General features: G+C 66.5%; 417 protein-coding genes, 3 tRNA genes, 1 pseudogene and 1 riboswitch (2 of these 422 running past the window's edge). Of the genes and pseudogenes, 210 read left to right on the forward strand and 211 right to left on the reverse strand.

Annotated features, from left to right (window positions below):
* Positions 1 to 85, forward strand: partial view of a Bug family tripartite tricarboxylate transporter substrate binding protein gene (locus CAL12_RS03595; RefSeq protein ID WP_086063229.1) — the 3' end only. It extends 890 nt beyond the left edge of the window; only the last 85 of its 975 coding nucleotides appear in the window; the start codon falls outside the window, past its left edge; its stop codon occupies positions 83 to 85.
* A 66-nt stretch (positions 86 to 151) separates the two neighbouring features.
* Here the strand turns inward: CAL12_RS03595 and CAL12_RS03600 are convergent, their stop codons facing one another.
* The 9 genes from CAL12_RS03600 to CAL12_RS03640 all read right to left on the reverse strand — a co-directional run bounded on the left by CAL12_RS03600 (position 152) and on the right by CAL12_RS03640 (position 10943).
* Entirely contained in the window at positions 152 to 1420 is a 1269-nt protein-coding gene (locus CAL12_RS03600) for an Hsp70 family protein (RefSeq protein ID WP_086067658.1), read from the reverse strand.
* 47 nt (positions 1421 to 1467) lie between these two features.
* On the reverse strand, positions 1468 to 2688 hold the full coding sequence (locus CAL12_RS03605; RefSeq protein WP_086063230.1) for an MFS transporter: 1221 nt from the start codon (positions 2686 to 2688) through the stop codon (positions 1468 to 1470).
* A gap of 45 nt (positions 2689 to 2733) precedes the next feature.
* The gene (locus CAL12_RS03610) at positions 2734 to 3288 is read right to left on the reverse strand and encodes a hypothetical protein (RefSeq protein ID WP_086063231.1); all 555 of its coding nucleotides are present in this window, start codon (positions 3286 to 3288) and stop codon (positions 2734 to 2736) included.
* Positions 3289 to 3375: 87 nt separating this feature from the next.
* The gene (locus tag CAL12_RS03615; RefSeq protein WP_086063232.1) at positions 3376 to 4125 is read right to left on the reverse strand and encodes a hypothetical protein; all 750 of its coding nucleotides are present in this window, start codon (positions 4123 to 4125) and stop codon (positions 3376 to 3378) included.
* A gap of 151 nt (positions 4126 to 4276) precedes the next feature.
* A complete protein-coding gene (locus CAL12_RS03620) occupies positions 4277 to 5665 on the reverse strand; it encodes a sigma-54-dependent transcriptional regulator (protein WP_086063233.1) in 1389 nt (462 codons plus the stop codon).
* Entirely contained in the window at positions 5650 to 7134 is a 1485-nt protein-coding gene (locus CAL12_RS03625; protein WP_086063234.1) for a sensor histidine kinase, read from the reverse strand. The genes CAL12_RS03620 and CAL12_RS03625 overlap by 16 nt, the downstream gene beginning before the upstream one ends.
* 45 nt (positions 7135 to 7179) lie before the next feature.
* Positions 7180 to 7875 carry an HAD family hydrolase gene (locus CAL12_RS03630; RefSeq protein WP_232464695.1) on the reverse strand — a complete coding sequence of 232 codons (696 nt, stop codon included), beginning with the start codon at positions 7873 to 7875 and terminating at the stop codon, positions 7180 to 7182.
* A gap of 78 nt (positions 7876 to 7953) precedes the next feature.
* Complete coding sequence (locus CAL12_RS03635) at positions 7954 to 9297, reverse strand: hypothetical protein (protein ID WP_086063236.1); 1344 nt, start codon at positions 9295 to 9297, stop codon at positions 7954 to 7956.
* A 257-nt stretch (positions 9298 to 9554) separates the two neighbouring features.
* Positions 9555 to 10943, reverse strand: a complete 1389-nt coding sequence (locus CAL12_RS03640) for an iron-containing redox enzyme family protein (protein ID WP_157792876.1) — start codon at positions 10941 to 10943, stop codon at positions 9555 to 9557.
* Positions 10944 to 11151: 208 nt separating this feature from the next.
* Between CAL12_RS03640 and CAL12_RS03645 the strand changes: the two genes are divergently transcribed.
* Positions 11152 to 12036, forward strand: a complete 885-nt coding sequence (locus CAL12_RS03645) for a methyltransferase domain-containing protein (protein WP_086063238.1) — start codon at positions 11152 to 11154, stop codon at positions 12034 to 12036.
* 109 nt (positions 12037 to 12145) lie between these two features.
* Positions 12146 to 14116, forward strand: coding sequence for a hybrid sensor histidine kinase/response regulator (locus tag CAL12_RS03650; RefSeq protein WP_086063239.1), 1971 nt, complete (start codon positions 12146 to 12148; stop codon positions 14114 to 14116).
* On the opposite strand, the gene hutH is transcribed toward CAL12_RS03650, so the two are convergent.
* Genes hutH through CAL12_RS03695 form a run of 9 tightly spaced genes read right to left on the reverse strand, consistent with a single transcriptional unit; the run spans position 14113 to position 23135 of the window.
* Positions 14113 to 15651: a histidine ammonia-lyase gene (gene hutH, locus CAL12_RS03655; protein ID WP_086063240.1), complete on the reverse strand. Its 1539-nt coding sequence runs from the start codon at positions 15649 to 15651 to the stop codon at positions 14113 to 14115. The genes CAL12_RS03650 and hutH overlap by 4 nt on opposite strands.
* 60 nt (positions 15652 to 15711) lie before the next feature.
* On the reverse strand, positions 15712 to 16296 hold the full coding sequence (locus CAL12_RS03660) for a UbiX family flavin prenyltransferase (protein ID WP_086063241.1): 585 nt from the start codon (positions 16294 to 16296) through the stop codon (positions 15712 to 15714).
* 56 nt (positions 16297 to 16352) lie between these two features.
* The gene (locus CAL12_RS03665; RefSeq protein ID WP_157792877.1) at positions 16353 to 17366 is read right to left on the reverse strand and encodes an ABC transporter substrate-binding protein; all 1014 of its coding nucleotides are present in this window, start codon (positions 17364 to 17366) and stop codon (positions 16353 to 16355) included.
* Positions 17367 to 17388: 22 nt separating this feature from the next.
* On the reverse strand, positions 17389 to 18165 hold the full coding sequence (locus tag CAL12_RS03670; protein ID WP_086063243.1) for an ABC transporter ATP-binding protein: 777 nt from the start codon (positions 18163 to 18165) through the stop codon (positions 17389 to 17391).
* Complete coding sequence (locus tag CAL12_RS03675) at positions 18162 to 18950, reverse strand: ABC transporter permease (protein ID WP_232464696.1); 789 nt, start codon at positions 18948 to 18950, stop codon at positions 18162 to 18164. Before CAL12_RS03675 ends, CAL12_RS03670 begins: the two co-directional genes overlap by 4 nt.
* Positions 18943 to 20064 (reverse strand): pyridoxal phosphate-dependent aminotransferase, encoded by a 1122-nt coding sequence (locus CAL12_RS03680; protein ID WP_086063245.1) that lies wholly within the window; start codon positions 20062 to 20064, stop codon positions 18943 to 18945. The genes CAL12_RS03675 and CAL12_RS03680 overlap by 8 nt, the downstream gene beginning before the upstream one ends.
* Positions 20061 to 20786 carry a maleate cis-trans isomerase family protein gene (locus tag CAL12_RS03685; RefSeq protein WP_157792878.1) on the reverse strand — a complete coding sequence of 242 codons (726 nt, stop codon included), beginning with the start codon at positions 20784 to 20786 and terminating at the stop codon, positions 20061 to 20063. Before CAL12_RS03685 ends, CAL12_RS03680 begins: the two co-directional genes overlap by 4 nt.
* Complete coding sequence (locus tag CAL12_RS03690; RefSeq protein ID WP_086063247.1) at positions 20774 to 21805, reverse strand: glutamate cyclase domain-containing protein; 1032 nt, start codon at positions 21803 to 21805, stop codon at positions 20774 to 20776. The genes CAL12_RS03685 and CAL12_RS03690 overlap by 13 nt, the downstream gene beginning before the upstream one ends.
* Positions 21792 to 23135 (reverse strand): UbiD family decarboxylase, encoded by a 1344-nt coding sequence (locus CAL12_RS03695; RefSeq protein WP_157792879.1) that lies wholly within the window; start codon positions 23133 to 23135, stop codon positions 21792 to 21794. Before CAL12_RS03695 ends, CAL12_RS03690 begins: the two co-directional genes overlap by 14 nt.
* A 203-nt stretch (positions 23136 to 23338) precedes the next feature.
* Between CAL12_RS03695 and CAL12_RS03700 the strand changes: the two genes are divergently transcribed.
* Both CAL12_RS03700 and CAL12_RS03705 read left to right on the forward strand, forming a co-directional pair.
* Entirely contained in the window at positions 23339 to 24199 is an 861-nt protein-coding gene (locus tag CAL12_RS03700) for an IclR family transcriptional regulator (RefSeq protein WP_198298370.1), read from the forward strand.
* Positions 24196 to 24846: a TIGR02444 family protein gene (locus tag CAL12_RS03705; protein WP_157792880.1), complete on the forward strand. Its 651-nt coding sequence runs from the start codon at positions 24196 to 24198 to the stop codon at positions 24844 to 24846. The genes CAL12_RS03700 and CAL12_RS03705 overlap by 4 nt, the downstream gene beginning before the upstream one ends.
* Positions 24847 to 24849: 3 nt before the next feature.
* Here CAL12_RS03705 and CAL12_RS03710 read toward each other — a convergent pair whose 3' ends face one another.
* Positions 24850 to 25614 carry an SDR family NAD(P)-dependent oxidoreductase gene (locus tag CAL12_RS03710; RefSeq protein ID WP_086063250.1) on the reverse strand — a complete coding sequence of 255 codons (765 nt, stop codon included), beginning with the start codon at positions 25612 to 25614 and terminating at the stop codon, positions 24850 to 24852.
* A 235-nt stretch (positions 25615 to 25849) separates the two neighbouring features.
* On the opposite strand from CAL12_RS03710, the gene CAL12_RS03715 reads away from it, so the two are divergent.
* The gene (locus CAL12_RS03715) at positions 25850 to 27115 is read left to right on the forward strand and encodes an MFS transporter (RefSeq protein ID WP_086063251.1); all 1266 of its coding nucleotides are present in this window, start codon (positions 25850 to 25852) and stop codon (positions 27113 to 27115) included.
* A gap of 124 nt (positions 27116 to 27239) precedes the next feature.
* On the forward strand, positions 27240 to 27788 hold the full coding sequence (locus CAL12_RS03720) for a M23 family metallopeptidase (RefSeq protein ID WP_086063252.1): 549 nt from the start codon (positions 27240 to 27242) through the stop codon (positions 27786 to 27788).
* On the opposite strand, the gene CAL12_RS03725 is transcribed toward CAL12_RS03720, so the two are convergent.
* From CAL12_RS03725 to CAL12_RS03740, 4 genes are all read right to left on the reverse strand, one after another.
* Positions 27765 to 29354 carry an ABC transporter substrate-binding protein gene (locus CAL12_RS03725; protein ID WP_198298371.1) on the reverse strand — a complete coding sequence of 530 codons (1590 nt, stop codon included), beginning with the start codon at positions 29352 to 29354 and terminating at the stop codon, positions 27765 to 27767. The two genes, CAL12_RS03720 and CAL12_RS03725, sit on opposite strands and share 24 nt — an antisense overlap.
* Positions 29355 to 29410: 56 nt before the next feature.
* On the reverse strand, positions 29411 to 31387 hold the full coding sequence (locus tag CAL12_RS03730; protein ID WP_086063254.1) for a CocE/NonD family hydrolase: 1977 nt from the start codon (positions 31385 to 31387) through the stop codon (positions 29411 to 29413).
* A gap of 123 nt (positions 31388 to 31510) precedes the next feature.
* A complete protein-coding gene (locus CAL12_RS03735; RefSeq protein WP_086063255.1) occupies positions 31511 to 32479 on the reverse strand; it encodes a Bug family tripartite tricarboxylate transporter substrate binding protein in 969 nt (322 codons plus the stop codon).
* 121 nt (positions 32480 to 32600) lie between these two features.
* Positions 32601 to 33599, reverse strand: a complete 999-nt coding sequence (locus CAL12_RS03740; protein ID WP_232464697.1) for a LysR family transcriptional regulator — start codon at positions 33597 to 33599, stop codon at positions 32601 to 32603.
* Between the two features lie 82 nt (positions 33600 to 33681).
* Here CAL12_RS03740 and CAL12_RS03745 point away from each other — a divergent pair, with 82 nt between their 5' ends.
* Positions 33682 to 35178: a M81 family metallopeptidase gene (locus CAL12_RS03745; RefSeq protein WP_086063257.1), complete on the forward strand. Its 1497-nt coding sequence runs from the start codon at positions 33682 to 33684 to the stop codon at positions 35176 to 35178.
* On the opposite strand, the gene CAL12_RS03750 is transcribed toward CAL12_RS03745, so the two are convergent.
* Complete coding sequence (locus CAL12_RS03750) at positions 35152 to 36441, reverse strand: MFS transporter (protein ID WP_086063258.1); 1290 nt, start codon at positions 36439 to 36441, stop codon at positions 35152 to 35154. The genes CAL12_RS03745 and CAL12_RS03750 overlap by 27 nt on opposite strands.
* A gap of 233 nt (positions 36442 to 36674) precedes the next feature.
* On the opposite strand from CAL12_RS03750, the gene CAL12_RS03755 reads away from it, so the two are divergent.
* Positions 36675 to 37322: an ArsR/SmtB family transcription factor gene (locus CAL12_RS03755; RefSeq protein WP_269768437.1), complete on the forward strand. Its 648-nt coding sequence runs from the start codon at positions 36675 to 36677 to the stop codon at positions 37320 to 37322.
* 100 nt (positions 37323 to 37422) lie between these two features.
* Here CAL12_RS03755 and CAL12_RS03760 read toward each other — a convergent pair whose 3' ends face one another.
* Positions 37423 to 38340, reverse strand: a complete 918-nt coding sequence (locus tag CAL12_RS03760) for a LysR family transcriptional regulator (protein WP_086063260.1) — start codon at positions 38338 to 38340, stop codon at positions 37423 to 37425.
* Positions 38341 to 38512: 172 nt separating this feature from the next.
* On the opposite strand from CAL12_RS03760, the gene CAL12_RS03765 reads away from it, so the two are divergent.
* Positions 38513 to 39262 (forward strand): glucose 1-dehydrogenase, encoded by a 750-nt coding sequence (locus CAL12_RS03765; protein WP_086063261.1) that lies wholly within the window; start codon positions 38513 to 38515, stop codon positions 39260 to 39262.
* A gap of 93 nt (positions 39263 to 39355) precedes the next feature.
* On the opposite strand, the gene CAL12_RS03770 is transcribed toward CAL12_RS03765, so the two are convergent.
* Positions 39356 to 40033 (reverse strand): type 1 glutamine amidotransferase domain-containing protein, encoded by a 678-nt coding sequence (locus tag CAL12_RS03770; RefSeq protein WP_086063262.1) that lies wholly within the window; start codon positions 40031 to 40033, stop codon positions 39356 to 39358.
* Positions 40034 to 40184: 151 nt separating this feature from the next.
* Here CAL12_RS03770 and CAL12_RS03775 point away from each other — a divergent pair, with 151 nt between their 5' ends.
* Positions 40185 to 41078, forward strand: a complete 894-nt coding sequence (locus tag CAL12_RS03775; RefSeq protein WP_086067660.1) for a LysR family transcriptional regulator — start codon at positions 40185 to 40187, stop codon at positions 41076 to 41078.
* A gap of 60 nt (positions 41079 to 41138) precedes the next feature.
* On the opposite strand, the gene CAL12_RS03780 is transcribed toward CAL12_RS03775, so the two are convergent.
* Positions 41139 to 42107: a response regulator transcription factor gene (locus CAL12_RS03780; RefSeq protein WP_086063263.1), complete on the reverse strand. Its 969-nt coding sequence runs from the start codon at positions 42105 to 42107 to the stop codon at positions 41139 to 41141.
* A complete protein-coding gene (locus tag CAL12_RS03785; RefSeq protein ID WP_086063264.1) occupies positions 42088 to 45498 on the reverse strand; it encodes an ATP-binding protein in 3411 nt (1136 codons plus the stop codon). Before CAL12_RS03785 ends, CAL12_RS03780 begins: the two co-directional genes overlap by 20 nt.
* 202 nt (positions 45499 to 45700) lie before the next feature.
* Between CAL12_RS03785 and urtA the strand changes: the two genes are divergently transcribed.
* From urtA to CAL12_RS03835, 10 genes are all read left to right on the forward strand, one after another.
* Entirely contained in the window at positions 45701 to 46963 is a 1263-nt protein-coding gene (urtA, locus tag CAL12_RS03790; protein WP_086063265.1) for an urea ABC transporter substrate-binding protein, read from the forward strand.
* 39 nt (positions 46964 to 47002) lie between these two features.
* The gene (gene urtB, locus CAL12_RS03795; protein ID WP_086063266.1) at positions 47003 to 47920 is read left to right on the forward strand and encodes an urea ABC transporter permease subunit UrtB; all 918 of its coding nucleotides are present in this window, start codon (positions 47003 to 47005) and stop codon (positions 47918 to 47920) included.
* A gap of 18 nt (positions 47921 to 47938) precedes the next feature.
* On the forward strand, positions 47939 to 49102 hold the full coding sequence (gene urtC / locus CAL12_RS03800; RefSeq protein ID WP_086063267.1) for an urea ABC transporter permease subunit UrtC: 1164 nt from the start codon (positions 47939 to 47941) through the stop codon (positions 49100 to 49102).
* Complete coding sequence (urtD, locus tag CAL12_RS03805; protein ID WP_232464698.1) at positions 49099 to 49872, forward strand: urea ABC transporter ATP-binding protein UrtD; 774 nt, start codon at positions 49099 to 49101, stop codon at positions 49870 to 49872. The genes urtC and urtD overlap by 4 nt, the downstream gene beginning before the upstream one ends.
* Before the next feature lie 18 nt (positions 49873 to 49890).
* A complete protein-coding gene (urtE, locus tag CAL12_RS03810; RefSeq protein WP_086063268.1) occupies positions 49891 to 50583 on the forward strand; it encodes an urea ABC transporter ATP-binding subunit UrtE in 693 nt (230 codons plus the stop codon).
* An 18-nt stretch (positions 50584 to 50601) separates the two neighbouring features.
* A complete protein-coding gene (fmdA, locus tag CAL12_RS03815) occupies positions 50602 to 51831 on the forward strand; it encodes a formamidase (RefSeq protein ID WP_086063269.1) in 1230 nt (409 codons plus the stop codon).
* Between the two features lie 18 nt (positions 51832 to 51849).
* On the forward strand, positions 51850 to 52182 hold the full coding sequence (locus CAL12_RS03820) for a zinc ribbon domain-containing protein (RefSeq protein ID WP_086063270.1): 333 nt from the start codon (positions 51850 to 51852) through the stop codon (positions 52180 to 52182).
* Positions 52183 to 52374: 192 nt separating this feature from the next.
* Entirely contained in the window at positions 52375 to 53478 is a 1104-nt protein-coding gene (locus tag CAL12_RS03825) for a TRAP transporter substrate-binding protein (protein WP_086063271.1), read from the forward strand.
* Between the two features lie 10 nt (positions 53479 to 53488).
* Positions 53489 to 54124 carry a TRAP transporter small permease subunit gene (locus CAL12_RS03830; RefSeq protein WP_086063272.1) on the forward strand — a complete coding sequence of 212 codons (636 nt, stop codon included), beginning with the start codon at positions 53489 to 53491 and terminating at the stop codon, positions 54122 to 54124.
* Between the two features lies 1 nt (position 54125).
* Positions 54126 to 55793 (forward strand): TRAP transporter large permease, encoded by a 1668-nt coding sequence (locus tag CAL12_RS03835; protein WP_086063273.1) that lies wholly within the window; start codon positions 54126 to 54128, stop codon positions 55791 to 55793.
* Here CAL12_RS03835 and CAL12_RS03840 read toward each other — a convergent pair.
* On the reverse strand, positions 55786 to 57204 hold the full coding sequence (locus CAL12_RS03840) for an amidase (RefSeq protein ID WP_086063274.1): 1419 nt from the start codon (positions 57202 to 57204) through the stop codon (positions 55786 to 55788). The genes CAL12_RS03835 and CAL12_RS03840 overlap by 8 nt on opposite strands.
* A 139-nt stretch (positions 57205 to 57343) precedes the next feature.
* Between CAL12_RS03840 and CAL12_RS03845 the strand changes: the two genes are divergently transcribed.
* Positions 57344 to 58378 carry a Bug family tripartite tricarboxylate transporter substrate binding protein gene (locus CAL12_RS03845; protein ID WP_232464699.1) on the forward strand — a complete coding sequence of 345 codons (1035 nt, stop codon included), beginning with the start codon at positions 57344 to 57346 and terminating at the stop codon, positions 58376 to 58378.
* Positions 58379 to 58418: 40 nt separating this feature from the next.
* Here CAL12_RS03845 and CAL12_RS03850 read toward each other — a convergent pair whose 3' ends face one another.
* The 4 genes from CAL12_RS03850 to CAL12_RS03865 all read right to left on the reverse strand — a co-directional run bounded on the left by CAL12_RS03850 (position 58419) and on the right by CAL12_RS03865 (position 62193).
* Positions 58419 to 59243: a phosphodiesterase gene (locus CAL12_RS03850; RefSeq protein WP_086067663.1), complete on the reverse strand. Its 825-nt coding sequence runs from the start codon at positions 59241 to 59243 to the stop codon at positions 58419 to 58421.
* A 2-nt stretch (positions 59244 to 59245) separates the two neighbouring features.
* On the reverse strand, positions 59246 to 60562 hold the full coding sequence (locus CAL12_RS03855) for an MFS transporter (protein WP_086063275.1): 1317 nt from the start codon (positions 60560 to 60562) through the stop codon (positions 59246 to 59248).
* 132 nt (positions 60563 to 60694) lie between these two features.
* Positions 60695 to 61543: an IclR family transcriptional regulator gene (locus tag CAL12_RS03860; protein WP_086063276.1), complete on the reverse strand. Its 849-nt coding sequence runs from the start codon at positions 61541 to 61543 to the stop codon at positions 60695 to 60697.
* Positions 61540 to 62193 carry a flavin reductase family protein gene (locus tag CAL12_RS03865; RefSeq protein ID WP_086063277.1) on the reverse strand — a complete coding sequence of 218 codons (654 nt, stop codon included), beginning with the start codon at positions 62191 to 62193 and terminating at the stop codon, positions 61540 to 61542. The genes CAL12_RS03860 and CAL12_RS03865 overlap by 4 nt, the downstream gene beginning before the upstream one ends.
* A gap of 242 nt (positions 62194 to 62435) precedes the next feature.
* On the opposite strand from CAL12_RS03865, the gene CAL12_RS03870 reads away from it, so the two are divergent.
* The 5 genes from CAL12_RS03870 (at position 62436) to hpaH (ending at position 66408) form a co-directional block, all read left to right on the forward strand.
* The gene (locus tag CAL12_RS03870) at positions 62436 to 63407 is read left to right on the forward strand and encodes a Bug family tripartite tricarboxylate transporter substrate binding protein (RefSeq protein WP_086063278.1); all 972 of its coding nucleotides are present in this window, start codon (positions 62436 to 62438) and stop codon (positions 63405 to 63407) included.
* Between the two features lie 12 nt (positions 63408 to 63419).
* Entirely contained in the window at positions 63420 to 63815 is a 396-nt protein-coding gene (locus CAL12_RS03875) for a RidA family protein (RefSeq protein WP_086063279.1), read from the forward strand.
* On the forward strand, positions 63812 to 64684 hold the full coding sequence (locus CAL12_RS03880; protein WP_086063280.1) for an amidohydrolase family protein: 873 nt from the start codon (positions 63812 to 63814) through the stop codon (positions 64682 to 64684). Before CAL12_RS03875 ends, CAL12_RS03880 begins: the two co-directional genes overlap by 4 nt.
* Entirely contained in the window at positions 64681 to 65562 is an 882-nt protein-coding gene (locus CAL12_RS03885) for a fumarylacetoacetate hydrolase family protein (protein ID WP_086063281.1), read from the forward strand. The genes CAL12_RS03880 and CAL12_RS03885 overlap by 4 nt, the downstream gene beginning before the upstream one ends.
* A gap of 63 nt (positions 65563 to 65625) precedes the next feature.
* Positions 65626 to 66408: a 2-oxo-hept-4-ene-1,7-dioate hydratase gene (hpaH, locus tag CAL12_RS03890; protein ID WP_086063282.1), complete on the forward strand. Its 783-nt coding sequence runs from the start codon at positions 65626 to 65628 to the stop codon at positions 66406 to 66408.
* 17 nt (positions 66409 to 66425) lie between these two features.
* Here hpaH and CAL12_RS03895 read toward each other — a convergent pair whose 3' ends face one another.
* A complete protein-coding gene (locus tag CAL12_RS03895) occupies positions 66426 to 67388 on the reverse strand; it encodes a tripartite tricarboxylate transporter substrate binding protein (RefSeq protein ID WP_086067664.1) in 963 nt (320 codons plus the stop codon).
* A gap of 179 nt (positions 67389 to 67567) precedes the next feature.
* Between CAL12_RS03895 and CAL12_RS03900 the strand changes: the two genes are divergently transcribed.
* Complete coding sequence (locus tag CAL12_RS03900) at positions 67568 to 68998, forward strand: RecQ family ATP-dependent DNA helicase (protein WP_198298372.1); 1431 nt, start codon at positions 67568 to 67570, stop codon at positions 68996 to 68998.
* 68 nt (positions 68999 to 69066) lie between these two features.
* Here the strand turns inward: CAL12_RS03900 and CAL12_RS03905 are convergent, their stop codons facing one another.
* Both CAL12_RS03905 and CAL12_RS03910 read right to left on the reverse strand, forming a co-directional pair.
* Positions 69067 to 70665 (reverse strand): methyl-accepting chemotaxis protein, encoded by a 1599-nt coding sequence (locus tag CAL12_RS03905; protein WP_198298373.1) that lies wholly within the window; start codon positions 70663 to 70665, stop codon positions 69067 to 69069.
* Between the two features lie 135 nt (positions 70666 to 70800).
* Complete coding sequence (locus CAL12_RS03910) at positions 70801 to 71013, reverse strand: hypothetical protein (protein WP_086063285.1); 213 nt, start codon at positions 71011 to 71013, stop codon at positions 70801 to 70803.
* A gap of 339 nt (positions 71014 to 71352) precedes the next feature.
* Here CAL12_RS03910 and CAL12_RS03915 point away from each other — a divergent pair, with 339 nt between their 5' ends.
* The gene (locus CAL12_RS03915; protein WP_086067665.1) at positions 71353 to 71775 is read left to right on the forward strand and encodes a tripartite tricarboxylate transporter TctB family protein; all 423 of its coding nucleotides are present in this window, start codon (positions 71353 to 71355) and stop codon (positions 71773 to 71775) included.
* Positions 71775 to 73301: a tripartite tricarboxylate transporter permease gene (locus tag CAL12_RS03920; protein ID WP_086067666.1), complete on the forward strand. Its 1527-nt coding sequence runs from the start codon at positions 71775 to 71777 to the stop codon at positions 73299 to 73301. The genes CAL12_RS03915 and CAL12_RS03920 overlap by 1 nt, the downstream gene beginning before the upstream one ends.
* A gap of 87 nt (positions 73302 to 73388) precedes the next feature.
* Here the strand turns inward: CAL12_RS03920 and tehA are convergent, their stop codons facing one another.
* On the reverse strand, positions 73389 to 74429 hold the full coding sequence (tehA, locus tag CAL12_RS03925; RefSeq protein WP_086063286.1) for a dicarboxylate transporter/tellurite-resistance protein TehA: 1041 nt from the start codon (positions 74427 to 74429) through the stop codon (positions 73389 to 73391).
* 156 nt (positions 74430 to 74585) lie between these two features.
* Complete coding sequence (locus CAL12_RS03930; protein WP_086063287.1) at positions 74586 to 75203, reverse strand: isochorismatase family protein; 618 nt, start codon at positions 75201 to 75203, stop codon at positions 74586 to 74588.
* Positions 75204 to 75345: 142 nt separating this feature from the next.
* On the opposite strand from CAL12_RS03930, the gene CAL12_RS03935 reads away from it, so the two are divergent.
* The 3 genes from CAL12_RS03935 (at position 75346) to CAL12_RS03945 (ending at position 78346) form a co-directional block, all read left to right on the forward strand.
* A complete protein-coding gene (locus CAL12_RS03935) occupies positions 75346 to 76257 on the forward strand; it encodes a LysR substrate-binding domain-containing protein (RefSeq protein ID WP_086063288.1) in 912 nt (303 codons plus the stop codon).
* 104 nt (positions 76258 to 76361) lie between these two features.
* A complete protein-coding gene (locus CAL12_RS03940; RefSeq protein ID WP_086063289.1) occupies positions 76362 to 77342 on the forward strand; it encodes a pirin family protein in 981 nt (326 codons plus the stop codon).
* Between the two features lie 2 nt (positions 77343 to 77344).
* Positions 77345 to 78346 (forward strand): alpha/beta hydrolase fold domain-containing protein, encoded by a 1002-nt coding sequence (locus tag CAL12_RS03945; protein ID WP_086063290.1) that lies wholly within the window; start codon positions 77345 to 77347, stop codon positions 78344 to 78346.
* Between the two features lie 76 nt (positions 78347 to 78422).
* On the opposite strand, the gene CAL12_RS03950 is transcribed toward CAL12_RS03945, so the two are convergent.
* From CAL12_RS03950 to CAL12_RS03960, 3 genes are all read right to left on the reverse strand, one after another.
* The gene (locus CAL12_RS03950; protein WP_086063291.1) at positions 78423 to 79436 is read right to left on the reverse strand and encodes a Bug family tripartite tricarboxylate transporter substrate binding protein; all 1014 of its coding nucleotides are present in this window, start codon (positions 79434 to 79436) and stop codon (positions 78423 to 78425) included.
* A 78-nt stretch (positions 79437 to 79514) separates the two neighbouring features.
* On the reverse strand, positions 79515 to 79916 hold the full coding sequence (locus CAL12_RS03955) for a tautomerase family protein (RefSeq protein WP_086063292.1): 402 nt from the start codon (positions 79914 to 79916) through the stop codon (positions 79515 to 79517).
* Between the two features lie 45 nt (positions 79917 to 79961).
* Positions 79962 to 80867, reverse strand: a complete 906-nt coding sequence (locus CAL12_RS03960; protein ID WP_086063293.1) for an alpha/beta hydrolase — start codon at positions 80865 to 80867, stop codon at positions 79962 to 79964.
* 93 nt (positions 80868 to 80960) lie between these two features.
* Between CAL12_RS03960 and CAL12_RS03965 the strand changes: the two genes are divergently transcribed.
* The 3 genes from CAL12_RS03965 (at position 80961) to CAL12_RS03975 (ending at position 82847) form a co-directional block, all read left to right on the forward strand.
* A complete protein-coding gene (locus tag CAL12_RS03965) occupies positions 80961 to 81764 on the forward strand; it encodes an alpha/beta fold hydrolase (RefSeq protein WP_086063294.1) in 804 nt (267 codons plus the stop codon).
* 50 nt (positions 81765 to 81814) lie between these two features.
* On the forward strand, positions 81815 to 82285 hold the full coding sequence (locus tag CAL12_RS03970) for a MarR family winged helix-turn-helix transcriptional regulator (protein WP_086063295.1): 471 nt from the start codon (positions 81815 to 81817) through the stop codon (positions 82283 to 82285).
* 133 nt (positions 82286 to 82418) lie between these two features.
* Positions 82419 to 82847, forward strand: a complete 429-nt coding sequence (locus CAL12_RS03975) for a nuclear transport factor 2 family protein (protein WP_086063296.1) — start codon at positions 82419 to 82421, stop codon at positions 82845 to 82847.
* 19 nt (positions 82848 to 82866) lie between these two features.
* Here CAL12_RS03975 and CAL12_RS03980 read toward each other — a convergent pair whose 3' ends face one another.
* From CAL12_RS03980 to CAL12_RS04035, 12 genes are all read right to left on the reverse strand, one after another.
* On the reverse strand, positions 82867 to 83751 hold the full coding sequence (locus CAL12_RS03980) for an ABC transporter permease (RefSeq protein WP_086063297.1): 885 nt from the start codon (positions 83749 to 83751) through the stop codon (positions 82867 to 82869).
* Positions 83752 to 83755: 4 nt separating this feature from the next.
* The gene (locus CAL12_RS03985; RefSeq protein WP_086063298.1) at positions 83756 to 84688 is read right to left on the reverse strand and encodes an ABC transporter permease; all 933 of its coding nucleotides are present in this window, start codon (positions 84686 to 84688) and stop codon (positions 83756 to 83758) included.
* Entirely contained in the window at positions 84685 to 85422 is a 738-nt protein-coding gene (locus CAL12_RS03990) for a glycerophosphodiester phosphodiesterase (protein ID WP_157792881.1), read from the reverse strand. The genes CAL12_RS03985 and CAL12_RS03990 overlap by 4 nt, the downstream gene beginning before the upstream one ends.
* Positions 85415 to 86440, reverse strand: a complete 1026-nt coding sequence (locus CAL12_RS03995) for an ABC transporter ATP-binding protein (protein ID WP_420042751.1) — start codon at positions 86438 to 86440, stop codon at positions 85415 to 85417. Before CAL12_RS03995 ends, CAL12_RS03990 begins: the two co-directional genes overlap by 8 nt.
* Positions 86431 to 87258 carry an ATP-binding cassette domain-containing protein gene (locus CAL12_RS04000; RefSeq protein WP_198298374.1) on the reverse strand — a complete coding sequence of 276 codons (828 nt, stop codon included), beginning with the start codon at positions 87256 to 87258 and terminating at the stop codon, positions 86431 to 86433. Before CAL12_RS04000 ends, CAL12_RS03995 begins: the two co-directional genes overlap by 10 nt.
* Entirely contained in the window at positions 87259 to 88884 is a 1626-nt protein-coding gene (locus tag CAL12_RS04005; RefSeq protein WP_086063300.1) for an ABC transporter substrate-binding protein, read from the reverse strand.
* Between the two features lie 42 nt (positions 88885 to 88926).
* Entirely contained in the window at positions 88927 to 89763 is an 837-nt protein-coding gene (locus CAL12_RS04010) for a MurR/RpiR family transcriptional regulator (RefSeq protein WP_086063301.1), read from the reverse strand.
* Positions 89764 to 89945: 182 nt separating this feature from the next.
* On the reverse strand, positions 89946 to 90620 hold the full coding sequence (locus CAL12_RS04015) for a helix-turn-helix domain-containing protein (protein ID WP_086063302.1): 675 nt from the start codon (positions 90618 to 90620) through the stop codon (positions 89946 to 89948).
* A gap of 54 nt (positions 90621 to 90674) precedes the next feature.
* Entirely contained in the window at positions 90675 to 91625 is a 951-nt protein-coding gene (locus CAL12_RS04020; protein ID WP_086063303.1) for a PDR/VanB family oxidoreductase, read from the reverse strand.
* A 14-nt stretch (positions 91626 to 91639) separates the two neighbouring features.
* Entirely contained in the window at positions 91640 to 92131 is a 492-nt protein-coding gene (locus CAL12_RS04025) for an MOSC domain-containing protein (protein ID WP_086063304.1), read from the reverse strand.
* 14 nt (positions 92132 to 92145) lie between these two features.
* The gene (locus CAL12_RS04030) at positions 92146 to 92532 is read right to left on the reverse strand and encodes a RidA family protein (RefSeq protein WP_086063305.1); all 387 of its coding nucleotides are present in this window, start codon (positions 92530 to 92532) and stop codon (positions 92146 to 92148) included.
* A gap of 90 nt (positions 92533 to 92622) precedes the next feature.
* Positions 92623 to 93942 carry an MFS transporter gene (locus tag CAL12_RS04035; protein WP_198298375.1) on the reverse strand — a complete coding sequence of 440 codons (1320 nt, stop codon included), beginning with the start codon at positions 93940 to 93942 and terminating at the stop codon, positions 92623 to 92625.
* Between the two features lie 293 nt (positions 93943 to 94235).
* On the opposite strand from CAL12_RS04035, the gene CAL12_RS04040 reads away from it, so the two are divergent.
* The 6 genes from CAL12_RS04040 to CAL12_RS04065 all read left to right on the forward strand — a co-directional run bounded on the left by CAL12_RS04040 (position 94236) and on the right by CAL12_RS04065 (position 100492).
* On the forward strand, positions 94236 to 94859 hold the full coding sequence (locus CAL12_RS04040; protein ID WP_086063306.1) for a DJ-1/PfpI family protein: 624 nt from the start codon (positions 94236 to 94238) through the stop codon (positions 94857 to 94859).
* Positions 94860 to 94959: 100 nt separating this feature from the next.
* Positions 94960 to 96297: an ABC transporter substrate-binding protein gene (locus CAL12_RS04045; protein WP_086063307.1), complete on the forward strand. Its 1338-nt coding sequence runs from the start codon at positions 94960 to 94962 to the stop codon at positions 96295 to 96297.
* Positions 96298 to 96317: 20 nt separating this feature from the next.
* On the forward strand, positions 96318 to 98069 hold the full coding sequence (locus CAL12_RS04050) for an ABC transporter permease (protein WP_086063308.1): 1752 nt from the start codon (positions 96318 to 96320) through the stop codon (positions 98067 to 98069).
* Entirely contained in the window at positions 98066 to 99151 is a 1086-nt protein-coding gene (locus tag CAL12_RS04055) for an ABC transporter ATP-binding protein (protein ID WP_086063309.1), read from the forward strand. The genes CAL12_RS04050 and CAL12_RS04055 overlap by 4 nt, the downstream gene beginning before the upstream one ends.
* A gap of 32 nt (positions 99152 to 99183) precedes the next feature.
* Positions 99184 to 100077: a LysR family transcriptional regulator gene (locus CAL12_RS04060; protein WP_086063310.1), complete on the forward strand. Its 894-nt coding sequence runs from the start codon at positions 99184 to 99186 to the stop codon at positions 100075 to 100077.
* A 118-nt stretch (positions 100078 to 100195) separates the two neighbouring features.
* Complete coding sequence (locus CAL12_RS04065) at positions 100196 to 100492, forward strand: hypothetical protein (RefSeq protein WP_086063311.1); 297 nt, start codon at positions 100196 to 100198, stop codon at positions 100490 to 100492.
* 17 nt (positions 100493 to 100509) lie between these two features.
* Here CAL12_RS04065 and CAL12_RS04070 read toward each other — a convergent pair whose 3' ends face one another.
* Entirely contained in the window at positions 100510 to 101271 is a 762-nt protein-coding gene (locus CAL12_RS04070; RefSeq protein WP_086063312.1) for a GntR family transcriptional regulator, read from the reverse strand.
* A 169-nt stretch (positions 101272 to 101440) separates the two neighbouring features.
* Between CAL12_RS04070 and CAL12_RS04075 the strand changes: the two genes are divergently transcribed.
* From CAL12_RS04075 to CAL12_RS04100, 6 genes are all read left to right on the forward strand, one after another.
* Positions 101441 to 102550, forward strand: coding sequence for an enolase C-terminal domain-like protein (locus CAL12_RS04075; protein ID WP_086063313.1), 1110 nt, complete (start codon positions 101441 to 101443; stop codon positions 102548 to 102550).
* Between the two features lie 33 nt (positions 102551 to 102583).
* Positions 102584 to 103552 carry a Bug family tripartite tricarboxylate transporter substrate binding protein gene (locus CAL12_RS04080; protein WP_086063314.1) on the forward strand — a complete coding sequence of 323 codons (969 nt, stop codon included), beginning with the start codon at positions 102584 to 102586 and terminating at the stop codon, positions 103550 to 103552.
* Between the two features lie 20 nt (positions 103553 to 103572).
* Positions 103573 to 104466 carry a fumarylacetoacetate hydrolase family protein gene (locus tag CAL12_RS04085; RefSeq protein WP_157792882.1) on the forward strand — a complete coding sequence of 298 codons (894 nt, stop codon included), beginning with the start codon at positions 103573 to 103575 and terminating at the stop codon, positions 104464 to 104466.
* 4 nt (positions 104467 to 104470) lie between these two features.
* Positions 104471 to 105436: an NAD(P)-dependent oxidoreductase gene (locus CAL12_RS04090; RefSeq protein WP_086063315.1), complete on the forward strand. Its 966-nt coding sequence runs from the start codon at positions 104471 to 104473 to the stop codon at positions 105434 to 105436.
* Positions 105433 to 106575 carry a mandelate racemase/muconate lactonizing enzyme family protein gene (locus CAL12_RS04095; RefSeq protein WP_086063316.1) on the forward strand — a complete coding sequence of 381 codons (1143 nt, stop codon included), beginning with the start codon at positions 105433 to 105435 and terminating at the stop codon, positions 106573 to 106575. The genes CAL12_RS04090 and CAL12_RS04095 overlap by 4 nt, the downstream gene beginning before the upstream one ends.
* A 130-nt stretch (positions 106576 to 106705) precedes the next feature.
* On the forward strand, positions 106706 to 107749 hold the full coding sequence (locus tag CAL12_RS04100; protein ID WP_086063317.1) for a lysophospholipase: 1044 nt from the start codon (positions 106706 to 106708) through the stop codon (positions 107747 to 107749).
* A 96-nt stretch (positions 107750 to 107845) separates the two neighbouring features.
* Here the strand turns inward: CAL12_RS04100 and CAL12_RS04105 are convergent, their stop codons facing one another.
* The 9 genes from CAL12_RS04105 to gcvA all read right to left on the reverse strand — a co-directional run bounded on the left by CAL12_RS04105 (position 107846) and on the right by gcvA (position 116126).
* Complete coding sequence (locus CAL12_RS04105) at positions 107846 to 108565, reverse strand: GntR family transcriptional regulator (RefSeq protein WP_086063318.1); 720 nt, start codon at positions 108563 to 108565, stop codon at positions 107846 to 107848.
* 9 nt (positions 108566 to 108574) lie between these two features.
* Entirely contained in the window at positions 108575 to 108949 is a 375-nt protein-coding gene (hpxZ, locus tag CAL12_RS04110) for an oxalurate catabolism protein HpxZ (protein WP_086063319.1), read from the reverse strand.
* Positions 108949 to 110370, reverse strand: coding sequence for an AtzE family amidohydrolase (locus CAL12_RS04115; RefSeq protein ID WP_232464700.1), 1422 nt, complete (start codon positions 110368 to 110370; stop codon positions 108949 to 108951). Before CAL12_RS04115 ends, hpxZ begins: the two co-directional genes overlap by 1 nt.
* Positions 110367 to 110588 carry an AtzG-like protein gene (locus CAL12_RS04120; RefSeq protein WP_086063320.1) on the reverse strand — a complete coding sequence of 74 codons (222 nt, stop codon included), beginning with the start codon at positions 110586 to 110588 and terminating at the stop codon, positions 110367 to 110369. Before CAL12_RS04120 ends, CAL12_RS04115 begins: the two co-directional genes overlap by 4 nt.
* Positions 110585 to 111406 (reverse strand): ABC transporter ATP-binding protein, encoded by an 822-nt coding sequence (locus tag CAL12_RS04125; protein WP_086063321.1) that lies wholly within the window; start codon positions 111404 to 111406, stop codon positions 110585 to 110587. The genes CAL12_RS04120 and CAL12_RS04125 overlap by 4 nt, the downstream gene beginning before the upstream one ends.
* 6 nt (positions 111407 to 111412) lie before the next feature.
* Positions 111413 to 112273, reverse strand: coding sequence for an ABC transporter permease (locus tag CAL12_RS04130; protein WP_086063322.1), 861 nt, complete (start codon positions 112271 to 112273; stop codon positions 111413 to 111415).
* Positions 112274 to 112276: 3 nt separating this feature from the next.
* Positions 112277 to 113293 carry an ABC transporter substrate-binding protein gene (locus tag CAL12_RS04135; RefSeq protein ID WP_086063323.1) on the reverse strand — a complete coding sequence of 339 codons (1017 nt, stop codon included), beginning with the start codon at positions 113291 to 113293 and terminating at the stop codon, positions 112277 to 112279.
* A 48-nt stretch (positions 113294 to 113341) separates the two neighbouring features.
* The gene (atzF, locus tag CAL12_RS04140) at positions 113342 to 115063 is read right to left on the reverse strand and encodes an allophanate hydrolase (protein WP_086063324.1); all 1722 of its coding nucleotides are present in this window, start codon (positions 115061 to 115063) and stop codon (positions 113342 to 113344) included.
* 172 nt (positions 115064 to 115235) lie between these two features.
* Positions 115236 to 116126 (reverse strand): transcriptional regulator GcvA, encoded by an 891-nt coding sequence (gene gcvA, locus CAL12_RS04145; protein ID WP_086063325.1) that lies wholly within the window; start codon positions 116124 to 116126, stop codon positions 115236 to 115238.
* Between the two features lie 108 nt (positions 116127 to 116234).
* Here gcvA and CAL12_RS04150 point away from each other — a divergent pair, with 108 nt between their 5' ends.
* Positions 116235 to 117089, forward strand: coding sequence for a DMT family transporter (locus tag CAL12_RS04150; protein WP_086067672.1), 855 nt, complete (start codon positions 116235 to 116237; stop codon positions 117087 to 117089).
* On the opposite strand, the gene CAL12_RS04155 is transcribed toward CAL12_RS04150, so the two are convergent.
* Positions 117025 to 117981, reverse strand: coding sequence for a LysR substrate-binding domain-containing protein (locus CAL12_RS04155; protein WP_086063326.1), 957 nt, complete (start codon positions 117979 to 117981; stop codon positions 117025 to 117027). The two genes, CAL12_RS04150 and CAL12_RS04155, sit on opposite strands and share 65 nt — an antisense overlap.
* Positions 117982 to 118111: 130 nt before the next feature.
* Here CAL12_RS04155 and argH point away from each other — a divergent pair, with 130 nt between their 5' ends.
* The gene (argH, locus tag CAL12_RS04160; RefSeq protein WP_086063327.1) at positions 118112 to 119644 is read left to right on the forward strand and encodes an argininosuccinate lyase; all 1533 of its coding nucleotides are present in this window, start codon (positions 118112 to 118114) and stop codon (positions 119642 to 119644) included.
* Positions 119645 to 119671: 27 nt separating this feature from the next.
* The gene (locus CAL12_RS04165) at positions 119672 to 120634 is read left to right on the forward strand and encodes a Bug family tripartite tricarboxylate transporter substrate binding protein (protein ID WP_086063328.1); all 963 of its coding nucleotides are present in this window, start codon (positions 119672 to 119674) and stop codon (positions 120632 to 120634) included.
* Between the two features lie 24 nt (positions 120635 to 120658).
* Here the strand turns inward: CAL12_RS04165 and CAL12_RS04170 are convergent, their stop codons facing one another.
* The 4 genes from CAL12_RS04170 to CAL12_RS04185 form a co-directional block, all read right to left on the reverse strand.
* Entirely contained in the window at positions 120659 to 120847 is a 189-nt protein-coding gene (locus tag CAL12_RS04170) for a hypothetical protein (protein ID WP_086063329.1), read from the reverse strand.
* A gap of 54 nt (positions 120848 to 120901) precedes the next feature.
* Positions 120902 to 121162 carry a hypothetical protein gene (locus CAL12_RS04175; protein WP_086063330.1) on the reverse strand — a complete coding sequence of 87 codons (261 nt, stop codon included), beginning with the start codon at positions 121160 to 121162 and terminating at the stop codon, positions 120902 to 120904.
* A 129-nt stretch (positions 121163 to 121291) separates the two neighbouring features.
* On the reverse strand, positions 121292 to 121636 hold the full coding sequence (locus tag CAL12_RS04180) for a DUF2322 family protein (protein WP_086063331.1): 345 nt from the start codon (positions 121634 to 121636) through the stop codon (positions 121292 to 121294).
* Between the two features lie 63 nt (positions 121637 to 121699).
* Positions 121700 to 122314, reverse strand: coding sequence for an FMN-dependent NADH-azoreductase (locus CAL12_RS04185; RefSeq protein WP_086063332.1), 615 nt, complete (start codon positions 122312 to 122314; stop codon positions 121700 to 121702).
* Positions 122315 to 122429: 115 nt separating this feature from the next.
* Between CAL12_RS04185 and CAL12_RS04190 the strand changes: the two genes are divergently transcribed.
* Positions 122430 to 123353, forward strand: coding sequence for a LysR family transcriptional regulator (locus CAL12_RS04190; protein ID WP_086063333.1), 924 nt, complete (start codon positions 122430 to 122432; stop codon positions 123351 to 123353).
* Here CAL12_RS04190 and CAL12_RS04195 read toward each other — a convergent pair.
* From CAL12_RS04195 to CAL12_RS04205, 3 genes are all read right to left on the reverse strand, one after another.
* Positions 123350 to 124873, reverse strand: a complete 1524-nt coding sequence (locus CAL12_RS04195; protein WP_086063334.1) for a UdgX family uracil-DNA binding protein — start codon at positions 124871 to 124873, stop codon at positions 123350 to 123352. The genes CAL12_RS04190 and CAL12_RS04195 overlap by 4 nt on opposite strands.
* Entirely contained in the window at positions 124870 to 126093 is a 1224-nt protein-coding gene (locus CAL12_RS04200; RefSeq protein ID WP_086063335.1) for a putative DNA modification/repair radical SAM protein, read from the reverse strand. The genes CAL12_RS04195 and CAL12_RS04200 overlap by 4 nt, the downstream gene beginning before the upstream one ends.
* 144 nt (positions 126094 to 126237) lie before the next feature.
* Complete coding sequence (locus CAL12_RS04205) at positions 126238 to 126447, reverse strand: DUF2945 domain-containing protein (RefSeq protein WP_086063336.1); 210 nt, start codon at positions 126445 to 126447, stop codon at positions 126238 to 126240.
* Between the two features lie 176 nt (positions 126448 to 126623).
* On the opposite strand from CAL12_RS04205, the gene CAL12_RS04210 reads away from it, so the two are divergent.
* Positions 126624 to 127217 carry a DUF6088 family protein gene (locus tag CAL12_RS04210; RefSeq protein ID WP_086063337.1) on the forward strand — a complete coding sequence of 198 codons (594 nt, stop codon included), beginning with the start codon at positions 126624 to 126626 and terminating at the stop codon, positions 127215 to 127217.
* The gene (locus tag CAL12_RS04215; protein WP_086063338.1) at positions 127210 to 128229 is read left to right on the forward strand and encodes a nucleotidyl transferase AbiEii/AbiGii toxin family protein; all 1020 of its coding nucleotides are present in this window, start codon (positions 127210 to 127212) and stop codon (positions 128227 to 128229) included. Before CAL12_RS04210 ends, CAL12_RS04215 begins: the two co-directional genes overlap by 8 nt.
* Positions 128230 to 128301: 72 nt before the next feature.
* Here CAL12_RS04215 and CAL12_RS04220 read toward each other — a convergent pair whose 3' ends face one another.
* The gene (locus CAL12_RS04220) at positions 128302 to 129540 is read right to left on the reverse strand and encodes an FtsX-like permease family protein (RefSeq protein WP_086063339.1); all 1239 of its coding nucleotides are present in this window, start codon (positions 129538 to 129540) and stop codon (positions 128302 to 128304) included.
* A gap of 334 nt (positions 129541 to 129874) precedes the next feature.
* On the opposite strand from CAL12_RS04220, the gene CAL12_RS04225 reads away from it, so the two are divergent.
* Positions 129875 to 130192 (forward strand): DUF4148 domain-containing protein, encoded by a 318-nt coding sequence (locus CAL12_RS04225; protein WP_157792883.1) that lies wholly within the window; start codon positions 129875 to 129877, stop codon positions 130190 to 130192.
* A gap of 33 nt (positions 130193 to 130225) precedes the next feature.
* Here CAL12_RS04225 and CAL12_RS04230 read toward each other — a convergent pair whose 3' ends face one another.
* Positions 130226 to 131536 (reverse strand): UDP-N-acetylglucosamine 1-carboxyvinyltransferase, encoded by a 1311-nt coding sequence (locus tag CAL12_RS04230; protein ID WP_086063341.1) that lies wholly within the window; start codon positions 131534 to 131536, stop codon positions 130226 to 130228.
* A 241-nt stretch (positions 131537 to 131777) separates the two neighbouring features.
* Here CAL12_RS04230 and CAL12_RS04235 point away from each other — a divergent pair, with 241 nt between their 5' ends.
* The gene (locus CAL12_RS04235) at positions 131778 to 132257 is read left to right on the forward strand and encodes a carboxymuconolactone decarboxylase family protein (RefSeq protein WP_086063342.1); all 480 of its coding nucleotides are present in this window, start codon (positions 131778 to 131780) and stop codon (positions 132255 to 132257) included.
* Here the strand turns inward: CAL12_RS04235 and CAL12_RS04240 are convergent.
* Both CAL12_RS04240 and CAL12_RS04245 read right to left on the reverse strand, forming a co-directional pair.
* A complete protein-coding gene (locus tag CAL12_RS04240; RefSeq protein ID WP_086063343.1) occupies positions 132254 to 133264 on the reverse strand; it encodes a LysR family transcriptional regulator in 1011 nt (336 codons plus the stop codon). The two genes, CAL12_RS04235 and CAL12_RS04240, sit on opposite strands and share 4 nt — an antisense overlap.
* A 51-nt stretch (positions 133265 to 133315) precedes the next feature.
* A complete protein-coding gene (locus CAL12_RS04245) occupies positions 133316 to 134212 on the reverse strand; it encodes an RNA polymerase sigma-70 factor (RefSeq protein ID WP_086063344.1) in 897 nt (298 codons plus the stop codon).
* A gap of 147 nt (positions 134213 to 134359) precedes the next feature.
* Between CAL12_RS04245 and CAL12_RS04250 the strand changes: the two genes are divergently transcribed.
* From CAL12_RS04250 to CAL12_RS04260, 3 genes are read left to right on the forward strand one after another with little or no spacing between them, the layout of a single operon-like run.
* Positions 134360 to 135577: an HlyD family secretion protein gene (locus tag CAL12_RS04250; protein ID WP_086063345.1), complete on the forward strand. Its 1218-nt coding sequence runs from the start codon at positions 134360 to 134362 to the stop codon at positions 135575 to 135577.
* Positions 135574 to 137154, forward strand: coding sequence for a DHA2 family efflux MFS transporter permease subunit (locus CAL12_RS04255; RefSeq protein WP_086063346.1), 1581 nt, complete (start codon positions 135574 to 135576; stop codon positions 137152 to 137154). The genes CAL12_RS04250 and CAL12_RS04255 overlap by 4 nt, the downstream gene beginning before the upstream one ends.
* A gap of 11 nt (positions 137155 to 137165) precedes the next feature.
* A complete protein-coding gene (locus tag CAL12_RS04260; protein ID WP_232464701.1) occupies positions 137166 to 138725 on the forward strand; it encodes an efflux transporter outer membrane subunit in 1560 nt (519 codons plus the stop codon).
* On the opposite strand, the gene CAL12_RS04265 is transcribed toward CAL12_RS04260, so the two are convergent.
* The 5 genes from CAL12_RS04265 to CAL12_RS04285 all read right to left on the reverse strand — a co-directional run bounded on the left by CAL12_RS04265 (position 138703) and on the right by CAL12_RS04285 (position 143099).
* Positions 138703 to 139872 (reverse strand): zinc-dependent alcohol dehydrogenase, encoded by a 1170-nt coding sequence (locus CAL12_RS04265; RefSeq protein WP_086063348.1) that lies wholly within the window; start codon positions 139870 to 139872, stop codon positions 138703 to 138705. The two genes, CAL12_RS04260 and CAL12_RS04265, sit on opposite strands and share 23 nt — an antisense overlap.
* A 135-nt stretch (positions 139873 to 140007) precedes the next feature.
* Positions 140008 to 140268 carry a hypothetical protein gene (locus CAL12_RS04270; RefSeq protein WP_086063349.1) on the reverse strand — a complete coding sequence of 87 codons (261 nt, stop codon included), beginning with the start codon at positions 140266 to 140268 and terminating at the stop codon, positions 140008 to 140010.
* Positions 140269 to 140312: 44 nt separating this feature from the next.
* Positions 140313 to 141149: an ABC transporter permease gene (locus CAL12_RS04275; RefSeq protein ID WP_086063350.1), complete on the reverse strand. Its 837-nt coding sequence runs from the start codon at positions 141147 to 141149 to the stop codon at positions 140313 to 140315.
* Entirely contained in the window at positions 141150 to 142118 is a 969-nt protein-coding gene (locus CAL12_RS04280; protein WP_157792884.1) for an ABC transporter substrate-binding protein, read from the reverse strand.
* Positions 142119 to 142184: 66 nt separating this feature from the next.
* On the reverse strand, positions 142185 to 143099 hold the full coding sequence (locus CAL12_RS04285) for a TauD/TfdA dioxygenase family protein (RefSeq protein ID WP_086063352.1): 915 nt from the start codon (positions 143097 to 143099) through the stop codon (positions 142185 to 142187).
* A 162-nt stretch (positions 143100 to 143261) separates the two neighbouring features.
* Between CAL12_RS04285 and CAL12_RS04290 the strand changes: the two genes are divergently transcribed.
* Both CAL12_RS04290 and CAL12_RS04295 read left to right on the forward strand, forming a co-directional pair.
* Positions 143262 to 144668 carry an MFS transporter gene (locus CAL12_RS04290; RefSeq protein ID WP_086063353.1) on the forward strand — a complete coding sequence of 469 codons (1407 nt, stop codon included), beginning with the start codon at positions 143262 to 143264 and terminating at the stop codon, positions 144666 to 144668.
* Between the two features lie 37 nt (positions 144669 to 144705).
* A complete protein-coding gene (locus CAL12_RS04295) occupies positions 144706 to 145206 on the forward strand; it encodes a MarR family winged helix-turn-helix transcriptional regulator (RefSeq protein ID WP_086063354.1) in 501 nt (166 codons plus the stop codon).
* Between the two features lie 12 nt (positions 145207 to 145218).
* Here the strand turns inward: CAL12_RS04295 and CAL12_RS04300 are convergent, their stop codons facing one another.
* Complete coding sequence (locus CAL12_RS04300) at positions 145219 to 146166, reverse strand: LysR substrate-binding domain-containing protein (protein WP_086063355.1); 948 nt, start codon at positions 146164 to 146166, stop codon at positions 145219 to 145221.
* Positions 146167 to 146284: 118 nt separating this feature from the next.
* On the opposite strand from CAL12_RS04300, the gene cydC reads away from it, so the two are divergent.
* A complete protein-coding gene (gene cydC, locus CAL12_RS04305; RefSeq protein WP_086063356.1) occupies positions 146285 to 149920 on the forward strand; it encodes a thiol reductant ABC exporter subunit CydC in 3636 nt (1211 codons plus the stop codon).
* 19 nt (positions 149921 to 149939) lie between these two features.
* On the opposite strand, the gene CAL12_RS04310 is transcribed toward cydC, so the two are convergent.
* On the reverse strand, positions 149940 to 151598 hold the full coding sequence (locus CAL12_RS04310; RefSeq protein ID WP_086063357.1) for an ATP-binding domain-containing protein: 1659 nt from the start codon (positions 151596 to 151598) through the stop codon (positions 149940 to 149942).
* Positions 151599 to 151750: 152 nt separating this feature from the next.
* On the opposite strand from CAL12_RS04310, the gene yghU reads away from it, so the two are divergent.
* The 6 genes from yghU to CAL12_RS04340 all read left to right on the forward strand — a co-directional run bounded on the left by yghU (position 151751) and on the right by CAL12_RS04340 (position 158992).
* Entirely contained in the window at positions 151751 to 152629 is an 879-nt protein-coding gene (gene yghU, locus CAL12_RS04315) for a glutathione-dependent disulfide-bond oxidoreductase (protein ID WP_086063358.1), read from the forward strand.
* A gap of 221 nt (positions 152630 to 152850) precedes the next feature.
* On the forward strand, positions 152851 to 153369 hold the full coding sequence (locus tag CAL12_RS04320; RefSeq protein ID WP_232464702.1) for a sigma-70 family RNA polymerase sigma factor: 519 nt from the start codon (positions 152851 to 152853) through the stop codon (positions 153367 to 153369).
* 4 nt (positions 153370 to 153373) lie between these two features.
* Entirely contained in the window at positions 153374 to 154405 is a 1032-nt protein-coding gene (locus tag CAL12_RS04325) for a FecR domain-containing protein (RefSeq protein WP_086063360.1), read from the forward strand.
* Positions 154406 to 154581: 176 nt separating this feature from the next.
* The gene (locus tag CAL12_RS04330; protein ID WP_086063361.1) at positions 154582 to 156939 is read left to right on the forward strand and encodes a TonB-dependent receptor; all 2358 of its coding nucleotides are present in this window, start codon (positions 154582 to 154584) and stop codon (positions 156937 to 156939) included.
* A 248-nt stretch (positions 156940 to 157187) separates the two neighbouring features.
* Entirely contained in the window at positions 157188 to 158720 is a 1533-nt protein-coding gene (locus CAL12_RS04335; RefSeq protein ID WP_086067673.1) for a PepSY-associated TM helix domain-containing protein, read from the forward strand.
* Positions 158717 to 158992: a DUF3325 domain-containing protein gene (locus CAL12_RS04340; RefSeq protein ID WP_086063362.1), complete on the forward strand. Its 276-nt coding sequence runs from the start codon at positions 158717 to 158719 to the stop codon at positions 158990 to 158992. The genes CAL12_RS04335 and CAL12_RS04340 overlap by 4 nt, the downstream gene beginning before the upstream one ends.
* Before the next feature lie 4 nt (positions 158993 to 158996).
* On the opposite strand, the gene CAL12_RS04345 is transcribed toward CAL12_RS04340, so the two are convergent.
* The gene (locus tag CAL12_RS04345; RefSeq protein WP_198298376.1) at positions 158997 to 159641 is read right to left on the reverse strand and encodes a LysE family translocator; all 645 of its coding nucleotides are present in this window, start codon (positions 159639 to 159641) and stop codon (positions 158997 to 158999) included.
* A gap of 96 nt (positions 159642 to 159737) precedes the next feature.
* Between CAL12_RS04345 and CAL12_RS04350 the strand changes: the two genes are divergently transcribed.
* Positions 159738 to 159941, forward strand: a complete 204-nt coding sequence (locus tag CAL12_RS04350; RefSeq protein ID WP_086063363.1) for a putative motility protein — start codon at positions 159738 to 159740, stop codon at positions 159939 to 159941.
* Between the two features lie 118 nt (positions 159942 to 160059).
* Positions 160060 to 160650 carry a cupin domain-containing protein gene (locus CAL12_RS04355; protein ID WP_086063364.1) on the forward strand — a complete coding sequence of 197 codons (591 nt, stop codon included), beginning with the start codon at positions 160060 to 160062 and terminating at the stop codon, positions 160648 to 160650.
* A gap of 23 nt (positions 160651 to 160673) precedes the next feature.
* On the opposite strand, the gene CAL12_RS04360 is transcribed toward CAL12_RS04355, so the two are convergent.
* Positions 160674 to 162086 carry an MmgE/PrpD family protein gene (locus CAL12_RS04360; protein ID WP_086063365.1) on the reverse strand — a complete coding sequence of 471 codons (1413 nt, stop codon included), beginning with the start codon at positions 162084 to 162086 and terminating at the stop codon, positions 160674 to 160676.
* 126 nt (positions 162087 to 162212) lie between these two features.
* Here CAL12_RS04360 and CAL12_RS04365 point away from each other — a divergent pair, with 126 nt between their 5' ends.
* The 8 genes from CAL12_RS04365 to CAL12_RS04400 all read left to right on the forward strand — a co-directional run bounded on the left by CAL12_RS04365 (position 162213) and on the right by CAL12_RS04400 (position 169018).
* Positions 162213 to 163157, forward strand: a complete 945-nt coding sequence (locus tag CAL12_RS04365; protein WP_086063366.1) for a LysR family transcriptional regulator — start codon at positions 162213 to 162215, stop codon at positions 163155 to 163157.
* Between the two features lie 53 nt (positions 163158 to 163210).
* Positions 163211 to 164395, forward strand: a complete 1185-nt coding sequence (locus CAL12_RS04370) for an MFS transporter (protein WP_232464704.1) — start codon at positions 163211 to 163213, stop codon at positions 164393 to 164395.
* A 130-nt stretch (positions 164396 to 164525) separates the two neighbouring features.
* The gene (locus CAL12_RS04375) at positions 164526 to 164828 is read left to right on the forward strand and encodes a YXWGXW repeat-containing protein (protein WP_086063367.1); all 303 of its coding nucleotides are present in this window, start codon (positions 164526 to 164528) and stop codon (positions 164826 to 164828) included.
* Positions 164829 to 165006: 178 nt separating this feature from the next.
* Positions 165007 to 165573 carry an RNA polymerase sigma factor gene (locus CAL12_RS04380; protein ID WP_086063368.1) on the forward strand — a complete coding sequence of 189 codons (567 nt, stop codon included), beginning with the start codon at positions 165007 to 165009 and terminating at the stop codon, positions 165571 to 165573.
* Positions 165563 to 165979 (forward strand): hypothetical protein, encoded by a 417-nt coding sequence (locus tag CAL12_RS04385; RefSeq protein ID WP_086063369.1) that lies wholly within the window; start codon positions 165563 to 165565, stop codon positions 165977 to 165979. The genes CAL12_RS04380 and CAL12_RS04385 overlap by 11 nt, the downstream gene beginning before the upstream one ends.
* Entirely contained in the window at positions 165976 to 166488 is a 513-nt protein-coding gene (locus CAL12_RS04390; RefSeq protein WP_086063370.1) for a periplasmic heavy metal sensor, read from the forward strand. Before CAL12_RS04385 ends, CAL12_RS04390 begins: the two co-directional genes overlap by 4 nt.
* 41 nt (positions 166489 to 166529) lie before the next feature.
* A complete protein-coding gene (locus CAL12_RS04395) occupies positions 166530 to 167879 on the forward strand; it encodes a DUF1800 domain-containing protein (RefSeq protein WP_086063371.1) in 1350 nt (449 codons plus the stop codon).
* Complete coding sequence (locus CAL12_RS04400; RefSeq protein WP_086063372.1) at positions 167876 to 169018, forward strand: DUF1501 domain-containing protein; 1143 nt, start codon at positions 167876 to 167878, stop codon at positions 169016 to 169018. Before CAL12_RS04395 ends, CAL12_RS04400 begins: the two co-directional genes overlap by 4 nt.
* A gap of 71 nt (positions 169019 to 169089) precedes the next feature.
* Here the strand turns inward: CAL12_RS04400 and CAL12_RS04405 are convergent, their stop codons facing one another.
* The 5 genes from CAL12_RS04405 to CAL12_RS04425 form a co-directional block, all read right to left on the reverse strand.
* The gene (locus CAL12_RS04405) at positions 169090 to 169965 is read right to left on the reverse strand and encodes an SDR family NAD(P)-dependent oxidoreductase (RefSeq protein ID WP_086063373.1); all 876 of its coding nucleotides are present in this window, start codon (positions 169963 to 169965) and stop codon (positions 169090 to 169092) included.
* A gap of 33 nt (positions 169966 to 169998) precedes the next feature.
* Positions 169999 to 171183: an acetyl-CoA C-acyltransferase family protein gene (locus CAL12_RS04410; RefSeq protein WP_086063374.1), complete on the reverse strand. Its 1185-nt coding sequence runs from the start codon at positions 171181 to 171183 to the stop codon at positions 169999 to 170001.
* 13 nt (positions 171184 to 171196) lie between these two features.
* Positions 171197 to 172474 (reverse strand): DUF1254 domain-containing protein, encoded by a 1278-nt coding sequence (locus CAL12_RS04415; RefSeq protein WP_086063375.1) that lies wholly within the window; start codon positions 172472 to 172474, stop codon positions 171197 to 171199.
* Positions 172471 to 174663 carry an acetate--CoA ligase family protein gene (locus CAL12_RS04420; protein ID WP_086063376.1) on the reverse strand — a complete coding sequence of 731 codons (2193 nt, stop codon included), beginning with the start codon at positions 174661 to 174663 and terminating at the stop codon, positions 172471 to 172473. Before CAL12_RS04420 ends, CAL12_RS04415 begins: the two co-directional genes overlap by 4 nt.
* Positions 174664 to 174807: 144 nt before the next feature.
* Positions 174808 to 175707, reverse strand: coding sequence for a LysR family transcriptional regulator (locus tag CAL12_RS04425; RefSeq protein ID WP_086063377.1), 900 nt, complete (start codon positions 175705 to 175707; stop codon positions 174808 to 174810).
* Between the two features lie 236 nt (positions 175708 to 175943).
* Here CAL12_RS04425 and CAL12_RS04430 point away from each other — a divergent pair, with 236 nt between their 5' ends.
* Positions 175944 to 176924, forward strand: coding sequence for a Bug family tripartite tricarboxylate transporter substrate binding protein (locus tag CAL12_RS04430; RefSeq protein WP_086063378.1), 981 nt, complete (start codon positions 175944 to 175946; stop codon positions 176922 to 176924).
* 11 nt (positions 176925 to 176935) lie between these two features.
* On the opposite strand, the gene CAL12_RS04435 is transcribed toward CAL12_RS04430, so the two are convergent.
* Both CAL12_RS04435 and CAL12_RS04440 read right to left on the reverse strand, forming a co-directional pair.
* Positions 176936 to 177649 (reverse strand): SDR family NAD(P)-dependent oxidoreductase, encoded by a 714-nt coding sequence (locus CAL12_RS04435; RefSeq protein WP_086063379.1) that lies wholly within the window; start codon positions 177647 to 177649, stop codon positions 176936 to 176938.
* Between the two features lie 26 nt (positions 177650 to 177675).
* Positions 177676 to 178458: an MBL fold metallo-hydrolase gene (locus tag CAL12_RS04440; protein ID WP_086063380.1), complete on the reverse strand. Its 783-nt coding sequence runs from the start codon at positions 178456 to 178458 to the stop codon at positions 177676 to 177678.
* 78 nt (positions 178459 to 178536) lie between these two features.
* On the opposite strand from CAL12_RS04440, the gene CAL12_RS04445 reads away from it, so the two are divergent.
* The 5 genes from CAL12_RS04445 (at position 178537) to CAL12_RS04465 (ending at position 183715) form a co-directional block, all read left to right on the forward strand.
* Positions 178537 to 179424, forward strand: coding sequence for a LysR family transcriptional regulator (locus tag CAL12_RS04445; protein WP_086063381.1), 888 nt, complete (start codon positions 178537 to 178539; stop codon positions 179422 to 179424).
* A 119-nt stretch (positions 179425 to 179543) separates the two neighbouring features.
* A complete protein-coding gene (locus CAL12_RS04450; protein ID WP_086063382.1) occupies positions 179544 to 181754 on the forward strand; it encodes a TonB-dependent receptor in 2211 nt (736 codons plus the stop codon).
* A 9-nt stretch (positions 181755 to 181763) separates the two neighbouring features.
* Positions 181764 to 182450 (forward strand): Fe2+-dependent dioxygenase, encoded by a 687-nt coding sequence (locus tag CAL12_RS04455; protein WP_086063383.1) that lies wholly within the window; start codon positions 181764 to 181766, stop codon positions 182448 to 182450.
* Between the two features lie 261 nt (positions 182451 to 182711).
* Positions 182712 to 183248, forward strand: coding sequence for an antitoxin Xre/MbcA/ParS toxin-binding domain-containing protein (locus CAL12_RS04460; protein ID WP_232464705.1), 537 nt, complete (start codon positions 182712 to 182714; stop codon positions 183246 to 183248).
* Positions 183245 to 183715, forward strand: coding sequence for an RES family NAD+ phosphorylase (locus tag CAL12_RS04465; RefSeq protein WP_086063385.1), 471 nt, complete (start codon positions 183245 to 183247; stop codon positions 183713 to 183715). Before CAL12_RS04460 ends, CAL12_RS04465 begins: the two co-directional genes overlap by 4 nt.
* Before the next feature lie 40 nt (positions 183716 to 183755).
* On the opposite strand, the gene CAL12_RS04470 is transcribed toward CAL12_RS04465, so the two are convergent.
* The 7 genes from CAL12_RS04470 to CAL12_RS04500 form a co-directional block, all read right to left on the reverse strand.
* The gene (locus tag CAL12_RS04470) at positions 183756 to 184745 is read right to left on the reverse strand and encodes an NAD(P)-dependent oxidoreductase (protein ID WP_198298377.1); all 990 of its coding nucleotides are present in this window, start codon (positions 184743 to 184745) and stop codon (positions 183756 to 183758) included.
* A 2-nt stretch (positions 184746 to 184747) separates the two neighbouring features.
* Positions 184748 to 185719 (reverse strand): Bug family tripartite tricarboxylate transporter substrate binding protein, encoded by a 972-nt coding sequence (locus CAL12_RS04475; protein WP_157792885.1) that lies wholly within the window; start codon positions 185717 to 185719, stop codon positions 184748 to 184750.
* Between the two features lie 43 nt (positions 185720 to 185762).
* Complete coding sequence (locus CAL12_RS04480) at positions 185763 to 186722, reverse strand: TRAP transporter substrate-binding protein (protein WP_086063388.1); 960 nt, start codon at positions 186720 to 186722, stop codon at positions 185763 to 185765.
* A complete protein-coding gene (locus CAL12_RS04485) occupies positions 186719 to 187720 on the reverse strand; it encodes a Bug family tripartite tricarboxylate transporter substrate binding protein (RefSeq protein ID WP_086063389.1) in 1002 nt (333 codons plus the stop codon). The genes CAL12_RS04480 and CAL12_RS04485 overlap by 4 nt, the downstream gene beginning before the upstream one ends.
* 74 nt (positions 187721 to 187794) lie before the next feature.
* Positions 187795 to 188550, reverse strand: a complete 756-nt coding sequence (locus CAL12_RS04490; protein WP_157792886.1) for an SDR family NAD(P)-dependent oxidoreductase — start codon at positions 188548 to 188550, stop codon at positions 187795 to 187797.
* A 14-nt stretch (positions 188551 to 188564) separates the two neighbouring features.
* The gene (locus CAL12_RS04495; RefSeq protein WP_086063391.1) at positions 188565 to 189125 is read right to left on the reverse strand and encodes a VOC family protein; all 561 of its coding nucleotides are present in this window, start codon (positions 189123 to 189125) and stop codon (positions 188565 to 188567) included.
* A gap of 450 nt (positions 189126 to 189575) precedes the next feature.
* On the reverse strand, positions 189576 to 189845 hold the full coding sequence (locus CAL12_RS04500; protein WP_086063392.1) for a hypothetical protein: 270 nt from the start codon (positions 189843 to 189845) through the stop codon (positions 189576 to 189578).
* A 305-nt stretch (positions 189846 to 190150) separates the two neighbouring features.
* Between CAL12_RS04500 and CAL12_RS04505 the strand changes: the two genes are divergently transcribed.
* Both CAL12_RS04505 and CAL12_RS04510 read left to right on the forward strand, forming a co-directional pair.
* Positions 190151 to 190354 (forward strand): cold-shock protein, encoded by a 204-nt coding sequence (locus tag CAL12_RS04505; protein WP_086063393.1) that lies wholly within the window; start codon positions 190151 to 190153, stop codon positions 190352 to 190354.
* 85 nt (positions 190355 to 190439) lie between these two features.
* On the forward strand, positions 190440 to 190688 hold the full coding sequence (locus CAL12_RS04510) for a hypothetical protein (RefSeq protein WP_086063394.1): 249 nt from the start codon (positions 190440 to 190442) through the stop codon (positions 190686 to 190688).
* A gap of 68 nt (positions 190689 to 190756) precedes the next feature.
* Here CAL12_RS04510 and CAL12_RS04515 read toward each other — a convergent pair whose 3' ends face one another.
* Both CAL12_RS04515 and CAL12_RS04520 read right to left on the reverse strand, forming a co-directional pair.
* Positions 190757 to 191500 carry an SDR family oxidoreductase gene (locus CAL12_RS04515; protein WP_086063395.1) on the reverse strand — a complete coding sequence of 248 codons (744 nt, stop codon included), beginning with the start codon at positions 191498 to 191500 and terminating at the stop codon, positions 190757 to 190759.
* Positions 191501 to 191594: 94 nt separating this feature from the next.
* A complete protein-coding gene (locus CAL12_RS04520) occupies positions 191595 to 192890 on the reverse strand; it encodes a citrate synthase family protein (protein ID WP_086063396.1) in 1296 nt (431 codons plus the stop codon).
* Between the two features lie 103 nt (positions 192891 to 192993).
* Between CAL12_RS04520 and CAL12_RS04525 the strand changes: the two genes are divergently transcribed.
* The 3 genes from CAL12_RS04525 to CAL12_RS04535 all read left to right on the forward strand — a co-directional run bounded on the left by CAL12_RS04525 (position 192994) and on the right by CAL12_RS04535 (position 197155).
* A complete protein-coding gene (locus tag CAL12_RS04525; protein ID WP_086063397.1) occupies positions 192994 to 194427 on the forward strand; it encodes a CoA transferase in 1434 nt (477 codons plus the stop codon).
* A gap of 138 nt (positions 194428 to 194565) precedes the next feature.
* Positions 194566 to 195528: a Bug family tripartite tricarboxylate transporter substrate binding protein gene (locus CAL12_RS04530; RefSeq protein WP_086063398.1), complete on the forward strand. Its 963-nt coding sequence runs from the start codon at positions 194566 to 194568 to the stop codon at positions 195526 to 195528.
* Between the two features lie 79 nt (positions 195529 to 195607).
* A complete protein-coding gene (locus tag CAL12_RS04535; protein ID WP_086063399.1) occupies positions 195608 to 197155 on the forward strand; it encodes an LVIVD repeat-containing protein in 1548 nt (515 codons plus the stop codon).
* Positions 197156 to 197169: 14 nt separating this feature from the next.
* On the opposite strand, the gene acnA is transcribed toward CAL12_RS04535, so the two are convergent.
* On the reverse strand, positions 197170 to 199836 hold the full coding sequence (acnA, locus tag CAL12_RS04540; protein ID WP_086063400.1) for an aconitate hydratase AcnA: 2667 nt from the start codon (positions 199834 to 199836) through the stop codon (positions 197170 to 197172).
* A gap of 109 nt (positions 199837 to 199945) precedes the next feature.
* On the opposite strand from acnA, the gene CAL12_RS04545 reads away from it, so the two are divergent.
* The 4 genes from CAL12_RS04545 to CAL12_RS04560 all read left to right on the forward strand — a co-directional run bounded on the left by CAL12_RS04545 (position 199946) and on the right by CAL12_RS04560 (position 205058).
* On the forward strand, positions 199946 to 200836 hold the full coding sequence (locus CAL12_RS04545; protein WP_086063401.1) for a LysR family transcriptional regulator: 891 nt from the start codon (positions 199946 to 199948) through the stop codon (positions 200834 to 200836).
* Positions 200837 to 200920: 84 nt separating this feature from the next.
* Complete coding sequence (locus CAL12_RS04550; RefSeq protein ID WP_086063402.1) at positions 200921 to 201952, forward strand: hypothetical protein; 1032 nt, start codon at positions 200921 to 200923, stop codon at positions 201950 to 201952.
* Positions 201953 to 201990: 38 nt separating this feature from the next.
* The gene (locus tag CAL12_RS04555; protein WP_332459056.1) at positions 201991 to 202689 is read left to right on the forward strand and encodes a response regulator transcription factor; all 699 of its coding nucleotides are present in this window, start codon (positions 201991 to 201993) and stop codon (positions 202687 to 202689) included.
* Complete coding sequence (locus CAL12_RS04560) at positions 202686 to 205058, forward strand: ATP-binding protein (RefSeq protein ID WP_086063403.1); 2373 nt, start codon at positions 202686 to 202688, stop codon at positions 205056 to 205058. Before CAL12_RS04555 ends, CAL12_RS04560 begins: the two co-directional genes overlap by 4 nt.
* Before the next feature lie 8 nt (positions 205059 to 205066).
* Here CAL12_RS04560 and CAL12_RS04565 read toward each other — a convergent pair whose 3' ends face one another.
* Positions 205067 to 205960 carry a hypothetical protein gene (locus CAL12_RS04565; protein WP_086063404.1) on the reverse strand — a complete coding sequence of 298 codons (894 nt, stop codon included), beginning with the start codon at positions 205958 to 205960 and terminating at the stop codon, positions 205067 to 205069.
* 234 nt (positions 205961 to 206194) lie between these two features.
* Here CAL12_RS04565 and CAL12_RS04570 point away from each other — a divergent pair, with 234 nt between their 5' ends.
* The 5 genes from CAL12_RS04570 to CAL12_RS04590 all read left to right on the forward strand — a co-directional run bounded on the left by CAL12_RS04570 (position 206195) and on the right by CAL12_RS04590 (position 211994).
* A complete protein-coding gene (locus CAL12_RS04570; protein ID WP_086063405.1) occupies positions 206195 to 206743 on the forward strand; it encodes a fimbrial protein in 549 nt (182 codons plus the stop codon).
* Between the two features lie 64 nt (positions 206744 to 206807).
* Complete coding sequence (locus tag CAL12_RS04575) at positions 206808 to 207539, forward strand: fimbrial biogenesis chaperone (protein ID WP_086063406.1); 732 nt, start codon at positions 206808 to 206810, stop codon at positions 207537 to 207539.
* Positions 207540 to 207760: 221 nt separating this feature from the next.
* On the forward strand, positions 207761 to 210346 hold the full coding sequence (locus tag CAL12_RS04580) for a fimbria/pilus outer membrane usher protein (protein ID WP_198298378.1): 2586 nt from the start codon (positions 207761 to 207763) through the stop codon (positions 210344 to 210346).
* A gap of 24 nt (positions 210347 to 210370) precedes the next feature.
* Positions 210371 to 211483 (forward strand): fimbrial protein, encoded by a 1113-nt coding sequence (locus tag CAL12_RS04585; RefSeq protein WP_086063408.1) that lies wholly within the window; start codon positions 210371 to 210373, stop codon positions 211481 to 211483.
* A gap of 139 nt (positions 211484 to 211622) precedes the next feature.
* Entirely contained in the window at positions 211623 to 211994 is a 372-nt protein-coding gene (locus CAL12_RS04590; protein WP_086063409.1) for a YciI family protein, read from the forward strand.
* Positions 211995 to 212068: 74 nt separating this feature from the next.
* Here CAL12_RS04590 and CAL12_RS04595 read toward each other — a convergent pair whose 3' ends face one another.
* Complete coding sequence (locus CAL12_RS04595; RefSeq protein WP_086063410.1) at positions 212069 to 213013, reverse strand: LysR family transcriptional regulator; 945 nt, start codon at positions 213011 to 213013, stop codon at positions 212069 to 212071.
* A 129-nt stretch (positions 213014 to 213142) separates the two neighbouring features.
* Between CAL12_RS04595 and CAL12_RS04600 the strand changes: the two genes are divergently transcribed.
* Both CAL12_RS04600 and CAL12_RS04605 read left to right on the forward strand, forming a co-directional pair.
* Positions 213143 to 214579 carry an NAD-dependent succinate-semialdehyde dehydrogenase gene (locus CAL12_RS04600; protein WP_086063411.1) on the forward strand — a complete coding sequence of 479 codons (1437 nt, stop codon included), beginning with the start codon at positions 213143 to 213145 and terminating at the stop codon, positions 214577 to 214579.
* A 16-nt stretch (positions 214580 to 214595) separates the two neighbouring features.
* The gene (locus tag CAL12_RS04605; protein ID WP_086063412.1) at positions 214596 to 215585 is read left to right on the forward strand and encodes an NAD(P)H-quinone oxidoreductase; all 990 of its coding nucleotides are present in this window, start codon (positions 214596 to 214598) and stop codon (positions 215583 to 215585) included.
* 5 nt (positions 215586 to 215590) lie between these two features.
* On the opposite strand, the gene CAL12_RS04610 is transcribed toward CAL12_RS04605, so the two are convergent.
* The gene (locus CAL12_RS04610) at positions 215591 to 216496 is read right to left on the reverse strand and encodes a LysR substrate-binding domain-containing protein (protein WP_086063413.1); all 906 of its coding nucleotides are present in this window, start codon (positions 216494 to 216496) and stop codon (positions 215591 to 215593) included.
* Between the two features lie 129 nt (positions 216497 to 216625).
* Here CAL12_RS04610 and CAL12_RS04615 point away from each other — a divergent pair, with 129 nt between their 5' ends.
* Positions 216626 to 217411, forward strand: a complete 786-nt coding sequence (locus tag CAL12_RS04615; RefSeq protein WP_086063414.1) for a class I SAM-dependent methyltransferase — start codon at positions 216626 to 216628, stop codon at positions 217409 to 217411.
* A 19-nt stretch (positions 217412 to 217430) separates the two neighbouring features.
* Here the strand turns inward: CAL12_RS04615 and CAL12_RS04620 are convergent, their stop codons facing one another.
* From CAL12_RS04620 to CAL12_RS04630, 3 genes are all read right to left on the reverse strand, one after another.
* Entirely contained in the window at positions 217431 to 218777 is a 1347-nt protein-coding gene (locus tag CAL12_RS04620; RefSeq protein ID WP_086063415.1) for a HipA domain-containing protein, read from the reverse strand.
* The gene (locus CAL12_RS04625; RefSeq protein ID WP_420042752.1) at positions 218777 to 219034 is read right to left on the reverse strand and encodes a helix-turn-helix domain-containing protein; all 258 of its coding nucleotides are present in this window, start codon (positions 219032 to 219034) and stop codon (positions 218777 to 218779) included. Before CAL12_RS04625 ends, CAL12_RS04620 begins: the two co-directional genes overlap by 1 nt.
* Positions 219035 to 219292: 258 nt before the next feature.
* On the reverse strand, positions 219293 to 220000 hold the full coding sequence (locus CAL12_RS04630) for a GntR family transcriptional regulator (protein WP_086063417.1): 708 nt from the start codon (positions 219998 to 220000) through the stop codon (positions 219293 to 219295).
* Positions 220001 to 220166: 166 nt separating this feature from the next.
* On the opposite strand from CAL12_RS04630, the gene CAL12_RS04635 reads away from it, so the two are divergent.
* The 4 genes from CAL12_RS04635 to CAL12_RS04650 all read left to right on the forward strand — a co-directional run bounded on the left by CAL12_RS04635 (position 220167) and on the right by CAL12_RS04650 (position 224770).
* Positions 220167 to 221510 carry an MFS transporter gene (locus CAL12_RS04635; protein ID WP_086063418.1) on the forward strand — a complete coding sequence of 448 codons (1344 nt, stop codon included), beginning with the start codon at positions 220167 to 220169 and terminating at the stop codon, positions 221508 to 221510.
* Positions 221503 to 222270, forward strand: coding sequence for an SDR family NAD(P)-dependent oxidoreductase (locus tag CAL12_RS04640; protein ID WP_086063419.1), 768 nt, complete (start codon positions 221503 to 221505; stop codon positions 222268 to 222270). Before CAL12_RS04635 ends, CAL12_RS04640 begins: the two co-directional genes overlap by 8 nt.
* A gap of 102 nt (positions 222271 to 222372) precedes the next feature.
* Entirely contained in the window at positions 222373 to 223377 is a 1005-nt protein-coding gene (locus CAL12_RS04645; protein ID WP_232464707.1) for a Bug family tripartite tricarboxylate transporter substrate binding protein, read from the forward strand.
* Positions 223378 to 223390: 13 nt separating this feature from the next.
* Positions 223391 to 224770, forward strand: a complete 1380-nt coding sequence (locus CAL12_RS04650) for an MmgE/PrpD family protein (RefSeq protein WP_086063420.1) — start codon at positions 223391 to 223393, stop codon at positions 224768 to 224770.
* A gap of 48 nt (positions 224771 to 224818) precedes the next feature.
* Here CAL12_RS04650 and CAL12_RS04655 read toward each other — a convergent pair whose 3' ends face one another.
* Positions 224819 to 225841 (reverse strand): ketopantoate reductase family protein, encoded by a 1023-nt coding sequence (locus tag CAL12_RS04655; protein WP_086063421.1) that lies wholly within the window; start codon positions 225839 to 225841, stop codon positions 224819 to 224821.
* 156 nt (positions 225842 to 225997) lie between these two features.
* Between CAL12_RS04655 and CAL12_RS04660 the strand changes: the two genes are divergently transcribed.
* The 3 genes from CAL12_RS04660 to CAL12_RS04670 all read left to right on the forward strand — a co-directional run bounded on the left by CAL12_RS04660 (position 225998) and on the right by CAL12_RS04670 (position 228656).
* On the forward strand, positions 225998 to 227218 hold the full coding sequence (locus CAL12_RS04660) for a helix-turn-helix domain-containing protein (protein WP_086063422.1): 1221 nt from the start codon (positions 225998 to 226000) through the stop codon (positions 227216 to 227218).
* Between the two features lie 46 nt (positions 227219 to 227264).
* Positions 227265 to 227891 carry a Vgb family protein gene (locus CAL12_RS04665; protein WP_086063423.1) on the forward strand — a complete coding sequence of 209 codons (627 nt, stop codon included), beginning with the start codon at positions 227265 to 227267 and terminating at the stop codon, positions 227889 to 227891.
* A 312-nt stretch (positions 227892 to 228203) separates the two neighbouring features.
* Complete coding sequence (locus CAL12_RS04670; protein ID WP_086063424.1) at positions 228204 to 228656, forward strand: GNAT family acetyltransferase; 453 nt, start codon at positions 228204 to 228206, stop codon at positions 228654 to 228656.
* Between the two features lie 32 nt (positions 228657 to 228688).
* Here CAL12_RS04670 and ptrR read toward each other — a convergent pair whose 3' ends face one another.
* Positions 228689 to 229576 carry a putrescine utilization regulator PtrR gene (gene ptrR, locus CAL12_RS04675; RefSeq protein WP_086063425.1) on the reverse strand — a complete coding sequence of 296 codons (888 nt, stop codon included), beginning with the start codon at positions 229574 to 229576 and terminating at the stop codon, positions 228689 to 228691.
* A gap of 155 nt (positions 229577 to 229731) precedes the next feature.
* Between ptrR and CAL12_RS04680 the strand changes: the two genes are divergently transcribed.
* From CAL12_RS04680 to CAL12_RS04690, 3 genes are all read left to right on the forward strand, one after another.
* Entirely contained in the window at positions 229732 to 231114 is a 1383-nt protein-coding gene (locus tag CAL12_RS04680) for an aldehyde dehydrogenase family protein (RefSeq protein ID WP_232464709.1), read from the forward strand.
* Positions 231115 to 231238: 124 nt separating this feature from the next.
* Entirely contained in the window at positions 231239 to 231928 is a 690-nt protein-coding gene (locus tag CAL12_RS04685; protein ID WP_086063427.1) for a helix-turn-helix transcriptional regulator, read from the forward strand.
* 168 nt (positions 231929 to 232096) lie between these two features.
* A complete protein-coding gene (locus tag CAL12_RS04690; RefSeq protein WP_086063428.1) occupies positions 232097 to 232504 on the forward strand; it encodes a VOC family protein in 408 nt (135 codons plus the stop codon).
* Positions 232505 to 232514: 10 nt separating this feature from the next.
* Here the strand turns inward: CAL12_RS04690 and CAL12_RS04695 are convergent, their stop codons facing one another.
* Positions 232515 to 234041 carry a methyl-accepting chemotaxis protein gene (locus tag CAL12_RS04695; RefSeq protein WP_086063429.1) on the reverse strand — a complete coding sequence of 509 codons (1527 nt, stop codon included), beginning with the start codon at positions 234039 to 234041 and terminating at the stop codon, positions 232515 to 232517.
* Between the two features lie 211 nt (positions 234042 to 234252).
* Here CAL12_RS04695 and CAL12_RS04700 point away from each other — a divergent pair, with 211 nt between their 5' ends.
* The 7 genes from CAL12_RS04700 to CAL12_RS04730 all read left to right on the forward strand — a co-directional run bounded on the left by CAL12_RS04700 (position 234253) and on the right by CAL12_RS04730 (position 241488).
* On the forward strand, positions 234253 to 234951 hold the full coding sequence (locus CAL12_RS04700) for a GntR family transcriptional regulator (protein ID WP_086063430.1): 699 nt from the start codon (positions 234253 to 234255) through the stop codon (positions 234949 to 234951).
* A gap of 104 nt (positions 234952 to 235055) precedes the next feature.
* Positions 235056 to 236030, forward strand: coding sequence for a Bug family tripartite tricarboxylate transporter substrate binding protein (locus tag CAL12_RS04705; protein WP_232464710.1), 975 nt, complete (start codon positions 235056 to 235058; stop codon positions 236028 to 236030).
* Positions 236031 to 236088: 58 nt separating this feature from the next.
* Complete coding sequence (locus tag CAL12_RS04710; RefSeq protein WP_086063432.1) at positions 236089 to 237465, forward strand: MmgE/PrpD family protein; 1377 nt, start codon at positions 236089 to 236091, stop codon at positions 237463 to 237465.
* Positions 237466 to 237473: 8 nt separating this feature from the next.
* Complete coding sequence (locus CAL12_RS04715) at positions 237474 to 238454, forward strand: D-2-hydroxyacid dehydrogenase family protein (RefSeq protein ID WP_232464711.1); 981 nt, start codon at positions 237474 to 237476, stop codon at positions 238452 to 238454.
* Positions 238455 to 238517: 63 nt separating this feature from the next.
* Entirely contained in the window at positions 238518 to 239456 is a 939-nt protein-coding gene (locus CAL12_RS04720; RefSeq protein WP_086063434.1) for a LysR family transcriptional regulator, read from the forward strand.
* A gap of 133 nt (positions 239457 to 239589) precedes the next feature.
* Positions 239590 to 240651 carry a Bug family tripartite tricarboxylate transporter substrate binding protein gene (locus CAL12_RS04725; RefSeq protein ID WP_157792887.1) on the forward strand — a complete coding sequence of 354 codons (1062 nt, stop codon included), beginning with the start codon at positions 239590 to 239592 and terminating at the stop codon, positions 240649 to 240651.
* Positions 240652 to 240675: 24 nt separating this feature from the next.
* Positions 240676 to 241488, forward strand: coding sequence for an amidohydrolase family protein (locus CAL12_RS04730; protein ID WP_086063436.1), 813 nt, complete (start codon positions 240676 to 240678; stop codon positions 241486 to 241488).
* Positions 241489 to 241519: 31 nt separating this feature from the next.
* Here the strand turns inward: CAL12_RS04730 and CAL12_RS04735 are convergent, their stop codons facing one another.
* Positions 241520 to 243031: an FAD-dependent monooxygenase gene (locus tag CAL12_RS04735; RefSeq protein ID WP_086063437.1), complete on the reverse strand. Its 1512-nt coding sequence runs from the start codon at positions 243029 to 243031 to the stop codon at positions 241520 to 241522.
* A gap of 237 nt (positions 243032 to 243268) precedes the next feature.
* On the opposite strand from CAL12_RS04735, the gene CAL12_RS04740 reads away from it, so the two are divergent.
* The 3 genes from CAL12_RS04740 to CAL12_RS04750 all read left to right on the forward strand — a co-directional run bounded on the left by CAL12_RS04740 (position 243269) and on the right by CAL12_RS04750 (position 245539).
* Complete coding sequence (locus CAL12_RS04740) at positions 243269 to 243781, forward strand: DUF1993 domain-containing protein (RefSeq protein WP_086063438.1); 513 nt, start codon at positions 243269 to 243271, stop codon at positions 243779 to 243781.
* A 140-nt stretch (positions 243782 to 243921) separates the two neighbouring features.
* On the forward strand, positions 243922 to 244599 hold the full coding sequence (locus CAL12_RS04745; RefSeq protein ID WP_086063439.1) for an HAD family hydrolase: 678 nt from the start codon (positions 243922 to 243924) through the stop codon (positions 244597 to 244599).
* Positions 244600 to 244618: 19 nt separating this feature from the next.
* On the forward strand, positions 244619 to 245539 hold the full coding sequence (locus CAL12_RS04750) for a 2-deoxy-5-keto-D-gluconate 6-phosphate aldolase domain-containing protein (protein ID WP_086063440.1): 921 nt from the start codon (positions 244619 to 244621) through the stop codon (positions 245537 to 245539).
* 60 nt (positions 245540 to 245599) lie between these two features.
* On the opposite strand, the gene CAL12_RS04755 is transcribed toward CAL12_RS04750, so the two are convergent.
* Positions 245600 to 246571, reverse strand: coding sequence for a GGDEF domain-containing protein (locus tag CAL12_RS04755; protein WP_086063441.1), 972 nt, complete (start codon positions 246569 to 246571; stop codon positions 245600 to 245602).
* A gap of 214 nt (positions 246572 to 246785) precedes the next feature.
* Here CAL12_RS04755 and CAL12_RS04760 point away from each other — a divergent pair, with 214 nt between their 5' ends.
* Positions 246786 to 247385, forward strand: a complete 600-nt coding sequence (locus CAL12_RS04760) for a YbhB/YbcL family Raf kinase inhibitor-like protein (protein WP_086063442.1) — start codon at positions 246786 to 246788, stop codon at positions 247383 to 247385.
* On the opposite strand, the gene CAL12_RS04765 is transcribed toward CAL12_RS04760, so the two are convergent.
* The 3 genes from CAL12_RS04765 to CAL12_RS04775 are packed head-to-tail and all read right to left on the reverse strand — an operon-like array spanning position 247342 to position 250064.
* Positions 247342 to 247968, reverse strand: coding sequence for an alpha-ketoglutarate-dependent dioxygenase AlkB (locus tag CAL12_RS04765; RefSeq protein ID WP_086063443.1), 627 nt, complete (start codon positions 247966 to 247968; stop codon positions 247342 to 247344). The genes CAL12_RS04760 and CAL12_RS04765 overlap by 44 nt on opposite strands.
* An 11-nt stretch (positions 247969 to 247979) precedes the next feature.
* Positions 247980 to 249311, reverse strand: a complete 1332-nt coding sequence (locus CAL12_RS04770; protein ID WP_086067677.1) for a sensor histidine kinase — start codon at positions 249309 to 249311, stop codon at positions 247980 to 247982.
* Positions 249312 to 249323: 12 nt separating this feature from the next.
* Positions 249324 to 250064 carry a response regulator gene (locus CAL12_RS04775; RefSeq protein ID WP_086063444.1) on the reverse strand — a complete coding sequence of 247 codons (741 nt, stop codon included), beginning with the start codon at positions 250062 to 250064 and terminating at the stop codon, positions 249324 to 249326.
* 193 nt (positions 250065 to 250257) lie between these two features.
* Between CAL12_RS04775 and CAL12_RS04780 the strand changes: the two genes are divergently transcribed.
* Complete coding sequence (locus CAL12_RS04780) at positions 250258 to 250959, forward strand: cytochrome c biogenesis CcdA family protein (protein ID WP_086063445.1); 702 nt, start codon at positions 250258 to 250260, stop codon at positions 250957 to 250959.
* 97 nt (positions 250960 to 251056) lie between these two features.
* Positions 251057 to 251590, forward strand: a complete 534-nt coding sequence (locus CAL12_RS04785; RefSeq protein ID WP_086063446.1) for a thioredoxin family protein — start codon at positions 251057 to 251059, stop codon at positions 251588 to 251590.
* Here the strand turns inward: CAL12_RS04785 and bioD are convergent.
* Genes bioD through bioB form a run of 4 tightly spaced genes read right to left on the reverse strand, consistent with a single transcriptional unit; the run spans position 251505 to position 255998 of the window.
* A complete protein-coding gene (gene bioD / locus CAL12_RS04790; protein ID WP_086067678.1) occupies positions 251505 to 252284 on the reverse strand; it encodes a dethiobiotin synthase in 780 nt (259 codons plus the stop codon). The two genes, CAL12_RS04785 and bioD, sit on opposite strands and share 86 nt — an antisense overlap.
* Positions 252281 to 253594, reverse strand: coding sequence for an aminotransferase class I/II-fold pyridoxal phosphate-dependent enzyme (locus tag CAL12_RS04795; RefSeq protein ID WP_086067679.1), 1314 nt, complete (start codon positions 253592 to 253594; stop codon positions 252281 to 252283). The genes bioD and CAL12_RS04795 overlap by 4 nt, the downstream gene beginning before the upstream one ends.
* Before the next feature lie 56 nt (positions 253595 to 253650).
* Positions 253651 to 255009: an adenosylmethionine--8-amino-7-oxononanoate transaminase gene (bioA, locus tag CAL12_RS04800; RefSeq protein ID WP_086063447.1), complete on the reverse strand. Its 1359-nt coding sequence runs from the start codon at positions 255007 to 255009 to the stop codon at positions 253651 to 253653.
* Positions 254997 to 255998 (reverse strand): biotin synthase BioB, encoded by a 1002-nt coding sequence (gene bioB / locus CAL12_RS04805; RefSeq protein ID WP_086063448.1) that lies wholly within the window; start codon positions 255996 to 255998, stop codon positions 254997 to 254999. The genes bioA and bioB overlap by 13 nt, the downstream gene beginning before the upstream one ends.
* Positions 255999 to 256272: 274 nt before the next feature.
* Between bioB and CAL12_RS04810 the strand changes: the two genes are divergently transcribed.
* Entirely contained in the window at positions 256273 to 256575 is a 303-nt protein-coding gene (locus CAL12_RS04810) for a YciI family protein (protein WP_086063449.1), read from the forward strand.
* 62 nt (positions 256576 to 256637) lie between these two features.
* On the opposite strand, the gene CAL12_RS04815 is transcribed toward CAL12_RS04810, so the two are convergent.
* Complete coding sequence (locus tag CAL12_RS04815; RefSeq protein WP_157792888.1) at positions 256638 to 262952, reverse strand: autotransporter outer membrane beta-barrel domain-containing protein; 6315 nt, start codon at positions 262950 to 262952, stop codon at positions 256638 to 256640.
* A gap of 375 nt (positions 262953 to 263327) precedes the next feature.
* Here CAL12_RS04815 and CAL12_RS04820 point away from each other — a divergent pair, with 375 nt between their 5' ends.
* The 3 genes from CAL12_RS04820 to CAL12_RS04830 all read left to right on the forward strand — a co-directional run bounded on the left by CAL12_RS04820 (position 263328) and on the right by CAL12_RS04830 (position 266323).
* On the forward strand, positions 263328 to 264326 hold the full coding sequence (locus CAL12_RS04820; RefSeq protein ID WP_157792889.1) for a Bug family tripartite tricarboxylate transporter substrate binding protein: 999 nt from the start codon (positions 263328 to 263330) through the stop codon (positions 264324 to 264326).
* A 150-nt stretch (positions 264327 to 264476) separates the two neighbouring features.
* Positions 264477 to 265757, forward strand: coding sequence for a RidA family protein (locus CAL12_RS04825; RefSeq protein ID WP_086063452.1), 1281 nt, complete (start codon positions 264477 to 264479; stop codon positions 265755 to 265757).
* Positions 265758 to 265825: 68 nt separating this feature from the next.
* Positions 265826 to 266323: a TspO/MBR family protein gene (locus CAL12_RS04830; protein ID WP_086063453.1), complete on the forward strand. Its 498-nt coding sequence runs from the start codon at positions 265826 to 265828 to the stop codon at positions 266321 to 266323.
* A gap of 290 nt (positions 266324 to 266613) precedes the next feature.
* On the opposite strand, the gene CAL12_RS04835 is transcribed toward CAL12_RS04830, so the two are convergent.
* The 4 genes from CAL12_RS04835 to CAL12_RS28005 form a co-directional block, all read right to left on the reverse strand.
* A tRNA-Asp gene (locus CAL12_RS04835) sits at positions 266614 to 266690 on the reverse strand.
* 66 nt (positions 266691 to 266756) lie between these two features.
* Positions 266757 to 266832: transfer RNA gene (locus CAL12_RS04840), tRNA-Glu, on the reverse strand.
* 45 nt (positions 266833 to 266877) lie between these two features.
* Positions 266878 to 266953 (reverse strand) — tRNA-Ala (locus tag CAL12_RS04845).
* Between the two features lie 28 nt (positions 266954 to 266981).
* Positions 266982 to 267182: a hypothetical protein gene (locus tag CAL12_RS28005; RefSeq protein WP_157792890.1), complete on the reverse strand. Its 201-nt coding sequence runs from the start codon at positions 267180 to 267182 to the stop codon at positions 266982 to 266984.
* Positions 267183 to 267225: 43 nt separating this feature from the next.
* On the opposite strand from CAL12_RS28005, the gene CAL12_RS04850 reads away from it, so the two are divergent.
* Entirely contained in the window at positions 267226 to 268233 is a 1008-nt protein-coding gene (locus CAL12_RS04850; protein ID WP_086067680.1) for an aldo/keto reductase, read from the forward strand.
* Positions 268234 to 268319: 86 nt separating this feature from the next.
* Here the strand turns inward: CAL12_RS04850 and lnt are convergent, their stop codons facing one another.
* The 5 genes from lnt to miaB all read right to left on the reverse strand — a co-directional run bounded on the left by lnt (position 268320) and on the right by miaB (position 273932).
* The gene (gene lnt / locus CAL12_RS04855; protein WP_086063454.1) at positions 268320 to 269948 is read right to left on the reverse strand and encodes an apolipoprotein N-acyltransferase; all 1629 of its coding nucleotides are present in this window, start codon (positions 269946 to 269948) and stop codon (positions 268320 to 268322) included.
* A complete protein-coding gene (locus CAL12_RS04860; RefSeq protein WP_086063455.1) occupies positions 269945 to 270838 on the reverse strand; it encodes an HlyC/CorC family transporter in 894 nt (297 codons plus the stop codon). The genes lnt and CAL12_RS04860 overlap by 4 nt, the downstream gene beginning before the upstream one ends.
* A 139-nt stretch (positions 270839 to 270977) precedes the next feature.
* Positions 270978 to 271484 carry an rRNA maturation RNase YbeY gene (ybeY, locus tag CAL12_RS04865; RefSeq protein WP_086063456.1) on the reverse strand — a complete coding sequence of 169 codons (507 nt, stop codon included), beginning with the start codon at positions 271482 to 271484 and terminating at the stop codon, positions 270978 to 270980.
* Positions 271474 to 272490: a PhoH family protein gene (locus CAL12_RS04870; RefSeq protein WP_086063457.1), complete on the reverse strand. Its 1017-nt coding sequence runs from the start codon at positions 272488 to 272490 to the stop codon at positions 271474 to 271476. Before CAL12_RS04870 ends, ybeY begins: the two co-directional genes overlap by 11 nt.
* Complete coding sequence (gene miaB, locus CAL12_RS04875; RefSeq protein ID WP_086063458.1) at positions 272490 to 273932, reverse strand: tRNA (N6-isopentenyl adenosine(37)-C2)-methylthiotransferase MiaB; 1443 nt, start codon at positions 273930 to 273932, stop codon at positions 272490 to 272492. Before miaB ends, CAL12_RS04870 begins: the two co-directional genes overlap by 1 nt.
* Before the next feature lie 169 nt (positions 273933 to 274101).
* Between miaB and CAL12_RS04880 the strand changes: the two genes are divergently transcribed.
* A complete protein-coding gene (locus CAL12_RS04880) occupies positions 274102 to 274851 on the forward strand; it encodes a phosphatase PAP2 family protein (protein ID WP_086063459.1) in 750 nt (249 codons plus the stop codon).
* A 26-nt stretch (positions 274852 to 274877) separates the two neighbouring features.
* On the opposite strand, the gene CAL12_RS04885 is transcribed toward CAL12_RS04880, so the two are convergent.
* Both CAL12_RS04885 and CAL12_RS04890 read right to left on the reverse strand, forming a co-directional pair.
* Positions 274878 to 275261 (reverse strand): RNA-binding S4 domain-containing protein, encoded by a 384-nt coding sequence (locus CAL12_RS04885; protein ID WP_086067681.1) that lies wholly within the window; start codon positions 275259 to 275261, stop codon positions 274878 to 274880.
* A gap of 71 nt (positions 275262 to 275332) precedes the next feature.
* Positions 275333 to 276247, reverse strand: a complete 915-nt coding sequence (locus CAL12_RS04890) for an SMP-30/gluconolactonase/LRE family protein (protein ID WP_086063460.1) — start codon at positions 276245 to 276247, stop codon at positions 275333 to 275335.
* A gap of 210 nt (positions 276248 to 276457) precedes the next feature.
* Here CAL12_RS04890 and CAL12_RS04895 point away from each other — a divergent pair, with 210 nt between their 5' ends.
* The 3 genes from CAL12_RS04895 (at position 276458) to CAL12_RS04905 (ending at position 279052) form a co-directional block, all read left to right on the forward strand.
* Complete coding sequence (locus tag CAL12_RS04895; RefSeq protein WP_086063461.1) at positions 276458 to 277264, forward strand: transporter substrate-binding domain-containing protein; 807 nt, start codon at positions 276458 to 276460, stop codon at positions 277262 to 277264.
* 27 nt (positions 277265 to 277291) lie between these two features.
* Complete coding sequence (locus CAL12_RS04900; RefSeq protein ID WP_157792891.1) at positions 277292 to 278149, forward strand: FRG domain-containing protein; 858 nt, start codon at positions 277292 to 277294, stop codon at positions 278147 to 278149.
* A 174-nt stretch (positions 278150 to 278323) separates the two neighbouring features.
* On the forward strand, positions 278324 to 279052 hold the full coding sequence (locus tag CAL12_RS04905; protein WP_232464712.1) for a haloacid dehalogenase type II: 729 nt from the start codon (positions 278324 to 278326) through the stop codon (positions 279050 to 279052).
* A gap of 43 nt (positions 279053 to 279095) precedes the next feature.
* On the opposite strand, the gene CAL12_RS04910 is transcribed toward CAL12_RS04905, so the two are convergent.
* The 6 genes from CAL12_RS04910 to queA form a co-directional block, all read right to left on the reverse strand.
* The gene (locus tag CAL12_RS04910) at positions 279096 to 279485 is read right to left on the reverse strand and encodes a hypothetical protein (RefSeq protein ID WP_086063464.1); all 390 of its coding nucleotides are present in this window, start codon (positions 279483 to 279485) and stop codon (positions 279096 to 279098) included.
* 119 nt (positions 279486 to 279604) lie between these two features.
* Positions 279605 to 280534, reverse strand: coding sequence for a protein translocase subunit SecF (gene secF, locus CAL12_RS04915; RefSeq protein ID WP_086063465.1), 930 nt, complete (start codon positions 280532 to 280534; stop codon positions 279605 to 279607).
* 47 nt (positions 280535 to 280581) lie between these two features.
* On the reverse strand, positions 280582 to 282477 hold the full coding sequence (gene secD / locus CAL12_RS04920; RefSeq protein WP_086063466.1) for a protein translocase subunit SecD: 1896 nt from the start codon (positions 282475 to 282477) through the stop codon (positions 280582 to 280584).
* Positions 282478 to 282581: 104 nt separating this feature from the next.
* Positions 282582 to 282914, reverse strand: coding sequence for a preprotein translocase subunit YajC (gene yajC / locus CAL12_RS04925; protein ID WP_373454447.1), 333 nt, complete (start codon positions 282912 to 282914; stop codon positions 282582 to 282584).
* Between the two features lie 182 nt (positions 282915 to 283096).
* Entirely contained in the window at positions 283097 to 284233 is a 1137-nt protein-coding gene (gene tgt / locus CAL12_RS04930; RefSeq protein WP_086063468.1) for a tRNA guanosine(34) transglycosylase Tgt, read from the reverse strand.
* A complete protein-coding gene (gene queA, locus CAL12_RS04935) occupies positions 284230 to 285288 on the reverse strand; it encodes a tRNA preQ1(34) S-adenosylmethionine ribosyltransferase-isomerase QueA (protein WP_420042753.1) in 1059 nt (352 codons plus the stop codon). The genes tgt and queA overlap by 4 nt, the downstream gene beginning before the upstream one ends.
* Positions 285289 to 285566: 278 nt before the next feature.
* On the opposite strand from queA, the gene dacB reads away from it, so the two are divergent.
* Together dacB and upp are read left to right on the forward strand one after the other, a co-directional pair.
* Complete coding sequence (gene dacB / locus CAL12_RS04940) at positions 285567 to 287003, forward strand: D-alanyl-D-alanine carboxypeptidase/D-alanyl-D-alanine endopeptidase (RefSeq protein ID WP_086063470.1); 1437 nt, start codon at positions 285567 to 285569, stop codon at positions 287001 to 287003.
* A 39-nt stretch (positions 287004 to 287042) separates the two neighbouring features.
* The gene (upp, locus tag CAL12_RS04945; protein ID WP_086063471.1) at positions 287043 to 287681 is read left to right on the forward strand and encodes a uracil phosphoribosyltransferase; all 639 of its coding nucleotides are present in this window, start codon (positions 287043 to 287045) and stop codon (positions 287679 to 287681) included.
* Between the two features lie 6 nt (positions 287682 to 287687).
* Here upp and cysG read toward each other — a convergent pair whose 3' ends face one another.
* The gene (gene cysG / locus CAL12_RS04950; RefSeq protein ID WP_086063472.1) at positions 287688 to 289106 is read right to left on the reverse strand and encodes a siroheme synthase CysG; all 1419 of its coding nucleotides are present in this window, start codon (positions 289104 to 289106) and stop codon (positions 287688 to 287690) included.
* 403 nt (positions 289107 to 289509) lie between these two features.
* Here cysG and CAL12_RS04955 point away from each other — a divergent pair, with 403 nt between their 5' ends.
* The 4 genes from CAL12_RS04955 (at position 289510) to CAL12_RS04970 (ending at position 291550) form a co-directional block, all read left to right on the forward strand.
* The gene (locus CAL12_RS04955; protein ID WP_086063473.1) at positions 289510 to 290199 is read left to right on the forward strand and encodes a hypothetical protein; all 690 of its coding nucleotides are present in this window, start codon (positions 289510 to 289512) and stop codon (positions 290197 to 290199) included.
* A 113-nt stretch (positions 290200 to 290312) separates the two neighbouring features.
* Positions 290313 to 290627 (forward strand): DUF883 family protein, encoded by a 315-nt coding sequence (locus tag CAL12_RS04960; RefSeq protein ID WP_086063474.1) that lies wholly within the window; start codon positions 290313 to 290315, stop codon positions 290625 to 290627.
* 67 nt (positions 290628 to 290694) lie between these two features.
* Positions 290695 to 291153 (forward strand): phage holin family protein, encoded by a 459-nt coding sequence (locus CAL12_RS04965; protein WP_086063475.1) that lies wholly within the window; start codon positions 290695 to 290697, stop codon positions 291151 to 291153.
* Complete coding sequence (locus tag CAL12_RS04970) at positions 291146 to 291550, forward strand: hypothetical protein (protein WP_232464713.1); 405 nt, start codon at positions 291146 to 291148, stop codon at positions 291548 to 291550. Before CAL12_RS04965 ends, CAL12_RS04970 begins: the two co-directional genes overlap by 8 nt.
* Here CAL12_RS04970 and ubiD read toward each other — a convergent pair.
* Positions 291507 to 293051: a 4-hydroxy-3-polyprenylbenzoate decarboxylase gene (gene ubiD, locus CAL12_RS04975; protein WP_086063476.1), complete on the reverse strand. Its 1545-nt coding sequence runs from the start codon at positions 293049 to 293051 to the stop codon at positions 291507 to 291509. The genes CAL12_RS04970 and ubiD overlap by 44 nt on opposite strands.
* Before the next feature lie 144 nt (positions 293052 to 293195).
* Between ubiD and CAL12_RS04980 the strand changes: the two genes are divergently transcribed.
* Positions 293196 to 294062 carry a transglycosylase SLT domain-containing protein gene (locus CAL12_RS04980; RefSeq protein WP_086063477.1) on the forward strand — a complete coding sequence of 289 codons (867 nt, stop codon included), beginning with the start codon at positions 293196 to 293198 and terminating at the stop codon, positions 294060 to 294062.
* Between the two features lie 23 nt (positions 294063 to 294085).
* On the opposite strand, the gene CAL12_RS04985 is transcribed toward CAL12_RS04980, so the two are convergent.
* Positions 294086 to 295252 carry a pyridoxal phosphate-dependent aminotransferase gene (locus CAL12_RS04985; protein ID WP_086063478.1) on the reverse strand — a complete coding sequence of 389 codons (1167 nt, stop codon included), beginning with the start codon at positions 295250 to 295252 and terminating at the stop codon, positions 294086 to 294088.
* 47 nt (positions 295253 to 295299) lie between these two features.
* Between CAL12_RS04985 and CAL12_RS04990 the strand changes: the two genes are divergently transcribed.
* The 3 genes from CAL12_RS04990 to CAL12_RS05000 all read left to right on the forward strand — a co-directional run bounded on the left by CAL12_RS04990 (position 295300) and on the right by CAL12_RS05000 (position 299540).
* Positions 295300 to 296274, forward strand: coding sequence for a hypothetical protein (locus CAL12_RS04990; protein ID WP_086063479.1), 975 nt, complete (start codon positions 295300 to 295302; stop codon positions 296272 to 296274).
* Positions 296275 to 296524: 250 nt separating this feature from the next.
* Positions 296525 to 298813 carry an NADP-dependent malic enzyme gene (locus CAL12_RS04995; protein ID WP_086063480.1) on the forward strand — a complete coding sequence of 763 codons (2289 nt, stop codon included), beginning with the start codon at positions 296525 to 296527 and terminating at the stop codon, positions 298811 to 298813.
* Between the two features lie 262 nt (positions 298814 to 299075).
* A complete protein-coding gene (locus CAL12_RS05000; RefSeq protein WP_086063481.1) occupies positions 299076 to 299540 on the forward strand; it encodes a barstar family protein in 465 nt (154 codons plus the stop codon).
* Here the strand turns inward: CAL12_RS05000 and CAL12_RS05005 are convergent.
* Positions 299522 to 300283: a 16S rRNA (uracil(1498)-N(3))-methyltransferase gene (locus tag CAL12_RS05005; protein ID WP_086063482.1), complete on the reverse strand. Its 762-nt coding sequence runs from the start codon at positions 300281 to 300283 to the stop codon at positions 299522 to 299524. The genes CAL12_RS05000 and CAL12_RS05005 overlap by 19 nt on opposite strands.
* 224 nt (positions 300284 to 300507) lie before the next feature.
* On the opposite strand from CAL12_RS05005, the gene tkt reads away from it, so the two are divergent.
* The 3 genes from tkt (at position 300508) to CAL12_RS05020 (ending at position 304988) form a co-directional block, all read left to right on the forward strand.
* Positions 300508 to 302553 carry a transketolase gene (gene tkt / locus CAL12_RS05010; RefSeq protein WP_086063483.1) on the forward strand — a complete coding sequence of 682 codons (2046 nt, stop codon included), beginning with the start codon at positions 300508 to 300510 and terminating at the stop codon, positions 302551 to 302553.
* Positions 302554 to 302569: 16 nt separating this feature from the next.
* Positions 302570 to 303580 (forward strand): type I glyceraldehyde-3-phosphate dehydrogenase, encoded by a 1011-nt coding sequence (gap, locus tag CAL12_RS05015; protein ID WP_086063484.1) that lies wholly within the window; start codon positions 302570 to 302572, stop codon positions 303578 to 303580.
* Between the two features lie 214 nt (positions 303581 to 303794).
* Positions 303795 to 304988, forward strand: a complete 1194-nt coding sequence (locus tag CAL12_RS05020) for a phosphoglycerate kinase (protein WP_086063485.1) — start codon at positions 303795 to 303797, stop codon at positions 304986 to 304988.
* Between the two features lie 30 nt (positions 304989 to 305018).
* Here CAL12_RS05020 and yfcF read toward each other — a convergent pair whose 3' ends face one another.
* Both yfcF and CAL12_RS05030 read right to left on the reverse strand, forming a co-directional pair.
* Positions 305019 to 305648, reverse strand: coding sequence for a glutathione transferase (gene yfcF / locus CAL12_RS05025; protein ID WP_086063486.1), 630 nt, complete (start codon positions 305646 to 305648; stop codon positions 305019 to 305021).
* Between the two features lie 106 nt (positions 305649 to 305754).
* Positions 305755 to 307425: a sensor domain-containing diguanylate cyclase gene (locus CAL12_RS05030; protein WP_198298379.1), complete on the reverse strand. Its 1671-nt coding sequence runs from the start codon at positions 307423 to 307425 to the stop codon at positions 305755 to 305757.
* Between the two features lie 237 nt (positions 307426 to 307662).
* Between CAL12_RS05030 and CAL12_RS05035 the strand changes: the two genes are divergently transcribed.
* The 3 genes from CAL12_RS05035 (at position 307663) to CAL12_RS05045 (ending at position 309750) form a co-directional block, all read left to right on the forward strand.
* Positions 307663 to 308592, forward strand: coding sequence for a DnaJ C-terminal domain-containing protein (locus CAL12_RS05035; RefSeq protein ID WP_086063488.1), 930 nt, complete (start codon positions 307663 to 307665; stop codon positions 308590 to 308592).
* A gap of 124 nt (positions 308593 to 308716) precedes the next feature.
* On the forward strand, positions 308717 to 309343 hold the full coding sequence (gene mog / locus CAL12_RS05040) for a molybdopterin adenylyltransferase (protein ID WP_086063489.1): 627 nt from the start codon (positions 308717 to 308719) through the stop codon (positions 309341 to 309343).
* A gap of 68 nt (positions 309344 to 309411) precedes the next feature.
* Positions 309412 to 309750 carry a hypothetical protein gene (locus tag CAL12_RS05045; protein ID WP_086063490.1) on the forward strand — a complete coding sequence of 113 codons (339 nt, stop codon included), beginning with the start codon at positions 309412 to 309414 and terminating at the stop codon, positions 309748 to 309750.
* 22 nt (positions 309751 to 309772) lie between these two features.
* Here the strand turns inward: CAL12_RS05045 and CAL12_RS05050 are convergent, their stop codons facing one another.
* Together CAL12_RS05050 and infA are read right to left on the reverse strand one after the other, a co-directional pair.
* Positions 309773 to 310069: a hypothetical protein gene (locus CAL12_RS05050; RefSeq protein WP_086063491.1), complete on the reverse strand. Its 297-nt coding sequence runs from the start codon at positions 310067 to 310069 to the stop codon at positions 309773 to 309775.
* Positions 310070 to 310158: 89 nt separating this feature from the next.
* Positions 310159 to 310422, reverse strand: coding sequence for a translation initiation factor IF-1 (gene infA / locus CAL12_RS05055; protein ID WP_086063492.1), 264 nt, complete (start codon positions 310420 to 310422; stop codon positions 310159 to 310161).
* Between the two features lie 495 nt (positions 310423 to 310917).
* Here infA and CAL12_RS05060 point away from each other — a divergent pair, with 495 nt between their 5' ends.
* On the forward strand, positions 310918 to 311097 hold the full coding sequence (locus CAL12_RS05060; protein ID WP_086063493.1) for a DUF3311 domain-containing protein: 180 nt from the start codon (positions 310918 to 310920) through the stop codon (positions 311095 to 311097).
* Complete coding sequence (mctP, locus tag CAL12_RS05065) at positions 311097 to 312596, forward strand: monocarboxylate uptake permease MctP (protein ID WP_086063494.1); 1500 nt, start codon at positions 311097 to 311099, stop codon at positions 312594 to 312596. The genes CAL12_RS05060 and mctP overlap by 1 nt, the downstream gene beginning before the upstream one ends.
* Here mctP and CAL12_RS05070 read toward each other — a convergent pair.
* Positions 312564 to 313658: an acyltransferase family protein gene (locus CAL12_RS05070; protein WP_086063495.1), complete on the reverse strand. Its 1095-nt coding sequence runs from the start codon at positions 313656 to 313658 to the stop codon at positions 312564 to 312566. The genes mctP and CAL12_RS05070 overlap by 33 nt on opposite strands.
* Positions 313659 to 314087: 429 nt before the next feature.
* Here CAL12_RS05070 and phnC point away from each other — a divergent pair, with 429 nt between their 5' ends.
* The 4 genes from phnC to CAL12_RS05090 are packed head-to-tail and all read left to right on the forward strand — an operon-like array spanning position 314088 to position 317340.
* Positions 314088 to 314945, forward strand: a complete 858-nt coding sequence (gene phnC / locus CAL12_RS05075) for a phosphonate ABC transporter ATP-binding protein (RefSeq protein ID WP_086063496.1) — start codon at positions 314088 to 314090, stop codon at positions 314943 to 314945.
* A 38-nt stretch (positions 314946 to 314983) separates the two neighbouring features.
* Positions 314984 to 315976, forward strand: coding sequence for a phosphonate ABC transporter substrate-binding protein (phnD, locus tag CAL12_RS05080; RefSeq protein ID WP_086063497.1), 993 nt, complete (start codon positions 314984 to 314986; stop codon positions 315974 to 315976).
* A gap of 4 nt (positions 315977 to 315980) precedes the next feature.
* The gene (gene phnE / locus CAL12_RS05085; protein WP_086063498.1) at positions 315981 to 316778 is read left to right on the forward strand and encodes a phosphonate ABC transporter, permease protein PhnE; all 798 of its coding nucleotides are present in this window, start codon (positions 315981 to 315983) and stop codon (positions 316776 to 316778) included.
* A gap of 10 nt (positions 316779 to 316788) precedes the next feature.
* A complete protein-coding gene (locus CAL12_RS05090) occupies positions 316789 to 317340 on the forward strand; it encodes an HD domain-containing protein (RefSeq protein WP_086063499.1) in 552 nt (183 codons plus the stop codon).
* 34 nt (positions 317341 to 317374) lie between these two features.
* On the opposite strand, the gene CAL12_RS05095 is transcribed toward CAL12_RS05090, so the two are convergent.
* A complete protein-coding gene (locus CAL12_RS05095) occupies positions 317375 to 318439 on the reverse strand; it encodes a Bug family tripartite tricarboxylate transporter substrate binding protein (protein WP_086063500.1) in 1065 nt (354 codons plus the stop codon).
* A gap of 287 nt (positions 318440 to 318726) precedes the next feature.
* Here CAL12_RS05095 and CAL12_RS05100 point away from each other — a divergent pair, with 287 nt between their 5' ends.
* Positions 318727 to 319803 carry a mandelate racemase/muconate lactonizing enzyme family protein gene (locus CAL12_RS05100; RefSeq protein WP_086063501.1) on the forward strand — a complete coding sequence of 359 codons (1077 nt, stop codon included), beginning with the start codon at positions 318727 to 318729 and terminating at the stop codon, positions 319801 to 319803.
* A gap of 31 nt (positions 319804 to 319834) precedes the next feature.
* Here the strand turns inward: CAL12_RS05100 and CAL12_RS05105 are convergent, their stop codons facing one another.
* Positions 319835 to 320716, reverse strand: coding sequence for a TrmB family transcriptional regulator (locus CAL12_RS05105; protein WP_086063502.1), 882 nt, complete (start codon positions 320714 to 320716; stop codon positions 319835 to 319837).
* 63 nt (positions 320717 to 320779) lie between these two features.
* Positions 320780 to 321664 (reverse strand): TauD/TfdA dioxygenase family protein, encoded by an 885-nt coding sequence (locus CAL12_RS05110; RefSeq protein WP_086063503.1) that lies wholly within the window; start codon positions 321662 to 321664, stop codon positions 320780 to 320782.
* A 161-nt stretch (positions 321665 to 321825) separates the two neighbouring features.
* Here CAL12_RS05110 and CAL12_RS05115 point away from each other — a divergent pair, with 161 nt between their 5' ends.
* The gene (locus CAL12_RS05115; RefSeq protein ID WP_086063504.1) at positions 321826 to 322755 is read left to right on the forward strand and encodes a LysR family transcriptional regulator; all 930 of its coding nucleotides are present in this window, start codon (positions 321826 to 321828) and stop codon (positions 322753 to 322755) included.
* Between the two features lie 16 nt (positions 322756 to 322771).
* On the opposite strand, the gene phnN is transcribed toward CAL12_RS05115, so the two are convergent.
* The 4 genes from phnN to phnF are packed head-to-tail and all read right to left on the reverse strand — an operon-like array spanning position 322772 to position 326079.
* Positions 322772 to 323335 (reverse strand): phosphonate metabolism protein/1,5-bisphosphokinase (PRPP-forming) PhnN, encoded by a 564-nt coding sequence (gene phnN, locus CAL12_RS05120; RefSeq protein WP_086063505.1) that lies wholly within the window; start codon positions 323333 to 323335, stop codon positions 322772 to 322774.
* Positions 323332 to 324069, reverse strand: coding sequence for a DUF1045 domain-containing protein (locus CAL12_RS05125; RefSeq protein WP_086063506.1), 738 nt, complete (start codon positions 324067 to 324069; stop codon positions 323332 to 323334). Before CAL12_RS05125 ends, phnN begins: the two co-directional genes overlap by 4 nt.
* Before the next feature lie 24 nt (positions 324070 to 324093).
* The gene (locus CAL12_RS05130; protein WP_086067682.1) at positions 324094 to 325290 is read right to left on the reverse strand and encodes an alpha-D-ribose 1-methylphosphonate 5-triphosphate diphosphatase; all 1197 of its coding nucleotides are present in this window, start codon (positions 325288 to 325290) and stop codon (positions 324094 to 324096) included.
* A 54-nt stretch (positions 325291 to 325344) separates the two neighbouring features.
* Complete coding sequence (gene phnF, locus CAL12_RS05135; RefSeq protein ID WP_086063507.1) at positions 325345 to 326079, reverse strand: phosphonate metabolism transcriptional regulator PhnF; 735 nt, start codon at positions 326077 to 326079, stop codon at positions 325345 to 325347.
* Positions 326080 to 326203: 124 nt separating this feature from the next.
* Here phnF and phnG point away from each other — a divergent pair, with 124 nt between their 5' ends.
* The 8 genes from phnG to CAL12_RS05175 all read left to right on the forward strand — a co-directional run bounded on the left by phnG (position 326204) and on the right by CAL12_RS05175 (position 335353).
* The gene (gene phnG / locus CAL12_RS05140) at positions 326204 to 326680 is read left to right on the forward strand and encodes a phosphonate C-P lyase system protein PhnG (RefSeq protein ID WP_086063508.1); all 477 of its coding nucleotides are present in this window, start codon (positions 326204 to 326206) and stop codon (positions 326678 to 326680) included.
* A gap of 37 nt (positions 326681 to 326717) precedes the next feature.
* Entirely contained in the window at positions 326718 to 327365 is a 648-nt protein-coding gene (phnH, locus tag CAL12_RS05145; protein WP_086067683.1) for a phosphonate C-P lyase system protein PhnH, read from the forward strand.
* A gap of 1 nt (position 327366) precedes the next feature.
* Positions 327367 to 328566, forward strand: a complete 1200-nt coding sequence (locus tag CAL12_RS05150; RefSeq protein ID WP_086063509.1) for a carbon-phosphorus lyase complex subunit PhnI — start codon at positions 327367 to 327369, stop codon at positions 328564 to 328566.
* Positions 328563 to 329480: an alpha-D-ribose 1-methylphosphonate 5-phosphate C-P-lyase PhnJ gene (locus CAL12_RS05155; protein ID WP_086063510.1), complete on the forward strand. Its 918-nt coding sequence runs from the start codon at positions 328563 to 328565 to the stop codon at positions 329478 to 329480. The genes CAL12_RS05150 and CAL12_RS05155 overlap by 4 nt, the downstream gene beginning before the upstream one ends.
* Positions 329480 to 330256 (forward strand): phosphonate C-P lyase system protein PhnK, encoded by a 777-nt coding sequence (phnK, locus tag CAL12_RS05160; RefSeq protein ID WP_086067684.1) that lies wholly within the window; start codon positions 329480 to 329482, stop codon positions 330254 to 330256. Before CAL12_RS05155 ends, phnK begins: the two co-directional genes overlap by 1 nt.
* Positions 330257 to 330276: 20 nt before the next feature.
* A complete protein-coding gene (gene phnL / locus CAL12_RS05165) occupies positions 330277 to 330990 on the forward strand; it encodes a phosphonate C-P lyase system protein PhnL (RefSeq protein ID WP_086063511.1) in 714 nt (237 codons plus the stop codon).
* A gap of 3 nt (positions 330991 to 330993) precedes the next feature.
* A complete protein-coding gene (locus tag CAL12_RS05170; protein ID WP_086063512.1) occupies positions 330994 to 332196 on the forward strand; it encodes an alpha-D-ribose 1-methylphosphonate 5-triphosphate diphosphatase in 1203 nt (400 codons plus the stop codon).
* 73 nt (positions 332197 to 332269) lie between these two features.
* Entirely contained in the window at positions 332270 to 335353 is a 3084-nt protein-coding gene (locus CAL12_RS05175; protein ID WP_086063513.1) for a hypothetical protein, read from the forward strand.
* 10 nt (positions 335354 to 335363) lie between these two features.
* Here the strand turns inward: CAL12_RS05175 and CAL12_RS05180 are convergent, their stop codons facing one another.
* Genes CAL12_RS05180 through CAL12_RS05190 form a run of 3 tightly spaced genes read right to left on the reverse strand, consistent with a single transcriptional unit; the run spans position 335364 to position 337731 of the window.
* The gene (locus CAL12_RS05180; RefSeq protein WP_232464714.1) at positions 335364 to 335894 is read right to left on the reverse strand and encodes an OmpA family protein; all 531 of its coding nucleotides are present in this window, start codon (positions 335892 to 335894) and stop codon (positions 335364 to 335366) included.
* Positions 335895 to 335911: 17 nt separating this feature from the next.
* The gene (locus CAL12_RS05185) at positions 335912 to 337192 is read right to left on the reverse strand and encodes a diguanylate cyclase domain-containing protein (protein ID WP_086063514.1); all 1281 of its coding nucleotides are present in this window, start codon (positions 337190 to 337192) and stop codon (positions 335912 to 335914) included.
* Positions 337189 to 337731, reverse strand: coding sequence for a YfiR family protein (locus CAL12_RS05190; protein ID WP_086063515.1), 543 nt, complete (start codon positions 337729 to 337731; stop codon positions 337189 to 337191). The genes CAL12_RS05185 and CAL12_RS05190 overlap by 4 nt, the downstream gene beginning before the upstream one ends.
* A 191-nt stretch (positions 337732 to 337922) precedes the next feature.
* Here CAL12_RS05190 and CAL12_RS05195 point away from each other — a divergent pair, with 191 nt between their 5' ends.
* Positions 337923 to 338357 carry a hypothetical protein gene (locus CAL12_RS05195; protein WP_086063516.1) on the forward strand — a complete coding sequence of 145 codons (435 nt, stop codon included), beginning with the start codon at positions 337923 to 337925 and terminating at the stop codon, positions 338355 to 338357.
* Between the two features lie 110 nt (positions 338358 to 338467).
* Here the strand turns inward: CAL12_RS05195 and CAL12_RS05200 are convergent.
* Both CAL12_RS05200 and CAL12_RS05205 read right to left on the reverse strand, forming a co-directional pair.
* Positions 338468 to 338926: pseudogene (locus CAL12_RS05200) on the reverse strand (hypothetical protein); the annotation flags it as partial.
* 133 nt (positions 338927 to 339059) lie between these two features.
* A complete protein-coding gene (locus tag CAL12_RS05205; RefSeq protein WP_086063517.1) occupies positions 339060 to 339389 on the reverse strand; it encodes a hypothetical protein in 330 nt (109 codons plus the stop codon).
* Between the two features lie 290 nt (positions 339390 to 339679).
* Between CAL12_RS05205 and fba the strand changes: the two genes are divergently transcribed.
* The 8 genes from fba (at position 339680) to CAL12_RS05240 (ending at position 346821) form a co-directional block, all read left to right on the forward strand.
* The gene (fba, locus tag CAL12_RS05210; RefSeq protein WP_086063518.1) at positions 339680 to 340744 is read left to right on the forward strand and encodes a class II fructose-bisphosphate aldolase; all 1065 of its coding nucleotides are present in this window, start codon (positions 339680 to 339682) and stop codon (positions 340742 to 340744) included.
* A 92-nt stretch (positions 340745 to 340836) separates the two neighbouring features.
* Positions 340837 to 341718, forward strand: a complete 882-nt coding sequence (locus CAL12_RS05215; RefSeq protein WP_086063519.1) for a phosphoribosylaminoimidazolesuccinocarboxamide synthase — start codon at positions 340837 to 340839, stop codon at positions 341716 to 341718.
* A 263-nt stretch (positions 341719 to 341981) separates the two neighbouring features.
* Positions 341982 to 342140 (forward strand): DUF5993 family protein, encoded by a 159-nt coding sequence (locus CAL12_RS28205; protein WP_179283245.1) that lies wholly within the window; start codon positions 341982 to 341984, stop codon positions 342138 to 342140.
* A 10-nt stretch (positions 342141 to 342150) separates the two neighbouring features.
* Positions 342151 to 342723: a disulfide bond formation protein B gene (locus tag CAL12_RS05220; RefSeq protein WP_086063520.1), complete on the forward strand. Its 573-nt coding sequence runs from the start codon at positions 342151 to 342153 to the stop codon at positions 342721 to 342723.
* Positions 342724 to 342780: 57 nt separating this feature from the next.
* Entirely contained in the window at positions 342781 to 343311 is a 531-nt protein-coding gene (gene purE / locus CAL12_RS05225) for a 5-(carboxyamino)imidazole ribonucleotide mutase (RefSeq protein ID WP_086063521.1), read from the forward strand.
* Positions 343312 to 343361: 50 nt separating this feature from the next.
* Positions 343362 to 344615 carry a 5-(carboxyamino)imidazole ribonucleotide synthase gene (locus CAL12_RS05230; RefSeq protein WP_086067686.1) on the forward strand — a complete coding sequence of 418 codons (1254 nt, stop codon included), beginning with the start codon at positions 343362 to 343364 and terminating at the stop codon, positions 344613 to 344615.
* 10 nt (positions 344616 to 344625) lie between these two features.
* Positions 344626 to 345663 (forward strand): L-threonylcarbamoyladenylate synthase, encoded by a 1038-nt coding sequence (locus tag CAL12_RS05235; protein ID WP_086063522.1) that lies wholly within the window; start codon positions 344626 to 344628, stop codon positions 345661 to 345663.
* 135 nt (positions 345664 to 345798) lie between these two features.
* Positions 345799 to 346821 carry an amino acid ABC transporter substrate-binding protein gene (locus tag CAL12_RS05240; RefSeq protein ID WP_086063523.1) on the forward strand — a complete coding sequence of 341 codons (1023 nt, stop codon included), beginning with the start codon at positions 345799 to 345801 and terminating at the stop codon, positions 346819 to 346821.
* A 57-nt stretch (positions 346822 to 346878) separates the two neighbouring features.
* On the opposite strand, the gene CAL12_RS05245 is transcribed toward CAL12_RS05240, so the two are convergent.
* The 7 genes from CAL12_RS05245 to CAL12_RS05275 form a co-directional block, all read right to left on the reverse strand.
* Entirely contained in the window at positions 346879 to 347619 is a 741-nt protein-coding gene (locus tag CAL12_RS05245) for an ABC transporter ATP-binding protein (protein WP_086067687.1), read from the reverse strand.
* A gap of 23 nt (positions 347620 to 347642) precedes the next feature.
* Positions 347643 to 348407, reverse strand: a complete 765-nt coding sequence (locus CAL12_RS05250) for an ABC transporter ATP-binding protein (RefSeq protein WP_086067688.1) — start codon at positions 348405 to 348407, stop codon at positions 347643 to 347645.
* 82 nt (positions 348408 to 348489) lie between these two features.
* The gene (locus CAL12_RS05255) at positions 348490 to 349482 is read right to left on the reverse strand and encodes a branched-chain amino acid ABC transporter permease (protein ID WP_232464823.1); all 993 of its coding nucleotides are present in this window, start codon (positions 349480 to 349482) and stop codon (positions 348490 to 348492) included.
* 33 nt (positions 349483 to 349515) lie between these two features.
* Complete coding sequence (locus tag CAL12_RS05260; protein WP_086063524.1) at positions 349516 to 350397, reverse strand: branched-chain amino acid ABC transporter permease; 882 nt, start codon at positions 350395 to 350397, stop codon at positions 349516 to 349518.
* 10 nt (positions 350398 to 350407) lie between these two features.
* Complete coding sequence (locus tag CAL12_RS05265) at positions 350408 to 351577, reverse strand: ABC transporter substrate-binding protein (protein WP_086063525.1); 1170 nt, start codon at positions 351575 to 351577, stop codon at positions 350408 to 350410.
* A 91-nt stretch (positions 351578 to 351668) separates the two neighbouring features.
* Positions 351669 to 352478 (reverse strand): alpha/beta fold hydrolase, encoded by an 810-nt coding sequence (locus CAL12_RS05270; protein WP_086063526.1) that lies wholly within the window; start codon positions 352476 to 352478, stop codon positions 351669 to 351671.
* Positions 352475 to 354031: a benzoate-CoA ligase family protein gene (locus CAL12_RS05275; RefSeq protein ID WP_086063527.1), complete on the reverse strand. Its 1557-nt coding sequence runs from the start codon at positions 354029 to 354031 to the stop codon at positions 352475 to 352477. The genes CAL12_RS05270 and CAL12_RS05275 overlap by 4 nt, the downstream gene beginning before the upstream one ends.
* Positions 354032 to 354249: 218 nt before the next feature.
* Between CAL12_RS05275 and CAL12_RS05280 the strand changes: the two genes are divergently transcribed.
* The 6 genes from CAL12_RS05280 to CAL12_RS05305 all read left to right on the forward strand — a co-directional run bounded on the left by CAL12_RS05280 (position 354250) and on the right by CAL12_RS05305 (position 361334).
* Positions 354250 to 355155: a helix-turn-helix transcriptional regulator gene (locus CAL12_RS05280; RefSeq protein WP_086063528.1), complete on the forward strand. Its 906-nt coding sequence runs from the start codon at positions 354250 to 354252 to the stop codon at positions 355153 to 355155.
* Between the two features lie 195 nt (positions 355156 to 355350).
* Positions 355351 to 357009, forward strand: a complete 1659-nt coding sequence (boxC, locus tag CAL12_RS05285) for a 2,3-epoxybenzoyl-CoA dihydrolase (RefSeq protein WP_086063529.1) — start codon at positions 355351 to 355353, stop codon at positions 357007 to 357009.
* Between the two features lie 10 nt (positions 357010 to 357019).
* Positions 357020 to 358447, forward strand: coding sequence for a benzoyl-CoA 2,3-epoxidase subunit BoxB (boxB, locus tag CAL12_RS05290; RefSeq protein ID WP_086063530.1), 1428 nt, complete (start codon positions 357020 to 357022; stop codon positions 358445 to 358447).
* 31 nt (positions 358448 to 358478) lie between these two features.
* Positions 358479 to 359834 carry a benzoyl-CoA 2,3-epoxidase subunit BoxA gene (gene boxA, locus CAL12_RS05295; protein ID WP_086063531.1) on the forward strand — a complete coding sequence of 452 codons (1356 nt, stop codon included), beginning with the start codon at positions 358479 to 358481 and terminating at the stop codon, positions 359832 to 359834.
* An 85-nt stretch (positions 359835 to 359919) separates the two neighbouring features.
* The gene (locus CAL12_RS05300) at positions 359920 to 360369 is read left to right on the forward strand and encodes a MaoC family dehydratase (protein WP_086063532.1); all 450 of its coding nucleotides are present in this window, start codon (positions 359920 to 359922) and stop codon (positions 360367 to 360369) included.
* A gap of 14 nt (positions 360370 to 360383) precedes the next feature.
* Positions 360384 to 361334, forward strand: a complete 951-nt coding sequence (locus CAL12_RS05305) for a hypothetical protein (RefSeq protein WP_157792892.1) — start codon at positions 360384 to 360386, stop codon at positions 361332 to 361334.
* 18 nt (positions 361335 to 361352) lie between these two features.
* Here CAL12_RS05305 and CAL12_RS05310 read toward each other — a convergent pair whose 3' ends face one another.
* The 9 genes from CAL12_RS05310 to CAL12_RS05350 all read right to left on the reverse strand — a co-directional run bounded on the left by CAL12_RS05310 (position 361353) and on the right by CAL12_RS05350 (position 381589).
* On the reverse strand, positions 361353 to 362480 hold the full coding sequence (locus tag CAL12_RS05310) for a hypothetical protein (RefSeq protein WP_086063534.1): 1128 nt from the start codon (positions 362478 to 362480) through the stop codon (positions 361353 to 361355).
* A 46-nt stretch (positions 362481 to 362526) separates the two neighbouring features.
* Positions 362527 to 363780 (reverse strand): hypothetical protein, encoded by a 1254-nt coding sequence (locus CAL12_RS05315; protein ID WP_086063535.1) that lies wholly within the window; start codon positions 363778 to 363780, stop codon positions 362527 to 362529.
* A 63-nt stretch (positions 363781 to 363843) separates the two neighbouring features.
* Entirely contained in the window at positions 363844 to 367431 is a 3588-nt protein-coding gene (locus CAL12_RS05320) for a hypothetical protein (RefSeq protein WP_086063536.1), read from the reverse strand.
* A 107-nt stretch (positions 367432 to 367538) separates the two neighbouring features.
* A complete protein-coding gene (locus tag CAL12_RS05325) occupies positions 367539 to 371552 on the reverse strand; it encodes a hypothetical protein (protein WP_086063537.1) in 4014 nt (1337 codons plus the stop codon).
* Positions 371553 to 371662: 110 nt separating this feature from the next.
* Positions 371663 to 373201 carry a hypothetical protein gene (locus tag CAL12_RS05330; protein WP_086063538.1) on the reverse strand — a complete coding sequence of 513 codons (1539 nt, stop codon included), beginning with the start codon at positions 373199 to 373201 and terminating at the stop codon, positions 371663 to 371665.
* Between the two features lie 122 nt (positions 373202 to 373323).
* On the reverse strand, positions 373324 to 377511 hold the full coding sequence (locus CAL12_RS05335; protein ID WP_086063539.1) for an autotransporter outer membrane beta-barrel domain-containing protein: 4188 nt from the start codon (positions 377509 to 377511) through the stop codon (positions 373324 to 373326).
* 463 nt (positions 377512 to 377974) lie between these two features.
* On the reverse strand, positions 377975 to 379168 hold the full coding sequence (locus CAL12_RS05340) for an acyl-CoA dehydrogenase (RefSeq protein ID WP_086063540.1): 1194 nt from the start codon (positions 379166 to 379168) through the stop codon (positions 377975 to 377977).
* A gap of 22 nt (positions 379169 to 379190) precedes the next feature.
* On the reverse strand, positions 379191 to 380879 hold the full coding sequence (locus CAL12_RS05345; protein WP_086063541.1) for a thiamine pyrophosphate-binding protein: 1689 nt from the start codon (positions 380877 to 380879) through the stop codon (positions 379191 to 379193).
* Positions 380880 to 381067: 188 nt separating this feature from the next.
* Positions 381068 to 381589 (reverse strand): DUF2846 domain-containing protein, encoded by a 522-nt coding sequence (locus CAL12_RS05350; RefSeq protein ID WP_086063542.1) that lies wholly within the window; start codon positions 381587 to 381589, stop codon positions 381068 to 381070.
* Positions 381590 to 381829: 240 nt separating this feature from the next.
* Here CAL12_RS05350 and CAL12_RS05355 point away from each other — a divergent pair, with 240 nt between their 5' ends.
* The 5 genes from CAL12_RS05355 to CAL12_RS05375 all read left to right on the forward strand — a co-directional run bounded on the left by CAL12_RS05355 (position 381830) and on the right by CAL12_RS05375 (position 386255).
* Positions 381830 to 382723, forward strand: coding sequence for a LysR substrate-binding domain-containing protein (locus tag CAL12_RS05355; protein ID WP_086063543.1), 894 nt, complete (start codon positions 381830 to 381832; stop codon positions 382721 to 382723).
* A gap of 243 nt (positions 382724 to 382966) precedes the next feature.
* Positions 382967 to 383896: an amino acid ABC transporter substrate-binding protein gene (locus CAL12_RS05360; RefSeq protein WP_086063544.1), complete on the forward strand. Its 930-nt coding sequence runs from the start codon at positions 382967 to 382969 to the stop codon at positions 383894 to 383896.
* 125 nt (positions 383897 to 384021) lie between these two features.
* Complete coding sequence (locus tag CAL12_RS05365) at positions 384022 to 384780, forward strand: amino acid ABC transporter permease (RefSeq protein ID WP_086063545.1); 759 nt, start codon at positions 384022 to 384024, stop codon at positions 384778 to 384780.
* Positions 384781 to 384790: 10 nt separating this feature from the next.
* Positions 384791 to 385483 carry an amino acid ABC transporter permease gene (locus tag CAL12_RS05370; RefSeq protein ID WP_086063546.1) on the forward strand — a complete coding sequence of 231 codons (693 nt, stop codon included), beginning with the start codon at positions 384791 to 384793 and terminating at the stop codon, positions 385481 to 385483.
* Positions 385484 to 385517: 34 nt separating this feature from the next.
* A complete protein-coding gene (locus tag CAL12_RS05375; protein ID WP_086063547.1) occupies positions 385518 to 386255 on the forward strand; it encodes an amino acid ABC transporter ATP-binding protein in 738 nt (245 codons plus the stop codon).
* Positions 386256 to 386353: 98 nt separating this feature from the next.
* On the opposite strand, the gene purU is transcribed toward CAL12_RS05375, so the two are convergent.
* From purU to CAL12_RS05405, 6 genes are all read right to left on the reverse strand, one after another.
* Positions 386354 to 387208 (reverse strand): formyltetrahydrofolate deformylase, encoded by an 855-nt coding sequence (purU, locus tag CAL12_RS05380; RefSeq protein WP_086063548.1) that lies wholly within the window; start codon positions 387206 to 387208, stop codon positions 386354 to 386356.
* Between the two features lie 33 nt (positions 387209 to 387241).
* On the reverse strand, positions 387242 to 388357 hold the full coding sequence (locus tag CAL12_RS05385; protein ID WP_086063549.1) for an NAD(P)/FAD-dependent oxidoreductase: 1116 nt from the start codon (positions 388355 to 388357) through the stop codon (positions 387242 to 387244).
* A gap of 7 nt (positions 388358 to 388364) precedes the next feature.
* Positions 388365 to 388883, reverse strand: coding sequence for a flavin reductase family protein (locus CAL12_RS05390; RefSeq protein ID WP_086063550.1), 519 nt, complete (start codon positions 388881 to 388883; stop codon positions 388365 to 388367).
* Positions 388884 to 388888: 5 nt separating this feature from the next.
* Positions 388889 to 389530, reverse strand: coding sequence for a pyridoxamine 5'-phosphate oxidase (gene pdxH / locus CAL12_RS05395; RefSeq protein ID WP_086063551.1), 642 nt, complete (start codon positions 389528 to 389530; stop codon positions 388889 to 388891).
* A 143-nt stretch (positions 389531 to 389673) separates the two neighbouring features.
* Positions 389674 to 390312: a gamma-glutamylcyclotransferase gene (locus CAL12_RS05400; protein ID WP_232464715.1), complete on the reverse strand. Its 639-nt coding sequence runs from the start codon at positions 390310 to 390312 to the stop codon at positions 389674 to 389676.
* Complete coding sequence (locus CAL12_RS05405) at positions 390305 to 391513, reverse strand: MFS transporter (protein WP_420042754.1); 1209 nt, start codon at positions 391511 to 391513, stop codon at positions 390305 to 390307. Before CAL12_RS05405 ends, CAL12_RS05400 begins: the two co-directional genes overlap by 8 nt.
* Positions 391514 to 391757: 244 nt before the next feature.
* On the opposite strand from CAL12_RS05405, the gene CAL12_RS05410 reads away from it, so the two are divergent.
* From CAL12_RS05410 to CAL12_RS05420, 3 genes are all read left to right on the forward strand, one after another.
* Complete coding sequence (locus tag CAL12_RS05410) at positions 391758 to 393233, forward strand: ATP-binding protein (RefSeq protein ID WP_086063553.1); 1476 nt, start codon at positions 391758 to 391760, stop codon at positions 393231 to 393233.
* 8 nt (positions 393234 to 393241) lie between these two features.
* Positions 393242 to 393910, forward strand: coding sequence for a response regulator (locus CAL12_RS05415; RefSeq protein WP_086063554.1), 669 nt, complete (start codon positions 393242 to 393244; stop codon positions 393908 to 393910).
* 133 nt (positions 393911 to 394043) lie between these two features.
* On the forward strand, positions 394044 to 394895 hold the full coding sequence (locus CAL12_RS05420) for a tRNA threonylcarbamoyladenosine dehydratase (RefSeq protein WP_420042755.1): 852 nt from the start codon (positions 394044 to 394046) through the stop codon (positions 394893 to 394895).
* A 4-nt stretch (positions 394896 to 394899) separates the two neighbouring features.
* Here CAL12_RS05420 and CAL12_RS05425 read toward each other — a convergent pair whose 3' ends face one another.
* From CAL12_RS05425 to uvrA, 3 genes are read right to left on the reverse strand one after another with little or no spacing between them, the layout of a single operon-like run.
* Positions 394900 to 395604 carry an aminotransferase class IV gene (locus CAL12_RS05425; protein ID WP_086063556.1) on the reverse strand — a complete coding sequence of 235 codons (705 nt, stop codon included), beginning with the start codon at positions 395602 to 395604 and terminating at the stop codon, positions 394900 to 394902.
* Positions 395601 to 396734, reverse strand: a complete 1134-nt coding sequence (locus CAL12_RS05430) for an aminodeoxychorismate synthase component I (RefSeq protein ID WP_086063557.1) — start codon at positions 396732 to 396734, stop codon at positions 395601 to 395603. The genes CAL12_RS05425 and CAL12_RS05430 overlap by 4 nt, the downstream gene beginning before the upstream one ends.
* A gap of 8 nt (positions 396735 to 396742) precedes the next feature.
* Complete coding sequence (uvrA, locus tag CAL12_RS05435) at positions 396743 to 402559, reverse strand: excinuclease ABC subunit UvrA (RefSeq protein WP_086063558.1); 5817 nt, start codon at positions 402557 to 402559, stop codon at positions 396743 to 396745.
* A gap of 121 nt (positions 402560 to 402680) precedes the next feature.
* Between uvrA and CAL12_RS05440 the strand changes: the two genes are divergently transcribed.
* From CAL12_RS05440 to CAL12_RS28580, 4 genes are all read left to right on the forward strand, one after another.
* Positions 402681 to 403520: an IclR family transcriptional regulator gene (locus tag CAL12_RS05440; RefSeq protein WP_086063559.1), complete on the forward strand. Its 840-nt coding sequence runs from the start codon at positions 402681 to 402683 to the stop codon at positions 403518 to 403520.
* Entirely contained in the window at positions 403517 to 404176 is a 660-nt protein-coding gene (locus tag CAL12_RS05445; RefSeq protein WP_086063560.1) for a bifunctional 4-hydroxy-2-oxoglutarate aldolase/2-dehydro-3-deoxy-phosphogluconate aldolase, read from the forward strand. Before CAL12_RS05440 ends, CAL12_RS05445 begins: the two co-directional genes overlap by 4 nt.
* The gene (locus tag CAL12_RS05450; RefSeq protein ID WP_086063561.1) at positions 404169 to 405092 is read left to right on the forward strand and encodes a sugar kinase; all 924 of its coding nucleotides are present in this window, start codon (positions 404169 to 404171) and stop codon (positions 405090 to 405092) included. Before CAL12_RS05445 ends, CAL12_RS05450 begins: the two co-directional genes overlap by 8 nt.
* A 219-nt stretch (positions 405093 to 405311) precedes the next feature.
* Entirely contained in the window at positions 405312 to 405440 is a 129-nt protein-coding gene (locus CAL12_RS28580) for a hypothetical protein (protein WP_256987965.1), read from the forward strand.
* A 42-nt stretch (positions 405441 to 405482) separates the two neighbouring features.
* On the opposite strand, the gene CAL12_RS05455 is transcribed toward CAL12_RS28580, so the two are convergent.
* Complete coding sequence (locus CAL12_RS05455) at positions 405483 to 406445, reverse strand: aromatic alcohol reductase (RefSeq protein WP_086063562.1); 963 nt, start codon at positions 406443 to 406445, stop codon at positions 405483 to 405485.
* Positions 406446 to 406594: 149 nt separating this feature from the next.
* On the opposite strand from CAL12_RS05455, the gene CAL12_RS05460 reads away from it, so the two are divergent.
* Positions 406595 to 407497, forward strand: coding sequence for a LysR substrate-binding domain-containing protein (locus tag CAL12_RS05460; RefSeq protein WP_086063563.1), 903 nt, complete (start codon positions 406595 to 406597; stop codon positions 407495 to 407497).
* A gap of 11 nt (positions 407498 to 407508) precedes the next feature.
* Here the strand turns inward: CAL12_RS05460 and CAL12_RS05465 are convergent, their stop codons facing one another.
* The 5 genes from CAL12_RS05465 to CAL12_RS05485 all read right to left on the reverse strand — a co-directional run bounded on the left by CAL12_RS05465 (position 407509) and on the right by CAL12_RS05485 (position 413190).
* Positions 407509 to 408429: a LysR family transcriptional regulator gene (locus CAL12_RS05465; RefSeq protein WP_086063564.1), complete on the reverse strand. Its 921-nt coding sequence runs from the start codon at positions 408427 to 408429 to the stop codon at positions 407509 to 407511.
* 98 nt (positions 408430 to 408527) lie between these two features.
* Positions 408528 to 410318 (reverse strand): branched-chain amino acid ABC transporter ATP-binding protein/permease, encoded by a 1791-nt coding sequence (locus CAL12_RS05470; RefSeq protein ID WP_086063565.1) that lies wholly within the window; start codon positions 410316 to 410318, stop codon positions 408528 to 408530.
* The gene (locus tag CAL12_RS05475) at positions 410315 to 411352 is read right to left on the reverse strand and encodes a branched-chain amino acid ABC transporter permease (protein WP_086063566.1); all 1038 of its coding nucleotides are present in this window, start codon (positions 411350 to 411352) and stop codon (positions 410315 to 410317) included. The genes CAL12_RS05470 and CAL12_RS05475 overlap by 4 nt, the downstream gene beginning before the upstream one ends.
* An 8-nt stretch (positions 411353 to 411360) precedes the next feature.
* Complete coding sequence (locus tag CAL12_RS05480) at positions 411361 to 412509, reverse strand: ABC transporter substrate-binding protein (RefSeq protein WP_086063567.1); 1149 nt, start codon at positions 412507 to 412509, stop codon at positions 411361 to 411363.
* A 147-nt stretch (positions 412510 to 412656) separates the two neighbouring features.
* Positions 412657 to 413190: a hypothetical protein gene (locus CAL12_RS05485; protein ID WP_086063568.1), complete on the reverse strand. Its 534-nt coding sequence runs from the start codon at positions 413188 to 413190 to the stop codon at positions 412657 to 412659.
* Between the two features lie 229 nt (positions 413191 to 413419).
* Between CAL12_RS05485 and ettA the strand changes: the two genes are divergently transcribed.
* The 3 genes from ettA to CAL12_RS05500 all read left to right on the forward strand — a co-directional run bounded on the left by ettA (position 413420) and on the right by CAL12_RS05500 (position 416111).
* Positions 413420 to 415093, forward strand: a complete 1674-nt coding sequence (gene ettA, locus CAL12_RS05490) for an energy-dependent translational throttle protein EttA (RefSeq protein ID WP_086063569.1) — start codon at positions 413420 to 413422, stop codon at positions 415091 to 415093.
* Between the two features lie 59 nt (positions 415094 to 415152).
* Positions 415153 to 415689, forward strand: a complete 537-nt coding sequence (locus tag CAL12_RS05495; protein ID WP_086063570.1) for an isochorismatase family protein — start codon at positions 415153 to 415155, stop codon at positions 415687 to 415689.
* Positions 415690 to 415889: 200 nt separating this feature from the next.
* Positions 415890 to 416111 (forward strand): glycine zipper 2TM domain-containing protein, encoded by a 222-nt coding sequence (locus tag CAL12_RS05500; protein ID WP_086063571.1) that lies wholly within the window; start codon positions 415890 to 415892, stop codon positions 416109 to 416111.
* A gap of 88 nt (positions 416112 to 416199) precedes the next feature.
* Here CAL12_RS05500 and minE read toward each other — a convergent pair whose 3' ends face one another.
* The 3 genes from minE to minC form a co-directional block, all read right to left on the reverse strand.
* Positions 416200 to 416454, reverse strand: a complete 255-nt coding sequence (gene minE / locus CAL12_RS05505) for a cell division topological specificity factor MinE (protein WP_086063572.1) — start codon at positions 416452 to 416454, stop codon at positions 416200 to 416202.
* A gap of 3 nt (positions 416455 to 416457) precedes the next feature.
* A complete protein-coding gene (minD, locus tag CAL12_RS05510; protein ID WP_086063573.1) occupies positions 416458 to 417273 on the reverse strand; it encodes a septum site-determining protein MinD in 816 nt (271 codons plus the stop codon).
* A 184-nt stretch (positions 417274 to 417457) separates the two neighbouring features.
* A complete protein-coding gene (minC, locus tag CAL12_RS05515; protein ID WP_086067691.1) occupies positions 417458 to 418462 on the reverse strand; it encodes a septum site-determining protein MinC in 1005 nt (334 codons plus the stop codon).
* Between the two features lie 173 nt (positions 418463 to 418635).
* Between minC and CAL12_RS05520 the strand changes: the two genes are divergently transcribed.
* Positions 418636 to 419034, forward strand: a complete 399-nt coding sequence (locus CAL12_RS05520; protein ID WP_086063574.1) for a hypothetical protein — start codon at positions 418636 to 418638, stop codon at positions 419032 to 419034.
* A gap of 35 nt (positions 419035 to 419069) precedes the next feature.
* Here the strand turns inward: CAL12_RS05520 and CAL12_RS05525 are convergent, their stop codons facing one another.
* Positions 419070 to 420839: a glutamine--tRNA ligase/YqeY domain fusion protein gene (locus tag CAL12_RS05525; RefSeq protein WP_086063575.1), complete on the reverse strand. Its 1770-nt coding sequence runs from the start codon at positions 420837 to 420839 to the stop codon at positions 419070 to 419072.
* A gap of 223 nt (positions 420840 to 421062) precedes the next feature.
* Here CAL12_RS05525 and CAL12_RS05530 point away from each other — a divergent pair, with 223 nt between their 5' ends.
* Complete coding sequence (locus CAL12_RS05530; protein WP_086063576.1) at positions 421063 to 422406, forward strand: cytochrome ubiquinol oxidase subunit I; 1344 nt, start codon at positions 421063 to 421065, stop codon at positions 422404 to 422406.
* Positions 422403 to 423437: a cytochrome d ubiquinol oxidase subunit II gene (locus tag CAL12_RS05535; protein ID WP_086063577.1), complete on the forward strand. Its 1035-nt coding sequence runs from the start codon at positions 422403 to 422405 to the stop codon at positions 423435 to 423437. The genes CAL12_RS05530 and CAL12_RS05535 overlap by 4 nt, the downstream gene beginning before the upstream one ends.
* Positions 423438 to 423443: 6 nt before the next feature.
* Here the strand turns inward: CAL12_RS05535 and CAL12_RS05540 are convergent, their stop codons facing one another.
* Both CAL12_RS05540 and CAL12_RS05545 read right to left on the reverse strand, forming a co-directional pair.
* Complete coding sequence (locus CAL12_RS05540) at positions 423444 to 424907, reverse strand: ATP-binding protein (protein WP_086063578.1); 1464 nt, start codon at positions 424905 to 424907, stop codon at positions 423444 to 423446.
* Positions 424907 to 425608, reverse strand: coding sequence for a response regulator (locus CAL12_RS05545; RefSeq protein ID WP_086063579.1), 702 nt, complete (start codon positions 425606 to 425608; stop codon positions 424907 to 424909). The genes CAL12_RS05540 and CAL12_RS05545 overlap by 1 nt, the downstream gene beginning before the upstream one ends.
* 219 nt (positions 425609 to 425827) lie before the next feature.
* Here CAL12_RS05545 and CAL12_RS05550 point away from each other — a divergent pair, with 219 nt between their 5' ends.
* From CAL12_RS05550 to CAL12_RS05560, 3 genes are all read left to right on the forward strand, one after another.
* The gene (locus CAL12_RS05550) at positions 425828 to 427270 is read left to right on the forward strand and encodes a hypothetical protein (protein ID WP_086063580.1); all 1443 of its coding nucleotides are present in this window, start codon (positions 425828 to 425830) and stop codon (positions 427268 to 427270) included.
* Between the two features lie 135 nt (positions 427271 to 427405).
* Positions 427406 to 429232 (forward strand): DNA helicase RecQ, encoded by a 1827-nt coding sequence (recQ, locus tag CAL12_RS05555; RefSeq protein WP_086063581.1) that lies wholly within the window; start codon positions 427406 to 427408, stop codon positions 429230 to 429232.
* A gap of 96 nt (positions 429233 to 429328) precedes the next feature.
* Positions 429329 to 430531, forward strand: a complete 1203-nt coding sequence (locus CAL12_RS05560) for a hypothetical protein (protein WP_086063582.1) — start codon at positions 429329 to 429331, stop codon at positions 430529 to 430531.
* A 43-nt stretch (positions 430532 to 430574) separates the two neighbouring features.
* On the opposite strand, the gene ruvB is transcribed toward CAL12_RS05560, so the two are convergent.
* A complete protein-coding gene (gene ruvB / locus CAL12_RS05565) occupies positions 430575 to 431648 on the reverse strand; it encodes a Holliday junction branch migration DNA helicase RuvB (RefSeq protein ID WP_086063583.1) in 1074 nt (357 codons plus the stop codon).
* 121 nt (positions 431649 to 431769) lie between these two features.
* Here ruvB and CAL12_RS05570 point away from each other — a divergent pair, with 121 nt between their 5' ends.
* Positions 431770 to 432735 (forward strand): threo-3-hydroxy-L-aspartate ammonia-lyase, encoded by a 966-nt coding sequence (locus CAL12_RS05570; RefSeq protein WP_086063584.1) that lies wholly within the window; start codon positions 431770 to 431772, stop codon positions 432733 to 432735.
* A gap of 81 nt (positions 432736 to 432816) precedes the next feature.
* Positions 432817 to 433749, forward strand: coding sequence for a complex I NDUFA9 subunit family protein (locus CAL12_RS05575; RefSeq protein WP_086063585.1), 933 nt, complete (start codon positions 432817 to 432819; stop codon positions 433747 to 433749).
* A 44-nt stretch (positions 433750 to 433793) separates the two neighbouring features.
* Here the strand turns inward: CAL12_RS05575 and ruvA are convergent, their stop codons facing one another.
* The 6 genes from ruvA to CAL12_RS05605 all read right to left on the reverse strand — a co-directional run bounded on the left by ruvA (position 433794) and on the right by CAL12_RS05605 (position 439156).
* Complete coding sequence (ruvA, locus tag CAL12_RS05580) at positions 433794 to 434366, reverse strand: Holliday junction branch migration protein RuvA (protein WP_086063586.1); 573 nt, start codon at positions 434364 to 434366, stop codon at positions 433794 to 433796.
* Between the two features lie 18 nt (positions 434367 to 434384).
* Positions 434385 to 434936: a crossover junction endodeoxyribonuclease RuvC gene (gene ruvC, locus CAL12_RS05585; RefSeq protein WP_086063587.1), complete on the reverse strand. Its 552-nt coding sequence runs from the start codon at positions 434934 to 434936 to the stop codon at positions 434385 to 434387.
* Entirely contained in the window at positions 434936 to 436525 is a 1590-nt protein-coding gene (purH, locus tag CAL12_RS05590) for a bifunctional phosphoribosylaminoimidazolecarboxamide formyltransferase/IMP cyclohydrolase (RefSeq protein WP_086067692.1), read from the reverse strand. The genes ruvC and purH overlap by 1 nt, the downstream gene beginning before the upstream one ends.
* A 47-nt stretch (positions 436526 to 436572) precedes the next feature.
* Positions 436573 to 436812: a helix-turn-helix domain-containing protein gene (locus tag CAL12_RS05595; protein WP_086063588.1), complete on the reverse strand. Its 240-nt coding sequence runs from the start codon at positions 436810 to 436812 to the stop codon at positions 436573 to 436575.
* A 37-nt stretch (positions 436813 to 436849) separates the two neighbouring features.
* Complete coding sequence (dusB, locus tag CAL12_RS05600; protein WP_086063589.1) at positions 436850 to 437875, reverse strand: tRNA dihydrouridine synthase DusB; 1026 nt, start codon at positions 437873 to 437875, stop codon at positions 436850 to 436852.
* A 102-nt stretch (positions 437876 to 437977) separates the two neighbouring features.
* Positions 437978 to 439156 (reverse strand): FAD-dependent monooxygenase, encoded by a 1179-nt coding sequence (locus CAL12_RS05605; protein ID WP_086063590.1) that lies wholly within the window; start codon positions 439154 to 439156, stop codon positions 437978 to 437980.
* Positions 439157 to 439263: 107 nt separating this feature from the next.
* On the opposite strand from CAL12_RS05605, the gene CAL12_RS05610 reads away from it, so the two are divergent.
* On the forward strand, positions 439264 to 439716 hold the full coding sequence (locus tag CAL12_RS05610) for an NINE protein (RefSeq protein ID WP_086063591.1): 453 nt from the start codon (positions 439264 to 439266) through the stop codon (positions 439714 to 439716).
* On the opposite strand, the gene CAL12_RS05615 is transcribed toward CAL12_RS05610, so the two are convergent.
* The 8 genes from CAL12_RS05615 to CAL12_RS05650 form a co-directional block, all read right to left on the reverse strand.
* The gene (locus tag CAL12_RS05615; protein WP_086063592.1) at positions 439711 to 440124 is read right to left on the reverse strand and encodes a RidA family protein; all 414 of its coding nucleotides are present in this window, start codon (positions 440122 to 440124) and stop codon (positions 439711 to 439713) included. The genes CAL12_RS05610 and CAL12_RS05615 overlap by 6 nt on opposite strands.
* 27 nt (positions 440125 to 440151) lie before the next feature.
* Entirely contained in the window at positions 440152 to 441075 is a 924-nt protein-coding gene (locus CAL12_RS05620) for an ABC transporter permease (RefSeq protein ID WP_157792893.1), read from the reverse strand.
* A gap of 8 nt (positions 441076 to 441083) precedes the next feature.
* Complete coding sequence (locus CAL12_RS05625; protein WP_086063594.1) at positions 441084 to 442148, reverse strand: ABC transporter permease; 1065 nt, start codon at positions 442146 to 442148, stop codon at positions 441084 to 441086.
* Positions 442145 to 443695 carry an ABC transporter ATP-binding protein gene (locus tag CAL12_RS05630; RefSeq protein ID WP_086063595.1) on the reverse strand — a complete coding sequence of 517 codons (1551 nt, stop codon included), beginning with the start codon at positions 443693 to 443695 and terminating at the stop codon, positions 442145 to 442147. Before CAL12_RS05630 ends, CAL12_RS05625 begins: the two co-directional genes overlap by 4 nt.
* A 35-nt stretch (positions 443696 to 443730) precedes the next feature.
* Positions 443731 to 444759 (reverse strand): BMP family protein, encoded by a 1029-nt coding sequence (locus CAL12_RS05635; RefSeq protein WP_086063596.1) that lies wholly within the window; start codon positions 444757 to 444759, stop codon positions 443731 to 443733.
* Between the two features lie 91 nt (positions 444760 to 444850).
* The gene (locus tag CAL12_RS05640) at positions 444851 to 446035 is read right to left on the reverse strand and encodes a ring-opening amidohydrolase (protein ID WP_086063597.1); all 1185 of its coding nucleotides are present in this window, start codon (positions 446033 to 446035) and stop codon (positions 444851 to 444853) included.
* Positions 446036 to 446162: 127 nt separating this feature from the next.
* Positions 446163 to 447056 (reverse strand): LysR family transcriptional regulator, encoded by an 894-nt coding sequence (locus CAL12_RS05645; protein WP_086063598.1) that lies wholly within the window; start codon positions 447054 to 447056, stop codon positions 446163 to 446165.
* A gap of 39 nt (positions 447057 to 447095) precedes the next feature.
* Positions 447096 to 448439, reverse strand: a complete 1344-nt coding sequence (locus CAL12_RS05650) for an aminopeptidase P N-terminal domain-containing protein (RefSeq protein ID WP_086063599.1) — start codon at positions 448437 to 448439, stop codon at positions 447096 to 447098.
* Positions 448440 to 448528: 89 nt separating this feature from the next.
* Positions 448529 to 448628: riboswitch (yybP-ykoY riboswitch) on the forward strand.
* A 117-nt stretch (positions 448629 to 448745) separates the two neighbouring features.
* Between CAL12_RS05650 and CAL12_RS05655 the strand changes: the two genes are divergently transcribed.
* From CAL12_RS05655 to CAL12_RS05670, 4 genes are all read left to right on the forward strand, one after another.
* On the forward strand, positions 448746 to 449756 hold the full coding sequence (locus CAL12_RS05655) for a sodium:calcium antiporter (RefSeq protein WP_086063600.1): 1011 nt from the start codon (positions 448746 to 448748) through the stop codon (positions 449754 to 449756).
* Positions 449757 to 450189: 433 nt separating this feature from the next.
* On the forward strand, positions 450190 to 450525 hold the full coding sequence (locus tag CAL12_RS05660) for a hypothetical protein (RefSeq protein ID WP_086063601.1): 336 nt from the start codon (positions 450190 to 450192) through the stop codon (positions 450523 to 450525).
* Between the two features lie 44 nt (positions 450526 to 450569).
* Positions 450570 to 451691, forward strand: a complete 1122-nt coding sequence (locus tag CAL12_RS05665; protein WP_086063602.1) for a porin — start codon at positions 450570 to 450572, stop codon at positions 451689 to 451691.
* Between the two features lie 95 nt (positions 451692 to 451786).
* Complete coding sequence (locus tag CAL12_RS05670; protein ID WP_086063603.1) at positions 451787 to 452644, forward strand: cytochrome c oxidase assembly protein; 858 nt, start codon at positions 451787 to 451789, stop codon at positions 452642 to 452644.
* Between the two features lie 22 nt (positions 452645 to 452666).
* Here the strand turns inward: CAL12_RS05670 and galU are convergent, their stop codons facing one another.
* Positions 452667 to 453506, reverse strand: a complete 840-nt coding sequence (gene galU, locus CAL12_RS05675) for a UTP--glucose-1-phosphate uridylyltransferase GalU (RefSeq protein ID WP_086063604.1) — start codon at positions 453504 to 453506, stop codon at positions 452667 to 452669.
* Between the two features lie 70 nt (positions 453507 to 453576).
* Here galU and CAL12_RS05680 point away from each other — a divergent pair, with 70 nt between their 5' ends.
* A protein-coding gene (locus CAL12_RS05680) for a M48 family metalloprotease (protein WP_086063605.1) crosses the window boundary here: on the forward strand, positions 453577 to 454955 show its 5' portion. The gene runs 136 nt beyond the window's last position; 1379 of the gene's 1515 nt are visible here — the first part of the coding sequence; it begins with the start codon at positions 453577 to 453579; the stop codon falls past the right edge of the window.

Here is a 454955-nt window from a genome sequence, read left to right on the forward strand (position 1 = left end):
GGGCCGGGACCTGGCGAACTTCGAGGACCAGGAGCGTCACCGCTGGGGTGAACTGGTCAAGGCGCGAGAGATCAACGCCAACTAGCCGCAATAGCCGGGGTCGGGACCGCGCGCAATCGCCGGGTGCAACAGCCGTGTTCAATCGCCGGGATCAATAACCGAACTTGCGGGCGGCATCCAGCGCCAGTCCGGCGCCGATGCTGCCGAACAGGTCGCCTTCCACGCTACGCGCTTCCGGCAGCAGCGCGGCGATGCGCTCGCGCAGGCAGGAGACGCGGCTCGAACCGCCGGTGAAGAACACGGTGTCGATCGCCGCGCTGCCCACCGTCGCATCGCGCAACAGCGCGGCGACGGTATCTTCGATGCGGGCGATCAGCGGCGCCGTCGCGTGGTCCAGTTCGGGTCGTGTGACGTCCAGCATGCGGCCCGGTGCGATGCGGTCCAGGCTGGCTCGCGCCAGCGGCGCATCGGACAACTCGATCTTGGTTTTTTCCACCTGCAGGGACAGCCAATGGCCAGCGCGCTCCTTGACGAGCTTGAGCAGCAGCTCGACCTTGTCGCGCTCCGCGGCATTGGCGCGGATGTATGAAAGCGTCTCCTGGGCCTTGTTGGTATAGGCGAAGTTGATCGTGTGCCAGGAAGCAAGATTGGAGTACTGCGTTGAAGGCACGTCCTTGCCGTTGCGCAGCTTGCTGCCCAAGCCCAGCAGCGGCATGAAGGCGGCCAGGTTCAGGTGCCGGTCGAAATCGCCGCCGCCGATGTGCACGCCGCCATGGGCCAGGATGTCCTGCTTGCGGTCGGCCTGGCCGGCGCGCTTCGGTCCCAGCCGGATCAGGGAAAAGTCGGACGTGCCGCCGCCGATGTCGACCACCAGCACCAGTTCTTCGCGGCCGATCTGCGACTCGTAGTCGAAGGCGGCGGCGAGTGGTTCATATTGGAAGGCGATGTGTTCGAAACCCACGGCGGCGGCGATTTCGCCCAATGTGTCCTGGGCGCTTTGGTCCGCCGCTTCGTCGCCATCGACGAAAAAGGCCGGGCGGCCCATCACCACCGACGTGAACGCGCGACCGGCGGCCTGCTCGGCGCGCGCCTTCAATTGCGCGATGAAGTGGGTCAGCAGCACGCGGAAGGGGACGCCACGGCCACGGATCTCCGTATGGCCGTCGATCAGGGAGCTGCCCAGCAGGTTCTTCATGGCGCGCATCAGGCGGCCTTCATAGCCGGCCAGATAGTCTTCCAGCGCGGCGCGGCCATAGCTGATGGTGCTGTCTTCTTCATGGAAGAAGATGGCGGACGGCATGGTCGGTTGGCCGTCTTCCAGCGGCAGCAGGGGCGATGCGCCCGGCCGGTGCCAGCCTACCGCGGAATTGGAAGTGCCGAAGTCGATGCCGCAGGCGACGGCGGGAGTGGAACGAGTCATGAAATGCGCGCGCCCCGCGTTGGCGGGCGCGGGGCGCGATCCGGGTGTCAAAGCGGCATTGTACGGGTCCGTGCCCACAGCGCGAGCGACCCGAGCGACACGCCGCCCAGGACCAGGAACGCGGTCGGGTAGCCGAAATGCTGCGCCATCACGCCGCCCAGCGTGGCGCTCAGCGCCGCGCCGATGGCCTGCACCGTCATGACCATGCCCTGGCCGACGTTGACGCGGCCGGTGCCTTGCAGCAGGCGCACGACCAGCGCCGGCACGGCGACGCTCTGCAAGCCGGCGCCGATGCCGTCCAGCGCCTGCACCGGCCACACGGCCCAGGCGTCGATGAAGCAGGCGGCCAGGAGCCCGCGCAGCGGCAGCGCCAGGAAAGTGATGAGCATGACGGCCCAGTAGCCGATGCGCCGTATCAGCGCGTTGGCGACCAGCGCGGCAACGACCATGACCAGTTGCGCGACGACGATGGTCTGCGCGGTGAAGGCGCTGGGATCGCCCTTGTGAGCGCCCACCACGGCGAGTCCGAACAGGGGCAGCATGGCGGCATTGCCCAGATGGAACAGGGCGAGCGCCATGGCAAGCAGCAGCAGGGGCCGGTTCTTCGCCAGTTCGCGCAAGCCGCTGGCATGCCCGGGTCCGGGGGCCGCATGTGCATGCGCATCCGCATCCGCAGACGCACCCGCGGGCGACGCCGGGCTTAGACCCCGCGCGCTGTCGTGGTCGATCGAGTCGGCGCGCAGGAGCAGGGTGGCAACGATCGTCATCAGCCCGAAGACGCCCGCCAGCGCGAACACGGCGCCAAAGCCGAACTGCCAGCCCAGCAGGCCGGACAGGCCCGCGCCCACGACGTTGCCGGCGTGATTCGCCACCTGGTTGCGGCCGATCTGCCGTCCGAAGCCATGCTCGCGGACGATGCCCAGCGTCACCCCCGCCACCGCCGGACCCAGCGCGGCGCCGGCCACGCCGGTGATGACCTGCGAAGCGGCGACCGTCCAGTAGCCTTGCGACAACCATAAGGCCAGCGAGCCCAGGGTGGTCAGCAAGGATGCCGCGACGATCAGCGCACGCTTGCGGCGCGTCGCATCGACAAGGGCGCCCGCTGGAGAAGTCGCCAGCATGCCCGCGATGCCGCCCAGGGTCATCATCGCGCCTATGGCGTCGGGGCGCCAACCCTGCGCCTGCAGGAACACGCCCAGGAACGGGCCGAGTCCCGCCTGCACGTCGGCCATGAAGAAGTTCAGCGCTTCGAGTTTGTACTGGCGCATCTGGCGGCCCTGGCGATCCCGGCGGTATGGGCGCGATCGTGGCGGTCAGGAGGCCACGTCGACGAGTTCGGCGATGGCGTCGACCTCGAGCGCGCATCCGTGCCGGTTGCGCACGCCGTGTCCCCATGCCTGTACATGCGTGCCTGGCGTCAGGTATTCCGAAAACCGCGCCGCGGTATCGGGCGGCATGAGCAGCGCGGTGCCATCGGCCAGCAGGGCGCCGCGCAACTCGCCCCTGGCGCCGAACAGGTGCAGCACGACTTCGCCGCTGGCCTCCATTTCCCGGTGTTCCCGATGCGGCTTGTGATGCTTGTCGCGGTCGTGGCGCGGACCTTCATCGAGTATGGTCTTGCCGTCCGGCCCCGAAAGCGCCACCGCCACTAGCATGTCGGCGCCGCGTGGCTTCACGCCGCTGACGCTTATCTTGTCGCCGACGGCGATGTGGCGCGCGACCTGGCCGGAAAGATGCGGCGGAAAGTGGACCTGGCGACGCCGCCGGGAACCGAGGATCAGGCCATCCAGTTCGCCGTGCGGGTTGATGAGAAAGCGGCTGACTGTTCCGCGCCATTGCGGCAAGCCGTCGGGGTCGATCCAATGCATGTTGCTTATCCTGGCAGTATCGAGAAAGAAGCGCCCGCCATGTTGCGCGGGCGACCAAGGGATGTTGTCGAGGGTAGATGGAGGCGATCAGGGGGCCGGCGGGGCACGGTCGTAAAGCCGGACTTCGTTGCCCGGCATGCCGAACGACGTCGCCTGCAGCGCCGTGCCGTACTGATTGCGCATGCCGTAGCCTTGCGCGGAGACATCCGCGCCGGCGCGCAGCAGATCCGTGAATTGCCGCGCGTCGGGTGGCGCCAGCTTGATGACCGTGCCGTCGGCCAGGATCACTCCGTCGGGTTCACCGCGCGGCGCGGTCGTGACATAGGCCACGCGTCCCTGGGCGCTAAGCTGCGACAGCCGGGCGCTGCGGGATCCTGGCGGCAAGGGCGGGTTGCCGGGCGCCGGTGGACGATCGACCAGGGTGCGGCCATTGTTCGTATCGACGATGCGTTCGGCCTTGACGTTCCCGCTCCCGTCCTTCCTGCCGCTGATCTGCACGCCATCGCCGGGGCGGACCATCGCGGTCAACTCCGCGCTCAGATGCGGCGGAAAGCGCACGAAGACGCCGTCCGTGCTCAGGAAGCCCTCCACGTCGCCGTCAGGGTTGGGGATGAATCGCGAGACGGTGGCCTGTGTCGTCACCAGCGTGCCGTCATCGGGCAGTGGGCCGGGTTCGGGACCGAAGCCGATTCGTGGTGGCGGCGGCGGGGGCTGGCTCACGTCAGGTGGCGTTTGCGCCGCGTTCGTGGCGCAAACCGCAAGCAGCGCGGCCAGGCCCAGGGCACGGACGGAAAGACGGCTCGCGCGTTTGATGGGGCTTATCGATGTCGATGGCATGATCCACTCCGTTGTTCGATATGGAGTGATATGCAAAGCCTGTGCCATGTGCGCCGCACGGGGAGGCCTGCAGGCAAATGCCGCAAGCGGCCCGCCAATCTGTCAAGCGATCCGACACCGGGTGTCGGATTCCCTGACAGTTGTTCTGTCGTCAGCCGCCGTCGCTGCTGTCGGTGCCGGTTATGCTCAGATTGGCGAGACGGCTGTACAGCGATTGGCGGCTGATGCCGAGCCTGCGCGCGGCTTCGGCGCGGTTGCCATGGGCCAGCTCCAGCGCGCGATGAATCAGGGCGCGTTCGATCCGGGCCAAGGCGTCGTTGAGCGGCAGGTCGAGTAGCGCGGAAGGAATCGCGTCGGCCGTATCGGCCGTTGTCTCGTGCAGGAAGGCGAAGTCGTCGCGGGTCAGCGTCGCCCCGGGCGCCATCGCGCTGGCCCGCTCCATGGCGTTCGCCAGCTCCCTGACGTTGCCCGGCCACGTGTAGGTGGCCAGCAGCCGCTGCGCCTCGGTGGAAAGGTGTTTGCGCTGGGGCGCGGGCGCCCGGGTCGACAGGAAATGCTCGGCGAGCGGCAGGATATCCGCCACGCGTTCGCGCAAGGGCGGCATGTGCAGGGGGATCACGTTCAGCCGGTACAGCAGGTCCTCGCGGAACGTGCCGGCGGTCACCATGGCCGCCAGGTCGCGGTGCGTCGCCGCCACGATGCGCACGTCGATGGCCACCCGGCGTGCGGTGCCCAGCGGCGTGACCTGCCGTTCCTGCAGCACGCGCAGCAGCTTCGCCTGCATCGCGAGCGGCATATCGCCGATCTCGTCCAGGAACAGCGTGCCGCCGTTCGCTTCCTCGAAACGTCCGCCGCGCTCGGCGTGCGCGCCGGTGAAAGCGCCCTTGCCATGGCCGAACAGTTCGCTTTCCAGCAGGCCTTCCGGGATGGCCGCGCAATTCACCGTCACGAAAGGCCGGGCGGCGCGCGCGGACTCACGGTGCAGCAGCCGTGCGGCCACTTCCTTGCCGGTTCCCGTTTCGCCCGTGATGAGGACCGTCGAGTTCGTGCCCGCGGCGCGGCCCAGGCGCTTCTGCACTTCGCGCATGGCGGCGCTCACGCCTAGCAGTTGCGGTTCGTTCGAGGCGGCCTCCTCGGCGAAGGGCGCGTGGGCCGTGGCGGCCGCCGCGGGATGCGAGGCGACCATGCGTGCGAGCAGGGCGGCAATCTCGGCGCGGCCGACGGGCTTGGTCAGATGCTCGAAGGCGCCCAGGCGCATGGCCCCTATCGTATTGGCGCTGGTGGCATGGGCGGTCAGCATGACGACGGGAACGTGTTCCAGGCCGGGCCGGGCGCGCAGCGCCTCCAGCACGGCGAGGCCGTCGTCCCCCGGCAGGCGGAAGTCCAGGAAGATGCAGTCGGGAGCCATGCCGTCCCGCAGGCGTTCGAATGCCTCGGCGCCGTCGCGGGCCTCGACTGGCGCGTGGCCGCAATCCTGTATGGTTTCGGCCAGGCCTTCGCGGAAGGCATCGTCGTCGTCGATGATCAGTACGGTCGCCATGGCAGCTCGATGATGAAACGGGTCGGCGTGGCCTCTTCCGCCAGCCAGGCGCCGCCGCGATGCGCCGCGGCGATTTCGCGAACGACCGCCAGGCCGAGTCCGGAGCCATCGGGCCGGCCCGTCACGAAGGGTTCGAAGATGCGTTCGCGCTCCGCCGGGCTGACGCCGGGCCCGTCGTCGATGACTTCGAGCCGGAGGCGCTCGCCGGCTTCGGTGCGGATGCCGTATGCGCGCAGCGTCACCTTGCCGCCGGCCGGCGCATGCCGCAGCGCGTTCGCGATCAGGTTATCCATGGCGCGCGCGAGTTGCGCGGGATCGAAGACGGGCAGGGTCGCGCCGTCCATGGCGTCGACGTCCAGGGCGATGCCGCGGCTTTCCGCGCGCGGCTCGTGCGTATGGGCGACGTCCGCCAGCCAGGGGCGCAGATCGACCTCGCGCGGCTGCAGGTTGACCGGTTGCGTCAACGCCAGCAGGCTGGCGACCTGCGATTCGATACGGCCCACCTGTTCGATGATGGTCCGCAGCGCGGCTTCGCGGCGCGCGCCGTCGCCGGCCAGCGCGTTTTCCGCCTTCAGGCGCATTGCGCCGACCGGATTGCGGATTTCGTGCGCGATCTGCGCCGCCATTTTTCCCAGCGCGCCGAAGCGCTCCGCCTGGGTGAGCCGGGCGCTCAGGGCATTCGTTTCGCGTTGCAGCTGCTGGGCGCGTTCCACGTAGCGATTGAGGGCGTCTACGATCTGGTCCAGGTCCGGCTCGTCGAGCCGGCCCAGGGTCTTGCCTTGTTCGAACGCGCCGTTGGACGCCAGCGCCTGTTGCAGCCGCGTCAGGTTCCGCTTCCATCGCCGCAGGGCCAGCGCGACGAACAGGGCCAGCAGGACGATGACCGCCAGCATCGCCGACAGTACCGTGGTGGCGCGTTCCCCGTAGGGACCCAGCGGCGGCCGTGCCCGCGTCAGCGTCCAGGCCAGCAGCTTGTCCTGGCGCGGCACCGGGCATGCCACGGCGATCACGGCATCCGCGCCGCTGGAAACGACATCGACCTGCGTCTCGCCGGCGCCGGCCGCTTTTTTCAGGGTGCGAAGGATCAGGGGTGTTTCGGCTTCCGGGATATCGCGCTTCAGCCCGCTGCCTTCATAGGTGGGGAAGGCATAGGCCAGGAAACCGTTGGCCGAACCGGTCGCCGCGGCCGCGCGCCAGAAACCGCCTTCTATGCCTTCCGCGCGCAGCAGGGCGAGGTCGAGCACCGCGTGCATCAGGTCCACGTTGATCGTGCCCGGCTCCTGCAGCGAAAGATCGTAGCGGGCCGCGACGGCGGCGCACGCGGCGTAGGCCTGCTGCCGCGCGACAGCGACGCGTTCGCTCAATGCGGACGACATCATGAGCCACACCGCGGCGCCCAGCAATCCGCACAGCCCGGCGACGAGTATCCACAGCGCGACGAGCTGGGTGGAGAACGACGGTCTGGGCATGGCCGGCCTGCCTGAGGTGAGAGTGGCGCGCGCCGGTGATTATAGTCAGGCCACCACGCCCAGCAGCACGGGCAGTTGAGCCATGTCGGCGAACACGGCGGTGGCGCCGCTGGCGAGCAGCGCGGCGGCGGGGCTATGCGAGGGCCCGCCGGGCGAATAGCCCAGCACGGTCGCGCCGGCCGCCACGCCGGCGGTGACGCCGGTGACGCTGTCTTCGATCACCACGCAGTCGGCGGGGTCGGCTTCCAATGCCGCGGCGGCGGCCAGGTAGACGTCGGGGCTGGGCTTGGAGCGGGCCATTTCATAGCCGCTGAAGGTCCTGCCCTCGAAGTAGCGCATCAGGCCGGTCTTGTTCAGCTGCAATTCCAGCTTGGCGCGGTCGGCGCCCGACGCGCAGGCGATGCGGCCGTCCAACCGTTCATGCAGCAGCTTCACCGTGTCCAGCACGTGGGGAATGGCTTGCACCCGCTCGCCCAGGGCCACGTTGCGCCGTTGCCAGAATTGCGCCAGCCAGTCCGCCCCTATGGCTTTTCCCGATGCCTGGGCGATCCACGGCAGCTCGTCCTTCATCGTCCTGCCGACGAAACGGCGCAGCACCTCGTCGTGCGTCATGGCGATGCCCAGTTCATCGAGCATGTCACGCAGCACGCCCGCGGATATGCGTTCGCTGTCGACCAGCACGCCGTCGCAATCGAATAGCACCGCTTCGAATTTCAAAGGCACCCCGTCATGGATAAGCAAGCGGCGCGGCTCCTGTGCCGGCCGCGCCGCTTCCGATCTTACCCGTTCCGGCCGCGCCCCAGGGCAGCGGCCGGCCCGTTACGACTTACGGTCGAAGTAGCCCTGCTGGATCGCCCGCAGCCACACCGGGCCGATCACGCGGACCTGGCGATTGACGATGCTGTGATTGAATCCTTCGATGCGGATCAGCACGTGCTTGCCGATGTAGGGCGCCATCATGGTGCGGGCCGCTTCCATCCAATCGACGGGATAGACTTCGTCATAGGTGCCGTTCATGTCCCACACGGGCAGCCCCTTCAGCGCCGGGCCGGGCATGCTGGTCGCCAGGATGTCGTTCAGCATCTTGTTGAATCCCGCCTGCTTCATCTTGGCGGGAACGAAGGGCGCCATGTACAGCCGCAGGGCGAGCTCGGACAGCGCGCCCGCGTTGTAGAACATGATGGGGTCTTCGACTTCCTTGAAGCGCGGCTCTTTCAGGTCGCGCGCCCAACGGGCGTCCTTTTCGGCGGGGTCGGCACGCTTGTTGTAGAACTCGAAGTCGGCGCGTCCGCGGCCGCGCACGCGCAAGGCCGATTTTTCATACGGCCAATCCCAGCGTCCCGCCTGGGCCGCGCCGTAGTAATACGCCACACCGGGAGGCGAAGAGCCCCAGTTCAGGTAGCCATCCGGGCGCACGCGCTCGGCCAGGGGCCACATCAGGGCGCCGCCGGTGGAAAAGCCCCAGTACAGCACCATGGACTTCCTGCGCTCCTGGTCCGACAGCGTGCTGCGCAAGCCGGCCTCCAGTCCGTCGACCATGGCGACCGGCGTCGCGGCAACCATCTCGTTGAACAGCTGGGTGCCTGGCTTGGGAAAGCGTACGTACTCGCTGCCGCTCTTGCTGGCGGTATTGCCCGCGGGTTGGATGGTGTAGTCGTCCTTGGACCAGTATGCCTTCTGGTGTTGCGAGAAAATCGGCATGCGCTCGTCCAGCGGGATGGTCTCCCAGGTGCCGCTGCGATCGGGGGCGAAGAAGTTCCAGCGGCCCACGCGTGTCAGGGCGATGAAGGTGATCCCGCGCTTGGCGAGCCACACGCCTATGCCTTCCTTGCCTTCATCCGTTTCGATGAACCCGTTGGCGCTGGAGCTGCCTTCCTCGGTGGCGACGAGCACGACCTTGCGGCCGTTGTGCATCAATGGCTTCGCGGGCTCCAGGCGCATGACGACCTGGGTGAAGGTCATTCCGTTCGCGGGATAGTCGACGTAGGTGATTTTCTTCGTGAACTGGCTGGTCTCCGGATAGTCCTTGCCGGCCAGTATTTCCTCGACCTGCGCCTGGGGCAGCGTTCCCTTGTCTGCAGGCAGGGTCCAGGCCGCGGCGGTGCTCATGTAGAAAGCGGAAAGCGCCGCGGCGGCTGCCCCGGCGATAAGTTTGTACGGCATGGATGTTCGGTCCGTGTGAAGGTTCATGGCGGGCTGCCGGGACGGGCCGCAATCGGGCGCCGCGGCCCTCGCAGCACGAGCATGGTGCCATGGACTGGACCGTCGCGACGAACGCTTCACTGGGGTGGCGCACACATTCCCCGGCATGGCGCGGCCATGCACCATGCTGCGGCCGAATTTGCGGTGCCCGCGCAACAAGGCGAGGATGCCCCGCGCGACAGGCACTTCGCCCGCTGGCCCGCGGTTGGTGCGGGGCGCTAGAGCGTGGTCGCCTGATAGGCCTGCTCGGCGAAGGCCCGGGTGGCGGCCAGGCCTTCCGGCGTGTAGTGCGAGCCGGGGGCGAGCTTGGCCAGCAGGTCGCTGGAAGCCGCCAGCGAGCGCTGGCGGTTTCCGGCCAGGGCGGCGTGCCGCTTGGCGGCGCGGAAACTCAGGTGGCGGCCGTTGACCATGACGCGCGGCAGCCGGCCGGGCAACTGCGGGCCTTCCAGGTACTCCTTGCAGTCGCCGGCGATCCAGTCGTAGATGGCCTGGAGCTCAAAGGAATTGAAGACGCCGAACATGCAGGCGTCGGTCCCCGACAGCAGGGCCCAGAATCGGGACTGCGACGGATCCTGGTGGCGGACGATCCAGTTCTTCTGCTGCAGTGTCTGCAAAAATTCGGGGATGCTGTCCGGGTCGGATAGCCAGGCATTGACGGTACGGCCGGCAATCCGGCAGTAATCGGCATGCGCCGCGCGTCCGTAGCGGGACTTCTTGCGGAAGATCTCCGTGACGACCTGCCGGGAATCGAAGCCGGCGGCTATGGCGGTGGAAGAAACCCCCGCATCGTTCAGCAGGAACCCGCGCTTGACGCGTTCGTAGAAGGCGGCGCGTTGCAGAGGGTCCTCCGGCATCAGCCGCAGCACCGCGTCCACCGCCTGGCGGGCATGGCCCGACCCGGCGTTGTCCACGGTGACGTGCACGGTGAAGTAGTACGGATCTATCCCCAGTTCATCCAGCTCGTAGGCCGTGACATGCAGGTGATAGGGCAACTGTTCATAGCCCAGGTTGAAGCCGGCCATTTCGGCCGTCAGCGTGTGGCCGTGCAAGCCTATGGCGAGCTGGGTCGCGCCCTGTTCGTACAGGCTGTCGTCGGTGGGCTCCCAGCCGTCTGCGCCAGTCGAGCGCAGCAGGTTCAGGAACAGCGTGACATGGTTCTGCGCTTCGTCGCCCATGCCCAGCTCTTCCAGATAGGTGGAGATCAGCGGTTCGAAGCGCGGGTCGCCCTGGTGCCGCAGGCTGCCGTACAGCCAGGATCCGTCGACCAGCTTGGTCGGCGCGACCTGGGCCAGGAAGTAGAGCGCATGGGAGCGGGTAGGGAACATTTCGCGCGGGCCGCCGGCCTTGCGGCGGGCCAGGTACTGCTGGTACCGCTCGCCGACCGCGTCGACATTGGCGTCCATCCAGGCATATAGGTCCTGCGGGTCGGCCGGCAGCGCCGCCGCGCCCACGTCGACCGCGTCGAGCCTGGCCGCCAGCCAAGCGCCGCTGGTTTCCAGCGTGCGTGCGTCGTCGGGGCTGGCCACCATCTGTTGATAAAGCTCCTTGTACCGCAGGCCGCCGGCGGCCGCCGCGCCCGCCGGGAGCTCTGCCGTTCGTCGCGCCATCTGGGTTGTCTCGTTGGATGAGCAGGTCATTTTTCTGGTCCATGTTCCTTGGATGCCTTTCTTTGGCAAGTGGTGTGCCGGCCACGCGAATATTTCCGCAAAGGGTGTAACCAAACCGCACCCCGGGACGAACTACGGGCTGTGCCGGCGCGAAAGACCCGCGCCGCGCGCATCCCCCTGGACCCCTGAGGACGCCAAGCAAATGACCATGGTCACCGAGCAAGACGAGGACAGTAAATATCTCGGCCAATTCATTCCCATCCAATACCATCACGCGATGCTGATGGACGCCAATCGGATGAAGAATTTCAAGGCCGCCATCGACCATGTCGTCAAGCCTGGCGCGAAGGTGCTGGAGCTGGGCGGCGGGACCGGCGTCCTTTCCTGGTTTGCCGCCGCCAGGGCGCAGAAGGTCTGGTGCGTGGAGTTCAATCGGGAACTGGTGACCGAGGCCAGGCGCTTTCTCGCCATGAATCCCAACGGCGAAAAAGTGGAGGTCGTGCATGCCGACGCCTTCGAGTATCTGCCACCCGAGCCGGTCGACGTGATGATCTGCGAAATGATCCACGTCGCCATGCTCAGGGAAAAGCAGGTCGAGATGGTCGAGTCCTTCAAGCGGCGCTATCGCGAGCGGTTCGGCGATCCGCTACCCCTCCTGATGCCGACCGCCGTGGTCATGGCGGTGCAGCCCTTGCAGAAAGCTTACGATTTCGAAGGCTTCCATGCGCCCATCATCCAGGTGGAAGAACTGGGGGCCAATGCACCGGGCACCTTGGACCTGGCCCAGCCGGCGGTCTACAGCCTGCTGGACTTCACGCTGGATACGCCGATGGACATCGCCTGGGACGGTACGGTGGTGATCGAACACGGGGGCGTCGTCAATACCCTTCGTTTCATCACCAAGAACATCCTTGCCATGGTCATGGAACGCGGATCGACGATCGATTGGCTGAACCGCTACATGGCCTTCCCGTTGCGCACGCCCGTCAGCGTGGAAGCGGGCGACACCCTCAGGATCCGCTTCCGGTACCGGGCGGGTGATTTCATCTCCGTACTGACGGATGCGCTGGAGGTCGAAGTCGTGCCGCGCTAGCCCCACGGCGGGCTCGCGGCGGGCTCACGGCGGTCCACGGCCGGCGTGTGTAACGAGCTCCGGTTCATGTTGTACCATTGCGCACAAAATAACTGCATGGGGGTGCGACATGTCTTCCCTGGAGCCGAACGACGGCCGCCCATTGCCCGGCTATGAACCGGAACGCCTGGTCGACGCCATCGTCAGCTATGCAGTCTATATGGTGACCCTGGAGGGCACCGTCGCCAGCTGGAACGCCGGTGCGCGCGAGCTGACCGGCTGGCGGCCGGCCGACGCAATCGGCCAGCATTATTCGACCTTCTGTCCCGCCTTCGCGGCGATTTCGGACGACCTGGGCGCCCTGCGGGACGACGCGGCGTCGCCCCAGGTGTTGCATCGCGAAGGGTGGCTGAAGCGCAAGGACGGCACGCACCTGCGCGTCAGCACCGCGATCAGCCCGATGCGCGACGGCGCCGGCGCCTTGCTGGGGTACGCCTTCGTCTCGCGCGATCTTTCCGACGTCGTGGCAGCCGACGAGGCGCTGCGCCAGAGCGAAGAGCAATTCCAGTTGCTGATGCGCGGCGTGGTCGACTACGCCATCTACATGCTCGACCGCGATGGCCACGTCAGCAGCTGGAACGCGGGCGCCGAGCGCATCAAGGGCTATACCAAGGAAGAGATCCTCGGCAGCCATTTCTCCCGCTTCTACACCGAACCGGATCGCGAAGCGGGCATGCCCGCGCATGCGCTGCGCACGGCCTTGGCCGAGGGGCGATACGAAAGCGAATCCTGGCGCGTGCGCAAGGACGGTTCGCGTTTCTACGCGCACGTCGTGGTCGATCCCATTTTCGATGGCCGGCACAACCACGTCGGTTTCGCGAAAATCACGCGCGACATCACGGAAAAGCAGGCGGCCAAGGAAGAGCTGGAGCGCACCCAGCGCGCCCTGCAGCAGGCGCAGAAGCTGGAGACCATCGGCAAGCTGACCGGCGGCGTCGCGCATGACTTCAACAATCTGCTGCAGGTGATCGGCGGGAACCTGCAACTGCTGGCCTACGAGTTTCCCGACAACGAACGCGCCCGGCAACGGCTGGCCAACGCCATGGCCGGCGTGCAGCGGGGCGCGAAGTTGGCGAACCAGCTGCTGGCGTTCGGCCGCAGGCAACCCCTGGCGCCCAGCGTCGTCAACGTCAGCCGTTTCCTGCGCGGCTTCGACGACATGCTGCAACGCAGCCTGGGGGAGGCCGTCGAGATCGAGACCATCGTCGCGGGCGGACTCTGGAACACCATGGTGGATACGGCGCAGCTGGAGAACGCGCTGCTCAATCTGGCCATCAACGCGCGCGACGCCATGAACGGCGTTGGCAAGCTGACGATCGAGATCGGCAATGCCTACCTGGATGATGCATACGCCCGGACTCGTCCCGAAGTCACGCCGGGGCAGTACGTCATGCTGGCCGTCACCGACACCGGATGTGGCATGACCGAAGAAGTCATCGCCCAGGCGATCGAACCGTTCTTCTCGACCAAGCCGGAAGGGCACGGTACCGGCCTGGGGCTATCGATGGTCTACGGCTTCGTGAAGCAGTCCGGCGGCCACTTCGCACTCTATAGCGAAGTCGGCCACGGGACCACGGCGAAGCTGTATCTGCCGCGTTCCATGGAAAAGGAAGACGTGCCGGCTCAGTCCCTGGCGCCCGACGCGACGGGCGGCACCGAAACCATACTGGTCGCGGAAGACGACGCCGAAGTCTGCGCCACGGTCGTGGATATGCTCCGTGGCCTTGGCTACAAGGTGCTCAAGGCCATGGACGGCGAGAGCGCCTTCGCCATCGTGCAAAGCGGCGTCAGGATCGACCTGCTGTTCTCGGACGTCGTGATGCCCGGGCCGATGCGCAGCCGCGACCTCGCGCGCAAGGCGCAGGAGCATCTACCCGATATGGCGGTGCTGTTCACGTCCGGGTATACGCAGAACGCGATCGTGCACGGCGGCCGGCTGGACAAGGGCGTGGAGCTGATCACCAAGCCCTACACCCGCGAAGAGCTCGCGCGCAAGATCCGGCAGGTCCTGGCTAACCACAAGCAGCGCCGCGGCGCCTAGGCCGCGCAGGGCAGGATGGCGGTGACGGGCGCCGGCCAATCGGAACGCATCGCCCAATCGCGCATGGCGGCGACGTCGTTCGCCATGTAGCGGTCCTGGTCCAGGAAGGCCACGCGTTCGCGGATGGCGGCGAATTCGGCTTCGATGCAAGGGGTGCTCCTGGGGCCGCGCCGCAATTCCATGCCTTGCGCGGCGGCCATGGCTTCGATGCCGACGACCACGGCCGTGTTCTCGACCATGTCGGCCAGCCGCCGGCCGGCAAAGGTGGCCATGGACACGTGGTCTTCCTGGTTGGCTGAGGTGGGCAGGCTGTCCACGCTGGCTGGATGCGCCAGGGACTTGTTTTCCGAAGCAAGCGCCGCCGCCGTCACCTGGGCGATCATGAACCCGGAATTCACGCCGCCGTCGCGCACCAGGAAGGGCGGCAGATGCGACAGGCCGGAGTCCAGCAGCAGCGCCATGCGGCGTTCGGAGATGGCGCCGATCTCGCTGACCGCCAGGGCAATGATGTCCGACGCGAAGGCGACCGGCTCGGCGTGGAAGTTGCCGCCGGAGATCACCTCGCCGCTGTCGCTGAACACCAGAGGGTTGTCCGAAGCCGCATTGGCTTCGATCTCCAGCACCCTGGCCGCATGCCCCAGGTTGTCCAGGCATGCGCCCATGACCTGCGGCATGCAGCGGATGGAATAGGGATCCTGCACACGGCCGCAGTCGGCATGGGAAGCGACGATGCCGCTGCCCTGCAACAGGGCCTGCAAAGCCGCCGCCACCGCGATCTGGCCGGCCTGTCCGCGCGCCCGATGGATGCGCGGATCGAACGGCTTGATCGAGCCCTGTATCGCTTCCAGCGACAGGGCGCCGGCCAGGAGCCCCGCGGCAAAGACGTTTTCCGCGCCGAACAGGCCGGACAGTCCCAGCGCGGTGGATACCTGCGTGCCATTGAGCAGCGCCAGGCCTTCCTTGGGCCCGAGCACGAAGGGCTCCAGGCCCAGCGTCGCCAGCGCCTGCGCGCCGCTCATCACGGCGCCATCCGGGCCGGTGGCGGCGCCTTCGCCGATCAGCACGCAGGCCAGGTGGGCCAGGGGCGCCAGGTCGCCGGATGCGCCGACGGAACCCTTGGCGGGTATCACGGGCAGGATGCCGGCATTGAACAGGGCGAGCAGCGCCTCGGCCAATTCGGGCCGCACGCCGGAATGCCCACGCGCCAGGCTGATCGCCTTGGTCGCCAGGACCAGGCGCGTCACGCCGGCCGACAGCGGACTGCCCGTGCCCACGCTATGCGACAGCACCAGATTGCGCTGCAGTTCGGCCAGGCGCTCGGGTTCGATGACCGTCTGCGCCAGCTTGCCGAAGCCGGTATTGATGCCGTAGACCACGGCGCCGGAATCGACGATATGCCGTACGGCGTCGAACGATGCCTGCATTTCCTGCCGTGTGGCGGGGTCGAGCCGCAGGGCCACGCCGCCGGCATGGATGCGCCGGAGAGTGGGCAGGTCGACCTGGCCCGGGCACAACTCCAAGCTATCGCTGTCCATGATGGAATTCCTCATAAAAATAAAGCGCCTGTCGATGCGGAAAGATCCCGCATGGGTGCGTCAATGGTCCTGGACCTCGCCCCAGCGCCGCACCGCGCCGGTTTCGATGCCGAACAGATCCAGCGCTCGGCCCACCGTATGATTGATCATGTCGTCGAGCGACTGGGGTTGGGCGTAGAAAGCAGGCACCGGCGGCGCCACGATGGCGCCCATCTCGGTCACCTGCGCCATGCTGCGCAGATGGCCCAGGTGCAGGGGAGACTCGCGCAGCATCAGCACCAGGCGCCGCCGTTCCTTCAGGACGACGTCGGCGGCGCGACTCAGCAGGCCCGAGGTCACTCCGGTGGCGATTTCGGACAGGCTGCGTATCGAGCATGGCGCCACCAGCATGCCCATGGTCTTGAACGACCCCGACGATATGCTGGCGCCGATGTCGTCGGCCTTGTAGACCTTGCTGGCCAGCGCATGCACGTCCGAGACTTTCATCGGCAGTTCGTGCGCCAGCGTGATCTGCGCCGAACGGGTCATCACCAGATGCGTTTCCACGCCGGCCTTGCCCAGCAGTTCGAGCGCGCGCACGCCGTAGATCACGCCGGACGCGCCGCTGATGCCGACGATGATCCGCGGCGGCGGTGACGCGGTCATCGCGCGTCCCCGTCGGAAGGTAAGGAGCTTCGCTTCATTGCCTGGCCGCCACTGCCTTATGCGAGGAATTGGTTGGTGTAGAACACCGACACGTCGGACACGGTCTTGCTCAGGCCGCCGAATTCCGCCATCAGCGCCTGCGTTTCCTCCCAGCGGGCCTTGTCGGAGTAGCCGATGGCCTGTTTCGCGTCGCCCTTTGCGCGCAGCAGCGGCGCGGTGGCCTTGAGCTTGGTCAGCTCCACGTCGGCCTTCAGCGACGGCGAACGCTTGAGCAGCGACGCGATGGCTTCTTCCGGATGGTCCATCGCGTATTGGTAGGCGCGTATCGAAGCCTGCACGAAGCCGCGCACGACTTCCGGCGACGATGCGACCGTATCGGCATGAGCCGCGATGCCGTCACCCATGGTGTCGACGCCGAAATCGGAATAGGCGAAGCAGGCCACGCCGTTCTCCGTCAGCGCCGCCATGCCGGGATAGGAGTCGTTCAGGAAGCCGGTGATCGCCTGCGTGCGCTTGCCCAGGAAGGCCTGGTTGCGGGTGCCGCCATCCGAGGCCATGATCTGCACCGCGCCGCGCGGCACCTTGTTCTTGGCCAGCAACGCGTAGAGCATGGTCGTGGTGGTGTCGCCCTGCAGCGTCGCCACGGCCTTGCCCGCCAGATCGGCGGGCCGCGCGATGCCCTGGTCCTTCCAGCTGATCAGGGCGTTCGGGCTGGTCTGGTACAGCTGGGTTACCTGCCGGACCGGCATGCCCTGCGCGGCGCCCAGCATCAGGGAGGGCGGGTCGACGATGGTGAAGGTGTCCTGCTTGCCCGCCACCAGCTGCATGGAAGACGTCACACCCTTGCCTTCCAGCACCTCGACGTCCAGCCCGACGTCGCGATAGAAGCCCTTGTCCACGGCCAGCAGATAGGGCGAGCGGTGGCCGTTGTAGTTGAAGGCCAGGCGCACCGTGGCCTTGGTCAGCTTGTCCGAGCCGGTTGCCGCCCAGGCCGGGCGGCCCAGTACGGGCAGGCCGGCCGCCGCGGCCGCGGTGGCGAAAGTCAGGAAGCTGCGCCGTGTCGTTTTCATGATGTCCATCCTTGATCCAGGGCTAGTACTTCTTAAGCACACCGTATTGCTCGAAGAGATTGCGCACGTGTGCCACCAACGCAATGAAACGCGGCGTCTCCATGGTTTTGGGCGTCCGGGGATAGGGCAGGTCCACCTCGACGATCTCGGCGGCCCGTCCCGGGCGGGGCGTCATCACCAGGACCCGCTGCGCGAGCAGGATGGCTTCCTGGATGTCGTGGGTCACGAACATGACGCTCTTCTTGGTTCTCAGCCATATCTGGTGCAGTTCCATGACCATCTGTTCGCGCGTCAGCGCGTCCAGCGCGCCGAAGGGTTCGTCCATCAGGATCAGGGAAGGGTCGTGGACCAGCGCGCGGCAGATCGATACGCGCTGGCGCATGCCGCCCGATAGCTCGTGCGGATACTTGCCGGCGAAGTCGGCCAGGCCGACCATGTCCAGCAGTTCACGCGCGCGCCGTTCGTAGGCAGCCATGTCCAGGCCGCGTATCTGCGGCTGCAGCATGATGTTCTCCAGCACCCGGCGCCATTCCAGCAAGGCATCGGTCTGGAACACGATGCCGATGTCGGTGACGGCGCTGCGCACCGGCTCGCCCGCGCGCAGCACGGTGCCTTCGGTGGGGGCTTCCAGGCCGGAAGCCAGGGTCAGCAGGGTGCTCTTGCCGCAGCCGCTGGGCCCCAATACCGACAGGAACTCGCCTTCGGCGATGTCGAAGTCCAGGTCCCGCAGCGCGGTCAAGGGCCCGCTTTTTGTGGGATAGATCTTGGTGACGTGGGAAAGCGTCAGCGCGGCCGTCATCGCCCACCCCCGTGCATGCGTTGCGACACATGCCAGGGCAGTGCCAGGCGTTCGATCAGGTCGACCAGGCCGTACAGCACCACGCCCATGATGCTGAGCACCACCAGTACGGTGAAGGACAGCGTCACGTCCAGGGTGCCGTTGGCCACGATCAGCTGGTAGCCCAGTCCGCGATCCGCCGCCACGAATTCACCCACCACGGCGCCGACGATGGCCAGCGTGCTGGCCACCTTGATGCCGGCGAAGATGTGCGGCAAGGCCGCCGGTACCTGGAAATGCAGGAAGGTCTGCCAGCGGCTGGCGCCTGTGGAAAGCGCCAGCCAGCGCAGGTGCGCCGGTGCGGATTTGAACCCCGTCAGGGTATCCACCACGATGGGGAAAAAGCACATCGTGAAGGCGATCAGCACCTTGGGCGCCAGCCCGAAGCCGAACCACACCACCAGCAGCGGCGCCACGGCGACCTTGGGCACCGTCTGCGACAGCACGAGGATGGGGTGCAGCACGCGTTCGGCCCATTGCGACTGCGCCAGCAGCGCCGCCATGGGAATGCTCACGACGATGGCCAGGCCGAAGCCCAGCATGATCTCGCCCGTGGTGGTCAGGGTGTGGACGAGAATGCTCTGGTAGTCGGTGACCAGCCGCATCGCCACCGCGGACGGCGGCGGCAACAGATAGGCCGGCACCTGGCCGATGCGCACCGCCGCTTCCCAGATCAGCAGCAGGGCGATGCCGACGATCAGGCCGTCCAGCCACCGCGGCGGCCGCCAGCGGACGGTGCTAGCCACCGTCTTTTCCCGGTTCATTGAAAATACCCCTTATCGCTGCGAGCAGCTTTTTGTTGTCCGCGCGTCCTCTCAGGGATACGCGTAGAGCGCGATAACGTTCCATGCCGCGGAACGAGGTCGCATCGGCCACGACGATGCCTTGCGCGGCCAGGCGGTCGGCGGCCTGGTCCGGTGGCATGTCGACATCCAGCAGCACCATATTGGCGTTGCCGCCACGGACGCGCACTTCGGGAATGTCCGCAATGGCGTCCGCGAACCACGCACGCTCCCGCGCGAACGTGGCGCGGCACATATCCAGGAAAGCGCTGTCGTCCAGCACCGCGCGCGCCGCGGCGACCGATGCCCGCGCCAGGTTGAAGGGCGGGCGGCCGACTTCGGCCGCGCGCACCAGCGCCGGCGCCGCGATCGCATAGCCCACACGGGTGCCGGCCAGGCCAAAGTACTTGGAGAACGTACGCAGGACGACCAGGTTCGGATGCGCGGCCAGCAGCGGCACCGCGCCGTCCTCGGCTGGGTCCAGCAGCGCTTCGTCGACGATCAGCAGGCCGGGATCGGCGGCGCGCGCCAGGCTGGCGACGGATACGCGCGGGATCTTCTCGCCGGTGGGATTGTTGGGCGAGCAGACGAAGGTCATGGCGATCGTGCCGGCGCGCAGCGCGACATGCATGCCGGCGATGTTCGTTTTTTCCGGGACTTCGCCTTCCACGCAGACGACCCGGCAGCCGCGCAGCCGGGCTTCCAGCTCATAGCGCGGAAAGGTCGGCAGATGCACCAGCACGGTGTCGCCGTCGCTGGTCCAGGCATGGACGATCAGCTTGATGACGTCGTCCAGGCCGGCGCCGAAGAACAGCGAATCGGGATGGACGCCGTGGCGCCGGGCCAGGGCGGCGCGCAGCTCGGCGAAGCGCAGGTCGGGATACAGATGGCTCTGGCCCAGTGCGGCGCGCGCCGCGGCGATCGCGCTTTCCGGCGGCCCGAAGGGATTGACGTTCAGCGAGAAATCCACCACGTCGCGCACGTCCAGGGCGTGGCGCGCGGCGATATCGTCCACCGAGGTTTCGGCCTCGTACAGCCGCATGCTGGCCATCAAGGCGTTCTGCGGGTTGATCGTCATGCCAGCAGGGCTCCATGGCCGGCGACGGGCAGGCGCAGCTTCAGCGACTTCAGGATGCCCCACAGCGTGACCTGGTTGCTGGTCAGGACAGGTTTGCCGAGCTCGGCTTCCATACGGCCGGCGACTTCCAGCGCGCGGAAGTCCGTGCAGCTGACGAATACCGCCTGCGCCGCCGGCCGGTCGGCCCGGCGTATCAGCTCGGCCACCGCGTCAGGCGCGACTTCGCGTATGGCCTTGCCCGACAGGCCCAGGCCTTCCACGCCGACGACGTCGAAACCATGCGATTGCAGGAAGGCGCGTTCGGCGTCGTTCACGCTGTCCAGATAGGGCGTGGCCAGGGCCACGCCCCGGATATCGAGCGCCCGCAGGCTTTCCACGATGCAGCGGGACGTGGCGACCACCGGGCATCCGGCGATGGCTTCCAGCGATTCCAGCTGGCGCGCCAGTGCCGCCTCGCCGTCGATGAAGGAGCCGCTGGTGCAGGCGTAGGCCACGACGTCCGGCGTGACCGACGCGATCAGTTCCGCGGCCTGCGCCACCCCGGCATTCATGGCGCGCAGGCCTTCCGGCGTGGTCTCGCGCAGCATGACGCGCGTCGCATGGAAGGTCAGCCCGGGCAGGCCCAGGCGGGCGTAGTCCGGTTCGATCACGGCGTTGACCGAGGGCACGATCAGGCCCACGCGGCGCGGCCGGGCGATGGCGGTGCCGGTCACTTTTTCCATGACGATTGATAGCCGGCCATGTTGGCGCCTTCGCGCTGGCTCAAGACGACCAGCGAGCGCAGCAGGTCCACCATGGCCGCATTGGTGCGCGCGTCGGTGCCGTCGACGTACTGGCGCAGCATGCCGCCCACGGGATCGATGGCGCCGGCGCGTACGCAGGCCTCGATCAACCGCACTTCTTCCGTTCCATCGTGAAAGGCGGCGTCGTTGCCGACCATGGCCGCCAGCACCGCCGCGATGCCGTAGGCGCCCCAGTTGGAGATGTTGGCGATGACCGCGACGTCCGCGGGCTGCTCGGCCGCGATGACGTCGCCCAGCGGTACGTCGGCGCGCACGTCTTCCGCCACCACGCCCATGCCAAGTTCATTGCCCAGGTCGCCGACGCCTATGGTGAGGATGCCGCGCCGCCGCGCCTCGGCATACAGGGCATCCGTATGGGCGGTGAAATCGCTGATCTCGAAGCCGCCGCCCCCATGGTAGTGGCCGTCGCGGCCAGCGCCCGGGCGCTCGACCGCCACCACGGCCTTGGGCCGCAGTTCGTCCAGCAGCGCCACCGCGGCCTGTTCGGCGGCTTTCCTGTCCACGGGGAAGCCGGAGAACGCGCAGCGGTTGCGGCCCGAGCGGATGTCGGCCATGTCCGCGGGTATCAGGCCCGCGGCCGCGAAGCACGCCTGCATGCACGGCACCACCGAGGCTTCCGAGATGCCCACCGGGATCGCGCCCAGGCCTACCGCCAGCGCGCGCGCCAGCACGGCCGCGCCGATCGGACCGTCGGTTTCCGGCAGGCCGTAGCCGCGCATGATGAAGCCGCTGATCATCAGCACCGTGTCGCCCGGCGTGACGCTTTCCTTGAGCCGCGCGGCGGCCGCCAGCGTCAACGGGGCGCCGCCGGCGTGGCGCCGCGCGGTGGCGTAGAGCTTGAGCAGCGGGATGCCCTTCAGGATGGTCCAGTTCGACATCGGCGCGGTGATCAGGTGATCGACGGCTTCGCCGATGCGTTCGATGCTAATTCCGGACATTCAAATACTCCTGCAGGTTGATGTCGTGCTCGCCGGGAAAGCGGCGGCGTTCGAACAATTGCTTCATGGCGACCGGCACGGTGGCGTCCAGTCCCAGCTTGCCGCGATGGACTTCGCGCACGTCTTCCCGCGTATAGCTGGGCATGCGCGGAATCATGTAGGTGCCGGTTTCGGGCGTGCAGCGGGTCTGTATGGCCCACAGCACGTCGGCGGCATTGAAGGGGTCGACGTCCTCGTCGACGACGACCACGATCTTGGTCCAGGAATAGCCGCCCAGCGCCGCCAGCAAGGCGTTCTTGGCCTGGTCCTCGTTCTGCTTCTCGATGGCGATCACGCAGCCGAATACATAGCCCGGCGTGGCGATGTCGCGGATGCGCGGCACGAACGCCGAGACCTTCTTGTAGATCTCCGTCTGTATGGGTACGCCCACCAGGTTCAGGTCTTCCGTGCCGCCGGCCAGGATGGTGTGATAGATGGCGTCGCTGCGGCGCGTGATCGCCGTGACGCGGAAGACGTGGTTCTTCATGACGGGCACGTAGCCGTCGGTGAATTCGCCGAAGGGGCCTTCGTCTTCCCGTACGCCGCACAGCACTTCGCCTTCGATCACCATCTCGGCGTCGGCCGGCACGTCGACAGGGATGGTCTTGCAACGGGTCACGCGCAGCGGCTTGTCCTGCCAGGCGCCGGCGACTTCAAGCTCGTCCGCCTCGTAGGGGACCTTGGAAGCCGCCGAGAACATCAGCGCCGGCGGCGCCCCGATGACGATCGCGCAGGGCAGGTTCTGGCCTTTGCTTTCGGCTTCCGCGTGGTAGCGGCCCAGGTGCTGGGGCGGCATCATGCGCACGCGCAGCTTGTCCTTGCCGACCAGCTGGCAGCGGTTCCAGGAAGCGTTGTAGACGCCGGTGTCGGGATGCGGCGCGATCAGCACGCCGGCGGTGATATAGGCGCCGCCGTCGTGCTCGGAGAAGACCACCTGCGGCACGTCGCGCTGCAAGTCGATGTCCGCGCCCTGGCTCACGACCTGCTGCACCGGCGCGTCCTCCACCCGTTCGGTCGGGATGCCGCGCGCTTCCTGGCGCACCAGGGTACGCAGCAGGTCCTTTTCCTCCAGGCCCAGCGCCGCGGCGACATGGCTGCGGAATCCGAACACATTGGTGACCACGGGCACATTGGCGCCCTTCACGTCGGTGAAGCGCAAGGCCTGGTTGCCGGCCTTCTGCACGCAGCGCATGACCGCCGTCAATTCGTGGCGGGGATCGACCTGCCGCGCCACCTCCGACACCAGGCCACGGGTTTCGAGCCAGCCCACCAGTTGACGAAAGGATTCCATCGGTTTCATATCGGACGCTTGTTATGGATCTTCGATTGCTTGATCGGCTGCGGGAAGCCGGCTATAGTGTTGGTTACTGCGCAACGCTGTTGCGCAATCACGTTTTGATTATGGGTACCGCCCGGAGGGCTGTCAACGCCGGGCATGCCCCTATATGCGTTTTTCGCGGCTGTCTAATGGAATACCCCGACGGGAATGCCCCGATGCCTGAGACCACGAATGCCAAGCCTGCCGACGCCATGGGGGATGGCGATAGCGCCGCCGCGGGCCCGGGCCGGCGCGACCCCACGGTGCATGCGGCGCGGCACGCCATAGAGATCCTGCGATGCATCTCGCAGTCGCAGCCGGAGATCGGCGTCAGCGACATCGCGCGCCGAATCGGATTGCATAAAAGCTCGGTGTCGCGGCTGGTCGCGACGCTGGAAGCGCAGCGCGTGGTCGAACGCAATCCACACACCGATCGCGTCAGCCTGGCGCCGGGCCTCATCGCGATCGCCGCGCCCCTGATCAACCATATGGGCATCTCGCAGGCGTCGCGGCAGCGCATGGCGCAGCTGGCGGAGGAATCCGCGGAAACGGTCAACCTGAGCATCTGGGATGGCCGCGAAGCCATCAGCATCGACCAGACGGTGGGACCGAACGCCATTACGCACTACGCGGCGCCGGGGCAGAACAACCCGGCGCATTGCACGGCGTCCGGCAAGGTGTTGCTGGCCTTCGCATCCGAGGCCGACCTGTCGGCGGTGCTGCGGGCGCCATTGACGCGCTACACCGAACGCACGATCACCGATCCGGCTGTGCTGCGGCGCGAACTGGGGCGCGTGCGCGAAACCGGCCTGGCGCTGAACCGCGCGGAGTTCTCGGAAGACGCGGGCGCCGTCGCGGCCATCGTGCGCAACGTCAACGGCCAGGCGACGATCGCGCTGACTATCACTGTCCCCCTGTACCGTTTCGGCAAGGCGCGCGAGCGCAAGCTGCTGGAACTGGTGGGAAATGCCGCGCGGGATATTTCCGGCCAGATCGGCGCCATGACGGCGGCCGGCATCGCCAGGAGGCAACCATGACGATGGAGAATCCGCCCCGCGCCGGGGCGATGCCGGGCAGCTTCTGGACGTTTTCCCTGGCCGTGTATGCGCGCCCCGGCGTGCCGGAGGCCTGCCTGGCGCTGCAGGATGGCTATGGCCTGGACGTCAACGTGCTGTTGTTCGCGCTGTACGCGGCGCAGCACGGGGCGGCGCTGGACACCGATGCCTTCGAGGATCTGGACGGCGCCGTCGCCAACTGGCGGCGGCAGGTGGTGGCGCCGTTGCGCGCCATACGCCGCCACGTCAAGACGACGCTGGGCGATGGGGGCGGCGCCACGCGGGCCGGCAAGACGCCGACGCCCGCGTCCGTGGAGCAGGAAACCTACGAGGCCATCAAGCGCGCGGAGCTGTCGGCGGAACGCGCGCAGCAATGCAATATGGAGCAGTGGCTGGCCGCGCGGCCGGGCACCGCGGCGCCGGTCCAGGCCGATGCGGGCGACGGCTTCGCGTCGGATGCGCGGGTTGCGCTGGATTCGTCGGACGCCTTGGATGCGGCCACGATCGACACCCTGGGCGCGGCGAATCTGGATGCGTACCTCGCGCACATGCAATGCCCGTGCGATGCGAACGCCCAGGCTTTTGTCCAGGTCCTGCTGGCCGCGGTCTCGGCGCCGAGGTCCGAATAGCTTTTACGCTTGCGGCGGTTGGCCGTTCGACGCGGTCAGGCCGCCGTCCACCGGCAGGTTGACGCCGGTCACGAAGACAGCGTCCTCGCTGGCCAGGAAGGCGATGACGGAAGCGATTTCCTCGGGCTCCGCGCCACGGCCCAGCGGTATGCGTTCCGCGAATTTCTCCATCAGCGCCTGGTTGGCGTACATGTCCTCGGTAAGGTCCGTGCGGGTCAGGCTGGGACATACCGCGTTGACGCGGACGCCGTCGCGGCCATGGTCCATCGCCAGCGAGCGCGTGAAGTTGGTGACCGCGCCCTTCGCCGCGTTGTAGAAGCTCATGCGCCAATCGCCGCCCAGTCCCGATACGGACGAGACGTTGACGATGCACCCGCGTGTCTTGATCAGCTCCGGCATGGCGGCGCGGCAGCCGTAAAAGACGCCGTCCAGGTCGGTGGCGATGACCTTGTGCCAGTCGTCCGGGGACGCCTCGGTGATCGTGCCTTCGACGGCGGTGCCGGCGTTGTTCACCATGACGTCCAGGCGCCCGTAGCGTTGGACGGCGGCCCGGACCATGGATTCGACTTCGCGCAACACCGATACGTCGGCGGTATGGATGAGTATCTTCGACTCGTCCAACCCGGCGGCGGCGCGCTCGAGCTTGGACGCCGTGCGGCCGGCGAATACCACGCTGGCGCCCTCCTGGGCGAAGCGCCGGGCGGTGGCGGCGCCGATGCCGGATCCGGCGCCTGTGACGATGACGACCTTCCCTTCGAAACGGTTCATGGCAATCTCCTGTGCGACTCGTGAACGCGGCCTCGTTGCAAGCGCCATACCGTGCGGGGTGGCCGGCGACGCGCGCCGTCCATCGGGACCGTTCAGGAAACCGGCAAGCTTTTATGGCTACAATCCGCGGCGACGCGAGGCCGCCGCAATGGCGCTTTGTCGACAATCGTCCCCGCGCGTTCATTTCCCCTATAGCCGGTAAAACGAGCCGGAAAACGGCCTCTGCCCCACCGCCATGTCTTCTTCCTCCGCCTTGCCCACGCCTGTGTTGCCGCCGCGACGCGAGCGCACCTTGCTCTGGCTGCTTGCGCTGACCCAGTTCACCATCGTGGTCGACTTCATGGTGATGATGCCGCTGGGGCCGCAGATCATGCAGGCCTTCACCATCAGTCCGGCGGCCTTCGCCGCCGCAGTGTCGGCCTATTCCTGGTGCGCCGGCATTTCCGGCCTGCTGGCGGCCACGTACATCGATCGATTCGACCGGCGCAAGATGCTGCTGGTGGTGTATGCCCTGTTCGCGCTGTCCAATCTGGTCTGCGCCATGGCCACCAACTACCACGCCCTGCTGCTGTCGCGCGCGTTCGCGGGCCTGACGGGCGGCGTGCTGGGTTCGCTGGTGCTGGCGATCATAGGCGACGTCATCCCGCCGCAGCGGCGCGGCGCCGCGATGGGCGTGGTGATGACGTCGTTCTCGCTGGCGGCCGTGGCGGGCGTGCCGCTGGGTGTGGTGCTGGGCGCGCATTACGGCTGGAGTTCGCCGTTCTTCGAGCTGGTCCTGCTGTCGGCGGTGATCTGGGCGGGCGCCTGGAAGGTGGTGCCCACGCTGACCGCGCACATCCGGATTCCGCCGGTGCCGCTGTCGCGGACGCTGCCTGACCTGTGGTCCTTGATGCGCGAGCCGTCACACCTGCGCGGCTTTGGCCTGACGGCCATCGTGATGGGCGCGCACATGGTGATCGTGCCGTTCATCTCGCCCTTCCTGGTCGGCAACCTGGGCGTGGAGCCCGAAAATATCTCGCTGATCTACATGGCCGGCGGCGCCGCCACCTTCTTTACGTCGCGCGCCGTGGGACGCCTGGCGGACCGCTACGGCAAGCGCCAGGTCTTTCGCGCGGCGGCGCTTGCTTCGTTGCTGCCAGCGCTGTTCATTACACACCTGCCGCAGCTGCCGCTGTGGGCCTTGATCGTATTCTTCCCGTTCTTCCTGGTCACGGCGAATGCGCGCATGATTCCCGTGCAGGCGCTGCTGACGACGGTGCCGGAAGCACACCGGCGTGGCGCTTTCATGAGCGTGAACTCGGCCGTCCAGCAGATCGCGACCGGCACGGGCGCCTGGATAGGCGGCCTGATGCTGACGACGTCTTCCGGCGGGCAGATTTCCGGCTACGGCGTCAATGGCTGGCTCTGCTGCGCCTGCATCGTTTTCTCGATGTGGTGGGTGTCGAAGGTCCGGCCCTACGCCTACGACGCCAGGACGGCGGAAGCGGTGCGCGCGACCTAGGCGCTCCGGATCCGCGTTTGCCCGCGGCCATTGCCGGCATGCGGTGCGCCCCGTCGGGGCGGCCGCCATCGATCGGGATCATTATGTGCTTGAGGCAGGGCAACGGTGATTCGGGATATGCAACATGCGTACGATCGCGCGACTTCTGATCGTTGTCTTGCTGGCCGTGGCGGCCTGGTGGGCCTGGCCGCGCCTGCCGGACGCCTGGCGGGCCCCATGGCATATGGCGCGGCTCGCCTTGCAGGAGGCGCCCACGGCCTTGCCCGTGCCGGTGCACGGCGTGACGCCCCGCCAACTGGCGGATACCTGGAACGCGGCCCGGTCGGAAGGCCGCAAGCACCAGGGGATAGATATCTTCGCGCGCCGTGGCACGCCGGTGCTGTCCACCACCGAAGGCGTGGTCACCCAGGTGGGCACCAACCGCCTGGGCGGCAAGGTCGTGTGGGTCATGGGCCCCGGTCACCAGATGCACTACTACGCACACCTGGAAGACTACGCCCACGTGCAATGGGGCAGCCATGTGATGCCGGGCGACGTGCTGGGCTACGTCGGCAATACCGGCAACGCGCAGGGCACGCCGCCGCACCTGCATTACGGCATCTACCCGCCGGACGGCGCCATCAACCCGTTTCCGCTCCTTACCGCCGGATCAGATCGACATATCGATGGCTGACGTCCGTTCGTCGGCGCGAGGATCGTGGTGGACGCCCTTGCGGACCGCCCACACCGGGTTCACCTGGTACAGCGGAATGATGGCCAGGTCGTCGACGGCGATCTTGACCGCTTCCTGCATCTGCTTTTCACGCGATTTGTCGTCCATCGTTGCCAGGGCCTGCGCGGTCATGGCGTCCAGCTTGGGATTGCTGTAGCGTCCCTCGTTCGCCACGCCCCAGCCTGTCGCGGCGTTGTAGGTGCCGACGACATTCATCAGCCCTGTCGATGCGTCGCCCGCGGAATTGCCCCAGCCGATCAGATGGATGGCGAACTCCTGCTTGCGGGCGCGTTGCGCGAACACGGCATAGGGCATGGTCGCCACTTCGACGCCCAGCCCGGCGCGTGACCACATCTGCCCGATCGCCTGCGCCACGCGCGAGTCGTTCGGATAGCGATCGTTCGTGCTGTGCAGGGTGATGCGAAAACCTTTCGGGAAGCCCGCTTCGGCCATCAGGCGGCGGGCTTCCTGCACATCGACCTGCGGTACCGGGATTTGCGGATTGTAGGAATAGGCGCCCGGCGGTATCCATTGGCCGTTGGCCGCGGCGCCGCCGTTCATCAGGCGGTCGACCAGCAGTTTACGGTCGATGGCCAGCGACAGCGCCTGCCGCACCCGCAGGTCGCGTAGCGGATTGTGCGGCAGCGGGGTGCCGTCCGCGGCCTTGATGAAGGCCATATCGTCGTCGCGCGAGACGTTGGGGAACAGGAAAATGGAACGCATGCCCGCGATCTGGTCGACCGTGACGTTCGCCGCCGACTTCAGGTGCGCGATGTCGGCCGTGGGGATCTGATCGGCCATATCGATGTCGCCCGCCAGCAGGGCGGCGATGCGCGTGCTGTCATTCGCGATGGTGCGCAGCCGTGCCCGCGCCCAGGCCGGCTTGGCGCCCCAGTAATCGTCGTTGCGGATGAAGCCGGCTTCCTCGTTCTGGCGGAAGTATTCGTAGCGGTAGGGGCCGGTGCCGATGGCGGCCTTGCCGCTGTTGTAGTCTTCGCTGGTGGCGCTTTCCCCCACGTGTCGCGAGACGATATACACCGTGCCCACCCCGCGCGGCAGGTTGGCATAAGGCTTTGCCGTGTGCAGCCGCACGGTCAAGGGATCGATGATCTCGACCTGGGTGATGGCGTTGATGTAGCTGGCGAAGCCGCCGGGCACGTCGCGCAGCTTGATCACCCGATCGATGGTGTAGGCCACGTCTTCAGCCGTGAAGGGCTTGCCGTCGTGCCAACGCACGTTCGGCCGCAGCTTGAATTCCCATACCGTGTCCGAAACGAGCCGCCAGGATTGCGCCAGGCCGCGCGCGGCCGGCTTGGAGCTCTGGTCGCGTTCGACCAGCTTTTCGTAGATGTGCGACGCGTAGTCGATGTTCGGCTGGGTGTTCGCATAATGCGGGTCTGCCGATGTCGCGGCGGACCGCGTGCCTATGATCAGCGTGTCCTTGCGCGCCTGCGCGGATGCCGGAGCGGCCGCGCCCAGCGTGGCGATGGCGCCCGCGGCGCCCAGAAGAAAATCACGTCGGTTCATCGTCATTGCCTGCTTCCCCTTGCTTATGCTGATGCTCGATTCTTATGCGTAATTGCTTATGCGTAATTGCGCGGCAGGCTTTCCATCCAGCTTTTCTGGAAATGCAGCCGGTCTTCGACGCGTATGGACACCTGCACCGCGTGCGTGAACTCCGTTGCCGTGCTGCTCGTCTGGCAGCTGGCCTGCACGTCTATGGCCATGTGCGGATGCGGCGCCCGGTAGCGGACCTCGGAAATGATGGACGCGCAGGCCGGGTTCCGGTTCGATACCGTGTAGTCCGAACGCCGGGTCGTGCCGTTGTCCGCGGCGCCCAGCGTGCAGACCACGGTGTCGGCGGCCAGGTCATGGGTCAGCGTGTAGGTGGCCTTGGGCACTTCCGCGGCCGAGGGCAGGGGATGCGGCGATGCCTGGAAGGCCGGCGCCGGCAGGCCATCGCCATTCGCCGCCATGATGGGCAGTTCGATGCGCGATGGGTGCGCCGTCCCGCAGTGGATGGTGTTCCGTGCATGCATGCCCGTGGGCCAGGCATTCTGGAAATCGGCGCTGGATACGGCAATGCGCAGGCGATGGGACGGCGCGATCTCGTAGGCCAGGTCACGCAATTTCAGGCGCAGCTCGTAGACCTTGCCAGGTTCCAGCGGGGTGGGCCTGTCGTGGCTTTCCCGGTGCGTCGCCAGGCAGCCCCCGTGGCTGATCAGCCGCGAGGTCCCGTCGGGCGCGACGTCGCAGATCCTGACGTTGAAGTAGGCGACTTCAGCTGAGGACGACACATGCAGCACCGCTTCCGGCTGCCCCAGGATGGACATCGTCCGGTCCAGGGGCATCGTGGTGAAGCAGGCGGAATACGCATCGTCGACGCGCTGGTCGGTAGGCATGCCCCATGGCGATGTGCTGCCCAGGCCGATGCGCCCGCTGGCCATGCCGACGGTGGGGCGGTAGTCGTAGCCGACCTCGCCGTCCGCCGGCGGCTGATGCGCGAGCTTGCCGGCGGCCGACGGCCCCGGTTCCAGGTACAGCGTTTCGGCTCGCGACGCGGCTGGCGGCCATTGCGTGTCGGCGTGCCAGTGTCCGGGTTCGTTCAGCGTCAGCAGCGTGGGCTGTTGCCATTGGCGCACGAACACCGTGACCGGCGGTTCGTCCATGATGCCGTTGTCGATGCCCTTGAGCCAGTAATCGAACCATCGCAGGTATTCGACCCGGGTGTCGATGCGCGGGCCGGGCAATGCGAATTTTTCTTCGGGGTAGTAATGGCCCCACGGTCCGATCACCACCTTCTTCGGACCTTTCAGCTGGCGGAATGCGTCCAGCTCGGCGTTCGCGTACCAGTCGGCCCAGCCCTCGATCAGGTAGACCGCGCAACCGACCTTGTCGAAGTTGTTCCTGATGCTCTTGCCGCGCCAATATTCGCCATCGGTGTCGTGGCGGAATATCTCCAGGCTCCATGGCGAACTGCCTTCCAGGCGTTCGTTCCAGATGCGGGACCAGTTGGCGCCGACCAGCGCAGGATCGGGTGGCGCGAAGTTGTAGGCGCTCATGTTGGGCGCGAAGAATTCGAAACGCCATGGCCGCCGGCAGCCGCCCGGATAGGCGGTGTCCTCGTACATGTCGTTGCTGCCGGATCGTACGATGATGGCCTTGAGATGCGGCGGCGCCTTGCCCGCGACCTGCCATTGCACCGTCGCGCCATAGGACTTGCCGATCATGCCTACCGCACCGCTGCACCAGGGCTGCCGCGCGGCCCATTCGACCATGTCGTAGCCGTCCTGCTGCTCGTCGTCCGAGTAGGCGTCCGAACTGGCGCCGGACGAACTGCCGGTGCCGCGAACGTCGAACTGCACCACCACATAGCCGTGTTGCGCCAGGTATGGCACCGCGGGTGGAAAGCTGGGCTGGGCGTGGTCCAGGCGGCGGTATGGGTTGTATTCGATGATCGCGGGGAAGCGGCCTTCGGCCGCCGGCCGCGTGATCCTGACATTCAGCTCGACGCCGTCGCGCATCGGTACGCGCAGGCCCTTGATGATGTCGACCGCCATGCCCGCTCCCCTGAGTCATCGTTATGTCGCAATATCGGCGTCCGACTTTAATGGAATTCGCCGGGTTGGCCGACAGCTCCCATTTATATCGACATAAACGTGATCTATGGCGGGGGCGGGCTGCTACTCCACGGAGATGCCCACGCGCTGTATCACCGCGCGGTTTCTTTCCAATTCCTGTTTCATGAAGGGCGCGATCTGGGCCTGCTCCATGCGGATCGGCTGGACGCCCTGCTTTTGCATGGCGTTTTTCATGTCGGGATCGGCAAGCGCCGCTTCGATTTCCTTGCGCCTGGCGGCCACTTGATCGGCGGCCAGGCCGCCGGGACCGGCGATCGCGAGCCAGACGTCGACGTCGTATTTCGGCAGGCCGCTTTCACGCAGGGTCGGTACCTGCGGCGCCATGTCGCTGCGGATCGGGCTGGTGACGGCCAGCGCCTTCAGCTTGCCCGCGGCGACCAGGGGAGCCACGGCCTGGGCCGCGACGAAGGCGATATCGAGGTTGCCACCGATCAGATCGTTGATGACCTGCGTGGATCCTTTGTATGGAATAGGGTTGGTGGTAATGCCGGCCTGTTCCTTGAAGACTTCGCTGGCCATGTGATAGGCGGTCCCTGTGACGACGCCTTCCGCCAGGGGCTTGGGCGCCGACCTGGACAGCTGGATGAGTTCGGCTGGCGTGCTGGCGGCAAGGTTGTTGTTGGCAACCAGCATGGCGGGCACGCTGCCTATCATCGCGATCGGCGTGAAGTCGCTGATGGGGTCGTACGGCAGATTCTTGTACAGCCAGGGATTGATGGTGTGGTTGGAGCTGATCACGCCCAGCGTCAGCCCGTCCCTGGACGCGCGAGCGAGCTGGCGCGTGCCGATGGTGGTGCCCGCGCCAGCCACGTTTTCGACCACGATGGCGTGCCCGCTGGCCTTGCCCCAGGGCGCCGACATCGCGCGCGCCAATGCATCGGACGCCGACCCCGGCGGTGTCGGCACGATCAGCCGAATGGGAGCCGATGTGTCCGCCGCCAGCGCGCTGCCGTGCGCCAGCAGCATCATCAATCCGGCGATGATTCCGTGTATTGGGCGTGTACGCCACATGTTGAGTACCCCTTGGATCGTTATGGACGGTGAAGATCCCGCGGGCTTATTGTTGGTTGCCGCTCATGGCGCGGCAAGCCACTATTGTTGAGGGGCATCGCAGTGGCGCTAATGCGGACCCTCAGGCATCCCATGCCGCCGCGATCCCCGCGCTGTCGAATAGCGCGTCGCGTTGCTGCGTGAACAAACCGGCTTCTCCACGCAGCCACTCCAGGATGGTGGCCGTGTCGGGATGGGTCGGGCTGCCGATGAAACGATAGGCCCCCGGCAACCGCACCCGGTAGGGAAAGGGCACGACCAGCCGACCCTGCAGCAAATAGCCCAGTACCAGCGCCAGCCGGCCCATGGCGACGCCCTGGCCGCCCAACGCCGCCTGCATCGCGAGCAGCGAATGATTGAACTGCGTGCCCTGGCGCAATGCCCCCGGCGGCAGGTCAACGCCCACCGCCGTCAGCCAGCTGGCCCATTCCTCGGTCGGCTCGGTGCCTTCCCAGGGATCGGCCGCATGCAGCAGATGCGCGCCCCCGAGATCGCCGGCTCCTTGCAAGTCGGGATGCGCCTGCATGAAGGCCGGTGTCGCCACCGGCACCAGCCATTCGTCGAACAGGATGACCGCCTTGGCGTCCTGGCTGTCGGGCGGCCCGAACCGTACCGCCGCGGCGATGTTGTCCTGGGCCATGCGGGAAGGATCGACGCGGTCGGATTCGCCGACGATGCGCAGGGCCAGGTGCGGATAGGCGCGGTAGAAGCTCCCCAGTCGCAAGGTCAGCCAGAACATCGCAAAAGACGGCGAGCAGCTGAAGTTCACCGGTTCGCCCATACGGGCGCCATGCAAGCGGTGCACGGCGGTCTCCAGGCCGCGGAAGGACTCGCGGGTGGCGGCGAACAGCTGTTCCCCTTCGGGCGTCAACGTCAGGCCGGTCTGCGTGCGCAGCAGCAGCACATGCCCCAGTCGGTCTTCCAGCTTCTTGACCTGCTGGCTCACGGCGCCCTGGGAGACATGCAGTTCGTTGGCCGCCCTGGTGAAGCTGCCGCAGCGCGCGGCGGCGTCGAAGCAACGCAGCCAGGCCAGTTCCGACGGCGATAGCGGGGGAGCGCCGCCAGGGTTCATTAGTTTCATTGATGCGTGCCGCACTATTAAGCGCTTGTGATCGACGGTATGCGGGTCAAGAATCCCAACGACCGAAACGCAGGGGATACGAATGCGCGTACTAATAGCAGGATTCAAGCACGAGACCAATACCTTTGCTTCCAACCTGGCCGACTGGGCCGCATTCGAGCGCGGGGAAATGTTCCCCAAGCCGGTGCGCGGACAGGCCATGCTGGATATGCTGGCGACCGTCGATGTGTCGGCCACCGGCTTCGCCCGGCAAGCGCGCGCACGCGGTTGGACCCTGGTGCCCAGCCTGTGGTGCGGCGCCGTGCCTTCTTCCTACGTCACCGATGACGCATTCGAGCGCATCTGTGCGTCCATCCTGGAGGACGCCCGCAAGCTGGACTTCGACGCCATCTACCTGGAACTGCATGGTGCGGCACTGACCGTCTCGTTCGATGACGCGGAAGGCGAATTGCTGGCGCGCATCCGCGCCGTCGTCGGGCCGGACATCCCCATCGTGGCCAGCCTGGACCTCCACGCCAACGTGACGCGTGCCATGCTGGAACTCGCCGATGGCCTGGTGGCGTTCCGCACCTATCCCCACATCGACTATGTGAAGACGGGCGAACGCGCCGCCGAGCTGCTGGACCGATTGCTGCGCCAGGGGCGGCGGGAAGCCTGTGCCTCCTGGCGGCTGCCATTCCTGATTTCGATCAATTCGCAGGGTACGGGATCGGAACCGGCCAGGAGCTGCTATGCCCTGCTGGAGGACGTCGACGCGCGATACGGCACGGTGTCGAGCTTCTGCATGGGATTCCCGGCGTCGGACTTCGACGAATGCGGGCCGGTGCTGTGGGCCCACGGCGAGCGGGCGCGCGAGGCCGTCGCGGCCTTGCAGGCCCGGGTGGCCGAGCCTTCCCAATGGCGCCTGACGGCGCAGACCGCGCCGCAAGCGGTGGCACGGGCGCTGCAGCGCGCCGCCACCAGCCAGGGGGCGGTGGTCATCGCCGATACGCAGGACAACCCGGGCATAGGCGGTACCAGCTCCACCACGGGGGTCCTGCATGCCCTGCTGGACGCGGGGGCGGGCCGCACTTTCCCTGGACGTGTGGCCTTGGGGGTGCTCTACGATCCGGCCGCAGCTGCGCTGGCGCATCGCGCAGGCGTGGGCCAGGAGATCCGCTGTGCGCTCGGCGAGTCCGTGCGGACGCCGGCGGGCGCCAGCGAACCGCCGGTGGAAGGCAGCTTTCGCGTGCTGGCCTTGGCGGACGGCGAGGCGACGTTCAAGGGCCCCAAGATGACGGGTTTCCGCGCCCAGCTTGGGCCCACGGCCTGCCTGTCGATCGAAGGCATTTCCATCGTCGTGGCCAGCGGCAGGATAGGCGCGCAGGATCGCGAGCTGTTCCGCATGGTTGGCGTCGAACCGGAGGCCATGAAGATCATCGTCGTCAAGAGTTCGCATCACTTCCGGGCGGATTTCGACAGGCTGGTCGACGACCCGGAAACCGATGTGCTGTTCGCGCTGGCGCCGGGGCTGCTCCTGGTCGATCCTGCCGATCTGCCCTGGAAGAAGCTGTCACCGGCCACCCGTCTGCGGCCGTGATGCCGGAAAGCCAGGCGAGCTTGCCCGGCGACCCATCAGCAAGCTGACGGCGGCGGCCAGCTGGGCCAGCGCGGCCAGGCAGAACAAGGCCCATGTGCCGCCGCTCGCACGCAGCAGGCCGAATACGGCGGGCGCAAAGGCATAGGTGGCTTGCGATATGGCGACGATCAAGGGGATGACGGCGGGCGTATCGGCAGGCCGGAAGTCGACCTGCGCAATCAGCGGGGGAAGCGATGTCGCGTTGCCGATCCCCGAGCCGAACAGCAGCAGGCCGGCCCAGCACAGGACGTCGGCCGGCCAGCCGTCGTTGCGCAGCGGGAGGCTTGCCAGTAGCGCCAGCACGCCCAGCGTTTGCAGGCCGTAGGCCACCGCGGCGACGCGCCGGCGGTCGGCGCCGGGCGGCATCAGGCGGCCAACCGCATGGCGGCCCAGGATGGCGCATGCGGTGCACAGCCCCATCGCCGCACCGGCCAGCCGCTCGCCCAGGGTGGGCGCCAGGATGGAGAACAGGTGCGCGATCAGGCCGATCTGCGCGAAGAGTCCCAAGGCCATGCCGGCGCACAGCGTCGTGAAGCGCCGGTCGCGCCATACCGAACTGAGCGGCGCCGCCGTGGAGCGCGTGGCCGTCACGGTCATTGTGGCCCCGCCATCCACCGCTTGTCCTTTGGATGCCGGCGTGTGCCGGAAGACGCCGACCGCCAGCGCCGTCACGATGGCGACCATCGCGATCCCGACGGCCGCCGCCGCGCCACCGAAGCCCATGCGTTCGATCAGCAGTACCCATAAAGGGGAGAACAGCACGCCGCCCATGCTGGCGCCGTTGTAGGCCATGCCCAATGCGGCGGGGCGTCGCGCCGCATACCACGGCGCGATCAAGGCATTGACCGCCGCCGCGCCCATGGCCACCCAGCCCGCGCCGCTCAAGGCGGCCGCGGCGAACAGTTGCGCCGGCGTCGCGGCCGCCGACCATCCATATATGCCGGCCGCCAGCAGCACGGCGCCCAACACCGTAATACGTGGCACGCCGAAGCGCCGGTACAGCCGGGGAAGATTGGCGACGACCAGGGCGCCGAGTACGAAATGAAAAGTGATCGCCGCCGATGCCACCGCCACGTCCGCGACACCTCGGCGCAGCACATCCTGCAGGTAAATAGGTGGGCCGTAGAAGCCCACGCCCCAGCCGAACACGGCCAGCACGAAGGTGGCCGCGATGATCGTGCCGCCGAAAAAAGGATGATGCTTGGCGTCCGTGCCTGGCGTCATGTCTTCCCTTGCCTTGATGTCGAGGCGCCCAGTATGCTGGAACCTCGTATGCATACTTCGGGATGGGTCGAATCATGCAATACACGGACAGGGCACCCAGGCCAGCGCGGCCGCCACGTGGCGCCAAGGCCGCCAAGGCCACCACCGCCTCCACTGCCATCAGCGGTCGCGTCGACCACGGTGGGAATCCGCTGCCGAATGCGGACGCCGGCGCCGCGACGGCCGACGTCCAGTTGGCGGCCATCGCCGCCGCGATCGGCGATCCGGTGCGCGCCCGCATGCTGTGCAGCCTGCTCGACGGACACGCGCGCACCGCGACCGAACTCGCGGCGGTGGCCGAGATCGGCGCATCGACCGCCAGCAGCCACTTCACGCGCTTGCGCGAACAGGGCCTGGTGGAACAGGCCACGCAGGGCAAGCACCGCTACTACCGCCTGGCCAGCCCCGAAGTCGCCGGCGCGCTGGAGTCGCTGCTGGTGATCGCCGGCGTCAAGGCCACGCCCTACACACCGACCACGCCGCCGGCGCTGCGCGAGGCGCGCACCTGCTACAAGCATATGGCCGGCACGGTCGCCGTCCGCATCCACGACGCCTTCCTGGCGCGCGGCTACCTGCGCAACCGCTCGGGCCAATACGTCCTGACGCCAGCCGGCTCGACCTACCTGGAAGGGATAGGCATGGACATCGAGGCCATCCGCACGACGCGCCGCAGCTTCGCCCACCCCTGCCTGGACTGGAGCGCCCGCAAACCCCACATCGGCGGCGCCCTGGGCGACGCCCTGCTGGCCCATTTCGTGGCGCGCCGGTGGGTCGAAAAGCAACTGGACAGCCGCGCGCTGCGCCTGACACGCAGCGGCGAGCGCGCGCTGCGGTTCGAGTAAAAAAGTCAGGAATTTCACTGAATACGGTAATTTCAGCAAATGCTGAAATCCGTGAATACAGTGAAATTCGAACGGCAGGTGCGGACACGCTGCACGCGCGCTATGCGCCTGCGCCGTCCGCCAGTTTCGACGGGAATACCTCCACCAGCCAGTCGATGAATACGCGCAGGCGCCGGGCGACGTAGCGGTTCTGCGGATAGATGACCGAAAAAGGGTAGGGAGGCGGCCGCCACTTTTCCAGTATTTCCACCAACGCGCCGCTGCGCAGGGCCGGGCCGGCGGCGTAGGTGAATGTCTGGATGATCCCCAGGCCCGCCAGGCAGGCCGCCAGGTGGGCATTGCTTTCGTTCACGCCCACCTGGTGCTCCCCCTTGATCTCGGTTTTCTCGCCGTTATGCCTGAATCGAAAGGGGACGGCGCGGTTGTTCTGGGTGGAGATGTAGTTGACCAGCCGGTGCCCGTTCTGCAATTCCAGCGGATAGGCGGGGACGCCGTACTGCTTCAAGTAGGCCGGCGATGCGCAGGTCACCATCACGGCGTGGCCGACAGGGCGCGCGACCAGCGTTGCGTTGTTCGGTACGCCGCCGCGAATGACGCAGTCGACGTTGTCGCCGATCAGGTCGATGGAGCGGTCGGATACACCCAGTTCGATCCGGATTTCCGGATAGCGGGCAATGAAATCCGGCAGCAAGGGGATCAGCACGTCGCGAGCGGTGGACCCGCCGACGTCGATACGCAGGCGGCCGCGCGGTTTGCCATGTGCTGCGTTGAAGGAGGCGTCGACGTCTTCCAGGTCATTGAGCAGGCGCGCGGTCTTCGCGTAGTAGTCCTGGCCTTCCGGCGTGACGGTGACGCGGCGGGTGGTCCGCTGCAGCAGCTTGACGCCGAGATGCGCCTCCAGATCCTGTACCAGCTTGCTCAAAGTGGCATTGGGCATGTCGATAGAGTCGGCCGCCCGCGTGAAGTTGCCGGCTTCCACGACCCGGGCGAATGCGCGTATGGCAAGGAGCTGATCCATTTTGATTATCCACGTGCATGGATAGTGATTCCATTGTTCTCCATTGTTCCATAAATACGAAGCCCCTACAGTCTCTCCATGGCCTGACGACCTGCCGATCGCGAATCGCGTCGGAAAGCGCGAAAAAGCGCGCGGTCAGGGCCTCCTGTAACCAGCAGAATGGAGCAAAGTCATGAGCAAGCAACTGAACGGAAAGATCGCCCTGGTCACCGGCGGCAGCACGGGTATCGGCCTGGCGGCGGCCCAGGAATTGGCCGCGCAAGGCGCGCGTGTCTTCATCACCGGCCGGCGCCAGGCCGAGCTGGACGCCGCGGTGGCGGCGATAGGCCCGGCCGCCACCGCCATCCGCGCGGATGCGTCCGTCCTGTCCGACCTTGATGCGGTCTATGCGCAGATCGCCAGGACGGCCGGCAGGCTGGACATCCTGTTCGCCAATGCCGGCGGCGGCGACATGCTGCCGCTGGGTGCGATCACCGAGGAACACTTCGACCGCATCTTCGGCACCAACGTGCGCGGCGTGCTCTTCACCGTGCAGAAGGCGCTGCCCCTGCTGGTCGATGGCGCGTCGGTGATCCTGACGTCTTCCACGGCTGCCGTGATGGGCACGGCCAACTTCAGCGTCTACAGCGCCAGCAAGGCGGCGGTGCGCAACTTCGCCCGTTCCTGGGCGCTGGATCTGAAGGATCGGGGCATCCGCGTCAACGTCGTCAGCCCGGGTCCTGTCCGCACGCCAGGCTTGGGCGGCCTGGTTCCTGATGAGGGGCGCCAGGGCCTGTTCGACTACCTGGCCTCACAGATACCGCTGGGACGCCTGGGCGAGCCTGAAGAGGTCGGCAAGGCGGTGGCCTTCCTGGCTTCCGACGCGTCCAGCTTCGTCAACGGCATCGAACTGTTCGTCGACGGCGGCATGGCGCAGGTCTGACCGTCGCGGCGTCTGGCATCCAGGGGTGAGCCGGGGCGCGCATTGCGATGCCCGGCTCTTCTCCCGGCCAGGATGGCCGGCCCGCTGCCGCCATCAGGCCTGCTGGCGCAGTGCCTGGGCGATGGCTTCCCCGACCAGGCCGCCCGATGCGGGATTCTGGCCAGTGATCAACCGCCCATCGACTACCAGCTTGGGCTGCCACGGTTCGACCGATTCGTGGATGGCGCCTTCCGCGCGCAATGCGCTTTCCAGATCGAACGGCACGTCGCTTCTGGCGTAGCCGTCTTCCTCGGCCGTCGAGAATGACGCCAGCCGGCGGCCGCGAACGAGGGGGCTGCCATCGGGCAGGGTGACGCCCAGCAGCGCGGCGGGGCCGTGGCACACGGCTGCGACGATCTTGCCGCCATTCCAGGCGCGCTGCACGGCATCCTGGATCTCCGGATTGCGGGCGATATCGACCATGGGGCCCAATCCGCCGGGAAAGAAGATGGCGTCGTAGTCCAGTACGTCCACTTCGGAAAGCTTCCTGCTGTGCGCCATGCGGCGGTACGACTTGCTTTCCCGGAAGGCGGCCTGCACGGCGTCGTTGGCGTCGAAGCCGTCTTCCGGCGGCTTTCCGCCCGACAGCGACGCGTATTCCACGGCGATGCCAGCCTGGTCGAGCGCTTCGAAGGGGTGGGCGATCTCCGGAAAGAAGAATCCGGTGGCGCGATGGTTGGGGCCGATCTCCGCGGCGTTTGTCACAACGAAAAGTACATGTCGAACGGTCATGGCAGGCTCCTGTCTGGTTGAACGTAGCCCCGTGCTTCGGGGAATGAAGGCACTTTAGATAAATCGCCGTTCGCCCGGTAGCACCGCTCGGATTGACGTATTGGATTATAAAATTGGACAATGCTCGGTCACGATGCACGTGGGGAATGGCATGAGCGGTACGTCGCCGATACTCGACGAGCTGCGCGCGATGGCAGTCTTCGCGACGGTCGTCCGCTGCGGCAGCTTCGCGGCCGCGGCCCGCTCGCTCGGCCTGACCCGGGCAGTGGTCAGCCACCATGTGCGTGCGCTGGAGCTACGGCTGGGCGTGCCCCTGGCGCAGCGAAGCACGCGGAGTTTCAGCCTGACTCCGGCGGGCGACGCGTTCCGCGTGCACTGCGAACGCTTGCTGGATGAGGCTTCCGACGGCATCCGCGGCATGGAGTTGCTGCGTGCCGAACCGCGCGGCGAAGTCCGCCTGACCTGTTCCCATCACTTCGGCCATAAGCGCGTCCTTCCCGCCTTGGTGGAGTTTCGCAGGCGTTATCCCGCAATACGCCTGCACATGTCGATGAGCGACGCCAATGTCGATCTGGTGCAGGCGGGTGTGGAGCTGGCGGTGCGGGCGGGTCCGTTGCCGGACTCGGACCTGGTGGCGCGTGCGTGGGTGCGGGAGACCACGATGCTGTGCGCCTCACCCGGCTATCTGCGCCGGCATGGAACGCCGGACACGGTCGCGGATCTGGCGCAGCATCGCTGGGTCATTTATCCGCCCAGCCAGCGATCCGTCGCGGTGCGGACGAAGCAGGGTCGTGTCGACGTCCCGGTTCAGGGCGATATCGTCACCGACAGCGCGGCATCCCGCCTGGCTTTCGTGCTGGCCGGGGAAGGCATTGCCCGGCTACCGGCCTACGACGCCGCGGCCGCGCTCGCCGCCGGCGACCTGGTGCGCCTGTTGCCGGACGTCGAAACGCCGCCGTTGGATATCTTCCTGTTGCATGCCAGACGAATCGGGCCGAGCGCCCGTCTGCTGCGGGATTTTCTTCTGGACGCCGCGAAAGACTAGAGACGCTGGCGCCAGTGTGGCCGGCGGCTGGGCTGGCGGCGCAGCGCAGCCGGTTCGCGGCTATGCCTGCCCATGCATATGGGTCAGGACCAGCGCGGTCGCCGCGGCGCGGGTTTCCACGCCCAGCTTTACGTATACGTGCTCCAGATGCTTGTTCACCGTGCGCGGGCTCATGCCGAGGATGTCGCTGATGTCCCGGTTGGTCTTGCCCTTGGCAAGCCAAAGCAGGACTTCGTTCTCCCTGGCCGTGAGCTGATACGCCACGGCCAGCGAGGAAGCCGGCGGCGGCGGGGCGCAGCGCTCGTCCATCAACAGCACGTGCTCGCCGGGCTTGCGGGACGCCGTCAGCCGGATGCGCAGTTCGCGCTCGCCCGTCTGGCGCACGAAGGTGGGCGCTTCCTCGGCGGCCGTGGCGCCCGCGTCCGCCACGTCGCCCCCGCCTCCCGCGGGCAGGGCCGCGCCCGCGAGATGCTGGGCGATCCATTTCGACACCGGCGCCGGCAGGCCATCGGCGTCGTCGCCAAAGAACTCCGTCAGCCACATCCGCGCCTTGGCGGTCATCCACGTGACCGCGCCAGCGTCGTCCAGGACCACGACGGCATTGGCCACCGCATCCATGGCATTGATGGCGACCGACATCATGCGGGCGTTGCGCAAATGGGCTTGCAGCCGGGCCAGCACGACATTGGTGTCCAGCGGCTTGACGACATAATCGATGCCGCCTGCCTGGAAGCCCCGCACCACGTCTTCGGGCTCGGTCAGGCCCGTCATGAACACCACGGGAACGTGGCCGGCGGTGGGGTGGGCCTTGATGCGGCGGCAGGTCTCGAAGCCGTCCATGCCCGGCATGACCGCGTCCAGCAGCACGATGTCCGGCACCACGAAATCCAGCCGCTCCAGGGCGGAGTGGCCGTCGGTGGCGACGATCACCATATAGCCGGCGTGGTCCAGCGCCTCGGACAGCATCTTGAGGTTGTCCGGGGTATCGTCCACGAGCAGGACCAGGTTGTTAGCGGACGGCGGCGACATGGTGCTGTAGATGTTCCTTGAGCAAGGCGTTGTACTCGGCGAGGCGGAAGTCCTGCGCCAGCGCGGCCAGGTGATCGATGAGGGGCGCCGTGTGCGGGGCGCGTGCGCGGATCTCGTCCAGCCGGGCGAAAATGCCCTTGATATAGCCCATCGCGCCCAATTCCAGCAGCGATTCCGCGTCCTCGCGGTCCAGCGCCACGCCGCGCAGCGCGTCGGCGGTGGGTTGGGCCGGCGTCGCGGCGGGACGCACGATCCACTCCAGCCGCAGGTGCAGGCCGATCTTCGCCAGCAGTTCTTCCAGCACGACCGGCTTGACCAGCCAGTCGGTCAGCCCGCATTGCACGGCCTCCTTCGGGTCCACGCCATAGGCGTTCGCCGAGACGATGATCACCGGCACGCCGACGCCCTGGTCGCGCAGCAGGCGGCAGACCTCCCATCCCGCCAGGCCGGGCATGGAGACGTCCATCAGGATCAGCGCCGGCCGCAGCGTGTGCACGCAGGCCAGGCACTCCTGCCCATTGCCCGCCTCAAGGACGTCGAAGCCCAATGGCTCCAGCATGTCGCGCAGGATGCGGCGTTGCGAAGGCTGGTCGTCCACCACCAGCACCGCGCGGCGCTCGCCCGCATAGCCGACAATGGCGCCCGCCGGCCGCATATCGCTGCGCGGCGATCGCACCTCCGGCAGGAACAGCTTGAGCGTGAAGGCGCTGCCGCGCCCGACCTCGCTGCGCACCGTGAGCTCGCCGCCCATGATGCCCGTCAGCATGCGGCAGATGGTCAGTCCCAGTCCCGTGCCCGTATCGGCCTGGTCCGCGGCCGCCCAGCTGCGTTCGAAGGGCATGAAGATCCGCTCCAGGTCCTCCGGCGGAATGCCGGCGCCGCTGTCCTCGACCTCCATCTGCACCATGTCGGCGGCGTAGCGCACGCGCAGCGCCACATGGCCGATGCGGGTGAACTTGACCGCATTGCTCATCAGATTGATCAGGATCTGCCGCAGCCGCTTCTCGTCGATGTGGACGATCTTCGGCAGGTTGGTCGCCACCTCGTAGTCGAAGCGCAGGCCCTTGAGCGCGGTCTGCGGCTGGAACATCTTGACGATCTGTTCCAGGAATTCCGGCAGGCGCAGCTCGGCGTTTTCCAGGCGCAGCTTGCCGGCCTCGATGCGGGCGATATCCAGCAGGCCGTCGATCAGGCCGATCAGGTGCTTGCCGCTGCGGTGGATGACGTCGATGGCCTCGCGGCGGGGCGGGGGAATGGCGGCGTCGCGCTGCAGGATCTGCGCATAGCCCAGGATGCTGTTCAGGGGCGCGCGAAGTTCGTGGCTCATGCCGCCCATGAAGCGGCTCTTGGCCAGGTTGGCGGCCTCGGCGGCTTCCTTGGCTTTCTGCAGCTGGGCGTCGGTCTGGCGGTGGGCCTCGATCTCGTGCAGCAGCAGGTTGGTCTGGCGGTCCGATTCTTCCTGCGCGACCTGGCGGCTTTCGTTGGTCAACACCAGCCACCATGCCGCCACGCCTCCCACCAGCAGCAGCGCGGCGAACAGCTTGAGAAAGGTGGCCCGCAGCACCGTGGTGTCGGCGCCGACCTGGCCGAAGGTCACGGCTTCCTGGTAATAGATCAGCGCCAGGATGGCCGCGAAGAGCCCGCCTATCATGCCGATCACCACCAGGTAATGCGCCAGGCGGTTATGGAACAGGGGCGTGGCGGCGCCCGGCAGTATCCGCCGCAGCGCCGCGCCCAGCTGGTCCTGCAGGCGCGCTTCCGTCTTGCAGCGGTCCTGGCAGCGTGCGTCGAGCGTGCAGCACAGGGAGCAGATGGCGCCGTTGTAGGCCGGGCAATGCGCCATGTCCTGCGCTTCGAAGGGCTTGGCGCAGATCACGCAGGTCAGGCCGGCGCCGTGGGCGCGCAGGTCCTGCGGCTGGCGGGCCAGGTAATAGCGGCCGCGCGTCGCCCAGGCGATCGCCGGCGCGGCGATGAAGGCGGCCAGCAAGGTGATGAAGGGCGACAGCGCCTGCGCGGCGGCGCCGGCCACCCCGCTATAGGCGGTAAACGCGATCGCCATCGAAATCAGCATGCCGCCTACGCCCACGGGGTTGATGTCGTACAGGTAGGCGCGCCGGAATTCGATGCCGCGCGGGCTCAGCCCCAGGGGTTTGTTGATGACCAGGTCCGCGACCAGCGACCCTATCCAGGCGATCGCCACGTGCGCGAACACGGCCAGCACGTGTTCGAGCGCATCGAACACGCCCATTTCCATCAGCCCGATGGCGATCAGCACGTTGAAGACCAGCCACACGACCCGGCCGGGATGGCTGTGCGTGATGCGCGCGAAGAAGTTCGACCACGCCAGCGACCCGGCATAGGCGTTCGTCACGTTGATCTTCACCTGCGAGATGACGACGAACAGCGTCATCGCCGCCAGCGCCAGCCCGGGGTTCGCGAACACGTAGCCGAAGGCGTGCAGGTACATCTTCGTCGGGTCGGCGGCCTTGGCGGCGGGGATGCCATGTTCCAGCGCCAGCCAGGCCAGGAAGGCGCCGCCCAGCATCTTGGCCGCGCCCGGCACGATCCAGCCGGGGCCGGCGCAGAGCAGGGCCGTCCACCAGCGCGCGCGGTTGGCGGCGGTCTTCTCCGGCAGGAAGCGCAGGAAATCGACCTGCTCGCCGATCTGGGTGATCAGCGATGCGGCCACCGCCGCGCCCGCGCCGAACATCAGCAGGTCGAAGCCGCCAGGCCGTCCCGCGCCGGTGCCGCCATGGCGGCCGGCGAAATCCATCAGCCCGCGCAGGGCGTCCGGATCCTTGTACAGGATGAAAGCGTAGGGCAGCACCAGCAGTAGCAGCCACACCGGCTGCGTCCACGATTGCAGCCGGTTCACCAGCGTGATGCCGTAGGTCACCAAAGGGATGATCACGATGGCGCATGCCATGTATCCCAGCCACAGCGGCAGGCCCGTGCAGACCTCGATGGCCAGCGCCATGATGGCGGCTTCGAGCGCGAAGAATATGAAGGTGAAGGACGCGTAGATCAGCGACGTGATGGTCGAGCCGATATAGCCGAAGCCCGCGCCGCGCGTCAGCAGGTCCATGTCCAGCCCATGCCGCGCCGCGTAGTACGCGATGGGCAGGCCCGTGAAGAACACCAGCACGGCTACGGCCACGATGGCCCAGAAGGCATTGACGAAGCCGTAGTTCAGCGCCAGCGTGCCGCCTATTGCTTCCAGGGCCAGGAAGGACAGGGCGCCGATCGCCGTATTGGCGACGCGGAACTCCGACCATTTGCGAAACGACAGCGGCGTGAACCGCAACGCGTAGTCTTCCAGGGTCTCGTTGGCCACCCAGGTGTTGTAGTCGCGCCGTATCTTGACGATGCGTTGAGGTGCGCCGGCATCCACGCTTAAGGTCTCCGGTATGCGTCAATTGACGTATGCCGTGTTTGTACCTGCTGGGAAGGTAACAGCCACTACGTCAATCAACGTATGTTGCACTGCGATACGGGCTCCTAGTATCGCATCGAACCCCCGGATTGCGGCAGCGCAAGATAGCGTTCGCGGCATCGGGTTTCCCCTGAAGCGATCCATCCGCAAGGAGCATCCGATGTCCCGCAAACCCCCATACGAACAAGACCTTGCGTCGCCCTCGCGGCGCCGCGCGGCGCTGGCGCTGGCCGCGCTGCCGCTGATCGGCATTCCCGCGCTCGGCCGCGCCGCGGGACCGGCGACGTCCGCCGTCAACACCACGGGACTGGCCATTACCGACACGGAAGTGACGGTGGGGCAATTGCATTCGGCCACCGGCACCATGGCCATCAGCGAAACGGGCTCCATCCAGGCCGAGCGCCTGGCCATCGAGCAGATCAACGCCATGGGCGGCATCCTGGGCCGGCAGATCAAGATCATCCAGGAAGACGGCGCGTCCGATTGGCCGACCTTCGCGGAGAAAGCCCGCAAACTGCTGGTCAGCGACAAGGTGGCCACGGTGTTCGGCTGCTGGACGTCGGCGTCGCGCAAGGCGGTGCTGCCGGTGTTCGAAAAGGAAAACGGCCTGCTGTACTACCCCACCTTCTACGAAGGCCTGGAGCAGTCCAAGAACGTGTTCTACACCGGCCAGGAAGCCACGCAGCAGATCCTGGCCAGCCTGAACTGGCTGGCCAAGGAGAAGAAGGCCAAGACCTTCTACCTGGTCGGCTCCGACTACATCTGGCCCCGCACCTCCAACAAGATCGCCCGCAAGCACATCGAGAACGTGCTCAAGGGCGAGGTCGTGGGCGAGGAATACTACCCGCTGGGCCACACCCAGTTCGGCTCGCTGATCAACAAGATCAAGCTGAAAAAGCCCGACGTCGTCTTCGCCGACGTGGTGGGCGGCAGCAACGTGTCCTTCTACAAGCAGTTGAAGGCCGCCGGCGTGACGTCGCAGAAGCAGAAGCTGCTGACGATTTCGGTGACCGAGGACGAACTGCTCGGTATCGGCGGTGAAAACGCCGAAGGCTTCTGGTCGTGCATGAAGTACTTCCAGAGCCTGACCAACGAGAACAACAAGAAGTTCGTCGCCGCCTTCAAGGCCAAGTACGGACCCAACGCGGTGATCGGCGACGTGACGCAGGCGGCCTACCTGGGGCCGTGGCTGTGGAAGATGGCCGTGGAAAAGGCGCAGAGCTTCGACGTCGACAAGGTGGTGGCCGCATCGCCCAACCTGGAGTTCAAGCAGGCGCCGGAAGGCTACGTCAAGGTCGACCCGAACCATCACCTGTGGAGCCGTACCCGCGTGGGACAGATCCGCAAGGATGGCCAGTTCGACGTGGTGTACGAGACGCCCGACCTGATCAAGCCGGATCCCTTCCCCGAGGGCTATCAATAAGCAGCCCTTTTTCCCCTTCAACTTGAACAGGTCCAGGCCATGGAATCCTTTTCCGATCTAGGCGCGATCCTTTTGATGCAGGGCTTCAATGGCCTGTCCGTGTTCAGTGTCCTCCTGCTGATGGCCTTGGGGCTGGCCATCATCTTCGGGCAGATGGGCGTCATCAACATGGCGCACGGCGAGTTCCTGGCGGTGGGCGCCTATACCACCTACCTGTTTTCGGAACTGACCCAGCAATACGCGCCGGGCGCCATGCCCTATTACTTTTTCGTGGCGATCGCCGCGGCCTTCGTGGCGACTTTCGCGCTGGGCTGGCTGGTGGAATGGCTGATGATCCGCCACCTGTACCGCCGGCCGCTGGATACCCTGCTGGCGACCTGGGGCCTGTCGCTGGTGATGCAGCAGGCGCTGCGGTCCATCTTCGGCCCGCGTGAAGTCAGTCCGACCCTGCCGGACTGGCTGATGGGGTCGGTGCAGCCGCTGACCGGCGTCGACATCCCGATCAATGGCCTGGTGGTGATGTCCATCACCGTGATCCTGACCGTGGCCCTGCTGTTCGCGCTGTTCCGCTCCAGTTGGGGCCTGCACGTGCGCGCCACGGTGCAGAACCGGGTGATGAGCGGCGCGGTGGGCATCGATACCAAGAAGGTCGACCGCATGACGTTCGCGCTGGGGTGCGGCATCGCGGGCATCGCCGGCGCGGCCTTCACCACCATCGGTTCAACCGGGCCGACCAGCGGATCGCTGTACATCGTCGATACCTTCCTGACGGTGGTCTTCGGCGGCGCCGCCAGCCTCTACGGCACCATCGCCTCGGCTTTCGTGATCGCCCAGACGCAGTCGGTATCGGAGTTCTTCCTGACGGGCTCCATGGCCAAGGTGCTGACCTTGTCGGCCGTGGTCATCATCCTGATGCTGCGTCCGCAGGGCCTGTTCACGATCAAGGTACGCAAGTAGGCCGCCGGGAGATCGAACGTGAAACTCATCTACAAGAATGTATTGGGCGGGCGCCAGGGCCTGGTGGGCCTGGCCGTCCTGGCGGCGCTGATCTTCATCGTGTTCCCGGTGGTGCTGGATGGCTTCCGCCTGAATCTGGTCGGCAAATACCTGACCTATGCCTTCGTGGCGCTGGGCCTGGTGCTGTGCTGGGGCTACGGCGGCATCCTGAGCCTGGGGCAGGGGGTGTTCTTCGGCATCGGCGGCTATTGCATGGCCATGTTCCTGAAGCTGGAGGCGTCCACGGTGGAAGCCACCAAGATCCAGTCGACGCCGGGGATACCCGACTTCATGGACTGGAACCAGATCACGGCGCTGCCGTGGTTCTGGGTGCCGTTCAAAAGCTTCCTGTTCACCCTGTTCGCGGTGCCCATCGTGCCGGCCTTGCTGGCCTTGATCATCGGCGTGGCGATGTTCAAGCGCCGCGTCGGCGATACCTATTTCGCCATCGTCACCCAGGCCATCGCGCTGATCCTGTCGGTCCTGATCATCGGCCAACAGGGGCTGACCGGCGGCGTGAACGGCATCACCGACCTGAAGACGCTGCTGGGCTGGGACATCCGTACCGACTCGGCGCGCGTGATCCTGTATTTCGTCAACGGCGTCCTGCTGTTCGCCTGCCTGCTGTTCGGCCGCTTCCTGCTGTCGTCCAAGCTGGGCAAGCTGCTGGTGGCCATGCGCGACAAAGAGGAGCGGGTGCGGTTTTCCGGCTACGACGTGGCCGGGTTCAAGGTCTTCGTGTTCTGCGTGGCGGCGGTCTTTTCCGCCATCGGCGGGGCGATGTTCACCTTGCAGGTGGGTTTCATGTCGCCGTCCTTCGTCGGCATCGTGCCGTCGATCGAGATGGTGATCTTCGCGGCGGTCGGCGGCCGGCTGTCGCTGCTGGGCGCGGTCTACGGCACGCTGCTGGTGAACTTCGGCAAGAGCTATTTTTCCGAGAGTTTCCCGCAGTTGTGGTTGTTCCTGATGGGCGGCCTGTTCATCGCGGTGGTCATGGCCTTTCCCAACGGCCTGGCCGGACTCTATACCCGCTACGTGCAGCCGCGCCTGGGCCGGCGCGACCGCGTCGCGGCGCAGCGGGCAACCGCGGCCGCGTCTAATCCGGCCGCCCCGGAAACCGCATCGCCCACGGAGGCCGCATGAATCCGCCGCTGATGAATGTCCGCCCCGCCGGCGCCCAGGAGTTCGCGCTCTACGTCGAAGGACTTACCGTGTCCTTCAATGGCTTCGTCGCCGTCAACGACCTGAACCTGTACGTGGACAAGGGCGAGCTGCGCGTGGTCATCGGGCCCAACGGCGCGGGCAAGACCACCGTGCTGGACCTGATCTGCGGCCGCACCAAGGCCACATCCGGTTCGATCCGCTTCAAGGACACCGAGCTGACCCGCATGGCCGAGCACGAAATCGTGCGCGCCGGCGTGGGCCGCAAGTTCCAGACGCCGTCCATCTACGAAACGCTGACCGTGCGGGAAAACCTGGAAGTGTCCTTCCCGCGCGGCCGCAGCGTGTTCGGCGCGCTGGCCTTTCGCCGCACGGCCGACGTGATCGAGCGCGTGGAGCAGGTGGCCGAGGACATCTTCCTGGCCGACATGCTGGAGAAATCCGCCGAGCTGCTGTCGCACGGGCAGAAGCAATGGCTGGAGATCGGCATGCTGCTGATGCAGGAGCCCGAGCTGATGATGCTGGACGAGCCGGTGGCCGGCATGAGCGTGTCCGAACGCGAAAAGACCGCCGAATTGCTGAACCGCATCAGCAAGGACCGCTCCATGATCGTCATCGAGCACGACATGGAGTTCGTGAAGAACATCGCGCACAAGGTGACCGTGCTGCACCAGGGCAAGGTGCTGGCGGAAGGGCCGATGGACAAGGTGCAGTCGGATCCGCGCGTCATCGAAGTCTATCTGGGTCATTGACCGTTCTGGAGAACCCGCATGTTCAATGTTTCCGGCCTGGTGTCCGGCTACGGCCAAAGCCGCGTGATCCATGGCGTGGACCTGAGCGTCGCCAAGGGCGAGATCGTGGCGATCATGGGCCGCAATGGGATGGGCAAGACCACGCTGTTCAAGACCATGATGGGGGTGTTGCCGTCGATGCAGGGCAAGGTGGACGTCGATGGCAGGGACATCACCGCCATGGAAAGCTTCCAGCGCGTGCGCAACGGCGTCGCCTACGTGCCGCAGGGCCGCATGATCTTTCCCACGCTGACGGTGGAGGAGAACATTCGCACCGGGCTGCCGGGCCGGGCGTTGCGCGATCCGATTCCCGACGATGTCTTCGCGCTCTTTCCGGTGCTGCACGATATGCGCCGCCGCCGGGGCGGCGATCTTTCCGGCGGCCAGCAGCAACAATTGGCGATCGCGCGGGCGCTGGTCACCGGCCCCAAGGTGCTGATGCTGGACGAGCCCACCGAAGGCATACAGCCGTCCATCATCAAGGACATCGCCCGCACGCTGCTGGAAATCCGCAAGCTCAAGGACCTGGCCATCATCGTGTCCGAGCAGGTGCTCAGCTTCACCATGCAGATCGCCGACCGCCTGATCGTCATCGACAAGGGTCGTTTCGTGCATGAAGACGTGCGCGACCAGGTCGACGAGCAGACCATCAGCCGCTATTTGTCCGTGTAGAACCCAAAGGAGCAAGCCATGCCCGAAACCCTGATCAAGGTCGATCTCGCGCAGTCGCCGTACGAAAACGAAAACATCCACAACCGCTGGCATCCCGACATCCCCATGGCCGCCTGGGTGAAGCCCGGCGACGACTTCGTGCTGGAGACCTACGACTGGACCGGCGGCGCCATCAAGAATGACGACAGCGCCGACGACGTGCGCGACGTCGACCTGTCGACCGTGCATTTCCTGTCGGGTCCGGTGGGTGTCGAAGGCGCGGAGCCGGGCGACCTGCTGGTGGTGGACTTCCTGGACATCGGCGCCAAGCCGGACAGCCTGTGGGGCTTCAACGGCTTCTTCAGCAAGAACAATGGCGGCGGTTTCCTGACCGAGCATTTCCCGCAGGCGCAGAAGTCCATCTGGGACTTCGAAGGCATGTTCACCAAGTCGCGCCACGTGCCCGGCGTGCGCTTCGCCGGCCTGATCCACCCCGGGCTGATCGGCTGCCTGCCCGACCAGGCCATGCTGGATACCTGGAACAAGCGCGAACAGGCGCTGATCGATACCAATCCCACCCGGGTGCCGCCGCTGGCGAACCCCCCGTCGCCGCAGACCGCCCACATGGGCAAGCTGCAGGGCGCCGGCCGCGACAAGGCCGCGGCCGAAGGCGCGCGCACCGTACCGCCGCGCGAACACGGCGGCAATTGCGACATCAAGGACCTGTCGCGCGGATCGCGTGTGTTCTTCCCGGTCTATGTGAAGGGCGGCGGCCTGTCGGTGGGCGACCTGCACTTTTCGCAGGGCGATGGCGAGATCACCTTCTGCGGCGCCATCGAAATGGCGGGCTGGATACACATGCGCGTGTCGCTGATCAAGGGCGGCATGGCCAAGTACGGGATCAAGAATCCCATTTTCAAGCCCAGCCCGATCACGCCCAACTACAAGGACTACCTGATCTTCGAGGGTATTTCCGTGGACGAAGGCGGCGGCCAGCATTACCTGGACGTGCATATCGCCTACCGGCAGGCCTGCCTGAATGCCATCGAATACCTGAAGAAGTTCGGCTACTCGGGCGCGCAGGCCTATTCCATCCTGGGCACGGCGCCGGTGCAGGGGCACATCAGCGGGGTGGTGGACATCCCCAACGCCTGCGCCACGTTGTGGCTGCCGACCGAGATATTCGAGTTCGACATCCAGCCTTCGGCCAACGGGCCGGTGAAGGCGGTGAGCGGCGGGGTCGACATGCCCCTGTCGCCCGATCTCTGAACGGTCCCGGAGCGCGCCATGCCACTTTACGACTACTCCTGCGAGCAATGTGGCGACTTTGCCGCCATGCAACCCATGGCCCGGTGGCGCGATCCGTCGCCCTGCCCGGAATGCGGCGCGGCCTCGGACCGCATCCTGGCCGGCGCGCCCGCGCTGGGCGCCTTGTCGTCGGCGGTCAACCGGGCCCATGCCATGAACGAGCGGAACGCCAGCGAACCGCGCAGTACGCGGGGCGGGCACGGCATGAACTGCAGCTGCTGCGGCGGCGGCCGCCGCCCCGGCAAGACGCGCACGACCGCCGATGGCGGCAAGACTTTCGCCAACAGCCGGCCGTGGATGATCAGTCATTGAGCACCTACCGGACTACATATCTGTAACGATCTTTAAGGGTTATCCGCAAGCCCCGTTGAGTCTGTTCCCCCGTAAGATGTCGGCCCAAATGACAGCTTGTTGAAAGCTGTTGTACACAATTCCTAATCGGGACCCGCCTTACCCGGGCGGCGTCCCGAAGCCGTTCATTCCTACACCCGGGAGACATCCTCGATGCAACGCCGTTCCTTCCTGAAAAAGGCCACCCTGGGCGCCGCCGCCGGTGGCGCCACCCTCGCTTCCCCCGTCTTCGCCCAGGAATCCCCGACCATCAACTGGCGGCTGGCCTCCAGCTTCCCACGCAGCGCCGATGCCATCTACAGCGGCGGGGAGAACCTGGCGAAATACGTCGGCGAAGCCACTGGCGGCAAGTTCAACATCCGCGCCTTTCCCGCCGGCGAAATCGTGCCGGCGCTGCAAGTGCTGGACGGGGTGCAGAACGGAACGGTGGAGTGCGGGCACAGCGCCTCGTACTACTACTTCGGCAAGGACCCGGCCCTGAGTTTCGACGCCGCCGTGCCCTTCGGCCTGAACACGCGACAGATGAACGCCTGGATGCGCCATGGCGACGGCCTGAAGCTGCTGCGCGAACTGTTCAAGACCTATAACGTGGTGAATTTCCCGTGCGGCTATACCGGGACCCAGATGGGCGGCTGGTTCCGCAACGAAATCAAGTCGGTCGACGACCTGAAAGGCCTGAAGTTCCGCATGAGCGCCTTCGCGGGCGCCGTGTTGTCGCGACTTGGCGTGGTTCCCCAGCAGATCGCGGGTGGCGACATCTATCCGGCCCTGGAAAAGGGCACCATCGACGGCGCCGAATGGATCGGTCCGTACGACGATGAAAAGCTCGGCTTCAACAAGGTCGCCAAATACTATTACTTCCCCGGCTGGTGGGAAGGCACGCTGCAGGTCTCGCTGTACGTCAACCAGGAGGCCTACAACAAGCTGCCCAAGCACTACCAGGCCGTGCTGGAGCAGGCCTCCGCCGCGGCGACCAATGACATGATCGCCAAGTACGACGCGGAAAACCCGGCCGCGCTGCGCCGCCTGATCGCCAATGGCGCGCAGTTGCGCGCCTTCCCCAAGCCGGTGATGGACGCGTGCTACGCCGAGTCGCTCAAGGTCTACGAGGAAATGAGCGCCAAGAGCCCCATGTTCAAGAAGCTCTACGAGAGCATGGTGGCCTTCCGCGACAACGAGATCCCGTGGTTCCGCGTGGCGGACGGCAGCTTCGACGGCTACATGGGCACGATAGGACGCAACAACGGCGGCAAGTAAGCGAGCAGCAATGGAATCCCTACTTGCCCTGTCGCGTCTGATCGACGCGATAAACCTGCGCGTGGGCCGCGCGGTCACCTGGGTGACGCTGCTGGTGGTGCTGGTCAGCGCCGGCAACGCGGTGGTGCGCAAGGTATTGCACACCAGTTCGAATGCCTGGCTGGAGCTGCAGTGGTATATGTTCGGGGCCATGTTCCTGCTGGCCTCGGGCTATACGCTGCTGAAGAACGAGCACGTGCGCGTGGACATCCTGTCCTCGCGCCTGCCGCGGCGCCAGCAGATCTGGATCGAGATCTTCGGCGTGGTGTTCTTCCTGCTGCCGGCCTGCGTGCTGATCCTGGTGCTGTCCTGGCCGGTGTTCGTCGATTCCTTCGTCACCAACGAACAGTCGTCGAATTCGGGCGGGCTGGTGCGTTGGCCGGTCAAGCTGCTGATACCGGCGGGTTTCGCGCTGCTGGTATTGGCGGGGGTGTCGCACCTGATCAAGTGCGTGGGGTTCCTGCTGGGCCGCTGCGACGATCCTGGCAGGCGCGAGGGCGCGCGGTCTGCCGAAGAGGAGCTGGCCGAGGAGATCGCCCGCGAGGCACAGGCGCGTGAAGCCGCGGCCTTGGCCGAGACGGGCGCCACGCGGAAGGGGGAGCGCTGAAATGGAATTCCTGATCGCCAACCTCGCCCCCATCATGTTCGCCACCCTGGTGGTGTTCCTGCTGCTGGGCTTTCCCGTCGCCTTCGCGCTGGCGGCCAACGGCATCCTGTACGGCCTGATCGGCATCGAGCTGGGGCTGCTCACGCCCGCGCTGTTCCAGGCCCTGCCGCAGCGCATCTTCGGCATCATCTCCAACGACACGCTGCTGGCGGTGCCGTTCTTCACCCTGATGGGCCTGGTGCTGGAGCGATCCGGCATGGCCGAGGACCTGCTGGAGACCATCGGCCAGCTGTTCGGCACCGTGCGCGGCGGCCTGGCCTTTGCCGTGGTGTTCGTCGGCGCCATGCTGGCGGCGACCACCGGCGTGGTGTCGGCCTCCGTCATCTCGATGGGCCTGATCTCGCTGCCCATCATGCTGCGCTACGGCTACGACCGGCGCCTGGCCAGCGGCGTGATCGCCGCCTCGGGCACGCTGTCGCAGATCATCCCGCCGTCGCTGGTGCTGATCATCCTGGCCGACCAGCTGGGCCGCTCCATCGGCGACATGTACCGCGCGGCCATGGTGCCGGGCTTCGTGCTGGCGGGCCTGTACATCGTGTACATCGCCATCATGTGCGTGATCAAGCCCGCGTCCGCGCCGGCGCTGCCGGAAGAGGCGCGGCGCTTTCGCGAAGACAACGGCACGCGCGGCGGCCGGTCGCTGCTGGTGCTGATGATCATCTCGGTGACGGTGGCCTGGGCGCTGGGCCAGTGGATGGAGAACGACACGGCGCCGGCCGACGAGCGCATCGTGCTCAGCCTGCTGCTGTGGGGCCTGACCGCCTTTGTCATCGCCATCGTCAACAAGGCGCTCAGGCTGGGCCTGCTGTCGGCGCTGGCCGAACGCGTCACCTTCGTGATGATCCCGCCGCTGTTCCTGATCTTCCTGGTGCTGGGCACCATCTTCATCGGCGTGGCCACGCCGACCGAGGGCGGCGCGATGGGCGCGGTCGGCGCCATCGCCATGGCCCTGGCGCGCAAGCGCCTGACCCTGGACCTGATGAAGCAGGCCATGGACACCACCACCAAGCTGTCCTGCTTCGTGGTGTTCATCCTGGTGGGGTCGACGGTGTTCGGGCTGACCTTCCGCGGCGTGAACGGCGACCTGTGGGTGGAGCATCTGCTGACCGGCCTGCCGGGCGGGCAGTGGGGCTTCCTGATCGTGGTCAGCGTGCTGACCTTCGTGCTGGCGTTCTTCCTGGATTTCTTCGAGCTGGCCTTCATCATCGTGCCGCTGCTGGGGCCGGTGGCCGAGAAGATGGGCATAGACCTGATCTGGTTCGGCGTGATCCTGGCGGTGAACATGCAGACGTCCTTCATGCATCCGCCTTTCGGCTTCGCGCTGTTCTACCTGCGCTCGGTCGCGCCCAAGGATCCGTACAAGGACAAGGTCACGGGCCGCACGATCGCGCCGGTGACCACCGGGCAGATCTACTGGGGGTCGGTGCCCTTCATCGTGATCCAGCTGCTGATGGTGGCGATGGTCATGCTGATGCCCGCGATGGTCATGCACTACAAGGGCGACCAGTCGCAGGTCGACCCGTCGTCGGTGAAGATAGACGTGCAGGGCGGCTACGGCGGCAGCGTCTACGGCAACGATAGCGGCGACGCCGGCGCGCTCTTCAAATAGCAGGCTGGCGATAGTGCTGCGGCGTCAGCGCCTCGAAGGCCAGGGCGCGCCGCAGCAGGTCTCCATCGCGGCCCAGCGATCCCACGAACTGGATGCCGATCGGCAGCCCGGCCGCGTCGAAACCATTGGGCAGGCTGATGGCGGGATTGCCCGTCATGTTGAACGGCATCGTCCAGGGGAACCAGTTGCTGCGTATGCCTTCGATGCGTTGGCCGGCGATCTCGAAAGGCTCGAACAGGTCCTGTTCCAGCGGCAGCGCCGGCCGCAGCAGCGTCGGCGTCACCAGCATATCCGCGTCGGCCAGCAGGCTTTCGACATGGCGGAACAGCCGCGTGCGGGCGAACATGGCTTCCTGGTAGTCGGCCGCCGTGTATGACTGGGCGGATTCGATCTGGCGGATGAAGGTCGCGCTGAAATCGGCGGGTCGTTCCTGGACCAGCTTGCCGAAGCGCGCGCGCCATACCGTGTGATTGACGGTGCGCCATATCGGCTCGACGTCGAATTCGTCGCCGGCGTCGAAGGCTTGCAGCTGTGCGCCCGCGTCCGCCATGATCTTCAATGCATCGGAGAACGCCTGTTCGACGGAGGCCTCGACCAGCTTGCCCCGCGGGGCCAGGCAATACTTGATCCGGCAACCGCGCAAGGAGGGCGCCGCCCCGTCCATGATCGCGGCACTGCCGCGTCCCATGGACCAGGGATCGCAGCCATCCGCGCCCGCCATGGCTTCGAGCATGACGACGGTGTCCATCACGGTGCGTGAAATGGGCGTCACATAGGTCTGGTTGCCGTAGGTGTCCTGCGCCTGGCTGTGCGGGACCACGCCCAGGCTTTGCTTGAGCCCGACCACGCCGTTCACCGACGCCGGAATGCGGGTCGAACCGCCGCCGTCCGTGGCGATGCCGATGGCGCCGATGCCCGTAGCCACCGCGACGGCCGCGCCGCCGCTGGATCCCCCGCTGGAGTGCCTGGCGCTCCATGCGTTGCGCGTATCGCCGAACAGCGGCGATCGCGTGATCGACTGGCTGCCGAATTCCGGCGTGGTCGTCTTGCCGAACAGGACGGCGCCCGCCTGCTTCAGCCGCGCGACGGCCACGGCGTCCTGCGCGGGCACGTGGTCCTTGTAGGCCAGCGTGCCATAGGTGGTGCGTATGCCGGCCGTGTCGACCAGGTCTTTCGCCGCGTAGGGAATGCCGTGCAGGGGGCCGCGATACCGGCCGGCCATGATCTCGCTTTCCGCTGCCTTCGCCGCGTCCATGGCGGCGTCGCCGCATAGCGTGATGAAGCAGTTCAGCGTAGGCTGCAGGCGTTCGGCCCGGTCCAGTGTCGCGCGGACCAGCTCCACCGGCGACACGGATTTTGCCTTGATCAGTTTGCCCAGCTCGACGGCCGACGTATCGCTCAGGTCGCTCATATCTTCCCCGGTTTGGCGCGCCCGCATGGGTAAGTACCGATGTAGATACAAGCGCGGCGCGCTTAGTATCCCAGAAAATCCGGCGGGCGTTCCAGGACGCGGGCCGGCCCCAGGAAGGTCACACGATGAGGTGGGAGTAATGATGAAGCAGTACGCAGCCATTCATGCCAAGCCGGCGCGCTTCCTGCGCGCCGCCGTGCTGATGGTATCGGGGTGGTCGATGGCTATGTCCTGCGCCCATGCCCAGGGCGCACAGCCGGCACTGCCCGATGGCTTGCCCGACGGCTTGATCAAGATCGTCGTCGGCTTCGCGCCCGGCGGAGCGGCGGACCTGACGGCACGCACGTTCGCCGAACAGTTGTCGAAGGAAGGCGTCAAGGAAGTCATCGTCGACAACCGGCCCGGGGCATCGACGCGCATCGCCAACAGCTACGTGCAGCGCGCCGCGCCCGATGGCCTGACGCTGCTGCTGGCCACGTCGCCGGCCTTCACCATCTATCCGCATACCTACAAGAACCTGGGCTATGACGGCGACAAGGATTTTCGTCCCATCGCGCTGCTGGTGGATATTCCCACCGCCATCGTCACCGGCGCCGGCCAGCCTTACAGCAATATGAAGGAGTACGTCGCCTGGGCCAAGGCGCACCCGGCCAATGCCACCGTGGGGCTCGCCGCGCAAGGCAGCTCGGGGCAGTTGGGCACGATCGCGCTGGGCAAGGCGATCGGCGTGGATATCGCCCCGGTGGTCTACAAGGGCGCGTCGCCCATGCTGGTCGACGTCGCCAGCGACCGCGTGTCGATGGGCTGGGATGCCGCGGCCAGCATGATGCCGCTCTATCAGGGCGGGAAGATCAAATTCCTGGGCCTGAGCGGATCGGATCGTCTTGCTTCGCTGCCCAACGTGCCGACGGCCAAGGAGCAGGGCTTTCCGCAATTCGAAGCCGCCACCAGCTTCTACGCGGTCTTCGCACCCGCCGGCCTGCCCGACAAGACCGCGGCGGCACTGGAGCGCGTGTTCCTCAAGGCCGCGCAGGATCCCGCGCTGGTGAAGCGATTGCAGGAAAACGGCCTGATCGTGAAACCCATGGATCACGCGCAGCTTGCCGCCCGTGTGCGCAAGGAGCGCGATTTCTGGGCGCCCATCGCCAAGCAGGCCGGCTTCCAGTTCGAATGAGTCGCCGCGATGCGGGCACGCGTCCGCATCGCTCGCCGCTTCAGTCGATCAATTTTCCGCTTTCATGGAAAGGATGCGGTCCGTCGAAATCGCCGACGGGCGCCAGATGGCTGACGACGCGGCCATCCTGGCCCAGCGCGTACAGCCGGAAGGCCGGAGGCTCCAGCACCCAGGCCGACGGCGCGTCCGGCGACAGGTCCAGGCAGACCTGGTGCGCGGGACTGGGGCATACCGTCGCGATGGTGCCGCCGAAACGCTTTTCGATGGCGCGATGGTCATGGCCGCAGATCACGCGCTCGACGTTGGGGTGCCGCGCGATCACGGCTTCCAGCGCCGCGCTGCCTTCCAGCAGGCCGATCTTGTCCATATGCCCGATGAAGGTCTCGAAGGGCGGGTGATGCAGCGCGACGATGACGGGCTCGTCGTCATGGGCTGCAAGCGTCGCCTCCAGCCAATCGAGCTGATCGGTACCGATGGCGCCCTCGCTGCGGCCCGCCACGCTGGTGTCCAGCGCCACCACACGCAGGCCGCCTATCTTCACAGCGTAGCGCACCGGGCCCTCGTCGCCCAGGTAGGTGTGTGCTGGAAAGCTCAGGCGCAGCTGGTCGCGGTCGTCATGGTTACCCGGCAGCAGGTACGTCGGCATGCCCAGCCCGCTCAACAGCTCGGCCAGATGCGCGTATTCCTCGGCGCGGCCGAAGTCCGTCAGGTCTCCCGTCAGGATCACCGCGTCCGGCCGCTGCTTGAGCGTCATGACGGCCTGCACGGCGCGCCGCAGATAGGGCGCCGTGTCGATGCGGCCATAGGCCAGGCGTCCCGGTTCGCGGATATGCGGATCGGAAAGCTGGGCGATCAATGTGGTCATGGTCATGCGTGTGCCTGGTTCAGTTCTTCAAGGCTGGTGCCCTTGGTTTCGGGCGCCAGGACCACGGAAATGATAAGGCCCAGCGCGCCGATCGCCGCGAAGAACCACAGCGCGGCGCTGTTGCCCCACCAGGCGACGAAGTTGGGAAACACCAGCACGCCGAGGATGGAACCGATGCGGCTGACCCCGGTGGCCATGCCGGATGCGCCCGCGCGGATGTCGGTGGGAAACAGCTCGGTCGGGTAGACGAAATTCAGGATGCCGCCGCCCGAGTTGGCGAACAGCACGGCGCAGCTGAACAGCACCACCAGGAAACCGAAGCTGGGGTTGCTGTTCATGGCCAGCGCCACCAGCGCCGCGGTCAGGCCCGCGAAAGAGGTGATCAGCAGCGGCCGGCGCCCCCAGCTGTCCACCAGCTTCATGCCGATGAATGCGCCGATCATGCCAAGCAGGGCGACGATGCCCGAGCCCACCAGCGTGGCCGGGTGCGAGCCATGCGAGAAGGGCGAGATCAGCGTGGGCGTGTACATGGCGATGCCGTAGTAGGCGGTGGCGTAGCAGAACCAGAAGCCGAATACGAACAGCGTGCGCCGCGCCAGCGCGGGACTGAACAACTGCGCCAGTCCCACCTTGCGTCCCGTGTCCGGGGCCAGCACCACCGGCTCGCCGGTGACCTTCAACATGATGGCCTGCGCTTCCTCGACGCGTCCGCGCGATTGCAGCCAACGCGGCGATTCCGGCAGCGTGATCCGGAAAAAGAAAATGACCAGTGCGAACACCGCGCCGACCATGAACATATAGCGCCATGCCGCCGGCCCCGCGGGCAGGCAGGCCAGCCCGACGAGGTAGGCCGCCACCGCTCCCACGAACCACATGGCCGCCAGAAAAGTCCCGTGCTGGCCGCGCCGGTGGCGTGAGCTGAATTCGGTAACCAGTGTGGCCGAAATCGGATAATCCGCGCCGATGCCTACCCCCAGCAGGAAGCGGAAGGCGATCAGCTGCCAGATGTCCTGGGACAACGCGGTCAGGGCGGCGAAGATGACGAAAGCGAGCAGGTCCACCACGTACATGGCCTTGCGCCCGAAGCGATCGGTCAGCCGCCCCAGCAGTATGGCGCCGACGAAAGAACCGATGATGGCCGACGACACCAGCAGGCTCTGCGCGCCGGCCTGCACATTCCATTGCTGCTTGATCAGCGGCAAGGCCACCGCCACGATGGTCAGGTCGAAGCCGTCGAGAAATGTGCCGCCCGCCGATAGCAAGGTGACCTTGCGCTGGAAACGCGCGACCCGCGCCGAATCGAATCCGTCGAAACTCATATGCTGCTTCCTCCTCCGGGTAGGCCCGGGTGTATTTATGACTAGTCATAATCCAAGGCCGCATGGTGGCCCATAACGGCGCGGGCGGCGCGCACGGGCTGCGCCCAGATGTAACGATCCTATACGTCGGGCTCAGGACTCGGTGTTGCCCGCCAGCAGGTCGTCGGCCAGCGCGTCGCGGGACCAGGCATGGCCGGGATAGCGCTCCTGGTGCCGGCGTGCGATGGCCAGCGCGGTCTGGCGCATAAGGCGTACGACTTCGCCATAGCGGTCCGCCGTCAGCCGGTTGGCCATGGCGGTGACGGTCACCGCGCCCAGCGCGGTACCGCCGGGACCCGGGACGGGGACGGAGACCGCGCTGGTGCCCGGCATCAGGCCGGCGGGCGCGTGCGCGATGCCGGTGGCGCGGGCGGCGGCGACGCGCGCCAGGATGTCCTGGGGTTGTTCGCCCAGCACGGCCAGGCGCGCGGCATTGTCGGCGACCAGGGCATCGCTTTCCTGTTCCGGGAGGCTGGCCAGCAGCGCCACGCCGGATACGCCCACGCCCAGCGGCCGGCGGACGCCGACCTCGATCGACAGCACCTGGATGGGGTGATGCCCGGTGCGCCGGCCGATGCATATGGAGTCGTGGCCGTGGCGGATGCTCAGGAACACGGTGTCGCCCACTTGCTGCGCCAACTCGATCAGGTAGGGATCGGCCAGCGTAAGCAGCGGAAAGCGGCGGGTGCGCGCGAGCCCGAGCAGAGTGACTTCCTGGCCGATCAGGTAACGCCGCGTCTCGGGATCCTGCTCCACCGCGCCTTCCTGGATCAGGGCCTTGAGCAGGCGGTGCACCGTCGGGCGGTTCAGGCCCGACATGCGCACCAGGTCGATCAGGCGGACGCCGCGCTCCTGCCCGCAGGCCACCAGCCGCAGCAGCGCCACGGCCCGGCGTACGGTCTGCGCGCCCGCCGGTGCATCGTCGGCGGCCGGCGCGCTCATGGCTGGTCCCGCGACGCGTCGGGCGGCTCCGGCGCCATGACCGATTTCGGCGTCTGGCGTATGACGCGCTTGCTGACGATGGGTCCCAGCGATGCATAGTTGGGGCCGCCGATGCGGCATACCGGCCGCAAGGCTTCGGTGTCTATCTTGCAGTCGCGCGCCAGGCCGTCGCGGACATGGAAGACCAGCACTTCGCCCACGAAGAACTCGGCGCCCGTATCGCCGTACGGCGTGACGCTGTGGAACCGGCATTCCATGCTGATGGGCGCGGCGGCCAGGCGCGGCGTATCGATCGCGACGCCGGGCACGGTATCCAGCCCCAGCAGCTCGGCTTCGCTGATTTCCGGCGGATGTTCCTCGGCGCTGTCATGCAGGGCATCCAGCAGCGTTTCGTCGGCGATGTTCACCACGAAATGCCGCTGCGCCAGGATGTTGCGCGCCGTGTCCTTGCGTTCGCCCGCCTTGCGGCCGATGTTGATGCCCAACAGCGGCGGGGCGTTCGACACGAAGGTGAAGCAGCTGAAAGGCGCCAGGTTCACCTTGCCATGGGAGCCCAGGCTGCTGATCCAGGCGATGGGGCGGGGCACCACGATGCCGGACAGGAGCTTGTAGGTCTGCTGGGGCGTCAGTTCCGGGGCATCGATACGCATGATGGATCTTTCCGAGGTGTCCAATTATTGAACCATCTGCCGATGGCCGGTCGGCCTTTTGGCCGATGTCTCCATGCGTATTGTCGGGATTTTTGCGCCAGCGAGCAAAACCGCCGCGAAAGGCATCATGCAATTAAGTCCACTATCCGGACTTTTTTCCGAGTTCGGCATTGTCGCTTCCCGCGCAAATTCCTAGAGTGCTTGCACAAGATCGACACACCGACGAATACGGAGACAACATCATGATCCGCCGCCTGCTGGCTCCGGCCTGCGCCGCCATCGCGCTTGCCGGCCTGACCTCGCTTGCCCATGCCGCCTGGCCCGACCGTCCCATACGGATCGTCGTGCCCTACCCACCCGGCGGCAACGTCGACGTGGCCGCCAGGCTGATCAGCCCAGGCCTGCAAGCCGCGCTGGGCCAGCCCATCATCGTGGAGAACAAGCCGGGCGCGGGCGGCATGATCGCCGGCGAGTTCGTGGCCCGCGCCGATCCCGACGGGTACACGCTCTTCATGGCCGCGAACGGTCCCCTGCTGTTCAGCCCCTTGATCTTCAAGCGCCCGGCCTACAAGTGGGATCGCGACTTCGCGCCCATCAGCTCGGTGTCGTACACGCCGCTGGTGCTGGAGGTGAAACCCTCGCTGCCGGTGAAGACGGTGGGCGAGCTGATCGCATTGGCGAAGAAGGAGCCGGGCAAGCTGACCATGGCGTCGCCCGGCGCCGGCACCACGAACCACCTGGTCAGCGAGCTGCTGCAGCACGTGACGGGCGCTCGCTGGACCACCGCCCAGTACAAGGGCAACGCGCCCGCCAACACGGACCTGCTCGGCGGCCAGGTGGACTTCCAGTTCGACCAGATATCGGTGGCCACGCCCTTCATCAAGGACGGCAAGCTGCGCGCGCTGGCGGTCACCACGGCCACGCGCCTGCCATCGCTGCCCGACGTGCCGACCTTCGCCGAAGCGGGTGTGCAGGGCATGGAGGCGGCGACGTTCACCGGCTTGCTCGCGCCCAAGGGCACGCCGCCGGAAATCCTGGCGAGGCTGAGCCAGGTGCTGGCCGGCATACTCAAGCAGCCCGACATCATCAAGCGTTTCGACGACATGGGTGCGCAGGCGCGCGGCAATACGCCGGAAGAGTTCACGCGCTACCTGGCCGCCGAGGACGCGCGCTGGACGCCGATCATCGAGCGCGCCGGCATCACCGCCAACTGAGGGAAACCCGCCATGAGCAGACGCAGCATCTATGCCGAAGGCTTCAGCCACAAGAATCCCATCCCGGCCGCATGCCGCCTGGGCGCCATGCTGTATTCGGGCAGCATCCAGGGCACCGATCCCGCCACAGGCGCCTACGGCGACACCCTCGAACGCCAGTGCGAACTGATGTTCGATCACGTGCGGCGCATCGTCGAAGCAGGCGGCGGCTCGCTGGCTTCCATCGTCAAGATGACGGTGTGGATGCGCGATCGCGGACAACGCGCGGCGCTCAATGCCGTGTGGCTGCGCGCCTTCCCCAACGCCGAGGACCGGCCGGCGCGTCACACGATGCAGGCCGACCTGGATGGCGACAAGCTGATCGAATGCGACTTCGTCGCGGTGATCGTCGAGGAGGGCGCGGCATGACACAGTATCAATCGTTCCATCCGAATCCCAGCGCGCCACACACGCGCCTGCCGGCCGGGGCCTGCGACAGCCAATTCCATGTGTTCGGGCCGGCGGACCGGTATCCCGTGCGTCCCGGCGCCGCCTACGAGATGCCCGGCGCCACGATAGAAGTGGCCCTGCGCCTGCACCGCCTGCTGGGCATCCAGCGTGGCGTCATCGTGCAGGCGACAACCTATGGGGCGGACCACCAGGTCGTGCTCGATGGGCTGGCCGCGGCCGGGCCCGATTATCGGGGCTGCGCCAACGCCGCCGTGCTGGCCGAGCGCGACGACGCCTACATCGCGAAACTGCACGATGCCGGCGTGCGTGGCGCGCGCTACACGCGGCAGGGCCTGGGCATCAGCATGGAGCCGGCGGTGTTCCAGCGGTCCATCGCGCGGCTGCGCGAGCTGGGCTGGTACGCCAAATTCCAGCCCGAACCCGATGGCATCATGGCGCAGGCCGCGCAGTTCGAAGACCTGGACATCCCGGTGCTGATCGACCACATGGGTCGCGCGGACCCCGCCGCGGGCGCCCAGGATCCCAGCCGGCGCAAGCTGGTGGAATTGCTCAGGCGCGGCAACTTCTGGGTCATGCTGTCGTTGACGGAAAAGCTTTCGAAGGCCGGCGAACCCTGGGACGACGTGCTGCCGCTGGCGCACGCGCTGATCGAAGCCAACCCGGATCGCGTGGTGTGGGGCAGCGACTGGCCGCATCCCGTCTCCGTCAAGGCCACGCCCGACGAGGGCCGGCTGGTGGACCAGGTGGCGCGCTACGCGGGCGACGCCGCCACCTTGCAAAAGATCATGGTCGACAACCCCGCCCGCCTTTTCGGATTCGACAAATGAAGCTGCTTTCCTTCGAATACCAGGGGCGCGCCAGCTTCGGCCTGCTGCGCGGCGAGGACGACATCGTCGACCTGGGCGGGCAGGGGTACGCGGACCTGCGCGCCGCGCTGGCGGCGAATGCCTTGCCGGCGCTGGCTCGCCGCGCGGCGGCCTTGCCCGCCAGCCTGAAGCTGGCGCACGTGCGCCTGCTGCCGCCCGTTCCCCATCCGGAAAAAATCATCTGCGTCGGCGTGAACTACGGCAATCGCAACGAGGAATACAAGGATGGCAGCGCGCCGCCCGCCTATCCCAGCGTATTCCCCCGGTTCCCCGGATCCTTCGTCGGCCACGGCCAGCCGCTGCTGCGGCCGCCCGAGTCGGAACAGCTGGATTACGAAGGCGAGATCGCGCTGGTCATCGGCAAGCGCGGCCGGCGCATCGATGCGGCCGATGCCTGGTCGCACGTCGCCGGGCTGACCTGCGCCAACGAAGGCACGGTGCGCGACTGGCTGCGCCATGGCAAGTTCAACGTGACGCAGGGCAAGAACTTCGACGCGAGCGGATCGATGGGGCCTTGGATGGTCACCGCCGACGCCTTCGATCCGGATGCGCCCTTGACCGTGACGACGCGCGTCAATGGCGAACAAAGGCAGCACGACACGACGGCGAACCTGATGTTTCCCTTCGCCGAGTTGATCCGCTACATCTCCATCTGGACCACGCTGGAGCCGGGCGACATCATCAGCACCGGTACGCCGGTGGGGGCGGGCGTGCGCTTCGATCCGCCGCGTTTCCTGAAGCCCGGCGACGTGGTCGAAGTCGAAGTGCCCGGTATCGGCATCCTTTCCAATTCCGTTGCCGACGACCCGGCGGCCATCGCCCGGGGACCGGCCGCCTGACTGCCTGACTGCCTGACGGCCTTGCCGCCTGACTGCTTTACTGTCTTTCGCGAGCACATACTCATGTTGAACGACCAGGACCGCGATCGCGCCGCGACGCTGCTGCTGCAGGCCGAACGCACCGGCCAACCCGTCACGCAGCTGGCCCAGACCTTTCCCGGCATGGAAATCGCGGATTCCTATGCCATCCAGAAACGCATCATCGACCAGAAGATCGCGCAGGGCGCGCGCTTGCGCGGGCACAAGATCGGCCTGACGTCCAAGGCCATGCAAAGCACCGTCGGCATCGACGAGCCGGATTACGGCCATCTGCTGGACAACATGTTCTTCCAGGATGGCCAGGACATTCCGACCGCGACGCTGATCGTGCCACGCGTGGAAGTGGAGCTGGCCTTCGTGCTGGGCAAGCCGCTGCGCGGGCCCGACGTCAGCCTGTTCGACGTGCTGGATGCCACGGATTACGTGGTCCCGGCCCTGGAAATCATCGATGGCCGCAGCAAGTATCCGCGCACCATCGTCGACAACATTGCAGACAACGCCGCCTGCGCGGGCATCGTGCTGGGCGGCCGCCCGGTGCGCCCCATGGACATCGACCTGCGCTGGGTAAGCGCCATCCTGTCGAAGAACGGCGTGATCGAGGAATCCGGCGTCTCTGCCGCCGTGCTGGGCCATCCCGCGCTGGGCATCGCCTGGCTGGCGAACAAGCTGGCGCAGCACGATACCGGGCTCGAAGCCGGCCATATCGTGCTGGCCGGTTCCTTCACGCGCACCGTGCCGGTGAAGGCGGGGGATACGCTGCACGCCGACTACGGCCCGCTGGGTGGCATCGGCGTGCATTTTTCCTGACCGCGCGGCCTCGGTTGCTATTCCGGGTGGATGTTGGCGTCCTTGGCCACCTTGGCCCACTTCACCATCTCGGTATCGATGAATTTGGCGAAGTACTGCGGCGATTCGGTCACCGGATCGATGCTGGCCTGCTGCAGGGTCTTGCGCACATCCGGATCGGACAGGGCCTTGTTGATCTCGGCGTTCAGTCTGTTGACGATGGCCGCCGGCGTCCCCGCCGGGGCCAGCACGCCGCCCCAGGTGCTGGTGTCGTAGCCGGGCAGTCCCGCTTCGGCCATGGTCGGAATGTCCGGATAGGCCGGCGCGCGCTTGGTGGTGGTGACGGCCAGCGGACGAACCAGCTTGCCGGATACCGGCGCATGCAGCGCGGCCAGCGTATCGAACATCATGGACACCCGGCCGCTGGTCAGGTCCGGGTGCGCCGCCGTGCTGCCCTTGTACGGCACATGGACCATATCGATGCCCGTCATGCTCTTGAACAGCTCGCCGGAAAAATGCGGCGCGCCGCCGGGGCCGCTGGAGGCGAACGTCAATTCATGCGGATGCGCCTTGCCGTAGGCGATCAGTTCCTTCACGGACTTTACCGGCAGTCCCGGCGTGACGACCAGCATCAGCGGCACGGAGTGCGTCAGCGCGACGGGTTCGAAGCTCTTCACCGTGTCGTACGGCAGCTTGAACATGGTGGGATTGATCGCGTGCGAGCTGGCGGCCAGGACCAGGGTATAGCCGTCGGGCGCGCTCTTGGCGACGTAGTCCTCGCCTATGGTCCCGGTGGCGCCCGGCTTGTTCTGGACGACCACGGACTGGCCCATCGACACTGTCATCTTCTGGCTGATCAGCCGTGCCACGATGTCGATGGCGCCGCCGGGCGAGGCCGGCACGATGATCGTGATGGTGTGGTTGGGGTAGGCATCGGCGGCCAGGGCGTTGCCTGCCGCGCCCGCCGCCAAGGCGAATGCGGCGATTCGAAGTAATCGCATGGGGTCTCCTCCCAGGTCATTGTTGTACTAAAACATTAGAATATCACTGCGCTTTGGGGCGGATTGCAAGCGTTTTTTGTTCCGGGCCTGGCACACCGCTTGCATTGGGCGGGGCTTTCATCCCATCCGCCATGCCTGCCGCAACCCTTCCCATTGCTTTACCCGTCCAAGCGCGCCGCGTGCTGCGCGAACGTTTCGGCGTGGCCGATCTGCGCCCTGGCCAGGCCGAAGTCATGGCCAGCGTGCTGCGCGGCAACCACACCATCGCCGTGATGCCCACGGGCAGCGGCAAATCCCTTTGCTATCAGGTGCCCGCGCTATGCAAGCCCGGCCTCACGGTGGTCGTGTCGCCCCTCATCGCCCTGATGAAGGACCAGGACGAAAAGCTGCGCGAGTTCGGCGTGGATGCGGCGGTCTTCAACAGCGCGACGCCCAGCGAGGAACAGGCGCGCTACCTGAAGAATGGCGGCAGCCGCAAGCAACCCATCGTGCTGGCGACGCCGGAGCGCCTGGCCGACGCGGGCTTCATGGATTGGCTGAAGCAGCAGACCGTGCGGCTGTTCGTCGTCGACGAAGCCCACTGCATTTCGCAATGGGGGCACGACTTCCGGCCTGCCTTCCTGGATATACCGGCCGCCGTCCGCGCCGTCGGTTCGCCACCCGTCCTGGCCATGACCGCCACCGCGACCGACGAAGTGATCCACGACATCGCCGCGACGCTGGACCTGACCGCTGCCTGCGTGGTCAAGGTGGGCGTTTACCGCGACAACCTGCACTACGCGGTACGCCAGGTCAGCGATGAGGACCGCAAGCAGGACGCCGTGCTGGAACTGGTGAAGCAGGCCCGCGGCCCGGCCATCGTTTACAGCACGACGGTGAAGGAAGCAGAAGTGCTGCACCAGGTGCTGCGCGACGCGGGCGTCGACGCCGCCCTGTATCACGGCCGGCTGGCCGCCAAGGCGCGGCACGAGGCGCAGGACGCCTTCATGTCGGGCGGCACGCCGGTGATGGTGGCGACCGATGCCTTCGGCATGGGCATCGACAAGCCCGATGTACGCCTGGTCGTGCATGCGCAGTTGCCGGGCAGCCTGGATTCCTATTACCAAGAGTCCGGTCGCGGCGGACGCGATGGCCAACCCGCGTCCTGCGTGTTGATACACGAGGAAAAGGACAAGCGCATCCAGCAGTTCTTCCTGGCCAATCGCTATCCCACCAAGGACTTGCTGCAGCGCGTGCTGCAGGTACTTGAAGACGCGGACACGCCCTTTACGGAAGCCGCGCTGGCGGCTTCGCTGGGCAAGGTCGGGGTGCGCAAGCTGCGGGTGGGGTTGAAGCTGCTGGCGGACGCGGGACTGGTGGAAAGCGACGACCAGGATCGGGTGCGGCCGTGCGGCGTGGAGGATGCGCGCGAGCGCGCCGCGCTGGCTGCCGAAAAATACGAACAGCGCGCGGAACACGACAAGGCCATACTGGCGTCGATGGTGCAGTACGCGCGCAGCGGCCGCTGCCGCTGGCGCATGCTGCTGGAACACTTCGGCGACGTGCCCGACTGGGAGCGCTGCGGGCATTGCGACAGCTGCGATCTCGCGCGGCAGGTTGCCGCCGCGTGACCGGGGCCTGACGCGCCGTCACGCAGGTTCAGGCGCCGTCATGCGCATTCACGCGCCGTCATACGCGGTCATGCGGCGGCCAGCGCGAGCGGTCGGCTTTCGACCAGCGCCGGCACGGCGCCGTGCGAGGTCTTGAAGGCGGCGATCGCGCGGTCCAGTCGGTCCGCCTGTTCGTGCAGCGATTGCGCGGCGGCGGTGCCTTGTTCCACCAGCGCCGCGTTGTGCTGCGTCATCTCGTCCATCTGCATCACCGCCTTGTTGACCTGCTCGATGCCGTTGCTCTGTTCGACGGATGCCGAGGCGATCTCGCCCATGATGTCGCTGACCTGCTGCACGGCGGTGATGATGCCGCGCATCGTCGTGCCGGCTTCCTCCACCAGCGACATGCCCAGCGCCACCCGTTCCGTGGACGTGCCGATCAGCGTCTTGATTTCCTTGGCGGCGGTCGCCGAGCGCTGTGCCAGCGCGCGCACTTCGCTGGCGACGACGGCGAAGCCGCGGCCTTCCTCGCCGGCGCGCGCGGCTTCCACCGCCGCGTTCAGGGCAAGGATATTGGTCTGGAAGGAGATGGTCTCGATCAGCGTGACGATGTCGCCGATCTCGTGGGAGCTCTGGTCTATCGTGCCCATCGTGTCGGTCATGCGGCCCATGACCTGGCTGCCTTGCTGCGCGGTGGCGCGCGCCTTCTCCGCCAGCGTGCTGGCCAGGTTTGCGTTGTCGGCGTTCTGCTTGACGATGCCGGTCAGCTCGCCCATGCTGGCCGCCGTCTGCTCCAGCGACGCGGCCTGTTCTTCCGTGCGCGAGGACAGGTCCAGCTGGCCGGCCGCGATGTCGCGTGTCGCGGCGCTGATCGAGGCGCTGCTCGCGCGGACTTCGCCGACCGTATCGGCCAGCTGCCGTCGCATGCCATCCAGGCCTTCCAGCACCTGGCCCAGCTCATCGTTCGCGTGGCGGGGAATGCGCTGGCCCAGGTCGCCCGCCGCGATATGCCCCAGATGCGCCAGCACGCTGTCTATCGGCCGCACGATGGCGCGGCGCAGGGCGACGTAGGACCACAGCGCCACCAGGATCGCGAAAGCCGCCGCGCCCAGCGCGGCCATCTTGAATACGGTGTAGGTCTGTTCGGCACGCGCGTAGCGTTGCGCCGCGTAGTCGCTCTGGTACTTCTTGAGCGCCTCGGCCTTGCTCGACATCGTTTCGTAGCGCTGCGTCAGGTCGCGCATCAGTTCCAGCAGGCGGCCCTGCTCGCCGGCGCGCACCGCCGCGGCCAGGCTGTCGACGGCCTGTCGCATACTGGCGATGGCAGCGCCGAATTCGTTGGTCAGCCTGTCTTCCTGCGCATCGCGGGGCAGGGACTGGAAATGCTTCCAGGCCTCGTCCATCTGCTTCTGGCGCGTGGCCAGCGTGGCGACCCGTTCGCTGGCCTCCGGCGTGCCGACCACCAGCACCGCGCGGTCCAGCGCCAGGCGCTGGCGAGATACGCCCAGCTGGATGACCGCGATATCGGCGGCGCCTGCCATATCGTCGTTGTAGATCTCGTGGATGACGCCATTGGCATGCGAAGTCGCATAGAGCGCGGCTGCGCTGATCGCCACGAGGATCAGGGAAAAGATGCCGAGGACCGCACCGATGCGCGTGCTGATCTTGAGGGTGAGGCCACGGATCATGGAACGTCTCGCCGCGCCAGGTGGGCGCATGTTGCAGGATGATTGCGCGTCTTGTGCGCAAGCGCGGCGGGGCCGCGCCTGGTTAACGGCAAGCGGCCGGCAAACTTGAAGCGGGCGGCGAACTCGCCGCCCTGGTCACTTCCGCGGCTTGTCCTGCCCGCCTTGCGCCGCATCACCTGGCGACAGGTCTTCCACCTGCCGGCGCGGATCCTCTCCCTTGAAGCCGCCATAGCTGCTCTGGCCGGGATCGGCGCTGCGGCTGCGGATGGTTTCGTCGGGCTTCTTTTCGTGGGCGCCCTCGCGGGCGGCGGGCAGGTCGGCGGGACGGGTCGCGGACGGCTTGTTCATGAGCATTTTCCTCCTGTGGGGTGCCAGGCGTTCGAGTGCCGGGCCTGGCGTCCACCGTGTCCAGCAAGACCCATACCCCCGGGGCGGATACGTTCAGCTCGGCGTCATATCACGTTCAGCTTTTGGTTTGCTTTCGTTCAGCTCCCTGTTGCTTTTCCACCCTAGGTGTATACGCGTATCGGCCGAAACCGACAGCCGACTGAAAGTCGGCCAGCCCAGAATCGCGTTCAGCATCCTGCAAGCCGCGCGATGCGCCCGCAAAAAAACCCAAGGGTGGAGGTAAGAGCACATGAAATTCCCTACATGCATGGCAGGGCCGGGAGGGTGTCGGCCATGAACATGAACAATCGCAACTTCGTCAGGGGATTGTTCCTGATCGCCTTCGCGCTGGTGTTCGGCGGGGTCGCGTCGACCTACCCCCTGGGCAACCTTGCGCGTTTCGGCCCCGGCCTGTTCCCCTTGCTGATATGCGGCTGCCTGCTGCTGGTCGGCATCATCACGGTGATCCGGGCGTATTTCGTCGAGCCGGTCCCGCTGAACTACAGCATCCGCAACATCGCCATCGTCATGGCCAGCCTGATCGGTTTCGTGCTGGTATCGAACTACCTGAACATGCTGCTCGGCATCGTGTTCCTGGTGTTCTGCTCGACGCTGGCCGGCACCTCCTATTCCGTGGCGCGCAACGTCAAGATATCCGCCGGCCTGATCGTGGTGGCGCTCGCCTTCAAATTCCTGCTGGGCTTGAACCTGCCACTCCTATGATCGAAATCCTGCACAACCTCTCGTTCGGCTTCGAACAGGCGCTGACACTGGAAAACCTGATGTACTGCGCTCTGGGCTGCACGGTCGGCACGCTGATCGGCCTGCTGCCCGGCCTGGGACCGCTGTCCACCATCAGCCTGTTGCTGCCCATCACCTACTCCATCCCCGCCGGCGGCGCCCTCATCATGCTGGCGGGCATCTACTACGGCGCACAATATGGCGATAGTGTCAGCGCCATTACCATGAAGATCCCGCATGCGAGCAGTATCGTGGCATGCATAGACGGATACCAGATGAACCTGAAGGGCAAGACGGGCCTGGCGCTGTTCACGGCCGGCCTGTCCAGCTTCATCGGGGGCACGGTGGCCATCGTGGTGCTGTCGACGATGGCGCCGGCGCTGGGCGAAGTCGGCATGCTGTTCGGGCCGGCCGATTACTGCGCGCTGATGCTGCTGGGGTTCTTCTGCGTCAGCTTCGTCAGCAGCGGCAGCCTGTTGAACGGCCTGGCCATGGCCATGATAGGCATCCTGCTGGGCGTGATCGGGACCGACGTCAACAGCGGGATGGCGCGCTACACCATGGACTTGATCTTCCTGCAGGATGGCGTGGGGCTCATCAGCATCGCGCTGGGCTGCTTCGGTATCGCCGAGATCGTCAAGAACCTGGATGCGCGCAATACGCTGACGCCCTTCAATGGCAAGATCAAGCTGTTGCCGAACTGGACCGAGTTCAAGCGCATCATCCCCAGCGCCTTGCGCGGCAGCGTCATCGGTTCGGTGCTGGGCATCCTGCCCGGCGGCGGTCCGACGATCGCGCAGTTCGCCGCCTACGCCGCCGACAAGCGCTTCAGCAAGTACCGCGACGAAATCGGGCAGGGCGCCATCGAAGGCGTGGCGGGCCAGGCGGCGGCCGACGAAGCCGCGGCGCGGACCAGCTTCATTCCCCTGATGGCGATCGGCATTCCGGAAAACGCCGTGATGGCGCTGATGCTGGCGGCCTTCATCGTCAAGGGCGTGCAGCCGGGACCCAACATGATCGCCAACCACCCCGATCTGTTCTGGGGGCTGGTGGCCAGCATGTGGATCGGCAACTGCTTTCTGCTGATCCTGAACGTGCCGCTGGTGCGCTATTGGCTGTCGGTGTTCAAGATCCCGTACACCGTGCTGTTCCCCGCCATCCTGTTCTTCTGCTGCGTCGGAACGTTCAGCATCAATAACAGCCTGGACGATATTTACATTACCGCGGTGTTCGGCTTCATCGGCTACCTGTTCATGCGCCTGGGCATGGAGGCGGCGCCGCTGATGCTGGGCTTCATCCTGGGACCGATGCTGGAGGAAAACTTCCGTCGCGCGATGCTGCTCAGCCGTGGGGACTTCGGCATCTTCGTTTCGCGGCCTATCAGCGGCACGCTGTTTGCGGTCATCGGCGTCATCGTGGCGTGGCAGGCGTGGTCGTTCTTCCGCAAGAACCGGCAACGCAAGGCCGCCGCCCTGGCCGCCGCGCAGCCTGTCGCGCAGGTGGATTGAACGCCAAGCACACGACCGAGTATGTGCCGCCGCCCGGCCTCACTGGCCGGCATCCTGAATGCCCTCCCTTCCGGGAGGGCATTTTTTTCAACCGTCGCCGCGTGCGGACGTGACGGCCGCGGGTTCCGCCGCTTGTACCGGCGTTTGTACCGGCGCGGGTGCGGCGGGGGGCAGCAGCCTGCCCTGCACCCATAGTCTCAACGTGCCGGCGGCGATGGCCAGCACCACCATATTGGCCAGCACAAACAGCACAGGCGCCAGCGTCGCGAAAGCGCCTGCGCGATCGATGATGGACAGGCGAACGGTGGCGCCAGCCAGCGCGGTGGCGCCGAAGGTAAAGGCCCAGTACGCGGGCGAGAATGGTTGCTCGCCTATCCAGCGTGCCATGCGCGCCAGCAGCAGCGCCTGCAACAGGGCGTAGCCGATCAACATATGGGCGAACAGGTCGGGCTGGCCGCCGCCCACCGACAGGTAGCACACCGCGCCGACGGCCGGCGGGGCGAGCTGGATGCCCAGCGTCGGCCGCAGCGCGGGCGTCAGCGGCGCCGCCGTGTAGAGCCTGTGCAGCAGCACCGACTCGATCGCCAGCCAGGCGAAAAACGCCGCGCCGAAGGCCATCTGCCCCCACTCGCGCCAGCCCAGCGCTGCGGACACGGTGCCCGTCACGAATCCGCCCGCCACCAGGGGCAGATACAGTACCGGCGTGGTGGCGGCGTGATCGCGCCCGCCGCGCCAGAGCAGGCCCGTGCGCCATACGCCGAAGGCGAACGTCGCCGCCACGCCGAGCATGAACAGGAGGATCGCTGCGGACCGCGAATACGGCAACGCACCCTGGGCCACCAGCATGGTCGCCACCCCCGCCAGCCCGATGAAGCAGCACTGGACCGCATGTTCCGCTTCGGCACGCGCGACCGCCGGCGCGACGATCCACTTCAGTCCGTACAGCACCGCAATGGCCAGCCAGGCCAGGAAGGCGAGGGCGTAGAGCGCTTCGCCCACCGCCGCCGGTAGCGACCAGGCCGCATGCGCAGCGCGCCAGTTCCCGGCCAGTCCCGCCAGGCCGAGCACGATCGCGAAGAAAGATGGGGGAATCAGCGGAATGCCGCGCGATGTCGATGCTTTGCTCATTGGCTGTCCTTCGTCGTGCCGCCGCGGGGGCGCCCGTTCGTGAGTGTAGGTGCAACGGGTGCCTGGACGCTGCGCTTCCTTCGCTTCCTTCGCTTCCTTCGCTTACCTCGCTTACCTCGCTTACCTCGCTTACCTCGCTTACCTCGCTTACCTCGCTTACCTGGCGTAGGCCTGCGCGACCTGGCCGACCAGCGTGGCCCATGGCATATCGAGCGCGGCGTATACCGCGCCGGCCTCGGGCCGCCCGTTGTCCTTGAGGATTTCCACCATCAAGGTCGCGTAGTCCGACACGATGACGCCCGCCTGCTGCATGCGCAGCAGGCCGACCTGGTGCTTGGTTACGCTGAAGGTGCCCGACGCGTCCACGGCGACGTAGGCATCCAGGCCTCGCGCAACGGCCGTCATGGCCGGGAATGCCGCGCAGACCTCCAGCGATATGCCGGCGAAGATCAGTTTCCTGCGGCCGGTCGCCTCGATGGCGCGCGCCACGCGTTCGTCGTCGTAGGCATTGACCGTGGAGCGGTTGATGATCTCCACGCCGGGCAAGGCCGCTACCAGCTCCGGAAAGGTCGGGCCCCACATGCTGTCGCGCGCGGTGGTGGTCACGACGATGGGCAGGCCCAGCGCCTTGGCGGCCTTGGCCAGCGCGACGACGTTGTGCTTCAGCTCGCCGGTGGAGTAGTCGCGCACGCCGGTCATCAGGCCGACCTGGTGGTCGACCAGGATCAGGGCGGCGTTGTCGGCGGTCAGCGGTTCGTAGGCGCGGTGGGTCATGGCATCTCCTGAAGGGTTCGTTGACGCGGCGGAATGTCGCCACAGGGACATGCTATGCACTGGACCATCCGCCGAAAAGACGCCAGAATTCGAACCCAGCGTCCAATTTTCTGGACGATCGTTCCGGACCTCGAGGTGCCGCGTGCTGGATTTGAACGACTTCTATTTTTTCGTGCAGGTCGTGGATCGCGGGGGCTTCACCGCCGCCGGCCGCACGTTGCGGATGCCCAAATCCACGCTCAGCCATCGCATCCAGCAGTTGGAAGGCGAGCTGGGCGTCAGGCTGTTGAACCGTACGTCGCGCCGCTTCGGCGTGACCGACGCGGGGGAAGATTTCTACCGCCACGCCGTGGCGATGCTGCGCGAGGCCGAACTGGCCGAGTACACCATCCGCAACCGCCTCGCGGAACCCACCGGCACCGTGCGCTGCACGGCGGGCGTGGCGACCATGCAGTTCGCCCTGTCCGACCTGATCGCCGACTTCCTGGCGCAGCATCCCAAGGTGGATATCGTCGCGCACGCGGCGGATCGCCCCGTCGACATCGTCGGCGAAAACTACGATGTCGCCGTGCGCGCGCATTCCGATCCGCTGCCGGATTCCAACCTGGTGCAAAGGACGCTGGCGCCCGCGCCCTGGTTCCTGTTCGCCGGGTCCGGCTATATCGCCGAGCATGGCGCGCCGCGCACGCCGCGCGACCTGCAAGGCCATCCGTCGCTGTTCATGATGCGTACCGGCGTGGCGCCCGCGTGGCGCCTGCGGCACGCCAGCAAGGCGGGCGAGGAGATCGTCATGCCCCTGACGCCACGCCTGCTCAGCGACGACATGGTCGGCCTGCAGCAGGCGGCCATCAAGGGCCTGGGCGTGGTGGCCTTGCCCAGCTACATCTGCCGCGCCGCCGTGCGCGCGGGCACGCTGCAACGCGTACTGCCGGAATGGATCGCCGGCGACTCCACGCTCACCGCGCTGATTCCCTACAGGAAAGGCCTGCTGCCTTCGGTGCGGGCCTTCCTGGACCATCTGGTGGCGGAGTTCCCCAAGACCGTGCTGCTGTAGATCGTCCAGCGGGTTGGACGCTGCGTTCCGCTCCGGACGGCTTCTCGCCCGTCGCCCGCGTTCGCACAATCGTTGCCAGGACAACAGTCTTGGAGCGATACCGCATGCGTGACACATCCACTACATCGACCACCGGCATGGCGAGCGAACGGCTGGGCGCCGTCGTCCGCGGCATGCCGCACCGGATAGGCACGGGTTTCAGCGCCTATCATTTCTCCGAGGAAATGTTCGGCGGCCGTATGGATCCGCTGTTGATGGTCGATCACTTCGTGATGACCGCACCCACTTTCGAGCCGCATCTGCATGCCGGGCTGTCGGCGGTCACGGCCTTGTTCGAGGATAGCCGCGGCAGCTTCCTGAACCGCGACACGCTGGGCCGGAACATTGCCCTGGGCGGCGGCGACCTGTACTGGCTGGCGGCGGCCAGCGGCGCGGTGCATGAAGAGCGTCCGGCGGACGGTGCCCGCGTGCATGCCCTGCAGATTTTCGTCAACCTGCCCGCCCGCCTGAAGGCCGCGCCGCCCCGCGCGCTGCACGTGCAGGCGCGGTCCGTGCCGGTACTGCAAGGCCCGGGCCATCGCGTCCGCGTCGTGCTGGGCCGCAGCGGCGACGCGGCGGGCGCGGATGGCACGCCTGAGGAAATGACCTTGCTCGACGGCTTCCTGTCGCCGGGAGGCGGCTACACGCATACCCTGCTGGAGGGGCGGCAGGCCTGGGTCTATGCGGTGTCCGGCGCGGTCGCGGTGCACTGCCATGGCGAGACGCGCATGCTGGATGCGGGCAGCGCGACCACGGTCGCCGCCGGCGCGCTGGCCGACGTCACGGTCGCGTCCAGGGAGGCGGCGCATTTCGTCCTCCTGGCCGGCGTCCCCATACGCGAGCGCTTCTACAAGTACGGACCGCTGGTGATGAGCTCCGCCGCGGAGGTGCGTCGCACGCTGGAGCGCTATGCGGAAGGCGGCTACGGCCAGATACCGGCGGACGTCCCGGCCGAAATGTCGGCCGGCGTACCGGCCGAGACTCGGGCGAAAACAACGGCCACATCGACGGCGACATCGGCGGCTACCGCGGAATCGGAGGGCTAGGGATGGCACACGCACACACCGGGCAGCCGAAGAACCGTACGGTCATCGTGCCCATCACGCCGGAAGAAATCAGCCGCGAAGCCGCGCTGCGGGAGCGGTTCGCGCGCTTCTGGGCCGAGACCAAGGGCGCGCCCAGGGACGTCTATGACGTCTTCATCGCCGCCACGCCCATGGCGTCCGGTGCCGCCTGCGAAGCCGTGGAAGAAGAGACTGTCCACGGCTGGTGGATACGCCCGCTGGACGGCGCGGCGCCGCCAGTAGGGCAGGGCTCGGCGATCCTGTACATCCACGGCGGCGGTTATGTGCAGGGCTCCGCCAAGGCCTATCGCGGCTTCGTCAGCCAACTCGTCGCCTTGACCGGCATCCCCGCGCTGGCCATCGATTATCCGCTGGCGCCGGAGGCCACCTTGCCCGCCGCCACATCCGCCGCGCTCGCCGCCTGGGATTGGCTGGTGGCGCGCGGCTGCGAACGGATCGCGATCGTCGGCGATTCGGCGGGTGGCGGGCTGACCTTGTCGACGCTGATCCAGTTGGCGGCCGGCACGGGCCAGGCCCATCGCGACGTCGCGGGTCATGACCACAAGGCCAGGCGCGAACCGCGTCCGGTTGCCGGCGTCGTGTTCTCGCCCTGGACCGATCTGGCTTTCACTGGCGCGTCGATGCGGGATCCCGCCGTGCAGGACCCCCTGATCGGCTTCGATTACCTGCGCGATTGCGCGCGCAAGTACCTGGGCGATGCGCAGCCGCGCGACCCGCTGGCTTCGCCGCTGCATGGCGACCTGCGCGGTCTTCCGCCCCTGCTGATCCAGGTCGGTACCGACGAGCGCCTGCTGGACGACTCCCGCCAGTTCGCCGAACGCGCCGCCGCAGCGGGCGCGCGGGTCGAACTCGAAATCTGGCAGGGCATGCATCACGTGTTCCAGCTGGACCTCGCGCACTTGGAAAGCAGCCGCACCGCGCTCGCGCATGCGGCGAATTTCCTGCGGGCGGGGTGCACTGGCTGACCGCGCGGCAGGCCCGATGCGCGCGCGTCCCGTCGACGTCGCGCGCCGGCTGGACGCTCGCGCCGCCAATACGCCGTTATTGCGGACTTAGCTTCATCGTGGCGGCCAGCCGCTGGTTGCGGGCCAGCTCGTCCTGGTAGAAGGTGTCCGCCTGCGCCAATGACATGGGCGTCATCGGGCGGTTGCCGGTATCCACGGACCACTTCTGATACTTCTCGCCATTCACCACGGACGAGATCGCCGCGTGCAGTTTCTCGACCACGGGCTGTGGCGTCTTGCTGTTCACGAATACGCCAGGCCACACCTTGTAGTCGAAATTCTTCAGCACTTTGCTTTCGCCAGCCGCGGGCACGTCGGGAAGCAGGTCGTTGCGTGTGTGCGTCGCCATGCCGACCGCTTTCAGGCGGCCGCTGCGTATCATGTCCAGTACCGATGAGACCAGGGGTATGAACGCGTAGTCCAGTCCCTTGCCGATCAAGTCCTGCACGATGGGCGATATTCCCTTGTAGGGAACGTCCAGCGACTGGACGCCGGCCTGCGCGCGGAAGTCGGCCGCGGCCAGGTGCGGTGTCGATCCGATCCCCCAATTACCGAACGAGTATTCGGGGGCGCCCGCGCCCTTCATGCGGTCTATCAATGCATCGATGCTGGCCGGGGCATCATCGCGCGCCGTCACCAGCACGAAATCGGAGAAGATCAGCGGATGGATCAGGCGCAGTTCGTCCGGCTTGTATCTGGCCGAAGCCGATACGATGGGATTCATCACCGCATCGTTGCCGGTCAGCACTACCAGGTAATGGCCGTCCGCGGGCTGCCGCAGGTACGTCAACGTGGCGACACTGCCGCCCGCGCCGCCCTGGTTTTCGATGACCACCGGTTTGCCCAGCACTTGCTGCAACTGCGCCGACAGCTGCCTGGCCGCCACGTCGGCGCCCCCGCCCGGCGGGTAGCCGACCTTGATGACGACATTCTGTGTCGGGAAAGTATCGGCTGTCGCGTTGGCCGTGGCCATGCACGCCCAGGCGAACAGGGCTGCCCGGCCAAGGCGGACCAGAAAGGACGCAAGCATCGTCGTTGCGGTGCGGGGCATGGAAGTCTCCTGATATTGTCGTTTTTGATGTGATCGCGGGACGCGCCGGCTGGTGCCGGCAGCCCGGGTACCACATCGTCACCACTTGGGGTCGATATCGGCCAGTTGCGCGATGCCCCGGCCGAAGGAAAAGTTCTCGTTGGGCACCGGCACGAATGCGATGAAGACGTCGTCGGGCGATACCGCCGCATCCGCTTCCAGCAGGCGCGTCATGGCCGCCATCAACTTGCGCTTGTCGGCGATCGGGCGGTGCGCGCCGATCAGTACCTCGATGATCATGGCGCCTTCCGTTCGCGCCATGTCCATGAAGGTGGGATGGATGAACAGTTCGTCGTCGCCGTGTTCGGAAATCACGATGAAGCGGTCTCCCTCGGGTATGCCCAGGCCTTGTACCAGCGACTGGTTCAGCGCGTTGCCGATCGCCATCTTGCGGTCGCGCGTGTAACGGCCCTTGGGGATATGCGCGTGGAATACGGGCATGGAAAAACCTCCGGTATGTGCGCCAGGGTCCGCCTGGCATCGGCGCTAGCGGGCCGCCAGGTGGTCGACGAACCATTCGACGGCCGCGCCGCTGGATAGCGAGAAATACTTGTCGTAGGGATCGAAATGCCCACCGGGCAGCAGCACCAGGCGTTTGGGCTGGAGCGCCCGTTCGTAGGCCTGCAACTCCAGGTCGGTCATGGTCAGGCGATCGTCCTGGGCGACGATCATCATCAGCGGCGTGGGAGAGACCCTGCCCACCCACAGGCCCGGCTCGTACATGCGCGCCGCGTGCGTGGATCGCAGCGTTACGGTATTGGACCAGCGTGCCTCGCACAGGTCGCGGGTGTAGAAAGCCACGGCATCCGGCGAACGGTAGGCGGCGGGCCGCGCGGGGTCGGCATCGACGATGGCCTGATAACGGGGCGCTTCGCCGCGATGCTGTGCCCTCAGGTCTTCGGTCAGCGTCTCCACGAAGGCCGGCGCAACGTCGGGGGAAACTCGCCGCCGTCCCTGCTCGAAGCCGCTGATGGTGGGCACCTGCGAGACCACGCAGCGCACTCGCCGGTCCGTCGCACCCAGCACCAACGCGTGGCCACCGCTGTAGCTGGTCCCCCAGATGCCCAGGCGCTGCGCATCCACCTCCGGACGTCTTTCCAGATAGGACAGCGCGCGTCGCCAATCGGCGATCTGCAGCCAGGGATCGATATCTTGCCGGGGCTCGCCGTCGCTCGCCCCGAAGCCGTGATGGTCGTGCACCAGCACCGCGAAGCCGGCGCGCGCGAAGGCCTGCGCATACGGTTCCAGGCCGTGCTCCCGGATCGCCGCATAGCCGTGGCACATGGATATGGCGGGGACCCGCGATTCTCCCGTGCCATCCGGCAGGAAATACCAGCCGCGTAGGGTCGCGCCGGATTCTCCGGTGAACTCGATTTCCTGTCTGGTCGGCATGTCGTACCCGCGTCGTGGACAATATGAGTATATGCGCATAATATTCATGTCACTGTGGGATGACAAGCCCTTTCGATAAAACGGAGCCGAGACATGAACACGCACGTCGATCACGCGTCGCCGCGATCGCAAGCCGCCTCCCCGGCGGCATACCCGATACGCACCGTGGTATTCATTCATGGATTCCTGGATAGCGGCGCGTCCTGGCAGCCACTTGCGCGGGCCTTGGCTCCCTATGGCCTAGCGTGCCTGGCGCCGGACCTACGCGGAGCCGGAGAGCGCGCCGATCAGGACGGGCCTTATACGCTGGCGCAGGCGGTCGACGATGTGCTTGACGTGCTGCGCGAACCTGTCGCGGCAGGTGGGGTCGCGCTGGTCGGCCACAGCATGGGCGCGCAGATCGCGGAACTGGCGGCACTGCGGTCGCCTCGATCCGTCTCGGCGCTTGTCCTGATCACGCCGACACCCTTGGAAGGCAATGTATTGCCAGACGAGGTGCGCGCCATGCTGCGGGAGTCGGGCGGCGACGTCGCCGCCCAACGCGGCATCAGGAAAGCCTTCTCGCGGAATCTTCCCGATCAGCTGCTGGACGCCAGCCTGGATCCCCGGCGCATGATGGGCGTGGCGGCGGTGCGCGGTTATTACGACGCCTTCACCGGAGGGGATCGCGCGGGCAAGCATGCTGGCCAGTATGCCGGTCCTACCCTGATCCTGGGCGCCGTGGAGGACCCGGTGATTCCACCCGACATGGTGGAGCGCATACGTTCCACGCGGCACCCGCGCGCCGAGCTCGCCTTTATCGAGGGCAGCGGACATTGGCCCCAACTGGAGCAAGCGGCGAGCACCGCCGCGCATCTGGTGCGGTTCCTGCAGCCGGGGGCTCCGACTGGAAAATAGGAGTAGATGAGCGTATATTCCAGGCATGCCACGACACGAAGGAGCAAGGCATGCCCACGCTCGATGAGGAGCTCACGGTCAATATCGACGGTCTGTGCAACCTGACGGCCGTGCGCCGCGCGTCGCGCTACCTGACCGCTGTCTACGATCAGGCGCTCAGCCCGGCTGGATTGCGTATCACCCAGTTCTCCATCCTGTACCAGTTGGCGAAAAACGGCCCGATGCCGATCGGCGAACTGGCCGCCAAGCTGGCGATGGACCGCACCACGCTGTCGACCAATCTGAAGCTCCTTCAGCGTGACGGCCTGATCGACATGGCCGCGGGCGAAGACCGCCGTGCCAAGCTTGCCGTCATTACGAAAGCGGGCAAGTCACGCTACAAGCAGGCGTTTCCCTTGTGGTCCGATGTCCAGTCGCGCTTCGAGTCGAGCTACGGCGCCAAGCGTGCGCAGGATCTGCGCAAGGCCTTGGGCTTCGTCCTGCAAAGCGGATTCGAGCCCTGGGCGGAGAACGCCGCCTAGCGGCGCAGCCCAAGTCACGCCGTCGACCGGCGGCACCATGCGGGTTCGCACCCGCTTTCTTTTCCGCATATACGAGTATATGCTCATATATACCGACGACAACCACACCGGATAGTGACCGAGGAGACACGAAATGACCGATGCAGAATTGCTCGCCGCATGCACAAAGGCTTTTACCGGGTTCGACAGGAACGACAGGGCGGACCTGGTCGCCGCCCTGGCCGATGACGTCGTATTCGAGTTTTCCGACTCGTTGCCCTACGGCGGCACCTACCACGGAAAGAAAGAATTCCTGGCGTTCTGGAAGCACGTCAACAGTGAATATGAGTACTTCAACTATGACGCGCGCGCCGTGCTTCACGTCGAGGACTACATCATCGTTCCGGTGATTGCCCGCGCGAAGTCCAACGCGGGCCATTCGATGGAAAACGAACACTGCTTCCTGTTCCGCGTGAAGGACGGCAAGATCGTGTACGGCCGCATCTACGCCGATACGGCACGGGGCCGTGACGTGCTGGAAGGCCGGGAACCCCGCCGTTACCCCAAATTGCTGCTGGATTGAGGTCGGCGGCGCGTGAACGCTATCGCGCGTCGCGCAGCGCGGGATCGAGCCGGTCGCGTATCCAGTCGCCGACGATGGAAATGGACATCGTCGTCAGGAAGATGACGGTGCCGGGCAGGATGGCGATCCACCAGGCCGTGGTCAGGAAGGCGCGGCCGGATCCCAGCATCTGTCCCAGGCTGGTCAGCGGCGGCCGTATGCCCAGGCCCAGGAAGCTGAGCGAGGTTTCAAGCAGGATCACCTGCGGGAAGTTCAGCGTGAATTGCACGATCAACACGCTCAGGATATTGGGCAGGATGTGTCGGGAATAGATGTGCCAGGGCGGGGCGCCGAGTGCCTTCACGGCCGTGGCGTAGCCCTGGTTGTTGGCGGCGATGACCACGCCGCGCGTCAGGCGGGCGAACACTTCCCAGCCGTAGAAGCCCATGATCACGATGAACAGCGTGAAGCTGCCGCCGAACACGGCGATCAGCGCGAGCGCGATCAGGATGAAGGGCAGCGATGCCTGGACGTCCGTCAGCATCATGATGGTTTCTTCCACCACGCCGCGGAAATGCGCCGCCAGGAAACCGAGCGTGGTGCCGACGGCCGCGCCGATCGCCGTGCCGCCCAGCGCCACCAGGACGCTGAAGCGGATGGCATAGAGCAGGCGGCTGAGTATGTCTCGGCCCAGTTCGTCGGTGCCCAGCAGATGGGCGCTGGTGCCGCCCAGGAACACGGGTGGCGCCAGGCGCAGGCGCAGCGCCTGGGTGCGATAGTCGTAAGGCGCCAGTATGTCGGCCAGGCAGGCCACCGTCAGCAGCAGGACGATGAAGGCGATCGACAGGACCACCAGCGCCGGGTAGCGCTTTTCGGCGGCGACGCCGGCGGCCTTGTTGCGGCGCCAGGGCAGTGCGGACAGCATATTCCTAGCCCTCCTTGCGCGCGGCGCGCATGCGTGGGTCCAGCAGGGTGTAGATGAAATCCACCGCCAGGTTGGTCAACACCATCGTGACCGCGGTCAGGATCAGGATGGCCTGTACGACGGCGAAATCCCGGGACGTGACCGAGCCGACCAGCAACCGCCCGACGCCGGGCCAGCCGAACACGGTTTCGACGATGATCGAACCCGCGACCAGGTCGCCCAGCTTCAGGCCGGCGATGGTGACGATGGGAATCGCGGCGTTGGGCAGCGCATGCCAGACCACCCGCCGCAGGCGCGGGACACCCTTGGCGCGGGCCGCAACCATGTATTGGCGGTTGAGTACTTCCAGCATCGCCGAGCGGGTGAAGCGCGCGAACACGCCGGCGAAATGGGTGCCCAGGGTCAGGGCGGGCAGGATCAGATGCCACAGGGTGTCCGCGCCGGCGCTGGGCAGCAGGCGCAGATGCAGCGAGAACAGCAGGATCAGCAGGATGCCCAGGAAAAAGTTGGGCAGGCTGAAGCCCAGCACGGCGAAGCTCATGACGAAGCGGTCCACCGGGCGGTTGCGGTTCAGCGCCGCGACGATACCCAGCGCCAGGCCCAATGCCAGCCCGAAGCCGAACGCGGTCAGGCCCAGGCGCAGCGTATAGGGCAGCGCCGCGGCGATCAATTGCGTGGCGGGCGTCTGGTCGGACAGGGACAGGCCGAAATCGCCGTGCGCCAGGTTGCCCAGGTACGACAGATATTGTTGCCACAGCGGCTTGTCCAGCCCGAACTTCTCACGGTACTGCTGCACCACCTCGGGCGACGCCTGGTCGCCCACCAGGGCTTCCAGCGGGTCGCCAGACAGGTTCAGCGCGACGAAGGTGAAGGTGACGACGATCCACACCGTCAACAGCCCGCGCAGCAGCTTGCGCGTCAGCAGGCGGCCGTTCATGGGGCGTCCGGCACGCTGGGTGCCGCCGTGGATCCGGTCATCAGCACGGGATCGTTCAACAGGACGCCGCGCGGCCGCAATGCCAGGATGCGCGCCAGGCGCTCCGGCGTGGTGTCGCCGACTTCGCAGGGCGTGTGCTTGCCGCCCAGCGTGATCCACGTCGGCTTGTCGCGGAGCACGTCGATCGCCGCGGGATCATCGACCTGTCCTTCCCATACGCGGAAGGCGCGGGCGCCGGCACGTTCGAACTCATCGGCGCGCGTGTAATCCGGCAGGAAGGCCAGCAGGCAGGTGTCGGGCAGCAGCCTGCGCGCCAGATCCATCTGGCCGGCGTCGCGTACGCCTATCCAGACCCTGGCGGCCGCGCCGCAGGCACGTATATCGCGGGCTATCGCCTCGATGATGTCCAGATCCTGGGTCTTTACGTCGATCAGGACCGGCCGCAGCGGGGCGATGTCGGTCAAGGTGCGCGGCAGGGGCGAAAGACGTTCGCCGCCCGCGAGCGCCACCGCCCGCAGTTCATCCGCCGTCATGTCCGCGATGGCCCGTGGATCGCCCGCGATGCGTGACAGCGTGGCGTCGTGGCAGGCGAAGACGCAGCCGTCACGGGACAGGCGGGCGTCGCTTTCGACGATGTCGGCACCGATCTCGATGGCGCCGCGATACGCTGACTGCGTGTTTTCCACGTAGCGCGATGAGTAGCCGCGATGGGCGATGACCAGGGGTTTATGCATGCTGGGCACTTATCTGTTCCGCGAAATGGCAGCGCACCGTATGGCCGTCCTCCAAAGGACGCAACGCCGGCATTTCCCGCGCGCAGCGCGGCTGCGCGTAGGGGCAGCGGGTATGGAAACGGCAGCCGTCGGGCGGCTGGGCGGGACTGGGCGGGTCGCCCTGCAGGACGATGCGCGGCTTGTCCGGCGCCGTGCCCTCCGTACGCTGCAAGGTGGCCGAGATGTCGGGGATGGCCGACAGCAGTGCCTGGGTGTAGGGATGCAGCGGCCGCTCGTAGAGCGCGTCGGTGGGGCCTTCTTCCACGATCTGGCCCAGGTACATCACCGCGACGCGGTGCGACAGGCGCCTGACCACCCGCAGGTCGTGCGAAATGAACAGGTAGGCGATGCCGTGGTCATGCTGCAGTTTTTCCAGCAGGGCGATCACCGTGGCTTGCACGGATACGTCCAGCGCCGAGACGGGCTCGTCGCAGACGATCAGGCTGGGCTTGAGCGCCAGCGCCCGCGCGATCACCACGCGCTGCGCCTGGCCGCCGCTGATCTGATGCGGGTAGCGGTCGCGCAGGGCGTAAGGCAGCGAGACCGCGTTCATCAGGGCGTCCACCGCGGCGTCGCGTTCGCCGGCCGGGCCGATCCCGTGGAGGTCCAGGGGCTCGCGTATCTGCCTGGCGATGGGCAGCCGCGGATCCAGCGCCGCCAGCGGATTCTGGAAGATGATCTGCACTTCGCGCCGCTTGATCCGCCATTGCGCGTCGTTCAAGGCCGCCAGGTCCTGGCCCTTGAAACGGATGGCGCCGCGCGTCGGGCGGTCCAGGCCCACGATCATGCGGCCGGTGGTGGACTTGCCGCAGCCGCTTTCGCCGACCAGGCCCAGCGTTTCGCCGGTACGTACGTGAAAGGACACGTCTTCCACGGCCTGTATGGCGCGGCCGCCACGACCCGTCAGCGAGCGCGAGGCGCCGAAGTAGCGGCGCAGTTCATGGACTTCGAGCAGGGGTGCGCGCGCCGTCATGCCCATTCCTCGCGCCACTGGTAAACCGGCGCCCGGGTATCCAGGCGCGGCATGGCGGCCAGCAGTTCGCGCGTGTAGGCCGCGCGCGGTTCGGTGAATAGACGCGCGGCGGGCGCGGTCTCGACCACGCGTCCGTGGCGCATGACCAGCACATCGTCGGCCATTTCGGCGACCACGCCCAGGTCGTGGGTGATGAACAGGATGGCCATGCCCAGCTCGGCCTTCAGCCGGTTCAAAAGATCCAGTATCTGGGCCTGGATGGTGACGTCCAGGGCCGTGGTCGGCTCGTCGGCGATCAGCAATCTGGGGCCGCAGGCCAGCGCCATCGCGATCATCACGCGTTGCGCCATGCCGCCGGAAAACTGGTGCACGTACGAGGCCAGGCGCTGCCGCGGTTCCGGAATGCCCACCATGCGCAGCAGCTCGACGGCGCGCGTCGCCCGCCGGGCACGGTCCAGCGGCGTATGCAGGGCCAGCGTTTCATCCAGCAGCTTGCCCACCGTGTGGACCGGATTCAGCGAGCCCAGCGGGTCCTGGAACACCATGCCGATGCCGCTGCCGCGCACCTGTCGCAGTTCGCCTTCGGACAGCGTGGCCAGGTCGCGGCCCTGGAACAGGATGCTTCCGGCGGTGCGGCGGCCGTTGCGGGCCAACAGGCCCAGGATGGCCTGGCAGGTAATGCTCTTGCCACTGCCGCTTTCGCCGACGATGCACAGCGTGCGGCCCTGCGCGACGTCGAAGCTGACGTCATGCAGGACGTCGGCATAGCCTGCCGCGGTGCGGAAGCCCACGCGCAGGCCTTGCACGGATAACAGGGTGTCCAATTACTTCGGCCCGAACGAGAGGTTGTCGGGACGGAAGTCCATGTAGTACTGCGAGTACGGTTCCCACCGCACCGTCTTCTTCATGGCGTACCCGGTCGCCGGGTTGTACAGCATGGTCATCGGCATATCGTCCTCGAAGATGTCCAGGACCTTCTGGTATGTGGCACGCCGCTGGGCCAGGTCTGCCTGCGTGTAGAGCGACTGCGAAAGCGTGTTGAATTCCGGCGTCGGCGTGTAGACCTTGGACGACTTCTGCACTTCGGAATTGGCTCCCCAGAGGATCAGCAGCGAGCCGGTGGGATCCGGAATGCGGTAGGTGTTCGACCAGGCGTACATCTGGATGCCGGGCTTGCGCACGTCCTTGAAGCTGTCGACGAAGTCGATGCGCACGTTGATGCCCACCGCCCGCCACATCTCCTGCATGATCTGCGCGGCTTCGACGTTGTAGAGGTAGTAGTTGGGGATCAGGCGGTAGGAGATCTCCTGGCCCTTGTAGCGGCTTTGCTTCAGCAGCTTTTTCGCCTGCTCGGGATCGTATTGGTAGCCCACGCGATTCTTGTCGTACAGGTTGCCGAAGCTGGGCAGCTGGTAGCCGTTGGGCGCATAGCTGCGGCCTTTCCACAGCGCGTCGATCAGGGCCTTGCGATCGATGGCCAGGCTCAGCGCGTGACGCAGGTTCTTGTCGGACAGCAGCGGATCGTTGGTGTTGAAGACGACGACGTGGCTGTTCTCCATCGCGACCGTCTTCAGCGTCAGGTCCTTGTACGCGGACAGGCTTTGCCACTGGTCTGGCGGGATCTCGGCGGCGATGTCGTACTCGCCGGAAACCAGGCCGGCGATGCGCGCGGCGACTTCGGGCACGGACTTGAAGGTGACGGTCTTGGCGGCCGGCTTGCCTTCGTAGTACTTGTCGAAGGCCTGCAGCGTGATGTGGTCGTTCTTCTGGTAGCTGGCGAACTTGTACGGTCCGGTCCCCACGGGATTGAAGCGCAGCGCCTTGGCGGCTTCGTCCATCCATACCTTGGCGGGCACGCCGTCCTTGCGGTACTTGTTCCAGGCTTCGTCGCAGATCACGAAGGACATGTAGCTGGACAGCCGCTGGTCCAGGGAAGCATCGTGTTCCGCGGTGGTGAAGCGCACCGTCATGTCATCCAGCTTTTCGACTTTCTTCAAGGTGCCGAAGTAGGCCGGGCCTTCGGCGTAGTAGGCATCCGGGCCCCACAGGCGCTCGGCGGAAAACGTCGCCAGGACGTCGTCGGCATTGAAGGGGCTGCCGTCATGGCAAACGACGCCGGCGCGCAGCTTGACGTCGAAGGTGGTGGGCGTGGTCCAGGCCCAGCTCGTCGCCAGGCCGGGCTGCAGCCGGGCGCCGCCGTTGGCCTCGGGGTGGTCGAAGTCGCGGCGGATCAGCGTGTCGTAGATGGAGTAATAGGCGCGCACGTCGACCGTGCCGTTCCCCGCCGCGGGATCCAGCGTGCGAGCCAGTTCGTTGACGGCGACGGTCAGGCTGGGGCGCGTGTCGGCGGCGGATTGCGCCTGCGCGACGCCCAAGGCTTCCGTGGCCATGCCGATGACCGGCAGGCATAGCAGCACGCCCTTGGCGGCGTACCGGTTCAGTTTGATCATGTTGTCTCCCGCGCGCGTAAATGGATGATGGGTTCGGTGCGTTCAGCGGCGCCTGGCGCCGCCGGCCTTTTCGAAGCTGATCCGCAGGTCTTCCAGCCTGGCCAGCGCTTCCATGGAACGGCCGCGATCGACTCGCGTGAGCTCCAGGATCAAGGTGTTACAGATCGCCATGGGTACCGTCAGCGATTGGAATTCGCCGGGTTCGCCACGCCGGGCGGTGATGGTCAGCCGCGCTTCCACGGGCAGCGTCAGGTCGGTCAGCAGGATGCTGCCGGCTCCCGTGTCGCGGGCCAGCTTCAGCGCCAGCGCGACGCCGGGGCTGTCGTGGCGAAAGATCATCCCGAAGACCAGGTCCTTGTCCGTCAGGCTGATGAGCTCGTCGGCCGCCTGCCAGTCGGCATGCGACAGCCCCACCGCGTGGTAGCCCGAACGCTTGAGCCGGCGTGCGAAGAGCTCGGCCAGGCTGCCGGCATGGCTTTCGCCGATCACGATGATGCGGCGTGCCCGGCGCAGGGCGTCGGTGGCGGCGGCGATTTCCTTCTGGGTGACCTGTTCCATCAGGCGGCCGAGCGCGGCGATCTCGCCGGCTATGACGGATTCAAGCAGCGTGCTGCCGGTGGCGTTGTCGATGCGCTTGCGCACCCGCGCCGACGCGTCGAGTTCGAACACCATGGCCTCGCGCATGGCGCGGTAGGAGTCGAACCCCAGCTTGCGCGCCAGCCGTCCGGCCGTGGACGGATGCACGCCAGCCCGTTCGGCGATCTTGTGCGCGGGCATGAAGCTGCCCACCGTCGTGTCGGAAAGCAGTACGTCCACGAGCTTGCGGTCGGAGCCGGTGAGGGTGTCGTTCTTGTCGGCGACGAGTTCTTCGAAGCGCATCCTGGCCTTCAGGCGATTTATTTGGTGGGAGCGGTGGAAAGCGACAGGCCGCGATGGTACTGCAAAATATATTGCAGTAATTTTACAGCTGCAAGATTAGTTGCAGAGCAGCAAAATATCTTGCACTGCCGCATGCGGAGGGCAGGCGGGGCCGTAGTGGGTAGGCTGGCGGGGTGTGGGGGCTAGGCGAGCTCGCCCGTGCCGTGGGGTGGGGCGTACATCACGACCAGGGCGGTGGCGGGGCCCCCCAGGCTGCGTCCGCGATGCGGCATGCGGGAATCGAAATGCAGCGTGTCGCCGGCTTCCAGCATGAACTTGTCCATGCCGATCTGCCATTCGACACGGCCGGACAGGATGTGGATGAGTTCCTCGCCGTCGTGCTCGAAGAAAACGTACTTGTCGATCTGGTCGGGAAACGTGAACAGAAAGGGTTGCAGCGCCCGGCCATGCGTGGCGTTGGACACCGACAGGTAGTCGTAGCCGAAGGCGGTGCCGCCCAGCACCGTGGGCCGCCGTTCGTTCCTGCGTACCAGGCTGACGCCCCGCCAGTCGTGCACCGGGGCATGGTCGGCCAGCAGGCCGGCGGCCTCCACCCCCAGTACTTCCGCGATGCGGGTCAAGGTGGCCAGCGGCGGGACCTTCTGGCCGTTTTCGATGCGCGACAGATAGGCCTTGCCGAAGCCCGCTCGTTCGGCCACGTCCGCCAACGTCAGCTTGGCTTGCTGGCGCAGGCCGCGGATGCGTTCGCCCAGCGCGATGTGCGCCGGGGTTTCGGCGTCAGCGGTATCCTGCTCGAGCGGAAGAGCGCTGTTCGGGATGGCTTTGCGGCGGGACGATGGTCGACGAACCGGTTTCATGGGCCTGAAGTCATGTTTACTGCTTGCAGCGAAGTTTACCGCCTATGTTTCCCGTCAAAGATCGAGCGTGACGCCGACGCGCGCACGCGACACGCACAGGGCCAATTTTTCCTGCCGCTGGGAGGCGCTCAGGAATGCGTCGCGATGCAGCACCGTGCCATCCGTGTAGGCGCAGACGCAGGCGCCGCAGACGCCCATCTCGCAGGAGGAGGGCAAGGCATGGCCCTGCCGCCGCAGGACATCCAGGGCCGACTCGTTCGCCGCCACCCGCAGCATTGCACCCGTCGAGGCAATGCGGATGTCGAAGGGCTCCGGCTTGAAGTTTTCGTCCAGCGCCGCTTCGAACACCTCGAAGTGCACCTGGGCTTCAGGCCAATGCGCCGTGGCCGCGCGCACCGCGGCGATCAGGCTGGCGGGCCCGCAGCAATAGACATGCGTGCCATCGGAGGGATCGCCCAGCGTGGCCGCATCGAAGCGGCTTCCGCCGGGGTCGCCGCTGAACCAGGTGGCCAGGGCGCTGGCGCCGCAGAGGGTTTGCAGCGTGTCGAGCAACGGTGCCGACTGCTGCTGCCGTGCGCAGTAGTGCAGCAGGAAATCCTGGCCCTGGGCGCGTGCCTGCCAGGCCAGCGAGACGAAAGGCGTGATGCCGATGCCGCCGGCCACGAAAATGTGGCGCCTGGCCTCGGGCGCCAGCGGGAAATTGCTGCGCGGCGCGCTCACGGGCAGTATCAGCCCCGGCTTGGCGTGCTCGTGCAGCCAGCGCGATCCGCCGCGCCCGGTGTCGCTGCGCTTGACGGCGATCGTGTAGTGGGAGGTCTGCCGCGGATCGCCGCAAAGGGAATACTGGCGGATCTTGCCGCCCGGGATATGCACGTCCACGTGCGCACCGGCTGGCGCCTCGGGCAAATTGGGGCGTGTGGGATGGACGAAGCGGATGATCTTGATCCCCGAGGCGTCCTGCGAGACCTCGGATACCTGCAGCTTCATGATGATGCGGGCGGACATGGACGGCTCTCCGGTCAATCCAGCGGTTCGATCGCATCGCCGGGTGCGATCCAGCCGCCTTGTTCGATGGCGCAATTCAGTCCGGAACGGTTGTACAGCGGCAGGTATAGCGGCATGCCCAGCAGCTCTTCCAGATACTTGCAAGGAAAGTTCATGCGGCCGCCGCGCAGAATGGTGTTGCCCACGCGGAAACGCTTGCCTACGAGATGATCCAGCGGGACGCCGCTGACCGTCAGGTTGCGGCGGTGTTCTTCCGGCTTGAGGATGATGGGGCCCGCCTGCAGGGGCGGGTCGTTGCGCGCCAGCGCGTCCAGTACCTCCGCCGCGAACAGCGTCACCTCGCGTATGTCGGGCTTGGGCGAGTAGGTGCCGGTTCCCAGGAAATACCGGTCGCCGACGATGCCTTTGCCCGCGATGAGCTCGGCCCGCTGCAGTTCCTCCATTTCATAGGAAGCCGCGGGGGCGATATGAATGTGCAACAGGCGGCCGCCAGTCCATGTCGTCATTGTCGTGTCCTCCCTTATTTCGACGCCGCGGCGATTGCCTCGATCTCGACCAGCACGTCGCGCGGCAGGCGGGCGACTTCGATCGTGGAGCGCGCGGGCACGGCGCCCGGAAAGAACGATGCGTAGACCTCGTTCATCGCGGCGAATTGGTTCATGTCCTTCAGGAACACGGTCGTCTTGACGGCGCTGGCCAAGGAGGCGCCGCCGGCCTGCAGGACGGCCTGGACGTTGGCCAGCGATTGCCGCGTCTGGGCCTGGACACCATCGGGGACCGCGCCGGTCGCGGGATCGATGGGTAATTGGCCCGAGCAGAACACCAGGTCGTTCAGGCGGACACCCTGTGCATAGGGCCCCACCGCGGCGGGTGCGTCGGCGGTCTGCAGGGGAAGCGGCTGGGTCATGGCGGCGTATTCCTTCCGAGTCGAGTGCGGGCCGGCGTGTCACGCCGGCAAAAGTTGCCTATAGGGAAACATGAGTGTAGCGGAAATGGCTTATCCGTGGCCGATGGACGTGCCCTTCGTCTCCCGGGCAAACAGGGCGGCGACCAAGGTGATCAGGGCGACACCGATCAGCAGCACGGACACCCCGGTGGTGCCGCCGAACTTCTCGACCAGCAGCGTGGCGAACACCGGCGTCAACCCGCCGCCGATCGCCGCGGACACCTGGAAGCCGAACGAGGCGCCGGTATAGCGCGAACTCGCGCCGAACAGTTCGGGGAAATAGGTCGCTTCGACGCCGAACATCAGGCCCTGGCCCAGTATCAGGCCCATGGCCACCGCGCAGAAGACCAGGGTCGGATCCCGGGTATCCATCATCCAGAAAAGCGGAAAGGCGAACACGATGGTGAATGCGGTGCCCATGAAGAACATGGGCCGCCGGCCGATGCGGTCGGACAGATGGCCGAAGAGAGGGATGGCTGCGACCTCGATGATGGAAGCCACCAGGATGGCGTTCAGCATGGAGGTACGGGACAAGCCCAGGTGGGTCGTCGCGTACACCACCAGGAAAACGGTCAGCAGGTAAACCCAGGAAACCTCACACAGCTTGAGCCCGATGGCCACCACGAACTCCTTGCGGTTGCGGCCTATTGCCTCGGCTAGCGGGTTGCGCGAGATCTCATTGCGCGCTTTCATTTCCAGGAATACCGGGGATTCGCTGACGCGGTGCCGGATGAAGGCGCCGATGGCCACCAGCACGATGCTGGCCAGGAAAGGGATGCGCCATCCCCAGGACAGCAGCGCCTGCTCGGGCAACGCGGAAATCGCGCTATAGGCGGCGGTGGACAGGATCAGGCCGACCGGGAAGCCGGTCTGCACCAGGCTGCCGCACAGCCCGCGCCGATGCGCCGGCGCATGTTCCAGCACCATCAGCGCCGCACCGCCCCATTCGCCGCCCAGGCCTATGCCCTGGATGACGCGTAGCGTCACCAGCAGGATGGGCGCCCATATGCCTATGCTCTGGTAGGTCGGCAGCAGGCCGATGGCGAAGGTGGCCAGGCCCATGATCGCCAGGGTAAGCAGCAGCATGGACTTGCGGCCCAACCGGTCGCCCATGTAGCCGAACAAGGCGCCCCCGAAGGGGCGGGCGAAGAATCCCACCGCGGCGCTGCCCAGCGCGGCCAGCGTGCCCAGGAAGGGGTCGGCGGCGGGGAAGAAGAGTTTGTTGAACACGAGCGCCGCCGCCGTGCCGTAGATCAGGAAGTCGTACCACTCGATGATGGTGCCTATGGAGCTCGCGAAGACGACGCGGTTGAGCTCGGATGAACTGGATGTTTCCTTGGACAAGGATGGGACCGCTGCGATTTGGCTCACGATGGTGCTCCCCGGTTGGTTTCCCAAAAGTTTCCTAAAGGTTTCCCATTAAGCAATGTGTATGCCAAGTTTCTGCCCTGGTGGGTACGGGCTGAAAACCGGCCGCCAGCCGCCTGGAGAGCGATGGTTGCATCGAAATAACGCGAGATTTGCACGCATATGGTGCGAAGTTCTGAGCTACAACGGTGCCTCGGGCGATGCGGTCGTCGGCACTGGCAGCGGCCGTGCTGGTGTCAATATAATGTTTCCCAATGGAAAACTAACGGTAAGCCACTCCTGGAGATCACCCCATCATGGAAGTCAGTTTCTTGCTTTATCCCGGCGTCGAACCCATTGATCTGGCCGCGATCGGCGTGATTTCCATGGCCCGACGCATCATTCCCGAGGTGTCCTACCAGACGCTGGCGGTCAAGGAGGAGGCCGTCACCCTGGCGAACGGGTTGAGGGTCTGTCCGGATCGACGGGTCGACGACGTGGGGCAACTGGACGTGTTGCTCGTCCCCGGTGGCCCGGGCTGGCGGACGGCCGCGGCCGATGCCGAAACGCTCGCCTTCATCCGCCGCATGCAGGGAACATGCACATTGGCCTCGGTCTGCACCGGCGCCATGATCCTGGCCGCGGCCGGCGTGCTCGATGGCCGTCGCGCGACCACCAAGGTCCAGGTCGTGCCGCCCGAGCAGGCCCCGCTGCAAGAGCTGGCCGGCGCCCATCCCACCGTCGTCGCCGAACATGCCCTGTTGGTGGATGACGGCGACGTCATCACCGGCGGGGGCGTCACGCTCTGCATAGACCTGGTGCTGTATCTTCTGGCCCGACGCTACGGGCAGCCCGCCGCCGACGAGGTGGCCCGCATCATGGAATACAGCGCCGCACACGCCGCCAACCGGTCTCGATTGCCTGTCGTCCCGGCTCGCTAGCGCGCCCGCGCATTGATGGGGCGTATCAGAATTTGTGATTGGACAGTCCGTCCGCTGGCGGTTTACGGTCCCGGCTACAACAAACAAAGAGGAGACAAAGATGCCCGGATTCCGTCGACTTGCGCTGGCCTTGGGGCTGGCACTCGCCCTTCCGCTCGCCGGAGGCGCCGTACGCGCCGGTACCGTCACCGTCATCACTTCCTTTCCGAAGGACCTGACCCAGGCCTACAAGACGGCGTTCGAGAAGGCCCATCCAGGCATCACGCTGGAATTTCTGAACAAGAACACCGTCGCCGGCCTTGCCTATGTGCGCGAAACCCCCGTGGGTCAGCGGCCCGACGTGTTTTGGGCCAGCGCGCCGGACGCCTTCGAGGTGCTCAATCGCGACAAGTTGCTGGAGCCCGCGAAAGACGTGACGAACCCCAAGGTGCCCGACAAGATCGGCAGCTTCCCCATCAACGACCCGGGCGGGATGTACTACGGGCAGGCGCTGGCCGGCTACGGCATCATGTACAACACGCGCTACATCAAGGCGCACAAGTTGGCGCCGCCCAGGCAATGGACCGACCTGCTGGGGCCCGAATGGCTGGGACACGTGGGAATCACGTCGCCATCGCGCTCCGGCACCATGCACCTGACGGTGGAAACCGTCCTGCAGGGCGAAGGCTGGGATAAGGGCTGGAACACCATGCTGCGCATGGCCGGCAACAGCAGCGCCGTGACCGAGCGGTCGTTCGGCGTGCCCGATGGCGTCAACAACGGCCAGTTCGGCGCGGGCCCGGTGATCGACTTCTTCGGCCTGTCCAGCAAATTCTCCAAGTTTCCCGTGGATTTCGTCTACCCGACCGAGACGGCCATCGTGCCGGCCAATATCGCGCTGATCGCGGGCGCCAAGAATACGGCCGAAGCGAAGGAATTCATCAAGTTCGCCCTGGGGACGGCCGGTCAGGAGGTGCTGCTGGAGCCCAAGATATCGCGCCTGCCTGTCGTCCCGTACAGCGAGCTCAAGGGCAAGATTCCCGCCGGCTATCCGGATCCCCTGGAACTCGCCAAGCGCAGTACCGTGCATTTCGACGTGGACCTGTCGCAGCAGCGGTATTACCTGGTGCAGTCGCTGTTCGACCAGACCATCACCTTCCGCCTGAAAGAATTGCAACAGGCGACCAAGGCGATCCATGATGCCGAGCGGAAGCTGGGCGACAAGGCGAAAACCGGCAAGGCGGCCGAGCTGCTGGGGCAGGCGCGCAAGCTCGCCTGGTCGCCGCTGGTGACGGCGCAACAGAGCGGCGACGCGCAATTCCTGAAGCTGTTCGCCGGCGACAAGCGCGATAGCGCCGTCAACCAGAAGATCACCCAGCTGGAAGGCGAGTGGAACGGCAAGGCGCGCACCAACTATGAAGAGGCGGCCAGACTCGCGCAGCAGGCGGCATCGCAGTAAGGGCTTTCCCGGAGCATCCCGTGTCCATCAACTTCGCGTCGAGCAAGGGCCCGGCGGTGACGGCGGCCTGCGTCATCGCCTTCCTGGCCGCCTTCCTGATCGTGCCGGTGGCGACGGTCTTCCATGCCGCCTTCGTCAATTCGGATGGCAGTTTCACCGGCGGCCATTTTCTGGCGTTCTTCAATCAGCCCTTGATGCGGGAGGCCTTCTACAACAGCCTGTACGTCGCGATATGGGCGACCTTGATTGCGACGCTGCTGGCGGTGCCCCTGGCTTACTTCACGGTGCGTTTCCAGTTCCGCGGCGCGCTGCTGATCCAGACGCTGGGTATCCTGCCTCTCATCATGCCGCCCTTCGTCGGGGCGGTGGCCATGCAGCTGATCTTCGGCCGCTCCGGCAGCGTCAACCTGCTGCTGGGCGACTGGTTCGATATCAATCTGCCGCTGATGGAAGGGCTCAACAGCGTCATCTTCGTCGAAGCGCTGCACTACTTCCCGTTCATCCTGATGAACCTCGTCGTCGCGCTGCGCAACATCGATGGCGCGATGGAGGAGGCCGCCTTCAATCTGGGCTCGCGCGGGTTCAGGCTGTTCCGCAGGGTGATCTTCCCGCTGGCCTTGCCTGGCTACGTCGCCGGCGCGTCGCTGGTCTTCGTCAAGGTCTTCGACGACCTGGGTACGCCGCTGGTCCTGGGCACCACCAACATGCTGGCCCCACAGGCCTATCTGCGCATCACGCAGGTCGGCCTGGAAGACCCTCTTGGCTACGTGATCAGCGTCATCATCATCGCCTTCTCGATCGCCTCGCTCTGGCTGTCGGCGCGAGTGCTCAAGGGCAGGGACTACTCCACGCTGCAGAAAGGCGGCACCGGCATCCAGAAGCGCCGCCTGCGCCGCGGCGAAGCCGTGCTGGCCTATGGCTGGATCATCCTCGTGCTGCTGCTGGTCCTTTCGCCGCACATCGGAGTGTTGCTGCTGTCCTTCGCCAGCGTGTGGAGCTTCGCGCCGCTGCCGGACGGCTATACGCTGGCGCACTATGCCACCGTATTCCAGGACTCCGGCGGCATGATCGCCAACACGCTGCTCTACTGCGGCCTGGCGGCGGGTGTCGATGTCGTGCTGGGGACCGCCATCGCCTATCTGCTGCTGCGCACGCGCCTGCCCGCCAGGCAATGGCTGGACTGGATGGCATCGGCCGCGCTGGCGGTGCCGGGCATCGTGCTGGCCATCGGCCTGTTGCGCACCTTCCGCGGCGTCGAGCTGCCTTTCATGGCGACGACCCTCACGTCGTCCTGGATGATCATCATGATCGCCTATTCGGTGCGGCGCCTGCCGTATGCGTTGCGGTCCTGCGTGGCGGCGCTGCAGCAGATCAACGTATCGCTGGAAGAAGCCGCTCAATCGCTGGGAGCCAACCGCTGGCGCACGCTGCGCAGGGTCGTCGTCCCCTTGATGGCGGGCGGTATGTTGGCCGGCTTCGTGACCAGCTTCATCACCGCGGCGGTGGAACTATCGGCCACCATCATGCTGGTCACCAAGGAAAGCCAGGCGCCCATGAGCTACGGCATCTATCTGTACATGCAGAGCGCATCCGGGCGCGGCCCCGGCGCCGCGCTGGGCGTATTGGCGGTGGTCGCCGTGGCGATTGGCACTTATGTCAGCCATTTGCTGGTGGCGCGCACGGGGGCGCGGCGTGAGCCCGTCCTCATGGAAGAATCACCGGGCCTGGACCCGCGGGACACGCCGGCCGCGCGCCGGCTGGAGACGACATGAAGAAAGTCAGCGTGGAATGCCGCGGCATTTGCCTTTCCTACGGCAAGACCGAAGTCCTGAAAGACCTGAACCTGCATATCGAGCCCGGCGAGTTCTTCGCGCTGCTGGGTCCGTCCGGATCGGGCAAGTCCACGCTATTGCGGCTGATCGCGGGTTTCAACCAGCATTCGCGGGGGCAGTTGCTGGTCGACGGGCAGGATGTGACCGGCGTGCCACCCTGGCGCCGCAACATCGGCATGGTGTTCCAGAGCTACGCCCTGTGGCCCCACATGACGGTGCGCGATAACGTCGCCTTCGGCCTGGTCGAGCGCCGCCTGCCGCGCGCAGAGGTGCGCGAACGCGCCGAGGCCGCCCTGGCGCTGGTGGGCTTGTCCCAGTACGCCGCACGTCGCCCGAATGAGCTGTCCGGCGGCCAGCAGCAGCGCGTCGCGCTCGCGCGCACCATCGTCATCGAACCCGCGGTCCTGCTGCTGGACGAGCCGCTGTCCAACCTGGACAAGAAACTGCGGGTGCAGATGCGCCGCGAACTGCTGGCTTTGCAGCGCCGGCTGGGCATCACCACGATCTTCGTCACGCACGACCAGGAAGAGGCCATGACCACCGCCGACCGCATGGCGGTGCTCGATCATGGCGTGCTGCAACAGATCGGCGCGCCGCACACGCTGTTCGATTTCCCGGTCAACGGTTTCGTCGCCAACTTCGTCGGCACCATGAATGTGCTTGAAGGGACCGTCAAGGAACGCAGCAGCCATAGCGTCACGCTCGCGGTGGATGGCGTGGGTGATCTGCATATGCCCGTGCAGGGCGAGGTTCCTGCCGGCGCCCGGCTGGCGGCCAGCTTCCGCCCGCACGTGGTGCAGATCGACATGGCGGGCGGCAGTACCGACGCGCGTTATCTCTGGCTGCCTGGCGTGGTGCAGGGCAGCGAGTTCCAGGGTGAGTTCACGCGCTACCAGGTGCAGGTCGGCGAACGGACGATCACCGCCGACCAGGCGCATCTCGCCGGGCTATCCATCTTCCAGCCTGGCGCGCCGGTCGCGGTGGGCGTCGAGCCCGGCCAGATCCGCCTGCTGGCCGCTTGAGCGCCGGCCGCGTCGCGGAACGGCACGGGCCCATGGAGATCTATCAGATACGCGCGTTCGTCAAGGTTGCGCGCCTGGGCAATCTGACCCGGGCCGCCGAAGCCCTGTCCTTGACGCAGCCGGCCGTCACTGCCCAGGTGAAGGCGCTCGAACAGACCCTGGGCGTGGCCTTGTTCGATCGCAGCGGCGGGCGCCTGGTATTGGCCAAGGCCGGCGAAGCGCTGCTGCCGACGGCGGAAGCGCTGCTGGCGCTGGGAAATCAGTTGAAGTCCGAAGCCCGCGCCTTGCAGGGCGAGCTGCAGGGGGTGCTGGACCTGGGCGTGCCCAGCGAACAGCCGGATTTCCTGCGCCTGGGGGAACTGGCGTCGGTGGTCACCCAGCGCTTGCCGCTCATCGAGCTCAAGATGCACGTGATGCCCATGGCGCAATTGACGGAACAGCTGACCACCGGCCGTCTGGCCGCGGCGCTGGTGGTGGCGGCACGGCCGCCGCTGGGACTGCAATGGACGCCGCTGCGCAGCGTCCATTACCGCATCGCGCTGCCGCACGCTCACGCCGAAGCGATGAAGCGCGGCGGCTGGCGCGAATTGGCGCAACTGCCATGGATAGACGGGCCGGCAGGCAGCCACGCGCAGCTGCTTTTGAGAGAACTGTTCGAACGCCATGGCCTGGCGCCGCGCGTCGTCATGCAGAACGACGACCACGCCCATCTGGATGCGCTGGTCCGGGCAGGCGCGGGCTGCGCCCTGTTGCGCGAGGAAGTCGCCATGGCGGGCGCGGCGGCCGACGATTTCATCGTCTGGGGAACGGCCCGTTCCGCGGCCATGCTGGGTTTCACCCTGGCGCCAGACCGCGCCGGCGATCCGGCGCTGGTGGCGCTGGCGTCGATCATGCAGATGATCTGGTTGCGCGGTCCGTCGGGCTAGCCACGGGCCTGCCTCCGGCGGCAGGGCGGGAATGCGGATTGCGAACGCCAATGCCTGTTCCCGGTGCGAGACCGGTATTACCATGGCATCACATCACCCAGCTTCTCAGGAGTCGAACATGGCTGAAAACCGGACGGCGGCGGAAAAGCGCCTGGATATCGCGATGGCGAAAGGCCGGGAGCGTTTGCTGGCCGCGGAGCCCGAACTCGCGCGCAATGCGGATGCCCGCGCCACCGAGAAAGCGGGCTCGGCCAGCGAGCGGCGCATGGAGCTCTATGAAGCCGAGATCGAGCAGGAGATCGCCGACTATGCGAAATCCCAGGGCGTCGACGAGCTGGATATGCTGGTGCGGCTGGGCGTCGATTCCGAGGAAGAAGCGCGCGAGCTGATCGCGCTGCGCCGCGCCAGTCACTGATCCAGCATCCGCTGGTTTCAGTGATCCTGCATCAACAGCTGCCGCTCATTGGGCGGCACGTAGGCGTGCTGGAAGTAGATGGCCTGGCCGCGCTGGTCGGCCGCCACGATGTCCAGCCGCACGCCTACCGTATTGCGCGGCAGCTTCAAGGCCTGCACCACGAAGCCCGGTAATTTTCTGACGCTCATGCGCTCGGTGTAGGACGCCGTCGGCTGCCCGTACTTGCGCGAGAGCAGGTCCTTGAAACTGACGTCGTTAAGCTTGGCCGCCTCTATCGTCACCAACTCCGGAAAGCGCACGCCACAGAAATAGATCTGCACATAGAGCGAGAATTCGTTGTTGATCGAAAACTCGCGGTCGATGCAGACTACCTTTTCGCTTTGCAGCAGGTCGCCCCACGGGCCGTCTTCATTGACCGTGTAGCGCTTCAGGACGCGGGTGTAGATGGGCAGGATGCCTTCGCCCGTATCGTCGATGAACCTGAAATGCTGGAACGGCCCGCTCATCGGATACCTGCGCTTGGCGACGTAGGTGCCCGAACCATGCCGCCTGACGAGTATTCCTTCGTCGACCAGCATCCGCAGCGCGCGCTGTACGGTGCCCAGGCTCAGGCCGGCGGCTTCCACCAGCACGTCTTCCGCCGGCAACTGATCGCCGGCTTCCCAGCTGCCCGCGGCGATTTCCTGCGCCAGGGCGTTCTTGAATTGCAGATATTTCGGAAGGCCATCCGGGCCGGCGAGCTTGATCTGGGGAAAAGTGCGGGGCGTGTTCTTCGGCATCGCGACAGTTTATCTCCAAGCAAATGCGGCAGTACCGCGCCACGCTGCCATCACGCGGCGGCCCGGCGTCCAGTTCCGGCGAGACCGTTGACAGGGTCCATGATTTGCAAGACACTTAGTCCTGTATAGGACTATAGCACTTGCATTTTCCACCGAGGACGGAACTCCTATGAAAATAATCGACGTCAGCCTGACCCTGTTCGCCTGGGACGACATTCCCCCCACCAGCTACGCCGCCCACACCGGCAAGTTCGCCGGCTCCAGCAAGATCGGCCTGTTGAAGATCGAAACCGACGAGGGCATCACCGGCCACGCGTTCCTGGGCTCGGCCTACTACGGCGCGGACCTGGACGGCCCCAACCTGATCAAGTACCTGAAGCCCATCCTGGTGGGGCAAAACCCGCTGGACCGCGAACGCCTGAACCAGGCGCTATGGCGCCGGTCCCGAACGACCACCGTGCGTACGATCGGGGCCTGCGACGTCGCGCTGTGGGACATCTGCGGCAAGGCCGCGGGCATGCCCATCCACCGCCTGTTGGGTTCTTTCCGCGACCGCGTCAAGGCCTACGCCAGCTCGATGATCCTGGACAGCGCCGAGGCCTATGCCGAAGAGGCCCAGCACTACAAGTCACTGAACTGGGCCGCCTACAAGATCCATCCGCCGCACCCCTGGCAGGAAGACATCAAGGTGTGCGAAGCCGTGCGCAAGGCGGTGGGCGACGACTACCTGGTCATGCTGGACGCCGCGTGGAGCTACCAGTATCCGGAAGCCGTCCGCGTCGGCCGCGCGCTGCAGGACCTGAACTACTACTGGTACGAGGACCCCCTGCACGATGCCGACGTCTACAACTACGTGAAGCTGAAGCAGCAGTTGCACATTCCGCTCATGGCGACGGAATTCCCGGCCGCCGGCCTGGATTCGTATGCGCCCTGGGTGCTGCAGCAGGCCACGGACTTCCTGCGCGGCGACGTCGCGCTCAAGGGCGGTATCACCACGATGATGAAGACCGCCCACCTGGCTGAGTCCTTCCGCATGAACTACGAAGTCCACCATGGCGGAAACTCGCTGAACAACGTGGCGGGCCTGCACGTCATCATGGCATTGAAGAACACCGAATTCTTCGAAGTGCTGCTGCCGGACGGCGCACAGAAGTACGGGCTGGCGAAGGACATCCATGCGGATGCCGACGGCTACGTGTATGCGCCCACCGAGCCCGGCCTGGGCGCGGAAATCGACTTTGACCTGATCAAACGGAAACAGGTCGCGGTCCTCTCATAGGCGTACACCGCCAAGAGGAAACAGGAGGAAGACATGAAAATTATGACAAGAAGCATGCTGGCAGGACTGGCGACCGCCTTGACGCTGTGCGCGACGAGCGCCGGCGCGGCCTACCCTGACCACAACATCAACATCGTGGTGCCGTTCTCCGCGGGCGGCAGCACCGATATCGTGGCGCGCATCCTGGCGCAGGGCCTGACCAAGGCCATGGGCCAGCCCGTGGTGGTGGAAAACAAGCCCGGCGCCAGCGGCAACATCGCCGGCGACTATGTGGCGCGGTCCGCGCCGGACGGCTACACCCTGTTCATGGGGACCAGCACGTCGATCGCCAACATCACGCTGTTCAAGAAGCTGCCCTTCGACATCATGAAGGACTTCACCGCCGTATCGCAGATCGCCAATACGCCGCTGGTGCTGGTCGCCAACAACAGCCTGCCGGTCGACGACGTCGCCGGACTGATCAAGCTGGCCAAGCAGAAGCCGGGCCAGTTGAACTACGGTTCCGGCGGTCCGGGCACGTCGCAGCACCTGGGCGGCGTGATGTTCGCCAAGATGGCCAAGGTGGAGATGACGCACGTGCCCTACAAGGGCGCGGCGCCGGCCATGTCCGATCTGATCGGCGGCAATATCCAGGTCATGTTTGCACCCTTGATCGACGCGCTGACCTTCATTCGCAGTGGCAAGGTCAAGGCGCTGGGCATCACGACCGCCAAGGCGGCGCCCCAGGTCCCGGACGTGCCGCCTATCGCCAACACGCTGCCCGGCTTCGATATCGCCACCTGGAACGCGGTGTTCGTGCCGGCCAAGACGCCGCCGGCGGTCGTCGAGATCCTGGCCAGGCATATCGTCGAAGTCACGCGCAGCCCGGAAATGCGCAAGGCCATCGAGAACCAGGGGTCGGAAGCGGTGGGCAGCACGCCCGCTGAGTTCAAGGCCTTCCTGGATCGTGAAGCGGTCCTGTGGAAGGATCTGGTGCAGACTTCCGGCGCGTCCGCCGACTGACAGAATAGAGGCTGATCGTCATGCGCTTCATTACCTTCGAGCACCAAGGCCGCGTGCGGGCCGGCGTGCTGCTTGATTCCGGTGCCGCCGGCGGCCAGGCGGCAGCCCTGATCGACGGGGCGCATCCGGACCGCCCGGCGCCGCTGCGCGCGCTGGAGCCGTCCATGATGGCCTGGATAGCGCATGGCCTGGTCGAATTGTCCCTGGCCTTGAAGCCGCTGTCGCCCGCGCCGGCGTGCCTGCTGTCCCTGGCGGACGTGCGGCTGCTGGCGCCCTTGCCGAATCCCGGCAAGATCGTCGGCGCCGCCTTCAATTACCTGGACGCGCTGGCGGTCGGCAACCGGCCCGTGCCCGAAGAACCCATCATCTTCGTCAAGTCGCGCCGGACTGTGGTGGGGCCGGATGCGCCCGTCAGGCTGGCGCCGGGCAACCAGGTGACCTACGAAGCGGAACTGGCGGCCATCATCGGCAAGCCGGCGCTGAAGATCGACCGCGACGATGCCACGGCGCATATATGCGGGTATGCCATCTTCAACGACGTCAGCTACAGCAATATGGTTCGCGAGGATTGCGGCTTCGTCCGCGGCAAGAACCAGCCGACCACGGGTCCGCTCGGTCCGTGGATCGTCTCCGCCGACGACGTGGACGATCCGCACGATCTATCCGTCGAACTGGACGTCGATGGCGTCTCGCTGCAATCGTCCAGCACGTCGCGCATGCTGTTCCGCATCGACCGCCTGGTCGAGTACGCATCGGAACGCATGCCGCTGGATCCGGGCGACGTCATCGCCACCGGCACGCCTGCCGGCGTGGCCGCCAACCACGCGCCGCCCGCGTGGCTGCGGCATGGCCAGCGCGTGACGATACGCATCGACGGCCTGGGCGAACTCAGCAATCCTGTCGTGGAGTTGTAGAACTATGGCCTTGGACCTGCCCGTCGTCCTGTTGACCGACCCCATCCAGGCGGACGAACATGCGCGCCTGGCGCGGCATGCCCGGGTGGTGGTCGCGCCGGACGCGCGTGCCGACACCTTGCGCGGACTGATCGCGGACGCCGACGTGCTGGTGGTCCGCTCCAGGCTGCCCGAGGATATCTTCGACCACCAGACGCGGCTGAAGGGCGTGGTGCGCCATGGTGTCGGCGTCGACCTGATCCCGATGCGGCAGGCCAATGCGCTGAAGATTCCCGTGGCCAACATGCCGGGCTCGAATACCGCGTCGGTGGTGGAGTATTGCGTGAACGCGATGTTCGACCTGTACCGGAGTATGCAGGCGCTGGCGCTGCGCGATGCTTCCGACTGGAGCGACAGGCGCGCGCAGGCCGACCGCACCCTGGAACTGCACGAGCGCACGCTGGGCATCGTAGGCGTGGGCACCATAGGAAGCGCCCTGGCAAAGGTCGCGCTTGCCTTGGGCATGAAGGTGATCGGCCTGACGCGGCGACCGGAAAGCCTGCCCGCCGGCGTGGATCCTGCCAGCAAGGCGGACCTGTTCGCGCAGGCGGACGTGGTGGTGCTGGCCTGTCCGCTGACGCCCGAGACGCGCGGCATGGTGGATGCCACGACGCTGGCCGCGATGAAGCCGGACGCCGTGCTGATCAATGTGTCGCGCGGGCCGGTGGTCGACACGGCGGCCTTGCTGCAAGCCCTGGAGAACGGCCGCCTGGGCGGCGCGGCGCTGGACGTCCATGACGTGCAGCCGATCCCGGAAGACCTCTATCCGCAGGCGCTGCCCCGCCTGCTGCTGACGCCGCACGTCGCCGGCATCACGCGATCCAGCATGACGCGCATGAGCCGCGGCACCGTGGACGAGGTGCTGCGCCTGCTGCGCGGCGAACGTTACGCCAACCTGGTGAATCCGCAGATATACGAACAGGCATCATGAAAATCCGAGACATACGCGCGTATCCGATCTCCGTTCCCGTTCCTCCCGACAAGTCCGTGACCCTGGGCATAGGCCGCAGCGTCAAGCGCGATGCGGTGCTGGTGCGCGTGGATACCGACGACGGGCTGGTAGGCTGGGGCGAAGCGCATCATGGGCGCTGCCCGGGCGCCATCGCCAGGCTGATCGATACGACGATGCGCGAACTGGTGCTGGGCATGGACGCGATGGACGTCTCGGGCGTGTGGGCGCGCGTCCACAAGATGCAGATCGGCAGCCATGGGATGGGCACCGCGGCGGCCCTGGCGCTCAGCGGCCTGGACCTGGCGCTGTGGGACATACGATGCCAGGTGACGCAGTTGCCGCTGCATACGCTGCTGGGGGGCAGGAACCGCTCGATCAAGGCGTATGCCGGTGGCATCTCGCTGGGTTACCAGCCGCCCGAATCGCTGGCCGATGAGGCCAGGCGCTATGTGGAGCAGGGCTATCGCGCGGTCAAGCTGCGTGTCGGGGATACGGTCGCCCGCGACATCGCCAGGGTGGCGGCGGTGCGCGCGGCGTTGGGCGACGATATCGATATCCTGGTCGACGCGAATACCAGCTACACGCTGGACGACGTCAGGCGGGTGTTGCCGGCCTATGACGAATTGAACGTCGGCTGGCTGGAAGAACCTTTTCCCGCGGCCGACCTGGCCTTGTACGTCCGCGCCGCCCGCCTGGGCCGCACGCCGCTGGCGGCGGGCGAAAACCATTACACGCGCTTCGAGTTCGATCCGCTGCTGGCGTCCGAGTCCATCGGCTTCGCGCAGCCGGATCTGTCCAAGACCGGCGGCATCACCGAATCCCTGAAGATCGCCGCCCTGGCCGGCGCGCGCCGCACCAGCATCAATCCGCACACGTCCGCCACCGCGATCAACATGGCGACGTCGATCAGCTTCCTGTGCGCGATCGATAACCCCGGCTACTTCGAAGCCGACCTGACCCCCTACAACCCCTTCCGCGACGACATGACCGACCGTCCGCCCTATGTGCTGGACGCCGACGGCTGCGTCCAGGCGCTCGACGGCGTCGGCATAGGCCTGCGCCTGGACGCAACCTTCATCGCCGCCCACCCGCTGATCGAAGGGCCCTGCTACGTCTAGAGCCGGGCGGGCGCTCGCCTGGCGTCCCCTGTAAAGCTTCGGCAAGTTGTCAGCTTCCCTGGCGTACTCTGTTCGCGCGCCGCATCGCGATGGCGTTGATTCCAATTATTAGAACGAACGAGACGACGCTATGAACAGACGATTTTCCCTGTTGGTGGGCACCTGCGCCTTGGCGCTGTGCACGGTCGACGCGGCGTTCGCCGCGGGCATGGGCGGGCCCCTGCGGATTGCCGATATGGGCAGCTTCTTCGTGGGTGGCCGCATCATCGAGACGCAGTATCCGGGGTCTTTCCCGGCTGGCCGGGTACCCAACGGCAAGATCGCGGTCGACCAGATGTACGTCAGCTACGTCATTCCCGAGCATGCCCGGAAGACGCCCATCGTGCTGGTGCCCGGCGGCGGGCTCACCGGCGCCGAATACGAGACCACGCCGGATGGCCGCGAAGGCTGGGCGACCTACTTCGCGCGCAAGGGTTTTCCGGTCTATGTGGTGGACACGCCGGGCCGTGGCCGCGCGGGCTTCGACGCGACGTCCATCAACGAGGCCAAGGAAAAGAAGGACCCCGCCATTCTGCCGTCCGGGCTGTTCAGCGCCACGGGCGAATTCGCCTGGACCAATTTCCGCTTCGGCCCCCAGTTCGGCACGCCGTTCCCCGACACGCAGTTCCCGGTCGCGGCCATCGACGCCTTCGCCGCCCAGGGCGTACCCAATTCGGAAGCAACGCTGACCGGCGGCGGCGCCAAGACCGCGCCCGCGGCGCTGGCCGCGCTGCTCGACAGGATCGGGCCGTCCATCGTGCTGGTCCATTCCCTGTCCGGCCCCTACGCCGACATACTCGTCGGCCTGCGTCCCAAGCTGGTGCGCGCCGTGGTGAACATCGAGGGCGCGCAGTACATCGTGCCCACCGACGCCCAGGTGGCCGCCTACAAGGGCATCCCCGATCTGGAGCTGTTCGGCGATCACCTGGACGCCCAGGCGATCACGGGCGCGGTCAGGATGCGCGGCCGCCAGGCCGTCGTGGACCGGATCAACCAGCAGCCGGGGGGCAAGGCGAAACTGGTCACGCTGCCCAGCGTAGGCATACATGGCAACTCGCACATGATGATGCAGGACAAGAACAACCTGGCGGTGGCGGACTACATCCTCAAGTGGCTGTCCGCACAGGCCAGGTAGCCGCCCATCGACGCCGGCGCCGCGCTGATCCGCCGCGCTTGGTCCCCTGCGTTGCCCCCGGCGCGTTCGGCCCGGCACGCGCTCGGCACGGCTCGCTCAGCCCGTCGCGTGCGCCTGGCGCGCCAGGTGGATCTCGTGCAGCGTTATCTTCCGCACCTCCGCCTGGCTGGCGGCGATGTGCGCCGACAGCAGGCGGCAGGCTTCGTCGGCGCGTTGCGCCATCACCGCGCGCAGGATGCGCGCGTGCTCGTCGTAGGTCGCGTCGACCCGCGGCCGCTTGGTGAAATCCAGGCGGCGGATGATGCGTATGCGGTCGGTGACTTCGCGGTGCACGCGGGCGATTTCCGCGTTGCCGGCCGCCTGCACCAGCGTGCAGTGAAAGGCTTCGTCCCACACGCCGACCTGCGCCATGTCGGTGCTGCGTGCTTCGGGCGCGACCAGCCAGATATCGGCCAGATCGTCCAGCAGCTGCCGGTCGATGTGCGGCGCGCCGGTGCACAGCCTTCTGACCGCTTCGGATTCCAGCACCTGGCGCAGGTCGTATAGCTGTTCGAACTGGTCGAAGTCGAACGGCAGCACGCGCCAGCCGCTGCGGAACAGCACCTCCACATAGCCTTCCTGCTGCAGGCGGAACAAGGCCTGGCGGACGGGCGTGCGGGATACCCCGAGCCGTTCGCTGATCTCGCCTTCCGTGAAGCGGTCGCCCGGCACCAGCCGGAACTCGGCGATATCCCGCTTCAGCAACTGGTAGACGTCTTCGGCGCGCGTCAGGCGCGGCGCCTTGGACGTTGCGTGATCGATGCTGTTCACATTCATCCGGCGTGTTCAGGCCATCAGGCTGACGTGGGCGGACACCACGCGCCAGCCATCCGGCGTGCGCACCCAGGTCTGGCTCTGGCGCCCGACGCGCGACGCACCCACACGGTGGAATTCGATATTCGCGGTCGCGAAATCCCGGCCATACGTGGTGATGACGGTGCGCAGCACCTCGCGCTCCAGCCCCTGCGCAGGCCGCGCGGCGCGGAACTCGCGGATCTCGTCGTAGCCGTACAGGTTTTCGGTCGCGCCGTAGCGCAGGGTGTGCGGACTGTCCCAGAACAGTTCGTCCAGCACCGCGACGTCGTTGCCCGTCAGGGCTTTTTCGTAGCGGGCGAATTGCGTTTGAACTTCGGCCAGCACGTCCGGCAGATTGATGTCCATCAGAGTCCTTCGTCGAAATGCGGGTGGCGGATACCGGCGGCGCCGGCCTGTTCGAGCGCCACGGCGGCGCGCAGCGCGATGTCTTCGCGCCATGGCGCCGCGATGAGTTGTACACCGATCGGCATGCCTTGTGTGCCGTCCGGCCACATGGGGGCCACCGCCACCGGGCATCCCGCGAACGAGATCGGCTGGGTCAGCAGCCCCATGGCCGGCCGGCATGGATGAGTAGTGCCGTTGATGTCCAGCCACTCGGTGCCGATCGCCGGGGCGGCCACCGGCGTGGCCGGGGCCAGCAGCAGGTCCCAATCCTGGAACAGGCCCAGCACGCGTTCCCGATACAGGCGGCGGAAGCGATGCGCGCGAGCCACCCAGTGCGCGGGCTGCAGCGCCCCGGCGATGAAGCGGTCCACCGACAGCGGTTCGAAGTCCGCCGCGTGGCGGCGCAAGGCCGGCAGATGCAGGCTGCCGCCCTCCGACGCCGTGATGATGAATGCCGCGATGCGCGCCATCTGCGCGTCGGGCCATTCCACCGTGCGGGTCGCGCCGAGCACCGACGCCGCCGCGCTTACCACGGCGCGCGCGGGCGCGGTAGCGTTGGTGTCGAAGTAGCCGCCCAGCACGCCGATGCGCAGGCCTTGCGTGCCCGAGCCTAGTGCCGGATACACCGGCTGGACAGCCCGCGCATGGCAGCCGGGATCCTGGCTGTCGGGATACTGCAAGGTGTCGTAGACGCGCGCCAGCAATGCGGCGGAATCCGCGAAAGGGCCCAGGTGGTCGATGCTGTGCACGAAGGGGAAGGTGCCGCGCCGCGACAGCCGGCCGAAGGTCGGCTTCAGGCCCCAGACGCCGCACAGCGACGCCGGTACGCGTATCGACCCGTTGGTATCCGATCCCAGGGACACGGGGACCTGCCCGGCGGCGACGGCCGCGCCCGAGCCGCCCGACGATCCGCCGGCGATGCGCGACCGGTCATGCGGGTTGCGGGTGGGACCGTAGTGCGTGTTTTCGGTGGTGAAGCCGTAGGCGTACTCGTCCATGTTCAGCGCGCCGAGCAGCACCGCGCCGGCCGCCCGCAAGCGTTGCACGAGTACGGCGTCCGCGGTGGCCGCGGCGTGGCCGCGATTGACCTTGGAGCCCGCCAGGGTCACGACGCCTTCGATATCGAACAGGTTCTTGACGGCGTAGGGCAGGCCCGCCAGCGGCGGCAAGGCCTGGCCGGCGGCGCGCATGGCGTCCACCCTGTCGGCGTCGGCACGCGCCCGCGCCAGGGTGCGCGCGGTGAAGGCATTGACGGCGCCATCGGTGGCATCGATGCGCGCCAGGCTGCGTTCCAGCCATTCGCGCGCCGTGGCGTCGCCACGGGCGATGGCCCGCAGGCCGGCGACGCCGTCGGGCATGGCGTTCGGCTGCGCGGCCGTCATGGCTGTACCTCCGGGAACGGCGCCGGGCAGAACAAGGCGACCGGCTCGTCGGCGACTTCCAGGGGGGCATCTTCCAGCACGCGCGCCATATCCGCCGTGCGCGCCAGGTAGACGGCCACACGGGCCGCCTGGGCCGCGTCCAGCGGCAGGTCCAGCAGCGCGGCGCTGGCTTGCACATAGGCCAGCGCGGTGTCTTCGGGGTGGGTCGGCGGGATCATCGGCGTACCTCGCGTTGAAATATTTCCAGGCTTTCTTTCTTGGCGGCGACGAAGCTGGGTTGCGACAGCGTTTCCACCGTACGCGGCCGGGCGTCGGCGTAATCGAGGATTTCCGCGACCCGCGTGGGCCGCTTGGTCAGCAGCAGGATCTGGTCGGCCAGGTAGACGGCCTCTTCGAGATCGTGCGACACCAGCAGCATGGTGGTGCCGGTCTGCATGAATACCTCCTGCAGCTTTTCGCGGATGAACAGCGTCATCTCGAAGTCCAGCGCGGAAAACGGCTCGTCCAGGAACAGCACTTCCGGACGCGGCGCGAGCGCGCGCATGATGGACGCCGTCTGCTGCTGCCCGCCCGACAGTTCGTAGGGATAGCGTTTCAGGTCGAACTTGACGTCGAAGGATTCGATCAGCTCTTCCATGCGCCGATCGACGTCCGCCTTGCTCTTGCCTTCCAGCAGCAAGGGGTAGGCGATGTTGTCTATGGTGCGCATCCAGGGAAAGAGCGCCTCGCGGTAGTTCTGGAAGACGTAGCCGATGCGCGTATCGCGCAGCGATTTGCCATCGAACAGGATTTCACCGCGATCCACCGGAATCAGGCCGGCGATCATGTTGATCAACGTGCTCTTGCCGCACCCGTTGGGGCCGAACACCGAGACGATCTTGCTCTTGGGTATGTCCAGGTCGAAGTTTTCGTACAGCGGCCAGCCGGCGAAATACTTGGTCAGGCCGCGGATGGTGATGTGCGTGCCGGCCGGGCCGGGCTGGAAACGCGGCGGCGGCACGTCGGCATAGGCGGGTATGTTCAGGACGGTGCTCATGGCGTTCTACCTTCCGCTCCAATGGACCACGCGGCGTTCCAGCAGCAGGAACAGTATGTTCAGCACATAGCCCAGCGCGCCCGCGCTCAGGATGGCCGCGTACATGGTCTTGACGTTCAGCACCTGCTGGGCGTCGATGATGGCGTGGCCCAGGCCGTTTTCCGAGCCGATGAACATCTCGGCAACGATGACGATGACCAGGGCCATGGACACCGCGGAGCGCAGCCCGACGAAGCTGGGCTGCAGGCTTTCCCAGATCAGCACGTCCTTGAAGATGCGCCAGCGCGACGCGCCCATGACGCGAGCCGCCATCACCCGCTGCTTGCGGGCGTTGATGACGCCGTAGGCGCTGTTGAACACGACGATCAGGAAGGCGCCGAAGGCGGCGATCGCGACCTTGTTGATGTCCGACACGCCGAAAATCAGCAGGAACAGCGGGATCAGCGCGGAAGAGGGCGTGGAGCGGAAGAAGTCGACCAGGAACTCGACGGTGCGGTAGGCGCGCTCGTTGCTGCCGAGCAGCACGCCCAGGGGCATGCCGATGACCGCCGCGATCAGGAAGGCCTGCAGGGTGCGGCTGACGGTCACCAGGAAATCCGTCAGCAAGGGCCCGCCGGCCAGCCCGGTAGCCAGCGCCACCAGCGTATCGGCGGGGCTGGGCAGCAGGATCGGCTTGATGAGGCCGGCCCGCACCACCAGGTCCCAGATGATGAACAGCACGATCGGCCCCACGAAGGGCAGCAGGCGTTCGCGCAGCGGCGTGCGCGGCGCCGCGTCGGCCGACGCGGGAGGCGACCACGTCGCCGCCGGTACCGCGGATGCGGCCGGCGGCACCGAAGCGCCCGGTGTTGAAGTAGCCTCGTCCATTGCTTACCCCTTGTAGATCAAAGGCGCCACGTCCACCTTCTTCGAGAAGATATTCTTCTCGGTGAACAGGTCATAGAACTTCTGGAAGTACTGCACGTCGCTGGCTTGGAATTCGTCGTACATCATGTACGCCGCCAACGGCACTTCGGTGGTCAGCGGGCCTTCGATGGCGGTATAGCCCTTCATGTACTGGCGCGCATCGGCGGGCTGCTTGCGCACGAACTCGACGCCGCGCCGGTAGGCCGCGATGAACTGCTTCGCCATGTCGGGGTGCTTCTGGATGAAGTCCGTGGTCAGGCTGGCGGCGCCGCCATGCCAGGGCGCCATGGGGTCGCCCAGGATGTAGTGGGCGACCACGCCGGCTTCCAGCACCCGCGTGGTGCCGTTCAGGCGGCCCACCGTGCCGGTGGGTTCCAGCGTGTAGCAGCCGTCCACCTGTCCCGTCGCGACGGCGGCGACGTGCTGGCCGATGGGCAGCTCGACGACCGTCGCGCCGGTGGCGCCCGCACGCTCCAACATTGTCTTGGCCAGCGTCACGTTCTGGATGCCCGGGCCCGATGCGATCTTCTTGCCCTTGAATTCGGCCGCCGATTTGATGCCGCTGTCCTTCGCCACCAGGAACTCTTCCAGCACGTTGCGGGCGTTGCTGGGGTTGGTGCAGAAGATCTTGAACAGGCCCGGCTGCGCGATCTCCCCGATGGCAAGGTTGGCCGACCCGGTGCCATTGGCGCTGCCGTCGCAGCGGCCCGAAAGCATCGCTTCCATCACCTGCTGGGCGCCGGCGAACTTCAGCGCCTCGACATCCAGGCCGGCGGCCTTGAAATAGCCTTGCTCCACCGCGGCGAAGAACGGCAGGCCTGCCGCGACGGGCCAGAAGCCGATGCGGATCCTGGGTGTCGATTGCGCGCGTACGATGGCCGGCATGGCCAGCATGCCGGCGACTGCGGCGCCGCTGCGCAACAGGCGGCGGCGGTGGCCGTCTACCGTTGCAAGGACGGGCTTGGACTGTGGGTAGCGCATGGAATTCCCCTTGTTGAGTTCGTGGTCGATAAAGGAATGAGGCGGCCGTCAGGCCGGCGGCTGCGCGCGCGACGCCACGTACGCGCGCCAGCCGCCGTATGTGCTGACATCCTGGGCATCGCCGTAGGCATGGTCTTCGCAGATGAAGCCATGCACCCAACGGCCGTCCGCCAGTTCCAGGCTGCCCAGACCCAGAGGCGATGGAATCAATGCCAGGAAGCTGCCCACCGTCGGCAAGGGCACGTTCCAGACTTCGACCTCGATGGCGACGCCGTCGCTCGCCACGCGGCGCAGGCCAGGCTTGGGGGGGACCGTGCCCCGCAGGGCGTAGAGGCGGTAGTGGGGCGCGGTGCGGGTCGTCTCGGCCAGGGTGGCGCCGCGTTCGATCAATTGCCCGTTCAGCGGCATGCCCGTCAGATGCGCGCCGACGACGGCGATACGCAGATGCGTGGCCGGCGTGGGCTGCAGCGCGGCGATGGGCTGTGGCGCCGGCAAGGGCTGGGTCGTCGCCCCCTGCGGCAGTCCCGTGGCGTGATGCAGGCGCTGTCCCAGATCGGCGAGTTGCCAATCGCTGCCCGCGGGGCCGATCAGCGTGATGCCGAAGGGCAGGCCATCCGTGCGCATGCCGGTGGGGATCGCCAGGGCCGCGTAGTCGAGCAGGTTGACGAAGTTCGTGTAGTAGCCCAGCTCGCGGTTGCGGGCGACCGGTTCGGCCAGCATCGCGGCGATGGTGCAGTGGGTCGGCGCGGTGGGCACGCAGAACAGGTCTATATCCGCCCACATCGCGTCGGCCTGCCGGGCCAGCGCCTGCAGGCGATGCTGCGCGCGATACAGGTCGGCCGCGCTGTAGCCGCGTCCCGCCGCGATGATGTCGCGCACGGGCTGAATGACGGCATCCTCATGCGCGTCGAAGAACTCCCTGACCGCTTCATAGCGTTCGGCGACCAGGGCGCTGTCGTACAACATGGCCGCCGCCTCGGCCAGCGGCGCGTAGTCGACGGGAACGAGTGTCCCGCCCAGATCCTGCACCTGCTTCATCGCATCCTGCCAGGCCCGCTCGGACAGGGTGTCGCCGAAGAACTCCAGTTGCGCCGGCACGCCGACGCGCGGACGGGCGGGCAGCGGCGTGGTCCGCATCGCCAGATTCCGGGAGTAGGGATCGCGCGGATCGGGGCCGGCGGCGGCCTCCAGCACCTTGACCGCCGTGGCTACCGTGCGCGCCAGGATGGAAACGCAGTCCACGCTTTGCGCCGCCGGGAATACGCCATGGGCGGGAATCAGGCCGCGGCTGGGCTTGAGCCCCACGATGTTGTTCAGTCCCGCCGGCACCCGGCCGGAGCCCGCGGTGTCCGTGCCGAGCGCGAAGTCCATTTCGCCGGCGGCCACCACGTAGGCCGAGCCCGAGCTGGAGCCGCCGCTGACATAAGCCGGATCGAAAGCGTTGGGCACCGCGCCGTAGGGTGAGCGGGTGCCATTCAGTCCGCAGGCGAACTGGTCCAGGTTGGTCTTGCCGGCCAGTACGGCGCCGGCCTGCAGCAGTCGCTCGACCACGGCGGCATGGGTGGCCGGGACATAGGCGAATTCGGGGCAGGCGGCGGTGGTAGGCTGGCCGCCGACGTCGATGTTGTCCTTCACGGCGAAGCGCAGCCCCGACAATGGGCTCTCGGCGGCGCCGGCCTGAGCGGGCTCGAACCGGCGGATCCAGGCGTGATCGGGCGACGCGGACCCCGGTGCGGACGCGACGGGAGTGACAGGTTCAGGAGCTGGCATGGCGACCTTGTCTCAAGAGATATCCAAACTTGTGTACAAGATCAAAGCAAAGCCTGTGCCAATTTCCTCCCCTCTATGAGGCGGCGGATATCACGACAGGCCAGCCCCTCGAAATGCACCGGAACGCGGCGCGCCCAGGCACCGTGGTCGTGCGTGGCACATCAACGGTGCGTCAGCGGCCGGCGCCTTCGGCTTCCAGCCAGGCGCGGAAGCGCAGGACCAGGTCGTCTTCCGCCCTGGCTTCGGGGATATAGCTGCAATAGCTTCGCGAGGGCAGCCGCGGCGTGTCGAATGGCGCGACCAGGCGGCCGGCCGCGAGATCGTCCGCCACCAGCGTGACGGGCCCCATGGCGATACCCACGCCGTCGACGGCCGCCTGCAGGGTCAGGTAAAAGTGATCGAAGGTCAGGGCCGCGGCCGGCTGCAATGCCGCGAGTTTCGCGCGCGCCAGCCAGTCCGGCCACAGGCGCGGCAGGCTGGAGGTATGGAGCAAGGTGTGCCGGCGCAGGTCGCGCGGGACACCCAGCGGCAGCGCGCGCAACAGCGCCGGACTGCAGACCGGCACTCTTTCCTCGGCCAGGAAGGGCCGCATCACATAGCCGTAGAAGGTGTCCGGACCGCCGCGGATGATGACGTCGTAGCCATCGCGGAGGGCTTCGACGGGCTCGTTCGACGTCTCTATTCTGACGTCCACGCCAGGGTGCGCGGCGCGGAAGGCAGCGAGCCTGGGCACCAGCCAGCGCAGCGTGAAGGTCGCGGAGGCATTCACGGACAGCGTGCGGGGCTGGACCTCCGGCAGGCCAAAGTCGGTCGTCGCCTGGGCAAGTTGCCGGAACAGCGGGCCTATCTTCGCCAGGTAGGCCTGGGCGGCGGGCGTGAGCGTGATGCGGCGGTTGTGCCGCTCGAACAAGGCCGCCTGCAGCCAGCTTTCCAGCATCCGGATCTGCTGGCTGACCGCGCCCTGCGTGACGTGCAATTCCTCCGCGGCGGCCTTGAAGCTGCCCAGGCGGCCGGCGGCCTCGAAGACGCGTAGGGCGTGGAGAGGAGGCAGGGATCGGGCCATTCGGTTAAGAGAAACTAACGTGAAAGGGCAATTTATATCGTTTGCCGGAGTATCACAAGATAGTTATCTTCGTTATTTCACCTTTTTTACCTGAGCGCAAACCCAATGATGTTCGGCTACACGGGCGGCGTCGTCCTGCTTGCCGCGCTGCTGCACGCCAGCTGGAACGCCATGCTGCATGGCAATCGCGACCGCCTGTTGTCCATGGCCTGGATGAGTATCGCGATCGCGGCGGTGTCCACCGTCGCCGTCGCATGCCTGCCCCTGCCCGACCCGGCCTCCTGGCCGTACATTGCCGCGTCCGGCCTGACGCATGTGGTGTACAACGCCAGCCTCGTCCATTCCTATCGCCGCGGCGACCTGACGCAGGCCTACCCGATCGCGCGCGGCTCTTCTCCCTTGCTGGTCACGCTGGGCGCCGCGATCTTTGCGCACGAGGAGCTGGGGCCGCTGCGCCTGCTGGGCATCGCCCTGGTGTCGGGCGGGATCATCGCCCTGGCGCTGCACCGTCGGGCGTTCGTGGGCAGGGGCGCGCGCCTGGGGCTGCTGGCCGCCTTGGGCACCGGCGCGCTGATCGCCATCTATACCGTCGTCGATGGCATGGGCGTGCGCCTGTCGAACGGCCAGGCCATACCGTACATCGCCTGGATGTTCCTGTTCTATTGGCTGACGCCCTTGCTGTTCATCGCCAGCAGGGGCGTGCGCGCGTTGTTGGCGCCCGCGCGCGCGGCGCCCGCCGCCGTGTGGTCATCCATCGCGGGCGGATTGGTTTCCATAGGCGCCTACGGCATCGTCATCTGGGCCATGCAGTGGGGTGAGATGGGTGCCGTATCGGCCCTGCGCGAAACCAGCGTCGTGTTCGCGCTGCTGATCGGCCGGACCTTCCTGGGCGAGACCGTCAGCGTCCAGCGCTGGATCGCGTGTTCGGTCGTGGCGGCCGGCGCGATATGCCTGGGCGCCTGATGCCGCCGGGCCCATTGAGTTCGCTGAAGACCTCGCGTACGCATTCCGCCATGCGGCGGGCCAGCACATTGACCGGAAACTGGTGCGAGGTGACGGCGTAGCTGGGGAATTGCACCTGCTCCGAGAACGCGATTTCCCGTAGTCCCGAATCGCGCAGCGCCCGCGACACGATAGGGTTGACGATGGACACTCCCAGCCCCTTCGCGACCATCGTACAGATGGTGGTGGCATAAGGCGTTTCGATGGAAAGTATCCGCGCATCGTCGGGAAAGTGGCGGTCGATCGCCGCGCGATTGAAGCTGCCGGCGGGCAGGGAAATGAAGGCCTCGTCCTTGAAGTCGGCGGGTTTCAGGAGCTTCTTGCGCGACAGCCGGTGCGTGCTCGCGACGATCCCCACCCCGTAGGCCATATTGATGCGCTCGTAATTCAGGGTGGGCACATCGGTATGGATGGAACTGAATCCGATATCGCAGTAGCCCGTGGCCACCCATTTGGCAACGACGTCGGATCCCCCGGTGTTGACGACGACCGGAATGTCGGAACACTTCTGCCTGAACAGCCGCATGGCGTCGGGCATCACGCATTGCGTGATCGAACCGACCGCGCCCACCCTCAGCATGCCCGTCCCGCGCCGGCGTATGGAGCTGGCGCTGTCGTTCAGCGATTCGAGCCCGATGAAGGCTCTTTCGACGTCGGAATAGAAGGCTTCCGCTTCCGGCGTCGGAATCAGGCGGGTGCCCACGCGCTGGAACAGCACGAATCCCAGGGTCTTTTCAAGGAGCGCGATCCAGCGGCTCACGTTGGGTTGCGACGTGTGCAGCAAGCCCGCCGCCGTGGTCATGGAGCGCGTCATCATGACTGCGCGAAAGGCTTCCACCTGCTTGAAATTCATGCGTCGATTCCCCGATCCCCAGCCTGTCCCAGCATATCATTTTTGTATGAATAGCTATGAAAACCTAATTTGACGTATCCGGCGCCGGGGGCCGAGACTAGTCGCTCACACAGCTTCGACGCCAAGCAACATGGAATCCAAAGTCAGCAGCCGCCTGAAACAGCCCTTGGCCAGCGAGGTCATCCAGCACATCTTCCTGCCGCGCCTGAACCGCGAGTTCTTCGCGAATTTCGAGATGCTCAACGAGATCAACCAGGCCCACCTGTGGATGTTGCACGAGCGGCGCATCCTGGACGATGAAACGGCGGGGGCGCTGGCGCGCGCCTTGATGAAGATGCAGCAGGATGGCCCCGCCGCCGTCGAGCTGGATGCGGCGCGGGAAGAAGCGTATTTCAACTACGAAGCCCACCTGATCAAGCTGGTGGGACAGGACGTGGGCGGGCGCCTGCATACGGCGCGCAGCCGCAACGATATCGGCGCGACCATAGACCGCATCCGCGCCCGCGATTTCGCGCTGCGCATAGGGCAGGCGCTGATCGGCGTCGCGCAGGCGGCGCTTGCGCAGGCGCGCAAGTACGCGCACTACGTGATGCCCGGATACACGCATATGCAGGCCGCGCAACCCATCACCTATGGGTACTACCTGTCGGCCCTGGTGGATGCCTGGTCGCGCGATATCGACAGGGTGCTGCTGGCGCTGGGCAGGGCCGACGCGTCGCCCCTGGGTTCATGCGCGCTCGCGGGGACGTCCTTCGCCATCGATCGCCACGCCACCAGCGCGATGCTGGGTTTCAGCCGTCCGCTCGATAATGCGCTGGACGGCGTCGCGTCGCGGGATTTCGCGCTGGAGCTGAGCGCCGCGCTGTCCATCATGATGGTGACGTGCAGCCGGATGGTGCAGGATTTCTATATCTGGTCCACGCCCGAGTTCGGCTATCTGTCCTTTCCGGACAGCATCGCCAGCACGTCCAGCATCATGCCGCAGAAGAAAAATCCCGCCGTGCTGGAGTACCTGCGCGGCAAGACGGGCCACCTGATCGGTCTGACCACCGCGGCTTTGTCGACCGTCAAGTCGACTCATTTCACCCATTCCGGCGATAGCAGCCGCGAGAGCACGCGCACCTGCTGGGAAGCCTGCGAAGAAGCACTCAAGGCGCTCGAGTTGATACGCCTGCTGGTGGAGCAGGTCGCGCCCGACCGCGACCGCATGGCGGACCGCGTGGCGCGCGACTTCTCCACAGTGACCGACTTGGCCGACCTGCTGGTGCGCACGGCGAACGTGTCGTTCCGCGATGCGCATCACATCATAGGGGCGGTCGTGCGCGTCGCGCTGGAACGCAAGCTTCCGGCCAGCGATATCACGTCCGCGATGATCGACGCGGCCGCGCGCGAGCAACTTGGCCTGGAGGTCGCGTTGCGCGAAGAGGATATTCGCGCGTGCCTGGATCCGGTGCGCAACGTGGCGTCGCGGCTGTCATACGGCGCGCCCGCGCCCGCGCTTGTCCTGCAACGCATCGAAGAGCAGGGCGCGGCGCTGGCCGAGCAGGGCGGCGCCATCGATGCCACGGCGCGGCGGCTCGACGACGCGCGTGCCTTGTTGCGCGAACGCATCCGGCAGATGGTGTCCGAGGACGGCAATGCGTCCTTGCACGAAAAACACTGACATTGGAACATTCCAAGGGGAACGATAATGATGAAATTGATCGCGGCTGCCGCCGTTGCGCTGGGCCTGTGCATGAACGCCGCCGCCCAGACCTATCCCGCCAGGCCGGTCACGCTGGTCGTGCCATTCGCGCCCGGGGGGACGGTAAACCTGATGGGACGCCTGCTGGCCACGCGCCTGTCCGAAGTGCTGGGGCAGCCCGTCATCGTGGAAAACAAACCCGGCGCGGGCGGCAGCATAGGCGCGAATTTCGTCGCCAAGGCGGCGCCCGATGGGTACACGCTTCTGCTCGCGACCATGGGCCAGCAGTCCATCCAGCCCTTGCTGTCCAGGGATCTTCCTTACGACCCCGCCAAGGATTTTGCGCCCGTCGCACTGTTCGCCACCGTACCCAATGTATTGGCCGTTTCCGCCAACACACCGGCGAGGACCGTGGCCGAACTGGTGGCCTACGCCAGGCAGAACCCGGACAAGCTCAACATGGCATCGGCGGGCATCGGCTCGGTCAATCATTTGACCGGCGAGCTTTTCATGCTGCGCTCGGGCGCGCGTTTCGCGCACGTGCCTTACCGCGGCGCGGGGCCGGCGACGGCCGATCTGCTGTCAGGCCAGGTGCAGATACTGTTCGCCAATCTGCCCAACGTGCTGCCTTACGTCAAGGCAGGGCAACTGCGCGTGTTGGCCGTCGCCAGCGACAAACGCAGTCCCGCGTTGCCGGATGTGCCCACGCTGGCGGAGGCGGGCGTCAACGATGCCGTCGTCGAGTCCTGGTACGGCGTGATGGCGCCGGCCCGCACCAATCCCGAAGTGATACGCAAGCTGCAGGACGCGATCGTCGGTATCGCGAAGGAAAAGGCGATGATTGCTCACCTGTCGGACCAGGGCGCGCTGCCGTTTCCGGGTAGCAGCGTCGATCTCGCACGGCAGTCCGAGCAGGAAACGGAGCGCTGGACGCGCATCATCCAGGGCGCCCATATCCAGGCGAATTGAGCTCCGCCGCGACGGGACACGGCTTCAGGCCTTGTCGCCGGCATCGCCTTCTTCGTCCTCGCTTTCCTCGTCCGTATCGCGTGAGCCGAGGCGGCCGTCGCTGGGGTTGTACTCATCGCGTGGCGGTACGTCCCGCGGGACGTCGTGCCGGTCTTCCTTCAGGCGATCGACGGTGTGGGGCGCGAGAGGACTGCTGCCTTGTTGCGGGGCCATGATGATTCTCCTGTCGAAACCGTGCTGTCATGCCTATGCCACATTGCGATGTGGTCATGCCGTTTCATCGTCGGGCGAACGGCGCAGCGTGCCACGCTTGTTGTGGCGGCCCGTGTCGGGCGGCGTGGGGTTTTGCGTGGCGTTGGGTTCGCCGGCGCGCGCATCCTGCTCAGCCGCGGCGGTGGCGCGGTCGAACAGCGGCGCATCCTGCGCTTCCGCCGCAGGCGGATGGTCCATGTCGGGGCGACTGTCGGAAAGATCGGCCTTCCTGGAAGGCCGGGGCGCACCCCGGTTCGGGTCGGGATAGGGAAGCATGGCGTACTCCTGTAAGTGCCGGGGCGGAAGCCGCCCCTTGCCTTACGGGCCGCAATCGGTGTGCCGGCCCATCCCGGCCATGGTCGTGCGCATGTTCCGCCGGCTCCCTGCGCCGGCCTGCACTGGTCGCTATTGCTGAGCCGGTATCACTTCGATGCGCAGCGCGGCCCCGCCATCGACGATGGCGAGCAGCCTATCCACATTGGGATGTGCGCCCGGACGGTTGCGCGCGTCGGCGGTATGCTCGGCGAACACCGCGAGGCCATGCTCCGCCGCTTTGGCGTCCAGGGCGCCATAGGCGCGCGCCAGATAGTGATAGACGGCCAACGATCCCTGTTTGCCCGGCTGGTTTTCGATGGTCCCGGCGATCCTGCCGTCGGCATCGATCAGATCGATGCGCGCGATCGCCGTGACGGGTGGGAGCTGCTGCAGGTTGTCCTTGAAGACGGGGCCGGGCTGTATGGCTGTAAGCATGGTTTCTTCCTGAGTGCTTGGCGGCCCGCCATGTTATCCGAGGACGCCGTGCGGGCGCCTCGCTCAAGCGAGGGCAGGTTCGCCGGCGTGCGCCTCGATCTGCGCGCGGGCGCTTTCCAGCCCGGCGGCGGCGGCGTCCTCGCCCATGTTCAGTCCTTCGGCGTGGATGAAGGTGACGTCTTCCATGCCCAGGAAAGCCAGGACGATCTTCAGGTAGGAGGTCGCCTGGTCCAGCTCCGTGCCCACGGTCTTGCCGCCGCGCGCGGTCACCACGTAGACCTTCTTGCCGGTCAGCAGGCCTTGCGGCTTGCCGTCGACGTATTTGAAGGTGACCCCGGCGCGGGCGATGTAATCGATATAGGTCTTCAACTGGGCCGGAACATTGAAGTTGTAGACCGGTGCGGCGATAACCACGCGGTCGGCCTGGGTGATCTCGGCAATCAGTTCGTCGGCCAGGGTGGCCCTTTGGGTCTGTTCGGCCGAGCGTTGGTCGGCGGGTGTGAACAGCGCGCCCAGATGCCCGGCATCCACGTAAGGCAGCGGCTGCGCGCCCAGGTCGCGCGTGCGGATGGTCATTCCGGGATCAGCTTCGGCAAGCCGGCTGACCAACTGGTCGGCGACCTGGCGCGACTTGGAGTTGCTGCCCAGGATGGAGGAGTGGATAACGAGCATGTTCATGGCGGTTTCCCGAAAAGGTTGTCTGCGATGGGGAAACTTTACGCAAGACCATTCGGCGCAAAAAGGGGGTTAAGATGAACGGTTCGTTCTATTAATAGGACAATAGGCGGCGGGCATGCAGGATCTGAACGACCTCTATTACTTCTCCCAGGTGATCGAATTCGGCGGATTCAGCGCCGCGGCTCGGGCGCTGAATATTCCCAAATCGCGCTTGTCCAGGCGTATCGCGGAGCTGGAAGCGAGTCTGGGCGTGCGGCTGATCCAGCGCAGCACCCGTCGCTTGCGGCTGAGCGCGGCCGGTGAACGCTACTTGCAGTATTGCCGCGAGATTTCCGCGGCCGCGCGTGCCGCGAACGACGCCATGCAGCACTTGAAATCCGCGCCCTCGGGGCCGGTGCGCGTCAGTTGTCCGGTGGCGATCGCGCAATGGATGGTGGCCCCGATACTGCCCGAATTTCTCGACGCCTGGCCGGAAATCCGGGTGGAACTGATGGTGACCAACCGCCCGGTCGACCTGATCGCCGAAGGGGTGGACCTGGCGATCCGCGTACGCGAGCGATTGAACACGGATGCCGACTTCGTCGTGCGGCATCTGGGCCAGGCTTCGGGACTGCTGGCGGCCAGTCCCGCCTATCTGCAACGCTGGGGCCAACCCGCGAGCGTGCAAGAGTTGAGCGATCACGCCGCGCTGTACTTTGCGTCGCCGGGCGAAACGCCACGCTGGACGCTGGTGGACGAGCAAGGGTCCCGCGTCGACGTGCCCATCAAGCCCGTGCTGGTGTGCAACGACTTCACCGTGCTGGTGGAGGCCGCCGTGCGCGGACGCGGCATCGCGCTTCTGCCGGTCACCGCTACGCATGAGGAGCGCCGGCAGGGCCGCCTGGTACGGGTGCTGCCGGAATGGCAATCGCAGAGCGGCATCCTGCATTGCATCTATCCTTCGCGCCATGGCATGACGCCGGCCGTGCGTGTATTGCTGGATTTCCTGACCGAGCGGCTGAAGACGTCCTTCCAGCAACAGTCGCTGGCCCTGGCCTAGGGCTGTGCGGCGGCCGACAGATCGCGCGCGCGCGTGATGGCGCGGGCGATGCCGGCGACGATCTCTTCGCGCGCCGCCGCATTGTCCACCCGCAGTGCATAGGAGGGATGCCAGGTGGCGACCAGCCAGGCGTCGCCCAGCCTGACGGGGGCGTCCAGATAATCCCGCATGCTGACCTTGCGATGCAGGAGCGCGCCAAGCGCGGTGGCGCCCAGGGTCACGATAACGGCCGGCCGCACGCGCGCCAGTTCTTCTTCCAGCCAGTGCGCGCAGGCATCCACTTCCTGTTGGGCGGGAGTTTTGTGCATGCGCCGCTTGCCCCGCGGGAACCACTTGAAGTGCTTCACCGCATTGGTCAGGAAAAGGTCCTGGCGCGGCACGTCGGCGCGTTGCAGGGCTTCGTTCAACACCTGTCCGGCCGGCCCGACGAAAGCGCGGCCCGCAAGGTCTTCCTGATCGCCCGGTTGTTCGCCCACCAGCATGATGCGGGCGGCCGCGGGCCCTTCGCCCGCCACGGCTTGCGTGGCGTGGCGCCAGAGTTCGCAGCGACGGCATTCGTCCAGGGTGGTCGGCGTCGGGCGGGCGGGCTGCGCTTGCCGCGCATCGACGGCCACCTGCTTGCCGCCCATGGCGCCCACCGTGTTGGCCTGCGCCACGCGGCGCGCGCCGTTGCGCGCTTCGGCGATCATGCCGGGGATCAGGGGGCCTTCCGGCAGGCCTTTCCAGAAGCGCACCGGCATCTGCCGATGCAAGGCGCTTTCGTTCAGCCGCGCGGGATTGAAGATATTTCGGTAGTAGGCCAGCCAGAGTGGTTCGGCCTGGTCGCGCGCGGCGCCCGCGCGTATGGCGTCGGCGTCGGGCGGCGCGTTGGTCAGGTGCAGCGCCTGGCCATCCCATAGCGCGGCGCCCTGTGGGGTGCCGATCAGCCAGGACGATTTGCCCATGCGGCGCGCGAAGTGCTCGGCGGCGTAGGCCAGGACGTCGTGGTCGGGTTCGTACCACGACCGGTACTCAGGCATCGCGCCCGGCTCGCCCTGATGGAAACGCACGTAGGCGATCATGTCGTGCTTGGCGCGCCGCACCGATTTGGCCATGGCGTGCAGTTGCTGGCCGTCTTCGTCCGCCGCTGACTCCACCGCGCGATCGCCCTGATGCCAGCGCCACAGTACCCGGTAAAGGAAGGCCCACCGGCGTGGCGAACGAAAGAGCGCGGCGTCCTGCAGCAGCGTCGCGAGGCTTCTGGAAATGCGTACCGCGGGCGCCGCGGTCCCGGCCGCCGGGGTGTCCGGTGCGGCCGATGCGTCCGCTGGACCCTGTGCCGTGGCCGGCGCGGCGTGGACGTCGCCCGCCGCGTAGTCAAGCGACATCTGCTCGGCTCCGCCGCCGCCGGGCAACGGCAGCTGTTCTACCCACGTTACGGCTTCCGGCGGCCAACCACGGGCAAGCGCGCGCAGCGCCTGATTGCGCCAGCCTGCATAGCCGTCCTGTACCGTCAGTGTCGGCGGCGGAGCGTCCTTCATAGCAACGATAATTGCTGGGGCGCCTGCGTGAGCGAACGCCGCAATTGCTCGGAAGGCGGCTCGGCCAGGCCCGGCCGATAATCCTGCACCACGATGAAAGGCTTGACCTTGTCCATCGCGCAGCGCAGCCGCACCAGGTCCTGGTAGCGCACTGCCCGCAGCCGGCGCAGATCGGCCAGCCGCTTGGCATTGCGCATGCCTATGCCCGGCACGCGCGCGATCAGCTGCTGCGGCGCGCGGTTGATGTCCACCGGGAAGGATTCGCGGTGCGCCAGGGCCCAGGCCAGCTTGGGATCGATGTCCAACGGCAGGTCCCCCGCGGCGGGCAGCAATTCTTCCGCGCGGAATCCGTAGCCGCGCAGCAGGAAGTCGGCCTGGTACAGGCGGTGTTCGCGCAGCAGCGGTGGCGCTTGCGCCGGCAGGGCGGTGGGGCTGTCCGGTATGGGGCTGAACGCGGAGTAGTACACGCGCTTCAGCTTGTAGGAGCCGTACAGCGTTTGCGCCGTCTGCAGGATGGTGCGATCGTCGGCGTCGTCCGCGCCCACGATCATCTGGGTGCTCTGGCCCGCCGGCGCATGGCGCGGCGGCCGCTTGGCGCCCTTGGATTCTTCCTGCGCGTTTTCCTGGTCCAGGCGGATGGAGCCCATGGCGCGCTTGATCGTATGGGCGCTCTTTTCCGGCGCCAGCCGTTGCAGGCCGCCATCGGTGGGCAGCTCGATGTTGACGCTCAGGCGATCGGCGTACCGGCCCGCTTGCGAGATCAGCTTGGGATCGGCATCGGGTATCGTCTTCAGGTGGATGTAGCCACGGAAATGATGGTCTTCGCGCAGCGAGCGCGCCACGTGCACCAGCTGCTCCATGGTGTAGTCCGCGCTGCGAATGATGCCGGAGCTCAGGAACAGGCCGTCGATATAGTTGCGGCGGTAGAAATCCATGGTCAGGTCGACCACTTCGCGTGGCGCGAAGCGGGCGCGCGGCACGTTGCTGGACCGGCGGTTGACGCAATACTGGCAGTCGTACTGGCAGAAATTGGTCAGCAGGATTTTCAGCAGCGATACGCACCGCCCATCCGGCGTGAAGCTGTGGCAGATGCCGGCTCCAGTGCTCGCCCCCAGCCCGTCAAGGCCACGGCTATCCCTTTTGGGTGCGCCGCTGCTGGCGCAGGACGCGTCGTACTTGGCCGCATCCGCAAGAATTTCCAGCTTGGTAAGCAGTTCCATGGCTGAGGATATGCTGTGTTTATATCCAGTATTATACGCAGCCTGCCCGCCCGTGCCGTGCGGGGTTCAAGGCAGAGCAGCGCGCGGCCGGGGCTAGGCTGACCGGCCCGCACGGGGCCGGCAACGGCACCAGCGGCGGCTCTGCTAACGGGTCTTCTTCAAGGCCTCGGCCTTATGGATTGCCGTCTTGCCGGTGCGGGCGCTCTTCACCTCATATTGCGGGTGATCCGGCGACGCCTTCGCCACATGGCCGCCGGCCTTCGACGTTCCCGTCACCTTGCGCGTGACGGTGCCTTCCGTCCGCCCCTGGGAGGTTTCCCATTGGACCTTGTCACCCTTCGAAAGATTGACCATGCCGCATCTCCGGAACGCGGCACCGAGCGGCCGCTGTGCTGACCCGCGACGCAATGCTCGTGCCGCTGGAGAACCCATTTCGCGGGTGCGGTTTGGTCTGATTCATATGTTGGGGTTGCATCGCGGCCTTGCCGAAGTGTCAGAAAAACTGGTAAATTTCTGACAGGAGAACGGTCATGCAACGGTTGAGCGAACAAATCCTGACTCATACGGAAACCTTGCCGGAAGGCAGCCCCATTTCGGCTAAAAGCCTGCTGCACCTGGGCAATCGTGCTGCTTTGGATCAAGCCTTGTCACGTTTGACCGCGCGCGGGCGGTTGATCCGTGCCGGGCGGGGCGTTTATCTCCGGCCAGTGCCTACCCGTTTTGGCGTCAGGACCCCTTCCGTCGAGCAGGCAGTCGACGCCCTCGCCACTCAGCGTGGTGAAGTGATCGTGCCGAGCGGGGCGGCGGCGGCCAATTCGCTTGGGCTGACGACACAGGTGCCGGTTCGCACCGTTTATCTGACGTCTGGTCGCAGTCGGAAGATGAGTTTCGGCAAACAGGTCATCGAACTGCGCCACGCTCCGCGATGGCAACTCGCGCTCGCCGACAAACCTGCTGGCGAGGCCGTGCGGGCGCTGGCTTGGCTAGGGCCCGAAAGGGCGGAGTCAGCCCTGAAAATGTTGAAGCGCAGGCTCGCGCCAGGTAGTTTCAATGAATTGGTCGCCGCAGTGCCTCAGTTGCCCACTTGGCTTGCACGCAGCGTAGGAAAGGTGGCGTATGGCTGACGTCTTCCTCCAGCTTTCAGCCGGCGACCGTCAAGATGTGCTGGGCGTTGCGGCCGACAGGTCGGGACGGCCCGCACACCTCCTGGAAAAGGACATCTGGGTAGTCTGGGCACTGTCGACGCTTTATGGGTCGGCACTCGGCGAACATCTGGTATTCAAGGGCGGCACGTCGCTGTCGAAAGCCTATGGGGTCATTCGTCGATTCTCGGAAGACGTGGACCTGACCTACGACATTCGATCCATCATGCCGGAAATGGCGGACAGCAAGGGTGAAGCTCTGCCAAGAACCCGCAGCGAAGAGAGGCGGTGGTCTTCGGAAGTGCGCAAACGCCTTCCGGAGTGGGTGGCCGGGGCAGCGAAGCCGATCATTGCAGACGCGCTGCAGGCCGATGCCCTCCCCGCTACGGTCCGCCCGGAGGGCGAAAAGCTGTACATAGACTACGAGCCCGTGGCCGGAGGTTCCGGCTATGTACCACCAAGTGTCATGCTCGAATTCGGCGCGAGATCGACTGGGGAGCCCGCGAGCCCACGCACGGTGGCCTGTGATGCATCCGATGTGATGGAAGGCCTGCTATTCCCCACTGCACGCCCTCGTGTGATGCACGCCGAACGTACCTTTTGGGAAAAAGCCACGGCGATCCACGTGTTCTGTTTGCAGGAGCGCCTCCGAGGCGACCGATTCGCGCGGCACTGGCATGATGTCGTGCGACTGGATGAGGTAGGTCTAGTCGACGCGGCCTTCGCCGATCGTGAGCTGGCGGATGCCGTAGCCAGACATAAAGGCATGTTCTTCGCCGAAAAAGCCGCTGATCGCGCTTCCATCGATTACGCCGCTGCTGTAAACGGCGGCTTGCACCTCGTGCCAGGCGGCATGGCGTTCAAAGCTTTGCAGGACGACTACGCACGCATGGTCGAGGATGGGCTGCTGCTGGATGATGCCGAGCCGTTCGAAGAACTCATGGGACGATGCGCCGATATCGCCGTGCGCGCCAATCGCGCTTCCAAGCCGTAGGCAGTCATAATTGCGCACTGCAAGCGGCGACGCCCGCTTTCAACGTGGATACACCACTTTCATACGTGCATATCAAGCAAACGAATCGACAGGATCGCTTTGCAGGAGCTTGCGCATCGCGAGCACGACGGCAAGGGCGCTCATGGTCAGGGTCGCGAGCAACACGGAGGCGGCCACGCTGGCGTCCATGGAGAATGTCAGCTGGGTGGCGCGCTCCAGCACCTTGTAGAGCAGCGCCGTGACGGCAAGGGACGCCGCGAACGTCGCGACGGCGACGAAGAGTGCCAGCTGGATCACCAAGGCCAGCAGTAAGCCATGGTCGCGTCCGGCGGCGCGCAGGACGGCGTATTCGGCCAGGTTCTTTTCGATGATTCCGTGCAGCACTTCCAGCACGAACACCACGCCGATCATGATCCCGACCAGGATACCGAAGTTGGTGACGATGCCCAGCGGCGTGCGATGGATGAAATGGTTGCGCTCGGCCGCGATGAAGTCTTCCTTCAGCCATACCTGTGCGCTGCCGCGCATGCGCCGCCCCAGTTCGTCGCGGACGCGTTCGGCGTTCGCGCCGGGGACGATCTTGACCAGGCCCAGCGTAACGCGGTCCGCGGGGTGATCGAACAGGCGGGAGAAATCCTGGTCGCTGACGATCAGGCTGCCTGGAAAGTTGAAGTCCGGTCCCAGCTGGAAGGTGCCGATCAGATCGATGTAGAGTGGCGCAGCGATGCCGTTCCCTGTTGGCGCACGCCCCTGCCGTTGGCCGTCGACGACGTTGCCGGGGCCTCTCGCATTGCGCAGATAGACCCGAGGTATTGCGCCGTCGTTCACCTGCTCGACGCGATCGGCGAACGGGCCGCGCGACAGCGCGTCGATCAGCCCGGCGGCGGGCTGGCGCAGCCGCTTCTGCTGCTGCGCCAGTCCGGGAGCGTGTAGCGCGGCGTCCGCCGGGTCCACGCCGATGACGCGTGCCGAGAGCGGTTCGCCGTGCGGGGTCATGCTCAATCGGGCCATGCGCACGTACACAGGGGTCGCGCTGCGCACGCCTGCGACGTCCCGCGCCTGGTAGACCAGGCCCCGCGCGAACCATGGCGGGGTATGCGCGATGGTTTCGAACTGCGAACTGGACAGCACGATATCGGCATCGAGCGCGCGATCGAAGTTCAGCACGCTATCCGTGAGCGCGTTCCTGAACCCCACTTGGACGAAGACCAGCACCACGGCCACGCAGACGCCGGCAAGCGCCGCGACCAATCCCAGGTCTTTGTGGCCCAGCTGGCGCAGGGCGAAATTCGTCGATATCGGCAGCGCCATCGCGGCCCTTCAATGCGTCCGTGGCGGGCCCGCACGGGCAGGCGCGCCTGATCCACGGCAACATAACCCACCCACGCCGGTTTGGCACGAAGTAGGTACATGCATGTGATGTTTTGACAACGTCAGTGGCCGCACCATGCGAACGGCGTCATCCGGGCCCTGGCAAGCGGCGGGCTGGCCTAGGGATTACCCTCGATTCTGAAAAATTGATTCTCGCCATGACGATTTATCCGCCGCTCGCGCGCGCGCAGAATCCTGGCCATACGGAAGGGCACGAACCAGGCGCCGATCTTGGTGCCCCGCCCCCGAACTAAACAGGATGAGGAGTACAGCCATGAAGATCAAGACGATTGTTTCCGCTTTGGTTCTGTCGGCCGCCGCCGTGGGCGTCGCCCAGGCGCAAACGACGCCATTCCAGGGCGTCTATGGCAAGCAGTACAGCAATGTGACGCGCGACCAGGTCGCCCAGGAACTGCAGGCCGCGCGCGCCGCGGGGCAGATGGGCAACGAAGACATGGACAACCAGCCGTTCAAGGCCCAGCCCGCGGCCAGCGCGCCGCGTACCAGCGTGGCCACCGATGGCCAGCGTGACCCCAGCGGCCTGGGTCATGTGAAGTTCGGCGACACCGACAACACGCCGTTCCAAGGCTGATCGGTATCCGCGCCCGTCCCATCCCCTTGCGTCTTATTCCCCGCTGGTCCAGTCGACGTTGGCGCCGACCGACCGCAGGTTTTCGACAAAGTTGGGGTGGGCGCGGCGGATCGGCAACGCGTTGGTGATTTCCGATCGTCCTTCGATGCTGGCTGCCACCATCAACAGGGCGATCGCCACGCGGATGATGTAGGGGCTTTCCACCTTGGCGGGGCTGAGCCGCAGCCCGCCGAAGGTGATCAGGCGGTGCGGATCCGAAAGGAAGACGTGCGCCCCGAATTTCGACAGTTCGACGGACCAACCCATGGCGCCGTCATAGACCTTGTTCCAGAACATCGCGCTGCCCTCGGCCTGCACGCCCAGGGCGATGAAGATCGGCAGCAGGTCGACCGGCAGATAAGGCCACGGCGCGGCTTCCACCTTGGTCAGGATGTTCTGCGTGAAGGGCTTGCGCACACGCAAGGGCCCATCGCGCAGCGCATGCGACCAGCCGTCGCGATGCGAGACCTCCACCCCGAATTTGGCGAACGTCCGATCGATCAGCGGGAACTGTTCCGGCGCGGTGTTGCGCACGGCGATGTCGCCGCCCGTGATGGCGCCCAAGGCCAGGAAGGTCGCGATTTCATGGAAGTCCTCGCTGAAGCGGAATTCGCCGCCGGCCAGTTTGTGGCCGCCTTCCACGCTCAGCCGCGACGTGCCTATCCCGTCGATGCTGGCGCCCAGCATTGCCAGGAAGCGGCAGAACTCCTGCACGTGCGGTTCCGAAGCGGCATTGACCAGGGTCGAGGTGCCGCGGGCGGACACCGCGCACAGCACGAAATTTTCCGTGGTGGTAACCGACGCATAGTCCAGCCAATGGTGGTTGGCCGTCATGCCGCCACCCGATAGACCCGTCCTGACGATCAGCGAATCGGCGGTGCGGGATACGCTGGCGCCGAAGCGTTCCAGCACCTCCACGTGCGGATCGATTTCGCGTACGCCCAGGGTGCAGCCCTTGACGTCGTTCTCCAGGCGAGCGACGCCGAAGCGGGCCAGCAGCGGCGGCACCAGCATGATGGACGAGCGCATTTCTTCCGGCAGTCGATGCACGGCCGGATCGAAGCTCGTCGCGCGGTGATGCAGGTCCAGGATGCCGGTGGTGAAATCCATGGCGACGTCGCTGCCCAGGGTGCGGAAGATATCCAGGAGCTTCTTGACGTCGGTGATCTCGGGCACGCCGACCAGCCGCAGCGGCTGGTCGGTAAGCAGGGTGGCACAGAGTATGGGCAGGACGGCGTTCTTGTTGGCGGACGGCACGATCTTGCCGCGCAGCGGCAGGCCGCCGTTTACGATCAGGTTCGACATAGGGGTGGTCGATATGCGGGCTCGCGATGGGAGGCGCCTATCATGCCACGCCCATCGCGCCGCGGATACGGCGTAGATCTCAGTGCGGCGGTATTGTTGCGCGGCTGGAAACGCCATGATTCACGGCATGCGTCTAGCGCCGGCACGCCGGGCGGCCTACGATGGCCACGTTGTCGCAACGCCGGCAACATGGGACCGAAATGCAAGGCATGGTCCGGCCAAATACCTCGATGGGAACGTCATGATGCAACGCGTGAACGCCGCTGAACAATGCCCCGAACTATTCAAGAAATTCGCCGAAGTCGGCAAGTTGTTGAAATCGGGCGACCTGGAAAGGCCTCTGTTCAACCTGATCGAAATCCGCGCCTCGCAGATGAATGGTTGCGGCTTCTGCCTGGATATGCACGTCAAGCAGGCGACGATCCAGGGCGAGCGTGAACTGCGCCTGCACCACGTCGCCGTCTGGCGCGAATCCGGGCTGTTTTCGCCGCGGGAACGCGCGGCGCTGGCCTGGACCGAGGCCTTGACACGGCTGCCCGAGGATGGCGTGCCCGACGCGATCTACGAGCACGTACGCGAGCAGTTCTCGGAGAAGGAAATCACCGAACTCAGCTATGCCGTCATGATGATCAATGGCTGGAACCGCCTGAACGTGGGTTTCCGCACCACGCCGGGATCGATGGACAAGGCGTTCGGGCTGGACAAGGCGAAACTGGACTAAGCCGCCAGGGCCGCCGGCATCCCGGCGGCCGCCGGAACGGCGCGCGGCACCGCATCGCGGATGCGCGCCGTCATGTAGTCCACGAACACCCGGATCCGCGACGGCAGATGCTGGCGGCTCGGGTAGCAGATATAGTGGCCGCGGTCGCGGGGCGCATATTGCGGCAGGCATGCCAGCAGGCGCCCGGCGCGCAGATGGGCGTCGACCTGGTAACCGGCCATCTGCGCCAGGCCCTGGCCATCCAGCACCGCCTGCAACACCAGGTCCGCGTCGTCGAAGGCCATCATGGCCCGCGGCGGCCTCGGCAGGAAGCGGTGCAGCTGTCCGTCCACCAGGAACTCCCATTCGTAGATCCGTCCCGACGCCAGGCGGAAGTTGACGCAGCGATGCTCGTCCAGCGCCCGCAGGGTCGTCGGCAAGCCATGCGCGCGGGCATAATCCGGCGACGCGCACAGCAGCATCGGCATCGGGACCAACTGCCTGGCAATGACCTGGCTGTCCTCCATGCGGCCATTCCGGAAGGACACGTCCACGCGATCGCGGGTGAAATCCACAGGTCCGTCGTCCAGCAGCAGGTCGATCGAAATCTCCGGATATTCCGCGCGGAAGCCGGCAAGCAGCGGCGCGACGACCTTGCGGCCGAAGCCTGCGGTGGCGCACACCCGCAGATGCCCCGACGGCGGTCCCGCCCGCAACTCGCGCATATCGTCCACGGCCTGCACGACGCCTTGCACGCCCTGATGGCAGTTCTGGTAGAAGCGCTCGCCTTCGCGCGTCAATGACGTACTGCGCGTGGTGCGGATGAACAGCCGCACGCCCAACTGGTCTTCCAGCTTCTGCACGTTGCGGCTGACGGCGGAACGGCCTATGCCCAGGCGGTCGGCCGCCTTGGCGAAGCTGCCTTCCGCGGCGACCGCGATGAATGCCACGACGCCCGCATAGCTGGTCGCGAAGCTGGAGGCGAGCGGGTCCGGGCCCGCATAGGCAAGGGCTGTCTGTCTGTCCATGCCCTTAGACGGAGCAGGGAGCGGTTTTGTGACGTCGCCGGACCGGTCGCGCTAGCCGGGCGGGCGAGCCGCCGACCGCGCCCAGGCGGTCGCCACCGCCGCCAGCTTGTCGGGGTTGCGCTGTACCAGCACGCGGATGATGCGCGCGCCGTCCGTATCGTACGACTGCACGGACTCCAGTGTGCCGTCGATGAACCGCAGCAACGACCACTCGCCGTTCACCCGTGCGACTTCCACGCGCAACCCGTCCCCGTGGCGGCGCTTGCCCGCGTAGTACAGGTGCGCCAGGCGCTTGCCGCCCAGCAGGCTGGAGAAGGCCGGCACCTTGCCGCCGCCATCCGCGATCAGTTCGGCATCTTCGGCCAGCATGGCATACAGGCCATGCAGGTCGCCCGCGCGGATGGCTTGCGCGAAGCCCTGCATCAGGCGGCGGTGGGTATCGGGCGGCACCGCGCGGCGCGGCGTTTTTTCCTGCAGCTGCTGCTTGGCGCGCCGGACCAGCTGGCGGCAGGCGGCTTCGGTCTTGCCCAGCGTGCGGGCGACTTCGTCGTAATCCGCGTCCATCACCTCGCGCATCAGGAAGGCCGCGCGTGCCTCGGGGCTCAACCGCTCCAGCATGAACAGGAACGCGATTGAGAAGTCGTCGGCGGCTTCGTGGATTTCGGCGGGGGTGGGCGGCGATTCCTGCAACAAGGGCTCCGGGAGCCATACGCCGGCGTAGTGTTCACGTTGCGCCTTCAGGACACGCAGGCGGTCGATGGACAGGCGCGTGGTGACGGTGACGAGCCAGGCTTCCGGGTTGTCCAAGGCGGCAAGGTCGGCTTCGTTCCAACGCAGCCAGGCGTCCTGGACGACGTCCTCGGCATCGGCGACGGCGCCCAGCATGCGGTAGGCGATTGCCTGTAGCCGCGGACGGTAGTGGTTGAAGAGACCGGTGGGATCGATCATCGGAAAAGATGCTGAATGCGAAAAAATGGGTGCGGCCGGAGCAGCTTGCGCGCTTAAAAAAAGCTGAACCGCCGGGGGCGAGTTTAGCGCTTGAGCAAGGCACGAGCCTTGCTGTCGCCGCGTGCTCAACTTGAACCGCATCCATGTATGGAAGAATCATCGCAGCAGGACCATGAACGCCAGCCGGCCGCTGCCGGCGCTGAAGGCCGTGGCAAGCACAAAGACAACGAAAAGGACAACGACGGCAATAACGGACGCGGCAGTCACGGCGACGACAAGGATGGCGGCAAGCAGGGGGCCGACGAAGACGGCCACGGCAAGGAGCCCAAGCGTCGCAGCAAGAAGCCGCTGATCATCCTGGTTGTTGTCGTCATCGTACTGGCCATCGTCGGCGCGATCTGGTGGTTCCTCACCCGCAACGACATCTCCACCGACGACGCCTATACCGAAGGCGACGCCGTCACCGTGGCGTCCAAGGTAGGCGGCTACGTCGTCGACCTGCGCATCGGCGACAACAGCCGCGTGCGGCAGGGCGATGTCCTGCTGCGCATCGACCCCCGCGACTACATCGCGGCGCGTGACCAGGCGCAGGCACAGGTGGAACTGGCGGACGCGCAACTGCACCAGGCGCAGACCCAGCTGGCGCTGGCGGAAGTCCAGTATCCCGCCCAGCTGGCCCAGGCGCAGGCCCAGGAACAGGCCGCCCAGGCCGATTTGGCGAACGCGCGCGCCAGCTACCAGCGGCAACGCAAGGTCGACCCGCGCGCCACCAGCCAGCAGAACGTCGATACCGCCACCGCGCAGCTGCGTAGTGCCACGGCCGCCGTGGCCCGCGCGCAGGCCGAGGTCAAGGCCGCCAGCGTGGTGCGCGAGCAGGTGGCGCAGGCGCGCGCGCTGGTGGAGTCCCGGCAAGCGCAGTCGCGCGCCGCGCGCGCGCAGCTGGAACAGGCCGAACTCAACCTGTCGTACACCGAGGTGCGCGCGCCCGTCGATGGCTGGGTCACGCGCCGCAACGTGCAGTCCGGCAAGCTGGTGCAGGCCGGCATGTCGCTGTTCTCGCTCGTGCCCCAGGCGGTATGGGTGACAGCCAACTACAAGGAAACCCAGCTCGATCGCATGCGCCCCGGCGATCCGGTCGACATCGAGGTCGACGCCTACCCGCAACTGAAGCTGCATGGCCACGTCGACAGCGTGCAGCTGGGTTCGGGATCGCGCTTTTCCGCTTTCCCGGCGGAAAATGCCACGGGCAACTTCGTCAAGATCGTCCAGCGCGTGCCGGTCAAGATCGTCATCGACGACGGGCTGGATCCTTCCCTGCCCCTGCCGCTGGGACTGTCGGTCACGCCGACGGTGCACGTGAAATGAGCGGCTCGGACGCGGCGGCGCGGCAATGGCGCCCCAGCGCCAACCCGTGGCTGATCGCCGTGGCGGTGACGCTGGCTGCCTTTATGGAGGTGCTGGACACCACCATCGTCAACGTATCGCTGCCCCACATCGCGGGCACGATGTCCGCCAGCTATGACGAAGCCACATGGACCTTGACCTCCTACCTGGTGGCCAACGGCGTCGTTCTGCCGATCTCCGGCTTCCTGTCGCGCACGTTGGGACGCAAGCGCTATTTCCTGATCTGCATCATCGCCTTTACCTGCTGCTCCTTCCTGTGCGGCATCGCCACCAACCTGGCTGAGCTGATCGTCTTCCGCATGTTGCAGGGCTTCTTCGGCGGCGGCCTGCAGCCCAGCCAGCAGTCCATCATCCTCGACACCTTCGAGCCTTCGCAGCGCGGCCGCGCGTTTTCCGTCTCGGCGGTGGCCATCGTGGTCGCGCCGGTGCTGGGTCCGACGCTGGGCGGTTGGATCACCGACAATTTTTCCTGGCGCTGGGTATTCCTGATCAATGTTCCCGTCGGCGTGCTGACGGCGCTTGCGGTGATGCAGGTGGTCGAGGACCCGCCCTGGCAGAAGCCGACGCCGCTCTCAAAATTGCACATCGACCTGCCCGGCATCGGCCTGATTGCATTGGGGCTGGGATGCCTGCAGGTCATGCTGGATCGCGGCGAGGACGAAGACTGGTTCGGCTCCAGCTTCATCCGCGTCTTCGCGGTGCTGGCGGCGCTGGGCATATCGGGCGCCATTGCGTGGCTCTTGACCGCGCGGCGGCCGGTGGTGGACTTGCGGGTGATGAAGGATCGTAACTTCACCCTGGGCTGCATCACCATCGCCGCCTTCGCCGGCGTGCTGTATGGCAGTTCGGTGCTGCTGCCGCAGCTGGCGCAGCAGCATCTGGGCTACACGGCCACGCTGGCGGGCCTGCTGCTGTCGCCGGGCGCATTGCTGATCACCTTCATGATCCCCATCGTGGGCAAGGCCATGCCGCTGGTGCAGACGCGCCACCTGATCGCCGTGGGTTTCCTGCTGCTGGGCGCGGCCTTGTTCTATTCCCATCACCTGGTGCCGGACATCGATTTCAACACGCTCGTGATCATGCGCATGGCACAGTCCTTTGCACTGGCCTTCCTGTTCGTGCCGACAAGCACGCTGGCCTACGTCAGCCTGCCGCAGGAGATGAATGACGACGCGGCGGCGCTGTTCACGATGTTCCGCAACATCGCCGGCTCCATCGGGATTTCGCTGGCGACCGCCGGCATACGCGAACGAACGCAGGTGCGCATGGCGCATCTGTCCCACGACATGACGCCGCTGTACCAGCCTTACCAGGACACGCTGGATCGCGTGGCGCAGGCCTTGCACGATTACGCGGGCGCCGCTGGCGACGTGACCCAGGCGGCGGCCGGCCAGATGTACCAGATGTTCGTTTCCCAGGCCACGATACTGGCCTACATAGACGTGTTCGCCATATGCGGCATCTTTGCATGGTGTTTTATTCCACTGACGTTCCTGTTTTCGCCGACCAAGGCGTCGGGCAAGCCGGGAGGCCACTGATGCGGCGGCCGGTGAAACTGCTCGCTTGTGGCGCGGCCGCCTTGCTGTGCGCCGCATGCACGGTCGGCCCTGATTTCCAGAAACCCGATCCCGCCATGCCGGACGCCTATGCGGACCGCACGCGCGCGCAGCCGGCGCCGCCGGGGGCGGGGCCGGCGTCTGCGGTCACCGACCAGGCCGATACGGACCCGCGCTGGTGGCGACGCTTCAACGATCCCCAACTGGATACGCTGATCGATCGGGCGATCGCAGGCAACCTGTCCTTGCAGCAGGCCGTGCAGCGCATCGCGGCCTCCCGGGCGCAGGCGCGTGCCGCGGGCGCGGCCGCCTTGCCGCAATTGAATGCCAGCGGCAGCTACACCTACCAGCAGTTGGGTGCGCGCGGCGTGCTGGAGTCGCGCGGCGTGCCGCAGAAGATAGACAGCCTGGGCGCGCCCGGCTCGCCGCTGGACAGCGTGTCCCCAGGCGCGGGCGCGGCGGCCCGGGCGGCTGGCAAGCAGCTGATCGACAAGATCGAGGATCCCGTCAATCTCTACCAGGTGGGCTTCGACGCCAGCTGGGAGCTGGACCTGTTTGGCCGCGTCCGCCGTACCGTGGAAGCCGCCGACGCGCAGACCGAATCGGCGATAGAAGCGCGCAACGATGCGCTGGTGTCGCTGGAAGCGGAGGTCGCCCAGACTTATGCGCAATTGCGCGGCGCGCAGTTGATGACGCGCATCGCGACGGAGCAGATCCAGGAAGACCAGGAAGTGCTGGACCTGACCCGCAGCCGCCAGCAGGCCGGGCTGGCCAGCCAGACCGATGTCGAGCGCGCGCAGGCGCAGTTGGGCGCGTCGCAATCGCAGTTGCCGTTCTACGAGCAGCAGATGACCACTGCGCTCAATGGATTGGCGCTGTTGATGGGTCAGCCGCCCGGAACCCTGGACGCCGAATTATCGACGCCCGGCGCGGTGCCGCCTGTTCCGCCCAGCGTGCCGATCGGCCTGCCGGCGGAACTGGCGCGCCGGCGTCCGGATATCCGGCGGGCCGAGGCCGACCTGCATGCGGCCACGGCGCAGGTCGGCGCGTCCATCGCCCAATTGTTCCCCGACATTTCCTTGACCGGCAGCATAGGCTTGCGGGCGACGGAGGCCAGCTACCTGACGCGCTGGGCCAGCCATTTCTATTCCGTGGGGCCGCAGATCAGCCTGCCGATATTCCAGGGCGGCGCCCTGCGCGCGCAGATCGCCATGGCCAAGGCCGACCAGGCCGCGGCGACGCTGGCCTACAGGCAGACGGTCCTGTCCGCGTTGCATGACGTGGACAATGCCCTGGTGCGCTACCGCACCGACCAGGCGCGGCGCGACACGCTGTCGACGGTGGTGGACGCCAACCGCCGCGCCTTCGACCTGGCCCGCAATGGCTACGTGAATGGCCTCAACAGCTTCATCGAGGTGCTGGACACCGAGCGCCAGCTCTCCAACAGCCGCATCGAACTGGCCAACGCCACGGTGCGCGTCACCACCGACCTGGTGGCCCTGTACAAGGCGCTCGGCGGCGGCTGGGAGCCTATGGCTTCAGCACAACCTTGATGCAGCCGTCTTTCTTGTCGCGGAACGTCTTGTACATGTCGGGGCCTTCCTCCAGGCTGACGCGATGCGTGATGACGAAAGACGGGTCGATCTGGCCTTCGGCGATACGCTTGAGCAGATCGTCGGTCCAGCGGTTGACGTGCGTCTGGCCCATGCGCCAGGTCAGCCCTTTGTTCATCGACGCGCCGAAAGGTATCTTGTCGATCAGGCCGCCATACACGCCCGGGATGGACAGCACGCCCCCGGGCCGGCAAACGTAGATCATCTCCCGCAGCACATGCGGACGGTCGCTCTCCAGCATCACCGCCTGCTTGGCGCGGTCGTACATCGAATCGATGGAACGGGTGGCATGGGATTCCATGCCGACCGCGTCGATGCATTTCTCCGGTCCCTTGCCCTGCGTCAGTTCCTGCAACCGGTCGAGCACACTTTCCTCATCGAAATTGATCGCGATGGCGCCGCCGGCGCGCGCCATGTCCAGGCGCTCGGGCACGTGGTCGATGGCGATCACCTGCTTGGCGCCCAGGAGCACGGCGCTGCGGATCGCCATCTGCCCGACCGGCCCCGCACCCCACACCGCAACCGTGTCGGTAGGTTCGATGTCGCACTGCGCGGCAGCCTGCCACCCGGTCGGAAAAATGTCGCCCAGGAAAAGAACCTGCTCATCGCTCAGCCCATCCGGGATCTTGATGTGCGTCTTGTCGGCGAACGGCACGCGCACGAATTCGGCCTGGCCGCCCGGATAGCCGCCAGTCAGGTGGGTGTAGCCGAACAGCCCCGCCGTGGTGTGGCCGAACAGCTTGTCCGCCGTTTCCTTGTTGCGGTTGCTGCGTTCGCAGACGGAGAAGTTTCCGCGCTTGCACTGGTCGCATTCGCCGCAAATGATGGTGAAGGGTACGACCACGCGGTCGCCCGGCTTCAAGGACTTGTTCTCGGCGCCGACTTCCATGACCTCGCCCATGAACTCGTGGCCCATGATGTCGCCGTGCTTCATGCCTGGCATGAAGCCGTCGAACAAGTGCAGGTCGGAACCGCAGATGGCGCAACATGACACCTTGACGATGGCGTCGCGCGGATGTTCGATCTGTGGATCAGGAACGGTATCGCAGCGGATATCGTGCTTGCCGTGCCAACGTAGTGCTCTCATCGCATTCTCCCGTACCGTGGTTTGATTTAACGTCGCGAGTCGCGCAAGGGCCATGCCCCAGTTGAGTACGTCGGCACGCGGCGGTGTGCCGTGCGCCGCCAGCCGCGTATCTACGGGCCGGCAGCGTCGCGTCGATCAGACGCCTTCCTTCTTGGGCAGGACGGCGGGCGTATCGTCGGGCGGGCTGAACACGCCGCCTTCGTCGTCGCTTTCGGGGTTGGGATTGCCGTCGAACTGCGTGGCCTTTTGACCGACGGTGGTCTGGCGTTGCTGATCCGCGTCCTTGCCCTTGTGCAGGCCGGCCTGCACATCGTTGGCGATGTCGACCTGGCTTCGGGTGGACGGTTCGGGCGGCGTGGTACGGGTGGGATCTTCGGTGGGACGGTTATCGGTCATGTCGGTGCTCCATATCGGTGGCAAGGCCCGACGGACCGCAACCCTCATTCCCGCGGACGTTTCTTCCAGCGGTTGGCGTGGCTTTCCAGGGCCTGGAAAATGCCGTGTTCGACCAGCAGCATGGCGGCCCAGAATGCAATGGTCCACGCCAGCACGCCTTCGACATTCTGCGTGCTGAACTGGGCGTTGAGCTGGTACCCGACGCCGTCGGACATGCCGAAGATCTCCACCAGCACGATGACCTTCCAGGCGATCGAGAAGCCTACCCGGCAACCGGAGATGATGAAGCTGTAGAGCAGCGGCAGCCATACCTTGCGCAGCACCATGGCGCGCGGCATGCGGAAGACATGGACCATGTCGACCAGGTCATGATCCAGCGAGCGTATGCCGTGCTGTACGGAAATGATCAGCGCGGGCAACACGCCCAAGGCCACCGCGACGACAGGCGAGGACAGCGACACGCCAAACCAGATCACGCACAGCAGCGCCCACACGAGTCCGGGTACCGTAAGGCCCAGGATGATGCCCGGCTCGAAGAAGCGCTGCGCGAAGCGCGACAGCGCCGTGACGATGCCGATGGGCAGGGCGATGGCCAAGGCCAGCAGGAAACCGAGCGACATGCGCCAGAACGTGACGCCGATCTCGATGAACGCGAAACCGCTGGCGACTATCCTGAGCAGTTCGCCGGCGATCGCAGCGGAATCGGGCACCAGCGGCGAATGCAGCACGCGGGCCATCGCCTCCCAGCCGCCTACCAGGACAACGAAGAAAAGAATTTGTGGCGTGCTCTTGCTCAGCACGCCCTTCAGCCGCGCCACGGCCGAAACGGACCGCGCCTTGCGAGCCGCGGGCCGGTCCAGGATTGCGTTGTCGGTGTTCATTCAAGCCTGCGCGTAGATTTTCCGCGCTGGCGCGCGGTCCAGCAATCCCAGCTGTACGGCCACCTGTATCTGCTTGTCGATGGTGGCGAAAACGCTGGCGTCCCAACGGGTGGCATAGGCAGGGCCCAGGCGCTCGGGCAGCAGTTCGATGGCGCGTGTCTCGTCGGCTTTCAGGCCGAGTTCGCGATGGATCAGGCGCAGGCGCTGCGGATCCTGCTCAATGGACCCGTTGACTCGTTGGAACAGCAAGGCCAGTTGAGCGGCGGTGGCCTTGTTGGCGTCGAACCAGGCGCGGCTGGCCGCCAGCCCGACCAGGAAGGGATCGTCGTGCTGGCCGGTCGCCTGTTTCCAGATGTCGGCAACGCGGGCGATTTCGCGTGCGCCTCGTCCCACCAGCCGCGTCGCCGTGGGCTCCAGCGTGATGATGCCGTCCACGTCGCCGCGTTCGAACAGCGCCAGGTTGGCCGTGGGCGAACCATGGATGACCTTGACGTCCTTCTTGAGGTCTACGCCTATCAGCGACGCGGCGATGCGGGCCTGCTGATACGTCTCGCTGGTTTCCGCCGTCGTAGCGATGGTCTTGCCTACCAGGTCCTTCGGTGCGCGCAGGCCGCTATCGCCGCGCACGATCCAGCGCCCGTGGTTGTTCAAGGCTGGACCGAAGAGCACGATGTCGCTTCCGCGATTGGCCAAGGTGGCCAGCCCGACCGCGCCGAACACGCCGACGTCCAACGATCCCGCGCTGAGCTGCACCTGCATCTTGCCTGGATCGGCCGTCACCCAGTTCAGCCTCAATGCCGGATCCGTATTCAGATGAAAGCGGTCGATCAAGGGTTGCCACGCCGATCCCGCGCTGCCCGGCGACGGCAAGGTGATGCGAACGGCGTCGTCGCCAGCCGCCAACGCGCGCGCTGTCTTCATGCTGGCGGCGAAAGCGCCGGCGGCGTGTAGGAATTCCCTGCGTTTCATTAAGTTCTCGTGCTTATGTAGAGTCGCTTGTCGACGGTCGATCACCGTTTGCCGCATGCCGCGTGGTCATACCACCAGCGCACGATGCAAGACGCGGCGTTGCTTGCCAAAGTCCGGCACCCCGCGGTGTTGCACGGTCCGGTTGTCCCAGATCAGCGCGACACCATCTTCCCAGCGGTGGCGTGTCTGCACTTCGGGGGCGCTCAAGGCATCGAACAGTACGTCGAGCAAGGCCTGGCTGGTGCGCCGGGTCACGCCCAGGATGCGCAGGGTGTAGAGCTCGTTGACGAAGATCTGCTTGCGCCCGGTCTCCGGGTGGACGCGTATCAAGGGGACCTCGATGGGAGGATGCTTCTCCCTTTCGGCGGCCCGTTGCGCCTGGTCGTGGTACGCCAGCGTCAGGTAGCCCTGGGTTTCGACGTCATGGATGGCGGTCAGTGTTTCCAGGTACTGGGCCAGCAAGGGGTCGAGCAGGTCATAGGCCGCCGTGGCGTTGGCGAATAGCGTATCGCCACCTACTTTGGGCACCGACTGCCCGAACAGCGCCGTGAACGGGGGAGAGTGGTGCTGGAACACCTGGTCCATATGCCAGATGTAGTTCATGCGGGTCTTCTTGATGGAAGAATCGATGGCATTGAGTTGGCCATCCTTGCCGGTTTCGGGCGTATAGGGCGTGTTCATCAACTTGGCCTTGCCGAACAGCGATATCAGCCGCTCGAAGTTCGCCACGTCGACCGTGCCCGGTTCGAAACTCAGAAAGCCATGGCGCAGCAGACCGTCGCGCAGGAACTTGCGCTGCGTTTCGTCCACCTGGGTCGTGGCGTCGATGCGCAGGCCGGTTACCTTGCCGCCCACCGTGGCGGAATAGGGCGTGATCGTGACGCCGTCCCGCGTGGAGGGCGCGCCGTGATATTGCGCCATATCCAGGATCCGCGGCTGGATGCGGTCGAGTTTGGCTTCGTCGACAAAAATACCGTTCATATCGGCCTTGCTTGAATAACGGGATGACGAACGGAATGCTATCGCCGGCGAATCCGGATTCCAACGCAGATTAAATTGTTAGCTTATTTACTATTCCGGGTTTTCTTTGTGGCGCGGGGCTCTGACAATGATCGCGTCGGTCACCATCCCTGTCGTCGTCCCATGTCCACGTCATCCGCCAACCACGACTTCCGTCCGCTTTCCATGCTGGTGGGCGCCGCCTTTTTCATGGAGCAGTTGGACGCCACCATCATCAGTCCCGTCATTCCCGACATCGCCCGCGATTTCGGCATCGACCCGCTCAGCCTGAACCTGACCATGACGGTGTATCTGCTGTGTTCGCTGGTGTTCATTCCCTTGAGTGGCCTGGTGGCTTCGCGCTACGGTACCCGGACCACGTTTTCCTGGGCGGTGGCGTTATTCGTGGCCAGCTCCGCGCTGTGCGCGGCGTCGCAAAGCCTGGCTGCCCTGGCCGTCGCGCGGGCACTGCAAGGGTTGGCGGCGGCCATGATGGTGCCGGTGGGCCGCACCGCTATCGTCCACACCGTCGGCAAGGCGCAGTTGGTGGAGGCGCTGGCATGGATGACTACCCCTGCCATGATAGGTCCCATGCTGGGGCCGCCCTTGGGCGGACTGTTTTCCGCCTGGCTTTCATGGCATTGGGTGTTCCTGATCAATGTCCCGGTGGGCCTGGCGGGATGGCTGGCTGCCTTGCGCGTGATGCCGCAGTTGCGCCAGCGCAATGACCTGCGCTTCGACATGCGCGAATGGTCGTACGCCGGCATCGTGCTGGCGCTGGTGGTCGTCACGCTTGAACGGGCACGCCACGGGATGGACGTCCTGGCAGGGGTGTCGCTGCTATGCCTGATCGCACTGTTCGCCACGCTGTATGTCCGCCGCTTCCGCCGCCTGGCGAGCCCCATGATGGACTTCCGGCTGCTGGGACTGCCGACCTTCGCCGCGGGTTTCTGGGGCGGGTCCCTGAGTCGGGTCGGCTATGGCGCGCTGCCTTTCCTGCTGCCGCTGATGCTGCAGTTGGGCCTGGGCTACAGCGCCCTGCAAAGCGGTATCGTCCTTCTTGTCAGCGGTACCGTCGCGTTCTTCACCAAGACCAGGACATCGATGATGTTGCGCCGTTGGGGATTCCGCCGGGTGCTGCTTTGGAACGGCCTGCTATGCGCGGGCGCGTTGGGCGGCTGCGCATTGTTTTCCGGCGCGTCCTGGAGCCTGGCCGCGATCGCCGCCTTTGTGTCGCTGGCGGGTTTTTTCCGTGCGATGCAGTTCAACGCCGTGACGGCCGTCGCCTATGCCGATCTGCCGCCCGCCAAGGTGGCTTCCGCGACCACGCTGAACACGATGGCATGGCAATTGGCCATCATGCTGGGCATTGCGTTGTCGGCGCTGGTGGTGCAGTGGTCTGCTAAGCTTGGCGGCCGTGGCACGCCTGTCGGCATCGACTACTCGGTCGCCTTCCTGGTACTGGCGCTGTTCGTCGCCGCGGCGATCCCTCGCTATCGAGCGCTATCCGTACGCGCGGGCGAAGAGCTCAGCGGCCATCGCGCCGCGTGACGCCCGGTCCGCCTTTCGTTTTCGTCCGATCACCCGCATGCCTGCCGCTTCCATCGAAAAATTGCCCCAGCTGTACCGCCGTCCCGGCTTTCTGTTGCGCCGTGCGCACCAGATCTTCGAGGCTATTTTCGAGGACAACTTCGTCAAGCTGGCGCTGTCACCGGCGCAGTACTCCGTGCTGCTCGCCGTCCACAACGCCAAGGGTATCAACCAGAACGACATCGCCCGTTCGATAGGCATGAACAAGGTGACGGTATCGCAGATCGTGCAGGCCCTGGAGGAGCGCGGCTGGATCGCCCGGCAGACCGCCGCCGCTGACCGGCGCCGCCGCCATCTTGCGCTGACCGCCGCTGGCCGCAGGGCCCTGACCCGCACGGCCGCCATGGCGGATGCCACGTATGACCAGCAGATGGCGCCGCTGGACCCGCAGGAGCGGGAGACGCTGTTGGCGCTGCTGCAGCGTGTGGTCGACACGCTGGAGCCGCGTGCGCGTACGCCGTTCGAGCCGCTGCCGGACGCGGCCGGCCCAAAACGATAACGCGCCGCGACGCTAGCAGGCCCTGGCGTCACCGCGCGCTTCGTCCAGCAGGAATTCCACCAGCGTGGGCAGCGCGGCATCATCGGGCCGATCCGACCGCATGCGCATCACGTAGCCCCATGATCCCGCCATGCGCAGCGCGGGTACCAGAGGCACCAGGCCGCCGCGCGCGATCTCCTCGTCGATCAGCGGCGACCTTCCGAGCGCGATGCCCGCCCCTGCGACGGCGGCCGACACCACCGTGCTCAGTCCGCTAAGGATCAGCGGTTCCTGCCCTTGCGCGTCGCTCAGTTGCAAGCGCTTGCGCCAGGTGCGCCAACTGGTCTCCGGACTGGCGACGTGTTTTTCCTCCAGCCAGCGATGGCGCGCGAAGACCGCCGGGTCGTCGCGCTCGGCGGCGTCGACCAGGCCGGGACTGCAGACCGGCACCACCGTTTCCCGCATGAGCGGGATATCGCCCGGCGCCGGCCGGTGCGGGCCTTCGTCGCGCATATGCAGGAAGGCCAGATCGATGTCCTGCTCCTGCCAGGCCGGGTCCTGGTTCGTATGCAGATACACCTGCACGTCGATCTCCGGATGCGATTGGACGAAGCGGCCGATGCGCGGGGCCAGCCATAGCGCGGCCAGCGATGGATTGGACGATATATTCAGGCGATAGGCCTGGCGCGGGCGGGCAGACACGCGCACATTGCGGCAGGCGGTCGCCAGCAGGGTCAAGGCCTGTTGCACGGAGGCCAGCAGGTCGGCGCCGGCTTCGGTGGGTTCCGCGCGGCGGGTGGTGCCACCCCGCCGCAGCAGGATCACGCCCAGATCGGCCTCGAGGCCGCGCAGCTGATGGCTGACGGCGCTCTTGGTCACGTTCAGTTCCGCCGCGGCGCGGCTGAGGCTTCCCAGGCGGGCGACGGATTCGAATGCGCGCAGCGCGGCCAGGGGAGGCGTGCGCAGAGGTAGTGTCGGCATGGGTGTAATTTAACTCTACCCACGAGCGAAAAACTATCACTATTCCTCTTCCACCCGCCAAGGCAACAATGCCGGCAAGGCGCCGCCCGGGCGCGCGATAGAGATCAAGGACGGACAGATGTATTTCGACTTTCGGCTTTGGCGGCTGACTCGCGGCATGCGGGGGCAGTTGGCGGGCGGGATCGTGTTGGGCCTGCTGGCATTGGCCGCCGGCATCGGCCGCTATGTATTCCTGGGCCAGATGCTGGCAATGGTATTCGCCGGCTCGCCCTGGCAGGGCTGGATCTGGCCGGCCGGCGCGGCGGTGGCGATGGTGCTGCTGCGTGCCGCCCTGGACCACGGACGCACCGTCCAGGCCAACCGCTGCGCGGCCACCGTGCAGCAGGTGCTGCGCGCCAGGCTGTATGACCGGATCGTCGCGCTCGGCCCCGGCTGGTTCGCCAACCAGCGCACGGGCGGGGTGATGCTGACGGTGGTCGACGGGGTCGAACAGCTGCAGACTTTTTTCGGCCAGTACCTGCCCCAGTTGGCGATCGCGGCGGCGGCGCCTTTCGCCATCTTCGCCGTCATCGCATTCTGGGACGTGCCGACGGCCCTGGTGTTGCTGGCGGCGGCGATATTCGCCCTGGTGGGGCCCATGGCCGTGCATATGCTGGACCGGCGCGCCAGCCTGGAGCGTTCCAGATCGCTGCATGATTTCGGTGAAGACTTCCTGGACGCGGTGCAGGGACTGCCGACGCTCAAATCCTTCGGGCAAGGAAAATCCTGGGGCCGCCGGCTGGCCGAGCGCGCGCGGCGCCTGTCGGATGGCACCATGTGGGTGCTGTCGGTCAGCCTGCTGACGCGCGGCATCAGCGATCTGGGCGTGGCGCTGGGTGCCGCGCTCGCGCTTACCCTGGGCGCCTGGCGCGTCGGGCACGGCGAGATGAGCGTGGAGGCGCTGCTGATCGTGCTCATGGCGGGAACGGAGATTTTCCGGCCGCTGCGCGACCTGCGCGCGGTGCTGCATCGTGGCATGCTGGGGCAATCGGCGGCGGCCGGCATCCATGCCCTGATGGACGCGGAATCCGCCGCGACCGCCTTGGGCAGTTCCGCGACGGCGACCGTGGCCGACATCGCCACGGCCGACATCGCCGCGGCCGACTTCCGGCCCAGTGTCGAATTCGACGGCGTGACGTTCGCCTACACCGCACAGCGTACGGCGCATCGTGGCCTGAGCTTTCGTATCGACGCGGGCGAACGCGTGGGGATCGTGGGCCCCAGCGGCGCCGGTAAATCGACCATCGTGCGCCTGCTGCTGCGCGAATGCATCGCGCAGCAAGGCGCGGTGCGCATAGGCGGACACGATATACGGGACCTCGATCAGCAGGCGCTGCTGTCGCGTATCGCGGTGGTCAGCCAGGACATCACGCTGTTCCATGGCACGCTGGACGAGAATCTGCGCCTGGGAAGATTCGACGCAAGCCCGGAGCAGGTCCGCGCCGCGGCGCGCGCCGCGAACATCGATGACTTCATCATGGCCTTGCCCGACGGCTACGCGACGCGCATCGGTGAACGCGGCTTGCAGTTGTCGGGCGGCCAGCGCCAGCGCATCGCGATCGCGCGCGCGCTGCTGCGCGACGCGCCCATCCTGATCCTGGACGAAGCGCTGTCTTCGGTGGACACCGAGAACGAAGCCATCATCCAGCAGGCGCTCGACCGCTTGATGGCCGGCCGCACGACCCTGATCCTGGCGCATCGCCTGGCGAGCGTGCTGGGCGCGGACCGTTGCCTGGTGCTGGATGGCGGCCGCGTGGCGGAGCAGGGCACGCACGCCGAGCTGATGGCGCGGCGCGGCCTTTACCACGAGCTGATGCACGAGCAGGACGAGGCGCGGCGCAAGGGCGGCGATCCGGATGGACGCGCGTATGCCGCTCCGCACGCGCATGCCGCCGGCCCCGCGGTTGCCGACGCATACGACGATGCCTCGGCGCACGCCGCTTCCCAGGCCGGCGACCCTGCGCCGCCCGAGGCGCGCGCGCTCGACGACGACGCGCAACATGTCGGCTGGCGCGCGACCGTGGCCACCCTGCTGGCGGTGGTGCGTCCCTGGCGCGGGACGCTGATCGCGACAATCTTCCTGGGCGTCGCCCGCGTGGCGGCCTACATCGGCGTCGGCGTCCTGAGCGCCCTGGTGGTGGCCGCCGTGCGCGACGGCCGCGACACCGGCGGCCTGGTCGTCGCGTTGCTGGTGGCGGCGCCGCTGGCCGCGCTGTTCCATTGGCTGGAGTCCTGGCTGGCGCACGCCATGGCCTACCGCCTGCTGGGCGATATGCGCGTGCATCTCTACGACAAGCTGGAACGGCTGGCGCCCGCATACCTGTTGCGCCGCCGCTCGGGCGACCTGGTGGCATTGGCGACCCAGGACGTGGAGATGATCGAATACTTCTACGCCCACACCATCGCGCCCGCGATCGTCGCGCTGCTCGTGCCGCTGACCGTGCTCGGTTTCCTGTTCGCCTTCAGCTGGCCCGTGGCCATCACCTTGCTGCCCTTCCTGGCCTATGCGCTGTTCGCCCCCGTGCGCGGCCGCCGCCATGTGGATGCCCTGGGCGACAAGGCCCGGGCGGCACTGGGCGAAATGAGCGCCCACGCCACCGACACCATCCAGGGACTCGCCGAGCTGACGGCCTTCCAGGCGACCGACCGCTGCCGCACCAACTTCCTGGCGCTGGCCGAACGCTATGGCCTGCGCCGCCTGGATATCCTGCGCGATCTCTCGGGCCAGGCGGCCCGCTTCGAAGTCGCGATGGGCCTGGGCGGCCTCGCGGTGGCCGTCGTCGGCGCGCTGCAGGTGTCCGCCGGTGCGCTGGACGCGGGCATGCTGCCACTACTGATCCTGATCTCGCTGGCCACGTTCCTGCCGGTGTCGGAGATCTCGCAGGTCAGCCGCCAGTTGGCGGACACCATCGCGGCGTCGCGCCGCCTGCACGTGGTCAATCACGAGCCCGAGCCCGTCCAGGATGGACCCCGGCCCGCGCCGCGCGCGGCGGAAGGCCTGTCGCTGGCCTTCGATCACGTCAGCTTCGCCTATCCCGGCAAGCGGGACGACACGCTGAAGGACCTGAGCTTCGATGTGCCGGCCGGTGCCATGACCGCCATCGTCGGCCCGTCCGGCGCCGGCAAGAGCACCGTGGCCAGCCTGCTGCTGCGATTCTGGGACCCCGCACAGGGCGCGATACGCGTCGGCGGCATCGACGTGCGCGAGCTGCAACTGGACGGGCTGCGCGAATGCGTCGCGCTGGTGACCCAGGACACCTACCTGTTCAACGAGACGCTGGAAGCGAACATCCGTCTCGCGCGGCCGGACGCCAGCGATGCCGAGCTGCGCACGGCGCTGGAGCAGGCAGCGCTTACGGACTTCGTGCGCGCCTTGCCCGACGGCCTGGCGACCAAGGTGGGCGAACGCGGCATGCAGCTGTCGGGCGGACAACGCCAGCGGATCTCCATCGCGCGCGCCTTCCTGAAGAACGCGCCGGTGCTGATCCTGGACGAGGCGACCTCGCACCTGGACACGTTGTCGGAATTGCGTATTCGGCGTTCGCTGCAGCTGCTGATGCGGAATCGCACGACGCTGGTCATCGCCCACCGCCTCTCCACCATCCGCGAGGCCGACCTGATACTGGTGTTGCAGGAGGGCCGGCTGGCACAGTCCGGCACGCATGACGCCTTGCTGGAGCGGCAGGGTTTCTACGCGCGCGCCAGCGCGCATTGAAGGCGGAGGCGGACTGCCGTCAGGCCTGTTCCGCTTCCGCCGACTGCCCCAGCCTGTCGCTCAGGACGGCGGCTGCGGGCTCGGCCGCGATCAGTATCAGCTTGAGCGTCGCCCGTGTCGCGCCGACGAACAGCTTGCGCACAGCCTGTTCGTCCAACGTATCGAAATCGATCTCCGCGAACACCACCGCGGGGATCGACTGGCCCTTGAAGCGATATACCGATTCGGCCAGGATTTCGCCGGCGGAATATTCGGGCTGGCCGAACATGTCGTATTGGCCGGTGAAGCGGCGCAGCGTGTGCGGCGCCAGCTTGTCCCGGCGCAGCACCTGCGACGTCTTGTGGCCGTGGTAGCTGAGCACCGCGATATCCTCCTGCCGAAAACCGGCCGAATAGCATTTGCGTATGCCCTGCTTGACCGCGCGGGCCAGGCTTTCTTCATCGCGATAGGAAAGCACTTCCACGTCGGCGTCGAGCACCGGCGCCTGGGCGTCGATGTGCGCGTCGTCGGGCAGGATGGTGTGCAGGAAGCCGACCACCGGGCGCGGGCTGCGGAAATTGCTTTGCGCCCGCATGCGGACCCAGCCGGGCAGCTCGGGCGGGGTATTGCCATAAAGGTTCTGCAGCGGGTCTTCCAGCCAGAGCACGCGCGCCTTCGGCTTGGCAAGGCGTAGCACGATGTCGCGCCAGCGCGCGCTGAAGTCCTGGCCCTCGTCGACGATCACGGTGTCGAACAGGAAATCCGCCGGCACCTCCAGCGTCGCGGCCTGCTCCACCAGCCGGTCGAAGGCGTCGGCCTGGGAAAAATCCGGCTTGCGTCCGGCGGCCCGCAACAAGCGGTCGCACAGCATATGGAAGGAGCACACCAGGCCGCCTTCGGGCGCGATCCGGTTGAAATGATCGGCCAGGGGGCGGTTGAAGCACACGTAGAGCGGACGCTTGCCTTGTTCGATGGCGTCGCGGTATTCGGCGAGCGCGAGCTGCGTCTTGCCTGAGCCGGCGGTACCCGTCACGCGCAGGCGATAGGGATCGATGTCCAGCTGGCGCGCCCAATGCGCCAGGCCACCGGCCAGCCGCGTCACCTGCGTGCGGGCCTGGCCGATCAACGCGCTGACGTCGACTTCCAGGCGAATGATGTCGCGCAGGAAACGGTCCACGCGTGCCGCCAGCGGCGTATGCACGCCGGGCGGCAGGATGTCCTTGATCACGCCGCACAGGCGGTCGCGCCGGCTGGCGTCGACAATGCGTTCCGGCACCAGTCCCGCGGTGGTGGGCGCCACCACGCGATGGTCCGGGCAATACAGCAGGTAGTCCAGGCGGATTTCCGCGCCGTCCAGGCTGCGGGCCAGTTTCGCGCGCAGGCTGTCGGCGGTGCGGGCCATTTGCACGGATACCAGCCTGGCCTTGCCTTCGTGGCGCTTGGCCAGGCCTTCCGGCGTTTCGTCGAGCGCGCCGGTTTTTTGTTCGATGACCAGCAGCTCGCCCGCGCGGTTGGTGATCACGAAGTCGATTTCGCCGTGGATGGCGTGGCGGCCTTCGACATTGGTCCAGTGCACCGCGTGGTAGACCGTGTAGTCGTCGGGCAGGCCGGCCTTGAGCCGGGCCAATGTGTCCAGTTCCCGTTGCGCCGGGCCGCTGCGCTGCTGGTTCTCCCAGCCGTCCGGAATGATGTGTGCCAACCTTCGCTCCACGTGCGTATGCCGTGCACGCAGGATACCGCAGCGCCTCGTTTGCCCGCACGCGGCGTCGGGCTTTGCGCGCTTGCGTAGCGTGCCGTGCTATACGAAAGCATGGGCGGAATGATCATCCGCCGCTGACAAGGAGCTGTTGAATGAGCGCATCCCCCGAATACGTGCCACCCAAGGTCTGGACCTGGAATAAACCGAGCGGCGGCCACTTCGCCAGCATCAACCGGCCGGTGTCCGGCCCCACGCATGACAAGGAATTGCCGGTCGGCCGGCATCCGCTTCAGCTTTATTCGCTGGCGACTCCCAATGGGCAGAAAGTGACCATCCTGCTGGAAGAACTATTGGCGCAGGGGCACAAGGGCGCGGAATACGATGCCTGGCTGATCCGCATCGGCGACGGCGATCAGTTCGGCAGCGGCTTCGTGCAGGTCAATCCGAATTCCAAGATCCCGGCCTTGATGGATCGCAGTGGGCCCCAGCCCATCCGCGTCTTCGAATCCGGCGCGATCCTTCTGTATCTGGCGGAAAAGTTCGGCGCCTTCCTGCCCAAGGATCCCGCCCTGCGAGCCGAGTGCCTGTCGTGGCTGTTCTGGCAGATGGGCAGCGCGCCTTACCTGGGCGGCGGCTTCGGCCACTTCTACGCCTATGCGCCGACCAAGATCGAATACGCGATCGACCGCTTCGCCATGGAAACCAAGCGACAGCTGGACGTGCTGGACAAGCGGCTGGCGGACAACGAATACATCTCGGGCAGCGACTACACCATCGCGGACATCGCCATATTCCCGTGGTATGGGGCCTTGGTGAAGGGGCAGGTGTATGGGGCAGGGGAGTTCCTGTCGGTGCAGGACTATCGGCATCTGCAGCGGTGGGCCGACGCCATCGGCGCGCGGCCGGCGGTGCGGCGCGGCAGGATGGTGAATCGCGTCAACGGCGATCTGGCGAACCAACTGCACGAACGCCACGATGCCTCGGATTTCGACACCCGCACGCAGGACAAGCTGCAGGGCAGCGGGACGTAGGAAGGCGGCTGGCCGCCCGTCAGGGGCGGGCGGCCAGGATCCAGCCGCGCCAGGCCGCGCCCCGGCTGGCGGTCCAGCTCAGCCATGGTAAGCGCGCAACGCTGGAGCACGAATATCCCTACGCCGGTGTACACTTGAAAATGGTAACGATTACTATTTGCGATGTGCATCAGGCTCGCGCCCGCCCCGGGCCGCGATGGCCCGACCGAAAAGGCCCTGTTTTGAGTACGGGATATCTCTACCCCACCCACGTGGAAGCGCTCTACTGCGACCATCACTCCTGGCTGAAAGGCTGGCTCCATCGGCGCCTGGGCAATGCGGACCAGGCGGCCGACCTGGCGCATGACACCTTCATCCGCCTGCTCAGCAGCGAGCGGGTGCCCGCCGCGCTGGACGAGCCGCGCGCCTTCCTGACCACGGTGGCGCAGCGCCTGGTATCCAACCACTGGCGCCGCGAGAAACTCGAAAAAGCCTATCTGGAAGCCCTGGCCCAGGCCCCCGTGGAGATGGCCTGCTCGCCGGAAACCCACGCCATCCTGCTGGAAACGCTGCTGGAACTGGATCGGCTGCTGGACGGCCTGCCGGCCATCGTGCGGCGCGCCTTCCTGTTGTCGCAGCTGGACGGGCACACGCACGCCCAGGTGGCTGAGTCGCTGGGCGTGTCCATACCTACCGTCAAGCGCTACGTCGTCAAGGCCTTGCAGCGCTGCTATTTCGCCGATCTTTCGTTCACGGGATAACGTTTTGTCCGCCTCTCCCTGGTATCGCGACACCACCGATGTGTCCGGCATCCCGCCGGCGGTGGCCGAGCGCGCCCTCGAATGGCTGGTGGAACTGCAGGGGGATGCGGTGCCGGCGGCGGTGCGCGAAGAATGGGCGCGCTGGCGCGACGCGCATCCGGACCACGCGCGCGCCTGGCAGCGCATCGAAGCCGTGGGCGGCCGGCTCCAGCCTCTGGCGTCGCCCCTGCATGCCGCCGTGGCGCAGGCCACGTTGCTGGGGCCGCGATCGGCGTACCGGCGCCGCATCATCAAGGCATTGGCGGTGATGGTATTCGCGGGCGGCGCGGGCTGGGCGGTGGAAGCGCACGCGCCGTGGCGCGTATGGACCGGCGCCGACTATCGCACCGCGGTGGGCGAGCGCCGCGAAGTGGTGCTGGCCGATGGCACGAAGCTGGTGTTGAACACCGACAGCGCGATCGACGTCCGCTTCGACGCGGCCGAACGCCGCATCAGGCTGCTGGCGGGGGAAATATTCATCGCCACGGCGGTGGACCGCGCGGCCATGCCCCGGCCCTTCCTGGTGGAAACCACCGAAGGCACCGCGCAGGCGCTGGGCACCGAATACACCGTGCGCCAGCAGGACGGCGATACGCGCATCGGCGTCTACAAAGGCGCGGTGCGCGTCCGGCCGCGCGGCGATGGCGGGCGGACGCTGGATATCCAGGCTGGACATGCCGCCATCTATACCGCTGGCGGCGTCGAGCCGCCGCGCCGGGAAGACGACGACGGCGCCGCTTGGAAGGACGGCTTCATCGTGGCCCACGGTATGCGCCTGGACGATTTCATCGCCGAACTGGCGCGCTACAGCCCCGAGTCGCTGTCCTGTGATCCCGGCATCGCCGGATTGCGGGTGTCGGGATCCTTCCCCTTGCGCGACATCGACCAAGTGATGCGCACGGTCGGCACGACGCTGGGCGCGCAGCTGGAAATACGCCGGCGCTTCTGGGGCAGGGCCTCGCGCCTGGTTCCGGGGCCTGCCGTCGCGCGAGGCTGACGCTCTTTTCAAAAAAATCCAGCCAACCTGATCCGTTTTGAGTTTTCGCGGGTCAATGCGAATGAGAACACTTACTCATTCGGAACGAAAGGCTGCATATGTACAAGGCTATGGCGCGCAAGCGCTCTCTGAAACCGGTTGCCCGCCGGGCCGTGTGGGCATGCGCTGCGGGGCGCATGGCATTCGGCGCGGTGGCGGCGACGTCCCTGATGGCGTTGGCGCCCGCGGTCCACGCGCAGTCCCCGGCCGCGCAGGTGCGCAACTACGACATTCCCGCCGGCACGCTGGAAAGCGTACTGGGCCGTTTCGGCCGCGAGGCCGGCATCATGCTGTCGTTCAAGCCCGAGGTGACGCAAGGCCGCCAGAGTACGGGCCTGCGCGGCAGCTATACGGTGGAAGGCGGGCTGGACGCGCTGCTGGCCGGCACCAGCATCCAGGCGGTGCGCCAGGCCAACGGCGGGTATGTGTTGAACCGCCCCATGGACACGGGCGCCGGCGCCGTGCTCTTGCCCACGGTCAAGGTCCACACCACCGCCGAGAACGAACTGCCGCCGGCCTATGCCGGCGGGCAGATCGCCACCGGCGGAGGCCTGGGCATACTCGGCACGAACAACGTCATGGACGTGCCCTTCAATACCACCAACTACACCGCCGAGGCGATCGAGGACCTGCAAGCCCGCACGCTGGCGGACGTCGTGCAGAACGAATCGTCCGTGCGCATGCTGACTTCCACCAATGGCTTCGGCGAGGACTTCCAGATCCGCGGCTATACGGTGTCGAGCAACGACGTCGGCATCAACGGCCTGTATGGCCTGGCCTCGGCCAGCCGCATGCCGGCCGCGATCATGGAGCGAGTGGAAGTGCTGAAGGGCCCCGGTACGCTGATGAACGGCATCGCGCCGAACGGCAGCATCGGCGGCGGCATCAACATCGTGACCAAGCGCGCCGGCGACGATCCGCTGACCCGCTTCACCACCACTTACCAGAGCAAGGGCCAGTTGGGCGAGCAGTTCGATATCGGCCGCCGCTTCGGTGAAAACAATGAGTGGGGTATACGCGTCAACGGCGTGTACAAGGATGGCGCCACCACGATCGACAAGGGCAACCAGCAGCAGACGGTGGGCGCGATCGGGCTGGACTATCGCGGCACCCGGCTGCGCTGGTCGCTGGATGCCTATGACCAGCGCGAGGATACCGACAACTTTCGTCCGCAGGTGGGTTTCCAGTCCTCGGTGACGTCCATGCCGGACGCGCCGTCCGGGCATCGCAACTTTTTCCCGGGCACCAAGCTCAAGCTGCAGGATTCGACAGTCCTGAGCCGCGTCGAGTACGACGTCACCGACCGCATCACCGTCTATGCCGCGGGCGGCTATCGCTACGGTTCGGCCGACCAGACCTTCCCGTCGGGACCGGTGGACCAGTTCGGCAATTTCACGGTCACCAACGCGTACTACGACTCTTACAGCAAGACTTCCACGGGCGAAGTGGGCATGCGCGCGCGCTTCGATACCTGGGGCGTCGGCCACACGCTGACCCTGGGCGCCACGCGCCTGGACCAGGAGGCCGGCAATGCCTACGTGACCTCGGCGACCCGCGTGGCGTCCAACATCTACCACCCGTCGCCACTGCCGCCCGTGACCGGCGATCGCGTGTCGCCCAGCAAGGCGTCGGACACCGCGCTGTCCAGCGTGGCCCTGACCGATACGCTGTCGTTCTTCGGCGACCGCCTGCTGGTCACCGGCGGCCTGCGCGACCAGCGCGTCAAGCTGGACAACTATTCGACCACCAGTGGCGCCCGCACTTCGTCGTATGACGAAAGCGCGGTATCGCCACTGGCCGGCATCGTCTTCAAGCCGATGTCCAACGTCTCCCTGTACGGGAACTTCACCTCCGGCCTGACGCGCGGCGGCATCGCGCCGGCCACGGCGGCGAACGCCGGGCAGGTCTTCGCACCCTACAAATCCAAGCAGTACGAAGCCGGCGTCAAGGTCGATTGGGGTAGCGTGATCACCACCGCGTCGGTCTTCCAGATCGACCGGCCCAACGCCATCACGGATCCGGACACCAACATCTACAGCTTCGATGGCGAACAGCGCAATCGCGGCGTGGAGCTGTCGGCCTATGGCGAACTGACGCGCGGCCTGCGCGTCATGACCAGCGCGACGTTCTTCGACGCCAAGCTCAAGCGTACGGCGGGTGGCGTGAACGACGGCAACGATGCCAACGGCGTGCCGGACAGCACCTTCAACGCGGGCGTGGATTGGGATACGCCGTGGGTGCGGGGGCTGAGCCTGAACGCGCGCGTCATCCACACGTCGTCGACGTACTTCAATGCGGCGAACACCTTCAAGGTACCCTCGTGGACGCGCTTTGACGTCGGCGCGCGCTACGCCACCGACGTGATGGGCAAGTCGGTGGTGTTCCGCGCCAACATCGAAAACCTGTTCAACAAGGACTACTGGCTGGTCAGTGGGACCTACGCCACGGTCGCGGCGCCGCGCACCTTGCTGCTGTCGGCGCAGATCGATTTCTGAAAGAGGGAAGGGGCATCTTGCGGGGTATAGGAACAGGGATGGGGCGCACCGGCGCGCTCATCGTTCGCATCGTTCTGGCCATCGGCGGCGGTTACGCGCTGGCGGCCCTGGCAAGCGTGGCGGCGCTCGCGCTGCCCATCAGCCGCCCGCAGGCGGTGCTGACCGGCATGCTGGCCAGTTTCGCCATTTACGCCGGCGCCGTGGTCTGGGTCTTCGCCGCATATACGGGCCGCGGGATACGCCAGACCATGTCGGACCTGCACACCTGGGCCGGCCTGCTGGCGGGCTGGGTCCTGTATGCGATGTTCCTGACCGGCACGGTGAGCTACTTCAAGGAGGAAATTTCCCAGTGGATGCGGCCCGAGCTGCCGCACCAGGCCCAGTTGGGAGACCCCGCCGCCACCGCGCAACGCGTCGCCGACGAAATGCGGGTGCTGGCCGCCGGCACCACGCAATGGAATATGGAGCTGCCCACGCCGCGCAGCAATGTCGTCGACGTGTTCTGGCGCCTGCCCAGCGCCGAGCCGGGCCGGCGCTCCTTCGGTTCGGCGACGCTGGATCCCGACAGCGGCCGCCAGGTGGCCGCGCGCGCCACCCAGGGCGGCGATTTCTTCTACCGCTTCCACTTCCAGTTCCACTACATGTCGGCCTTCTGGGGGCGATGGCTGGCCGGCCTGTGCGCGATGTTCATGCTGGTGGCCATCGTCAGCGGCGTCATCACGCACAAGAAGATCTTCGTCGACTTCTTCACGTTCCGCTGGGGCAAGGGCCAGCGCTCCTGGCTGGACGCGCACAACGCGCTGTCCGTGTTCGGCCTGCCCTTCCACCTGATGATCACCTACACCGGGCTGGTCACCTTGATGGCGATGTACATGCCCTGGGGGCAGCAGGTCGCGATCAAGACCCCGGAGCAGCGCCAGGCGCTGACGGCGCAGCTCAATACCTTCATCCAGCCGGGCAAGCCCAGCGGCCAGCCCGCCGCGCTGGCGCCCATCGACCAGATGGTGCGGCAGGCCCAGGCGCGCTGGGGCACCGACCAGGTGGGACGCGTGACGGTGACGCTGCCCGGCGATGCCGCGTCGCGCGTCGCCGTCACCCGCGGCGAGGCCGACAGGCCGTCGAGGAGCCCGCACTATCTGTTGTTCGAAGGCGCCACCGGCAAGCTGCTGCAGGTGTACGACAGTGTCGGCCCGGCGGCCGAGGTCAGGGGCGTGATGTACGCCCTGCATCTGGGGCGCTTCAGCGACCTGGAGCTGCGCTGGCTGTATTTCATCGTCAGCCTGGCGGGCACGGCCATGGTCGGCACCGGCCTGGTGATGTGGACCGTCAAGCGGCGGCAGAAGCTGCCGGATCCGCAGCGCCCGCATTTTGGGTTCCGGCTGGTCGAGCGGCTGAACATCGCCGCCATCGCCGGGCTGTCCGTGGCGATGACGGCGTTTCTCTGGGGCAACCGGCTGCTGCCGGCCGGCCTGGACGCGCGCGCCGCCAGGGAGATCGATCTGTTCTTCGCGGTGTGGGCAGCGACCTTGCTGTACGCCCTGGCGCGGCCGGCGCGGCGGGCCTGGCTGGAGCTGCTGTGGCTGGCCGCGGCCCTGCTGGCGGCGTTGCCCGTCGTGAATGCGCTGACCACGCAACGGCCGCTGTGGCATAGCATCGCCACGGGCGACTGGGTCTACGCCGGCTTCGACCTGATGCTGTGGCTGTTCGCGGCGCTGCACGCCGCGTTGGCGGTGCGGATGGCGCGGCACAGGCCGCGCGCGCCGCGTGGAGCGGCCCGATGACCCATCTGCTGACGCTGTGGTTCTGCCTGCTCGGCTTCATGGCGTTGGCCATGGCGACCGAGCGCCAGCAGGAGGCCTTGTTCGGCCGCCTGCTCACGCCCGCGCGCACCCGCATGCTGCGCCTGGCCGGTTGGAGCGCACTCGCGGTGGCGCTGTCCATCGTCGTCGCGCGGCAGGGTTGGGGACTGGGACTGGTCAGCTACAGCGGCCATACCAGCCTGGCCGCCGGGCTCGTCTACCTGGGATTGATCATCCGCGAGCGCGCGGCATAGCCGGCTACTTCGCCGCCGGCCCATCCTGGCTGAAGATCAGGTAGCCGGCGACGGCGATCATCGTGACGCCCAGCGCGCCTTCCTGCGCCCTCAGGAACCAGCGGTTGCGGGTCAGCCAGTTGCGTATGCGCGCGGCGCCATAGGCGTAGGTGGCGCCCGAAAACAGGCCGAAGACCTTGGAAAAGCAGGCCAGGAAAAGCAGCTGCATCCACACCGGGCCCCGCGCCGGATCGGTGAACTGGGGCAGGAAGGCGATCAGGAAGATGAATACCTTGGGGTTCAGAAGATTCGTCATGAAGCCCTGCACGAATACGTCCCAGCCCTGGCCGCGCGCGGCGACCTCGGCCAGCGCGCGCGGATTGCGGCTGCGGCGGATGGCGCGCACGCCCAGATAGATCAGGTACATCGCTCCCATCAGCTTCACCGCCAGGAACAGGGTGGGCGATTCCTTGAAGATCGCCGCCAGTCCCAGCACGATCAGGGGCACCTGCACGAAACCCGCCGCGAACGTCCCCAGCACGCTGAGCCAGGCAATCCGGAATCCCTGGGTCATGCCGCGGGTCAGGGTCAGGGCCATGTCGGGACCGGGCGTCAACTTCAGGGCGATGTCGGCGGCCAGGAACAGCAGGAACATGTGCAGCGTGGGCATGGGGTGAGGGCGAAGGTACGGTGCGGGCGGAAATTATGCCAAATGTCACAATCGTACGGTATGCTTCGGAATCTTTCTCCCGCGGGGATCATATCCATGGACAACTTGTCGATCGAAGGGACCGTCGCCACCGCCGTCGGCCTGCAGCAGGCCAACGCCATGCAGGAAGCCCAGAACGTCCTGCTGCGCAAGGTCCTGGACAACCAGGCGCAGGCCATCACCAGCCTGCTGGACGCGGCCACGGTGCCGCAGCTGTCGACCTACGGCATGGTGGGCACGCAGCTGCACGTCACCGCCTGACCCGCGCGCGCCGGGGCCGTCGGCCATAGGCGCGGTGCGACGGTGGATTCCACAGCCGGTCCCTGGGTGTCACACTACGGGTTTTGCCCCGGATACGAAGACAGCTCGGGAGCTGACCATGACGACATTCCATCGGCGCGATTTCATTACCGGCGCGCTGCTCGGCGCCGCCTGCCTGGCCATTCCTTCATCGCCCGCGCTTGCCGCGGTGCAGGTGCCCGCCACGCTGCTGCTGCAGCGTAACGACTGGGTGCCCAACAATCCGCGCTTGCCCGTGCTGCAGTACATGGGCGTGCTCATGGACGGCGACGTCGCGTCCGCCTTCGAAGGCCTGTTCGCGCGCAACGGCTGGGTGCCGCAATGGCGCGACGGCATCTACGACTACCACCATTACCACTCCACCGCGCACGAGACGCTGGGCATCGCGGCCGGCTCGGCCCGCCTGATGCTGGGCGGTCCGCACGGCACCGAGATGGCCGTGCAGAAGGGCGATGTGCTGGTGCTGCCGGCCGGCACCGGCCACTGCCGCCTGTCGGCCAGCCCGGATTTCCTGGTGGTAGGCGCCTATCCGCCCGGGCAGAAGTGGGATATCTGCCGGGACGCGCCCACCCAGGCCATGCTGGACCGGATCGCCAGGTTGCCCTTCCCGGCGGGCGACCCGGTCACCGGCAAGGATCCGGCGCTCGCGCGCTACTGGCAGCTCGCCTGATCGCGCCGGGCAACGCTTGACGGTCAGCGCTTGACGGTCAATGCGTCGATCAGCTCGCCGATGTCCGCCAGCTTCTCGACGTTCATCATGGTGTCGACCACGCGATCCACCTGCGCCCGCGCGATGCGCCGCGACGCCAGCTTGACGAACTTTTCGATGACGTCGTCGGCGGAGGCGAAGGAATGTTCGCTGCCGCGCGGCGCTTCGACGGTTTCTTCCATCCGCGTGCCGTCCTTCAGCGCCACCTTGACCTTCACCATGTGCCGATACACCGCGCCGCGCGCGGTGATGGCCGGGTCTTCGATCACCCGCACTTTCTGCGACACGCGGATCCTCTCCGCATTGGTGACGTCCGCTTCCGTGAACTGATCGACGAAAACGTCGCCCTCCAACAGCAGCGTGGCGACGCAGTAGGGCAGGTTCAGCTGCGCCGACGTCAATCCCTGCGGCACGTACTTCCAGCCCACATGGTCCACCGTGACGCGCGAGCCTTCCACCACGATTTCCTCGACATCTTCGGGCCCGAAAGGCTTGCGTGCGCGCATGGTGCGCAGGGCGTCCAGCGTCGTGTGGTTGCTGCCCACGCAGGAATAGAACTTCAGGGCGATGCGCATGGTTTCGAACTGAGAGCCCAGTCCCGCCGTCAGCTTGGTCAGGTCGAAGCGGTCGGTCGAGCGCGACAGCGTGCTGCAGAAGCCGCCATAGGGGTTTTCGAACACGTCGACGATGCCCGTGAAGCCGCGCGCGGCAAGCAGGGCGCCGTACAAGCCGCTTTGCGACGCGCGTCCGGCATGCATGCGCTTGACCATGGCGCCGAACTGCGCCGCCATCAGGCCGGACGATTGCGTGCCGGCGATGCCCAGCGCATGCACGGCCTGGTCGGCGGTCAACCGCAGCGCCGCGGCGGCGCCGGCGGCGGCGGAGAACACGCCCACCGTCGCGCCAGAATGCCAGCCCTGGGCGATGTGTTCGGGTCCCATGCACATGCCCACGCGCGGCCCGATCTCGTAGCCGGCCACGCAGGCGCGCAGGAAATCCTGTCCCGTCATGCCGGGCCGCCGGCCAGCCACCGCCAGCACCGCCGGCAAGGTGACCGCGCCCACGTGCAGTACGCCGACACGATGCACGTCGTCGATCTCGAAGCCCTGTATCAGCGTGCCGTTGACCAGCGCCGCATGCGGCGAGGACAGGCGCTTGTCCGTGCCCCAGACCGGCGTCGTGGTGCTCTGGTCTTCCACCAGCAACGTTTCCAGCAGGATCCTGCTCCACGGCAGCTCGGCGCCGAAGATGGCGCAGCCGAACGAATCCAGGATCAGCAGCTTGATGCGCTCGCGCACGTGGTCGGGGATGGCATCGTATTCCAGCGTGGCGATGAATTCGGCGATGCCCCGGGTATAGGTGTTCTGGATCTCTTCGGTGTCGTGCGCGTGGCCCATGGTCGTCTCCGGCATCCCCTGAGGGGTTTTTGAATAGGGTGACCTGGAAGTATCCGGCGCGGGCCCTTGGATTGTGAATTGCGCGCTGCGCGATTATTATTGCGTGAAGTGGAATAATCAGATGCCATGGCTTCATTGAACGCTGTCGATCTCGAAGGCCTGCGGGGGTTCGTGGCGATCGCGCGGCATGCCAGCTTCCAGTTGGCGACGACCGAGCTGAACATCTCGGCGCCCGCGCTGACGCGCCGCATCCAGCGGCTGGAGGCCGCCATCGGCGCGCCGCTGTTCGAACGGACCACGCGTCGTGTGCAATTGACGCCCATCGGCGAAATGCTGCTGCCGCGCGCGCGGGACATCCTGTCCAGCCTGGCGGATGCCCTGTCCGCGGTGGACGACGCGCTGGCCAGCCGCAGCGGGCAGCTCAGCCTGGGCTGCATCCCCACGGCCACCAGGCTGCTGCTGCCGCACATCCTGCGGGCCTTCCATGAGCGAAGGCCGCAGACCCGCATACGCATCGCCGAAAACAACGTGGCGGGCGTCACCGCCGCGGTGCTGAACGGCACGGTGGATTTCGGCATCACCCTGCAGCCCGCGGCGGGCGCCGGCCTGGCCTTCGACGCCTTGCTCACCGAACCTTTCCTGCTGGCCTGCCCGATCGACCACCCCCTGGCCGAACGGCGCCATGTCGATTGGAGCGACCTCAAACCCTACCGGCTGATCGTTTCCGAGCCGGGCAGCGGCAACCGCGCGGTGCTGGAACAGGCCTTGCGGAAGTGGCGCTGGCAGCGCGACCACCTGGTGGAGATCGACCATCTGACCAGTTCGCTAGGCCTGGTGGAAGCGGGGCTGGGCATCTCCGTCCTGCCCTTGTCGGCATTGCCTGACCTGCCGGATCCGCGGCTGGCGATCCGTGTGCTGGGCGGGCCACGGGTGACGCGCACACTGGGACTGCTTCGGCGCCGCGCGATTCCGTTGGGCGCCGTGGCGCAGCAGTTCCGGCGGGCGGTACGCCAGCTGGCGCCCCTGCTGGAAGCCCAGGCCGCGGAACGCGCCGCGCGCTATTCCCTGTAACGCCACGCCGGCATTGACAACGGATACCTGAATCGGTGGATTTGAACGACTCCTTGCCTTCCGCAACGGCCCATGCCCATGGCATGCGCGCCACCACCCGCGCCGTCATGGCGCAGTTCTTCGTCGCCGGAATGGCATTCGCCTGTTGGGGCGTGCAGATACCCGACATCAAGTCGCGCTTCGGCCTGTCGGACTTCGTGCTGTCCTTCGCCATGCTGACCGTGGCGGGTGGCGCCATCATTGCGATGGGCACGATAGGGCGCTGGGCCACCCGGGTAGGGAGTGCCCGCGCAATGGTGGTCAGCGGCGTGGTGTATGCGGTGGCCACCGCATCGATCCCATGGATGCCGAATTTCGAGATCCTGCTGGCCCTGCTGCTGGTGCTGGGCATGGCCACGGCCGGTTACGACGTCACCGTGAACGTGCAGGCCGCGGCGGTGGAAACGCGCGGCGGCCGCCCCATCATGTCGACCCTGCACGGCATGTTCAGCCTGGGCGGCATGATAGGCGCGGGCCTGGGCGGCCTTGCGGCCCTGGGTGATCTGCCGGCCTGGGTATATCCCGCCGGCATCGGGGTCGCGACGCTGGGCGCCATCGCATGGGGCCGGCCCTATCTGCTGGCCGATGCGGCCACGGAAGACGAGGCGCGGGGTACCGGTTCCAGGCGGATTCCCGCCGCGCTTTGGATACTCGGGTTTTTCGCCTTCCTGGGCCTGATCTGCGAAGGCGCCATGTACGACTGGGCCAGCGTGTACCTGCGCGATGTCGCCCGAGCCGCGCCACAGCTGGCCAGCTACGGATATGCCGCCTTTTCCACTGGGATGGCCTGCGGGCGCTTCGCGGCCGATCCCTTGCGCCGCCGCATCGGCGATGGGGCCACGTTGACGATCAGCACCTGGATGGGCTTCGCGGGCATCGCGCTGGCCGTGGCCTTGCCGCAGCCGGCCTGGACAGTGGCGGGCTTCATCCTGATGGGGCTGGGCGTGGCCAACCTGATGCCGCTTTTTTTCCTGGCCGGCGCGCGGCTGCCCGGGACCACGCCGGCGGAAGGCGTGGCGGCCATCGCCCGCTGTGCCTATACCGGCATGCTGCTGGGGCCGGCCATCATCGGCGCCATTACGCATCATGCCGACCTGCGCGTGGCGCTGGGCGCGGTCGCCATCATCATGGGATTGATCGCGTCCGTCGGGATACGCCAAGTGCTGCGCATCGGGCGCCAGGCGGCCGCGCCAGGCTAGTGCGGGGCTAGCGCCCGGCTAGCGCCGGCTTTACCGACTCTTACATCTGTCCGCGACGGATTTCCCGCGCGCCGTCCGTTGAAGTAGAAACGGCGCCGTCCCGATCCGACGGTATCGCTGGGAGTCGTGAATGAAGCTTCCTGTTTTCCTCAAGATGGCATGCGCCGCGGGCGCCCTGGCCGCGGCTTCGTCGGCGTGCGCCGAATTGGTGATCGTCGAACCCACCGCGCCGCCGCCTCCGCCGCGCGTCGAAGTCATGCCCGGCCCGCGCGCGGGTTACGTCTGGGACGCCGGCCACTGGCGTTGGGACCATGGGGCCTACGCCTGGGTCCCCGGTCATTGGCGGCCCGTGCGGGTAGGTCATCACTGGGTACCAGGCCACTGGGTGGCGCACGGTCCCAACTGGCACTGGATTCCCGGGCATTGGGCCTAGCGTGCCCTTTGTCTCCGCACATGAAACTGAACCTGGAGTTCCCATCATGATCAAAACCATCGCCATCCTGCTGCTCGCCGCCGCCACGTTGAGCGGCTGCGTCGTCGTGCCGGCGCGGCCGGTCCATGTCCATCCGGTGTACGTTTACTGACGTCTTTCCAACGACCAGACCCGCACTTTGAGCGAACGCGAGCCCGATGCCGACCTGCTGGCCAGGGTCGGCAGGAATGATTCCTCGGCCGTGCGCCAGTTGGTCGCGCTCAAGTTGCCCCGGCTGCTCGCACTGGCCACGCGCATGCTGGGCGATCGCATGGAAGCCGAAGACGTGGCGCAGGAAGCGTTCGTGCGCATATGGAAACAGGCCCCGCGGTGGAAGGAAGGCGAGGCGCGATTCGATACCTGGCTGCATCGGGTCGCGCTGAACCTGTGCTACGACAGGCTGCGGGGTCGCCATGAAGAGACTGTCGACCAATTGCCCGAAAGCGCCGACCCCGGGCCGGGGCCGGACGAGGTGGTGGAAACGGGCGCGCGCGACCGTCGTGTCCAGGCCGCGCTCGCGGCCTTGCCGACGCGGCAGCGCGAGGCGCTGGTCCTGACCTACTACCAGGATCTGTCCAACGTGGAAGCGGCCGCCGTGATGGACATCAGCGTGGAGGCCCTGGAAAGCCTGCTGGTGCGAGCCAGGCGTGCCCTGCGCGAGACGCTGGCCGCCACCGAAACCGTGAAGGTACGCCATGACACCTGAAAGATTCCAAGCCATCGTGCAAGCCTACGGCGCCGACGCGCGCCGCTGGCCTGAAGCCGAGCGTGCCGGCGCGCAAGCCTGGGCGTCCGGTCATCCCGTGGCGGCCGACGCGATACTCGCGGCCGCCGCGCCGCTGGATGCATGGCTCGATGGCGACACGGTGTCGCCGCCGGACCGGAGCCTGTTCGATCGCATCGTCGCCAGCGCTCCCGCGCGGCCGCTGTGGCGGCGCGCACGCCTCTGGTGGTCCGGCGCGGTGTTCGCCGGCGTGGGCGTGGCCGGCGGCTGCGTCGGCGCCTTCGCCGTTTCCTTCTACATGTTGACGGCGGTCCCGGCGATGCATGCCGACGCGCCTTGGATGGAAACCGGCTTCAGCAGTCCCTTGTCCGACTGGAGCGAAGAATGACAGGCCGCACGTGGAAGTTCGCGCTGGTCGGCTCGCTGGTGCTGAACGCGTTCCTGCTGGGCGGTATCGCCGGCGGCGCCTATCGCTGGTTTTCCGCCGATCATGTCGCGGAGAACGCGGCGGCGCCGCGCGCCGCGTTGCGTTTCGCGGCCGAAGAACTGGCGCCGGAACGTCGCCAGCAGTTCCTGCAGGCGCTCAGGCAGGCGCGGCGGCAAGGCCGCGACGACGCGCTGGCGGCGCGCGAGGCGCGTCGGGAAGTCCTGGAGCAACTGGCCGCGCCGCAATTCGATCGCGCGGCGCTCGATGCTTCGTTGGCCCGGGCACGGGAGGCCGATGGCGAAGTGCGCAAGCGGGTGGAGCGCGCGGTCGCGGATTTCGCGGAAAGCCTGTCGCCACAGGAACGCCTGGCCTTCGTCGACGGCTTGCGCCGTCGCGGGCAATGGCGCGAGCCGCCCGCTTCGGGCAATAAAGCGGCACAAGGCTCGGCGCGCGATGGCGCTGCCCGCTGACGCCACGCAAAGCCAGGGACCGGAGAGCCAAGGAGGTCGCCATGGATACTCGCACGCATGCGGCGGCCATCGCCCTGAACCGCTTCGGCCTGGGCGCCCGCCCCGATGAGCCGGCGCCCGCCGATCCCAAGGCATGGCTGTTGGCGCAATTCGACGACTACGATCCCCGCCCCGCCGTCTGGCAGGCGCAGCCCTCGTCCCTGGCAGTGGCCGCGGATCAGCAGCCGGGCCGCAAGGCCGGCGCCGCGCGTGAAATCTACCGGAGCGCGGTGGACGCCCGCGTCGAAAGCGCCTTGACGACGGCGACGCCGTTCGTCGAAAGACTGGTGCACTTCTGGACCAACCATTTCGCGGTGTCGGCGGACAAGCCGGTGGTCGCCGCGCTGGCCGGGTGCTTCGAGGCCGAAGCGATCCGTCCGCATGTGCTGGGACGCTTCCAGGACATGCTGGTTGCCGTCGAGCAGCATCCCGCCATGCAGCTGTTCCTGGACCAGCCGCGATCCGCCGGACCCGACAGCAAGGCGGTCCGGCGCGCGGCCGAGCGCGATCCGGGCCGCAAGCGCGGCCTGAACGAAAACCTGGCCCGCGAGATCATGGAACTGCACACCCTGGGGGTGCGCACGGGTTACACCCAAGCCGACGTCACCGAGTTCGCGCGCGCGTTGACGGGCTGGAGTATCGCCGGCTCGCGCGGTCCTCGACCCGGCGATGCCGAGCCGGGCGCGTTCGTGTTCCGCGCCGGGCTGCACGAGCCCGGTGTGCGTGCCATCATGGGACGCCAGTATGCGCAACCCGGCCCGCAACAGGCGCTGGCGGTGCTGCGCGATCTCGCGGCATCGCCGGACACGGCGCGCCATATCGCCTTCAAGCTGGCACGCCACTTCATCGCCGACGATCCGCCATCGCTGGCCGTCGATCGCCTTGCGCGGACCTATGCGCGCAGCGGCGGCGATCTGCCCGCCCTGTACCGCGATCTCGTGGACATGCCCGCCGCATGGGCGTGGCCAACGCAGGCCCTCACGGCGAAGTTCAAGACGCCTTGGGAATGGATGATCTCCGCCGTGCGGGGACTGGGCGGCCGGCTACGGGGCAATACCGCCTACGCGCCGCTGTTGGCGCAGTTGGGACAGCCGGTGTGGCGTCCCGGTTCGCCGGCCGGCTACGACGACGTGGCGGCAGCGTGGGCGGCGCCGGACGCGCTGGTGCGCAGGGTCGAAGCTGCGCAGCGGCTGGCCGCGCGCGGCAATGGGACGCAAGACCCGCGCTTGCTGGCCCATGCGCTGTTCGCGGGCGCCGCCAGCCCCGCCACCGCCGAGGCCGTGGCGCGCGCTGAAAGCGTGCAAGCCGGTATCGCGCTCCTGCTCGTCTCACCGGACTTCCAACGACGATGACCCTACCTCGCCGCCATTTCCTCGCCCTGGCCGCCGCTTCGCTGGTCGCCAGGCCGCGCATCGTCTTCGCCAATGTCGAGACGGACCGCCGCTTTGTCTTCGTCATCCAGCGGGGCGCGGCCGACGGCCTGAATATCGTCGTGCCTTATGCCGATCCCGCCTACGCCCGCCTGCGCGGCGAACTGGCGATCGACGTCCCGGCGGCCACGCGCCTGGACGGCACCTTCGGCTTGCATCCCGCGCTGGCGCAGACGGCGCGCATGTATGCGCTGCGCCAGGCCTTGTTCGTGCATGCCGTGGCGTCGCCTTACCGCGACCGCTCGCACTTCGATGGGCAGAACGTGCTGGAGACCGGCGGCAGCGCGCCGTACCGGATCAAGGATGGCTGGTTGAACCGCCTGGCGGGCATGCTGCCGAAGTCCCGCGAAGAGGCCATCGCCTTCGCGCCGACGATACCCGCCGCGCTGCGCGGCGCGGCGGCGGTCACGTCGTATGCGCCTTCCGCCTTGCCCGCCGCGCCCGACGACCTGCTGGCGCGGGTGTCCCAGCTTTACGACGCCGATCCGCAACTGGGCCCGCTCTGGCGCCAGGCCATGCAGACACGGGCGCTGGCGGGCGACGTGGGTGCGCGGCAGGATCCCGCGCACCTGGGCAAGATGGCCGCCGAATTCCTGGCGCGGCCCGATGGTCCGCGCATCGCCATGATGGAGACGAACGGCTGGGATACCCATAGCGGCCAGAACCAGCGGCTCGCGTATCAGTTGAAGGCGCTGGACGCCATGCTGGCGGCCTTGCGTGAAGGACTGGGCTCGGACTGGGATCGGACGACGGTGCTGGTCGCCACGGAATTCGGCCGCACCGCCGCCGCCAATGGCACGGGCGGCACGGATCACGGACAGGGCGCCGTCGCGATGCTGCTGGGCGGCGCCGTGGCGGGCGGCCGAGTCCAGGCCGATTGGCCCGGGCTGGCGCTAGCGGACCTTTATGAAGGACGCGACCTGCGCCCGACCGCGTCGCTGGACGCATTGATCGCTGGCGCCGCCGCCGAGGCGCTGGCGTTGGATCCGGACAAAACCGCTCGCGTGCTGTTCGGACTGGACAGGTTGCCGTCGGCGGCGACGGGATGGTTGCGCACCTGACCCGCCGTGTCGCGCGTCCTGACGAACCCGCAACGACGCGTTCTCCAGGAGATCCGCCGCGACGCCTGCCTTCAGGACCCCGCCTGCGCCTTGGCCAACTCGTGTTTGGCCTGGTCCCAGCCCGACTCGGGGGCCACCTGGCCTGCCTGGTCCCGCACTTCGGCGATCCGGCCCGGCAGCGTGCCAGCGGGATCGTCGGCGTCCGCGATATATATGCCCGGCGTCATGGTGATGTGCGCGCTTTCGAAGCTGCCACCGCCGGCCAGCAGGATCATGCGCGTCGGCGCGTCTTCGCCCACCAGGGCCAGCAGGCCGGGGCTGACACGCTCGGGCGTCAGCACGGCGTCGGCTTCGGGTGGCAGCAGGCCTTTCGTCATCGCCGTCATGGCGGTGGGGGCCAGGCAGTTCACGCGCACGTTCTTGCTGGCGCCTTCCATGGCCAGGGTCTGCATGAAGCCGACCAGGGCCATCTTGGCGGCGCCATAGTTCGACTGGCCGAAATTGCCGTACAGGCCGGACGACGAAGTCGTCATGACGATGCGGCCGTAGTTCTGCTCGCGCATGCCGGCCCAGACCGCCTTGGTGGCGTGCACCGCGCCCATGACGTGCACGTCCATCACCAGGCGGAACTCGTCCAGCGACATCTTGGCGAAGGTGCGGTCGCGCAGGATGCCGGCATTGTTCACCAGGATGTCGACCCGGCCGAACTCGGCGACGGCCAGCGCCGCCATGGCTTCCATATGGTCGTAGCGGCTGACGTCGCCCGCGTGGGCGATGGCCTGGCCCCCCGCGCGGCGGATTTCCTCCGCCACGGTCTTCGCGGCCTCTCCCAGGTCGTTGACCACCACGCGTGCGCCATGGCGCGCCAGCTCCAGCGCATGCGCGCGTCCGAGTCCGCCGCCGGCACCCGTCACGATCGCCACCCGGTCCTTCAACACATTCGACATTTGTTTCCCTTGTTCGCGGACGGCAAGTCCCGATCAGACCCGCTCGAAGATGGCGGCAATGCCCTGGCCGCCGCCTATGCACATCGTTACCAGCGCATAGCGGCCGCGTATGCGTTGCAGCTCGTACAGCGCCTTGGTGGCGATGATGGCGCCCGTGGCGCCGATCGGATGCCCCAATGATATGCCGGAGCCATTCGGGTTGACCTTGGCCGGATCGAAGTCCAGCTCGCGCATGACCGCGCAGGCTTGGGCGGCGAAGGCTTCGTTGGACTCGATGACGTCCATATCGGCCACCTTCAGCCCTGTGCGCGCCAGCACGGCGCGGGTCGCCGGTATGGGCCCCGTGCCCATGTAGGCGGGCTCGACACCCGCATAGGCGTGACCGACGAGCCGTCCGATGGGGGCCAGGTTCTGCGCCTTCACGGCATCGGCCCCCGCGAGGACGAGCGCGGCGGCGCCATCGTTGATGCCGGATGCATTGCCGGCGGTCACGCTGCCGCCGTCCCGCTTGAACGCCGGCTTCATGGCCGCCAGCACGTCCAGCGTCGTTTCGGGCTTGACGTGTTCGTCGGTATCGAAGTGGATCTCGCCGCGACGCGTGGCGATCTTCACTGGAACGATCTGTTCCTTGAAACGGCCTTCGCGGATCGCGGTGGCCGCGCGCTGGTGGCTGGTCACCGCCAGTTCGTCCATCATCCGACGCGTGATGCCGTAGCGCTCGGCGACGTTCTCCGCCGTCATGCCCATGTGTATGTCATGGAAGGGATCGTGCAGGGCGTTCAGCATCAGGTCCAGCATGACGGTGTCGCCCATCCGCGCGCCCCAGCGGTTCGAGGGCGACAGGTAGCCGGCGCGCGACATGCATTCGGCGCCCGCGCCCACGGCCACGTCGCAGTCCCCCGCGGCGATCGCCTGCGCCGACGACACGATGGCCTGCAGGCCCGATCCGCAAAGGCGATTGATGTTGAAGGCCGATACCGATTGAGGCAGTCCCGCGTCGAGCGCGGCGATGCGGCTCATGTAAATGTCGCGTGGCTCGGTGGTAATGACCGTGCCCATCGATACGTGGCCGACCGACTCCGGCGCGGCCCCGCTGCGTGCCAGGGCCTCACGCACCACCAGGGTGGCCAGTTTGGCGGGCGGCGTGTTCTTCAGCGTGCCGCCGAAGGTGCCGATCGCGGTGCGCGTGGCGGCGATAACGTAGACATCTTTTTGCATGGCGATTCCTTGCTCAAGCCGCGCGCCGTACCGGCGGATAGGCGTAGGTCCCTTCCAGGTGGGCGCGCCCGGGGGTGTACAGCCGCAGCGTCAGGTAGAAGCCCTGGTCCGCCGGCGCGGGCAGCCAGTTGTGTCCCGGTCCGGGGTCGTCCGCCTGGATGCGGATGCTCAAGCCGCCATCCGCGTCGTGCAGCAGGCCCTGGGTGCGGTCGCCGATGGAATGGCGTCCGATGGGATTGGCCACCAGCAGGCAGTCGCTGCGCCGATACAGGGTGATGGACCAGAAGGAGCGGACATCCGGCAGTCCGCCCGGCGGGAAGCGCAGCACGTAGCGGTGCGCACCGCTCAATGCCTCGCCCTGTTCGTCGACTTCCGCCATGATGTACATGGCTTCCTCGATGCCCAGCGTGCCTATCCAGTTGCGCGCCACGCGGGCGCGGGTCAGGAAGTCGTCGCCGAAGTTCTCGCGCACGCTGACCGCCGTGGTCCAGCCGCCGCCCAGTTCCGAGGCCTGCGCGACGTCGCGCAGCTCCGCGTACACCTGGGTCAGCGCGTCCTGCAGCAGCGCAGGCGCGATCGGCCAGGCGGGCAGGCGATGGGCGGAAGGATTGCGCGCCAGCATGGCATCCACGACGCGCTGGTACTCGGCGGCCTGCGGCACGCCCGCGCCGCGATCGTCGATCAAGGTGTCGATGCGCGAAAGCGCCGGCTTGCCATCCGGCCGCAGCAGCGCGAACCGGTTTTGCAAGGCATGTACCTGCGCCAGGTCCTGTTCGGTGGCGTCGACCAGGATGCGCCCGATGACCCAGACGTCGTCGCTGGGCGCGCTGATCGCGTGCATGCCGGCGGGCACGTCGCCCTGCCATCCCGGGCCGTGCACGAACAGGCGTTGCGCCTCGCCGCCGGTGGTGCGGCGGCCGGCGTAGGCCCAGGGATTGGTCCAGGCATCCAGGAAGCCCAGCACCCAATAGCGATTGCCCATCGCGGGCACGTCGATCACCAGCGGGCCGGCGGACAGGTCCAACCAGGCATTGGTGAACAGGGTGTCGTTGTTCGGCGTGACGACTTCCCTGTCTTCCGGACCGCGCAGGCGGCGCGTGTGGGTGAATTGGTTCAGCCACCGCATGCGCGACGTCGGGCTGTCGCCGGCATAGCCCTGCACGGCGTGCTTGCGTGCCGTGTTGGCGGCGCGCATGCGGGCCATTTCGAACAGCGGCAGGGTGATGAGGACGGTCTGGCGGACTTCGGCCGGGACGGCCTGGGTATTGGTGTTCACGATGTCGGTATTCATGCCTGGGTCGAGATCAGTACGGCGTCCAGGGCCAGCGCGCCCTGGCCCTGGGGCAGTACGACGAAAGGATTCAGTTCCACGGATTCCAGCGTGTCGCCCGCCGCCAGCGCGAATCGAGACAGACGCACGATGGCCTGCGCCAGCGCCTCGACGTCGGCGTGCGGCGCGCCGCGAAAGCCGCGCAGCAGGCGCGCGGTCTTCAACTCGTCGATCATGTCGCGGGCTTCTTCGAGGTCGACAGGGGCGAGGCGGAACGTCACGTCGCCCAGGAGCTCGACGTTCACGCCGCCGGAACCCAGCATGACGACGACACCCAGCGCCGGGTCGCGCCGGGCGCCGAGGATGCATTCGACGCCGCCGCGCACCATGGGCGCCACCAGCACGCCGTCCACGCGCGCGTTCGGCGCGGCAGCGCGCGTTGCGGCCATGATGCGGTCATACGCCGCGCCGGCTTCCTTCTCCTGGCGGATGTTCAGCACGACGCCGCCGATATCGCTCTTGTGCGTGATGTCGGCGGAGAGCACCTTCATGACGACGGGGTAGCCCAGCGCGTTGGCGCCCGCGATCGCGTCCTCGCGGCTGTGAGCGCGGTGGAAGGGTACGGCGGGCAGTCCGCGAGCCGTCAGCAGTTCCAGCGCGTCGGCTTCGCTGTACGGGGTGGGGCGCAGGGCCGCCGGAGGCGCATCGGCCTGGGCCGCGATCGCCGGCGAGTCGGCCGGCTGCGCCATGGCGTCCGCCGCCGCGGCCTGCGCATCGCGCGCGGCCGCCATCGCCGCCCCTGGAGCGCCGGCGCGGATGACGGCCGTTTCTCGGTCGCGCAGGAAAAAGCGCATGGCCGCCATGACGCGTATCGCGCGCGCCGGGTCGGTGAACGACAGGCAGCCGGCTTCTTCCAACGCGCGCTGCTGCGCCGCATCCGCCAAGGTGCTGAAGGCCACCAGCCGGTCCGGAAAATCGCGTCGCAGGTCGCGCGCCAATTGCTGTTGCAAGGCGCGCATGGCGGGCGTGGCGCCGAACGCCGCCAGGAATATCAGCAGGCTGCCATGGCCCGCCTCGCCGAGCATGGCGCGCGCGGTCGCTTCCAGCAGGTCCGGCTCTGCCGTCACCTGTCCCGTGATGTCGACGGGATTGTGCGTGGCCGCCAGCGGCACGCGCGCCCGGATCATGGCCTGCGCCGCCGCCGGCAGCTCCCGCACGTCCAGCCCCGCGTCGGCGGCTTCATCGGCCATCATGACGCCGACACCGCCCGAGACGGTCAGCAGTCCCACCTGCGTATTGGGCGGCAGGCCGGCCACCGCGAGGCCATGGGCCACGTCGAAGAATTCCTCGATGGTGCGCGCCCGATAGGCGCCATGCTGGCGGAACAGCACGTCGAAGACGGCATCGTCGCCCGCCAGCGCCGCGGTATGGGAGGCGGCCGTCAGGGCGCCCAGCGCGGTGCGGCCGACCTTGACCACGACCACCGGCTTGCCCGCCGCGCGGGCCAGGTCCAGCGCCTCGCGCAGCTTGCGGCCGTCGCGGCAGCCTTCCAGATAGGCCATGATCACGCGCGTGGCGGGATCGCGCGCCATCCAGGCGATGCAGTCGGCCACGCCGATATCCGATTCGTTGCCCGTGGTGACCCAGGCCGACAAACCCAGCCCGCGCTCGCGCGCCATCGCGTAGGCATAGGCGCCGAAGGCGCCGCTCTGGCTGACGATGCCGACATGGCCGGGCGTGTTCGAACCCGTGCCGACCACCGGCGAAAACGTGGCGTACACCGCGCGGGCGACGTTCATGAAACCCAGGCAGTTGGGCCCCAGCACGCGGATGCCCGCCGCATTGGCCCTGGCCGCGAATTCTGCCTGCGCCTGTTCGCCCTGCTTGCCCATCTCCGCGAAGCCGGCGGAGAACATGACGATGTTCTTCACCCCGGCCGCGATGGCCTCGTCCAGGGCGGCGCTGACACTGGAAGCCGGGATGGCGAAGATCGCCAGGTCGATGGGCGCCTGCACGGCGCCGAGCGATGCATACGCGCGCCGTCCTTCGATTTCATCGGCGCGGGCGTTGATGGGATAGATATGCCCTTCGTAGCCGTATTCGACCAGGTAGCGGACAGGCACCGCCCCGATCTTGCTGCGGTTCGACGAAGCGCCGACGATGGCGATGGAGCGTGGCGACAGGAAAGAGTCTAGGTCTGGCAGGGTCATGGGATCTGTGGACGAATGCCGGGCAGGGTGCGCGCGCTATGGATGTCATGGTTATGCGCGCCGGGTGTCTCCGGAGATCGGCCAAGATACCGCCAGTGGTCTTATCAGACAAACTGTGTTTTCTGAATTTTCTATAAGCTCTGGTTATTTATTGCCGGCCTTGCCATCGCGCAGCGTGTAGTCCAGGAAGCGCTCGACCGCCGGCGATATGGACGTCCGCGGCCGCACGAAGATCGCGATGCGCCAGCTCACCACCGGCTGCAGCACCGGCAGGAACACGAGGCCGAATCCTTCGACCAGGGCCCGTGCCATGGCGGGGCATATCACGTAGCCTGGCCGCACCCGCAGCAGCGACAGGGCCGTGTTGACCCGATGCACGGACACGATGTCGCGCGGATGGTTGCGGGGCGGGATATGGGCCAGGACGTTGACGGCCAGGTTGGGCATGTAGTTGATCAGGGGGCGATCACGCAGGTCCTTCCAGCTTATCGATTCGGCGTCGGCCAGCGGATCGTCCGGGCGCAATGCGGCCCACAAGGGGTCGGCCCGCACCACGTGCGCTTCGATGGCGTCGTCGGTCAGCACGCCGGCCGGCCCGAAACCGATGTCCGCGCTGCCGTTGTGCAGGTTGGCCAGGACCTGTTCGATGGGCACGTCGTCGAAGCGCACCTCGACGCCCGGGTAGGCTTTGCCGTAGCCGGATATCAGCTCCGGCAGCAAGGTGCAGGACAGCGGCTCCGGCGCGGCCACGCGCACCAGCCCGCGACGCAGTTCCTTCAGGTTGCTGACGCCTTCCAGCGCCTCGTCCAGGTCCGCGAGCACGCGCCGCACCATCGGTTCGAATGCGCTGCCCACCGCGGATGCGCTGACGCTGCGCGTATTGCGGTCCAGCAGGCGCACGCCCAGCCGGCTTTCCAGTTCCTTGACCAACCCGCTCAGCGCTGCCTGCGACAGATGCATGGTGTCGGCCGCCTCGGAAAAACTGCCGGATTCCAGAACGGCGAGAAAGGCGCGCAATTGCCTGAGCGTGACCTCGGCTGCCATGGTGTGTCCTTTGCGAAAGTCGGGTGCGTCCTGCCGCCCACGGTCGATGCGGGCGGGCCGCCACCGGCGCGGCAGGCGCCGGGGCATTTATAACTTTAACCTTTAAGTCATCAAAAAAATGAGATTTGTCCCGATAGGTTTGCCGCCTCTATCATCGCGTCTCCAAGCTCGCGTCCCGTCGCCATGCTCAAACGGCGCGGGTCGGCAGTTCCTATTCCAATAATCAGGAGACCACCATGAAGATCACCCGACGAGCCCTGCTGGGCGCGGCGGCCGCCGGCCTGTACGGCGGGCTCGCCCCGCGTGTGTTCGCCCAGGGCGATTGGCCCGCCCGTCCCGTCCGCGTCATTTCGCCGTACGGGGTCGGCGGCCCCAACGACCTGTCGGCGCGCCTGTTCGCCGAATACCTGGGCCGGCGCCTGAACCAGTCCTTCATCGTGGAGAACAAGGCCGGGGCCGGCACCCGGCTGGGCAACGAATACGTCGCCCATGCGCCGGCCGACGGCTACACGCTGCTGTATGGGGCGGCGCCTTACTCCACGCTGGAAGCCTTGTACGGCAAGCTGGGGTACGACCCGCGCAAGGACCTGCAGGCGGTGGCGATGGCCGCCACCGTGCCGCTGTTCCTGGTGGTCAATGCCCAGTCGCCCGCCAAGACGGCGCAGGAGCTGATCGCCTACGGCAAGTCGCTGCCGAACGGGCTGACCTTCGGCACGCCCGGCACGGGATCGTTGCCGCATCTGGCGGCCGAGCTGTTCCTGCGCGACGCCAACGTCAAGGGCCTGAGCGTCCAGTACCGTGGCGATGTGCCCGCCTATACCGATCTGCTGGCCGGCCGGCTGGACGCCACGCTGACGGCGATCACCGCCGCGCTGCCGCATATCCAGGCCGGCAAGCTGCGTGTGCTCGGCGTGGCGTCGGCGCAGCGCAGCAAGATCTATCCGGACGCGCCGACCCTGCGCGAACAGGGACTGCCCAATGTCGTGGCTTCCGGCTGGTACGGTTTCATGGCACCCGCCGGTACGCCTGCCGCCATCGTCAGCCGCCTGGACAACGAGATCAACGGCGCGCTGAAGGACCCCGACATCCAGCGCAAGCTGCTGGCGCAAGGCATGGAGCCCTATCCCGGCAACGCCGCCGACTTCGCCGCTTTCATCGACGCGGAAATGAAGAAGTGGAGCGAAGTGATCTGGAAGGCCGGCATCAAGGGCGAGTAAGGCAGCGTCGCCTACCAATGCCCCGCGTGCTGGCCGCCATCGACATTGATGGTCTCGCCAGTCACGAAGCCGGCCCGTTCCAGATACAGGATCGCTTCGACTATATCCGCGATGTCGCCCATATGGCCGACCGGGTGCAGGCCATCCAGGAATTCATGCGTTTCCGGCGCATGCATGGGTGTCTTGATGATCCCGGGCGCCACGGCATTGACCCGTATGCCCTTGCGCGCATACTCGATGGCCAGGCCGCGCGTCACCGCCGCCAGTCCACCCTTGGTCAGCGAAGCCAAACCCGCGGGTACATTGGACAGGGGCTGTTCGACCAGCGTCGTGGTGATCTGGACGATATGCCCGTGTTCCTGCTTCGCCATCTGCCGCAGCGCGAACTGCGTAATGTGGAAAAAGCCACCCAGGTTCACATTGACGACGTTCGTATAGTCTTCTTCCGTATACTCGGTGAAGGGCTTGCTGACGAAAATCCCGGCATTGTTGATCAACGTATCGATGCGTCCGAATCGCTCCAGCGCGGTGGCGACGACCTTGTTCGCGACGGCTCGATCGGCGATGTCGCCGGGAACGGCGATCACATCCGTATCCTCGCCCGCCTCGATACTGCGGGAATTCGCGACGACGGCATAACCCTGCTTGCGGTACGCCCGCACGATGCCGGCGCCTATGCCTTGGGATGCGCCGGTCACGATGGCGACTTTGGTTTGCGTATTCATGATGTTCCTCGTCAAGGCCGGGCCCATCAGGCCGGGATGGGAAAGCGTACCGGCGTGCCCTTGTCGAAGGGCGTGAGGCGGCCGGCAAGATTCAGCTTCTGGAAAACGTCGGCCAGTTGTTCCTGGCTTTCGCGGAAATGCATCCAGCCTTCGGAATGCGCGGATACCAGCGCCGCATTGGGAAAGGCATGGGCGGCCTCGATGGCGCCCTCGCTGCCCATCGTCATGTGGAAGCGGCCGCGCGGTTCGGCGGCGCCGGTGAACAGAACCACGACCTTGGGATCGAAGCGGCGCGCCACCTCGGCGGTGCCTTCGTACCAGACGGTGTCGCCCGTCACGTACAGCAGATCGCCAGGCTGTTGGCGGCCCAGCGCGAAGCCCACGACGTCGCCCGAGATCGGTTCGATCCCGATGGGGCCATGCCGGGCCGGCGTGGCGGTCACCAGCAGCGTTTCGCCGCCGGCGCCGTGCAAGGTGCAGGTCTCGTAAGGCGCCAGGCCGATCGCGTTGCCGCCCAGCCGTTGCGCGCCCGCCTGCGTGGTGAAGGTCTTGCCCACGCTGCCCAGCATCGCGCGCCCAGAGATATCCAGGTTGTCGATATGCTGGTCGTGGCTAAGCAGCACGGCGTCCAGGCGACCGACTTCATCCCTGGTCAACGCGGGACCGGACGTTTTCTCGAACGAGATGGAGGGCAACTGGTAATGGCCCGGGGCATCGAAGGTGGGATCGGTCAGCAGGCGTATGGACCCGTACTCGATCAGGACCGTCGGTCCGCCTACCAGGGTCAGGCTCAGCGTCGTTTCGCGCATGTCGTTCTCCGTGTTGATTTAGCGATGGACGTAGCCTAAGCTCCAGTCCGTTTCCGCGGAATTCGCTATTCCCGCTCAATGGCTGAGAAAAAACGCACAGAGGTCGATTGGCAGGACATACGCGTCTTCCTGGCGCTGGGCCGTCATGGCAGCCTGTCGGGCGCCGCGCGCGCGCTGTCGGTCAACCACGCGACCATCGCGCGCCGCATCCAGTCGCTGGAAGCGACGCTGGGCGAAAAGCTGGTCGAGCGTCGCCCGGAAGGCTACATACTGACGCCGGCCGGCACGCGCACGCTGGCGGCGGCCGGCGACATGGAAGCCGCCGTCCATACCTTGGGCCGCGGCGGTGAAGACGACGCGATCAAGGGCCTGGTCCGCGTCAACGCGCCGCCGGCCTTGTCGCTGGGATTCCTGGCCGAGCGCCTCGCGACGCTCCCGGTATCGCATCCCGGCCTGGATATCGACCTGGCGACGGACCTGCGTCCGGTCAGCCTGGAACGCCGTGAAGCCGACATCGCCATCCGCCTCGGACGGCCGACGGATGGCGGCTTCATCGCCCGGCGACTGGGCAGCATGGCCTACGGCTGGTACGGCGCGCCGGCGATCTGCGAGCGTGTCGAAGCGGGCGGGGACCCGGTCTTTGTCGGTTTCGACGAAGTCAACACCGATATCCCGGAAGCCGTATGGCTGGCGCGCACGTACCCTGGCGCGCGCATCGCATTCAAGGCCAACAACCATGTTGCCCAGGCAGCCGCCGCGCGCGCGGGCGCGGGACTGGCCTTGCTGCCGCACTACATCGGTCGCGGCGAGCCCGCGCTGCGGCAATGCCGGCTGGAGCCGGTACCCGAGCCGCGGGAGATCTATGTCCTGACCCGGGGTCAGGATCGCAACAATCCGGCGATCAGGTTCGTCGTCGATCACTTGCTGCGTGTGTTCGCCGACGAGCGGACCTTGTTCGAAAACTGAGCCTTTCGTTCAGCCTCCAGACAGCGCAATCAAAGCACGTCGACAGATTTGAAAAAGCTTTTGCTAACGATAACGGGAATAGTTAGCATTCGCGAAATTTTTTGGAATCTGCCGCCTTCATGAAACAGCTCACCCCGATCGCCGCCGCAGTCCTGGCCCTGTTCGCCGCGCCTGTCGCGGCCATCGCGCAGCAAGCCGCGGCGCCCGGGACGCCGGCGCCCGCCACCCCCGCGGCGTCCACCGCGACGCTGGACACCGTCCATGTGAACGGCGACGCCCCATCCGACGACTTCAACACCCAGCAATCCGCGCTGCCGCGCCTGGGCGTCGATCTGCATGACGTGCCGCAATCCGTCACGGTGGTGAACAAGGCGCTGATGCAGTCGCAGGGCGCGACCTCATTGCAGGACGCGCTGCGCAACGTCGCCGGCATCACGCTGGGCGCGGCCGAAGGCGGCACGATAGGCAACAACATCTACCTGAACGGCTTCTCGGCGCGTACCGACATCTACCTGGACGGCTTTCGTGATCGCGCGCAGTACTACCGCGACACCTTCGACCTCGATGAAGTGGAAGTGCTGATGGGACCGTCGTCCATGCTGTTCGGCCGGGGCTCCACCGGCGGCGTGATCAACCAGGTCAGCAAGAAGCCCAAGCTGGCGGACTTCACCGACGTGACCGGATCCGTCACGACCAACGGCCTGGTGCGTTCCACCGTCGATACCAACATGCAGTTGTCGGATACGTCGGCCTTCCGCTTCAATGGCATGGCGCAGAACGGCGACGCCACGACACGCGACCAGTCGCATGTGAAGGATTTCGGCGCGGCGCCCTCGTTCAAGTTCGGCATCGGCACGCCGACCGAAGTCACCTTGTCCGCATTGCTGCAGCACAACGACGACATGCCCGACTACGGCGTGCAGTCCGTCAACGGCCATCCGGCGGGTGTGAGCCGCGACACGGCCTACGGTTTCCACGATGACCGCACCATGCAGGACATCGCGATGCTGAATGCATCGGTGCAGCACAAGTTCACGCCGGACACCGTGCTGCGCAATCAGACGCAGTACAACAACGTGCGCACCGATGCCCGGGAAACCGCGCCGCAGGCCGTGGGTACGCTAGGCCCCAAGGGCTTCCAGCAGCTGCCCGCCGGCAACGTCACCAACCTGCCGCTGGACGATTTGTGGATCCTGCAGCAAAGCCATGACCGCGTCATCCATGACGAGTCCATCTTCAATCAGACAGAACTGAGCACCAAGTTCGATACCGGTTCGATCAAGCACACCCTGCTGACCGGCGTGGAACTGGGCCATGACCACTACAGCAACCAGGCCTATTCGCGCACCGGCACCTGCGACGGATTTACCTTGAACAGCGGTTTCGTGGGCTGCACACCGATGGTGGACCCGCAGCACACGTCCGCGGACCTACCGGAAGTGCCCGGCAACTTCGCCACGGGCTCTGCCAATACGGTGGGCATCTACGCCAACGACACGGTCGAATTGACCAAGCAGTTCAAGCTGGTGGGCGGCCTGCGCTGGGACCGTTATGAAGCCACCGTCACCAATTCCGTGCCGCGCAGCACGACGCCCGCCAATGCCGACCAGACGGTGCACTACACCAGCGTGCGGGGCGGCGCGATCTGGCAGCCCAGCGATTGGCAGTCGTACTACATCTCATACGGCACGTCCTTCAATCCGTCGCTGGAGCAGCTGACCGCGACGGTCGGCCAGGACACCCTGGAGCCGGAAAAGAACCGCTCCTACGAGGCGGGCGGCAAATGGGATCTGTTCGACGGCAACCTGTCGCTGAACTCGGCGGTCTTCCAGATCAAGAAGGAAAACGCGCGCACCCAGATCAGCCCTGGCGTGTACGAGCTGGACGGCACGGTGCGCGTGAACGGCGTACGGGCGGGGGCATCGGGACATCTGACCAGGCAGTGGCAGTTGTATGCCGCCTACACGTATCTGGATGCCGAGATCACGTCGGCCAAGGACGGCACGCAAGGCAACACGCCGGCCAACACGCCCAAGAATACGTTCAACTTCTGGAGCACGTACCAGTTCCTGCAGAACTGGGAGGTGGGCGGCGGCGCGGTGTATACGTCCTCGCGCTACGCGGCCAATACCGACGCGGTGCAGGTCGGCGGCTATACCCGTTGGGACGGCACGCTGGCCTGGCACCAGCCCAAGTACGATGTGCGGCTGAACCTGTTCAATATCTTCGACAAAAAATACTACGATGCGCTGATCCCGTCCGATGGCGGCCGCGCAGTGCCGGGTACCGGGCGCACCGCCATGTTGACGGTGAGTTATCACATTCAATAGGCGACCCTCGTGCTGATCACCATCCCGAAAGTCCTCGACGCCACGCAGGTCCAGGCCATCCGCGGCCTGCTCGACAACGCCGGCGACGCATGGGTCGACGGCCGTGTATCAGCCGGCTACCAGGGCGCCGCCGTCAAGCACAACCAGCAGATCGACGAACGTTCCGAAGTCGCGCACCGCGTGCAGCAGATCGTGCTGGGCGCGGTGGAGCGCAACCCCGCCTTCATCAGCGCGGTCCTGCCCAACGTGGCCTACCCGCCGATGATCAACCGCTACGGGGAAGGCATGACCTTCGGCGCCCACGTCGACGGTGGCGTGCGCATCCACCCGCACACCGGCCGCAAGGTCCGCACCGACGTGTCCATCACGCTATTCCTGAGCGACGCCGCCGACTACGACGGCGGCGAACTGCAGGTCCACGATACCTACGGCCTGCACAGCGTCAAGCTCGACGCCGGCGATATGGTGGTCTATCCGGCCACCAGCCTGCACCAGGTCACCCCCATCACGCGCGGCGTGCGCTTGGGCTGTTTCTTCTGGGTGCAAAGCCTGATCCGCGAGGATTCCCGTCGCAGCCTGCTCTATGACCTGGATAACGCCATCCAGCGCCTGAACCAGACCCAGGCCGATCCCGTCGCGCGCAGCAAGCTGGTGGGCTGCTACCACAACCTGCTGCGGGAGTGGAGCGAGACCTGAGGAGTGGTTGTTCACCCTCAGGAACCCGGCGCGCGTAGGGCAGCGCATTTGTATTTCGATCCCATCGTGGCTTTCTTTGGAAGAAGGGTGGCCGTATATCCGGAGACTATACTGTGTCTACTTTGAGACATCCCTTGGGGAAAGGCTATGGCCGTTCGACGTGCTGCTAATCGAGCCAAAACTGGAAGGGGAGAGGCGCCGGAACCTACTATCGGACTCAAGACAGGCAAGCGGGCCAAGCCGAAGTCCACGAGGAATGTCGTGCGCACCACCACGACAGGCGCCGTGAAAACCGCAGCAACGCGGACAGCGATGAGGCTGGTTTCCACCGACTATCGTCCAGTGGAATATCACAAGGACATAGACGCATTTGTGCTGAGCGTAGGCAGCGCCGCTCCGATGGCGCTGGTGGAAACGGAGCGTGCAGGGGTGTCAAGCCGCTTCGTCAAGCAACTTCCGGTGAGGATGCATATCCCCGCGACGCGCCTGTACACGATGATGGGGATACCAAAAGCAACGATCGAAAAAAAGGCAGCCGCCAATCAGTCTCTGACCGGCATGGCAGGCAAATCGGCACTGGGATTGGCGCGCCTTCTAGGCATTGCGCAATCCATCGTTGCAAACTCCACCTCACCGGAAGCCCGAGGCTTCGACGCGGTCGCATGGCTTGGGCAATGGCTGGATAGTCCACAGCCCGCTCTTGGCGGCCGCAAGCCCGGCGACCTTATCGATACGCCGACTGGCGTCGACGTGGTCGCACGGCTCCTGGGCGCTCTTGAAAGCGGAGCTTATCAGTGAAGTTGTGGCGCATCGCGACTGAAACTCGCAACTACGCCGCGGACGACCTGTCCGGCATGGGTGCCGCCAGGAACCCTGGCCGGTGGAATCAGGAAACCGAAGCTGTGGTGTATACGGCGCCGACCATCGCCATGGCTGTATTGGAAACGGCTGCTCATATCTCTGAGGGCGGACTTCCTTTGAATCGCTTTCTGGTGGAAATAGACGTGCCCGAGCCGGTTTGGCGGTCGAGGGCGTTTACCGTTCCTGGCGAGCTCCCCACGGCGTGGTGTGCGATTCCGGCTGGTCGCGCCAGTGTGGCGGTGGGGTCCCACTGGCTGCGTCAGGGGCGTACGGCCATCCTGGTAGTGCCCTCGGTCGTTGTACCGGAAGAAGGCGTCACCTTGATCAATCCGTCCCATGGGGATACACGTCAATTCAAGGTACGAGTGCTTCGTCAGTTTCATTACAACAGGTTGTTCCGGTAGAAGTCCCTTCGGCGTTCCGTAGTGTGCGGCCGATACGGTGCTAATCGCGCGACCTGCCTATCGCCTCGATGATCGCGGCGTTGTCGAATTGGGCTTCGCCGTGCGCGATGCAGTCTTCCAGCATGCGCACGTAGACTTCGGCGAAGGGCAGGTGTTGGGCGCGGGATCGGCCTTGCTCCAGGATCAGGCGGAAGTCCTTCAAGCTCTGGTCCACACGGCTTTGGGGCGGATCGAAACGGCGTTGCGCCATCGCGGGGCCCTTGACTTCCATCACGCGCGAATAGGCGGCTGAGCCTGTCAGCACGGACAGGAATTCCTGTGGATCCAGGCCCAGTTGTCCGGCGAATTGCAGGCCTTCGGCCAGGGCGGCGCGGTTCAGGCCCAGCACCAGGTTGACGGCTAGCTTCGCACGCGCGGCGTTGCCCGGCGCGCCCATCGCATAGCGACGCGCGCACAAGGCGTCCAGCACGGGCGCGGCAAGTTCAAGGTCCTGATCGCGTCCCGCCACCAGGCCGACCGCCTCGCCCTTGGCCAGCGTTGCGCTGGTGCCGGAGATCGGCGATTCGACGAAGGGAACGCCTTGCTCCGCGCAGCGCTGCGCCACGGCCGCGATGCGGTCGGGATCGCAGGTGCTGATGCAGACGATCGCGGGCATGCGACCAGCGGCCCGCGCGGCCGCTTCCACCGCGACCTTGGCGGATTGCGCCGCCGATCGTGCCGCCGATTGCGCCACCGATTGCGCCGCCGCCTTCGCGGCCTGCACGATGCCCGTCGGCCCGAACAGCGCCTGTTCTACCTGCTCCGTGTCGAACACCGCCAACACGATGACGTCGCATTGCACCGCCAGATCCGCCAGCGATTGCACCGCCGCGCGGCCTGGCTCGCCCGCATTGGCGAACTGCGAGCAACGGGCCGGGTCCACGTCATATCCTCTAAGCTCGAAGCCCGCCAGGGCCAGACGCTGTGCGCTGGCGGACCCCATCAGTCCCAGTCCGGCGATGCCGACCGTCCGTGTCGTCGAAGTGCTCATGTTCATTGCGCCTTGATCCCTGCGTCGCGTATGGCCTGCCCCACGCGCGCATAGCCTTCGCGCGTCAACGTACCCAGTTCCGCCGGCGTGGACGCCACCGGATCGAGCCCGAGTCCGACCAGGCGATCCCGTACGCCTGGATCGGCCACGGCCTTGGCTACCTCCGCGTTCAGGCGATTCACGATGTCGGCCGGCGTACCCTTGGGCGCGTACAAGCCCAACCACGTGGAGAAGCGGAATTCCTTCACCCCAGCCTCGGCGAAGGTCGGGACGTCGGGCAACAGCGTGGAACGCTTGTCGTTGGGCTGCGCCAGTGCACGCAGCTTGCCGTCCTTGATGAAGGGCAGGGCCACAGACACCGCCGAGAACATCATCGGCACCTGGCCGCCCGCCACATCCGTGGTCGCCTGCGTCGCCCCCTTGTAGGGAACATGCGCGAATTTCACTCCGGCGCTCGACGCGAACAGCTCCATCGCAATGTGATGCGGGCTGCCGGTCCCGCCCGTCGCGTAGTCGATCTTGCCCGGCTGGGCGCGCGCCCGGGCCAGCAGGTCGGCCAGGTCCTTGGCGGGGTAGGCGCTGTTCACCACCAGCACCCACGAAATATTCGCCATCTGGCTGATCGGCGCGAGATCCTTCAGCGGGTCGAAGTTCACCTTGTCGCTCAGGTTCACCGCATAGTTCAGCACGCTGTCCGTGATGCCGCCCAGCGTATAGCCATCCGGCGCCGCACGTGTCACGCGTTCGGCGCCCAGCAAGCCGGACACGCCCGCCTGGTTCTCGATGATGAAGGTCTGCTTCATGTTCTCGCCCATCTTGGCGAGCACCACGCGCGTGGCCACGTCGGCCGCGCTGCCTACCTGCAACGGCACGATCACCTGGATAGGCTTGTTGGGCCAGGTCGATTGCGCGGACGCCGCGCCGCTCGCCAGCGCCAGGCTGGCCAGCAGCAATCCCAGTTTTCTTGTCGTCATTGAAGTCTCCCCCTCGTTGTGGAAATGCGCGGCCGGCCGGCGATCAGGCCAGCTTGCCGACTTCCGCTTCCAGCAGGCTCCAGATGCGCGTGCCCAGCTCATCCTTCCATTGCCGGTAGAAGCCGCCGGCCAGCCTGCGCCGGAAACTGTCGGTATCCGCGGTGTTGAACCGCAGGCCGCGTTCGCGCAGCGTCCGGGCCAGCTCCTCGTTCAAGGCAATCGTGTGGCGGCGCTGGCGTCCGACGTGCAGCTTCACGTTGCGCAGCACGATCTCGCGCACGTCCTCGGGCAGCGCATTCCAGAAGGGTAGATTGCCGATGATGTTGAAGCCGGACCACATATGCGAGGTCATCGATACATGCGTCACCACCTCGTGCAGGCGCAGCGAATCGATGATCGCCAGGGGGTTCTCCTGCGCCTGCAGCTTCCCCGTCTTCAGCGCGTCGTACAGTTCCAGCACGAACAGGGGAACGGGATCGGCGCCCAGCGTGCGGAAGGTCTCCTCGAACACCTTGCCTTCCGGGATGCGTATCGACAGGCCTTCCAGGTCGCTGGCGTCATTGATCACGCGGCCAGTGGTGGCGATATGGCGAAAGCCGTTCTCCATCAGCCCATGGGGCATCAGGTACAGGCCGCGCGCCGCCAGGTCCGACCGCAAGGCATCTCCCAGCGCACCGTCCATGGCGCGGTAGACGTCATCGTTGTCGCGGAAGGCGAAGGGCAGGCTCTGCACGTTCATCGCCGGCGCCAGCGGCCCCAGTATGCTGCCCATCAAGGCATAGAACTGGATGTCGCCGGCGATCACCGCATCGACGATCTCCAGGTGCGACTTCTTGAGCCCGCCGTTGTCGGCGACGACCTCGATGTCGAGCCGGCCGGAGGTCTCTTCACGCACCGCATCCCACAGATCGACCAGGAAGGGATGCACATGGCTGGCGACCGGTTGGTAATGAAACTGGCGCCCGCGCCACCGGGCCGCCGTGGACTTCGTCGTGCTGCTCATTCCGTCTCCATCCCGGCTTGCTTGACCACCGTAGCCATGCGCTTGCTGTCGTCCGCCATGTACCTGGCCATCTCCTGCGGCGTCATCACCAGGGGATCGATGCCGTTTTCCGCCAGCTTCGCCACCGTGGCGGGCGCCTTGAGCACCTGCATCAGTTCCTTCGACAGACGCTCCACCACGGCGTCCGGCGTCGCCGCCGGCGCCACGATGCCTATCCAGGACGCATAGTCGTAGCCCGGCACGCCCGATTCGGCCACCGTCGGCAGATCCGGCAGGATGGCCGTGCGCTGCGCGCCCGCCACCGCGATGGGGCGCAGCTTGCCGGCCTTGATCAGCGGCAGCACGGTGCCGATGGCGTTGAACATCACCTGCGCCTCGCCGCCGGCCACGCCGACCGCCGCCGGGCTCGCGCCCTTGTACGGGACGTGCATCATCTTGATGCCGGAGCCCGCCTCGAACATCGCCATCGCGATGTGCTGCGGACTGCCGACGCCACCGGTCGCATAAGAGACCTTGCCCGGATTCGCTTTCACGTAGTCGGTCAATTCGCGCACGGTCTTCACGGGCAGGGCAGGGTTCACCACCAGCACGGTCGGCAGCACGGCCACCATGCCGACCGGCCGGAATTGCGTGGCGGGGTCGTAGCTGACCTTGCGGACGTGCGGCAGCACGCTCAGGATGGCGTTGTTGCAGCCGCACAGCGTGTAGCCGTCCGGCGCGGCGCGCGCCACTTTTTCCGCGCCGATCGCGCCGGAGGCGCCGGTCTGGTTTTCGACGACGATGGACTGGCCCAGCGGCGTCGCCAGGCGTTCGGCCACGATACGCAAGGCCAGGTCGGAAGCGCTGCCGGTGGCTAGCGGCGTCACCAGCGTGACGGCGCGTTGCGGGTAAGCCTGCGCCTGTGCCAGGCCCGGCGCCAGCATGGCGGCTCCGCCGCTGAGCACTGCCAGCGCCAACACGGCGCGCAGCCGCCGATCGACCAACTTGAAGGGGTGCATCCTTGTCTCCTCGTTCTTGGAAGGGCGTCCCGTCTGGCGGGGACTGTCCCGAAGTGGCGTCCGAGGACGCCTGGCTACAACATGACTCGCGCTCCGTTGGTGTCCAGGTTCACGCCCGATACGAACGATGCGCCGTCGGAAGCCAGATAGAGCATCGCGGCCACGTGGTCGTCGGACGTCGCTAGCCGGCGCAGCGGCACCTGCGCCGCGATGCGATCCAGGTCTTCCTTGGAACGCAGCGCGGCCACGCGCGGTGTCACCGTGGTCAGCGGCGCGATCGTATTGGCGGTGATGCCGTGGGGGCCCAGCTCATAGGCCAGGAAGCGCGTCAGCTGCGTCACGCCGGCCTTGGCCGCGCCATACGCCGGCGACGATGCCGCGTGGACCGTGCGGCCCGAGATCGACGTGACGTTGATGATGCGGCCCGCCTGCGACTGTTTCAGCGGCGCGATCGCGGCCCGGCAGCACAGGAAGACGCTGCGCAGGTTCAGCGCCACGGTGCGCTCCCATTCCTCCAGGTCCATTTGCTCCACGGTCAGCAGCTTGCGGTAGCCGCCCGCGCAATTCACCAGCACGTCCAGGCCATGCCCGGCGGACAGCACGGCATCGAAGGCCTGCCGCACCTGCTGTTCGTCGGTGATGTCCACGCCCAGGCCCGTCGCCCGCTCGCCCAGCGAGCTGGCGATGGATAGGACGGCGTCGGCCTGGATGTCCATCAGGAATACCCAGGCGCCCTGCGCATGGAAGGCGCGGGCGGCTTGCTCCCCGATGCCACCGGCCGAGCCGGTGATGACGACGCTGCGGCCCGAGAATTCCGGATATATCGGCATGGCGCGATCTCCGGTCATTTGTTGGCCGTGGCTTCGGCGCTGGCATTGGCGGCGGCGTTCGTGTCCGCCGTTGCACCCGCAGTTGCACCCGCAGCTGCGCCTGCATCCGTCCAGCTCGGCACGCGGCCCGCCTTTACAGCTTCTTCGGCGGAAAAATTCAGCTCGACCTTGATCCCGTTGATCGGCTCGCGCATGAACAACTGGTACAGGTCGGAGTTGTGCGCCTTTCGCTCGCTGAACGTCACGCCATTGCGCGTCAGCCGCTCGATGAACTCGTTGATGTTCTCGCAGTTGAAGCACACGTGATCGATACGCCCGGACCCCATGGCGCCACCCGCCGAGTAGTCGTCGTTTTCCTTGTCGCTGGGCGTGCGCAGGTAGGTATCCTGGTGGTTCGAATGGCGCGCCTTGCCGATGTGGACCACGTCCTGGTCGCCGATATACAGCCAGTACACCGGGAACCCGAATTCCGGGTGATAGCCATTGCGGAATCCCAGGTTGTCGCAGAACCAGTCGCGCGTTCCTTCCGGGTCGTGGGTAAGAATCAGGATGTGCTCCATGAAGCGCAGTCCCATGATGGTCTCCTAGTCTCGTTGCAGGGCGTCGGCGAGCCTCGGCTCTGGCGTTCGGTGTCTTTGCGTTATGGGCGCCGGCGCGATCGCTGTGGCGGTCGGCGCCGCGCGGACGGCCGCAGGCGCGCTCCGCCGGCCAGGCACGGCCGCGCGTGTAGCTATACCGGCGGCCGCCTGTGCGGCGGGATTTCAGGATTTATCGAAGGCGCGGGCGACGGACGCCGCCGCGCGCGGGATGGCGGCTCGCCACCCAGTCCCCTGCCGGTCGTTCGGCTAGCCGAATGGCCCGCACCGATGCCGTTTTGTTATGTCCGATCATGTCGTCTCCGCCTTGTTGCCTTATCAGGCTCTGGTTTTTATAGGAGTGTAGGGAGACGGGATGGCCCAGTCCAATGCTGAATTTGCGGCGAGCCATCACATCTTGATATGACCCCGTTCAGGACGCCCGCCCGCTCACCCCAGCTGTTGTTCGAGCCGGGCTTCGACCGCCCGCCGCAGCCTGGCCAGCGTTTCGGGCGAATCCGGATCTTCCACATCGATCAGCACTTCCGCCCAGCTCTCCACCGGCTTCGCCCCGATCTGCACGTAGTAAGGCGACTTCTTCTCTATGGTCCAGACGGGAGTGCTATTGCCATCGTCGACGCGATCCTTGATGGCGCCCACATACTTGACCTGCCGGAAGTCGCCGGTGGGGATCTGGTGTTCGGAAATAATGCGCTGCATCGTTCACTCCTGATGGGTTTCCGCCCGCGGCAGATGCACGCGGACCAAGCCGTCACGCACAGTAGTCCCTATCCGTGCCACCTAACAAGCCCGAGCTCATCCGTAGGCGCATGGCACACGCGGTAACCAATGAGGTTGCGTCCCCAAGAGTCTTTCCTTGACACTACCCTTCATGTAGATCACATTGCATCCAAGACTCAAGTACCGCGATTTGTTCCATCCTGCGCCTGCGCGCTTCATAGTCCAAAGTCCTTTCCTTGATATCTCGCTTGAAGGGGGCGTCCCTTCCGTTTCGAGGAAAGCACATGCAAACACACATCGCGAGTCAGCGTGACGCCGGTTGCGGCCATGGATTCATCATGCCCGCGGGCGACGGCGGCGATCTCTATGCCGAATATTCCGCGGCTGAAAGCGTAGTCGCCGCGATGCCCGACGAGCCGCGCAAGATCACCTTTTCGATAGGACAGGGTCCCAAGGGACCGCAAACCGCGAACATCCGCATGTTGTAGGAAAAAGCCCTCCCCAGAGGGCTTTTTTATTTGGGCGTTTTTTTGTTGTGGTCGTTGACCGGCCGCTCGGGTAAGAGGATCAGATATGGAAAACAACATCGTCTACAAAGGCTATCGGCTCAGCGCCATCGTGAAGCGCGAAGCCGCTAGCAACCAGCCTGCGTTCACCGCCACGCTGCTCGTCATACGCCACGAGGGCTCGGTCTCCTCCGAGCATGGCGTACCGCAATTCGCGCAGGGCGGCGCGGTCCCGACGCCTCGCCGCGCGGTGGATGCCGCCATCCTGCACGGCCGGCAGTTGGTGGATGAAATGAACCAGCTTCCGGTCGGCTGACGCAGCCTGACGGACCTTCTGTTTCGGCCTTTGCGCACGGTGCGCATCGGCCAAAAGCGTGGGCAGTCCTAGGCGTTGAACCCGCCATCGATCGTCAGGCTCGCTCCGGTCACGAATGCCGCTTCCGGGCTGACGACATAGGACACCATCCCGGCGATCTCCTCCGGTCGTGCGTGCCGAGGAATTGCCATCAGCCCATGCAGCATGGAAGCGAAGTCGCCGTCCTTGGGATTCATATCGGTATCGACGGGCCCCGGCTGCACGTTGTTGACCGTGATCCCGCGCGGACCCAGATCCCGCGCCAGGCCCTGCACCAGCCCCCGCAACGCCGACTTGCTCATCGCATAGGCCGCGCCGCCGGGAAAGGGCATCCTCTCCGCGTTGCAGCTGCTGATATTCACGATACGGCCGCCTTCGCCCATATGCGGCAGCACGGCCTTCACGGCAACGAAAACGGCGCGCACATTCACCTGCAGCGTCCGGTCGAAGTCCTCAAGCGAGATGTCGTCGACCGGCCCCAACACCGCGATGCCCGCGTTGTTCACCAGGATGTCGATCTTCCCCAGTTGAGCCGCCGCCTTGTCGATCGCGCCGCCGACCGCGGCCGCATCCCCCGCGTCGGCCTGCAAGGCCAGCGCACGTCCGCCGTTTTTCTCTATGCCCGCAGCCAAGGCGTTGGCCGCCTCCGCGGATCCCTTGTAGGTAAAGACCACCGTCGCCCCGTCGTCCGACAATCGCCGCACGATCGCAGCGCCGATACCGCGACTACCGCCCGTGACGAAGGCAACTTTGCCAGCTAGTTTTGCAGTCATGTCTTGCTCCTGGGTGCGTGTGGATGTGAAGAGGAACGCCCGGACATCGCTGGCGAAGTGGCCGCGGTTGCCGGAATCGCCGGACGTTCGAACTTTATAGACCAGTTCTGAAGAAAGCGGGTGGTAGATCGTTTTGCGGCACCGCATGCCGCGCCGTTTGCCGCGCCGCTTGCCGCTTTGTCGACCGCCCCTGCGACCGTGACGGCCCTGGTTCGACAGGGGGCCCAACGTACACCGCGCGAGGCCGGATCAAATCGGGTTGCTCGCGCTGTTCCAGTCCGTGTGCAATCCATCCCACCGAGCGGCCAAGCGCGAACAGGCCGAATGCAGCCCCAAGGGGAAGCCGTAGATGCCTGCGCAAGGCCACGAGTGCGAGATCCACGGACGGCTTCTGTCCTACCAGCGTCGTCCCGGCATCGAGCATGCGTACCCATTGAGGATGGCGCGGAAGCAGGCGCGTCAACAGATACGTCGCGCGCGCATCGCCGTCGGGATAAAGCGAATGTCCGAAGCCCGGCAGATCGTCTCCCCTCGAAAGCCGGTCGCGCATTTTTCGTTCGGTATCCCGTGTGCCGAGTTCATCCCACCACGCCTCGACGCGGGCGGTGGTGGCGCCGTGTCGTTCGCCAGACAGGCCGGCCAAACCGCCGATCACGACGGCCCGCAGACTCGCGCTGGTCGAGGCCACGCAGCGACCGGTGAAGCTCGATGCGTTGAGTTCGTGATCCGCGCACAGCACGAGCGCCATCCTGATCAGTTCGGCTCCCGCGGGACCTACGCCCCAGGCGCGCGCGCATTGCTCGTGGATAGGCGTCGTATCGGGAGGCGCGCCCAACAGGCATGCGGCCAGGATCCGCACCAGGTCTCCGCAGCCTCGCGCCTGCCGCTCGGCCGACTTCTGCCAGATGGCAGTTGGCGCATCTTCGCTCGCGACAGCGAAAAGCGGCAGGAGAGCTTCCTCCGCGCGTTGATCCCGGTAATGCTTGATCAGCGGCCGCAAGACGGCCGGCGCGGGGGCGGCTCGGGGGCCGAAAGCGATTTGCCTGTCGCATTGCCAGAGGAGTGCGGCGACGTCCTCCAGGCTCGCATGGTCGGCGAGTTCCAATGCGTCCACGCCACGATAGAAGAGCCGTCCATCATCGATAGACGTGATGCTCGATTCGAGTACGGGCAAGCCCCAGTTCAGTGCGGCCTTCGCGACTTCCTTCGGCTTGCGGCCGCGTGCGCGCTGGGACGCGAACCTGTCGACGTCGGCCGCGAAATAACGGCTTTCGCGATGATTGCCGCCGGGCGCGGCATGCAGCAGGCCGCGGCTGACGTACGCGTAGAGCGTTTGGCGCGACACGCCGAGCCTTGCCGCGGCTTCGGTCGAATTCAGATAGTTCGGCATGACGGAAGAGGGGAAACGTTCGATTGGTTGATCAGAATAGTCAACGTTGACAATAAAAGCGAGCCGTCCGATCTTTGCCATACCTGAATCATTCGAGACGAACATGCGTGCCGACAAAGTGTCACAAGGCCCAGCCGGTAATGCTGGGGACCCGGCGTCCAAGCAGTTGCGGGAGTTTTGGGCAGCGTTGGGTGGAGCGGCCGGGCTTCCCGATGCCTGCGCCTTCAGCGGGTCGGGAGAGCTGATCTCCGCGTTCCACGTAACCGACCTGGCGGCGGCGGCAATCGGCGCGGCGGGAACGGCCGCCGCGGAATTGCTGCAGGCGTCGACCGGCAGCCTGCCGGCGGTCGAGGTCGACCGACGCATGGCGTCGCTATGGTTCGGCACGTCGCTGCGTCCGATTGGATGGACGATGCCGCCGCAATGGGATCCCGTAGCCGGCAATTATCGAGCGAGCGATCGCTGGATCCGTTTGCACACCAACGCGCCGCATCATCGCGAAGCCGCGCTGGCGGTTCTTGGCTGCGCGGGGGACGCGAAATCCGTCGCGCGCGCGGTAAGCCGCTGGCAGGCCGGCGCGCTCGAAGACGCCGTGGTTGCGCGTGGCGGCTGTGCGGCCGTCATGTACTCGCGGCAGGAATGGGCTGCCCATCCGCAAGGCCGCGCCGTCGCGTCCGAGCCCTTGTTGCACGTCCACACGGAGAGCCGTGTCGCGACGCGCGGATGGCAGCCTTCGCGAGACCGTCCGTTGCGCGGCATCCGCGTGCTCGACCTGACGCGCATACTCGCGGGTCCCGTCGCGACACGATTCCTGGCCGGTCTGGGCGCGGAAGTGTTGCGCATCGATCCCTACGGCTGGGAAGAGCCCGGCACGGTGCCTGAGGTCGTCCTGGGCAAGCGCTGTGCGCGGCTGAACCTGAAGGACGCCGCCGATCTCGATACGCTGCGACAGTTGTTGCGCCGCGCGGATATCCTGGTCCACGGTTACCGGTCCGATGCGCTCGCCCGTCTCGGTCTCGATGCCGCTCAGCGGCGCGAGCTGAATCCCGCGCTGATCGACGTATCGCTCGATGCGTATGGCTGGTCCGGTGCGTGGCGTTGCCGGCGGGGTTTCGACAGTCTCATCCAGATGAGCACGGGCATCGCGGAGGCGGGCATGCGTGCGATGCACAGCGATGAACCGGTCAGCCTCCCGGTCCAGGCGATCGACCACGCGACCGGCTACCTGATGGCTGCGGCGGCGCTGCGCGGGTTGACGATCAGAACGACGCAAGGGGCTGGATCGGAGTTTCGTGCGTCCCTGGCGCGTACCGCGGCGGTTTTGCAACCTCGCCCGGAGCCTGTGACTGAGGTGGTCAAGCTCGCGACGGATACGCCTGGCGATTGCACCCGGCACGTCGAGCAAACGTCCTGGGGGCCCGCGACCCGGCTGCTTCCGCCCTTGGAGATAGAAGGGGCACCGCTTGCCTGGTCTTATCCGGCACGCGCACTGGGCGCGTACGAGCCTGAGTGGTTGACTTCGAATGAAGAGCTTTGAGTTTGAGGCAGCACGATGATCAGGTAGTGGTAGTGTGTTGACAAAGGATGGCGGACCCCCTAATTTGGCGCACTGTAAAAGAACTCGGCACCAAGCCGGGACAACGCGACAACGCGGCAACACGCAAGGGGTCTTTGAATGAAACGGCTAGCTTTTGTCTTCGCAACGGCGCTGGCGTCGTTGTGCTTCGCGTCATCGTCACGGGCTGACGATTATCCGAGTCGACCGATCACCATCGAAGTGCCTTACAGTCCGGGTGCATCCGTCGATATCATGGCGCGGATGATAGGCGAGCGTTTGCGCACGCGATTCAACCAGCCGGTCATCGTGGAAAACCACGCAGGGGCCAGCGGCCAGATCGGGCTGAACCGCGTCGCACGGGCGAAGCCGGACGGATACACCCTGGGCGTCGTACAGATCACCAATCTGGCTCTCGCGCCGTTCGTCACCGCGAAGCTCATGTACGACCCCAAGAAGGACTTCGTGCCGGTCGTCGAGATCGCGGAAAACTACCTGGCGATCGTTTCCAATGTGGACGGGCCGCTGAAGAACATCAAGGACGTCATCGCGTGGGCCAAGCAGGGCAAGCGCGAGCTGAAGCTGGGTAGCCCGAGCCAGGGAGGCCTGCCTCATCTGTCGGTCGCCCTGATCGCTTACCAGAATGGCTTCGACGTGCAGAACATCTCCTATAAGGATGTCGGCCCTATCGTCACCGATCTCGCCAGCGGCCAACTGGACCTGGGTGTTTCTTCGTACACCAGCCTCGCGCCGTCCATACAATCCGGAAGAGTCCATCTGGTGGGGATCACGGCGAAGGATAAGTTTCTGCCGGAATTGCCTGCGATCGGCGACAGCTTGCCGGGTTATTCCGTGCCTGGCTGGAACGGCATCGTCGCACCGGCCGGGACGGATCCCAAGATCGTAAAAAAGCTGAACGCGGCCATCAACCAGATACTCGCCGAGCCGGACATGCAGGAAAAGTTGAAAGCCCTGGGCCTGGTGCCGACGATCAAGTCGCCACAGCAGTTCGCTGAATTGATCGATAGCGACATGGCCCGCTTCGAGAAGCTGGTCAAGGATATCGGATTCCAACCGCTCTGAAGTCCGGGCGTGTCCTGCTCGCGAGTGGGACCATGAAGCTAGTGGATGCAAATCAGCCATACGGGACAGGAGCGCGGTAATGGCAGCAAACGATGATCAGGCTGTGTCTTCCAAATCGATGGCGCACGCGGCCGCCGAAGGCAAACGGGTGGAAGGTGTCATGCCGGGCGGCGGCACGGTGCCATTCCGTTTGCCGGCCGGCGCATTGAATTATCTCGACCGTAATCAGTACATCTCCAACATGGAGATCCTTGCTTATTACCCGTCGATCAAGCTGAGGATGTTCGGGGACGAACACTCATGCATGTGGGCGAAGGGCAAGCGTCGCCTGATTGCTTTCCAGGGCGGTTGGGTCGACGTCACGGATCCCTTGAAAGCGACGGTGATCGAGGAAGGAAACCTGCCCACATTCCAGAGCTGCGTCTACAACCAGCAACTGAAGAAGTGGATCCGGGTGGTCGCGCACCAGATGCCGCTGACCCCGGGAACACCGGAATACCCCCACGGGAAATATCACGAGGAATACGCCCGCAAGGCGATCGACAATCGCGGCTTCCGTGGCATCAAGGTCTACGACGTCACGAATCCCGAAAAGACCCAGTTGCTGAGCGAATTCGAAACGGGCACCACAGGCCACGGCGTCCATCTGCCTTTCTACGATGGAGGCCGATACGCATATCTGGCCTGCGGCTGGGACGACCAGTTGCGTATGGAAAGCACCGAGCGCGTCTACAGCAACGGCTTGATGATCGTGGACATGTCCGACCCCGCCAAGGTGAAGGAAGTATCGCGATGGTGGGTGCCAGGGCAGAGGCTCGACGAAGAACAGCACTATCGCGAGACCTATCCGTTTGCCGGCGACCAATGCTCATGGACCGGTAATCGCACGCCCTGCATCGTCCCGGTCCGGGTCGAAGATGGGGGGACCATCGGATATGGTGGGTGGGGCCACTTCGGCATGTACGTCCATGACCTGTCCGACATACGCAATCCCAAGGTCTATGGTCGGGTGTCGCATCCGCTCGAAGCCATCGGCGCCATTCCTTATCATCATGTCGTGCCAGTGACGGCCGATCCGCAGCGCTATCCGCGGTTGCAGAATCTCGTCATCGCGATACCCGAAGCGCTTGAGTCCGACTGTCGCGAGCCGTTTCACACGAGCTATGTCATCGACGTGAAGGACCCGGCCAAGCCGCGCATCATCGGTCTCTTCCCGCGTCCGATGCCGCATCCCGATGCGCCCTACAAGGACTTTGCGATGGCGCGAGGCCGCTTCAGCTCGCGCGTCATGCAGAACTGGATCGCGCCAGGAAAAGCGCGTCCAGATGTCGTTGCACTGTCATATCTCAATGCAGGGCTGCGCCTCTTCGACATTTCGGATCCGACGGAGCCGAAGGAGGTCGCGTACTTCGTCCCACCGCGTGACGGCGAGATCGACGACTACATGAGCTGGCGTCGAGGCACCACGGAAGCCGTTTTCATCGAATGGGACCGGAACCTGATCTGGCAATCGACGCACGCCGGCATCTACTGCCTGTCGGCCCCCTTTCTCGGCAAGCCGGTGCTTGAGCCGACGGCGGTGACGCAATGGTCGGTTCCGCATGTGAACGCTGGCTGGGAAGGCTAGCGGAAGGAACCTGTTCAGGCGTGGCTCGCACCGCTCACATGCCGGGCGAGCCGCTGCCTCAATACATAGGGCAGGATCCCGCCATTCCTGAAATACGCCTCTTCGATCGCCGAGTCGATACGTACCCGCAAGGGCACCTTCGCCGTCGTTCCATCCTGGCGATGGATCACCAGTTCGAAAACCTGGCCGGTGCGAACGTCGTCCATGTCCCCGGTCACATCGAAGGTTTCGTCTCCCACCAGCCCCAGGGTCTGGGCGCTGACGCCTTCGGGAAGCTCCAGCGGCAATATGCCCATGCCGACCAGGTTGCTGCGATGGATGCGCTCGAAACCCCGCGCAATCACGGCGCGCACACCCAGCAGGCTGGGGCCTTTCGCGGCCCAATCGCGGCTGGAACCGTTGCCGTATTCCTCGCCCGCGAAGACGATCATCGGCACGCCTTCGGCCGTGTATTTGACGGCGGCTTCGAAGATGCTCATGCGCTGCCCATCCGGTTGGTGCAGCGTATGGCTGCCCACTTCATCGACCATCAGGTTGCGGATGCGCACATTCGCGAAGCTGCTGCGCACCATGACGCGGTCGTGCGCGCGGCGCGATATATAGCTGTTGAAGTCGCGTGGTTCCACACCCAGCGATATGAGGAATTTTCCTGACTCGGATTCGGGTGGAATCGAGCCGCCTGGATTGATGTGATCGGTGGTCACCGAATCACCCAGGATCGCGAGCGCTCGTGCACCCTTGATCGCGCCCTTGGATGGGATATCCAGCGTGACGCCATCGAAGAAGGGCGGCCGCTTCAGGTAGGTCGAGCCGTCGTCCCATACGAACAGGTCGCCCTTGGGCGCGGGCAGCGCCTCCCATAGCTCATTATTCCGTCCCGTCTGGGCGTAAACGGCGAGGACGTGCTTGGGGTCTTGCGCGACGGGCATGACCTGCGCCATTTCTTCCGCCGTGGGCCAGAGATCGGCAAGATAGACCATCTTGCCGTCCGGCCCTGCGCCGAGGGCGTCGTTCGCCGGATCGAAATCGGCCCTGCCCGCGATCGCGAATGCCACCACCAGCGGCGGGCTCATCAGGAAGTTGGCCTTGATCGCCTGGTGGATGCGCGCTTCGAAATTCCGGTTGCCCGAAAGCACCGCGGCCACGGTCAGGTTGCCGTCCTTGATCTGGTCGAGGATCCCCGCATCCAAAGGGCCGGAATTGCCCATGCAGGTGGCGCAGCCGTAGCCCGCGACGTTGAAGCCCAGGGTATCCAGGTATTGGTCCAGGCCGGTGGCCTGCAAGTACGAGGTCACGACACGCGAGCCGGGTGTGAAGGAGGTCTTCACATGCGCCGCGGCCTTCAATCCTTTTTCGACGGCTTTCCTGGCCAGGATCCCCGCGGCCAGCATCAGCCGGGGATTGGAGGTATTGGTACAGGACGTAATGGCGGCCAGGACGACGTCGCCATGACGCAGCGCCTGGCCGGAGCCCGACGCGGCGGACGCTTCCTGGGGCAAGAGGCCGCGCACCTTTTCCTTCAGCTCGCCAAGCGCGATACGGTCCTGCGGGCGGGAGGGGCCGGCCACGCTTGGCACGACGGCGCCCAGATCAATATGGACGGTATCGGTGTAATCGATCTGGCCCAGCGTCGGCATGCCGAACATACCTTGCGCTTGGAAATAGGCTTTCAAGGCGGCGATCTCGGCCTTCGTCCGGCCGGTGGCCCGCAGATAGTCGAGCGTATTGGCGTCGACCGGGAAAAAGGCCGCTGTCGCGCCGTACTCAGGCGCCATATTCGATATCGTCGCGCGGTCGGGCGCGGGCAGGGCCGCGGCGCCCGGACCAAAAAATTCGACAAACTTGCCGACCACCTTTTTGGCGCGCAAGGCCTGGACCACCGTCAGCACGATATCCGTGGCTACGATGCCGGGCGCGGGCGCGCCGGTAAGCTCCACGCCGATCACGTCAGGCGCGACCAGGTACATCGGCTCGCCCAGCATGGCGGCTTCCGCCTCGATACCGCCGACACCCCAACCCAGTACGCCGATGCCATTGACCATGGGCGTATGGCTGTCGGTACCGACCAGCGAATCGAAATACGTCACGCCCCCTTTCTGATGCACGCCCCGCGCCAGGTTTTCAAGATTCACCTGGTGGACGATGCCCGATCCCGGAGGAAAGATGCGGAAGGCCTTGAATGCATTGGCCGCCCATTTCAGGAACGAATACCTTTCCGCATTGCGTTCGTATTCGATCTCCATATTCAGCATGAGCGCATTGGCGGAACCTGCATGTTCGACGATGATGGAATGGTCGACGACCAGGTCGACCGGCACCAGGGGCTCGATGTCGCCAGGCACCATGCCGAGTTCGGCGGCGGCGTCGCGCATGGCGGCCAGATCCGCCAACAAAGGCACGCCCGAAGAATCCGGCGCCACGATGCGCGACACCACGAATGGGACTTCGCCGCTGCGTTCGCCATTCGGCTGCCAACCGGCCAATTGGCGCAGATGGTGCTCCTGCACGCTGGAGCCGTTCAGATTGCGCAGCACGGATTCCAGGATGACGCGTATCGAGTGGGGCAGGCGGGAAATCTTTCCCAGGCCCATTTCCTCTAGCACGGCCAGCGAGTAGTAGCGGCTGTCGGGACTGCCCTCGATGGGAAGCGGACGTAAGGTGTCGGTGGGTTGGAATGCCATGGTCTCCTCGCTTTTTCGGATCTGTGCGCCTACTGGAATCCGTCGAGTCTAGGGAAAGGAGGGCGATCCGTCTAATATATTGTGTTCCTACTTCTGATACTTATAAGATATGGAGCTCCGTCACCTACGGTATTTCGTCGCCGTCGCCGAGGAACTGCATTTCACCCGTGCGGCGCAGCGCATCGGTATCGCCCAGCCGCCGCTGACGGCGCAAATCAAGGCGCTGGAGAGCGAACTGGGCGTGCAACTGTTCAATCGCCAGCCCGGGCGGGTCAGCCTGACGCTGCCCGGCCAGCTCTATCTGGAAGAAGCGCGCGCCATCCTGGAGCACGTCAGGATGGCCGCGTTGCGCTGCCAGCTCAGCGCGCAAGGCATGGTGGGCAGAATCAGCGTCGGCTTTACCGAGTCGGCCTCCTTCCGGGCCGAAGTCACGACCGCGCTCCAGCGCTATCGCAGCCTTTATCCACGGGTCGAAATGTCCCTGGAGGAAAGCCGCACGGGACCGCTCATGGACGCCCTGCGCCAGGGCCGCATCGACGTCGCCTTCGTGCGGCTGCCCATCGGAGACGACAGCGGCATCACGTTCTCGCTGCTCTCGACCGAGCCCATGATGGTCGTCGTCCCCAAGGGCCACCCGCTGGACGGCCGCCAGAGCGTGCGACTGGAAGCACTACGCGACGAACTGTTCGTCCTCTATCCGCGCTCCACCCGTTCCGGCGTGCCGGAAATGGTCGTGGCCGCGTGCGAGGCCAGGGGATTCAGCCCCAAGGTCGTGCAGCAGGCACCGCAGGTCTCGTCCACCATCAACCTTGTTGCCAGCGGCCTGGGCATTTCCATCGTGCCGGCATGCATGCGCGGCACGCGGTCCGACGACGTGCATTACCTATCCCTGGAAGACTCCGGCCTGGTCGCCAGCCTGGGCATGGCGCACCGGTCGGGCGAGTTGTCGCCCGCGCTGCGGAATTTCGTCGACTTGGTGTTGGACGGCGCTTCCGTATGACGATGACGGCGCACGGGGTCGTCCACGAGCAGAACGAAACCGGGGCGTATAGGTCATATCGTCAGCACTCTGAATGGACTTCCGATGTCATCCCGCAGATCAGCTTCCTCGATCAGGCGCATCCTGCTTGCCTTGCTGGCTTTTTCGGCGCTCTCCGCAAGCCCACGCGCTGTCGCCGTACAGAATTTCATCTACACCAGCGCTGATGACCTGAAGAGCATCGAAGCGACGATCAGACGGCCGGATATCCAGGGTGTCCAGGTCGTGTACACCTGGAAAGCGCTGGAGAAAGGGAAAGACCAGTACGATTTCTCCCGCATAGAACGAGACCTGGCTTACCTCAACGGATTGAACAGAAAATTATTCATTCAAATCCAGGATCGATTTTTCGAGCCCGACGCCCGAAATGTTCCGGCCTACCTGTTGCAAGACCCTGTATATCATGGCGGGCTCGTGCCTCAGTACGATAATCCAGGGGAGAATCGCCCGGTAGGGAACGGCTGGGTGGCGCAGCAGTGGAACCCAGCGGTAGGTGAACGCTATCGGCAATTGCTGGCTGCCCTGGCAAAAGAATTCGATGGACGTATCCAGGGAATCAATTTGCCGGAGACCGCGATCGACATCGATATGAAGCGAGACCGGACCGGCTTCAGCTGCGACAAGTACTTCGATGCGACGCTGCAAAATCTTGCGTTCGCCAAGCGTGCTTTCCACAAGTCCTATGTGGTGCAGTACGTCAATTTCTGGCCGTGCGAGTGGGACAACGACCATCGCTACATGTCCCGGCTGTTTTCGTTCGCGGCCGAGAAAGGTATCGGTCTGGGTGGGCCCGATATCGTGCCTTGGAAGAAGGGCCAGATGAAAAATTCCTATCCGTTCTTCCATCAATACAAGGGGCGGCTGGCCTTGGTCGCGATGGCCGTTCAGGAACCTACGCTGACCTACACGAATCCGAAAACGCACAAGCCTTACACCCGCGACGAGTTCACCGAGTATGCGGAAGACTATCTTGGCGCAGATATTATCTTCTGGAGTGCGGAGTCGCCGTGGCTCCAACGTCCCGCCCAACCCGACGTCGTCCATGGGAATCGGAAAGTTTCCGCGACTTTCTTCTAACATGCGTCAGTTGCCGCGCGCTTCCATCAGGAGATCATGTGCAGTACCCCCGTTCTTGCATCCGAGTCGCCATACTGGACGATCATGTGATCGTGAGATACGGTCTGGCTTCCTGTTTGGCGACGGAGCGGGATATGGCCGTCGTCGGCAGCTACGAAAGCAGCTACACGATGATCGCGGGACTGGCTGCCGCCCCGGCCGACGTGCTGCTGGTCGACTACTCCCTCGGGCCGGAGCAGATCGACGGTGTTTCGCTTATACGAGCGCTAAAGGCGAAGTTTGCCGACAGCCGGATTATCATCCTGTCCTCGCACTATGACCCCGCCATCGTGGCGTTGGCGATGCGGGTGGGCGCCGACGGTTTCGTCGGGAAGAGCCAGAGTGTCGACCATATCGCCAAAGCCATCAGGGCGGTGGCCGCGGGCCGCCGCTATCTGGCACATGACATGGCATATCGCCTGGAAGAGGCATCTGTCCGGTGTGTCGACCTCGACCGTGAGATGCCGGCACCGCTTCCGAAGGACGATGCGGTCCTGCTCGCCGGCGTTCCACTCTCGGTCAAGGAACGGGAAGTCATACGGTGCTTCCTGGACGGGATGTCGGTTACCCAGATTTCCGAGAAATTCAATCGAAGCAAGAAGACCATCAGCACCCAAAAACAGACGGCCTTCCGCAAACTGGGAGTGACGTCGGACGGCGAGCTGTTCAAGATCAAGCACATGCTCCGCGAATTATGAATCTCGCAGCCGCCTTCGTGGCGGCCGCCCTTTGGCTTGCCGCGTTTCCCGCCTCGGGTCTACCGCTGGACTTGAGTGCCGAAGAAAAAACCTGGATTGCCGCACATCCCGCGGTGCGCATAGCGGTCGACCCTTCATGGAAACCCATCCAGTACGTTGAGAACGGGCGGGACGCAGGCCTGGTTTCCGAGTACCTGTCTGCCATCGAGCGGAGAACCGGCCTGAAATTCGTGCTTGTTCCTCACACCGGATGGGACGAAGTGACGGATAAGCTGGCACGGGCCGACGTGGATGTGCTTCCGGCAACATTGCGCCAATTCACGTCGCCGGAAGTGGCGAAGTACATCGACCTTACCGACGTCTACTATGCCGGTTCGACTGTCGTCGTTACGCGCGATCGCTTCCGCTCCGTTTTCCATCTTGATCGCCTGGACGGCGGTACCGTGGCGCTCAAAAGTGGAGGCGCATACTTTGCCCTCATTCGGCGCTTATATCCGGGGGTCAAGGTGTTGCCTACCCAGTCGTCCGAAGAAGCTTTGCTGGCGGTGATCGACGGACGAGCGGATGCGGCGTTGGGTCTGGAGGCGGCCGTATCGCCGCTGCTTCGTAGGAAGTACGACGGCATGTTGCACGTTTCCGGCGTGTTGGCGCATGTGCCGTTGGAGTTGGCGATGGGCGTCAGGAAAGACCTGCCAGTTCTCCGTGCGATCCTGGATAAGGCGTTGGATTCGTTGACCGCCGAGGAAACGGACGAAATGGATGCGCGTTGGCTGGAACGTGCGGACTACGGCGCGCCGTCGTTGCAAGTGCTTCTCCGGTACTACCGCGTCCATATCTCCCTTGCTGTCGCCGGGTTGCTGCTTATCGGGTTCTTCGCTTTGTACGCCCACCGTCAACATCGCCTGGCGCTGCGCAGCGAACGCGAGAAATCGATGTTCCTGGCCGTCATGAGCCATGAGATCCGATCGCCCATGCATGCCATCCTGGCGTCGATGGAGTTGCTGCAGCGGTCCGTCGTCTCGTTCGATGCACGGCGGCTTGTCGGCATCGTTGCGGGCGGCGCGCAGAATCTGTTGCGCTTGCTCGATGACGTGCTCGATATGTCCAAGCTGGACGCGGGCCGGGTCCAATTGCAGCTGCGTCCCGTGGACATCGTGGAGCTGACGCGCGGCATCACGGACCTGCTGGCGGTCCAGGCGCGGGACCAAGGAACGGCGCTTACCGTCCAGGAACGGCGGCCTATCGCGTGCCGGATGTTATTGGACCCCTTGCGCGTCGGCCAGATCCTGCGCAACCTCGTCGGCAACGCGATCAAATTCACGCCTGGAGGCTCGGTTTCCGTCTCTCCATGGTTGGAAATGCAAGAAGGGGAATGCGCTGACGGCCTCCTGCACATCGAGGTGACGGATACTGGTATCGGCATGGACGACAGCACGCGGCAGCAGCTTTTCCAGCCGTATTGCCAAGGCTCCGCCGTAACGATCGGTCGATTCGGCGGGACCGGATTGGGATTGGCCATCTGTCGGGAACTGGTGCAACTGATGCATGGCTCGATGGAAGTCGATAGTGCGCCTGGGCGTGGAACGACCATTACGGTCCATATCCCTTGCCGGATTGTTGCGTCTGGAGTCGAACGTCCTTCGGACAACGACGGCCAGGCAACCAACCCGGCACCGACGGTAGCCGGAACGGCCCTGCGAGTGCTGGTGGTGGAGGACAACCTGGTCAACCAGGAAGTGTTGCTGGCGCAACTTTCATCCTTGAATTGCACGACCGACATGGCTCCCACCGGGTCCGCCGCGATACGCGCGCTTGGTGAGTCATCCTATGACATCGTGCTGTGCGACTGTGACCTGCCGGATATGAGCGGCTACGCGTTGACGCGCGATTGGCGGCGGCGTGAAGCCGCACGGCGTCACGGCCGAATACCCATCCTGGCGGTATCCGCATCGACCGACCACCGGCATATGGCGGCGTGTTTCGACTCCGGCATGGATGGTGTTCTTACGAAGCCCTACACGCTGGAAAAGCTCCGCGATGCGCTGCAGCTCTGGTGCTCCCGAACATTGGCCGAAGCGCACTGCGACACGGCGGCACATCTTGATCCGAGCGAAATACGCCGCGCCTTGCTGGCCGATGTGGAAGCGCTGCGCAGGGCGTGCATGTCCAATGACCATCCTGCCGCGGTTCACCATGCACATCGGCTGGTCGGCGCCGCGGAAGCGCTGCGCGCCGGCTCCCTGGCCCAAGCAGCCCGGGTTTTCGAAGCACGATTGGCGTCCTCCACGCCAATGGATGCCATGCTCTCCACCGCACTTCTGGACGAGATGGAAATGCTCGCCCGGCGCTGGACGCCCACCGGGCGGTAAACCGTCGGTCAGCGGGAAGGCCGCGTGGCGTAATCCCAGCTCAGCGCCGTCAGCACACCCAGAATGGCCGTTTCCAAAGAGAATTGCCCCATGCTGGCCAACGCCGTCTTCGCTGGTATTGCCGCATAGAAGGCGTAGAAAAAAGTCGTGAGCAGCTGCATCTTGAGCGCGAGAATCAGCAGCATGAAGATCAGCGGACGCAGTGGTCCATGGGCGGGCAGCCGCCTTGCCACGAGCGCCATGCAAAGCAGGCACGCCAGCGCGGGCTCGGCGTAAGTCAGATATGCGGGGATGAGAACGTTCATTCCGTACGGCTGCTGGCACCAACCTCCATGGGGAGCCAAGCCGGCGACGGCAGCCGAGAAGACCGCCTGGAGCCAGGACAACAGCGGGCCCACCGCGAAGCCCAGGAACAGGCCCAATACAACAGCACCCGCACCCCGTTGCCAGCCAGGGGAAAGTCGCCGGCTGGCAATCACGGCGCCTGTCGCCGTCACGGCAATAGCCGCGATCTTGGGTATCTCCTGGACCGCGAAATAGACCAAGGCGGAAACTGACGTATCGGCGCAGTACGCGTTCATGAGCCAGCCGCGCAATGTCTCGTTAAGCGTACACAACAGCACGGTAAGGACAGCGATGCGCCACGCCGTGGACCATCGGTAAAGCCGGAGGTGCAGGCTGTCATATAGCCACATCGCGCCCCACGCGAACACGATGTGATTGAGGACATCTGGCAGCCGCGCCGTGATCTGCTCGGACGGATAAGGGACCCGAAAGACTTCCAGCATAACGGCATGGACGCTCAGCGCGATTACGCATGTCGTGATGAATCCAAAGGCCATGCGTTGCCGGGAAACGCCCGAGAAAAGGCCAGACCTATCGACGGCACCCGTAGTCATCATGAGCCTATCCTTGAATCAGAACCCTGTTCAGCCATTCACGTCGCCGAAGATGCGCGGCGAGCGTTCGCCAATTCCAGTGTAGGTAGATGCGGGATTCCTGCCATAGGACTTGTCCTAAGTTCACGCGCGCGCATGCGAATTTTTGGGAATTGTCCGATGGGTTCGTAAGCCGGCTCGATACACACTTGCACGGGGTTTGCAGCAACCTCGTTCTTATGAAACTGGAGCAATCAGATGGAAGGTCAAAGAAATCCCCTCAGCGTCCTGGCCATGTCGTGTGGCGTCGCGCTCGTCATGACGGCCGGTTCGGCCCATGCCTATGACGGAACGATCAATTTCAGCGGACAGATCGTGTCTCAGACCTGCACAGTGGTACTGCCAGGCGGATCCGCGATCGACGTCACCCTGCCATCCGTGTCGGAACAGTCGCTCGCGGAGAGCGGCAAAACCGCAGGGGCCCACGCCTTCCAGATCTCCTTGACCGAATGCGAGGCGGGACAGAAGGTTCGAGCCTATTTCGAGATGGGGCCCTCCGTGGATCCGGAAACCATGATGTTGAAGAACACCGCGCCGGCTGGCTCCGCGGCAAAGAATGTAGAGGTTGCGCTGACGGACGTGAACGGCAATCTGATTCCCGTAGGTTTCACTCAAACGCAGGCGCCGGTGACGGTCGACACTTCAGGAAACGCCACCTTGACCTATGTCGCCGAGTACTACGCCGTTGACGCTGCCGCGGCGGGAGGCGTCACGAGTACCGTCAATTTCACGATCGAGTATCTGTAAACCATGCCGCAGGGATCGCTGCCGCTCCGGCAGCGATCCCTGATCGATTCGAAGAGAATGCGAGATGAGAGGTCTTTGGCGAGCTCTGTGTGCGGCGCTGCTCGGCTCCGTCAGCGCGTATGTCCATGCGAGCGTGTCGGTGTCGGGTACGCGGGTTATCTATCCTGAGCAGAACAAGCAGGTCAGCGTGCGGCTGAGCAATGATGGTAATCACCCGGTGCTGGTACAGGCGTGGGTTGACACAGGCGACGCGAGCGCAAAGCCCGAAGCGCTGAGTGTTCCCTTCATGCTCATGCCGCCGGTGTTCCGCATGGAAGCCGGCAAGGCGCAGGTGATACGCCTGTCCTATACGAAGGAGCCGCTGCCCCAGGATCGGGAATCGGTGTTCTGGCTGAACGTGCTGGAAATCCCGCCCAAGGCGCAGGCCAGTGGCGAGTCGCAGAACTCGCTTCAGATTGCCTATCGCACACGCATAAAGCTCTTCTTCCGTCCGCGGGATTTGAAGGGTGACCCGACTGAGGCCGCCCAGAAGGTGAGGTGGTCGGTACTCAAGACCGACCATGGGTTCGCCTTGCGCGCGGAAAACCCCACGCAGTTCGCGGTGTCCTATTCGACGCTGGGGGTTCGGACGCCTGGAAAAACCGTGCAAGCCACGCCAGGCATGGTCATGCCTTTCGATGCCGCCACGTTCCCCCTGTCGGGCGATATCGGAGGCATCCCGCGTCCTTTGAAGATCGAGTATTCGACCATCAACGATTACGGCGCACTTGTCCCTGCTGAAACGAGCCTGCCTTAGACGGTGCGGCTGCATATGTTTCACGCGCCAGTCCAGGCCGAGCCGAAGCGGCAGAACGTGCATGGATATCCCGTTTGTCTCGATATGGCTTCAAAGGACATTGAGTGCGTTGCGATCGAACGAACCAGCATATAGCAGCGATCATCGTTGCGAGCGGCTGCACTATTGCTGCGCCAGTGGCTCTGGCGGATGCGCCGACAGCGGTTGACGGTGACGCCGCCGTGCAGTTCGATCCGACCTTCCTGCCCGGGAACTCGATCGACGTAAGCCGCTTTGAACGGGGCAATATCGTGTTGCCCGGCATTTATACGGTCGAACTGTACGTCAACGACCAGCCGCTGGCGCGCAGGGATGTGCGCTTCGTGCCGCAGCAAGGCAGTGCAGGCGCGCAGCCCTGTCTGACGCGCGCGCTGCTGCAGGCCAGCGGCGTCGATATGCGCCGACTGGAATCGTCGCTTTCCGATCAGCAAGAGGGGCAGGACGAGAAGATCGGGGCCGAGGAATGTGTCGATCTATCGAACCGTATTCCCGATGCCGCGGTTCACTACGATGCGGGCGAGCAGCAACTGACGCTGAGCATTCCACAAGCCGCGTTGAGGCACACGGCGCGCGGCGAGGTCGATCCATCGCTATGGAGCGACGGCGTTCCCGCGGGCCTGCTTCGCTACGACGCAAACATCTACCGAACCCAGGGCAATGATCTGGACAATGACAGCGGCTACCTGGGATTGATGGCGGGATTGAACCTGGGCGGCTGGCGCTTCCGTCAGCGCTCTGCGCTCAACTACAACAAGTACAGCCAAACGCAGTACGGGTATGACGATCACGATCGGGCGGGCAAGAAAGACCATACGAGTTTCGAGTATCAGTCTATCGAAACCTATGCGCAGCACGATGTGACAGCGTGGAAGTCGACTTTCACTGTCGGCGACAGCACGACCAACGGTGAGCTGTTCGACAGTTTTTCGCTGCGCGGCGTTCAGCTGGCAAGCGATGATCGCATGTACCCCAATTCCCTGCGGGGCTATGCGCCCGTGTTGCACGGCGTGGCGCGGTCGAACGCCAAGGTCGAAGTTCGTCAAAACGGCAATGTGATCTACCAGACGACCGTGGCGCCCGGCGCCTTTACCATCGACGACTTGAATCCCACCGGATATGGCGGAGATCTGGAGGTAACGGTCACCGAAGCCGACGGCAGCCGGCACACGTTTTCCGCGCCGTACGCCAGCGTGCCGCAGCTCTTGCGCCCCGGGCGCAGCCGCTACAGCGTCGCGTTCGGTCAATACCGCTCCCGCTACCAGGACGGCCCGGAGCCGTACGTCGGCCAGTTGCTCTATCAACGAGGCTTGAGTGACCTCTTCACCGGATATACAGGCGCTTTGGGCGCGGACAACTACGCCGCCGTGCTGGTGGGCAGCGCCCTGAACACCTACTGGGGCGCCTTCGCCCTGGATCTTACCGCCGCACGTGCGCAGTTGCCGGAGCACGTCAACCGGATGGGGCAGAGTTGGCGATTGAGCTACGCCAAGATTCTGCCGCAGACGGATACCTCACTTACTCTCGCCGCCTATCGCTATTCCACCTCGGGCTACTACAGCTTCACCGATGCGATGCAGGCGCGCCAGGCGACCCACTCCGATTGGGACGACGAATGGTATGACAACGACTATCGGGCCCGCGATCGGCTGCAGCTCAATATCAGCCAACGCGTCGGCGCCAACAGCTCGCTCTACGCCATGGGCATGGTGACGAGCTACTGGACGGACCGCTCCCGCGATATGCAGTTCCAGGTGGGGTACTCCACAGACTTCAGTTGGGGCCAACTCGGTGTGTCGGTCCAGCGCACGCGTAACGCTTACGGGGCGCAAGACAACCAGGTCTACGCGAGTCTCTCGATTCCGTTCGGCCGGCAGGTAGCCCAGTCGCCGCTGTTTTCCTCGTTGACGACCTCGGTCATGCACGACACCCGCGGCGATACCACCCTGCAGTCCAGCGCCTCGGGTACGGCTGGCGCCAACAATGCCTGGTCCTATGGGCTGAACGGCAACTACACCGATCAGAGTGCCGATCGCACGACTTCATTGGGTGGCAATGTGGCGTATACCGGCGGGCAGGGAGCAGTGAGCGCCTCGGCGTCGCAGGGCGAAGGCGTCTCCCAATACTCGCTGAACGGGTCGGGCTCCCTGATTCTGCACGCCGGCGGCTTGACCTTCGGCCAGGCCATGAGTCCCGACGCATCCGTGGCGCTTATCGAGGCCGATGGCGCGGCAGGGGCCATCGTGACCAATGCGGCGGGCGTGGTCGTGGACGGGCGTGGCTATGCCGTAGTGCCTTATCTCACGCCGTACCAGGTCAATACGCTGGAGTTGGATCCCCAAGGATTGTCCGACGACGTCGAACTGAAATCGACGAGCCAGGATGTAGTGCCGCGTGCGGGCACGGTGGTGCGGGCCACCTTTGAGACCCAGCTGGGGGCGCCGCTCATATTGCATGTACGCAAGGGCGACGGCCAGGTGGTTCCGATGGGGGCGGACGTATTCGATTCGCAGGGGCGGCAGGTCGGAGTAGTCGGGCAAGGCGGCATGTTGTTCGCGCGGGGTGTGCCAGATCGCGGCACGCTTACCGTGCGCTGGGGCTCGGACGCCGGAGCAGAGTGTGCCCTCCCGTACCAACGGGCGCAGGGCAATGCGGGTATTGCCTTGGCCTGCACTCCGGGCGCCGATCGTAGGCAGGCGGACAGCTTGAAGGGCGGCACGCATGCACAGTCCGGCAATGCTCAGACCGCGGCGCTGCCAGTGCATTACTGATTGAACACGTATAGGGAATCCGAGATGAAGCACTCGCATGGTCTGATGCATGCGGTTCGCCCGTTGGGAAAACGATGCATGATCGGGCGCTCAACCCGATGGCGCATCGCGTTTGCCGCCCTCGCCTTGGGATGGATCTCCTCGGCATCCGCCAATATGGAGTGCCAGGGTGGTGGGCCAGAGATTTCCGTGCCTGGACCATCTTCGGTGACCGTGTCGCCTGGTATGCCCTCCGGGACGCCGCTGACGGGTTGGATCGATGGGCCGCAGGCTACGAACCTGTATACCTGCAATGGCCAGTACGGCACCGTGTGGTATAGCATGCTGGGGCAATACAGGGGTAGGGGGGGCGACACGGGGATGAGGGTGTTCCGGGACGGTGCGGCAGTTCCCGTTATCAGTACCAATGTTTATGGAATCGGGATTGCTATTGCCGCGCGGGCATATTTCCAGGCTACCGGCTGGACGCCCTGGATGCAGGGCATGCAATACCCCGCCGGCGACATTCTGCTCTCAGCTGAAATCTACACGGGCGACCGCTCGCGTACAGAGGGCGGTCAAGTCAGTTATCAACTCGTCAAGACCACGGATGGCCTGGTCAACGCAGGCCAGGTCTCGAATTTGTATACAAAGCTCCTGGAAGCTCCATTAGGTCCAAACACCCAGAATCTTCCAGGCGCCTGGAGCGCGCAGATGTATTCGCTCGCGCCCATACAAATCGTCCCATTGACGTGCAGGACTCCGGATGTCAACGTGGCCATGGGCAACATATCGATCAGGGATTTCCATGGACCAGGTACGACGGCGGGACGCAAGTCCTTTTCGATAGAGTTGACGAATTGCTCCGATGGCATTCAGAGCATTGAATACTCACTCGATCCAATAACCCAGATCATCGACCCTGTCCAAGGGGTCATCGGTCTGGAGGCTGACGGCGCCGCCACCGGCGTAGGGCTGCAGTTGCTGGACGATACCGGTCATCCAGTGCCCTTGCAGCAGGCGATACCCTACTCCGGCTATGTCCCGGGTTCTGTCTCTGCCTCCATCCCATTGCAGGCGGCCTACTACCAGACGGCTGACACCGTCACGCCAGGGCATGCCAATTCAGCCGTGCGTTTTACCATTACGTATCAGTGAGCCTGGACCGCGAGGCCGCCGGGGTTGGCTCGCGCTAACTCCGCGGGGTTTAAGGGGATCGCCAGAAATATTTCCGTGCGCATGTCGATTTCCAACCACTAGATTCGTCGTTGGCATAGCAACACCCAAAGGATCTCCCATGAAATATCTCGGCCTGGCCTATTTCACCCCTGAAAAATTCGCCGCGATGGCGCCGGACGACGTCAAGGCACTAGTCAGCCAGTGCCCGCCCTTGGACGAGAAGATGCGCGCCACCGGCAAGGTCCTGGTTTCCGCGTCGCTGGGCGACCTGGATAACTGGAAGACACTGCGCCCAAGCGGCGGCAAGACGCGCATCACCGATGGACCCTATGCCGAGGCCAAGGAAGTGGTGGGAGGCCTGTTCGTCATCGAGGCGGATAGCCAGGACGAGGCACTACGCATCGCGTCCATGCATCCTGCCGCCACGCTGGGCGAGGAGGGTGGATGGGCCGTCGAGCTGATTCCCATGGACTTCTATCTGGCGCCATGAGGTAAACGGCGAGTTGGGCGTCCACCGGCTCGACCGGCATCGGCGATTGCAAGGCCGAGGACGATGCCGGACATTCAAGCCGTCTCTTTGGTCGCGATGCCCAATTCAGAGGCATCGCGCTCAAGTTGTTCGCCAACGTGCTGCCGCAGTGTCTCCACAAAGAGCTTGATCTTCGCATCGACGAATTGCCGCGAGGAATATAACGCGTACACGTTGCGCTGGTTCGTGTAATACCCCGGCAATACGCGCACCAACGTACCTCTGCGCAGGTCTTCGATCGCGGAGTATCCCGCGAGCAGGCCTATCCCGGCGCCGTCGCGTAGCGCCGTGGCCATGGCATCCATGTCGTTCAACCCCAGGTGTCCGCCCGTGGGCCTATGGGTAAACGCGCCGTGTTCCCCTTCCAGGTTCCACTCGTCCGGCGCATAGTCCACCGTGGTCAGCCACAGGCAGGCATGCTGCGCCAGATCCTCGGGAGTATGCACAGGGGGATGCTGTTCAAGATACGCGGGCGACGCGACCAGGACGCAGTGGCTGACGCCTATCTTCTGGCTGACATAGGTCGAGTCCGGCAGGGTGCGCGAGATCACGATCCCGACATCAAGCTGATCTTCGAGCAGGTTCGGCATCCGCTGCGATAGAAAAAGGTCGACCGAGACGTCGGGGTAGGCCTTTCTGTAGGCCAGGGCGGCCCGTGTCACCAGCGTGCGGCCCAGGCCGGGGATCGCATGCACACGCAATACGCCCCTTGGAGTAGCCGTTGCGTGGCTGGCTTCTGCTTCGGCCTGCTCGACGTCGCCCAGGATCGCGATGCATCGGTCATAGAAGCGATGCCCCACGTCGGTCACGACCAGGCGGCGGGTGGAGCGCTGAATCAGGCGTGCATTCAGGCCTTCTTCCAGCACCGTGATGGCGCGCGAAATGTTGCCGACCGTGGTGGAAAGATGGTTGGCCACGGCAGTGAAACTGCCCATCTCCACCACTTTCGCGAAAACCGACATGTTGTATAGCTTGTCCATCCTGGATCCATGTTGTGCGTGCGACTTTTCCCCTGGGAAGGAAAGTCATTCCTTCGTGCGGGGCTAAATCCGCACGCCCCTCGCGCCTAGACTTCGCTGTATCGATCGATCTTATCGGAGGTTTCAGCGATGAACGGCAATTATGACCCCCTTTACCTGTTTATTGACGGCGTATGGATAGGTGCGAACGGACGCGACACGGCTGGTGTGATCAACCCCGCCACGCGGCAGGAGCTGGGCCGCGTGCCCCTGGCGACGTTGGCGGACCTGGACCGGGCGCTCCTGGCGACGGTGCCGGCCTTCGAGGCCTGGCGCACGACGTTTCCCAACGAGCGCGCTCGCGTCCTGAAGCGCGCGGCGGAATTGATGCGCGAACGCGCCCCGCACATCGCCACCCTGATGACACTCGAAGAAGGCAAGCCCCTGGCCGAAAGCCACGATGAAGTGCAGCGCGCCGCCGACTATTTCGAATGGTTTGCCGAAGAAGCGAAACGGATCGATGGCCGCGTGGTGCCGGGCAACCGGCCGGGTGTGCAGCAATTGGTCAAGCGGCAGGCAATCGGCCCGGTGGCGGCGTTCACTCCCTGGAATTTTCCCGCGATTACCCCAGCGCGCAAACTGGCCGCCGCACTGGCGGCCGGGTGCAGCGTGATTATCAAGCCGGGCGAAGAAAGCCCGGCAACCGCGCTGGCGCTGGCGCGTGCGCTGGACGACGCGGGCTTGCCCAAAGGCGTGCTGCAAGTGGTGTTCGGCGTTCCGGACGAGGTTTCCCGGCACCTGATTGCGTCACCGGTTATTCGCAAGGTGACGTTTACCGGTTCCGTGCCGATTGGCCGCTTGTTGTCGGCGCGTGCCGCGGAAGGCGTAAAACCCATCACCCTGGAGCTTGGCGGCCACGGACCGGTGCTGGTATTCAACGATGCCGACGTCCAACGCGCGGCGGTCGAGGGCGCTGCCAACCGCTTTCGCGGCACCGGCCAGGTCTGCATTTCGTCCACGCGGTTTCTGGTCCAGCGCGGCGTCTACGACGAGTTCCGCGAACATTTCGTCAAAGCCACCCGCGCCTTGAAGGTCGGTAATGGCCTTGAAGCCGGGACCCAAGTCGGCCCCTTGGCCAACCCGCGCCAGTTGGAGAAGATGCAGGCCTTGATTGCCGATGCGCTGGCATGCGGCGCGACGGTATTGACGGGGGGAAAGGCCATCGATGGCGAAGGCTACTTCTTCGAGCCGACGGTGCTGGCCGATGTGCCGATGCACGCGAAGATCATGCACGAAGAGCCGTTCGGCCCGATCGCGGTGCTGATGGCCTTCGATGAACTCGCGGACGGTTTGCGCGAAGCAAACCGGCTGCCCTATGGCTTGTCCGCCTACGCATTCACCCGCGATGCCCGGACGGCGATTGACGTGGCCGATGGCCTGGAGGCCGGAATGATCGGCATCAACCAATACCGTATCGTCGCCACGGAGCTGCCCTTCGGTGGGATGAAGGAAAGCGGGCATGGCTCGGAAGGCGGCGTCGAAGGCATCGAGTACTACCTCACGCACAAGTTCATCAGTCAAGCCTGAAACCGGAGGATAGGCAATGAGAGCGATTGTTTTTGACCAGTTTGGAGATGCCGACGTCCTTCAGGTCGCGGAGGTTGAGCCGCCGGAAATGCGGCCCGACGATCTCATCGTCCGCGTTCACGCCGCCGGCGTGAATCGTGCCGACCTGACCCATCGCCGTGGCGGCTATGGCCGTCCGAACTTTGGCGAATCGACCATCATGGGCCTGGAGATAGCCGGCGAGGTGGTGCGGGCCGGTAGCGCCGTACGGGGCTTCAAGGCCGGCGACCGCGTGATGGGCGTGGTGGGCGGTGGCGCCTATGCGGAGATGGCCAGATTGGACTGGCGCATGGCCTTGCCGATCCCGAAGGGACTGGACTATGTCCACGCCGCCGCCATACCCGAAGTGTTCGTGACCGCACACGAAGCCATGTTGCACCTGGGGCGCCTGAAGGCCGGCGATGCCGTGCTTATCCACGCGGCGGCGGGCGGGGTGGGGTCCGCGGCGGTGCAGCTTGCTCGTGCCACGGGCGCCACCGTGTACGCCACGGCCGAGGCCGGCAAGCTTGGGCAGGTCAAACGGTTGGGTGCGGACTGCGCGATCGATTACCGCACGCAGGATTTTTCGCAGGTCGTGGCCGAGCAGACGTCGGGGCAAGGCGTGGATGTCGTGATCGACTTCATAGGCGCGCCTTATTTTGCGCGCAACATTGCCTCGCTGGCCAACGGCGGGCGGCTGGTTCAGGTGGGCATTCTGGGCGGCGGTGGCCAGGTCACTATCGCCATGGAGGACATCCTGTACCGCCATCTGCAGATTCTAGGCACGGTCATGAAGTCGCGTCCGCAGGTCGACAAGCACGCGATGGTGCGGCGCTTTCGAGAGCACTGGCTGGACCGATTTTCAAGCGACGCGGGGGTGATGCCCGTGGTTGACAGCACCTACCCGCTCGAACGCGCCGCTGATGCGCATCGCAGGATGGAGTCGGCCCAGAACGTGGGCAAAATCATCCTGACAATGACTGCCTGACATGGTCAGGTGGCCCTGGCGTTCTTGGCGGTCCTGGCGGCCATGTCCGCCAGCCGTTCGGCCGGCGCGGATCGGGTTCGGCGATACACCAGGGTCAGCGGAATCGTGAAAGCCGAAGCCCGCGCCAACTGGAGATAGGCGACGCTCTCCTGATGCACGGCGCCGATCGCCTGCGGAACGATGGTGATGCCTTTACCCGCGGAAACGAGCGTGACGGCGGAAAGCAGCCGCGGCACGTCGGCGACGATGCGGGGCGTAAAGCCTGCCTTGCGGCACGCTGGCATGAGTTCATCCTGGATGCCGGGGCCGTCGGCGCGGCGGTAGAAGATCCACGGTTCGTCAGCCAGTTCTCCTAACGAAATCGCCTTGCGCCGTATCGCCAGCCGGTGGCCGACGGGCAAGGCGACGACCATGGGTTCCTTATCCAGGATCACCGAGCGCAGGGCAGGGTAGCGGTCGGTCGTCGAGCGGACGAAGGCGGCATCCAGGGATTCGTTGGCGACCGCTTCCAGGAGGTCACGGGTGGCGTTCTCCTGGAACTCCAGATCGACCTGCGGGTGCTTTTCGTTAAATGCCCGAAGTAGTTTCGGAACGAGCGGATGCAGCGATGCCGAGCTGGTGTAGCCGACGGCGATGCGGCCGGATTCGCCACGGGATGCCTGGCGGACTCTTGCGACGGCGGCTTCGGCTTCGGCCAACAGGCGTCGTGCGTCTTTCAGGAAGACCTGTCCGCTGGCGTTCAGCCTGATGCTGCGCGGCGTGCGGTCGAATAGCTGTACGCCCAGTTCGCGTTCCAGGTCGCGGATCTGCTGGCTCAGCGGCGGCTGCTGTATGCCCAGGCGCTGCGCGGCCCGAGTCATGTGCTGCTCCTCCGCGACCGCCACGAAGTACCGAAGATGACGCAGTTCCATCGGCGAACCTTGCAGAGGTTAGACATATCCTTATAGGACTAACAATATATTTTACATATCTGGTCCCGACGCCCAGAATCTTGCTTGCGTACAGAAGCCATGCGGCACGATCGTCAACCGGAGTAAAGAATGAGCATCGATTTCCACTCGGAAGCAGTGAAGGACACGTATGCGAACCGCGATGCGCATGCGGATTGGACGCAGGCGATCGAGGGACTGCTGAAGCCGACCGGAAAACGCGTGGTGGACGTAGGCTGCGGCGGCGGGATCTATACGCTGGCGTGGGCGAATCTGGGCGCCGTGCATGTCACAGGTGTCGACTTCTCCGAAGTGATGATCGAGACGGCGTCGAAGCAGGCGCGGGGTCGCGCCGACCTGGCGTTCAAGGTGGGCGCTTCCGACGCCACGGGTTTGCCGACCGGGAGCGCCGACGTCGTTTTCCAACGGGCGTTGATCCATCATCTGATGGACTACAGGGAGACCTTCCGTGAAGCGGCGCGCCTGTTGACGCCGGGCGGGATGCTGTTGGTCCAGGATCGCACGGTGGACGACGTGCGGCTGCCGGGCTCGCCGCGACATATACGGGGTTACTTCTTCGAATGCTTCCCGCGTCTGGCGGCCTTCGAGTCCGGTCGGCGGCCCACCGATGCTCGCGTGCGCGATGCCCTGGACGAATCAGGCTTCGTCAACACGCAATCGCGTACGTTGTGGGAAACGCGCAAGACCTATAAGGACTTCGAGCCGCTGGCGCGCGATCTGCGCGCGCGGACCGGACGATCCATCCTGCACGAGTTGAGCGACGCCGAGCTCGAACAACTGGTGGACTTCATCGGCCAGCGGCTGCCGGTCGGGGAAACCATCGTCGAGCAGGACCGTTGGACGCTTTGGTCGGCGATCAAGCACTCCGGCGGTTGAAGGCAAGAAAACAGGCGCTTCATAGTAAGTCTGGATCGACCTTGGGGACGGCGGGCGCGATTTTAAGTAAACGTCCTGCTTGACCGATTACAAACTGCGCGATCTGGTGCACCATCGCTCGTTCGGCATCTGTGTACACCTCGCTTTTGGCCAAGTCTGGCGCCAATTCGAGGGCTTGCCGTGCCATCAACGTGACCTCGCGCGCTACCAGCGTCGCACGCATGCCTGTTCGGTGAGCAAAGTCAGCCAAGTCGTATGGTGTGACGGATTCACAGTGAAATTCGTCGCCATACCCCATGGCCATTTCCTGTTCGATTGCCTGGCCATAGGCGTGAACGCAGACCAGATCGTAGAGCTTGGCTGGGGAAAGTCCGGCGTCATTCAAGAAGAACGAGAGGTTCTTGCCGTGGGCGTCGCTGTTCCCTATAAGCAACTGCAGGATCGCCCAGCGCAAGAAGAACATGCGAGTGGTCGCCGGATTCTCGAAGCTTTTAGCCAAAGTGAAGAGTTTTGCGAAGCTTACGCCATCACGGATATGCCGGACGTGTTCGGTACTTCCCATGTTGCGTTCGTACTTGAGCGCCACCGGCATATCCAGCGCCTGGCAAGCGTCTATGACATGCAGACGGTTTACCGCGGCAACAAGCTGGCCGTCTTCCGCTAGCTCTATCTTCCGGTCAAAGCGCTCAATGAGAAGGATGGGATCAGGAATGCGCCTGATGCGAACGGATGCCGTCGGTAAACCCATGCGGGAGGCGAGCGTCATGCAGAAGTGCTCGTTGGCTACCATGAATGGCGTGGCAGGGTTATGGGCTTCTGGCTTGAGGATGTGAGTGGATGCCAAGGGGGCCTCGGCCAGGTTGATCCGGTCGCCATCAAGCAGTACCTGCAGCTTGTCCTGGAAGCCCGCTACCGACAGTCGTACCCTTCCGTCCCAGACAGGGAAAGGGACTCGATCTCTCTCACGGATACGGTTGCTCAACTCTTCGTCACTGATCGGCCGCCGTGGCGCCTGAGTAACGTCTTGCTCAGGCTCCGCTTCGTCGGATACGAAGCTCAAGGCCCCAACAGGTTCTCTGCCCAGTAGGTTCACCAAGCCGAAAATATTGTTCTTGGATATTTGGTGAAAGGCAGAAGCGACATCCAAGGCCCGACCTTCCGGCAGTAGATTCTGCAAGAACCGAGCAATCACACCGGAGGCAGCGGGCTGTCCGCCTAGAGGAATATGTGGTGATAACGGGAAAGGCCGTGGACTGGCCAGCCAGTCCGGGTCGTAGCCGAATTCATATCGATCTTCGGTGGATTCGAAAATCAGGGTTCCAACATGGCCTTGCGGTGCGAGAACGCTTAGCGCGTGACGGGCCATCAGATGTCGTCCTTCGCGCTAGCGTCCCGCTCTATCGCACGCCGCGCTACGTTCGCCAACGACTTATCCATGATGAACAGGGTCAAACCCAGACCTTGAATCACTGACATCAGCTTGTCCGTGCCGACGGGGCGCCCGTTTTCCAACCGTGACAAGGTGTCCTTGGAGACGCCAATTAGTGCCGCTGCGTCGTCAATGCGCAGCATCGAGTACGCGCGGCGATTTCGGATAAGCTGGCCCAGGGATTGGAGATCCACGGCGACCGAGTCTTGGCCCTCAACGGGTTTCGGAAGAGATCGCGCCATAGTTCTGATATTCCAGGAATAAAAGATGCTCTACGCCAAATTGGCACTTTATTCCTATTATATGAGAACTATCGGGAAAATGCCCCCCTTTTGCCTCGTTATTCCCATAATATCGGAACTATATGGGCTCGTTACGGGGGCGACCCGGCCTGTGCACATGACGCTCCCCAGCCCCCATGGATGAGCTGAGATATTCCCGATGAAGCCGCCTCAGGAAGACACCTGGGTAGGCGCGGGGCTTTCTTCCAGATGGTGCGCGGCCACGGCCCGTTGGAAGCCGCTTTCCACATGCTGCCGCATGGCCTTGGCGGCCACGTCGGCGTCGCGCGTGGCGAGCGCGTCGAGGATCGCGCGGTGTTCCGCGTGGGATGCGGCCGAGCTGCCCGCCAATGAGAATCCGCGCCTGCGCAGCAGGTGTATGCGGTTCACGACCTGCCGGTATAGCCCGAGCAACGTCGCGTTGCCCGTCATCTCGACCAGCCGGTCGTGGAACGCCAGGTTCAACTCGAAATACCGGTTGACGCCGTCGCGCGAGGACGTGGTCTCCAGTTCGGTCAGCATCGCGCCCAACTCCGCCAATTGCTCCGGCGTGATGCGCGGCGCCAGGCGACGGCCCACCATTTCGTCCATGCCGGCTCGTACGTCGTAGAGCTCGGCCGCCTCTTCGTCCGACAGGTCGCGGATAAAGACGCCGCGATTTTTCTCCAGTCGGACGAGACCGGCTTCCTCCAGTGCACGAAAGGCTTCGCGCAGCGGGCTGCGGCTGACGCCCAGCCGCTGGGACAGCTCGCTTTCGTTCAGCCTCGACCCCACGGTGAGTTCCCCGGACTTGATGCCACGCAGGATTTCCTCCTGCACCAGGCCCGAAAGGGTCATGGAGCGCAAGAGATCGAAGGGCGATGCGGCGGTGGAGGACATGAAGGGTGCGACCTTGTGAACGACTTGTGAAACTGCGCCAACTTCAGCGGTCGGTAAGGATAACAAAAGTACTGTATCCCGAAGATTGTCGAATCGTCGACAATCTGTAGGATGCAATTTTCTCGAGGTGTTTGGCAAGTACCGGACATCCGTGGAGTCGAGACAAATGGCCGCTATCAAGGCGAAAGTATTCAGTGGCACGCCCGGCAAGGTGTTCATCCTGCTGTGCGCCATGTACTTCATCGAGTACGTGGACCGCGTGAACCTGTCGGTGGCGGCGCCGCTGATCAAGCAGGAGTTCGGGCTGAGCAATACCAGGCTGGGCGTCGCGCTCGCGGCATTCGGCTATTGCTATGCCATCTTCCAGATCATCTGCGGCTATCTGGGCGATCGACTGGGACCGCGCCGCATGCTCGCGGTGTCGGGGCTGGTCTGGGCACTGGGTACGCTGGTGACCGGCTTCGCGACAGGACTCGGCGGCTTGATCGTCGCGCGCCTGCTCGTCGGAACGGGCGAGGGCGGCACGATCCCCGTCGCCACGCGGGCGATGAGCAACTGGGTGCCCACCAGCCGGCGCGGCTTCGCGCAGGGCTTCACCCATTCGGCATCGCGCGCGGCGGCGGCACTGACGCCGCCGCTCGTGGTCTTCCTGATCCCCTTCGTCGGCTGGCGCGGATCCTTCATGGTGATGGGCGTGATCAGCCTGATCTGGGTCGCGCTCTGGTACGGCTACTTCCGCGACGATCCACGCGACCATCGCGCGATCACGCAGGAAGAGCTGGCGGCGCTGCCGGCCTACAGCGATGCCGCGCGGGGGCAGGACGGCGCGCGGCAGCCGGTGCCCTGGCTGGCGCTGCTGCGACGCATACTGCCGGTCACCATCGTGTTCTTCGCGCATGCCTGGGCGCTGTGGATGTACCTGAGCTGGCTGCCCAGCTTCTTCGTGTCGCACTTCCACATCAATCTGGAGCATTCCGCGTTCTATACCGGCGCCGTCTTCCTGGCGGCGGTGATCGGCAACACCGCCGGCGGCATGCTGACGGACAGTCTCTACACGCGCACGGGCAAGTTGAACGCCTCGCGGCGCAACGTGGTGATCCTCGGCTTCGGTGGCTCCATCCTGTTCATGTCGGGCGTGCTGTTCGTGCACGACGAAACCATCGTCGCGCTGTGCCTGGCGGCCGCGCTGTTCTTCCTGGAGTTGAGCGCGGGACCGGTGTTCGCGACGCCGATGGACGTGGCGCCCGCCTACGCGGGCGTGGCGACCGGTTTCGTGAGCACGGCCGCGGGGCTCGCGGCGGTGATTTCGCCCATCACCTTCGGCTACATCGTCGACGTCACGGGTAGCTATACATCGCCTTTCGTGGTGTCGATCGCCATCCTGGTGGTCGGCATCGTGATGTCTTTCTGGATGCGGCCGGACAAGGTACTGCAGGTGCCGGCGGCCAAACCCAAGACCCCCAGGCCAGGCGCGCCAGTGATGGAATTCAGGAGCACAGCGCATGAGTGAAGCAGTGGACCGCCCCTTGGCGGGACAGGTGGCGATCGTGACGGGCGCGGCCCGCAATATCGGCCGCGCGATCGCGGTCGAGCTGGCCAGGCAGGGTGCGGACGTGGTGGTTAACGCGCAACGGTCCGCCGCCGAAGTCGAAGAGACCGCGTCGCTGATCCGGCAAGCGGGCGCGCAAGCCCTGGTGCATCTGGCGGATATCTCCAATCCGGACGGCACGCAGGGCCTGATCGATGTCGCCGTCGACTGCTTCGGACGGATCGACATCCTGGTCAACAACGCCGCGATTCGCCGCGAATCGCCGTTCGACGAGCTCGACTGGCGGCAATGGCGCGAGGTGACGGGCGTGATCCTGGACGGCGCGTATCTTTGCGCGCATGCCGCCGCGCCGTACATACGGCGGTCTCCGGCGGGTGCCATTGTCAACATCGGCGGCATGTCCGCGCATGGCGGATCGAGCGGGCGCGCCCACGTCATTGCCGCCAAGATGGGCCTGGTCGGCCTGACGCGCGCGCTGGCGCATGACATGAGCGGCGATGGCGTGACCGTGAATTGCGTGGTGCCTGGCCTGATCGATACGGCACGCGGGCATTCCGCGCAAGGCACGCCCGCGCATCACGCCAGGCATACGACCCTGCTGGGGCGTCGCGGCAGCTCGCAGGAAGTGGCCGACCTGGTGGCGTTCCTGTGCGGACCGAAGGCCCGGTACCTGACGGGGCAGACGCTGCATGCGAATGGCGGGGCGTATCTGGGCGGATAGGAATATGCAGGCGCCGGGCGCCGACAGGGGGGCCTTGATACTCCCCGCCAACGCCGCCCGCCCACGTCGCCCGCGCAAAACAAGAACTTCACTGGAGATCGAATGAAACCGACAAGCACGATATCGCGCATCGCAGCGCGCGCGGCCGGCATGGGCGTGGGGATCGCCCTGGCGCTGGGCCTGGGCATGCAGTGCGCCCGCGCCCAAACCGACTACCCCACGCACAAAGTCCGCGTCATCGCGCCGCAAGGCGCGGGTGGTGGCGTGGACGTCGTGGGGCGCCTGCTGATGGAGCAGCTATCGCAACGCCTGGGCCAATCCTTCTATATCGAAAACCAGGGGGGCGCCGGCGGCATCATCGGGGCATCGGATACGGCGCGCGCCACGCCCGATGGCTATACGCTGATGATCGCCTACGTGGCCACGCATGGCACGAATCCGGCGGTGCGCAAGACGCCTTATGACGCGGTGAAGAGCTTCACGCCGATCGCGATGATAGGCGGCACCGCCAACATGCTGCTGGTCGGCCAGCATCTGGATGTGAAGACCCTGAAGGACTTCGTGGCCTATGCCAAACAGAATCCGGATAAGCTCAGCTACGGCACGTCGGGCAATGGCACCTTGAACCACCTTGCCATGGAGCAGTTCAAGCACGTGGCGGACTTCAATGACCTGTCGGTGCCGTACAAGAGCATGAGCGAGGCGCTGACCGACGTGATCGGTGGCCGCGTGCAGACGGTGTTCCCGGGCGTCGCGGCGGGATTGCCCGCGGTGAAGTCGGGCCGCGTCACGCCGCTGGCGGTCACGGGTGAAAAGCGCCAGGCCGTGCTGCCCGACGTGCCTACCTTCCAGGAGCTGGGCTATCCGTCCATGCAGGCACTGACCTGGTACGGCGTGGTCGGACCGGCGAAGATGCCGCAGGCGATCACCGACAAGCTCAACGCCACCATCAACGACATTCTGAAGTCGCCAGATTTCCAGCGGAAACTTGAGCAGATCGGCATCGAGCCCATGCCCATGACGCCGCCGCAGTTCGGCGACTACATCGCCAGGGAAGTGCGCACCTGGACCCAGGTGGCGCACGACAGCAAGATCAGCATCGATTGACACAGGAAAGACCATGTCCAAGGAAAGCAGGAACCCGGAAGTCTCGATATCGCAACGCCTGGCGCGTGGCATCCTGGCGGCGGAGCCGCAGAAGACCGCCGGCGCCCGTGAGGTCGGCCGGCGCATGTTGCTGGATATCGTTGGCATCTGCATCGCCGCGCGAGACCAGAACTATGTCGAGGCTGCCATGGCCGCGATCGACGGCGACGGCCCCTGCACGGTGCTGGGCCATGGGCGCCGCATGGGGGCGGAAGGCGCGGCCTTCGTCAACGGCATCGCCGCGCATGGCGAGGATTTCGACGATACCTTCGAGGGCGGGCCCGTGCATGCCGGCGTGGTGATCGTGCCGGCCTTGCTGGCGGCCGCCGAACGCCACGGGCTTTCCGGGCAGGACTTCCTGCGTGGCTTGGCGGTGGGGTCGGAACTGATGTGCCGCCTGTGCGCGGTGGCGCCGACCAAGGTGCACAAGGCGGGCTTTCATCCGACGGCGGTGTTCGGCGTGATGGGCGCGGTGGCCGGCATCGGCGCGGCCTTGAGACTGACGGAACGGCAACTGGTCGATGCCTTCGGCATCGCCGGCAGCATGGCGTCGGGCATCATCGAATACCTGTCCGATGGATCGTGGACCAAGCGCATGCATCCCGGCTGGGCGGCGCAGTCGGGCTATCGGGCGGTGCGGCTGGCGCTGGAAGGCTTCAAGGGGCCGCGCACCGTTTTCGAGGGCACGCACGGCCTGTTCCACGGCTTCGCCAATACGCTGGACGGTGACTTCGACGCGATGATGGCGGATTTCGGCCAGAAGTGGATCTGGGAAACCATCGCGTTCAAGCCCTACGCCTGCGGCACCATGTGCCACCCCTACATCGATTGCGCGCGCGAATTCGGCAAGCTGGGCATCGATCCCGCGTCCATCGTCAGCATCGAGTGCGAGGCCGCCGAAGGCGTGCTGCATCGCCTGTGGGAGCCGCTGGACCAGAAGCGCTCGCCGCCGAACGGCTACGCGGCCAAGTTCAGCGTGCCGTATGCGATCGCGGTGGCGATCGTGCGGGGCGACGCGGGACTGCGCGAGTACGACGATGTGATCGTCAAGGACGCCGCCATCCTGGGCGTGGCGTCCAAGGTATCGTACGTGGTGGATCCCCAGAATCCCTATCCCAGGCAGTTCACCGGGCATGTGCGCGTCAAGCTCGATGACGGCAAGGTGCACGAGTTCCGGCAGGGGTATTTCAAGGGCGGCGCGGAACATCCGCTCAGCGATGAGGACCTGACGCGCAAGTTCCAGGCGAACTGCGCCTATGGCGGGCTGGGCGAGGCGGAAGCGCGCGCGCTCCTGGCGCATATCGATGGCGCCTTCGAGCGGCCCACCGTGGATTTTGCGCAAGCGAGGCGCTAGTCGTCCGTCCCGGCCGCCATGGGCATGATGGCCATGACGACGCCGACGTCACGCGTCGGGCATGCGCAGCGACCGGTCCAGCCCACGCATCAGCGGCAGGACGCCGTCGATGCGCGGGCAGCGGATGCCGGCTTCGCGGGCAAAGGCCTGCGACTGTCCCAGGATGGCTTCCACTTCGGTGGGGCGGCCGGCCAGGGCGTCCTGCAGCATGGATGGCCGCGTGCCGCCTGTCGGGGCGCCGCCACTGTTCCCACCGCTAGGGCGGCGGCGCAGGGCCGTGTGCGCCTTCTCGGCCTGGTCAGCGACATCGCTGCCTTGCGCCGCCGCGATGGCGACCAGTTCTTCGATGATGCCATCGCCGATGGCCAGCAGTTCCGGATCAGCGGACAGGTGGTTGGAGGGCAGGCGCGTCAGGGCGCACAAGGGGTTCAGCGCCGCGTTCAGCATCAGCTTGGCCCAGACCTCGCGGCGCAGGTCGAGCGAGGCCTCGCCGCCCAGGCCGGCCTGCGTCATCAGGTCCACCGTGGCGCGCAGGCGGGCGCTATCCGAGTTGTCGGGCTCGCCCACGATCCAGCGGTTCGCGCCGGTGTGGCGCACCACGCCGGGCTCGATGACCTCATTGGGCGCGTACACCACGCAGCCCAGCACGCGTTGCGGCGTCAGCGTGTTCCACAGTGTGCCGTCCGGGTCCAGCAGGGGCAGGGGGCCAGGGTTGGGCTGGCCGTGCTTCCACCACCACGTCAGGCCGTTGGTGACGAAGACGGCATGGCCTTCGGGTTTGAGCAAGGCTGCGATCGCGCCGGCCGTGGCGGGCAGGGCACAGGCCTTCAGCGTGACGAAGACGATGTCCTGCGGCGGCAGGTCCGCCGGCCGGTCGACCGCGCGCGCCGGGCGGGCGACGATATCGCTGCCGTTGGAAATCACGCGCAGGCCATGCTGCCGGATCGCCGCCAGTTGCGCGCCGCGGGCGATCACCGATACATTTGCCTGGTCGCCGGCCGCCAGGTTGGCCGCCAGGTGGGCGGCCATGAAACCGCCTATGGCACCAGCGCCGAATACGCAAACATCCATCTCTGCTGCTCCCGGCGCGTGCCGCGCGGTGGTTGACGAGGGGGCGACGCGGCCGGTGGACGAAGGCGGGAACGGATACCCGACGCCGGCGTCAGCCGCAAGCTGCGCAGCATAGCACCGCCTTGTGCAGGACAGGGCAGACCCAATGGAAACGCAATGGACCGCCTCATCACCTCGGCTGCCCGCGCGCTGGCGGCCGGCGACGCGCTGGGCGCGCTGAACTGCGTGGCGCTGCGGGAAGACCCGCAGGCGCTGGCGCTGCGCGGCATCGCCATGGCGCAGCTGACGGAGTTCGCGCGTGCCCGGCCGCTGCTGCGGCGGGCGGCCCGCGGGTTCGGCGCGCGCAACGCCCTGGCCCGCGCGCGCTGCGTGGTCGCGGAAGCGGAAATCGCGCTGGTATCGCGTGACCTCGCCTGGCCGGAAAAGCCTTTGCATGCCGCGCTGGCGGTGCTCGAAGCCAGCGGCGACCGCATGAATGCCGCCCATGCACGTCATCTGCATGTGCGCCACCTGCTGCTGCTGGGCAGGCTGGGCGACGCGGAACAGGCCATCGCGGCCATCGATACCTCGGCCATGACCCCCGCATCGCGGGCGGCGCACGAACTGGCCGTGGCTGGCATCGCCATGCGCCGGATACGCGCGAAGCCGGCGCGCGAGGCGCTGGCGCGGGCCGAACGCGCCGCGCGCAACGCCGGCATTCCTGCCTTGGCGGCCGAGGTGGAAACGGTGGCGCGCGTGCTGGAAGCGCCGGCCGCGCGCCTGCTTGTCCGTGATGGCGAGCGCCTGTTGCGCCTGGAGGAAGTCGAGGCGCTGCTGCGGTCGTCCACCTTCGTGGTCGACGCCTGCCGCCACGCCGTGGTGGAGGGTAACGTGACGGTGCCCTTGGCCACGCGGCCCGTATTGTTCTCGCTGGCGCGACTGCTGGCCCAGGCGTGGCCCGGCGACGTCTCACGCGACGTCCTGATCGAGCATGCCTTTCGCACGCGGCACGGCGACGATACGCATCGCGTGCGTCTGCGCGTGGAGATAGGCCGGCTCCGCAAGGCGCTGCGGGGCCTGGCGGATGTCGCGGCTACGCCGCGCGGTTTTGCGCTGGTCCCACGGGCGGGGCGGGATGTCGCGGTGCTGGCGCATCCCGTCGACGAGCCACACGCGGCCTTGCTGGCCCTGCTGTCGGACGGCGAGTCCTGGTCCAGCTCGGCCTTGGCGATGGCGTTGGGCACGAGCCAGCGTACGGTGCAGCGCGCACTGGAAGCGCTGGCGGCGCGCGGCCAGATCCAATGCCTTGGCCAGGGCCGCGCGCGCCGATGGGCGGCGCCGGCGCCGCCCGGTTGCACGACAACCTTGTTACTCCCGTATCCCTTGCTGCCTGATTAGGATGAAGGCTCGCAAACACGGATGTACTTCGACAAGGACTCAAGCCATGAACAAGCCAGCAGAAATCATTCGCGAACTTGGACCCTTCCCCGGTGTGTCGGCCGTGCACGGCCTGACCTTCGATGGGCGGCACGTATGGTTCGCATCGGGCGACAGGCTGAATTGCGTGGACGGCGAAAGCGGCGCGACGCTGCGGACGATAGCGGTGGAAGCCAATGCCGGGACGGCGTTCGATGGCGAGCACATCTACCAGATCGCCGGGGAACGCATCCAGAAAATCGACCCGCGAACCGGCCAGGTCGCCGGGTCGATTCCCACGCCGGCCACGGGTTGTTCCGGCATGGCCTGGGCCGAAGGCTTCCTGTGGGTGGCCCAGTACCGCGAACGCAAGATCCACCAGGTCGACCCCGCGACCGGCAAGGTCCTGCGCAGCATCGAATCCAATCGCTTCGTCACCGGCATCACCTGGGTGGATGGCGAGCTGTGGCATGGCACCTGGGAAGACGACGCCAGCGAGATCCGGCAAATCTGTCCGGAAACCGGAAAGGTGATCCAGCAGCTGGACATGCCGGCGGGCATCCACGTTTCCGGCATGGAATCCAATGGCCGCGACCTGCTGTTCTGCGGCGGCGGCCCCAGCGGCAAGGTACGCGTCGTACGCCGGCCCGGTTAAGACTGTGTTGCCGTGTTGCCGCATCCGGGCAAGCTGCGGTACGCTGTCGCCTTTGCTGACGAGCCCGCCCGCGCGAGCACACATGCACGTACGCATTCCCGGCCCATCCGCCATTTCCGCTTTCCGACGAATCACTCGACGCCGACGTTGAGTGGTTTCTCGCTGTCCGGTCGCTGATCATCGAATATCCAGCGATCAACCTTGAAGGCCACGACATCCCTCGTGGCCTTTTTTGTTTTCGAGTGCGCTTCCCGGCGCGGCCAAGGGTGATGTCCTCTCCGGCCTTCGCTTTTACGCTGAAGGAGCGCAAGCATGCATTACCCTGACTTCCATATCCGGCCTTACCAGGATGGCGACGAAGCGGCCGTCATCCAGCTTTGGCGGGCCTGCGGCCTGACGCGGCCCTGGAACGATCCGCGCAAGGACATCCAGCGCAAGCTGACGGTGCAGGCGGAATGGTTTCTGGTCGGCCTTGAAGACAACCGCGTCGTGGCCTCGATGATGGCCGGTTACGACGGCCATCGGGGCTGGATCAACTACCTGTCCGTCGACCCGGCCTGCCGCAAGCGCGGCTACGGCAAGGCGCTGGTCGAAGCGGCGGAACAGCGGTTCATCGCCGCCGGTTGCCCGAAGATCAATCTGCTCATACGCGGCGACAACGTCCAGGTCCAGGACTTCTATCGCGGCCTGGGTTTCACGCAGGATGACGTGGTCAGCTACGGCAAGCGCCTGATTCCCGATACGCAGGAGCAGGCGCAAGGCTGAGGGCGGCAGCGGTACGCTGGCCGCCGGCGCGCTCACGCGGCCTGTACGTCCTGGGCGGCCTGCCGGTGTTCCCGGAGCATGGCGGCGAAGGCATCCAAGGCGCGCGAGGCGGTGTCCCGGCGCCAGACCAGCCAGGTCTGCAGCACCGAGAACCTGCCGTGCATGGGCCAGGCCGCCACCGACAGATATCCAGGCATGCTTTCCAGCATGGCCCTGGGGATGACGGCCAGGCCGCCGCCGGCGCTGACGCAGGCCAGCATGGTGTGGTACGACTCGATCTCGCGCACCTTGCCGGGGATGGCCTTGTCCTCGGCGAACCATTTCTCGAAGTGGTGGCGGTAAGAGCAGTTGTCGCGGAACACGTAGATGGTGTCTCCGGCCGCATCGCGACCGCGCCGTACCGGGGCGTGCTGTGCCGGGGCGATGATGACCATTTCCTCGTCGAAGACCGGGATGCCGTCGATGGCGGGGTGCTTGATCGGACCGTCGACGAAGGCGGCGACCAGGCGGCCTTCCAGCACGCCGTCGATCATCGAGCCGGACGGGCCTGTCGAGAGCTCCAGCTCGACGTCCGGATGGCGGGCGTTGAAGCGGGCGAGTATGACCGGGATGCGGACCGCGGCGGTGCTTTCCAGCGAGCCCAGGGGGAAGCTGCCGGCGGGTTCTTCGCCCGATACCGCGCTGCGTGCCTGGTCGACCAGGCTGAGGATGTTCTTCGCGTAGCCCAGGAAGTTGCGGCCCGTCGCCGACAGCCGCAGCCGGTTGTTTTCCCGGATGAACAGGTCCACCCCGAGGTCGGCTTCCAGCTGCTTGAGCCGGGTGGTCAGGTTGGACGGAACCCGGTGTATCTGTTCCGCCGCGGCGGCGATGCTCTGATGCTGCGCGACCGCGCAGAAGATTTCCAGCTGTACGAGGTCCATGGTTCTTCCTGCGGGCGACGTCGCCCTGGCGTCTGCCGGCACTATATCCCGATCCTCTCGAAATGAGAGCGTTTTGTTCATGAATATTCAGTTTTTGAGAGTCTTCCGCCGTCGTATCCTGGCGGGCGTCTATTGCTGATTCCAGGATGCCCTCGATGTCGAACCCCACGCACGCCATCTCCATCAACCCCGCCACCGGAGAAGAAATCGGCGCCTACCCCTACGACACGCAGGCCGTCCTGCATGCCGTGCTGGACCGCGCGGCAAGCGCCTTCGGTACATGGCGCCTGACGTCGGCGGCCGATCGCTGCGCGATGCTGAAGCGCCTGGGCGAGGCGCTGCGGGCGGACATCGATCGCCTTGCCGGCATGATCACGGCGGAAATGGGCAAGCCCATCGCGCAGGCCAGGGGCGAGATCGAGAAGTGCGCCGCCACCTGCGCCTGGTACGCTGAAAACGGCGCCCGCATGGTCGCCCCCGAACCCACCAGCGTGGAGAACGACGCGGCCTGGATCGAGTTCCGGCCGATCGGGACCGTGCTGGCGGTGATGCCCTGGAACTTTCCCATCTGGCAGGTCATACGCAGCGTGGTGCCGGCGCTGGTCGCGGGGAATACCTATGTCCTGAAGCACGCGCCCAACGTCATGGGCAGCGCCTACCTGTTGCGCGAGGCCTGCGCCCGCGCAGGGCTGCCCGATGGCGTGTTCCAGGTGGCCAATCTGTCCAACGACCTGGTGTCCGAGGCGATCGCGGACGACCGCATCGCCGCCGTCACGCTGACCGGAAGCGTCAGGGCGGGCGCCGCGATCGGCGCGCAAGCCGGCCAGGCGCTGAAGAAATGCGTGCTCGAACTGGGAGGCTCCGATCCCTTCATCGTGCTGCCGGATGCCGACCTGGACGAAGCCGTGCGGGCCGCCGTCTTGGGGCGGTTCCAGAACACCGGGCAGGTCTGCGCCGCGGCCAAGCGCTTCATCGTCCATCGCGAGGTGGCCGATGCGTTCACCGAACGCTTCATCGCGGGCGCCAAGGCCCTGGTCGTGGGCTCGCCCACCGATGCTGCCACCTACATCGGCCCGATGGCGCGCTTCGACCTGCGCGACGAACTCCACAACCAGGTGCAACGCTCGATGCGGGAGGGCGCCGAGCTGCTGCTGGGCGGCCGCAAGCTGGACGGGCCGGGCAACTTCTACGAACCCACCGTGCTGGCCAATGTGACGGCCGGCATGACCTCGTTCCGCGAAGAGATGTTCGGCCCAGTGGCGTCTATCATCCGCGCGGACGACGCGGATCACGCCTTGGCCCTGGCCAACGACAGCCAGTTCGGCCTGACGGCGACGGTCTATGCGGGCGACCCGCAGCTGGCTCGCCGGCTGGCCGCCAGGCTGGAAGTCGGCGGCGTATTCATCAACGGCTATAGCGCCAGCGATCCCCGGGTGGCCTTTGGCGGCGTCAAGAAGAGCGGCTTCGGCCGCGAACTGTCGCACTTCGGCGTCCGTGAATTCTGCAATGTGCAGACGGTCTGGCTCGACCGGAAGTAGCCGCTGCCTTTCCGCCCGGCTTCGGACTTTTGGGCAGGAATTGCGTGGAAATTGACAGTCCGGAAGGTCTGCCGGGCGGCATAATTCCGTCCAATGATCAACGTCACCGGAAGCGATCCGCGCAATGTCCCGCGCCCAAAGGCTGCTCGACCTTCTGCAGATCCTGCGCAGCCACCGTTACCCGGTGAGCGGCGCGCTCCTGGCCGGACAATTGGGCATCAGCCTGCGCACCCTGTATCGCGATATCGCGCTGCTGCAGGAGCAGGGGGCGCATATCGAAGGCGAGGCCGGCGTGGGCTATGTGTTGCGGCCGGGCTTCCTGTTGCCGCCCCTGATGTTTTCCGAAGAGGAAATCCAGGCGCTGGCGCTGGGATCGCGCTGGGTGTGGGAGCATGCCGACAACCAGCTGGGACAGGCGGCGCGCAACGCCCTGGCGAAGATCGCGGCAGTGCTGCCCGCCGACCTGCGGCACGATTTCGACGACGGTACGCTGTTCGTGGTCCCCGGCGAGCAGGTGGCGGATACGACCGACGTCGCACTGATTCGCGAGTCGATCCGACGCGAGCGCAAGCTGCGCATCGAGTATCGGGACGAGCATGCGGCCGAAACGGCGCGCGTGATCTGGCCCTTCGCCCTGGGGTTCTTCGATCGGGTGCGCATCGTGGCCGCATGGTGCGAATTGCGCCAGGGCTTCCGGCACTTTCGGACCGACCGCATCGTGGCCCTGGCGGCCCCGGGCGACCGGTATCCGGAGCGGCGGCAGTCGCTCATGAAGACCTGGCGGCAGATGATGTCCACCGCCACGCCGGAATGACTTCCTGTTGACCTTCCATCGGCGCACGGCTGGCGCCGATGGCGCCGATGGTGCAGCCAACGCTGCTGACAAATTCTGACAGTATGGCCGGATAGGCTATCGCACCGCGCCGACAAGCGAAGGCGCCGCGCGAGGCTACCGTTCGGCCGATGAAACGAGGAAAGCGCTATGCCACACCCAAACTACGTTCTGCTTTTCGTCGAAAACCCCATCCTCAGCGCGGCGTTCTATGCGTCGCTGCTGGATTGCAAGCCGATGGAAGCTTCGCCGTCCTTCGCCCTGTTCGAATTGTCGTCAGGCGTCCGCCTGGGCCTGTGGTCGCGGCGCGATGCCGAGCCCATGGTGATCTCGCGTGGTGGCGGTTGCGAGCTGGGTATACCGGTGGACGACGACCAGGCGCTGCACGCCATGTACGCCAACTGGAAGGAACGCGGCCTGGCCATCGTGCAGCCGCCTACCGATATGGATTTCGGGCGCACCTTCGTGGCGCTGGATCCGGACGGCCACCGGCTGCGCGTGTTCCGGCTGGGCGCGACCAGCGTCAGGCGTGTCGAGGACGAGGCCATCGCCGCGTGACGCGCCTCTCTCAAGCCGTGAGCAAAGGCGCGTTGGCGGCTTGCAACCCATACGAGTCGGTATAGGTCGATTCGGCTTCCTCGTCGGACATCGCTTCATGCACGCGCATCGCTTCCGCGCTGTCGTACAGCTTGAACGCACCGATCGCTTCCAGCAACTGCGCGGCCTGGCCCTGCAGCGAGGCCGATGCGGCGGCCGCGGTGCCTACCAGCGCGGCATTCTGCCCCGTCAACTGGTCGATCTCCGCCACGGCGGCATTCACTTCATCGATCCCGGCGCGCTGAGTCTGGCTGGCCTGGCCGATCTCCGCGACGATGGTCGCCACGCGCTCGACGCTTTGGACCATCTCGCCCATGACCGCGGCGGCATCGTCGGCCTTGCGCGCGCCGTTGTCGGTCTTGTCCAATGACGCGGTGATCAGCCCGCGAATATCCTTGGCGGCGGTGGCGCTGCGCTGGGCCAGTGCACGCACTTCGGACGCCACCACGGCAAAGCCGCGGCCGCTTTCGCCGGCGCGGGCCGCTTCCACCGCGGCGTTCAGGGCCAGGATGTTGGTCTGGAATGCGATGCTGTCGATGAGGCCGGTGATTTCCGAAATCTTCTGCGCCTCCTGGCGGATTTCGCCCATGACGCCGGCTACTTCGGTCACCGCCTGGCTGCCGGTCCCCGCGACCTGACGGGCGGCCACCGCCAGCTGGGCGGCGGTGTTCGCATTGGAAGCATTGTTGTGGACGTTGTCGGCCAGCATTTGCATCGACGCCACCGTGCGTTGCAGGGAGTCCGCCTGCGTGCGGGTGCGCTGTTCCAGTTCCGCATTGCCCTGCGTCAGTTCGCGCGTCGCGCCGGACATGGCCAGCGCGTTCACGCGCACGTGGTTCAGGGTGCGATGGACCGCGTCCATCGTGTTCTTGAAGGCGCCGGCCAGCTCGCTGTTCAGGTCCAGGCGGCCGAAGCGCAGGTCGAACACGCCGGCTTCACGGCCCAGGTGCGCGCTCAGGCGGGCGAGTTCTTCCGCCGCGACCGCGTCCTTCTCCATGCGCCAGGCGAGCCAGCCCAGCGCGCCGGCCTGGACCACCAGATAGGCCGCGTGCAGGGCGACGATGCGCAGTCCCGGCTGCGTGAAGCAGGACACGCTGTAGCCCCACTGCTGCAGGAAGTTGAAGGACACATGGTGGATCGCAATAACCACCGCGGCACAGGCGATGGGCCGCCAGTCCCGGTAGGCCAGCAGCAGCGACAGCAGCACGAACACGCCGAAATGCATTTCCGTCATGCCGGAAAGCAGGTGGATCTGCAGGGCGGCGAACACCATGAGCGCCGTGGCCACCGTCAGTCGCGTGAACAGCCGCGAAGGCAGCCAGACGATCAGCAAGGTGGGCAGCAACACCGCCGGCACGCCGACCGCCAGTGCGGAGGTCCAGCGGCCATACTGCGGCGCCAGGCACAGGGCGATGATGAACAACGCCCATAGCAGGGGCAGCATGGCCCGGTCGACCCGGCGGTAGGAGGCTTCGAGCAATAGAGCGGTGTCTCGCATGGGCGTGTCCTGGAAACGGCAAAACTCACGAACCCCGCAATTTAAATCAGTTTGTGAATACTTGTCGCAGAAAATTTCTCTCTTGGCCGAAATATTCACTTTTCATGGGGGAAGGAGGCTCGCGCCTGGGAGGCCGCGGCCAAAGATAGCAGTGGCGCTCGCCTTGTCTAATCGTATACGATTAGACAAACGGCAATATCGGACGAGCTCCATGGACTGGTTGTCTTCCCCCGTCGGGCAGGAAAGCTTCGAGGAAATCAAGAACACCTCGCTGGGCAAGCTGGTGCGCGACCGCCTGCTCAGCCAGATCCTGGCCGGCGAGTTCGAGCCCGGGCAGCCGCTGCGGGAATCGGAGCTGGTGGAGCGCCTGAAGGTCTCGCGCGTCCCCGTGCGCGAAGCGCTGCGCGAGCTGGAAAGCTCAGGCATGGTGGTGTCCCGCAAGCACTCCGGCGTATATGTGCGCGAGCTGACCGATGCCGAGGTCGCGGATCTCTATCAATTCCGATCGCTGCTGGACAGCCATGCCGGCCGCGCCGCGTCGCGCTTGCCCGCCGACCGCCGCCAGGGCCTGGTCCAGGCGCTGGAGCCCTGCACCGAGGCCATGGATGCCGCCATCCGCGAAGCCAATCCGCAGGCCTACTACCGCGAAAACCTGCGCTTTCATTGGCTGTTCATCGAATACGCCGGCAATCGCGAGATCGCCAAGACCTATCGCGAGGTGATCCAGAAATTGCACCTGGCGCGGCTGAAGAACCTGTCGTCCGAACCGCATCGCGAGCAATCCAACGCGGAGCACAAGCAGATCGTCAAGGCCTTGCGGGAATCATGCAGCGCGGCGCAGGCCGAGGACTGCGCGCGCCTGCTCGCCGATCACGTCATCAACGCCCACGATCGCCTGTCGGCCATGTGAGGGCGCATCGCCGCGGCGGCCCGGCTGGGCTGGCAAGCGGCGCAGATAAAGGAATTCCATCTCGACCCGTGTGGAAGTTCTACCCAGAAAAAAGGAGACATACCGTGAATCGTCGTTCATTCCTGCTAGGCGCGGGCGCGACCGCCCTGAGCCTGCCTTACGCGTCCTTCGCCGCGTCCAAGTATCCCGACCATCCCATCACCTACATCGTGCCGGTGGCGCCGGGCGGCGGCAGCGATTACGTGGGCCGCGCCACGACCGCGGCCTGGGGCAAGGACCTGGACGCCAATTTCGTCGTGGAAAACCAGAGCGGTGGCGGCGGCGTGATCGCCTGCCAGAAGACCATGCGCGCCAAGCCGGACGGCTATACGCTGATGCAGGGCTACGTCGCCACCCTGGGCACGAGCCCGGCGACGCGCAAGGTGCCTTACGACCCGATCAAGGACTTCACGGCGGTGGGCATGATAGGCGGCACGCCCAACGTGCTGGTGGTCAGCGCCAAGCTGCCCATCAACAACCTGAAGGAATTCATCGCCTACGCCAAGGCGCACAGCAATATGAACTACGGGTCGGCCGGCGCCGGCTCCCTGACCCACCTGCTGATGGAACTGCTGCAGCAGCAGGCCGGGACGAAGATGGTGCACATCGCCTACAAGGGCATCGCACCGGCATTCACCGACCTGCTGGGCCAGCAGACCCAGGCCATGTTCCCGGGCCTCGCCGCGGCGGTGCCGCACCTGCGCTCGGGCGCCGTGCGCGCCATCGCCCTGACCGGCGACCAGCGCAATGCCGGGTTCCCCGACGTGCCTACCTTCAAGGAACTGGGCCTGGCGGGCTTCGACGACGTGCTCCAGTGGTACGGCGTGTCGGGCCCGGCCGGCATGGATTCGGGTATCGTCCAGACCTTGAATACGTCGCTGAACAAGGTCCTGAAGGACCCGGCGCTGGCCAAGCAGCTGGACACCGAGGCCATCATTCCCATGCCGATGTCGCCCGCGCAATTCGCGGCCTACGTCAGCAAGGATTTCGAACGCTGGTCCAAGCTGGCGAAGGCGCAGAACATCAGCCTGGACGCATGAACGCCAGCCGGCGGCCCGGCCGCCACGGATTCCCCATACCTTCAACCTAGAGAAAAGCATGGCCCTGAACACCAAGATCGACGCCGATCACAATGCCCCGCCCGTCACCCGCACCCTGGCGGAATACGTCGTCAACCATCCTTCGCGTGGCTGGAGCGACGAGGTCGACCACGAGGCCCATCGCACCTTCATGAACTGGCTGGGCTGCGCCGTCGGCGCGGCGCACCACGAAGCCGCGCTGGCCGCGCTGCACGCGGTGCAGGTGCTCAAGCCGTCGGAGCAGGCCACCATCCTGGGGCGCCGCGAACGCGTCGACATCGCCAGCGCGGCGTTGATCAACGGCATCACGTCGCATACCTTCGACTTCGACGACACGCACCTCAAGACCATCATCCATCCCGCCGGGCCGGTGTGCTCGGCGGTGCTGGCGCTGGCCGAACTGACGGGCGCGAGCGGCCGCCAGATCATCGATGCCATCGTCATCGGCATCGACGTGTCGTGCCGCATCGGCAATATGGTTTATCCGCAGCACTACGATCGCGGCTGGCACATCACCGGCACTACGGGCGGCTTCGGCGCGGCGGCGGCATGCGCGCGCCTGATGGGACTGAGCGTGGACCAGACACAGATGGCGCTGGGTATCGCGGCATCGCAGCCGGTGGGGCTGCGCGAGCAGTTCGGCACGATGACCAAGCCTTTCCATCCCGGCGGCGCCGCCAAGGCCGGCCTGATGTCGGCGTTGCTGGCCCGCGAAGGCTTTACGTCCAGCAAGCGCGCCATCGAAGCGCCGCGCGGGTTCGCGCAGGTGGCGTCGACCAAGTTCGATTGGAACGAGATCACCGACGAGCTGGGCAAGCGGTTCGAGATTTCCTTCAATACCTACAAGCCTTTCGCCTGCGGCATCGTGATCCATCCCAGCATCGACGCGTGCGTGCAACTGCGCGGCAAGGGTGTGACGCCGGAGAACCTGGAGCGCATCGATCTGCGCGTGCACTCGCTGGTGCTGGAACTGACCGGCAAGAAAGAACCGGCGGATGGCCTGCAGGGCAAGTTCAGCGTGTACCACGGGTGCGCGGCGGGACTGATCTTCGGTCGGGCGTCGGAAGACGAATACGCCGACGATATCGTGAACCGTCCCGACGTGGTGGATGTGCGCCACAAGGTGGTCGCGACGGTGGACGATGCGATCGACGAGGCCAGCGTGGATGCGGTGGCGACGCTGAAGGACGGCAGCAAGGTGCATATCTTCGTCGAACACGCGATCGGTTCGCTACAGCGGCCGATGAGCGATGCAGACCTGGAAGCCAAGTTCAGCGGCATGTCGGACCAGGTGCTCGGCGCCGAGCAGACGCGCCAGCTGATCGCCGCGTGCTGGGACCTGGGCAACGCCCCCGACATCCGCAAGGTCGCCGAGCTCGGGCGTGCAAAAGGATGAACGTCACCGTGGGCCGCTCCAAAATCGTCGTCCTGGATGACTGGGAAAACGCCCTGCGCGAGCGGGTGGACTGGAAGGCGATCGGCGAGCGCGCCGATGTCGTCATCCACAACACCATGCTGCGCGGCGAGGCCCTGGGGGCCGCGCTGCGCGGCGCGCAATGCGTGGTGCTGATCCGCGACCGCACGCCGATGCCCGCGGAGCTGCTGCGGCAGCTCCCGGACCTGCGGCACATCCTGTTCACCGGTACGCGCAATACCAAGCTGGACGTGCAGGCCGCGCTGGACCAGGACATCATCGTCAGCCACACCGAGTGGGGCCCGTCCAAGGCCAGCACCTGCGAGATGACCTGGTCGCTGATCCTGGCCGCCGCGCGCGGCATCCCCGGGCTCAGCCTCACCTCCGAGCGTTCCGCCTGGCGGGATCCGTCCCGCGTCGCCTTCCTGCCCCCGGTGCTGCATGGCCAGCGCCTGGGCCTGGTGGGACTGGGCCAGATCGGCCAGCGCGTCGCGGCGGTGGGAAGGGCGCTGGGCATGGAGGTCGTCACCTGGAGTCCCCACATGACGGCCGCGCGCGCCGCCGAACACGGCGCCCTGTCCGTCAGCCTCGAAGACCTGCTGCGCACGTCGCGGGTGGTCAGCCTGCACTTGGTGCCTTCCGCGCCGACCCGGCAGTTGCTGAATCGCGAACGCCTGGCACTGATGCGTCCGGACAGCATCCTCGTGAATACGTCGCGGGCCGACCTGGTGGATAGCGAAGCCCTGGTCGAGGCGCTGCGCGCGGGCCGTCCCGGATTCGGGGCTTTCGATGTGTTCGATGCGGAACCGCTGCCGCGCGACCATCCCTTGCTGGACCTGAAGAACGTACTGCTGACGCCGCATTACGGGTTTGTGGCCGAGCCGGTCTTCGCGGAGTTCGCGCGCGGCGTGCGCGGCAACCTGGACGCCTGGCTGGCGGGCGAAACCGTGCCCAACCGGGTGACCGCGTAGCCGGCCACCCGCGGCGCCGGGGATCGCGCAGCAAAATCCCCGGCGCCGCGCTTTAATAGCCGCATGCAAATCGATTTCCTGGGCATGCAGGCCTTCCTGGCCATCGTCGAACAAGGCGGCTTCCAGCAGGCCGCGGCGCATCTGTGCCTGTCACAGACCGCCGTCAGCCACCGCATTCGCAAGCTGGAAGCCAGCCTGGGCGTTACCTTGCTGGCGCGTACCACCCGCGACGTCACCCTGACCGACGCCGGGCGGGCGCTGCTGCCGCGCGTGCGCGGCGCCATGCGCGAGTTCGAGCTTTCCTACGATGCCTTGCGGCAGCACAGCAAAACCGCGCCGCAATGGCTGGCCTTCGGCTGCCTGCCGACCCTGGCCGCGCACCGCATCGCGCCCGCGCTGACCCGGTTCCGCGAATTGCATCCGGCCATCGCCGTCCGCGTCTTCGATAACTCCATCCAGGAAATCGCCGAACTCACCCATGCGGAGACCACGCTTTTCGGTATTTCGGTCGCCACGTCCAACCCCTACAACCTGGCGGTGGAGCCCTGGGCCGACGAACCTTTCGTGCTCGCCTGCCGTCCGGATCATCCACTGGCGGCGCACGAGGCCATCCACTGGGACCAGCTGAAAGGCGAAACGCTGATCCGCATCAGCCTGCCCGCCGGCAACAGCACCGCCATCGATGACGCCCTGGGAGGAAGAAGACTGGCCCTGCGCTGGTCCTATGAAACCCAGCATACCGCTGTCGCCCTGAATTTCGTGCGCGCGGGGCTGGGCCTGACCGTGGTGCCGGCGCTCTCCGTCGCGCCGGGCGACGATCTGGCCACGCGGCCCTTGCTGCAGCCCAGCATCTCCCGCAGGCTGGCGGTGCTCACCCGCCGCGGGGCTGTGCTCTCCGAGCCGGCGCGGACCTTGCGCGACCTGCTGGTCGACGCGCTGCGGGCCGGCCTGCCGTCCCATGCCGCCCTGGCCTCGCGCGTGGCGGATGAACCGCACGAATAAATCATCCCAAACAATTCATTTGTTCCCTCACGGTCGCATCCCTAGACTGCTGCTTGACAGCAGGCCGCCGGGCGTAGCGAGTGTTCGTCCCTTACTCGTCCCGACGCGGCACATAACGACAGGGAGACTATTCATGAACCGACACGGCGTGGGCGATACGGGCACCCTGCCTATCCTTGGGGTGCCACAAGGGCGGACGCGGTGGCCGCGTCCGGCGCGCAGGACCCGCTGGCTCGGCGCCGCGCGCGGATTGGCCGGCGGCATGGCGCTGCTGGCCGGCCTGCTGGCGGCCGCGCCGGCCGCCAGCGCCAAATATCCCGAGCAGCCGATCCGCTTCATCATCCCCTTCGGCCCGGGCGGGCTGGCGGACATCTCCATGCGCCTGGTCGCGCAGAAGATGGGCGAGCGCTACGGCGAAAAAATCATCATCGAGAATCGCCCGGGCGCGGGCGGCATCGTCGCCGGCACCGCGACCCTGAACGCGGCGCATGACGGCTACACGTTCATCGCCTTTTCCAACGGCACGGCCATCAGCAAGTCGCTGTTCAAGCTGCCCTACGATCCGGTGAAGGACTTCACGCCCGTCTCGACGGTGGCGTACTTCGACCTGATCCTGGTGACCAAGGCCAAGGGGACGCTGCATTCGCTCGCCGACGTGCTGGCCGAGGCCAGGAAACGGCCCATCGTGTTGGGCACGATCAATCCTGGCAGCACCCAGAACCTGTCCGCCGAACTGTTCAAGTCCACGTCGCGGCTGAACGCCTCTGTCATTCCGTTCAAGACGACCTCGGACGTGGTATCCGCGCTGATACGCGGCGACGTCGACGTCGCGTTCGAATCGTATGCGGCCGTGAAGGGCATCGTCGATTCCGGCCAGATCGTGCCGATCGCGGCGACCGGTACGCAACGGTCGGCCTGGCTGCCGCAGGTCCCCACAGTGCGGGAAAGCGGTCTCGATTACGACGTGACGGGCTGGAACGCCATCTTCGCGGCGAAAGGCGTCCCGGAAGAAGCCGTCAAGGTGATGAACACGCAGTTGAACGAAGTGCTGCAAATGCCCGACGTCAAGCAGCGCTTTCGCGACCTGGGTACCGAGGCCAAGGGCAGCACGCCCGACGAGATCGGCGCGACGCTGCGCGGCGATATCGACAAGTGGGCCAAGGTGATCCAGCAGGCAGGCATACAGCGCCAGTGATCGCCGATGAAAACAGGAGCACACATGAGCAGCACGAACTACCCGCCGGAAGGCCTTCTGGTCGACACCCACGTGCATGTCTTCAAGCAGGACATGCCACTGATCCCGAACCCGCGGCACAGCCCCACGTACAGCTTCACCGTGGAGCAGTTGACCGATGTGATGGACCAGCATGGCGTGCGCTACGCGGTGATCGCCGCGGCCAGCCCCTGGGGAGACTACAACGACTACGTGATCGACTCGGTGCGCGGCAACAAACGCCTGCGCGGCACCATCATCGCCGAGCCGTCGATCGAACGGATGGTGCTGGACCAAATGGATCGGGATGGCATCGTCGGCGTGCGCCTGCCCTTCATCAGCATGCCGCAACTGCCCGACCTGGACAGCTGGGACTACCGCAAATTCCTGCGCCGCCTGGTCGACCTGGACTGGCACGTGCACGTGCATATCGACGGGCCGCGGCTGCCACTGGTACTGCCCTATCTGGAGCGATCGGGCGTCAAGATCGTCATCGATCACATCGGCCGGCCGGATCCGGTCAAGGGCATCGATAGCGACGGTTTTCGCGCCATGGTGGCGTCGGTGGAAAAAGGCCGGACGTGGGTGAAGCTGTCGGGTGCCTATCGCCTGGGTGACTACGCCCTGGGCTGCGCGCAGGAGCTGTGCCGCCGCGTCGGCTACGAAAAAATGTTCTGGGCCAGCGACTGTCCTTTCGTCGGCGGAGAGAAGGACACGGACTATCGACGCGCCATCGATTGGCTGAAGCAGGTCATCCCCGACGACGCCGCGCGCACCCGGGTGTACGGACCCAACGCGCTGGAGTTCTATTTCACCTGAAGACGCGCAGGCGGCGTGCCGTGGGCGACGCTCAGCCGCCCGCTTCCAGGCGCTCCAGCGCGGCGATGATGGTGGCATCGTCGCCCGCGCGCGCGCTGAGCGCCACATAGGCATCCGGTCGGATCAGGTACACGTGGCCGGATTCATAGGCAGGGTCGGCCGCGGCGACGGCGGCCACGGCCAGCGAGCGCGCGCCCTGCGGCAGGTCCACGGCGGGCGCGTCCACCGACAATACCGCGAAGCGCCCGGTGCCCAGCAGGCCATACAGATTGCGGATATCGCTGTTCGTATCGCGCAGGCCGACGTCGGGCGCGCGGTCGCCGGGCAGGGGCATTTCGGCGGCGCCGCGCGGCGTCTGCGTCAGCGGGCTGGCGTCGCGATAGTGCAGGTCCATTTCCGTCAGCTGGTCGACCATGCGCTGGCGCAATCCCGGTATGCGCGACAACGTGCCCGCCGCCAGATTGCGCAGCTCGCGCAGGATGGGATTGCGCAGCAGGGCGATCCTGGTCATATTGCCGGCGTTGCGCAGGACCTGGTTGCCGATGGCGCTGCGCTCCACCGAATAGCTGTCCAGCAGGGGCTCGGCGGCGTGGCCATGCCAGACCATGCCCAGTTTCCATGCCAGATTGAAGGCGTCCTGCATGCCGGTGTTCATGCCCTGGCCGCCGGCGGGACTATGCACGTGGGCGGCGTCGCCGCTCAGGAAGACGCGGCCGCGCCGGTAATGCTTGACCTTGCGTTCGTTGATGCGAAACCCGCTCAGCCAATAGGGGTCGTAGGCGCGCAGCCCATGCGGTCCGCGCGCGTCCAGCACGGCTTGTATCTGTTCGAGGGTGGGCGTGGGCGGGATGGATGCGCCCGTCGTCCCCAGGTCGGCGATCACGCGAAAGCGCTTGTCGCCCATGGGGAAGGCCACCAGCACGCCATCCGGCTTCCAGCAGATCGTCAGCTCGTCCTGCGGCAGGTCCCCTTCCAGATGCACGTCGGCCAGCAGCCAGTCCGAAGGCATGGTTTCGCCCTCGAACTGGCTGCCCAGCGCGTGCCTCACCGTGCTGTGCGCGCCGTCGCAGCCGCACAGATATGACGCGTCCATGGTTTCCTGCCGGCCGTCGGGATGGCGCAGCGTGGCGTTGACGCCATCGTTCCCGTTGTCCTGGAAGGCGACCAGTTCGATCCGGCGCTCGACGCGCGTGCCCAGGTCTTCCAGCTGTTCCTCCAGCAGGCGTTCGGTTTCGCTTTGCGGGATCATCAGCGCGTAGTTGTAGGCGCTGCGCGCGATGTCGAAGCGCACGTGCGCCAGCATCGTGTCCTGGGCGAAGATGCGCGCGCCCCTCGCGCGCATGCCGGCGGCGATGAAAGCGTGGGCGCAGCCCTGTACTTCCAGCAATTCCAGCGTGCGCGACCAGATGACCAGCGCCTTGGACTTGTCGCTGCGGGCAATCGCCTTGTCGATGATGCGCACGTCGACGCCGCGGCGCTTCAGCGCCATCGCCAGGGTCAAGCCGACGGGACCTGCGCCTACGACCAATACGGGGTGGTTCATGGGGTTGCTCCGTGATCCTGGGTATGACCGCTCGATCCGCGCCCGCGGCCGCCGACGCATTATGCCCGTGGCTGGGCGGCTGGCGGAAGCCGCACGATGGCCGCCCTGGCCATTCCCCCGGCTGCCGGCAGGGTTGTCCGTCATGCCGTCATCGCCGGGACGCTACTATGCGCCGATGCACGGCTTGCGGTGTTCATCGTGGACGCCGGCCGTTCCTGTGAACCGGAGTAGACCCTCATGTCCTTGTCGATGTACCAGGCTTCCATCCCCGTTTTTGTCCGCGCGCTGAACGTCCTGAGCGCCTTGCTGGACAAGGCCGAATCGCACGCGGCCGATAAAGGCGTCGACCTCTCGACGCTGGTGAATGCCCGTCTGGCGCCCGATATGTATCCGCTGTCAGGGCAAATTCAGCGCGCCAGCGACACGGCCAAGTTCGCCATCAAGCGCCTGGCCGGCGTGGACGCGCCCAGCTTCGAAGACAAGGAGACGACCTTTGCCGACTTGCGCAAGCGGATCGCCGATACGATCGCCTGGCTGCAGAGCGTGCCGGCTTCCGCCCTGGAAGGCAGCGAAGGCAGGACCGTGCAACTCAGCTTCGGCGAACACAAGCCGTCGTTCCAGGGCGATGCCTATCTGCTGACGTTCGCGTTGCCGAACTTCTTCTTCCACGTCACCACGGCCTACGGCATCCTGCGCCATAGCGGCGTGCCGGTCGGCAAGCTGGATTACCTGGGCTCGTATCCCGCGTGAACAAGCGTTACGGTGACGCGATTGCCGCGCCGTGGCGGCGGGCTTACCATGAACCACCCGAAGTACCGGTATCCGGGTAGCCCGCCGGGGGCGCGTGTCGCCGCGGTGGCCGCCGCCCGGTCCCATGGAGGCCCCACGGCATGCGCGATGAACCCTTAGTCCTGTTCGACGTCGACAACACCCTGTTCGACAATGACGGCATGACCCACGCCCTGGACGAGCGGCTGCGCCGCCTCCTGGGCGACCAGGCCGCGACGCGCTACCGGCAGGTCTACGAGCGGCGCCGCGACGAACTCGGCTACGCGGATTACCTGGGCAGCCTGCAGGCCCTGCGCGAACCCGGCGTCAATGACGCCGAACTGGTGCAGGCGTCCACTTTCCTGCTGGAATATCCCTTCCAGCGCGGCGTGTTCCCCGGCGCGATGGATGCCCTGGCCAGCGCGGGCGATCCCTTCATACTTTCGGATGGCGACGTGGTGTTCCAGCCGCACAAGGTGCGCCGCGCCGGCCTGTGGGACGCCGTGGAAGGTCGCGTGCTTATCCACGTGCACAAGGAAAAAGTGCTGGCGCGTATCGCCGCCGACCACCCCGCGCCGCACTATGTCGTGGTGGACGACAAGCTGCGCTTGCTGGCCGCCATCAAGCAGGCCTGGGGCGACAAGGTGACCACGGTCTTCGTGCGCCAGGGGCATTACGCCCATGACGCCAAGGCCAACGCGGATTACCCGCCCGCCGACATCACGCTCGATCACATCGGCCAGTTCGCCGATGCCGATATTCCCGCCCGGTCCCGCCCATCGCGGGCCCGCGGCGTTTGATCTAACCCAGGAGGCCGCCATGCAACCCGGTTACGAACAAGCCCTGTATCTGCTCCCTTTCGACCACCGGAATTCGTACGTCAAGAGCATGTTCCACTACACGCCGCCGCTCACCGCGGCGCAGCAGGCGCAGGTGGAAGACAGCAAAAACCTGATCTACGAAGGCTTCCTGCATGCGGCCGCCGGCGGCCTGGCCAAGGAGCATGCCGGCATCCTGGTGGACGAGGAATTCGGCACGCCTATCCTGCGGGACGCCCGCAAGCGCGGCTATGTGGTGGCCTTGTCCGTCGAGCGCAGCGGCTCCGACGAATTCCACTTCGAGTATGGCGACGATTATGCGGACCATATCGAGGAATTCGATCCGGCCTTCGCCAAGGTGCTGGTGCGCTACAACCCGGAAGACGACGACGCCATGAACCGCCGCCAGGCGGCGCGGCTGCGCAATCTGTCGGAGTACTGCCGTGGCGCCAATCGCCGCCTGATGTTCGAGCTGCTGGTGCCGGCCACCGACGCGCAGATGGCCAGCGTCGGCGGGGACAAGGACGCCTACGACCTGCGCCTGCGGCCCGACCTGATGATCGAGGCCATGCGCGCGCTGCAGGATGCAGGCGTGGATCCCGACGTCTGGAAGATCGAAGGCCTGGACCGCCGGGAAGATTGCGAGCGTGTCGTGCAGCAGGCGCGGCGCGGGGGCCGTGACCGGGTGGGCTGCATTGTGCTGGGTCGCGGCGCCGACGACGCCAAGGTGCGCATGTGGCTGGAAACCGCCGCGTCGGTGCCGGGCTTCATCGGTTTCGCGGTGGGACGCACCAGCTTTTTCAGCGCCGTTGCCGACTACGAGGCCAAGAAGATCAGCCGTGAAGAGGCGGCCCGGCGCATCGGCACGCAGTACGCGCAGTGGGTCGATATTTTCGAGCGGGCACGGGATTCGGCCGCCTGATCCGGGGGCTGGCCATCCGGGGGCCGGCCATCCGAGGGCCGGCCATCCGAGGGCCGGCCGTCAGCGCATCCTGGCGCGGCGCGCGCGCTTGTTCTGGTACATCGCGCCATCTGCGGCCTGCAGCAGGGCTTCCAGCCGATAGCCGGTATGCTCGTTCACCGTGGCGCAGCCTATGCTGGGCAGCAGTTCGTAGACGCGGGTGGAAGCGTCGCTCGCCTGCTCGAAAGACTGGCGCAGCCGTTCGCTGACCACGGTCGCCTGCTGCGCGTCGACGTTGCTGAGCAGCGCCACGAATTCGTCTCCGCCCAGGCGGCCCAATACGTCGGAATCGCGCAGCGTGCCGCGCAGGATTTCCGCGAACGCCGCCAGCGCCTGGTCGCCTTCGGCATGCCCGTGCGTGTCGTTGATAGCCTTGAAGTGGTCCACGTCCAGCAGCATCAGCGTCACCGGCAAGCGCAGCCGCTCGCACAGCGACAACACGTGCTGGCTCAGGATCTCGAAGCCCCGGCGGTTGCTCAGGCCGGTCAGATGGTCCACCGTGGCGGTGTGCAGCGACGCCAATTCCTGTTCGACCATCTTGGCCAGGTCCTGCAGCAGCGCGCGGTCTTCGTCGCTCAGTTGGCGCGGCTCGGTATCGACCAGGCACAACGTGCCCACCCGCATGCCGTTGTCCACGCTGAGCGGGCAGCCCGCGTAGAAACGGATGTGCGGGTTGCCGGTGACCAGGGGATTGTCGAAGAACCGGCCATCGTTGCGGGCATCCGGGATTTCAAGCACGGCGTCGTCCAGTATCGCGTGGGCGCAGAACGAGACATCGCGCGGCGTTTCGGCGACGTCCAGGCCCTGGTGCGATTTGAACCATTGGCGATTGACGTCGACCAGGCTGACCAGGGCGATGGGCACGCCGAACATGCGCTTGGCCAGGCGGGTCAGGCGGTCGAAGCGCTCTTCAGGCAGCGTGTCGAGGATTTGCAGCGAGCGCAGCCGCGCAATGCGGGCGGACTCGTTCAAGGGTACGGCGGCAGTTTGCATAGGCGCGGAAGGGAAGCGGTGGCACTCCGCGACGCCTCGGCCATGACGAGGTCGGCGCCCGGGACCGGTTTTTTTCAAAACAGGATCGACGGTACCATCGTGCGGATGAGGTGTAAACCTTGTAGCTCCGCCACATGTATCAGGTGCTTGCGCAAGTGCCGGCGGCCGAGTCCAATGCACAGCAGGACGTAGGCCACCTTACAAGGAGTTGCAGATGTACCGATCCATGGGTTTGCGTAGCGTTGGCGTTGTCACCGGCGCGCTGTGCCTGAGCTGGGCGCTATCCGCCCAGGCCGCACAGCCCTTCGAGCTGGTCGCGAAGGGATTGCACGACAACGCCACGCTGAGCCGCGCCAACGCGGCCAGCGCCAAGGACGCCACCGGCGCGATGTGCGGCGGCGAAAACGTATCGCCGGAACTATCCTTCAATCACGCGCCGCCGGGCACCAAGAGCTATGCGGTCACGGTCTACGATCCCGACGGCGCGACGGGACTGGGTATCGTCCACTGGGTGGTGTACGGCATCCCCGCGTCGACGAAAACGCTGGCGCGCGGCGTCGGCGCGAAAGGCCCGGAGGGATCGACGCCGGGCACCAACCGCACGAACGGGCCGGGCTATTACGGTCCTTGTCCGCCGATGGGGGACAAGCCGCATCATTACATCTTCCAGGCCTATGCCCTGGACCTGGAGCCCGGCGCCTTGAAGCAGGGCTTGAAGCGCGATGAGCTGATCGAGGAAATGCGCGGGCATGTGCTCGGGTATTCCAGCGTCATGCTCCGCTACGGCCGCCCGGCGAAGTCCGGGATGAAGTGACATCGCGTTCGCGGGCCAGGCCGCGCGCCGACAGGCGCCGGAAGGTTACCGACCAGCGTCGCGCCGTCATGGGCGCGATGCTGTGCTCCCATTCGTGCCGGAACTCTCCCGCCAGGTGATACGCCGAACGGGGTGCCATCGCCAGGCCCAGGCGCTGGAACTTGCCATTCGCCAGCCGCCGCCGGAAACGCATGGTCGCCGGGGCACCCAGCGATATGCCGACCACATCCTCGAACTCCGGGCGGTCGCGGTGCCAGCCTATGCCGGCGCCGGGTTCGTACAGCGTGACCAGGGCCTGTACGAACAGCGGAGCATCGAGGCCGGCGAATGCGGCCGCGCGCTCGCGCAGCGGGAGCAGGAAGCCGGGTATGGCTGCGGCCGGTTCGAACGTGCCCGCGCCGAAGTCGTACTTCCAGCCGTAGGTCCGGGTCAGACGCCTGCCTTCCCATTGCTGGAAGCGGAAGGGCTGCAGTTCCACCGCTTGCAACGCGGCCAGCAGTCGACGTTCTTCCACCGCGCTGATGATGTCCTGCATCACGACGGGTACGGCGGAAGCCGGGGCGCCGAACAGATCGGCCTGCATGTCGCGCCCCCTTACTCCAGGCCCGCCAGCCGCAGCTCGGCGCGCAGGCCGCCGCCATCGCGGTTGGCCAGGGATAGCGTGCCGCCCGTGACGGCGGCCAGCTGGCTGGCGATGGCCAGGCCCAGGCCGGTGCCGCCGGTGTCCCGGTTGCGGGAGCCTTCGAGCCGGTAGAACGGCTGCAGCACGTCCTGCAGCTTGTCTTCCGGTATGCCTGGGCCGCGGTCCAGGACCGATACCGTCAACCCGCCGTCGTCGCGCGCCGCGACCTGGACTTCAGCCGTACCGTCGCCGTACTTGAGCGCGTTGTCGATCAGGTTGCCCAGCAGCCGACGCAGCGCGTGCGGCCGCGTCAGCAGCGGCGACGCGTGGGGCGCGCCCGACAGGCTGACGTCCTTGCCCGTATCCTGGTAATCGCACACCAGGCTGTCCAGGAAGGCGCACAGGTCCAGGCGCGCGGGCTTTTCCATGCCGCCGTGGGCGGTGCGGGCATAGGCCAGGCCTTCGCGCACCAGGCGCTCGACTTCGTCCAGGTCCTGGGTGAGCTTGGCCTTGTCGGCGGAATCGTCCATCAGTTCGGAGCGCAGCTTCATGCGCGTAATCGGCGTCTGCAGGTCGTGCGAGATCGCACCCAGTATGCGCATGCGTTCCGCCAGGTGAGCCGCGATGCGGTCCTGCATCGCGTTGAAGGCGGTGGCGGCGTGCGCGACTTCCAGCGGCCCCTGCTCGTCCAGCCGCGGTCCCGTCTTGTTGGGGTCCAGGGTATCGGCGGCATGGGCCAGGCGCGTCAGCGGTCGCACCGCCAGCCGCACCGCATACCAGGTGCAGCCCACCAGCAGCAGCAACTGCAATGCCAGTACCAGCGGCAGCCACATCGCCATCGGCATCATGGACATATTGATGTCCAGGGTGACGGGGCTGCCGTCGAGCAGCCGCGTGATGGCCTGGATATGCTTGGGCTGGCCGGGCATTTCGCGTACCTTGACTTCACGGCCCGGCAAGGCGTGTTCGATGGTGGTCGCGGCGGACCGCGCGGCCAGCGTCGTCAAGGGCTGGTCGGCCACGCCCTCGCTCAACAGATAGGTGCGAGTCGAGGTATTCAGGCGCGGCAGCCACGCGGGGCGTTCCTGCGGCGGCAGCCGGTCCAGGATGTCGACGGCGAGCGCGACCTCGCTTTCCAGGTTGCCCAGCATCATGGACTTGCCGGCTTCGTAGCGCTCGTAGAACAGCAACGCCAGCGACAGGACCTGGGCAACGGCCAGGCCTATCAGGAAGATCACGAACAGTCGCACGACCAGCGTACGCGGCCATAACGCAATGCGTCGTGCGGAGAGGGCGGCGGGCATCTTCATTCTGCTTCAGTCGTCGCCCTCGGTCACTTCGACGGCCGATGCGAAGACATAGCCTTCGCTGCGCACCGTCTTGATGAACGTCGGTTCGCGGGCATCTTCGCGCAGGCGCTGGCGCAGCCGGCTGATCAGCAGGTCGATCGAACGTCCAAAGACGTCCGCGTCGCGACCCTGGGTCAGGTTCAGCAACTGGTCGCGCGTCAGCACGCGCTGCGGATGATCCAGGAAGACGCGCAGCATGCGGTACTCGGCGCCGCTGAGCGATACCACCGTACCGTCCGCATCCAGCAGGTGGCGCGCGGTGGTGTCCAGCCGCCACTCGCCGAAGCGGATCTGCCGTCCGGATTCGGTCACCTGGAAATTGGGCGGCAGCATGCGGGTGCGCCGCAGGACGGCCTTGATCCGCGCCAGCAGCTCGCGGGCGACGAAGGGTTTCACCAGGTAGTCGTCGGCGCCCATCTCCAGGCCGAGGACGCGGTCCATATCGTCGCTGCGCGCCGTCAGCAGCATGATGGGGATGCGCTTGTGCTTGCCGCCTCGCAGCTCGCGGCACAGGACCAGGCCATCGTCGCCCGGCATCATGATGTCCAGCACGATCAGGTCGACCGTGGCGCTTTCCAGCAGGGTGCGCATCTGCCTGCCGTCGGCGGCGAAGCTGACGTTCAAGCCGTTCTTCTTCAGGAAGTTGCCGGCCAGTTCGCGGATTTCGCGATCGTCGTCGACGATCAGGATGTGATCGACATGTTCCATACGTGTTGCCTTTCTGGGGTCTGCCCGAGCCGGCAGGGTGCATGAACGCTTTATACCGTCGCCCGGCGCGGGGTTTGTGTCGTACTGTATACGCCCCGGCACGGGATACAAAACCCCGGAAAAATCCCGTTCGCGGGTACAGGCCAGATACCTGGAGACGGTGGAATGTGGGCTCTTGGAACGGAGACCCGCCATGGACTTGATCGATCCTCCCCTCGCGCTGCTGGCCGGCGTGCTGACCATCGCCTCGCCCTGCGTGCTGCCGCTGCTGCCGGTGGTGTTGGGCAGTTCGGTGGAACGCGCCGGGCGGCTGCGGCCGCTGTTCATCGTGGCGGGCTTCGTGCTGGCGTTCGCCGCGCTCGGTATCCTGCTGGGGCTGCTGTCGCACTCGTCCGGCCATGTGCAGGAAGCCGTGCGATCGACCTCGATCGTGCTGCTGGCATTGTTCGGCCTGGCCCGGCTATGGCCGAGGCCCTATGACTGGCTGATGGCCCGGCTGGGCGGCCCGGTGCAGCGCGTCGCGGCGCTGGGGGCGAGCGCCGGCAATGGCAATGCCGGCGGTTTCCTGCTGGGCATGTCGCTGGGCGCGGTATGGACGCCCTGCGCGGGGCCGGTGCTGGCTTCCATCCTGGTGCTGGCCGCGCGCGCCCAGGACGTCGGGCAATCCAGCCTGCTCCTGCTGCTGTACGCCGTGGGCGCCGGCATTCCCATGCGGGCCATCGCCTACGGCGGCAAGCTCGTCGTGGGCCGCGTGCGCCGCGTGGCGCGTCACGCGGCGGGGCTGCAGCGGGCCTTTGGCGTCCTGCTCATCCTGACGGCGGCCGCCATCTATTTCCAGTACGACGTGCTGGCGTATGCGTGGATCGCCGGGCTGTTCGGCGGCGCCACGCCCTGACCCCTCCGATCCCCCGAATCGCGGCCGTGCGGGCAGGCAGCGCGTGCTCGCCACAAGGCCATTCGAATCATTCTTCCCACGACCCAAGGAGACCATCATGCTTGCACTCAAGAAACTCGCCCTGGCGGCCCTGTTCGCCGTATCCGCCCTGCCGCTCGGCGGGCTGGCGCGGGCCGCGCAGCCGCCGGCGCAGGCCCCGGCCTTCACCGGCATAGAAAAGTGGCTGAACAGCGAGCCGCTGGACCTGGCCGCGCTGCGGGGCAAGGTGGTGCTGGTGGACTTCTGGACCTACACCTGCATCAACTGCATCCGCACGCTGCCCTACGTGAAGAGCTGGCACGAGAAATACAAGGACCAGGGCCTGGTGGTGGTGGGCGTGCATACGCCCGAGTTCGCCTTCGAACGATCCACCCGGAACGTGCAGGACGCCATCAAGCGTTTCGGCATCACGTACCCCGTGGCGCAGGACAACAAGTACGCGACCTGGGAGGCCTATCGCAATGTCTATTGGCCGGCGTTCTACCTGGTCGACAAGCAGGGCAGGATCATCTACACGCACTTCGGCGAAGGCCAGTACAAGGAGACGGAGGCGATGATCCAGCAGGCCCTGGCGCAGCCGGCCGGGGGATGAGCGACCCGATGTCCAGGCAGGCCGCCGCGGCCTGGCCGGTGGGCGCCGGCAGCCATGGCATGGCGCCGAGCAGGGGGGCGCCATGGCTGCGCGCCAGGCGTACACGCAGCGTGTCCAGGTTTTCCTGGCGCAGCGGCATGGCGGGGTCGATGCCGTTGGCGATCCAGCCCGCCATGCGCAGGCCGCACGCCGCGATGGCTTCGGCGGTCAGCAAGGCGTGGCTCAGGCAGCCCAATCGCATGCCCACCACCAGGATGACCGGCAAAGCCAGCGCGACAGCCAGGTCGCCGGTATCGAGGTCGCCGTTCAGCGGTACGCGGAAGCCACCCACGCCCTCGACGATGGTGATCTGCGCGCTGGCTGAAACCTCGCGATGGCAGCGCACGATGTGGCCGATGTCCAGCGTGACGCCTTCCTGCCGGGCGACCAGGTGCGGCGCCGCCGCGGCGCGCAGCAGGAAGGGCGTGGACAGCGTGCGCGGCACGGCGACCGTGGCGGCATCGGCCAGCAGTTCGGCGTCCTCGTTGCGCCAGGTTCCGCCGGCGTCCCGATGCGCGCCGGCGGCGATGGGTTTCATCGCCGCGGTGGACAGCCCGCGGGCCGCGAAGGCGTGCAGCAGGGCGCAGCTGGCCAGGGTCTTGCCGATCTCGGTGTCGGTGCCCGCCACGAAGTAGGAGGCGCGATGATGCGTCATGGCGCGCACGTCCGGTCCGCCGCCTGGTCCGCGCCCCGGCCCGCCATGTTGTCCGCCATCCGGTCCGCCGCCCGGGCCGCCGCCAGCAAGGCCGCTCCCAGGCGTTCGATATCGCCCGCTTCGTGCGCCGCCGAGAGCGACAGCCGCAGACGCGCGGTGCCGGCCGGCACCGTCGGCGGCCTGATCGCCGGCACCCAGAATCCTTGTTCCATCAGCGCGTCGGCCAGCCCCAGGGCAGCTTCGTTGGCGCCGACCACGATGGGCAAAATGGGCGCTGGCGCTGGCGCAGGCGTGGCCGAGGCCGGGCCCGTCCAGGCCGGGCCCATCCAGGCCGGGCCCATCCAGGCCGGGCCCGCCCACGCGGTCCGCGCGATGAACGCTTGCATCGTATCGATGTGCCCCCGCAGCGCGCGGCGTCTGGCCGTGCCCTCCGCCCCGCGCATCAACGCGATGCTGGCGCTCGCGGCATGGGCCAGCGCGGGCGCGGCGGCGGTGGTGAAGATATAGGTCCGCGCACGCTGTACCAGCCATTCGATGACCGTGTCTTCCGCCACGACGAATGCACCCGACACGCCCGCGGCCTTGCCCAGCGTGCCCATATAGACCAGCAGCGGCGATCGCAGGCTCGCCGCCGCGACCGTACCGGCGCCATCGTCGCCGTGCACGCCGAAGCCATGGGCGTCGTCGACCACCAGCCAGGCCTGGTGCCTTTCGGCCAGTGCGACGAGTTCGCCCAGCGGCGCCACATCGCCGTCCATGCTGAACACGGCATCGGTCACGATCAGCTTCAGGCCGGCGCCGCGGTCCTCATCGAGCATCGCGGCCAGCGCCGTGGCGTCCGCATGGGGATAGATGCGCACGTTGGCGCGCGACAGCCGCGCGCCGTCGATCAGCGAGGCATGGTTCAAGGCATCGGAATAGATCGTCGCGCCGCGTCCCGCCAGCGCGCCGAGGATCGCCAGGTTCGCCATATAACCCGTGGAGAACGACAGGGCGCGCGGGTGCCGGGCAAAGCCTCCGGCGTATTCGGCAAGCACGTCCTCCAGCACGACATGCGCGCGGGAGTGCCCGCCGAGCAGGTGCGAGCCGCCGCTGCCGGCGCCATAGCGGCGAGCGCCGGCGGCAATCGCGTCGATCAGCGCGGGGTGGTTGGCCAGGCCCAGGTAGTCGTTGCTGGCGAAGGCGACCAGGTCCTTGCCGTCGATACGGATGCGCGGGGCGCATGGCGTATCGGCGACGCGCCGGCGCCGCGTCAGCGCCCGCGACCGCAGGTCTTCCAAACCGCGCGCCAGCATGTGCGCCGGCGTCATCAGGGCAGAGGTATCGGAAAGATGATTCATGCATGACCTCGAATAAGGTTATCCATTCAGGCCTGGCGCGGATCCAGGCTCCGCTCCAGTGCCTGCAGGGTGGCGGATGCCAAGCAGGCGATCTCCTGCGGGTCCAGCACATAGGGCGGCATCAGGTAGACCGTGCGGCCGATGGGGCGCAACAAGGCGCCCGCCGCCAGCGCATGGCGGGCATAGCGGCGCGCGAAGCCCCCGTCCGCATGCGCACCGCCCCGCACATCGAACGCCAGGATGGCGCCGCAACGGCGCAGGTGCGCGACATGGCGGTGCGACGCAAGATCGCCCAGCGCAGCCGCCAGGGCGTCGAAGCGCGCCCTGTTGCCGGCCAGTACGTCGTGCCGGTCGAACAGGTCCAGCGTGGCCAAGGCGGCGCGGCAGGCCAGCGGGTTGCCGGTGTAGGAGTGCGAATGCAGGAAGCCGCGCGCGATATCGTCGTCGTAGAAGGCGTCATGGACGCGATCGCTGCACAGCACGACCGACAGCGGCAGGTATCCGCCGGTAATGCCCTTGGACAAGCACAGCAGATCCGGCCGGATACCTGCCTGCTCGTGCGCGAAGAAGCTGCCCGTGCGGCCGAAGCCGACGGCGATCTCGTCGGCGATCAGGTGCACATCGTGCCGATCGCACAGCGCGCGCAGGCCGCGCAGGTAGGCCGGGTCGTGCATCGCCATGCCTGCCGCGCATTGCACCAGCGGCTCGACGATGATCGCCGCGATCGACGCGCCGCGCGTCTCGAACAGGGCGGCGACGTCCGCCAGGGCGCGGGCCGCCACATCGGCGGCGGTTTCGCCGGGCGCGGCCTGCCTGGCATCCGGCGATGCGACCTTGTGCGCCCGCCGCAGCAGGGGCCCATAGGCGTCGCGAAACAGCGCGACGTCGGTGACGCCCAGGGCGCCCAGGGTTTCGCCGTGATAACCGTGCTCCACGCAGGCGAACTCGCGCTTGTCCGGCTGGCCGCCATTGCGCCAGAAATGGAAGCTCATCTTCAGTGCGATCTCGACCGCCGACGCGCCGTCGGAAGCGAAGAATGCGTGACCCAGCGCGCCGTCCGTGCGCGCGGAAAGTCGTTCCGCCAGGGCCACCGCGGGTTCGTGCGTGCATCCCGCCAGCATGGCGTGCTCCAGCGTCGCCAACTGGTCGACCAGCGCTGCATTGATCGCCGGGTGCGCATGGCCGAACAAGTTCACCCACCACGAGCTGATGCCATCCAGGTAACGGCGTCCGTCGGCGTCATATAGCCAGGCGCCCGCGCCTCGCGCGATCGGCAATGGCGGACTGCTTTCATGGTGCTTCATCTGCGTGCAGGGATGCCATACCGCCCGCAGGCTGCGGGCGACCAGCGCATCGCCCCGCACAGGGTTCGTTACGCCTTGCATGACACGTCCCCGCCGCGCATGCCCAGCCGGGCCAGCAACTGGCGGTCGGCCGCGACGCGCGGATTGCCGGTGGTCAGCAACGCGTCGCCGTAGAACATGGAGTTGGCGCCGGCCAGGAAGCAGAGCGCCTGGGTCGCATCGTCCATCTGCTCGCGGCCGGCGGACAGCCGCACCACCGCACGCGGCATGGCGATGCGCGCCACGGCGATCGTCCGCACGAATTCGAAGGGATCCAACGGCGCCGATCCGTGCAAGGGCGTGCCGGCGACGCGCATCAGGCCGTTGACAGGCACCGACTCGGGATAGGGATCAAGGTTGGCCAGTTGGGCGATCAGGCCGGCCCGCACCGTGCGGTCCTCGCCCATGCCGACGATGCCGCCGCAGCACACCTTGACGCCGGCCTCGCGCACGTGCCACAAGGTGTCGAGCCGGTCCTGGTAGGTGCGCGTGGTGACGACGTTGCCGTAGAACTCGGGCGAGGTGTCCAGGTTGTGGTTGTAGTAGTCCAGGCCGGCGTCGGCGAGCTCGCGCGCATGCGACGCGTCCAGCATGCCCAGGGTCACGCAGGTTTCCAGTCCCAGCGCCTTGACGCCAGCGACCATGCGCGCGACCGCGGCGACCTGGCGCGGCTTGGGCGATCGCCACGCCGCGCCCATGCAGAAACGGCGCGCCCCCGCCGCCTGCGCGGCGCGCGCGGCCGCCAGCACATGGTCCAGGTCCATCAGGGGCTGCGCCTTGAGCCCGGTGTCGTGATGCGCGGATTGCGAGCAATAGCCGCAATCCTCCGGGCAGCCCCCGGTCTTGATCGACAACAGGCTGGAAAGCTGGATTTCGGTCGGATCGAAATGGGCGCGATGGACTTCCTGCGCGCGGTGCAGCAGGTCGGGAAAGGGCAGGTCGAGGAGGTTGGCGATGTTCGCGCTGGACCAGCGGCCTTCCGATCGCCGTCGTGGACGGTCAGGCAGGGCAACGGTCTGGATATGGGGCATGCGGGACTCCGGGCGGCTGGAAAAAACGGCCGCATCGTAGGCAGGGGAGGGGCCCTGCACAATCCCGTCGTTTGCCTCTTATTGGCGGCGCGTTGAATGCAACTCCCGGGAGTTGCCCTACGTTGGCGCTGCATCGCGCATAACGTGCCGGCAATGCCGGCTGGCGCGGCTGCCCGACTTTATAGTTTCAAGATGTTTCTGATGGCATGCGGAGGGCACTCCGCCGGCACCCGGCGGGTCTACAGTGCTGTCGATCCACACAAGGAGTATCCCCGTGCTGTTTGCCATCCACATGCTCGACAAACCCGGCGTCACCGACATCCGGACGCGTATCCGGCCCGAGCATCGGGCCTACCTGGCGACCAAGGCCGACCAGATGGCCTTCGCCGGCCCGCTGCTGGCGGATGACGGCGAAACCATGATCGGCAGCCTGCTGGTCATCGATTTTCCGTCCCGCGACGCGGCGGAACAGTGGCTGCGCGACGAGCCCTTCACCCGCCACGGCGTGTATGGCTCGACGTCCGTCCACGCCTTCGTCAATCTATGGCCGCAGAAGGTGGGCTTCCCGGCCGGTTGAAGCGCGCCGGCCAGGATGACCCACGGCGTCTGCCCCGTTCTGAGTCCGGCGCCATGCCGGACTCAGAACGGGATCATCACCTTCAGCGACCCGCTATGGCTCTTCGTGTGCTGCGCGAATTCGCCATCGTATTGCAGGCGGAAATCCACACCCTTGGCGGTCGCGACCTGTAGTCCCGCGCCGACCCGGCCGATGACGTCGTCGATGGGCAGCGAGGTCGTGAACGATCCGGTGCCTGACGGCGCGCCTTGCAGGCGCGCATTGGCGTCCCAGCTGTTCTGCGTCAGGAAGGTCACGCCCATATAGGCGAAGGGCCGCATCACCGCGCCGTTCGGCAGTTCCGAGCGCCCGCCGATCTCGATCATCGGCGAGAAACCCATGATGAACTGGTGGCTGCTGTCGACGGACAGGCCCAGCGCGTTGCCGCCGGATTCCGAATACGAAGACATCCGCGTGTAGTTCGCGTCGAAGTCCAGGTACGGCTTCACGTACACGCGGTCGAAGCTGAAGGTCCGCGCCGCGCGCAGCTTCAGCCCGAAGCTGTACATATCGGGATCGCTCTTCAGCGTGTCCTGGTAACCGGGAACGGTGATGTCCCGGTTCATCCGGTACGAGCCATAGCCGCCTCCGACCGCGCCGGAGAAGGTCCAGTCCCCGCTCTGGCGCTTCAGCAGTAGCCCCGCATAGCCGCTGTCGCCGTTGCCGTTCACGCGGCTGCCATCGCCCTTGAGGTCATTGTTCTGATAGGCCACGGACCCGCCCAGGAACCAGCCGGGGCTGACTTCGCGTTGCCCGCCGAACTGATACGTCACGCTGTCGTAGTCGAAATCGGAGTTGCCGCGGCTGCCGTCCTGCGTGGTGGAGCGGCCCGACACCAGGCCCCAGAAGCAGTTCTGTTCCCCGGTCATCGCGTCGACGCCCGTGAACGTGGGGCAGGACATCATATTGCCCGTGAACTGACCCATTGCCGCCATCGATTGCGCGGCCGGCGCCACGGTCGCGCCGGGCGACAGGCTGTCGACGTTGCGGCGATACGCGTCGCCACCCACGCGCGACGCCAGGTCCATCTGCGCGAACAGCGGGGCCAGCGCGGCGTTGCCGCCCGCGTCCCAGATGCGCTGCAACTGCCCCGCGATCCTGCTCTGGTTGCCCGACAGGGCCATGGACGGTGCATTGAAGTTCGCCGAGTCGGCACGCACCTGGTAGGTCTGGCCGTTCTGCCGCACGCCGTAATCGACGACCGGGCTGTCCAGGGCTTGCAGCGACCCCTGCGTTTGTCCTTGCACCGTCAGCACGGTCAGGTCGCGATTGGGCAGCAGCGCGCTGGGCACCACGTCCAGGGAGCCCGCCAAGGCCGCGTTGCCCTGTACGACCAGGCTGTCCGAGTTCATCCCGCTGAAGTCGGCATCCGCGCGGATCACGCCGGTGGGACGCTGGATGAAGCTGCCGGTGATGCGCAACTGGTTGAATTGCCCCGGCGCGCCCAGCACCAGCAGCCCGTCGTTGTTCACATCGGCCTGGTAGACCGCGGCGTTGGCCAGTGTCCCGCCTTGCAGGTTGTCGATCGTGCAGGCGCCGGTCCCGTCGGTGTTCTCGCACATGGCGCTGCCGGTGATGACCCCGCTGTTGTTCACGGTCAGCACCGAACCGTAGCCGGTGTTGGCCTCGCCGTCGTAGCGTATCGCCACGCCGGACAGCGCGCTCAGGCTGGCCCCGGCAGCCACGTTCAGCGTATTGTGCTTGCCGTTGGCGATCCACACGGCCGACGCATTGGACCCTGAACCGCCTTGCACCGTGCCGTTGACGTTGACCGTGACGGGATTGTCGTCGTTGGAGCCCAGGCTCTGCGCGAATATCCCGGTCGAGCCCTCGCCGGTCGCCGTGATCGTGCCGTACTGGTAGACGTTGACCTGGTTGCTGATCACGCTGGACTGGGCGTTGTTGGTGCCGGCAAAGCCATTGGTGGCGCTGCCGCCCAGCCCGCCGCCGCCGCCGATGGATTGCGCCACGATGCCGAAGGCATTGCGGCCGGATGTCGCCAGGGTGCCGTTGACGGTGAGCGACACCGTCCCGCCGCTGCCGGAAGCGCTGGGCGCCCGTGTCGCCACGCCCCAGGCCGTCGGATCGAGCTGTATGCCCATGGCGGTGTCGCCGACGATGCCGCCGCCGCCGCCGATCGATTGGGCCACGATGGCGTGCGCGCCATCGCCACGCGTGGTGACGCTGCCGCCCGTGATGTTCAGGAAGACCGCGCCGCCGTTGCCTGTCTGGCCGCCCAGGGTAATACCGCTGATGCTGCCCGCCGCGCCGGTGCCGGCGATGCCGCCGCCACCGCCGATGGATTGGGCGACGACGCCGATGGCGCGCGCGCCATAGGTGTTCATACCCAGGCCCGTGGAAACGGTGATGGACCCGCCGTTGCCGCTGGCGCCGTTCTGCCCGCCCAGTTGCAGATTGAGCTGGCGTCCGCTGCTGGTGGCCGCCGTGTCGGAATCGCCGGCCATGCCGATACCGCCGCCGGCGCCGATCGTTTGCAGCACCAGGCCATAGGCGCTGTCGCCGTGCGTGGAGATATTGGCCCAGCTCGCCTGGTTCACGGTGATGTTGCCGCCGTTGCCGCCACCGCCGCCGTTGCGGCCCACCGTGATCGTGCCATTGGCCATGGGGGAGCCCGAGGCCCCCAGGCCACCGCCGCCGCCGATGGATTGCAGCACCACGCCATGCGCGCCGAAGCCGTTGGTATTGAAAAGGTTGCCGTTATGGCTGTCGACGAAATCGTCATTGAAATACGCGACGATGTCGCCGCCGGCGCCGCCTGCGCCGCCTTTGCCGCCTACCGACAAGGTCAGGTGCGAGGACGAACTGCTGGACGAGGTCGTCGATGCGCCACCCTGTCCACCGCCACCGCCTATGGATTGGAGCAAGGCCGCGTCGGCATAGTCGCCGAAGGTGTTGATCTGCGAGCCCAGGCTGACCGCCGTGGTGCTGGTGCCGATGGCGCCGCCATTGCCGCCGTTGCCCCCGGTGCCGCCGACGCCGATGTTCAGCTCATAGCTCGTGCCGTCATCGTTCAACGTCCCGACCGCCTTGCGCAGCACGCCGGTGGACGGATCCGCGGCGTTGCCGCCGGCCACGCCGCCCAGGCCGCCCGAGCCGCCTATGCTTTGCGCGACCAGGCCGTCGGCGTCCGCGCCATAGGTGGTGATGTTGCCGTTGGAGACCAGGGTGATGCTCCCGCCCGCGCCGCCTGAGCTGCCGCCCCGGCCGACGTTCACGGTACCGCGCACGTCGGTGCTGCCATCCTCGCTTTCCGCAGCCAGCGACAGGCCGATCTGCCCGCCCTGGGCCGCGCCGCCGCCGCCGCCGATGGATTGCAGCAGCACGCCGCGCGCGCCGTCGCCGGCGGTGATGACGGTATCGGTATAGGTGCTGGCGTAGTTGACCGCGCCGCCCGTGCCCCCGCCGCCCCCCGTGCCGCCGAGGCTGAGCGTCGCCTGTACGTTGGCGTCGGTGTTTCTGTTGTTGCCCGTCGCCGAGCCTATGCCGCCCGCGCCGCCGCCGCCGCCGATGCTTTGCACCACGATGCCGTTGGCCGAGTCTCCCCAGGTCTGGATGCGGTTGTTGCCCAGCAGTGACACGTTGGCGTTGCTGGCGCAGGTGGAGGTCGACGTGCCGCCGCAGGCCGCCGATCCGCCGTTGCCGCCGAACGCGGCGCTGACCTCGGCGCCGACCGAGCTGTCCGTGCCGATCACCGTGGACGTCGCCGTGGCGTTGCCGCCCACGCCGCCGCCGCCGCCGATGGACTGCACCAGCAGGCCGTTCGAGCTTGCGCCATAGGTGGTCACGGTAGACCCGGTCAGGTTGGCGTTGGCATCGCCCCCGCTGCCGCCCGTGCCGCCGCTGCCCCCGGCCGCGAAGGTCACGGACGCGCCGACGGACACCGAATCGTCTGGCACGGCCACCGCGTAGGCTTGCGCCACCGCCGCGCCGCCGATACCGCCGCCGCCGCCGATGGATTGCACGACGATGCCATGCGCGTCGGTTGCGCTGGTGCCGGACGTGCCGGTGGTGATGCTCCCATTGCTCAGGTTGGCGCTGGCGGTGCTGGCGGCGCCGCCGTTGCCGCCGCTGCCGCCCACGGCCACCGCCATGGAGAATCCCAGGCTGGCGTTGAAAGACGACGCCGCGCCGCCCGTGCCGCCGCCGCCGCCGATGGATTGCGCGACCATCCCGTAGGAGGTATCGCCTGTCGTGCTGACGGCGCCGCCGTTCAGGTTGATGGTGGCGCTGCCGCCACCCCCGCCGCCGTTGCCGGCCTGGCCGCCGATGGTCGCGATGCCGCTGGATCCGCCGCCGTCGCCGCCGCCGCCGCCGATGGACTGCGCGAGTATGCCGATCGCGGCGGACCCCTTGGTCGCCAGCGTCGTGGATTGCGTGACGCTGACCGTGCCGCCGTTGACCGCGTTGCCGCCGGAACCGCCCAGCGCCACGATGCCGCTGCTCTGGCCCGCCGCGCCGCCGCCGCCGCCCAGGGACTGGGCCACGATGCCATGCGACGAAGCGCCGCTTGTCGTGATGGCGGTCAGGCTGCTGATGGTGACGTTGCCCGGGGTGCCGCCATCGCCCGCGTTCGCGCCCGCATCGCCGAGGAATTCGAAGTTGGACGTCGTGCCGCCGCCGAAGCCGCCCATGGACTGCGCCAGCATGCCGATGGAGTTCGCCCCATAGGTCCCGATGGTGCCGCCGCTGCCCGACTGGCTGCCGGTCGTGATCGTCACGTCCTTGCCCGCGCCGCCGGTACCGGCGTTTTCGGGAGTGAAGTCGATCAGGCCGCTGCTGGTTTCGACTCCACCGCCGGCGCCGCCGGCGCTGCGGGCGGCAATGCCATGGGACTGCGTGCCATTGGTCGTGATGCTCGCATTCCCATCCATGAAGATGTTGACGAGCCCGCCATACCCGCCCGCGCCGCCGTTGCCATCTTCCCGTCCCGGGCCGGCGGCGCCGCCCTGGCTTATCGCTATGACGCCCGGCAGGTAGTTGCCATAGGTGGCTATGTTGGTCCCGCTATTCAGGTTGATCGTCGACGTATAGGGGTTGGAGCCGCCCGTGCCGCCGCGCTGGTTGGTGGTGTTCGTGACCGTCTGGGCGCTCGCGCCGCCGTTGCCGCCCAGCCCTATCATGACGATGCCGCCCGACAGGCCGGACAGCCCGGTTGGCGCGGGCAGTGCGTTGTTCATCGATATGTTGATCGGGGCGGAGTTGGTGATGGTCATGCCGGCCGCATTGGCGCCCGCGCCGCCATTGTCGCTGCCGTCTTCGGAATTGATCCCGTTGCCGCCCTGGTTGAGCATGTACAGGCCGCGCACGCCGTTGGCGAAGCTGGAGCCGCCATTGAGCTGGACCGTGATGCTGCCGCTGTTGACGATGCTGCTGGGGGCCGAGGTGTTCGCGAAGCCCGCATCGCCGCCATAGCCGTTGTAGTTGCCGCCATTGCCGCCGATGGATTCGACGCCGATGCCCCAGGCATAGCGCGAGGCGCTGCCGGAGTTGACGGAGATCGACGCGCTGTTGTTGACGGAGATCGTATTCGTGACGCCGCCGTTGCCGCCATTCTGGTCGCCGCTGCCCGCCTTGTCCTCGGCGCCGCCGTTTCCGCCTATGCCGGCCGCATAGATGCCCACGCCGCCATACGGCAGGCTGTTCACCTGGATCGCGCCGCTATTGGTGATCGAGATGGCCGATCCCTGGCCGCCGGAGCCGCCGTTGCCGCCCCCGATGACCGTGACGTTGGCGTCGGCGCCGTTGCCGCCGACCGACGCGGCATAGATGCCGAACTGCGCGCCCGCGTCGTCCCAGATACCGGGCGCGCCGCCCTCGCTGCTGGAGGTCGGCGTCGTGTAGACGTTGATGGCGCCGCTGTTGGTGATGGAGATCGTGCCGCCGTTGCCGCCGTTGGTGGCATTGTTGGACGTGTCGCTGGAGCCCTTGCCGCCCTGCAGCTTCACGTAGAGGCCGGCCTGCGGGACGCTGGGCTGCAGCACCGCGCCGTTGTTGACCACGGTGTAGTTGCCGCCGTAGTCGCCGATGTTGGTGCCGGTGCCGGCGTTGGCGGTGAAATTGATGTTGATCTGCGCGCCCGAGCCGCCCTGGCTGGCATCGATGGTGCAGGTGGTGGCCGGGCCCGTCGACGAACTGGGGGCGGGGCAGGACAGCGCGGCCTGCGCCGAAGGCGCGGCCAGGGTGCCCAGGGCGCCCCACAGCGCAGCCGACAACACCGTCAGTGCCGCCGACCGGGGCGCATGCGCCGTGCAGGCCGGCGTGGCGGGACGCGAGCCCCGGTGCTTCGTCGTGGCGGGCAGGGCGGTGCGTCGTCTCATCGGCAATCCTGTAGGCGGCGGTTCGGTCTCGTGGATGCCGCTGCGCTTACGCAAGCATGACGAGACGCCATTGTTCGTAAGCGAATTGTTCCGGTCCGGCAGGGGCGGCAGGCGGTTTTTCGACGAATACCCGGTTTTCTTCGACGAAATTTCCTGGGGATTATCAAAAAAGCCACATCCCATCCGCAGGCTGCCGCCCGTCCCCAGGGCAAACATGCACGCTTCCGGGAAACACCGGATCCCAACCGGCCCCTCGCTGGTGCATGCTGGGGCCGGATGTGTAAAAGCAAAAGCCGACGCGAACTTGGCGCGCATATTGCTTTCAACAGGCGACGGCGTCCGTTGACGCCCCACATTGAGCCTGTAGGAGTCGGAATGCTGGATCTGTTGCCTCGCCGCTTTCTTCGCCGCGCCGCGTCATGGATGGCGTTGCTGGCCCTGTCGGCCAGCCTGGGGGCGCCGTTCGCGCGCGCCGAGGACTATCCGTCGCGCGCGATCCACATCATCGTGCCTTACTCCGCGGGCGGTTCGTCCGACGCACCGATGCGCGTCATCGCGCAGCAGATGGCCCAGCAGATGGGACAGGCCATCGTCATCGAAAACAAGCCGGGGCAAGGGGCGATGATAGGCGCCGAATACGTCGCCCGTTCGGTGCCCGATGGCTATACGCTGCTGCTGGCCTCCAATCCCCAGGCCATCAGCGCGACCTTGTACAGCCACCTGAATTTCGACCCGGTGGCCGACTTCGCCGCGATCTCGCTGTTCGGCCGCGAGCCTGGCGTGCTGGTGGTCAATCCGAAGATGCCGGTGCGCAGCGTCCAGGAATTCATCGACTACGTGAAGGCGCGGCCCGGCAAGATCGATTACGCGTCGTCGGGCAATGGCAGCGCGCAGCACCTGTTCACCGCCATGTTCCTGTCCGCCGCGGGTCTGCAGATGATGCATATCCCCTATCGCGGCAGCGCGCAGGCCGTGACCGACGTGGTGGCCGGCCAGGTCATGGTCGCCATGCCGGGACTGGCGGCGATGATGCCTCACATCCGCGAAAAGCGCCTGATTCCGCTGGCGGTCACCGGCGACAAGCGGTCGCCGCTGCTGCCCGACGTGCCGACCCTGGCCGAGTCCGGCTTCCCCGGGTTTTCCGCCTATGTCTGGTCGGGGCTGGTCGCCCCCAAGGGCACGCCGCCCGCCATCATCGAGCGCCTGAACCGCGAGCTGAAGAAAGCCATGGAATCGGACACCGTCAAGGCCTACATGAACAATGCGTCCGTCGAAATCATCACCAACACGCCTGCGGAGTTCCAGGCCTTCTTTCAGGAAGAGAAGGAGCGCGACGCCAAGGTGATCAAGGAAGCCGGACTGAAGGTAGATTGACCCACCCCCGAAGCGCTGGCGCGCTTCCCCCTCAAGGGGGCGCGGCCGGCGGACCGGCGGAGCCGGATCCGCCGCCGCCCGGGTTGAGGTGGCAGCAGTTTGTGGTGGCGGAACAAATGACCGCCCCCAAGGCAATAATTTGGAGACAGCATGCCTTTCCAGCGCTATGGGATCCGCCGCTACGGCAACGGCGACATCATTCACGTGCCTTTCGTGCGCGCGGGCCATTGGGTGTTCGGCACGGGCCTGCGCGCCGTGCGTCCCAACGGGCTGGCAGACCCTGCCGTGCTGCGCGCCGATCACCCGCTGGGCGCGCCGCCACAGGCGCAGCGCGAAGCGCAGGCCATCTTCGACACCATGCGCCGCCACCTGGAAGAAGCCGGCAGCGGCCTGGACCGCGTGGCGCGGCTGGACCAGTACTACCCGGACCCACGCCACGTCGATCCTTACCACGTCGCCCGCAAGCAGGCGCTGGCGGGGCAGGTCGCGCCCAGTACCTCGGTCATCGTCGACCGCCTGCTGAACCTGGACGTCTCCATGGACGTGCAGGTCATGGCCGCCACCGCGGCCAGTGGCTACACCGTGGAAAAAGCCGGCACCGGCAAGCTCAACGTCCCGCAGACCTCGGGCTATGCGCCCTGTCTGCGCATGGGCGACATGATCTTCGTCGCCGGCCAGCTGGCGCGCGACGCCAGCGGCAACATCGCGCCGGAAGCCCAGGTGCCGGCAGGCCAGATGTGGAACGGCACGCGCATCAAGCTGGAAACCGATTACCTGGTGCAGAAGCGCCTGGTGCCCGCGCTGGACGCGGCGGGCAGCCGCCTGGACCTGGTGCTGAAGGCCCAGGTCTACCTGAGCCATCACGAAGACCTGCCCGCGTTCTGGCAGTCCTGGTCGCGCGCCTTCGGTGGACGGGTGCCGCCCACCACCGTGGTGCCCGTGCGGCATCCGGGCTTCGGCACGCGCGACGCCACCATCGAGGTCAACCTGGTCGCCGCCCACGAATCCGCCGCCGACCGTGTACGCGACGTCGAATGCGACGTGTCGCTGATCGCCACCGACATGTTGCCGGCGCGCGTCTTCGACGGCGTCCTGTTCGTGGCGGGCCTGATGGGCATCGAGGATGGCGGTTTGTGCGCCGGGTGCCATGTGCACCCCAGCGCGCCGTTCTATGACGACCCGGTGCAGGCACAGATGCGCGATATCCTGGAAAAGGCAGCGACGATTTTCGCCGCCGCCGGCACGGAGCTGGCCTACGTCACGCGCGCGCTGCATTTCCATGCCGACCTGGCGGATTTCCGCCGGGGTTATGTGGCCTGGGACCCGGGGCTGCGTCGCACCGGCTTGCCTTTCAGCGCCATCCAGGTGGCGGACACCCTGTTCCTGCCGGGCGCGGCCGTCATTCTGGATCTGTGGGGTTACGTGCCCTGATCCGGCCCGCCGATCGGTCGGATCGGGGCGTGCTGTAATCCGTTCTCCCATTCAGCACACGACCACCTATGCCATTCCTTTCGATGCGACAACAGATCCTGGGCTTGATCGGCTGGCTCGCGGTCGGCTTCGCCACGGCGGCCACCGGGGCTATCGCGTCCGTCCAGGCGGCGCAGTTCTATGGGCAGCTCACCCGGCCTGATTGGGCGCCGCCGGCGGGGGTGTTCGGCCCGGTCTGGAGCACCTTGTATGTCTTGATGAGCGTCGCGGCCTGGCTGGTCTGGCGCGAGGGCGGCTGGCGGATCCACGCCAAACCACTGGCGCTTTTCCTGGTGCAGCTCGTGGTCAACGCGCTCTGGAGCTGGCTGTTCTTCGCATGGCATCTGGGCGCCGCCGCCTTCGTCGATGTCTGCCTGCTGCTACTGCTTATCGTCGCGACGCTGGCGGCGTTCTGGCGCGTGCGGGCGCTGGCGGGTGTGCTGATGCTGCCTTACCTGGCGTGGGTGGGTTTCGCCACCGCGCTTTGCTATAGGACGTGGCGCTTGAATCCGCAGTTGCTGGGATAGAAGAGTGCGCGGCCGGATGCCATCGATCGACGGCGACATCGATTGTAAGCCCGGCGGCTGGATCCCATTCAGCAAGCGATCGATGCGGACATCGCAATCGCATGTCCGCATCGGACGGTCGTGCCGATTTTGTACCTAGGAAGCCGATCCGCGCAGTGTGTGCCGAGCAGGCGTCGCGCTCACGGGACGGCTCGAGATCGACAGGCCGTTCCAATGCAAAAAGCCCTGATTTCTCAGGGCTTTCAGCGTGATCGCTGTTGTGGGTAATCCATCGACAACGATCTGAATTTTGGCGGAGCGGACGGGGCTCGAACCCGCGACCCCCGGCGTGACAGGCCGGTATTCTAACCAACTGAACTACCGCTCCGCAGCGGCGTATTTTGTACAGCATCGCGAACGACGCCGGACTTTACAACCTTGCCAGCGATGAAGCTGGCGTCCCCTAGGGGATTCGAACCCCTGTACTCACCGTGAAAGGGTGATGTCCTAGGCCTCTAGACGAAGGGGACTTGAACTCGTCTTGTACTGCGTTTTTACTGCACTTCGCTTTCGACTGGTGGAGGTAAGCGGGATCGAACCGCTGACCTCTTGCATGCCATGCAAGCGCTCTCCCAGCTGAGCTATACCCCCGTGTATTCGCGATACTGCTGACGAAATACTAGCCAAAATCCTGCAAAATCAGTGCTTGGGTGCAGCGATAAAACTGTTCGTTGCGACTGTTCTTGCCGGCTTTTGTCTGTGCCGTTGGCGAAGAAACGAGATTATGCACGACTTTTTTGGGGCGTGCAAGTTGAGCTGGGCCGGGCATGCGATATGCCGCCGGGCCCTTTTCAGGAGAACGAATCAGGAGGCCTAGCATGAGTCCGACTTCCTTTCCGGTGCGTCCCCTGGGACGTACCGACATGAACATCACGCGCGTCGGATTCGGCGCGTGGGCCATCGGCGGCGCCGGTTGGGCCGCGGGCTGGGGCGCGCAGGATGACGCCGATTCCATCGCGGCGATCCGCCATGCCGTCGATCGCGGCGTCAACTGGATCGACACGGCAGCCGTGTACGGCCTGGGCCATTCCGAAGAACTGGTGGGCCAGGCATTGAAGGATATAGCGCCCAGCCGGCGTCCCTATGTGTTCACCAAGTGCGGCCTGGTATGGGACGAGCATGCGCCCACCGCGCCGCCGCGCCGGGTCGGCGCCACGCGCAGCCTGCGCGCGGAGCTGGAAGGCTCGCTCAAGCGCCTGGGCGTGGAGCGCATCGACCTGTACCAGATGCACTGGCCTGCCGGCGACGGCGCCACGTTGGCGGAATACTGGCAGGCCTTGCTGGACATGAAGGCCGAAGGAAAGGTACGCGCCATCGGACTGTCCAATCACAACGCCGCGCAACTGGAAGACGCCGAGCGCCTGGGTCACGTCGACACGCTGCAGCCGCCGTTTTCCGCCATACGGCGGGACGCCGCCGCCGACCTGCTGCCCTGGTGCCTGGATCACGCCACGGGCGTGATCGTCTACAGCCCGATGCAGTCGGGGCTATTGAGCGGGGGCTTCAGCCAGGCGCGCGCCGCCGCCTTGCCCGAGGATGACTGGCGCTCGCGCAACCCTGAATTCACCGGCGAAAACCTGCGCCGCAACCTGGAGCTGGCCGACGTGCTGCGGCGCATCGCCGAGCGGCATGGCTGCACGGTGGCCGCCGCGGCGATTGCCTGGACATTGGCCTGGCCCGGCGTGACCGGCGCCATCGTCGGCGCGCGGTCGGCGGGGCAGGTGGACGGCTGGCTGGGCGCCGCGACCCTGGAGCTCGACGAGCAGGACATGGCCGAGATTGCGTCCTTCATCGAGCTGAGCGGTGTGGGTACGGGGCCTTCGTCGCCGCAGCGCCAGGCAGGCGCGGACCTGCCGCTGCGCGAACGCTGAACCGCGGCGGGCGCGCGCGCGCCCGGCTTCACGTCTGAGACGGGCCGGTTCGGTGCGGCCCGGGCCACAGGCCGCGGCGCACTGCCTTATGCAGAAACAGTGCGCCGGCGCGTCGCCAGCAACCCCAGCAGTCCCAGCGCCACCAGTCCCATGATGGCGGTGTTGCCGGTGCGGACATAGGGCGTCAGGCCCGTGGTTCCCTGGACGGAGGTCGCCAGCGCCGTCATCTGCATCGTCGGCGCCTGGGCCAGCACATGGCCTTGCGGATCGATGGACACCGTCAGGCCGGTGTTGGTCGCCGCCAGCATGGGCCGCGCGGTTTCCAGGGTGCGCATGCGACCGATCTGCAGATGCTGCCGCAAGGCCCAGGTATCGCCGAACCAGCCCAGGTTGCTGAGGTTCACCAGGATGGACGCCCCGGGTTCGCCCTGCGGCCCCGGCCGCAGGGCCGGCAGCAGTTCTTCGCCGAACAGGTCTTCGTAGCAGATGTTCAGCGCCAGGCGCTGGCCCGCGATGTCGAAGGGCACTTGGCGCGCGTCGCCGCGATCGAAGTCGCCCAGCGGAATATCCAGCATGCGTACGAACCAGTGGAAGCCGGGCGGCACGAATTCGCCCCAGGGCACCAGGTGGCGCTTGTCGTAGCGCATGGGCAGTTCGCCGGTGCGCAGCGCTTCCGGCGACGTGTTGGCGTCGAAGGCCACTGCGCTGTTGGTGTAGCGGTCGCGGCCGTCCACCACGCGGTGCAGGGGCACGCCCATCACGATGGTGGCGTTGCGTTCTTCGGCGATGCGGCGCCACAGGTCCCAGGCGCGTGGGTCGAGCTGGTCCTGGAAGACCGGCAATACGGTTTCCGGCAGGATGATGACCTGCGGCGCGGCTTCGCCCGGGGCGGGCGGCAGGGCCGCCTGGTTCATGTGCTGCAGCAGGCCTCTTTCCATCTGGGCGGGATCGAACTTCTGCGATTGTTCGATGTTGCCCTGGACCAGCCGCACCCGCAGCGGCGCGCCATCGGGCCGCGACCACGCGATATGCGACAAGCCCCAGCCCGCCAGCGCCGCCACGATCGCCAGCGCGGCGGCCATGCCGTCGCGCGGGTCGCGGGACGTTTCGGCCGGTCGCCAGAGCACCGCCAGGGCGGCGGCCGCGAAGGCGGCCAGCCAGGCGACGCCGTACACGCCCAGCACCGGCGCCCAGCCCGCGTACGGGCTGTCGACGTGGGCATAGCCGATGTTCAGCCAGGGGAAGCCGGTCCATAGCGTGCCGCGCACCCATTCGAGCGCGGCAAGTCCGCAGGCGAAAGCCAGCGCCGCGCGCAGCCGGCGCCTGGGCGCGGCGTCCGCGCGCAGCGGCGCGAGCCAGCGGCCGAGCACGCCGCCCAACGCGGGGAACAGCGCGATGAACGCCGACAGCGCCAGCACGCCCGCCACGGCCAGGGGTGACGACAGGCCGCCGTAGTCGTGCATGCTGACGTACAGCCAGTACAGGCCCAGGGCATAGCACGCGAAGTGAAAGAGCCAGCCGTCCCATAGCGCGCGGCGCAAGGTGGGCGCCGCCAATTGGCGGCGCGCCACGATGGCGAGCATCAGGACCTGCACCAGCGCCAGGGCGCCATCGGGTAGCGGACCCGGGGCGAAGGTCAGCGCCTGTACGGCGCCGGCCACGATCATGCACGCCGCGCCCGCGATCCGGGGGGCGCGCGTCTTCAGGCTGCTCATTCTGATTCGGAGGAAGCGGTGGATGGCGGATTGGGCGGCAGCCGCTTCACGCGCAGCCACAGCGCGCGGCGAGGATCCGCGCGGACGACTTCGAAACTCAGGCCGTCGCGCTCGGCGTGGTCGCCGCGGCGCGGGATGCGGCCGAGTTCGCCGCCCAGCCAGCCGCCGATGCTGTCGTATTCATCGTGCGGCAGCGCCAGGCCGAAGGCCTCGTTAAATTTTTCGATGTCGGTGCTCGCCTGCACCCGCCACTGGTTCTCGCCTTCGGCGAATATGGTGGCTTCCTCGTCTTCGTCGAATTCATCCTCGATATCGCCGACGATTTCCTCCAGCACGTCTTCCATGCTGACCAGCCCGGCAATGCCGCCGTATTCGTCGATGACGATGGCCAGGTGGTTGCGGCTTTCGCGGAAATCGCGCAGCAGCACGTTCAGGCGCTTGGATTCGGGGATGAAAACAGCCGGCCGCACCAGCGAGCGCAACTCGATATTCGGTTCGAGCATGCAACGCAGCAGGTCCTTGGCCAGCAGGATACCGATGATGTTGTCGCGGTCGTCCTCGAATACCGGAAAGCGCGAATGCGCGGTATCGATGATGACGGACAGCAGATAGGGCAGGGGCTGCGCGATGTCCAGCAGGTCCATGCGCGAACGCGGCACCATGATGTCGCCGACGGTGCGCTCCGACACGGCGAGCGCGCCCTTGATCATCGCGTACGACTCGGCGTCCAGCAGATCGCGTTCGTGGGCGGCTTCGAGGATCGCCTTGATGCCTTCGCGATCTTCGGGTTCGCGGCGAACCAGGGACAGCAGGCGGTCGAGCAGGGATTTGGTGGCGGGCTTGGCTTGACGCGTGGAATCCGCGTCGTTCGCAGGGTAGGGGTCAGGCATCGTCCAGAGGACAAGTTACAAAGAATCCAGCATAACCGATGTTGCGCGGCGCTTTTGTAACTGCGCGGCGGGGATAACCCCAGTAGGGGCCGGCGCTCACTGCGCGCGGGCCCGTGGCGGGCGCCGCGACCGCCGCCGCCTACTGCGGCTCGTAGGGATCGGCGATGCCCATCCCGGCCAGCACGCGGGTTTCCAGGGCTTCCATGCGCTTGGCGTCGCGCGCCTTGATGTGGTCGTAGCCCAGCGCATGCAAGGCGCCGTGCACCGTCAGATGGGCGGCATGGTCCAGCGGCGTCTTCCGCTGCTCGCGCGCCTCGCGCCGCAGGACCGGCAGGCAGAGCACGATGTCGCCCCGGGCCACCGCGTCCGGCCCGACGCCGTACTCGAACGTCAGCACATTGGTGGCATAGTCCCGCCCACGGAACGCGTGGTTGAGCTGGCGGCCTTCCGCCTGCCCGACGATGCGCAGGCTGATTTCCGCGCCCTGGAATCCGACCAGGCCATCGTCGCGCGCGGCCTGCAGCGCACGCTGGATCCAGCGGCGCAGCCGCCAGCGCGGCAAGGTGGGTGCTTCGACGGCGTACTGCACGGAAAGCGACAGATCGACGGAACCGGCGCCCACGCCATCAGCGACGCTATTCCTCATCCGCCGCGGCCTTGTCGTAGGCGTCGACGATGCGCGCGACCAGCGGGTGGCGGACCACGTCGCGGCTGGTGAAGCGAGTCGTGGCGATGCCCTGCACTTCTTCCAGCACCCGCACCGCGTGCGCCAGGCCGCTTTGCTGGCCACGCGGCAAGTCCACCTGTGACGGATCGCCGGTGATCACCGCCTTGCTGCCGAAACCGATACGCGTCAGGAACATCTTCATCTGTTCCGGCGTGGTGTTCTGCGCTTCGTCCAGGATGACGAAAGCATGGTTCAGCGTGCGGCCGCGCATATAGGCCAGCGGCGCGATCTCGATGGTCTGTTTTTCGAACAGGCGCTGCACCCGTTCGAAGCCCATCAGGTCGTACAGGGCGTCATACAGCGGGCGCAGATAGGGATCGACCTTCTGCGCCAGGTCTCCCGGCAGGAAGCCCAGGCGTTCGCCGGCCTCGACAGCCGGGCGCGTCAGCACCAGGCGTTGCACGGTGTCGCGCTCCATGGCGTCGATGGCGCAGGCCACCGCCAGCCAGGTCTTGCCCGTGCCGGCCGGTCCGATGCCGAAGGTGATGTCGTGCTTGAGGATGTTTTCCAGATAGTCGCGCTGGCGCGGCGTGCGCGGACGCAGGTCCGAGCGACGCGTGCGCAGGGCGATGAAGTCGCGGTCGTCGTCCAGGGCGGGCATCGCGCCGGTACCCGAGGCCTGCGTGGCGCCCGGCGAGCCGCCGACGCGGCCGATGCCGATTTCCACCAGGCCCAGCTGGATGTCGTCGACGGACAGGGGCTTGCGGGCCGCCTGCTCATCGAAGCGGCGCAGCGCCTGCGCCGCCAGTTCCGCCTGTTCGCCTTCCAGCGTGACGCGGCTGCCGCGGCGGGTCAGCTTGACCGCCAGGCCATCGGCCAGCTGGCGCAGGTTTTCATCGAGAGGACCGCAAAGATTCGCCAGCTGCGCATTGTCGCCGCTGAGCTGTACGGTGATGCCGGGCTGTTTGCGGGGCGCGCCTGCCATTACGCGGCCTCCCCGGTGTCGCCGGAGACCGCCACCCGTCCGCGCAGGGAGTTGGGATAGGCCTCGGTGATGACGATGTCGACCATGTGGCCGATCAGCCGCGGCGGCGCGGCGAAATTGACGATGCGGTTGTTTTCCGTGCGGCCCATGAGTTCATTCGGATCGCGGCGCGAAGGTCCTTCGACCAGCACGCGCTGGGTGGTGCCGACCATGGCGCGGCTGATCGCCGACGCCTGTTCGGCGATGCGCGCCTGCAGCCGCTGCAGGCGCTGCAGCTTGAGGGTCTGTGGCGTATCGTCGGCCAGGTCCGCCGCCGGCGTACCGGGACGGCGCGAGTAGACGAAGGAAAACGAGGTGTCGAAGCCGACGTCGTCGATCAGCTTCATGGTTTTCTCGAAGTCTTCTTCCGTTTCCCCGGGGAAGCCGACGATGAAGTCGGACGACAGGGTCAGGCCGGGGCGCGCCTCGCGCAGGCGGCGCACGATGGACTTGAATTCCAGCGTGGTGTAGCCGCGCTTCATCGCTGCCAGTACGCGATCGCTGCCCGCCTGGACCGGCAGATGCAGGAAGGACACCAGCTTGGGCAGCCGGGCATAGGCCTCGATCAGCCGCGGCGTCATCTCCTTGGGGTGCGAGGTCGTGTAGCGGATCCGTTCGATGCCGGGAATGTCATGCACGTATTCCAGCAGCATGGCGAAATCGGCGATCTCGTCGCCATCGCCCAGGCGGCCGCGGTAGGCATTGACGTTCTGGCCCAGCAGCGTGACTTCCTTCACGCCCTGGTCGGCCAGGTCGGCGATCTCGACCAGGATGTCGTCGAAGGGCCGCGAGACTTCGTCGCCACGGGTGTAGGGTACGACGCAGAAGCTGCAGTACTTGCTGCAGCCTTCCATGATGGACACGAAGGCGGTCGCGCCGTCGACGCGCGGCGGCGGCAGCGAGTCGAATTTTTCGATGCTGGGAAAGCTGATGTCCACCTGGGCGCGGCCCTCGGCCTCGCGCTGGCGGATCAGCTCTGGCAGCCGATGCAGGGTCTGCGGACCGAACACCACGTCGACGTACGGGGCGCGCTTGACGATGGCTTCGCCTTCCTGGCTGGCCACGCAGCCGCCGACGCCGATGACCAGCCCGGGCTTGGCCTTCTTGAGCTGCTGCACGCGGCCAAGGTCGGAGAACACTTTTTCCTGCGCCTTTTCGCGCACGGAACAGGTGTTGAACAGGATGATGTCCGCGTCTTCCGGCGTGTCGGTCAGCTCGACGCCCTGCGATTCACGCAGTACGTCCACCATTTTGTCGGAGTCGTACTCGTTCATCTGGCAACCGAAGGTGCGGATGAACAATTTGCGGGGCGTATCGGAATCCGGGCCAGCGGACAGGGAAGGGGAAGCGTCGGCGGACGCCGGCGCCAGTGCGCCGTCGCGCGCGAGTATGGTTTCTTGCATGTCGGAAGCCGTGACGGGTGTAGATCCCGGGGGCAGGGGAGAAAAACAGAATTTTACCCCGGATGCGCCGTTGTCTTGGTATTGTCTCGGTCCGGTCCTAGCATGAGGCCGGATACGCGGCCGGCCGCACGGGGCGGCGCCGCGCAATCGACAGGGATGACGAGGGGACATGGTCCAGAACACGGCCTTGCGCGGCGAAGCGCAATCCAGCCAAGGGGCGCCGCGCGACCGTAGGGCGGCACGCAATCGATGGGTGGCCGGCTGGCTGCTGGCCCTGCTGCTGATCGGCGGCCTGGCCGCATTCGTCGACCTCCCCCTGGCCAGGTACCTCCACGCCAATGTGTCGCCGGCCGTGGACAACGCCTTCGAATGGATAGGCGAGCTGGGCGATAGCAACAACTACGCGTGGGTCGTGCTGGCGGTCTATATCGCCGCGCTGGTGGCGATGCGGCGCGGCAGCGACGGCGCCTGGATCGGCGGCTACGAGCGGGTGGTACGCGGCAGCCTGCTGCTGATGGGCGCCTGGATCGCAGGCGGCATCGTCACGGGGCTGCTCAAGCAGACGGTGGCGCGCGCCCGGCCCTATGTGTTGTTCGAGCAGGGCTACTACGGGCTGGGACACGCCTTCCAGGGCAAGCCTTTCAACTCTTTCCCGTCCAGCCATTCCCTGACGGCCTTCGTGCTGGCGTCGGCGATCGCGGTGGTGGCGCCGCGCTGGCGGCTGCCGGTGTTCACGCTGGCGGTGCTGGCGGGCATCAGCCGCCTGGTCAACCTGGATCATTTCGCTTCCGACGTGGCCGCGTCGGCGCTGATCGCGATCACCGCCGTGCACGTGCTCAAGCCGTGGTTCCTGGATCCCGCCTATCGGTGGCCCACGCGGCTGCCCTGGCGCTGGTTCCGGCGCGGCGCGCGGCCCTGAGCCACGGCGCGGCCGAACTGGTCAGCCTATTTACCGCGCCACTGATCGATCAATCGGCGGTCGCGCTTGGTCGGGCGGCCTTCGACGATATCGAGGGCAGGTTCGGGTGCCAGGCGGCGCATTTCGGCGGCCCGTTCGCGGGCGGCGATGCTTTCGGGGGTTTCGTCGTACATCAGGCGCGCCGCTGTGGCGGGGCCGCGTATGGTGCTGACCGCGCGGACCAGCACGCGTATGGGCGGATCGTTCTTGCGCAAGGTGATGTAATCGCCTTCGCCCACGTCGCGCGCCGGCTTGGCGGGCTGGTCGTTGACCAGCACCCGACCCTTGCCGATTTCCTCGACCGCCAGGGCGCGCGTCTTGTAGAAGCGCGCGGCCCACAGCCATTTATCCAACCGTATCTTGTTCGTCATGGAGTCCTCGGACGTCATCGGCGGTTTTGTCGTGGCGTCCCGTCACACGTTCCATGCCCGCGCGGCGCGGCTCATCCTCGCGGCGGCGCCAGCGGATTCCTGACCCGGTAGAGACTTCCTTCGTCGTCATCGATGGTGCCGTAGACCCAGGCCTGATCCGGCGAGATCGCCAGATTGGCATGGTGGGTGCCCGGCAGGGACTGCGTTGCCAGCAGGCGACCATCGGCGCCGAACACGGCAAAGCCGTCGCCATTGTAGAGACTGACGTACACATGGCCCGAGGGATCCGTACGTACGCCATCCGGGGTATGGCGTCCGCCGCCCGGCAGCCGTTGGCCATGGCCCAGATCGTCCAGCACCAGGAAATCCCGCCGCCCGGTCAGGCTGCCGTCCGCCGCCACATCGAAGCGCAGCAGCTTGTCCGTGGTGCTCTCGCCCAGGTAAAGGGTACGGCCATCGGGCGACAGGGCCACGCCGTTGGCATTCTGGACGTGGTCCACCACCATGTCGGCCCGCGCCAATCCCGCCGCCAGGTGATACAGGCGGCCCTCTATCCCCTGCGCGCCGCCGGAAGCGGTGAAATAGGCGCCGCCATGGCCGTCCGGCGCCAGATCGTTGGGGCGGATCAAAGGCTCCCCCTGTGCGCCCCTATCCACGGTACGCAGCAGCCGGCCATCCAGCGTACGCTGTTCCACCGTTCCGGCGTCATAACAGGCGACCAGCATCGTGCCGTCCGCCAGCGGCAGCAAGCCATTGGGGCCGCAACCCGCCGATTGCCACGCGCGGACGGCCGACCGGTCCGCGCCCAGGCGAAGCACGGCGGACGTGCCGTAGTCCACGAAATAAAGCGTGTCGCCGACGAACACGGTGCCTTCGGGGAACTGCAAGCCGGACGCGAAGCGCTCCGCGTCGCTGGCGGGCGCCGCATGCAGGGGGGCGCATAGCGCCATCAGCACAAGCAATAGATAACGCATGGGATAACGCATGGATCGATGCTCCTGGAAAGCCGTCCCCCCGGGCGCGGCCTACCTTCGACGGCCCGCGCGCGCGGCAGTTCCCCTCCCGCCCGCAAGCCGTGCAAACCCGCAATGTATACCCCCACGCAAGCGATTACAGTTGTCAGTCGGACCGTCCACGTCCCGCGCCCTCGGCGGTCCGCGGTACCGCACAACTCCAATACCAAAGGAAACCCGGCCATGAAAATCCTTGCCGCTTTGATCCTGCTCTCCGTCCAGGCCCTGGCATACGCCCAGGCGCCCATGGCCGGCGCGCCCGCCACTCCACCTCCCGCCGCGAATTCCGCGCTGGGCCGGATCGAGCAAGCGGGCGTGCTCCGCGTCTGCACGCCCGGCGACTACAAGCCTTTCAGCTTCCAGCACGCGCCCGGGGAATTCGAAGGCATCGATATCGACCTGATGCAAAGCCTGGGCACGGCGCTGAAGGCCAAGCCGCAGTTCATCAAGACCACCTGGGCCAACCTGATGCCCGACTTCGTCGCCGGCAAGTGCGACATCGCGGTGGGCGGGATTTCCGCGTCGCTGGAACGCCAGAAGCAGGCTTACTTCAGCATGCCGTACATGATCAATGGCAAAACCCCGCTGACCCGTTGCGAAAACGTGGCCAAATTCCAGACCGTGGAGGCGATCGACCAGCCATCGGTGCGCGTGATCGCCAACCCCGGCGGCAGCAACGAACGCTTCGCCAAGACCAGGCTGAGCCACGCCAAGCTGACCATGCACCCGGACAACCTGACCATCTTCGACGAACTGGTCAAGGGCCAGGCCGACGTATTCGTCACCGAAGCGGCTGAAGCCATCGTGCAGAGCAAGCTGCATCCCGAGCTGTGCGCGGTGAACCCCGACAAGCCGTTGCAGTATGCGGAGATGGCGTATCTGCTGCCGCAGGGCGATGAAATCTTCAAGCGCTTCGTCGACCAATGGTTGCACCTGGCGCAAGCCAGCGGCGAATACGCGCAGATCAGTGGAAAATGGCTGGGCAAATGACCCATCCCACCACCTGAAGGACGGCGCTTGGAGACCATCACCGAGTACAAGCTGTGGTCGTTCACCGGCGGCTCGCCGGTGGCGACCGTGGTGCAGCGGCAGGACTATCGCAAGGCCGACGCCTATCCGGTCGGCTCGTACTTCGAGCTGGCCACCAGGATCGCCGAACTGCAGTTCCACAACCGCGACCACATCCTGCTGTTCCGCGGCCAGGCGGCCGACCATCGCAATCGTGCCGGCTACACATCGCTGAAGCCGACGATACTGCGCGGCAACGGCGGCAAGAACCCCAGTCTGGACGAGCTGCGTAAACGCTACGCCAGGTTGACCGCGGCCGAAAAAATCCTGGCCGAGGAATACCTGGGGGCGGGCTTCCTGGGCCTGGAACGCGTGGGCCGCCACGGCATGGTGCGCTGGGCGATCCTGCAGCATTACGAAATCTGCGCCACGCCGCTGCTCGACGTCACGCACTCGCTGCGCGTGGCGGCATCGTTCGCCAGCCACGATGCGCGGGACGAGGCCTATGTCTTCGTCGTAGGCGTGCCGTATCTGAGCGGCGGCATTACCGTCAGCGCCGAATCCGGCCTGCAGACCATCCGCCTGTCCAGCGTCTGCCCGCCATCCGCCGCGCGGCCGCATCTGCAGGAAGGCTATCTGCTGGGCGAATATCCGGAGATGTCAGGCATCGGGCAGAAGGCGCTGTACCTGCATCACGAAATGGATTTCGGGCGGCGCCTGGTGGCCAAGTTCCGCTTCGATCCCGGGCAGTTCTGGAAGGGCCACAGCTTCCCCATCGTGGGCAGGCACGAGCTGTATCCGTCCAGCGACCCCATGCTGGACCTGGCGCGGCGGGTTAGCGCAAGACTGGCGCACGAAGAACGCTGAAGGTCGGCGCCGCCAGCGTGGCGCCAGTCCTGGCCGCTGCCTGGCGCGATGAGCACGCCAGGACGTCGCAGCACGCCAGATTCGTTGGATATCGGTTCAGCGACGATTAAGCCGCGAGCGTATCACCAGCGGTAGACTTCGGCATCGAACTTACTCGATGCAAGGATGGAGACCATGGCCAAGGAAGATACGATCAAGGCGCTGCTGTTCGATGTGTTCGGAACGGTGGTGGACTGGCGCACCAGCGTCGCGCGGCAGTTGCGGCCATTCCTGGAGCAGCATGGCATCCAGGACGATCCGCACGACGTCGCCAATGCCTGGCGCAAGAAGTACCAGCCCGCGCTGGACGAGGTGCGCTCCGGTCGACGTCCCTTCGTCAAACTGGACGTGTTGCATCGCGAAAACCTGGAAGCCCTGCTGGCGGACTACAAGCTCGACGTCGGCGCGCTGTCCGAGGAAACGCTTAACGACCTGAACCTGATCTGGCACCGGCTGGACCCGTGGCCCGATTCGGTCGCGGGCCTGAGGAGGTTGAAGCAACGCTTCATCATCGCGCCGATGTCCAACGGCAATATCCGGCTGATGACGGACATGGCCAAGGGCGCCGGCCTGCCCTGGGATGCCATCCTGGGCGCGGAAGTGGTCAAGGCGTACAAGACTTCCCCAGAGGCCTATCTGCGCACCGCGGAAGTGCTGGACCTGCGTCCGGAAGAAATCTGCATGGTCGCTGCCCACAACTCCGACCTGGCCGCCGCGCGCAAGTGCGGTTTCCATACCGCATTCGTCCTGCGGCCCACGGAATACGGGCCGGACCAAAAGACCAATCTACGCGCGGAACAGGACTGGGATTGGGTCGCCGACGATATGGGGCAGTTGGCCACGAAGATGAACTGCCCGGCGTAAAACCCGGCCTTGCTGGCGGCGGTGCGGCTGTTTCGGCGCGCCGCTAGCGGGCCTGTGCAGGCGCTTCGGCGGGCGCTTTCTGCGTCGCGTCCTGTGTGCCGGCCTGGAAGGCGCTGAGCATGTTCGACGTCAGCGCGGCATTGAATGAGGCTATACCCAGCACGACGGCAACCGCCGTCGTGAAGAGCGCTATCTTGAAGCCCGTTATCTTGGTGTTGACCTCTTTCAGCTCCGCCCGCATTTCGGCGCGCATTTCCTTCATGTCGGTGCGGATCTCTTGAGTTTCCGCACGGATATCCTTGATGGCTTCCCTGAAGGTTTCCTTTATCTCGCGTGTGTGATCTTCAATGCGCGAGATCCGGCAGTCCATGCTGGCTTCGATGGCTTCGAGCCTGGAGTGAAATCTTCGGCGGGGCTGGGCGGCGGCTTCCATACCGGGAATTATCTTCCCGGTTCGCCAGCGCGGCAATATGACGGATGCGCCACGCGTAACCCCCGATCAACGGTGCGCCGCCCGCGGCGGGCGGCGCGTTCCCGGCGGCGGTTGCGAGATCAGGCGACTTCGGGGCCGTCCTTCTTGGCCGGCTTGACCAGGTCTTCGCGCTTGACGCCGAACCACATGGCCAGCGCCGCGGCCACGAAGACCGACGAATAGATGCCGAACCAGATGCCGATGGTCAGCGCCATCGCGAAGTAGTGCAGGGTCGGGCCGCCGAAGAACAGCATGGACAGCACCATCATCTGCGTGGAACCGTGCGTGATGATGGTCCGCGAGATGGTCTGCGTGATGGCGCCGTTGATGACTTCCTGCACCGAAGCCTTGCGCTGCTTGCGGAAGTTCTCACGGATCCGGTCCATGATCACCACGGATTCGTTGACCGAATACCCCAGCACCGCCAGCACGCCCGCCAGCACCGACAGCGAAAATTCCCACTGGAAGAACGCGAAGAAGCCCAGGATGATGACCACGTCATGCAGGTTGGCCACGACTCCCGCTAGCGCGAACTTCCATTCGAAGCGGATCCCCAGGTAGATGACGATGCCCAGCACCACGAACAGCAGCGCCATCAGGCCGTTGTGCACCAGCTCCTGGCCCACCTGCGGGCCCACGTATTCCACCCGGCGCAGTTCGACGGAAGGATCGTCGGCCTTCAGGGACTTCAACACCGCGTCGCTTTGCTGCGAAGACGTTTGCCCGGCCTGCAGCGGCAGGCGGATCAGCACGTCGCGCGACGTGCCGAAGTTCTGCACCTGGAAGTCCGCATAGCCCAGCTTGGCCACGGACCCGCGCACCTTCTCCAGCTGCGCCGTCTGCGCGTAGCTGACTTCCATCACCGTACCGCCGGTGAATTCGATGGACAGGTGGAAACCGCGCGTCAGGATGAAAAAGACCGCCAACAGGAAGGTGATGGCGCTGATGATGTTGAGCACCAGCGCATGCCGCATGAACGGGATGGTGCGGTGTATGCGGAAAAATTCCATGATTCGCCTTGCTTTGTTCGGTTGCCGGTTCTATTGCCGTACTTGGATCAGGCCTTGGCCTTGGCGTCGTCCGACGGTTTCCACACTTGGCCGATGGACACGCTGGCCAGTTTCTTGCGCCGCCCGTACCACAGGTTCGCCAGCGCACGCACGCCGACCACCGACGAGAACATGGACGTCAGGATGCCCAGGCAGTGCACCACCGCGAAGCCGCGGATGGGGCCGGAGCCGAAGGCCAGCAGCGCCAGGCCGACGATCAGCGTGGTCAGGTTCGAATCCAGGATGGTGCCCCAGGCTCGTTCGAAACCGTGGTGGATGGCCTGCTGCGGCGAAGCGCCGTTGCGCAGTTCTTCCCGTATCCGTTCGTTGATCAGCACGTTCGAGTCGATGGCCATGCCCAGTGTCAGCGCGATGGCCGCGATGCCAGGCAGGGTCAGCGTGGCCTGCAGCATGGACAGCAGCGCCAGCAGCAGCAGCACGTTCACCGCCAGGCCGATGGTGGAGAACACACCGAACAGGCGGTAATAGACGATGATGAAGACGGCGATCGCCAGGAAGCCGTACAGCGTGGACGCGAAGCCCTTGGCGATGTTGTCCGCGCCCAGGCTCGGGCCGATGGTGCGTTCTTCGATGATGGACATCGGCGCGGCAAGGGCGCCGGCGCGCAGCAGCAGCGCGGTATCGGCGGCTTCCTCGGCGCTCATGCTGCCGGAGATCTGCACCTGGCCGCCGGGGATCTCGCCGCGGATGACCGGCGCCGTGACCACTTCGCCCTTGCCGTTTTCGAACAGCAGGATGGCCATGCGCTTGCCCACGTTGTCGCGCGTGACGTCGCGGAAGATGCGCGCGCCCTTGGCGTCCAGCGTCAGGTGCACCGCGGCCTGCTGGGTCTGCTGGTCACGGCCGGGCTGGGCGTCCTGCAGGTTTTCGCCGGTCAGGATGACCTGGCGGCGCACCAGCAGCGGACGGCCGTCGCGGTCGGTATAGCGTTCCAGGCCGAAGGGCACGGTATTGGCGGCCAGCGCGGCCTGGGCCGACGGCGAGTCGTCCACCATGCGGATTTCCAGCGTGGCGGTGCGGCCCAGCAGTTCCTTGGCCTTGGCCACGTCCTGCACGCCGGGCAGCTGCACGACGATACGGTCGTTGCCCTGCTGCTGGATGACCGGTTCGGCCACGCCCAGTTCGTTGATCCGGTTGTGCAGCGTATTGATGTTCTGGCTCAGCGCGGTTTCCTGCACCCGGGTGATGGACGCCTGGCTGAGCGTGCCGACCAGCTGCGGCTTGCCGCCGTCGTTCTGGTCGACGAATTGCAGGTCGGGCATGCGCGACCGCAGGATGCCAACGGCCTTGTCGCGGCTGTCGGCGTTGGGGAAGGCGGCGGTGACAGCCTGGCCCGTGCGGTCGACGGTCACGCCCGGCACGTCCTGGTCGCGCAGCACGCTGCGCACGTCGGCGGCCAGGGAGTCGTAGCGGGCGGTCAGTGCGCCCTGCATGTCGATCTGCAGCAGGAAGTACACGCCGCCGCGCAGGTCCAGCCCCAGGTACATGGGCTTGGGTTCGAACCAGCCCAGCGCCCGCATCCATTCGGGCGAAGCCGGCAGCAGGTTCAGCGCCACCGTGTAGTGGGGATCGCCCGGCACGGTATTGAGCGTCTTGTCGATCAGGTCGCGCGCCTGCAGCTGCTGATCCGTGGAGCCGAAACGCGCGCGGATGGTGCCCAGCGGCCCGTTCTGCTCATAGTAGGCGCCGGTCGTGGGGATCTTCGCCTGGGCGAGGATCTGTTCCACCGTGCCCAGCAGGGCGTTGTCGACCTTGACCGTCGCTTTCGCACTGGAAATCTGTACCGCGGGGGATTCGCCGTAGAAATTGGGCAGCGTATACAACAGGCCGATGACGACCGCGATCAGGACCGTAAGGTACTTCCAGAGGGGATAGCGGTTCATGGCCGGCTACTTGTAGGTGAAGAAAGACGGTTGAGGCGAAAAGCCGGGACGCTGCGCGCCGGGTCGAGCGGCTGCTGCGCCGCCGGCCCGGCATGCTGGGACGCTTACAGCGCCTTGATGGTTCCCTTGGGCAGCACGGTCGACACGGCGCTCTTCTGCACGACGACTTCGACGGGCTTGTCCGCGGACTCGGAGATTTCCACCGTGATGTAGGTGTCGGTGACGCGGGTGACCTTGCCCAGCACGCCGCCGGCGGTGACCACTTCGTCGCCCTTGCTCAGCGCGGCCAGCAGGTTGCGATGTTCCTTCTGGCGCTTCATCTGCGGACGGATCATCAGGAAATACAGGATGACGAACATCAGCACGATCGGCAGGAAGTTCATCAGCGCGCTTTCCGGGGCGGCTTGGGCGATGACCACGCCCAGGTTGTCGGTCATGAAGGACATCGGGATACTCCTGTGGAATCCGTCATGCGGATCCGGTTATCGGTTTTTGGTCTGGTTTTGGGTTTTTCGCGAGCCTGCGCATATTAGGCAGCCCGCTATTGTAGCGAAGCCGCCCGCCCGGGGCAGGCCCCCGCCGCCGCCCGCGCCCGGCGGGGACGGGGGGCGGCCGTCCGCTAGTCCACCCCGCGCGCCCGGTCGGCCGCGAACTGTGCCCGCCAGGCCTCGAAGCGGCCGGCGGCGATGGCTGCGCGCATCTCGCCCATCAGCGTCAGGTAGAAATGCAGATTGTGCAGCGTATTCAGCCGCGCGCCGGTGATTTCGTTGGCGCGCTGCAAATGGTGCAGGTAGGCCCGCGTGAAGTGCCGGCAGGTGTGGCAGGCGCAGCTGGGGTCCAGCGGCCGGGTATCGTCGCGGTAGCGCGCATTGCGGATCTTGACGTCGCCGTAGCGGGTGAAAAGCCAGCCATTGCGTGCGTTGCGCGTCGGCATGACGCAGTCGAACATGTCGACGCCCTGCGCCACGCCGGCCACCAGGTCTTCCGGCGTGCCCACGCCCATCAGGTAGCGGGGGGCCTGGGCCGGCAGGCGCGGCGCCACGTGCGCCAGGATGCGCATCATGTCTTCCTTGGGCTCGCCCACGGACAGGCCGCCGATCGCGTAGCCGTGGAAGCCGATGTCCAGCAGGCCCGCCAGCGATTCGTCGCGCAGGCGTTCGTACATCCCGCCCTGGACGATGCCGAACAGCGCATTGGGATTCGCCAAGCCGTCGAAGGCGTCGCGCGAGCGGCGCGCCCAGCGCAGCGACATCCGCATGGAGCGCGCGGCTTCTTCTTCCGTGGCGGCGCGGCCGTCGATTTCGTAGGGCGTGCATTCGTCGAACACCATCACGATGTCCGAGTTCAGCGCGCGCTGTATGCGCATGGACTCTTCCGGCGTCAGGAACAACCGGGCGCCGTCGATGGGCGAGGCGAAGCGCACGCCTTCTTCGGTGATCTTGCGCATGCCCTGCAGGCTGAACACCTGGAAACCGCCCGAGTCCGTCAGGATGGGCTTGTTCCATCCCATGAAGCCATGCAGGCCCCCGTGCTTTTCCATGATGTCCGTGCCCGGACGCAGCCACAGGTGGAAGGTATTGCCCAGCACGATCTGCGCGCCGACTTCTTCCAGCTCGTGGGGCAGCATGGCCTTGACGCTGCCGTAGGTGCCCACGGGCATGAAGATGGGGGTTTCGACCACGCCGTGGTTCAGCGTGATGCGGCCGCGGCGGGCGCCGCCATCGGTGGCCAGCAGTTGGAAATCGAGTCCTGTCATGGTGCGGTGGCCGCGGCGGCTTCGATGAACATCGCGTCGCCATAGCTGAAGAAACGGTAGCGTTGCGCCACGGCGTGGGCATACGCGCGGCGGATGGGGTCCATGCCCGCCAGCGCCGACACCATCATCAGGAGCGTCGACTGCGGCAGGTGGAAATTGGTGATCAGCACGTCCAGGGCCTGGAAGCGATAGCCCGGGGTGATGAACAGCCGCGTATCGCCCTGGGTGGCGCGCAGCGGCAGATGCTGGCCCGCGGCCGATTCCAGGGCGCGGGCGCTGGTGGTGCCGACCGCCACCACCCGCCCGCCGGACGCCTTGGCGCGCGCCACGGCGTCCGCCGTCGCCTGCGGAACGGTGTACCACTCGGCGTGCATGACGTGATCGGCGATGTTTTCCACGCGCACCGGCTGGAAGGTGCCGGCGCCGACGTGCAGGGTGACGAAGGCCCGTCCGACGCCCATGGCTTCCAGGCGGTCCAGCATGGCCTGGTCGAAATGCAGGCCGGCGGTGGGCGCGGCCACCGCGCCGGGTTCGCGGGCGTAGACGGTCTGGTAGCGGGTGTCGTCGTCGCTGTCCGGCGAGTGGGTGATATAGGGCGGCAGCGGCGTAGCGCCATGGGCGTCCAGCAAGGCAAGTACATCCTCGGGGAAGCTCAGGTCGAAGAGCTCGCCGGCGCGGCCTTCCACCACGGCATCGAAGGCGTCGGCCAGCCGCAGGACCGTGCCCGGCCCGGGCGATTTGCTGGCGCGCACGTGCGCCAGGGCGCGGCGCGGGCCGGTGATGCGTTCGACCAGGACCTCTATCTTGCCGCCGCTGGCCTTGTGGCCGGTCAGGCGCGCCTTGATCACGCGGGTATCGTTGAACACCAGCAGGTCGCCCGGGCGCAGCAGCGCGGTCACGTCGGCAAAGCGCCGGTCGTGCAGCTCGCCGTGGGCATCCAGGTGCAGCAGACGGCTGCCGCCGCGCTCGGCGCTGGGATGCTGCGCGATCAGCTCCGGCGGCAGTTCGTAGTCGAAATCGGAAAGGCGATGGGAAGAGGGCAGGGACGGAGACACGCTGGACGTGGAAATCGTAAAAAGCCAACCCGGCATTGTAGTAGCCCGGGCGCATGACCCGGGCTTGCAAGGTATCCTTGGCGCTCTTTGCGCTTTTCGGCGCTTTTTGGCGTTTTGGCGGACAGCGGACGGGAATGACGGAACGGGCGGGCGAACGCGCAGGCGAACGGGCAAGCGAACGGACGGCGGGGCGGTGGCCGGCATTGTGGCCGGCTTTGTGGTCCACGTCGCGGCCGGCATCGTGGCCGGCTTCGTGGCGATCGGTCGCGGCCGGTCTGATGGCTGTGTCCGCAATGGCCCTGTCCGCAACGGCCCTGATGCCCGGCGGCGCCGTCGCCCAGGGCCTGGCGCCCGCGTCAACCAATGTGCTTCCGCATGACCTGGCTGCGACCTGGCGAGCCAGCAAGCTGCCCTCTGGGTCGCTGTCGCTGGTGGTCCAGGAACTGGGCGGCCAGCGCCTGTTGTCCATCAATGCCAAGGAGCCACGCAATCCGGCGTCGGTGATGAAGCTGGTCACCACCTGGTCCGCCCTGTCCAGCCTGGGGGCCAACTACACGTGGCGCACCGAATTGCTGGCCCAGCCGGGTGCCCGGCCGAACGCCAGCGGCGTCCTGCCCGGCCCGCTGTATCTGCGTGCCGGCGGCGACCCCCTGTTCATGCTGCAGGACCTGTGGACGCTGCTGCGCGACCTGCGCCTGCATGGCGTGCGGCAGATCAACGACCTGGTGATCGACCGCACGATCTTCGGCCCGGTCGCCACCGATCCCGGCGCCTTCGACGGCGCCCCGGACCGTCCCTACAACGCCAGTCCGGACGCGCTCATGGTCGGCTTCGGCGCCCTGCGCCTGCTGTTCATCCCCGATCCGGCGGCGCGCCGCTGGCGGCCGGTGATCGACCCCCCGCTCCCCGGCGTGAGCATCAGCGGCCAGGTGGAATGGAGCGACGCCGCCTGCCCTGGATCGCCGGACGTCTCGACCGAGCCCCTCATCACGCAGCAGGGGATTACCTTGCGGGTGACCGGCACGGTGGCCGGTTCCTGCGGCGAATTCAGCCTGTACCGGCTGGCCCTGTCGCAGTCCGATTTCTCCACCGAAGTCATCCGGCAGCTATGGCGCGAGATGGGCGGCACGTTCACTGGCCAGGTGCGCGCCGGCATGGTGCCGCCGGACGCGGTCCCGCTGGCGTCCCACGAATCGCCGCCGCTGGGCGACATCATCCGCACCATCAACAAGCGCAGCAATAACGTCATGGCGCGCCTGCTGCTGCTGACCCTGGGCGCCGAAGGCGGCCGCCGTCCCGCCACCCCGGACACCGGCGCGGCCGTCGTGCGGCGCGTCCTGGGCAGCCAAGGGCTGTCCATGCCCGAGCTGGTCATCGACAATGGCTCGGGCCTGTCGCGGACGGGCCGCGTGTCGGCCGACAGCCTGGCGTCCATGCTGACCGTGGCCTGGAATTCGCCCTATATGCCGGAATTCATGTCTTCCCTGGCGATCGCCGGCGTCGACGGCACGGTGCGCCGCCGGCTGCGCGACAAGGACACCCGCGGCATGGCGCACCTGAAGACAGGATCGCTGGCGAACGTGCGATCCATGGCCGGTTATGTCCTGGGCGCGAGCGGCAAGCGCTACGTGGTGGTCAGCATCGTCAACGACGACCGCGCCGACGCGGTGCGGCCTTTCGACGATGCGCTGATCAAGTGGCTGGTCGATCGCTGAACAGGCTACGATTCCAACTATTGCCATCGGAGTATCCCCATGCCCGTGCATGAAATCCGCCACCCGCTCATCCGCCACAAGATCGGCATCATGCGGCGCGCCGACCTCAGCACCAAGAGCTTTCGCGAGCTGTCGCAGGAAGTCGCGGCCCTGCTGACCTACGAGGCCTGCAAGGACCTGCCCCTGGAGCACTGCCAGGTACAGGGGTGGAGCGGCGTGGTCGACGTGGAAAAGCTGGCCGGCAAGAAAATCACCGTGGTGCCCATCCTGCGTGCCGGCATCGGCATGCTGGACGGCGTGCTGACGCTGGTGCCCGGCGCCAAGGTCAGCGTCGTCGGCATCGCCCGCAACGAGGAAACCCTGCAGGCCCACACGTATCTGGAGCGCCTGGTGGCCGAGCTGGACCAGCGCGTGGCGCTGATCGTCGACCCCATGCTGGCGACGGCGGGCTCGATGTGCGCCACCATCGACATGCTGAAGCGGGCGGGGTGCCGCGATATCCGCGCGCTGGTGCTGGTGGCCGCGCCGGAAGGCATCGCCCGCCTGGACCGGGAACATCCGGACGTGCAGGTTTACACGGCATCCATCGATGAGCGGCTGAACGAGGACGGCTACATCATTCCCGGCCTGGGCGACGCGGGCGACCGGATCTTCGGTACGCGGCAGAAGGCGGAGTAGCCGGCGTCAGGCCGCCGGCACGGCGGCCATGCCGTCTATATGTTGTCCGAACCAGTGCAGCTCATTGGCCAGCGCCGCCACGCTGCCCACGATCAGCAGGGCGGGCGATCGTATTTCATGGGCCCGGGCCAGCGGCGCCAGGTCTTCCAGCCGGCCGGTCAGTACCCGCTGCTCCGGCCGGCTGCCGTTTTCCACCAGCGCGAAGGGGGTGTCCGCCGAGCGGCCGTGTTCGCGCAGGCGGCGCGACAAGGACTCCAACTGTCCCACACCCATATAGAAGGCCAGCGTCTGGTTGCCGCCCGCCAGGGCCTGCCAGTCCATGGCCTGGGCATTGTCATCGCGGCAATGGGCCGTGATCAGATGCAGCGACTGCGCGTGCTCGCGATGGGTCAGGGGGATGCCGGCATGCGCCGCGCAGGCCAGCGCCGCCGTCACGCCGGGCACGACCTCGTAGGGAACCCCGTGGGCCCGCAGGTATTGCAGCTCTTCGCCGCCGCGTCCGAAAATGAAGGCGTCGCCGCCCTTGAGCCGCACCACGCGGCGCCCGCGCCTGGCGTGCTCGACCATCAGGCCGTGGATGCGGGCCTGGGTGGCCGGGTGGTCTTCGCCCGGCCGCTTGCCCACGTCGATGCGTTCGGCGTCGCGCCGGGCCAGCGACATGATCTCGGCGCTGATCAAACGGTCGTACAGGATGACGTCGGCCTCGTTCAGGGCGCGCAGGGCCTTCAGCGTCAGCAGGCCAGGGTCGCCGGGGCCGGCGCCGACCAGTACCACGCTGCCCACCGGCGCCTCCTGCGGCTGCTCCAGCGCGGCTTCCAGCGCCTGCTCGGCTTCCGCCGGACGGGCCTGGCGCAGCAGCGCGGCGACCGGGCCATCCAGCAGGGTGTCGTAGAAGCGCCGCCGCGCGCCAAGATCCGGACGGCGTTCGCGGATGCGCGCCCGGTAGCGGGCCGCCAGCTCGGCCAAGGGGCCCAGGGCGTGGTCGAACAGGGATTCGATGCGTTCGCGCATGCGGCGGGCCAGCACCGGCGCCACGCCGGACGACGAGACCGCCACGATCAGCGGGGAACGGTCAACGATGGACGGCACCTGGAAGGAAGACAGCTTGGGGTCGTCCACCACGTTGGCCAGGATGCGCCGCGCGCCCGCCGCCACCGCCACCCGCGCGTTGACGGTTTCGTCATCGGTGGCCGCCACCACCAGCCAGGTGTCATCCAGCCAGGCTTCGTCGAACCGTCCGGGGATATGGGTCACCCTGCCAGCCTGCGCCAGCGCCGCCAGCTCCGGGTTCAGCTCGGGCGCCCCCACTTTCACGCGGGCCCCGGCTTCCAGCAGCGCCTGGGCCTTGCGCGCGGCGACGGCGCCGCCCCCCACGACCAGGACGAGGCGCTGGTTCAGGTCGGCGAACAGGGGAAATAGTTTCATGGCGGTCGGCGTATCGGGTGCGGCAAAACGACGCATAGCCCACCGTCGCGGCGCGAAGTGGGCAACAGGGGCATTCTAAAAAACCGCTCCCCGGCGGAGGAACGAAGTTATAGGCATGTTCTTATGAGTAATTGGAATATCAAGATGGAATTTTATGGGCGGACGCTATAAAGCGTCCTGTTTTCCCGTCCCGTGCGGGCAGCAGCCACGGTGTAGTATCGATGCACCCGCCCGACGCCACGGGCGGCCGCTTTCGAAGAGGTCTCCAACCGTGTATCCGCATTCCGCTTCCGACGCCGGGCTCCCCAACCGCCTACCCATGCAATCCGTCCCGCCGCGTCCCGGCCGCTGCGCCGGCGCCCGGCTTCCCCATGCCCTGGGGTACGCATTCGCGGCTGCCGCGATGTGGCTGGCCGCGGGCGCGGCCCAAGCCGGCGTCTGCGATGCTCAATTCGTGCGCGACGGCGGCCAGGTTCAGCTGACGGGTTCGGGCAATTTGCAACTGGGCGCCGATTTGGCGTTTGCCGAAGTAACCAAAAGCAATGGGGAGAACTGCCGGGCGCGCGTCAGCGGCGTCGCGACTTTTTCCTATGCCGGGTTGCCGCCGGGCAAATCCAAGCTGGATTATCTGATGACCGTGCGCGACGGCAAGGCGACCTTCGTGAAGTATGAAAACGCCGGCGAACGGCCTGCGGCGGACGGCCAGTTCGACCTGCGCATGCTGGGCCTGTTCGCCTACGACGGCAAGATCAGCGGGCCGGGCCAGAAGCTGCCCGGGGCGAATTTCCGCCTGAACATCGGCAAGGAGGCGCCCGTGGGCGGCACCCCCAGCACCACCGTGCGCATAGGCCAGAAGACCGTCGGCACCCGCCGCACCATGGAAACCGCCTTGGGGCAGCAGTCCTGCTGGCCGATTTCCTATCGCCGCGATACGGATCCGACCATGGCCACGTTCAAGGGCCTGACCATTCCTATCCCGGCGCTCAACACCACCGTCACCGATTGGTATTGCCCGGCCGTCAACCTGGTCATGAAGCAGGATATCGATCAGCAGGGCATCAAATCAGCGGTAGAGATAACCAAGGTCAAATAAAGGTCGAATAGACCGTTTGTGGGCGTAGCAGACGGTAGCAATAGGGGGCTTGAGGCAAAGCCCCGCTGGTATCATTGTTTTCGTCCAGGACTTGCAACAAGAAAGGAGCGAACATGAACGCGACATCTTCCGACGCCGCCAAAGACAACCTGATCGACAGCGTCAAAAGCAGCCTGAATGATGCGGAAAGCCTGCTGCGCGAAGCCGCCGCCAGCACCGGCGACAAGGCCGCCGAATTGCGCGACCGCGCGATGACTTCGCTCAAGCGCACCCGCGAAGCGCTTTACGAAGTGCAGGACGCCGTGGTCGAGCGTGGCCGCAAGGCAGCGCGCGCGACCGATGACTACGTGCACGACAATCCGTGGCAGGCCATCGGCATCGCGGGCGTGACGGGCCTGTTGCTGGGCCTGCTGATCGCGCGCCGCTGAACCCTCACCTCGCGGGCCGCCGGCGGGCGCGAATCCTTCGACCCGCCGGCGGTGCGCACATCAGAACATGCCCATACGCAAATCCTTGCTCGGCGTCGCCTCCAGCCTGGTCGAACTGGGGCGCACGCGTTTCGAGCTGCTGGCGCTGGAAGCCTCCGCGGAAAAAGGCCGGCTGCTCAAGCTGCTGGGCTGTTCCTTCGCGGCCCTGTTGTTCCTGACCCTGGCCGTGCTGGTATTTTCCATTTGGGTGGCCGTGTACTTCTGGCCCACCGATGAACGCTATCTGGCGTTCGGCGCGCTGGCGGCCGGTTATGCCATCCTGGGCGTCATCCTGCTGCTGGTCGTGCGCCGCATGCTGACGCAGGGCCCGGCGCCCTTCGCCGCCACGATGGAAGAACTGGCGCGAGACGTGCAGTTGCTCGAGCACCTGCGCATCAAGGCCCAGGAGGAAGAAGAAGCCGAACGCCGCGCCGAAGCCGAACGCCAAGCCCACGCCGCCCGCCGGCGGGAGACGCGCCATGAGTAAATTGTCCCCCGAGGTAGACCGCCAGGTGCGCATCGAGTTGCTGCGCGCCCGTGCCGCGGTCGAGCGCCAGGCGCTGGTGCACAACGTCGCCGGACTGACGCAGTCCCTGTCGCCTTCGCATCTGGTCAAGGGCCTGGTGCCGCGCTTCGGCGCGAGCAATATGCCCGGCCTGGCCTGGCAGGCCTTCAACCTGGCGCGCCGCTACCCCATCATCACATCCACGCTATCCACCGCATTCCTGGGCGGCAAGCGCTCCCGGCTGCTGAAGCTGGGCACCGCGGCCGTGGTCGGTTGGCAGGTGTTCCGCGGCTGGAAGGCGCGCCAGGCCGCCAGCGCCGCGGGTTCGGCGCAGGTCACAAACCCAACTGGCTCCACATCGCGTCCACCTTATTTTTGACGGCGGCGTCCATCACGATGGGCCGGCCCCACTCGCGGTCGGTTTCGCCGGGCCATTTGTTGGTGGCGTCCAGGCCCATCTTGCCACCCAGGCCCGACACCGGCGAAGCGAAATCCAGGTAGTCGATGGGCGTGTGTTCCACCAGGGTGGTGTCCCGTACCGGATCCATCCGGGTGGTCATGGCCCATACCACTTCTTTCCAGTCGCGCGGGTTGACGTCCTCGTCCACCACCACGATGAACTTGGTGTACATGAACTGCCGCAGCACGCTCCATAACCCGAACATGACACGCTTGGCGTGGCCGGGGTACTGCTTGCGGATGGACACCACGGCCAGGCGGTAGCTGCAGCCTTCGGGCGGCAGGTGGAAATCGACGATTTCCGGCAGTTGGCGGCGCAGCAGGGGCACGAACACTTCGTTCAGCGCCACGCCCAGCACCGCCGGTTCGTCGGGCGGCTTGCCCGTATAGGTGGAATGGTAGATGGGATCGCGGCGCATCGTGATGCGGTCCACCGTGAACACCGGGAACCAATCGCGTTCGTTGTAGTAGCCGGTGTGGTCGCCGTACGGGCCTTCCAGGGCCATCTCGTAACCCGTGTCCGGCGGCGGCGCCACGCCTTCGGGCACCACGGGCGCGACGGCGCGCGGATCGCTGGCCGGCAGCAGATGGCCTTCCAGGACGATTTCGGCGTAGGCGGGCACCGATAGTTCGCTGCCCAGCGCCTTGGCCACTTCGGTGCGCGATCCGCGCAGCAGGCCGGCAAACTGGTATTCGGAGAGGCTGTCGGGCACGGGCGTCACGGCACCCAGGATGGTCGCCGGATCCGCGCCCAAGGCCACAGCGATGGGAAAGGGCTGGCCGGGATGCGCCTGGGCATGTTCGCGGAAGTCCAGCGCGCCGCCCCGATGCGACAGCCAGCGCATGATCAGCTTGTTGCGGCCGACCGGCTGCTGGCGGTAGATTCCCAGGTTCTGGCGCCGTGCCCGCGGACCCTTGGTAATCACCAGGCCCCAGGTCAGCAAGGGAGCGACGTCACCGGGCCAGCACTTTTGCAGCGGCAGGCGCGACAGGTCCACGTCGTCGCCTTCCAGCACGATTTCCTGGCAGGCCGGGGCGCGCACTGTTTTCGGGCTCATGTCCCAGAGCGCGGCCTTCAGCATCGCGACCTTGGCGAAGGCGTCGCGCAGGCCCTTGGGCGGTTCGGGTTCGCGCAGGGACGCCAGCAGTTCGCCGGTATCGCGCAGCGCCTCGACCTGTTCCGCGCCCATGCCCCAGGCCACGCGCCTGGGTGTGCCGAACAGGTTGGCCAGCACCGGCATGCCCGCCGGACGGTCCTGGTGCATCGCGTTTTCGAACAGCAGGGCGGGGCCGCCCTTTTGCAGCACGCGATCGGCGATCTCCGTCATTTCCAGATGGGTGGACACCGGCGCGGCGATGCGCTTGAGGTCGCCGCGCGCTTCGAGTTGGGCGATGAAATCTCTTAAATCTCGGTATTTCACGGAAGGCCTAGGGGAGAGCGCGTGTGAGTTCGCGGAAGTTCGACAAAGTTGCCCAACGTTGCATGGTAATTACGGTATTTGTTACATATGGGCAGTCCATAAGAGGTTAACATCCCCTTCCCTATAAAACGCAGGAGGTCTCCAATGCCTTATGCGTCAGTCGCCAGTTATCCGGTTTTCCGGCAATTGGCACAAGGCGTTCACCGTTATCTCGGCGAATGGCTGCGTATCTGTTCCGTCTACCTGGGCATCGCGGTCATCGTCACAGTCAGCATGGGTTTGGCTTTACCTGGTCTGCGCGATCAGGCCTTGCAAGTACACAAAGCATTATTGACGGCGCTTGCACCCGCGACGGTTTCACCGGCGGGATCTTCGGATAGCGCCTATGCCGACGCCGACACGCTGTCCGACCTGGACGCGGACGATAGCAACAGGACAGATGGTTCGCCGGGCGCCGTTGCGCTGGCAGTGCCGGATACCGGCAATAACGCGACCGCTTTCCTTACGCCTTTGCCTCATCCCGAACTCAAGCCGGCGCCGAGAGCCGAAACCGTGAGCACCGGGCAGACCGAAGCCCTGCGCAACTATATCTCGCGCAAGTACAAGGTCGCCTCGGATGCCACCGCGGTGCTCGTGAACACCTCGTACAAGGTGGGGCGAGAGCTGAAGATCGATCCGCTGCTGTTGCTGGCGGTGATCGCGGTCGAGTCGCGCTACAACCCGTTCGCTGAATCCAGCGTGGGCGCGCAGGGCCTCATGCAGGTGATGACCAGCGTGCATCAGTCCAAGTTCGATGCCTATGGCAAGAAGGGCGCGCTGGACCCGGTCTCCAACATCCGCGTGGGCGCCGGCATCCTGAAGGACTGCATCAAGCGCCGGGGTTCGGTGCCGGGCGGTTTGGCGTGCTACGTCGGCGCAAGCGGTGCGAACGACGGCGGCTACGGCGACAAGGTGCAGGCGGAACGCCGCCGCCTGGCGCTGGCGTCGGGCATCCCGCTGGCGCGGGACTAGGACCGGGACGGGGCCCGTCGTTTCTAAGGGCGCAGCGTGTCCAGGAACCCGCCGATGCGGTCCACCGCCGCCCGCAGCTGTTCCATGCCGGTCGTGTACGCGAAGCGCACGGTGCGGCTGGCGTGCGCCGGACCGAAATCCAGGCCCGGGACGGCGGCCACCCCGGCTTCCTGCAGCAGCCGCATGGCAAAGCTGGCGCTGTCCATGCCCCAGCGCGCCACGTCGGCATAAATGTAGAAGGCGCCATCCGGCTTGACCGGAACCTGGATCCCCAGGCGGTCGAAGGCTTCCAGCAGGAAGTCGCGGCGAGCCTGGAACGCCAGGCGCCGCTCTTCGTAAAGCGCCAGCGTGTCGGGCTGGAAGCAGGCCAGGGCCGCGTGCTGGGCCAGGGTCGGGGCGCAGATCGCCAGGCTGGCGGCCATTTTCTCCACGGTGGCCACCATGGACTGCGGCACGATCAGCCAACCCAGCCGCCACCCTGTCATATTGAAGTACTTGGAAAAGCTGTTGATCACGATGACGTCGTCATCCAGGGCCAGCGCCGAGCGCGGCTGGCCGTCGTAGGACAGCCCAAGGTAGATTTCGTCCATCAGCGTGAAACCGCCGCGTGCACCGATCTCGCCCAGCAGCTCCGCCAGCTCCGGCTGCGCCACCGAGGTGCCGGTGGGATTGCTGGGTGACGCGATGATCGCCCCGCGTGTGCGGGACGACCAGTGCTCGCGCAGGTCCGCGGCCGACAATTGGAAGCGCTTGGCCGGCGTGCTCGGTATCAGGCGCGGCCGGCCGCCCGACGCCAGCACGAAATTGCTGTTGGCGGGATAGGAGGGGTCCGGCATGAGCACTTCGTCGCCCGGATTGACCAGGGCGGCGCATGCCAGCGACAGCGCGCCCGAGGCGCCCGCCGTCACGATGACGCGCGATGGATCGACATGGGCGCCGAAACGGGTGTAGAACCCGGCGATGCGTTCACGCAGCGCGGACAGGCCGGCGGGCGGGCTGTAGCCGCTCTGGCCCGCGCGCGCGGCGCGTTCCAATGCTTCCACCACCTGGGCGGGCGCGGTAAAGTCCGGTTCGCCTATGCCCAGGCTGATGATGTCGCGCCCCGCCGCCTGCATGGCCTGCGCTTTTTTGAACACCTCCACCGCGTGGAACGTCAGGAATTCATGGGTACGGTCGGCGAGGGGAGACATACGGATGCTTGCTGCGGTCGCGGATTAGGAAGAAAGGAATTGTAGTCATGCAGCCATCGCGACGCGCGTTTCTGATGGGCCGCGCCACGCCGCGCACGCCGTGGCAGGTGTTTTGCCACAGCCTGCGCAGGGTGTGCGCCGGCGAGCTCAAGGTGATCCAGGCGGCCGAGGCCGCGCCGCAGGCGCGCTGGACACCCGTCGATGGCGCCGACGTGCGGCAAGCCAGGCTGCTCTGCCTGGAGCACGGGGTGCAACTGGCCCTGGCCGGATCGGCCGGGGCGGTGGACGGCAGGCCGGTGCTATGGGTGGATCCGGCGGCCTTGAACAGGCTCGTGCGCGAGCCGGGTGCCGTGCCGCGTTGGCGCGCCGGGCCCGGCGTGACACTCGGTCAGCTGGCCGGCGTCGGCCTGCCGCAATTCACGGACGCCGATCCGGCGCGCACGCTGGCCGCGTGGTTCGCCGACCGGCGCGCGGCGGCCTGGCCGACCGGGCGCGGGGATCTGTCGGGCGTGTACGAGGCCGACGTACTGCTGGCCGATGGCGTGGCGGAAACGCTGGGTCCGTTCGGCGCGGACGATGGCCGCCCCTTGCGCAGCGCGACCCTGCAGCAGCTGGTGCCGGCGTTGTTCCGCCTGGCGTCCGGCGAGGAAGCGCGCTGGTGCGCCGAGCAGCCGGTGTGGCCGGCGCGTTACCGGCTGGATGCCTTGCTGCCGGCCGCGCCCGCCACGGTGAACCTGGGATGCCTGCTGCATGGCCATGAGGGTACCCTGGCGTGGCTGGAAAGCCTGGTCCTGCAGGCTCCGCCGCAGGGCTTGCCGTCCGTATCACCGCCCGCGATGCCAGCCGCATCGCGACCTGAGTCGCTGCCGGCATCGCCTACGGACTCGCCCACCGGATCGTCGCCCGCGGCGCCGGAGGCTGCCGGGGCGGCCATGTCGCTTCCTCCGGCGCGCGCGCGGGCGCTCGACAGGCGCATCAAGGACAGCTTCGACCCCGCGGGAGTGTTCCCCGAACCGGCCTGACCATGCGCTGCCACCCGCCGCCGCGCGGGCGCACCGCCGCATCGGAGTAAGATTGAAGACTTTCGTTTGTAAGAAATGATGAGGCGGCTACCCACGCCAGTCTCCATTTCCCCGCTTCCCGCGCCCGCCGCGCGCCCCACGAGGGCCGCCCCGCCGGCGCGTTTCGACCCGATTCCCGGCACAGGGTCCGGCAAGGGACTAGAATCCTGCCTTTTCGGTTTTCAACTTTCTTCACACGTATCAAGCGATCATGGACGCCAATCTGCGCAAGGCCGCGCTCGAATATCACGAGCAGGACCGCCCCGGCAAGATCTCGGTCACGCCGACCAAGCAACTGACCAACCAACGCGATCTGGCACTGGCCTACACGCCCGGCGTCGCGGCCGCCTGCGAAGAAATCGTCACGGATCCGGTGAACGCCTATCGCTACACCAGCCGCGGCAATCTGGTTGGCGTCATCTCCAACGGTACGGCGGTGCTGGGCCTGGGCAATATCGGCGCGCTGGCGTCCAAGCCCGTGATGGAAGGCAAGGCCGTGCTGTTCAAGAAGTTTGCCGGCCTGGATGTGTTCGACATCGAGATCAGCGAAACCGATCCCGACAAACTGGTGGAAATCATCGCCGGCCTGGAACCCACGTTCGGTGGCATCAACCTGGAAGACATCAAGGCGCCGGAATGCTTCGTCGTGGAGCGCAAGCTGCGCGAACGCATGAAGATCCCGGTCTTCCATGACGACCAGCACGGTACCGCCATCACGGTCTGCGCGGCCTTCATCAATGGCCTGAAGGTGGTGGGCAAGGACATCGCCAAGGTCAAGGTGGTGACCTCGGGCGCGGGCGCCGCGGCGCTGGCCTGCCTGGAACTGATGGTGGATCTGGGCCTGCCCATCGAAAACATCTGGGTGACCGACATCGAAGGCGTGGTGTACGAAGGCCGCACCACGCTCATGGATCCGGACAAGGCCCGCTTCGCGCGCAAGACCGACCTGCGCAAGCTCGGCGAAGTGATCGAAGGCGCCGACGTCTTCCTGGGCCTGTCGGCCGGCAATGTGCTGAAGCCGGAAATGGTGGCCGCGATGGCCGCCCGTCCGTTGATCCTGGCGCTGGCCAACCCCACGCCCGAAGTCCTGCCGGAAGTGGTCAAGAGCGTGCGCGACGACGCCGTGATGGCGACCGGCCGCTCGGATTACCCGAACCAGGTCAACAACGTCCTGTGCTTCCCGTATATCTTCCGCGGCGCGCTGGACGTGGGCGCGACCACCATCACGCGCGGCATGGAAAAAGCCGCGGTGTACGCCATCGCCAAGCTCGCTCAGGAAGAACAGAGCGAAGTCGTGGCCGCCGCCTACGGCACTTTCGATCTCTGTTTCGGACCCGAATACTTCATTCCCAAGCCGTTCGATCCACGCCTGATCGTGCGCATCGCCCCCGCCGTGGCCAAGGCCGCGATGGAAGAGGGCGTGGCAACGCGTCCGCTGGCCGACATGGACAACTATGTCGAACAGCTGCAGCAGTTCGTCTACCACTCCGGCGCTTTCATGAAGCCGGTGTTCGCGGCGTCCAAGCGCCTGGTGCGCGAAGGCGCCAAGTCGCGCGTGGTGTTCACGGAAGGCGAAGACGAGCGCGTGCTGCGCGCGGTACAGGTGGTGGTGGACGAAGGCCTGGCCAAGCCCATCCTGGTCGGCCGCCCGGCCGTGCTGGCCGCGCGCATCGAGCGCCTGGGCCTGCGCATCCGCCTGGGCGAGGACGTCGAGGTCACCAATCCCGAATACGACGAGCGCTTCCATCGCTACTGGACCACGTATTGGGAATTGATGTGCCGCCGCGGCATCACCAAGGAAATGGCGCGCGTGGAAATGCGCCGCCGGCTGACGCTGATCGGCGCGATGATGGTCCACCTGGGCGATGCCGACGGCATGATCTGCGGCACGGTCGGCGCGTACGCCGACCACCTGCGCTTCGTCGACGAAGTGATCGGCAAGCGCGCCGGCAGCAACGTCTACGCCGCGATGAGCATCCTGTTGCTGTCCGAGCGTACGGTCGTGCTGGTGGATACGCACATCAACGAGGATCCCACCGCCGAACAGATCGCCGAGTTCACGATCGCCGCCGCGCAGGAAATGAGCCGCCTGAACGTCGCGCCCAAGGTCGCCTTGCTGTCGCGTTCGAACTTCGGTTCCGGCAGTTCGTCGTCGGGCGAGAAGATGCGCGAAGCGCTGCAACTGGTGCGCGAGCGTGCGCCCGAGATCGAAATCGACGGCGAAATGCATGGCGATTGCGCGCTGGACGAAGAACTGCGCCTGCGCATCCTGCCGTCGTCGACGCTGAAAGGAAGTGCCAATCTGTTGGTATGTCCCAACGTCGATTCGGGCAACATCGCGTACAACCTGCTGAAGACGGCGGCTGGCGGGAATGTCGCCGTCGGTCCTTTCCTGCTGGGGGCCAATGCGCCGGTGCATATCCTGACGTCCAGTTCCACGGTGCGCCGTATCGTGAACATGACGGCCCTGGCCGTGGTTGACGCCAACAATCGCCGCTAAGGAAGTCGCGACACGGCCGGCCAGCCATGGCCGGCGCCGGTCCAAGGGGCCGGAGCGCCGGGCAGCAGCCCGGGCTCCGGCCCTTTTCATTGCATCCTGCTCGTTGTATCTTCCGAATCCAATGCGCCGACCGTGGATATCGCGTGGATCGGGAGCGTGCAAAAACATGGCGCGGCGCGATTGATCGAACCGGTTTATGCCGATACGATGCAGCGTAATCCGCGGATGACTCGCGGTCGATTTTTTTGCAGGAGGTCCGAGCATGGCCAGAACAGGTCAGCCCGCATTGCAGCGACAGTTGCAGCGTGGCGGCGAGCTCGATGCTGCTGCGCTGGACAGGGAATCGGTGGCGGACGCCGCCGGCGAATTGCGCGCGGCCTTGTACGTCGCGGACTGCGATCGCGCGCGCAGCAGGTCGGCCGTATTCCGCGCCATCGCCAAGGCGGTGGACTTTCCCATGCACTTCCGCAGTTTCGATGAGTTGTCGGATTGCCTGTCCGACACCGTGCTGGATCAGAAGGTCGGCGTCGTGTTGTGGTTGCACAAGCTGCATTCCGGCGACCCCGCGTTGGAAGAAGACGCGTCGCGCATACTCTCCATCTGCCAGGACGTCACCGAATACGCCCGTGAAAACGGCCGGCTGTTCGCCTATGTCGTGGAACACGCGGGCGCCCACCCCGCGGCGGAACCGGGCGTGGCCGCCGCGCCTTATGGCGAAGCCGACTGAAGCCCGGCGCGATCCCAGTCCAGCAGCGCCGTTGCCGCGGCCGCCAGCGCCAGGCCGGCGGTTTCGGTCCGCAGCACACGTGGCCCAAGGCTGACCACGTCCACCCCGGCGGCGCGCGCGGCGTCGCGCTCCGCGTCCGACCAGCCGCCTTCGGGTCCCACCAGCAGCTCGATCGCCCGCGCGTCCCCGATATCCTGTAGCGCCGCCTTCAGCGGCCGGCCGTTCTCCGGATGGCACAGCAGCCTGAGTCCCGTGGCGGCGGTTTCCAGCCAGCGCGCCAGGGGCATGACCGGATCGATCCGCATCAGCCTGTTGCGCCCGCATTGCTCGCTGGCGGCCGTGGCGATGCGCCGCCAGTGCGCCAGGCGCTTGTCCTGGCGCTCGCCGTTGAGCTGCAGGACGCTGCGCTGCGCGGCGATGGGCACCAGCCGCTGTACGCCCAGCTCAACGGATTTTTCGACGATCCAGTCCATTTTGTCGCCCGACGGCAGGCCCTGGACCAGGGTGATGGTCCCCGCCAGTTCGGCCTCGCGAGCATCGTGCGCGCCCAGCTCGGCATGCACCGCCTTGCCGTTGATCGCCAGCGTCGCCGGATACTCCCCGCCCGTGCCGTCGAACAGCACCGCCGTGTCTCCATCGCGCAGGCGCAGGACGCGCGCGGCATGGTGCGCGATGGCGTCGGGCAGTTCGATGCGCGCATGGGGCGCGAGGGCGAATGAACAATAGAAGCGAGGGCTGGGCATGGGATGTGGGCCTGGGCGGCCATCGTAAACGTGCGGATGTCCGGCGCATCTTACCCGCCGGCGCCCCGCGTCCATCGTCTGGCCGGCCGCGCACTAGTTCGCCCGGGCGAGACCGCGCGGCCGGCCGGCCCCCGGCCGGATGCTAAAATCGTGAGCTCTTCAAACCCCAGGCCCGGCTCCTTTCTATCGCCGCCGGGACAGCGTGTGCAGCGAGCCCTTCCAGAATGAGCAATCCGACCGCCCGACAACCTTCTTTGGCGGATGCCATCCGCGCTTTGGCGATGGACGCCGTACAGCAGGCGAACTCCGGGCACCCGGGTGCTCCCATGGGCATGGCGGAAATCGCGCAGGCGCTGTGGACGCGCCACTTGCGCCACAATCCGGCCGATCCGGCCTGGCCCGGCCGCGACCGCTTCGTGCTGTCCAACGGCCATGGCTCGATGCTGCTTTACTCGCTGCTGCACCTGACGGGCTACGACCTGCCCATCGAAGAGATCAAGCAATTCCGCCAGATGCACTCGCGCACGCCAGGGCATCCGGAAGTCGGCATCACCGCCGGCGTCGAAACCACCACCGGCCCGCTGGGCCAGGGCCTGGGCAATGCCGTCGGCATGGCCTTGGCCGAAGCCCTGCTGGCGGCGGAATTCAACCGCCCCGGCCATGACGTGGTGGATCATCACACCTATGCCTTCGTCGGCGACGGCTGCCTGATGGAAGGCATCTCGCACGAAGTGTGCTCCCTGGCCGGCACGCTGCGCCTGTCCAAGCTCGTCGTGCTGTACGACGACAACGGTATTTCGATCGACGGCAAGGTGGAAGCCTGGTTCGGCGACGACACCGCCAAGCGCTTCGAAGCCTATGGCTGGAACGTGATCCGCGGCGTCGACGGCCACGATGTCGATGCCGTCGATGCCGCCCTGCGCCAGGCACGCGCGAACGCCGCCAGCCATGGCGGGCCGACCCTGATCGCTTGCCGTACCGTCATCGGCAAGGGCGCGCCCAATGTGGCGGGCACCGACAAGGTCCACGGCGCCCCGCTGGGCAAGGACGAAATCGCCGCCACGCGCGCCGCCCTGAACTGGCAGTACGAGCCCTTCGTGATTCCTTCCGAGGTCTACGAAGGCTGGGACGCGCGCCGGGCGGGTTCCGTGGCGCAGAACGAATGGCAGACGCGTTTCGACGCCTATGCGCGCCAGTTCCCCACGGAAGCGGCGGAATTCTCCCGCCGCATGCGTGGCGAACTGCCCGCCGATTTCGCCGACAAGGCGCGCGCCTTCGTAGCCGCCATGGTGGAAAAGGCGGAAACGGTGGCCACCCGCAAGGCCTCGCAGTACGCCATCGGCGCGCTGGCCCAGGCCTTGCCGGAACTGCTGGGCGGCTCGGCCGACCTGACCGGCTCCAACTACACCGACTGGAAGGGCGTGGCGCCGGTGCGCGCCGGCGACAAGGCCATCCAGTTCGGCCGCCACATTAACTACGGCGTGCGCGAATTCGGCATGGCCGCCATCATGAACGGCATTGCCCTGCACGGCGGTTACCTGCCCTTCGGCGGCACCTTCCTGACGTTCTCCGACTACTCGCGCAATGGCCTGCGCATGGCCGCGCTCATGAAGCAGCGGGTGGTGCACGTGTTCACGCACGATTCCATCGGCCTGGGCGAAGACGGCCCGACGCACCAGTCGATCGAGCATGCCAACAGCCTGCGCCTGATTCCGAATCTGTCGGTGTGGCGCCCCTGCGATACCACCGAAACCGCCGTCGCCTGGATCGAGGCGGTCAGCCGTCCGGCCAGCATCGGCATGGCTGTGCACGATGGCGGCCCCAGCGCGCTGCTGCTGTCGCGCCAGAATCTGCCTTTCGTGCCGCGGGACGAGGCCACCCTCGCCGCGATCGCGCGCGGCGGCTATGTGCTGCGCGATGCTTCCGACGCCCGCGCCGTCATCATCGCCACCGGATCGGAAGTCGCCCTGGCGCTCGCAGCACAGGACTTGCTGGCCAAGGAAGGCGTCGCGGTGCGGGTCGTGTCCATGCCCAGCACGGACGTCTTCGACAAACAGGACGCCGCTTGGCGCGCCGCCGTATTGCCCAAGGGCGTGCCGCGCGTCGCCGTCGAGGCCGGCACGACCGGCCTGTGGCATAAATACGTGGGATTGGAAGGCGCGGTCGTCGGTATCGACCGCTATGGCGAGTCGGCGCCGGCCGGCGTGCTGTTCCCCTTCTTCGGCCTGACTGCCGAGAAGGTCGCCGCTGCCGTGAAACAGGTTTTGTAAACGAGGAGATCGAGTCATGACCATACGTGTTGCCATCAACGGCTACGGCCGCATCGGACGCAACGTCCTGCGCGCGCACTATGAAAGCGGCAAGAAGCACGACATCCAGATCGTCGCCATCAACGACCTCGGCGATCCCAAGACCAATGCGCACCTGACGCGCTACGACACGGCGCATGGCCGCTTCCCCGGTACCGTGGAAGTCGACGGTGACTACATGGTCGTCAATGGCGACAAGATCCGCGTGCTGGCCAATCGCAATCCGGCCGAACTGCCCTGGGGCGACCTCAAGGTGGACGTGGTGCTGGAATGCACCGGCTTCTTCACCAGCAAGGAAAAGGCCAGCGCGCACCTGAAGGGCGGCGCCAAGAAGGTGATCATCTCCGCGCCCGGCGGCAAGGACGTCGACGCCACCGTCGTGTACGGCGTGAACCACCAGACACTGAAGGCCGAGCACACCGTCATTTCCAACGCGTCCTGCACCACCAACTGCCTGGCCCCGCTGGTCAAGCCGCTGCATGACGAACTGGGCGTGGTGTCGGGCCTGATGACGACGATCCACTCCTACACCAACGACCAGGTGCTGACCGACGTCTACCACGAAGACCTGCGTCGCGCCCGTTCGGCCACCATGAGCATGATCCCCACCAAGACCGGCGCCGCCGCGGCGGTGGGCCTGGTGCTGCCGGAGCTAAACGGCAAGCTGGATGGCTTCGCGATCCGCGTGCCGACCATCAACGTGTCGATCGTCGACCTGTCCTTCATCGCCAAGCGCGAGACGTCGGTCGAGGAAGTGAACGGTATCCTGAAGGCCGCCTCGCAGGGCGCGCTAAAGGGCATCCTGGAATACAACACCGAACCGCTGGTCTCGGTGGACTACAACCACAACCCGGCATCGAGCACGGTCGACGCCACGTTGACCAAGGTGTCCGGCTCGCTGGTCAAGGTGTCGTCGTGGTACGACAACGAGTGGGGCTTCAGCAACCGCATGCTGGACACGACCGTTGCGCTCATGAACGCTAAATAGGCCCACCCCGGCAGGAAGATTCTGCCCGCAAGAAACGGGTGCCCTCGGATCGCGGACGCCGAGGATCCGGGTCCCCCGGTCCTCCAGCGTCGCCCCCTGGAGGGGGAAGCGCGCAGCGCTTCGGGGGTGGGCCGTCTTCTCTCGGGCAATGGCAAAGGGACGGTCGACGTTCCTTTTTTTTGCATAGCGTGGGAATGATGGGGAGGAGTTTTTCATGTCCAAGGTAAATACTTTGTCCGCGCTGGCCAAGGCCGGCGCGCTGAAAGGCAAGCGCGTTTTCATCCGTGCCGATTTCAACGTGCCGCTCGATGACGCCGGCAACATCACGGAAGACACGCGCATCCGCGCCTCCGTGCCGGGCATCCGCATGGCGCTGGATGCCGGCGCAGCGGTGATGGTGACTTCCCACCTGGGGCGGCCCAAGGAAGGCCAGCTCACCGACGCCGACAGCCTGGCACCCGTGGGTCGCCGCCTGTCCGAGCTGCTGGGCAGCCCCGTCCCGCTGGTACGCGACTGGGTGGATGGCGTGCAGGTGGCACCGGGCCAGGTCGTCCTGCTGGAAAACTGCCGGGTGAACCCCGGCGAAAAGAAAAACGACGAAGCCCTGTCGCGCAAGATGGCCGCGCTGTGCGACGTCTATGTCAACGATGCGTTCGGCACCGCCCATCGCGCCGAAGCCACGACCTACGGCATCGCCCGTTTCGCGCCGGTGGCATGCGCCGGCCCCTTGCTGGAGGCCGAGCTGGACGCGCTGGGCCGCGCCTTGCACGAACCCAAGCGGCCGCTGGTCGCCATCGTGGGCGGCTCCAAAGTGTCCACCAAGCTGAGCATCCTGCAGTCCCTGGCGAGCAAGGTCGACCAACTGGTGGTGGGCGGCGGTATCGCCAATACCTTCATGCTGGCGGCGGGCAAGTCCATCGGCAAATCGCTGGCCGAGCCGGACCAGAAGAACGAAGCAGTGGCCGTCATCGACATCATGCGCAAGCGCGGTGCGGATGTACCCATTCCGACGGACGTGGTCTGCGCTCCGAGCTTCGGCGCGGACGCGCCGGCGACGGTCAAGGCCGCCGACGCGATCGGCGCCGACGACATGGTGCTGGACATCGGCCCGCAGACCGCGCAGGCGCTGGCGGACATCCTGAAGAAGGCGGGCACCATCGTGTGGAACGGGCCGGTGGGCGTGTTCGAGTTCGAACAGTTCTCGCACGGGACCGAGGTGATCGCCCGCGCGATCGCCGAATCGTCGGCGTTTTCCATCGCCGGCGGCGGCGATACCCTGGCGGCGATCGCCAAGTTCGGCATCACGGACAAGGTGGGCTATATCTCTACCGGCGGCGGCGCCTTCCTGGAGTTCCTGGAAGGCAAGACGCTGCCCGCGGTGGAGATCCTGCAGCAGCGGGCCGGCTGATCGGAATACGCCGCGCGCCTGGGCGCGCGGCTAGCCCCGGCTGGCCAGCCAGCGGCGCACGCCGGGATGATCCCACTGGGCCTGGGCATACTCCCGTAGCGTTTCCGGCAGTTCATCGCCGGGGACCGCCAGGCGATTGAGCATCAGCGCCAGATCCAGATCGGCCAGCGACCAGGCGCCGAACAGGTGCGCCTGCCCCTGGGCGAGCAGGGAGCTGGCCACCCGTACCAGCCGCGCGGCGTCGCACAAGCCGGCGTCGCTCAGGGGCGCGGGTCGCGCGCCTTCGAAAACCACTTCGGTGGGACGATCGCGGCGCAGGGCGTGCAGGTCGCTGCGCAGCCAGGATTGCACCTGCCGCGCCTGTGCGCGCGGACGCGGATCGGCGGGATACAGGGTCGCGTACTCGGGCGGCGGAAATGCCTGCTCCAGGTATTCGGCGATGGCGCTCGATTCGCTCAGGTAGAAATCCAGATGTGCCAGCACCGGCACCTTGCCGATGGGCGAACGGTGCAGGAAAGGCGCGGTACGCTGGTCGCCCTGCTCCAGATCGATCTGCCTGACCTCGAAGTCCAGCCCTTTTTCCTCCAGGGCCACGTACGCCGACAACGCGTAGGGGCTCAGGAATTGGGCGTCGACATATAGGGTCAGCGGTACGGCCACGGTCTCCTCCAGGTTTATCCACGCGAACGTTGGACTGGACCGGTCGCGCGTATACAGATACTAGCAGCGCGCGGGCCGGTGCGCTGGCGACAGGAAGAGCAGGTCGTCAGGCGGACAGGACGGCGCGGTTGCGGCCGCGCTGCTTGGCCCGGTACAAGGCGTGATCGGCGCTTTCGATGACCGCCTGGATGTCCGCGTCGCGCGCGCTGGCGACGGCGATGCCCAGGCTGATGGTGATGCGTATGGTCACGTGGTGATAGTCGATGGGCGTTTCCTGCACGTTCCGGCGCATGCGCTCGGCCGTGGCCAGGACGGCATTGGGGGAGGCGCCGGCCAGCAGGATGACGAACTCCTCGCCGCCGAAGCGGGCGACCAGGTCATTTTCACGGACCGAGCCGGTCAGTATCTCGCCGACCTTGCGGATGGTGGCGTCGCCGGCCCCGTGGCCATGGTTGTCGTTGACCAGCTTGAAGAAATCGATATCGGCCATGATGACCGCGACCTGGCCCATGCGCGAACTCTGCTCGGCCATCAGCATGGCGGCGGCGTAGAGGAAGGAGCGGCGGTTGAGCAGGCCGGACAGCGGGTCGATGCCGGCGGCCTTGCGCAGTTCGCTGATCTCCTGCACGTAGCGCTGTTCCTCGATCTGGGCGCGGCGCTGGGCATGCTCGGCGCGCGCCTGCTCGACGTCCAGGCGCCGCATCAGCGAACGCAGCGCGGCGGAGAGGTCGACGATTTCGCGGGCACCGGCCAGACGGGGCAGCATGGTGACCGTCTCGTCCCGGCCCAGGCGGCTGGCGGCCTCGGTCAACGCGCGCAGCGGCCGCGCGATGCGCTTGGCGATGGTCCACATGAGGGCGATGCCGGCGATGCTGATCAGCACGCTCAGGATCAGCACGCGCCACTCCAGCCGCCGGACGGCCGCGTAGGCATCGCGGGACGGCTGCTGCGCGACGATGATCCAGTTGCGGCCAGGGTAGTCGCGATAGCCGGACGCCAGGGCGTAGCCCGTCAGCATTTCGCCCTGGTCCGTCTGCAGCTCGAAGTAGCCCTGGCGGGAGGCGCGCATCTCGGCGATCCGTTCGTCGGAGAAAGGCCGGCTACCCAGCCGCGGGCCCAGCAGCATGGTGCCGTCCGAAGACAGTATCCACAGGTCGCGGACGCCGCCGGATGTGTCGGCCTCCAGCATGGTGCGCCGGACGTCCGCGGCCCAGGTCCAGCTCAGGTGCGCGCCCAGGACGCCCACGAGCCGGCCCCGGTCGACGATGGGGGCGGAAATCTCCACGAAGCGGAAGCCTTTGCCGCGCGGTCGGCCCAGCAGTTCGTTAAGCATGTTGGATTCGCGGACGTCGCCGATGTTGGGCGCCTCCCGGCCCCGCTTGAACCACATGCGATCGGCGACGGAACTGCCTTCCAGCTTGCCCTGCGTGGAGACGACAACGTTGCCCGCCGGGTCGGTGACTCCCATCCAGGCATAGTCCGTCATCGATTGCTGGCGGCCGGTCAGCAGGCCACGCAGTGCGGCGGGCTCCATGGTACGGGTGGTCGGCGCTTCCGCCAGGTTGCGGATTTCGCGGAAGCGCTCGAACATGTCGCGGTCCAGCGTGCGCGCCATGGCGCTGGCGATATCCGCCACGTGCTGCTCGATCAGGTCCCGCGTCTGGCGCTGGCCCATGTAGGCCGCACCGCCGGCCGCCGCCGCCACGAGGGCCAGACAGAGGGTACCGGCCAGCAGTAGGATCTGCTGCTGGATCGTGAGGGTTTGGCGACGGAGCAAGCCTGCTGCCTGGCTGATATGAACGGCACTCATTCTGTCGCAAAGCCCGTCGTCGCGCTACATTTTGTTCCCGCAAACTGCCGCTCGGTGCAATCCCCCTGACGGCTGATCGCCGGACCGCTGCTGCCGGTGTAGCGTTCTGGTAGCCATGCGGTCGCCTTACATTGAAAACAGGCCATCCACCCCGATATATCCACTATCTGAAAGTTTATGACCCGGTCTCCGGGAACGGGCGCTATGGAGTTCAAAGACTATTACGACATTCTGGGCGTGGAACGCGGCGTGGGCGACGATGAGCTCCGCCGTGCCTATCGCAAGTTGGCGCGGCAATACCATCCCGACGTCAGCACCGAGCCCAACGCGGAAGCGCGCATGCGCGACATCAACGAGGCCTACGACGTCCTGCGCGACGCGGAAAAGCGCGCCGCCTATGACGACCTGGCGGCCGGCGTAAGCGCGGGCGGCGGGCATCGGCCGCCGCCGGGGTGGGACCAGGGCTTCGAGTTCACGTCGAACAATGGGGCTGAAGATGCCGACTTCAGCGAGTTCTTCTCGTCGCTGTTCGGCAACGCGACCCGCAAGCGGACGCGCGGATTCCGCGCGCGCGGCGAGGACCACCACGCCACCATCGAAGTCGACCTGGAAGACGCCCTGCATGGCGCCGAGCGGGAGATCAGCTTGAGGTCCATGAAAATGGACGAGCAGGGACGTCCGCGGCTGCAGGAGCGCAAGCTCAGCGTGAAGATACCCCCCGGTATCCGCGAAGGCCAGCGCATCCGCCTGGCCGGGCAGGGCATGGCCGGCTACGCGGGCGGCGGCGCGGGTGACCTGTATCTTGAAGTCCGGCTCAAGCCGCACCGCCTGTACCGCGTCGACGGCCGCGACCTGTCCTTGACCTTGCCCGTGGCGCCCTGGGAAGCGGCGCTGGGCGCCTCCGTGACGGCGCCCACGCCGGCCGGTCCGGTGGAGGTCGCGATACCCGCGGGGTCGCGCAATGGCGGCAAGCTGCGCCTGAAGGGACGCGGGTTGCCCGGCAAGCCGCCGGGCGATCTGTACCTGGAGCTGGAAGTGGTACTGCCTCCGGCCAATACGCCGGCGATGCAGGAGGCCTATCGCAACCTGCAGCGCCAGGCGCCTTTCGATCCGCGCGCCAACCTGGGCAGGTAGGGGACGCTGGCGGGACGTCGCCCGGCGCCGGGGCGGCAGCGGGGGAATATGCGCGTAGGCGCCGGCGGACGGTATAGTAGGCCGTCCCCCTATCCACCCCTTATCCGCCGGTCAGGTGTCCTTCATGAGCAATACCGTCACGCGCCTTGCGCGCCGCCATCCCGATGAACTGATCGTGGGCCTGGTGTCCGTGTCCGACCGGGCGTCGCAGGGCGCCTACCAGGACCAGGGCATCCCCGCGCTGCGGGAGTGGCTGGGGCAGGCCCTGACGTCGCCCTGGCAGGCGGTGGACCGCCTGATTCCCGACGAACGGGACGGGATTTCCGCCACCTTGATCGAACTCGTGGACCAGGCCGGGTGCGATCTCGTCCTGACCACCGGCGGTACCGGACCGGCGCGCCGGGACGTCACGCCGGAAGCCACGCTGGCGGTCGCCACGCGCGAAATGCCGGGCTTCGGCGAGCAGATGCGGCAGATCAGCCTCAAGTTCGTCCCGACGGCCATTCTTTCGCGGCAGGTGGCGGTATTGCGGGAAACCGCCGACCATGCGGCGCTGATCATCAACCTGCCGGGCCAGCCCAAGGCCATCAAGGAAACCCTGGAAGGACTGCGCGGGCAGGACGGCGCGGTGTCCGTGCCGGGGATATTCGCGGCCGTGCCATATTGCATCGACCTGATCGGCGGTCCGTACATGGAAACGCGCCCCGACGTGGTCAAGGCCTTCAGGCCGAAGTCGGCGATACGCGGCTGACGCCGCGCGCCCCTGGTGTGCCCGTGCGCTATAGTCCGGGATCGTTTTCGATCTTCAAGGATGTCCCGATGATCCGTCGTTTAGGCGTCGCCGGCGCCGTACTGGCCCTGGCGGCCTGCACGTCCCCCAATGACCTGATGAAAAAAGACCCCGTGTTCTTTGGCCACACGACCAAATCGCCGAAGTCCTATGCGCAATGCGTGGCGGATGGGTGGCGAGGGCAGGGCGAGCAGGTGCGGGTAGTAGCCATCGACAATGGCTACGACGTCCTGCAGGACGCTACCCTGGGACTCAGTTCCGCGCTGCGTGTCATCCAGTACGCCAACGGCACGGTGGACATACGCATGGTCTCGCGCTCGACGTATGGCGCGCAGAACCTGGTGCAGACCGCCAATCTTTGCATGTAGGGATGTAGGGCCCGGCCGGCCTTCAGGACCGCGCGGCTTGTGCCGGCGCGGCAGCGGGGCCGGCCGTCAGATGGGCGTAGTGGGTCTGCGCCGCTTCCAGCGCCTGTGTCAGGTGCTCGTACAGCCGGCGCTGTTCTTCCACGAAGTCGTCGAACTTGATCTGGGCGTGGGCGTAGGAAAGCCCGGTGTGTCGCAAGCTGCTGATGAACGCCGCGCGTGACCGGCCCAGCAACTGCCAGCCCCGGTCCGCCAGGGCGAGCTGTTTCTGGACCTCCGCGACGCGCGCGGCCGCCGCGCGCAATTCCTGTTCGGTAGCCATGGCTGGCCGGGTGATTCCGCAAAGCCGCAACCTTACCGCAAGTACCGGCGCGGCATTCGATCGAAATCAGGCCGAAACGGCGGCTGTTCCTAGCGACGATAGGCCGGCGCGCCCTGGCGGGCAACCGGCGTGGCATCCTTGTGGCGGAAATTGATGCGCCCCTTGGTCAGGTCGTAGGGCGACATTTCCAGGGTGACGCGATCGCCAGCCAGGATACGGATACGGTGCTTGCGCAGGCGGCCGGACGCGTACGCGCCGACTTCCACGCCATTGTCCAACGTGACGCGGTAGCGGGCGTCGGGCAGTACTTCGTCGACGATGCCGTCGAGTTCGATCAGTTCTTCTTTCGCCATGAAAAGTCTCCAGAAAAGAGCAGTGGCCGCGGCCTGGGGTGGACGCGGCCTGGGGCCTGGGCGGGCCGGTGCGTCGGGGACGCGGGGATTAAGGGCAAGGACGCTGGCCGTCGAGGCCGCTGAACCCGCCAGGGCGGGCGCTTGGTCGCAGCGGCCCGGTCGGCGCGCTGGAAGAAGCTGGTGGTGCGGCGGAGCCGCAAAAATGGCCGGAACTACCCAGGCCGATCCGACCTTCGCAAGGTCGGCGCGCACTCAGGCGAGCAAGCCGAATCTATCGAAGATCAACAAGCAATAGAGTCTAGTCTAATTTTACCCTGGTGTAAACCCTAAATCACAGGCCCCTACCAGCGAAATGGTCATTTTGGCGCCGGTTCCCGGACGGGAGTATTCTGCGCGTCGCCTTTGCGCCTACCCCGCGCGACCGGCGTCATTGCCGCCCCGCGACACATCATCGCGGTATATCGAGAGACAACCTTTCCTATAACGAGTCTAGGCATGTGGATTCTGCTATTGCTGCCGTTCATCGGCTTGCTCTGGGTGCCCTTCTATAACGAGACACTACCCGAGCTGTTCGGTTTCCCCTTCTTCTATTGGTACCAGTTGCTCTGGGTACCGATCACGGCTTTGCTGACGTGGATCGTCTACCGCAGCCAACGCCACCGGGGAGACGAATAATGAACGACCTCGCCCAAATCAACTGGACCGCCTTGAGCGTGTTCATTTTCTTCTTCGTGCTCGTCACCGTCATGGGTTTCGCCGCCTCGCGCTGGCAGCGGGGCAGTTCCGCTTCGCACCTGGATGAGTGGGGCCTGGGCGGCCGACGCTTCGGCACCTGGATCACCTGGTTCCTGGTGGGCGGCGATTTCTATACCGCCTATACGGTCATCGCCGTGCCGGCGCTGGTCTATGCCGTCGGCGCCTATGGCTTTTTCGCGCTGCCGTACACGATCCTGGTATATCCCATCGTCTTTACCATCATGCCGCGCTTGTGGCGCGTGGCGCAGAAGGCCGGCCACGTGACGTCGGCCGACGTGGTCTACGCGCGGTTCCAGTCGCGGCCGCTGGAGCTGGCCATTGCCGCCACCGGCGTGCTCGCCACCATGCCCTACATCGCGCTGCAGCTGGTCGGCATGGAAGTCGTCATCAAGGCACTGGGCCTGCAGGGCGAACTTCCCCTGGCCGCCGCTTTCGTGATCCTGGCGCTCTATACCTATTCGGCGGGCCTGCGCGCGCCGGCCTTGATCGCCTTCGTCAAGGACCTGATGATCTATATCGTGGTCCTGGTGGCCATCGTACTGGTGCCGGCCAAACTGGGCGGCTACAGCGCGGTGTTTTCGTCCGCGGCGGCCGGTTTCGCCGCGAAAGGCGGCGCCACCGGGCTGACACTGAAAGCCTCGCAGTTCCTGCCCTATGCCACGCTGGCGCTGGGCTCGGCCCTGGCGGCATTCATGTACCCGCACACGCTGACGGGCATTTTCGCCGCCAAGAGCGCCGACACGATACGCAAGAACGCGATCTTCCTGCCGGCCTATACCCTGCTGCTGGGCCTGATCGCCTTGCTGGGCTACATGGCCTATGCGGCGAACCTGCACCCGAAGACGCCCAATGACGTCGTGCCCGCGCTCTTCAACACCCTGTTCCCCAGCTGGTTCGCGGGCTTCGCCTTCGCCGCCATCGCCATCGGCGCGCTGGTGCCGGCGGCGGTGATGTCGATCGGCGCGGCCAATCTGTTCACGCGCAACTTCTGGAAGGCCTACGTGAATCCGGCGGTCACGTCGGAAGGCGAGGCCAAGGTCGCCAAGATCGTGTCGCTCGTGGTCAAGGTCGGCGCGCTGGTCTTCATCGTGTTCGTGCCGACGCAGTTCGCCCTCGATCTGCAGCTGCTGGGCGGCGTGTGGATACTGCAGACGTTCCCGGCGGTGGTGTTCGGCCTGTTCTTCGGCTGGTTCCGTGGCGGCCCGCTGCTGCTGGGCTGGCTGGTGGGCCTGGCCACCGGCACCACGCTGGCGTACATGGACGGCATCAAGCCCGTGCATGCCTTCGTGGTGGGCGGCAATACCTATGGCATCTATACCGGCCTGGTCGCGCTGCTCGTGAACATCGTGGTCGCCGTCATCGCGCAGGCGCTGGTCAGCACGTTCTCAGGCGCGCAGGGCGCGCGCCGGAGCGCCTGACGGCGCACCGCTCTTGACGCGTTCGCGCACCTTGTCGACCCTGCTGTCTATCATGGTCCACAGCAATACCGCCAGTACCAGCGACAGCAGGACGTTCAAGGTGGAAATCAGCAGGGCGTTGGTCAAGCCCATCCAGCTGGTTGCCTGATGCACCAGCAGGAGGGCGACGGAATGCGAGATATAGATCGGGTAGCTGAGCTGCCCGATTTTTTTGTCCAGCCGGTGCCGCGCCTGATAGATGAAGGTCAGCGGCAGTATGCCGGTAAAGGCGGCTAGCGCCAGCGCATCGCGCAGGTTGTGGTTGATCGTCACCGAGAAGTGGAACAGCGCATACACCACGAACAAGCCCGTGGCCAGTTCCGGCAGGTAATGGAAGCGTTCGCTCAATTTCTGCCATATCGGCAGCAACAGGCGATGCGATAGCGCGCCCGCCAGGAACAGCGCCAGTTCGAGCGGGAAGAAGCGATAGCTCCATGGATCCGATTGCGCCACGCCGGTGTGCAGCAGCACGGCGCGCAGGGCCAACGACGCCAGGAACAGCGCCACCACGCAACGCATCGAACGCAGGATGAACGGCGCGATTAGGTAGAAACTGAGCTCCACGCCCAGTGTCCATGCCTGCGGTATCAGCAAGCCCTGGTACAGCGGTACGTCGCTGTTGGCATAGCTGCCCGTCAGCGTCAGTTCGCCACCCTTGATGCCGAAGAACATCAGCCAGTCCTGCCCGAAGATGAACAGGTTGGCCAGCACCAGGAACAGGTCCGCGCTGTTGGGGCTGCGGCGATAGACGTCCAGGAATTCGGGATTCGCCACGACGTTCAGCGCCAGCGCGACGACGGCCACCGCGAAATAGGTGGGGAACAGGCGCAGCAGGCGATTCTCATAGAAGCGCGCCGTGCTGTCATAGGCCTTGTTCGTGGTCAGGATGTATGAGATCAGGAAGCCCGATATCACGTAGAAAAGCTGTACCGCGAGTCGGCCCCCGACCAGCATGTTGCCATCGTTGAAGGGGGAGTGGTCCAGCACCACCGACAAAGCGAACAGCGTCCTCAGCAAACCCATGGGCAGTCTCCATCCATGCCCGAGATTCTGCGCGCCGGGTGCCGGGCGTCGCGTCCTCCATATGGATCGGAGATGATCCATATGCTTTGGTCGCAGCCTACGGCGGGGCATGTCGCACCGCCGCATGCTCATGCTTAATGCATCCTTGTGCGCGATACGGAAAGTTGGCGGCCAATAGCGCGAAGAAATCGACGTGTACCAGTTGGTATCGCGCGGCGCGTTCGTCGTCGCAGTCAGCCACGAGTATTAATCCGCGAACTAATGCGCGGATCGGTGCGCGCCAGCCGCCCGTGCCGGTACAGCATTTCAGTTTGATGACGGACCGACACCTCGTCACCAAAGACGGCCTGAATGTTTTATTACATGGTCACGCGGCTGTCATTGGCCGTCTCCAGACTATCCGCATCTTATGAATGCGGACCTACGGCTATGACTTATGCGATCGAAGTGCGCGGACTCAGCAAGTCCTTCCGCGCCGGACAAAAGGCCCTGGACGACGTGACCCTGCAAGTGCGCGACGGTGAAATGGTGGCGTTGCTGGGCGCTTCGGGATCGGGCAAGTCCACGCTGCTGCGCCATCTGGCCGGCTTCGTCGCGGGCGACGCCGGGGCCAGCGAGATCCGCGTCAATGGCGACCTGATCCAGCGCAATGGCCGCATCAGCCGCGACGTGCGTCGCGCGCGCGCCGGCATCGGCTTCGTATTCCAGCAATTCAACCTGGTGGGACGCCTGCCTGTCATTACCAATGTGCTGGCCGGCATGCTGCCGCGCGTGCCGCTGTATCGCAGCCTGCTGCGCTGGTTCCTGCGCGCGGAAGTGCAGGTCGGCCTGGACGCACTGGCACAAGTCGGCATCGAAGGCCATGCCTTCCAACGCGCATCCAATCTGTCGGGCGGGCAGCAGCAACGTGCGGCCATCGCCCGCACGCTGGTGCAGAACGCGCGCACCATCCTGGCCGACGAGCCCATCGCGTCGCTCGATCCGGAATCGTCGCGCCGCGTCATGGATACGCTGGCGCAGATCAACCGCAGTCGCGGCGTGGCCGTCGTGGTTTCGCTGCACCAGGTCGACGTCGCCATGCGCTATTGCCCTCGCGTAGTCGCGCTGCGCCACGGCAAGGTCGTGTACGACGGCCCGTCCGCTCAATTGACCGCGCAAATGCTGCGCGACCTGTACGGCGCCGAGCTGGACGAGCTGATGCCTTCCGCGCAGCCGCAGGACGGTGTGCCGGCCGAGGGCGCGGCGCCGCAACCTTCCCTCGGGCGTCCGCAACTGGCGGCCGCCTAGTTTCTTTCCTTCCTTTCGCAAGACACGGAGTTACCCTCATGCTTCGCAGAACCTTTTGCGCCCTGATCGCGACCGCTGCCCTGACCGCCCCGGCGTTCGCCCAGGACGCGAAGACCCTGAATTTCGGCATCATTTCGACGGAATCGTCGTCCAATCTGCGCAGCGGCTGGCAGCCTGTCATCGATGACCTGAGCAAGGCGATCGGCGTCACGGTCAAGCCCTTTTTCGCTTCCGACTACGCCGGCATCATCGAAGGCATGCGCTTCGACAAAGTGCAGATGGCCTGGTACGGCAACCTGTCGGCCATCGAGGCCGTGGATCGTTCGCAAGGCGAGGTGTTCGCCCACGTCATCGACAAGGACGGCAACCCCGGCTACTGGTCGGTGCTGGTGACGGCCAAGAACGGCAAGGTCGCCACGCTGGACGACGTGCTGAAGAATGGCAAGAGCATGAGCTACGGCGCGGGCGACCCCAACTCGACGTCCGGCACGGCCGTTCCCGGCTACTACCTGTGGGCCGCCAACAAGATCGATCCCAAGACCTTCTTCAAGAACTTCCGCATCGCCAACCACGAAACCAACCTGCTGTCGGCGATGAACGGCCAGGTGGACGTGGCCATCACCAATACGGAAGCCATGGAGCGCTACAAGATCAATACCGGCAAGTCGCCCGAGGATTCCGTGCGCGTGCTGTGGAAATCGCCGCTGATCCCGGCTGACCCGCTGGTGTGGCGCACCGACCTGCCGGCCGACCTGAAGCAGAAGATCCAGGCCTTCTTCGTCAACTACGGCAAAAGCGGCCCCAATGCCGCGCAGGAGCTGAAGAACCTGCAGGCGCTGACCTACAAGGGCTTCGTCGCTTCGGACAACGGCCAGTTGCTGCCGATCCGCCAGATCAGCCTGGCCGGGCAGCGCGCCAAGGTCGAGCACGACACCACGCTGAGCGCCCAGGAAAAGCAGCAGAAGCTGGCGGAAATGGATGCCAGGCTGGCCGAGCTGTCCAAGCAGGTCGCCGCCGCGAAGTCCCAGTAAGCCGATGAGCGCCACCCTGACCCCGGCGCGCCCCGCGCCCACGCCCGCCAAGAGCTCCCTGCCCACCTTGCTGGCATGGGCCATCGTCATCGCCGTGCTGGCCGCGTCGTGGCAGGGGGCCGACATGCGCCCCATGGACCTGTTCCGCGATTCCGGCAACATGTCGCAGTTCGCGCGGGATTTCTTTCCGCCGAACTTCCGCGACTGGCGCATGTATCTGGAAGAGATGCTGGTGACGGTGCAGATCGCCATCTGGGGCACTTTCCTGGCGATCGTACTGGCGGTGCCGATGAGCCTGCTGTGTTCGTCCAATATCGTGCCTGCCTGGGTCTACCAGCCGGTGCGCCGCCTGATGGACGCATGCCGGGCGATCAACGAGATGGTCTTCGCCATGCTGTTCATCGTGGCGGTGGGCCTGGGCCCGTTCGCGGGTGTGCTGGCCTTGTGGGTGCACACGCTGGGCGTGCTGGCCAAGCTGTTCTCGGAGGCCGTCGAAGCCATCGATCCGCGGCCCGTCGAAGGGGTGCGCGCCACCGGCGCCGGCGCCATCGAGGAAATCGTCTTCGGCGTGATTCCGCAAGTGCTGCCGCTGTGGATTTCCTACTCGCTGTACCGCTTCGAGTCGAACGTGCGGTCGGCGTCGGTCGTGGGCATCGTCGGCGCGGGCGGGATCGGCATGGTGCTGTGGGAAATCATCCGCAGCTTCCAGTATGCCCAGACCTGCGCGGTGATGATCATCATCATCGTCTTCGTGACGGGCATCGACGTGCTGTCGTCGCGCATCCGCAAAGTGTTCATTTGAAGGGGCCGCCATGTCGGAAGCCTTGACCCTGTCGCGCATCGAAAGCCTGTTCGCGGGCTACGGCAGCGCCTACTACGGCCGCGAGGCCATCACGCAGACCGAGCATGCCCTGCAATGCGCGGCGCTGGCGGAGCAGGCGGGCGAAACGCCGGCCACCATCGCCGCCAGCCTGCTGCACGACATCGGCCATCTGGTCATGGCCGAGAGCACGCTCGAGGACAAGCGCCACCAGGACATCGGCGCTCGCGCGCTGCTGGGCCTGGTGGGCGAAAGCGTCATCGCGCCGGTGCGCCTGCACGTGCCGGCCAAGCGCTATCTGTGCGCGGTGGACGCGGATTACTGGTCCACGCTGTCGCAGGCGTCCAAGGATACCCTGGTGTTGCAGGGCGGCCCTTACACCGCGCGCGAAGTCGAGGCCTTCGAACGCCTGCCGTACTTCGCCGAGGCGGTGCGCCTGCGCCGATACGATGACCTGGCCAAGGTACCCGGCGCGGCCACGCCGACGCTGCGCCATTACCTGGACATGCTGGAGACGGTGACGGCGGTCGACAAGGCCGCCTGACGCGCGCGGCGGCCACGCCGCGAGCAGGGCACCGTCAGTTCATCCTGATGTTCAGCGTCGTGATGATCCCGTGCCATTTCTGGGTATCGTCGCGCACCGTCTGCTGGAACTTCTGCTGCGTCCAGGTCTGGACGGCCAGTCCCTGCTCCAGCATCTTTTTCTGGGTGTCGGGATCCGTCAGCGCCTTGTTGATGGCGTCGTGCAGCTTGGCCACCACGGCCGGGGGCGTGCCGGCGCGCACGAAAACACCGTACCAGGGCTCATAGTCGAAGCCCTTCACGCCAGCCTCCTGCATGGTGGGCAGGTCGGGCAGCGATGCCGCGCGCGCCGCGCCCGACGTCGCCAGCGGGCGCACCTGGCCGCTGCGGATGTAGGGCAGCACCGCGGGGATGGTCAATAGCATCGCCTCGATGCGGCCGGAGATCAGGTCGGTGATGGCCGGCCCGGAACCCTTGTAGGGTATGTGGGTCAGCGTCAGCTGTTCCTTGGACTGCAGCCATGCCATGGGCAGGTGGCCGGCGCTGCCCACGCCGCCGGATCCGTAGTTGACCGCGCCGGGGTGGGCGCGGGCGTAGTCCAGGAATTCCTTGAACGTCTTGACCGGCATGGAATTCGTCACCACCAGCACATTCGGCGTCTGGCCGACGTAGGCGACCGGCGTGATGTCCTTCAGCGGCTCGTAGCTCAGATGCGGATACAGCGACGCGTTGAAGGCGAAGCCGATGTGCTCCAGCATGAAGGTGTAGCCGTCCGGATTCGAGCGGGCCAGCATGGTGCCGGCGATGGTGCCCCCCGCGCCGCCACGATTGTCGGCGACCACGGTCTGGCCCAGGATGCGCCCGACCTTGTCGGCCAGGACGCGGCCGATGATGTCCGTCGTGCCGCCGGGCGCGTAGGGAATCAGCATGGTCAGGGGCTTGGTGGGCCAATCGTCGGCGGCATGCGCCGGCACGGCCGCGAGCGTCGAGAGCGCCGCGCACGCGATGAGGCCGGTGGCGGCCCGCACCAGCCAACGCCGCGTGGGGCGGATCCCGATGCCATGGTCCGGTGCCACCGGCGCACGCCTGGGCTGGCCGTACTCCTTATTGTCGTCCTGCATCCTTGCCTCCCTTGACGCCTCTGCGGGACGCGAATGGTCCACACGGCTTCAATATCGTTGTCGTTTGTACAACTACTAGCCAGGGGATTGTGATGCCGCCCGGTGCAGGCCGTCAATCGGGCAAAAACGCATATGTTTATAAGTGCCGGGTTCCATGCAGCGCAGCAAGAATCGGCATCGTTGCGAGCGGAACATTATCGTAGTAGTGTACGCAACGACGATAACAACGAAGCCGACGGGAACATCCCACGGATCAATATCCCCGGCTCAGCCATCGAGGCCGCACTTTGAGCACCATCCGCAAGATCACCCTGCGCCGCTTGCGCCTGCCCCTGTCCAGCCCGTACCGGCTGTCCTATCGCACCTTCACCGAATTCGAGCCCTACCTGGTGGAACTGGAAGACGACAGCGGGCGGCAGTCGTTCGCGGATGGCCACGTGTCGCCGGGTTCCAGCAGCGAAACGCGGGAAGGTGCCTGGGCGTTCTGCCTGGAACAATTGGCGCGATTGCCGGGGCGCGATGCCGCGCAGGCCAAGCAGGACCTGCTGGGCCGGTTCGAGGACAGCAAGGTGGCTGTCACCGCCATGGTGTGCGCGATCGAGGCGCTGGAAGGCTCGAGCTTCCTCGACGTCACGCAGGACACGGTGCTGCCTCTGCTGGTTCCCGTCAGCGCGTTGGAACCGGCCGCCATCGCCGAGGAAATCGACCGCCGCGTCGCCGCCGGCTTCCATGTTTTCAAGGTGAAAGTGGGCAAGGACGTGCGGGCGGACCTGGATCGCGTGCGCGCCATACAGCGGGCGGCGGATGGCCGCGCGACCCTGCGCCTGGATGCCAACCGCGCCTACAGCCGCGCGGACGCGATCGCCTTCGTCGGCGAGCTGGACCCCGCGGGCATCGACCTGTTCGAACAGCCCTGCGACGCCGACGATTGGGACGCCAATGCCGCCGTCGCGGAGGCCAGTCCCGTGCCCCTGATGCTGGACGAACCGATCTGCGCGCTGGCCGATATCGATCGCGCCGCCACCCTGCGCAATGTCGGCTACTGCAAGCTCAAGCTCAAGCGCTTCGGCAGCATGGAGCGGCTGGCCGAAGGCCTGAACCGCGTACACGCGCAGGGCATGCGACCCGTCCTGGGCGACGGCCTGGGCAGCGAGATCCACAACTGGATGGAGGCCTGCGTCGCGCGCGGCATCATCGATAACGCCGGGGAATTCAATGGTTTCCTGAAGCACCCGGCCAAGCTGCTGCGCGAGCCGCTGGGCTTCGAGAATGGCGCGGTGGTCATGCCGGCGGGATACCGGCCGGCGCTGGACCGCGCAGCCGTCGAAGCGTTCACGATGGAACGGCGCGATTTCGCCGGCTGACAGCCAGCGCCTGGCGGCGGGGGCAGGGACGCTAATCGCCCAGCCCGGTATTCTTCCTGAACGAGGCGACCTGTTCAGGCGTGAAGCTGGGCAGGCGCAGATCCCGCAGGTACGGTCCGAACGCCTCGTCGATCTGGTCGCCGAAGCGGGCGAAGATTTCCGCCATGTAGTAGTCATGGCGGATCAGCGACAAGGCCATCGTGACGATGGGCATGTTCTTCGAATGCGCCGCGATGACGTCGCCTTCGACATTGGCCGTCAGCATTTCCCGATAATCCACCGCCAGCGTGAACAGATTGTCCGCCGTGCCCATGCGCACGCCATTGTTCTCATGGATGTACACGCTGCACTTCTCGGTGTAGCGGAATTCATCCGCGTCCGTCCCGAACAGCACGATCAACAGCCGCACGCCGCGCGTGACCGCAGCCTCGCGCAAGCCGTCGGCATGGCGCCGCAGCACGTGGTCCGCCGCCTTGATCCATACCGTTTCCGTGCTGCGATCGATCAGCATGTCGATGTGCTCGTGCACCGCCGAATCGCCGCGCAGCGTCCATACATAGTGGTCGTCCGTGCGCGGCGTCACGGCTTCCAGCCGTTCCGTCAGCCCGGTACACAGCGAGCGCGTCTGCCGCGCGATGGCGTCGAGCAGTTCGCGCGGGCGCGCAGCGACATAGCAGGTGGGGTTTTCACGCACGGGCAGGACCGCGCCACGGCGCGCCAGGCTGTCCAGTGCGCTATAGGTATTGGGCCGGGGAACACCGGCCAGCTTTGAAATCTCGTACGCCGTCGAAGGCGGCATTCCCAGCAACTGCACGTAGACCTTGGCTTCGTATTCCGTGAAACCCAGGCGCTTCAAGTCGCCGGAAACGTTGTCCAGGGACGGCACGTCGCTGGCCACATGCTTGACGCTCATGGGGATACCCCCGTCGAAAACCGTGCGAGTTTAGCAGAGCGGTTTTCGGCGGGATCTCCCGCGTCAGGCCGCCACGGTGCCGGCCTGCTCGTACGGTATCGTCGCGATGCCCTTGATCTGCGTGCGGTGCATGATGCGGCTGACGCTGGGATCGAAGGCGTCGCGGCGGTGCAGGGTGCAGCGGTTGTCCCACAGGATCAGGTCATGGAGCTTCCATTCCTGCCGGAAGGTGAACTCCGGCTGCGTCGCATGGGCCCACAGTTCGTCCAGCAGGGCATTGCTCTCGTCCAGCGGCAGTCCCAGGATGTAGCTGTTGCGGCGGCGGCCCAGGTACAGGGCCGCGCGGCCCGTTTCCGGATGCCGCACCACCAGCGGATGATGCGCGCCCGGCGCCTCGCGCGGGTCGGTGACTTCCTTCATGCCCTTGCGCATCATGCCGGCGCTGTTGTACGTGGCGTCGTGGATCGCGCGCCGCCCGGCGATGGCCTGCTTCAGTTCCGCGGGCAGCGTTTCATAGGCCATGTACATATTGGCCCAGTAGGTATCGCCGCCGCTGGGCGGCACGTCCAGCGCATGCAGCATCGCGGCCATGGGCGGCGTTTCGATGTAGGTCATGTCGCAATGCCAGACCGCCTCGCCATCCCCGAGATTGCCGATCGGCACACCGTCCTTCTTCACGTTGGAAATCACATTGATTTCCGGAAATTCGGTCAGGAAAGGCTTGCCATAGGGGTTGGGGCCCGGGGGATCCAGCTCGCCAAAGGAGCGGCTCAAGGCCATCAGTTCGGGATCGCTGAGCAACTGGCCGCGAAAGCGCAGCACCAGGTGATCCGACCAGGCCCGCTTGATCGCCGCCAGGTCGTCGGCGGCCAGCGGCTTGCGCAGGTCGACGCCGGAGATCTCGGCGCCGAGCGCCGGCGCGATGGGGGTAACGGTTATCGAAGACATGGTATCGACCCTTGCAGTTCGTGTTTCCGATGCGGCACTGACGGGCCGCGGACGAAACCAATATAGCAACGGCGGGTAATGCGGTAAATGATATATATAAGGCATATCGTTATACTGGATTCGTATCCCCCGAGCCGCGCTTGCCGTCTGGCGTCCCGTCCATGTCCAAGCATAAGAACCTGCAGCGCCGTCATATCGAAGCCCTGGTCGCCGTGGCGGAAAGCCGGTCGGTGCATCGCGCCGCGCGCGAGCTCGGCGTTCCGCAGCCCGTGCTCTCACGCCTGCTGGGCGAGGCTGAAGCGCTGGTGGGCGCGCGACTGTTCGAGCGCTCGAGCCATGGCAGCGTGCCCACCGCGCAAGGCCGCGTGATCCTGCCGCGCGCCCGCTTCGCCTTGCGCAGCATGGAACGCCTGAACGACCTGACCACCGGTGACGCGCCGCCCATCCGCCTCGGCTGTATTCCGCGCGCCATGCATACGCTGTTGCCGCGCCTGCTGGAACGCGTCTATCCGCGCCAGGACGGGGCCGATGGCCCGGGTCCGACCGGCATGCGCTTCGTCGTTCAGGAAGGCAATTCCGTCGCGCTGTTCGATGCCCTGGTGGCGGGCGACCTGGATTTCTCGATCCTGCGCGGCAATGTGCAGCAAACCGGAAACGAGTGGGCCATCGAACGCCTCTTCGACGAACGCACGGTGATCTACTGCGCGGCCGATCATCCGGATATCGCGCATGGTCAGGTGTCGCTGTCGCGCCTGGCCGCCCTGGACTGGACCCTGCCTGAGCGTGGCACCACTTCCCGTGGGGCCTTCGATTCGTTCTGGACGCAGCAGGGCCTGCCGGCGATCAGGCCCTTGATGGAAACGCGCTCCTTCGAAGCCAACCTGGCGCTGGTCGCCGCGTCGCGGCTGGTGTCCATCGCGCCTGAATCCATCGTGCGCCGGCATGTCGGCTTCGGCGTGCTGCGCATCGTCAAGGTACGGCGCGCGCTGCCGGTCAATCCCGTGATGCTCGCTTACCACCGCATGTCGCTGGAAGATCCGCTGTTGAACCGTTTCCACCGCGACGTTGTGGAGGCGGCCCGGGCACGATGAGCGCAATGGCGCTCCGTTACGCGTGACGGTGGCGCGCGATATGCAGCAGTCTTTCCGCGGCCTCTTCCGGCGCGCCGTTGTTGTCTATCGTCAGGCGCTCGCAATCGGCGGGGACATCGAATTGCGCGTTGGCGCGCGCCAGTCGTTCCTGGATAGCCTGGCCGCTTTCCCGGCCGCGTCCGGCCAGGCGCTGCCTGAGTGCCTGCGCGTCCACCGTGATTTCCACGGCGCACAGGCCGGGATAGCGGGCGCATGCGGGCGGCAGGTGGGCCCGCGAGCCGTTGACCAGCACCGTCACGCCGGCCGCCATCCAGGCATCGATTTCCACGCCCACCCCGTAGGCCAGGCCGTGGCTGCGCCAGGACAGCGCGAAGCATCCCAGGCTTTCGCGGCGTATGAATTCGTCTTCGGTCAGCGCCACCGACGCCTCGTCGGCGCCACTGGGCCGGGTGATGTACCGATGCGCGACCAGCAGGCGGTCTTGCGGTGTGCTCATCGCGCGCACGTGGCGCAGCAGGGTGTCCTTGCCGCTGCCGGACGCGCCCATGACGTAGATCAAGGGGATCGTCGCGGCATTCATGACGCATCGTCATCCATATAGTGCGCCCCGGCCGCGTCCCGCACCGTGCCATCGAAACCGTAATGGCGCGCCACGACGAAGGGTTCATCCGCGCCGGGCTGGACGTATACGCTGATGGCTGCGACCGGCATGGGCGCGTCGAGCATCCGGCCGGCACGCGCGCGCAAGAGTTCCTGCGCATGTTCCAGCTCGGTCGCGCCCAGGTTGCCGGTGAGCGTAATGTGGAAAGTGAAGGTGTCGAACACGTACGGATAACCCCATTCGGCCAGCATGCGCTGTTGCGGCAAGGTCAGTTGGTCGGGCCGGCGCCGGGCGATTTCCATCGGCGTGGGCGGAGCCCGGAAGGCGTCCAGGTCCCGCACCACGCGGTCGGCCAGCGCGCGTACGCGGGCGTGCGTGGCGGCGTCGTCCGGCAGGCACCATGCCAGGAAGCCGCGCAGCGCGCGCAAGCCCAGGGCGATGTCGAAAGGCGTACGCGTGCGCGCCAGCGCGCGCACCGCCGCGTCCAGCGCGGTGGCGGTGGTGCCGGCTCGCAGCCGGAAGGGCGGCTTGAGCGTGGCATGCAGGCCGTAGTGACGCGGCGCATCGGTCCAGGTGTCCAGCCGGGGATCGTCCTCCCGCGCGCGCGCAAGGCGCTGCCCGGTTTCTTCATCGCGGCCCAGCCAGGCTGTGCCGACTTCACGCCAGGCGCCGACCGGGGCCAGATAAACGGCGTAGCGATAGGCTCGCGGCATAAGGTCGAATTCCAGCGTCGCGCCTCACGCGTCGGCGTGGGCAAGGCGAGTGTCGAACTGCCGCGCGGCATAGCGCAACCGGCCACCGACGATGGCGGCGCAGACGCGCGGGACATCCGGCACGCTGTCGTCCACCACGATGGCATCGGCCATCATGCCGGCGTCCAGCGCACCGCGATCGCGCAGGCCGGCGGCGCGCGCCGGGTTGCGCGACACCAGTGCCCACGCCTGTTCCAGCGGCAGGATGCCGCGGTTGGCCAGCTTCATCACCGCGGTGAGCGGTGCAGGGTAGTAATAGTCGGAGGCGAGGACGTCGCACAGGCCCGCGCGGATCATTTCGGTTGCATCGGGCGCGTTGGTGTGGCTGCCGCCGCGCACGACGTTGGGCGCGCCGAAGACGATCGAATCGCCCAGCGAGCGCGCCACCTGCGCGGCCTCGGCGGTCAAGGGGAATTCCGCCACCTTGCAGCCGAGCTGGTGGTAGTAGCGCCGGGTGGCGGGGTCGCGGTCGTCATGCGACGCGACTTCCAGGCCGGCTTCGCGCGCGCAGTCCGTCAGTTCGCGCATGGCGCCGGCGACGGCGTCCGCCGACTGCATGGCGGCCCGGATGCGGTTCTGGAAGGTGTCCAGGTCGCATTCCGCGCGCTCGGCATACTGCAGCAGCTTGCGGTCGTTGCCCAGGCGTTTCGTCATGCTGGGCAGGTGGTCGTTCAATGCCAGGAAGCGCACCTTGCCGGCGCGGATCCATGCCTGCGCCGTCTCGACGCCCGCGACGTGGTGTGTCTCGAAGCGCAGGTGCACGTGATGGCGGGCGCCCATCAGGCGCTGCATGCGCTCCAGCGCGTCGAACATGCGCAGCGCATAGGGTTCCCCGCGCAGGCCGCCTTCCCAGGACAGGGTCAGGCCATGGAATTCGGTGGTGATGCCATTGGCCAGCAACTGCCGGTCGACGTCGAGCAGCGCGCCGTCATAGGGAAAGGCCACGCCCGGGCGCGGCATGACCGCGCGCTCGAAAGCATCCCCATGCAGGTCCACGATCCCGGGCAGCACCAGCAGATCGCCGGCATCGAGTTCGGCGTCCGCCAGCTCCGCGCCGATGCAGACGTCGCCGATGCGGTCGTGGTCGAAGGCCAGGGAGGCCGGGCCCACACCCTGGGCGGTCAATACCCGGCGACCGCTGATGCCGCGCAGGAAGGAAGGAGGCGTGTTGTCTGTGTGCATGGGGTCCACCTGATTGAACCGATAGATTAGGCCTGTTTCATGACGAACAGATGTCTAGATGTCTGTGCGATCGTCGTCATTGACCATCAACTGCACCCAGTCGCCGGAGAACCGCGTGATGCTGTATTGGAGCGGAGCCTGGTCCTGGTCGACGTTCAGCGCTTCCACTTTCAGGATGGGCCGTGTCTTCGGTTGGCCCAGCAGGCGCGCGATGTCGTCGTTGGGCAGCGTCGCGGTGATGCGCGACCACTTGCGCGTGTAGTCCGCGATGCCGAATTGCCGGTAGGTTTTCGAGATCGAACGCGCGGCGTTGAGCTTTTCGACGAAGCCGGGAAAGCGTTTTTCATCGAAGTAATGGTCCGCCACGCTGATGGTGCGGTTCTCGGTCTTGCCGATCAGCTTGACGTACAGCAGCTGCGCATTGCGTGGCAGGCCCAGGTGCTGGGCGATCTCGGCGGACTTGGTGACCTGGCTCGCGAGAACCTGCGCGTGGCCCAGCACGCCCTGGCTGCCCAGGTTTTCGGAAAAGCGTGTGCGCTTGCCGATGGCGTAATCGATGGCATGTTCCTGTACGAAGGTGCCGCGCCCCTGCTCGATACGTACCAGGCCGCCTTGTTCGAGCGCGCCCATCGCGCGCCGGATGGTGTGCCGGTTGACCGAGAACTTCGCGGCCAGTTCGGGTTCGGGCGGCAATTGTTCGCCGGGCGCGTAGCGCTTGTTGCGTATGTCCGTCGCCAGCGCTTCACCTATCTGGCGCCATACAGCGATGCCTGATCCTCGTTCCACCATGATGTTCTTCCCGTTATGCCGGCGCAGTCATAAAAAGTTCACCGAGATCGTGGTCCACTGCGGTTGAACTTTGCCGTGCAAGCGATCATACTACATCTACTCGTATAGACGTTTAGAGGTAACCATGACTACGCAAAGCGGTGATCGGCAGCAAGCTGCCGGTGGCACTCGCGCCGCCTGGATGCGCGTGATGGCGTTGGCGGAGCCGGATGCGCTGGCACGCGCCTACGCGGCCCTGGGCGACCTGCCCGGCTATCGCAAGCTGCGGGCGCCGGAAACCGGGATGGCGATGGTGCGCGGGCGGGCCGGCGGCACCGGCGCGCAATTCAACGTGGGCGAAGTCTCGGTCACGCGCTGCGCGGTGGCTTTCGACGGCAACGGCGTGGTCGGCACCGCCTATGTGCGCGGCCGCGCGCACCGCCATGCCGAGCAGGCCGCGGTGCTGGATGGCCTGCTGCAAATGGAGTCCTGGCATCAGCGCGTGCATGCCGGCGTCATCGAGCCCCTGGCCCGTGCGCATGCCGACAAGGCCGCCAGCCGCGCGGCGGTGGCGGCGCAGACCCGCGTGGACTTCTTCACCATGGTGCGGGGAGATAACTGATATGTCGAACCATCAATCCCTGCCTGTGTCGCCTTTCATGTCGTCGCGCGCGGCGGCTTCCGGCACGTCGAGCGGCGCCTTCGGGCACAGCGCGACGCTGCTGCCCGGCTTCGATGACCCCGTCGATGGTGCGCAGGCCGCTTTTCGCGCGGCGCTGCAGGCCCTGGCCAACCCGGGACAGATACAGGTGGTGGACGCCGCCTGCGGCGTGCCGGCGGGCCTGTCGCCGGCCATGACCGCCTTGCTGCTTGCCCTGGCGGACATCGATGCACCCGTATGGCTACCGGCCGGCGTGGACGCGGCGGTACGCGGCTTCCTGCGTTTCCACTGCGCCTGCCCGCTGGTGGACGACCCGGCCCAGGCGCGCTTCGTCGCCGTGCCGGCGGGCCACGCCATGCCCGCCCTGGCGCACTGCGATGCGGGCGATCCCGCCTATCCCGATCGTTCCGCCACGGTGCTGCTGGAGGTGAACGGCCTGGCGGCGGGCACGGCGGCGGCCAGTACGTTGACGCTTGGCGGCCCGGGCATTCCGGGCTCGCGCGCCGTGTCGGTAGCGGGACTGCCCGACGGCTTCGTGGCGCAATGGGCCGCCAATCACGCGCTGTTTCCGCTGGGTGTCGACGCCTTCCTGACGCACGGCGACCGGATCTGCGGCCTGCCGCGCACGACGCGTATGGAGAACTGACATGTATGTAGCCGTGAAGGGTGGCGAACGCGCCATCCTGAATTCGTATCGCATGCTGGACTGCTATCGCCGCGGCGATCCGGCGGTGCCGGCGCTCACCCTGGCGCAGATCCGCGAGCAGATGCCGCTGGCGGTGTCGCGGGTCATGGCCGAAGGTTCGCTGTACGACCCCCATCTGGCGGCCCTGGCGCTGAAGCAGGCCGCGGGCGACACCATAGAGGCGGTTTTCCTGCTGCGCGCCTATCGCACCACGCTGCCCCGCTTCGGCTATACGCAGCCCATGGACACGGCGCGGATGGGGCTGCAGCGACGCATTTCGGCCACGTTCAAGGATGTGCCGGGCGGCCAGGTGCTGGGACCCACCTACGACTACACGCAGCGCCTGCTGGACTTCAGCCTGGAAGACGATGCGCCGGCGGTGCCGCTGCCGCCCGCCGACGTTCCCGTTGCGGCGGAGATGCCGCGCGTCACCGATCTGCTGCGCCGCGAGTCCCTGATCGAAGGCGAGGCCGTCCCGCCGGGCGACCCCGCGCCTTTCGACCTGACTCGGCAGCCGCTGACCTTTCCCGCCTCGCGTCCGGCGCGCCTGCAGAACCTGGCGCGCGCCGATGAAGGCTATCTGCTGTCCATGGGTTATTCGACGCAGCGCGGCTACGGCAACACCCACCCCTTTGCGGCCGAGATCCGCTACGGCACGGTGGAAGTCGAAATGTTCGTCGAGGAACTCGGCTTCGCCGTCACGCTGGGCGAGATCGAGGTGACGGAGTGCCAGATGGTCAGCCAGTTCGCCGGCGACCCGCAGGAAGGGCCGCGCTTCACCCGCGGCTACGGCCTGGTGTTCGGTTACGGCGAGCGCAAGGCCATGTCCATGGCGCTGGTGGACCGCGCGCTGCGCGCGAAGGAACTCGGCGAGGCCGGCGATTCCCCCGCCAACGATCACGAGTTCGTGCTGTATCACAGCGACAACGTCGAGGCGTCCGGCTTCGTCCAGCATTTGAAGCTGCCTCATTACGTGGATTTCCAGGCCAACCTGGAGCTGGTGCGGCGCATGCGCGCGGAACTGGCCGCGCAGGCGGCGCAGGCCGACGGGCATGACGACGCGCAACAAGCCGCCACGAACACGCGGCACCCCGAACAACACGACGCGCCAGGCCTGGCCCCGGCTGCCGGCGCCACACTGGACGAGGCCATCGCATCATGACCACCGCCACGCCATCCTTCGCCACCGCCGCGCAGGGCGACATCGCGCGCGATCCGCACTACAACTTCGCCTACCTGGACGAATCGACCAAGCGCATGCTGCGCCGCGCGCTGCTGAAGGCCGTGGCGATTCCCGGCTACCAGGTGCCGTTCGGCAGCCGCGAAATGCCGCTGCCTTACGGCTGGGGCACCGGCGGCATACAGGTGACGGCCGCCATCATCGGGGCCGGCGACGTGCTGAAGGTGATCGACCAGGGGTCGGACGACACGACCAACGCGATCAACATCCGCCGCTTCTTCGCCCGCGTGACCGGGGTGCGCACGACGGAATCCACGCAGGCGGCATCGATCGTGCAGACGCGCCATCGCATTCCCGAAACGCCGCTGCGCGAAGGACAGATCATGGTCTTCCAGGTGCCGATTCCGGAACCGTTGCGCTGGCTGGAACCCAGCGAAACCGAAACGCGCACCATGCACGCGCTGGCCGAGTACGGCGGCATGCACGTCAAGCTGTACGAAGACATCGCGCAGCATGGCCATATCGCCACGACGTACGACTATCCCGTGGTGGTCAATGAACGCTATATGATGCGCCCGTCGCCCATCCCCAAGTTCGACAACCCCAAGCTGGACGGCAATCCGGCGCTCATGCTGTTCGGCGCCGGCCGTGAAAAGCGGGTGTATGCGGTGCCGCCCTATACCCGCGTCAAGAGCCTGGACTTCCAGGATCACCCGTTCACCGTGGAGAAGTGGCAGGACTGCTGCGCGCTGTGCGGATCGCACGACAGCTATCTGGACGAGATCATCCTGGACGACAAGGGCGGCCGGCAATTCGTCTGCTCGGACACCGAATACTGCGCGGACCGTCAATCCGCCGGACATCGCGGCCCCGCCGCCGAAGGGAGCGCGGCATGATGGCCACCACCCCCTTGCTTTCCGTGCGAGGCATGACGCACACCTGGGATGGCATCCACGGCTGCCGCGATATCGATTTCGACCTGTACCCCGGCGAAGTGCTGTGCGTGGTGGGCGAATCGGGATCGGGCAAGAGCACCTTGCTGCAGGCGGTGTCCTGCCAGGTGGCGCCGCAGGCCGGCAGCGTGCGCTACGACCTGCGCGAAGAAGGCCTCACCGATCTGGCGACGCTGTCCAGCGCGCGCCTGCGTCTGCTGGCGCGCACCGATTGGGGGTTCGTGCGGCAGAATCCGCGCGACGGGCTGCGCATGCAGGTCAGCGCGGGCGCGAATATCGCCGAACGGCTGATGGCGGTGGGCCAGCGTCACTACGGCGGCCTGCGCGAGGTCGCCGGCAACTGGCTGCACAAGATGGAAATCGACGTGGGCCGCCTGGATGACCGGCCGGCGGCGTTTTCCGGGGGCATGCAGCAGCGGCTGCAGATTGCCCGCAACCTGGTGACGCACCCGCGCATGGTGTTCATGGACGAACCGACCGCGTCGCTGGACGTGTCGGTGCAGGCCCGGTTGCTGGACCTGCTGCGGCAACTGGTATCGGACCTGGGGCTGGCCGCGATCGTGGTCACGCACGACCTGGCGGTGGCGCGCCTGCTGGCGCATCGGACGCTGGTGATGCGCGGCGGCCACGTCGTCGAAAGCGGCCTGACCGACCAGATCCTGGACGATCCGCAGCACCCGTATACGCAGCTGCTCGTATCTTCCATATTGCAGGGCTAGAGGAAGGACGGATTATTGACATGACGGAAAGACACATCATGATGGAAGCGCGGGGGCTGTCCAAGCTCTTCACGCTGCATAACCAGGGCGGCATCACGCTGCCGGTGCTGCGCGATGTTTCCTTCGACGCCGCGCGCGGCGAATGCCTGGTGCTGGCCGGGCCTTCCGGTACCGGCAAGAGCACGCTGCTGCGCTGCCTGTACGGCAACTACCTGGCAACGTCGGGCAGCATCCGCCTGCGCGATGGCGAGGACTGGGTGGACCTGACCCGCGCGCCCGAGCAGCGCATCCTGCAACTGCGACGCGACGTGATCGGCTACGTCAGCCAGTTCCTGCGCGCCGTCCCCCGCGTCTCGACGCTGGACGTGGTCGCCGAGCCGCTGCGCCACCGTGGCGTGGATGCCGGCGAAGCCCGCGAACGCGCCGCCGGCCTGCTGCAACGGCTGCGACTGCCCCGGCGCCTGTGGGACCTGCCGCCGGCCACCTTTTCCGGCGGCGAACAGCAGCGCGTGAACATCGCGCGCGGCTTCATCGGCGGCCATCCATTGCTGCTGCTCGACGAGCCGACGGCGTCGCTCGACGCGGGCAATCGCGAGGTCGTCGTCGCCCTGATCCGCGACGCCGTGGCCCAGGGCCGCTGCGTGATCGGCATATTTCACGACGATGCCGTGCGCGACGCCGTGGCGACGCGCGTCCTCGCCCTGGAACCGGCCGTCGCGGCCCTGCAGGAGTAAGCCATGCCGACTACGCTGCTGACCCATGCCCGCATCGTGCTGGCCGACGACGTCCTCGAAAACGCCTCGCTGCTGATCGAGGACGACCTTATCGCCGCGGTGGATCCCGACGGCGCGCGGCCTGACCATGTCGTCGACCTGCGCGGCCATACGCTGGTGCCCGGCCTGGTCGACCTGCACTGCGACGCCATCGAAAAAGAAGCCGAGCCGCGCTCCCGCGTCCTGTTTCCCCTGGAGTTCGCGGTGGCGCAGGTGGACCGCCGCAATGCCGCCGCCGGCATCACCACGCCTTACCACGCGGTATCCTTCGCCAACCGCGAATGGGGCGTGCGCAACAACGAAACCGCCGCGCAGGTCATCCGCATGGTGCATGCCTTCCGCCAGCACAGCCTGGTGGACAATCGCGTGCACTGCCGCTACGAAGTCACCGATCCCCATGCGGTTCCCGTGTTGAGCAGCCTGATGGACGAAGGGGTGGTGCACCTGCTGTCGGTCATGGACCATTCACCTGGCCAGGGCCAGTTCAAGACGCTGGATGCCTATCTCGAGTACATGATGGGCAACCACGGGATGAGCCGCGAACAGGCCGAGGAAGCCGCGCAGGCCAAGACGGCGGCGCGGGAAGGCGCCGTCGGGCGGGTCGAGCATCTGCTCGAGCGTGCCCGCCTGAACGGCATCCCGACCGCCAGCCATGACGACGATTCCGTGCATCGCATCGCGGCGATGCGCGCCCTGGGCGTGGCGATGAGCGAGTTCCCCATCACCCTGGACACCGCCAAGGCTGCGGTATCGTGCGGGCTGCCGACCATACTGGGGGCGCCGAATGTATTGCGCGGGCAAAGCCAGAGCGGTTCCATGCGCGCCATCGACGCGATACGCGCGGGCGTCGCGAGTTGCCTGTGCTCCGATTACCAGCCGTCCACGCTGATCGCCGCCGCCTTCGTCGCGGCCCGCCAGGCGTCGCTGCCGCTGCCGCGCGCGCTGGCGCTGGTCACGTCCAATCCCGCCGACGCCGCCGGCCTGCGCGATCGCGGCCGCATCCAGGCGGGCCTGCGCGCCGACCTGACGGCGGTCGCCATGGTCGGTGGGCAGCCGCTGGTCAGTCATACCTGGAGCGCGGGCAGGCAGGTGTTCTCCGCGGGCTATCCGATGCCGGCCGATCACGCCCAGCCGGCCAGCCGGGGCAGCGCGGCGCTGGCGGCCTAGCGCGCCGGAGGCGGGAACCGGGCCGGAACCATATTCCGCAGCCGCCACACAAGCGGTTTTTGTGGGATGTGGCATGTACGCACAGACGGCAGGCGTGGTCGCGCACGCGGCGTCCGGTTTCCGGCCCGAATTTTTCCTTCCCTTGCAGTCGAAAGCGGACGCGCCGCTGTCCAGCGCGGCGCTCTCCAGCGCGGCGCCTTCCGATACCGAGTCCTCGGACACCGGCATCAGTTATTCGCGGGAGCTGCACGGCTCCAATCGGGCATTCTGCGCAAGCCCCGCGTTTCCGCGCTATCGCGAAGAAATGCGCGTGCTGCTGGACATCCTGACTGCCTTCGCCATACACGACGACATGCCCGCGGCCACGCGAACGGCGATCGCCGACGGCTTCAGCCAGTTGTACCAACGGCGCTTCGATGCCCCCTACGTCGAGCCATATGCCGAACTGATCGACGGGCCGGGCAAGCGCGCGCTGGAAAGCATCTGCGCGCTGGTCCACGACGAATCGATACCGCTGGCCCTGCGCCGCGCCACGGCGTGCAATCTTTCGGCAAGCCTGAGCGTGTGCCAGGGCGGCACGCTGTCCAATCTGTTGCTTGCGCAACGGACCTTGATGACGTCCGCCGGCGGCATACGCGCCAGGTTGTGGAAGATCAAGGACGAATGCGCGCGTGCGCTGCTGCTGGAAGCGGTGCACGAAAAATTCCACACCCGCAAGGAATACCTCTCGGCCGAGATGCATTACGTCAATTCAGCCTGGAACCTGCTGGCGGGCGAGTTCGGCCTGCAAGCGATGAACGATCCCGGTGCCGATGCCTTGCTGGCCGGCGATACCGCGTTCCTGGGTTTGTGCCGCGCGCGGCTGCTGGCGGGACTCACCCCCGAAAACCTGGCCACCCGGCTGGCGGAAGACTGTCTGGGCGCGTTCGTGGGATCGGCGCCTGAAGGCGCGCGTGGCGCGCCCTACGGCGCAGGCATCCCGGCCTGGTTCGACAGCGCCCTGGAAAGCATCCTGCTGGACCTGCGCCTGGGCGCGGACAGATTGACGCTGCATGCCTTCGTGCAGCTGGACGAAGCCGGCCAGCGCTACAGGTTGAGAACCGACGCCACCCTGGTCGCCGTGGCGCTGCTGGACGCGATCCATGCGGAAGGGCTGATGGACCACATGCCGCAATACGGCGGCGAGTGGGTGGACCAGGATGGCCAGCGGGCCGCCATGCTGGTGCATGGCACCTTGGCCTGGCGCGCCAGCGCCACGGGCCGGGGGGAGGCGCGCCCCGTCTGGAATGCAGCGGAAAGCGCCGCGGAACTGCTCACCGTGGAAGACCTGCGCCGCTGGAAGAACGCGTACGACCCGTTCGGCGACGATGTCCCCGCGATCCTGCTGCGGGCGGCGATCAGGGCCGACGAACCCGAGGCGCTGGCGGCGGTGCCGGCGGCCTGGCTGATGGACGCCGATACCGCGCTGCAGTTGCTGGCGCGTATGGGCGACGAGCGGGCAAACCGCTACCTGGAAACGCACGTATCGCATTTCCTGGTGCGCTTCCCGCACGATCAGCGGGCGGCCTTCATCGACGGGGCGATGCATCGCGGCCATGCGGCGGGCCTGCTGGCGTGCAGCTGGTATGCGGACATGTATGCCTTGCTGAGCGAGACACCCGTCGCCGGCGGCCCGACGCGATTGCAGCGCTGGATGACGCTGCGCGATGCCGCCGCCATCGACGCCGTCCGCGATCTGGCGGACAACGGCTGGGGCGGTGCGACCTGCCCGCCCAGGAAAGCCGCGCAGCTTGCGGCACTGATGCGCGGACACAAGCAGACCCCCATCCTCTACGAAGCCATGGCGCGCGGCGATGCCGCCGGCATTGCCGCGTGGGGGCGGCTGCTATGTTCGTCCGCGATCCTGCCGAACATCGGGGCGATGCTGCCGGACCTGCTGGTCGCCGACCGCCAGGGCGGCATTTCCGCGCTGTCCGAGGCGATGCACAAGAACTGCGCCGCATCGGTGGCGGCCTACGGCGCGATGCTGGCCGATGCGCGGCTGTTGCAGGAAGTGCATACGCAACTGCCCGCGCTCCTGGCGGGTACCGGATCGCGGTTCCGGCGTACGCCGCACCGTGCGACTGCGCTGATGTACGGCATGGACGGCGGCGCCGTGGCGGCGATCGAGGCCTATGGAGAATTGCTGGTGCAGCCGGCGCTGCTGTCGCGGATAAGCAAGGATATTCCCAAGCTGTTCGGCATCAGCGGCGCCGGCAGGCGCGGCTCGGCGCGCGCCTATCGCCGGGCGCCCTTGTGGTGGGCCATGAACAATGGACACGCCGGCGCCGTGGGCGCCTTCCAGCGGATACTGACGCAGGCGGCGGTGATGGACTGCATGAAGCCACACCTGCCGGACGTGCTCGCCGGGTGGGACCCGGCGGGCCGTATCACCGCCTTGCACGCGGCGTTGCGCAAGGACTACGCGGCAGCCATCGACGCCTACCATGCCTTCCTGGCCCATCCCGACGTCTTGCCGCGGATCCGCGCCGCGCTGCCCGAACTGCTGCGGGCCGAGGACAGCTGGGGATCGCCGGGGCTCGCGATCGCGGCGTCCCGCGGATGCGCGCGGGCCATCGCCGCCTATCACGCGATACTGGTCGACGATGCCATCTGGCCAACTGTCCGCGCCAGCCTGCCCGGCTTGTTGAAGGCACGCCCCCTGGGGGAAGCCACCGGCCTGGCGCAGGCCCTGGGTGCCGGGCATGCCGACGTGCTCAAGGCTTATCACGCCATGCTGGTGGACCGGAAGATCCTGCCCGAAATACAGCATGTCCTGGCCACCCTGCTGATCAAGCGCGGCGTATCCGGCATGACCGGATTGCCCCTGGCGGTGCGCGGCGGCTACCAGCCCGCGATAGACGCTTTTCGCGCGATCCTGGTGGACAGCCGCATCGAACCGTACATCGGCGGGGCGGTCGGCCGGCGCAGCGTGCGATCTCGCCGCTTCGCCGCCGCGCGCCGGCCGGCATCCGTGCCGGAAGCCGGACAGCCGGGGGTGTCGCCGGCCTGGGAGGGTAAGGTGGATCAGTGGCTGGCCGTGTACCTGGACAGCCGCGCGCCGCGGGGCGGCCTGCTGGACCGGATCGTCTTCTGGTTGCAGCGCTGGATGGTATGAGTCCCAGGCCTTATTCCACGGTGATGACGATCGCGACGCGGCGGTTTTCCGCGCGGCCGGCCGGAGTGCCGTTGTCGGCCACCGGCCGGGTCGCGCCCAAGCCGCGTACCTGGACGTTGGCCGCCGGCATGCCGGCGGCCTTGACGACGTCGGCGACGGCCTGGGCACGCCGCAAAGACAACTGCTGGTTGTAGTCGGCGGCGCCGACATTGTCGGTATGGCCGTCCAGACGCATGCGGTCCAGGCCGACGCGCAGCAGGTTGCCGGTCAGGCGCTGCAGGTTCTGGCCGGCTTCCGGCTTGACGACATAGGCGTCGAAGTCGAACAGCACCTTATCGGACAGCCCCAACTCCCAGCCTTCCTCGGTCTGCTTGAAGCCTTCCTGCTTGAGCACGGCGATCTGCGCTGGCGTCAGCCCTTTGTGCACGGTCTGGCAGCCGGCCAGCACCAGTCCGGCGCAGGCCAGCCACAGGATCCAGCGCAGGCAGGCGCCGATCGTGGCGGGAAAACGGCCGGGGGCGGATAGACGGATGGCGGACACGGAAGGACTCCTCTGCGTTAGTTGTAGGCGGTATGGATTTCGCGCGACGGCCGTCCGCGGCGGCCGGCCGTCGACTGGGTGCCGCCGCCGCGCCGTTTCGCGCGGTACATCGCGCTATCCGCCGCGTCGAACAGGTCGGTGGGATTGCCGGCATGATCGGGATAGACGGCGATGCCGATGCTCAGCGAACAGATGATATGTTCGCCGTTGGGAAGGCGGATGGGGGACCGCATGCCCAGCAGGATGTCGTCGGCGATGCGCTGCGCGTCGCTCAGTTCGCGCAGGGGCGACAGCATGACGGCGAACTCGTCGCCGCCCAGCCGGGCGACGACATCGCCTTCGCGCAACTGGCCGCGTACGCGCGCGGCGATGTTGATCAGGACGGCATCGCCGGCCGCGTGGCCCATGCCGTCATTGATTTCCTTGAACCGGTCGCTATCCAGGAACATGATGGCCACGCGACGGTCCAGTACGGCGGCATCGTGGATGGCGCGGTCCAGCTGCTCTTCGAAGTGCGCACGGTTCGGCAGCCCGGTCAGGCTGTCGTGCGCGGCCTTGTGCGCCAGCGATGCGTTTTCATGCAGCCATTGCGTCTGCCAGGCTTCCAGCTCATCCAGCAAGGCATTGAAGTCTTCCCCTAGCGCATGCAGTTCCTGGATGCGCGCGGGCGGCACGCGGCGTGCGAAGGCGCGCTCGTTGCGCACGGCGTGGGCGACCTCGGCCAGCGTCCGCAGCGGGCGCACGATTTCGCGCGAGGTCCTGCGGGAGAGCCAGCTGGCGATCAGTCCGCTGACGAGTACGCAGGCCAGCACGCCGCCCAGCCCTTTCAACAGGAAATCGAACAGATTGGCGCCCCGGCTCACCAGCAGCAGGCGGCCCACCACCTGGCCCTGGTGCGCGATGGGGGTGTAGACGGGCGGCGGATTGACCAGCCGCGCCACCTGCTCCCGAATCCAGACGAAGTTTTCCTGTTGCGGGTGATGCCATTCCGCCAGGATCTCGTTACGCCCGTCGAAGACTACGGCGGACGACACGTCCTCCCTGGCGGCGATCGTCGCCAGGATTTCCATGGCGGCCTGGCGGTCCTGGAAGACGGTGGCCGCTTCCACGGTGTAGGCGATGGACCGGGCGATCAGCTTCTGGTGGTGATCGCTATAGGTTCGCAGCGCGAACAATCCCATCACCATCACGATAATGCCGGCCAGCCCCACGGCGAACAGGGTCACGGCGATGTGCAGTCTGCGCAGCGCCTGGCGCAGGGTGGGGCGGTTGTAGTCGGGGCGCGCGTTCTTCTTCATGGAGATGACCTGCGACGCGAAAGCTGAAGCACGCTGGGATTGATGCGAACACCGCTGCGCGCCACGGAATCGAGATTGATCTGGAACCCGACACGGTCGGACTGGACGTCCAGACAGAACATGCCGCCGACGGCGCACTCGGCGTCGTCCTCGACGATGCTGACCACGGGATGGCCCACGATGCGCCGCAACAGCCGTTGCCGCGCCTCATTGCCCAGGCCTCCCATATAGACCGCGTCGCAGCCCGCCACCAGCGCGGGATCGTCCGCGGCCATCCGCCGCGCCTGTACGGCCAGCGAGGGCGGTCGCGCCTGTTCGTCGAACAGGGCGGCCGCGTAGGCCGGCTGGCCCGCGACGCACAGGCGTATCGCTTCAGGCTGCACCGGCCAGCGTGCATAGCCCAGGATCCCCATGACCACCTGGCCCACCATGGCGGCGCGGGCATCCGCATCGGCCGGCAAGGGGGCGGCGCCCGCGGCCGCATGGAAGACCGCCAGCAGCGCAGGCAACCAGAAGCGCCATGCGTGGCGGCCTATCATGGGAGCGGCAAATGGGAAGAGGATCCGGATAAACCGTGGGAGTGTAGATTAGTTTGGTTATTTTTTGTCAATAGCCGTCAGATGCATTAAGCCTTCGGCACGATCCGGGAAAGAACGTCGATGGCGCAACCACCGTCAGGCGCCACGCGTTACCATGGCGACCGGACTCAAATTCCGGTGGAGGATCCGAGATGGCGCTCCTGAAATTCAACCAGGACCCCGAAGAGCCAGAACTCTGGGCGGTGGAAAACGTCATGTATGCGGTGGATCGTCCCCCCATACACGTGATGGTGCAGACCGACGGCGAAACGCCGTCGCGCGAGTGCCAGAAGGTACTGCTTGCCCTGCTGGACGGCTTGAGCGACAAGGTCCTGGAGGCCGCGGAGCTGCTGCTCGAGCAGTATTCGCGCGACGAATGCGAAAAGATGGGGATCGACCTGGCGCGGCTGCCGCGCAAGGACACGCCCGAGGCCATGGCGGAGGTGGCCGTGCTGCGGGCGCTATGGGTGTTCGACGAAAGCGGCGAGGACTACGAATTGTGGTTCACCGTCCCGTGGGACCAGGAACATACCTACGACGTCGAATTCGAAGGCGGCGAAGCCGTCGCCTGCACGATCAACGAATAGCCGCCTTACTCCGCGGGGCCGTACTGCGTGGCGCCGGCCGCCGACGTTCCGGCCGCCGAGGCGCCCGATGAGCCGGCGTCTTCTTCGTCATGGCGCCGGGTGCGGTCCCGCAGGTACTCCACCGGTACATTGGGGCTCACCTGCGTGACCCGGTCCCGCTGGATGCGCGAAGAGACGAAACCCACTTTCTTGGTGGCGGCGCCCTGCAGTAGTACCGAGAGGATCGCGCCCTTGTCCTGGATCCATTGCGTCTTGCCGCGCAGCAGCCTGACGGCGTCTTCGGGCGGTCCCAGCTTGAAGGTGGCGCCGCTGATGGTCGTGGTCTTGCGTCCGGCGAAGTCCGCTTCGGTCAGGCTGGTCATCGACACCGCATCCAGGTTGCTGCTCATGCTGTCGATGCGGTAGACGAAATTGATCTGCGTATGCGGATCCTGGATCACGATGAATTTTTCCGAGCCGGAAAAATCACCCAGCTGGCCGACGATGATGGATTCGACCCATTGATTGCCGCGTTTTTCCTCTGTGTACAGAAAAACCGTCGGAGGAGCGGATGTGAAATTCTGCGTCATGGCGTAAGAAAAGGGCCGGCCCCCATGGGCCCGGCGGCGCGGTGATCCCGGCGCGAACGCGCGGGAGTTTACCCGGGATCGCGCCGGCATGGACGCCCGGCGCGCCCCGCGGCGCGGGGTTCCACGCGGGTGCTTATTGGCCTTGCGCGCGGCGTTGGTTCAACTGGTCCAGGCAGACGCCCACGGCCTGGCGCATTTTTTCCGCCGAGGTGGCTTCCCGGTCGGCGTCGTTGCGGCATTGCGTGTACAGGCGCACGCTTTCGGGCGTGTCGCGCACGGGCGGCGGCGGGGGCACGGCAGGTCCCTGCGGCGTCACGGTCATGCGCAGCGTGGAAGGGGGCGACAGGCTGCCGTCATGGCCGGGAAACTGCATCTCCTGCGGGGCCTGGGCCTGGGCGGAAGCCGCGCCTGCGGCGGCCCACATCAGGGCGATTGCGATCGCGGATATCGCGCGTGATTTCATGCTGTCCTCTGAGGATGCGCCGGCATGCGCCGGACGGGTGGGCGGACGAGCCGCCTTGCAAGGGGCTTGCCCGAGCTTAACAGGCGTAAGACACGGCGGCCGGCCGGTGGTTCACGCCGTGAAACCGGTCCCGGGCGGACGTGCAGGGTAATGCCCGGAAACAATCGCACGCCCGGGCTAGTGCCTACGTCCCAAGAACTTTCCTTGCAGCCCCGCTAAAATCGCCCGGTTCGGCTCGATCGCCGGTAAAAATTCAACATCACTCAATCATTGCCTACCAGGAGGACCTCATGGCCCTAGTTTCCATGCGCCAGCTGCTCGATCATGCCGCCGAGAACGGCTACGGCATCCCGGCGTTCAACGTCAACAACCTCGAGCAGGTCCAGGCCATCATGGAGGCCGCCGACGAAACCAATAGCCCGGTGATCATGCAGGCGTCGGCCGGCGCTCGTAAATACGCCGGCGAAGGTTTCCTGAAATATCTGATCCAGGCTGCCGTCGAGTCCTACCCGCACATCCCCGTGGTCATGCACCAGGATCACGGCCAGTCGCCCAAGATCTGCCAGGGCGCCATCGACCTGGGCTTTTCCAGCGTGATGATGGACGGCTCGCTGAAGGAAGACGGCAAGACTGTCGCCGACTACGACTACAACGTCGAGGTCACCCGCAAGGTCGTCGAAATGGCCCATAAGGTCGGCGTAACGGTGGAAGGCGAGCTGGGCTGCCTGGGCTCGCTGGAAACCATGATGGGCGACAAGGAAGACGGCCATGGCGCCGAAGGCACCATGACGCGCGAGCAACTGCTGACCGACCCGGAACAGGCCGCCGACTTCGTCCGCAAGACGCAGCTGGACGCCCTGGCCATCGCCATCGGCACCAGCCACGGCGCCTACAAGTTCACCCGCAAGCCCACCGGCGACATCCTGTCCATTTCCCGCATCAAGGAAATCCACAGCCGCCTGCCCAACACCCACCTGGTGATGCATGGCAGCTCCAGCGTGCCGCAGGACCTGCTGGCGGAAATCCGTGAATTCGGCGGCGACATGAAGGAAACCTACGGCGTGCCGGTCGAGGAAATCCAGGAAGCCATCAAGTACGGCGTGCGCAAGATCAATATCGACACCGATATCCGCCTGGCCATGACGGGCGCGATCCGCCGCTTCTTCGCCGAAAATCCTTCCAAGTTCGATCCGCGCGAATACCTGAAGCCGGCGCGCGCCGCCGCCAAGGCGATCTGCGTGCAGCGCTACACGGAATTCGGCACGGCCGGCAATGCCAGCAAGATCAAGGCGATGCCGCTGCAGGAAATGGCCCAGCAGTATGCCGGGGGCAAGCTGTCCCAGGTCGTGCAGTAAACTGCGCGCATCCGTCGGCATTTAATTACCTCGGACATTCCCGCCGGACCGCGCGTCCCGCGGGAATGTTTCATTTCCGCCATAGGCCTCCCGTGACTTCAGCCCTGCATCAATCCAGTATCCGGTCCCTGCCCCTGCTCGGGCGAGGCAAGGTACGCGACATGTACGCCGTCGGCGACGACAAGCTGCTCATCGTCGCGACGGATCGTATATCCGCCTTCGACGTCATCCTCGACGATCCCATTCCCGGCAAGGGCCAGGTGCTGACGGCGCTGACCGAGTTCTGGTTGTCCAGGCTGGGGCACGTCATCCCCAACCACTCCACCGGCGTTGCGCCCGAAGACGTGGTGGCGCCCGACGAAGTCGAGCAGGTCAGGGGCAGGGCGGTGGTGGTGAAGCGGCTCAAGCCCATCCTGGTGGAGGCGGTGGCGCGCGGGTACCTCATCGGGTCCGGCTGGAAGGACTACCAGGCCACCGGCGCGGTGTGCGGCATCGCGCTGCCCGCCGGCCTGCGGCAGGCGGAAAAGCTGCCGCAGCCGATTTTCACCCCGGCCGCCAAGGCGGAATTCGGCACCCACGATGAAAACGTCGATTTCGAGCACGTGGTGCGCGAGGTCGGCCAGCAGATGGCCGAACGCATCCGCGAGGTGACGCTGGCCTTGTATGCGGAAGCGTCCGCCTTCGCCACGACCAAGGGCATCATCATTGCCGATACCAAGTTCGAATTCGGCCTGGACGATGATGGGGCGCTGCATCTGATGGACGAGGTGCTGACGCCGGATTCCTCGCGATTCTGGCCGGCCGACAGCTATGCGGTGGGCATCAGCCCGCCTTCGTTCGACAAGCAGTTCGTGCGCGACTGGCTGGAAACGCAGCCCTGGGACAAGACGCCGCCCGCGCCGCGGCTGCCCGCCGACGTCATCCGCAAGACGGCGGAGAAGTACCGCGAGGCCCTGGACCGGCTGACGGCCTAGCGCGGCCCGGCCTACGCGGCTCGGCCTACGCGGCTCGGCCTACGCGGCCCGGCCTACGCGGCCCGGCCTACGCGGCCCGGCCTACGCGGCCCGGCCCGATCGCGGAGCGGCGGGGGGCGGCCACGTGCCGGCTGCTCCGCCGTAGTCGTCTTTCCGCCAAGGATCATATATAGTGCCGCGCAGCCGCGCCCCGGGTGGGGCGGCGGGGGCGCTGTCGGCCACCCGGTCCGGCACCAGGCGCAAGCAAGGGGAGTGGCGCTGAAATGATCATGATGCTGCCGTTCGTACTCGGCATGCTGGCGGTTTGGTTCGGTATCCGGGGCAGGCGGTCGGCCTGCTTCGCCTTATGGATCGTGACCCTGCTGGTCTTCGCCGCCTGGGCGAACCACCACATGACCGACCCGCTGCGGCTGTCGCTCTAGGAACACAGCCATGCAATTCGCCTCCCGGGCCTCGCATCCCGCTTCGACCCTGTTGAATGGGCTGGCCTTGCTGGCGATCACGGGCTCGCTGATCCTGGCCTTCGCCTGGCAGATCCTCTTCAACGAATTGCCCTGCCCGCTGTGCCTGCTGCAGCGCCTGGCGCTGGTGATGGCGGGCGCGGGCCTGCTGCTGAATCTGCGTTTCGGCGCCTCGCCGGCGCATTACGCCATGGTCCTCGCCGCCGCCTTGGCCGGCGCGGTGGTGGCGGCGCGGCAGATGATGCTGCACCAGGCACCGGCGGACCCGGGCTACGGCTCGACGCTGCTCGGCATGCATTTCTACACCTGGGCGCTGGTGGCCTTCGTCGCGCTGATCGCCTATTGCGCGGTGATGCTGGCCCTGGACCGCCGGTCGGGCGACAACAGCCATCCGCGGCGCGCCGGCATCGTCGCCGGCGCCATCATGTGGCTGTTTTTCGTGACCGTCGTGGCGCACGCCGCCGGCACGACGCTGGAATGCGGCCTGGGACCTTGCCCGGATAATCCCACGACCTACCAGTGGCTTCCGGCGTTCGGCGGCTGACTCCCCGCCGGGGCAGGTAAAATCGAGGACTTTCCTCGCCGCCCTCCAACCGCCGTTATGACCGCCAAATCCACCTCTACGCCCGCGCCGACGCCCCTGGTCGGCGTGATCATGGGCTCTTCCAGCGACTGGGAAGTCATGAAGCACGCCGTCGCCATGCTGGACGACTTCGGCGTCGCGTGCGAAGCCCGCGTGATTTCCGCCCACCGCATGCCGCTGGACATGGCCGAGTACGGCGCCGCGGCGCGCGGACGGGGTTTGCGCGCCATCATCGCCGGCGCCGGCGGGGCGGCGCATCTGCCCGGCATGATGGCCGCGCTCACCGAAGTGCCGGTGTTCGGCGTGCCGGTGCCGTCCAAGTACCTGCGCGGCGAAGATTCGCTGCTTTCCATCGTGCAGATGCCCAAGGGCGTGCCCGTGGCGACCTTCGCGATCGGCGAAGCCGGCGCCGCCAACGCGGCGTTGCACGCCATCGCCAACCTGGCCACCGCCGACGATCGCCTGCATGCCAGACTGGTGGAATTCCGCGCCCGCCAGACCCAGGCCGCCCGCGATATGCAGGTGCCCCCGCCGGGAGCCCAGGCATGACGGCGCGTCAGGATTCCAAGGTTTCGCCGGCGGTCGCGGCTGCCGCCGGCATGGCCGGGCAGGACAAGCCCGCTTCCGCCACGATCGTCGAACCAGGCGGATGGCTGGGCCTGCTGGGCGGCGGGCAGCTGGGCCGCATGTTCTGCCATGCCGCGCAAAGCCTGGGCTACAAGGTGGCGGTGCTGGATCCGGCCGCCGACGGCCCGGCGGCGATGGTCGCCGACCGCCATATCCACGCGGCCTATGACGATCCCGCCGGGCTCGACGAACTCGCGCGCACCTGCCGCGCCGTCACCACCGAATTCGAGAACGTGCCCGCCGACAGCCTGCGCGCCCTGGCGGCGCGCTGCCGGGTCAGCCCGTCGGCCGATGCCGTCGCCGTGGTGCAGGACCGCATCGCCGAAAAGTCCTTCATCGCCGGTCAGGGCATCCCGGTCGCGCCCCACGTCGCCGTGCGGCAGGATGCCGACCTGCGCGATGCCGCCGATACGCTGTTTCCTGGCATCCTGAAGGTGGCCCGGCTGGGTTATGACGGCAAGGGGCAGGCGCGCGTGCAGACGCGCGAACAGGCGCTGGCGGCATTCGAGGCCTTCGGCCGCGTGCCTTGCGTGCTGGAAGCCCTGCTGCCGCTGGACCATGAAATCTCGGTGGTGATCGCGCGCGGCTTCGACGGCGGCACGGTCATGTTTCCGGTGGCCCGCAATGTCCACCGCGACGGCATCCTGGCGGTATCGACGGTCGATCGCGCGGCGCTGTCGGGGCCTGACGCCGCGCTGGAGCGTGCCGCCGGCGACGCCGCCCTGCGCATCGCGGCCGGCCTGGATTATCACGGCGTGCTGTGCGTGGAGTTCTTCGTCCTGCGCGACGGGACCTTGCTGGTCAACGAGATCGCGCCGCGCCCGCACAACAGCGGCCACTACACCATCGACGCCTGTGTCACCAGCCAGTTCGAGCAGCAGGCGCGCGCCATGGCCGGCTTGCCGCTGGGCGCCACGGACCTGCTGGCGCCGTCGGTCATGCTGAATATCCTGGGCGACATCTGGTTCGCGGCCAGCGACGCTGGCGAGGCCACGCCAGCGCCGGCGGACGCGCAGCGCGAACCCGACTGGGCCGCGGCCTTGTCCGTGCCCACGGCCAAGCTGCATCTGTACGGCAAGCACGATGCGCGGCGCGCCCGCAAGATGGGCCACGTGACCATCGTCGCGCCCACCATGTCGCAGGCACGGCGCGACGCCACCCGCGTCGCCGAGGCGCTCGGCATTCCGGCGCCCGGTAGCCCGGCGCCCGGTAGCCCGGCGCCCTGAACAGGAGTCCATGATGGCGCCCCAGACCGAAGCCGAAGCCAGCGACGAACAGATCGCGCATGCCGCGCGCGTCCTGGCCGCCGGCCAATTGGTCGCCTTTCCGACGGAAACCGTCTACGGGCTGGGCGCGGATGCGGAAAGCCCGCTCGCGGTCGGTCGTATCTATGCCGCCAAGGGCCGTCCGTCCAGCCATCCCGTCATCGTGCATATCGCGCCCGATGCCGACCTGTCCTATTGGGCGGCCGATATCCCGCCGCCGGCCCGCGCCCTGATCGACGCATTCTGGCCGGGGCCGCTCACCCTGATCCTGAAACGCGCCGCGCGCATCGATCCGGCCGTCAGCGGCGGCCAGGACAGCGTGGGCGTGCGCTGCCCGTCGCATCCGGTGGCGCAGCGCCTGCTGCGTGCCTTCGCCGCCCTGAATCCCAGCGGGCAGGGCGGTGTCGCCGGGCCGTCGGCCAATCGCTTTGGCCAGGTGTCGCCCACGCGCGCCGAGCATGTGCGGGCCGAATTCCCCGATGAGGTCGCCCAGGGCATGCCGGTGCTGCAGGGCGGGGCTTCCGCGGTGGGCATCGAATCCACCATCGTCGATCTGTCGCGCGTGGATCGGGGCATAGGGCCGGTGCTGCTGAGGCCGGGCCATATATCCGCCGACGACATCGCCCGCGTGCTGGGCGTCGCGCCCGCGCTGCCCGATGCGGCGGCGCCGCGCGCGTCGGGCACGCTGCGTGCCCACTACGCGCCGCACACCCCGCTGGCGCTGGTCTCGCGGGAGCAACTGGAAGCCGCCGCGGTGGGCCTGGGCCTGCCGGACGACGGTCGCGTCGTGGCGGTCGCCTACACGCCGCGTCCCCTGGAATTGGATCCTCGGCTGGTCTGGCAGCCCGTGGCCGCCGATCCTGCGCGGTACGCACAGGCGCTCTATGCGGTGTTGCGCGAATTGGATGGCATGGGCTATCGCCGTATCCTGGTCGAAGCGCCGCCCCTGACACCGGAATGGGCGGCGGTGAACGACCGCATCGGCCGCGCCGCGGCCGCCTTCGAATAAGTGTTCCACCTAATTGCCGCGCCGTAAGCCGCGGCTTACGCTGCGCCGCCTACATGCAAGACCGGCCGGCGGCTAGCCCGGCGATACGGCTTGCCGTGCTCACGAGGCCGGCGGGCGCCCAAAAGGAGAACATCCATGAAGAAGTTTCTTGCCCTGACCGCGAGCGCCCTGGCGCTGGCGGGCGCCGCGCATGTCGCGGTCGCGGGACCGACGCTGGACGCGGTCAAGAAGAAAGGATTCGTGCAATGCGGCCTGAGCGATGGCGTGACGGGTTTCAGCGCGACCGACAGCAAGGGCGAATGGGCGGGGATGGACGTGGACATCTGCCGCGCCATCGCGGCCGCGACGCTGGGCGACGCCAGCAAGTTCAAGGGCACGGCCCTGTCCACGCAGCAGCGATTCACCGCGCTGCAATCGGGCGAAGTGGATGTGCTGCTGCGCACGGTCACGCTGACGCAGACGCGCGATACGTCGCTGGGCCTGGCTGCCGTGGCGGCCAGCTTCTATGACGGCCAGGGCATCCTGGTGCGCAAGTCGCTGAACGTCAAGAGCGCCAAGGAGCTGGACGGCGCGACGATCTGCGTGCAGCCGGGCACGACGACGGAGCTGAACCTGTCCGACTGGTTCCGCGCCAACAACATCAAGTTCACGCCGGTGGTCATCGACAAGGTGACCGAGGTGGTGCGCGCCTTCGAATCGGGCCGCTGCGATGCCTTCACCGACGACGCCTCCCAGCTGGCGGCGGTGCGCGCGTCGCAGGTGGCCAACCCCAACGATTACGACATCCTGCCCGAACGGCTTTCCAAGGAGCCCCTGGGCCCGATGGTGCGCCAGGGCGACGAGAACTGGCTGGGCATCGTGCGCTGGACGCTGTTCGCGCTGATGGAAGCCGAGGAATACGGCATCACGCAGAAGAATGTCGACGACATGCTCAAGAGCAACAATCCCAACGTGCTGCGCATCCTGGGCGTGACGCCCGGGGCCGGCAAGAATATGGGCCTGGACGAAAAATGGGCCTACAACGCGATCAAGGCCGTCGGCAACTACGGCGAGATCTTCGAGCGCAACGTGGGCGGCGGCAGCAAGCTGGGGCTCAAGCGCGGCGTCAACGCGCTGTGGAACCAGGGCGGGGCGATGTATCCCTGGCCGGTGCGCTGACACCCGAACGACGGCCGCCGCTTCATCCGCGCCCGGTCCTGGCGGGGCGCCCGGACGCTACACGCCCAGATAGCGCTCCAGCAAATGAGGTTGCGCCGCGAGGGCGGCGCTGGCGTCCTGGTGCGCGAGCACGCCTTTTTCCATGACCACGCAGCGATCGGTGTGGGCCAGCACCGCGCGATAGTTGCGGTCGACGATCAGCGTCGATATGCCGGTGCGCCGGATCGCGGCGATCACGCGCCAGAGTTCGGCGACGATGAGCGGGGCGAGGCCTTCGGTGGCTTCGTCCAGGATCAGCAGGTCGGGGTTGGTCATGAGCGCGCGGCCGATGGCCAGCATCTGCTGTTCGCCGCCCGACAATTCCTGGCCGCCGTGCCGCGTGCGTTCGCGCAGCCGCGGAAAGGTGTCCATCACGCGTTCGTAATCCCAGTCGCGGCGGCCCGAGACGCCGGCGCGCGCCGCCACCAGCAGGTTCTCGCGCACGGACAGGTTGGGAAAGACGCCGCGGCCTTCCGGCACGTAGGCAATGCCCAGGCGGGCGCGCGCGTGCGGCGGCATATGGGTGCTGTCGCCGCCGCTTATGCGCATGCGCCCGGCGCTGCAGCGCAGATGCCCCGTCAGCACGCGTATCAGCGTGGTCTTGCCCATGCCGTTGCGGCCCAGCAAACCGACGGCTTCGCCGCGCTCGATGCGCAGGTCGATGCCGCGCAGGACGTGGCTGGCGCCGTAGTGGGCGTGCAGGCCCTCCGCGCGTACCCATTCCTCATGCACGCGCTGTCCTTCTGTCGCTGCACGCATCTTGCCCAGTCCAGGATACGCGCTCATGGCCTGCCCTCCGCTTCATCCGTGCCGAGATAGGCGGTGCGCACGGCCTCGTCCGCGCGGATGGTGTCCGGGTCGCCGCTGGCGATCACCGCGCCGTTCACCATTACGGTGATGGTATCGGCCACGCGAAAGACCGCGTCCATATCGTGTTCCACCAGCAGGATGGCGTGGTCGGGTTTCAAGCGCTCCAGCAGGTCCAGCATGCGTCCGGTTTCTTCCGCGCCCATGCCGGCCAGCGGTTCGTCCAGCAGCAGCACTGCCGGCCGCGTCGCCAGGCACATGGCGATCTCCAGCTGGCGCTTGCGTCCGTGCGGGAGCGTGCCGGCGATGCATGCGGCGGCGTCCGCCAGGCCGGTCCGTTCCAGCGCGTCGTCGGCCAGACGGGTGGTGTGCGAGCAATCGCCGGCATGGCGCCACCATTGCCAGAAGCGCTGCCGCGCGGCCTGTGCCGCCAGCCGGCAGTTCTCATGCACGGTCAGCGACGGGAATAGCGTGGATCGCTGGTAGGTGCGGCCCAGCCCCGCGCGCGCCCGGCGCGGCTGTGGCCAGGCGGTGATGTCGCGGCCGTCCATCATGATGGTTCCGCCGTTGGTCGGCAGGTCGCCCGACAGCAGATTGATCAGCGTCGATTTGCCGGCGCCGTTGGTGCCGATGACGGCATGCAGGCTGCCCCTGGGCAGCGCCAGCGATACGTCCTGCACCGCCGTCAGCCCGCCGAAGCTGCGCCGGAGTCCGGTCGCCTGCATCAGGACGCCGGGCATGGCGATGCCCGGTTCCGCGGCGTCCGCGCGTGCAATGCCGCTTCCCGGCATGCCAGGACTGGAGATGCCGGTCATCGAAATCTCAGGCATGGGATTTCTCCGCGGTGTCGGCGAGGGGCGCCATGCGTGCCGCGCGCGGCACGCGTCCCAGGCCGATCAGGCCGGCCAGCCCGCGGGGCAGCAGCGCCACCAGCAGGATGACCGCGAGCCCCATCGGCAGATGCCAGTGGCGCGCGTAGTCGCCGAAGAGGGCTTCGGACTGGAACAGCTCCTGCATCAGCACCAGGGCGGCCGCGCCGGCCACGGCGCCGCCGGGCCGCGCCATGCCGCCCAGGATCACCATCAGCAGGACCAGGCCGGATTGCTCCCAGGCAAAGAGCTCCGGCGTCACGAAGCCGTCCTTCAATGCGTACAGGAACCCCGCCAGCCCGGCCAGCGCGCCCGCCAGCGTGTAGGCCACGAGTTTGTACGGAAAGGTCGAGAAGCCCGTGGCCCGCATGCGCTGTTCGTTGATGCGTATGCCCGCCAGCGCCGCGCCGAAAGGCGAGTGCCGCAGCCGCGCCAGCAGGCCCCAGGCCAGGGCCAGGCAGGCGACCACGAACAGGTGGAAGCTCGTCGCATGCGCCAGGTCGAACGGCATCCAGCCGCCCACCCGCCATTCCGGTCGGAAATACAGATAGGCGCCGTCGCTGCCCCCGCCCACCTTGGTGTCGTGGAACACGTAATACGCCATCTGCGCGAAAGCCAGCGTCACCATGATGAAGTACACGCCACGCGTGCGCAGCGCCAGCGCGCCGGTGGCCAGGGCATAGGCCGCGCCGCCGGCCAGGGCGGCCGCCAGCAGCGGCAGCAGCGGTCCCGCGGCGGATGCCGGCGACAGCAGCGCCGCCGCGTATGCGCCTATGCCGAAAGGCGCCGCATGTCCCAGGCTGACCAGCCCCGCTTCACCCACCAGCAATTGCAGGCTCAGGGCGAACACGGCATAGATGACGATGCGCTGGGCCAGGCCCACGTAGTATTCGCTGGCCACCCATGGCAGCAGCGCCAGGCACAGCAGGACGACGATCGCCGCCATTCCTACAGCTGAAATCTTCATCGGCGTCCCTCGTCAACCTTGCTTGAACAGGCCTTCGGGCCTGCACAGCAGGACCAGGGCCATCAACACATACACCAGCACGCCCGCGGCCGCCGGAAAGAACACCTGGCCGAAGGTATCGACGAAGCCCACCAGCATGGCCGCGACGAAGGCGCCGCGGATGGAGCCGATGCCGCCGATCACCACCACCACGAAACAGGCGATCAGCACGCCATTGCCCATGCCCGGATACACGGACGACACCGGCGCGGCGATCGCGCCCGCCAGCGCCGCCAGGGCCACGCCGCCGGCGAACACCAGGCGGTACAGGCGGTTGATGTCCACGCCCAGCGACGCGATCATTTCGCGGTTGCTGGCGCCGGCGCGCACCATCATGCCGATGCGGGTGCGCGTCAGGACCGCGTAGAGCAGCAACGCCACCGCGGCGCCCACGGCCGAGATGAAAAGCCGGTAGACGGGATAGCTCATCACGTCGCCCAGCGGGATGCTGCCTTGCAGCCAGCCGGGGATGGGGACGCCGTGCACGTCGTTGCCCGCCAGGATGGCGCGCGCTTCCTCGAATACCAGGATCAGGCCGTAGGTCATCAGCACCTGCTGCAGGTGCTCGCGCCGATACAGGAAGCTGAAGAATGCCAGTTCCAGCAGATACCCCAGCACCGCGGCCAGCACCACGCAGGCCGCGATGGTCAGGAGCAGCCCGCCGCCCGTCGTCCTCTCTATCCAGGGGCCCAGCGCGAAGGCCATATAGGCGCCCGCCATGTAGAAGCTGCCATGCGCCAGGTTGATGATGCCCATGATGCCGAAGATCAGCGTCAGCCCGCTGGCCACCAGGAACAGCAGCAGGCCGTACTGCAGGGCGTTCAGGCACTGGATCAGGAAGACGGACGCGTTCATGGACGCGGACCTACAGGCGGCAGCCGCGCGCCGGATCGGCGAGCTTCCTGACGGCGACCTTCACCACCTTGTTCTCCAGCCCGTCGACCTGGCGCAGGTAGATGTCCTGCACCGGATTGCCGGCCGGCGACAGGGTGAACGCGCCGCGCGGGCTGTCGATGGTGGCCGCCCGCATCGCCTTGCGCATATCGGCCTTCTTCGACAGGTCTCCCTGCACCGCTTGCAGGCCGGCTGCCAGCAGCTGCGCGGCGTCGTAGCCCTGCACCGCATACACGTCCGGCGCGACGCCGGGGTAGGCCTTGGCATAGGCGGCACGGAAGGCCTTGTCGCGCGGGTTGTCCAGGCCGTCGGCGTAGTGCAGGGTGGTCAGCAGGCCCTGGGCCGACTGCCCTTGGGCCTGTAGCGTGCCATCCGTCAGGAAGCCCGATCCGTACAGGGGTATGGTCTTGTTCAGGCCCGCCGCGGCATAGTCCTGGACGAACTTCACGGCGCCGCCGCCGGCGAAGAACGTGAACACCACGTCGGGTTTCAGCGCCGCGATCTCCGTCAGCAGGGGCTGGAACTCGACATTGGGAAAGGGCAGGCTCAGGTCCTTGACCACCTTGCCGCCCGACTTTTCGAAGCCTTCCCGAAAGCCCGCGACCGCTTCCTCGCCGGCGGCGTACTTCCAGGTGATGGTCACGGCGGTCTTGTAGCCCTTTTCCGCGGCGATTGGCCCCATGGCATAGGCCGGCTGCCAATTGCTGAACGAGGTGCGAAATACGCCCATGCCGCACATGGGGCCGGTGATGGCGTCGGCGCCGGCATTGGTCACCAGCAGCGTGGTGTCGGATTCCTTGGCCGCCTTGGTCAAGGCCATCGCCACGCCGGAATGCACGGTACCCACCAGGATGTCGACCTGGTCGCGCTTGATCAGGCGATTGGCATTTTCCGGGGCCTTGGCCGGATTCGATTCGTCGTCGACCTTGTAGTACGCGACTTCGCGGCCGGCCAGTTTGCCGCCCTGTTCGTCGACGTACAGCTTGAAGCCGTTTTCGATGGCGGTGCCCAGCGCCGCGTAGGTGCCGCTGTACGGCAGCATGAAGCCCACCTTGACGGGGCCTTGGGCCTGCGCGTGGGCGAGCGTTGCCGACGTCGCCAGCACGGCCGCCAGCGCGGCCCGGGTGATGCGCGTGTTCATCGTGTGTCTCCTGGTGGTTGTTATAAGCCGGTCTATATGCCGGTCTATATGCCGTTTATGGTTGTTGCGTTCGTCGTTTTTGCATTCGTCGTTATCGCGTCCGCAGGAAATCGCGTATGGCCTCGATCACCGCGGCGGGCTGGTCGCGATGGGGCGTGTGCCCGCAGTCGGGCAGGACCTGCATGGCCGCGCGCGGCGCGTGCTGGACGATGGTCTCGACTTGCGCCAAGGTGCCGTATTCGTCATCGATGCCCTGCAGGGCCAGCACGGGGCAGCGTATGTCGCCCAGCGCTTGCTCGATGTTCCATGCACGGAAGGCCGGGTCCAGCCAGACGTCGTTCCATCCCCAGAAGGCGGATTCGACGTCATCGTGGTAGCGGCCCAGCCTGGCGCGCAGGTCGCCTTCCAGATAGGCCACGCGCGCCGCCGCGATATTGCGCACGGTCACGTCTTCCACGAAGACGTGCGGCGCGGCCGCGATCACGCCGCCCACGGCGTCGGGATGGCTCGCGGCATACAGCAGGGCGATGGAGCCGCCGTCGCTGTGCCCGAAGAGTATCGGCGGATCTTTGCGGGCATCGACGTCCAGGGCTCGCAGCAGCGCGGGCAGTACGTCCGCGGCCTGGTCGTGCATGAAGCGCACGGGCCACTTTTCCCCGTGCGGGCGCGGCGTGGACCGCCCGTAGCCCGGCCGCGAGTAAACCAGGCCGCGGCAGCCCGCCGCCACGCAAGCGTGCGCCGGCCAGTCCTTCCACATGGATACGGAACCGAGCCCTTCGTGCAGGAATACCAGCAAGGGGGCGTCGCGGCGTTCGGCCGCGATCCACTGGTACTCCAGGAACAGCTCGCGTCCCGCCACCCGCACCGGCGCCAGCGAGGATGCGTGCTCCGTCATCGTCATGCCCGCTCTTCCAGCTGCCGCAGGCGGAAACGCTGAATCTTGCCGGTCGCCGTCTTGGGTAATTCTTCCGTGAAGTAGATCTGCCGCGGATACTTGAAGGGCGCCAGGTGTTGCTTGACGTAGGCCTGCAACGCGGCCCCGGTATCCGGATCCGGCGCATGGCCCGGACGCAGCACCACGAAGGCCTTGGTCTTGACGAGACCCTGCTCGTCGGCGACGCCGATGACGGCGGCTTCCAGGACGGCTTCGTGCTGGATCAGCACGTTTTCGACCTCCACCGGCGACACGTACTGGCCGCTGACCTTGATCATGTCGTCGCTGCGGCCCGCGTAGGTGTAATAGCCGTCGGCGTCACACACGTACTTGTCGCCGCTCTTGAGCCAGTCGCCCAGAAAGCACTGGCGGGTCTTCTCGCGATTGTTCCAGTACATCAGCGCGGCACTGGGGCCCTTGATGTACAGGTCGCCGATCGCGCCGGGTGGAACGGGCAGGCCCTGGTCGTCGCGCAGCTGCACCTCGTAGCCGGCCACCGGCATGCCCGTGGTGCCGTAGCGGATGCGCCCCGCCTGGTTGCTGATGAAGATGTGCAGCATCTCGGTGGAGCCGATGCCGTCCAGGATGTCGCAGCCGAAGTGCCGGCGGAAGCGCTCGCCGATATCGCGCGGCAAGGCTTCGCCCGCCGACGTGCAGACGCGCAGCGCGAGCCGCTCGCGCGCTGGCAGGTCGGGCGCGGCCAGCATCGCCGCGTATAGCGTGGGGACCCCGTAGAACACCGTGGGGCGGTGGCGCGTCAATCGCTCGAACACCGCTTGCGGCGTCGGCCGTTCCGCCATCAGCACCACGGTCGCGCCCACCGAAAGGGGAAAGGTCAGGCCGTTTCCCAGGCCGTAGGCGAAGAACAGCTTGGCGGCGGAGAACACGACGTCGTCCTCGCGTATGCCCAGCACGGGCTTGGCGTACAGTTCGGCCGTGTGCCACAGATTGCCGTGCGTATGTACGACGCCCTTGGGCTTGCCGGTGGACCCCGACGAATACAGCCAGAAGGCCATTTCGTCGGCCAGCGTGCGTATGGCCGGTATCGCCGGCGCGTCCGCCAGCGCCTGCTCCAGTTCGATGACACCGCCTTCGCTGTCATCCGCGGGACGCGAGACGATGATGTGTTCGACCTCGGTATCCGCCAGGGCCATGGCCTGGCGCAGTATGGGCATCAGCGCGCCCGACACGATGGCCGCGCGCGCCCGGCTGTGCGACAGGATATAGGCGTAGTCGTCGGCGGTCAGCAGGGTATTCACCGCGACCGGCACGATGCCCGCGTGCAAGGCCCCAAGGAAAGCCACCGGCCAATCCGCCGTGTCGTGCATCAACAGCAGCATGCGTTCTTCGCGGCGCAGGCCCAGCTGTTTCAGCACGCCGCCGAAGCGCGCGACGCGGTCCGCCAGTTCGCCGTAGCGCAAGGTGCGGAAGTCGTCGATATAGGCTACCTTGTCGGCCCGCCCCGCGTTCGAGGCGGCCAAGTACTGGGCAAAATTCAATTCCTGCGGACAGCTTTCCACGGTTGTCTCCTGGTCTGTCTTTATCCCGACCGGCGACGGCGACTTGGGCCGGCGCTCGTTCGGCGGGCGCGCGTGGCGCGCGCCGGCGTATCGGGTGGACGCTGCGCGGCGGAGCCTGCGTCCGATTTTCAGGAAAAATAGTGCTTTAATCGTGCTCGGTCAAGCACTATAATGCATAAAACGTCGCCTCCTAGGGTAATCTCGGAGCAAGGAGATTCATGACTCAAGCACTGGACAAGGCGATCGCGGACCCCGCCCGCGAGCCCTTCCTGATGGCGCTGGGCGAGCGCGTGCGTCGCCTGCGGGCCATCCGCGGGCTGACGCGCAAGGCACTGGCACAGGCGACCGGCGTATCGGAACGGCATCTGGCCAACCTGGAACACGGTGTCGGCAACGCGTCCATCCTGGTGCTGTTGCAGATCGCCAAGGCCTTCAACTGCGCGCTGGCGGAACTGGTGGGCGACGTCACCACCGAATCGCCCGAATGGCTGTTGATCCGCGAGCTGCTCAGCGGCCGCGGCGAAGCGGACCTGCAGCGTGCCCGCGAATCGCTGGCGCAGCTTTTCGGGGTGGGCGGCGGGCAGCGGCCCGACCGCTTCCAGCGTATCGCCCTGATCGGCCTGCGCGGGGCCGGCAAATCCACGCTGGGGCAGATGCTGGCCGAAGACCTGGGCTACCCCTTCGTCGAACTCAACGTGGAAATCGAACGGGTGGCCGGTTGCGGCATCCTGGAAATCCACAATCTGTACGGCCCCAATGCCTATCGCCGCTACGAGCGGCGCGCGCTGGAAGAAGCGGTGCAGCTCTATCCGGAGATGGTGCTGGCCACGCCCGGCGGCCTGGTGTCGGAGGCGGCGACCTTCAACCTGCTGCTGGCGCATTGCTACACGGTGTGGCTGCGCGCCACGCCGGAAGAACACATGGGCCGGGTCATGGCGCAGGGAGACTTCCGGCCGATGTCCGGCAACAACGAGGCCATGGCGGACCTGAAACGCATCCTGGCTGGGCGCGAGGCCTTCTATGCCAAGGCCGACCTGACGTGGACCACCAGCCATATGGACCTGAGCGAATGTTTCGCGGGTCTGCGGGCCCAGGTGCGCAAGGCGGGCGGTCTGCCGCTCTGAGCGCGGGCGGGATCCCTGCCTCGGGCCGGTGGGCCCCGCCATGGCACGGGCTTGGACTGTGAGGCGGGTAGCAAGGCGAACGCATGACAGGCACTTTCCTGCATGTAGTGCTTGACGCCTGCACTTTGCTGCACTATTCTGCATCAAAATAAACCACATGCAGTATGTTGCATGTGAACGGTGCAGGAGACCCTCATGACCCATGCCGTACCCCCGGTCGATTTCCGGACCGACCCCAGCCGCTATCGCCACTGGCGCCTGACCACCGACGGCCCCATCGCCACCCTGGCAATGGACGTGGCCGAAGACGGCGGGCTGCGTCCCGGCTACAAGCTCAAGCTGAATTCCTATGACCTGGGCGTCGACATCGAGCTGCACGACGCCCTGCAGCGCATCCGCTTCGAGCACCCCGAAGTCCGGACCGTGGTGGTGACCAGCCTCAAGGACCGCGTGTTCTGTTCGGGCGCCAACATCTTCATGCTGGGCCTGTCCTCGCATGCCTGGAAGGTGAACTTCTGCAAGTTCACCAACGAGACGCGCAACGGCATGGAAGACGCCAGCCGGCACAGCGGCCTGAAGTTCATCGCCGCGGTCAACGGCGCCTGCGCCGGCGGCGGCTACGAGCTGGCCCTGGCCTGCGATGAAATCCTGCTGGTGGACGACCGCTCTTCCGCGGTGGCCTTGCCGGAAGTGCCCTTGCTGGGCGTGCTGCCCGGCACCGGCGGGCTGACGCGCGTGATCGACAAGCGCAAGGTGCGGCACGACCATGCCGACATCTTCTGCACCCTGGTCGAAGGCGTGCGCGGCGAGCGCGCCAAGGCTTGGCGCCTGGTCGACGACGTCATCAAGCCGCAGCAGTTCGCGGCCGGCGTGCGCGAACGCGCCCTGGCCCTGGGGGAAGGCAGCAGCCGTCCCGCGCAGGCCCAGGGCATCGTACTCACGCCGCTGGAGCGGCGCGACTCGCCAGAGGGCCTTTCCTATCGCTACGTCTCCGTCGAAATAGATCGCGAACGCCGCCTGGCCAACTGGACCGTGCGCGCCCCCGACGGCGACGTACCTGTCCAGCTTGACGCGATCCTGGCGCAGGGCGCGGCCTGGTGGCCGCTGCAGATGGCGCGCGAACTGGACGACGCCATCCTGTGGATGCGCGCGAATGAACTGGATATCGGCACCTGGGTGCTGCGCACGCAAGGCGATGCGCAGGCCGTGCTTGCCGCGGATGCCGCCTTGCAGGCGCATGCGGAACACTGGTTCGTCAACGAAACCGCCGGCATGCTGCGCCGTACGCTGGCGCGGCTGGACGTCACCTCGCGCACCCTGTTCGCGTTCGTGGAACCCGGCTCATGCTTCGCCGGCACGCTGCTGGAGCTGGCGCTGGCGGCGGATCGCATCTACATGCTGGATGACGAGGAGGCCGCCGCGCCCGCGCGGCTCGTGCTCGGCGATCGCAACTTCGGCGCCTATCCCATGGTCAGCGGCGTAAGCCGTTTGCAACGCCGCTTCCACGGCGAAGCGGCGCCGCTGGAAGCGGTGCGCGCGCATGCCGGCCAGGCGCTGGCCGCCCCGCAGGCACTGGATCTGGGGCTGGTCACCTTCGCGCCGGACGCCATCGACTGGGACGACGAAGTGCGCCTGGCCCTGGAAGAGCGTGGGGCGCTTTCGCCCGACGCGCTGACCGGCATGGAAGCCAACCTGCGCTTCGGCCCGCGCGAGACCATGGAAACCCGCATCTTCGGCCGCCTGACGGCGTGGCAGAACTGGATCTTCAACCGGCCCAACGCCGCCGGTGAAAAAGGCGCACTCAAGCTTTATGGCAAAGGCGAACAGGCCCAGTTCGACTGGAACCGCGTCTAGGAGCATCGACATGTCAGGCGTTAACTATTCCGACCGTATCCCCAACAACGTCAACCTGTCCGGCGACCGCGCCCTGCAGCGCGCGCTGGAACACTGGCAGCCCAACTACCTGCAATGGTGGCGCGACATGGGTCCCGACGGCTCGCACGGCCACGACGTCTACCTGCGCACCGCCGTCAGCGTGGAGCCCGACGGCTGGGCCCATTTCGACCACGTGAAGATGCCCGATTACCGCTGGGGCATCTTCCTGGCGCCGCAGGACGGCCAGCGCAGGATCCACTTCGGCGAAAACCTGGGCCGCGAGGTCTGGCAGGACGTGCCCGGCGAGCATCGCGCCAACCTGCGCCGCATCATCGTCACGCAGGGCGATACCGAACCCGCGTCGATCGAACAGCAGCGCCATCTGGGCCTGACCGCGCCGTCGCAATACGACCTGCGCAACCTGTTCCAGATCAATGTCGAGGAAGGCCGCCACCTGTGGGCGATGGTATACCTGCTGCACCGCTACTTCGGCCGCGACGGCCGCGAGGAAGCCGACGCGCTGCTGCAGCGCACGTCCGGCGATGCCGACAACCCGCGCATCCTGGGCGCGTTCAACGAGAAGACGCCAGACTGGCTGTCCTTCTACATGTTCACGTACTTCACCGACCGCGACGGCAAGTTCCAGTTGTGCGCGCTGGCGGAGTCCGGCTTCGATCCACTGGCCCGCACGACCAAATTCATGCTGACCGAAGAAGCGCATCACATGTTCGTGGGCGAATCCGGCGTGTCGCGCATCATCCAGCGCACCTGCGAAGTGATGAACCAGTTGAAGACCGACGATCCCGCCTCGATACGCGCGGCCGGCGTCATCGACCTGCCCACCATCCAGCGCTACCTGAATTTCCACTACAGCGTCACCATAGACCTGTTCGGCGCCGACCAGTCGTCCAATGCCGCCATTTTCTACAGCGCCGGCCTGAAGGGCCGCTACGAGGAGGGCAAGCGCCAGGACGACCATCAGCTCAAGAACGACACGTATCGCATCCTGTCGCTGGAAGGCGGCAGGCTGGGCGAAACGGAAGTGCCCATGTTGAACGCCTTGAACGAAGTGCTGCGCGACGACTTCATCCGCGATTCCATGGCCGGGGTGGGGCGGTGGAACAAGGTCATCGAAAAGAACGGCCTGCCCTTCCGCCTGACCGTGCCGCACAAGGCTTTCAACCGCCAGATCGGCACGCTGGCCGGCGTCAACGTAACGCCCGAAGGCCAGGTGGTGGACGATGCGCAATGGCGCGCGGGCCTGCCGCGCTGGCTGCCCACCGAGGACGACCGCGCCTTCGTGGCGTCCTTGATGGGACGTGTCACCGAGCCGGGCAAGTTCGCCAACTGGATCGCGCCGCCGGTCATGGGCGTGAATCGCCAGCCGGTGGACTTCGAGTACATCCGTTTCAACTGATCCGCCCGCCGGCCGTATCCAGGGTGTAGAGATGAACGCGCCATTGCCCGCCAGCCTGCTGAAGCAGCATCTGATCGATCCGGAGATCTGCATCCGCTGCAACACCTGCGAGGAAACCTGCCCGATCGATGCCATTACGCACGACGGCAACAACTACGTGGTGAATCCGGACGTCTGCAATGGCTGCATGGCCTGCGTGCCGCCGTGTCCGACCGGCTCCATCGACAACTGGCGCGTCATCCCGCGCGCGCGGGCCTACGGCGTGGACGACCAGTTCGGTTGGGACGCCTTGCCGCCGCAGGAACCGGTGGAGAGCCTGCTGGCCGAAGCGCAGGCCGTTGCACAGGCCGTTGCCGGCCAAGGCGGCGCGTCCGCCAGCGCGGACGCCGCGCCGGCTTTCGCTACGCCCGAGTCGGCAAGCGCCGCCTTGGCCAGCGCCGCCTTGGCCGGCGCGCCTGACGATGCCCTCATCGAGGAAGGCGTCGCAGCGGCAGCCGTCGTCGTCAACCGGGGCGCCACCGTCCCGCCCTGGTCGGCCGCCCATCCCTACGTCAACCTGTATACCCACAAGGAACCGGTGGTGGCGACCGTCGTCGGCAACTACCGCGTCACCGACGACGCTGCCGACAGCGACGTGCGCCACATCGTCCTCGATTTCGGCGAAGCGTCCTTCCCCGTTCTGGAAGGCCAATCCATCGGCATCCTGCCGCCCGGGGTGGACGCGCGGGGCCGGCCCCACCACGCGCGCCAGTACTCCGTCGCCAGCCCGCGCGATGGCGAGCGCCCCGGCTACAACAACCTGTCGCTGACGGTGAAACGCGTGGCCGCCGGCCGCGACGGCAACACCCACGACGGCCTTTGTTCCAACTACCTGTGCGACCTGGCCAAGCACGACACCGTGCGCGTCATCGGCCCCTTCGGCAACACCTTCCTGATGCCCGGCCGATCCGGCGCCAACCTGCTGATGATCTGCACCGGCACCGGCTCCGCTCCCATGCGTGCCATGACGGAGCGTTGCCGCCGCCGCATGGACGGCAAGGAAAACGGCAAGCTGATGCTGTTCTTCGGCGCCCGCACGCGCCGCGAGCTGCCGTATTTCGGTCCGCTGATGAAGCTGCCCGCCGACTTCATCGACATCAACCTGGCCCTGTCGCGCGAACCCGGCCAGCCCAAGCGCTACGTGCAGGACCTGATCGTCGAGCGGGCGGCCGACGTGCTGGCGTTGCTCAACGATGACAAGACCTGTGTGTACGTCTGCGGACTCAAGGGCATGGAAACCGGCGTGCTGGACGCCCTGGAGCATGCCGCCGTGCAAGCCGGCCAGGATTGGTCTATCCTGCACCAGGCCTTGTGCCGCCAAGGCAGGCTGCATTTCGAGACGTACTGACCGCGACCGGACGATCCCGCCCAGGCGCCCCACGGGCGCGCGGCTTGGCGCAGTTCCGGCCCGGCCGCCATGGGGAAGCCGCTAGATGAAGTTCGCCGAGTTCAAGCAGGGCATGGTCATACACGCCGGCCCGCTCAAGGTCACCGAAGCCGAGATCCTGGATTTCGCTCGCAAGTACGATCCGCAGTGGTTCCACACCGACGTCAAGCGCGCCAACGAAGGGCGCTGGGGCGGCCTGATCGCCAGCGGCTGGCATACCTGCGCCATGGCCATGCGCATGGCCGTCGACGCGGCCCTGCACGATTCCGAATCCTTCGGCTCGCCGGGGCTGGGCGAAGTGCGCTGGCGCGTGCCCGTGCGCCCGGGCGACCAGCTGCGCCTGGAGGCGCGCGTGCACGGCGTGCGCAGCTCGTCGTCGCGCAGCGACCTGGGCATCATCAACTGGGCCTGGGTGGTCTACAACCAGCATGACGAAGCGGTGCTGGAGCTCGACGCGACCAGCCTGTTCGACCTGGGCGAGGATACCTCCGCTTGAGGGCAGGGCGCACGATGCGCATCCGTATCGCCGCATTCGCGCTCGGGTTCGCGACCTGCGCCATGGGCGCGCGCGCCGCACCGGACGCCGCACAACACGCCGCACCTGATGCCGCACCAAGGGCACCCGCCGCATCCGCCGGGTCGGCTGCCCCTGTCGCGCCGGTGCCGGCGCAGGAGAACTACACGCTGCGGCAAGCCCTCATGGCCTCGGACATGCTGTCCAAGGTCGATGTCCTGTGCCCCGATGGCGACCGCGATCGGGAAGCCCGCCGCCTGGACGAACTGGAAACCGTCGCCAGGCAGCGCCTGAAGCTGTCGGCGAAGGCAATGCTGGAAGCGCTTCGCGACGAAGTGCCGCCGGTGCTGATGACCGCGGAGCAGGCGGTACGCGTCGTCGCCAATGCCGGCGGGTGCAAGACCGACGCACTCGCGGAATGGCGAGGCCGTGCGGCCTACGTCGCGGACACCTCGCGCCAGGTGCTGGCCGGCCAGGCGCGCGCGGACCGGCAATGGCCGCGCGACGCGGCGCTGGAACAACCGCTGCGGATCACCGTGACAGGGCAGGGCGCCGACGCCGCGGCGGATACGGCCGGACCGGGCAAGCAATCGGATGCGACCGCCGGCCATGGTTCCGGCGTCTGGTTGCGCGTGGAAAATCCCCGTCCCGTGCCTGTCCGCATTGCCTTGCTGGGCTCGCAGGCCTTCGTCGGCCTGTGCACCCGCCTGTCCATTACCGGTGTGCCCGTGTCGCCGGGCTACGCGCCACGGGAGTGGCTGGAGCTGCCGCCGCGCGGCGCCGCGTCCGTATGGATGGCGCGCGACTCCGCATGCGTGCGTCAGGCGCGCGTGAACGTCGGCGGCGTCGCGGTGATCGACACCGGCGCCGGACCGCGCTACTGGCGCTTCCTGGTGCGCGGCGTCGGGTACGCGCCGAGCGCTCCGAAATCTCGAATCGGGCCCTGACCCCGCAAGGAAGCGGAGCTAGAAAAAGTCGATCTTTATCGGCCCCCAGGGGCGGGTCCACCCGGATGCGTATAACCATGCCGCGCTGGTGATCTGGCAGTCCGCCCACATATAGCCCCAATTGCTCGCATCCTTCCGCCGGTACCCGAGCAATTTGTCCTGGCTGATCGCGCAAGGTAGCTGCTGGCCCGCGCGCGCATCCTTGGGCGCCCGCAGCGTATAGACCTGGACAGGCGCCGGCGGCATGGGCACGCCGTTCTTGTCGTAGCCGTTCAGGTAGATATTGACCTCGTAAAGGTCGCCCTCCCGCACATCGTCAACCAGGGTGATGTTCAGTACGAGATCGGGGTAGATATCGTAGGTATTGAGCTGGCGCGAAGTGCCGCCTTCCCATTCGGGCGCACGGTAGGTCGCATATTTCTCGGGATCGGGCATGACCAGGCCTTGCCCCACCGCGATGAAGTTGACGACGGGCGAGCAGATCGTATTGCTGCCCGCTTTCAAAACATACGCCACGGTGTTCTGCTTGCCCTGCGGCAGCATCACCCCATAGGGCACGCGGAAGTCGTTGGGAATGATGTTGGGGTCGCCGATATGCGCATAGGTTTGATTGCACACGATGGCCGCGGCCTCGTAGACGGCTGGCGGCAGCGGCGTATTGGCGTTGGCCGCGTAATCGAAGCTGCTCCAGGGCGGTATCTTCAGCTGGCCGTTGGCGCGCGACAGGCTGGGCGCCAGTAGCCCTTCCGCGGGCGTCAGCTGGTAATCGAAGAAGAGCAGTTCCAATGAGCGAAAGTTCTGGCCAGGTTGGTCGATCTTGGCCAGCAGGGTGCACAGGATGCTCTGCGGCGCGCAAACATACACGATCAGTCCGCCGTCTTTCCGCGTGGCCACGTGGATGAACGATTGTTCGTCCACCGGTATCGGCAGGAAGTCCGCATCGAAATAAAGGATCGCGCCGCGCGCTTCGCCGCTACCGATGGCCAGGGGCAGCGAGTCTCCTGCCGTCCCGTCGCCGAGCACCTGGATCGTGATCGTGATGGTCCTCCGTGGATCATGCGGATCGGCCGGCTCCGACGAAGACGCCTGCAGGCCGGTCGGCGCGGCGAGCTGTTTGTCGGCGCGGAAGTAAATGATCTCGGACATGGCTGTTCCTCAAGCATCGGAAGTTCGGCGGCGCTTCTCGCCGCCATCAGGTGCCTTCCGCGAAGTTGATCTTTACTGGCCGTTTATTGCCCACATAGGGAGCGGACCAGTCCTGTCCGTTGACTTGAAAATTCACGAACAGAAAGCCGGGGTCGGCCGCATCTTTCGCGCCGAATCCTTCCAAGGTGGCGATCGGTGAAGCCACCGACATCGTGTCCCCGGGTTGGACGTTCGGCGGCGCGATGATCGTGAGCAGATTGTCCCCACCCACGCCGTTCGGCAGCGGACTTCCGTCTCCCAGCATTCGGGTTTGCGGTTCGCCGGACGCGGTGTAGCCGTTCATGTAGATGAGAACGCTGTAGACGTCGCCTGGCTTGACATCGGAGGCGAAGGCCAGCACGACGTCGAAACCGGGTCCGTCGTCGCTGTCTTGCATGTCGCTCAGTCCCAGAGGCTCTTTCTTGGGCGGCTTACCCGGTGGGGCGCCGAACCACCATGGCAGGCCGTAGCGGTTTTGTATGTTGGGGTTCGGCATCAGCAGGGGCACGCCGACGATGGTGAACGGCCACGGCTTCGATAACCTCGGGGTGCCGTCGTCGGTCATGTAGACGATGCAGTTGTTGCCCGGGATCATCAGGCTATAGGGGATGTCCACGCCCGTGAACAAGGATTGGTATGTGTAGCTGCTGTTGTCCACGCGCCTGCCATTGACGACGATGGAAAGCTTCGCGTCGGAGCTCACGTTCGGGTCCGGGCTTTCCAGCAAAATGCTCAAGGCATAGTCGAAACTATTCCAGGCCGGTATCGTGACCTGCCCGTGCCCGTCAACCGAAAGCACCAGGGGCTCGAGGTTTGGGTCCATGACCTTGGACGCGGCGTCCTGGGTGTAATAGCAGCACGTCAACGTCTGATTGACGCCATAGTCGACCGGATCGGGTGTCGGGCTGGCGTAGACGTTGAATATGCAGCCGGGATACGACGGGTAGTGGAAGTTGGTGATAGCGATATAGACCGTCAGATGGCCTTGGGCATCCGACATGATGGACCCTCCATCCAGAACGGTCTGCGTGATGTTGGTCTGTTTGTCACTCTTCCAGTACTGGACGCGGTTTCGGTTCTGGTCGTCGCCCAGGTATACCGGAACCGCGCCCTGGGGCAACGATCCGTCGGCGTTGTGCACCTGTATGCCCAATCGATAATACGCCGTGGCGTCAGGCAGGACGTTCTGCTGGTTGGTGCCGGGGTCGTAAGGCATCGCGACATATTTGTCGACCGCGATATAGGGTATGTACAGGGCCATGGTGTCTTTCTCACTGTGGTTTGAATCGATGTTTCATCCGCTCGAGCGCCGTTGCGACGAGGATCACGACAGCGATGACGAAGGGGGGACGATCGTCGCGGTGTCGATGGCGATCGTGGCGCTTGCCTGCGACCAGTACGCCGTTTCACCACGCTGGACCGCGAAGTTCATCCGCAGCGTGCCCGGGGCGCCGTAGCCGGCCAGCAAGGCCTGCGGGATCGGGCCGAGCAACTGGGCCTGTCCGGTCGTCAAGTCATCGCCCGCCTGCAGCGTGTGCCGCAGCGTGGCGACGTTCCGCGCGGGTTGCGCGATGCTCGGACAACCCTCGGTATCGGGCAAGGGATACGTGCCGCTCAGATAGAAGTACACGGTGATCCGGTCGCCAGCCTGATACTTCCAGCCGGACTGTGTCGATCCGGGCTGTATCCTGACTGCCAGGCCGTTGACGATGTCGGCCGCCGTGACGCCTTGCAGGCTGGGCACCAGCGCAGGCATCGGCAGGGTCGGCGAAATCCCGCCGGTCCAGGGATCGGTCTGGGCCTGGCCCCGCGCGTCGAAAACCAGGGTCCCTCGCTGGGTCACGGCGATGCCGGTGCCGACGAAATAGGCGATCGTGTTGCCGGTGGGTTGCAGCATCGCATAGGCGATGTCGATGCTGTTGGGGGCCTGGGCATCGGCGACCTTGCCGGTATAGGCGACGCGGTAATTCAATATGATCGCCAGGGGCGCGTCCGGATCGAGCTGTTGGCCATTGCCATTGGCCGGCAGGCTGACGGTGAACGACGGCTCGGGCCAGGTCGATTCGTCCGGCATGGTCAGCAGCGGCGGCGTCGTGGACAAGTCCAGGTTTTCGATGGCCAGCGGGTACCGGCCGTCGGCATACTTGCCGCCCAGCGTGGACAGCCACAGATCGGTGTCGCACAGCGGCTGCTGCGCGTCGACCGGGTAATAGGCCTGCAGGTTGAAGAAGGTCGGAAAGCGGGCGCCGACCAGGACCTCGACCGAGCGATCCCGGGTCGTGACCGTATAAGCGCCGCTCACGGCCTGGATCTGGGTACCATCGCTGGTGTAGAGCTGGACGCCGTTGAGCTGGGCGGGGACGGTCTGCAACCTGATCTGGCCGTCACCTTCGTCGTTGTCCAGGGTCATCCCCGCCGTCAGCACCTGGCATGGGACGGATGGAAGAACGTTGCCGGATCCGGGATTGGTCGCCCAGGGCCGGGAGACCATGATGCCGGTCAATGGCGACGCATAAACGAAGCTGATCCGCGTGGTGGCGAAGTCGGTCTGGCCGGTGAGGGGATTAAAGCAGCTGGCGACCAGGGTGGCGTCGGGCAGGTCCCGCGTGCCTTCGTAGCTGATCGTGTTGACGGCCACGCCGTCGTCGCCGGTATAGGTGGGATTGGGAAAACCGAAGCTCAGCGCATAGGGCGGGTCGGCGTCGTCTTCGACATAGGGATAGACGGCCCAGGTGATGGGCGCGTTGACCATGGGCGTGGTCAGGTCGGCCTGCGTGTACTTGACGTTGATCGGGCAGGCGTAGCCGTTGCTGATGGGCTGGGGGCCATCCACCGTGATCCGCATGACCTTGGACACCGGCTCGACGTCGTTCGCCGTCAGGATCAATGACAACGTGGTGGAATCGGGCTGGCTGGACTGCGGGTTGGTGGTGCTGACGCGCACGATGGCCTGGACCCGATCGCCCTGGAACGTGCCGGGTCCAAGGAGCTGGTTGGTGGCCACGCCGTTGTCGTCGGTCCACGTGGATGCCTCCTGGAGCCGCGCCCCGCTGCCGTCCACGGTCGACCAGTCTATCTGGCGCTTGCCGGCCACGGGCTGGCCGTCGTCGTACAGATAGCTGACTTGCAGCACATGCCAGGTCAGGCCGTAGAGCGTGTCGCCTTCCAGGGAAACCAGGTCCAGCCAGGCGGCGGCATCGGACGGCGGCGTGGACGCGGCGGCGACCTGTACATCCAGGCTGCCGGCGACGGTTTCCTGCGTGGTGTCGTCATAGGAACTGGCGACGATGGTCAGGCCGGTGACCTGGTTCGGACCATAGGCCGTCATCGTGGTCGATGCGATGCCCTGGCTGTTCGTCTGAGACAGGTTGGGCGAGAACGCGGCGGTGTTCGGCGGCGTCGCGGCCCACTGGATGTCGGCTCCGGATACCGGCTTGCCGCCCACCGTGTAGGTGGCCGACACCGTGGACGGCGCATACATCACGGGCGCCGGCGTGATCGTCCCGACGACGATCTGGCCACCGGTGTCCGCCTGCGCGAGGAACGTGTAGGTGGAGCCGGCAGTGTCGTATTCGCCCCAGAGCGGGTTATAGATCCCGGCCTGGATGGCGATGCGGGTATCCGCCGTCAGCCCCACCGCGCGCAGGTCGACGGACGACGTGCCGCTGGTGTTCAGGGTGCCAGGATAGGGTGGCTTGAATTCGATGCTCCCGGCGGGGTCGGCCGACCACCGCACGGCATGTCCCGTCGCCCAGCCGCCGCTCGCGTAATTGAAGGTGAAGGTGTGCCAATCGCCGGAAGACAGCGGCTGGCTTGCATTGGGCTGGATGTACCGGTCGACGGAAGGCGTGCTGTATCCGAAGGTCAAGGTGAAATAACCCTGTTCCGGGACGCCAGGCGGATACATCGACTCCGCGAGCACCGCAGCGTTGTACAGGGTGTCCACGTCCTTGCCGGTCGCCCAGTTCACGGAGCTCCCGTTCTGCATCTGGGTGGACGGATAGGCGAGCGTGGCCCGCTTGTCCAGGGATTTCCAGGTGATGTTCGTGCCGTCCGGAATCGGCTTTTTCGAGTTGAGCGTCAGGGCCACCTGGGCGCCGGGACGGACGATTCCGGAGTTGCCGGAAAGGTTCGGCCAGACGGCTGCGGCATAGGGGCGCGGGTCCACCCCCAGCGGCCCGATCTGGATCGAGTCGGCCGGCGGGTTCAGTTCGTTGGTGGACGATATCCGCAGCCCGATGCCGATGGGCCGGCTATATCCGCTTTGCGTGAGTATGTAGAGCGTGCATTCCCCGTTCTGGTCCGTATAGGACCATGCGATCAGCGACGAGTAGTCGCCGGGCGGATTCAGGGGCATCGAGGAATACGAAATCGGATAGAAGGTGCCAAACGTGCCGCTGATGTTTTCCCACATGAGCTTTTTGTGGGCCACGGGCGTGCCGTCCGGATTGCGGTAGACGACCTTCACCGCCCACCAATACCCTTGCGTCCGCCCGGTCGCCGGCGTGGCGCCAAGGTAGCCGCGACCGCCCATGGTCGTGGAAAAGGTGATGGGCGCCTGGGTCTCATCGCCCGGGTTGGTCTGAGCCTGCAGATGAAGATTGCCGGTCGCGTCCTGCGCCGTGTATGGCGGGTTGTAGGCCAGGGGGGGAATCACCTGGATCTTGATGGCGGCCCACCCATACGCGTCGGTCACCGGTTTGGGATCGCCGGGGTCGATATAGACGGAACCATCGCCGGTGGGTATCAGCGTCTGCCCCGCCAACGGTTGGCCCGCGCCGTCCAGGTATTGCGCCCACGCATATTGCGGCACACCCCAGGCCAGCTTCACGCCGCTGCCCGGATACGGGATGGTCAGCGAGTTCCCCGCGCTAGAGCGGGCTTCACCAGGCTGCAGCAAGTCGGTCTTCATCTGGAATCCTCGATAGCCCAGGCCATATGAGCGGAGAATCGCTACGCGCACGCATTGCGGCGACCGGGCCAGGCGGGCGGCCTTCGGGCCGCGCCGCGCTGGCGGGTTCACAGGGATGGATCGATCGTGGCGGTGTCCATGGCGATCGTGTTGCCTGCCTTCGACCAGTATGTAGTGCTGCCACGCTGGACCGAGAAGTTCAGCTGCAGCGTGCCCGACCCGCCATAGCCGGCCAGCAGCGCCTGCGGCAAGGGGCCAAGCACCTGCGGCTGTCCCGTCGTCAGTGCGTCGCCTGCCTGTATCGTGTATCGCAGTGTGGCGACGTTGCGCGCGGGCTGGGTGATGCTCGGGCAATAGTTCGACGCCACGTCGGGCAAGGGGTACTTGCCGGACAGGTAGAAGTACACGGTGATCTGGTCGCCTGCCTGGTACTTCCAGCCGGACTGTGTCGATGACGGCAGTATCCTGACGTTCAGTCCGTTGATGATGTCCACCGCCGTGACGCGTTGCAGCGGGGGGACCAGGGCCGGCATCGACAGGGTCGGCGAAATGCTGCCGGTCCAGGGATAGGTCTGGGCCTGGCCCTGCGCATCGAAGGTCAGGTTGCCGCGCTGGGTCACGGCGACGCTGGTGCCGACAAAATAGGCGATCGTATTGCCGGTGGGCTGCAGCATCGCATACGCGATGTCGATGCTGTTCGGCGCCAGGATATCGGCGACCTTGCCGGTATAGGCAACGCGGTAATTCAACAGGATCGCCAGGGGCGCGTCCGGATCGAGTTGTTGCCCGCTGGCCGGCAGACTGACGGTGAACGACGGGTCGGGCCAGGTCGATTTGTCCGGCATGGTCAGCAGCGGCGGCGTCGCGGACATATCCAGGTTCTCGATGGTCAGCGGGAACCGGGCGTCCGAATACTTGCCGCCCAGCGTCGACAGCCACAGGTCGGTGTCGCACAGCGGCTGCGGCGCATTGACCGGGTAATAGGCCTGCAGGGTGAAGAAGGTCGGAAAGCGGGCGCCGACCAGGACCTCGACGGCACCGTTCTGGCTCATGACCGTATAGGCGCCATCCACGGGCTGGACCTGGACGCCGTTGGTGGTATAGACCTGGACGCCGTTGAGCTGGGCGGGCTCCGTCACCATCTTGACCTGGGCATCGCCTTCGCCGCTGGCCAGGTTCATCCTGGCCGTCACCACCTGGCAGGGAATGGATGGAATGACATTGCCCGAAGCGGGGTTCGTCGCCCAAGGCCGGGAAATCATGATGCCGGTCAACGGCGACACGTAATCGAAGCTGAGGCGGGTCGTGGCGAAATCGGTCTGGCCGGTGACCGGATTGAAGCAACTGGCGACCAGGATGGCGTTCGGCAGGTCCTGGGTGCCGTTGTAGCTGATCGTGTTGTGGGCCACGCCGTCGTCGCCGGTATAGGTGGGGTTGACTTCGCCGAAGCTCAGTTCGTAGGGCGGATCGCCGCTGTCCTCCACATAGGGATATACGGCCCAGGTGACGGGGGCGTTGACCATGGGCGTGATCAGGTCGGCCTGGGTGTACTTGACGCTGATCGGGCAGGCATAGCCGCTGTTGATGGGCTGGGTGCCGTCGACCGTGATCGTCATGGCCTTGGACACCGGTTCGACGTCGTTCGCCGTCAGGATCAGCGACACCGTGGCGCTGTCCGGCTGGCTGGTCTGCGGGTTGGCGGTGCTGACGCGCACGATGGCCTGGACCAGATCGCCGTGGAAGGTGCCGGGGCCGTGGATCATGTTGGTGGCTACGCCGTTCTCGTCTGTCCAGGTGGACGTTTCCTGGAGTTCCGCGCCGCTGCCGTTCACGGTGGACCAGTCGATCTGGCGCTTGCCGGTCACGGGGCGGCCGTCGTCGTACAGATAGCTGACCTGCAGCACATGCCAGGTCAGGCCGTAGAGCGTGTCGCCTTCAAGGGAAACCAGGTCCAGCCAGGCGGCGGAATCGGCCGGCGGCGTGGACGCGGCGGCGACTTGTACATCCAGGCTGCCGGCGACGGTTTCCTGCGTGGTGTCGTCATAGGAACTGGCGACGATGGTCAGGCCGGTGGCTTGGTTGGGACCATAGGCCGTCATCGTGGTCGATGCGATGCCCTGGCTGTTCGTCTGAGACAGGTTGGGCGAGAACGCGGCGGTGTTCGGCGGCGTCGCGGCCCACTGGATGTCGGCGCCGGATACCGGCTTGCCGCCGATGGTGTAGGTGGCCGACACCGTGGAAGGCGCATACATCACCGGCGCCGGCGTCATGGGATTGACGACGATCCGGGCATTGTTCGCGACCTGGGCGGCGAAGGTATAGACATGGCTGGCCTTGTCATACTTGCCCGACTGCCTGTTGTAGATCTCGGCGCTGATGGCGATGCGCGTGTCCGTGGAGATATTCACGGCCCGCACATCGACCGTGTTGGTCTTGCTGGCGTTGATGGACCCGGGATAAGGCGGATTGAACTCGATGCTGCTCGCCGGATCGGCGTACCATCGAACGGCCTCGCCTACCTGGAGGCTGTCCGGGTTCATGCATGTCAGCGTGAGCGTGTGCCACTCGCCCGAAGATAAGGGCGCCGTCGTGGGTGCCGGCGACAGGTTCAGCAAACGCGTATATGTCGGTATGCCATTGCCGAACAGCAGGGTGAAATCGGCGGTCGCCGCATTGCCTTGCGGCGATGCCGTCGCTGAGATCGTCGCGCCGTACAGCGGATCCACGTTCTTTCCGGTCACCCAATTCGCCGACTTGCCACCTTGCACCTGGGTGGTGGCGTAGGAAAGGGTTGCCCGCGAATCCAGGGACCTCCAGATAACGTTCTGTCCATCGGGGAGTCTCGATTCCGAGAATTCCACGTAGACCTGCTTGCCAGGCGACTTGATCGACAGATCGCCCGTAACGATCGGCCAGATCGCTGGGGGGTATGGCCGACGCATGACCGTTATGGGCCCGACCGCGACGGAGTCCAATGATGGACTCAACTCATTCAGCGATGTAATGACCAGGGTGACCTGGATGTCCTTGCCATAGCCGCTATCGGTCAGGACGTAGAGTGTCGATTCTCCGTTCTGGTCCGTGAACGAAAAGGCCTCCTGCGACTGCCAGGTCGCGGGAGGATTTCCAGCCCCCGGACGGGAAAAGGACATCGGGTAGAACGTCCCGAAAGTGCCGGTCATGTTGTGCCATGTCAGGCTTCTATGGGCGGCGGGTGTCCCGTCCGCAAGCCGGTAGGTGACCTGGATCGCCCACCAATAGCCTTGCGTGATGCCGGTCGCCGGCGTCGCGGTGAGATATCCACGTCCGCCGACCGTCGTCGAGAACGTGACGGGGCCCTGCGTCCGGTCGCCCGGGTTGGCCTGAGCCTGCAGGTAGAGATTGCCGGTCGCGTCCTGCGCGGTGAACGGCGGATTGTCTCCCAGCGACGGTGTGACCTGGATCTTGATGACGGCCCAGCCTTCGTCGTCCGTGACCGGTTTCGGATCTCCCGGATCGATGTACACGGCGCCATCGCCGGTGGGTATCAGCGTCTGACCCTTGAGCGGCTGGCCGCCGTCATCGAGATATTGCGCCCACGCGTATTGCGGCACGCCCCAGGCCAGTTTGACGCCAGCCGCGGGGTAATAAAGCTGCAGGGTGTTCGCCGCGGCCTTGCCGGCGGGAAGCGAGCCGGCCGCTGCCTGCATGGCCTTGGCGGACCGCTTTGCCGGCGCTGGCGGCGTCGCCCCGCGCCCGTCCTTGATGGGATGGAAAAGTACGCCGCCCGCGCCCGCGCCGTCGGGAACAACCAGGAACGATCCGATGGGTTGCGGGCGTCCGTCGGCGGCCTGCACCGAGACCGTGGCCCGGCCCAGGTCGGAAGGCGCGGAAAATACCACCGTGTTGCGCGCGACGCCGGTCTTGTCCGTCCTGGTCGTCGCCTGCTCGAAACGGTGTCCGTGGCCATCCATCGTCCACGTGACCGCCATGTTCGGAATGGCGACGTCCCTGACATCCCGAACGAGTACGGCCATGGGAAAGGCCAGGCCCTGGCCCGGAACGGCGTGTTCGCCGGGCTGCAGCAATTCGATTTTCATCTGGAATTCCTTGACGAGCGCATGGGCGGGCGGAAATCTCATGCATTCCGCATCGATTTCCGCATGCCGATTGGAATGCCGGCGCCGATCGGGCCGCGGTCTCCCGCGGCGGCTGCCCGTTCAGGCGTCACAAGGGTTGGATGCCCGCGGAATTACCAGTTTCCGGTGGAGATGAAATACCAGCTGTTGGTCGACGAGTAGACGCTGTACCACGTGTTGGGGCCCTGCTTGATGATGTACTCGAATCCGACCTTCTTCTTGTCGCCGCCATCGAACGGATTTCTCCCCCAATTGCTGGCAGCGCCTTTCGATAGCTCCACGTAGGGGTCGGAAAATCTGATCTCGCCGCCTACTTCGCTGATCGTGGGGACTTTGTCGTATAGGGCGGGGTTGAGACCGCTGTCGTAGACCATGGGCGGCCTGTCGTTCCCCTCCTGGTCATAGCCGTTCATATAGCATCTGAATACGATCGACAACGTGCCGGTGCCGAAGCCGGTCAACAGGCTGGCGTTGAAATCCTGGAGCTCCAGCCGCAGCCCGTTGTAGTACTTGAGCGTGCTGATGCCTATGGTCCGGTCCAGGCCCGGGTCTGGAACGACGCGCGGCGCTGGCGCGACGCGCGGGCCGACCTGCGGGTCGGGCAGATTGACGCGCGTGCCGTCCACGCCGCAGAACCAGGGGCTGCTGCATTTGGTGTTGGCGTCCGAAATCCGGACGTAGGTGAAGAAGTTCGAATTGGGCGCGGGGTTCTGGTTCAGGATGGAATAGTCGAGCGGCAGGACGCCGTCGTTGCCCTGGTCGTAGGGATAGACCGCGGTGTTGTTCATCACCACGTACCGCACGAAATTCTGCGTTCCCTGCCCGGTTTCGTTGTTAACGGACACGTCCAGGTTGAACGTCTGGCCGTATTCCGGAATCTGGATATTGTTGTTGATGTCCACCACCGCCGACGGGGGGCTCCACAATCCGTCTTCGTCGGCGTCGTCAATGCCGTTGGCGAGATAGCCGTCGGCCCGCTTGGCTTCCTCGATGCCGGTCATGGTGACGTCGAACGTGGCGTGTTGGTTGAGCGTGCCTGCCAGCGTGGTGACGCGCAGGGCGGCGACGCCGTTCCCATCCGTCTTGACGAAGTAGCCGTTGGCATGTTGCAGCGTGCCGGCGTCCACGGGGGGGGTGGTATTGGTCCAGAACTTGAGGTCCCGGGTGACGTGCGGTACGAATCTGACCATCGCGCCTGCCAGCGGGCTCGGTGTGGCGCCGCCCATGGTGCGCGCTTCCATGGATACGAGCCAATACTTGCCGTCCGTATTCTCGTCCGCCGGCGTCAGGACGAAGTTGCCGTTGGTGATGGCTTTCGTCCCGGAGTCCGTGCTGTACTCCTTGCAGGTCACCTTCTGCGGGAACGGCGTACCGGGGGCGCCGGTGGTGTCGTAGGGGGTGACCGTGATGTCCACCGTCTCCCCGTCGGCCGTGCCCACCGGCACGCCGACGCCGGAAACCGTCGCATAATAATCGCCGGCCAGTCCCTGTTCGATATTGATCCTGCCCGTGGGAAAGCCGGTAAGCGTGACGGTGCCGGTCTGCGCGAACTCCACGCTTCCCGGACCGTCTGTGGCCACGCCCAACAGTAGTCTGGTGGCCGTGAGCGGAATGACGTCGCCCGATAGCCAGGTTGTGACGGAGATAGCCATGATTACTCCCTTCGCTGTCGCAAGTTGACTCCAGGCTGGTGATAGCGCAGGAGCGTAAAAAAAATCGACGATCAAGAATCAGGCAATGCGTCCCGTCACGTGCTGGTGAGCGGGCTCGGGTTCTACCAGGTGATGCGCACCCCCACGTTGCCCCGCCACGCGTTCTGGCTGGGGCCGGCGATACCGGTCAGATAGGAAACCGAGGTCCATATGCCGACGTTCTTCGCCACCTTCGCCGACAGCCCGCCGACGACCTCGAATGCGGTCGTGTCCTGCCCGCCGGACGACAAGGTCGTGCCGGAAAAGTCGGTCCGGTCCTTGGGATTGAATTCCTGCCAGATATTCGTGGTCAGGGACGGCGTGACGACGGTCCGGCCGACCTGGAACGTGCTGGTCAGCCTGGCGCCCGCGCGCGCGGCGAAGGCGCTGGTGGCGTTGAAGCCAACCGACGAAAAATCGTCCTTCGTGCTGTCCAGGTCGACGTACTGCCAGATCAGCTGCGCCTGCGGTTCGAGCGTGATGTTGTGCGCGAGCCGGATGGGATAGCCGGCTTCGAGCGACGCCGTGGCGCCGTATCCCTGTATGGGCGCGCCGACGTCGCGATTCGACCGCAGCTTGCCGTCGTAGCGGGTCCCCATCAGAACGCCGTCCAGGTACCAGCCCGATGCGCCCACGCGCGTCCAGTTGGCGCCGATCGAGTAGCTGTCGAGGTTGATGTTGCCGGAGTCGTAGTTCTGCTGGCCCAGCGCGAAGCCGTGGACTTCGGTGTCGGTGTGGCCGTAGGTGAAGAAGGTGCCTATCCGGTCTTCCGAATCGCCGGGGGCCTGGGGCGCACGCCGATAGACATCCGTGCCCGCCTGCAGGCCGTTGATGTTCGAATTGGTCCGTGCATTCAACTCGCCGCCGTAGCCGCGCCGCTGCGACACGCCTATCCAGCGGCCCCAGGCGCCCTTCTTGCCGAGGCTGCCATTGTCGCCATTGCCGCCATCGGACAGGGCGTCGCCGCCCGTCGTCGAGGACGCGCCCATCAGCGATGCGTCGCCGACACGGTCGTGATATGTGCCTATCATGGCCAGACTCAGCTCGCGGGCCACGCCGGCGGCCGCGCCGAACACCGGCGCTTCCGGGCGATAGAGCGGATTCGAGCCCGTCGGCGTATCGGTCGAAGGTGGCGTGACCGAAGACAGGTACCAGCCGTTGCCATCGTCTCCCGTGGCGCCGAATTCGGAACCGCGATAGAGCTGGTACTCGTAAGGGCCGGCCGCCACCGGCGCGGAAAGGGAAAACGCATTGCTCGTGGTGGTGCCGCCATTGGCCACCGACACGATCGGAATCCCCAGGCCCGTGGTGCGCGCGCCGCCGCCGCCCTGGTTGACGACATTGACGCTGGTGCTGCCGCTCGCTTCGCCGCCGCTGACGACCAGGTGGCCGGCCGGCGAGGCACTGTCTCCCAGCACGCTGTTCACCTGGAAGACGCCGCCATGGCCCGTGTAGTTGCCGGCGACGGTCAGCGTTCCCGGCGATCCGCCGTTGCCGGGCGCGATGATGCCGTAGTTGTCGACGTTGCCGCTGATGGTGCCGGTGCCGCCCAGCGTGGCGCCGGGCGCCACCGTCGTCGGCGACGCGATGGAGCCGTTCACCGCCAATGTGCCGGCTTTTACGAGCGTGTCGCCCGTATAGGTGTTCGCGGCGGTCAGCACCGTGGTGCCCGGTCCGGCCTGCGTCAGCGCGCCAGTTCCCTGGATGACGCCGTCGAACGTCAGGTTATCCGACCGATTGAAGGACAGCGTGCCGTTGTTGGTGACGCCGCCGGCGATCGAGCCGCTGGTGCCGCCTTCGCCGAGCTGCAGCGTGCCTCCGCGTATCACCGTGCCACCCTGGTAGGTGTTGTTGCCGCTCAGGATGAGCGTGCCGGTGTCGGTCTTCACGAGACCGCCCGCGCCGGTCAGCTCCGACGCGATGGTGGCGGTCACGTTGCCGGGGCCGCCCGCGCCGGTGCGGATGATGGTCTCCGGCCGATTCAGTGTGATGGCGCCGCCTTCGACGCGATAGCCGTCGACCGCGAACTGCATGCCGGCCACGGCGACCTGGCCGTTGCCTTCAACCGTCACGGTGCCGGGCTGCCCCATGAACACCGCGAAGTGGTCGTTGGTCCAGCGGCCGTTCAGTGCGCCATCGGCTTCGGTCCAGTTGGCGTTCGACACATTCCAGACGCCGTCGCCGCCGTTGACGACGTTGTTGTTGTGGTCCTGGGGGTTGCCGCCGTCCCAGAAGTCCAGGTCGACCCCCGTCGTGTTCACGAGATTCACCTGGCCGGGCGCGGTCTGCACGGTGATCGACGCGGCGTCGATTCCGGCGGGCAAGGCGCCCACGTCGATGCCGTTGTTCGTCAGGCTGCCGCTGTAGTCGAACAGGCGATAGAGGCCCGGGCTGAAACCGCCGAGATCGGTGACATTGACCTGGCCATCGAGCGTGAGATTGCCCGCGACATTGAACAAGCCATTGGTTTCCGGAGCGCCCAGCGAGACGTTCACATTGGACCCGCTGGCCAGGGTCAGGTTGCCGGCGAAGTTCAACACTTGGCCCTGCCTGCCCAGCAAGGCGCCGCCGCTCGCGACGGTGGCCTCGCCGGCGACCGTGCCGGTGCCTCCGAGGGTGCCGCCGGACGCGACATTCATCGTGCCGCCCAACGTCCCGTTGACCAGCAGGGTGCCGGCGTTCACGCGGGTGCCGCCGCCGAACGCACTGTTGTTGCCGGTCTGGGTCAGGGTGCCGGAGCCGAGCTTGCTCAGCGTGCCCGTGCCGGACAGGGGAGCCGACAGGGACATGGCGAAGCGCTGCGTATCGATGCTGCCGCCGCCGGCGCCCACCGTGATGGGACTGGACAAGGCAAGATTGCTCACGCCCGCCTGGACGGTGCCGCCGTTGAAGGACAGACTGTCCAGGCCCGTCGGTTGCGCGGTCACGGTCCATCGTCCCGCGTCCTGCATGGACACGTCTACGCCTGCGCCGGCCAGCGTCGTGCCTGTCCACACGGCATTGCCGCCCACGGTCTGCGACGCGCTCGACGCGGCGCCGACGTTCAGGTCGCCCGCCCATGTGGAGTTGCCGTCCAGGGTCATCGCCAGATGATTCGGATTGGTCGTCGCGGGGGCCTGCACGAACACCTGTCCGGTCAGGGTCGAATCCGTCGCGTGCAGGGCCACGTTGGCGCCCGCGCCGGCGTTCGTCGTCCCGGAAGACACGTTGATCATGGTGCCCGACCTGCCGTTGAAGGCGGTCAGGCTCGAGTTGTTGGTCAGGTTGACCTGCGAACCTGTCGTCCCGTTGTACTGCACCACCGGGCCCGCCGTGGAACTGGTCTGGAAGTGCGAATTGTCGAGATTGACGGTGCCGGCCAGGGCCTGGTTGGTGGCGTCCTGCATCATGATGCCGGCGGGGAGATTCCCGGACGCGACGCCGCCGATCGTGAAGCTGCTGTTGGTGATGTTGATCGTGCCCGCGCCCACGGCGCGGGCGCCCCACGCATTCACATTGTTGCCGCTCGTGCTGGCGGTGATGCCTGTCGCATCCACGATGGTGGGCGTGGTGTCGACCTGGTTGGCCGCCTGCAGGATGGACAGCGAGGAATTGGTCCCGGTCAACGTAAGGGTGCCGCCGCCGTTCAGGCTGACGTGGCCGCCGTTGAGGGCGAAGGCGAAATTCGGCGAATTGTTCAGCCCCGTTGCGGTGAGGGGACCGTTGACGGTGATGGTCGAACCCGCGCCCTGCGCGACCAGCGCGTTCGAGAGATAGACGCCCTGGAATGTGGTCGGGCCATTGAGCGTGATGGATCCGCCATTCCTGGCATTGACGAATAGCGCGTTGCTGCCCTGGCGGTCCTGGGTCAGGGTGAGCGGACCGGTGACCGTGATGGTGCCGTTGTCCGAGAGCAGGGCGGTCGTACCGGCGATGGCGCCACCGTTACCCAGCCGCACGGTGCCGCCGGTCGTCGCGCTGACGCCTATCGTCGTACTGAACGCGTTGACCGGGGCGACATTGATCTGCGTGGGCGGATTGGAAAACAGGACCGAGCCGGCGCCGGTCGCGGAAAAGCAGTTTTGCACCGTGCAGTTGGGCGCGGTGATCTGCACCTGGCTGCCACCCGATGCGGTCTGCTGGGCCGAGGCTGTTGCCGACACGAGGGTGCCCGCGCATATCGACCCCAGCAGCAAGGCATAGCGCGCCAGCGGAAAATCGACCGGCGCGCACCGGCCCTTGGGCCGGACATGATTTCCCCCATCGATGGGAACGCATGGTGATCGCTGCATAGACTTATCCTTCGTCCGTGTGGGAAAGCAGGCTTCGTCCTTTCCGGCGGTGGGAAGTTCTTGCGCCAGAGAGGGGGCGATTCAACGTTTCCGACCACGTTTTGCCGTTCAGAACGGCAAAGGCGGGTCGCGTCATAAGCTGCTGGATAACGGTGCGAGGGATCCGCGAGGTCTGCGTCTCGAAGCGCGCGCGCAAAGGCGCGGCTGCTGATGTCTCCCGCCATGGCCGAGGCGCTGGTCACGGGTCGGGGAGGGGGCGGGGAGACCGTTCATGTGCGCATTCCTGATCGTTTGCGTTGTCTCGACGCTTGCGCGGCTTGGACTTAATTCTTTAGGAATTCGACTGAGACGAAGGAGCAACTTCGTGTGACAAATTTCGCAGCGAAAAGGGGGCGAGGGTGTGTGACCCTCGCCCCCTTGCGTGGCCCCGGTCGCGTAACCGGGCCGCGTCATGCCTATGCGTTCAGCAGAACGCCTGGATGCCAGTCTGCGCCCGGCCCAGTATCAAGGCATGCACGTCATGCGTGCCTTCGTAGGTGTTCACGACCTCCAGATTGACGAGGTGGCGCGCGACGCCGAACTCGTCGGAGATGCCGTTGCCGCCCATCATGTCGCGCGCCAGGCGGGCGATATCCAGGGCCTTGCCGCAGGAATTGCGTTTCATGATGGACGTAATCTCCACCGCCGCGGTGCCTTCGTCCTTCATGCGGCCCAGGCGCAGGCAGCCTTGCAGGCCCAGCGTAATCTCGGTCTGCATGTCGGCCAGCTTCTTCTGGATAAGCTGGTTCGCGGCCAGCGGGCGGCCGAATTGCTTGCGGTCCAGGGTGTACTGGCGCGCCGTGTGCCAGCAGAACTCGGCCGCGCCCAGCGCGCCCCAGGCGATGCCGTAGCGCGCCGAATTCAGGCAGGTGAAGGGGCCCTTCAGGCCGCTGACCTTGGGCAGCATCTGCGAGGCCGGGATCTCGACTTCGTCCATGACGATTTCGCCCGTGATGGACGCGCGCAGGCCGACCTTGCCGTGGATGGCCGGCGCCGACAGGCCTTTCATGCCCTTGTCCAGGATGAAGCCGCGGATCTTGCCGTCGTCGTCGCCGCCGACGACCTTGGCCCACACGACGAAGACGTCGGCGATGGGCGAGTTGCTGATCCACATCTTGCTGCCGGACACCTTGTAGCCGTCGCTGGTCTTGACCGCGCGGGTCTCCATGCTGCCGGGATCGGAGCCGTGATTGGGTTCGGTCAGGCCGAAGCAGCCTATCCATTCGCCGCTGGCCAGCTTGGGCAGGTATTTTTGCTTTTGTTCGTCGCTGCCGAATTCGTTGATCGGCACCATGACCAGCGAGGACTGCACGCTCATCATGGAGCGATAGCCCGAATCCACGCGTTCCACTTCGCGCGCGATCAGGCCGTAGCAGACGTAGTTCAGGCCGGCGCCGCCGTATTCGGTCGGGATGGTCGGTCCGAGCAGGCCCAGTTCGCCCATTTCGCGGAAGATCGCCGGGTCGGTGTGCTCGTGGCGGAAGGCCTCCAGCACGCGCGGCATCAGCTTGTCCTGCGCATACGCGGCGGCGGCTTCGCGCACCATGCGTTCGTCGTCGGTGAGCTGGCTATCGAGCAGCAGCGGGTCTTGCCAGTGGAAGGAAGCGTTGGATGACATGAGATCTCCTGGTATGGCGGATTCAGTTTTTGGTTTTCAATGCCGCGTCGCGGATTTTTTCCAGCGTGGTCGTCGGTGTGATGACTTCCGGATCGATCAGGCAGTGCAGGATGGCGGGCTTGCCGCTATCCAATGCGCGCCGTAGCGCGGGCGCGAACTGTTCGGTGGATTCGACGCGTTCGCCGTAGCCGCCGAAAGCCTGCGCGTAGGCGGCAAAGTCCGGATTGCGCAAGGCCGTCGCGGATACGCGGCCGGGGTAATGGCGTTCCTGGTGCATGCGGATCGTGCCGTACATGCCGTTGTCGATGATCAGCACCAGGATAGGCAGGTCGTACTGCACCGCCGTCGCGAATTCCTGGCCGTGCATCATGAAGCAGCCGTCGCCGGCCAGGCATACGACCGTGCGATCGCGATACACGCGCTTCGCGCCGACGGCGGCCGGCAGGCCGTAACCCATGGAACCGGAGGTCGGCGCCAGCTGCGTGCCGTAGCGCTGGAAGCGATGGAAGCGATGCAGCCAGGTGGCGTAGTTGCCGGCGCCATTGGTCATGATGGCGTCGGGCGGCAGTGTTTCGCGCAGCGTCTGCATCACCGCGCCCATCTGCAGGTCGCCCGATGTCTTGATGGCGGTCGGATCGCTCCAGGCCAGGTAGGCCTGGTGGGCGGCTTGCACGTCTTTCGGCCAGCCGGTGACGTCGTTTGCGGGTTGCAGCCGGGCCAGCGCTTGCGTGAGGGCGATGGGCGACGCATTGATCGCCAGCGTCGCACGATAGACGCGATTCAGCTCGCCGGCGTCGGGGTGGATGTGCACGAGCTTCTGTTTCGGCACGGGGATGTCGAACAGCGTGTACGACTGGCTGGGCATTTCCGACATGCGGCCGCCCACCAGCAGGACCAGGTCGGCATCTTGCACGCGCTTGAGCAGGGCGGGATTCAGGCCTATGCCGACGTCGCCGGCGTAGCAGGGATGGTCGGCGGGGAACAGCATCTGCCGGCGGAAGGACACCGCCACCGGCAATTGGAAGCGCGTGGCGAAATCGGCGAAGCGGGCGACCGCGTCGGCATCCCAGCGTGCGCCGCCCAGGATGGCGATGGGCGCGCGCGCGGAATTCAGCAAGGCTTGCAGTTCATCCAGTTGCGCCGGCGACGGTGCGCTGTCGATCACCTCGTAGTGCGGCGCATCCGCGACTTCCGCGGTTTCCACCAGCATGTCTTCCGGCAACGCGATCACGACCGGACCCGGGCGGCCGGAGGTGGCAACGTGAAAGGCGCGCGAGACCAGTTCGGGTATCCGTTCAACCTGGTCGATCTCGGTCACCCACTTGGCCTGGGTGCCGAACACCGCGCGATAGTCCATTTCCTGGAAGGCTTCGCGTTCGCGCATGCCGCGTTCGATCTGGCCGACGAAAAGAATCAGCGGCGTCGAGTCCTGCATGGCGATGTGGATGCCCGCCAGCGCGTTGGAAGCGCCGGGGCCGCGGGTGACCATGCAGATGCCGGGTTCGCCGGTCAGCTTGCCATGGGCATCGGCCATCATCGCCGCGCCGCCTTCCTGACGGCACACGGTGACGTCGATCTTGGCGTCATGCAGGCCGTCCAGCACGGCCAGGTAGCTTTCGCCGGGCACGCAGAACACGTGCGTGACGCCGTGCGCGGCGAGTTGGTCGACCAGGATGTGCCCGCCCAGGCGGGGTGGCTGCGGTGTCTGCATGGAGTTATTTCACGGAGTACAGGCTAGGGTACCCGTGAGAATAATGTTCCAAACGCGCACAAGGCAATTGATAAAAACGCACAATCACGTGCGGTGCGGGCACAGGCGCGCCAGCCTGGTCGCGGCGCGCGGGCCGGCGCTTCGCGGTCCGCTGCCTGCCGTGTCGGCAGGATGGCGACAAGTCCCGGTCAGTTTGCCGCCGCGCCGGTGCGGGCGATGCCTTCCTCGTTCCGCGTGCGCGACGACGCGCCCCAGAACTGCATGGCCTTCAGTTCAGCTTGGGCATCCGTGGGTGACGCGGCCAGCTCCGGGCGCAGATACTTGGCGCCGGCGTCGCCCGCGTTCGACGAGAAGAGCCCGTCCGGGACGAAGCGGATGTATTGGGTCTGGCCGGCGGCCAGGTCGAAAGTCAGGGACTTGCCGCGCTGCGCCAGGACGGTGTAGCTGCCGGCGGGGCGGTTCAGATAGAAGAACCCACCTGGCTTGGCGCGGCCGACCAGGCGGTTATTGATGCGCACGCGGGGTTGCACGTTCGCGCCCAGGCTGACGCTGGTGGTCGGCGTGTACAGGACGATCCGCCCTTCGCCGGGCGCCATGGGGACCATGGCGTCGGCGACGTCGGCGTACCTGTGCGATGCACAGCCGGCCAACAGGAACGCGGCGGCGGCGAGGAGGGCGGAACGGCGGCAGAATTGGAGCAGGTCTTTCATGGAGTCTCTTCTCATCGATGAATAGTGACGACTATGTGCAGCGCAAGTAATTGAATATTTCAGTATAAGGCGAAATGTGGCGTTTGCGCCCGCCCTGCCGGTGAGTGCGTGGAGCGGTTGTGTGGGTTGCCGAAGGAGGCAGCGACGGTGGTCGCACCTCTTTGCCGTGGGCGCACATCGCCATTGATAAAATTGCACAATCCAATCACCGCGGTTTCGACCGCCGCCGCCCCACGACCCATGAGAAAAGGCATCCCCAACCTGAGCGCCCTGCAGGCCTTCGAAGCCACGGCCAGGCTGGGCACCTTTTCCCGCGCGGCCGAAGAACTTTCGTTGACGCACAGTGCGGTCTACCGACAGGTGGCCAGTCTCGAGGACCGCCTGGGCGTGCAGCTGTTCACCCGCGTCCGGCGGCGCATCGCCTTGACCGACCATGGCGCCGAGTACGCCGGCCGCATCCGCCATCACCTGGACCAGATCGAGAAGGACACCTTCGGCCTGGTCAGCCGCACCGGCATGGGCCGCAGCCTGCACATCGCCGTCGTGCCGACCCTGGCGACCACCTGGCTGATTCCGCGCCTGGCCGACTTCAACCGGCTGCATCCGGACATCACGGTCAGCCTGTCGGTGCGCACCTTGCCGTTCCAGTTCAAGGACCAGCCCTTCGACGGTGCGCTGTACCACGGCGACCATGTCTGGCCCGGCACGCGCGGGGTGCTGCTGTTTCGCGAGCGCGAACTGGTGCCGGTATGCGCGCCGGCCATGGCCCAGGCCAGCCGCGAACAGGGCGGCGGGCCGCTGGCGGGCATGCCGCACCTGCATTTGAATTCCCGGCCGGACGCCTGGCGGCTGTGGTATTCGGAAAACCACGTCCTGTTCGGGCCACAGGCGGCCGGCGGCCCACGCTATGAATTGTTTTCCATGGTCCTCGCGGCGGCCGAGGCCGGGCTGGGCGTGGGCCTGGTGCCCCGCTTCCTGGCCCAGGAATCGCTGGACGCGGGGCAGGTCGTCCTGCCCACCCCCGGCGTATTGCCGGTGCCGCACGGCTATTATTTCAGCTACCCCGACCGCGGCCATCGCGCCGACGCGCCACGTATATTTCAGGGCTGGCTGCAGGCGATGGTCGGCGGATGACCGGCCGCGCCGTCTGGTGCTCTAACGGGGCGAACGTCAGCACGAAGCTTGCTTCCAAGCGCGGCGGCGCGCTTTTGTCTATATTTACGCGCCGTTGAATCAAAGATCACGCCGGGTATTTGCCCTTTATCAAAGGGGTAATACCGATTGTTTCCGAGACGTTTTCTGAAACAATACCTGGCTAGTCTCGGACCCCATTACCCGTGTGGTTCGAGTGTTTCTCCTGACCATGGGAATTTCTTCATGAAAAAAACGCTGCTCTTCGCTGCTCTCGCTGCCGCCACCACGCTGACGTCCCTGTCCGCCCACGCCGGACGCATGGATGACATCAAGTCTTCTGGCACCATCAAGCTGGGCTATCGCGACGCTTCGCTGCCGTTTTCCTATCTGGACGATAACCAGAAGCCCATCGGCTATTCCATGGATATCTGCTACGGCATCGTCAAGGCCGTGGAAAAAAGCGTCGGCAAGCCGCTGAAGGTGAACCTGGTCGCCGTGACCTCGTCCACCCGTATCCCGCTGGTGTCCAACGGCACCGTCGACCTCGAATGCGGCTCGACCACGAACAACCTGGAGCGCCAGAAGCAGGTCAGCTTCGCGCCCACGACCTTCGTGACGGCCAACCGTTTCGTCGCCAAGAAGTCGGCCGGCTACAAGACGCTGGAAGACCTGAAGGGCAAGACCGTGATTTCCACCGCCGGCACCAGCAACATCAAGTGGGTGACGGAAGCCAACGGCGGCCAGGCCACCTACCTGGACGGCAAGAAAGTCCCGGCGCTGGGCATGAACATCATTCCCGCCAAGGATCACGCCGAAGCCTTCCTGACGGTCGAAAGCGGACGCGCCGCCGCCTTCTTCATGGATGACGTGCTGCTGGCCGGCCTGGTCGCCACCTCGCGCAATCCCAAGGAATGGATGATCAGCGAGCAGGCCTACTCGGTCGAGCCGTATGCCATGATCGAACCCAAGGACGATCCGGCCTTCAAGAAGGTGGTGGACGAAGCCGTCGTCGCCATGATCAAGGACGGCACCGTCGAAAAGCTGTACAAGAAGTGGTTCGAATCGCCCATCCCGCCGAAGAACGTCAACCTGAACCTGCCGATGAGCCCGGCGCTGAAGAAGGTCCTGGCCAATCCCACGGACTCGGGCGATCCCTCGGTCTACAAGCAGTAATCGACGTCCAGTCTCGATGAACGGCGTGGACGGGCCAGGCCCGTCCCGCGCCCACCGCGGCGCGGCCACGCCGATTCCCTGCGCCGGCGCATGATCGCCGGCGCGGTTTTTCCGCAGGATCTCACATGCATTACAACTGGAACTGGTCCATCTTTTTCCAGATGGCGCCCGATGGGTCCGGTACCTATCTGGATGCGCTGCTGCGCGGGCTGGGGTGGACGGTCTCGACAGCGCTGCTGGCCTGGATCATGGCTTTTTTCCTGGGTTCCGTGATCGGGGTGATGCGCACCACCGACAGCAAGCTCGCCCAACGCATCGGCACCTGCTATGTGGAAATCTTCCGCAACGTGCCGCTGCTGGTGCAGATGTTCATATGGTATTTCGTGGTGCCGGAGCTGGTGCCGGCATCCCTGGGCGACGCCATCAAGCAGATGCCGCCCCCGTGGGGCATGTTCTGGCCCGCCGTGCTGTGCCTGGGTTTCTTCACGTCGTCCCGCGTCGCCGAGCAGGTGCGTTCCGGCATCGGTTCGCTGCCGCGCGGCCAGCGCATGGCGGGCACCGCCATGGGCCTGCGGCCGGCGCAGGTCTATCGCTATGTGCTGTTGCCCATGGCCTATCGCATCATCCTGCCGCCGATGACGTCCGAGTTCCTGAACCTGATCAAGAACACGTCCATCGCCTTCACCATCGGCCTGCTGGAGCTGACGGGCGCGGCGCGCTCGATGCAGGAATTCAGCTTCCAGGTGTTCGAGGCCTTCGCCGGCGCGACGCTGCTGTATTTCGCGCTGAACATCGTGGTGCAGCTCGGCGCTCGGGTGCTGGAACGTCGCGTCTCCGTGCCGGGCTTCGTCGGCTCGAAGTCCAGCGGCACCGGCGGACATTGAGGGGAAGGCCATGAACAACGGATTCGATTTCGACGTCATCATACGTTCGCTGCCCTACCTGTTCCGCGACGGCATGGTGTTCACGCTGAAGCTGACGATCCTGTCGGCGATCGGCGGTCTGGTCCTGGGTACGCTGCTGGCGATGATGCGGTTGTCCAGCAACCGCGTCTTCAACTGGATAGGCACGGTCTACGTGAACGGCCTGCGTGCGCTGCCGCTTCTGCTGGTGATCTTCTGGTTCTACTTCCTGGTGCCCTATATCGGCGCCTGGCTGACGGGATCGGACCGGCCGCTGGCCGTGGGCGGCTTCACGTCCGCGCTGGTCACCTTCACGCTGTTCGAGGCGGCCTACTACTGCGAGATCATGCGGGCCGGCATCCAGTCCATACCGCGCGGCCAGATCGCGGCGGGGCAGGCGCTGGGGCTGCGTTATTTCCAGATCATGGGCCACGTCATTCTGCCGCAGGCCTTCCGCAACATGATGCCGGTGCTGCTGACGCAGACCATCGTCCTGTTCCAGGACACGTCGCTGGTCTATGTGCTGTCCCTGACGGACTTCATGGGGGCCGCGGCCAAGATCGCGCAGCGCGACGGGCGCCTGGTGGAAATGTATTTGTTCGCGGCGGTCGTGTATTTCATCATCTGCTTCACGCTCTCGCGGCTGGTCAAGCGGATGCAGACTCGCATGGCAATCGTGCGCTGACGCGCGCCGCCACTTAGGGATTTATTGAATGGCAATGATAGAAATCAAGAACGTCAGCAAGTGGTACGGCGACTTCCAGGTGCTGACGGATTGCACGACGTCGGTCGAGAAAGGCGAGGTCGTGGTGGTGTGCGGACCTTCCGGTTCCGGCAAGTCCACGCTGATCAAGACAGTCAACGGCCTGGAGCCGTTCCAGAAGGGCGAGATCACGGTCGACGGGACGTCGGTGGGTTCGCCCAAGACCGACCTGCCCAAGCTGCGTTCGCGCGTCGGCATGGTGTTCCAGCACTTCGAACTGTTCCCGCATCTGTCGGTGACGCAGAACCTGGCGCTGGCGCAGGTCAAGGTGCTGGGCCGCGGCAAGGATGAAGCGATCGCGCGTGGCCTGAAGCTGCTGGACCGCGTGGGCCTGAGCGCGCACAAGGACAAGTTCCCCGGCCAGCTGTCGGGCGGCCAGCAGCAGCGCGTGGCCATCGCCCGCGCGCTGTCGATGGATCCCATCGCCATGCTGTTCGACGAACCGACGTCGGCGCTGGATCCCGAGATGGTCAACGAAGTGCTGGACGTCATGGTGGACCTGGCGCGTGAAGGCATGACCATGATGGTGGTGACCCACGAAATGGGTTTCGCCCGCAAGGTCGCCAACCGCGTGGTGTTCATGGACGTCGGCGGACTGATCGTCGAGGATTGCGGCAAGGATGAGTTCTTCGGCAACCTGGAAGCGCGCTCCCCGCGCGCGCAGCAGTTCCTGTCGAAGATCCTGTCGCATTGAGGCGCTCGCGCCACGCTGCCGCGCCACGATGCCGCGCAAGCGGCAGTACGCGCGCGGCCAGCGGTGCGCGGCCAGCGGCGCGCGGCTGGCGGCCCGCGCTAGCGGAACACGACCGTGCGGTTGCCGTTCAGCAGGATGCGGTGCTCCACATGGCTGCGCACCGCGCGCGCCAGCACCAGCGATTCCACGTCGCTGCCCACCTGGGTCAGGTCCTGCGCCGACATGGTGTGGTCGACGCGTTCGATGTCCTGCTCGATGATGGGACCTTCATCCAGGTCCGGCGTGACGTAGTGCGCGGTCGCGCCGATGATCTTCACGCCGCGCTGGTGCGCCTGGTGATAGGGCCGCGCGCCCTTGAAGCTGGGCAGGAAGCTGTGATGGATATTGATGGCCCGGCCCGCCAGCGCCCGGCACAGGTCCGCCGACAGGATCTGCATGTAGCGCGCCAGCACCACCAGGTCCACCTGCAGCGTATCGACCAGCTCCAGGATCCGCGCTTCCTGCGCGGCCTTGGTGTCCGTCGTCACCGGTAGATGATGGAAGGGAATGTCGTAGGACGCCGCCAGGCCCGCGTAGTCGGGATGATTGGACACGATGGCCGCCACCTCGGCGTGCAGGTGGCCGCTACGGACCCGGAACAGCAGGTCGTTCAGGCAATGCCCCTGCTTGCTCACCATGATCAGCAGGCGGGCCTTGCGGCGCGCGTCGTGGATCTGCCAGTCCATCGCGTGTTCGCGCGCCAGCGGGGCGAAGCGTTCCCGCAGGTCTTCCGGCGCGGTCGCGGCCGGCAGGTCGAAGTGCACGCGCAGGAAAAAGCGCCCGGTTTCGTCATCGCCAAACTGCTGCGAATCCAGGATGTTGCAGCCCAGCTCGAACAGCAGGCCGCTGACGCGGTACACGATGCCGGTGCGGTCGGGGCAGGATAGCGTCAGGATGTAGTCGTTGTGCTGCATGATGGGTGCGTTGCGTGAGGGTATTCAGAGTATTCAGGCCCGGTCCCGCAGCGCGGCCAGCGTGCGCTCCGCGATCGCCAGGCTGGCGGTCAATCCGGGCGATTCGATGCCGAACAGGTTCACCAGGCCAGGCACGCCGTGCTGCGCCGGTCCCACGATGGCGAAGTCGGCCGCAGGTTCCTGCGGACCGGAAATCTTGGGACGGATACCGGTATAACCCGGCGCCAGCGCGCCATCCGGCAAGCCGGGCCAGTAGCTGCGCACCGCATCGTAGAACACATCCGCGCGGCGCGGGTCCAGCGTGTAGTCTTCCCGCGCTATCCATTCGGTGTCGGGGCCGAACTTGGCCTGGCCGCCCATGTCCAGCGTCAGGTGCACGCCCAGTCCGGCATGTTGGGGCACCGGATAGATCAGCCGCGAAAAGGGCGCGCGTCCCGCCAGGGTGAAATAGCTGCCCTTGCAAAGGTAGGCGGTCGGGACGCTGTCGGCGGGGACGCCGGCGATCGTGCGTGCCAGCGCGGGCGCATGCAGGCCCGCCGCGTTGATCAGCGTCGAGCAGGACAGCGCCATGGCGTCGTCGCCGCCGAAGCGCAGGTCGAAACCGCCTTGCGCCCGTACGCCACCGGACAGCAGGGGCGTATGGAATACGCACTGGGCGCCGGTGTTTTCCGCATCGCCCTGATAGGCCAGCATCAACGCATGGCTGTCGACGATGCCGGTCGACGGCGACAGTAGCGCCGCCGTGCAGCTGAGCGCGGGCTCCATGCGCATCGCCTGGTCGCCTGTCAGGCGTTGCAGATCCTCGACGCCGTTGGCCGCCGCGCGCCGCGCGATGTCGTCCAGCATGGCGGCTTGCGCCGCGTCCGTCGCGACGATCAGCTTGCCCAGCCGCCGGTGCGGAATCCCGCGCTCGGCGCAGTAGGCGTACAGCAGGTGCTTGCCGCGCACGCAGAGCTCGGCCTTCAGGCTGCCGGCCGGATAGTAGATGCCCGCGTGGATGACTTCCGAATTGCGCGAGCTGGTGCCCGTGCCTATGCCTTCGGCGGCCTCGGCCACCAGGACTTCCCGTCCCGCCATCGCGAGCGCGCGGGCGATGGCCAGGCCCACGACGCCCGCGCCGATCACGACGCAATCGATATCGGTGCCCATGCCCCGGCTACCCTCTTTCCGTCGTGGCGCGGTCCGGCGTCAGGTCGAAGCCGCCGGCGTGATAGACCAGGGGCAGGGCGCCGCTATGGCCGCAATGCTCTACCTGTCCCACCATGATGATGTGATCGCCTTCTTCATAGCGGCTGCGGTTGTAGCATTCGAACCAGGCCGCGCAGTGCTCGTCCAGCATGCGGGTGCCGCCCGGCGCGTAGACGTCGCGCATGCCCGCATACCGCTCCAGCACGCTTCCGCGCGCGAAGCGTTGCGCCAGGTCCAGTTGGTCGGCGCTCAGCACGTTGACCACATAGCGTTCGCAGCGCATGAAGGCGTCGCGTGATCCGGACGACGCCGACAGGCTCCACAGCACCAGCGGCGGTTCCAGTGAAACGGAGTTGAAGGAGCTGACCGTCAGGCCCAGCGGCTTGCCGTCCGGCCCATTGGCCGTGACCACGGTCACGCCGGTCGCGAAGCGGCCCAGCGCGGTGCGGAAATAGCCGGCGTCGAAATCGGGAGCGGATGCGGACATGTGCTTCAGGGCGACAACCTGACGATGCGCCAGGACTTGCCGTCGCCGCTGCCGTCCGGTTCGTAGACCAGCCGGTCGTGCAGGCGCGACGGGCGGCCTTGCCAGAATTCGAAGCGATCCGGCACCAGGCGGTAGCCGCCCCAGTAGTCCGGACGGGGCGGCGCATCGCCGTAGCGCTGTTCGCAATCGCGCAAGGCGGCTTCCAGGTTTTCCCGCGTGGCCGGCTGGCTTTGGTGCGAGGCGCAGGCGCCCAGCCGCGACCCCAGGGGCCGGCTGTGGAAGTAGGTGTCGGATTCTTCGGCCGACGTTTTTTCGATCGTGCCTTCGATGCGGACCTGCCGTTCCAGCGCTTGCCAGAAGAAGAGCAGGCTGGCGCGCGGATTGGCCGCCAGTTCCCGGCCCTTGCGCGATTCGTAATTGGTGTAGAAAACGAAACCGCGTGGATCCGCGCCCTTGATCAACACGATGCGCGCCGACGGATGGCCGCGTTCGTCGACGGTGGCCAGGGTCATGGCGTTGGGTTCGGGCACCTGGGCGGCGAGCGCCTCGTCGAACCAGGTGGAAAACTGATCGAAAGGCGAAGCGGCGGCGTCGCTTTCGAGCAGGACTTTCTTTTCGTAGCTTTGGCGCAGATCTGCAAGGGACATGGCGTGCTCACGGAGGCGGCCGCGCTGCGCGCGCTTGCATGGACAAGAGGGCGGTGCGGCCTGGCCTGGGGCTAAAGCGCCAGTTTACCGCTCTTGCGAGTACGCGGCCTCGGGCCACGGGTCGGGCCGGCGGCACCCGTCGTTCAGCTATCCGGCAAGGTGTGGCGCTGCGCCGCCAGCAGGCGCGCCACGCGCATCAGCCGACGGTCGTGGATGCCGGACTGATGCAGCGCCTCCGCGGTCTGCATGACGTAATCGATGCACGGGCCGTAGTGGCCACTGGCGCGCCGCACGATGGCCAGGATTTCTTCCTCGGGCAAGGCGGGGATATAGGCCGGTCCGCTGCGGTCCATGACGAACACCAGTCCTTTGACCGGGCCGTCGTCCGTGGCGCAGGACAGCCAGCGCGGCAGGTAGGCGCCGGTGGTCATTTCGCGTTTCCAGAGCTGCGGGAAAAATGTCGGGACCTGGGCGCTGTCCATCCGGTACACCACGCCGCGGCATGAACCGCCACGGTCCAGGCCGAACACCAGCCCCGGCGATTCCGGCGTGCCGCGGTTGACGCGCGACCACAGGCACAGGGCGCGGTGGTAGCCGTGCAGGGTGGCAAGCCGTCTTTCCACATACTCGAATTCCGGGCGCCAGATCAGCGAGCCGTAGCCAAAGATCCAGACGTCCTCGTCCGGCCGCCGATGCCGCAGCGCGTCTTCCATCGACGCCTGGCGCTCTTCTGGCGTCCACAGGCGGAACGGTATCTCGGCGGGCGTTTTCGGCTCAGGCATTACCATCCGACCCGGCCGGCGGCATACGGTTCAACCATCCAGCCGCGGCCAGGGCCAGGGCGTAGGCCCAGAACAGGGGCGCGATGCCGATGACGGCGCCCAGGGCGCCGAAGGTCAGCGGCAGGGACACCTGGGACCCGTTGATCAACGCCATGCGCAGGCCGACCGACTCGGCCGCGCGGCCCGGCGGGCAATGCTGATGCAACAATGCCAGGATGCTGGGCTGGCTGGACCCTAGAGCCAGGCCGAGGGCGAAAGACAGCCCGATCAGGATGGCTACGTCGGTGAAAAACGGGTAAATCATGAAGTCCGCCGCCGCCGTGCCCATGGCGACGCGGATCAGGGTCCAGGAGCGCACTCGCCGCTGGATGAGCGGCAAAGCCAGGCGAATGAGGAAAGTTGCGGCCGAGAAGGCAGCGAGAACGATGCCTATTGTCGTCGCGGACAGCCCGATCGCGACGCCGAACAGCGGCACGATGAACAGATGGCTGTCCCAGGCGCCCGACAGGATGGTGTTGACCAGCAGGATGCGTCGCAATGGCGGCGAAGCCAGCAGTTCGGTCACCCGCCGCTGCTCCAGTTGGGGCGGCTCGCCCCGCCGTTGCCGCTTGCGCGGCAGATGGCGTCGCAGACGATACAGGCCGGTCGCCGCCCCCAGCGGGCCCGCGGCCAGCAGCGCGAAGGCCGCGCCCCCGCCCAGGTGGTCGATCGCGAAACCGCCCACCAGCGGACCGCAGAAGCCCGAGGCGGCCAGCGCGATCGACATCCATGAAAAGTTGCGCAGGCGCTCTTCCGTGCGCACCTGGCCGAGGACGTTCTGGGTGGCCACCTGATGCAGCATGAAGCCCACGCCCAGGCAGCACGAGGCAAACAGCAGCGACATCCGCGTGGAAACCAGTGCCGGCACGAGCGTCCCGACCGCCAGTATCGCCGTACCGATGACCATGGGCCGCCGGGTGCCTACCTTGTCTATCCATCTCCCGGCTTTCACCGAGAAAACCATGGGAAGTATGGCGAAAACGGCGATAAGTACGCCCACCGTGAAAGTGGACAGCCCGATATGCAGGGCGCTGAGGGAAACGGTTACACGCCCGCCCGTCAACGCCACGTGATTCATCATATTGATCAGGCACAGCGACACGGCTCCTGAGGCGGAAGCGGCAATCGGCGCGATCGAGGGGGAAGAATCGGACTGTGGCACGGTAATTTTGTCTTATTCTGTGCCTAACTTCTCCCTATGTCGAGTCAGCCTGGTAGGTGAGGGTGGTCAGTAACATTTACGCAACAGTGTGCAGGAATCCGCTTCCATGGCCTGTGGCAAGGCGTAAAGATTATGGAACAGTGGCGCAGGTGGCCCCCTCTGAACGCCATGCTGGTTAACATTTGACCGATTCGCCGCGGCCCGCGCGGGCGTCTTTCGTGCCGCGCATCGTCCGCACCCAGCCATGAGATTAGGCATCACCTTCAAACTGTTCCTGGCCATCCTCGCCACCAGCCTGGCGGTGACCCTGGCCATGGGCTCCGCCGTACGGTGGAACTTCGAGCGACATTTCCTTTCGTACGTCAAGGAAAGGGAATTACGGCGAGTCGATCGGATGCGGCAATCTTTGGCGGACTTGTATCGCGAGCGCGGCAGCTGGGATGCGTTGCGCGGCAATCCGTCGCTCTGGAACCATATCCTGACGGTGCCGGCCGGCGATCCGGCCGCGCGCCGCCATCCCCCGCCCCGTGGCGTGCTGGAATGGCTGTCCGACATGGATCCCAACCTGACGCCGCCTGGGCCGCCGATGGAGCCGCCCGATCCGGATTGGGCCCGGGGGCGCGACTTCCTGGCGTTACCCTTCACCCTGCTGGACAACCAGATGCGCGTGGTGGCGGGTTACTCCGCGCCCACCCCCGGCGCGCCACGCCGCGCCGTCGACGTGGATGGAATGACCGTGGGATGGCTGGTCACGCCATTCCCCAACCGCCTGCCCAGCGAGGCGGACCAGCGGTTCCAGCGCGAACAATCCGAAGCGACCTGGGTGATCGGGGCGCTGGCCGCTTTGCTGGCGGCGGCGGTCAGCATCTTCCTGGCGCGGATTTTCCTGGCGCCCGTCAGGCGGCTGGCCAGCGCCACCCATCGGCTGTCGGCCGGGGACTATGCCACCCGGGTGAATGTCACCTCGGCTGACGAGCTGGGACGGCTGGGCCAGGATTTCAACCGCCTGGCCCATACCCTGGAACGCAACGAGGCCCTGCGGCGCGAAATGGTGGCCGACATCTCGCATGAATTGCGCACGCCGCTGGCGATATTGCGTGGCGAAATGGAAGCGCTGCAGGATGGCGTGCGGCCGTTCTCGCCCGAGGCCCTGGCGTCGCTGCAAGCGGAAGTGTCGATGCTGAGCAAGCTGATCGACGATCTCTACGAACTGGCGTTGGCCGATGTGGGCGCGCTGTCCTACCGCCTGGTGCCGGTCAGCATGGCGGATATCGTCGAGCAATCGGTCGACGCGTATCGCGAGCGCCTGGGCGCGCGCGGCCTGCGCGTGGAAACCTCGTTCGGCGGCGATCCCTGCATCGTCGAAGGCGATACCCAGCGCCTGACGCAACTGATGAACAACCTGCTCGAGAACACTTCGCGCTATACCGATCCGGGCGGCGTGGTGCGGGTGGCCGTGCGCACCGAAGGCGAGACCGTGGTGGTGGAATGCCAGGACTCGGCGCCGGGCGTGCCCCCGCAGTTCCTGCCCCGGCTGTTCGACCGGCTGTTTCGCGTGGACCCGTCGCGTTCCCGCGAAAGCGGGGGCGCCGGCCTGGGGCTGGCCATCTGCCAGCGCATCGTCGAATCGCACCGCGGCAACATCCAGGCCATGCCGTCCGACCTGGGCGGGCTGTGCGTGCGCATCGTTTTTCCCCTGGCCCAGGCGGCCACGTCCTGAGACACATCATGATCCTGATCGTAGAAGACGAACCCAAGCTGGCGGCCCTGCTGACCGACTACCTGCGCGCCGCGCGATACGAAACCGAATCGCTGGGCGACGGCGCGGAGGCGCTGGCGGCGATACGCCGCGTGAAACCCGACCTGGTGCTGCTGGACCTGATGCTGCCGGGCCGCGACGGCCTGGAAGTGTGCCGCGAACTGCGCACGTTCAGCGACGTGCCGGTGATCATGGTCACGGCGCGGGTGGAAGAGATCGACCGGCTCATCGGCCTGGAGATGGGCGCCGACGACTACATCTGCAAGCCCTTCAGCCCGCGCGAAGTCGTCGCGCGCGTGAAGGCCATCCTGCGGCGCGCGCGCGGCGCCAACAACAACGGCCATCACCAGTCCCTGCTGGAGATCCGTCCCGAACATCACATGGCCACGCTGGACGGCAAGCCCCTGTCCCTGACCCCCGTCGAGTTCCGCCTGCTGCAGGCGCTGTCGGCGGCGGAAGGCAAGATCCTGTCGCGCGACGCGCTGCTGAATCACCTGTACGCGGATCATCGTGTGGTCACCGACCGCACGGTCGACAGCCACATCAAGAACCTGCGCCGCAAGTTCGAAGCCGTGTTGCCGGGCCATGACCTGATCCGATCGATATACGGCGTGGGCTACAAGCTGGAAATGCATTGAAGCTGGGCTGACCCGCCCTTGCCGGCGGGCAGGGGGGCGGCGGCGCGCCGTGCCATGCGCTTCCTTGCCCCTGTCTCCGTGCCTACGCGGCGCCGGCCGGGGCGCGCGGCGGCATGCGAAAATGCCCCCCATCATGAGCATTGCGATCGATCCCCCGACCTGCGACATCGACGCGGAGCGCCGCTTCGGCGGCCTGGCGCGCCTGTATGGCCCCGGCGCGCCGGACCGCCTGCGCGCCGCGCGCATCGCGGTGGTCGGCCTGGGGGGCGTCGGTTCCTGGACGGCGGAAGCGCTGGCGCGCAGCGGCGTGGGCGCCCTGACGTTGATCGACCTCGACCACATCGCCGAATCCAACGTGAACCGGCAGATCCATGCGCTGTCGGACACGCTGGGCCAGGCCAAGGTCGCGGCGATGGCGGCCAGGGTGGCCGGCATCAATCCAACATGCGCCGTCACGCAGGTGGACGATTTCGTCACGCCCGACAACGTCGCGGACGTGCTGGCCGCGGACTATGACGCCGTGGTCGACTGCACCGACCAGGCGGCGGCAAAGATCGCCATGATCCTGCATGCGCGGCGGCGTGGCCTGGGCCTGCTGGTCTGCGGCGGCGCGGGCGGCAAGACCGATCCGCTGGCCTTGCGCGTGGGCGATCTGTCGCAGGCCTGCAATGACGCCTTGCTGGCGAAGCTGCGCAACAAGCTGCGCCGCGAACATGGCTATCCCAAGGCGGCCGCCAAGGCCGGCAAGGCGCCCTCGCGCACGCCGAAGATGCACGTGCGGGCCTTGTGGTTCGACCAGCCGGCGATCCTGCCGGCCGCCTGGACCGCCGGGGCGGAGGCGGAAGACGACGTCGGCGCCATGGTGGCGCCGCTCGCGCCGCAAGGCTTGTCCTGCGCCGGGTATGGCTCGTCCATCACCATCACCGCGACCATGGGCATGGCGGCGGCCGACCAGGCCTTGCGGCTGGTATTGGCGCGCACCTAGCCGGCTAGCGCGCCGGCGCCGCTTTCGCGCCCAGGCGGAATTCCACGTCCATCCATCCGCGCAGCGCATTGGACAAACGGATGCGGGTGGCGCGCTGCATGTCGTCTTCGTACAGGATGCGTTCCTGGACCAGGCCAGCGTCCAGCAGCGCGGCGCGCTGCACGCCGGGCAGGCAGCCGCAGGACACGGGCGGCGTGAACCATGTGCCGCCCATCTGCAGATAGACGTTGGTACGGCTGCCTTCGCACAACTCGCCCCGCTCGTTGCACAGCACGGCATCGAACAAGTCCGGGTGCCGCGCCAGCCATTCGGTGATGTCGTCATACCAGGGCCGGTGCGTGGTCTTGTGGCGCAGCAACGATGCGCCGGACGACAGCCGGCTGGTCCACAGGCAGACGCCCTGGGGCGTGGGCAGCGGCGGCAGCGGCGCGGTGCGCAGCGTCAACGTGCCATCGGGATGGTGCAGCAGGCGCAGGCGGTGCGGCCCGGGGCCCTGCGCCGTGCCGGCGGCCGTGAGCACTTCCGCGCGGACCTGGTCGGCATCCGAGCGGTGGCCGAGCGCGGCGCACGAGGCCTGCAGGCGCGCCATGTGGCGATCCAGCAGCGGCATGCGTCCGTCGGCATCGACGCGGATGGTTTCGATCAGGTCCGGCAGGACAGCCGTTGCGCGTGGGCTGGCGGTGGGGGCGGGGGTCGGGGTGGGCGTCATGCGGGGTCGAGCTCCGGGTCGAGTATGCGCGCCTTCCACAGGCATTCCTGCCATTCGGAATCTGGCTCGGAGTCGTGGACGATGCCGCCGCCCACACCATAGACGCCGCGGCCGTCGGCGTCCACCACCAGGGTGCGTATTGCCACGTTCAGCGAAAAATCGCCGTCCGGCGCCAGCCAGCCTATGCTGCCGCAGTAGAGGCCGCGCGGCGCGATCTCGGCCTGTCGGATGTGGGCCAGCGCGGCGACCTTGGGAGCGCCCGTCACCGAACCGCAGGGAAACAGCGCGCGCAGCACGTCGCCCAGGCTGGCGCGCGGGGCGCGCGCCGTGACGGTCGACGTCATGGTCCACACGGTGGGATAGCGTTCCAGCGTGAACAAGGCTTCGGCGCGCACGCTGCCGGTTTCGGCGATCCGGCCCAGGTCGTTGCGCAGCAGGTCCACGATCATCAGGTTTTCGGCGCGGTTCTTGTCGCTGGCCAGCAGCGCCTGGCCCAACGCATGGTCGCGTTCGGGATCGGCATCGCGCGGGGCGGTCCCCTTCATGGGCCGCGTGGTCAGCAGGTCGCCACGCCGCTGCACGAACAGTTCGGGCGAGAAGGACAACACCGCTTGCCCGCCGTCCTCGATGTAGGCGGCGTGCGCGACCGGATTGCGGGCGGCGATGCGGCGATAAAGCTCGCGCCGGTCGCCCCGCACGCCTACGTCCAGCGGCATCGTGTAGTTGACCTGGTAATACTCGCCCCGGCCTATGCCGGCGCGTATGGCCTGGATCCGCTCCAGATAGCTGGCGCGGTCCTGCCGCGCGGCAATCGCCGCAATCGCGCGAGCGCCGTCCGCTGGCGGCGCGGCGGCCGACCAGGGCGCTTCGTGCCGGGCCTGGTCGAATACCAGGGCGCGCAGGCGGGGCCGGCCGGCGGTACCGCTTCCGGCGTTGGCCGGCAGGGGCAGCAGCCATTCGCCCAGTTCGAAATCCAGCAGCAGCGCGACCCAGCGGCCGGCGTCGCGCGCCGCCTCGATGGCGTCCAGCGCGGCCTGCAACTGATCCGGCGCGCAGGCCAGGATGCGGTCGCGCGGGCCTTCCAGCTGCAAGGCCCGCCCGGCCAGGCGGTCTTCGAAACGGCAGAACATCGGAACCTCTACTGCCGCTCCAGGAACTCGGCCAGGACCCGGCCGGTGTGCGAGCGGTCGCGCAGCGCCATGACGTCCTCCGGCGATCCCTGGGCGACCAATTGGCCGCCGCCGGTGCCGCCTTCGGGGCCCAGGTCCAGCAGCCAGTCGGCTTCCGCGATGACGTCGAGGTTGTGCTCGATGACCACCACGGTATTGCCGGCTTCCACCAGACGATGCAGGACGTGGATGAGTTTTTCCACGTCCGCCATCGACAGGCCGACCGTGGGTTCGTCCAGCACGTATAGCGTATGCGGCGCGCGCGACGCGCGTCCAGTGGTGATGACGCCTTCCGTCAGCCGCGCCTTGGACAGTTCCGTCACCAGCTTGATGCGCTGCGCCTCGCCGCCCGACAGCGTGGGCGAAGGCTGCCCCAGTGTCAGGTATCCCAGGCCGACGTCCTGCATCAGTTGCAGCGGCCGGCGCACCTTGGGATGGGCCTCGAAATAGGCCAGCGCGTCGTCGACTTCCATGGCGAGCACTTCGCCGGCATGCTTGCCGCGCAACTGCACGGACAGCGTGTCCGCGTTGAAGCGCGCGCCGTTGCAGGCGTCGCAGGGCACCTTCACGTCCGGCAGGAAGTTCATTTCTATCGTCCGCATGCCCTGGCCTTCGCAGATCGGGCAGCGGCCGTCGCCGGTGTTGAAGGAAAAGCGCGCCGGCGTCCAGCCGCGCATGCGGGCTTCGCGCGTGTCGGCGAACTGCTTGCGCACCTCGTCCCAGAAACCGATATAGGTGCTGGGGCAGGAGCGCGGCGTCTTGCCGATGGGCGTCTGGTCCACTTCGAGCACGCGGTCCAGCACTTCCCAGCCGTTGATCGCGGTGCAGCCCTTCCAGGCGGGCGCCTGGCCTTGCGAGACCGCCTGCAGCAGGTTGTCCAGCAGGACTTCGCGCGCCAGGGTGGATTTGCCGGAGCCGGAAACGCCGGTCACCACGCTGAGCCGGCCGATCGGCAGCCTGGCCGTGACGTTGCGCAGGTTGTGCAGATGGGCATTGCGCACTTCGATGAAGGCGGTGTCCTTGTCGACCGGCCGGCGGCCCTGTAGCGGATGCTGCAGCGGATGCGCCAGGTAGCGACCGGTGACCGAATCCGGCGCATCGATGACGTCCTGCGCCGTGCCCTGGGCCACCACGCGGCCGCCGCGCACGCCGGCGCCGGGACCGATGTCGATGATATGCGCGGCGCGCCGTATGGTGTCGTCATCGTGCTCGACCACCACCAGCGTGTTGCCGTTGCCTTCCAGCTTGCTCAAGGCGTCCAGCAGGATGCGGTTGTCGCGCGGATGCAGGCCGATGGTGGGCTCGTCCAGGACGTAGCACACGCCCTGCATGTTGGATCCCAGTTGCGCGGCCAGGCGGATGCGCTGCGCCTCGCCGCCCGACAGCGTGGGCGCCGAACGGTCCAGGGCCAGGTAATCCAGGCCGACTTCCTTCATGAAGTTCAGGCGGCTGCGGATTTCCTGCAGGATGTCGCGCGCGATTTCGGCCTCGCGGCCGCGCAGCACCAGGCCCTCGAAGAAGGTATGGGCTTCGCTGACCGCCATGCCGGCCAGCTGGGCGATGTTGCGGTCGCGCCAGCGCACGGCCAGGGCCACGCGGTTCAGGCGCTGGCCATGGCAGGCCGGGCAGACCTGGGCTTCGCCCGAACCGTCGATCCAGGCGCTTTCCTCGCCGCTCTGTTCTTCGTCGAATTCCGGGATGACGACGCCCGCGCCGTAGCAGGTGGGGCACCAGCCGTGCTTGGAGTTGTACGAGAACATGCGCGGATCCAGCTCGGGGAAGCTGACGCCGCTGATCGGGCAGGTGCGCTTGGTGGAGAAGTGCGCCTGCTCCAGCGGGGTATCGGGGTTGTCGCGCAGGTTGTCCAGCGGCCACAGCACGCTCAGGGCGCCCTGGCCGTATTCCAGCGCGCGCTTGATCGCATCTCGCAGCGCGGGTTCATTGGCGGCATTGACCTGGATGTCTGCCACCGGCAGTTCGATCGTGTGCTCGCGGTAGCGGTCCAGGCGCGGCCAGGGGCTGACGGGCGTGAACACGCCGTCCACCCGCAGATGCGTATGGCCCTTGCCGCCGGCCCATTTCGCCAGGTCGGTGTAGTAGCCCTTGCGCGCCATGACCAGGGGCGCCAGGATGCCGATGTGCTGGCCCATGCGGTCGCGCATGATGCGCGCGACGATCTGGTCCGGCGTCTGCGGCTCCACCGGCACGTTGTAGTCCGGCGAATACTGCACGCCCAGCTTGACGTACAGCAGCCGCAGGAAATGATGGATTTCCGTCATCGTGGCCACGGTGGACTTCAATCCGCCGCGGCTGGTGCGCTGCGCGATGGCGACGGTTGGAGGAATGCCGAAGATCGCATCGACGTCCGGCTTGCCGGCCGGTTGCACGATGGCGCGGGCGTAGGCGTTCAGGGATTCCAGATAGCGTCGCTGGCCTTCGTTGAAGAGGATGTCGAAGGCTAGCGTGGACTTGCCGGAGCCGGATACGCCGGTGATCACCGTGAACTTGTCGCGCGGGATCTCGACGTTGACGTTCTTCAGGTTGTGCTCGCGTGCGTTGCGGATTTCGATGGCCTGCGTGGCGCGACGACGCACAGCCGTCTGCAGCGGCGTGCCGGCATCGGCGTCCACATCGTCGCGCGACGCGAGGATGCCGCCGACGTCATCATCGTCGCCGCCATTGCCGTCGCCATAGCCATAGGCCAGCGCCGGCTCCGCCAGGACCGTGGCGGCGGCGGTTTCGCGTGCCGCCGGTACGATGGCGTCCTCATAGTCGCGCAAGGCCGCGCCCGTGTGCGACGCGGGATTCTTCATCAGGTCGGCGGGCGTGCCCACGCCTACCAGCAGGCCGCCGGCATCGCCGCCTTCCGGACCCAGGTCCAGCAGCCAATCGGCCGCGCGGATCACGTCCAGGTTGTGTTCGATGATCAGCAGCGTGTGGCCCGCGGCAAGCAGTTGCCGGAAGGCCCGCATCAGCCGCGCGACGTCATCGAAATGCAGGCCGGTGGTGGGCTCGTCGAACAGGAACAGGCTGCCTTTCTTGGCGACCTTGGCCGTGGAAATACCGCTGCGCGCGGCTTCCGCCAGGTGGCCCGCCAGCTTCAGGCGCTGCGCCTCGCCGCCCGACAGGGTCGGCACCGGCTGGCCCAGGCGCACGTATTCCAGGCCGACGTCGGCCAGGGGCGCCAGGCCGGTCTGCACGTCGCGCAGGCCCTTGAAGAACTCGATGGCTTCGCTGACGGTCATGTCCAGCACTTCGTCTATCGACGCGCTCTTGCCCAGGTGTTCGACGCGCACCTGCAGCACTTCCGGACGGAAGCGCTTGCCGTCGCAATCGGGGCAGCGCAGGTAGACATCGGACAGGAACTGCATCTCGACGTGTTCGAAGCCCGTGCCGCCGCAGGTGGGACAGCGGCCTTCGCCGCTGTTGAAGCTGAACATGCCGGCGGTATAGCTGCGCTCTTTCGAGACCGGTGCCTGCGCGAACAGCTTGCGTATCGCCTCGAAGGCGCCGACATAGCTGGCCGGATTCGACCGCGCGGTCTTGCCGATGGGCGCCTGGTCGACCATGACGACGTCGGTGATCTGTTCCGCGCCCAGCAGGCGCGCATGCGCGCCGGGGGCTTCCGAAGGCCGGCCCTTGAGCTTGAGCAGCGCCGGATAGAGCACGTCCTGCACGAGCGTGGACTTGCCCGACCCGGACACGCCGGTGACGCACACCAGCCGGCCCAGCGGGATCTCGACGGAAACGTTCTTCAGGTTATGGGCGTTGACGCCTTCCAACAGCAGCCGCGGCGTGTTGGCGGCCACCGGCATGGGGCGCGGCGCTTCGACGCGCTGGCGCCCGCCCAGGTAGTCGCCGGTCAGCGTGCGCGCCTTGCGCAGCTGCGCGGGCGTGCCGTCGAACACGATATGCCCGCCGCGTTCGCCGGGACCGGGGCCGATATCGATGACGCGGTCGGCCGCGACCATGACCTGCGGGTCGTGCTCCACCACCACCAGCGTATTGCCGGCGTCGCGCAGGCGATGCATGACCTCGACCACCCGATGCATGTCGCGCGGATGCAGGCCGATGGAAGGCTCGTCCAGCACGAACAGGGTGTTCACCAGCGAGGTGCCCAGCGCCGTGGTCAGGTTGATGCGTTGCACTTCGCCGCCCGACAGGGTGCGGCTCTGGCGGTCCAGCGTCAGATAGCCCAGCCCCACGTCGCACAGGAATTTCAGGCGCGCGCGCACTTCCGTCAGCAACAGGTCGGTGGCGGCGTCCAGCACGCCGACGAAGCCGAGCGTGTCGAAGAAGGTACGCACGCGTTCGATGGGCAGCAGCATCAGGTCATGGATGGACAGGCCGTCCAGCAGATGCAGCAGTTCATCGGACCAATTGGCCTGCACCGGCTTGAAACGCTTGTAGCGGCCGTCGTCCGGCGGCAGCACCATGTCCGCTTCTTCCTTGCTGCCCACGCGCCACAGCAGCGCGTCCGGCTTCAGCCGCGAACCATGGCAAACGGGGCAGGGCGTGTAGCTGCGGTACTTGGACAGCAGCACGCGCACGTGCATCTTGTAGGCCTTGGTTTCCAGCCAGGCAAAAAAGCGCTGCACGCCATACCACTGCGTTTTCCATGCCTGGCTGCCGCCCTTGAATTCGGGATCGCCATGCAGGACCCAATCGCGCTGTTCGGGCGTCAGGCTTTTCCAGGGCACCGACAAGGGCACACCGGCCTTGGGTGCGTACTTGCGCAGGTCGTCCTGGCATTCGCTGTAGCTGGCGGTCTGCCAGGGCTTGATGGCGCCTTCCAGCAGGGTCTTGTTTTCGTCGGGCACGACCAGGCCGAAGTCGATGCCGATGACGCGGCCGAAGCCGCGGCAGGCTTCGCATGCGCCCAGCGGCGAATTGAACGAAAACGAACTGGGCAAGGGATCGGTGTATTCGATGTCGCAGTCGGCGCAGTGCAGCCGATCGCTGTACTTCCAGACCTGGGCGTCCTTGCCGTCGTCATCGAGCACGTGCACCGACAGGTGGCCCGCGCCCATGCGCAGGGCGGTGTCCAGGGCTTCCATCGCCCGCTCGCGCTCCACCGATCCGAAGCGGAATCTATCCTGCACCACGTGCAGCACCCGCAGCGCCTGGGCGGGCGCACCCGCGCCCGCCTTGGCCTTGGCGCTTTTGGATTTGCTCTTTTTGGCGGTGGCCTCGACCGTCGGGCCTTCGGCCTCGGACGCGGCGGGTTCGCCTTCCTGCGCGTGCACGCGGGTATAGCCCTGCTGTTCCAGGAAACCGCGCACTTCGTCTTCGGTGAAGTTGGCGGGGACCTTGATGGGGAAGGTCACCACCAGCCGCCGGTCGTCCGCCCCGGCGCTGCGTTCGCGCAGCGAGCGGAAGATGGAATCGGCGGTGTCGCGGCGCACCAGGGTGCCGCAGCCGCGGCAGTACAGGCGGGCGCCGCGCGCGAACAACAGCTTCAGGTGATCGTTCAGCTCCGTCATGGTGCCGACCGTGCTGCGCGAGCTGCGCACAGGATTGGTCTGGTCGATCGCGATGGCGGGGAGGATGCCTTCGATGCGATCGACCTGCGGCTTGTCCATGCGGTCGAGGAACTGGCGGGCGTAGGGGGAGAACGTCTCGACGTAGCGCCGCTGCCCTTCGGCATAAAGGGTATCGAAGGCCAGCGAGCTCTTGCCCGAGCCGGATACGCCGGTGACGACGACGAATTCGCCGGTGGCGAACGATACGTCCAGGTTTTTCAGGTTGTTCTGGCGAGCGCCAACAATGCGGATTTCGGATGTCATGTACGTATCGTAGCCTGGGCGTCAATAGGGGGCGGACCATGCCCTTGATCGCCAGTCGGGATAGCGACCGGGGGCTACGCTGTGGGATAATCGCCTATATTGTGAAACTCCTGACCATATTATGGACAGCCCGCCCCAGGTTGCCGGTACCGCTGCTTTTTCCAAGTTCATGACCGTCCTGCAGGCGGTGGCTGACGCCGCCGGCCCACTGGGCATGGCGGAGCTGGTGCGCGCCTGCGGCTATCCGCGCGGAACGGTCTATCGCATCGTCGCCGCCTTGCAGCAACAGGGCATGATCGCCGAAGCCGCCGGCGGCCCCGGTCCGGTGGTGCGCTATGCGCTGGGGCCGAGGCTGCTGCAACTGGCCAGCCGCGCCTGGTCGCAGCTGGACCTGCGCGCCGCGCTGGCGGAAGACCTGCGGGCCCTGCGTGACGAGACGGGCGAAACCGTCCACCTGGCGGTGCCGGCGGGGCGGGAACTGATCTACATCGACAAGCTGGAAAACCACGGCCCCGTGCGCATGGCGTCGCGAGTGGGCGGCCGCCTTGCCCTGCATTGCACGGCTGCCGGCAAAGCCTACCTGGCGGCGTTGCCGCCGGCGGACGCCGACAGCCTGCTCGCCACCCTGGCGCTGCCGCCCCGCATGCCGGCTACCATCACCGACAAGGAAGCGCTGCGCCAGGAACTGGCGCGCATCCGCCAGCGCGGCTATGCGGTCGACGACCAGGAAAACGAACGCGGCATCGTCTGCTACAGCGTCGCCCTGGCTGGCCAGGGCGGCCAGCCGCTGGCCTGCGTCAGCGTCAGCACGCTGCAGTTTTCGGTTGGCCGGGCGGGCCCGCAGGCGACGCCGCCCTCCCGCTACATCGCGCCGCTCATGCGGTTGCGCGATGCGGCGCAAGCCAGATTCAGCGCCTGGCCGGCGGTTGCCGGCGGCGCACTTTTTCGAGAGGACTCATGAACGCGACCAACCCCTCCCTAGACGCCCGTGCGTCCAAGCGCCAGGCGCTGATGGCCGCCCGCGTGGTGCCGGTGCTGCGCTACAACGACGCCACCACCGCGGCCTACGCCGCGGAAGTCGCCATCGCCGCCGGCTGCACCACGCTGGAGCTGACGTGGACCATTCCCAGCGTCATCGACCTGGTCAAGGCGCTGCGTGACAAGCATGGCGACCGCCTGTTGCTGGGGCTGGGCACGGTGCTGACGGAAGACCAGGCGCGCGACGCGCTGGTGGCGGGCGTGGATTTCCTGGTGTCGCCGGGCCTGGTGCCGGAAATGGTCGAACTGGCGCATGCAGCGTCGGCCCTGTGCCTGCCTGGCGCCTTCACGCCGTCCGAGGTCATCCAGGCACGCCGCGCGGGCGCCGACATGGTCAAGATATTCCCCGCCGAAACCGGCGGCCCGGGGCACCTGGCCGCGCTCAAGTCCGTGTTCCCCGACACCGATTTCTGCCCCACCGGCGGCGTGACGGAAAAGAACATGGGTGAATACTTCAAGGCGGGCGCGTCGCTGGTCGGCATCGGCAGCAACCTGTACGACAAGGCGGCCTTCGCCGCGCGCGACTCCGGAGCGCTGGTCGCGCAGATCCAGCGCATACGCGAGGCGGCCCATGCGTGATTTCGACATCGTCGGCCTGGGCGAGCCGCTGATCGAGTTCAACCAGACCCGTCCCGGCCATCCGGAGTTCCTGCAGGGCTATGGCGGCGATACGTCCAACGCCATCATCGCCGCGGCGCGCCAGGGGGCGCGCTGCGCGTACCTGACCCGCGTCGGCGCGGACGTGTTCGGCGAACAGCTCATGCAGCTGTGGCGCGACGAGAACGTCGATACCAGCGGGGCGATGATCGATCCGCATGCGCACACCGGCCTGTACTTCGTCCAGCACGGCCCGGAAGGCCATGTGTTCAGCTATATGCGCCATGGCTCCGCCGCCAGCCGCATGAACCCGGAAGACCTGCGGCATGGACTGGTGGAACGCGCGGCATTCCTGCATGTATCCGGCATCAGCCTGGCGATCAGCGCCAGTGCCTGCGATACCGTGTTCGCCGCCGTCGAACGGGCGCGCGGCGCCGGCACGCAGGTCTGCCTGGATTCGAACCTGCGGTTGCGGCTGTGGCCGGTGGACCGCGCCCGCGCCATCCTGCGCGAAGCCATGCGGCAGGCCGACGTTTTCCTGCCCAGCATGGACGATATGCGGCACCTCACCGGCCATGCCGACGCCGCGCGGACACTGGACTGGATACGCGCGGCGGGCGCGCCCGGTGTCATCGTGCTGAAGCTGGGCCGCGAAGGCGCCGTCCTGGACGACGGGCACGGACGAGTCATCGTGCCGGGGCTGGTGGTCGACGCCATCGACGCCACGGGGGCCGGCGATTGTTTCGCGGGCAGCCTGCTGGCGCGGCGCGCCCGGGGCGACGACTGGGGCGCGGCGGTCCGCTACGCCAATGCCGCGGCGGCGCTGTCGACGCGCGGTTTCGGCGCCGTCCAGCCGCTGCCCACGGCGGCCGAGGTAGACGCTTTCCTGCGGGCCTGACTCCGCTGTTCGCCGCTGTCCGCCACGGTCGATGCGTCGGATGTAGTCCCCGGATCCAGGGGCGCAACACCGTCACGGCGGCGACTTGGCGAAAAACCGGGTAGAATGCCGGGTTTTCCTCATTCGGCGCCACGGAATTCCCGCTGGGCGCGTGTCCGGGCTTCGGCCCGGGACTGAACCCCCCGGGCGGTACGCCCGGAACTAGATTGGAGATTCGTCATGGCTGAGCGCAAGCGCGTGCGTCGCAATACCCTGGAACGTCGTTGCCTGGGCAAGTCCTTCAAGCGCCTGTTCGTGAACGCGCCCAAGGGCGTGTTCAAGATGCTGGAAAAGATCAAGCGCGCCTGAGCGCGTTTCCTCCGGTCGCCCGCGGTCATCGCGGGCGAGCCGTCAAGCGCCTGCCTGGGCCCCTGTCCCTGGCCGCAGCCTGGACCGCAGATAGCTTTCGACATCCGTCGTCTCATAGCCTCCGCGCGCATTGAAGGTCCGGGACTTCTCCCACCACATACCATCGCCCTGCGCGAAAGCCGCTCGATAGCGTGTCATCACGTCGTCCGGTGCCGCCGCCAGATCGTCGCGCAGTTTCTCCTGCGTCCACACCGTTTTTTCGAAGTCCTGTCCGGTGACTCGCTCGATGACCCGCGCCAGTTCCCCGTATGAGATCGTGTCGCCGGCGACGTAGACCAGCGCATTGGCGATGCGCGGCCGTGCCAGCAGGATTTCGGTGGTCAGCCTGCCGATGTCTTCCGGCGTCGTCACGGTCACCTTGGTGTCCCAGCTGCCGAGCGCGTGTATCGTCCTTCGCTCCAGATTCACCACATCGAAGGCCGGCTCGAACAGGAAGCTGGTGAACATTCCCGTCGACACGATCACCCATTCCGTTTCTCGCTGGTTGCGCAGCAATTGCCGCACTTCGTACTGTTCGTCGAAAACCGGCTGGCCGCTGCCGCGCCCGACGATGTCGTAGTCCACGCCGAACTGCCACGGAATGTAGCGCTTGACCCTGGCCGCCAGCGCGGCCCTGCTGATCTTCAGCTGCGTACCCGGTCCGGCGACGAAACCGCTGCAGTTCAGCACGGTGTCGTACGCGGCAAAAAGCGTCCTCAGCGACGCCATATCGGACGCCAGAGCGAAGCCGATCACTTCGACGCCCAGGTCGCGCAAGGCCGCGAGCTTGCCGGTGCCGGGCGGCGATGCCTGGCGAAGCGTGCCGGGCGATACCAGCACCGTAATCGGCGTTTGCGATGCGCACAGTCGGGGCGCGAGGGCCGAAAGCATCGCCATCCCGAGCTGGCCGGCCCCCAGCACGAGCACGCCGCGCGGCGTTGTCACATCATGGCTTGCGCTGAACATTATTTTCTATCTTCGAAGCAATCAATTGGAATGTCGCCATGGTGCCGCGAGGAGCGCCGGCGATAAAGCGTCACCGACAACTTTCATAATTTGAATTTGGACAATAATATTCATGGATAGTGCTTTTCGGATTCCAAGGACGTCATCGCATGGATCGGCTGCAGGCCATGGAAACCTTTGTCCGTGTCGTCGAGGCCGGCAGCTTCAGAAAGGCGGCCGACACGATGCACGTCCTGCCTTCGACGGTCACGCGCACGATCAAGGAACTGGAGTCCTATCTGGAGGCACGGCTGCTGCACCGGACGACGCGCGCGCTGAGTGTCACCGACGTGGGCCTGCGTTACTACGATAATTGCAAGGCGCTCCTGCGCGACGCCCAGCTGGCGGACGAGATGGCATCGCAACGGACGGGCGTATTGCGCGGGTCCATCAAGGTGGGCACGACACCTACCCTGGCCAGGGATTTCATCATTCCGGCCCTGCCGCATTTCACCGCGCGGTATCCGGGGATAGACCTGGACCTGCATCTGAGCGACGCCACGGTGGACGTGATCCAGCATGGCCTGGACTGTGTGGTCAGGACCGGTGAGCCGCGGCCATCGCGCCTGATCGCACGGCGCCTGGGGGCGTTTCGCTGGTACGTGTGCGCGTCGCCGCGCTATCTCGAATTGCACGGCGAACCCGAAGACGTGGACGCGCTCAAGCGGCATACGGCGGTGGGCTTCATCGGCAGTACCGGTCGTTCAGGCACCTGGACATTTCGATCGGCGGAACAATGGGTCGCCGTGCCGATGACGTATCGCATCAGCGTCAACGATACCGACGCCTATGTCGCGGCTGGCGTGGCCGGCCTGGGTTTGATCCGCGCCGCCAGTTATATGGTGCGCGAGCGTATCGCCCAGGGCCGTCTTGTCAGGCTGCTGGCCGATATCGAGGTTCCGCCCGAACCCATTTCCATCCTCTATCCGCAAAGCCGCCATCTTTCGCCGGCGATACGCGCGTTCACCGACTGGTGCGCCGAGGTCATCGGCAGCGAGGCGGCAGCCTGGTAGGCAGCCGTGCGTCAGGCGGCGTCGCCATTGACGGGCGCCAGCCTGGGCATCATGAATTCCATGAAGGCCCGCGTCTTGGCGGGCAGGATGCGCGAGGGAAATACCGCATACACCGGCAGGGGCGCGGCCGACCATTCCGGCAGGACGTGGTGCAGCCTGTGCTCGCTGGAGATGCGCCCGTGCGTGGCGGCGTAGACGGGCAGGGGGGCGATGCCCAGGCCCATGCTGGCGAAGTCGCTCAACAGGCCCATGTTGTTCGCCATGATGCGGCCGTAGACGGGTACCCGCTCGACGACGCCGTCGCGGCTCAATATCCACGTGGAGCTCATCTCGCTCGACCCGCTGCGCAGGCATTCGAAACGCGTCAGGTCGGCCGGCGTCCGTGGTTCGCCATGGCGGGCCACGTAATCCTCGGATGCGTACAGGTTCCGCCTCAGCGCCATCAGCTCGCGCACCTCCATGCCGTCGGCCGACGCGGGTTCGCCGAAACGCAGCATCACGTCGAAGGGCTCCGCATGCGGGTCGGCCGAGCGCAGGCTCAGGTCCAGTTCGCACTCGATTTCCGGATATTCGTCGGTGAAGGCCTGCAGCGATTCCGCCATCAGCAGCATCGCCAGGCTGCTGGGCAGGCAGACCGTCAATTTGCCTTCCGGCCGCGCGGTGCGCGAGAACAGCTGTTCATGCGCGAAGCGCGCTTCGTCCACCAGGCCCTGGCAGCGATCGAAATACTGTGATCCGGCTTCGGTCAGGTCCAGGCGCCGCGTATTGCGGTTCAACAAGCGCATGCCGACCGCGCGCTCCAGTTCGCTGATGCGGCGCGAAAGCGTGGATGTCGGAATGTTCAGCGCGCGCGCCGCCAGGCTGAAGCTCTTGCGGCGCGCCACTTCTACGAAAAGCGCGATGTCGTTCAATTGAACCGTAGCGGCGTCCATACGCGTTCCGTGCGAATCAGCGGCAAGGCCGTGGGAATGCGCCGGATTTTACTTCGGCGCGCGCGCCTGTGGGGCCGCGATGTGCCGGGGCGCCGGCTTCAGTCGATGGCACCGAGATAGGCTTCCATGACCGCCGGGTCGCCCTGGACTTCGGCAGGCGTGCCTTCGGCGATCTTCTGGCCGAAGTCCATCACGATCACGCGATCGGCCAGCTCCATGACGAACTCCATATCGTGTTCCACCAGCAGCAGGGCCATGCCGCCGGCGCGCAATCGGGAGAGCAGTGCGGCCAGCTCGCGCTTTTCCTGATGGCGCAGGCCGGCGGCGGGCTCGTCCAGCAGCAGCAGGCAGGGATCCGCCGCCAGCGCCCGCGCGACTTCCAGTATGCGCTGGCGGCCCAGTGGCAGCGTGCCGGCCTCGTCGTGCATGTGCGCGCCCAGGCCCACGCGCTCGACCTGCCTGGCGGATTCCGCCAGCAGGCGGGCTTCCTCGCGGCGGTCGGCGCGCCAGCTCGAAGCCCAGACGCCATGGGTGCCGCGCAGATGCGCGCCCAGCGCCACGTTGTCCAGCACACTCATGCGCGGCAGCAGGCGCACGTGCTGGAAGGTGCGGCTCATTCCCAGCGCGGCGATATGGCGGGCGCCGCGGCCGGCCACCGGTTCGCCCTGGAACAATATCGATCCGGCCGTCGGCGCGTCGACGCCAGACAGCAGGTTGAACAGCGTGCTCTTGCCCGCGCCGTTGGGGCCGATCACCGCGACGATCTGGCCCGCTTCCACCGCCAGCCCGATCCCGTCGTTCGCCACCAGGCCACCGAAACGCCGCGTGAGCCCGTGCGCCTCCAGCACCACGTCGCCACGTGGCGGCAAGGGCCGGCGCGGCAACGGCTCGGCGGACATATTGATGTTGCGCGGCGCGCGCGCCACCGGCAGGCGCCGCGCGATCGCCGGCCATAGCCCGCCGCGCGCGCGATGCAGCACCAGCACCATGCCGAATCCGAACACGATGATCTCGAAGTTGCCGTTCTGCCCCAGCAGGCGCGGCAGCCAGTCCTGCAGCCATTGCTTGGCCAGCGTAAAGACGCCGGCCCCCACCAGCGCGCCCCATACATGCGTAGCGCCGCCGATGACGGTCATGAACAGGTATTCGATCCCCATCTGCAGGCCGAAGGGCGTCGGATTGACGAAGCGCTGCGTATACGCGTACAGCCAGCCCGACGCGCTGGCCTGCAGCGCCGCGATGACGAAAATGATGGCCCGCGCGCGCGTCGTGTCCACGCCCATGGCTTCGGCCATGACGCGGCCGCCGCGCAGCGCGCGCATCGCGCGCCCCTGGCGCGAATCGAGCAGATTGCGTGTGGTCCAGACGGCCAGCAGCAGGAACAGCCAGGTCAGGTAGTACATGCCGCGATCGCCCAGCGTCCAGCCGGCGACGCGCAGCGGCGGGATGTCGCCGATGCCGCTGAAGCCGCCCAGGCCGGGAATGGCGGCGAAGGCGAAGTACAGGCCCAGGCCCCACGCTATCGTGCCGATGGGCAGGAAGTGTCCCGACAGGCGCAGCGTGATCGCGCCCAGCAGGCAGGCGAGCACGAAGGCGGCGGCCAGGCCCGCCGCCAAGGCCAGCCAGGGCGACGCGCCCAGCCAGGATATCCATCCCGGCAGCGCGGCCGCGCGCGTGGCCAGCAGCGCGGCCGTGTAGGCGCCCACGCCGACGAAGGCGGCCTGGCCGAAACTGGTCAGGCCGGCGATCCCCGTCAGCAATACCAGCCCCAGCGCCACCAGCGCGTACATGCCGATGCTGCCCAGCAGGCTGACCTGGAACGGCGGCAGCAGCCACGGCGCGCAGGCCAGCAGTGCCACGAAGGCCGCCAGTGTCTTGCCCGGCGTCATTCCGCGTCGTCCTCGATCGGGCCCTGGCGCAGCGAACGCCACAGCAGGAAAGGAATGATCAGGGTGAAGACGATGATTTCCTTGTAGGCGCTCGCCCAGAACGCGGAGAACGCTTCCACCAGTCCCACGGCCAGCGCCCCGGCCACCGCCAGCGGGTAGCTGGCCAGCCCGCCGACGATGGCCGCGACGAAGCCTTTCAGGCTGATCAGGAAGCCCGAGTCGTAATACAGCGTGGTGGCGGGCCCTACCAGGATGCCGGAGCAGGCGCCCAGGGTCGCGGCCAGCAGGAACACCGCGCGGCCCGCGTAGGCTGGTGAAATGCCCACCAGCCGCGCGCCCATGCGATTGTCCGCGGCGGCCAGCAAGGCCCGGCCGGCCAGCGTGCGGCCGAAGAAGCGAAACAGGACGGCCATCCACACCACCGATACGGCGACGATCCACACGGTCTGGCTGGCGATGGTCACCGGGCCCAGCGGATATCGGGCATCGCTGAAGGCCGCGGCGCGCGCGCCTTCCGGCCCGAAGGCCAACAGGCCCAGGCCCACCAGCGCCAGGTGCACGGCGATCGAGACGATCAATAGCGTGAGCGTCGAGGCGTCGGCGACGGGTTGGTAGAACAGGCGATAGAGCTGCGGGCCCATGGGCGCGACGATGGCCAGCGTGAGCAGGCCTTGCAGCCAGATGGGCAGCGCGGCCAGGGGCAGCAGCCACAACAGGCCGGCCAGTGCGAAGGGGTAGGCGATCCTGGCCAGCAGCCGGCGCGGCGCCACGCCACCTGCCGCCGGGCCGCGCGCCCGCGCATCGGCGATGGCTTCGGCCACCGCGAATCCGGCCAGCAGCCACACCAGCGCGGGCATGCGGCCGTTCTGCATGGCCGCCATGCAGAGGGCGCCATAGACGACGAATTCGCCCTGCGGTATCAGCAGCACGCGGGTGACCGAAAACACCAGCAGTATGCACAGCGCGAGCAGCGCATACACCGCGCCGTTGGCCATGCCGTCCTGGCCCAGGATCAGGGCGATCTGCGCATTCATCGCCGCCGCTACTTCACCAGCGTCCAGTTGCCGTTCTTGACCGTGATCAGGACGCGGCCGCGCTCGTCGAAACCGCTGTGATCCTGCGGGCTCATGTTGTACACGCCCTGCGTGCCGACCAGGTCGCGCGTCTGCTCCAGCGCGTCGCGCAGCGCGGACCGGAAAGCCGGCGTGCCCGGCGCGCCGGCTTTCTCGGCCTGGGGAACGGCGCGTTCCAGCAGCAGGCCGGCATCGTACACATTCGCGCCGAAAGTGGCCGGCGCCGCGCTGTAGCGCTGGCGATAGGCATCGATATACGCGGTGGCGACCTTCCTGGATGGGTTGTCGTCGGCGATCTCCGGCAGCACCAGCATGGGGCCGGCGGCCAGGATGGTGCCTTCCACTTTCTTCCCGCCGAGCTTCAGGAAATCGGGCAGCGCCGCCCCATGGGTCTGGTAAAACTGGCCACGGTAGCCAAGGTCGACGAGCGTGGTCTCCGGCAGGACACTGGCGCCGCCGGGGGCCGCGATCAGCACGGCGTCCGGCTTGGCCGCCAGCAGCTTCAGGGCCTGACCGGTGACCGAGCTGTCGGTGCGCACGTAGCGTTCGCTGGCGACGATCTCGATACGGCGCCGCGCGGCCAGGTCGGCGAATACCTTGTGCCAGTTCTCGCCATACGGATCGTTCAGGCCGATGAAGCCCACCGTCTTCACGCCGGCCAGCGCCATGTGGTCGACCAGGGCCTGGGCGATGATGTCGTCGTTCTGCGTGGTCTTGAACACCCACTTCTTCTGCGTGTCCATGGGCAGCACCGCCGCCGCCGTGCCCACCGGCGCCAGCAGCGGGACGCCGGCCTCGGCGACGAAGGGCAGGATGGCCAGCGTATTGGGCGAGCCGGGCGGGCCGATGATGGCGTCGACGTGGTCTTCGTTGATCAGCTTGCGCACCGCGGTGACCGATTGCGTCGTATCGCTCGCGTCATCCAGCACGATGTATTGCACGGTCAGGTCGCCGATGCGCGTGGGCAGCAGCGGCACGGTGTTCTTCTGCGGGATGCCGACCAGCGCCGTCGGGCCGGTCGAGGAAGTGACGACGCCGATCTTCATTTGTGCGAAGCTCGGCAAGGCTAGGCAGGCGGCCAGCAGCGCCATGGCGGCACGCAGGGCTTTGGACGGCATGGTGGGCTCCAGGATCGGATAGGGATCAGGCAACGGGCGCTATTGAACCACGCGGAACCGCGCGGCGGGCGCGCCGCCATGGCCCGCCTGCTGTCATCCGCATGTCATTCCGACGGCTCGACGCGCCGTCGCTACCGCCCGATCCGCCTAATGGCGTGGCGGCGTGCCGCGGTCGACGTCGTTCTCGTCGTCCTCGTCCTCGTCTTCGTCTTCGTCCTCGTCGTCTTCGTCATCCTCGTCTTCGAGGGCGGCGAGGTCTTCATCGGAGAGGACGAAGGGCAATACATCGGCCAGCGTGTCCGACCAGGCGGATTCTTCTCCGTCCTGGTCCAGCTTGACGAAGCGTTCGCCTTCGGCCAGCGTGATCTGGATGGCCCAAAGGTACAGGCAATCGTAGGCCTGCTCGTCGGTACCCGTCAGGCCGCCACGGCTGCCCAGCAGCCTGGCGTCGGGCCCGCCCATCTGCACGCGCACGGGATCATGCTCGCCGCCTTCCAGCGCATCCGCATCCAGCGGTATGCCGAAGGTGACCCATTCGAGGCCGTCGTCCGCGGTGCCGACTTCGGCCAGCACCGGCTTGCCCAGGTAGGCGCTCAGGGCATCGGCGGTCTTGGCCAGCATGTCCAGTTCCGCGGTCTGGAAGCGCGAAACGGAGTCGGGGGGAGTGGCTGAGGCGGACATTATGCTTTCCTGCTGCTGCACGGCGCCTCGCAAGGCGCCAGGGGAACTGTAAGAATATCGAAAGAGCGGCAAAAGGAGAATCGGCCAATGGGTCGTCCCTGCTTTTTCCTGCCCGTCGTTGATCGCATGGTGCCGGTGGCCGGCACGGTGCGCCGGCACGGGCCGGTCGCTGTGCGCGGTCACACGCCCTACAATCACCCATTCGATCGGAAATTTTCAAGCATCCTCCATGGCCCAATACGTCTACACCATGCACCGCGTCGGCAAAATCGTGCCGCCGAAGCGCCAGATCCTGCGCGATATTTCGCTGTCTTTCTTCCCGGGCGCCAAGATCGGCGTGCTGGGCCTGAACGGCTCGGGCAAATCGACCCTGCTGAAGATCATGGCCGGGGTCGACAAGGACATCGAAGGCGAAGCCGTGCCCATGCCCGGCTTGAACATCGGTTATCTGCCGCAGGAGCCGCAGCTGGATCCGTCGCATACCGTGCGCCAGGCCGTGGAAGAAGGCCTGGGCGCGGTCGTCACCGCGCGCAAGCGGCTGGACGAGGTCTACGCCGCCTACGCGGAGCCGGACGCCGATTTCGACGCGCTGGCGGCCGAGCAGGCTGAGCTGGAAGCCATCATCGCCGCCGCCGCCAGCAGTGGCGCCGACGATATCGAACACCAGATGGAAATCGCCGCCGACGCCTTGCGCCTGCCGCCCTGGGACGCGTCGGTCGAACACCTGTCCGGCGGTGAAAAGCGCCGTGTCGCGCTGTGCCGCCTGCTGCTGTCCAAGCCCGACATGCTGCTGCTGGACGAGCCCACCAACCACCTGGACGCGGAAAGCGTCGAATGGCTGGAACAGTTCCTGCAGAAATTCCCCGGCACCGTGGTCGGTGTCACCCACGACCGCTATTTCCTGGACAACGCCGCCGAATGGATCCTGGAACTGGACCGCGGCCATGGCATCCCCTGGAAGGGCAACTACAGCTCGTGGCTGGAGCAGAAGGAAGACCGCCTCAAGCAGGAAGAAGCCACCGAGTCCGCGCGCCAGAAAACCATCAAGAAGGAACTGGAGTGGGTGCGCCAGAATCCCAAGGGGCGCCAGGCCAAGGCCAAGGCCCGCATGGCGCGCTTCGAAGAACTGTCGTCCTACGAGTACCAGAAGCGCAATGAAACCCAGGAAATCTTCATCCCGGTCGGCGAGCGGCTGGGCAACGAAGTCGTGGAGTTCGAAAACGTCAGCAAGGCCTATGGCGATCGCTTGTTGATCGACAATCTCAGCTTCAAGGTGCCGCCTGGCGCCATCGTCGGCATCATCGGCCCCAACGGCGCCGGTAAATCCACGCTGTTCCGCATGCTGGCCGGCCGCGAACAACCCGATACGGGCAAGGTCACGCTGGGCCAGACGGTCAAGCTGGCCTATGTGGACCAGTCGCGCGATTCGCTCACCGACAACAAGACCGTGTTCGATGCCATCTCCGATGGCGCCGACATATTGACCGTCGGCAAGTTCGAGATGTCGTCGCGCGCCTATCTGGGCCGCTTCAACTTCAAGGGCGGCGACCAGAACAAGATCGTCGGGCAACTGTCGGGCGGCGAACGCGGACGCCTGCATCTGGCCAAGACGCTGATCGCCGGCGGCAATCTGCTGCTGCTGGACGAACCGTCCAACGATCTGGACGTGGAAACGCTGCGCGCGCTGGAAGACGCCCTGCTCGAGTTTCCGGGCAGCGTCATGGTGATCAGCCACGATCGCTGGTTCCTGGATCGTATCGCCACGCACATCCTGGCCTTCGAAGGCGACTCGCAGGTCGTGTTCTTCGATGGCAACTACCAGGAATACGAGGCCGACAAGCGCCGCCGCCTGGGCGAAGAGGGCGCCAAGCCCAAGCGCCTGCGCTACAAGCCACTGAAATAGGCCGCTGAAGCAAGCCGCCAGGGCCAGCCGCGCCACGTCGCAATCGTCAGGAGATCGCCATGCCCGTCCACAATGCAGCGGATGCCACCGTCCTGGTCGTGGACATGCAGGCGCGGCTGATGCCCGTGATCGACGACGGCGCCGCCGTGCTCGCGGCCGCCATCAAACTGGCGGCCGGCGCGTCCCTGCTGGACGTGCCCGTGGTGGCCACCGAACACCATCGCGCCGCGCTGGGCGCCACGGTGCCCGAGATCGCGGGGCAGGTGCGCGGGGTCTTCCCCAAAATGCATTTCTCGGCGGCGGCCGAGTCCGGTTTCGACAGCTGGCTGCCCAATGCCCGCGGCACGGTATTCATCGCGGGTTGCGAAGCGCACATCTGCGTGCTGCAGACCGCGCTCGAACTGCGGCGCATGGGGCGACGCGTGTGCCTGGTGGCGGATGCCTGCGGCTCGCGGCGACGCGCCGATTTCGATTTCGCGATGCAGCGGGCGCGCGCCCATGACATCGACGTGGTCACCGTCGAGATGGCACTGTTCGAATGGTTGGGCAGCTGCGAACATGCGCGCTTCCGCGACGTGTTACGTCTGGTCAAATAGGGCGGCGGTCGAGCAACATCGCGCCTCGGAAGCTGGCGCGGAACTGAACGGTTTGACACAACTGTTGGGCAAAGTTCACACCCCCACCGTCATTCATTTGCAATGCTGGATCTGTCGTCCATGACGGCATCGCCCAAGACGGCGCGGCGGCAGGGCCTGATTTCCCCGCCTGGCGCCTTCGATGTCAGGAGGAAGAAATCATGAAGATCAAAACATTATCCAAACTGTGCGCGGTTGCGCTGATCGCCACGTCCGCGGCGGGCTGTTCTACGTGGGACGGCATGAGCCACCGGCAGAAGGCGACGGTCACCGGGGCCGGTATCGGCGGCGTGGCCGGCGCGGTCATCACCAACGGCGGCGTGCTCGGCACGGTCGGCGGCGCGGCCATCGGCGGCGTGATCGGCAACCAGGTCGGCAAGTAATCCGCGGCGGCAAGCCGGCGGTAAAAAGCCCGCCCCGCGTTCTGCGCGGGGCGGGCTTTTTGCGTCCCTGCCTGGGCGTACGCGGCTGCTAGGGCTGCGGCATCTCGATCTTGACCTCGAGGATTTCCAGGGTGTCCTGGCGTTCCAGGTGCACCTTGATGTCCTCGGGATTGATCTTCACGTATTTCGAGATGACGGCGATCAGCTCTTGCTGCAGTTGCGGCAAATAGTCGGGCGAGCCGTCGCGGCCCGAGCGCTCATGCGCCAGGATGATCTGCAGACGCTCCTTGGCAACGCTGGCGGATGACTTTTTCTGACCGAGCAGAAAGGACAGAAGGGACATCGATTACTTGCCTCCGAATATGCGTTTCAGGAAACCGGGCTTCGCATAGTCGGTAAAACGCAGCGAACGCTCCTCGCCGAGATACCGGGCCACCACATCCTTGTACGCTTCCGCGACGTCGGTATCCTTCAGGTGGATGGCCGGCACGCCCTGGTTGGACGCTTGCAGAACCGATTCGGATTCGGGGATGACGCCGATCAGTTTGATGCGCAGGATGTCTTCGATGTCCTGCAGCGAAAGCATTTCGCCTTCGGACACGCGCTTGGGGTTGTAGCGCGTCAGCAGCAGGTATTCCTTGACCGGTTCGTCGCCTTCCACGGCGCGCTTCGATTTGGCCGCCAGTATGCCCAGGATGCGGTCCGAATCGCGCACGGAAGAGACTTCCGGGTTGGTGACGACCAGCGCGTCATCGGCAAAGTAGGCGGCCATCAGCGCGCCGGTTTCGATACCGGCGGGCGAATCGCAGACGATGTAGTCGAAACCCATCTCCTTCAATTCGTCGATGACCTTGCCCACGCCTTCCTGCGTCAAGGCATCCTTGTCGCGGGTTTGCGAAGCGGGCAGGACGAACAGGTTTTCCAGCTGCTTGTCCTTGATCAGCGCCTGCTTCAACGAGGCTTCGCCCTGGATCACATTGACGAAGTCGTACACGACACGCCGTTCGCAGCCCATGATCAGGTCCAGATTGCGCAAGCCGACGTCGAAGTCGATTACAGCGGTCTTGTGTCCGCGCATCGCTAGGCCGGAAGAGAAACTGGCGCTGGTAGTCGTCTTGCCCACCCCGCCCTTGCCGGAAGTGACCACAACAGTACGCGTCATGTCGATAGAACCCTTATGTCCTGAGCAAATAAATCGCAGTATCGTAAAGCAAAACTGCGCGTTTAGCGTTTCTTCAACGCCTCCGGCAACCCTTGGTCACCAAGTCCCCATGGGGGACAGGACCCGCCGGGCCGCGCGCACATGGCGCAGCCGCTCTTTCGTGGCTTGGGCCCTTATGCCGCCGTCAAGCTTTCAACGCCTCGATACGCAAGGTGTCGCCGTCCAGGCGGACCAGCGCGGGCTGGCCGTGCAGCGTCGAGTCGAGCTTGTCTTCCACCACGCGGTACACCCCGGCCACGGCCAGCAGTTCCGCATCCAGATGCGTGGTGAAGATGCGCGCCGACGTGTCGCCGCGCGCGCCGGCCATGGCCTTGCCGCGCAAGGGACCATAGACGTGCACATTGCCGTCCGCGATCACTTCCGCGCCCTGGCTGACCATGCCGATCACCACCAGGTCGGTGTGGCGCGCGTAGACGCGCTGCCCCGAACGCAGGGGACGGCTGATCACCAGCGCGGATGAAGACTGCGGGTCGGCGGGCGTGGGAGCCGGCGACGAGGTGGTTTCTCGCGCCGCCCGCGACGGCAGCGGTTCGCGCGTGCGTCCGGTGGCGGTCGCCGGTTTGCCATTCGCGCCCGCGGACGGCGCCGGCTTGCCATTGCCATTGCCAGCGGCCGCTACGTCGCCGGTGGCCGCGGCGGAGGTGACCTTGCCGGCATCGGCGGCCGGCGCATTCGGGGCTGCTCCATACGCGGCTGGCCCGTCGGCGGCGGCTTCTTCGACGCCCGCTCGCGGGGCCGGCTCCGTGGTCAGGGCGGCGGCGGGCTGCGTGGGCATGGGCGGCGGCGAGTTGCCGGCGTCGACCGGCGCCGGCCGGGCTGGCGGGGTCGACAGCTCGACGGGCGCCAGGCCCGCGGCCTGGGCGGCTTGCAGCGTGTCGCCTTCGGCCACCACCCCGATGGGCGGCAGATTATGTTTGCGCAAGGCGTCCAGCAGCGCCGGCCAATCGACCGGGCCGTCGACGCGGCTGGCGTCGATCACGACAGGTTCGTTCTCGAAAAAGCTGCCGGCGTCGGCCATGCGCTGGTCGAGGGCGGCGGCCAGCCGGGCGATATCGGCGCTATGCAAAACGACGCGCACGGCGTAGAGCGTTGCGCTTTTGAAATCCAGGGCTAGGGAATCGGAGCTCATCTTTGCGGCGAAAAACCGGAAAAAACCGCCGGTTACGGTAACGACGGGCATGATAACCGAGCGGCCATCCAAGATACCCGTTGGTGCGATATTGCCGCGCACCCGAGGGCGCCACGGGCACATGCCTTGCGCGACTGTTCCCCAACCCTACTCGGTTGAACAGGAGCATACACATGAGCAATCGCGATACGCCCCACCGTCCGACCGGCCTGAGCGGCCAGGAAGAAGAAGCGCTGCGGACCCTGGAAAAAGGCTACGACCCCGACGCCGGGGCCCTGCCGGACAAGGAATTGCCCGTGCATGACGATCGCGATCGCAAGCCGGGCGACGATGCGATGGCCCCGCAGGGCCGCGGTGGGAAAGGCAGGCAGGCGGCTGGCCCGGACGCCCATGTCACCGGGCGGCAGTCCTCGCGCGAAGCGGGTGGGGCGTCCGCCGATCCGCTGGGCGACGCCGAACGCAAGGGCCTGCTGCCATCGAGCAACGTGGCCACGCCGCCCATGGACCGGCCCGACGATACCGGCTCGATGCCGGCCAACCTGGACCCGGACACCACGCGTCGACGCCCCTAGCCGGGCGCCCCTAGCCGGGCACCCCTGGCCGGGCCTCAGCCCTGGCCCCAGGAATCCTTCAGCGTGACCACGCGATTCAGGATGGGCGTTTCCGCCGTCGAAGTCGCGCTGTCCAGGGTGAAATAACCCAGCCGTTCGAACTGCCACGTCACGCCCGGGACGAGTTCGGTCCCCGGTTCCAGCCAGCCTTGCACGGTCTGGCGCGAATCCGGATTCAGCGCGGCGATGAAGTCCTTGTCGCCGGCATCCGGGTGGGGGTCGGCAAACAGGCGATCATAGAGCTGGATCGTCGCGCCGATGGCATGCGCCGCGCTGACCCAGGTGATATTGCCCTTTACCTTGACGCTGTCGGCCCCCGGCGTGCCGCTCTTGGTTTCCGGCAGATACTCGGCCTGGACTTCCACCACCTTGCCCTGGTCGTCCTTGACGAAGCCGGTGCAACGCACCACGTACCCGTACTTCAGTCGCACCAGGTTACCGGGGAACAGGCGGAAATACTTCTTGGGCGGCTCTTCGCGGAAATCGTCCTGCTCGATCCACAGGGTGCGCGACAGCGGGAATTCACGCTGCCCCTGGGCGGGATCGCGCGGATTGCGCGGCGCGCTGCACATCTCGACCCGGTCTTCCGGGTAGTTGGTGAGGACCAGCTTCAAGGGTTGCAGCACGGCCACGGAGCGCGGCGCGACCGGATCCAGTTCGTCGCGCACGGCGGCTTCCAGCAGGCCGTAGTCGATGCGCGAATCCGACTTCGAAATACTGGTGCGGTCGCAGAACAGGCGGATCGCCGACGCCGGATAGCCGCGCCGGCGCATGCCGAACAAGGTGGGCATGCGCGGGTCGTCCCAGCCATCCACATGGCCGTCGCGTACCAGCTGCAGCAGCTTGCGCTTGCTGGTGACCACGTAGGTCATGTTCAGGCGCGCGAATTCATACTGGTGCGGCAACGGGCGTGCCAGCAGGCCCAGTTCGGCCAGGCGATCCAGCGTCCAGTCGTAGAACGGCCGCTGGTCTTCGAATTCCAGCGTGCAGATGCTGTGCGTGATGCCTTCCAGGGCATCTTCGATGGGATGCGCCCAGGTATACATGGGATAGATGCACCACTTGTCGCCGGTCCGGTGATGGGTGGCGTGGCGCACGCGATAGATCACGGGGTCGCGCAGATTGATGTTGGGCGACGCCATATCGATGCGCGCGCGCAGCACCATGCTGCCGTCCGGATGCTTGCCATCGCGCATTTCGGCCAGCAGGTCCAGCGATTCCTGGGCCGGCCGGTCGCGCCAGGGCGAGTTGGTGCCCGGCTCGGTCAGCGTGCCGCGGCTGGCGCGGATTTCTTCGGGCGACTGCTGGTCCACGTAGGCGTAGCCGGCGCGGATCAGCGCCTGCGCGAAGGCGTACATGGTGTCGAAGTAGTCGCTGGCGAAATACAGCTGCTCGCGGCCGTCCGCGGCTTTCCAGTCGAAGCCCAGCCAGCGCACGGCTTCGACGATGGCGTCGACGTATTCCTGGTCTTCCTTCTCGGGATTGGTGTCGTCGAAGCGCAGGTGACAGGTGCCGCCGTAGTCCCGCGCCAGCCCGAAGTTCACGCAGATGCTCTTGGCATGGCCGATATGCAGGTAGCCGTTCGGCTCGGGCGGGAAGCGGGTGCGGATGCGCGCCGGGTCCAGGCCGCCCTGGGCCTGTACCGCCGCCGGACCGGGAACGCCGGCCCAGTGCTTGTCCTTGAAGCGCTCGGCCTTGAGGTCGGCCTCGATGATGTGCCGCAGGAAGTTGGCGGTGGCGGCGGGGGGCGGGGAAGCAGTGGTCATGCTGGGCGTCGTAAAGGCGGCGGCAAAGGGACAATTTTGCCACGTTCGGGGCCGGGCGCCTCGACGGCCCCCACGGCTGGGCGCCGCGCGTGCACCGCGCCCAGCCCGCGCGCGGCCCGCGCCCGCGTCCGCGGCCACGGCAGCGCCCCCGCCCGCGGCCGCGCCGAACCAGCCGCCCAGGGGCGGCGCGGCCGGCGTAAACCCGACTAAACTAGCGCCCACCATGAGCATCCCCCCTTTATTCCTGGGACGTCTGCAGTTCATCGCGTGCCTGGCCTTCGTGGCGCTTTTCATGGCGCTGGCGATGGCCTTGTCCTGGCTGCTGCTGTATTTCAAGCTGCGCGCCCGCGCCACGGGCGACGCCGGCTGGACCGCCGCTTATCGCTTCTGGGTCCGCATTTTTGCCCTGGCTTTCGTGCTTGCGCTGGCATCCGGGGTGCCGGTGCTGCTGCAGCTCGGCACGATCTGGTCGGGCCTGATGGACAAGATCGGCAATGTGGCCGGCCCCCTGCTGGGTTTCGCCGTGCTGTCGGTATTCGCCCTGAAATCCTGCTTCCTGGGTGTCATGCTGTTCGGCCAGCGGCGCGTTTCCGAGGCCGTGCACACCCTGTCCGTGCTGATGGTGGCGCTGGGCCACCTGGCCACCGCCTTCTGGGTGCTGGCGCTGGTGTCGTGGATGCAGACGCCGGACGGTGCGGTCGTGGTGGACGGCCGCTTCCAGATCTACGACTGGGCCAAGGTGGTGTTCAACCCCTCGCTCGGATGGACGATAGGCTCGACGATGCTGGGCGCGCTGCTGACGGCGGCGTTCCTGATCATGGGCATCACCGCCTGGCAGGCCCTGCGCCGGCCGCTGGACGACGGCCAGCGCCTGGGTTTCCGGGCCGCCCTGGGCCTGGCCAGCATTTCGGTGGTCCTGCTGGTGCCGGTGGGCATAGGCATGGGCAAGATGATCGCCCATTACCAGCCCGCCAAGGCGGCCGCCGCGCTGGCCTATTGGCATGAAGGCGTTGCGCCGGACATGGTCCTGCTTGGCTGGCCCGATGCCGACCTGGCGGCCAACCGCGGCGCCTGGACGGTGCGGGGCGCGGCCGCGCGCTGGCTGGGCCGCAACGTCAACGGCCATTTCCTCGCCTTGGAAAACTACGCCAACATGCAGCCGCCAGTGGCGCTGACGTTCTGGTCCTTGCGCATCATCGTTATCCTGGCGGGCCTGATGGCGGGCGTTGCCTGGGCCACCCTGTTCAAGTTGCGCAAGCGCGGCTTCGATCCCTCCTTCCTTTCGCGGCGCTGGTTGCGCGCCCTGGCGGCGATGACCTTGTCGGGCGGCGCGCTGGTGGTCTTCGGCTGGGTGTTCACGATCGTCGGCCTGCAGCCTTACGCGGTCAACGGCGCCGTCACCCAGTCGGAAATCCTGGGGGCCGCTTCGCCGCGTTCGCTGCTATACGGCACCCTGGGCTACGCGCTGCTGTACGGCGTGCTCTTCACGGCTTTCGTGCGCATGCTTTTCCATGCGGCGCGCTACGGCGTGGTGCCGGTGCGCAAGGCGGCGGGGGCGGCGTCGTGATCGCCACGCTGGCCGCTTCGCTGGGACTCACGCCGGACGATCCGTCGTTCTGGATGCCGCTGGTGTTCATGGGCATGCTGTTCGTGCTGGTGGTGGCGGGGACGGTGCTGGACGGGTTCGACCTGGGCGTGGGCATCCTGCTGCAGCTGGCGCCGGCCGAGGAACGCGGCCGCATGCTGGGACTGCTGAGTCCATGGCGCGATGCCAACGAATTCTGGCTGCTGCTGGGCATAGGGCTGTTCGCGGCGGCATTCCCGTTCGCCTGGGGTACGGTGCTGGGGCAGCTTTACGCGCCCCTGACGCTGATGGTGCTGGGGGTGGTCCTGCGCAGCGTGTCCTATGAATTCCGCTTGCGCGCCCGGACGGAATCCAAGCCGCGCTGGGTGACGGCGTTCTGGATCGGATCGCTCATGACGGCCTTCGGACAGGGCATGGCACTGGGCCGCATCGCGACCGGCTACCAGAACACCGCCGGCTATCACGGATTTTCCCTGTTCGTCGGGCTCTGCGCGGTGGCGGCCTATGTGCTGTTGGGCGCCACCTGGCTGACGATGCGGGTGGATGGCGACCTGCAGCGCCGCGCGGTGAATTGGGCGCGCCACGCGATCCGCTGGACCGCCGCCGGCATGGTGGCGATCGCCGTCACGCTGGGCCTGGCCAACGCAGGCATCTTCTACAAGTGGAGCAACCTGGCCCACCTGGGCCTGGCGGTCGGCGTGTGGGTGGCGATGCTGCTGGGCTTTGTCGGCACCGAAATGGTCCTGACCCGGTTGCCGCGCCATGCGGAGCGTTTCAGCTGGGTGCCTTTCGTCACTTGCGTGGGCCTGTTCCTGCTGATGCTGGGCGGCCTGGCCTACAGCCTGTTCCCGTTCCTGATCCTGGACGACATGACCCTGTGGGACGGCGCCGCGTCGCTGGGCTCGATGCGGCTGGTGTTGTCGGGCGCCATCGTCGCCATCCCGCTGATCCTGGTCTTCAACATCCTGGCGTACCGCTCGGTGTTCGGCAAGGCTCGCCGGGCGCGGAACTGAAGGGGCTCAGTTCCGCAGCGGCAGGACGATCTCCACGCTCAGGCCGCCCCACGGCGCGCTGCCCAGCGCCAGCGTGCCGCCATGCGCGCGCGTGATGGCGTCGGCCAGCGCCAGGCCCAGGCCGACATTGCCCGTCCGGGTGCGGGCGTCGTCCAGCCGGGCAAAAGGACGCAGTGCCTCGGCGCGTCGCTCCGCCGGTATGCCGGGCCCGTGATCCGCCACGCGCAGTACCGCGTTGCCGTCCTGTTCCGCCAGCGAGACCTCCACCGGCGGCGCGCCATGATGCAGGGCGTTGGCGATCAGGTTGTCCAGCAGGCGCGCCAGCGCTACCGCGTCGCCCTGCACCGTGATGGCAGGATCGCTGTCCATGCGCAACTCCACCGGCGATCCCGCGCCCTGCCAGCCCTGCACCCGCTCCGTCAGCCATTCGGCCAGGGGGATGGGCGCATAACGGTAGCCGGCCGGATCGGTGCCGCGCACGAAACCGATGAACTGGTCGACCATGTATTGCATGTCGTGCAGGTCCTTGCGCAAGCCTTCGGTCAAGGCCACGTCGTCGGACATTTCGATGCGCAGCCACATGCGGGACAGGGGCGCCTTGAGGTCGTGCGGCAGCCCTGCCAGCAAGGTGCGCCTGACCGATTCCGACTCCTGCAGGGCGTCCAGCATGGCGTTGAAGCGCTCCCCCAGCACGCGCGTTTCGTGCGGACCGGACGGTTCGACGCGCTGCGGCTGGCCGGCGGCCAGTTTGTCCGCGGCTTCCGCCAGGCGCGTGATCGGCCGCGTGATGTGCCACGAGAATCCACCCGCCAATATCAGCACCACGCCGAACACCGCCAGCCAGGTGATCACCAGGGGCGTGGCCAGCGGCGGGTCCAGGCGGTCCAGCGGGATGACCAGCCATTCGCGCAGCTGCGGCGTGTCTTCGCTGGTCGGATTGGGCGCCAGCGAGATGAACATCTCCGGACGCGGGCCGCGGGACAGCGCCACGCGCGTACCGTCGTTCAGGCGTTCGTTGAGTTGCCGCACCAGTCCGCGCAGGTCGCGGCGGATGTCGTCCTCCGGGCCGTCGGGGCGCTGGCGGCGGTACTCGCGCAGCTCGGCCAGCCGGGCTTCGCGGTCGGCGTCGGACGCGTCGTCGCGCAGCGGGGGCGGCGGCAAACCGCCGCGGTGAAAGCGGGCCAGTTGCGCCTCGGCCGGCAGGGATCGCGCCCAGAGATGCCATTGGCCGCCGGAAGCGTCGCGAACGAAGCTGGAGCGGTCTTCCGCCGGCACTTCGGACAGCGCCGCGCGCAGCGTGCGTATGGTCGTGACGATGTAGTCCATCACCACGTCGCTGATGAAGCGTTCGCGGTAGTGCGAACCGACGGCCAGCGTGCCGGCCTGCGCCACCAGCAGGCAGCCCAGCACCAGCAGGATCAGTCGAGTGCGCAAGGAACGCGGCAGCAATGACCGCGGCGAAAACTTCATCACGGCGAAAAGCGATAGCCTATGCCCCACACCGTCTGTATCCAGCGAGGCTGCTTGGGGTCTTCCTCTATGGCCCGGCGCAGGCGCAGGATGGCGATGTCGATGGCGCGGTCGTTGCGTTCGCCGGCGTCGTCGTCGCGGGCCAGGGCCAGCAGGCGTTCGCGCGACAGCGGCTTGCCGGCGTTGCGGACCAGGGCTTCCAGCAGGTTGATTTCACCGCCCGTCAGCTTGACCGCGACGCCGTCGCGCAACAGCTGCCGCGTGGCCGGTTCGAAGACGAAGGGACCGAAGCTGACCGCGGCGTCGCGCGTCAGCGCCGACGGACCTTTCTTGCGGCGGAGGACGGCTTCGATGCGCGCCAGCAGTTCGCGCGGGTCGAAGGGCTTGCCCAGGTAGTCGTCGGCGCCGGCCTCCAGGCCGATGATGCGGTCCACGGCTTCGTCGCGGGCGGTCAGCAGGATGACCGGGATGTCCTCTCCCTGTTCGCGCAGGCGGCGGCAGGCGTCGGCACCGTCGCCGCCGGGCAGCATGCGGTCCAGGACGAGCAGGTCCGGCGCGTATCGGGCGATGCGCGCCGGCAGGTCGGCGGCGTCGGGCGCCAGCAGGGTGTCGTATCCGTGCCGGTTCAGGTAGTCGGCCAACAACTGCCGCAGGGCGGGGTCGTCGTCGACGACCAGCAATTTGGTATGAGGCGTATCCATGTCCGCATATTGCGAGGCCGTCGCCTCGCGGGCAAGGGGAGGAAATGAACTGAAATCGGTAATCGAGGGCAACTATAAGGTACAGCAGCGGGCAGGGCCGATTAAAATACGGCGTTCCAGGAGGAGGCGGAATATGTAACGGCCGGGGCGGCGCATTCCGCTACAGCGAGCCTAGATGCCGCGCGGATGCAGCGCCCCCTGGCACCGGAATTTGGCCTTATGCATTGTTTTGTCTGGCGGCGCGCCTGGCGCGCCGTGCTTGCCGCCTTGGTGGCTTGCGGCGTCCAGACGGGCGCGCGAGCCGCGCCGGTCCCCGCGATTTCCACGATACCCGTCGAGCACGCCGATCGCCCGGCGCGCGAACCGGTGCTGCTCGCCCAGAATGATTCGACGCGCGTGTCCGGTCTGCCCGCCCAGGCCGATTCGACGCGCATGCCCGTGTTGCTTGCCCAGGCCGGCCGTGGCCTGGGCGTGCTGGCGCCCGCGCTGCCCATGCCCGTCAAGCCGCAGGCGCCGGTAGGCGTCACGGCCGAGTTGCTGCCGTGTTCCGTTCCCGAGGCGTCGGCGGAGGCCGCCGCGCCGGCGGCGGCAGACCCGGCGGGGTCCGCACCGGCCCGGGACGCGGCCTCAGGCCTCCCTCCGGCGAGCAACGAAGCAACCGCCGCGTCATCTCCGGACGCCCAGGCGGGCGACGACATGCCGGCAAGCGTGATGGAAGGTTGCCCCGTCGTCCCCACCGCGGCTTCGGAGGCGGCGGACGCCACGGCGGGCGGCCTGGACCTGGACTACGTCCCGTTGCCCCCGGGCTCCACCCCCGTCAAGTGGGGTCGGCCGCTGGGCACCCCGAAACCCTGGTTCTCCAGCGTGACGCCCGAAGGCGGCATGCAACTGGGCGACCGAAGCCTGACCTACCGCAGCGTCGATGGCCCGTCGGTCTCGCTGGGCAGCCTGACGCCCTTCGCCCCCGCCTGGAGCAGCGCCGCCACCATAGGCGGCGTACAGGTCTCCAACCTGAGCGCCAGCAGCGACAGCACCGTACCGGAAGGCAAGCTGGGCTATTCGTCCGTGTGGGGACGCATCAACAACACCGATCCGGCGATGACCGCGGGCGGCGTCCAGTACGGCGTCCCCGCCGGCAGCAATGCCGTGCGCTATGGCCTGACGCCCGACGTCACGCTGGAAGGGCAGGTCCAAAGCGCGCGCGCCCTGACCACGACCGGCCTGGGCACCACGTATTCGATGGGCGAGTGGGGCACGCTGCAGGGCGGCGCGACGCAAAGCCATTTCGATGCCGCGCAGGGCTGGCGCTACAACCTGGGCTACAACGTCAAGGTCTTCGATACGGTCAGGTTGGGTTACGGCAATGAATTGACCAGCAGCGGCTATGGCGATCTGTCGACCTACCAGGACGGGACCACGGCCACCAGCCAGTTCCGCAACACCTTTTCCGCCGGCGTGCCGATCAGCGGTTGGGGCGAACTGAGCGGCACCTATTCCGGCCTGCGCGACACCAGCGGCGAGATGCTGGAACGCCGCTATGGCATATCGCAAAGCATGATGCTGTCGCCCAATGTCCGCCTGGCCGTGGGCGCCGACCATGACGTGATCACCGGCGACTACGGCGTCAACATGCAGCTGACCATGCCGCTGGGCGGACGCTGACGGGCCGGCCCGGCTGCCCCGGCCGCCTTGGCGCGGCCGGCCATGCCGCCGCGGGTGTCCGCGATGTCCCGGCGCCCGCGCCGCCGCGCCGGCGCTCCTATAAAATGCCCGCCATGATGCTATCGGCTTTTCTTCATGTCTGACCCGCGCGCCCTGGAAGTCCTGCGGCGCGTTTTCGGCTACGAATCTTTCCGCGGCGAACAGCAGGCCATCGTCGATCATGTGATCCAGGGTGGCGATGCGCTCGTCCTGATGCCGACCGGCGGCGGCAAGTCGCTGTGCTACCAGGTGCCCTCACTGGTGCGTGAAGGCACCGGCGTGGTGGTGTCGCCGCTGATCGCGCTGATGCAGGATCAGGTGGATGCGCTGACCGAACTGGGTGTGCGTGCCGCTTTTTTGAATTCCACGCAGGATTGGCGTGTTGCCCGCGACGTCGAGCGCGCCTTCCTGGATGGAGAGCTCGATCTGCTCTACGTCGCGCCGGAACGCCTGCTGACCGACCGCTGCCTGGACTTGCTGGACCGTGGCCGCATCGCGCTGTTCGCCATCGACGAAGCGCATTGCGTGTCGCAGTGGGGCCATGACTTCCGGCCGGAATACATGGGGCTGTCGCTGTTGCACGAGCGCTGGCCGCAGGTGCCGCGCATCGCCCTGACGGCCACCGCCACCGCCGCCACGCGCACCGAAATCGCCCAGCGCCTGGCGCTGGACGAAGCCCACCACTTCGTCGCCAGCTTCGACCGTCCCAACATCCGTTATCGCATCGTCGAAAAGAACGAGGTGCGCAAGCAGTTGCTGGACATGATCAGCACCGAACACGCGGGCGATTCCGGCGTGGTGTACTGCCTGTCGCGCGCCCGGGTCGAGGAAACCGCGGAATTCCTCTGCAACAACGGCGTCCAGGCCTTGCCGTACCACGCCGGCCTGGGCGCCACCGTGCGCGCGGCCAACCAGTCGCGCTTCCTGCGCGAGGACGGCATCGTCATGGTGGCCACCATCGCCTTCGGCATGGGCATAGACAAGCCCGACGTGCGCTTCGTCGCGCACATCGACCTGCCGAAATCGGTGGAAGGCTACTATCAGGAAACCGGACGGGCGGGCCGCGATGGCTTGCCCGCGACCGCATGGCTGGCCTACGGCCTGCAGGATGTGGTGCAGCAGCGCCGCATGATCGACGAATCGCCGGGCGACGAGGTTTTCAAGCGCAGGCTGGGCCAGCAGCTGGACGCCATGCTCGGGCTGTGTGAAACCGTGGAGTGCCGGCGCGTGCGCTTGCTGGCGTACTTCGGCCAGCAGATCGGCGCCTGCGGCAATTGCGATGTCTGCCTGGACCCGCCGCAGGCCTGGGACGGCACGGTGGCGGCGCAGAAGGTGCTGTCGGCCGTGTACCGGCTTTGGAAGGAGCGCGGCCAGCGCTACGGCGCCGGCCACATCATCGACATCCTGCGCGGCAAGGCCACGGATCGCGTCAACCAATACGGGCATCAGACGCTGTCAGTATTCGGGGTCGGCGCCGACCTGTCGGATTCGGCTTGGCGCGGCGTGTTGCGGCAGTTGCTGGCGCAGGGACTGCTGGCCGTCGACCATGAAGGCTACGGCACGCTGGCCCTGACCGAGGCCAGCCGCGCGGTGCTCAAGGGCGAACGGCAGTTGATGCTGCGGCGTGAATCGCCCAAGGCGGCGCGTGCCGCCAAGAGCGCCGGCACGCGCGGCAGGGCGCCGGCGGTGGAACTGCCGGCCGAGGCCCAGCCGGTGTTCGAAGCGCTGCGCGCCTGGCGGGCCGGCGTGGCCCGCAACCACGGCGTGCCCGCCTATGTGATTTTCCACGATGCCACACTGCGCGAAATCGCCCTGGCGCGCCCCGACACGGCCGACGAGCTGGGCGGCATCAGCGGCGTGGGCGCGCGCAAGCTGGAAGCCTACGGCGACGAGATCCTGGAGTGCGTGGCCGGGTTTGCTTGACGGGGAACGGCGCCGCTCCCTGCCGACCGCCTCGGATTGACGCCCCGCATTCCATGGGCGCAAGATAGCCGGCAAAAGCCACTCCAGGGGGCGGACATGCTTGTTCTCGATCAGGCGTTGAGCGCTTCCCTGCTGGGTGTCGCCGTGGATGAACAGTGGGCTTGGCATGCCGGAGACCGAAGCGCGCTCTACCGCGATCCCACGACTGCGGGGTTCCTGGCGAAAGGAACCGACGAAAAGCTTCGTCAGCAGGCCTTATGGGACCTTTTGCTCCACTACCCCGCGGTGATCAGTCCCTGTGACAATCTCGACATCAGCGGATTACAGGATCTGGGCCTGGTCGATCGACAATTGGACCATGAAAGCCAGCTCGCGGCCGACAGTCAGTTGCGCCGCGCCCCGGAAGTCGTGCGCTCCATCGAGGCGCTCGTGCTCGCGGACCTGGCGGACAGGCATCCCGCCATCCTTGCGGGGACGCCCGTTGAAACATTCCTGCGACTGGCCAGGTCCGAAGGCCACGACGTCGCCCAGCGGATGGATTCGGCCATGTTCGACATGTTCGATACATACGAGGAATACGTCGCCGGGATGAGTGAAATGTTCGGGGATGACATCCTCGAGTTGCCCGGCGGCAAAGGTCGCCCGATATCGGGCAGCGAGTTCGCGGCCAGTTTGACGGCCGGCGCCAATCGGGATGAATTCCTGGCATTCAAGGCATACCAGCCTTTCCGGGGCTTCATGCACGATTTCGCGGGTTCCGCCCATCGTTGGCTGGCCTTGACGCACGCCAGCCGCTCTTTGGGAGCGGTGATGAGCGCGGACATACCCAAAAGCTTGTTGTACACCGATGGTCTTTCACGGCAGGGAAATTTCCTGCGGCAGGTCGAACTGGCGGCCGAGCAGGGCAGTACGCATGTCGCCGTACAGATCTGGGTCGAGGGCGTGACTCATGCTCCGCGGCTGCGATCGATCGGCGATGTGCTCGAGCTCCGCAAGGACAGGCGAATCGACGCCTTTCGGTCCGCGATGACAAGGTGGACGGAAGCCCTTTCCTGCGGATCGCCGGCGGATGAAGCGGCCTTGCGGAAAGAGGTTCGCGCGGCCAATGAAGGTCTGCGTTGGCTGCCCGGCATCGAGAGAGTGGAAAGATTCTGGTCGTTCGCATCCATCGCGGTGGACGTCTTCTGCTCCGGCTTTTTCAACAATGTGCCGGTAACAGGCATCATCGGGCTCGGCATAGGCGAAATGAAGCGGCGGTTGCCGATGCGCAATGGCTGGGTGATGTTCGGCAGCCGCTGATGCGCCCGCCGCGACGTCCCGGCTTATCTCGACGAGCCTTGCGTCAACCGCCGAACAGGTCGCCCGTGGCCGCCGTGGCGCCCGCGGGCGGCGCCAGCCCCAGGTGGCGCCAGGTCGTCTGCGTGGCCATGCGGCCGCGCGGGGTGCGTTGCAGGTAGCCGTGCTGGATCAGGTAGGGTTCGATGACGTCTTCGATCGTGTCGCGCTCTTCGCCGATGGCGGCGGCAAGGCTGTCCACGCCCACCGGGCCGCCATCGAATTTGTGCACGATGGCCTCCAGCAGCTTGCGGTCCATCAGGTCCAGGCCCTGCGGATCGACTTCCAGCATCGCGAGCGCGGCGCCGGCGACCTTGGCGTCGATGCGTCCTTGTGCCTTTACTTCGGCATAGTCGCGGACCCGGCGCAGCAGGCGGTTGGCGATACGCGGCGTGCCGCGCGACCGGCGCGCCACTTCGTCGGCGCCTTCGGGCGTGATCTCCGCCTGCAGCAGCGCGGCGCTGCGGCTGACGATATGCGCCAGGTCGGTGGCGTTGTAGAACTCCAGCCGCGACACGATGCCGAAGCGATCGCGCAGCGGATTGGTCAGCATGCCGGCGCGGGTGGTGGCGCCGACCAGGGTGAAGGGCTGCAGGTCCAGCTTGACGCTGCGCGCGGCCGGGCCTTCGCCGATCAGGATGTCGATCTGGAAGTCTTCCAGCGCGGGGTAGAGGATTTCCTCGACGACCGGCGACAGCCGGTGGATTTCGTCGATGAACAGGACGTCGTTCTTTTCCAGGTTGGTCAGCAGGGCGGCCAGGTCGCCCGGACGTTCCAGCACGGGCCCGGAGGTCTGCCGCAGCTGCACGCCCATCTCATGCGCGATGATATGCGCCAGCGTCGTCTTGCCCAGGCCGGGCGGGCCGAACAGCAGTACGTGGTCGAGCGCCTCGCCGCGCTTGCGGGCCGCCGCGATGAAAATCTCCAGCTGCTCGCGCGCGCGGTCCTGGCCGACGTAGTCGCGCAGGATCTTGGGACGCAGCGCGCGCTCGATGGACTCCTCGTTCGGGGATACGGGCTGCGGCGCGACGAGTCGGCCGGCATCTGGGCGGGAAGAAAGGGAGTCGGACTGGATGGCCATGGGGGCAGTGGCGAACTATGCCTGGCTATCGTACACCACGGGGGCCGCGCGCCGTGGCGGCCGCCGGCATGCTGGACTATCATCCTTCGGTTTCGCCTCATCCCCCTGCCTAGGAACCATCATGTCCCGCGAACTGCCCACCTACGCCGATGTCGTCGCCGCCAGTGAAAGACTGAGCGGCGCGGCGCATCGCACCCCGGTCCTGACATCCACCACCGCCGACGCGCGGGCGGGCGCGCGGGTCTTTTTCAAGTGCGAGAACTACCAGCGCATGGGCGCCTTCAAGTTTCGCGGGGGCTTCAATGCGATCGCCCGGCTGACGCCGGAGCAGCGGCGCGCGGGCGTGCTGACTTTTTCGTCCGGCAACCATGCCCAGGCCATCGCGCTGGCTGCCAGGCTGCAAGGCGTCTCGGCCACCATCATCATGCCGCTGGACGCCCCCGCCGCCAAGCGCGCGGCGACCGAAGGCTACGGCGGCAAGGTCGTCACCTACGACCGCTACACGGAAGACCGCGAAGCCGTCGCCAAGCGCCTGCAGGCCGAAACCGGCGCCACGCTGATCCCGCCGTACGATCACTTCGACGTCATCGCGGGGCAGGGCACCGCCGCCAAGGAGCTGTTCGAGGAAGTGGGTGACCTCGACTACCTGTTCGTCTGCCTGGGCGGCGGCGGCCTGTTGTCGGGGTCGCTGCTGTCGGCGGCCGCGCTCAGCCCGTCGTGCAAGGTGTACGGCGTGGAGCCCGAAGCCGGCAATGACGGCCAGCAGTCGTTGCGCGCCGGCCGCGTGGTGCCCATCCCCACGCCCAAGTCCATCGCCGACGGCGCCCTTACCACGCACCTGGGCGAGTTGACCTTTCCCATCATCCGCCAGCATGTCACCGACATCGTGACGGTCAGCGACGCGCAACTGATCGATGCGATGAAGCTCTTCGCCGAACGCATGAAGATGGTGGTCGAGCCCACCGGCTGCCTGGGCGCGGCGGCGGTGCTGAACCAGGTCGTGCCCACCCCCGATGCGCGGGTGGGTGTGATCATCAGCGGCGGCAATGTCGACCTGAAGGCCTACGCCGGATACCTGGGATCCTGATCCCCCCGTCTGCCGCGCTTGCGTCAAGGGCCCGCCACGGCGCAGAATCGACCCTGTTTTATATCGACGCGGGAGCGGCGGATGCGCATCCTTGTCATAGGCGGCACCGGCTTCATAGGCCGTCATCTGGTGGCGCGCCTGGGCGTGGCCAGGCATCAGGTACGCGTGCCGACGCGCTTGTACGCAAGGGGCCGCGACCTGCAGGTCGTGCCCACCGTGACCCTGTCCCAATCGGACGTCTACGACGACGCCGCGCTGGATGAGCTGCTGTCGGATTGCGACGCGGTCGTCAATCTGGTGGGCATCCTGCATGACGGCAGGGGCCGTCCGTATGGTCGGGGCTTCGCGCGGGCACATGTGGAGCTGCCGCGCCGCATCGCGCAAGGCTGCCTGCGCAATGGCGTGCGGCGGATGATCCACGTCAGCGCACTGGGCGCGGACCCTGGCGGGCCAAGCATGTACCTGCGGTCCAAGGGCGCGGGCGAAGGGGCGGTGCGCGAGACCTTCGCCAACACGCCCGATGCCGCGTGGACCATCGTGCGGCCATCCGTTGTGTTCGGCCACGACGACGATTTCACCAATCTCTTCGCGCGCCTGGCGCGCTGGTTTCCCGTGCTGCCGCTGGCCGGCGCGCAGTCGCGCCTGCAGCCGGTGTATGTGGAAGACGTCGCGGCGGCCATCGAGACCATGCTCGACAATCCGCACACCTACGGCAAGGTCTACGAGCTTGCCGGGCCGCAGGTGCACACCCTGGGCGCCATCGCCGGCATGTGCGCCAAGTGGAGCGGCCATCCGCGCATGGTGGTTAGCGTTCCCATAGGCGTGGGGCGCCTGCAGGCGGCCTTCCTGGCATGCCTGCCCGGCCGGCCGCTGATGACCCCCGACAATCTGGACAGCCTGAAGATCGATAACGTCAGCCGCGCGAGCATGTCGACCGAGCTGGGCATCATCCCCACCGCGATGGAGGCCGTCGTGCCGGGGTATCTGGGCCAGCGGCGCGCGGGCGGCAGATAGCGCCGCGCGCGCCAGTAGAAGGCGATCTCAGCGCATCAGCGACTTCAGCGTACCAGTGATTTCAGCGCCTGCCGTATGCCATCCGACACGCCGATCCCTTCCGGCAAGGTCTTGAGCGCCGCCAGCGATTCTTTCTCCGAATAGCCCAGGGCGAGCAGGGCGTTCAGGATGTCGGACTGGCTGTCGGGCACGGCATGCGGCGCTGCCCCGATGTCCGCGCCCAGCTTGCCGCGCATCTCCAGCAGCAGGCGTTCGGCGGTTTTCTTGCCTATGCCGGGTACGCGCGTCAGCCGTCCCGATTCCTGCAAGGTGATCGCCTGCGCCAGGTCCGCCACGGACAGGCCGGACAGCACCGACAGGGCGGTACGGGCGCCGATGCCGCTCACCTTGATCAGTTCGCGGAATGCGCTGCGCTCGCCCACGGTGGCGAAGCCGTAGAGCAGATGCGCGTCCTCGCGCACCGTCAGGTGCGTGTACAGCGACACCCGAGCGCCGTTTTCGGGCAAGGAGTACAGCGTGCTCATGGGCACGTCGACGTCGTAGCCCACGCCGTTGACGTCCACGCAAACGGTGGGAGGCGATTTTTCGATGAGCGTACCGGTGATTCTTCCGATCATGGTGGGTATCTGTTTTCGTTATCCGGACAGGCGTCCGCCGCGCAGGCGCATGCGGCCGCGCGCCGACGCGATGGGCCCGTTCAACGCCGCCAGCCGGTCGGCCAGCGGCCCGACGTGGGCGTGGCAGATCGCGCAGGCCAGCGCGTCGGCCGAATCGGGCGCCGGCAGGCCGTCCAGGGCCAGCAGCTGGCGCACCATTTCCTGCACCTGTTCCTTGGCCGCCCTTCCCGTGCCGACCACGGACTTCTTGATCTGCAGAGCCGTATATTCATGCACCGCCAGGCCGCTGTCGGCCATGGCGCACAGCGCCGCGCCGCGTGCCTGGCCCAGCAGCAGCGTGGAGGCGGGATTGGTATTCAGGAAGACGATTTCCAGCGCGGCGACGTCCGGTTGCGTATCGCGGACGACTTCGCGCAGGTTGTCGAGGATGACCTTCAGCCGGTCGGCCAGCGTCTTCATGGGCGGCACCACCACCGTGCCGCTCGCCACGTAGCGCAGGCGCGGTCCTTCGGCGTCGATGACGCCGAAGCCGGTGCGGCGCAGGCCGGGATCGACGCCGAGGATACGCATCAGTGGCGGAAGTGACGGGTGCCGGTCAGCACCATCGCGATACCGTGTTCGTCGGCGGCGGCGATGACTTCATCGTCGCGCACGCTGCCGCCGGGCTGGATCACGCAATTCGCGCCCGCCGCGACCACGACGTCCAGGCCGTCGCGGAAGGGGAAGAACGCGTCGGACGCCACCGCGGAACCGCTCAGCGTCAGGCCGGCGTTTTCCGCCTTGATCGAGGCGATGCGCGCCGAATCGATGCGGCTCATCTGGCCCGCGCCCACCCCCAGGGTCATGCCGTCGGCGCAGAACACGATGGCGTTCGACTTGACGTACTTGGCCACCTTCCAGGCGAACATCATGTCCTGCATCTGCTGTGCGGTGGGCTGCTTGCGCGTCACCACCTTGAGCGCATCGGGCGCCACGGCGAAGGAGTCGGGGGTCTGCACCAGCCAGCCGCCGCCCACCCGCTTGACGTCGAAGGCGTTGTGGCCGGCGCCGGTCGGCACTTCCAGCACGCGCACGTTCTTCTTCTTGGCCAGCAGGGCCAGCGCGGCGCCGTCATAGGCCGGCGCCAGCAGCACTTCGAGGAACTGCTCGCTGACGGCCTCGGCCATCGCGGCGTCCACCGGCCGGTTGAAGGCGATGATGCCGCCGAAGGCCGATGTGGGATCGGTCTTGAAGGCCTTGCCATACGCTTCGAGCGCGTGTTCGGCCACGGCCACGCCGCAGGGATTGGCATGCTTGACGATGACGCAGGCGGCGCTGTCGAAGGTGCGCACGCATTCCCACGCCGCGTCGGCGTCGGCGATGTTGTTGTACGACAGCTCCTTGCCCTGCAGCTGCCGGTAGTTGCCCAGCACGCCGGCGGGGCGCTGCGCGTCGACGTAGAACGCGGCCGACTGGTGCGGGTTTTCGCCGTAGCGCAAGGCCTGCTGCTGGCGCATCTGGATGGTCAGGGTTTCGGGCCAGGCATTGCGCGCCGGCGTGGCGTGCTGCACGGGCGCGGCATCGGCCAGGCTGCTCAGGTAGGCGGCGATGGCGCCGTCGTAGGCGGCGGTATGGGCATATACCTTGGTCGCCAGCGCCAGGCGCAGCGCATAGGACGTGGTGCCCCCGGCATCGATTTCCGCCAGCACGCGGGTGTAGTCCGCCGGATCGATCACCACCGTGACGCCGCCGGCGTCCGTGCCGTGGTTCTTGGCGGCTGCCCGCAGCATCGCCGGCCCGCCGATGTCGATGTTTTCGACGGCATCGGCAAAGGTGCAATCGTCGCGCGCCACGGTTTCGCGGAACGGGTACAGATTCACGACCAGCATGTCGATGCGGTCTATGCCCTGCGCCCGCAGGGTGTCCATGTGCTCTTCGCTATCGCGGCGGGCCAGCAGGCCGCCGTGGATCTTGGGATGCAGCGTCTTGACGCGGCCATCCAGGATTTCCGGCGAACCGGTATGGGCGGCCACTTCCGTGACCTGCAGGCCGGCATCGGCGAGCAGCTTGGCGGTGCCGCCGGTGGACAGCAGGCGCACGCCGCGCGCCGCCAGCGACCGGGCGAATTCAACGATACCGGTCTTGTCGGAGACCGAAATTAGGGCGGTTTCGATTTTCATGATGGGAGTCTGGAAAGCGCGATGCGGATCGCGGGCGGCGGATGGGGTCAAACCTGGATGTTGTGCGCGAGCAGCTTCTTGCGCAAGGTATTGCGCGTGATGCCCAGCATTTCGGAAGCGCGGGACTGATTGCCGCCCGCCCGTTCCATCGCCATTTCGAGGACCGGCCGTTCCACGCAACGCATCACCATGTCCCACATATCGTGGGGTTCGGCGTCACCCAGGTCTTCGAAATAGCGCTCCAGGCTGGCGCGCACGCATTCTTCCAATCCAACTTTTTTACTCATTTCGAGGCACAACTATTTTTGTTTATGTGACTGGCGGTCAGGCTGCCAGCAGGGTTTGCGCGTGGCCGGCCTGCCCAGGCCGGCCATCGCGCGGAAAGTGATCGAACCAGGCGCCGACGGCGCGCGCCTGCGCGGCGGTATCGTCGAGGCGGTTCATCGCGGCGCGGAAATCTTCGGCGCCGGGCAGGCCCTCGACGTACCAGCCTATGTGCTTGCGGGCGGTGCGCACGCCCGTGTGCTCGCCGTAGAAGCGGTAGTGGTCGTCCAGGTGCTCGAGCAGCAGGTCGCGCATTTCACCGTAGGTGGGCGGCGCCAGCCTGGCGCCCGTGCGCAGGTAGTGGTCGATTTCGCGGAAGATCCAGGGACGCCCCTGGGCGGCCCGGCCTATCATCACGGCGTCGGCGCCAGTGTAGTCGAGGACGTGGCGCGCCTTCTCGGGACTGTCGATGTCGCCGTTGGCCACCACCGGGATGCGGATGGCGGCCTTGACGGCGCGGATGGTGTCGTATTCGGCGTGGCCGGTGTAGAGATCGGCGCGCGTGCGGCCGTGCAGCGTAAGCGCGGCGATGCCGGTGTCCTCGGCCAGCCTGGCGATGCGCAGCGCATTGCGGTTTTCGCGATCCCAGCCCGTGCGCGTCTTCAGCGTGACGGGCACGCCCAGCGGCTGGCAGGCCCGTACCACGGCGTCCAGGATGCGCGCCACCAGGTCCTCATGGCGCAGCAGCGCCGAGCCCGACGCCACATTGCAGACTTTCTTGACCGGGCAGCCCATGTTGATGTCGATGATGCGGGCGCCGCGCTGCGCATTGAACACGGCGGCCTCGGCCATCATGGCCGGATCGGCGCCGGCGATCTGTACAGACACGGGAGCGATCTCGCCGTCATGGTTCAGGCGTCGCGACGTCTTGACGCTGTCCCACAGCCGGGGATTGCTGGCGGCCATTTCCGACACGGCATAGCCCGCCCCCAGCCGCTTGCACAGCTGCCGGAATGGGCGGTCGGTCACGCCCGCCATGGGCGCGACCAGCACGTTGTTGGGAAGAGTCCAGGAACCAATTTGCATCGGCGGATTTTACCCGGGCGGGATACGGCCCGATTTTTACCGGATGGGCGACTGTTGGCTCGATGCAGTTGACAACCGGCGGATGAGCTCCGGTTTATCGACTTACGCGCGCCAGCCCTGCAGTAAATGCCGGGCCAGCGGCGCGCGCAGGGGTGCCGCCAGGTCGAGCGCCAGCAGCGCCAGGCCGCAGGCGTGCTCCACTGGCGCCAGGCCGGTGGTGAAGACGCGAGGCAGCAGATCGGTCAGCGCGGTGGTCAGCCAGCGATCGCCGCGGCGCGCGCCCGCGAAGTCGCGCAGCGCCGCCGCGGGATCCCTGGCGGGGTCGCGCAGCCAGGACGCCAACGATTGCGCCAGGCTGGCGGCATCGCGCAAGCCCAGGTTCAGGCCTTGCCCGGCGACCGGGTGCAGGGTCTGCGCGGCATTGCCGATGGCGACGACACGGCCCTCGACCTGCGTGCGGCGGATGCTCATGAAGAGCGGCGCGACATGGCGCTCGCCGATGCAGTCCAGCCGGCCGAGCCGGTCGCCGAAGGCACCGGTCAGGGCCTGCGAAAACGCCGCCGTATCCAGCGTGGCCAGCGTCGCCGCGCGTTCCGGCGCGCAGCACCACACCACCGCGTAGCAGTCGTCCGCCGCCGGATGCGGCAGCAAGGCCAGGGGCCCTTCACGCGTGAAGCGCTCGTAGGCCCAGCCGCGCCGCGGCCGGCTGGCGCGGACGGCCGTCAGCACGGCGTCCTGCCCGTATTCGCGCCGCAATTGGTCCGCCGCCGCGCCGTCGGAAACGACTGCCACACCGCAGCGGATGTCGCGGTCGTCGGCAACCCGCACCACCACTCCATCGGCGGTGCGGGCCGCCACGCGAGCGCCATCGGCATGCACGATGGTGACCCCCGACGTGGCCACGGCCCGCGCCAGCGCATCGCGAACGGCGGGATAGGACGCCACGGCGCCCAGCTCCGGCACCTGGAAATCGCCATGGCGGATCACGGTATGGCCCAGGCGACCGCGTTGCGAAACATGGATGGTCTGGATGGCCGCCGCCGGGGCCGGGCGCGCGCCCAGCGTATCGAGCAGCACCAGGCTGCCGTGGTTCAGGGCCAGCACGCGCGATTCCGCCGTGGCGGCCGGAACCGGCGTAGCGGTCGGCGTCCGGGCCGGGGCGGCGCCCTGGATCAGCACGATGCGGGATGCATCGTCGGCGACACGGGCCAGCATCAGCGCCAGCGCCTGTCCGACCGGGCCCGCGCCCAGGATCGCGATGGGAAATGCGGAGTCATTCATGCGGGAATTCTATCCCGGCGGCCAGGGACGGCTCCCGCGCCGCGCGTTCCTGGACGTCCGGATCCGCTTACAATCGCCGACGCCGTCAAGTTCGCGTGGGGTTATCCATGGCCGATGCTTCTTCCGTTCTGCAACCGCCCCGCCGGGCGCCGCGCACCAAGGTGCGGGCCGGCCTGCTGGCGCTGTTCTTCGGCTGGATGGGGGCGCATTGGTGGTACCTGGGCCGCCGCGGCGCCGTCTGGATCACCTTGTACGCGGCCGCCTGCCTGCTCGCCACGCGCTGGTTCCCGGTCTGGTACGACAATCCCGCCTTCTTCCTCCTGTTCATCCCCATGATCGAAGGCTTCATCGAAAGCGCCGTGCTGTCACTGCGCCCCGACGAAAAATTCGATCGCGCCCACAACCCGGGCCTGCCGGCGTCGCCGCGTACCGGCTGGGGACCTGTGCTGGTCGCCTTGGGCGCGGTGCTGATCGGCTCGATCTGCGGGATGTTCGCCATCGCCATGGTGGTCGTCTACGTGTGGCAGGCGATGGGCTGGCTGGAAGGCTACGTCCTATGAAGCAGCATCGGGCGCGACCGCGATCGCGTCGATTTCCACCAGCCATCGCCTGTCCATGAGGCGATGCACGAAGATCAGCGTGGACGCCGGCCGGTTGTCGCCCAGGAACTCCACGCGCAGGGTGTTGAAGGCCGCTCGCTCCTCCTCGCCGAACTCCACTTGCGAAGACAGATAGATGCCGGTGCGCACGACGTCGCGCGCCGACATACCTGCCGACTTCAGCACGCGGTCGATGTTGGCCCACACATTCCGTGTCTGCGCAATCAGGCCATCCGGCACGTCGCCTTGCGCATCGGCGCCGACCTGGCCCGACACGAGCAGGCAGCGTCCCTGCAGGGGAAATTCCAGGCCCCAGCTCAAGGGGCCGACCACCGGCATCATGTCGGCGGGAATGTGCGATCGGGGCATGCGTTTCTCCAGTGAATATCGCGCGCGCTACGCGCTTTTGCGTTCTATGTACCGGCCTATCCCGGCGGGCAGCCGCACGGACCGGCCCAGGCCGGCCAGCACCGCCAGCGCGATCAGGTACGGCAGCATCTGCATCACGTAGGAACTGACCGGCAGGCCGGACATCTGCAGCCGCAGGTGCAGCGCTTCCGCCGCGCCGAAGACCAGGCAAGCCGCGAAGGCGCCCCATGGCGTCCAGCGCCCCACGATGATGGCGGCCAGCGCGAGGAAGCCGCGTCCGCTGGTCATGCCGTCGGTGAATGTGCCCACCTGTTGCAGCACCAGCACCGCGCCGCCCAGTCCGGCGATGGCGCCGCCCGCGATGACGGCGGCCATGCGAACGGCATTCGGGTCGACGCCCACGGCGTAGGCGGCGGCGGGGTTTTCGCCAACGGCGCGCAGCGTCAGTCCCCAGGGCGTACGTAACAGGAAGAAGTTCAGGGGCGCCAGCAGGGCCAGGGCCAGGTAGGTCAGGGGTGGCTGTGAAAACAGCAGCGGACCCACGAAAGGCAGGCCGGACAATACGGGCAGGGGCCAGGGCGACAACAGGGCGGCCTGCAGCGAAGGCACGTGCGCATGCGCGCTGGCCGTCCGCACCAGAAAGCTGGTCGCGCCCGCCACCAGCACGTTGACGGCGAGCCCGGTCACCATCTGGTCGGCGCCCAGCCGGACGCTCACCACGCCCACGATGGCGGCCACCACGGCGCCCGCCGCCATGCTGCCGGCGATGCCCGCGACGGCGTCGCCCGTCAGGAAGGTGAACAGGGCGGCGCCGAACGCGCCGGCCAGCATCATCCCCTCCAGGCCCACCGCGAACACCCCGGCCCGTTCGGACAGGATGCTGCCCATCGCGCCAAACAGCAGCGGCGTGGCGATGCGCAGCACCGACGCCAGGAAATCGAGCACCGACATATCCATTCCTACACCCGTCCCTTGCGGCCCGCGGCGCCCGCGATGACCAGCGCGAACAGCATGGTCAGGCCTTCTATCATCGCCACCAGGGATGAAGGCGATCCGACTTCGCGCTGCATGGCCAGCGCACCCGCTTCCAGGAAGCCCAGGAACAGGCCCGCCGGCAGCACCGCCAGCGGCTGCCTGCCCGCCAGCAATGCGATCGCCACCGCGTTGAAGCCGAAGCCCTGCGAGAAGCCGGCGATCAGGCGGTAGTGCAGGCCCAGCACTTCCACCGATCCGGCGAGGCCGGCGAGGGCGCCCGCCACGGCCATCACCGCGACCGTGGTACCGAACACGCCGACTCCCGCGTAGCGCGCGGCCGCGCGGCTGGCGCCCACCAGCCGCAATGTGTAGCCCCACTTCGTATGCCACAGGCACACATGTCCGAGGATGGCCACGACGACCGCCAGCGCCGCGCCCCAGTGCAGGTCGCTGTCGGCGACGAATTTGGGCAACCAATAGGCGGATTCCAGCAAGGGCGTCTGCGGAAAGCCGGCGCCCGCTTCGCCGATGTAGTCCTGGACGATCCATTGCACCGCCAGCACCGCGACGAAGTTCATCAGCAAGGTGACGATCACCTCGTTGATGCGGCGGGTCAGATGCAGCAAGGCGGCGATCACCGCCCATGACGCACCCGCCGCGACGCCCGCCGCCAGGCTGGTGCCGATCGCCAGCACCGGGTTTTCGAACGGGAAGGCCAGGGCGCATGCCGCAGCCCCCAGTCCGCCCAGGGCGATCTGCCCTTCGCCGCCGATGTTGATGATGTTGGCGCGGAAGCACAAGGCCACGCCGGTGCCGCACAGGATATAGGGGGTGGCCTTGTTCACCGCCACCGAGATCCGGTCGAAGGAACCGAAGGCGCCGCGCACGAAGGCGCGGGTGGCCGTCATCGGGTCGGTGCCTGAAAGGGCGATCAGGCAGGCCACCGCCGCCAGCCCCAGGACGAGCGCCAAGACGAACTGGCGGTTGAGCGGGCGCCAGTGCGGCCGCGGGGGGCGATCGGCGGGCGCCACGGCGACATCGGCCTTCATGCCGGCCTCCCGGCGGGGGCCGGCCTGTCCTCGCCCGTCGCCATCAGCAGTCCTATCCGTTCAGGGGTGGCCATATCGCGCGGCATCAACGTCGACAGGCGGCCGCGGTACATGACGCCGATGCGATCGCCGATCGCCAGGCCTTCCTCCAGCTCGGCGGTCACATACAACACCGCCGAACCCGCCTTGCGCAGCGCCAGCATGCGTTCGAGCACGAAGCGCGTCGCCGAGGGGTCCAGCCCCCATGTCGGCTGCAGCGCGACCATGACCTTGGGTTGCCGGTCGACCTCGCGGGCCACCACGATCTTCTGCTGATTGCCGCCGGAAAGCTGGCGCACGGGGATGTCCGGTCGATCGGCGCGTACGTCGTAGGCGCGCATCAGGCGCCGCGCCCCGGCGGCCAGCTTCGCTTTCGAGCGCAACCATGGCCCGCGCGAATAAGGCTCGCCGGCATAATCCCTCAGCATCAGGTTGTCGGCGATGGACATCGCGGGCACGAGGCTGGTGGCGGCGCGGTCCGACGGGATGTACGACAGGCCCGCGGCGATCCGCTGGCGCACGCCGGTCCGGGTCATATCGGAACCGTCGATGTGGATGCTGCCCGCCGCGGGCTCGCGCATGCCGGCGATCGTGTCGGTAAGCTCGCGCTGGCCATTGCCGTCGACGCCGACGATCGCGACGATCTCGCCGGCGCGCACCTCGCATTGCACGTTGCGCAGCCCGGGCTCCGATACCCTGCCCGGCAGGTCCAGGCTCCGCACCGTCAACAGCGGACGGCCAGGAGGACTCCCCGCCTCGCGCGCGGCGGCCGTCCAGCCGCCGCCGGGGCGGCCCACCATCATCGCGGCCAGGCTATCCCGCGTGGCGTGCGCGGCGGCCGTCTTGCCGACGGTCTTGCCATCGCGCAGCACCACGACGTCGTCGCAGATCTCCAGGACCTCGCCCAACTTGTGCGAAATGAAAATCACCGAACGCTGCTCCGCGCGCAGGCGGCGCATGACGTCCAGCAGCCGCGCGACTTCCGGCGGGCTCAGGTTGGAGGTCGGCTCGTCCAGTACCAGCAGGTCCACGCCGCGCAGCAGGGCCTTCAGGATCTCCACGCGTTGGCGCGCGCCCAGCGACAGGCTTTCCACCATGGCGTGGGGGTCCAGGTCCAGGCCGTATTGCGCGCTGGCGGCCGCGATCTCCCGCGCCATTTCGGCCGCGCGCAGCACGCGGCGGCCGGCGCGCGGCCAACCCAGCATGACGTTCTCCACCACGCTCATGGCGTCGACCAGCATGAAGTGCTGGTGCACCATGCCGATGCCCGCTTCCAGGGCGGCCGCCGGCCGATGCCCGGACAGCTCGCGGTTCTTGAACACGATGACGCCCGCGTCCGGCTCCGTCATGCCGAACAGGATTTTCATCAGCGTGCTTTTGCCGGAGCCGTTTTCGCCGAGCAGGCCGACGATGCTGCCGGGACGGACGTCGAGGTCGACGCCGTCGTTGGCTCGCACGGCACCATAATGCTTCGTGATGCCGCGCATCTCCAGCATGAGCTTGCTCATTTCATCCTTTCATCCACGTCGCGACCGCAGCGCTTTCAGCCCTTGCCGCCCATCGCGTCGGCCTTGGTGGGCACGATCTTCAACTTGCCCGACGCCAGCTCGTCCTGCAACAGCTTGAGCCGCGCCACCACGGCTTCCGGCACGCTCGGATTGAAGGCGCGATCCGGCGCGTAGCCCAGCTCGGCTCCCGTCGAGCCGGGGGTATCGTAACCGTAGACCTTGTACGCGCCGGACAGTTTGCCGGCCTTGACGTCCGTCGCCGCGGCCGCGTACATCTCCGGCCATTTCTCGATGATGTTGGTCAGCACCTGCTGCGGCGCGATGGCGGTATGTTCGTACGACCGTCCGGCCACCCAGGCATTCTTTTCCTTCGCCGCCTGGATCAGGCCGCCCTGCGCGGCGTTCAACTGGCCGACCAGCGCATCGGCGCCGCCGGAGATCAGCGAAAACGCGGCTTCCTTGGCGGCGGCGGCATCCTCGATGTCCTTGATGTACAGGATGGTGACTTCCACGCCCGGCCGCGCCTGCTTGGCGCAGATGCGGAAGCTGCCGACCTGGTCGATGGTGGTCGGCAGGCCTTCCAATCCGTACACCCCGCCTATCTTGCCCGTCTTGCTCATCAAGGCCATCAGGGCGCCGAGCTGGCAGCCGAAATGCACGTTGTTGAAGTCGATGGACATCACGTTGGGCGGATAGCCCTTGGAGCCTGCGGCGGTGATGAACTGCACATTGGGAAACTCCGGCGCCACCCGTTGTTCGGCGGACAGGAAGCGGCCCGAATGCCCGATGATCAGCTTCGCGCCCTGGCGCGCATAGTCCCGCATCGCGTTGACGTGGTCCGCGGCGGGCACGTTCTCCGAATACGACACGTCGAAGCCCAGTTCCTTGACCTTCATCAGGCCGGCATAGCCCACGGCATTCCAGCTCTGGTCGTTGATGCTGCCGGGCAGGAGCATGGCAGCCTTGGGTGCCGCGGCCTGCGCCATGACGGCGGCGGGGATGCCCAGGCAGGCGAGGGTGGCGGCGATGCCGATCAGTCGGCGCGGGATGGGAAGGGATTTCATGGCGGGCTTCCTGGCGGAAAAATAAACGGGATGGGAATGCGCGATAACCTGGCGTCTCGGTGGAGCGCCGGGGGAAGTTTCGTGGATGGGCTCAAGGGCCGCGCCGCGCGATGACGGCGACCGGCCCGCCTCCGTCGGGGCCCTGATGTTCCGCGCCACCGGAAACGAACAGCTGAGTTTCGCCGAATACGCCGGCCAGGACGCCGCCGACCAGCGCCCGTGCGTGGCGTGACGCGTGGATGTCGCTGTCGTCCAGCATGGTGTGCCGGCGGCCGCGGATGGCGCCCGTCTGCGACGGTTCCGCCTTGGCGAGTACCGCGGCGACGCGTTCACGGCCGGGACCGCGCAATTCGCCGCCCATGCGCAGGCCGACCGACGCCAGGGCCGTGTCGACGGCGTCGACGTCCAGCGCGTCCCGCATGACACCATGGCCCACGATATAGTCGCTGCGCCAGGCGGTGCTGTTGCCGAGCACCATGATCTGGTTCTCCATCAGCTCGATGCCCGCCGAGGTCGAGGCGCGGCCCGAGTACAGGCCGGCATCGCGGCATACGCGGGCGTCGCTCAGGGCGTCCGCGGATACTTCGCCCAGCGCCAGCGCCACGCCCAGGGCCGAGGCGCCGCGCGAATAGCCCATCGAAAGATAGGTGTCTTCCGTCGCCACGTCGCGGCCCCGGCCGTAAGCCTGCTCGATCCGCGCGCGCGTCAGCAGGGGGCATTTGACCTGCACATAGTGCACATCGCGGGCGTCGGCGATGCCCGCGGCGCGCATGGCGGCCTGCACGGCTTCAGCGGTGCGCAGGGCCTGCGGCATGCGGCCTATTTCCTCGGGCAGGAAGGCGGGCGTGATGGCGACGCCGATGGCGAGCGTCGCAACGCCCTCCGTGGCCGGACCCGCCGCGGTCGCGCCGGCCCGCGAGGCTTGCACAGGCGGCGCTGCTGGCGTTGCCGGCGCTGCTGGTGCGTCGCGGACTTCGAACACCAGCCAATGCGGCGACAGGCCGCCTTCCGTGCCGCCGGACATGACGAAGGCCACGTCCCGCGCGACGTCGTCGAGGTCGCGTCGCGCCAGGCGCGCGATCGCGTGCTTCAGCGCCTGGGTGGCCAGGCCGCGGCTGAAGTCGTTCACGCAGCCGTTGCCTTCGGTCTTGCCCAGGACGGCCACGATCGCGCGCGGGTCGATCTCGCCTCGATCGACCGCCTGGACGAGGGCGGTGACGTCATCGGGCGCGGAGGCCGGCAGGCGGTGTACGAGAGCTTGTCGCGGAGTGTTCATGGCCGTCACTGTAGGAGCGGCCAGCGCAAAGAACTAGCGCTATTTTTTTTCAGCAGCGCTGCAAATCCTGCAGCGCTCGTGGCTAGCCGCCCCCCAGGTCGGCGGCTAGCCCCGCCTGGCGGCGCCGTCAGGCGAAAAAGTCCCGTTTCAACGTTTCGCCAAACAGCGCGGCCGCCACCGGCAGCAGGCGCCCGCGCAGCGATCCCAGCACCACGGGCCGGGCGTAGCGCGCCATTTCCGCCACCGGCACGGCCACCAGCCCGTCGTCGGCGTTGTCATGTTCCTTTTCGGGGCGGATCTGGAAGCACACGCCATTGGTACGCTTCACGAAGGACGTCAGCGTCTCATAGGAGTTCGACACCAGCTGCGGCGTCAAGCGGAAGCCGGTCCGGTTGAGGTATTCGTCCAGCAGCTTGCGTCCGCCCCAGCTGCGGTCGGCCATGGCGACGGGATAGTTGGTGCATTCGGCGATCGAGATCCCGCCCTTGCTGGCGGAAGGGTGGTCGCGCCGTACGACGGCGCACATCACGTACCGCTGTTCGGCGATTTCGTAGAAGTCTCTTTCCGCCGACAGGTTGAACGATATGCCCAGGTCCGCCTGGTTCTCGAGCACGGAGGCCACCACTTCGTCGGCCCCGGCGACGTGGACGGAAAACGCGATCTTCGGATATTCCTGCTGGAATCTCGCGATGATCTCCGTCAATCGGTCGTTCGCCGCCACCGCGATGACGGCCAGGTTGACGTTGCCCCGCCGCAGTCCGCGCAGATCGTCGATCTGCGAGTGCACGGCTTCCGCCTCGCGCAGCGCGCGTACCGCGTAGGCCAGGTAGACCTCGCCCGCGGAAGTCAGGCGGATGCCGCGCGCGTGCCGGTCGAAAAGCGGCGCGCCCAGTTCTGCCTCCAGGTCCAGGATGCGGCGATTCAGCGCCGACGAGGTCAGATGCGTCGCTTCCGCCGCTTCGCGTATGGATTTGCTCCGCGCGACCGCGACGAAGCTTTCAAGCAATTTCAGTTGCTGCATGGACGATCCGTCTGCACCCGCCGCGCCGGGATTCCCCGGCTATTCCCGCATCAGCGCTTCGATTTCGCGCGCATCCACCGGGACGCCGCGCGTGATCAGTTCGCAGCCTTCGTCGGTGACCAGCGCATCGTCTTCGGTGCGGATGCCGATATTCCAGAACTCCTCCGGCACGTCGTCCGCCGGCCGCACATAGATGCCCGGCTCTATCGTCAGGATCATGCCCTTGCGCAGCTCGCGCCACGGGCGTTCCGTGCCGGCGGGCGCGTCCGGCATGCGGTAGTCGCCGACGTCGTGCACGTCCAGCCCCAGCCAATGGCCGGTGCGGTGCATGTAGAAGCGGTTGTAGGCCTTGGATTCCAGCACGCCGTCCAGCGAGCCCTGCAGCAGGCCGGCGTCCAGCATGCCCTGCGCCAGCACGCGCACCGCGGCGTCATGGCCATCGTTCCAGGTCAGGCCGGGGCGGGTGGCCGCGCTGGCGGCTTCCTGCGCGGCCACAGTCAGGTCGTACAGCAGCCGCTGCGGACCGCTGTAGCGGCCGTTGACCGGAAACGTGCGGGTGATGTCCGACGCATAGCCGTCGACCTCGCAACCGGCATCGACCAGCAGCAGGTGCCCATCCCGCAGCACGGCATCGCCGGCGGGATAGTGCAGGACGCAGGCGTTCGGCCCTGTCGCCACGATGCTGCCGTAGGCCGGAGACTGCGCTCCGTGCCGGCGAAACTCATACAGCAGTTCCGCCTCGATCTCATACTCGCGCATGCCCGGGCGCGCGTGCCGCATGGCCCGCGCATGCGCCCCCGCCGAAATCCGCGCGGCGCGCCGCATCAGGGCGATTTCCGTTGGGTCCTTCACGAGCCGCATCTCGGCCAGGAGGGGCAGCAGGTCCTGCTGCCGTTCGGGCGGCCGTTGCCCCGTCCTGGATTGCCGGCGCGCCGTTTCCGTGGCGCGCCGCAGGCATTCGTCGACGCGGGCGTCGCGCAGGACGGACGCAAACAGCGTGGGCTGGTCCAGCAGCAGCGCCGGCAGCATGTCGTCCAGGCGCTCCACCGGATAGGCCTCGTCGAAGCCGAAATGCGCCAGGGCGGCGTCCGGACCGAAGCTTCGGCCTTCCCATAGCTCGCGGTCCTCGTTCTTGTCGCGGCAGAACAGCACCGTGCGATCGGTGTCGCCGGCGATCAGTACCAGCCAGGCCTCCGGCTCCGGAAAGCCGGTCAGGTACAGGAAGTCGCTGTCCTGCCGATAAGGATATTCCGCGTCGCGATTGCGGATGACCGGCCGCGCGGCGGGCAGCAGGGCGATCCCGCCGCCCGCCGCGCGCATGGTGTCCTGCAGCCGGCGACGCCGGGCGATATGGGGAGCAGGGTCTTCGGGAGGCAGGCTCATGGCGTATCCGGCTGTTGTCCGATGGGCTACTTTACCGCGCGTCACGCGAGTTTCACGATACGGCTCAACCATTCGCTGCTACAATCCGGCCCGTTGTCATCGGGGAGTAGCCATCCTTCCCCCAGGAGTTTGCGTCAACACACTTGGTGGTCCCGGACCCCATGGCGCAAACGGCCTTTCGTGACGGCCGCGCCCCGCGCGCGCCGCGCGGAACCGCCAGGCGAGACCTTTGGCCACGATACGCTAACCCAGCCGGGCGAGCCGTGTCGTCGCGCCATCGGTATCCGCTCGTCCGGCTGTGTCATCATGATTTCCTCCATCGTGCTGTTTTTTGCCTCGGCAGCGGTGATCTATTTCGCCTGCGAATACTTCGTCAACGGCGTCGAATGGGTCGGTCACAGATTGGAATTGGGCGCCACCGCGGTGGGCACCGTGCTGGCGGCCTTCGGCACCGCGTTGCCCGAAAGCGCGGTGACCTTCATGGCGGTCGTCTTCGGCACGACGCCGGACCAGAAAGATATCGGCGTCGGCGCGGCCATGGGCGGTCCGCTGGTGCTGTCCACCCTGGCCTATGCCGTGGTGGGGCTGTCGCTGCTGCGGATGCAGAAGCGGCGTCCCGCCGGCGCGGACGATCCTCGCATCAAGGCCGACCAGCAGCGCCTGGCCCGCGACCAGGGCTGGTTCATGGCCATCTTCATCTTCAAGGTGGGCCTGGGCCTGATCGCCTTCGCGTGGAAGCCGTGGCTGGGCATCCTGTTCCTGGCCGCCTACGCCCTGTACGTCAAGCGCGAACTGGCCGCCGAGGATACCTGTACGGAAGCCGACGTCCTGGAACCGCTCAAGCTGCGGCCGCGCGACCCCCAGCCCACCATGGGGTGGGCCTGTTTCCAGACCATCCTGGCCCTGGTCGTGATCGCGATCGCCTCGCGGGTATTCGTGCTGCAGATCGAATCGCTGGGCGAGCTGCTCGGCGCGTCCCCCCATATCGCGGCGCTGCTGCTGGCCCCCGTCGCCACCGAACTGCCGGAGATCATGAACGCGATCATCTGGGTGCGGCAGGGCAAGGAGCGCCTGGCCCTGGCGAATATTTCCGGCGCGATGATGATCCAGGCGACCATCCCCAGCGCGCTGGGCATCTTCCTGACCCCCTGGCTGCTGGACGGCACCCTGCTGGCCGCCGGCCTGTTCACCATGCTGTCCATCGGCGTGCTCTGGCTGCGTTTCCGCCAGGACGCCATGAGCCTGCGCACGCTGTCCGCCGTGGGCGGCCTGTATGCGTTGTTCGCCGGTTACATCGGCTGGCATTTCTACGCTTGAAGAGACGCTAAGCCATTGAGCTCATGGGGTAAACCCGTTTACAATAGGGACTTCGAATCCCCAGGAGTTGCTACGTGAATACAGATTCCGGCGACAGTAGTAGTCGACCTAGTGTCGGCGTCGCTGCCTGATAGGGTTCACGCAGATCAGCTCTGCCGCACCCTATTTCGCAGGGTGCGGTCTCCAAACCGCTCACTCCCCGTTCCGCTTCCTCTCTGTCTGCCTGCCCCCCGTGGTGCTTGGCAAGCCAGGATCCGCGCGCCGCGTTATGCGACGCGCATGTATGGAATAGCGGCGCGGCCTGCCTTTGCGCAGCGCAGTCGTTTGAATCGTCCGTCGTCATCCGTGGCCATGCCTTGCCCAGCGCAATGCATGCCATGGGTGCCGTCGTGACGCGTGTTCACGCGGGACCCGCTTCAGTAAGGAGGCCACCATGCGTGTTTTCGATATGTTCCTGCGCCGTGCCGGTGTCGACCGTGCCGCCATGCCCGAGCGCCGCGGTGCCAGTTCGCGCCTGACGGTGGTGTGTCCGCGCGATGCGTTGGGCGCGGTGCGCAAGCACATCGTCTCCGACTTCAAGGCGGCCGGATTGACGGTATCGCAGATGCAGGTGGACCAGGGCAGCGATCAACAGCTGGCATCCGCCTGCATCACCGTTAAATGCCCCGCTGATATGAGAACGATACTTATGTCGCACGCGCGCCAATTGCAGGCGCATCCCAGCATCAGGCACGTACACTTCGGTGACCTGCGGCGTGCCGCGTCTTGAACCTTGGACGCGCACGTGGTTCGGGGTATCCGAGGCTGCGTTCAATGAAGAAACATGTTCTATCCGCCGCGCTGACCAGCGCGGCTTTCTTTTATCCGTCGGTCGGCCATGCCGACCCGGATGACGATACGCCCGCGGGCGTGACGCTGTACGGCCTGATCGATATCGGCGTCGCCAGCCAGCACACGTCGGGGCAGGGCACGCGCAACAGCATGATCACGGGCGGGCAGACCGACTCGCTGTGGGGCATGCGCGGCAAGGAAGACCTGAGCGGCGGGTGGCGCGCCTCGTTCCAGCTGGAAACGGGCTTCAATGCCGCCAATGGGCTCGTGGAAGACGACGCCAACCGCCTGTTCAACTACAACGCCTGGGTCGGGCTGGGCCACGACTCCGTGGGCGAACTGCGCCTGGGCCGGCAGGCGACCATCGCCAACCAATTCTTCGGCGATCTGGAGCAGGCCGGATGGAAGGACATGGGGCTGGGCGCAACCTTCAAGGCCTCCGACACCTTCCAGTTCGATAACACCGTGAATTACCTGTCGCCCAGCTTCGGCGGCCTGAAGTTCGGCATGGGCTACTCGTTCAACGCGGACGACGGCAGCGCGTCCGGCTTCCGCACGGCGAACAACAATCGCGCCTACAGCCTGGGCCTGCGCTACGAGCAGGGCCCCTTGCTGGCGGTGGCGACCTGGGACCAGATGCGCCTGGGCGCGACGGACGCCGGCGGCGCGCGGCCGCGCGCGTTGCAGCTGGGCGTGTCGTATGACTTCGAGGTCGTGAAGATCGCCGTCGCATGGACGCGCCAGCAGGATGGCTTCGTCGGACTGGATGGCGCCGATCCGGACGGCCTGGGCGTGGACATCGGGCCCGCGGCCTTCGTGCATGGCGGGCGGGTCGATGCCTGGTACCTGGGCGCGACCGTGCCCATGGGGCCCGGCAGCCTGGTCGCGCAGTGGTCGCCCGCCAGGCCTTCCTGGTCCTGGGATGACGGCAGGCGTGCGCGTACGGCACAGGTGGCCACGCTGGGCTATATCTATCCGCTGTCCAAGCGCACCAGCCTGTACTCCTTCGTCGGCTACGCACGCAACTACACGCTGGACAACCAGTTCGATCCCGATAACTCCCACACCACCCGCGTGGCGCTGGGGATCACGCATCAGTTCTAGGCGCGGCGCGGGCCGCGCCGCGCGGCAGCCGGGCGCGCCGACTACAATGCCCCTTTCCCCGCCATCCAGGCGGAGCGCTTTTCGGGACCCCGCCTTTGCTGCTGCTCGACTGGCTCATACCCTGGGAGTTTTCACCGACGCTGGTGGCGCTGTTCATCGCCGGCGGGGTGCTGTTCGTGCGCGGCGGCCGCGTGCATCATGTATCGGTCGTGCGCAAAGGCCTGTTCTGGGCCGGCATGGCGCTGCTCTACCTGTCCTTGCACACCCGGGTGGACTATTACGCGGAGCGGATGTTCTTCATCCACCGCATCCAGCACCTGGTGCTGCATCATCTGGGGCCGCTGGTGGTGATGGCCGCCTATCCCGGGTCCGCCATGCGCGCCGGCCTGCCGGTCGGTGTGCGCCGTTGGTTGCACGGCTTCCGCGCGACCGCCCTGGGGCGTTTCGTGGAAGCCACGCTCACGCACAAGATATTGGTGCCAGTCCTGTTCGTGTTCCTGGTCGTGGTGTGGCTGCTGCCCACCGTGCAGTTCTATTCCATGCTGGACTGGCGCCTGTACCGGCTGATGAACTGGTCGGTCGTCATCACCGGCTTCCTGTACTGGAACCTGATCCTGGATCGCCGCCCCAGCCCGCCCGCCGCGATGTCGCCGGGTGGCCGTGTCATTTCCCCCATCCTGACCATGGCGCCGCAGATGGTGGCGGGGGCATATATCGCGCTGACCCAGACCGACCTGTACCCTCTATTCGAACTGTGCGGCCGGGCCATACCGATGCCCGCGCTGATGGATCAGAGCATAGGGGGCTTGACCATGTGGATACCCGCGGCGCTCGTTGAGCTGGTGGGCCTGCTGGTGGCCTTGGGCAGCCTGATGCGATTGTCCGGCAAGGGCAGGCTGCCGGTGCGCCGGCGGCGCGGGCGTATGGTCGCCGCGCCGCCGGCCGCGCGCTGATCGGCGCGCGCCGTCAGGCGGATTACTTCGGTTCCAGGCCGTGGTACTTGCGGCCCAGCGCGACGGTGGCTTCGAACATGCCGTGCTTGTTGCCGCAGTCGTATCGCGTGCCTTCATAGCGATGCGCGAACACCGCGCGTTCGCGCATCAGCGAGGCGATGCCGTCGGTGAGCTGGATCTCGTTGCCCGCGCCCAGCTTGGTGGCGCGCAGGTGTTCGAAGATCTCGGGTTCCAGCACATAGCGGCCGACGACGGCCAGGGTGGACGGCGCCTGTTCCGGCTCGGGCTTTTCCACGATATGTTCGACGCGTTCCGTGCGTTCATCCACCCGGCGGGCGGCCACGATGCCGTACTTTTTGGTTTCCGCGCGAGGCACGTCCTGCACGCCCAGCACGCTGCCGTCGTACTTGATGGCGGTGTTGACCAGTTGCTTGAGCACCGGCGTGTCGGCGTCGATCAGGTCATCGGCCAGCACGACCGCGAAGGGCTCGTTGCCTACCGCGGGTTCGGCGGTCAACACCGCGTGGCCCAGGCCGAGCGGGGCGGACTGGCGGATATAAATGCAGTTGACGCCGGCGGGCAGGATGCCGCGAACCATGTTCAGCAGTTCGACCTTGCCCTTCTTTTCCAGGTCCGATTCCAGCTCCGGGGCGGAGTCGAAATGGTCTTCGATGGCCCGCTTGTTGCGCCCGGTGACAAATACGAGATCCGTGATGCCAGCGGCCACGGCTTCTTCCACGGCGTATTGGATCAAGGGCTTATCCACGACAGGAAGCATTTCCTTGGGCATGGCCTTGGTGGCCGGCAGAAAACGGGTGCCCATGCCCGCAACAGGGAAGACAGCTTTTCTTATGGGTCGCATTGGAACCTCGGTATGATGGAATCTCGGTATTGCTAGGAAAGGGATATTTGTGCGTGGCTATGATACTCGCATGAAACGCCGTGCCCTGCGGCCATCGTTCGGCGTAAGCAAGGCGCTCATGCTGTTGCTTTGTGCTTCATTATTGAGCGGGCCGCCATCGGCCGCCTGGGCTCAGCCAGTCGGGCTACCTTCGATGGGGGCCGCTTCCGCGGATCAGCTGTCGCCGTATTCGGAGCGCCAGCTGGGCAACCTGATCATGGCCGAGGGGCGGCGCGACCCGACGTACATCAGCGATCCGGAAGTCAACCAATACCTTACTTCCATGGGCCGCAAGCTGGCTACATACGCCCCCGGTACGGTTCCAACCGTCGACCTGTTCGGCGTGCGCGATCCCGAGATCAATGCCTTTGCCCTGCCGGGCGGCTATATCGGCGTCAACAGCGGCCTGGTCGTCGCCACGCAAAGCGAATCCGAGCTGGCGGCGGTGCTGGCGCACGAAATCGGCCACGTCGTGCAGCGGCACATCGCCCGCGGCATGACGCAGGGCAAGCAGACCAGCGCCATCATGCTCGCTTCGCTGGCAGCCGCGCTGCTGGCCGGCTTGGCCGGCGCCGGTGGCAACCTGGCCGTGGGGGTGGCGGCGTTCGGGCAGGCGGCCGCCATCGATCGCCAACTGGGCTTCTCCCGGGATGCCGAACGGGAAGCGGACCGCGCCGGCTTCCAGATGCTGACCAGCGCGGGCTACAACCCCAGCGGGATGTCGCACATGTTCGAGCGGCTGATGAACGCATCGCGCCTGAACGAAGGGATAGGCGGCGGCGCCTGGGCATCGACCCACCCGCTGTCCATCGACCGGATGTCGGACATCGAGAACCGCGTGCGCAACCTGCCGCGCGGCAACCACGTCGACACCGATGATTATTGGTATGTGCGCGCCAAGATGCGCGTCATCCAGGGGCAGGATACGGCGGGGCTGCGCACGTCCACCCAACAGTTCCAGGACGAGGCCCGCACGCTGACGGGCGTGCAGCAGTCGGCGGCCTATTACGGCCTGGCGCTGGGCGCCATGCGGCGCGAAGATCTGGCCGGCGCGGATCGCTACCTGAAACAGGCGATGGCGAACGGCCGTTCATCGGCGGAGCTCGACAGGCTGGCCATCGACCTGGCCAACGCGCAGAAGGACTCGGCGCGTGCGCTGTCGCTGGCCGAGGCCGCCTGGAAAGCCTGGCCGGCCAGCTATGCGATCGCCATCGCCTACGTGCAGGCCTTGCAGCAGGCGGGGCGTGACGCGCAGGCGCAGGCTTTCCTGCGGGAACGCATCAAGCAGTGGGGAGAGGACGAGCCGGTGTTCTACCAGTTGCTGGCACAAAGCGAGGAAAGGACCGGCGACCGCGTGCAGGCGCGGCGCGACATGGCGACCTATTACACCGCGATCGGCGCTTTCCCGGC

Source organism: Bordetella genomosp. 8 (genome assembly GCF_002119685.1).
Taxonomy (GTDB): domain Bacteria; phylum Pseudomonadota; class Gammaproteobacteria; order Burkholderiales; family Burkholderiaceae_B; genus Bordetella_C.

Coding starts and splice junctions, on each gene's coding strand:
- CAL12_RS04685 (WP_086063427.1), top strand. CDS start 231,239: ATGTCCCGCGCCCAAAGGCTGCTCGACCTTCTGCAGATCCTGCGCAGC.
- CAL12_RS04890 (WP_086063460.1), bottom strand. CDS start 276,247: ATGCGTTATCCCATGCGTTATCTATTGCTTGTGCTGATGGCGCTATGC.
- CAL12_RS04575 (WP_086063406.1), top strand. CDS start 206,808: ATGAGAGGTCTTTGGCGAGCTCTGTGTGCGGCGCTGCTCGGCTCCGTC.
- CAL12_RS04745 (WP_086063439.1), top strand. CDS start 243,922: ATGCGCGATGAACCCTTAGTCCTGTTCGACGTCGACAACACCCTGTTC.
- CAL12_RS03990 (WP_157792881.1), bottom strand. CDS start 85,422: ATGCATAAACCCCTGGTCATCGCCCATCGCGGCTACTCATCGCGCTAC.
- CAL12_RS05640 (WP_086063597.1), bottom strand. CDS start 446,035: ATGAACACTCCGCGACAAGCTCTCGTACACCGCCTGCCGGCCTCCGCG.
- CAL12_RS05345 (WP_086063541.1), bottom strand. CDS start 380,879: ATGCAGACACCGCAGCCACCCCGCCTGGGCGGGCACATCCTGGTCGAC.
- CAL12_RS03665 (WP_157792877.1), bottom strand. CDS start 17,366: ATGAAAACGACACGGCGCAGCTTCCTGACTTTCGCCACCGCGGCCGCG.
- CAL12_RS05245 (WP_086067687.1), bottom strand. CDS start 347,619: ATGCGTGCAGCGACAGAAGGACAGCGCGTGCATGAGGAATGGGTACGC.
- CAL12_RS05460 (WP_086063563.1), top strand. CDS start 406,595: ATGGATCGGCTGCAGGCCATGGAAACCTTTGTCCGTGTCGTCGAGGCC.
- CAL12_RS04280 (WP_157792884.1), bottom strand. CDS start 142,118: ATGAAACGCAGGGAATTCCTACACGCCGCCGGCGCTTTCGCCGCCAGC.
- CAL12_RS04430 (WP_086063378.1), top strand. CDS start 175,944: ATGAAGATCACCCGACGAGCCCTGCTGGGCGCGGCGGCCGCCGGCCTG.
- CAL12_RS04690 (WP_086063428.1), top strand. CDS start 232,097: ATGCCACACCCAAACTACGTTCTGCTTTTCGTCGAAAACCCCATCCTC.
- CAL12_RS04300 (WP_086063355.1), bottom strand. CDS start 146,166: ATGCCGACACTACCTCTGCGCACGCCTCCCCTGGCCGCGCTGCGCGCA.
- CAL12_RS04150 (WP_086067672.1), top strand. CDS start 116,235: ATGTTCGGCTACACGGGCGGCGTCGTCCTGCTTGCCGCGCTGCTGCAC.
- CAL12_RS04195 (WP_086063334.1), bottom strand. CDS start 124,873: ATGAAGGACGCTCCGCCGCCGACACTGACGGTACAGGACGGCTATGCA.
- CAL12_RS03985 (WP_086063298.1), bottom strand. CDS start 84,688: ATGAACGGCCGCCTGCTGACGCGCAAGCTGCTGCGCGGGCTGTTGACG.
- dusB (WP_086063589.1), bottom strand. CDS start 437,875: ATGCAAATTGGTTCCTGGACTCTTCCCAACAACGTGCTGGTCGCGCCC.
- CAL12_RS04895 (WP_086063461.1), top strand. CDS start 276,458: ATGAAAATCCTTGCCGCTTTGATCCTGCTCTCCGTCCAGGCCCTGGCA.
- CAL12_RS04055 (WP_086063309.1), top strand. CDS start 98,066: ATGAAGAAAGTCAGCGTGGAATGCCGCGGCATTTGCCTTTCCTACGGC.
- CAL12_RS05265 (WP_086063525.1), bottom strand. CDS start 351,577: ATGAACACGCGCATCACCCGGGCCGCGCTGGCGGCCGTGCTGGCGACG.
- CAL12_RS05540 (WP_086063578.1), bottom strand. CDS start 424,907: ATGAAGTTTTCGCCGCGGTCATTGCTGCCGCGTTCCTTGCGCACTCGA.
- CAL12_RS03915 (WP_086067665.1), top strand. CDS start 71,353: ATGAACAATCGCAACTTCGTCAGGGGATTGTTCCTGATCGCCTTCGCG.
- CAL12_RS03965 (WP_086063294.1), top strand. CDS start 80,961: ATGAACACGCACGTCGATCACGCGTCGCCGCGATCGCAAGCCGCCTCC.
- CAL12_RS04240 (WP_086063343.1), bottom strand. CDS start 133,264: ATGGACAGACAGACAGCCCTTGCCTATGCGGGCCCGGACCCGCTCGCC.
- CAL12_RS04155 (WP_086063326.1), bottom strand. CDS start 117,981: ATGAATTTCAAGCAGGTGGAAGCCTTTCGCGCAGTCATGATGACGCGC.
- ruvB (WP_086063583.1), bottom strand. CDS start 431,648: ATGGCCATCCAGTCCGACTCCCTTTCTTCCCGCCCAGATGCCGGCCGA.
- CAL12_RS05205 (WP_086063517.1), bottom strand. CDS start 339,389: ATGAAATCACGCGCGATATCCGCGATCGCAATCGCCCTGATGTGGGCC.
- CAL12_RS05150 (WP_086063509.1), top strand. CDS start 327,367: ATGTATGTAGCCGTGAAGGGTGGCGAACGCGCCATCCTGAATTCGTAT.
- CAL12_RS04905 (WP_232464712.1), top strand. CDS start 278,324: ATGGCCAAGGAAGATACGATCAAGGCGCTGCTGTTCGATGTGTTCGGA.
- CAL12_RS03980 (WP_086063297.1), bottom strand. CDS start 83,751: ATGCTGTCCGCACTGCCCTGGCGCCGCAACAAGGCCGCCGGCGTCGCC.
- phnF (WP_086063507.1), bottom strand. CDS start 326,079: ATGGTGGAACGAGGATCAGGCATCGCTGTATGGCGCCAGATAGGTGAA.
- CAL12_RS05105 (WP_086063502.1), bottom strand. CDS start 320,716: ATGAGCGTCAAGCATGTGGCCAGCGACGTGCCGTCCCTGGACAACGTT.
- CAL12_RS04010 (WP_086063301.1), bottom strand. CDS start 89,763: ATGCGCTTCGAAGAACTCGTCGCCGACAAGAACGACACCCTCACCGGC.
- purU (WP_086063548.1), bottom strand. CDS start 387,208: ATGCAGCACAACGACTACATCCTGACGCTATCCTGCCCCGACCGCACC.
- CAL12_RS04040 (WP_086063306.1), top strand. CDS start 94,236: ATGGAAGTCAGTTTCTTGCTTTATCCCGGCGTCGAACCCATTGATCTG.
- CAL12_RS03715 (WP_086063251.1), top strand. CDS start 25,850: ATGTCTTCTTCCTCCGCCTTGCCCACGCCTGTGTTGCCGCCGCGACGC.
- CAL12_RS04120 (WP_086063320.1), bottom strand. CDS start 110,588: ATGATCCCGCCGACCCACCCCGAAGACACCGCGCTGGCCTATGTGCAA.
- phnC (WP_086063496.1), top strand. CDS start 314,088: ATGACTTATGCGATCGAAGTGCGCGGACTCAGCAAGTCCTTCCGCGCC.
- CAL12_RS04710 (WP_086063432.1), top strand. CDS start 236,089: ATGGCCCTGAACACCAAGATCGACGCCGATCACAATGCCCCGCCCGTC.
- CAL12_RS04210 (WP_086063337.1), top strand. CDS start 126,624: ATGCAACGGTTGAGCGAACAAATCCTGACTCATACGGAAACCTTGCCG.
- CAL12_RS03955 (WP_086063292.1), bottom strand. CDS start 79,916: ATGCCCGTATTCCACGCGCATATCCCCAAGGGCCGTTACACGCGCGAC.
- CAL12_RS05605 (WP_086063590.1), bottom strand. CDS start 439,156: ATGAATGACTCCGCATTTCCCATCGCGATCCTGGGCGCGGGCCCGGTC.
- CAL12_RS03725 (WP_198298371.1), bottom strand. CDS start 29,354: ATGAACCGACGTGATTTTCTTCTGGGCGCCGCGGGCGCCATCGCCACG.
- CAL12_RS04130 (WP_086063322.1), bottom strand. CDS start 112,273: ATGGACGAGGCTACTTCAACACCGGGCGCTTCGGTGCCGCCGGCCGCA.
- CAL12_RS03605 (WP_086063230.1), bottom strand. CDS start 2,688: ATGCGCCAGTACAAACTCGAAGCGCTGAACTTCTTCATGGCCGACGTG.
- CAL12_RS05455 (WP_086063562.1), bottom strand. CDS start 406,445: ATGTTCAGCGCAAGCCATGATGTGACAACGCCGCGCGGCGTGCTCGTG.
- cydC (WP_086063356.1), top strand. CDS start 146,285: ATGTATTTCGACTTTCGGCTTTGGCGGCTGACTCGCGGCATGCGGGGG.
- CAL12_RS04390 (WP_086063370.1), top strand. CDS start 165,976: ATGACAGGCCGCACGTGGAAGTTCGCGCTGGTCGGCTCGCTGGTGCTG.
- CAL12_RS04495 (WP_086063391.1), bottom strand. CDS start 189,125: ATGGGACTGCGCTTCATGGAGCACATCCTGATTCTTACCCACGACCCG.
- purE (WP_086063521.1), top strand. CDS start 342,781: ATGACCGCCAAATCCACCTCTACGCCCGCGCCGACGCCCCTGGTCGGC.
- CAL12_RS04665 (WP_086063423.1), top strand. CDS start 227,265: ATGAACAAGCCAGCAGAAATCATTCGCGAACTTGGACCCTTCCCCGGT.
- CAL12_RS05575 (WP_086063585.1), top strand. CDS start 432,817: ATGCGCATCCTTGTCATAGGCGGCACCGGCTTCATAGGCCGTCATCTG.
- CAL12_RS03610 (WP_086063231.1), bottom strand. CDS start 3,288: ATGCATTGGATCGACCCCGACGGCTTGCCGCAATGGCGCGGAACAGTC.
- CAL12_RS04560 (WP_086063403.1), top strand. CDS start 202,686: ATGAATCTCGCAGCCGCCTTCGTGGCGGCCGCCCTTTGGCTTGCCGCG.
- bioB (WP_086063448.1), bottom strand. CDS start 255,998: ATGCCCCATATCCAGACCGTTGCCCTGCCTGACCGTCCACGACGGCGA.
- CAL12_RS04435 (WP_086063379.1), bottom strand. CDS start 177,649: ATGAATACGCAAACCAAAGTCGCCATCGTGACCGGCGCATCCCAAGGC.
- CAL12_RS05005 (WP_086063482.1), bottom strand. CDS start 300,283: ATGCCCAGCCCTCGCTTCTATTGTTCATTCGCCCTCGCGCCCCATGCG.
- CAL12_RS04020 (WP_086063303.1), bottom strand. CDS start 91,625: ATGTCCGCCCGCATCATCATGAAGCTGCAGGTATCCGAGGTCTCGCAG.
- CAL12_RS04065 (WP_086063311.1), top strand. CDS start 100,196: ATGGCTGAAAACCGGACGGCGGCGGAAAAGCGCCTGGATATCGCGATG.
- CAL12_RS05070 (WP_086063495.1), bottom strand. CDS start 313,658: ATGGGTTTGCTGAGGACGCTGTTCGCTTTGTCGGTGGTGCTGGACCAC.
- CAL12_RS04765 (WP_086063443.1), bottom strand. CDS start 247,968: ATGCAGGCCGATCTGTTCGGCGCCCCGGCTTCCGCCGTACCCGTCGTG.
- CAL12_RS05625 (WP_086063594.1), bottom strand. CDS start 442,148: ATGAAGGCCGATGTCGCCGTGGCGCCCGCCGATCGCCCCCCGCGGCCG.
- CAL12_RS04525 (WP_086063397.1), top strand. CDS start 192,994: ATGCGTGCCGACAAAGTGTCACAAGGCCCAGCCGGTAATGCTGGGGAC.
- CAL12_RS04770 (WP_086067677.1), bottom strand. CDS start 249,311: ATGCCCGCCGCCCTCTCCGCACGACGCATTGCGTTATGGCCGCGTACG.
- CAL12_RS04650 (WP_086063420.1), top strand. CDS start 223,391: ATGTCCAAGGAAAGCAGGAACCCGGAAGTCTCGATATCGCAACGCCTG.
- CAL12_RS05525 (WP_086063575.1), bottom strand. CDS start 420,839: ATGACCACTGCTTCCCCGCCCCCCGCCGCCACCGCCAACTTCCTGCGG.
- tkt (WP_086063483.1), top strand. CDS start 300,508: ATGAGCAATCCGACCGCCCGACAACCTTCTTTGGCGGATGCCATCCGC.
- CAL12_RS04760 (WP_086063442.1), top strand. CDS start 246,786: ATGTACCGATCCATGGGTTTGCGTAGCGTTGGCGTTGTCACCGGCGCG.
- CAL12_RS05270 (WP_086063526.1), bottom strand. CDS start 352,478: ATGACGATGACGGAGCACGCATCCTCGCTGGCGCCGGTGCGGGTGGCG.
- CAL12_RS05635 (WP_086063596.1), bottom strand. CDS start 444,759: ATGAAATCCCTTCCCATCCCGCGCCGACTGATCGGCATCGCCGCCACC.
- CAL12_RS04645 (WP_232464707.1), top strand. CDS start 222,373: ATGAAACCGACAAGCACGATATCGCGCATCGCAGCGCGCGCGGCCGGC.
- phnK (WP_086067684.1), top strand. CDS start 329,480: ATGGCCACCACCCCCTTGCTTTCCGTGCGAGGCATGACGCACACCTGG.
- CAL12_RS05390 (WP_086063550.1), bottom strand. CDS start 388,883: ATGTCCGCATCCGCTCCCGATTTCGACGCCGGCTATTTCCGCACCGCG.
- CAL12_RS03750 (WP_086063258.1), bottom strand. CDS start 36,441: ATGACGCCAGGCACGGACGCCAAGCATCATCCTTTTTTCGGCGGCACG.
- CAL12_RS04870 (WP_086063457.1), bottom strand. CDS start 272,490: ATGGCAGGCGCGCCCCGCAAACAGCCCGGCATCACCGTACAGCTCAGC.
- CAL12_RS05465 (WP_086063564.1), bottom strand. CDS start 408,429: ATGGACGCCGCTACGGTTCAATTGAACGACATCGCGCTTTTCGTAGAA.
- CAL12_RS05550 (WP_086063580.1), top strand. CDS start 425,828: ATGCATTGTTTTGTCTGGCGGCGCGCCTGGCGCGCCGTGCTTGCCGCC.
- CAL12_RS03865 (WP_086063277.1), bottom strand. CDS start 62,193: ATGCGTATCGATGCCCCGGAACTGACGCCCCAGCAGACCTACAAGCTC.
- CAL12_RS04635 (WP_086063418.1), top strand. CDS start 220,167: ATGGCCGCTATCAAGGCGAAAGTATTCAGTGGCACGCCCGGCAAGGTG.
- CAL12_RS03620 (WP_086063233.1), bottom strand. CDS start 5,665: ATGGCGACCGTACTGATCATCGACGACGACGATGCCTTCCGCGAAGGC.
- CAL12_RS05520 (WP_086063574.1), top strand. CDS start 418,636: ATGAGCAATCGCGATACGCCCCACCGTCCGACCGGCCTGAGCGGCCAG.
- CAL12_RS03910 (WP_086063285.1), bottom strand. CDS start 71,013: ATGAACAAGCCGTCCGCGACCCGTCCCGCCGACCTGCCCGCCGCCCGC.
- CAL12_RS05305 (WP_157792892.1), top strand. CDS start 360,384: ATGCGCATCCGTATCGCCGCATTCGCGCTCGGGTTCGCGACCTGCGCC.
- phnG (WP_086063508.1), top strand. CDS start 326,204: ATGACTACGCAAAGCGGTGATCGGCAGCAAGCTGCCGGTGGCACTCGC.
- CAL12_RS03640 (WP_157792876.1), bottom strand. CDS start 10,943: ATGGCGCGACGAACGGCAGAGCTCCCGGCGGGCGCGGCGGCCGCCGGC.
- CAL12_RS04400 (WP_086063372.1), top strand. CDS start 167,876: ATGACCCTACCTCGCCGCCATTTCCTCGCCCTGGCCGCCGCTTCGCTG.
- CAL12_RS04330 (WP_086063361.1), top strand. CDS start 154,582: ATGGCATTCGGCGCGGTGGCGGCGACGTCCCTGATGGCGTTGGCGCCC.
- CAL12_RS05500 (WP_086063571.1), top strand. CDS start 415,890: ATGAAGATCAAAACATTATCCAAACTGTGCGCGGTTGCGCTGATCGCC.
- CAL12_RS05360 (WP_086063544.1), top strand. CDS start 382,967: ATGAAAAAAACGCTGCTCTTCGCTGCTCTCGCTGCCGCCACCACGCTG.
- CAL12_RS05420 (WP_420042755.1), top strand. CDS start 394,044: ATGAGCATTGCGATCGATCCCCCGACCTGCGACATCGACGCGGAGCGC.
- CAL12_RS04105 (WP_086063318.1), bottom strand. CDS start 108,565: ATGAATGTGAACAGCATCGATCACGCAACGTCCAAGGCGCCGCGCCTG.
- CAL12_RS03730 (WP_086063254.1), bottom strand. CDS start 31,387: ATGGCGGTCGACATCATCAAGGGCCTGCGCGTACCGATGCGCGACGGC.
- CAL12_RS04025 (WP_086063304.1), bottom strand. CDS start 92,131: ATGACGACATGGACTGGCGGCCGCCTGTTGCACATTCATATCGCCCCC.
- CAL12_RS04490 (WP_157792886.1), bottom strand. CDS start 188,550: ATGCCGATATATCCGGAATTCTCGGGCCGCAGCGTCGTCATCACCGGC.
- CAL12_RS04680 (WP_232464709.1), top strand. CDS start 229,732: ATGTCGAACCCCACGCACGCCATCTCCATCAACCCCGCCACCGGAGAA.
- CAL12_RS04085 (WP_157792882.1), top strand. CDS start 103,573: ATGCGCTTCATTACCTTCGAGCACCAAGGCCGCGTGCGGGCCGGCGTG.
- CAL12_RS04170 (WP_086063329.1), bottom strand. CDS start 120,847: ATGGCCCCGCAACAAGGCAGCAGTCCTCTCGCGCCCCACACCGTCGAT.
- CAL12_RS03950 (WP_086063291.1), bottom strand. CDS start 79,436: ATGCCCCGCACCGCAACGACGATGCTTGCGTCCTTTCTGGTCCGCCTT.
- CAL12_RS04275 (WP_086063350.1), bottom strand. CDS start 141,149: ATGAACACCGACAACGCAATCCTGGACCGGCCCGCGGCTCGCAAGGCG.
- argH (WP_086063327.1), top strand. CDS start 118,112: ATGGAATCCAAAGTCAGCAGCCGCCTGAAACAGCCCTTGGCCAGCGAG.
- CAL12_RS04820 (WP_157792889.1), top strand. CDS start 263,328: ATGCTGGATCTGTTGCCTCGCCGCTTTCTTCGCCGCGCCGCGTCATGG.
- miaB (WP_086063458.1), bottom strand. CDS start 273,932: ATGCAAGAAACCATACTCGCGCGCGACGGCGCACTGGCGCCGGCGTCC.
- CAL12_RS04245 (WP_086063344.1), bottom strand. CDS start 134,212: ATGATCGATCCCACCGGTCTCTTCAACCACTACCGTCCGCGGCTACAG.
- CAL12_RS04670 (WP_086063424.1), top strand. CDS start 228,204: ATGCATTACCCTGACTTCCATATCCGGCCTTACCAGGATGGCGACGAA.
- CAL12_RS04420 (WP_086063376.1), bottom strand. CDS start 174,663: ATGACCCTGCCAGACCTAGACTCTTTCCTGTCGCCACGCTCCATCGCC.
- CAL12_RS05365 (WP_086063545.1), top strand. CDS start 384,022: ATGCATTACAACTGGAACTGGTCCATCTTTTTCCAGATGGCGCCCGAT.
- CAL12_RS03995 (WP_420042751.1), bottom strand. CDS start 86,440: ATGGGCATGACGGCGCGCGCACCCCTGCTCGAAGTCCATGAACTGCGC.
- CAL12_RS04860 (WP_086063455.1), bottom strand. CDS start 270,838: ATGCCTGACCCCTACCCTGCGAACGACGCGGATTCCACGCGTCAAGCC.
- gcvA (WP_086063325.1), bottom strand. CDS start 116,126: ATGGCCCGATCCCTGCCTCCTCTCCACGCCCTACGCGTCTTCGAGGCC.
- CAL12_RS04375 (WP_086063367.1), top strand. CDS start 164,526: ATGAAGCTTCCTGTTTTCCTCAAGATGGCATGCGCCGCGGGCGCCCTG.
- CAL12_RS04980 (WP_086063477.1), top strand. CDS start 293,196: ATGCCTTATGCGTCAGTCGCCAGTTATCCGGTTTTCCGGCAATTGGCA.
- CAL12_RS04200 (WP_086063335.1), bottom strand. CDS start 126,093: ATGGAACTGCTTACCAAGCTGGAAATTCTTGCGGATGCGGCCAAGTAC.
- CAL12_RS03705 (WP_157792880.1), top strand. CDS start 24,196: ATGACGATGGAGAATCCGCCCCGCGCCGGGGCGATGCCGGGCAGCTTC.
- CAL12_RS04215 (WP_086063338.1), top strand. CDS start 127,210: ATGGCTGACGTCTTCCTCCAGCTTTCAGCCGGCGACCGTCAAGATGTG.
- CAL12_RS05125 (WP_086063506.1), bottom strand. CDS start 324,069: ATGCCGCGAGCCTATCGCTACGCCGTTTATCTGGCCCCGGTCGGCGCC.
- CAL12_RS05280 (WP_086063528.1), top strand. CDS start 354,250: ATGACTCAAGCACTGGACAAGGCGATCGCGGACCCCGCCCGCGAGCCC.
- CAL12_RS04175 (WP_086063330.1), bottom strand. CDS start 121,162: ATGCTTCCCTATCCCGACCCGAACCGGGGTGCGCCCCGGCCTTCCAGG.
- CAL12_RS04235 (WP_086063342.1), top strand. CDS start 131,778: ATGATGCAACGCGTGAACGCCGCTGAACAATGCCCCGAACTATTCAAG.
- CAL12_RS04740 (WP_086063438.1), top strand. CDS start 243,269: ATGTCCTTGTCGATGTACCAGGCTTCCATCCCCGTTTTTGTCCGCGCG.
- CAL12_RS05385 (WP_086063549.1), bottom strand. CDS start 388,357: ATGGGCACCGATATCGATTGCGTCGTGATCGGCGCGGGCGTCGTGGGC.
- CAL12_RS05235 (WP_086063522.1), top strand. CDS start 344,626: ATGATGGCGCCCCAGACCGAAGCCGAAGCCAGCGACGAACAGATCGCG.
- CAL12_RS04630 (WP_086063417.1), bottom strand. CDS start 220,000: ATGTCCTCCACCGCCGCATCGCCCTTCGATCTCTTGCGCTCCATGACC.
- CAL12_RS04615 (WP_086063414.1), top strand. CDS start 216,626: ATGAGCATCGATTTCCACTCGGAAGCAGTGAAGGACACGTATGCGAAC.
- CAL12_RS03960 (WP_086063293.1), bottom strand. CDS start 80,867: ATGCCGACCAGACAGGAAATCGAGTTCACCGGAGAATCCGGCGCGACC.
- CAL12_RS05050 (WP_086063491.1), bottom strand. CDS start 310,069: ATGGCTACCGAACAGGAATTGCGCGCGGCGGCCGCGCGCGTCGCGGAG.
- bioA (WP_086063447.1), bottom strand. CDS start 255,009: ATGCAAGGCGTAACGAACCCTGTGCGGGGCGATGCGCTGGTCGCCCGC.
- CAL12_RS04500 (WP_086063392.1), bottom strand. CDS start 189,845: ATGCAGCGCATTATTTCCGAACACCAGATCCCCACCGGCGACTTCCGG.
- CAL12_RS04780 (WP_086063445.1), top strand. CDS start 250,258: ATGGACTTGATCGATCCTCCCCTCGCGCTGCTGGCCGGCGTGCTGACC.
- CAL12_RS04910 (WP_086063464.1), bottom strand. CDS start 279,485: ATGGAAGCCGCCGCCCAGCCCCGCCGAAGATTTCACTCCAGGCTCGAA.
- CAL12_RS04600 (WP_086063411.1), top strand. CDS start 213,143: ATGAACGGCAATTATGACCCCCTTTACCTGTTTATTGACGGCGTATGG.
- CAL12_RS04595 (WP_086063410.1), bottom strand. CDS start 213,013: ATGGACAAGCTATACAACATGTCGGTTTTCGCGAAAGTGGTGGAGATG.
- CAL12_RS05620 (WP_157792893.1), bottom strand. CDS start 441,075: ATGTCGGTGCTCGATTTCCTGGCGTCGGTGCTGCGCATCGCCACGCCG.
- CAL12_RS05545 (WP_086063579.1), bottom strand. CDS start 425,608: ATGGATACGCCTCATACCAAATTGCTGGTCGTCGACGACGACCCCGCC.
- CAL12_RS05560 (WP_086063582.1), top strand. CDS start 429,329: ATGCTTGTTCTCGATCAGGCGTTGAGCGCTTCCCTGCTGGGTGTCGCC.
- CAL12_RS04570 (WP_086063405.1), top strand. CDS start 206,195: ATGGAAGGTCAAAGAAATCCCCTCAGCGTCCTGGCCATGTCGTGTGGC.
- CAL12_RS03835 (WP_086063273.1), top strand. CDS start 54,126: ATGGAATTCCTGATCGCCAACCTCGCCCCCATCATGTTCGCCACCCTG.
- CAL12_RS04345 (WP_198298376.1), bottom strand. CDS start 159,641: ATGCCCACGCTGCACATGTTCCTGCTGTTCCTGGCCGCCGACATCGCC.
- CAL12_RS03860 (WP_086063276.1), bottom strand. CDS start 61,543: ATGAGCGCGCCGGCCGCCGACGATGCACCGGCGGGCGCGCAGACCGTA.
- CAL12_RS04225 (WP_157792883.1), top strand. CDS start 129,875: ATGAAGATCAAGACGATTGTTTCCGCTTTGGTTCTGTCGGCCGCCGCC.
- CAL12_RS03600 (WP_086067658.1), bottom strand. CDS start 1,420: ATGACTCGTTCCACTCCCGCCGTCGCCTGCGGCATCGACTTCGGCACT.
- CAL12_RS04995 (WP_086063480.1), top strand. CDS start 296,525: ATGGACGCCAATCTGCGCAAGGCCGCGCTCGAATATCACGAGCAGGAC.
- CAL12_RS04620 (WP_086063415.1), bottom strand. CDS start 218,777: ATGGCCCGTCACGCGCTAAGCGTTCTCGCACCGCAAGGCCATGTTGGA.
- CAL12_RS03720 (WP_086063252.1), top strand. CDS start 27,240: ATGCGTACGATCGCGCGACTTCTGATCGTTGTCTTGCTGGCCGTGGCG.
- CAL12_RS04385 (WP_086063369.1), top strand. CDS start 165,563: ATGACACCTGAAAGATTCCAAGCCATCGTGCAAGCCTACGGCGCCGAC.
- CAL12_RS04470 (WP_198298377.1), bottom strand. CDS start 184,745: ATGAGCACTTCGACGACACGGACGGTCGGCATCGCCGGACTGGGACTG.
- CAL12_RS04755 (WP_086063441.1), bottom strand. CDS start 246,571: ATGCAAACTGCCGCCGTACCCTTGAACGAGTCCGCCCGCATTGCGCGG.
- CAL12_RS05175 (WP_086063513.1), top strand. CDS start 332,270: ATGTACGCACAGACGGCAGGCGTGGTCGCGCACGCGGCGTCCGGTTTC.
- CAL12_RS05480 (WP_086063567.1), bottom strand. CDS start 412,509: ATGCCGTCCAAAGCCCTGCGTGCCGCCATGGCGCTGCTGGCCGCCTGC.
- CAL12_RS05320 (WP_086063536.1), bottom strand. CDS start 367,431: ATGAAGACCGACTTGCTGCAGCCTGGTGAAGCCCGCTCTAGCGCGGGG.
- CAL12_RS05430 (WP_086063557.1), bottom strand. CDS start 396,734: ATGTTCTGCCGTTTCGAAGACCGCCTGGCCGGGCGGGCCTTGCAGCTG.
- CAL12_RS03770 (WP_086063262.1), bottom strand. CDS start 40,033: ATGACCGTTCGACATGTACTTTTCGTTGTGACAAACGCCGCGGAGATC.
- CAL12_RS04135 (WP_086063323.1), bottom strand. CDS start 113,293: ATGCGCTACCCACAGTCCAAGCCCGTCCTTGCAACGGTAGACGGCCAC.
- CAL12_RS04030 (WP_086063305.1), bottom strand. CDS start 92,532: ATGACCCAGCCGCTTCCCCTGCAGACCGCCGACGCACCCGCCGCGGTG.
- purH (WP_086067692.1), bottom strand. CDS start 436,525: ATGAAAATCGAAACCGCCCTAATTTCGGTCTCCGACAAGACCGGTATC.
- CAL12_RS04785 (WP_086063446.1), top strand. CDS start 251,057: ATGCTTGCACTCAAGAAACTCGCCCTGGCGGCCCTGTTCGCCGTATCC.
- CAL12_RS03905 (WP_198298373.1), bottom strand. CDS start 70,665: ATGATCCGTGGCCTCACCCTCAAGATCAGCACGCGCATCGGTGCGGTC.
- CAL12_RS03710 (WP_086063250.1), bottom strand. CDS start 25,614: ATGAACCGTTTCGAAGGGAAGGTCGTCATCGTCACAGGCGCCGGATCC.
- pdxH (WP_086063551.1), bottom strand. CDS start 389,530: ATGTCCCTTGCAGATCTGCGCCAAAGCTACGAAAAGAAAGTCCTGCTC.
- CAL12_RS04480 (WP_086063388.1), bottom strand. CDS start 186,722: ATGAGCAGCACGACGAAGTCCACGGCGGCCCGGTGGCGCGGGCGCCAG.
- CAL12_RS04190 (WP_086063333.1), top strand. CDS start 122,430: ATGCAGGATCTGAACGACCTCTATTACTTCTCCCAGGTGATCGAATTC.
- CAL12_RS04605 (WP_086063412.1), top strand. CDS start 214,596: ATGAGAGCGATTGTTTTTGACCAGTTTGGAGATGCCGACGTCCTTCAG.
- CAL12_RS04725 (WP_157792887.1), top strand. CDS start 239,590: ATGAACCGACACGGCGTGGGCGATACGGGCACCCTGCCTATCCTTGGG.
- CAL12_RS03850 (WP_086067663.1), bottom strand. CDS start 59,243: ATGACCACATTGATCGCCCAGCTTTCCGATCCGCATATCCGCGAACCG.
- CAL12_RS04730 (WP_086063436.1), top strand. CDS start 240,676: ATGAGCAGCACGAACTACCCGCCGGAAGGCCTTCTGGTCGACACCCAC.
- CAL12_RS03690 (WP_086063247.1), bottom strand. CDS start 21,805: ATGTCCGGAATTAGCATCGAACGCATCGGCGAAGCCGTCGATCACCTG.
- minC (WP_086067691.1), bottom strand. CDS start 418,462: ATGAGCTCCGATTCCCTAGCCCTGGATTTCAAAAGCGCAACGCTCTAC.
- CAL12_RS03885 (WP_086063281.1), top strand. CDS start 64,681: ATGAAGCTGCTTTCCTTCGAATACCAGGGGCGCGCCAGCTTCGGCCTG.
- fba (WP_086063518.1), top strand. CDS start 339,680: ATGGCCCTAGTTTCCATGCGCCAGCTGCTCGATCATGCCGCCGAGAAC.
- CAL12_RS04185 (WP_086063332.1), bottom strand. CDS start 122,314: ATGAACATGCTCGTTATCCACTCCTCCATCCTGGGCAGCAACTCCAAG.
- CAL12_RS04695 (WP_086063429.1), bottom strand. CDS start 234,041: ATGCGAGACACCGCTCTATTGCTCGAAGCCTCCTACCGCCGGGTCGAC.
- CAL12_RS03875 (WP_086063279.1), top strand. CDS start 63,420: ATGAGCAGACGCAGCATCTATGCCGAAGGCTTCAGCCACAAGAATCCC.
- CAL12_RS05440 (WP_086063559.1), top strand. CDS start 402,681: ATGGACAGCCCGCCCCAGGTTGCCGGTACCGCTGCTTTTTCCAAGTTC.
- CAL12_RS04450 (WP_086063382.1), top strand. CDS start 179,544: ATGAAACAGCTCACCCCGATCGCCGCCGCAGTCCTGGCCCTGTTCGCC.
- CAL12_RS04255 (WP_086063346.1), top strand. CDS start 135,574: ATGAGCGGCTCGGACGCGGCGGCGCGGCAATGGCGCCCCAGCGCCAAC.
- phnD (WP_086063497.1), top strand. CDS start 314,984: ATGCTTCGCAGAACCTTTTGCGCCCTGATCGCGACCGCTGCCCTGACC.
- CAL12_RS03765 (WP_086063261.1), top strand. CDS start 38,513: ATGAGCAAGCAACTGAACGGAAAGATCGCCCTGGTCACCGGCGGCAGC.
- CAL12_RS04045 (WP_086063307.1), top strand. CDS start 94,960: ATGCCCGGATTCCGTCGACTTGCGCTGGCCTTGGGGCTGGCACTCGCC.
- CAL12_RS04440 (WP_086063380.1), bottom strand. CDS start 178,458: ATGCGCGAAACGACGCTGAGCCTGACCCTGGTAGGCGGACCGACGGTC.
- CAL12_RS04475 (WP_157792885.1), bottom strand. CDS start 185,719: ATGACGACAAGAAAACTGGGATTGCTGCTGGCCAGCCTGGCGCTGGCG.
- CAL12_RS04590 (WP_086063409.1), top strand. CDS start 211,623: ATGAAATATCTCGGCCTGGCCTATTTCACCCCTGAAAAATTCGCCGCG.
- CAL12_RS05470 (WP_086063565.1), bottom strand. CDS start 410,318: ATGACGCCGGGCAAGACACTGGCGGCCTTCGTGGCACTGCTGGCCTGC.
- CAL12_RS04775 (WP_086063444.1), bottom strand. CDS start 250,064: ATGGAACATGTCGATCACATCCTGATCGTCGACGACGATCGCGAAATC.
- CAL12_RS04850 (WP_086067680.1), top strand. CDS start 267,226: ATGAACATCACGCGCGTCGGATTCGGCGCGTGGGCCATCGGCGGCGCC.
- tehA (WP_086063286.1), bottom strand. CDS start 74,429: ATGAGCAAAGCATCGACATCGCGCGGCATTCCGCTGATTCCCCCATCT.
- CAL12_RS05060 (WP_086063493.1), top strand. CDS start 310,918: ATGTGGATTCTGCTATTGCTGCCGTTCATCGGCTTGCTCTGGGTGCCC.
- CAL12_RS04395 (WP_086063371.1), top strand. CDS start 166,530: ATGGATACTCGCACGCATGCGGCGGCCATCGCCCTGAACCGCTTCGGC.
- CAL12_RS05045 (WP_086063490.1), top strand. CDS start 309,412: ATGATCCGTCGTTTAGGCGTCGCCGGCGCCGTACTGGCCCTGGCGGCC.
- CAL12_RS04750 (WP_086063440.1), top strand. CDS start 244,619: ATGCAACCCGGTTACGAACAAGCCCTGTATCTGCTCCCTTTCGACCAC.
- dacB (WP_086063470.1), top strand. CDS start 285,567: ATGGCTGTGTCCGCAATGGCCCTGTCCGCAACGGCCCTGATGCCCGGC.
- CAL12_RS05170 (WP_086063512.1), top strand. CDS start 330,994: ATGCCGACTACGCTGCTGACCCATGCCCGCATCGTGCTGGCCGACGAC.
- CAL12_RS04520 (WP_086063396.1), bottom strand. CDS start 192,890: ATGCCGAACTATCTGAATTCGACCGAAGCCGCGGCAAGGCTCGGCGTG.
- CAL12_RS04545 (WP_086063401.1), top strand. CDS start 199,946: ATGGAGCTCCGTCACCTACGGTATTTCGTCGCCGTCGCCGAGGAACTG.
- CAL12_RS03940 (WP_086063289.1), top strand. CDS start 76,362: ATGCGTGACACATCCACTACATCGACCACCGGCATGGCGAGCGAACGG.
- CAL12_RS04660 (WP_086063422.1), top strand. CDS start 225,998: ATGGACCGCCTCATCACCTCGGCTGCCCGCGCGCTGGCGGCCGGCGAC.
- CAL12_RS04990 (WP_086063479.1), top strand. CDS start 295,300: ATGCAGCCATCGCGACGCGCGTTTCTGATGGGCCGCGCCACGCCGCGC.
- CAL12_RS03825 (WP_086063271.1), top strand. CDS start 52,375: ATGCAACGCCGTTCCTTCCTGAAAAAGGCCACCCTGGGCGCCGCCGCC.
- CAL12_RS04335 (WP_086067673.1), top strand. CDS start 157,188: ATGTCGGACCTGCACACCTGGGCCGGCCTGCTGGCGGGCTGGGTCCTG.
- hpaH (WP_086063282.1), top strand. CDS start 65,626: ATGTTGAACGACCAGGACCGCGATCGCGCCGCGACGCTGCTGCTGCAG.
- CAL12_RS05595 (WP_086063588.1), bottom strand. CDS start 436,812: ATGAGTAAAAAAGTTGGATTGGAAGAATGCGTGCGCGCCAGCCTGGAG.
- CAL12_RS05330 (WP_086063538.1), bottom strand. CDS start 373,201: ATGGCTATCTCCGTCACAACCTGGCTATCGGGCGACGTCATTCCGCTC.
- secD (WP_086063466.1), bottom strand. CDS start 282,477: ATGAACCGCTATCCCCTCTGGAAGTACCTTACGGTCCTGATCGCGGTC.
- CAL12_RS03680 (WP_086063245.1), bottom strand. CDS start 20,064: ATGACGATCAACCCGCAGAACGCCTTGATGGCCAGCATGCGGCTGTAC.
- CAL12_RS05615 (WP_086063592.1), bottom strand. CDS start 440,124: ATGCCCCGATCGCACATTCCCGCCGACATGATGCCGGTGGTCGGCCCC.
- CAL12_RS04960 (WP_086063474.1), top strand. CDS start 290,313: ATGAACGCGACATCTTCCGACGCCGCCAAAGACAACCTGATCGACAGC.
- CAL12_RS04355 (WP_086063364.1), top strand. CDS start 160,060: ATGACGACATTCCATCGGCGCGATTTCATTACCGGCGCGCTGCTCGGC.
- CAL12_RS04205 (WP_086063336.1), bottom strand. CDS start 126,447: ATGGTCAATCTTTCGAAGGGTGACAAGGTCCAATGGGAAACCTCCCAG.
- CAL12_RS04015 (WP_086063302.1), bottom strand. CDS start 90,620: ATGAAACCGGTTCGTCGACCATCGTCCCGCCGCAAAGCCATCCCGAAC.
- CAL12_RS05665 (WP_086063602.1), top strand. CDS start 450,570: ATGAAGAAACATGTTCTATCCGCCGCGCTGACCAGCGCGGCTTTCTTT.
- infA (WP_086063492.1), bottom strand. CDS start 310,422: ATGGCGAAAGAAGAACTGATCGAACTCGACGGCATCGTCGACGAAGTA.
- CAL12_RS04365 (WP_086063366.1), top strand. CDS start 162,213: ATGGCTTCATTGAACGCTGTCGATCTCGAAGGCCTGCGGGGGTTCGTG.
- urtE (WP_086063268.1), top strand. CDS start 49,891: ATGTTCAATGTTTCCGGCCTGGTGTCCGGCTACGGCCAAAGCCGCGTG.
- CAL12_RS03645 (WP_086063238.1), top strand. CDS start 11,152: ATGGTCACCGAGCAAGACGAGGACAGTAAATATCTCGGCCAATTCATT.
- uvrA (WP_086063558.1), bottom strand. CDS start 402,559: ATGACATCCGAAATCCGCATTGTTGGCGCTCGCCAGAACAACCTGAAA.
- CAL12_RS04640 (WP_086063419.1), top strand. CDS start 221,503: ATGAGTGAAGCAGTGGACCGCCCCTTGGCGGGACAGGTGGCGATCGTG.
- CAL12_RS05495 (WP_086063570.1), top strand. CDS start 415,153: ATGCCCGTCCACAATGCAGCGGATGCCACCGTCCTGGTCGTGGACATG.
- lnt (WP_086063454.1), bottom strand. CDS start 269,948: ATGAGCAGCCTGAAGACGCGCGCCCCCCGGATCGCGGGCGCGGCGTGC.
- urtA (WP_086063265.1), top strand. CDS start 45,701: ATGTCCCGCAAACCCCCATACGAACAAGACCTTGCGTCGCCCTCGCGG.
- CAL12_RS04955 (WP_086063473.1), top strand. CDS start 289,510: ATGTGGCTGGCCGCGGGCGCGGCCCAAGCCGGCGTCTGCGATGCTCAA.
- CAL12_RS04095 (WP_086063316.1), top strand. CDS start 105,433: ATGAAAATCCGAGACATACGCGCGTATCCGATCTCCGTTCCCGTTCCT.
- CAL12_RS04125 (WP_086063321.1), bottom strand. CDS start 111,406: ATGAGCACCGTCCTGAACATACCCGCCTATGCCGACGTGCCGCCGCCG.
- CAL12_RS05000 (WP_086063481.1), top strand. CDS start 299,076: ATGGCCAGAACAGGTCAGCCCGCATTGCAGCGACAGTTGCAGCGTGGC.
- CAL12_RS05355 (WP_086063543.1), top strand. CDS start 381,830: ATGAGAAAAGGCATCCCCAACCTGAGCGCCCTGCAGGCCTTCGAAGCC.
- CAL12_RS03880 (WP_086063280.1), top strand. CDS start 63,812: ATGACACAGTATCAATCGTTCCATCCGAATCCCAGCGCGCCACACACG.
- CAL12_RS05255 (WP_232464823.1), bottom strand. CDS start 349,482: ATGGCGGCGATCGTCGTCCTGCTGTGCCTGGCGCTGCTGCCATGGGTG.
- CAL12_RS05260 (WP_086063524.1), bottom strand. CDS start 350,397: ATGAACGCGTCCGTCTTCCTGATCCAGTGCCTGAACGCCCTGCAGTAC.
- CAL12_RS05410 (WP_086063553.1), top strand. CDS start 391,758: ATGAGATTAGGCATCACCTTCAAACTGTTCCTGGCCATCCTCGCCACC.
- CAL12_RS03855 (WP_086063275.1), bottom strand. CDS start 60,562: ATGAGTTTCGACGGATTCGATTCGGCGCGGGTCGCGCGTTTCCAGCGC.
- CAL12_RS05020 (WP_086063485.1), top strand. CDS start 303,795: ATGTCCAAGGTAAATACTTTGTCCGCGCTGGCCAAGGCCGGCGCGCTG.
- CAL12_RS03945 (WP_086063290.1), top strand. CDS start 77,345: ATGGCACACGCACACACCGGGCAGCCGAAGAACCGTACGGTCATCGTG.
- ptrR (WP_086063425.1), bottom strand. CDS start 229,576: ATGGACCTCGTACAGCTGGAAATCTTCTGCGCGGTCGCGCAGCATCAG.
- CAL12_RS03870 (WP_086063278.1), top strand. CDS start 62,436: ATGATCCGCCGCCTGCTGGCTCCGGCCTGCGCCGCCATCGCGCTTGCC.
- phnE (WP_086063498.1), top strand. CDS start 315,981: ATGAGCGCCACCCTGACCCCGGCGCGCCCCGCGCCCACGCCCGCCAAG.
- CAL12_RS28005 (WP_157792890.1), bottom strand. CDS start 267,182: ATGCTAGGCCTCCTGATTCGTTCTCCTGAAAAGGGCCCGGCGGCATAT.
- CAL12_RS05190 (WP_086063515.1), bottom strand. CDS start 337,731: ATGATAGGCCGCCACGCATGGCGCTTCTGGTTGCCTGCGCTGCTGGCG.
- CAL12_RS03740 (WP_232464697.1), bottom strand. CDS start 33,599: ATGAAACTAATGAACCCTGGCGGCGCTCCCCCGCTATCGCCGTCGGAA.
- CAL12_RS03635 (WP_086063236.1), bottom strand. CDS start 9,297: ATGCCGTACAAACTTATCGCCGGGGCAGCCGCCGCGGCGCTTTCCGCT.
- CAL12_RS03670 (WP_086063243.1), bottom strand. CDS start 18,165: ATGACGGCCGCGCTGACGCTTTCCCACGTCACCAAGATCTATCCCACA.
- CAL12_RS04655 (WP_086063421.1), bottom strand. CDS start 225,841: ATGGATGTTTGCGTATTCGGCGCTGGTGCCATAGGCGGTTTCATGGCC.
- CAL12_RS04815 (WP_157792888.1), bottom strand. CDS start 262,952: ATGAGACGACGCACCGCCCTGCCCGCCACGACGAAGCACCGGGGCTCG.
- CAL12_RS04265 (WP_086063348.1), bottom strand. CDS start 139,872: ATGAGAGCACTACGTTGGCACGGCAAGCACGATATCCGCTGCGATACC.
- CAL12_RS04295 (WP_086063354.1), top strand. CDS start 144,706: ATGCCTGCCGCTTCCATCGAAAAATTGCCCCAGCTGTACCGCCGTCCC.
- CAL12_RS04070 (WP_086063312.1), bottom strand. CDS start 101,271: ATGCCGAAGAACACGCCCCGCACTTTTCCCCAGATCAAGCTCGCCGGC.
- CAL12_RS04735 (WP_086063437.1), bottom strand. CDS start 243,031: ATGAACCACCCCGTATTGGTCGTAGGCGCAGGTCCCGTCGGCTTGACC.
- CAL12_RS04075 (WP_086063313.1), top strand. CDS start 101,441: ATGAAAATAATCGACGTCAGCCTGACCCTGTTCGCCTGGGACGACATT.
- minD (WP_086063573.1), bottom strand. CDS start 417,273: ATGACGCGTACTGTTGTGGTCACTTCCGGCAAGGGCGGGGTGGGCAAG.
- CAL12_RS04270 (WP_086063349.1), bottom strand. CDS start 140,268: ATGACCGATAACCGTCCCACCGAAGATCCCACCCGTACCACGCCGCCC.
- CAL12_RS04795 (WP_086067679.1), bottom strand. CDS start 253,594: ATGACGCCGGCGCACATGCTGGCGCGCGGTTTGGAAGACCTGCGGTCG.
- CAL12_RS05315 (WP_086063535.1), bottom strand. CDS start 363,780: ATGGCCCTGTACATACCCTATATCGCGGTCGACAAATATGTCGCGATG.
- CAL12_RS04100 (WP_086063317.1), top strand. CDS start 106,706: ATGAACAGACGATTTTCCCTGTTGGTGGGCACCTGCGCCTTGGCGCTG.
- yghU (WP_086063358.1), top strand. CDS start 151,751: ATGAGCGCATCCCCCGAATACGTGCCACCCAAGGTCTGGACCTGGAAT.
- CAL12_RS04415 (WP_086063375.1), bottom strand. CDS start 172,474: ATGAATACCGACATCGTGAACACCAATACCCAGGCCGTCCCGGCCGAA.
- CAL12_RS04285 (WP_086063352.1), bottom strand. CDS start 143,099: ATGAACGGTATTTTTGTCGACGAAGCCAAACTCGACCGCATCCAGCCG.
- CAL12_RS05155 (WP_086063510.1), top strand. CDS start 328,563: ATGACCACCGCCACGCCATCCTTCGCCACCGCCGCGCAGGGCGACATC.
- CAL12_RS04510 (WP_086063394.1), top strand. CDS start 190,440: ATGGAAAACAACATCGTCTACAAAGGCTATCGGCTCAGCGCCATCGTG.
- hutH (WP_086063240.1), bottom strand. CDS start 15,651: ATGGACAGCGATAGCTTGGAGTTGTGCCCGGGCCAGGTCGACCTGCCC.
- CAL12_RS05610 (WP_086063591.1), top strand. CDS start 439,264: ATGGCCGATGCTTCTTCCGTTCTGCAACCGCCCCGCCGGGCGCCGCGC.
- CAL12_RS03840 (WP_086063274.1), bottom strand. CDS start 57,204: ATGAGCGACCTGAGCGATACGTCGGCCGTCGAGCTGGGCAAACTGATC.
- boxA (WP_086063531.1), top strand. CDS start 358,479: ATGAACGCGCCATTGCCCGCCAGCCTGCTGAAGCAGCATCTGATCGAT.
- CAL12_RS03895 (WP_086067664.1), bottom strand. CDS start 67,388: ATGCGATTACTTCGAATCGCCGCATTCGCCTTGGCGGCGGGCGCGGCA.
- CAL12_RS04405 (WP_086063373.1), bottom strand. CDS start 169,965: ATGTCGAATGTGTTGAAGGACCGGGTGGCGATCGTGACGGGTGCCGGC.
- CAL12_RS04340 (WP_086063362.1), top strand. CDS start 158,717: ATGACCCATCTGCTGACGCTGTGGTTCTGCCTGCTCGGCTTCATGGCG.
- CAL12_RS04550 (WP_086063402.1), top strand. CDS start 200,921: ATGTCATCCCGCAGATCAGCTTCCTCGATCAGGCGCATCCTGCTTGCC.
- CAL12_RS03780 (WP_086063263.1), bottom strand. CDS start 42,107: ATGTCGCCGCCGTCCGCTAACAACCTGGTCCTGCTCGTGGACGATACC.
- CAL12_RS04180 (WP_086063331.1), bottom strand. CDS start 121,636: ATGCTTACAGCCATACAGCCCGGCCCCGTCTTCAAGGACAACCTGCAG.
- atzF (WP_086063324.1), bottom strand. CDS start 115,063: ATGCCAGCTCCTGAACCTGTCACTCCCGTCGCGTCCGCACCGGGGTCC.
- boxB (WP_086063530.1), top strand. CDS start 357,020: ATGTCAGGCGTTAACTATTCCGACCGTATCCCCAACAACGTCAACCTG.
- galU (WP_086063604.1), bottom strand. CDS start 453,506: ATGCGACCCATAAGAAAAGCTGTCTTCCCTGTTGCGGGCATGGGCACC.
- CAL12_RS05240 (WP_086063523.1), top strand. CDS start 345,799: ATGAAGAAGTTTCTTGCCCTGACCGCGAGCGCCCTGGCGCTGGCGGGC.
- CAL12_RS05110 (WP_086063503.1), bottom strand. CDS start 321,664: ATGTCTTCGATAACCGTTACCCCCATCGCGCCGGCGCTCGGCGCCGAG.
- CAL12_RS04060 (WP_086063310.1), top strand. CDS start 99,184: ATGGAGATCTATCAGATACGCGCGTTCGTCAAGGTTGCGCGCCTGGGC.
- CAL12_RS03760 (WP_086063260.1), bottom strand. CDS start 38,340: ATGGATCAGCTCCTTGCCATACGCGCATTCGCCCGGGTCGTGGAAGCC.
- hpxZ (WP_086063319.1), bottom strand. CDS start 108,949: ATGGACATCAATCTGCCGGACGTGCTGGCCGAAGTTCAAACGCAATTC.
- mog (WP_086063489.1), top strand. CDS start 308,717: ATGAGCAATACCGTCACGCGCCTTGCGCGCCGCCATCCCGATGAACTG.
- CAL12_RS04360 (WP_086063365.1), bottom strand. CDS start 162,086: ATGGGCCACGCGCACGACACCGAAGAGATCCAGAACACCTATACCCGG.
- yajC (WP_373454447.1), bottom strand. CDS start 282,914: ATGACCGACAACCTGGGCGTGGTCATCGCCCAAGCCGCCCCGGAAAGC.
- CAL12_RS04410 (WP_086063374.1), bottom strand. CDS start 171,183: ATGCAAAAAGATGTCTACGTTATCGCCGCCACGCGCACCGCGATCGGC.
- CAL12_RS04350 (WP_086063363.1), top strand. CDS start 159,738: ATGGACAACTTGTCGATCGAAGGGACCGTCGCCACCGCCGTCGGCCTG.
- CAL12_RS05185 (WP_086063514.1), bottom strand. CDS start 337,192: ATGAAGAAGAACGCGCGCCCCGACTACAACCGCCCCACCCTGCGCCAG.
- CAL12_RS04880 (WP_086063459.1), top strand. CDS start 274,102: ATGGTCCAGAACACGGCCTTGCGCGGCGAAGCGCAATCCAGCCAAGGG.
- CAL12_RS05630 (WP_086063595.1), bottom strand. CDS start 443,695: ATGAGCAAGCTCATGCTGGAGATGCGCGGCATCACGAAGCATTATGGT.
- CAL12_RS04505 (WP_086063393.1), top strand. CDS start 190,151: ATGCAAACACACATCGCGAGTCAGCGTGACGCCGGTTGCGGCCATGGA.
- minE (WP_086063572.1), bottom strand. CDS start 416,454: ATGTCCCTTCTGTCCTTTCTGCTCGGTCAGAAAAAGTCATCCGCCAGC.
- CAL12_RS28580 (WP_256987965.1), top strand. CDS start 405,312: ATGGCTGAGCGCAAGCGCGTGCGTCGCAATACCCTGGAACGTCGTTGC.
- upp (WP_086063471.1), top strand. CDS start 287,043: ATGCCCGTGCATGAAATCCGCCACCCGCTCATCCGCCACAAGATCGGC.
- CAL12_RS04885 (WP_086067681.1), bottom strand. CDS start 275,261: ATGACGAACAAGATACGGTTGGATAAATGGCTGTGGGCCGCGCGCTTC.
- CAL12_RS03695 (WP_157792879.1), bottom strand. CDS start 23,135: ATGGAATCCTTTCGTCAACTGGTGGGCTGGCTCGAAACCCGTGGCCTG.
- CAL12_RS05350 (WP_086063542.1), bottom strand. CDS start 381,589: ATGAAAGACCTGCTCCAATTCTGCCGCCGTTCCGCCCTCCTCGCCGCC.
- CAL12_RS04425 (WP_086063377.1), bottom strand. CDS start 175,707: ATGGCAGCCGAGGTCACGCTCAGGCAATTGCGCGCCTTTCTCGCCGTT.
- mctP (WP_086063494.1), top strand. CDS start 311,097: ATGAACGACCTCGCCCAAATCAACTGGACCGCCTTGAGCGTGTTCATT.
- CAL12_RS28205 (WP_179283245.1), top strand. CDS start 341,982: ATGATCATGATGCTGCCGTTCGTACTCGGCATGCTGGCGGTTTGGTTC.
- CAL12_RS04610 (WP_086063413.1), bottom strand. CDS start 216,496: ATGGAACTGCGTCATCTTCGGTACTTCGTGGCGGTCGCGGAGGAGCAG.
- CAL12_RS05425 (WP_086063556.1), bottom strand. CDS start 395,604: ATGACGCCCACCCCGACCCCCGCCCCCACCGCCAGCCCACGCGCAACG.
- CAL12_RS04535 (WP_086063399.1), top strand. CDS start 195,608: ATGGCAGCAAACGATGATCAGGCTGTGTCTTCCAAATCGATGGCGCAC.
- CAL12_RS04445 (WP_086063381.1), top strand. CDS start 178,537: ATGGCTGAGAAAAAACGCACAGAGGTCGATTGGCAGGACATACGCGTC.
- urtB (WP_086063266.1), top strand. CDS start 47,003: ATGGAATCCTTTTCCGATCTAGGCGCGATCCTTTTGATGCAGGGCTTC.
- CAL12_RS04005 (WP_086063300.1), bottom strand. CDS start 88,884: ATGATCAAACTGAACCGGTACGCCGCCAAGGGCGTGCTGCTATGCCTG.
- CAL12_RS03625 (WP_086063234.1), bottom strand. CDS start 7,134: ATGCCCAGACCGTCGTTCTCCACCCAGCTCGTCGCGCTGTGGATACTC.
- ybeY (WP_086063456.1), bottom strand. CDS start 271,484: ATGAGGAATAGCGTCGCTGATGGCGTGGGCGCCGGTTCCGTCGATCTG.
- CAL12_RS05115 (WP_086063504.1), top strand. CDS start 321,826: ATGTCCAAGCATAAGAACCTGCAGCGCCGTCATATCGAAGCCCTGGTC.
- CAL12_RS03615 (WP_086063232.1), bottom strand. CDS start 4,125: ATGCCATCGACATCGATAAGCCCCATCAAACGCGCGAGCCGTCTTTCC.
- CAL12_RS05230 (WP_086067686.1), top strand. CDS start 343,362: ATGGCCGGGCAGGACAAGCCCGCTTCCGCCACGATCGTCGAACCAGGC.
- CAL12_RS05655 (WP_086063600.1), top strand. CDS start 448,746: ATGATTTCCTCCATCGTGCTGTTTTTTGCCTCGGCAGCGGTGATCTAT.
- phnL (WP_086063511.1), top strand. CDS start 330,277: ATGACGGAAAGACACATCATGATGGAAGCGCGGGGGCTGTCCAAGCTC.
- fmdA (WP_086063269.1), top strand. CDS start 50,602: ATGCCCGAAACCCTGATCAAGGTCGATCTCGCGCAGTCGCCGTACGAA.
- CAL12_RS05310 (WP_086063534.1), bottom strand. CDS start 362,480: ATGTCCGAGATCATTTACTTCCGCGCCGACAAACAGCTCGCCGCGCCG.
- boxC (WP_086063529.1), top strand. CDS start 355,351: ATGACCCATGCCGTACCCCCGGTCGATTTCCGGACCGACCCCAGCCGC.
- CAL12_RS05370 (WP_086063546.1), top strand. CDS start 384,791: ATGAACAACGGATTCGATTTCGACGTCATCATACGTTCGCTGCCCTAC.
- CAL12_RS04565 (WP_086063404.1), bottom strand. CDS start 205,960: ATGATGACTACGGGTGCCGTCGATAGGTCTGGCCTTTTCTCGGGCGTT.
- CAL12_RS03845 (WP_232464699.1), top strand. CDS start 57,344: ATGATGAAGCAGTACGCAGCCATTCATGCCAAGCCGGCGCGCTTCCTG.
- CAL12_RS05375 (WP_086063547.1), top strand. CDS start 385,518: ATGATAGAAATCAAGAACGTCAGCAAGTGGTACGGCGACTTCCAGGTG.
- acnA (WP_086063400.1), bottom strand. CDS start 199,836: ATGGCATTCCAACCCACCGACACCTTACGTCCGCTTCCCATCGAGGGC.
- CAL12_RS04080 (WP_086063314.1), top strand. CDS start 102,584: ATGAAAATTATGACAAGAAGCATGCTGGCAGGACTGGCGACCGCCTTG.
- CAL12_RS05250 (WP_086067688.1), bottom strand. CDS start 348,407: ATGCCCGGCGTCCTGATGCAGGCGACCGGACTCCGGCGCAGCTTCGGC.
- CAL12_RS05445 (WP_086063560.1), top strand. CDS start 403,517: ATGAACGCGACCAACCCCTCCCTAGACGCCCGTGCGTCCAAGCGCCAG.
- CAL12_RS04230 (WP_086063341.1), bottom strand. CDS start 131,536: ATGTCGAACCTGATCGTAAACGGCGGCCTGCCGCTGCGCGGCAAGATC.
- CAL12_RS04985 (WP_086063478.1), bottom strand. CDS start 295,252: ATGTCTCCCCTCGCCGACCGTACCCATGAATTCCTGACGTTCCACGCG.
- CAL12_RS03735 (WP_086063255.1), bottom strand. CDS start 32,479: ATGTGGCGTACACGCCCAATACACGGAATCATCGCCGGATTGATGATG.
- tgt (WP_086063468.1), bottom strand. CDS start 284,233: ATGACAGGACTCGATTTCCAACTGCTGGCCACCGATGGCGGCGCCCGC.
- CAL12_RS04250 (WP_086063345.1), top strand. CDS start 134,360: ATGGAAGAATCATCGCAGCAGGACCATGAACGCCAGCCGGCCGCTGCC.
- CAL12_RS05300 (WP_086063532.1), top strand. CDS start 359,920: ATGAAGTTCGCCGAGTTCAAGCAGGGCATGGTCATACACGCCGGCCCG.
- CAL12_RS05570 (WP_086063584.1), top strand. CDS start 431,770: ATGTCCCGCGAACTGCCCACCTACGCCGATGTCGTCGCCGCCAGTGAA.
- CAL12_RS03820 (WP_086063270.1), top strand. CDS start 51,850: ATGCCACTTTACGACTACTCCTGCGAGCAATGTGGCGACTTTGCCGCC.
- CAL12_RS05220 (WP_086063520.1), top strand. CDS start 342,151: ATGCAATTCGCCTCCCGGGCCTCGCATCCCGCTTCGACCCTGTTGAAT.
- CAL12_RS04115 (WP_232464700.1), bottom strand. CDS start 110,370: ATGACGGCCGCGCAGCCGAACGCCATGCCCGACGGCGTCGCCGGCCTG.
- CAL12_RS04530 (WP_086063398.1), top strand. CDS start 194,566: ATGAAACGGCTAGCTTTTGTCTTCGCAACGGCGCTGGCGTCGTTGTGC.
- CAL12_RS05090 (WP_086063499.1), top strand. CDS start 316,789: ATGTCGGAAGCCTTGACCCTGTCGCGCATCGAAAGCCTGTTCGCGGGC.
- CAL12_RS04090 (WP_086063315.1), top strand. CDS start 104,471: ATGGCCTTGGACCTGCCCGTCGTCCTGTTGACCGACCCCATCCAGGCG.
- phnH (WP_086067683.1), top strand. CDS start 326,718: ATGTCGTCGCGCGCGGCGGCTTCCGGCACGTCGAGCGGCGCCTTCGGG.
- phnN (WP_086063505.1), bottom strand. CDS start 323,335: ATGAATGCCGCGACGATCCCCTTGATCTACGTCATGGGCGCGTCCGGC.
- CAL12_RS03660 (WP_086063241.1), bottom strand. CDS start 16,296: ATGACCGCGTCACCGCCGCCGCGGATCATCGTCGGCATCAGCGGCGCG.
- CAL12_RS05095 (WP_086063500.1), bottom strand. CDS start 318,439: ATGCAGGACGACAATAAGGAGTACGGCCAGCCCAGGCGTGCGCCGGTG.
- CAL12_RS05485 (WP_086063568.1), bottom strand. CDS start 413,190: ATGTCCGCCTCAGCCACTCCCCCCGACTCCGTTTCGCGCTTCCAGACC.
- gap (WP_086063484.1), top strand. CDS start 302,570: ATGACCATACGTGTTGCCATCAACGGCTACGGCCGCATCGGACGCAAC.
- recQ (WP_086063581.1), top strand. CDS start 427,406: ATGTCTGACCCGCGCGCCCTGGAAGTCCTGCGGCGCGTTTTCGGCTAC.
- ruvC (WP_086063587.1), bottom strand. CDS start 434,936: ATGCGTATCCTCGGCGTCGATCCCGGCCTGCGCCGCACCGGCTTCGGC.
- CAL12_RS03775 (WP_086067660.1), top strand. CDS start 40,185: ATGAGCGGTACGTCGCCGATACTCGACGAGCTGCGCGCGATGGCAGTC.
- CAL12_RS05400 (WP_232464715.1), bottom strand. CDS start 390,312: ATGCCTGAGCCGAAAACGCCCGCCGAGATACCGTTCCGCCTGTGGACG.
- CAL12_RS03685 (WP_157792878.1), bottom strand. CDS start 20,786: ATGGAAAAAGTGACCGGCACCGCCATCGCCCGGCCGCGCCGCGTGGGC.
- CAL12_RS05645 (WP_086063598.1), bottom strand. CDS start 447,056: ATGCAGCAACTGAAATTGCTTGAAAGCTTCGTCGCGGTCGCGCGGAGC.
- CAL12_RS04220 (WP_086063339.1), bottom strand. CDS start 129,540: ATGGCGCTGCCGATATCGACGAATTTCGCCCTGCGCCAGCTGGGCCAC.
- CAL12_RS05325 (WP_086063537.1), bottom strand. CDS start 371,552: ATGAGATTTCCGCCCGCCCATGCGCTCGTCAAGGAATTCCAGATGAAA.
- CAL12_RS04515 (WP_086063395.1), bottom strand. CDS start 191,500: ATGACTGCAAAACTAGCTGGCAAAGTTGCCTTCGTCACGGGCGGTAGT.
- CAL12_RS04700 (WP_086063430.1), top strand. CDS start 234,253: ATGGACTGGTTGTCTTCCCCCGTCGGGCAGGAAAGCTTCGAGGAAATC.
- CAL12_RS04830 (WP_086063453.1), top strand. CDS start 265,826: ATGCCATTCCTTTCGATGCGACAACAGATCCTGGGCTTGATCGGCTGG.
- CAL12_RS05130 (WP_086067682.1), bottom strand. CDS start 325,290: ATGCACACAGACAACACGCCTCCTTCCTTCCTGCGCGGCATCAGCGGT.
- CAL12_RS04720 (WP_086063434.1), top strand. CDS start 238,518: ATGCAAATCGATTTCCTGGGCATGCAGGCCTTCCTGGCCATCGTCGAA.
- cysG (WP_086063472.1), bottom strand. CDS start 289,106: ATGAAACTATTTCCCCTGTTCGCCGACCTGAACCAGCGCCTCGTCCTG.
- CAL12_RS05340 (WP_086063540.1), bottom strand. CDS start 379,168: ATGTCATCCAACGCTTCCTTCCACTGGCAAGACCCGCTGCTGCTCGAT.
- CAL12_RS05530 (WP_086063576.1), top strand. CDS start 421,063: ATGAGCATCCCCCCTTTATTCCTGGGACGTCTGCAGTTCATCGCGTGC.
- CAL12_RS05035 (WP_086063488.1), top strand. CDS start 307,663: ATGGAGTTCAAAGACTATTACGACATTCTGGGCGTGGAACGCGGCGTG.
- CAL12_RS05450 (WP_086063561.1), top strand. CDS start 404,169: ATGCGTGATTTCGACATCGTCGGCCTGGGCGAGCCGCTGATCGAGTTC.
- ettA (WP_086063569.1), top strand. CDS start 413,420: ATGGCCCAATACGTCTACACCATGCACCGCGTCGGCAAAATCGTGCCG.
- CAL12_RS05195 (WP_086063516.1), top strand. CDS start 337,923: ATGGCGCTCCTGAAATTCAACCAGGACCCCGAAGAGCCAGAACTCTGG.
- CAL12_RS05660 (WP_086063601.1), top strand. CDS start 450,190: ATGCGTGTTTTCGATATGTTCCTGCGCCGTGCCGGTGTCGACCGTGCC.
- CAL12_RS04290 (WP_086063353.1), top strand. CDS start 143,262: ATGTCCACGTCATCCGCCAACCACGACTTCCGTCCGCTTTCCATGCTG.
- CAL12_RS05650 (WP_086063599.1), bottom strand. CDS start 448,439: ATGAGCCTGCCTCCCGAAGACCCTGCTCCCCATATCGCCCGGCGTCGC.
- CAL12_RS03970 (WP_086063295.1), top strand. CDS start 81,815: ATGCCCACGCTCGATGAGGAGCTCACGGTCAATATCGACGGTCTGTGC.
- CAL12_RS03700 (WP_198298370.1), top strand. CDS start 23,339: ATGCCTGAGACCACGAATGCCAAGCCTGCCGACGCCATGGGGGATGGC.
- urtD (WP_232464698.1), top strand. CDS start 49,099: ATGAATCCGCCGCTGATGAATGTCCGCCCCGCCGGCGCCCAGGAGTTC.
- ruvA (WP_086063586.1), bottom strand. CDS start 434,366: ATGATCGGAAGAATCACCGGTACGCTCATCGAAAAATCGCCTCCCACC.
- CAL12_RS05475 (WP_086063566.1), bottom strand. CDS start 411,352: ATGAATGCGCAGATCGCCCTGATCCTGGGCCAGGACGGCATGGCCAAC.
- CAL12_RS03830 (WP_086063272.1), top strand. CDS start 53,489: ATGGAATCCCTACTTGCCCTGTCGCGTCTGATCGACGCGATAAACCTG.
- CAL12_RS04970 (WP_232464713.1), top strand. CDS start 291,146: ATGAGTAAATTGTCCCCCGAGGTAGACCGCCAGGTGCGCATCGAGTTG.
- CAL12_RS04485 (WP_086063389.1), bottom strand. CDS start 187,720: ATGCACCCCTTCAAGTTGGTCGATCGGCGGCTGCGCGCCGTGTTGGCG.
- CAL12_RS03930 (WP_086063287.1), bottom strand. CDS start 75,203: ATGACCCACCGCGCCTACGAACCGCTGACCGCCGACAACGCCGCCCTG.
- CAL12_RS03650 (WP_086063239.1), top strand. CDS start 12,146: ATGTCTTCCCTGGAGCCGAACGACGGCCGCCCATTGCCCGGCTATGAA.
- CAL12_RS03975 (WP_086063296.1), top strand. CDS start 82,419: ATGACCGATGCAGAATTGCTCGCCGCATGCACAAAGGCTTTTACCGGG.
- CAL12_RS04965 (WP_086063475.1), top strand. CDS start 290,695: ATGCCCATACGCAAATCCTTGCTCGGCGTCGCCTCCAGCCTGGTCGAA.
- CAL12_RS05415 (WP_086063554.1), top strand. CDS start 393,242: ATGATCCTGATCGTAGAAGACGAACCCAAGCTGGCGGCCCTGCTGACC.
- CAL12_RS04165 (WP_086063328.1), top strand. CDS start 119,672: ATGATGAAATTGATCGCGGCTGCCGCCGTTGCGCTGGGCCTGTGCATG.
- CAL12_RS05335 (WP_086063539.1), bottom strand. CDS start 377,511: ATGCAGCGATCACCATGCGTTCCCATCGATGGGGGAAATCATGTCCGG.
- CAL12_RS03745 (WP_086063257.1), top strand. CDS start 33,682: ATGCGCGTACTAATAGCAGGATTCAAGCACGAGACCAATACCTTTGCT.
- CAL12_RS04585 (WP_086063408.1), top strand. CDS start 210,371: ATGAAGCACTCGCATGGTCTGATGCATGCGGTTCGCCCGTTGGGAAAA.
- bioD (WP_086067678.1), bottom strand. CDS start 252,284: ATGACGCATCATCGCGCCTCCTACTTCGTGGCGGGCACCGACACCGAG.
- CAL12_RS04825 (WP_086063452.1), top strand. CDS start 264,477: ATGCCTTTCCAGCGCTATGGGATCCGCCGCTACGGCAACGGCGACATC.
- secF (WP_086063465.1), bottom strand. CDS start 280,534: ATGGAATTTTTCCGCATACACCGCACCATCCCGTTCATGCGGCATGCG.